Genomic DNA, 442,825 nt, shown 5'->3' with positions numbered 1-442,825 from the left:
TAAAAATAAAAATAAAAATAAAAATAAAAATAAAAATAAAAATAAAAATAAAAATGGCATAACTAGTGAGGTATTCAGGGTTTATATATTGGAATGCAGGAAGCACAAAATCTTATATACTGAAAAAACACATAATTATTGTAAGTTATGGGGCTGGTAATTGTTCTTAAGAGCTTCATTTCTTGGTGGGGTAAATATGAATTATAGGAAGAGTGAGTGAATTTTAAATATAAAACTGCGTCCTAAAAAAGACGCAGTTTATCTTGGCTTTTACTATTTTTCGGTTGATTCCAGAGCTGCTGATTCAGTACTCTCGTCTGATTCCGGCTCATCAGTTGCTTCAATTAAGCTGACATAGTAAACATCTTTGTCGTCTTCTTCTTTTTGTTCAATGCTTAACTTTAATCCTTCAGGAATATCTTCGTCGGTAATTTGAATCGCACTTTCGAGTGATGCAACGACACCGGTCTGATATTCTTGTAAAGCAGAATTGGTGACATAGTTTGCAATACCACAAATCAAAAATCCGACACTGGCAATTGGACCAGGGTAGGCTTGCAGTATCTGGATAAATGTCATTCCCTTATAGGCGTTGTAATATATCTCTCTTGGGCCAAAGAGAATGAATAGCACACCAACGATAGATATTCCCATACCAAGATACATGAGAAGTGAAGCGCCGCCCGAATCCGGCTCTTCCGGTAATGTAATTTTTACTTTAGAAGGCAAGTCATTGATCGTGACCTGATTGGGTGTTGTTATACTCATCGATATTAACCTTTGACGGATATTGTTTTTGTTCTAGCCAATGGAGGTTTTTTCCTCCATGCGCGTTGTTTCAGAGAAACACTTTAAAATAGGATGGTTATTATCACAATATGAGTTCATATCCGTTTTTTTATTAAATAAATTGTTTGAAGCAAGACCAAAAAAATGAAAGTCTTAATTCCCTGAAGTGGTAAGATAAATAATTGACCACTCATCGTGAACGTGTTTTTTCATTATCTTTTCTTTCAGATCATTGGCTGCATCTCGTGCAGTATTTGAATGTCTCTGTTCTGAAATTTCCGTAAGCACAGCCTATTTGATTTATTGTCACATTGTTTCGCATGCCCCTGCATACCTGCATACCTGCATACCTGCAATATCCGCATTTCTGAGGTTCGTTCATCAAGAGCGTTAGATGACATGATATTAATTTCTTTAATTTCAATTGCTTGTCTGTTATCTCCTTCTCGTTTGCTGCTGATGTTCGGTGAAGATTTTAACGGATAGTGATTGAACTCGGGGGGATTTGCAGTGTGTGTGAATTTTGAGCAGCCGCACAATTTCGCTGAGTTTGGGTTTGCCATTTTCATGGGATTATAAGAATTGTGATGCATATTAAACTAACTGCTCTTTGGTTGTGGTTAGTATCGTGTTGTTAGCATCTGATTATCAGTTTGTTAACGAAAAGAAATAAGAGGTTTATAGATAACAAGCCCGACTACTTGTGAAATCAAGGAGCAAACAATGTCAAGCGGAAGTCATCAACTGAGCGGGAAGCTGGATAGCTTTCTGACGGAGCTGGAAAATCACCCGATATTCGAAAATACCTATTTTAAGCATTTGGCAACGCATCCATGGACGCCTGCCACTTATGAATTATTCCGGGCCAATTTTTTTTACCGGACTGAACTGACTGTGAAAGGAATCGCCCATGTTTGTGCCCGCTCTGCGGCGGTAAACGATATGGATACGCTGATTTTGTTTTCGTACATTCTGGGTGAAGAGACCGGGATGGGGAATAAAGCCCACTGCCATGAAATATTTATGGAAAATGCCCTGAACCTGTTTGGCGCCCGGGAGTATAACCTGGAGCCCCTGAAAGTTCAGGATGCGAAAAACAGTCCCGATATTATTCCCGAAACGCTGGCCTATCGTGAACGGATTCAGGCACTGATTTCAGACAGCTATCCACGCATGCTGGGCGTTGTTATGGCTCTGGAAACACACGCTGACCGGATGCTGACGGCATTCAGGGAAGCTTTCCGTCTGAGCCGGACTCATCTTGATGAGGCGCAATATAAAAAAGAAGTTGAGGTGTATTTCAACGCGCACGTCGACAACGGCGTCGAAGAAAGACATGCCGCTGATGCGCGAAATTGTGTGCTGAATAACTGCCTGACGCAGAGCGATCTGAATGAAATCATTTACGGTGCAACCGAGATGTTTAAAGCACAGCAGTCGATGTGGCTGGCCATGTACCGGAAATCCGCAGAACTTGATGCGTTGCCTGTTTCATTTCAAGAGGAAAGTAGTTATGCCTGAGACCATTTTTTCAGACTCTGCAATGAAGTTACGTGAATCGGTGACACACGGAACCAAGGCAAAAATTGCTGCATTAAATGCCAATGCCCGTCCGGGTGAAGAAGTTATCGACCTCAGTATCGGGACGCTGGATGATCTGGCCGATGACCGTATCAATGAGGCAGTCATTCATTTTATTCAGAAACAGCCGCGGGCGATTCATGAATTTGCCCCTGTGACCGGGTTCGAGTTTCTGAGGAAATCGATCAGCGACCGTGTTTTCCGGCTCAGAGGGGTACGCTACTCCCCGGACAATGAAATTATGGTCACGCCGGGCGGCATTAAGGGTGCAATCACCGTGGTTTTTCACACGCTGCTGAACCCGGGAGATGAAGTGATTGTCCCGTTACCGAACTGGCCGCACTACGCCGATATGATTGATTTACACGGCGGCGTCATGAAAGGTGTGCTGGTCCGCGATTTTTATGACAAAGCGCTGAGTCCTGAAGTGCTTGATCAGGCCATCACGGAACGCACGAAAATGATCATTCTCGGGGATTGTCTGAACCCTTCCGGCAAAATATACAGCCGCGAGGATCTGAGTCATTTGTCAGCAGTGATTGCGCGGCACAATCTGCGTCGCGCAGAGCTGGGGCAGCCCCCGGTTCAGGTGTTGTTCGACTGTCCGTACGAATCTCATATTCTCGATGGCCCAGCCACAATTTCCGATATTACCGTGACGCTGGAAAACGGCGTGACGTATGCAATGAGGGAGTGCACAACGCTGGTCACCGGGCCCGGGAAGACGTATGGCATGCATGGTGATCGTGTCGGTTATATCTGCAGCCCGGCGGATAAGCTGGCCATGATGGCGAAAGTGCAGGTCAATCTGAACTCTTTTGCTGCGACCTATGCTCAGGTCGCCACACATGAGGCGATGCAGGAATATATGGATGAGGTTGCCATGGCCAGGGCGGTGAATTCCCGGATGAATCTTCAGGGATTTGTCGAAGCACTGAATGCAATTCCTCATGTTCACGTTCCTGTGCCGGAAGGCGGATTTTTCATCTTTGCTGATTTTTCCGGTTACGGCGAAAAGATAGAAAAACTGGGTTATGACAGCGCTGAGCAATTCCTTCTTGAGCGTGCCCGTGTGGCTTCGATCGGGGGACTTCACTTTGCTGAAAATGTACCTCAGTTGAAGCATTTCATTCGGTTGAATACGGGGCGATCTGAGTCGACGCTGCATTTAGCAGCAGAACGGATCAGGGATGCACTACTGAGCCTGTAGGTTCCGGCAGTTTCTCCCGGATGAATTGTTGCATCCGGGAGATGATTCAAAGAGGGAGATTATGTCTGAAGTCAATCCAACAAGGCTGTGCATTGTGGGGACCGGGTTTTCCGGCACGGCAGCTTTGTTTCATCTCGTGAATGCCCTGACCGCAGATCGGCGCCCTGTGCCATCCGTGGAAATTCTGACTATTGAGTCGCGTCAGGTGAATGGTCCCGGCTATCCATACGCACCGTACGAATTGTTACCCGGCCATCTCTGTAATAATCAGGCCCGGCAAATGTCGCTTGCCGGAGATGATTTTTATGACTGGCTGGGTGAGCATCGCCAGCGTCTGGCCGCAGAGTTTCCGGCTTTGATCCGGGAGACTCATCCGGTTGTCCCGCTGGATGCATGGGAACCGGATCCGGAAGGATTTTATCCCCGGGCGTTATTTGGGGTTTATCTGGAAGAGCGGTTCAGGGATACAGTCATGAAGGCCCGTCGTCATGGGATCCGGATTCAATCCTATAACGGCTATTGTGCAATCGATGGATACAGACAGTCAGAGCGGTTCAGTCTCGTGATTGAACGTGTGGATGATGGCAGCAGAGAAGTCATCACCGGGATCGACAAGCTGCTTCTTTCGACCGGTCACTGGGTGCCGCTGGATACTGAATCTGAAATGACTGCCGGGAATTTCCTTGACAGTCCTTATCCCGATTCAAAACTCCGGGCCAGCGTGGCGGCGTGGTCTGAAGCCGTCCGGGACAAAACCCTGACGTGTTTTGTCAAAGGGATGGGACCGAGCGGAATTGATGCCATTATGTCGCTGGCTGAATCCGGGACATTCCATTTTTCAGACAGCGGGCATATCACAGGCTATACCCCGTCGCCGGAAGAGGCTCAGATTCAGATTGTCGCGGGTAGCCGGTGCGGTTTTTTCCCTGCGGTTCGGGGCGCGTCGGTCGAGTATCAATTTCAGTATCTGACGGAAGAGACCTTCGGCGAGCTTGAACGGGTACTCGGTCAAAAATTAGGTCTGAATGATATTTTGTCGATGATTGATCAGGAACTGAGGGCGGCGACATCAGGTCAGATCGGCTGGCAGGATATTGTCGAACCGAAGTTTGAAAATGCCTTTGAAAAGCTCCGGTATGATGTGACCTGTCCGCATGAGAATAATCTGGTTCATACAATTCTTCTCAAAGCCCGCCGGATGAAATTCTATCGTCATCTGAATGCGTTTGAGAAAGAAATCTATGACCGGGAGCTGGACACGCACTTTATCCGGATTGCCGTACCGATTCCTTTACTGAACGCTGAAAAGTTGCTGGCTTTGTTTGAATCCGGAAAGCTGGAATCCGTAAAAATGGGCTACCAGATATCGGGTAATCCTGTGGCTCATGGTGGCCAGTATCAAGTCACCTTCACAGACGGAGACGCGGAGAGCACAAGGCTGGTTGATGCCGTAATTCGTGCATCCGGACAGGATTTCCGGTTGTCCCTGCATCCGTCCAGACTGGTGTCGGCGCTGGCTGAACGTGAAGAGCTGCTGGCAAATCGGGAAGGTCATTATTCGACCGGGGGGATTATGCTCGACAGCGATGAATCTTATGGCGTGATGTGCCGGGATCCGGAAACCGGCAGAGTGGTCCCGTCACCATGGATTGCTTCGTATGGCGTATTGACCCGTTACTGGCAGAATGAGCGGAATTTTTCAGCCGCGTTTGTTGAAGCGGCAATGTGGTTGTCAGAAGAATGGGCTGCCTATTGTGCCCGTCAATCGTCACCATTGGTCGCTGAGTCTGCCTGGCAGAACTAATTTAAGGAAATGCAGTCATGGAAATGAAAGAGTTTTATTATCAGGACGGTATTCGCGTCAGTCTGTTTAATCTGGATCATGAGGCGGTGCCGTATCATTTTCACCAGTCGGTCTCTGACATGATCTATTGCTCGAAAGGTACCATTCGTATTGAACTGCCTGAGCTCGAAAAGCTGTTTATTGTGCCTCAGGGAAAAGTGTTTCAGATCCCGGCTCAGGTAAAACACCGATTTGCCAATGGTGCCCCGGAGGGAGTGGCTAGCCGGTATGTACTGATGCAGCTCGGTCATTTTGATATCGAGTTCGTGAAAGATACCCGCGCCATGCAGGCGCTGCTGTCGGAAACGGGACCGCAAAACGGGGATGAAACGCCGGTATACATTGAGGACCGTAAAGCAGACATTCTGGCGCTGGCCGATCACTTTACACAGCACAAACCTGAGGTACTCACCGATGAGGAGAACCGGGATGTGGTGACGGCACTGAGATACTTTGCAGAGCAGGGCATTGCTGCGATTTACCCTCTGATGCCGGAAGAAATTGTTTGATGGAATATGACGTTACAACCATCGTAATCATCATGCTGGTCTTTGCATTTGCCGGCATGATCAAAGGTGTGGTGGGCCTCGGCCTGCCACCCGTTGTTCTGGGGTTACTGACGACGGTGATCGGGATTCATTCCGCAATGTCGATGGTGGCTTTACCCGCATTTCTGACCAACATCTATCAGGCTGTTACCGGACCACATGCCCGGTCGCTCAGCCGTGAACACTGGTTGTTTTTCCTGTCGGCTACGGTTTCAGTCGGAGCCGGGTGCTGGCTGGCGCTGATGATCGACACGGGCTACATGTCCCTTTGTTTAGGCATTTTGCTGAGTCTGTATGCTGTGACCGGGCTGCTGAATTTTCGCTTGTCTGTCCGGCCTCAGTGGCAGACGGCGTTTGGTGTGGCAATGGGCACCTGTAATGGCATCTTTACCGGCCTGACGGGATCTTCTGCCGTGCCCGGGGTGTTTTATCTGCAATCAGCTGGGCTGCCCAAAGAAAAACTGGTGCAGGCCATGGGGATTTTGTTCACCTTCTCTTCTGCAGGGCTGATGCTCGGACTATGGGTGCAAAATATACTGACACTCTCAGCCAGCGGTCTTTCTCTCGTCGCTTTACTGCCGGCGTTCGCGGGTATGGCTATTGGTGCAAAGGTGCGTCAGCGCTTATCTGTCCCTGTTTTTCAGCGGCTGTTTTTTATGTCCCTCTTTGTTCTGGGTGGATACATTATCCTCAACCACCTGTGACGTCTGGCGGTGTGTCGCCGGGAATCACCCGCTGCGCACCGCTTCACATGACCTGTCCCCGGCTTTGACAATCAATTTGCATCAGACGAAAGTGTATCGGTTACAATGCCTTCTGTTGTCCAGAGACAGATATTCGGGGATAGATGACAGTCAGCAATCAACATCAGAAAAAGACACAGCATTCGTCAAGCCTACCTGCTCAGGATGAGACTGAGTTGCCGCTGGTGCTCGCCGGTCCGGTATTGCGGCGATGTGATGCCCAGTCGGTCACGGTGTGGATGGTGACGACCTCAAGACTGGAAGGGCAGTTTGAGCTCTTTCATGCCACGGAGGAAAAAGCTTTTTTCCAGGCAGAACTGACAGCTGAACAACAGATTCAGGTCGGCCGTTCTGCCTGGATTGTGATGGCGCAATTTCTAGGTGAGTTCCCTGTCGATTGTGAACTGGCCTATGAAATCCAGACTCAGCAGGGGCCGGTGAGCACCCTGATCCCCGAACTGCTTTATCCCGGCGAGAAACGATTGTCGCTGATGATCAAATCCCGTGCGGATTATATCCAGCATGGTTCTTGCAGAAATCCGCATTTCCCCGGAAAAGACAGTCTGGTAGCTGCAGACAGTAAGGTGGCTTCGCTGGCTGTTTCGGAACGTCCGGCTTTGCTGATGATGAGCGGCGATCAAATTTATGCCGATCATGTTGCCGGGCCAACACTGGATGCGATCAGTCAGGTGATTGATCTGCTGGGTTTGCCCGACGAGCACTTTTCCGATGCGCCTTATGCATCCTTGTCTGAGCTGCGACACAGTGATTATCAGTTATACGGCCGTGATCAGGTTTTGCCTGTTCACGAAGAAACCGGACACTGGTTGTCAGATAGCCGTGGATTCAGCTGGCTGCCGAAACGCTGTCGTCCTGTTTTCAGTTCAACTGACTGTGAAAACCACCTGATTGGTCTGAGCGAATTTCTGGCGATGTATCTGCTGGTGTGGTCGCCGCAGGTCTGGCGGCTGGTGGATCACGGCAGGCTGGCACAAGAGGGTTTTCAGTGCGGCACGCAGGTGCTGGCTGAGAAATGGCAACAGCTCTGGCATCGGGAAAAGGCGGAAATTGACGGATTTATTTCAGGTCTGAATCAGGTACAGCGTCTGATGGCGCATATTCCCACTTATATGATTTTTGATGATCATGATGTCACGGATGACTGGAACCTGACGGTAGGCTGGGAGCAGGCTGTCTATCAGAATGCTTTTTCACGACGAATCATCGGCAACAGTCTGTTCGGGTACTGGTTGTGTCAGGGATGGGGGAATGACCCGTCCCGGTTTGACGAACGCTTTGCTGCCAAGGCCCGGGCATTTTTCTCGCAGCCCAGTGATGAGAACCATGAGGCGATGATCAGCCTCTTATACGAGTTTGAGCACTGGCATTACGAGATTGCGACGCAGCCTAAGATTCTGGTGCTGGACACACGCACCCGGCGCTGGCGGTCGGAATCGAAAATGAACAAACCTTCGGGTCTGATGGACTGGGAAGCCCTGACAGAAATGCAGCAGGCCCTGATGCACGAATCTGCGGTCATTATTGTTTCACCAGCCCCGATTTTTGGTGTGAAATTCATAGAAGCCCTGCAACGGCTCATGACCTGGCTTGGCAAGCCGCTGATGGTGGATGCGGAAAACTGGATGGCTCATCCGGGCGCGGCCAATACGCTGCTGAGTATTTTCACTCACACCAAAACACCGACCAATTTTGTGATCCTGTCGGGTGATGTTCACTATTCTTTTGCCTATGACATCAAATTGCGTTTTCGACGCAACAGCCCGCATATTTATCAGGTGACTGCCAGCGGTATCAAAAACACCTTTCCTGAACGATTGCTCCGATTTTGCGAGCGGATGGACCGGTTGCTATATACGCCCTCTTCACCGCTGAACTGGCTGACGAAGCGGAAGAGAATGAAGATCGAGAAGCGGGATCCGGATACGCCGGGACACGGACGTCTGGTGAACACCAGCTGTATTGGTGAGCTTTGGATTCACGAATCGGGACGACCGGAGCGGATCGCGATCCTGACCGCTGAAGGAGAGACGATCGGCTTTCCGCCGACCCGACAGGAGTCGAAGCGGCTCGCGAAAACGGAGAAGAAACTGAATTCCTGATCCTGACGATCAGGCGTAAAGTTGCGTTGGCTTCACAAGTTGTTAACAAAATCAAATCGCCTCGTTGACTTTGGTCGAACGTCCGATTAAATCTTTTGTATCAATTCCGGGTTGTGTCAACTGGCCCGACAATAAGATGGTTGTGTAGAGAACATCACAAGGAAAACACCATGCTGAATCTTGCCGCTGCACTACAACGAAATGCTGTTTCTCAACCTGATAAAATCGCCATTATTTGTGGCGAGACTCAGATCACTTACGCTCAGTTCAATGCCATTGCCAGTCAGATTGCCAACGGCCTGAAAGCCAAAGGCGTCCAGCCTGGGGATCGCATTGCGCTGAGTTGTCCGAACCTGCCATATTTTCCGCTGGTTTATTACGGGATTCAAAAAGCCGGTGCAGTGGTTGTACCGTTGAATGTTCTGCTGCGTGAGCGGGAAATTCAGTACCACCTGGAAGATGCACAGGCGAAATTCTATTTCTGTTTTGAAGGCACGGCAGAATTACCGATGGCGGATGCCGGGATTGCTGCTTTTCAGAAGGTTGGCGGCTGTGAACATATGGTGGTGATGACTGCGGATCAGTCGCAGCAGGAATACAAGGGCATGCCAACCCTGTTTGCGCTGATGAAAAATCAGTCCTCTGATGGTGACTGTGCATACCGCAGTGCCGAAGATACGGCGGTTATTCTGTATACCTCGGGGACCACCGGATTGCCGAAAGGCGCAGAGCTGACACAGAGCAACCAGTATATCAATGCGCTGGCAGCGCAAAATCTGATGCAGATGCGGGGGGACGATGTCCACCTGTTGACGCTGCCGTTGTTCCACACATTCGGTCAGACCGTCAATATGAATGCGCCGGTCAGTCTTGGTTGTACCCTGGTGATGGTGCCGAGATTTGATGCAGCACTGGTGCTTGAATTGATTGAACAGCATCGCGTGACCATCTTTGCCGGTGTACCGACGATGTATATCAGCCTGAATCTCTGCAAAGCCGAACACGATGTGTCCAGTCTGCGACTGGGAGTCAGCGGTGGTGCCTCCTTACCGGTCGAAGTGTTGCGGACGTTTGAGGGCAGGTTCGGCATTCCTGTACTTGAAGGATACGGATTGTCAGAAACCAGCCCGATTGCCAGTTTTAACCATCTGGATAAGCCCCGGTTGCCTGGTTCTGTGGGACAGCCGATTCAGGGCGTTGAGATTCGCGTGGTGGACGACAATGATCAGCCGGTGCCGCAGGGCGAGCCGGGTGAAATTATTATTCGTGGTCACAATGTCATGAAAGGTTATCTGAACCGTCCGGAAGAGAACGACAATGCGCTGCGTCATGGCTGGTTCCATTCAGGCGATATCGGACGTTTTGATGAACATGGCAACCTGTTTATTGTTGATCGTGTCAAAGACCTGATCATTCGTGGTGGGTTCAATGTGTATCCCCGCGAAATTGAAGAAGTGTTTATGACGCATCCGGATGTGGCGATGGTGGCTGTGATTGGTATTCCATCTCAGCAGTATGGGGAGGACGTGAAGGCCTATGTTGTTCTGAAGGAAGGGGCGATCATCACTGAGACTGAATTGCAGGTTTGGGGGAAAGCCCAGCTGGCAGCGTACAAATATCCGCGCCAGGTTGAAATCCGTCAGGCCCTGCCGATGAACGCCACGGGCAAAATCCTAAAAAAAGAACTGAAAGCAGAGCTGCGCAACGCAACCGAAACGGCGTAATTCTTTTGCTGCATTGTCGGGCCAGATGGCCCGGCAATTGATTCAAATCCCGTCATTTTTCCTGATGCCCGCTACACTTATCCTGATCTTTCACTTTCCTCAGCCGTCGGCAACAGGAGGCCCGTATGCAAACCACGCACGGTTTATTTTTTGAAGTAGACAGACATGACGATAATTTTTTCATGGAACTGAAAGCGGTAGGTAAATTGACTCACGAAGATTATGAGCAGATCACGCCACTGATTGATGAAGCCCTGGCGGGCGTCGAGCATCCGAAAGTGAATGTGTATTTTGATGGCTCGGAGTTTGAGGGCTGGGAGCTCAAAGCGGCGTGGGATGATCTGAAACTGGGCCTGAAACACGGCAAAAAATTTCACCGTATCGCTATTTATGGTGACAAGAAGTGGATTGATGTGATGGCGAAAGTCGGCAGCTGGTTTATTTCGGGGGAGGTGAAATGTTTCGATACCCCGGTGGATGCACTGGCCTGGTTGCGGGAGGATTAGAGTACCAGTGATGCTGCCTCTTGTTTTGACTCGGATTTTTGCTCGTCTGGAATTCAGGGACTTGCTATGATGCGGCAATACCGGGCAACGGTCCGGCGAGCCGTGATCTCAGGGAGGCAGCTTTGCAGTTTCTAACATCTTCTATTGTTCCTTTTGCGTCTGCGATGTTTGCAGGGTGTCTGTTCAGTGCCGGTGTGCAGGCTAATCTTGCACAGCCTGCGTCGGATGCAACGATGAGCAGTGCGGAACAGCAGGCTGACACCGTGCAGGCAGAAGACAGCCGGTATTTCTTTGGTTTGCGGGGCGGCGTGAGTCTGATGGGACTGACCGATAAAGCCACGGTGTCTGGTCAGACCGAAACCGCAAAAGATGCCGGCGGCAACGGATTTTGGGGTGTGGATTTTGGCTACTACACACCGGAAGGACGCAGTCGGATCTACTACAGCTTTGAACGGCATCACAGCGACAGCGACTTCTCGTCATCCGGCCTGAGTTATGAAAATCTGGCGAATCTCCATCTGCTGGCGACAGATTATTTCTTCTTATATCACAAAGACTTTTCACCTTATGTCGGCTTGCATTTAGGCTATGCCAGCGTGAAATCAAACTCGGATTATCAGAGTGACTATCATGTGAACGGGGTGATTTTCGGGATGCAGACCGGCCTGGCATGGCGGGTGTCTTCGGATATGACTTTGGAAGCCGGATTTCGTCACAGTATGCTGCCAAGTAAGATGAAAAACTGGCAGGGGCAAGACGATCAGGGCAATGCGATTACTTTTCAGTCGCAGCAACGTGGTGTCAGCTCCCTGTTTCTGGCGGCAAATTATCGCTACTGAGCATCGGATTTACGGAGCGGGTTTAGGTTTACTCCTCCGGCTGTCCGCGTATAATGCCCAGCTCCGTAAACGACTATCATTTCAGTAAGGACGTCAGCGTGAAGCTATTTGTCAGAGATCTCACCGTTATTGATGCCTCATACCTGTGCCCGTCCCGCGGCATGGTGGGCGACAGCTGGATACTGGATGTGGTGATGTCTGGCGAGCTGAATGAAATGAGCATGGTGCTGGATTTTGGCCGTGTGAAGAAGCAGATCAAAAAGCTGGTGGATGAATACGTGGATCACCGTTTGCTGGTGCCTGTGAACCATCCGTCTGTGCAGATTGCGGAAACAACCCCAGGTTATGCCACGGTTGATCTGCTGCGCGATGAGAAAAGTATTCACCTGCACTGTCCTGAAGAAGCATTCTGCTTAGTTGAAGCCGAAGCCATTACCATCGACACCGTGACCGAGCATCTTTACCAAGTGCTGGCCGGAGAGTTGCCGGATAATGTTCAGGGGCTGGAACTGGTGCTGCGTCATGAACAGATTGACGGTGCTTTCTATCATTACAGCCATGGTCTGAAAAAGCATGACGGCAACTGCCAGCGTATTGCGCACGGTCACCGCTCGCCGATTGAACTCTATGTTGACGGCAAGCGGGACAGCCAGCTGGAAGCCGACTGGGTGAAGCGCTGGACAGATATTTATCTGGGCACTGCGGAAGATCAGGTCAGCGTGACGGCACTGAACCTCAGCGAGCATGCTGCAGGTGCGACGGACGAGACGCACTATGGGTTCCGTTATACCGCGCCGCAAGGTCTGTTTGAACTGGCGATTGCCAAGAGCGAAACTGACATGATCCATACCGATACCACCATTGAACTGCTGGCGCATTTTATCGCGGCCGAAGTGAAACCGAAGCTGGGTGAAAACCAGCGTCTGGATGTTGTGGCTTATGAAGGTGTCGGAAAAGGCGCCATGGCGAGTCTGTAAACAAGCGACTTGAACAGTCGACGAGAAACACATCAACACCCCGGTATGATTACCGGGGTGTTTTTTTATGAGCACTCAGTTCGTTGCAGAATCAATAACAGAAACCACAGGCGGCATTTTTTCAGCAACTTTATCGCAGATGTAGTCGGCAATCGGCATGGCGGACGTTGCGGCTGGTGACGGTGCGTTACACACATGCAGGCTGCGCGGGCTGTCAGCAAACAGGAAATCATGTACCAGAGTTCCGTCTTTGAGTACTGCTTGCGCCCGAATTCCTGCCGGATACGGTTCAAGGTCAGTCAGCGCCAGACTCGGACAATATTTCCGGACCCGCTCTAAATAACCGGCTTTCCACCAGGCATCCCTGAACTCCTGCAATCCGGTTTTCAGGTGTTTGGCCGTGACCTGCCAGAAACCGGGAAAAGACAGCATCTCAGCACTGTCCCGGAGGCTGAAATTCAACCGTCCGTAGCCTTCCCGCTTCCAGCCCTGCACCGCATTTGGGCCAACAGTGACGAAGCCGTCGATCATTCGGGTTAAATGCACGCCAAGAAAGGGCAGATCAGGATCGGGGATGGGATAAATCAGATGACTGACAATCTGATTATGCCGTGCGGCTAGGCGATAATATTCACCCCGGTAAGGAATGATCTGAAAATCGGTGTTCAGCCCCAGCATGCGGGTGAGCCGGTCGGCCATCAGGCCGCCGCAACTGACCAGAAAACGCCCCTTGACTGTAAATGGTTCGGCACTGGTGACGCCGGGCTGACGGCATGTCAGTTCGATGGCCTTATCGTCTTCAGTTATACCAATCACTTCTGTGTGCAGGGCAATCTGACCGCCCATGGCCTGAAAGCGCTGCGCCATGGTTTTTGTCACCAAACGGTAATCCACAATGCTGGTAGAAGGGACAAAAATCGCGCCCAGTCCGGTGATATTCGGCTCACGCTGGTGAAGCTGCGCCGCGTCCAGCAGTTCGGCGTCAATGCCGTTTTCTCCGCAGCGTTCAAACAGGGCTTCCATCCGGCTCAGTTCGGTCTCATTGGTTGCGACCAGCAGTTTGCCGCAGTTTTCGACTGGGATGTCATGCTGCCGGCAAAAAGCAAGGGTACGCTGGACCCCGGCTTTACAGAAGCGGGCCTTCAGGCTGCCGGGGGGATAGTACACCCCGGCGTGAATCACCCCGCTGTTATGGCCGGTCTGATGGCGGGCCAGCTGCGTTTCTTTTTCCACCAGCAGAATTTTACACTCGGGGAAACGGCGTTGCAGTTCACAGGCGGTTGCGACACCGACGATCCCGCCGCCAATCACCAGATAATCGTACACGGATGTCATGGCATCACCTTTTGTTGGTTTGAGGACGACGGCGTATCGGAGGTGCCGGACATTGTTTGAATGCCTTGGGTACCGTTTCGTGCCGTATACACAAAGAGCACGGCGAAAATCACGGCCGCGACGACCCGCCACCACCAATCGATACCGGGCCAGAGCAGGACAGCCGCATCTGCGGTCAGGAGCAGACGGCCGAGCACATTCAACCGGCCTTCCAGATAACCTTCGATCGCAGCAATGAGCGCATAAGTGCCAATGACGGCAAATCCGCCAATCAGCAGCACCTCGCTCCAGTCATGACTGATGAGCGCGGTATAGGCGATCAGCAATGGCACCAGATACAGCCCTTTCGCGATTTTCCAGGCCGTCAGACCCGTCCGCATCGGCGGTGTGCGTGCAATCGTCGCTGCGGCAAATGCGGTCAGGCAGACTGGCGGGGTGACATTGCTGTCCTGCGACAGCCAGAAAATGATCAGGTGGGCTGACAGCAATGCCAGCGTGACGGCACTTGCGCCGAGGCTCTGTTCCAGCAGCATGGACTTGAAATCGGCCGGTACCAGTGCCAGCAGACTCTGAGCATTTTCCATCGTCATCGGCGCATTGAGCGCTGCCAGCTGATCGGGAGCAGCCAGCATGAAAATCGCCTTGGCCTGTTCCGGCAACTGGCCCTGAACCAGTAAGTCCAGCAACTGACTTTCAGCGATTAACTGATAAAGCGCCGGTGCCGACAGCGTGCCTAACACAATATAAGCGGCAGTGACGGGCAAGCCCATCCCGAGGATCAGCGAAGCCAGCGCAATCAGCAGCAGCATGACCAGCAGGTTGCCGCCAGCCCATTCATTAATCATCAGCGAGAAAGTATTGCCGATCCCTGTGGTACTGATGACATTGACGACCAGTCCGATGCCAACGAGCAGCACAGCGGTCGTAGCCATATTCCGGCCGCCCATTGACAGCGCTTCGACGATGGCTTTCGGGCCCATTTTATGGGGGGACAGCCAGGATGCGACAATTACCGAAAGGCTCGAAATCCCAGCGGCATAAGTGGGTGTGAAGCCTTTCACCAGCAGCACCACGAGGACCCCGATCGGGATCAGGTTATGCCAGCCCCGGAACAGGACTTTCAGAAACGGTTCACTGTGGGTGTCAATTTTGTGCACGCCGCTGCGCTTGGCTTCAATGCGGACAAAGAAGGCGACGGACAAAAAATAAATCAGCGCAGGCACCACAGAAACCGCCACGATATCGACATAGGGCACCTGAGTATAAGAGGCCATGATGAAGGCACCGGCGCCCATCACTGGCGGCATCAGTTGCCCGCCTGTTGATGCGGCTGCTTCGACGCCTGCAGCAAAGCGGGCAGGAAAACCGGCTCTACGCATCATCGGAATGGTGATCACTCCGGTTGAAACGGTATTCGCAACACTGGAACCGGACACTGAGCCCATCAGGCCAGAGCCAAGCACGGCAATAAATCCGGGACCGCCGATGATTTTTCCTGCCGCCGCTTTGGACAGATCAATGATGAAATCCCCTACGCCGGAACGCACCAGAAAGGCGCCGAACAGAATGAACATGAAGACATAGCTCCAGCTGATGCGGGCGATCGGGCCGAACATACCGTCGGCACTGTAGAAGCTCCGGTATAGCAAGGTTTCCATACTCAGACCGGGAAACTGAAACATGCCCGGGACCCATTTCCCCCACAGCACCACATAGCTGAGGCAAATCACAATCAGTACCGGAATAAACAGCCCGATGGTACGACGGATGAGTTCGAGTGCGATGGCAATCGCCAGCAGCGAGAAGACCCAGTCGGCGGTGACAAACTTCACGCCGCGGGCATATAAATCATCTTCGGCCAGCGGGATATACACCAGACAGGCCAGCGCTCCGAGCGCTATCAGGATATCGAGGGATAAAGCAATTTTGCTGTGCCGCAAGCGGGCATGGGCCGGGTACAGCAGCGCGCAGATGACGGCAAAACCGGCAAAGTGTGTCGCTGAGACCCACAATTCCGGCAGAGTCGAGAGGGTATTAAACCAGAGATGCAGCAGCGCTAAAATCACGGCAAATCCGGTGACAAAATGGGTCAGCCAGGGAATATCGCTGCGCGTGGTCAGTTCGAACTGCTGCAGCGCTTCCTGCTCTGTGGTTTGTTTTTCGGTTTCTGGTTCAGGGCGTTGATCGGCGTTTTGAGTCATCCTGTACGCTCATAAGGTCAAACATGGGGTGTGAAATGAGATGGCCAGCCCGGAGAAGACTGGCCGAAAGCTTACTTCGCGATTAAACGTTCAGGAATGTTAATCCCGACTTCGCGGTAATATTTGGCTGCACCCGGATGGAGCGGCACGGGCAGTCCGGCAATGGCTTTTTCAATCGCCATGGCTTTGGTCGCCGCGTGGATGCTGTTCAGGAAAGGCAGATTCTCGTAAATGGTTTTGGTCAGCAGATACACATCCTGCTCGGAGATATCATCCCGAACGGCCAGGAAGTTGGGCTGCGCAATGGTCTGAACGTCTTTTCCCTGGCCCGGATATGTTCCGGCCGGAATGGTATATGGCGTCCACAGCTCATAATTCTGATTGGCTTCTTTCACCTGCGCATCGGTGAATGACAGAATGGTGATGTCTTTCCCCAGAGAAGCAAATGCCCGGGTCACGGCGCTGACCGGCACACCCGCCGGGGTATTCATGCCATCCACTGTGCCGTTTTGCATGGCATCGGCACTGGCACCGTAGCCCAGATAGGCCAGATTAAAGCTGTCCGGATTCACCCCCAGTCCTTTCATGATCTGGCGGCCCGAACCTTCCGTCCCGGAGTTTTTGCTGCCAATTGAGAATTTATGGCCCTTCAGGTTGGATAAATCACTCACGGTGCCGGTTTTTGTCAGATCAGAACGCACCACGAAGTGTTCGACGTTTTGCCACAGCATGGTGACGGAGCGCAGTTTGTCCTGACGGCCACTGCTGGCAAACTGTCCTTCACCGTTCCAGGCCCAGGCACCGTACAGGCCCTGTAAAATCGCAAACTGTGCTTCGTTTTCATTCATCAGTTTGACGTTTTCACCGGAACCCGCCGAACTGATGGCCGACAATGAAAAGTGATGGGCCGGCTCCAGCTTGACCTTACTGAGCGTCGCCAGTGCCACACCAACCGGGTAGTAGGTGCCGCCGGTGGAAGCCGTCGCCAGAATATAGTTTCTGTTTTCTGCGGCCTGTGCGCCTGCGGTCAGGCAAGCACTGAGGGTCGCGGTGGCGATGAGGGTTTTGAGGGTACGTTTCAACATCCTGTAAAGCTCCTTGCTATTGCCGGGGCCAGCCGACCCCGGATACCGGCACATTCCACTGCTGGTGCCATGAAACGAATTAACGTGTTGATCTCCTTGGCTAATATTAGCCAGTTCCGTTGGATTCGCCGCTACTGATTGTTTTCTCTGTGAACCAGATCGGGCTGTTGCACAGAAACTGTGGTCTTGACATGAAGTCGAATCCGCGCGGCTTGCGATTTTATGCATCCGATGGTTTAATGCGCGCATCATTTCTTCCGGAGTTAACGCCACGATGAATCACTAACCCCCTGACATCCTTTGAACTTATTTTTTGGATCCGCAGGGTTAGTGGGCGTTAACCGTCTTTGTCTGTGCCATTTTTCAATGGCTGCGCATTGTTTTATATACGCATCGCTTCAAGTGCAAATCGCTTTTTTATCAATCGCTTCATTTGATTGCCTGCGATTTCAAGAAAGCTTTGAACAGACAGAACTGTAATACATTTTCTGACGGTCATGCCGCGCCCTGCTTTTGCACAGGAGGTCGATATGACACGACTACACGCACAATCACTCACGGTTTTGCTCCCGCACGGCGAGCCACTATTTTCTGATCTTTCAATCACACTGCAGCGTGAAGTCACGGCGCTCGTCGGGAAAAACGGCAGCGGTAAATCGGTGCTGGCGGCGGTGCTGAGCGGCCGGCGTCAGCCTGATGAAGGAAAAGTCACGGCAGAGGGCCATGTTGTCGCGCTGCCGCAGCTCACCGAGACGGCCGATTTATCGGCACTTGGCACAGTCGCAGAAGCGCTGGGCGTGGATGCCTGTTTACAGGCGCTGTCGCGCATCGAAGCGGGCAGTTGCGACCCGGCTGATTTTGAGGCTGTGAACGACCAGTGGGATTTACCGGTCCAGCTTTCACGGCAACTGCAAGCGCTGGGACTCCCCGATGACCCCTGGCAACACTGTTCGCACCTCAGCGGCGGCGAGCTGACCCGGCTGCGTTTGTGGCTGTGTTTTCAAAGCGAAGCCGGGCTGCTGATTCTGGACGAACCATCCAACCATCTGGATCAGGCGGGCAGAACCTGGCTGGCCGAACAGATCGCGGGTTATTCCGGCGGGATCTTCCTGATCAGCCATGATCAGCAATTACTGACACTGGCCGACTGTATTTATGAACTCAGTCATACCGGGCTGACGTGTTACGGACGGGATATTGTTGAATACCGCCTGCAAAAACAGCAGGAGGCACAGGCGCTGACCAACGGGCTGGCGAAGGCGAAGCAGCAGATTGCCAGACTGACCCGGCAGCATCAGCGCAATGAAGAGAAAGCGCAAAAACGGGCGGCTTCCGGCAACCGGGACAGACGCAGTGGCAGTCAGTCGAAACTCTTGCTGGACTTTCAGAAAAACAGTGCCGAAAGCGCCGTATCTTCAAGGAAACAGCAGCAGGATCAGCAACTGACCCAGGCCAGAGAAAAGCTCAAAACGCTTCAGGCGAAAGTCGATCCAGCCAAACCGCTCAGCTTCAGTACTGAAACGGTCAGAAAGCAAAGTGCGCGTTTACTGACGATCACTGAACTGGGTCTGGTGCGGGGGAAGATGCCGACAGTCAGCCGCAGTGTGTGGTACGGCGATAAAATTCACCTGCAAGGAAATAACGGGATTGGGAAATCGACCCTGCTGAAAACCCTGCTTGGTGAGTTACCGGCAAAAAGCGGCCAGGTACAAAGACACGGCTCGGTTTGTTACCTCGACCAGCACTTTTCCCTGCTGAACTTGTCCGACAGCATTTTGGAGAACCTGCTGCGGTTGTGTCCGGCGTATCCGGCCAGCGAGTTGAGAACCCTGGCTGCCTGTATTGGTTTCCGGCGCGATCGGGTTGCGCAGCAAGTCTCGACCCTGAGCGGCGGCGAACGGATGCGACTGGCGATGCTGGTGGTGAGCCATCAGTATCAGGAAGGGGTCTTACTGCTGGATGAGCCGGATAATCATCTGGATTTGGAAGGAAAATCGCTGATGGCACAGGCGCTGAGTCAGCATCAGGGCAGCTATATTCTGGTCAGCCATGATCTGGCGTTTGTTTCTGAATGTGGTGTGAATCAGTACTGGGAATTATCACAGTAAATCCATTATGCTATCTGAGGCATTTCAATCAGGAGATCATCATGTCTGAAACGACAACATTTCACCATATTCATGGGCATTGTTTGTGTGGCAAGGTTGGGCTGAACTCAACCAGCGGCGCCAAACATGCAGAAGCCTGTCACTGTAACATGTGCAGAAAGTGGGGCGGTGGCCCGTATCTTTCTGTAGCTGCGGGCACCGAAGTGACTTTTACCGGTGAAGAAAATATCACCCGTTTTGCGTCATCCGAATGGGCCGAACGCGGCTTCTGCAAACAGTGCGGCACACACCTGTTCTATTTCCTGAAGCCAACCGGCCAGTACATGGTTCCGGCTGGCTTGCTGGATCAGGAAAAAGAACTGGAGATGGATCAGCAAATCTTCATCGACAAGAAACCCGCTTACTATGCCTTCAGCAACGACACCGAGAACCTGACGGAAGCGGAAGTGCTCGCGAAGTTTATGTCCTGAAGTACGACAGAACCCGGGCTGCGATGGCCCGGTTTTTTGTGTGGTGGCAATCAGAAATAGGGAGAGTACGGTTGCGCTTCCTTTTGGTGTTCACAAAGGTGATCTTGCAGTCGAATTCGTGCGTACCTTTCAGCAACACAGATTCGTTGATTCGGGCACCGGTGGCCAGGCAAATCTTGAATATCTTCCTCAGTTCTTTATCACAGTTGCTTTGTTTGATGGTTTCAAACAGGTGAAGTATTTGTGCCTCGGTCAGGAAGGTGAGTTCGGGTTCAGAGCGCCGAACTGAGTTCAGCCCTTCAAACGGATTGTGAAATCCCCATTCGTCCAGTTTCGCCAGTTGATTGAACATGCCGCGAAGGTTCGCGATGTCGTTCACGATGGTGTTGTTTGCCAGTTCTTTCCCTGTCCGGCCGATACCACGGTTCGGACGCTCAGAAAAGTAGTGCGCCAGCTCTTTGGTGCTGATGTGGTTGGCAATCGGGTTCTTCAGGTCGTTACTTACCGCCAGCATACGCGCTTTTGCTCTGTGGCCTGAACTAAGCTTCTTGCCATGCAACTGAAACCAAAGTCTATTAAGTCCGACAGGCGGCGGTGATCCGGCTTTTCACCCAGCCATGGTTTATCGTCCACTTCCCGCATGATGTACCGTCCATAGGCAGCGGCCTCGCCTTTGGTACTGAAGCGTTTACGAACCCGATTTCCGTTGCGGTCGTTCGGGTAGCACTCACAAATCCATGGATTCTTCGAGCCATCTTTGAGGTTTTGGATAGACATGGAAAATCACTCAAAATGCTGTATATAAAAACAGTGTTAATTGAGGCAGACAGCGAAACAATGTTTGATATGAACGAAGAAAACAATGAGTGGTGGCTCATTTGAATTCTGACACTTCAGGCTTTAACAGATCGTACAATGAGCCATACAAACTCGTCCTTGGACATTTCCGTATTACGATTTCTGGTGAATGTAGGACTCTCAGATAAATTTTGCTAGGGCAAAAAGAAAGACCTGACCCCGAGCATTGTTAGCCTTTATTTTATAGATGGCATTAGCAGTTAATTTTAAGGTCAAAACTTGCTATAACATTATATCAACTTTTGACCATTTGAAGACCATCTATATCTAACATACTGATCAAACTCAGGTTCATCTGCATGTTCTAAAACTATAATCTGTGGTTTAAATCCAATTTTTGGATCTCTTTCAAGTTCATTTAAGAACCGCTCAAAAACCTTGAATATATTTATTACTTGTTTAATATTCTCATCAACTTCATCTTCACCTAATAACTCTTGTTTATTATTAGAAGAAAATCTTCTTGTTACTTTTGGAAAGTATACCTGACTAGGTTGATCTAGAAATAATATTGCTGGTATTACAGAGTTTGAGCTTGAGGTTAGTTTTAAAATTGACAAGAAAACCGCTAGATGACAAGCTAACCAGTTCGCACCACTACCCATTTCTGATAGTAGTATTTCTTGTTTTTTAAAGTAATAAGCGAATGTGAAATCTTCTGTTTTGAATTTCATTTCACCATTTCGTAAATCATCTTCAAAATCTAAGTCTTTTTTAAGCTCATTCATTGTCTCATTGATAAGAGCATTAGCCTCGGAAAATTTATGTTCAAGACCATAGCCTCGAATCAGTCCGATACAGGTTTCTAACTCCTCTTTCATAGTTGAAAGATCGTGGTTAGCTTTTTCTAACTTTTGCCCTTCAATAAAGAATTCTAAGGTGTTCTCTATTCTCCCACGAATATTATTTAGTGAGTCCCTTATATCTAGATTATTTTTAACGCTAAATAATTTTCTTAATTGCCTTATTTCATTCTCTATATTAGCTACGACCTGTTTTTGCTTGTCTCGCTTTAAAAGTAATGAGTTAAGAGACTTAGAACTGTCCTGTTTGTAACTACCAATTCGGGACAGTTCATCAAGAAGTAACGCTCTAGAGCGCTTAACCTCTTCCACTTTAGAAACAACACTAGTTACTGGTGTGCTACATAACGGGCAACTAACACTGTTTTTAGATACAGACTCATCTTGCGATACTTCTGCAAGGCGTGCCATCGAGTTGGAGTAATCTATCGACTCCTCCTCGTTTGCCTTAATGAGACTTATCAATTGATTACATTCATATAAAGACGTTAGCTCTTTATCTTTTGCTTTCTCTAAGGCATTTAGCTGCTTATTGAAATCAACATTTTTCTCTGCATTCAATGGCACAGAAGGCAGGTTTCTCGCTAAATATTTCAGCTTTTCTAGTGATGCATCTTCATCCAAAAATTTAAGATTTAAAACTCTATAATACTGCCTAATTGGTGTAAGTAATTTTTCTCTTTTTTCTTGAATACCTAGCAGAGCTTTCTTTTCTTCTGTCTCTATCTTTTTTATTTGCTTTTCTAAATCTTCAGATCTTTTCTTTAATCTGTAGTATCTGCTATCAACCCAGCCCATAAATATAGGAAACTGTTCAATTACTGTTCTACTTTTAATGAAGTTATCAAACCTGTAAAATAAACTATGTTTATTAGCTATTAAATTTTGATGCTGAAAGAATAGTGAAGTAGCATTCCGAATTGAGACCTTCCCTTTATTAAGTTTATAATCGTCATCATCATTCAATGATGTATCTTCAACCGATAATCCTAAGTGCTCTTCGAAGTCCTTTTGAACCTCTAATCTAGTTCTAGTTTTTTTGGTATTAAAATACTTAGTGTTAATTTCATCATCAGCATTGAAATCAGCCGAATATTCAACAGAAAAATAACACTTTGTTGGTTGATTATTTGAGCGTCCAACGATTATCTTTTTATTATTGTGTTCAAATACACAACAGAATATGTCTGTGAAGTCAGTAACTTTTCCCACAGGGATTGTAGAGCGCTTTGAAAACAAACAAAAATCCACAATTTCTATTAAAGCACTTTTCCCTGTTTTAGAGTCACCTGTTATTATGTTTAACCCTCGTTCAAAGCCAAGATGTTTCAAATCGCCATCATGGCCAATGAGAATTATTTTTTTCAAAAAAGCTTTCATATATTTGAGACCCTGGATTTAAGAAGAACGTTAACATATCCTTCTTTTGCAAAAATAATACCTAAGTTATAAGATGCTTTTAGAAACTCTTTTTTATAGTCATTTGTTATTGATGTTTTTTCTAAATTATTTCCATTCAAAATGAAAGAATCAATTATAGTTTCACAAATTGAACTGAGGTAGATTACCCCATAATTTGTCACAGACTTTGAGTATTGAACTTTATCATTTATAAAAAACAATCGTTCTTTAATTTCATCATCTTTTAGGAATGCAGTTTGAAATGTACTACTAGCATTAGACTTACTCAGTTTCCCCCTTAAAACATCATCCATAACAAAAGGAACAACAAGATAAATCAACTCAAACTTTGCGCCTCGTTCATCAATTCGCCTAGCCCCTTCAATAAATGAGTATAGTATTTCAGCAACAAAAGAGGGAGAATACTTCAAATCTCTAATAACCTGAGGATTCATTAGTCAACATCCTCTTCATTATATTTCCAAGTATAAGAGGTGTTATTAATAGCCTCGTGTACTTTACCTCTCATGAAGTAAGGTCTCGTACCACTTACCTCTGGCACTTCTAACACCGAACTATTATGAAATTCAAAATATGCTTCACGAGCTGCCTTGTTAGATTTAGATGTACCTAAATCTTCATAATCTATTTCATAAGAATATTGTCTTTTATACCCTGTAGCTTTCTCTACTGCATCTACTAAATAGTTATCAATAATTTCGGGCATAATGTCTGGTTTAAGATCTACAAGGCTCTCTTCACTGTTTTTAGCTTTGAAGTAATCATTGAGAGCAACACCTCTATCCCTGCCTTTCAAACCAATATCTCTATACTCTAATAAAAACAAGTAACCGTCAGCATGCTGCTGCTCCGTGTCATACTCCGTGCGGTCTACAGGAAAAGGAATGCTATCTCCACTCCATCTGTTAACTTGAAACTGAAAAGCATCATCAAAATCATTGATATTAACCTTCCAATGTTGGTGGTCTACGATTGCATTTTTATTAACGTATGAGTATATCCAATGAAAAATGCTTTCTCTGTATGGCTCTAACACGCACTTCAATTTGCGAGCTTCCAATAGGCTCTTCCATTTCTCTTCTACATGTTCCCGAGATTGAACAATTGTAAATCTAGACAATATGCTCAATAGCTCGGCATCCGATGCATCTTCAAAAATTTTTTCATAGAGAGGCTTAATCGAAGATGATGGTACGTGAGACTTTATAATGTTGAGTTTTTCATGGGCACTTCGTGTGTTCCAACTATGAAATATTGAGCTCTTGGAAATGAAAGATGTCGTGTGTAACACAATTCGCTCAAACATAGAGGAGTCTTCAACCACCACGTTCTTCAAAGTGTTCCAAAAATCTTTTGAGTTACTAGCTAAGTTATGTTCTTCTAGATGGTGTTTTACCTCTGTGAACGTCTTACCATCATAGACATCCCCAAAGCACTCTATCCAGATAGTCTCATTGGGTTTTGCATCAAAGCACTTCTCGATGGCGATTAAGACTTGGTAAACATAGCCTAAATACTTTGGTGTAGCGTTGTTGGCAAAACCTTCTGTCATCCTGTCGATTACTCCTAGATTTACTCTACATTAACTTCGCGCACTGGGAAAAACTCGCAATCTCGTTATGTTCTCGAAACCGATTTCACCACCATACCAGGTCGAAGCAAATAAAATCACGATAATTACCATACGGTTAGAAAGGATTAATTGTGTACAAATACACCATTAATGCAAGTAAAACCTGTTGAATATTGAGCTGTGTAGTTATGAGACTTTGTAAAAAAGGTTACGCTTGTACGATTTTTACACAACTGAAGGGAAAGCTATTAAAACTCACGGGTCAGGTCTTGTCTTTTGTCTCTTATTACTTTTTGTATATCAAAGTTACCTGAACATCATTGTTTGAACTTTGGGTTGTAACTCATAAAGGGGCATTAGTGTGTTAGAGCAATCTGTAAGGTCGTGCCAAAGCAGAGTACTTTTAAATTATTCTGGTAACTTAACCAAATTCACAAACTGCTTACCATCAATCGGTAGTCGTAAATCTTTTACTTCAAAGAATCCATCTAGTGTCTTGATGTCCACCAGCTTCAGTGAAGTGCGCAGTACTGCTTTGGTATTTTGTGAGTCGATTTCATTAATTGTTAGGCTTGCAATCGTAGGATGTTTTGACGATTGCATGAACGTCTTGCCGTTGATGATGCAAGTTGAGTTGATGTTACCGTAGCTTTTTTGCTTGAGTGTGGTGTCGAAACTTTGTTTTACATCTGCCCGCCATATAGTTACATCACAAAAGTTCTTCTCGTCTTGTGCGACGTTGATGGTTACCGCTGGTTTACCACCCATCTCATAGGCAAAGTCGAGACTTTAATGGTGTTTACTTGAAAATCAGGTTTGTTTTCAGAGCAGGCGGTAAGTGCGATAGATACGACGAGTGATGCAAGAATTCTAGTTTTCATTAGCTTTCCCTAGCTAGTCAAAAAATCAATCTTTCTTTGAAGTAACCGCAACCCTGCCGATTACCTTGATATCTTCTTCTTTTGCTTCAATCGTGCTCTCGCCGAAGGCGATCGCCAGTTTCTTTCCTGGGAAACGCTGAATACGATTGAATGACAGCAGGCCATCCACATCGATTAGGTACACACCTGATACAGCATCAGTTGAAGACTTATCTACCAGGTAGATCGCTTCATTCGTTTCCACTTCAATGGTGTGTTCAGCCTTCAGGTTGAAGCTGTTCATCCGTCGAAGTGGATAGGGGATGTCTCCGGTATCAATCAGCTGTCCGTTAGTCAGGCAATAGCTCTTCAGTACAACCGTGGCAAGCGGATGATTGCCGAACGTTGATGCGGATTCCTGTACCTGCAGGTTTTCTGTATTGACACGCAGGGAAGGGTAGAACGCTGATTCTGTGAATTGGCTCATATCCCCTAATGCCAGCAAACGAACAGAAATGCCTTTGGCTAAATGCAATCGGACAATCAGCTCGTGCGAGTTACGGTTGTGCTGGTTCCAGGCACTGAAGGTTGATTTCGGGACATCCAGAATATCAGCCAGTTCCAGAAATGTTCTGCACCCCACAGCACTTCTGACCAGTTCCGTAAATTGCTGACCAACAAGATAGTCAAAAGACGAGATTTGTTCACCAACGAAATTATTGTTGATGAATTGTTCACTATCCAGCCCCTCACCGAGCGCTAGTGTGCGCATGGGAATGCCTTTTGAAAGATGTAAACGCACCATCAGCTCATGAGAGGTTCGGTTATGTAAATTCCAAGTGCTGAATGTTGGTTTCTTAACGTCAAATATCTGTGACAACTCCAGGAATGTTTTACACCCGGTCACCTTCTTGAGCATCTCAGTAAACGCATGACCTTTTAAGTAGTCAAAAGGCAGAATCTTTCCCTTTACCATATCGCCAATGATGTTATTTTTGATATTGATCGCCAAATTTTCATTGAGGTTGTTGTTTTGGCGATCTATCATCGTTCTGTCCTTGGGTATCTTGCCGACCAAAGCAAAAGAAACCCGATAAAAAAGCAAACCAACTCAGGAGGATAGCACCATGTTTTCCTTTAATACACCCCTGCATCTCGCAGATCTGTACGATGACAAATTTAGTTATCATTCAGCATAAAATTTTGAACAGTGTCCCCCATTGCCGGACTTTCATAAGGGATTCCATGGGCCCGCTCTGAAAAATAAAGGTATTTCACTGTAAAAATGTATTTCGCTGTGAAAGAGGCATTCCGCTGGAATACGTCCGGACCTTCGCGGCCTGTCGTTACGTGTGGCTGAATACCTCGAAGAATCGTCGCTGCGCCGCCTGAAGCTGCGACAGGTCTGAAATTGTGACGGACCTGAACCTGTTACGAGACAGAAGAAGGCAGCCAGCGGTGATCGTTGTCATCGGTTCTGAGAACCTGACTGGTCCTCTTTGTTGTATGAACCCTTCAAGTTTTCCCGTGAATTGATGTTGCAATGTGTCCGCCTGGTGCGGACTTTCTTGTCACTTTGGTTAGGAGAAAAGCATGAGTCATGCACAAGCCATACTGGAACAAGCCCAGCAGGCAAAAAAAGAAGCCGTTGAATTACTCAAAGAAGTGAACCGGCACTCGGAAGAAAATCTGATGTTGTTAAACCGCTGTGAAGCCATTGTGCGGCACGTACTGGTTCAGGGGACAACTTCCTTCAGCTCTCAGGAAGAACCGGCAGAAACAGGGGCTATGGACGCTGAGAAACTGGCCGAGGCGATCCTAAATCGCAGTGCTCATGATGTGGCCTTAGGCATTCTGCAAATGGCAATCGAGTGTAAACACTTGCTGCATGTTCACGTGAGCTATTCGCCCCATACCGACTGGCTGTATATTTACGTGTGTCCGCAAAATACCCCTTATGAATACTGGCAAAGTGAAGTTCGTTTATTTGATGATTCATTTCATTTTGCACATGATGACATTCAGGATTTGCTGGCGATTGAAGATAAGCTGATTGAGTTGATTGCTGAAGCGCACCTGACAGCGGGGGTGCAATCGTGAATCAAGTCACTCTCCATGAAGTGAAAGTACAGCCTGTTCATTTCAGAGAAGTCTTAGCCGGACGTAAAACCCATGAAGTGCGTTTGAACGATCGTGATTATCGTGCTGGTGATGTCCTGATTCTGCGAGAGGTTGACGATAACGGCGATGATACCGGGCAGGTAATGAATGCAAAAATCACCTATGTGCAGCGGGGCGATCACTTTGGTCTGATGAACGGCTGGTGTGTGCTTTCGCTGGCAAATACCACGCCGTTGCAAGGGATTCGCCTGATTGGTTATTTACGGGATCGGCTCAAGGAGCATTGCGATTATCTTGAAGCGCAGGTTCCGGTTATCAAGCAAACGGGCAATGCCACGGATGATGCGACACGTGCCGTTGAGGCGGGTCGTTGCTGGGTGGATGAAGCAAACCACTTTACTGAAGCAGTTTCCGCTGATTGAATGGCAAACGTAAAGGTTACATCGTTAAGTGAATTTGATGGCGGCATTCACCGCCATCAGCAGTATCCAATACAAAAAAATCTCTTTTAGAGCGGACTTTCAATGCGGAGGCTGAAATGATCGACTCAACGTTATTTCCCGGTGTGTTGCGAGGGGGAATCAGGACCGCAGCGATTCAGTCGTTCTGGAATAAATGGCCTGTGCTTCGCCTGTCTTCTTACGGCTTAAACCTTTTGGGCGATTTAAAATCAACCAACCAAATCCAAGCCGGTTTCATTTCCCCGAATCCAAAATCGCACAAAAAACAGACAATCAAACGTTTTACGCCCTAAAACCAAGCTAAGTCACTAAAAAGTAACTATTTGCTGACTACACTGAAACCATTATCAGTGAAGAGAAGAAGGGGAAGGGTATGACCATTCAAGTATTAAAAGCCGATACCCTGTACCGCAGCTGCACCCTGAACGGGCTGGATGCCGACTGTACATCGACCAAACATTTAGAACCGCTGGACGAGATCGTCGGCCAGGAACGTGCACAGCAGGCGGTTGAGTTTGCGATGTCGATTAAGGAGAAGGGTTACAACATTTATGCCGTTGGCCGGAATGGGCTGGGGAAGCGCACCATGGTGCTGCGCTACCTGAACCGTCATGATCCCAATGGTGATGCGTCGCCGTTGTATGACTGGTGTTATGTCGCGGACTTTGATGAGCCGCGTACCCCGAAAGTGCTGAAACTGCAACCGGGAATGGGGACGCCATTCAAAAAAGATATCGAAAAGCTGATGATGCGGATGGTGAAAGCGCTGCCGCTGGCCTTTGACAATGAAATGTATTATTCGCGTTCTGAGCAGCTGAAAAATCAGCTGGCGCAGAAACAGCAAACGGCACTGGGCAACCTGACGACTGAAGCTAAGGACCAGAATGTCAGCCTGACACTGACCACTCAGGGCGACTATCAGCTGGTGGCAATGAACGGCGAAGAGCCTCATACCGAGGAAAGTTTTGAAGCATTACCTCAGGCTGAGCAGGAGAAGTTTGAAGAAATTATCAGTGCACTGGAAGTGAAACTGCGTGGGATTGCCCGCGAGATGACCGACTGGGAAGAAGAGTTCTCCGATAAAATCCAGAAGCTGAATGAAGAAGTCGCGCTGGGCGTGGTGTCGCACTTCATCAAGCCTTTGAAAAAGCAGTATCGGGGCCATAGTGAGATTAAGGAATATCTGTCGGCGATGCAGAAAGATATTCTGGAAAATCTCGATATCTTCCTGGAAGAAAGTGAAGATCAGGTCGCGCTGGCTTATGCGGCGCTGGACCGGAAAATGCCGCGGCGTTATCAGGTGAATGTGCTGGTCAGTCAGGACAGTGAGCGTTTTCCGATCGTGGTGGAAGAAAGTCCGAATTACCACACAATTTTCGGTTATATCGAAAATGCGACCTATAAAGGCACCGTGTTTACCGACTTTTCATTGATCCGATCCGGCAGCCTGCACCGTGCGAATGGCGGTGTGTTGTTGATGGATGCGGTGAAAGTGCTGGAGCGGCCATTTGTGTGGGACGGTCTCAAGCGTGCGCTGCGTTCGCGGAAGCTGAACCTGAGTTCGCTGGAAAGGGAAGTGACGTTATCCGGCACGATCTCTCTGGAACCGGAGCCGATTCCACTGGATGTGAAGATTATTCTGTTCGGTGATTATCAAACCTATCAGTTGCTGGTGCATTATGATCCGGACTTCAGCGAACTGTTCCGGGTGACTGCGGACTTTGAAGATGAGATGGATCGCACTGATGGGTCAGAAGCGCAGTACGCGCGGTTCATTTCCAGCATTGTGCACGATAACAATATGCTGCATTGCGACCGTAAAGCGATTGCCCGGATTATCGAATACAGCTCTCGTCAGGCAGAAGATCAGAATAAGTTGTCGCTGCATTCGGCGGATATTGCAAATCTCCTGCGGGAGACCAATTACACCGCCAGAGCGGCCAATGCGACCATGATTCGTGTGGCTCATGTTGAACAGGCGCTGCTCCGTCAGGAAAAACGGGTCAGCCGGTTGCAGGATCAAATGCTGCACACCTTCAGAAACGGCACCACGCTGATTGATACGCAGGGGGAAGTGACGGGGCAGATTAACGGTCTGTCGGTGATTTCGACGTCCGATCATCGTTTCGGGATTCCGAACCGGATCACCGCGACTACGTCCTGGGGAGAAGGCGAGGTGATGGATATCGAACGCAGCGTGAAGCTGGGTGGCCGGATTCACTCCAAAGGCGTGATGATCCTGACGGCATACCTGTCTTCCCTGTTTGGAAAAAGCGCCAAAATTCCGCTGACCACCCATCTGACGTTTGAACAGTCTTATGGTGGTGTCGACGGAGACAGCGCCTCAATGGCGGAGCTGTGTGCGATTATTTCGGCTTTCTCGGGCTGCGCGCTCAACCAGTCGATCGCGATCACCGGTTCGATGAATCAGTTCGGACAGGCGCAGCCGATTGGCGGTGTCAATGAGAAGATCGAAGGCTTCTTCGATGTCTGTACCATTAAAGGCCGTCATGCCCGGCAGGGTGTCATTATCCCGCAGTCGAATGCGCATAACCTGATGTTGCGTAAAGATGTTTTAGCCGCTGTGGAGAGAGGAGATTTCCATATCTGGGCGATTCATCATGTCAGTGAAGCCATCAGCCTGCTGACGGGAGAAGAAACGGGTATATGGCAGGAGGGCGGTTATCCGCCGGATTCTGTGCTGGGGATTGCACAAAACAAGCTGAATGCGATGCGCAAGTAGCGTATGGATGCGTTTTCACTTTCCCTCTCTCCTGTCTGGGGGGAGGGAAATTTGTTGTTCAGTCGTTACGATGGCTCTTCCTGTTGTGCCAGAGACAAAAAGCTGGCCATGGCCTGTACATCCAGGTAGCCATCGGATTTTTTATGGGTGCGGAGAAACTGGTAGCCGGACAGCACTTTGGTGAGTTCGTCTGCGGTTTTGCCACTGAATGATTGCCCGGTCACATGCTCCCAGGCAACAGCCAGCGCATCTTTGTCCACGACTTCAGCCTGACGGTAGAGATAACCACAGCCGGTGGCCAGCCATTCCAGTGAACAATTGGCTTTCATCGCGATTTGATTGGCCTTCTGCAGGCTGGGTTCACTGCCATTCAAATACTTACGGATCAGCCCTTCACTCAGCTCGACCCGACGGGCAAAACCGCTGATGCTTTCCTTACCCATCAGGTTTCTTAATCGTTCTGAAAATGACATTGAATACTCGTACTCTGGTTCGAATCTTGTGGGTTATATCATTGCCCGCTGCCTCAATCCAGCCTAGGATTAGGAATTATTTCGAGCAATGAATAAAGGAGTATTGCTATGGTGGCAAAAGTCGAACTGACGCCTCAGGGGCCTGAGTTTTCTGAACTGGTCCAAGGCTACTGGCGTCTGGCAGACTGGGGCATGAGCCCTCAGGAGCGACTGACCTTCCTGAAGCAGCATATTGAGCTGGGGATCACGACCGTTGATCATGCCGACATCTACGGAGGGTACAGTTGTGAGCAGCTGTTTGGTGAAGCGCTGGCATTGGATCCGAGTGTGCGTGAGCACATTCAGATTGTCTCGAAGTGCGATATCAAACTGTGTGGCAGCCAGTATCCTGAGCAGAAGATTAACCATTACAACACCAGCAAATCGCACATCACCGAGTCGGTGAATCATTCATTGCAACGCCTTGGCATCGAGCAGCTCGATGTTTTGCTGATCCACCGTCCGGATGTGCTGATGGATGCCGATGAAGTGGCCGAGGCTTTCGCAGCACTGAAGCAGCAGGGCAAAGTGGCGCAGTTTGGGGTGTCAAACTTCTCGCCAGCACAGTTCGACCTGCTGCAATCACGGTTAGACGCACCACTGGTGACGAATCAGGTTGAAATCAATCCGCTGAATTTTGAGGTCTGTCATGACGGCACTCTGGTTCAGCTGCAAATGAAACGCACGAAACCGATGGTCTGGTCTTGTATGGCCGGCGGCGAGATCTTCAATGGTCAGTCTGAGCAGGCCGTTCGTGTTCGCAATGAACTGGAAGCGATTCGTCAGGAAATCGGTGCTGATTCCATTGATCAGGTCATTTATGCCTGGGTACGCCGTTTACCGTCCAAGCCTTTGCCGATTATCGGTTCCGGAAAAATTGAGCGGGTGAAAGATGCGGTGGCTTCACTGGCGTTTGAGCTGAGCCGTGAGCAGTGGTTCCGGGTCTGGGTGGCCTCCAAAGGACACGGAGTGCCATAACGGTTCCGTATTTTCTGAGCCAGAACATGCAACAACCCCGCAATTGGCGGGGTTGTCTTTTCTGAAGTGGTGATTGAAACGCACTTATTTTTTCTTCTCAGTAGCTTTTTTCAGGATTTCTTTGATGCGCTTGTTCGAGACTCGTCTAGCCATAAATTACTCCTTTCAAAGTCAACTCATACAGAAAATACATTCAGAAAGCCGGTCATTGCTTTCAATTTAGTGACGCTGTCACTTCCTGGTGGTTGTCACCAAACTGACATATGACCTTTGTTTACTATAGCCTCTGTCTCAATGAATAATGAGACCTGCCTCAACCTCCGGGTAAACAGTCTTCGTTTTTTACGGCTCGAATCACTTAAACTGCTCATCTAACTGATTGTTTTATATTGCAGCTCGCAGGGAAATCATGAATCTGATTCGTATTGAAGCAATGAAACCGGCTCATCTTGAGCAAGTTGCGGTGTTGTCGGTTGAGGAAACACAGGTGAAATTTGTCGGGACCATGAATGAGATTCTGGTGATCATCGACAATATCGTTCATCCGCATGTGATTCTGGATGGGGAAACTGTCGTCGGTTTCTTTCTGATCGATACCCGCTATGGTCAGTGTTACGATTTTTCAGAGACAGATGCTCTGGGGCTGCGTGCCTTTTTCATCGATCAGCATCATCAGGGCAAAGGTTACGGTAAGGCCGCTGTTGCCAGCCTGAAGCCATTCCTGAAATCAGCTTATCCGGAAGCACTGCAGCTGTTTCTGACGGTGAACTGCAAAAATCCGGCTGCCAGATATTGCTATGAGCAAGGTGGATTTACCGATACCGGTGATCTTTATCTGGGGGGTGCAGCCGGGCCACAGCACATCATGCAGATGGCCCTGAAAAACTAATGCGATGCTGACTGGTCCAGCCGACGCTTTTTCTGGCTTGTGTTACTGTTCGTATAAATGCAACTCAAAAGAATAATCATAAAAACGTCAGGAGAATATGTGATGGAAAACAAGTTGTTGACGATCAGGCCGATGAAAACGGACGAAGTCGAAATCGCGGTTGAGTGGGCTGCTCAGGAAGGGTGGAATCCGGGGCTCAATGATGCAGCCTGTTACGCCAAGGCTGATCCTAATGGTTTTCTGATTGGCCTGCTTGATGAAGAACCAATCGCGACAATTTCTGCGATCCGCTATGACAGCACGTTTGGCTTTATCGGATTTTATATTGTAAAGCCGGAATACCGCGGGAAGGGGTATGGCATTCAACTCTGGAATGCAGCGATGAAATCTCTGACTGGCTGCAATGTCGGTCTGGATGGCGTGGTTGAGCAGCAGGCAAATTATCAGAAATCCGGTTTTCAACTGGCGTACAGCAATCTTCGGTATGAAGGTGTGGCTGGCGGAGATGTCCAGCCAGATGCAGCGGTTGTACCGCTGTCTGATGTGCCATTGGATGCGATTGAAGCTTATGACCAGCCTTTCTTTCCCGTTCAGCGAACCGACTTTTTGAAAACCTGGATTAATCAGCCGCACAGCCATGCGCTGGGGATCATGGAAAATGATCAGCTGGCTGGCTATGGTGTGATTCGCCAGTGCAGAACCGGCTATAAAATTGGTCCTTTGTATGCGGATAATGCCCAGCTGGCCGAGCGTTTGTTTCTTGCACTGAAATCCCGTGCAGATTCATCTCAGCCTGTGTTTCTGGATGTGCCGGAGGTCAATAGAGCAGCCGTTGCGTTGGCCGAAAAATATGGGATGACAGTGTCCTTCGGCACCGCCCGGATGTATACCCAAAATGCGCCAGCATTGCCGCTGAATCGGCTGTTTGGCGTGACATCATTTGAGATCGGGTGACCGGTTTCAATAGACGAATTTTTGAAGGCCCGTATGGGCCTTCATCTTTTTGATGGTGAGTCTAGCCATGATTCATGTGACCGGTACCTGCATGATCATTTCCCGGTATGCAGTCATGTACTGAATGTTGATCACATAGGCGCCCGGGTACTTTTGCTGTCTCTCCACCATCTTGCAGTTATTCGGATGGAGCTTTTGCCACCAGCGCGCAAGGAGGGGGATGTCGGTTTTGTTTAGCAAATAGAGATCGGGTAAACCAAACAGCCAATGAGTCTGATTTCTGATCCCTGAAAACAGAACATTGACCGACTCGCCGTTATCCAGCGAAATCATGACACTCGATTCAATCCGTTTTTCATAGTGCTCTGTCGCTGCAAGAATCGCCCGCTTGGCATCGTTGATTGAAATTTCAGGCATATCTGTTGGCCCCGTACCCCGGATGCTGACGTTGGATGTTTATCTTAGCGGGTGTATTGAACTGAGAACTTTGAAAGGAAAAAGATGATCTTTGTATGAGGTGATTTTTCAGGGAGAAGTGAGCAGGTACTGACGTGCCTGCCCTGAATTTTTTTGACTTCTGTTAACACGCATCAAATACGAGGGTTGTGCCGTAGCCGCTGTTGATGTGGGTTTGCGTGCCGGGAGAAACGGATAATCGGGTCCCGGCTGACTGATTACCGGAAACCGATTTGGCATGGCATAACCAGGCGCTGGCGCCCATACCCAGCTCGACGGTGGCTTTGTTGATCTGTAATGGTTGTGGGGCCTGCGTCAGTACGGCACCCATGGCCAGCTCAAGTGAAAGGGTCTCGGTTTCGCCGCTGAGTGTCAGTTTACTGCCCATTTTGCCGATGGCTGTGAAGCTGTCTTTCGCAAGGGCACAACTATCCACATCGGCCTGAATACCAAATCTGGCTTCGAGTTTATGCAGTGGCTGTGCGGTATAGACATGAAGCGTGATGGGTTCAATATCTTCCCATTTCCCCTCAGATTCATTGCTGATCTGAACCGTCCCCTGCCGGTCCCTGACTTTCATTTGATCCAGGACTTTGCTGTCTCCGGTGGCTTCAAAATAGTTTCGGTCACTGCAGTGCACGCTGACTTCCATCCCTTTTTCAACCGTCAGCGAGTCGAAACTGCTGAGGGGTAACGTGCGGGTTTGTTCATCAGCAAAGCTGAAAGGGATACCACCGACGATGCCGGAGAAAAGCAGGATACCGGTGAGGGAAGCTGGGAGCATTACTTTTTTGGCTGTTTGATTCATCAGTCGTCACATTCGTTTGAGGAAAATTGGATTTGAATAATCAATATACGTGCCAATGTTCATCCAAGCTGGCGAAGCCAGGTTTGATACGGCTTTGAAGCGAATTCATGTGCGAACACCCAGTGCTTTCCAGAGAAAATCATTCGTCATAAAAACGAACAGGTGGCGAATTTAGCCACCTGTTTTATCAATTTCAATTGTGCTTTTGAGATCGGCAGCAACTGCTACATCAGCGAATTCACGGTGAAAGAGACATTGCGGATCACGCCATGATCCGTCGCCAGTTGCCAGTCCGGATCGGTCATGAATCGCAACGCCGCAAAGCCAAGGCCATCGGCATCCTGTAAGGTCCAGGTTATGGTTTTGTCACTGCCGGTGAAACTGATCTCCAGTTGTCCGTTGGTCTGAATGACCCAGCTGAATGCTTCGGTAACCGGCTGGTCCGCACCCGGCGTGACATAGGTACCGGTGCCAGAGAGTAATCCGTCACCGTTGGCTGCCGGTACGCCGGAGAACTCAAGGCTGTGACCATTGTCCGTCAGGAGTTTCGTATTGGTCAGCAGCGCCGCAGTGAACTTCAACGGCGTTGCAGCCCATGGGGTTCCGCAGCTGGTCAGTGCCTGATCGTACTCTGTCCGGGTTGCACCACTGTCCGTCGGGCTTTGTGTACTGTCATTCCAGCCGGTGTTGAAGTCATCACAATGTGACAATATGTCGCCGGGTAATGCACTCCGGACCAGTGAACCCGAACTGATGGCGCCCTGTTCGGCCGTAATGCCGCCGGGTGTGCCGTTTTTCACCCAGAGGGTATCCTGAGTAAACACCTTCCAGTTGGTTTCATGGTTAGCCTCGTCTTCTCCCAGTGCGGCAAAGGTTTGAATCCAGCTGGTTGAATTTGCAACATCACTGCCGACGATCACCAGTTGATTGTTTTCCACTTCCCACTGATAAGTCTGATAGTCTCCGTTTTTCTGACGGTAACCAAAGCCCTGATTTTCACCGTCGGTGGTCAGGAAGGTGTAACGGGTGGACAGATCGTCACCCGATTGTCCCCACAGGAAGGACTGGCTGGCCAGAAGGTCGGCAGTAAACGTAATATCCCCGCCAGTCGTACCTTGTTTGCAGGTTTCGATCGCTGCAGTAAATTGTTCTTTGGTTGCTGCTGTGGTGGGCGCATCTCCAGAGAACGAAGAGTCATCGGTGGTGCAGGGGGGCAGGCCCGCACTGGCAGCCGGAACAGGATCGTTTGACTGCCGGTAATCCAGACTCCGCATCTGCGAGATTGCCTGCGTATCGATGAGGCCATTGCCCTGACTGGCATATTCAGAATAAACGACGAAGGCATTGGTTTCGCTGTGCTTATTGAGCAGCGCCCAGACTTCCGCATCACCGTTGCTGTGGAAAATCTTCACCATACCGGGCGCGAAGCCGTTGCGGTCATTACTGGTGGTGATCAGCCAGTTGAAGCTTCCGGTGGCCAGACCATTCCGGTAGCGAACGCCAGTGCCGTCATTTGAAAATTCAAAGGCTTCACTGCCGCCTGTACCGGTCACATGGCTGCGACGTAGTGTTGTTAGCGCCTGCACGTCGGCAATCCCGAGGGGCAGATAACCCCCGCATTGCAGGATGACGCTATGTACTGAGCTGGCATCCATATCAAATGTGCTGGAGATGATGGCATCAAACTGACAGTTTGATTTTGCCGCGTCCATCGGATCTTCGTCGTAACTGTCACTGACGCCATCGTTATCATTGTCCGGATCTGCATTATCACCGGTCCCGTCGCCGTCCGTATCGACGGTTTCACTACCGTCAGTCGGGAACTGGTCATCTTTGTCGCTGACACCATCCCCATCGGTATCCGCATTGAACGGATCGGTTTTAAGAACAGCCTCTTCGGCATCGGTCAGGCCGTCATTGTCATCATCGGGGTCGGCGTTATCTCCGATGCCGTCATAGTCGTAGTCTGCATTTTCTGTGGCGTCATCCGGGAAAGGGTCTGCCGCATCAATCACGCCATCGCCGTCAGTGTCGGTGCTCAGCGCGACATCATCAACAATCACAGGCTGACTGTCACTGTCCAAAATAATCCGGCCATGAGCATCTCTGACCAGATGGTGATGGGTATCTAACTGTTTCAGGGCATCGCGTAAGCGACGAAACTCCGCCAGCGGTGCGGTCACATCGGCACCGCTGGTCAGTTCCTGTTCCGGCAGGATCCCCAGTATGACGATGGCCCGGGCTTTTACGGCGACATCTGCCAGGCTGTCGGCAATGTAATCGCCCATGACCTGATCCGTGCCAATTCCGAGAGACTGCGCCACGGCTGCAATTGCGGTTGATTCCCCAAGTCCTTCAAACATATAGAGATGAACGATACTGGTCAGCGGGGTGACCGTGGTATAGCCCACCGGGGCAGACATCAGAAAGCCAGTGGCGACGGGACTGTCCGGTTGATCCCGATCGACGGTTTGTCCCGGAATCGCAAGGACAAAGGAAGCATATTGGGAAGGTTTGTCCAGGCCATTGAGGAAAATGGAAGCCTGACCTGAAGCATTGGTCATGCCTTTGCGATCCCCGCCTTCGAAGCGGAAGTTCTCCCCGATATCCACCCACGCCTGGGCATTTTCGAGATAGCCGTCAATGGCGGTAACAGAATAGGTAGAAATAGTTTTTACTGGCGTGGCAGGTGCTTTGGCTTCTCCGCCACAACCCGCCAGCAGGCTGATCCCGATCAGCCCGCATGCGCACTCCCATGATTTGTTCATCATGTTCAGCCCCTAAAATCAGTCACACCACATACCGTGGTCAATGAAGTTGCAGGGCTGCAACATCACAGCCCGGCTTTTTTATCATGCTCTGAGTGTTAGCTTAGTGTTGCCCAGCTTGACCATCATTCAGGCCGGAGAAAATGGTTGTCACGCAACTGAGAATTGACACGTTTAGGAAGCGTTCATTGTCAACATTCTGGTATAAGCTTATGAAAGTCATCATAAATCACAGGGAGTGTTCTGCTCATGACGACAAGTTTTTTTGCTTCGGTGCTGGCGCTGTGGCTCTGCTGGCTGTCGATCCAGGTCATCAAGGCTCGTCGGCGTCATCAAATTGGTTACGGCGACGGAGAAGGGAAAGCAAAAGATCTGCAATTGGCCTGTTCGGCGCAGTCAAATGCGGTGAACTATATTCCAATTGCGTTGATCTTACTTTTTCTGCTGGAAGAAAACGGTGGTGCAAACTGGCTGATTGTCCTTGCCGGGCTGGTGTTTACCTCAGGGCGGGTGATCCATGGCCGGGGGATTCTGGCTGACAGCCTGAAAGGCCGGGTACTGGGGATGCAATTGACGCTCTGGCCGATTATCGCGCTGGCGGTGCTGAATTTGTTATACCTCATTTTGGGTTGAAAGAAATGTCAGCGGCAGCCTTCCGGCTGCCGTTGCATGTGTGCTCAGGCGAAGTACAGCACTCCCAGAGACGCCAGTCGGCTGGCTCCGGTCACTTCGGGTAAATTGCTCGGCAGGTTGTGAATGCGTCGCTGAGCCAGCCAGGCAAATGCCATGGCCTCCATGTAATCACTGTCGATGCCATGTTCACCGGTAGTGGAAACCTGCCAGTCGCCCAGCAATGCCGCTAAACGTGTCATCAGGAGCGGGTTCCGGGCTCCGCCGCCGCAGACCAGCAGGGTCGGCTGCGGGCCGGACTGAAATGACAGAACATCCCGGGCAATGGTAACTGCGGTGAATTCACACAGGGTGCGCTGCACATCTTCTGGTTTGAGTGTCTGGCCTGCCAGGTGTTGGGTCAGCCAGGGCAGGTTAAACAGTTCCCGGCCGGTGCTCTTCGGGGCTGAACGGGCAAAATATGGATCTTGAAGCAAGGCATGCAGCAGTGTCTGGCAGACCTCGCCCTGACTGGCGAACTGGCCGTCGTGATCAAATTTGTGGCCGGTATGTTGCTGACACCAGGCATCCATCAGCATGTTGCCGGGACCGGTATCAAACCCGAGCACCGGCTGATCCGGGCGGAGCACGGAAATGTTGGCGATGCCGCCGATGTTCAGAATCACGACACTGGAGTCGGAAGACTGGAAGATGGTTTTGTGAAACGCGGGCACCAGCGGGGCACCTTGTCCGCCGAGCGCCATGTCTTTGCGGCGGAAGTCGGCCACGGTATCGATCCCGGTTTTGGTGGCGATAATATTGGCATCTCCCAGCTGCATGGTGAAGGGAGCATCGCCGCAAGGCTGGTGGAATACCGTCTGACCATGGTTGCCAATCGCCCGGATCTGTCCGGCGGAATAGCCGGATTTCTTCAGCAGGGCATTGACCGCATCAGCAAACAGGTGCCCGAGCAGATGGTCCAGCGCACCGATTTCAATCAGACTGGTTTGCTGGCCGATACATACATCCAGCAACCGCTGTTTGAGGTCTGCGGGCATCGGAAAGTCATCATGGGCTAATAATTCAAGGTGTTGCTCGTCAATCGCAACCAGCGCCGTATCCACACCATCCATACTGGTGCCGGACATCACGCCTATGTATAACTCCCGGTATAACTCCCGGCTCATGATTTTGCTCCTGCCGTTAAGACCAATTTCAGGCAACGACGTTATCACGATTTTGTGCCGGATGGCGTGCTGTATTTGCCCGAGCGTGAAATTCATCTGGGTCGGCGGGTGGAAAATCAAACGAAAGTTGAGAACTGCTGCCATCATGGCTAGGCTTGCAGTTAAGTGCCGGAAAATTATCAATAAAAGCGTTGGGTTGCGTGTGTAAATCTGCCGCTGCAGGGTTGTTCCGGTCTGGCTTATGGATGATCAGGTAGTGTTATGTCCGATTTTTGGCAAAAAAATCTGTCTGCGGCGAAATCCTTCAGGCAGGAATTACATCGTCATCCCGAACTGGGGTGGCAGGAACATCAGACGGCCGCAGCGATCCGGGACCGGCTGACGGCGCTGGGCATTGACTGGCGCCCTTGTGCGAAAACCGGCACGGTTGCGCATTTTCCGTCGCTTCACCCGGATGGCTGCCATCTTGCGCTGCGGGGCGACATTGATGCGCTGCCGATTGAAGAAGACAGCGGCCGAAGCTGGGCTTCCCGGCATCAGGGCTGTATGCATGCCTGTGGTCATGACGGTCACACCGCGGCTCTGATGGCGACTGCGGCCTGGCTGAAAGCGCATGAAGATCAACTGAAAGGGCCGGTCACTTTGCTGTTTCAGCCCGCAGAGGAAGGCGGGCATGGTGCCCGGGAAATGATTGCCGATGGCGCGCTGGACGGTGTTGATGAAGTTTATGGCTGGCATAACTGGCCAGCCATCCCGTTCGGAAAAATGATTTGTCCGGATCACCTGGTGATGTGCGGCAACGGGACTTTTTCGGTGACGGTGAAAGGCAAGGGGGGGCATGCCAGCCAGCCGGAGCTCTGTGCTGATCCTGTGCTGGCAGCTTCAGCGATAACACTGAATCTGCAGCAGATCATCAGTCGTCGTCTGCTCCCGCAGCATGCTGCTGTGGTGAGTGTCACGTCAATCGAAGCTGCCAGTGGGCTGACCGTGATTCCGCAGCAGGCCGTGCTGAGTGGCAGTATCCGCGTGCCGGATGACGACACGAAAACCCGGATCAATCAGCTGATTGAAGAAATCTGCCATCATACGGCTCTGAGCTACGGCGTGACCTGTGAAGTGGTAATCCAGCCGCGCTACAGTGCGACTATCAATCATGCGAAACAGGCTGAAAAAGCCCGTCGGGCCTGGCTGGCGGATGCAGAGCAGCAGCTTGATCACGCCATTTCCCTGCCGGTGATGGCGTCGGAAGATTTCAGTTATTACCTGCAACAGCTGCCGGGCGCATTCGCCCTGATCGGTGCGGATGACGGCGAAAGGACGCATCAGTATCCCTGTCACAGTCCGCACTACGATTTTAATGATCGGTTACTCGAAAAAGTGGTTCGATGGTACGCCCGGCTTGCGGGGGCGCCATTACCGGACTACACAGAGTAAGAGAGGTAAAAAAAGTTCAAGGGCTGTTGAACGCTGGCTGAGCAATTGGCGGAGCGCAACAGCCCTCTTCACATCAGAGATTTCACTCCAGACAATCTGACCGCACAAGGAGATGTACGATGAGCATTTTTGAACAGCGCGAATCCGAAATCCGGGCATACTGCCGGGTCTACCCTGCCGTGTTTGACACGGCCAGCAATGCCAGGCAGACAGATGAAAACGGCAAAGAATATATCGACTTTTTCGCCGGGGCTGGCGTGCTGAACTTTGGTCATAACAATGAACGGATGAAACAGGCGGTCATTGAATATTTGCAGCGAAACGGCGTGACTCACAGCCTGGACATGCATACCCGCGCCAAGCGTCATTTCATGGAACGATTTTCCCGGATCATTCTTGAACCGCGCCAGATGTCACACAAGATGCAGTTTATGGGCCCTACCGGCACCAATGCGGTTGAAGCGGCCCTGAAGCTGGCCCGGCGTGCCACGGGACGGCATGACATTGTGGCTTTTCATCATGGTTTCCATGGCATGACGCTCGGCTCACTGGCATGTACTGCCAATCAGTATTTCAGGGGGGCGGCCGGTATTCCGCTGACACATGTCTCGCATACCGCATTCGGGGCGGAAGGGGCAACGGCCGATACCGCCATGCAGGCATTAAAACTGCTGGAAGAAAGTTACCGGGACGGGTCAAGCGGGGTAACAGCACCAGCTGCCTTTCTGGTTGAGACGGTGCAGGCAGAAGGCGGGGTGAATATTGCCGACAAAACCTGGCTTCGGGCTTTGGCGTCACTGGCGAAGTCGGTCGGTGCGCTGCTGATTGTGGATGATATTCAGGCGGGGATGGGGCGGACCGGTTCCTTCTTCAGCTTTGATGATTACGGCATCGAACCGGATATCATCTGTCTGGCGAAAGGCTTAGGCGGACTGGGTACGCCGATTGCGATGAATCTGGTGAAACCTGATTATGACCGGCACTGGTCACCGGGTGAACACACCGGGACTTTCCGTGGCCAGTGTCTGTCTTTTGTGGCCGGCAGTGAAGCCCTGAGCTATTTCGAAGACAGTTACCTGATGGCGGAAGTGAAAGAGAAAGAAGCCATCATGCAGTCTGTACTCGGATCGCTGGGGGCTTATGAAACCATTGAGATCCGCGGCAAAGGCATGTTGTACGGTGTGGATGTCGGGAACGGCGAAAGGGCAAAAACCATTGTCAGCCGCTGTTTTGATGCCGGATTGCTGGTCTCCGCCTGCGGCAGCGGGGGGCGGGTGATTAAGCTGATCCCGCCGTTGACGACACCAGAGGCTGATCTCAAGGCCGGGCTGGCGATTCTGGTGGCTGTGACACAAGACGTTCTGCAGGAGGCGGCATGAAAAAACGCGATGATATGACGTTCCCTTTTGAGGAATATGAACGTCGCCTGAGTGAGCTTCGTCTGCGGATTGCGCAGCGCCATCTGGATGCGGTGGTGATTACCGATCCGGAAAACATCATGTACCTCACGGATTACCAGACCACCGGATATTCTTTTTTTCAGGCACTGGTGGTGCCGCTGGAAGATGAGCCTTTCATGATCACCCGGGCGATGGAAGAGTCGAATGTGTTCGCCCGGACCTGGATCGAGCGCACCCGGCCCTATCCGGATACCGGGGATGCCATTCAGATGCTGGTGGATGCGCTGCGTGAATTCGGGCTGTCGCGAAAACGCATTGGCTATGAACGGAACAGCTATTTTTTCCCGGCGTACCACCAGGATACGATTCATACCACCCTGACCGAAGCCAAATTGCTGGACTGCTTCGGCATTGTTGAGCAGGGGCGGATTTGTAAATCACCAGTCGAAATTGAGCTGATGCGCAAAGCAGCCGTTGCCACTCAAGCCGGGATGAAAGCCGGGATTGAGGCCTGCCGGTCTGGCGTGACGGAGAATGAAATTGGTGCGGCCATCAGTGCGGCTATGTTCAAAGCCGGCGGGGAAGCACCGGCTGTGATGCCTTATGTGACTTCCGGTCCGCGAACCATGATTGGTCATGCGACCTGGGAAGGCAGGGTAGTCAAACCCGGTGAGCATGTCTTTCTCGAAGTTGCCGGTTGCTATCGCCGCTATCACACCGCCATGATGCGCACGGTCGTTCTGGGAGAGCTGACGGATTCGATGTTCAAGGCTCAGGAGCTGATGAAGCAGGCGCTGCATTCGCTGAATGATTACATCCAGCCCGGTATGACCGTCTCGGATGCGGATAATCTGATCCGGAATATCATTTCCCAGAATGACGTGGGTGCCCGGCTGATCACCCGGTCCGGTTATTCAATCGGGATTGCTTTCCCACCCAGCTGGGATGAGGGCTACATTGTCAGCCTGAAGCAGGGGGTGTCTACGGTGCTGGAAGAAGGCATGACTTTTCATATTATTCCCTGGATGTGGGGCGTGGATGGCGATAAAACTTGCGGGATCTCGGACACCATTTACATCACGGCCGATGGGTGCGAGTCCTTTTTCAGTTTGCCCAAAGATTTCACTATACGGCCGGATCAGGGCAAAGCGTCAGGGCTGGAAGGGCCGTCGGCAACTGTATCTGCAGAGAAAGCCACGTCGATCGACAAAGCCCGCAAAGGCAAACACCAGCAGGCGAACGGATAGCATGAGGAGGGGCGCACCATGTTACTGAAAGCAATCAATCCGGCCAATGGCACACTGATTGAAGAATATCCCACACTGAATGCTGATGAGATGGCGCAGTGTATCTCCGCGGCCACTGCGGCACAGGCGGACTGGCAGCGTTTATCTTTTGATGAACGGGCTGAAGTGCTTCGGCGGGTTGCCGGGCAGCTGAGAGAACATCAGGCTCGGCTTGGTGCTTTGATGACTCAGGAAATGGGAAAACCGGTGAAAGAAGCCGGGCCGGAAGTGGAAAAGGCTGCCTGGTGTGCGGAGCATTATGCGGAACATGCGGAAGCCTATCTGGCGGATCAGAATATCAAGACGGAAGCGTCACACAGTTATGTGTGCTACCAGCCATTGGGCACTGTGCTCGGCATTTTGCCGTGGAACGCACCTGTGTGGCTGGCGTTCCGGTTTCTGGCTCCGGCACTGATGGCAGGCAATACCTGTGTGATGAAGCATGATCCGCACGTACCGGGCTGTGCCCGGGCGATTGCAGAGATGTTTTCGCTGGCAGGAGCGCCGGACAATATCATGATCAACCTCCCGGTTGAGAATGATTTGGTCGGGCAGGCGATCGCTCACCCCGATATTGCAGCGGTTTCCTTTACCGGTTCCGATCGCTCCGGCGCCACAGTTGCTTCACTGGCTGCGAGTCTGATTAAACCGGCTGTGCTGGAACTGGGGGGATCGGATCCTTGCGTGGTGCTTGCAGATGCAGATCTGGAAACCGCCGCAGATATTGCCACCCTTTCCCGGATCATCAATGCGGGCCAGTCCTGCATTGCAGCGAAGCGGATTATCGTTGAAGCGCCGGTGTATGAAATCTTCATTCAGTTAGTGGAAAGGCGGCTGACTCTGCTCAGAGTGGGTGACCCGGTTTCACCCGAGACTGATGTTGGGCCGCTTGCACGGGAAGATTTGCGCCAGAATCTGCACCGGCAGGTGGAAGAAAGCGTTGCTGCCGGAGCGCGTTGTCTGATGGGCGGGCAGCCGGATGTCGGCATGGGCTACTTTTATCCGGTGACTCTGCTGGCAGATGTGACGCCTGAGATGACCGTCTTTCAGGAAGAAACATTTGGTCCAGTGATGGCGCTGATCAAAGCCAATGATGCGGATCATGCATTGTTTCTGGCCAATGATACGGCATACGGACTCGGGGCCAGCGTGTGGACGACGAATCCGGCTCAGGCCCAGCGGTTTATCCGGGAACTGCACGCCGGTCAGGTGGCGGTGAACGGGATTGTTAAAACCGATCCCCGCCTGCCCAGTGGCGGCATCAAACGTTCAGGCTATGGCCGTGAACTAGGCCCGCATGGCATTCACGAGTTTGTGAATGCCAAACAGGTGTGGGTGAAGTGAAGGAAGGGCGTGTGGCTGAAGCGCTTAAACCGCTTCAGCTTCTTCAACTTGCTGTCGCTGATAACGCGATGAGCAGATGTACAGGTAACCAGCAATGACCAGTACAAAAGCGGTCGACAGGAACAGTGCCGGGCCGCCATACCAGGACAGGATGATGCCCCCAGCCAGAGGAGACAGACTGACACCAATGGAGGTCAGGTTACCGGCCCCAAAATAGGCCCCCCGCAGATGATCCGGAGCGGCACGGTCAATCAGCAGATTGAAGGTCGGAAACAGAATCACTTCTCCGACGCTCAGCACAAAAGTTGCGGCCAGCCAGCTCCAGTCCGGTGAATCTAACGGGAACATGGCATACATGACAAATGCGACAGCAAACAGCGACACCCCCAGATAAACCCGCTGATATAACGACCAGCGGCTCAGGAGTTTCAGCACGGGAAATTGCAGCAGGACAATGACACCGGCATTGACCGTGATCATCTGCGTGTACAGGTCAACCACCCGATCCCCCAGCGCGTTCAGATACTGAACCAGTGAGGTTTCCTGATGCAGGTAGGCATACATCACCAGAGTGTTGGCCAGAATCAGGATCATGAACGCTTTATCTTTTGCCAGAACCTGCAGGGTTTCACCGAAGTTCTGACTGTTCTTGGGCGGCTGCGGTGTATTGCGGATTTGCCAGAAGGCAATGATAAAGCAGCCGCAGTAGATCAGATATCCCAGCGCGACCAGATAAAACGAAGACTGCACGCCGGTAAAGCCGAGCTGTAAACCGAGCAGTGGTCCAAAGGCCGCACCCAGGTTAATACAGTAATAACGGACCTGATGGGCCATCTCCCGCACAGGAATCTCTGGCAGTAAATCTGAAATCATGGCCCGGGCCGGGGGTTCGAGCATGGCCCGGCTGATCCCGGCCATGAGTGCTCCGGCAGCATACAGCCAGCTTTGATCGGCCTCAGCCAGAATGACAAAGGTCGCGACATGCGCCAGGCAGCTGATGATCAGCAGGTTTTTCCTGCCGAGCTTATCTGACAGGTAACCCACATAGAGTGCGACCACGGCGCCCCCAAAAGCGGCCAGACTCATAATGGTGCCGATTTCAATTTCAGAGAGCCCGAAATTGCGGTGCAGCATGACAGCCATATAGGGCCAGACCATGAAAAAAGAAGCGCGGGTCAGGAATGTGCCGATCAGAACAGCCCAGATCGGTGCAGAGAAACGACGTACGTGAGACAACTCCATGTCTTTCATTTTCCATTGAACTTTCCGGATATGCAGTCTGTCACAGAGACAGGATATTGTCTGCAACTATTTTTATCAGTAAGCACAATCTTCGCTTGTTCGATTTATTCGAATTACTTACTCAAATCCGGGCTGTGTTGTTTGGCTGTCACAGCAACTACACTTGCTCTCAATCGAGTCAAACAGCAAAGCTACTGAATTTTACGGTGCTTTCAAAATCTTTGAACTTGTATCCGACTTTTATCTGAACATTTTGAGGAAATTTATCATGTCTTTGATCAAACGCCTGCTGACTTCTGCTGACAGTTTTGCTCCTCTGGCGCTGCGTGTGCCAGCCGGAATTATCTTCATGGCCCATGGTGCCCAGAAACTTTTCGGAGCTTTTGGTGGCTATGGTCTGGAAGGCACGGGGCAGTGGATGGCATCTATCGGTCTGGAACCTGGCATGCTGATGGCATTCATGGCCGGCAGTGCAGAATTTTTCGGTGGTCTGTTCATCCTGCTGGGTCTGCTGACTCGCCCTGCGGCAGCGGTGCTGGCTGTCACCATGGTTGTTGCAATTGTCAGTGTTCACTTACCAAATGGCCTGTTTATGTCAAACGGTGGTTATGAGTTCGGCCTGTCTCTGCTGGCGATTGTTGTGTCTCTGGCAGTCTCAGGTGCAGGCAAACTGTCTGCAGACAGCCTGCTGGCAAAACGCTTTCAGTAAGTTCGCGTTGTAAAGAAAACCTGTTATCAGGCTTCATGAATGAGGAGTGACATCATGCTGGAAATCAGACGTGCTGCAGACCGCGGAAGAGCATCTTTCGGTTGGCTCGACAGCCGCCATACGTTCTCTTTTGGTCATTATTACGATCCGAAGCAGATGGGGTTCTCAGCACTTCGGGTCATTAACGATGATACCGTGCGTCCGGGGGCAGGGTTTGATACCCACGGTCATCAGGACATGGAAATCATCAGTTATGTGCTGGAAGGCGAAATCGCCCACAAAGACAGTGCAGGCAATATCAAACGCCTGCCTGCCGGTGAATTTCAGCTGATGTCAGCCGGTAAAGGGATCTATCACAGCGAGTTTAATGCGTCTCACGAAGCGGACCTGAAATTTCTGCAAATCTGGATTCAGCCGAACCAGTTCGGCGGTGAGCCGGGTTATCAGCAGAAAGATTTCGGGCAGCAGGATGGATTAACCCCTGTGATTACGCCTGAGGGCGAAAATGGCACGCTGTCGATTAAACAGGATGCCCGCCTCAGTCAGCTGATTCTGCCAGCAGGGGAGTCCCTGACGTTAACACAGCAGGCCGGGCGACGATTCTACATTCATCAGGTCAAAGGAACGTTGACTGCGGGCACTGAAACACTTCAGCCCGGAGACGGCCTGAAAGCGGAACAGTTACCTGAGTTGATTGTATCCAATTCCGGTGAAGTTCCGGCAACAGCATTGGTGTTTGATTTGCCATAAACGTTGCTCAGAGGTTTTCCCCTCAGCCAAGATTGCTTACACTTGACCTCAGTCCGGCCACATCATGTGGCCGGTTTGATGAGAACCTGAGGAGAACAAATGACAACAGCGAAAATAGGGATTGTAACCGTCAGTGATCGTGCAAGTGCTGGCGTGTACGAAGATATTTCCGGTCAGGCCATCATTGATACACTGAACGACTATCTGACGTCACCCTGGGAACCTGTTTACGAAGTGATCCCTGATGAGCGTGATGTGATTGAATCCACGCTGAGCCGTATGGCTGATGAAGAAGAATGCTGTCTGATTGTGACCACAGGGGGTACCGGTCCGGCGAAACGCGACGTGACCCCGGAAGCGACGGAAGCGGTCTGTGACCGGATGATGCCGGGCTTTGGTGAACTGATGCGTGCTGAATCACTGAAGTTTGTGCCGACGGCGATTCTGTCCCGCCAGACGGCCGGGCTGCGCGACGATACCCTGATTGTAAACCTGCCGGGTAAGCCGAAATCCATTCGTGAATGTCTGGATGCTGTGTTCCCTGCGATTCCTTACTGCATCGATCTGATGGAAGGCCCATATCTGGAAAACGACGAGTCTGTGATTCACGTTTTCCGGCCAAAACAGAAATAATCCCTGACTGCATTCCCTGCTGTCTGCACATCTCAGCAGGGAAAATCTCCCCAACACCGCCCTCTCGCAATCTACACTTTAAACAATTACCTATGTGTCGCGCGAAGAGGTCAATGCATGGAAAGCTTCATCCGAACCCTGCCGAAAGTTGAATTACATGTCCATATCGAAGGGACATTAGAGCCTGAGCTGATGTTTCAGCTGGCACAACGAAATCATATTGCGTTGCCGTACGACAGTGTGGCGGCTGCAAGAAAGGCTTATCAGTTTACCGACCTGCAATCGTTCCTGGATGTGTATTATCTCGGGGCGCAGGTGCTGCAGACTGAAGAGGACTTTTACGATCTGACCTGGGCTTATCTGCTGCGTTGTCAGCAGGATCATGTCATGCATACCGAGATCTTTTTTGATCCGCAAACGCACACCGAACGCGGGGTGGCTTTTCAGACGGTGATGGCGGGGATCACCCGGGCATTGGCCGACGGGGAACAGAAACTGGATATCTCGAGCCGGCTCATTCTGTGTTTTTTACGCCATCTCAGTGAGGAGGCGGCATTTGAGACGCTGGCGCAGGCCATGTCCTATCAGGAATACATCATTGGGGTCGGTCTGGACTCTTCTGAACAGGGACATCCGCCGGAAAAATTTCGCCGGGTGTTTGAACAGGCATTTAATGCCGGATTTCTGACCGTCGCCCATGCTGGAGAAGAAGGACCTGCAAGTCATATTCGCGATGCGATATCCATGTTGCGGGTCTCCCGGATTGACCATGGGGTACAATGCAGTCAGGACCCAGATCTGGTACAGGCGCTGGCCGAGAGTCAGATGCCGCTGACGGTGTGCCCGCTGTCGAATATTAAACTCCGGGTGTTTGAACGGATGGCGGATCACAACATTGTGGATTTGCTGCGGCAGGGATTGTGCGTCACGATTAATTCGGACGATCCGGCTTATTTTGGCGGGTACATGACGGATAATTTCCTGGCGGTTGTCCATGCTTTTGCGGTGACGAAAGAGGAAATGGCTGCCTTCAGTGCCAATGCGATCCGGGCGAGTTTTTTGCCGGATGAAGAGAAAGAAAAATTACAGCAGCGGCTGGCGCATTATCTGCAGGTTCAGCTGCATCCTGTTCTGTAAAAAAGCTCTGAAAAGCGGGCAAAAAAAACGCCTGTCAAATAAATGACAGGCGGGGGAAATAAATATACTCAAGCTACCCGAGGCGAGGGGTTAAAGGCTGAAAGCCAGTCCGCAGCAACACCTGTGGTGAGAGTATATAAAGGAACAACATACTTGGTTAAAGCGTAGGCGGTATTATAGGGATGATTAAAAAACACGCAACGATCTATTTTGTAAATTATGTATAGCTAATTGTTAAATTAATAAAATATCAAAAACTTATCCAAGGATAAAAATTTCAGATTATTCCCTGAAAGGGAAAAAATTGATTTTAATAACCTGATTTCAAATCAATTATTCTTTCTATCTTCACTTTTTTGTCTTTTGTAACTGTCGTTTTGTCCGGGGAAAAGATTTATTTATCCGGTTTTTCTTCGTAACACCTGCCGAAGCCAGCGATAAATTGCTTTTAACTTGCCCGGTACAGACGGCCTGACCTGATTTTGTTCAGACGGAAGCTGAGATGCAGATTGTCCGTGATAATAAGCCTGCATGAACTGGCGTCGTACCTGTTCGGCACGGCTGTGGCTCAGCCCGTTCTTTTCTTCAGGGAACAGCAACGCCGCGGTAGATTCTGCATGCTCAGCCACATAACTGAAGTCCATGTTTTGATTGCCGAGAACCAGCATCCACAACCGGGTGACCAGGATGCAGTCGGTCTGGTACTGATTGGTAAAACGTCCGGCATGATCGGCGCCAAGCGTCTGAACAAAAAGCGTTTGCATGGCTTCGCTTTTGTCTTCGGTCTGCTGAAGTTGTTCTAATGCTGCAAGGTGGGTTTTTGTCATGAGTCCGAGCAGCAGATCGGCATCGCTTTTGTCTGGCCGCATCGACTGAATACGGGCAAATTCTGCATCAAGATGCGCCAGAAGCGTTTTCAGACTATGGGTTTCGGCTTGATGACAGAACAGGGTATGGACGCCCATTTCAGTCAGATAATGGCTGAGGGAAGACAAAGGAACTCCGGGATACTGGGGAATAACCGTCAGTATACGGGAAATGCTGCGGTTTGCTAAAGTTTGCTAAACGGATGATAATTTTGACAAATAAGGAGAGCGGCGTATGACAGCATTTTATGATTTTTCGGCCAATACACTGCAGGGTGAATCGCAGCCGATGCGTGCCTTTGAGGGAAAAGTGGTGCTGGTGGTTAACACGGCCAGTCAATGTGGCTTTACGCCGCAATATCAGGGGTTGCAGGCCCTGTACGAGAAGTACAGAGAGCAGGGGCTTGTGATTCTTGGCTTTCCCTGTAACCAGTTTGGTCAGCAGGAGCCGGGAAGCGGTGATGAAATCAGTGAATTCTGCGAACTCAATTACGGCGTTGGTTTCCCGATGTTTGAAAAAATTGAGGTGAATGGCCCGCAACGTCATCCGATGTATGCTTATCTGACCGAAACGCTACCGGGTCTGTTCGGGAAAAAGATCAAATGGAATTTCACGAAGTTCCTGATTGGGCGAGACGGAAAACCGATCAAACGTTATGCTCCGATCACTAAACCTGATGCGCTGGAGTCGGATATTCAGGCGGCGCTGAAAGGATAAGCGGGGGACGATGGGTGACCGGACGCAATGTGGTTGTTGGGCCGGTCACTGGTGAAACGAACTGGTTTGATTAACTGGAGCTTCCCTGAGGCATCTGATGGCAAGCGCTGGCTTTGTTCAGTGCAGGCTGCATTGCTTCAATGGAGAGGCGGACCCGCTTGGCACCTTCAGTGAGAACTGCCGGGCCGGACTGAGTCAGCGAATGAAGCGGTTGCGAGTCATGCTGGTTACACTGTATTGCTGAGACAGTATGAAAGACCCCCAAGGCATACCCCAGGCAGAGTGATTCATTGTGATAGGTCTGGAGGCAGTCATCCATAAATGCTTTCTGGGGATCATTTGCCATTGCTTGTGGCGTCACTGCCAGTGCAGACAGCGCTGAGAGAATCAGTGGGATGGTTTTGATTGTTTTTTTCATACACACTTCCTTCCATGTAAGCCATATCTAATCTTTAGCAAAGTGCTGAAAATAAAGCGTGATTGGGTTCTCAGCCTCTACTGATGAATGAGAATGCAGCAATGAAATGTGTGTGACCGCGCATTTTGGACGTCGTGTTTAAGGCTGATACAGCTTTTCGTAACTTTTCTGATGCGTCGCAAACGTGTACTGACTGACATGATCAACCACACTGATTTTGTGGTCTGCATGCTGCTTATCACTGAATTCCAGTAAATGAGAAATCGCAGTGTGGCGTCTTGATTCCGGTTTCTGCTGTGCCAGATACTGGCTGAGAAAAGTCATTTGTACCGAGCTGTCGTTGAACTCCCCCAGAGATTCCTGCAAAGCCTTCAGTTGCTTGATTTGTTCTTTGATCACTTTCCCGGGAAAAAGCGGCGCGAAATACTCCAGCAGATAACGCAGCTTTTTGCATGAGATTCTGAGCTGATGCAATTGTTCGTCCGGATGGTTGTACCCGACAGCCTGACATAACGACAGGGTTTGACTGAATCGCTTCCAGATCCGCTTTTGTGCTGTCGGCAGGCACAGTCTTTTCCCGGCAGGCGTCGGGTTGTTTTCCATCTCATTGATCAGCCCGGCGATTTGCGCACATTGCTGCTCGTATTCGTCAGATTTCAGCCAGTCTTTGACGTCATGAAACGCCTGGGTGCGTTTATCCAGCAGATCATTGAAAAAGAGCGTCAGCCCCTGATGATACTGATGCTCCAACGCGTAAAAAAAGGGCTCCATGTTGTCCAGATAAACATCCAGATCCCGCAAAGCATTGGTTTTCTGCATCAGGTTTTTAAGATCATTTTGCAGCATGAGTTTTTGTTCAGGGACAAACAGCGGGCTTAACAGACCAATGATGGCGCGGCAGCGTCTCAAAGCCACACGGTACTGATGCAGAAACTCTGTGTCGTCATCCCGGATCAGCCCGGTTTCATGACGACGGGCGTGGTGAAACTCACCTTTTAAGAAATGATATGTCGGCAGATAAATGGCGCTTTCTTTTTTGAGTTTGACCTGGCTTTTTTTCCGTTCAGGTAAGCGAAGTTTGTCCCTTTTATTCATGTTCATAACGATCTTCTCCCCGGGGACCGCTGACCTTTTCCTTCGGTGTTGATGTATTGAAATGAGATCGGTTCACGGCACAGTCACGTTCAGGGAAAACCCCGGTTACCCACTGCAATCATGACCGTGAAAGATCATCAGCCTTATAACCATAGCTAAGCCAGTCTTTCGGCGCATACGCATATGTAAAGCTTTCTACACTATTTTTCAATTTTATGACATGGCTTGATTTCATGATGTTTCAGGTTTTTACGGCCTTTTCAAATGCTGCTCTGCGAGGGGAAGCCGGACGCGGTTTTGGGTTGGCAAGCAGGGTTTACAAAAGGTTTTTACATCACGTTAACCTTAGTTTTACATCTGGCTTCTCAACCGGACCTCAGTAGTGCTAATTCTATAGGTAAGAAATCGCTGAACAGGTCAACAGACCCTAGCAATCAACATGTGAGGATAAACGGATGAGTGAAATGATGAAAAATCCTATGGGCACGGACGGCTTTGAGTTTGTTGAATATACGGCGCCGACCCCTGAGGGGATTGCCAACCTCAAAAACCTGTTCCGTCTGATGGGTTTTGCAGAAATTGCAAAGCACAAACATAAATCAGTCTGGCTGTACCGTCAGGGTGACATCAACTTCATTGTGAATGGTGAGCTGCATTCTCAGGCTGCAGGCTTTGCCGGCGTGCACGGTGCCAGCGTGAATGCGATGGCATTTCGTGTGAAAGATTCCAACGCAGCACTTGCTCATGCAGTTGAAAACGGCGCAACAGCCTGTCCTGCACAGGCCGGTCCGATGGAGCTGAACATTCCGGCTATTTACGGAATTGGTGAGTCGCTGATTTATCTGGTCGACCGCTATGGTGATCACGATATCTATGAGATCGATTTTGATTACTATCCGGACTACAAAGAGCGTCTGGCAACGCTGGATGCGGGCCTGAATACCCTGGATCACCTGACGCACAATGTGAAGCAAGGCAACATGGATCTGTGGGCGGGTTTCTATGAGCGCATTGCGAACTTCCGTGAAATTCGTCACTTTGACATTAAAGGGAAAGTCACTGGCTTGTTGTCCCGTGCGATGACAGCGCCGTGCGGTAAGATTCGGATTCCGATTAATGAATCAAGCGACGACAAATCACAGATCGCAGAGTATCTGGATCAATACAACGGTGAAGGTATCCAGCATATTGCCCTGAGCACGGACAACATTCTGGAGACGGTTGCACAGCTGAAGAAACACGGCATGCAGTTTATGGATACACCTGACACCTATTATGAAGGCGTCAACAAGCGTATTCCGGGTCATCAGGAAGATCTGGCGAAGCTGAAAGATCTGAAGATTCTGATCGATGGTGACGAAACCGGTATTCTGCTGCAAATCTTTACGGACACTGTGATTGGTCCTGTGTTCTTTGAGATTATCCAGCGTAAAGGGAATGAAGGCTTTGGTGAAGGGAACTTCCAGGCACTGTTTGAATCGATTGAACTGGATCAGATCCGCCGCGGTGTGATTCAGGTGCCGGACAACGCTTAATTCAATTTGACATGACATGAGAAAGCCCGCTGCCAGATGCGGGCTTTTTTATGTGCCTTGTTCTGTGGCGCGCTGCCGGAGTTCAGGGGAGCAAAGCCTGCTGTGCCGGGCAACCTGAGGCGACTTCGTTATACTCAAGAGAGCTTCACGAAAAGGGACGATCATGCGTTTTCTGGCTGCGTTTTTTCTGGTGTTGGTCACTGCGTGCACCTCCTTGCCCGAGCCGGTTCCGGATTCAGTACCGGCCCAGAAACAGATCTATACGCAATCGCAGAGCCATTGTCTTGATTTGCTCACCGGGTTTAAGCGAACGGTTCAGGCGCAGAGGGTACAAGATGCGCAGCTGGTGTGGGATCCGAGGTTTCCGCATCTTGCTTTTGACCGGTTCAGCCTGTCAATGCTGAGCGGGCTGACCTCTCGCGCCAGTCAGCAGCAGTGGCTGGCTTACGTTGCGCATCAGGCCAAGATGCAGCGACAGGCTGAATATCAGAACCTGCCGCAAAAAGCCGGTTATCAGGCACAGGCGCTGGAATCATGTGCCGCACAGCTGGTCAGATACAGCCAGTATCATTCGATGTTCTGGTCTGTACTGAGCTCGAATCCGCCGGATTTCCCCTCAGACTACGTCACCTGGCAGCGGGTGCTGGGTCTGTACCCGATCAGCCGGTATGTTGCCGGGCCGTCCATCGACAAACAGAAACGTCATTTAATCAGTCAGTTTATTCAGCCTGCCGATAGCGATGTGATCCGGTATGCGGTCCATGAAAAGCCTCCGCTGAGCCGTACACAAATCCGGCAATGGTTTGAACAGGCAGGCAATCAGTCTGCTCTGAACTGGCCGGTTTTGACGGAGGCGCAACAGCAGCGGCTGCTTCAATACTATGCGCCGGAGGTTCAGGTTGAAACGCGTTCCCGGGATGACTTTCCCGGACAGGTGAAATATGTCACGTCGGGCCAGCCAAGTATCATTACCCGGACACCGTCTGTTTATACTCACGTGAGTTACACCCGCTTTTATGGCCAGACGCTGATGCAGCTCAACTACAGTCTCTGGTTTGCGAACCGGACGGCACGCTCGTCGTTTGATCCTTATGCAGGACCATTTGACGGGGTCTTACTCCGGTTGACGCTCGACCCGGACGGGCAGCCCTATCTGCTGGACAGTATTCACCATTGCGGGTGTTATCACATGGTCTTTGCCCTGGCGCCGCAACTCAAATTTGCCTCACTGGACAATGCGGTGGAGTGGCCCGTGACCCTGCGAATTTGGTCAGGCGAGTCTGCCAGACAACCAGCCGGAAAACTGGCCGTCACTTTGAGCCATGGCGAACATATGATTAAAGATGTGCGCTGGTCGTATTCGGATGACCCGACCCGACCGCTGACCGTTCTGTCGTATCAGCAACTCCGCAGTCTGCCGGCGTCCGGCAACCATCATCAGAGCCTGTTTGATCAGCAGGGGATGCTACCTGAAAGTGTCCGTGCAGAACGTTTTTATCTCTGGCCATTCGGGATTCCGTCTGCGGGGACTCAGCGTCAGTCAGGGCATCATGCGACGGCGTTTATCGGCCAGCGTCATTTCGATGAGCCATTTCTGTTTGAGACGCTGTTTCAAAAACCTTAATACGCAGTCATTCAGCAGGTTACCTCTGCTGTGTTGTCTGCCGTCTCACTTGCCGGAAAAGTTTCGTATCCAGATTTCTATACTCATGACATTGCATCTTTAACAAGGTGTCAGACCATGCCTGTTTTGGTCTGCGCTGATCAATCAGGTATCTGAATCTGTGAGTGCATCATGATGAAAAAAATGCCGATTCTGTTTTTCACCCTCATGCTTGGATTGGGTCTCACATCTGCAGCAGATGCCGGTGATGATTTCTATGCGACGGACGCCCGGGTGTCTGGTTCTGCCGATCGGGCAAAGATCTTCCCGCTGGACAGAAGGACGGTGGCTTTTGAGCAAGTCACGTTTGATCTTGAGATTGGCACCATCGCCGCGAGTGACTGGGGGCAATTCAGAGTGAGGCTGGCACAATTGTCTGATCGCTATGGGAAACCTGTCGGTCCCGGTTACGTGAACGTGTTCTTATATCCGGATTCCGGTTCAAGTGCTGGCACGCCCGTCTGGTCCGTCGATAACTTATTTGTCTCGGGCCCCACCTCCTCAACGGGAAAACAGCACAAGATGAAAGGTGATTTCGAGAGGAATCGTCCTCACGGTTGGGCCGGTCACGATGTCTGGGATAGCAATGATCAAAGTGATATCAGGCACAATCACCGGAAAAATGATCGCTATGCCTCACAAACCCATATCGTGAAGCAACAGGCCGTGAATCAACATGCGGATGCAACGGTCTATTTCGACTTACGTCCGGGCACAGATGGGGCAGGGCAGATCCAGCGCCTCAGAGCGACAGTGCTGTTCTCGCCGCAGCCGTTACCGAATATCACAGATATCGTGCAGTTTGCGGCTCAGTTTCCGCCGCAGATGTACCCGGTTCGTACGACCGTTGTGAACGCAGAAGGTGCCGGGCACGTGGATGGCCGGGTCAATCCGGTGTCCTCGTCGATTCCAAATACCTTGTCTCTGGGCAGACCGCCGCAGCCGGTTTTACCCGCACCGTCAGTCCCGGATGATCTGAGTTTTCCGGTTCAGGTCATTCAGGCGGATCAGCCGAATCTGGATTCAGCGCGCAATCAGTGTATTCCCATCGCCAATGCCAACGCGCTGCAGTATCTGGAAGATCGTTATGACAATCTGCCGCTCGCCTGGCGTGTGCCTCAGCTACATATCCGCGGGATCGGTAAAATCGGCACCGCAGGCGATGTGACGATCTGGACGCCTGACCCAGAGAACAGTCTGGTTGCGAACATCGACAGCTATGGTCGCAGGGACAATGTGCATGATCTCGACAGTGGTGACTACACGAGTTTCTGCGGGCTGATCCGCGGCGTGTTTGGCTATCTGACCGATCCGGTTTCCGGCCCGCTGGATGTGGCGCATTTTCGTCATCAGGGCAGCAACTCGATGGTTTTGGGCGATAATGCAGACTGCGACAATGGAACGGTCAGCATGGGGGGATTGACCTCACAGCGAGAAGGCGATTTCCCGACATGGGAGTGGATTTTTAATGAGCTGTCGCAAGGTCGTGCCGTCACGATTCTGTTCAGTTGGTACGACCTGAACGGTGAATGGAAAGGGGGCCATAGTGTCCGGGTCTATGGTGCAGCCCTGATCAATAACAAGCATTACATCATGACACTCGATGATGCTTCGCAGGGGGATAACTTCAGTAATGTGTCCGATCCGCGAACGCAGCAATGGGAAGTGGCTGACACTGGCCAACCGGGTCTGGACGGGGTACCCGACGGGCGCCTGAACATGGATGGCATGAGCTGGGAGATTGACTTTGCGTTGTCCATTGAAGCTAAACCCACCCTGCTGATTCCCTGAGTATCGTTTTCAGAACGAAAAAAAGCGGGAGGTTTGCTCCCGCTTTTTCGTGTTCACGATTCCTGATGTCCACTGCCCCTGAGCAGAGATCAGCTTGCCGATGTTGCTTCTTCAGTTGCGGCCTGAACGCCGTGCCACTGGAAGTGATGGTTTGGCTTCTTGCTGACCATGCCTTCCTGCATCATCTGGTGGAACACAGCATCGACTTCTTCTGCGGTCAGCTTGAGTGCCCGGATGATGGCGCGTTTCGAGCAACTGACCGCATTGGATGTCAGCGCGTCGACGACACGCTCATAAGGTGACTGCAGGCTGACCGCTTCAGTCTGTTCTTTCTGTTGCTGGTCCTCGTGGGCTGCTTCCAGCGCAAGTGTTGCCAGACTGGCTGAGCTTTCAGTCACGGCGTTTGTCGAACGGGTTTCATCGGATGTTTGATTGTGCATGGCGTCCGATTGCCGCACCGTTGTATCCGAGACATAAATTGCGTGCTTGCGGTTGAAGTTCTGGCGGAAACGCAGCTCTTCACCGATCAGCCCGACAAAGAAAGCAGCAAAGAAATCCAGTAAAACAGACAGGAAAATTACCAGTCCAAGCTGCGCGGATTCAGCACTGACTCTGAGGGTCTTGGCCAGACCGTCAATCAGACCCAGCACCGATCCCTGGCTGACGACGGGCAGGTTGTCCCTTTCCATGGCCAGCGCCTGCTGCTGTTTGCGGAGTTTACTGTTTTCATGCTGTATCCGGGTGACCCCGGTGGCAATGCGCGCCATCTGGATATACTTCTGCGCGGCCACGTTATTCAGGGCAATCTGTTTTTCGATCGCCTCAATCTGCATGTTGTAAGCGTTGATTTTGCTCTGCTGGACACTGACATGGCTTTGTGCCTGATTGGTCGCACTCTGGATACCCCCCACGGAGCCGCCGATAGAAATTGCGGCCAGCACGGAATAGAAAGCAAAAGCAGAGGCCGCACCGGTGTAGCTGCGTCTGGCGCGTCGCTCGCCAAATTCATACCAGGCAAAGAATTTACCCAGTTCGAAAATGACCGCCAGTCCACCAAAGAGCACCTGCATGACCGGGTTCTCGTCGATAGATAAAAACAGCAAGAGCGAAAAAATGATTGAAGCCAAGATTGAGGCGCCGGTAAAGCTGTACACCGTCCACATGGCAAAACGGCCTTTCGGAAAGCGGATATTGCTTCTCCCGGGAATTGCGTTGTCTGAAACCATAAGTGCGTTTTTCTTTGGCTGGGCTGTGAGCCCGGCACATTCGTTATCGATTGGCGGGCAAGGATACCGGAAAAAAGCAGTCAGACCGTATGAAATTACCGGGAATTCAGGCCTTGAGCCGGAAATTTGCACAGGCCTGTCATAACTGGTGAAAGCTTATCCACCCGGAGATTGCTGTGCGCCGGACGAACCCGGAGGGGACCCGGTCATTATGATACGATTGTCGATAAAGTGATCACGCTTCGGATTTTCTCATCCACTCAGTCAGAACCCTCATGTGTGGCTAAATTCTGTCGCATATTCGCCGCATTGGATTGATGCCAAGGTTTCTTGTTTGCTTTGGTGTGAAACGATGAGAATGGCTCTGCAAAGCCATCGGTTTGACAAAGGATACAAATAGTGACACTTCCGAAATTCACATATCATCCGGATCCACTGGCAACCGGTGCCGTCGTGAAAAGCATGAAAGTTTGCGACTGCTGTGGTGAGGCGCGTGGATACCTGTACAGTGGCAGTATTTATTCTCAGCGTGATATCGAGTGGCTGTGCCCTTGGTGTATTGCTGACGGTTCGGCTGCCAAGGCATTTAAAGCGTATTACTCTGATGACTTTCCGCTGGACGGCGCGGGCCTGAACCGCGATGTGATCGCCGAGGTCTGCCAGCGCACGCCGGGTTATCAGTCCTGGCAGCAGGAAGTCTGGCTGGATCATTGCGGCGACGCCTGCGAATTTCATGGCTTTGCTGAACCCGAGGAACTGAAAGCGCTCAGCGGACAGGCCCTGCAGGCGTTTTTGAGCCGCCATCTGCTGAAAGCGGAAATCTGGCAGGATATTCTGAGTACGTACGAGAAGGGCGGAAACCCGGCTGTTTACAAATTCAAATGTCGTCACTGCGGCGAAATCCTTTACGGGATGGATTTTCTGTAAATACTGCGCGTGTTGCCCGAACGGCGTCCGATGCGTCGTCACTCACTGACTTCTCATTTCTGAGGCCGGATGTTGTGGTTATGTTGCGGAAAGGTTAGATTAAAAACTCTAACCTTATCCTTGAGGAATCAAGATGGACGCAATTCTTCAGCAGTACCCGGTGATCACTGAAATTCCTGTTGCCTGGGGTGAAATGGATGCCCTGAATCATGTGAACAACGTGGTTTATTTCCGTTATTTCGAGACCGCTCGACTGGATTACTTCAAAGAAGCCGCTTTGATGGACGACATGAAAGATACAGGTGTCGGACCTGTACTCGGTGAAACCAGCGCCCGCTACCGCCTGCCGGTCACTTACCCGGATACTCTGCTGGTCGGCTCGAAAGTCACCCGGATCGAAGACGATCGCTTCACCATGGAATACGAGATCTTCAGTAAAAAAATGGGTGCGGTGACCACGCGCGGGACTGCACTGGTGGTGATGTTTGATTTCAAAAACAACACCAAAGCCAGCATTTCTCCAAAGCTCCGCGAAACCATCGAGGCCATTGAGGCCCGCAAAGAACAGCCTGCCAGCGCATAAGTGACGACAGACCAGACAGGAAGACTCATGCTCAGCTCCTATACTCAGGTAAGGAGCTGACTGAGGAATCTTGCATGTTTATCGCGACGGAACACAATATTACGGACGTCGAGCTGTTCTCACAAAAGGCTGGGTCAGCACTGGGACAGCCGCCGGAAGGGCTGCATCTCCGGACGGCATTACTCGATAAAGACAACCACTGCTGCCAGTGTGTCTGGGAAGCCGACTCCATCGAAAGTGTTCAGGGATATCTGGATCCCGAGCTCGGCGCAGCATCCGTGAATGTGTATTATCTGCTCGATCCGGATTCAGCTATCGGGTGAGATAATCGATTGTTTACCTAAACAAAAAAAGCGAGCCGAAGCTCGCTTTTGAGGACGGTAAGCGCATTTATTTTCCGGCGATACTCAGGCTGTTAAAACGAATTTTCGGTGCGAAGAAATCGCGCTCATAATCGTTCTCCAGCTGATTCCCGACCGCATCAATGGCTTTGATCATCTGATAGAAGTTTCCGGCAACGGTGATGCCCCGGACCGGCTGAATGCGTTTGCCGTCGCGGCACAGGAAGCCGCTGGCGCCGAAGGAGAAATCGCCGCTGATCGCATCAGCACCGGAATGAACGCCCTGCAACTCGACCAGTTCCAGATATTCACCTGCGGTGACTTCGGCCTCGGAACTCTGACCTTCAGCAATCACCAGATGACGCGACGCCACACCCAGACCACCTTTCGCAGAACGGGAGGCGTTGGCCGTATTGGCAATGCCGAAATAACTGGCCGTATGGCTGTTATGCAGCAGGCTTTGCAACTGGCCTTCACCAATCAAAATGGTGTCCTGCGTCGCGAAGCCTTCGCTGTCGAACGCTTTGATGGCAGAACCGCCTTCCATGTAAGCCATATCGCTGACGGTGAGGAGCGGGCTGGCCACCTGCTGATGCCGTGAGTCACGCCATGGGTTGATGCCTTTCATGGCCGACTGGCCGGACAGGCACATGCCGAACGCGCCGAACAAACTGCTGAGCTCGCTCAGGTTAAAGATGACCGCATACTTGCCGGTTGCAATCGGGCCGCCGTCTAACAGGGCCATCGCGGTTTCAACGCCGTGGCTGATGCAGTACTGCGGGTCCAGCTCGTCAAAACGGCGTCCGGATGACATACCGCCATGCATGGCCTGTTTGCCGTCCTGATCGATCAGCGCATAGGTATAGCAGTACGTGGAACGCTCTCTGTGTTGACAAAGGCTGCCACGGGTGTTTGCCAGCAGACTCAGGCTGTCGGACTCGCCAAAGCCATTGTAGGGCGCACTTTTCGCACCTTTGCCGATCACGCCTTGTTCCAGAGACAGTGACAGAGCAATCTTCTGATCAATCTCCGCATCATCCTGCTGATAAATTTCCGGATGAGTGGTCGTCAGACGGCTGTTTTCCGCCTGAATGCCCTGATGTGCGTCGGCTTTGGTGTACTGAGCACTTTGCAGCGCCTGTTCTACCATGAGCTTCAGACTGTCCGGATGCAGCGATTCGGAATAGCTGGTGGCTACTTTGTCGTCTTTGGCGACGCGAACGCCGATCACCTGGCCTGAGGTGACTTTGTACTCGTCCAGCTCGCCATTGTTGGCTTTCAGCGACAGGTTATGGCTGCTGCTGGCCAGGACATCCGCTTCTGCACCGGCTGCTGTAGCCAGTTCCAGCACTTGTTCCATGGCGTGTTGCAGGGTTTGTTGATCCGCCATCAGTTACCTCCCACCAGAATGTTGTCTACTTTCAGCGCCGGCTGTCCAACTGTTGTCGGAACCGAGCCACTGACCGAGCCGCACATGCCGGCGGCCAGTTCGAAATCCTGTCCGACCATACTGATCTCTTTCAGGACTTTCGGACCGGTGCTGATCAGGGTGGCTGATTTCAGCGGACGGGTAATTTTGCCGTCTTCGATCAGATAAGCTTCCTGCACCGCGAAGTTGAATTCGCCTGTTCCCGGCTGGACTGAACCGCCGCCCATTTTCTTGGCGAAAATACCTTTCTCGACACTGGCAATCATCTCATCCAGGCTGCTGTCGCCCGGTTCAATGAAGGTATTGCGCATCCGGGAAGTCGGCGCGAATTTGTAAGACTCACGACGGCCGGAACCTGTCGGCGCAAAGCCGGTTTTCTTCGCGCCCATCTGATCCACCATGAAGCTGGTGAGCTTCCCGTTTTTGATCAGCTGAGTCCGCTGAGTGGCCATGCCCTCGTCGTCAATGTTGATGGAGCCCCACTCATTTTCCATGGTGCCGTCATCGACCGCACTGACCACAGGACTGGCAATCATTTCACCCATCTGGTCATGGAATACCGAGGCTTTTTTGGCAACAGAAGTTGTTTCCAGCAAGTGGCCGCAGGCTTCGTGGAAAATCACGCCGCCGAAACCGTTGCCGATGATCACGGGCATTTCGCCGGACGGACAGTTCTCTGCCGTCAGCTTGATCATCGCTTGTTTCGCTACTTGCTGGCCCAGGCCAGTCGGGTCAATGCTGGTATTGAATTCCCAGCCGGTCAGCGCGCCCGGTGCTTCGAAACCGGTGGACTGTTCACTGCCGTTTTGTGCCACAGCAGTTGCCGCAATTCGGGTGTAATGGCGGGTATCGCCAATGTGCAGGCCGTTGGAGTTGAAAATTTCAATTTGCTGTTGGCGTTGCAGAATGCGGCCAATGAACTGAGCGATTTTGTCGTTTTCTGCACGGGCTGCTTTGTCGGTGGCGCGCAGGAAAGCAATTTTTGCTTCCAGATTGGCATCCTGAGACAAAGGCTGATGCACCGGATGGCGGTCGGCCAGTCGGGTAAAGTTCAGTGCGGCAGCCTGAGCAATCTGGTCGCGGCTGTCTTTGGCCGCCAGCAGGCTGGTGACCCGCTTGAGTTCCTCTTCTTCGGTACTGTTGGTGTAGCCGTACAGTACTTTATGACCGAAGAACAAACGGATACCGATACCAAAGTCGATACCGCCGTTAATTTTATCGACATCACCTGCATTGAACTCGACAGAGCCCGACTGGTGGTGCTCGACGAACAGTTCGGCGAAATCTGCGCCGAGAAACAGCGCATGGTCGATGACGGCTTTCGCCGTTGATGGGTTTAGCATAATTGCTCCTTGCGTAAATTCAGGTGGCAAGTTGATCCCAAATCATTGATTAACAATAGCAGTAATCAGGCTTTTTTAGCCAAAGAGCATAAGATCTCTTCCAGCTCATCCCAGGGCAGGATGTCTTTGTCGATGACTTCAATGCGGGACTCAAACCCTTCCAGTGTGAGTTCGTTCACTGAGACTACCTGATTCACGACGTTGAATGCAAAACATCCCCGTTCAGTGTTCACCACGGCTTTGACCCGTTGTGCGTTCAGGTTGGTAAACAGGGTAAAGAGTTGTGAGAAGTCGAACACTAAATCGGTGGCGAAGAACCAGCCGCAGCTGTGGTAGCCCTGTCCGTGGTTTTCTCTGCGCACAAAGGTTTCGCCCGGTGCCAGTTCAAGACCCGGCAGCGGCGCAGCATCGTCACTGCTGTGATCATGGTGATGGCTGTGCGCGGCATGACGTTGAATGCGGGGCACTTCCAGCAGCGATAAATCCAGCTGTCCCTGCTTCACCTGTGCAAGGGTCTGTTTGGCGGGCTCGCATTCATTCGCGTATTGCTCGAACATCAGCAGATCGTAGTCTGAGCAGGCATCAATTTTGTTGGCGACCAGGACATCGGCCAGTGCAATCTGGTCCTGAAAATTCTGGTTGTCGGTATAGAGATTGTCTGAAAACTGTCTTGGGTCAACCAGCGTAATGGTCGCTTTCAGATCAATATATTTCGCATAACTGTCTGAGGTCAGCTTATTGATGATCTCTTTCGGATGGCCCAGTCCGGTCGGTTCCAGCAGCAGGCGGTCCGGATTTTGTGCCAGCAGGGCATTGATGCCGACGGACATCGGCAGTCCGGCCACACAGCACATACAACCGCCCGGTACCTCTTTCACGATCGCACCCTGCTGATCCAGCATTGCGCCGTCTACGCCGACATTGCCAAATTCATTAATCAGAATGGCCCATTTTTCATCGGCTGGCTTGCGTGCCAGGAGAGACAGGATTGCCGTGGTTTTTCCGGCGCCCAGAAAGCCGGTGATGATATTGGTCGGGATAGGTTTGCTGATGGTCATTGTATATCCGTCTTACCGCAGAACTAAGTGACAGCCATCATACTGCATGGCGGGGCGGGAAATGAAGGGGAATCCATGACTTGGATCAAATGCCTCGCCGCTGAAATATGAATTGAACTGAATAACGTGCCAGTGACGCCAGGCAGAAGCTGACCGGTGATGACTGAGTAAACACGATTTCCAGTTACTTTTCTGTTCATCAATACTCGCAGGTTTCAATGATGAATGGGGTATTGTGATTGATTGCGTCAATAAAACCTTTTTATTGCTGCAATAAAAACGTCAAAAAAAATTGTTTAACTGGCGCCGCATTTATATTTGGGTACCAAGATGAAACATATAGTCAAACCTCTTATTTTAGCCGCTGCAACTTCTACAATCTCTTTTTCAGCATTATCGGCAGAAATTAAAAACGTCATCTTAATGATTGGTGACGGTATGGGACCACAGCAAGTCGGCTTGCTGGAAACCTACGCGAAAAATGCGCCACATTCAGTGTACAAGGGTGAAACCACGGCCTTGTATAAACTCGCTCAGGAAGGGGTCATCGGCGCTTCAATGACGAATCCGGGCGAAGCCATTGTTGTCGATTCGGCTTGTTCAGCAACTATGCTGGCGACCGGGGTGTATACCGCTTCAGAAGTGATTGGTATCGACGCCCAAGGCAACACGGTTGAAACCGTGCTTGAAAAAGCGAAGCGTCTTGGGAAAGCGACCGGTCTGGTTTCAGATACCCGCCTGACGCATGCCACGCCTGCAGCATTCGCGGCTCATCAGCCACACCGTTCTCTTGAAAACGACATTGCTTCCGACATGCTCGCAACCGGCGCGGATGTGATGCTGTCCGGCGGTCTGCGTCACTGGATTCCTCAGTCAGTCAATGACAAAGGTGCGACGTATCAAGCTCTGCAGACACTGACACATGGCGACGTGAAGCTGAAATCCAAGCGTAAAGATGAGCGTAACCTGCTGACGGAAGCAAAAAGCGATGGTTACAGCCTGGCATTTAATAAAGACATGCTGGAAGAAGCGCATGGAAATAAGCTGCTGGGTTTGTTTTCTGATTCAGGCATGAATGATGGGATTGCTTACAGCAATTCTAAAAACGACCCGAAACGGACACAACCAACACTGAAAGAAATGACAGAGAAAGCAATTAATCTGCTTTCTAAAGATAAAGACGGCTTTTTCCTGATGGTTGAAGGCGGCCAGATTGACTGGGCGGGTCACAGTAATGATGCCGGCACCATGCTGCATGAAATGATCAAGTTCGATGAAGCAGTCAATTCTGTGTATCAGTGGGCGAAAGGTCGTGATGATACCTTAATCATTGTCACTGCTGACCATGAAACCGGCTCATTCGGCTTCAGTTATTCTTCACAAGGGTTGCCGCAACCTGAAAAACGTTCAGGGAAAGCTTTCCAGAAGCAAGCTTATGCTCCGAATTTCAACTTTGGTAAGTTCGAAATCCTGGATGGTCTGTACAACCAGAAGATGAGCTACGCGACCATGTTCGCTGAGTTTGACGGGTTGAATAAAGCCCAGCAAACTCCGGAGAAACTGGCTGAAATCGTCAATGAAAACAGCGAATTTCCAATCACAGTTGCTCAGGCAGCGGACGTGCTGACGACCAAGCCAAATCCATACCGTCACGACAACCACAGTTACCTGTCTGTTGAAGACGTCCCGGCAATCAATGATTTTGATGCTTACTTCCCGTACAACGATCGCGGAAATTTGCTGGCGCGTGAACAGGCAACAGCGCAAAACACCGTTTGGGGTACAGGGACGCACACGCATACGCCTGTGAACGTCTTTGCCTGGGGTCCGATGAAAGAGATTATTCCGGTCTCGAAGATCATGCATCACTCCGAACTGGGTGAGTACATCAAAGGTATGGTGAAGTAAGGATCTGCTGAGGATTCAGACCTCAGGTCAGTTCAGCAGCAGACATCACCATCAAAGATTGAAACGGCCCTTTGTCCTCAGGGCCGTTTTTTATTTTGCATCACCAACCCGTCCACCTTTCCTTATTTGTGGTTTCCGCGCTCACAGCACCTATTTATCAGGTTCTCAGTGACTGTGCTTCCTTTATGGCATTTGCGACATATGCTTAATTAAAAGTGTGGCTGACTCAGTGGCTGACGGACGCGAGCGGTGGTCGTCAGGTATTCAACAGCTGAAGTGACCGGGGTGGTATATGAAAGTCGGTTTTTTAGAATCTTTGCCTATCTCTCTGATCTTTATCGGCATTGCGCTGTTCATGCTGATTTTCTGCGAAATAGGTTTTCAGTTTGGCTACCACGCCCATATGCGGAAGGACAAGGCTGCCCCCAGTACACTGGGATCAATGGTGGGCGGGTTACTGGGCATGCTGGCTTTTGTGCTTGCCTTTACCTTTTCGATTGCATCTTCTCAGCACGAGCTCAGACGGAATAATGTGCTCGAAGAAGCCAATATTATTGGTACCGCCTATTTAAGAGCCGATTTGCTGGATGAAAAATCTGCCACAGCGGTGAGACGGCTCTTAAGAGAATATGTCGATATTCGCCTCAATGCCGTCCAAGGCAGTGACATCAACCTGGCCTTAGAAAAATCTACTGAAATCCATCGTCTTTTATGGAAAGAGGTCTCTTCCGCTGCCATCGAAAATCCAAGCCCCATGACATCACTGATGGTCCAGGCTACAAATGAAGTGATTGATATGCATGAAAAAAGGGTGACGGCTGCATTGCGGAACCGGATTCCGCTCAGTATCTGGATTGCGTTGGCTGCAATCACCGCCCTTGCCATGATCGCGCTGGGGACTCAGGTTGGTTACACCGGGAACCGGAGGCTGATTGCCGTGATCCCTTTAGTGCTCGCTTTTGCTGTCCTGGTGACGCTGGTTGTTGATCTCAATCGTCCTCAGAAAGGCCTCATTATTGTCAGCCAGCAGTCGATGATTGATCTCCGGAGCAGCATGGGTACGGAATAGCCGGTAGGGAAGAAATAATCGGTGAGGCGTCAAAGCCAGTTTTCGTCATTAATCCGGGGCAATCTCCAATTGCCCCGGGGCTGCTTATCTTTTTAGATCAAGGTGCTTTAGATCAAGGTGCTTTAGATCAGGGTATTGAGCCGGGCGATTTCAGCCCGCCACTGTTGTTGCAGGTGTGGCTTCTGATGCTTTGGCCGCCGGTTCAGATCCTCTTCCAGCAAGGTTTCCAGTGTGATCAGCCGGTCCAGCAGCTGTTCTTCGTCACTCATTGCTGTGCCGGTTTCAGACGGTTCCGCACCGGTTTCACCCGGTTCAGCATGAACAGCAGGCTGTGATGGCTGAGACGACAGTTGCTGATACACCGCTTCAGGAGACAGATATTCCGTCAGCACGCCATGCTGAATCAGCCAGAACCGGTTACAGCTTTGCTCAATCAGGCTGCGGTCGTGGCTCACCAGTAAGGTTGCACCTTCAAACTGATTCAGGGTCTCAATCAGCGCTTCTTTGCCTTCCATGTCGAGGTGGTTGGTCGGCTCATCCAGAAACAGTAAATGGTATCGGGCTAACGTGAGCCCGACAAACAGCAGGCGAGCCCGTTCACCGCCACTGAGTGATGCCACGGTTTGCTGGTGTCTTACATACGCAAAACCGGCACTGATCAGCGCTCGTTTACACTGTTCTGTACTGAGTGAACCGAAAGACAACAAGGCATCACTGATAGTGTCCTGATCGCGGAGCTGCTGCTGGGTTTGGTCGTAGTAACCTAACCGGCAGCGATCGTGAAAAGTCACCGCTTGTGGTGTGCTTTGTAAGTCTTCCGATGCCTGATAGCTGTTGTACAGCTGGTTGAGCAGGGTCGATTTACCACAGCCATTGCTGCCAATGACTGCAATGCGGTCACCACTTTTGATGCGCATATCGCCGATTTCAAACAAGGTGACTTGATCCGGCCCGGTTTCGGCTGCTGATTTCACCGCCAGGGATTTGACCGAAAATGGCGTAATTTCAACCAGCCGGTTTGCCGGCAGTGCTTCCCCCTGAAGGGTGAGTGTCCAGGGCGTGCCTTCACTCAGTTCTGTCTGTTCCTCCTCTAAGCGCTCCTTTCTCGCCAGCATCGTTTTTGCTTTGCGGGCCAGGTCTTCGTTGTCATAAACCTTGCCCCAGGTCGCGAGCCGTTTTGCACTTTTGGCAATCCGGTCGATCTCTTTTTGCTCGCTGAGATGCCGCAGCCTGTCCGCTTCATCTTTTTCTTTCAGGGCGGCCCGGGCCAGCGAACAAGGCAAGGCAAAATGATGCAGCGCCTGATCGCGCATGACCCAGGTGGTGTTGGTGACCGCATCCAGCAAGGTTTGATCGTGGGACACCAGGATGAACGCGCCTTTCCAGGAGGATAAAAATTGCTCCAGCCAGAGTAAGGCAGGTAAATCCAGATGGTTGCTTGGCTCATCCAGCAACAGTAAATCCGGCTGGTGGATGATGGCGCGTGCCAGCAGCAATCGCATCTGCTGGCCGCCGCTGCAGTGGGCGACGGGCATGTGCCATTCCGAAGGACTGAAGCCGAGTTCATCCAGCAGCAGTTCTGCCCGCCAGTACTCATCTTCCGTCAGCATCTCTGACAGCGCGGAGAGCACCGTTGCGGCCTGCAAGGCGTGCGGAATGTGCTGTTCCACATAGCGCATCAGGCAGGAATTGGCTTTTGCAATCTGTCCGTGACTGGCCTCCAGTTGTCCGTCGAGCAGCTTTAACAGCGAGCTTTTGCCGCAGCCGTTATGACCGATCAGGCCGATTTTATCGCCGCGGTGAATGGTCAGGCTCAGGTCTTTAAAAAGTGGCGCGGAGGAATAGGAAAGAGTCAGGGATTGTGCAGTTAAAAAAGTACTCATTATGTTCTCAAGAATTTTGGGCGCAAAAGGCCGTTGTCAAAGCTGACAATAATTCTTCGAGCATGAGGGAAAAAACTCGGGTTGACGCTACAAGTCGGTCGTAAATATTTCGCTCAAGTCGAGATTATCGCAGCGCGATCTCTGAAACTCTTGAGCGGACATAAATACCAAATAAGCGTGAGTTGATTGAACACCACTGCGACATAAATATCCTCCTTTTGTTTGTGTTGGGGAAAGCGAAAACACTTTCAGTGAATCGGTGGCGCTATCATAAAGCCATATGCAGCCATGTACACAAATAAGCGTGAAAAATTTCGGGAATAGTGGGATTTGTCAAAAAACAGCGGCTTTGAATTTTTTGGGCCTGAGACTCACTTTATTTCAATGTTTTGAATTCGTTCTCAATGGCTCAATGACAGCGATCCATTTTCCTTCAGACGTTTACCGGCCTCATCTCTGTGTTCACTTCCAAAAAAATCTTAAACCGGGACGAAGAAACGCGCGGTGAAATTTTTAGGCTAGACTCTAAGTCATCATGCTCACTCTGTTGCGTATGTTGCTGTTTCCGTATTGCATTCTTTGGTGATCACCAACATTTTGGACAAGGGGTTGGTTCCTATGAGAGTAAAAGCAAAAGTTTTTGTAACTTTTGGATTTGTCGGATTCGTGGTGGCCGCTGTCAGTCTGTTTGCGGTCAGGGCTCTCTCGTCAAGTTCGTCATCGCTCAATTACATTATCGGTGCTGCATGGAATACGGCAGATGGTGCAATGGAGACATCGATTGAAATCGAAGCGCAAATGTTAGCAGTGAAAAACCTCATTTTTGGCGCCGACCTTGCTGCGGTTGAAAAAGATCTGAACAAGGCGATTGAAGGGGCGAATGAAGCTTCCTCCCGGATGATTGAGGCGGGATTACTGGGAGAGCAGCGAGCGCAACAATTTACGCGCCTCAATCGTCAGTATCAGACGCAACGGAACGAGTTGATTGACGTTTTTCATCAATATAATGCAGCGAAAAAGGCCTATGATCAGGCAACAACACGGCTGGTGGATTTTGGTGAAAAATATGAAGCACTTGGGGATCATGCGGTTGAAGCACTGGAGCAAGAACCCGACAAATTGCTGACCTGGCGTGAGGATGTTCAGACGCGCTGGCATGCCGCTGATGGTGCGATGGAATCCAATATCGGATTGCTCTGGAAACTCTATCAGACTCAGCGTCTGCTGGATGGCGAGGATGACCAGACGCAACAGGCAAAGATAGAACAGGCGGCTCAATTCCAGAAAGAAGCGAATGCAGCCATGTTTTCGACGGGACTGTTTGATGTGGCCGTGGGGGGCGATTGGGGAGAGCGAACCTATACCGAGGTTTTTCAGCAGTTAAACAGCCAGCATGAACAGGCGACCACAGACGTCATTGAAGCTTACCGGCAATACCGGGCGCGGTTTGCGGAGTACAACACGACCTCTCAAGCGTTTTTGAGTTTTATTTCTGAAATGGAAGCCTATGCCGATAGTATGGTGGAGCAGCAGGCGGTTGAGACTTTGAAAGAGAGTGCTGTCGCAGCTTCTGTATTCAAAGCCGTCATCGTCGGTGCCTTGGGGATGGTCATCATTCTGGGCTGGATTTTATGCAGACAGATTTTGTCTCCGGTTGAGCGTTTAATTGAAAGAATGAACGATATCTCGGACGGCAACGGAGATTTGACGCGCCGCGTCGGCATCGCGTCACAGGATGAATTTGGTCAGCTCGGCAGTTCCGTTGATAAATTCATTGCCAAAGTTCAGGTGCTTGTCGATGAAATCAATCAGTCGATTGAGACGGTGCGCGGGGCTGCGGCCGATCTTTCCCACACGTTTCATCTGACGACGGACTCGGTGAAGGAGCAGACGATTGAAGTGAAGGCGATTGCGTCGGCGACAGAAGAAATGGCCAATAACTCCACACAAGTCGCCAGCAGTGCCCGGGATGTGGATCAGTCTGTTGCATCAATCGACAACGATACCCAGAACACCCTCAATAGTGTCCGCGAAGCGTCAGTCGCGGTCAGCGAACTGGTCACGGAAGTCGCCCGGGGAACGGAAACGATCAATGCCCTCAAAAATCATGTCACGAATATCGAACCGATTCTGGATGACATCAACGGCATCGCGGAACAAACAAACTTGCTGGCGCTGAACGCAGCGATTGAAGCGGCCAGAGCCGGTGATCAGGGCCGTGGATTTGCCGTCGTGGCCGACGAAGTTCGGTCCCTGGCGATCCGGACACAGGACAGCACCAGTATGATTCAGGAAAGTATGCTGAAACTGCGTCAAAGCGCTGATGATTCGGTGCGTGTGATGAATGAAGGGATGACGAAAGGCAGCCAGACAACCAATATTGCAGAGCTGGCTGAGGAATCGCTCCACCGCGTTGCACTGGAAATCAACCGGCTCACCGAGATGAATCAGCAAACGGTCTCAGCAATTTCTGAGCAGGAGCGGGTTGCAAATGATGTGGTGTCCAGCGTCTCGAATCTTCAGGAACTATGTGACAGTACGCATCAGAATATTCATCAGAGTGAAAGTACGATCAATGCATTGCTGGCCAAGCAGGAAGAGCTGGCCTTGAAAGTCAGCCGATTTAAAGTGAGCTAGCCGGGCACCGGCAGGGCGTTGATAACCCCCTTTGCTTTTGTGGCTGGCAAAGGGGGGAGCGAAACCATGGTCAGGTTCTGAGCTGCGTCAACCCACGGAATAATTTCTTCAGCGGCTGTGTGATCCAGTAGCGAGAAACAAACAGGCCAATCTGGATCAGGATGTACTGGCGCTTGCAGTAAAGGATACAGGCGTAATCGAACTTCTCGGTCGGTCCTTCATACAGGACATGCGGATAAACGAATTTCTGCCGGGCGGCGACTTTCGGGTTGCGTGCCCCGCTCATGAAATAGCGCTTTTTCATCCGGTAGGCTTCCCAGCAGGCATAGATGAAGACATAGCCTCGCTCAAAATCATTCAGATCGGGCATTACCCAGAGTCCGCCCCCTTCCACGATATTTCCGGTGGCGAGCTGCAGCGGGTGCTCTCCCATCTGAGGCGGCAAATCTGAAAGATAGGTCAGGGGCGTACGGCTGTTCACGGTGAAGCCTGCACACATTTTTCCTTCTGAATCGTAAAAAGCTTTCACGCACGAGCGGTGTCTGAGGTACTCAACCGTATTACTGTTGCCGGAAATGGCGTGGTAATGTTCGGCAAACTCAAGCAAATCCTGCTGGGTAGAAAGACGTTTGCACCGGAGGGTCATCCTTGTTGCTCCATGGATAAGTGGGAAGAGATGTTCTGTTGGTAGCGACCGGGCGAGACAATGTCATCCGGATCGAATGCGGTTTTGATGCGCTGGCGGAGCTTCAGGGCGTCCTGTTCCAATTCCTGCTCGCCGTCGAATGGCATTTCATCGACCGCACGGCGGTAGCAAGGCCAGCTGTGGGCGCGGTATAACGCACGGAGATCCCTTGCAAGGGCCGTAGCCCGCTCGACTTCATCTTTGTTGCTGGTGTCATAGTAAATACTGATAATCGCCTGACACAGATGAGCGTTGACGGCCGTGAGCGTAACACCAAACTCGAAACCTGCTGCATCGAAGGCTTTCTGAGAGAGTTGCATGCATTGCTCAACTTCAGTGCCAATTAAAGGCAGCGCTGGCGCGACCCAGAAAAATCCGCATCCGTCTTCCACTGGATTCATTCTGGCCGGGATGTCTTTCCGGTAACGCCAGTAACAGCCTTTCAGCGCCATATCTTTCGGATTACCTTCCAGCATATCCATCATTTCGGTGAAATCGCTGAGGCTGTTTTGAAAGCGACGGTAAATCGCGATACGTCCGAAAACCGGACTGATCTTTTGGGCCATCTGATTCAGCTGCTTGAGCTTTTTCAGGCTGACAATATTAACCTGCGCAATCGGGCTGAGCAGTTTTTTCACCCGTGCTGCTTTGGCTTTGGCAATCGCTGTGGCGCCGGTAATCACAAACGCACCCGACCAGGGCGTCAGCTGATACTGCTGACAGAGTCGCGCGATGTCGGCTTCATTTGCACCTTTGGCGGGATCCCACCGTTCGAAATTAAAGCGTTCCATCATAGTCAGCATGCGGTAGGTATTTCCCAGATGAGGGAGGCCGTCAATGGTGCCTTCAGACTTGAGGCGGCGCATGATGTCGATGTAATCCGGCAGATGTTCGGGCGATTTCAGACGGACCAGACACCGTAAACTACATTCTGGTTTACGCATCAGCTCAAAGGTCATCTTACTGATGACTGCAATATTATTCTGGGTAAACAGCTCATGGAGGTTCGCCGAAAGCCCCGCACGCCCGCAGTAACGCGAACTTTGGCTCAGTCGGATCACTTCACCGTCCGCCAGAATCAGTTCGCTGATTGTAAAGTGCTGACTGCGGTTACCCACTGGACCATGACCGAAGCCCCGCTCAAGCACATTGCCCATGATGCTGGTATCCGGCCCGGCACCCGTACAGTCGAGCATCCACGGCGTGTTTTCAAGATAGCGGGCAACCTGACCCTGCGTCACTCCGGGCTCAATTTCAATGACGCCTAGTTCCTCATCAAAACTCAGAATCTGATTCATCGCACTCAAATCAAGCAGCGTACAGCCATCTTGCGGCGGGGTTTTACAGCCATACCCCCAGTTGTTCCCTTTCCCGATGGGGTATACCGGTTGCTTGTTCTGGTAAGCCTGCGCAATACACTGCTGTAATTCTTGTGCTGACTTCGGCTGTACAACCTGACTGGCAACGCGGGCATGAAAACCGAGACCGCTGAACAGCGTTATCGATGGGCTGATTTCTGCTTCTTCTGCAACAGATGACACGGGCAATTCCTTTTACGGGTGAATAGAGAAACTCCTGAGAGACCGTTCTCAGGACATTTTCTGTTGTCCTCAAGAGGACGCAGATTATTTCAGTCGGATCGATATAAATCAATATTCATATTTGTGTCATGAATGATTTTTGAAAAGTGTTTTTTATCAATAGCTTCTGGAGGGTTTGAGATTGTTTGGAGCGTATGTCGCACTTTGATTCGTAAGCAATTTCAGCATTTGTGCATGCGCGCCAGGCAGGCTTTGCTGGCCCAACTCATACCCAGAAATGCCTTTTGTTTCTCAGGTATAGCCCGGGCCGATTGTAGGCGATCCCGACAAGTTAATAATTCGTCCTGAATTTTTTCTTGGGTTGTGGGGTTGTTTTAACTTCTAACTCACTATTGCCCCAAAGTTGCTTAGCTCTACAATCTTGACTCGACACTGTTGTCATGAGTTGACCTACTTCAGCTAATGGTTAACTATGTGCCTAGTTTACTATGGCGTGTTGGGCAGAAAATGTCTGTATTGTTTGATTTGCCTAGTCAAATGACCTACTTCGATGAAGCTAGGTTGTGTCAAACTTGGTCGGAATGAATGAAGAGTTACAAGGATTACGCAAGGTATTTTATATGGGCAAGTTCTGATAGAAGTTGTCTGTCTAATAACTGTTATGTTCTCAGGTGATCATTCGTAAAAAATCAAACAATGCGGTTTTTAAGTTTAAAGGGAAGGAATGAAATTCAAGAGTAGAAATCTGCGCGCAATTGCGGAGTTGGTGGTTGGGGACAAAGAATTCTTCCCGTACCGTTCAAGCCGCTACATCACTCAGTTTTTCGAAGAATGTGATCTTGATTTCGTCCATGATGGATCAACGCGTTGGCATTGGACTTCAGAGCGCTTGGAGGAATTACTTCAAGAGCCGCAACCCGCTGCCCACGTCCTTCCTGAACGATTTGTTCATGTCCTTCGAGTGTTAATGCATAAATCCGACGCCGAACCAAATGATCCTGATCGCTTTCAGGCATTGGAAGAGTTAAACAAGCCTTTGGCACGGGAGGGATACGAAGCATTCTATGGAGAAGATGAACTTCTTTATATTCGCCACATAGGCACCAAAACAATTTCCCTTGCTGCAAATCCTCATCGACCATTTACTCCGAAAGAAATTGAAAAGAGAGACCAGCTAATTGGTTACTTGGATAAATGCTCTGAAGACGAACTAATTGAAGACGTTCTTCTTCCTCTATTTAGACAGTTGGGTTACCACCGCATAACGTCTGCGGGGCATAAGGACAAGGCCTTGGAATATGGTAAAGATATTTGGATGCGTTTTGTCCTTCCCACACAGCATGTTCTTTACTTTGGTATACAGGTTAAAAAGGGAAAGCTGGATGCATCTGGAGTAAGTAAGGCAACAAACGCCAACGTGTCGGAGATCTACAATCAGGTTTTGATGATGCTCGGCCATGAAATCTTCGACCCTGAAACAAGTAGACGTGTTCTGGTTGACCACGCATTTATAGTTGCTGGAGGGGAAATTACCAAGCAGGCGAGAAATTGGCTTGGCGGTAAATTAGACGCGTCCAAGCGAAGCCAGATACTCTTCATGGATCGCGAAGATATACTAAACCTTTACATAGCGAACGGCCTGCCATTGCCGCAAAAGGCACTTCCAAAAACAGAATCAGAGTTTGATGATGACATTCCGTTCTGACTTTGCAGTCGAACATAACAAAACGCTGCTAGGGACTTGCCTACGCTTCGCTCCGTCAAACCCCAGAGCGCATCCATAGGCATCAGGAGATTTGCATGAAGCATCCAAAGTTTAAAGGTGTTGGCACATTAGATGCCGAAATCGAAAAGTGCGAAAAAAATTTGCTGAACAAAGAAATCGAGTTTAACTGGATTGTTCAAAAACTAAAGTCTGCAGATCCGTCACTAGATAATATCAATAAGCTTAGGCAGCAGCTTCGAGCTAAAGAGAAACAAGTGATAAAAGCACGAAGGCAAGTAAAGGCGAAACAAGATCAAAAGTCTCGTAAGGTCAATGAGCGGCAAAGAACTAAGTTAGGTGGTCAAGCTAAGAAAAAAGAACGACTGGCTCTAAATCGAGCGATTAATGAAGAAATGGATAATCAGGAGAATATTTTGTCCCAGTTAAAATATATAACAATCGAGTTTCCTTCTGATAAAGAAGATACACAATCAGGGACTGAGTTATTTATTTCCCACGCTTCAGAAGATAAAGCCGATTTTGTTAAACCGCTAGCCGACGAGTTAATAAAGTTGGGTGTGTCCGTGTGGTACGATGAGTATACACTGCGTATTGGAGACAGCTTACGCCGCTCAATTGATCTAGGTCTAGCCGAATCAAAGTATGGTCTAATTATTCTATCTAAAGCTTTTTTCGAAAAAAACTGGACTCAATACGAGCTGAATGGGCTAGTAGTAAGAGAAATGGAAGGTGATAAAGTCATATTACCTATCTGGCACAATATCACAAAAGACGAAATTATGAGGCTAAGCCCATCTTTAGTCGATAAGGTCGCGTTGAACTCAACTATGTTCACGGTCAGAGAAATAGCAGAAAAAGTAGCTGATGCTGTGAAAAATGCCTAACAAACGATCAAGCCATCAACATACTTTTCCTAATCAGACAGAAACGTTCTAGAGCATCCGAGCTAGCTCGTTTATGTCCAAATGCGCGTTTAAATATCTAAATTTTTCCAAATCTAGGGAAAAATTCATGGATGAATTTTTAGGTTGTCGGCGCCGGGAGCGCCTACAACCGTCCCGGGCAGCACCAAAGAATCAAAAGGCATTTCAGGGCACTCTTTGTGCCAGCAAAGAGTGCCTGGCACGCATCCCCAATGCTGAGCATTGCATCGAATTTGACGCGTGACATACCAATCATGCTTAAACAAAGAGTTCCCGCTTTTGTTGGACTGAACTGACAGATGAACCAGACTCTTTGTACCAGCAAAACCTCTCTGCCGTGCATCAACTGGAGCCGAGATCAGGCTCAAGCTGAAACGCGACATACAGCCGAACCATACCAAACGAGAAAATTCAGTGCCCAGGATTTCCCTTGTTCTGAAAACTCCTCCAGATATCTGATGATCATTCAATATTGGTTTTTCGTGACGTCTGAAGCAATTTTATTTATATCCATGTTTTAAAAAATATTTTTAATTTTTTATAATCTATTGTTTCGATTATTTATTAATTATTCCTAAAGTTCATATCTTCATGGAATTCTGAGATTAAACTTAAGTGTGGTTTTCCATCTGCCGGTCCTTACTGACTATATTGTTTTTTTAACTATCGCAAAGCTATGCACTTTTTAGATTGTTTGCTATATTTGATTTACTACCTTCTCTTTTGTTCTCATTTCTGAGATATTAGTCATTAATTCGAGTAATAGATTATTGTTTTATTGCATGAATATGGATAAATAATAATCTCTGTCACGAAATGAACTTAATTAATATATCTCGCATCAGCGCTATTCATCCTGTTCTATAGTTACCTCTGCGAAAACAGTTGGCTTTGTATTTTTCGCTTTATTAAAGAAATTTAATAAATTCACTATTCTAATCAGGACAATAATTATGAACCGGAAAATAGCAATTGCTGCAATTGCGGGCTTGTGTATTTCTGCCGCAAATGCAAGCAATCTCAATAACTTTGTAAAATTGGATGAAAAAGCAGCATTCATTGAAGGTGAGAATGTTGTTCAAGTTCCTTCTGCGTCAGAGTATTCGCTGCGGCAAAAATACACTGCAGCAGAAAGAGCGGAAGCGATGAGTGCGGTTGCGGTCTCAGCTGACGGGACTCAATTCACAGCCGAGATATCAGAAGAAGCGTTAGCGCTTTTAGAAAAGGCCATTCAGACGATGCAGGCGCAAGGTTTGGATTCGAGCTTTTTCAGCGCTGGTGCACACTCGCCGACAAAAGCAGCCGCAGAGGATGATTCAATGTCATCATCGCGAGTGATAGGCGCGGATAACCGGGTACGAATCACGAACACTGTTGTGAACCCACATTATTTTAATGGCCGGATTGATGTCGGTTGTACGGGGACATTAATCACCAAAAATCACGTTTTAACAGCAGGTCATTGTGTTTCGAATGGTGCCGGGAGTTGGTATAAATCCCTGAATTTTACCACGGCTCAAAATGGCTCCTATAAGCCATGGGGAACCGCAACCTGGAAAAATTCGGTCACCACGTCAGGTTGGCATAATAACGGTGATACCAACTATGATTACGCAGTGATTGTCCTGAATAGCGCTCCTCATGGCGGTAATTCTGGCTGGGGGGTATATTCAGGCGGAACACATAGTGTGACCGGTTATCCCGGTGATAAACCCGCAGGAACCATGTGGACAGACAGCGGTTCAACCTATGCGATCTCGGACAGACGAATCTGTTACACCCTGGATACTTCCGGCGGACAAAGCGGCAGTGGTATTAAAGACAGTAATTACTATGTCAGAGGGATTCATACGACAGGATCTACAACGCAAAACTGTGGTACCCGGATGAACAGTACGATCTTTAATACAATTCGGGGCTGGATTACTCAGTTCCCTTAGTTCAACCGATTGGACTGACTTTGATAAGCCCAACTTTGTTGGGCTTTATATCGAGAGTGGACGATATGATGAGAAATATGATCGCGATTGCACTTTTAATAACGATGCAGGCGTGTTCAGCCAGTGATTCATGGGAACGGGTGATGATCCGGGGAAGTGCAGAAGCTAATGATCCCGTTCTGAAACAAGTCCGGGAATTTGAAAAAACGGGTCAGGTGAAAGATGTGACTGTACTTGAATCGTTTCCTGTTCAAATCTGGCTGACCGCCTCAAAAGACACCATTGAAGCACTACAGAAAATACCGCGAAAAACTGCGACTGATCAGTAACGGGATTCAGACGCTGGTTTACTGTCATCGGTGCAGAGCTGAATACACAATCTCACCCGTCAAATGCGTTCGCAGGAATGACGGGTGTACATCAATCATGGAGTGACATTCAGCGCCAGCCAGATGTTGCTGTTTTACGCTTTACTCAGCCCTTCCGCCAAAAATTCCACCAGCAATCGCACTTTGGGAGACAGCCGCACGCTGGACGGAAACAGCGCCCAGATGCCTTCGATGTCGTCGCGGTACTGGGGAAGCACTTCGATCAGCTCGCCGGATTCCAGATCCTGCTGGATGTAATAATCCGGGAGCTGGACTAACCCCAGTCCGCGTCTGGCAGCGTCGCGCAGGGCAAAACCGCTGTTGCATCTGAGCCGGCCGGAAATGCGCATGGATTTGGACTGATGGTTGTCTTTGAACCGCCAGACATCAATGGTGCCGACCAGACACTGATGTTTGCTCAGTTCCGACAGGGTGTGTGGTTCGCCATATCGTTTCAGATAAGCCGGGCTGGCACAGACGTAGGACTGACGGGTTGATAAGCGGCGGGCAATCAGGCTGGAGTCTTCCAGCCGTCCCAGACGTATGGCCAGATCGACCCCGGATTCGAGCAGATCCAGCTTCTGATTGGTCAGCATCAGCTCCACATCAACCTGAGGATATTGCTCCAGAAACTGATTGATCAACGGGGCGAGGTGCATTTCGCCGTAGGTCACCGGGGCGGTGACACGTACCAATCCTTTGGGGGTGGTCTGCATTTGCGTGACGGTCAGCTCTGCCTGTTCCAGCCCTTCCACCAGATGTTTGCATTGCTGGAAATACAGCATTCCGGCTTCGGTGAGGGTGACTTTTCGGGTGGTACGGTTGAGCAGTTTCACCGCCAGACGCTCTTCTAATGCCGACACTCGCCGGCTCACCTGAGCCACCGAGGTGGAAAGTTTTTGCGCCGCCAGCGTGAAGCTGCTTGATTCAGCGACGGCGACAAATTCACTGACGCCTTCCCAGTTTGCCATGATGCGTTCCTGTGGTTGGGTTGACTGGTTTCGATGGAATTCAATTATTACATATCCGTAAAAATGATTTACCTGAAAGTGAGATTATCTACGGAATCGAAAGGGATATACTTCAGCCATCGACCATGAACTTAATGTAACTTATTCAACAATAAGGGAAACACTATGACCCACGATTTGAAACTGGCATTGAAACCCGGACAGACTTCAATTAAATCCAAAGCTGCTGTTGCCTGGGCTGCCGGTGAACCGCTGAAAATGGAAGAAGTGGACGTACAACTGCCGAAAGCGGGCGAGGTGCTGGTGCGAATCGTCGCGACCGGTGTGTGCCATACCGATGCTTTTACGCTGTCAGGCGCTGATCCGGAAGGGATTTTCCCGGCGATTCTGGGCCACGAAGGCGGCGGTATTGTTGAAATGGTGGGTGAGGGCGTCACCAGTGTTGAAGTCGGTGATCACGTGATCCCGCTTTACACGGCGGAGTGCGGGGAATGTAAGTTCTGTACTTCCGGCAAAACCAACCTGTGTCAGGCAGTGCGGGAAACGCAGGGCAAAGGCCTGATGCCGGACGGCACCACGCGTTTCTCGATCAATGGCGAGCCGATTTATCACTATATGGGCTGCTCGACGTTCTCTGAATATACGGTGTTGCCTGAAATTTCGCTGGCGAAAGTCAATAAAGCTGCGCCGCTGGAAGAAGTCTGTCTGCTGGGGTGCGGCGTCACAACCGGTATGGGTGCCGTGCTCAACACGGCCAAAGTGAAAGCTGGTGACACCGTGGCGATTTTTGGTCTGGGCGGCATCGGTCTGTCGGCCATCATTGGTGCGCGCATGGCAGGTGCCAGCCGGATTATTGGTATTGATATCAATGAAAGTAAATTTGAACTGGCGCAGCAACTGGGTGCGACGGATGTGATTAATCCGCAGCACTTTGATAAGCCGATTCAGGAGGTGATTGTTGAAATGACCGACGGCGGTGTCGATTACTCATTTGAATGTATCGGTAACGTCAACGTGATGCGTCAGGCGCTGGAATGCTGTCATAAAGGCTGGGGTGAGTCGGTGATCATCGGTGTTGCGGGTGCCGGGCAGGAAATTTCGACCCGTCCGTTCCAGCTGGTGACCGGCCGCGTCTGGCGTGGTTCTGCCTTTGGTGGCGTGAAAGGCCGTTCTCAGTTACCGGGCATTGTGGAGCAGTATCTGGCCGGTGAGTTTGGTTTGCAGGAGTTCATTACGCACACCATGGGGCTGGAAGCGGTGAATGAAGCATTCGAGCTGATGCACGAAGGCAAAAGTATCCGCACTGTGATCCACATGGATCAGTAAGGACGGTCCCGGATCCAACCTTGATAAAACACCATGCAGCCTCAGGCCGCATGGTGTTTGCGCTATCAGATACTGACAGAAGAAATCGCTCAATGATGACCTCTGATGTTTAAAAAACGAGAAAACCGTGAAGAAAGGCAGGAATGCGGCATGAAAAACCTCGAACTCGCCAGTCAGAATAAAGTTTTTGGCGGCTGGCTGAAACAATATACCCATGAATCCACATCGCTGAACTGCACCATGCGGTTTGCTATTTTTCTGCCATCGACGGCATCTTCAGCACAACCTGTGCCCTCGGTGTACTGGCTGTCCGGTCTGACTTGTACCGATGAAAACTTCTCCCAGAAAGCGGGGGCATTCCGGGTGGCAGAAACCCTGGGAATCGCACTGATCATGCCGGATACCAGCCCGCGCGGCGAAGGGGTGGCAGACGATGAAAACTACGATCTGGGGCAGGGCGCAGGTTTTTACCTGAATGCGACCCAGGCGCCATGGAACGCGCATTACCGGATGTATGACTACGTGGTCAAAGAACTGCCGGGCATTGTGGAAGCACATTTCCCGGTGTCTGCTGTGAAATCGATCTTCGGGCACAGCATGGGCGGGCACGGCGCACTGACCATCGGACTGAAGCATCCGGATATGTATCGCTCTGTCTCTGCATTCAGCCCGATCAGCCATCCGATGAATTGTCCGTGGGGGCAGAAAGCCTTTGCTGCTTATCTGGGGAACAACAAAGATGACTGGCGCTTGTATGATGCGTGCGAACTGCTGAAGCTGGGCAAAGCAGAATTGCCGATGCTGGTTGATCAGGGGGATGCCGATAACTTCCTGAATGAACAGCTGAAACCGGAAGCGCTGAAAGCTGCTGCGGCGTTGCATGACTCTCCGCTGGAGCTGCGCATGCAGGCAGGCTATGACCACAGCTATTACTTCATTGCCAGCTTCATAGAAGACCACCTGCATTTTCATGCCCGGTATTTATTTGCTGAGCAGCGCTAAGTGGTTGGGTTCACCTGTCTGTTGGGCACGTCATCACGTGCCCAACTTTCGTGAATTTTAATGGCTTTCCTGCTGAGTCGATGGCTCCGAATCAACGCTTTGCCCCTGCCGTGAAACCAGAACTGCACAAAGACCCCAGACAAGACTGCATGCCAGCAGGATTTTCAGGCTGAAGTGCCAGTCGCCGCTGAGGTCATGGAAAGAGCCGAAGATGACCGGACCGGTTGCTGCGACCAGATAGCTGACGGACTGCACCATGCCGGACAGCGCAGAAGCGTGGCCTGCATCTGTTGAATGCCAGTTCAGCATCGACATGCCCATGATGAATCCCAGGCTGGTGCCCATACCAATCAAGACGCCAGCGAGCAGTGCCGTCTCTTGAGTGATCAGCAGCAGGACAATGCCGGTGAGGGTCAAAAGTACGGCGGCAATACAAGGGTAAAGCGGACTTTTCAGCTTACTGAGTAAGGGCACCATGATCAGGCTGGGAATCATGGCGGAAAGCAGCGCAATCCCGTGATACAGCCCAGAATCTTCTGTGCTGTAACCCATTTCCTGCACAATCACGGCGTACCAGGCCACAAAAACATAGTTAATCAATGAATTCATGGCCATATAGGCGGTGAGTTTCCAGGCTGCTGCCGAGCGCCAGACGACCTGCTCCGTCGAGGTCGCTGCGGATGTCCGGGTCGCGTGGCTGAGTTGCGACAGCCAGGTCAGTCCGGCCAGCACTGCAATCGGCAGGCAGGCCATTAAGGCCAGCGGCCAGTTGTTTCCACCGCCCAGTGTTGCAACGGGCACCACAAGGGTGGACGCCACGGCTGCACCGATGCCCATGATGAGGATGTAAAAAGACGTATAGGCTGCCGCACGTTCCGGATAACGGCGCTTCAGAAAGGCGGGCAACAGCACGTTACAAAATGCAATGCCTAAACCGATCAGCGCGGTGCCAGTAAAAAGCAGTGTGGTATTGCCGGTGCCCCGCAGCCCGATCCCCAGAGCGACAGCTAATAATCCCAGCAAAATGCCCTTTTCGATGCCTGTTTTAGACGCAGTGACTGAAGCTAGCGGAGAGAAAAAAGCAAAAGCCAGTAAAGGTAATGTGGTGAGTAACCCCGCGCTCTGTGATGATAAAGACAGGGTACGGCTGATGTCTTCCAGGAGGGGCGACACACTGGTAAAGGGCGCCCGCATCATGAGGGCGGTGAGCGTCAGGGATATCAGAAACAGGATGTGGTGATGTGTTTTTTTCATACTTGTCTCAGTGAATGAATCAGAAGGTAGGGCTAGTGTAAGTGGCCTGAATCCTGTTTAATTGAGTGAATTTGACAATTTATTACTAAAAACAGTCATGATGAAACCCGTCAGTGAAGCTTTATATGACAGTACGTCTTTTCCGCAGCGTGCTGTTGCTCTGAAAGTGGGCAAAGATGCCGACAGAGAATCGCCGATTCATCAGCATGAGAAGGGTCAGCTGGTGATGCCGACCACCGGCTATGTGACCAGTCATATCAAAGAGGCAATCTGGATGGTCCCGCCTCAGACGGCGGTATGGATCCCGGGGAATATGCCGCACAGTAACCGCATTTCTGAAGATGGTGAAGGCTGCATGCTATTTATTCAGCCTTCCGCGATTGTGATGCCGGAGGATGTGTGTACGGTGTCTGTTTCTCCGATGCTTCGGGAAATGATCCTGTATTTATCCGTGCAGGATCAGCAATATTCACCGGGCAGCGAAACAGATAAACTGGCGGAAGTTTTGCTTTCTCAGCTTTCGCAGATGCCTGTGGCGCGGTTTGATTTCGCTGTTCCTGAAGAACCGAGATTACATCTGATTGCCAAAGCTCTGGTGGACAATCCGGGGGACCGGCGGACGATCGGCCAGTGGGCGGCAGACTATGCCATGAGCGAGCGGACTCTGTCCCGGCTGGTGGAGAAACATGTGGGGATGACATTCGGGAAGTGGCGGGGGCAATTACATATCGTCGTCGCCCTGCAGCAGCTGAATTCAAGGGTACCGGTTCAGCGGGTGTCTGAAAACCTGGGTTATGAGTCGGTCAGTGCCTTTATCACTTTTTTCAAAAAGGCACTGGGGAAATCCCCCAAACAATATTTAGCCGGGCGTTGACCCCGGTTGCAGGTCAGTTCAGACTTCACGCTGTGGTGGCCGTGTTTCGGCAGATAAGAACAACAATATGAAGTGTTCCGAGAACACAATGAAATGATGAACAGGATTTGATTTGATGGAAAAAGTGGCCATTTTTGTCGATGTGCAGAACGTTTATTACACATCCCGGCAGCGTTATCAGCGCAATTTTGATTACAACACATTTTGGGCAAAGGTGACTCAGGGACGGGAAGTGGTCGCTGCATTTGCGTATGCAATTGACCGGGGCGATCGGAAGCAGCAGGAGTTTCAGAACATCCTGCGGGCGATTGGTTTTGATGTGAAGCTGAAACCTTTTATCCAGCGTTCAGATGGCTCAGCCAAAGGCGACTGGGATGTTGGGATCACGATTGATGCGCTGGAATATTCTGTCGATGCTGACGTGGTGGTGCTGGTCTCCGGCGACGGCGATTTTGATCTGCTGCTGAATAAGCTTCGCGTCGGCAAAGGTAAACAGGTTGAACTGTATGGCGTGCCGGATCTGACAGCAGCGTCTCTGATCAATGAAGCCAGCCTATTCTGTCCGATTGACGATGGACTGTTGCTGTAGACCGGCTGTGGTTTTCAAAACATAAACGCCCCGTGCGGGGCGTTTTTTTATGATGGCTTTACGGCTGAATGAATTTACAGACCCCGTTGAATCACCTTCAGGCATCACTGACTTCTTGAGTCGGCACGAGTCAGCACGACAATTCAGGCCGATGCTTATATTGTTCCAGCGCCTCCGGGTTTGCCAGCGCACCGACATTTTTGACCGGTTGCTGGTGGACCACATTCCGGACGGCCAGCTCGACCAGTTTGCCGGACTTGGTCCGTGGAATATCAGTCACCGCAAGAATGACTGCTGGGACGTGGCGTGGCGAGCAGTGTTCCTTGATACGCTGGCGAATTTTCGCTTGCAGCGTCTCATCGAGCTGATGACCTGCGGCCAGCTGAACGAACAGCACCACACGCACATCATTTTGCCAGTTCTGGCCGATGACGATGGAGTCGGTAATTTCATCCATCGGATTCACCTGCCGGTAGATTTCTGCGGTGCCAATACGGACGCCGCCCGGGTTCAGCACTGCATCGGAGCGACCAAAGAACACCAGGCCACCGTGGCGGGTCAGCTGAATAAAATCACCATGATGCCAGGTGTTCGGATACACCTCCCAGTAAGCGCTGTGATACCGCTGATCCCCTTCGTCATTCCAGAATCCAACGGGCTGGTTCGGGAAGCTGTTACAGCACACCAGCTCTCCCTGAGCATCGATGACCGATTGCCCGTTGTCATCATAAACCTGCACATCCATCCCTAAAGCGCGGCCCTGACACTCGCCCCGGTACACTGGGCTGATGGGGTTGCCAATCGCGAAACAGCCGCAGATATCGGTGCCGCCGGAAATCGATGCCAACTGTAAATCCGATTTGATCGACTCATACACATAGTCGAACTGCTCCGGTGCCAGCACGGAGCCGGTGGAACAAAGTGTTCTCAGATAAGGCAGCTGATGGGTCTTGCCTGGTTGATAACCTTGTTTTTCAAGCGCTTCCAGATATTTGGCGGAGGTGCCGAATAAGGTGACGCCTTCTTGATCAGCCATGTCCCACAGCACATTGCCGTCCGGATAGAACGGTGAACCGTCATATAGAATTAAGGTTGCCCCGGCTGCCAGACCACTGGCCATCCAGTTCCACATCATCCAGCCGCAGGTGGTGAAGTAAAACACCCGGTCTCCTGGGTTCACATTGCTGTGCAGCATGTGTTCTTTCAGGTGATTCAGTAAGATACCGCCGACACTGTGCACAATACATTTCGGCTTCCCTGTGGTGCCGGAGGAGTAGAGGATGTACAGCGGATGGTTGAACGCAACACGTTCAAACTGAATCGGTGCTGGGGGAAAGGCTGCTAACACATCGTGCCAGTCCTGATACCGCTCTGCCAGAGGAGAATCGGTGGGTGCGTTCAGACTGGCGAAAGGGATCAGCACGACTTTCTCGACACTGTGCAGTTCACTCAGCATCGCGTTGACTTTGTTGATGCAGCTGTGTCGCTTGCCGTTATAAAAATAACCATCGGCTGCGAACAGAATTTTGGGGCAGGTCTGCCCGAAGCGTTCAACCACACTGTCGACACCGAAGTCCGGCGAGGTCGAGGTCCAGATGGCTCCGACTGCGCTGGTGGCCAGCATGGCAATCAGTGTCTGCGGCAGGTTGGGCAGGTAGCCGGCAACCACGTCGCCCTGAGTAATTCCCTGAGCTCGCAGGTATTGGCTGAGCTGAGAAACCTGCTGCTGAAGTGCCTGCCAGCTCAGTTGCTGGCGCCATTCCGGCTGGCCCTCACAATGGAAGACGATTGCGTCTTTGTTTGGTGCCTGATTGCCATAGGCCAGCAGATTTTCTGCAAAATTCAGCCGGGCATCCGGAAACCAGAGGGTATCTTTGGCCGGTTCAGTGCTGTTTGGCGGACAATCGGTGACCCGGTCGCCTTTGTCACCAATCACACCACAGAAATCCCACAGGCGGTCCCAGAAATGTTCGCTGTGCCGGACGGACCAGTGATGCAGTTGCTGGTAGTCATGGAACAGGGTGTCTTCCCGCTCGCTCAATTCCACCATGAACTGGTAAAGCAGGCTGTCGTGAATACTGTCTTTTGTCGGTTGCCACAAGATTGGCGCTGACGCTTCTTCCAGATGATGGTCTTGCATGCTCATCGTTATTGTCCTTATCGTGATGGCTACGTCCTGAATGGCTGACCTGATGTTTCAGTTCCGGCTCTGGTGAGAGTTTATTTGGCCTGATTGTCCGGATGGGCCTGCCTGAATGCCTCCAGAGCCTGACAAGCTTCATCAATCCTTACCAGTGTAGGATAGGGCGATAAATCAAGCTCAAACCGACGGGCGTTATACAGCTGCGGGATCAGGCAAAGGTCAGCCAGTGACGGCGTCTCACCGCAGCAGAATGTGCTGGGATGCTGCTGATGACGGGAAGCCATCCGGGTTTCCAGTGCAGCCAGACCGGCTTTCAGCCAGTGGTGATACCAGGCGAGTTTGTCGTCCGGGCTGACGTTCAGTTCGCCTGTCAGATAACTGAGGATACGCAGGTTGTTCACCGGATGAATATCACAGGCCACAATCAGCGCCAGTTCCCGGCATTGTGCCTTCTGCCAAGGATCGGCAGGCAGAAGAGGAGACTGGGGATGGCATTCGTCCAGATATTCAAGGATTGCCAGAGACTGGCTCAGATAGCCGTGCTCTGTTTCTAAAGTCGGCACCAGCTGCGAAGGATTAATGGCCTGATAAGCCGGGGTTTGTTGCTCTTTTTCCACCAGTGAAACCGGGTGGCTGTGATAGCGCAGCCCTTTCAGGTTGAGCGCGATGCGCACCCGGTAGGCGGCGGATGAGCGAAAATAATCGTAAAGCGTCATCCGGCCTCCTGGTCAGTTCGGTTGATGGTGGTTCAGATCAGCCGGGCTATACTGGTGTTCATACATCACCACGGTTTGCTCGATCGCACCGAAGATGGAGTCACCGTGATCATCGAACATTTCAATTTTCACTTTATCGCCAAATTTCATAAACGGCGTGACGGCCTGACCCTGATCGATAATTTCCAGCATCCGGCGTTCTGCCAGACAGCAGGAACCGCTCGAACGGTCGATGTTTGAGACGGTCCCTGAACCGATGATGGTTCCCGCACTGACATGACGGGATTTCGCCACGTGCTGCACCAGTTCTGCAAAGTTGAAGGTCATATCCACACCGGCATTGGGTTCCCCGAACAGTTCGTCATTCAGATGAACGGTCAGGCGGTGATGTACTTTGTAGTCGTGCCAGCGCTCACCCAGCTCATCCGGTGTCACGGCGACAGGTGAAAAAGCAGAAGCCGGTTTGGACTGGAAGAATCCAAAGCCTTTGCTCAGTTCAGCAGGGATGAGGTTGCGCAGCGAAACATCGTTGACCAGCATCAGCAGTTTGATGTGGCCATGGACTTCTTCGGTCCGTGTTCCCATTGGAACATCGTTGGTAATCACAGCGATTTCGCCTTCGAAATCAATGCCCCAGCTTTCATCCGCCATCTCAATATCCTGACGGGGACCAAGGAAACCATCGGACATGCCCTGATACATCAGCGGATCTGTCCAGAAGGTTTCCGGCATTTCTGCGCCGCGAGCCTTACGGACCAGTTCCACGTGGTTGACGTAAGCACTGCCGTCTGCCCACTGGAATGCGCGTGGCAGCGGCGAGGCACAATGTGCCGGGTTGAACGGAAAGACATCCTTCGCGATGCCATCGTTCAGGTTTCGGTACAGGTGCTGCAAATCTGCCTCGACCTGTTCCCAGTTATCCAGCGCAAATTGCAGCGTCGGTGCGATATCGTGCGCATGCACGGCTTGGGTAAGATCACGTGAAACAATAATCAGTTGTCCGTCACGGCCATGGTTCAATGAGGCTAATTTCACGTTTTACTCCTTACTTTACAATGTAAATCTAATGCTTGTTTTTTGACCCGGGGATCACTTCCGGTTGATCCAGGAATACACATAATCTTTGTTTTCAACACCATCCGGCAGCTCTGCCACTTCCAGCGGATAGCGGGTATCGATCATCACTGCCACCTCGTCAGTTTCTTTTTTCGGCTGTGACATGCTGGCTGCCAGTGCTTTCGGATGCGGGCCGTGAGAGAAACCACAGGGGTGATGGGTAATCATCCCGGCTTCGATGTTGTCACGGCTGAAGAAGTTGCCACGGTGATAGAACAGCACTTCATCGTAGTCGTCATTGTTGTGATAGAACGGGACTTTCAGTGCACCCGGATCCGATTCGATCGGACGCGGTACAAAGGTACAAATCACGAAGCCATCTGCGACAAACGTCGTGTGAGCCGACGGCGGCAGGTGATAGCGGTGGCTCATCAGAGGGCGAATATCACGCCAGTTCAGTTTGAACACGGTCAGATTCCCTTTCCAGCCCTGTGCGTCCAGCGGGTTGAACGGGTAAGTGATGGTATTCATCTGATTTCGTGCTTTGAGCTTCACCTGCCAGCGCTGATCGTTGTTTTGCTGGGCAAGAAATGCGTCATCGATGCGCGCATATTCCAGAACCGCCGGGTCATACACGGCATGCTGACCCGCAAGACCGCGATCCGGCATCTGGTAGCCGCTGTTGGTGGCTTCGATCAGCAGTAGAGACACGGGCTCATCGACTTCAATACGCCAGCTGGTTGCGCGCGGGATCGTAATATAGTCGCCGTCGCGGAATGTCAGGTGGCCATAGTCACTGTAAAGGTGGCCACTGCCCTGATGGACAAACAGCACTTCGTCACCGTCACCATTACGGACCAGATGGTCCATACTTTGTGAGGTGTTCCAGACGCGCATTTTCAGTTGATTGTTGAACAGAACCAGGGATGCATCCCAGGGAGACTGACCTGGCTGTTCCAGACGCGTTGTATCAATCGCGCGGGGGCGCAGCGGGCCATCCCATTCCACCCAGCCGGTCGGCGGGTTGTCGTGGTACATATGGCTGGCGGGGCCGAAGAAACCTTCCTTACCGCATTCACGCTCATAGGTGCCATCTGGCAGGTCACAGTGTGCCTGACGGGATGCTTTACCTTCGATAATCGGAAATTGAAACCAGTGACGCATCTTAATGGTCCTCATTGACGATGACAGCCCGGTTCAGTCAGTACATCCCTGAACCCGCTGTCTCTATCCTTGTCTGCCGGTGCCGCAGCTGAGGAGTACCCGGCATAGCAGGTGATCTCAGCTGATGTGGTCATACCGGATTAACATTGTATTAACCTGATGCTTTAACTCTGGTTGAGAGCGAATGAACAAGCAACCCCCCGGCTGATATTCGCTTTTTATGAGTGTGCGTTTTTTTTTACATAACTGTATGTTCTTATTGATGGACTAAGTAAAAGTTCTGTTTGTCTTTTTCCACCGTGTTTCATCAGACCAACGCAACAAAGTGTATGTAAAAATATTGTTACACTGATGTGATTTTGCGATTCAGGACAGATGGTTCCATTGCGATCCCGAAAACGCCTACCCTTAAACGAGATAGGGAGCAGCCCCGGTTTCTGCTGAAGCAGATGTAAAGACACATCTGGCTGAGCGGATCAAAAGAAGCCGCTGCGCTGAGAATTGCCAAGGTAAGGCAAAGAGATATAGAAGGTTGTTTTATGGGTAAAGCGACAAAGTATGTATCGAACAAGCCGGATGAAAACGGCGTGATTCACTGGTCTGATGATGAGCATCAAATCTGGCACGATTTGGTGACACGTCAGCTGAGTTGTATTCAGGGCAGAGCCTGTGATGAATATATCCAGGGACTTGAACTGTTGAAGCTGCCGGTTGATCGTGTTCCGCAACTGGCTGAAATTAATGCGGTTCTGAAAAAATCAACGGGCTGGCAGTGTGTTGAAGTCCCGGCGTTGATTAACTTTGACCGTTTTTTCAGCCTGCTGGCGAACCAGCAGTTTCCTGTTGCGACTTTCCTGCGTTGCCGGGAAGAGTTCGACTATTTGCAGGAACCGGATTTCTTCCATGAAATCTTTGGCCATTGTGCCATGCTGACCAACCCGGCATTTGCTGAATTCACGCATACTTATGGCCGGCTTGGCCTGGCTGCCTCAAAAGAAGAGCGTGTGTATCTGGCGCGTTTGTACTGGTTTACTGTCGAGTTTGGCCTGATGCGTCAGCACGGTGAACGTCGCATCTACGGGGGCGGGATTCTGTCGTCACCGGGTGAAACTGAATATGCGATGACAAGCGATAAGCCAATTTACAAAGCGTTTGATCCGATTGATGTGTTACGTACGCCGTACCGCATCGACATTATGCAGCCGATATATTTTGAAATTGATGGGATCCAGCAACTCTATGAGCTGGCTCATCAAGACATTATGAGCATGGTTCATCAGGCACAGTCACTGGGTCTGCATGCACCTTTATACCCACCAAAGAACAAGGAGCAAGTTGGGGAATATGTCTGATTTAACTGAATTGAAGTGCGAAGCTTGTCAAATTGATGCCCCTATGGTGACAGACAGTGAAATGATGCAACTGTCGAAAGAAATTCCGGAGTGGCAGGTGCTGGATGTCAATGGCATTAAACAGCTTGAAAGAGTGTATAAGTTTAAAAACTTCAAACTGGCCTGGGCATTTGCCGATAAAGTTGCGGAAATGGCTGAGGAAGAGTTCCATCATCCGACCATTACCCTGGAATGGGGGAAAGTGACGGTGAACTGGTGGAGCCATTCAATCAAAGGCCTGCATAAAAATGATTTCATCTGTGCCGCGAAAACGGACAGACTGTCAGAAATTTAAACATATTGAAAAGCCACAAATAAATCAGTCAGCAAGGTTTAAAAAATAAAGCGTTGGTTTTCCAGCGCTTTTTTTATTGAATCAGCGAATGCTGCTGTCAGTCGTTTTTACAGTCTGGCTTCTTGCCTGATGTTCCTACGGCTGAACCATGGGGGTGCTACGGTTTAGCACTTGCTGAGACCCGACCTGCTAAATGTATTTGATTTCGAAGCACTTCGCATTTTGCCTTGCAAAATGAGAAGCAAATCACAAATTTATCCCCAGTCTTTTTATTGATACGCTTCATTGCATTGACGGATGCTCGGCACCCAAATTGCATAGAGATCACACCGCTGTCTGAAAATGATGTCATTCAGACAGGACGACAAAATCAGGCTGTGCATCCTGAATCCCTTTGGGTTCGGGCAGTTGTGAATTATGGGGGTGGCATTATGTATGACGCAGAGATGAAGCTGAACCATCAGATTGTACAGTTTCTTGAGTTCCAGATTCAGACACTGCAGGAAAACGTTCAGGAACAGGTGACTGAACCGCCGGAGCTGTATACTGCGATTCTGGCTGTGCTGGCACAGTACATGACCGGATTAAAGTCGATCAGTTGTTTGTTAAACCATGGTTTTGTGGCCCAGAGCCGTGGGATATTTCATACGCTGGGCGAAGATTATGAAGATATCATTTTCCTCAGCCTGCCTGCGATGAATGGCTTAATGACCAATCTTCATTATGCGTACCTGAAACGGATTGCGGGTGAGGAAGAACATGCGTATTACAGCCCGCTGTCCAGATGTGAAATTCGCAGCCAGATCCGGGAAGCCAGCGGAATTAATCACAATGTCTTTCAGCTTTACCCGAAACGGCAGGCATTGCAGGTTTTACGCCCCGTTGGTGACAAGCCTTGTTCTGCCAGTCTGGCGATTGAGTTACATCGTCACTTTGCCTATAAGGCGATACTGCTGACTGTATTAACGGCGAAAGTTGCGGGTGAATCCGAAGTGATGGGTGAATGCCTGAATTACCGGGCCCGTCTTGAAATGATTGATCCGCAGGCAGTCATGATGCCTCAGGCCCAGCCGCCGCGCCGGACTCAGCCAGTGGCAGACAGAGCAGAGAACGATATATCTTATGCTGCAATCAGATAAAAACCTGTACTGCTGAGCTGTACCCAAACATCAAAGAAGATGTTAACGTCTGAGTTATTCACTGAAAGCCATGACATTTTTGTCATGGCTTGGGTCAACAGGCCCGATCCTTTGACGGACCAAAGAACAGACTTGGGAACAGCATGGCAGACAAAAAAGCATTAGATACCAAAATTATCACCGCTGGTCGTTCAAAAAAATGGACTCAGCATCTTGTGAATCCTCCGGTCAGCCGTGCATCAACGATCGTTTTCGACTCGGTCGCTGAAATGAAGCATGCGACAGCGAACCGCGCCAAACAGGCGCTTTTTTACGGACGTCGCGGCACCAATACTCACTTTGCTTTTCAGGATGCGGTGGTTGAGCTGGAGGGAGGCGTTGGTTGCGCGCTTTATCCCTGCGGTACAGCCGCAATATCGAATGCCATTCTGTCGTTTGTGAAGGCGGGCGATCATATATTAATGGTCGACGGCGCTTATGAACCAACCCGCGATTTTTGCGACAAAGTGCTGGCAAAAATGGGTGTTGAAACAACCTATTATGACCCGTTGATCGGTGAAGAGATTCGCGAACTGATTCGCCCGAACACGACGGTACTGTTCCTGGAATCTCCGTGTTCCATCACGATGGAAGTGCAGGATGTCCCAACGCTGGCGCGGGTTGCCCATGAGCATGATATCGTGGTCATGCTGGATAACACCTGGGCTTCACCGATCAACTTCCAGCCGTTTGAACATGGTGTCGATATCTCGATTCAGGCCGCGACCAAATATATTGTCGGACACTCTGATGTGATGCTGGGAACCGCAACGGCCAATGAACGCTGCTGGGATCAGCTGCGTGAACACAGTTATCTGATGGGGCAATGTACTTCACCGGATGACGTTTATCTGGCAATGCGTGGTTTGCGGACATTGGGGGTCCGTCTGCGTCAGCATGAAGAAAACAGTCTGAAGGTTGCCCGCTGGCTGGCTGAGCGTCCTGAAGTGGATCATGTCCGCCATCCTGCACTGCCAAGTTGTGAAGGACACGAGTTCTATCTGCGGGATTTCAAAGGATGTAACGGTCTGTTTTCGGTCGTTCTGAACCGCGGAAATACTGAAGCGCTGACAGCATTGCTTGATGGGATGGAACATTTCAGTATGGGTTATTCCTGGGGAGGTTTTGAAAGCCTGATTCTGGCGAACGAGAATATCAATTCCCTGCGGACGGCGAAGAAGAAAAACTTTGCCGGCCCGATATTGCGTCTTCACATTGGCCTTGAAGATACCGAAGATTTGATCCGGGATCTGGAACAGGGTTTCGAGCGATTAAATCGTCTCTTGGAAGCAGAATAAGCCACGCTGATAAAGCGCATGGAATGACGGAAGCCGCGTATTCGCGGCTTTTTTGTGGCTGTTTTCTGAGATCGTGACGTGGCAGTCGCCGGAAGTCGTCTAAAATTCAGACATAACAAGCTGCGTCGTAATACAGGAGTACGGCAATGAAAATAATATCAGTGATGTTTTTCAGTTTCTGGATTCTGACAGGGTGTTCCGGGATGGATTCAAAATACGGAGTCGGTGAGTACACACTTTTCCCCGAGGCTTATGTAAATCAAGAACCGTATGACAGTATTTATCATTATGGATTCAACCAGGGCTGTGAAAGTGCGTTAAAGCTGAAAGGTGTAGCTGAAACAACCTATATGAAAGATATCACGCTGACCGATTCTGATACCCGGTATGACGAGGGGTGGGAGGATGGCAAAACAGCCTGCAACAGTGGACAGCGGAGCATTATGGAAAGCAGCAAAATTCGTGTGGGTTCGCAAAGCGTCAATTCATCGACGGTCTATTAATTGGCTAGGGATAAATGGGAACAGGGTAATACTGCATCAAGATGATTGAAAATCATCAGCTTAGAGGGCTGAATGGTGTTTCGATGAGCAAAGAATAATAATTATCACTCAGATTGAATGGTGATTCGGGAATGATATCTTACCGTTAGGTTAGATATCGGATGAAAAAAAACAGACCGGAAGGTCTGTTTTTAGTACGCATCGAATCAGTGGACAAGAAATAAACCTAGCCCAAGTTCTTCTGTTTGTTTTTCCACAATTCTGATGCGTATTATGCCGCTAAAGGTTTGTTCAGAGAACGAACTTGCCCTTGGTGGAACAGCACCGGCACAACAATGTGGACTTCAGTCAGAATCAAATAAGCCGGGTGATCTGCCGGGGTATGCAGTTCAACAACGACCTGTAAATTTTGATCAATCGCTTTCTGAAGCAGTTTTGTTGCAGATGTCTTTCCTAGCTCGGCAAATGGACTAAATTTTCCATTTCGGGCGTAGACCCAAATGGTGAAAGAGTGTTCCTCTCTTTCGAGTTGCTCGATGAAATCAACAATGTGTTTCATTAACAGTCCTTATTGTCGAATCAATATTGAAATATTGACCCGACTATTATGAAATGCCTGTAATGAAATTCAAATTCTTTAATAGGATTTATTTGAGAATGTGACTTGAGCGATCTTTTTGTGAAATGGGTTCTATTTTTGGGAATGCTTTTCTTCTGAAATTATATGTACAGTGTTTCTTATATTTTTGTCTATACAAAAAGCGTTGTTAAAAAATATCGTTTTATTTCGACTCTAATAAAAGAAAAATAATTGGAAAGATTATTTGCTTCAGTATTTTATCGTTAATTTATGACATAACGATTTAAAACCTGTGTTTTAACGAATAGGTAAATCAATCGTCAGACATGCAGCGCTAAATATGTACATGCAGGTCATGAAACAATCTTTTGGGGGTGAGGCGGATGACTGAACATGATGGAAGACAATGCATTGATATCTTCTTTGATTTAAAACTGCTGTTTGGGCTGCTGGATGGTCAGCATGTCCCTGAGTGTTCCCTTGCGTTGGTAAGATGTCCTGGTCTCGGGGAATCTTGCAATACAGCGGTCAATTCAGCGGTTGTATAATCATCATAGAGAGAGAGGCTGCAGCCCTGAAATGAAGGGAAACTAATTGCCGCACTTTGTCCGCTGAGATTGTCCGCTAACTTTGTCCAGGATAGTCTGGCAGCTATGTTGGCGTTCGGTATGTCGTGGTCTGAGATGATGAAAAGGCAGGGACGGGGTTTGAAACAGGAATGAGTATGCAGGATTCATCACAGCAGCAGGATATCCATGGCCGGGTGGTTCGCTCCGCGACACTGGTGGGGGCAGTGCTGAACATTTTTCTGGCGGTGCTTAAAATTGTTGTCGGTAAGTTGTCTGGCAGCCAGGCACTTGTCGCTGATGGTGTGCACAGTTTCTCGGATCTGGCGACCGATGCTGCCATTTTACTGGGTTCCAGATACTGGACGGCCCCAGCTGACAGCAGTCATCCTTACGGCCACGGGAAATTTGAAACGCTGACAAATGTCTTTATCGGCGTGATGCTGGTGCTGGTCGGGATCGGGATTGGCTGGGAATCAATCCAGACGCTGAGTGAGGCGCCGCCACCTGCCCCGGGGATGATGGCTTTTTATGCTGCGATGATTTCAATTTTTCTGAAAGAATTCTTGTTTCGCTGGACTATCCGCAAGGCCCGGGAGATTAACAGCGGCGCGCTGCGTGCCAATGCCTGGCACCACCGCAGTGATGCACTCAGCTCAATTCCCGTGGCCGTTGCCGTAATCGCCAATGCCATTTTTCCCGCATTGAAGTATCTCGACCAGATTGCGGCTTTGCTGGTGACCGGCATGATTATGAAAGCGGCATTTGAGATTCTCTGGCCGGCTTTTCAGGAACTGACAGATGCCCGGGGCAGTGAAGAAGTCGAGAAACAGCTGAAGAAAATGGCTGAGCATGACACTGAGATCCGTGAAATTCATGCCATTCGCAGCAGACAGACTGGCGGCAGTATTCTGCTGGACTTCCATTTGCTGGTTGATCCGGAGCTGACGATTGACGCGGCACACACGATCAGTGAGCGGTTTAAACGACAGATTCTGGACCAGATGGATGATGTGATTGATGTGGTGATTCACATTGAGCCATACACCTGTGAGGAACGAATTGTGAACCCCTGCTCACTGGAGGAGTACCGGAAACAGCAAACCCAGCGTAAGCAAGATAAGCGCTGACTTTGGTACTTTTTTATCATCCAGTCTCAATTGTGATTCTGTTGGAATGATAATGGATCACTAGGCTTAAAGGGAAAATCAGGGATAGAAGTCTGCGTCTAACTGACTGACGTCACTGAGAATATCTTGTTTCATACCGATTGTTACGGTATGAGCAATTGCCTGATGACTGGGGGATATATGCCGCTGATCCGTATAAAATCGTTGCCCTTTGCCGGGGATGTGGAAGTGAACGTTGCGCTGGGGCGATTATCTCAGGCGATTTCAGATGCCACACAGATCCCGCAGCAACATATCATGATTGTCTGGGAATACCTGCCTGCAGGTCATTACGTTCATGGCGGCCTGCAGGCGAATCAGCAGCCTTCCAATTCACACCCCATTCTGGTGGATATGGTTGCCCCGAACTTCAACACGGAAGCCCAAATTGCTGCGATGCTGGAGTTAATTGCCGGGAACCTGTCGAAGTCATTACCCGTGGCGCAGAACAATATTTTCATTAATTACATTCCGGCGTACAGCGATGGTGTCTACGATGACGGGCATGTGGTTGAGTGGGAAAATTAACAAATAAGGAGCTGGTGGTGGGCCATGAGAGAACTTTCGGCGGGCAGGCAGAAAATTTCTTCCTCTTGTCATGGTGCTCAGTACATTCGGGTGTAGAATGAGCCGTTTTTTTCCGGATGTGAGTCAATCATGCTGCATGTTATTTCTGCATTGCCACCGATGGTGTCGCTGTTTCTGGCAATTATTTGTGAAGTGATCGCCACCTCAATGCTTCCTAAAACGCAGCAGTTTACGCAGTTGGTGCCGACGCTGGTGGTACTGACAGGCTATATGGTTGCGTTCTTTTTGCTGTCTGTGACCGTCAAAGTTGTCCCAATCGGAGTTGCATATGCGATCTGGTGTGGTGCCGGGATTGTTCTGGTCGCGCTCATCAGCTGGTTGTGGTACGGACAAAAGTTAGATTTGTATGCCTTACTGGGAATGACGCTGATTTTGGCTGGGACCCTCATCATTAACGTCTTTTCTAAATCAGTCTCACATTAATCCCTCCCGTTTCCGCTGTGTCTGGCTCTGCGTTTCGGGGCCGGCGGGCTCATAAACCTGATCAGACACACAAAATCAGAAGAAAGAGTGAGAAAAATTCACTTGGATTTGACCTGCAGAAGTGCGTAATTATGTATTCGTTATGCAGTTCAAAGGGCAGCGAATCCGGACTCGCTGCTCAGGTGCTTTGAATCAGCTCTGTGTGCCGGATGAATCACGTCTATGCTTTTATAACGTATCTGAATGCAGCCGCAGGCTTCAGGCATTTGAAAAGAATGTGTACAAAAGGCTCTCAGCCCTTCTGCCTCTTTGAAAGTACGAAAAATCAGGGATTCAGACCGGGAAATCCGCGGTTAATCTTCCTGATATATGAGGAAAATGTCCCCGGCAACAATGTCCTGATCCGGGCCGTTTTCACCCGCCGCAAACACAGGTGAAACGTTGCGTCTGGCTGACTGACAGCGGTGAATAGGCATGCTTCAAATTGGTGTGAATATCTAATTTATAACATTTGGTTAGACAAATATCTGGATCTTGTTGCTAATGTAAAAGCTTTGTTATCTTTAGCCCGAGATAAATTGAGATGGAAAGTCTATGAAAGCACGTGAAGCGAATTTTGACGGATTGGTAGGACCAACGCATAACTACAGTGGTCTGTCGTATGGTAACGTTGCGTCAGCCAAGAACCAGGCGGCGCCATCCAATCCGAAGCAAGCTGCGAAGCAAGGCCTGGACAAAATGAAGGCTCTGGCCGACATGGGCATGCTGCAGGGTGTACTGGCGCCTCAGGAACGTCCCGACGTACACACGTTGCGCCGCTTGGGTTTCACTGGCAGTGACAAGTCTGTCATTGAGCAGGCTGCGAAGCAGGCGCCGAAAGTCCTGGCGGCTTGTTGTTCAGCCTCCAGCATGTGGACTGCGAACGCGGCAACGGTGTCACCTTCTGCGGATACTGCAGACGGCAAGATTCATTTCACTCCGGCGAATCTGACAAACAAGTTCCACCGCTCGATTGAGCACGAAGTGACTGGCCGTATCCTGCGCAGCACTTTTGCTGACCCTGAATACTTCTCTCACCACCCGGCACTGCCTGGTGTAGAACACTTTGGTGATGAAGGTGCAGCAAACCACACCCGCTTCTGTCATCAGTATGGTGAGCAAGGTGTAGAGTTTTTCGTTTTTGGCCGTCATGCATTTGATACCCGTCATCCGGCACCGAAAGTGTTCCCGGCCCGTCACACTTATGAAGCCTGTGAAGCGGTCGCACGTCTGCATCAGCTGGATCCATCGAAAGTAGTGATTGCACAGCAAAACCCAGACGTGATTGACCAGGGTGTATTCCACAACGATGTTATCGCGGTAGGTAACAAGAACATTCTCTTCTGTCATCAGCAGGCATTCCTGGATCAGCAGGGCACGTACAGTGCGCTGAAAGAGAAAATGGGTGAAGGCTTCAATATCATTGAAGTACCGACCAATGCGGTTTCTGTTGAAGATGCGGTGACCAGCTACCTGTTTAACTCACAGCTGATTGAGCTGCCAAACGGCGAGACACTGCTGGTTCTGCCGGAAGAATGTCGTAAGAACGACAACGTCTGGCGTTATGTTGAGCAGCTGCTGGCTGACAAACGCGGTGTGGATCAGGTGAAAGTATTCGACCTGAAACAAAGCATGGCCAACGGCGGTGGTCCGGCTTGTCTGCGTCTGCGTGTGGTTCTGAATGAGCAGGAAGCACGTGCAGTGAACCCTTCAACGCTGATGAATGACGCACTGTACGGACGTCTGACCCAGTGGGTTGAGAAGCACTACCGTGACCAGATGGTTGAAGCTGATCTGGCTGATCCGCAACTGCTGGATGAATCACGCTCTGCGCTGGATGAACTGACTCAGATTCTGTCTCTGGGTTCTGTGTATCCGTTCCAGCGTTAATTCTGACAATAAGCATTGTCCCAGTTCAAGCGGCATCCGAGAGGGTGCCGCTTTTCTCTTTTTTATCATCCGCTTGAATCTCACCCCATCCGAAGTGAATCCCTCTATACTTGTCAGACAGAGTAAAATCCGTACAGGACAACGAGACGAAGTCGCATTGCTGTCTGAACAGCCGGAATGGTCCGGGCTGCCACTGATGGTTTTCGTCTGTTGAGTGATCACAACGGGTTACAGATTGTTTTGCCTTGTGCCCGGCAATCTTTCTTATCAGAAGCCGAAAAGCGTCTTATCCCGGTTGTTTTCTTCCCACTGAGATTTTTAACTGCGAATGAATATCATTTGTGGTATTTTGTGTTCAGATCCTGCAAGTAGGAAGACAGAGAATGAAAGAACAAATTGCACAATGGTTAGCGCGAGATCCCGATCCGGTCACCCGTAAGGAATTACAAGATCTGATTGATACAGGAAATGAGACCGAGCTGGCGGAACGTTTTTCCGGCCGGCTGGCTTTCGGAACGGCCGGTCTGCGGGGGATTGTCGGCGCGGGGCCAAACCGGATGAACCGTCTGGTGATTCAGGAGACTGCAACCGGACTGGGGCAATATCTGCAGGACACTGTCGACCTGGCTACTCAGCAGGGCGTCGTCATTGGTTATGATGGCCGCCCAGACTCGAAGCGTTTTGCACACGATGCTGCAGCCGTTCTGACAGCGCAGGGCATCAAGGTTTACCTGACTGTGACCGTGGCGCCGACGCCGTTGGTGGCATACGGTGTCACCGCCCTGAAAGCGGCCGCAGGGATTGTGGTTACAGCCAGTCACAATCCGCCAGCTTATAACGGCTTTAAAGTTTACTGGGGGAATGGCGCTCAGATTATTCCGCCGCATGATAAAGGCATTGCGGCAAAAATTGATAAGGCGGCAACGCAACCATTGACGCTGATGGATTTGCAGGAAGCAGAACATCAGGGACTGCTCGTCTGGCTGGATGATGAATTTTACAGCGATTACCGGGACACGGTTCAGCAAAGTGCACTGCTGCAGAACCATACCCAGCCTGAGACGGTCAGCATTGCGTATACGGCGATGCATGGTGTCGGCGCTGAGATGGCAGAAGCTCTGCTGGCGGATGCCGGATTTACACAAGTGTTCAGTGTGGCTGCACAACGTGAACCGGATGGCAGCTTCCCGACCGTGAATTTCCCGAACCCGGAAGAGCCCGGCGCCATGGATATGGTGATTGCTGAAGCACAAAAACATCAGGCTACGCTGGCTTGTGCCAATGACCCGGATGCGGACCGTTTTGCTGTCGCTGTTCGTACAGAAGAGGGCGATTACAAGATGCTGACCGGCGATCAGGTCGGTGTCTTGCTGGGTCATTATTTACTGACCCGCGTCAATCCGGAAGAGAGCCTGGTGGGCACCACGATCGTTTCTTCCAGCCTGCTTCAGAAAGTAGCCACTGCGGTTGATGCTGCTTATTACCAGACACTGACCGGCTTTAAATGGCTGACCAATGTCGCCATGCAAAAGCAGAGTGACAGCAACCGTTTTCTGTTTGCTTACGAAGAAGCGCTGGGCTACACCGTGGGAAATATGGTCTGGGACAAAGATGGTTTGTCTGCCATGCTGGCGTTTGCACAGTTAACCGCAGAGCTAGCTGCACGTGGCAGGACGGTCTGGGATCAGCTGGAAGCCATTTATCGGGAGCACGGGCTTTACCTCAATGCACAGGTGAGCATTGCCTTGTCTCCGGATTCTCCGCCGATTGGTGACAGCCTGCGCCAGCAGCCGCCGGAAGAGATTGCCGGTCGTAATGTGATTCGTGTGGATGATTTGAAAACGTCTCGGCGTCAGTATGCCGACGGGACGGTCGAATCCATTGACTTACCGGCCAGTGACGTCCTGATTTATTTCTTGGAAGATGAATCCCGAGTGGTGGTGCGTCCGTCGGGTACTGAGCCGAAGCTGAAATGCTACTATGAAGTGGTTGAAATGATTGATCATGTCGACACACTGGAGCATGCCGCCCAGCGGGCCCAGAGCAGTATGGATGAACTGATACGTCGTCATCAGAACAGTCTGACAGGCATGACCGCCGACTGATCCGCTCTTGTTCCGTCTTCAGAAACGCCAGCATGATGCTGGCGTTTTTGATGGATTCAGAAAGATCGGATTTAAAGCGATGAACTGGCGTTATCCTGCTGATTGTCGTTCAGGCTGGCGTAGTGATGCAGCAGATCCGTCAGGGTTTTAATCCAGCCGAAAGTGTCCTTCGGGGCATTGGGCAGTATGTTTTCAACCGCTTCACAGTGTTGTTCCAGCGTCACGGCGGCTTCAAGCTGGAAGGCAATCGCGTAAAAATGCCAGAGCAACAGCCGGGTCATGCGCTCCGTGTTTTGGGTTGCCTGTGCTGAGTCGGCAAACGCAGCAGATACTTCTCCCAGAGCAATCGCTGACATGCGCAGCATCGCGTCAAACTGAGCTGAACGAAGCCGGTCTGCGGTTTGTGTTTCTTCCGGCTCAAAGGTAAACAGCTCTTCCATGACTTCTTCAGGTACCATCCGGCTGAGGATGCGCTGGCTGAATTCTTCCAGTTCATGACGTGGCATGGTCAGCAGACAGTTCAGTGTGTAATCCCGTTGCATTGCTTTTCAACTCCCGATTGGCCTGCAATTTTGAAAGGGCCGTATTGTGCGCGATGCCTTGCTGAAAGGCCAGTTTTTTGGTTTTGAGCAGAGTCTGCTGCCGAATTGAGCGTCAATGAGTTGACACAGGATTGACAAGAAATGAGCAAAATTTAGCTATCGTGCATGCCTGAAATCCCACATTTTATGCCGGGTAAGCATACATCCGGCCGCAAGTGAAGAAATGAGAATGACAGAGTCTGCACAACAATCTGCCCATACTTCAGCCCGCTATTTATCGGGTAAAAAGTCTGATGGTGGCGAGCCGCCACGCCGCAGTCCGTGGAAAAAGCTGGTTGCCCTGATATTAATCGGCATTGTGATTGCCATGGGTGGTCTGGGCTGGACACTGAATCAACAGATTGCGGATAAGTTTTCCGGCCAGCTCTGGCAGCTGCCGTCTGTTGTTTATGCCCGTGAACTGGTGCTTGAGCCGGGCGCTCAGGTTCGCTATGAAGATCTGGTGAAAGAGCTGAAAGCGCTGAACTACCGTAAAGTCAGCAAGCCGACCCGCGTGGGCGAGTACAGTACCAGTCGTCTGAGAGTGGAATTCATCCGCCGCCCGTTCCAGTCGCGGACCGGCCCGCAGCCGACCCGTCATGTCATTGTTGAATTCAACTACGGCTCGGTGAAGCGGGTTGTGGATGCCAATACCAACCGTGAATTCGGTATTTTCAGCGTGGAACCGCAGATGCTCGGGATGCTGGAAACGGATTCCAACGAACTGCGTCTTTACAAGCCAAAAGCTGAGATGCCATCGACGATGATCGATGCGTTGATCGTGACCGAGGACCGTGATTTTTACACCCACGATGGGGTGTCAGTGGTGGCCATTGGCCGTGCGTTTCTGGCGAACCTGAAAGCAGGCCGTACCGTTCAGGGCGGCAGTACGCTGACACAGCAGCTTGCGAAAAACCTGTTTCTTTCCAGCGAACGCAGTCTCTGGCGCAAGCTGAAAGAAGCCTATATGGCGATGATCATTGATTATCGCTACAACAAAGATGAAATTCTGGATGCCTACCTGAATCAGGTTTATCTGGCGCAAAGCGGCGCGGATGCGGTTCATGGTTTCGCACTGGGTTCCCGGTTCTATTTCGGTTTGCCGCTGTCTGAGCTGCGGGTGGATCAGCAGGCGTTGCTGGTCGGTATGGTGAAAGGACCGTCTTACTACAACCCATGGCGCTATCCGGAGCGCGCAAAAGAACGTCGCGATTTAGTGCTCAGCCTGATGCATGATGCGGACAAGATTGATGACAAGACGTATCAGAAAGCCATCAAACAGGATCTGGATCTGCAGCCGAAAGGTCATGTTGCCGGACGTCAGCCTGCGTTCTTCAGCCTGCTGAAACAGGAGTTAGGCCAGCGAGTCAGCCAGGGCTATCAGCCGGGATTGGGGCTGCGTCTGTACACCACGCTGGATCCGATTTCACAGGCCAGTGCTGAAAATGTTGTCCGGACGAAAATGGCAGCAATGAAGAAGCAATACGGTAAGCAGCTGGAAACGGCGATGGTGGTTGCTGATCGTCAGACCGGTGAAATCCGGGCCATGGTTGGCGGCAGCCGTCCTGAATTTGACGGTTTCAACCGGGCTCTGGACGCCCGTCGTCAGATTGGTTCTGTGGTGAAGCCGGGTGTTTATCTGTCTGCACTGGCGCGTCCTGAGCGCTTCAGCCTGGGCAGTAATCTGGATGATAAACCGCTGACACTGACAGATGAGAAGGGCCAGACCTGGTCCCCACGGAACTACGATCGTCAGTATCGGGGCGAGGTGCCTCTGGTACAGGCGCTGGCGCGTTCATATAATATTCCGACCGTGAATCTGGGCATGTCTGTCGGACTGGATAACGTAATTGATACCCTGGAGTCCCTGGGCGTTGATCCGGAGCAGATCCCGCATGTACCGGCAATCTTGCTGGGAGCATTTACGCTGTCGCCGTATGAAGTGACGCAAATGTACCAGACGATTGCGAACGAAGGTCGCCGCAGCGAACTGACGGCACTGAGTGCGGTGACTGATCGTGACGGCAAGATGATTTACCAGCATTTACCGTCTGCGCAGCAGGTGGTCTCGAAACAATCGGCCTGGCTGACCATGTACGCAATGCAGAAAGTGGTGACTGAAGGGACAGCACGCTATCTGGATTCTATTTTGCCGTCGCTGAAACTGGCGGGAAAAACCGGTACCTCGGATGAAGGACGTGATACCTGGTATGTGGGTGTTGATGGCCGTGAAGTTGTTACTGTATGGATGGGACGCGATGACAACAAAAACGTGAAGCTGACCGGCTCTTCCGGACCACTGCGTTTGTATGCGGACTATATTCAGCGCCGCGATCCGGAGCCGCTGTCTTTACGGGAACCGAAAGAGATTACTGAGGTGGCTTATCAGGTCAATCAGCAGGGCGGATTCACTCAGGCCTGTATCGGACAGGTTGAGCTGCCGGTCTGGGACAAAGACGGGCGGTCAACGCACGGCTGTGAGAATAAAGTCTCTACCATTATTCGCTCAATCTTCAATTGGTAAGTTGAAGCAAACTGGAAATCAACAACGGGTCGGTTACAATGCCGACCCGTTTTTATATACGAAGGAAAATGTGATGCGGCTTCTTCAGACAGCAACGCACCCGGATGTAGCCGATAAGCAAGGGACAATGTTTTATCGTCAGGCCGCCAGAGCCATTATTCTGGATGGCGAAAAGATACTGATGCTCTATACCGCCCGTTACCATGACTACACCTTACCGGGTGGGGGGATTGATGAGGGAGAGAACGTCGAGGACGGTCTGATCCGGGAACTGAAAGAGGAAACGGGTGCCCGGAATATCCGTGATATCACGCCGTTTGGTATCTACGAGGAATTTCGCCCGTGGTACAAACCGGACTTCGATATCATGCATATGAAGTCATTTTGTTTTACCTGCCAGATCGACCGAGAGCTGGGCGAAACACAACTCGAAGATTATGAGATCCGAAATGGTATGAAGCCGGTATGGATCAATATTCATCAGGCCATCGCTCATAATGAAGAAACCCTGGCGAAGAGTGACAAAAAAGGCCTGTCCGTCGAACGTGAGCTGTTTTTACTCAGGACCATCCGTGATGAGCTGCTTCAGGTCCGTATCAGCGCATAATCATTTGCAGAGACTTGGCTGAAGACGCTGTGTGATGACGTGAAGCCGCACGAAAATTGTTCGGCGATGAAAGATTTTACATACGGATATGGCAGGAAGTGCCTACTATTAATCCAATATATCTCAATGTTGGAGAAAGTTATGACAATGTCTGTCCGTAATCTGGTTCTTGTTGCCCTGTCGGTTTTTCCGCTCTGTGTTTCTGCCAGCTGGAAGCTCGACAATAATCAGTCACAGTTACGTTTTTTATCGGTAAAGAATAATAGTGTGGTCGAGCAGCATACATTTAAGCAGCTTGAAGGCACGATCACGGACAAGGGAACGGTGCAACTGATTCTGGACTTATCCAGTGTCGATACTCAGATCCCCATTCGGGATGAGCGCATGAAGACCATGCTGTTTAATGTCGCGGATTTTCCAAAAGCAATGCTGGAAGGTGAGGTGGATGTTTCTGGTCTGGAAGATCTCAAAGCCGGCGAGACGTTAACACAGCAGGTTTCTTTCAAACTGAATCTGCATGGTGCGATTAATCCGGTCAATGCAGATTTACGAATTACCCGTCTGGTGGACGATACGCTGATGATTACCACCCAGAGTCCTGTGGTGATTGATGCCAAAGCCTTCGGGATGGACAAAGGAATTATGGCACTGCAGGAAGTCGCAAAGCTGAATGGTATTTTGCCGAGCGTGCCGGTCTTCGTGAGTCTGGCTTTTGTCCCTGCGTCGTCATAACGTCCTGAATCTTTTGACTTGTCTGGTGACGCTCTTTATTCTCTGCCTTGTCATTCATCAAGGCAGGGAGCAGCCATGAAAAGCGTAACGGTTCTGAATCAGTCGGTGCAACCGGGGAAAATTATCTGTATTGGCCGGAATTATGTCGCCCACATTGAAGAGCTGGGGAATGAAGTCCCGGACGATATGGTCATTTTCCTCAAGCCGAATACTGCAATGGGGACGTCACTGCATGCGACACACCAAGGTGAAGTCCTGCACTATGAAGCCGAAATTGTGTACCACTATCAGAATGGACGATTTACAGCAGCGGCGATCGGACTGGATTTAACCAAGCGTGATCTGCAAACCCGGCTGAAAATGAAGGGCTTACCCTGGGAACGCAGTAAAGTGTTTGAAGGCGCAGCGCTGTTCAGTCCTTTTGTTGAGCTGCCGGATTCTGATGCGCCGCTTGGTTTAACCCTCCACATTAACGATGCCCTGACGCAGCAGGGGGATACAACACTCATGTTGTATTCACCGGAGGTGATTCTGGCGGAAGTGCAGAACGTCATCCCGCTGATGGATGGTGATCTGGTGATGACCGGGACACCTAAAGGTGTTGGTGAGGTGGTTGCCGGACAGGTCTTCCGTGGCGCACTGACCTGCGATGAAAAAGAACTGGTCACTGTCAGCTGGAAGGCGCAAGCCTGATGAGCGGCATAATTTCTAATAAACTATCTTCTGAAAAAACAATCTGCTGAAGTCAATGTTTGATAAACGTGATTTGGTCAAGCTGGCCAATATGAAGATGCCATTTGGCAAATACAGTGGCCGGATTCTGATTGATTTGCCCGAACCTTATTTGCTGTGGTTTGCGAAACAAGGGTTTCCGGAGGGTGAACTTGGCCGGTTATTGGCATTGGCCCTGGAAATGAAAATTGAAGGGCTGGAGTCTGTGATCCGTCCGCTCAAAGGATATCAGGGGGATATATCATCCTGATATCTAGGGAATTTAATCCAATCTGAGTGCAGGTCAATCCTGCACTTTAAACATCAGACACGATTTTTTGCAAGAGGGTCAGCATCTGCTGTTGCTCTTCGGCATTCAGCGCCCTTAACAGTTGTTGGTTGATGGAGAGAGGGATGGGGGTCAGTACTTCCTCCAGATCACGTCCTTTCGGGGTCAGATAGATTCGAAAAGTCCGTCGGCTTTGTGGATCCGGATGGCGTTCAACCAGCCCCAGTTTTTCCAGCTTGTCGAGTGTGCGTGTTGTGGTCGAATTTTCAACTTTCGCTTTTGCCGCAATCTCACGCTGACTGACGCCTTCTTCTTCCCAGAGACACATCAGAGTCGGCCAGAGCGCAATAGACAGGCCGTGCTTCTTCAGTTCAGTGTCGAACAACTTTTCTGCTTTGCTGGCAACGACATTGACCATCCAACCGAAACTGCTTAGCCTGTCAAACTTCTCACTCATTGTTTATTCCATTGAAAGTACAACCATCGCCATGGTAACGAATACGGCACCAAGAAGCACGAATAAGGCACGTTTCGGGGAGACAAAGCTTGGCTCAGGTAAAATCAGGGGCATTTTTTGTCTGCCAGTGATCATGGCCGTGATCAATCCGTGTCCCCGGAATTGATACAGGATCGCAGCGCCGACATGAATGCTGACGATCCAGGGTAAGCCCTTCGCAAGAAGCATGTGCATTGAGGTCAACACATCCGCGACCAAATCAGTCAGCCAAAGCTGAGCAAAAGGCAAACGATCAAGGAATCCTCCCAGAGCCAGACCGGAGATGCACTGGATCAGAAGCAGGGTAATCAGTGAAAACACCATCCAGGCCCCTGCCGGGTTGTGCCCGGCACCGGCATTGTCCATCCCCTGAAGATAACGCCACGCCTCGGAAGGAGAGCTGCTGAAATTTGCAAATCGTGCTGTTTCACTGCCGAATAATCCCCATCCCAGTCGCCAGACGAGCAAAGTAAATAACATGAGTCCCAGAGGAATATGGGGGCCCGTTTCTGTATAGCCGGTGGCTAACAATCCCAAAAAGAGTAAAGCCTGTAACCAGTGATAGACGCGGATCGCCAGATCCCAAACCTGGATTGTATTCGTTGCCTGCATAATTTCTTCCCTGCTGAGTTGTGAATGAGATTCTTCTGTCTGTTCCAGAAGCGTGATTCGTTGGTCAGATAATTTACTCGACAATTGTTGCGTAAGCAACTATTGTTATTCGAACTTAACTCGCTGGAAGTCGCTGGAGATTGATGACATGCAACGCATCCTTTGCTTCATTGTTTTATTGACGTCGGGTTTTGCGCTCGCCGCTGCCGATGAGACTGTGATTGAACACCGGCAAAATACTTTTCAACTCATTGAGACCGAATTAGAGGAAGCCGAGGATTTGCTTGATGGTGCAGAGAGCTCATGGGGTGCGCTTGATCCAATCGCCCTGAAGTTATTGCAAGCCGGGCGGGAGCTGAAATTGAGTTTTCCGCCGGGCAGTGACGCAGGAAGCAGCGCAAGCCATCAGATCTGGAAGAATCCTGAGCCTTTTCAGGCGCTTTTGGACGAGATGGGGCAAGGGTTTTCTCTGTTGCATCAGGCGGTAAAACAACAGAATGTCCGACTTGCTGAACAGGGCATCGAACAGGCTGAAGCGACGTGCCGTCGTTGTCACCGCAGTTACCGGTCCTTTTGGTAAATCCAGGAGAAAATGATGAAAAATTTAGGAAGCGTACACCGAATTGCCGCTATCACGGTTTTTGTGCTGATCGCCATCTTTTTCAGCGCCACCTTACTGAGCGAATTGTTTGCCGGGCAGCAGACGGTTGTTGTCGTGAAACAGCTGATCGGGGATGCCGTTTGGATCCTGTTGCTGCTGATGGTCGTGGCAGGTTCGACTGGCACAAAATTAGCACCAGGTGTTCAATCTGGCCAAGGGCCGTTGGGTCAGAAAAAACAACGGATGCCGATTGTGGCTGCGAATGGAATCATTGTATTGCTGCCATCGGCACTCTATTTAAGCCATTTAGCAGCACTGGGTCAGTTTGATCGTTCGTTTTATTGGGTTCAATCGATTGAGTTGACCGCTGGTGCGGTGAACCTGACCCTGATGGGCCTGAACATTCGGGATGCGCGTCGATTCAGGAGAGGGGGAAGCGTTTGAATTGAAACCGAGGTAGAAGTGCATCCGGCACTTGTCATGACCATCACAGGACACCGTTGTGGCCGCTGTGATGGTCATCAGAGCCGCATGGGCTGCGTGTTTACCGACTCAGAAAAGCATATCCTGCTACAAATGCATTTTCCTGGAACTGGCGCAGACCTGTGCCTCGGAAATCAATTGAAAGCGGGTTATGTTTCAGCTTCTGTTTGATATCTGCGTTACTGATGAAAGTAACATCCAGGTTCTCAATCAGCTGAATTGCAGTTTCCATTTTGAAACTTTCTGCACTGCCAGCTTGTTTTCCGCGGGTTTCACGGGTTTTGATGACAACCTGTTCAACCTGATAATCTTCGACCAGTTTCTGGAAGGTCTTCTGGAAATTGCGCATCTGTTCATTGTCAGACGCGTTGTTCAGCACCAGTTTTTGAGACCGGCAATCAGGAATTGAAAACATCCCTTGGTTCAGTGAAAGCAAGCAAAGGAAGGCTTCATTGCCTTTCAGTTCAACAGCAAAAATTTTCATGGCATAACCTGATAAGAGACTTTGGCCGCTATTGTAGGGCAAGACCAGCGATCCTGTTAGCGAAAATCTCTGCAGCTAAGGTTTTTTATCAGGTTGCAACATGACTTTGCTTGATTCTGTCCTGCAAACCGGGAGGGGTTTAACACTTCATTCACAACATAGCGCTATTGATCATAAATTAGGCTTATACTTTTTAATATCAAGCTGTTGACTGTGATTGAGGGATCCAACATGAGATTCAGAGTTTCTCCTCCTTTGGTGTTCTTGCTGACCTTGGCGGCTATGTATTTACTGGCCCGCTATGTACCGATCTGGCGCTTTGCATTTCCCGGGAAGGTATTGCTGGAATGGGCATTCAGTTTAATGGCTGTTGGGTTTGGTCTGGCAGGAATCATGGCGTTCGCACGCGCCAAAACGGCGATCAATCCGAGTAAAGCAACCCGTTTAGTGACTTCTGGTGTGTACCGGATTTCCCGAAACCCGATTTATCTGGGGCTGCTCTTGTTGCTGGTGGCGGTGTTTTTAAATCTGTCCGCGTTATCCCCGGTGATTATGATCCCTGTTTTTGCGCTGTATATGAATAATGTTCAGATTGCAGCAGAGGAAAGAGTTCTCAGGCATGCTTTTGGCCAGCAGTACAAGGACTATTGTCAGCGGGTCAGACGCTGGTGCTGAATGAAGACAAGAAAAGAAAGGGGAGCCGGAAGCTCCCCTTTTATTGAGGAGAAAACAGTGCGTAACGGCCTGTTACGGATTAGTCACGGGTTGTTTTGATGTCAGCGGTTGTCCGGCAAAACGAATTCCCTGCCAGCCATATTTGATGAAATTCCGGATATTCATGTGGTCTGTTCCGTCCGGATTGTTCAGGACGGCATCAAAGTAATGGTGACCAAAACAAGCCAGTGTTTCCTGTTCTGTCAGCTGGTGGAGTTTTGCAAAGGCAAAAATCCGGCAAGAACCTTCATTGCTGCCGGCTTCATTGGCCAGCGTGTCGTTGCCTATCCCATTGCTGAAGGCTGTCGGCTGATAATTGTAATGGGCATTGATCACGTTCAGAACGTGTTCAAAAACAACCGATTCCGGTGTTTCCCTGATTGTTTTGAGCAGCGTATCCATGCTGTTCTCCTGATAGGTTAAAGATGATTCCCGGAAAAAACGGGTTACACTGTTTTCACCGGGAAGAAGTGGAGAAATTGTGGTGAAGTTAGCGGCGGCCTGATTTTTTTGCTTGCTGTTTCAGTGCATCGTCAAACTCGTCCGGGTACAGGATGAGTCCTTCCTCTTCCAGGCTCGGGAAAATCACAATGGCTAGTTCGTCGTCTTCCAGCCCTGGAGTCCAGCGGCTGTGCCATTTATTAACAGAAATCGCTTCTGGTTTGCAGTCTTCCCAGTCGCCGGTTGCCCAGGCTTGTGCAAATTCCTGATTTGGCCATACAGGCACACAATCTTCGTCATCGCTGTTGAGCATGACGCAGCCATGTTCGTCAGTCAGAATCCAGATTTGCCCCTGGCTTGTGACTTCTTTCAGCAAATATTGAAACCTTTTTTCCGCATCGTACTGCAAAATGGTGTCAATTTGTTCTTGGGATAATAGGGGTGTGGACATCGTCGGATCCTGTACTCGAAGATAGATTTGCAAGCGGATAACTTGCTTCAACTGCCCCTAAGCATAGTGGAAAGCGGGATGGGAAGGAAGGGAGATGCCAGCTCGGGCCGGCATCTTTGGGGAGGATAATCCGGTTATTTCAGCGTGTAAGGTACGCGGATGGTCAGCTGGAAGTCCGGCGCATCTGCGGTTAAACCCGCCGCAGCGCCTACATTGAGCGTTGTTTCCCGGTTGATGGCATAGTTTGCACCAAAGGAAATGGTATCCAGCTGGAGCAGTTTGGCATCGTCCGGATAATCACCATTTACTTTCGATTTGAGGATTGTTTTGTGGTTCAGGCCGATGCTGAATGAAAATTTCGGGTTCACGGCGAAGCCCATGCCCGCGCCCAGCGAGATGGTATCTCCTAAATCAATGGTATTGATCTGAGTGCTCGGCGCCTGATCAGTGGCCGGGATCTGCACACTGACGTCGTCTTTAATATTCCAGATGTAACTGGCATTCAGGAAAAGTACGGCGGGGTCCAGCGGCATAATCATGGTGATGCCCGGTTCTATACTTGGAAAACCGGAACCGGTTGGCAGTTCTTTGAAGTCATTGGTATCGTCCAGTGGTACATCATAAGGGGACGAACCTGTGGTACTTTTGAAGCGCAGGCTCCCGATCCAGTAAGGCGCTTCCAGCATGTTGAACTGGTATTTAAAGGCCGCTTCTATATCACCCAGGTCATTCCCTTCCAGGGTTTTGGTGGTCGGGCTGTTTGAGGGGCCATTGATATCACGCTCTGAAATTGAGTCGTTCCGGTACACCCAGGGGATCCGGGCTTCGACTTCTAACCGGTTGGTGATCCCGTACCGGCCTGTCAGGCCAAATGTCATGGTCGTACGGTCAATATCACTGGCGCGGATCAGACCGACGATCAGGGATGGCAGAACGGTATAACCAACAACGGAGACCGTATTGGATGAGTTCTGGGTGTAAGTTAATGAGGTATCCAGAACGAAAGAACCTTTCGGGGTCAGTACACCGGGCTTTTCCAGAATATCGGTGACTGTCTGGACTTGACGAGATTTTTGATGGGTTGTTGTAGATTTTTCTGCAGTTTCCTCTGCAGCAAGCATGGTTGAAAAAATCGCTGTCAGCGCTAACAGGCTGTATGTATTGAACTTTCTCACGATATCCTCACTTAGTAAGCAAAGGTAACCCCTAATAATATGAAAGTCAGTTGCACTGGCTTGTCATAAGAATAGTCAAGCATCATATAAAAAGAGAGTGATATAAGGTTATTTTTGTCTTATTTCTGATAAGTAATAAATAGGTTTTAATATTAATACAAATATTATTAATGAGAATATTGACTCTGTTCTTATAAATAAAATGATAGTAATTAATTTGACTAAAGTGTGATTTTGATTTTTATGGAAAGGCTTTTATTAAAAATAATACAAATCAAAAAGTGGCAAAAACTAGTATTAAGTTATCTCTCGTGGCAACGCGGGAGTGTAAAAAATAAAAAACTCAACATATTTGGAGTCTTATCATGCGTAAATCTAATCTCGCACTGTTAGTGGCAGTACTGGTAGCTTCACCACTTGCACTGGCAAGTGGCTATCCTCAGCAGCCTCAATCACCATCTTATGGTGGTCACTATGGCGACTACGACGATAATGATGCCACCATTGTTGACTCATACAATGATGACATCACAAAAGAAGCCACAATTACTTATGACAGTGATAAAACAATTACTGACAGCTTTAATGAAGACAATGATTATCTGAAAATGAAGGACATTAATAATGATAAGTCCTTCAAATATACAGATAATAGCGACAACAGCAAAAAGTTCTACTATGAAAGCAATTACAATCATAGTGAAACCTGGAAAATTGACATCGACAAAAACTTCTACATGGCGAAGTCTGACCTGGATGGTGAAGTCATTAAAAACGACGTAAGTTACGGTGGCGCTTGCTGTAATGACCGTGGTGGTCACGGTGGCTACGGTGACAGCTATTCACGTGGTGGCAGCCATGGTGGTGGTTACGGTGAAGTTGGTTCACTGACAGTCACTCATGTGAACGAGATGTCTGGCTCCTTTACGAATGCTTCTGGTATTAACCTTGCTGGTCAGAACGCAGGTAACAACTCGCTGATTCAACAAAGTGCAAGTACCAATGCAGTGCTTCTGGGTCAATAACACATTAGCTGGGGGATGTCTGAGACAGCTCTCAGGAGGACGTCATGAAATATTTAACACTGACTGTAGCTGTACTTCTATCATTCGGTGCCGCTGCTGATGAGTTGGATATTCTAACAAGTTCCGAAACGTTGAGTGACAGTTCAATGGTTGAGGCTCGGGGCGGGCAGTACGAGCTCAACATTGACTATATGCAAGCCGATTCGGATATGTACGGTGATGTCATAGGTAACGGCGCGTATGGAAATACAACGGGGAATAACATCATAGATGGCGGATCCTTTGACGGAGCCAGTGGTGTGATAAGCGTTGTCCAGAATAGCGCTCCTAATGTGTTAATTCAGAACTCGACCGTAATTAACCTGACATTGAAGTAACACTGTTAGTGTATCTAATCCGGAATAAGATAACCGGAAATAAACTGAATGTTAAATTACTAGTAATTGATATTTAGTTTCGCAGGGCTAACATCATTGCTTCAACAGTTTATAACATTGAACCCCGCATGAGATTTTATATGAATCTCATGCACTAAGGGAAACATAATTGGAGTAATACCATGCGTAAATCAAACGTATTGTTATTGGCAGCACTTGTTGCATCACCTCTTGCTTTAGCGAGCGGTAATAATCATGCACCAGATGCTGATCTCATTGACGGAAGTTTTAATGATACAGTACATAAAACATTAACCGTTGATGTGGATAAAAATAAAGAGATTGATTATTCATTCAATGAAGATAATGACACTCTTTATATGAAAGATATCGGTAACGATAAATCAGTTCGCATTAAAGATAACAGTGATAACTCATGGCGAATGAAAGCAATTAAGAACTCTACATATGAGAAGACATTCAAACTGGATGTTGAGATCAACAAGGTTCTGGCAAAATCTGAACTTGATGGTGAAGTGATCCGAAATGAAGTTACCTATGGCGGTGCCTGCTGTGACGGTAAGTCTGGTGATGTGAGTGTGGAACACTTTAACACCATGACTGACTCGTTTGTTGATGCTTCTGGTATCAACGTAGCGGCTCAGAATGCTGGTAACAACTCCATGGTTCAGCAATCAACCAGTACAAATGCAACTTTATCTGCCTCTGCTGGCGGTTATTAATCAACCGGGGCCGTCGAAAGGCGGCCCTTTATCCTTTTTATCTATATGATTTCTATGAACAGATTCGAAAAATCAGATAGATAAAAATGATACATAACCTGACGGTATTCTTACTGGTTGCCCTGTCAGATGAAATGAAAAGGGTGTGGTCATGAAAAAGAAATTCGTTGCCTTTGCATTGTTTGGATTCGCGATAAGTGCTACGGCAAATGCGCTGGATTATTTCCCCAGTCGGGGCGCTTATAACGTAAAGGTAAAAAGTTATCAGGAACAACTTTTCGGTGATGTGATGCGTCAGCAGTATGACTTTAGTTGTGGTTCAGCTGCCGTCGCGTCATTAATGAGATATCACTACGGGATTGAGACCACGGAAAACAAAGTCTTTAAATCCATGTTTGAAAAAGGGGACAAGGACAAAATAGAAAAGCAGGGATTTTCTATGTTCGATATGAAGGAATATATGCGCTCAGTGGGATTAGATGCGAATGGTTATCGTCTGCCACTGGAAAAGTTCAAGTCACTGGGCATACCGGGTATCACCATTGTTAATTTCGATGGCTATATGCACTTTGTGGTTATTAAGGGCATGAACAGTGATCAAATCATTCTTGGTGACCCTTCCCGGGGAACCATGGTGATGAAACTGAGTGAGTTTAAACCTTATTATCGCGGCTCTATTCTGTTGGTGAAAAACCGGGTGGATAAGGCGCGCGAAAGCTTTATTACCCAGGAAAATTACAGCGTTTATACCCCATCTCCAGTGTCTGATGCTGTGACGAGAGATTCCCTGTCGACGTTCAGTATCACATTGCCGGGTTCAAACGACTATTAAAACGCAGAGGCTAGTATGAATAAGCTATCTCATTATGCGGTTGCAGCAGCCATTGGCGGTGCTGCCCTGATCGCAAGTACGTACGCGGATGCATACGCCAAACCATCCCCCTTTAAGATGCTGGATGATTCAGGTCTGATCGCCATGACACAATCAGAAATGTCGGCGATTCGGGGCGGGTTCTCGGCGGAAGGGTCTCTGATCAGCATCGGGCTCAGCATTATTACCGCGCTGAACGGTGAAGAGATTCTGCGATCCCACATCGCGAATTTCACCATCAGCAACGGGGTACTGACGACAACAGCAGGCTCTGCCTATGCCAGCGGAGACATGATTAATCTGAAACAGGTGGGGAACGGCAACACCTTTGAGCGACCCGAGCTGCTCCCGAACAGTATTATGCAGGTCGTCCAGAATACGGTGGAAGGCAGCCATATCCGGATTGAACGGAACATAGACATTAATGCCGATATTAATAGCTATTTGCAGAATAGTGTACTGAAAAGCAGACTAGAAAATTCACTTTTACATACAGGGTATTAATTGTTCGCTACTCCTTTTTTATGCTTTTAAGTGGCAAGGTACAGTATTTCGCTGTACCTTTTTTGTATGCAACTTAGTCCGAACGAGCATACGATCTTAAAAAAATTGAACTTTCTTCCCATTCTTAACTGATTGATTCATAGTTTCTTCTATTATCAGAAGAATCTTCTCAAGACAATTCTTACTTCTGATACCACCCGGTGGTGGGCTTTCTTGCCTATATTTTCCAATGAACATAAATAATAATATGCATTGATATGAAGGTGACTTCTAATGGTATCTCAATGTCAAAATAAAGCTCTAAATGGAAGGCTGGTGGCAATCGGATGTAACTATGAGCCTTGGATAGCGCTTTTGGAACAGTCAGGTTGGAAGACTCAGTGCTGTTACGATTTAAGAACGGTTGATTCAATCCTGGAAGAGTTCAGCCCATGTATATGTATTGTCGATTTAAGCAATAATGATTTTAGCTTGAATAGTATCTCTTTGAGGGCAAATAAAACCAAACAAGTGAAATGGATTGCTCTGATCAAAAAAGAGCAATTAAAAACCGACGCAATATGTCAGTTTATTAATAATTTCTGCGTCGATTACTTTACCGTTCCGGTTCCGGGAAGCCACTTATTAGATACAGTCGGCCATCAACTGGGCATGCTGGATATTGAATCTTCCTCCTGGCAGGAAATCACGTCACAGCATGAAATGGGACTGTTTGGTGAATCGAAATCCATTAAACAATTGCGTGATATGGTCCGTCGGGTGGCATTGACTGAGGTGAATGTTTTCCTGACCGGTGAAAATGGCACAGGGAAAGAACTGATTGCGAAATCAATTCACAGCCTGTCTAAACGGAAACATGCGCCTTTCGTCACCATCAACTGTGGTGCACTCTGCAAAGACGATGAAAAGCTGAACTTTCTGAAGCACGTGTCAAAGCCTGATGAAGAGGGAACCAGTTTTAACGGCACCATCATGCTGGATAATGTGGAAGAACTGGCCAGAGACTTTCAGGACCTGCTTCTGTCTTTCATTCAGTCACCCGGCAGTGACTCCCTGGATGGTGATTCCGCCTGTGATGTCCGCATTATTGCGTCTACCAGTGCTGATCTGGAAGCGCTGGTAGCGAAAGGAGACTTCAGCAAAGAGTTATACTACCGTCTGAATGTGTTCCACATTAAAGTCCCCACACTGCGCGAACGTGGTTCAGATATCTTTTTACTGGCAGAAACGTTCCTGCGTCAGTTCGCGAAAGAATACAGCACCATGGCGTCATCGTTTTCGGAAGACTCCAAACAGCTGCTGCTGCGTTATAGCTGGCCCGGCAATGTACGTGAACTGATCAATCAGGTGAAGCGTGCAGCTTTGCTGGCTGAGGGGAATGAAGTCAGAGCTGAACACTTCGATTTGCCAAGCAAAGCGAATCTGAAGCAAAGCTTGCGTAACATTAAAGATGAAGCTGAGAAAGATGTGCTGGTGGCTGTGCTGGAAACACACCGGGGTCAGGTTGCTTCTGCAGCGAAAGATCTGGGGGTTTCAAGAGCGACGATGTACCGGCTGCTGAATAAGCACAACATTGTGCCCGATGTGCGGCATTATAATTCGCCATTCCTGCGTGAATGAACGTGAGGTCAACCGAAACACCCCGCATATGCGGGGTGTTTTTTTGTGGCGGTTCTGGTAAACCAGCCCGAAATTACAGAGACAACAGAATAATTTCGTTGTGCTCGTCAGAATCTGTGTTGGTGAAGACACACTCTGGCTGGTCAACCATCAGTTCATCCATGGTTGGCACAACGAGTGTTGCCAGGCTGATATGCTCCATTTGTGTTCCTTACTACTTCTAAAGGCTTTGTATTACCCTAATCACATGGCATGACATTAACATGACAATCCCGGGTTGTGGATATTAATGCGCCTGTCGTTGATCTTTGTCCACAAATAATTCAGATTGTTCCCCACATTCGTCTATTGCATGTGGGCTGAGGGTAACGGAAGCCTGAGCACGACCGGGCAGTGATCTGAGAGGTTATAGCGACTGACATCCTCCCGAGGGAAACTGAATTGATACACCAGTCCCCGTTGTGCGGCTCCCGCGATATCTGCTGATGCCACAAAGTGATCAATCAGCTTTTTGTAGTGCCGGTATTCGGTTTTTTTCCCTGTCCGACTCAGCCGAACATAGCATGAGGCGTTCACGTCTTTTGTCAGTAGACGGACAGAATCTTTATCACCACCCTGTTCAGCCAGTGATGTAAACAACCAGCTGCCGGGCTCTGCCATGCGATGATTGAAATCGCCGCTGATTAGAAAAGACTCCTTACGCGTCAGCCGTTGTGATATCCAGCCGCTTAATACTTCTGCCTGATAACCAAGCACCCGACAGGACGCGGAGCGTTGACTGGCTGCACGGCTGAAACACCCTGACTTCAGGTGGACACTCAGCAAGTGAAGGGGCGGGCCAGATTCGGGATAAACAATCACATAGGCACCGTAGCGGAGACGACCACGGCGGGGTTTCTCACCGGAAGCCGGTGCATGCCGGATGTTCAGGTCCGCCAGATCTTTCGGGTCAGTGATCCTCAGTGTGCGTTTTACGGCAAATCCGGTGTACTGGTTGCCGTCCTGAAACCCTTCCCGCAACTGACCTTGACGGTCAGACATAAAGATCCGGTATTGTTGGTCAGGTAGAATCTGCTGCAGTGCAGAGCTGTTGTCTATTTCCTGGAATGCAATGATATCCGGCGCAATCTGTCGGATGATACCGGAAAAATATCGGGTATCGGCTGCAGTGCGTGGTCGCTGCGGTGCGCCGAACCATTCCATATTCCAGCTCATGATAGTGAGTACCTGCTGAGGCTTCACGTGATGAAATTCATGGGGTTTCACTTCTGATGCCAAGGCGCTGAAGCTGGCATTCCAGAAAAGGATCAGCAAGAACATGAGCAGGAACATTGGCTGTCTCAGGTGCACCATGTGTCTGAATCCTTCAACGAAAAAGCAAAATCATCGCAGTGTTCTAAGTCTAACCGACATTCGTACAACCCTGATTCAGATCAAAGCAAGCTTGCGACGATTATCGCTAAATACACTACATCTTGTGTTTATGATAATTACAAATTGCATATTTAGTGTTTGTGGGGTGCGTGGTGACTAATAACAGGGATGGCGTTCAACCTTTGGGTCGTATGCTGGAAGAAATTCGTGGGCTGATGGCGCAGACCCACACTGAACTGCTGAATGAAAATGCCAATAAAGACGGCCGGGTTATACCGACTCAGCGTGATTTACTGGCCGGTATTGTGGCCAAACATTATGCAAAGCAGTTTCTGTTACCTACTGCCGTGGCTGAAGCGCATGAAAAAGGGGAACTGCATTTTCATGATCTCGACTATGCGCCGTTCTTTCCCATGTTTAACTGTATGCTGATTGATCTGGAAGGGATGCTCACGCAGGGCTTCAAGATGGGCAATGCCGATATTGATACGCCCCGTTCCATTTCTACCGCAACGGCAGTTACTGCGCAGATTATCGCTCAGGTTGCCAGCCATATTTACGGTGGCACGACGGTCAATCGCATTGATGAGGTGCTGGCACCTTATGTCACCAGCAGCTATCAGAAGCATCTGCAGGTTGCCCGGCAGTGGGAGATTCCTGATGCCCGCGCTTATGCCAGACAGCGCACCGAAAAAGAGTGCTTTGATGCATTTCAGTCGCTGGAATATGAAGTGAATACCCTGCATACCGCGAATGGACAGACTCCATTTGTGACCTTTGGCTTCGGACTGGGGACGTCCTGGGAATCCAGACTGATTCAGGAATCCATCCTGAAAAACCGGCTGGCAGGCTTAGGGAAGAACCGAAAAACTGCGGTCTTTCCAAAGCTGGTTTTTGCGATTAAAGACGGTATCAACCATAAAGCGGGAGACGGAAATTACGATATCAAACAGCTGGCGCTGGCATGTGCAGCAAAACGGATGTACCCGGATATTCTCAATGTGGAGCAGGTTGAAGCTGTGACCGGCTCGTTCAAAACCCCGATGGGGTGCAGAAGTTTTCTCGCACGCTACGAGGAAGACGGTGTCGTGAAGCATGAGGGGCGCTGTAATCTGGGGGTAGTCAGTCTGAATCTGCCCCGGATTGCCCTGGAGGCCAAAGGGCAGGAAGCGGTGTTCTATGAACTGCTTGATCAGCGACTGAATCTGGCAAAAGAGGCCCTGGACTTTCGTATTGCGTCACTCAATGGGGTGAAAGCCAGAGTGGCGCCCATTCTTTATATGGAAGGGGCTTGTGGTGTTCGGCTCGGGCCGGAAGATGAGGTGTCAGAAATCTTCCGGCATGGCCGGGCTTCTATTTCGCTGGGTTACATTGGCCTGCATGAGACCCTGAATGCATTGTACGGTTGTAGCAGACATGTGTTTGATTCAGAAGCATTACAGCAAAAAGCATTGTCGATTGTCCGTCACCTGCGTGAGGCGGTGGATCGCTGGAAAGTGGAGACCGGGTATGGTTTCAGTCTTTACGCGACCCCGAGCGAAAATCTGTGCAGCAGGTTCAGTGCATTGGATCGGCAGACATTTGGTGAAGTTGCCGGTGTGACCGACAAAGGTTATTACACCAACAGCTTTCATCTCGATGTTGAAAAGCAGGTCAATCCTTACGATAAGATCGACTTTGAAATGGCTTATCCGGCGATCTCCAGCGGCGGTTTTATTTGTTACGGCGAGTACCCGAATATGCAATATAACCTGGAGGCACTGGAGAACGTCTGGGATTACAGTTACAGCCGGGTACCTTACTACGGCACCAATACACCGATTGATGAATGCTATGACTGCGGATTTCAGGGGGAATTTCACTGCACCAGTAAGGGATTTGTCTGCCCCGGATGCGGAAATCATGAACCGTCGCGGGTTTCTGTGATTCGTCGGGTCTGCGGATATCTGGGGAGTCCGGATGCGCGTCCGTTTAATGCCGGTAAGCAGGAAGAAGTGCGTCGCCGGGTGAAACATCTGTAATCCGATGCAGAGGCTGGAATGAATTTTCATCAGTATTTTAATTGTGATGTGCTGAATGGTCCCGGTACCCGCTGCACGCTGTTTGTATCGGGGTGTGTGCATCAGTGCCGGGGGTGTTATAACCAGTCGACCTGGCCGGTCAACAGCGGCATGCCCTTTACTCAGGACATGGAAGACAGACTGATTGCTGATCTGCTGGATACACGGATTGTCCGCCGCGGGTTATCCCTGTCTGGCGGTGATCCGCTGCATCCGGCCAGTCTGACGGATGTGAATCGGTTAATCCGGCGGGTCAGGGCTGAGTGTCCCGGGAAAGATATCTGGCTCTGGACGGGTTATGTCATGGAGCAACTGTCAGCGCCGCAACGCCAGGTTGTGGCTTTGATTGATGTGATGGTGGATGGTCCCTTCGTACGCCAGCTGCATCAGCCCGGGTTACAGTGGCGAGGCAGCAGTAATCAGCGCATCCTGCGTAAAGCGGGCTCGGGCGGAGCATGGATGGAAGCCAGTGCTCAGGCCCCGGCAGACTATTAAGCTGTTCCTTTATCATTGTATTTATTGATAACTTCAGAAGTTATCCACTGTTTCTGTGCATAACTGTGGGAAAATAAAGTGAATGAATCGGAAAACCGTGGATAAGCAGGTCCCGGCAAAGCCTGCTGCCACTAGGCTTGCCGGATAAAATCCGCTACACTTCGCCCCCAGATTCAGACAGAACACATGAGTCCAGCTATGGCACGTACAGTGATTTACACCTATAAAAACCAGGAAAAAAGCATCAGTTTTTCCTACAGTCAGTTTCGTTCAATTCATGAAGCCGTTGCTGCTGCGGAAGGTATTGATTTAACAGACTATCTGAAGATGGAACTGCAGGTCGAAGCCGTGTCGAGCGGTGAAAAAGCCGTCCGGGATTTTCGTGACAGCCACTTCCGTAAATTAGGCTTTGGCAAAATTGCGCTGGCACCCAAAGAGCATCGTGGTATCGGTGAAAAGTGAGTTATTGCTGCGATAGTCGCTTTTTCAATAACAGATAGATCCACCACCCCGACAATGCGGCCAGTAAGTGTTTCACACTGTGGCCGCTTATCCACCCGCCAGTCAGTGCAAACACTTCGTTGTCCTGATATTCGGCCAGTTTGGCCAGCCCGTATGACATCAGGGCTGCCAGATAATATCGTCCCCCCGGCCGCTTTTCGTCATACAGCAACAGAATTAAGGGTAAATGCAGAACGGGCAGCAATTGTACCAGGACGTAGGCACTTAAATCAGCGGGGCGATCGCCGGTGCTGGTCTGAACATACCAGTAAATGACCGCCAGCAGCCCGTACACATTGAGCGGAAACAAAAGTTTCTGCCCCAGACTGGGCTGAATATATTCACTCAGGACCAGACAATACAGACTCAGAAACACCAGACAGATCGGCAGACGGTCCAGCATCAGACTGAAAGGCGCCGGCGAAAGATGGTAATAGGCAGAGCCTAAGGCAGCAGCAATCAGGCCCTGAAAAAACAAAAAATAGGCCGGAGACACTTCCGGTTCAATCACCCGGTCTACATGTTGTCTGCTGATCTGGCTGAGCAGCCGGACTCCCAGGAAGCCGATGAGCGCAAATGGCAGGTTGGTGATGACATTGGCAAAATTTGCAACACCGAAAGCAGCACGCGTATCGGCGTACTGATAATAATCAGCGGGTTGTGTGATGGGCGATTGAGACAGAACCAGCACCAGCAAAATCAGCGCAGTGGTGATCAGCAGGACAGCTTTGAACTTTTCCGTTCGTTGCATCACTAGGTGCCCGTGCTGCTTTCGCTTCATGGCAGCCGATTATTTCTTCATCGCAATTAAGGTGTGAATGTGCCACTGGTGTTTCGTACCGGTGAGGCGTGAAGAAACCTCGTGCCGCTGCTGCCAGGAAACGACATAAAACTGACTGAATAACCGCTCCAGCTCTTGTCTGCTGAGCGTCATGACCTGATCAGAGTTGTCGGTTTCATCTCCATTCATGCCAAGAAAATGACCACAGAATAATCCTCCCGGATATAAGCACTGAACAATCTTTTGCCACACCGCGTAGAAGTCTGGCCTCGGACAAAAGAAGAGTGAAGCACTGGCATTAACAAGGTGGGCCTTTGGGAAACGGTATTCGCTGAAATTGCAGTGCTGAAGATCCAACAGTGGATTGGAAGCCGCAAGCGGATGTGTTGATAATTGTCTCAGGCTTTCAAGGTTACTGTCGAAGGCATAGACCCGGTACTGATTTTCCAGCAAAAAGAAGGTATCCCTGCCGCGACCGCAGCCACAGTCCACAGCCACTTTTCCTCGCAGCTGATCCCCCAGCAACTGATGGGCTTCGATCAGATGAGGGCGAGGCGGTTGCAAAGCTGATGGAGACAGATAAGTTTGCCAGTCAATAGTGGCCATGTTTACCTCGATAATGCTTACTTCGTGGTCATTACAAGTATAAACACGGTCTGAGACGGTCAGCGTTCAATTGTTAGACGGAGTGAAAATCGGCCTAAGAATTTGATCTTACATTACGGATAAACTTTGCTACTATTTGCGCCAGCAGCCCGCGAACCAGCGAGCCCCTAATCAAGAGAGATATCACGATGACGAAATTAACTGCAGACGTTCAGGCAAATGCCGAACTGTTCTTCACTGAATCCAAAGAGGCACAGGTTGTCTACGGTTTGTGTAACGAAGAAGGGGATTGGCTGTCGGTTGATTCCAGTGAATTTGAAGAGTCAGAAGTGATGCCGTTCTGGTCGAACGAAGCTGACGCGAAATTCCACTGTGTGGATGAGTGGGCTGAGTTTCAGGCGACTGAGTTGCCGCTGGATGTTTTCGTTCAAGACTGGATGGTCACCCTTGCCGAAGATGGTGTTCTGGTAGGTCTGAACTGGAACCAGGAACTGGAAGGTGTTGAACTGGAACCTCAGGAAGTGGCCAAACAATACCTGTAAGGTTCAGCATTTTCATGAAAAACCGCCAAAGTTGGCGGTTTTTTTATAGGTAACAAGTTGATTATCTGCCTGCTATCAACATTCTGATGATTCAGGGTTGCAAAATGAACTGTGTTCAATATTAAATGCAGCCCTCACAAAACCACGGAATGGACAAAACATGAAGAAAAGAAAAACACTGCTCGTTGCGGCAATGGGATTAGTGATGAGTGGCTGCGCGTTGGTTGGATTGCAGGCCGATAAAAATAGCGGTGTACTCGCCCTTTATATGGACATCGATTCGGAAGCAAATCATTCATTGCCTTGTCGTGCAATTGCTTTTCGAATGAAAAAAGTGACCGATGAGAACGGCACTGAAGATATCTGGAGCGCAGAATCATACTTCGATATTGAAAATCAGGCTGCCATTATTACAGGCATTGCAGATGGTAAGTACGTGATTGACAACATGCGTTGCTTTGCAAAAACGCGTCATGTCTTTAATAATTTCGCCCAGTATCTTGATATACCAACATTTGATATTGTGAACATTTATCAGGGTAAAGTGACACTGAGTTCGAAGGCGTTTAAAGCGGGACAGAGTCTTGACAAAGAGAAACGCGTCTATGTTCAGTTGACAGATGCCGGTAGCCTGAAACAGGATAAGCTGGCTGATGTACTCCGGGCCAATCCGAGTTTGGCTGGCTGGGAGTTGATAAAAGATTAAAAGAGCAAATTATGACAGACGAAAAACGTTATCAGAAAGGCCTCTCCAGACTCAACGAACTGGATCCTCACGCAGCCGGGCATTTAAAAGAAAGTTTCAAGTCTGTTTGCCCGGAGCTGGCTGACTTTATTATTGCTTTTCCATTCGGTGAAGTGCTTTCCCGTGAAGGGTTGGATTTTCAGACCCGTGAACTGGCGACAATTTCTGCACTGACTGCAATGGGAAATTGTCAGCCGCAGCTGGCGAGTCATATCAAAGGTGCACTTCACATTGGATGTCAGCCGCAACAGATTGTTGAAGTCATTCTGCAAATGGCTGTCTATGCAGGCTTTCCGGCTGCCATCAATGGGATGACAGTAGCCAAAAATGTTTTTGAAGAACTGGGAATCTCATCCGTCCGATAAACAATAAATCGTCTGAAATATTCGCCCGACAGGGCCTGCAAGATACGCTGAGACATAAAATCTCGCGGCCGGAGCCATGCATTGAACGGTTCCGGCCCTGTTTTTGTTCCGGCTGCCTCAAATCTCCCATTCGTCTTTTTTCGCCCCCTTCCAAAAAATATCGACGCAGTACATCACATCTTGACATGTACGCGAACTAACACTCTGTTTTTAAAGAGAATGAAACTGAATCGTCATCGTTTTCTCTCCGTGTTGTAACACTGCGCCGTCAGTATATGAGCCCGTTTGTACATCTATGCTGATAATCATCACAACTAGGGAAGAATCATGAGCAAGGCGACGTTCGATCCAAATCGCTATAACAAAAGTGGCAATGAAACCTTTCAGGAAGTTCTGGACAAACATTTGTCCCGCCGTACGGCACTGAAAAGTACATTAGGGCTGGGTGCACTGACGGCGCTGAGCAGTTTCGGACTGGCTGGATGCGGCAGTGACAGCCAGTCAGGTAAATCAGGCGGCAGTACAGATACAGTCAGCCGCAGCGATGTGGTGCTGAATTTTGAGTCGATCCCTGGCGCTTTGCTGGATGCTGTGGCAGTACCAGCAGGTTATCAAGCTCAGGTACTGGTGCCATGGGGCACGCCATTGAACAGCAAAGCGAGTGTCTGGGATAACACCGGGAACAACTCGGCGGATGATCAGGCAAACGCCATGGGGATGCACCATGACGGGATGCATTTTTTCTCTTTGAATGATGCTGCTGATGACGGTCTGTTGTGTATCAACCACGAATATATTGATCAGAATGCCTTGCACCCGAACGGTCCGACCAAAGATGGCGGCACGGGTATGCGGACAAGCGTTGAAGAGATCCGGAAAGAAATCAATGCACACGGTGTCAGTGTTGTGCGTGTGAAACTGAACGGAAACACCTGGCAGATAGTAGACAAGGATCCGTTGAACCGTCGATTTACCGCAGCTACTGTCATGGACATGGCGGGCCCCCTGGCCTTTACGTCTCATCTGGAAACCCGTTTCTCGCCCGATGGCAGCCAGACCCGCGGCACCCTGAATAACTGTGGTAACGGTTACACACCCTGGGGCACATACCTGACTTGTGAAGAGAACTGGCCGGGTTACTTTGTCAACAAAGGCACGAAAACTGAAGATCAGAACCGGATTGGCGTTTCTGGTTCGGGTACGCGTTATGGCTGGGATGATCTGGCGGGCGATGCTGATGAACGTCTGGATGAATTTACCCGGTTTAACGTCACACCATCGGCAGGCAGCGCAGCAGGAGACTACCGGAATGAAGCAAACGGCTTTGGCTATATTGTGGAAATTGACCCTTACAATGCCTATTCACGCGCTGCAAAACGAACTGCACTGGGCCGTTTCCGTCACGAAGGGTGTGCGTTTGGAAAGCTGGAAGAAGGAAAGCCGGTCGTTTTCTACTCGGGCCATGACTCCAAGTTCGAATACATTTACAAATTCGTTTCTGATGCCGTCTGGGATCCGGCTGATGCGAATCCGGCGAACCGTCGCGCAGTCGGTGATAAGTACATGGATCACGGAACACTCTATGTTGCGAAATTCTCTGAAGACGGTATCGGGCAATGGCTGCCACTGACGATGGACAGCCCGAAAAAAGACGGCGGCGTATTGGGGGACGACTTTGATTCTCTGGCTGCGATTTTGCTGAACACGCCGGGAGCTGCAGATCTGGTGGGGGCGACACCGATGGATCGTCCGGAATGGACGACGGTTGATCCTTACACCGGTACTGTCTATCTGACACTGACCAACAACTCCAGCCGTAAGGAAGCCAATGCAGCGAACCCGCGTCTGGATAACTATTTTGGTCACATCATCCGTTGGGATGAGGGCAGTGACCAGAATTCATTCAGCTGGGATATTTTCCTGTTCGGAGCGCCGTCCGGTGCAGATGCGGATATCAACCGTTCGGGTCTGACGGATCTGAATATGTTTGCCAGCCCGGATGGCTTGTCGTTCGACGGGCGTGGCATTTTATGGGTGCAAACCGACAATGGTGCTTCGGAAGTGACCAAGTATACCAATGATCAGATGCTCGCAATTGTGCCTTCAGCCATGGTTGATGCACAGGGCAAACAACAGGTGGTCACCAGTGAGAATCAGACCCAACTGAAACGTTTCTTTGTCGGTCCGAATGACTGTGAAGTGACAGGGTTTGCAATCAGTCCGGATTACAAATCAGTTTTCATTAATATTCAGCACCCGGGCAACTGGCCATACTCTGAGAATGCGGCCGAAGAAACACCGGTAGGTGTGACGGTTCGTCCCCGTGCTGCAACGGTTGTGATTCGTCGCAATGACGGTGGTCCGATTGGCGTTTGATGTTTTGAGCTGAATCCGTCTGAGATTTCAATTGAAACCCGCAGCTCGCTGCGGGTTTTTTTATGCTGTCTATAGTTATCAGGCCCGAGTTATCAGGCGCGGCGTGAAGCATCTCTGGCGAGGAGCTTTGGTGCCGATTCAGACTCACTTGTGACGAGGTATCCCCCGGAATGAAACAGAGGGTTTTCAGATGCTTGTTCTTCTCCTGCCTGTATCTTGCTGCCAGTTCGGCGCTGGTTCAGGCTGCAACGTTGAATCCCGGTTGTGTTGTGCTGCTGCACGGGCTGGCAAGAACTGCTCATTCAATGTCCGCGATGTCTGAGGCGCTGAAGCAAGCGGGCTATCAAACAGTGAATGTCGATTATCCTTCAACTCAGATGAATATTCCGGCACTTGCAGAGCGGGTGATACCGGAGGGGGTGTCTCAGTGTGGCCACACGCAGCCGGTTCATTTCGTGACACACTCTATGGGCGGCATTCTGGTCCGGCAGTATCTGTCTGTGCATCACTTGCCCGCATTAGGGCGCGTCGTTATGCTCGCACCGCCGAATCAGGGCAGTGAGGTCGTTGACACATTGCGTGACTTTTTCCTGTTTCAGTGGATCTACGGACCGGCGGGGCAACAGTTAGGAACGGATGTCCAGAGCCTGCCGAAGCGCCTTGGTCCTGTCAATTTTGAATTAGGTGTGATTGCCGGAAATCGCAGTATCGACTTTCTGACCTCATGGCCATTGCCGGACCCGCATGATGGCAAAGTGAGTGTCGAAAGTACAAAAGTTGCAGGGATGAAAGCTCATCTTGTCCTGCCGGCAACCCACACATTGATCATGAATGATGACGAAAAAATTCAGCAGGCGGTCTATTTTCTTGGACATGGCTTTTTCCTGAACCCGGACATTTCGTATCAAGAATAACGTTACTGACTGATTCAGAAGATACACAGGTTGTGACGTTAAGCAGGCTGTGACTCGTGAACAGAAGCTGCCTGAGGAAGGGCATCAAACATCAAATGAGAGGTCATCATGAAAACAATCCTGAAAGTGGTTGCTCTGGTGTTACTGGTGGCTGCCGGTTTTGTTGCTGGCGTGGCCTTCGAACGGTTTCGGTATGAGGACGTATGTCTGGATATGGGAGGCGGCCAGAATCCCGGTGATTACCCCATCTGTGTGATAAAGATTCCATGATTGTTGTTGCGTGACTCATGCCGTCATTGTACAAACAAATTTTTGGAATGTGGGTCGCTTCATGGATGTCATTGAAATTAAAGATTTGTCGCCTTATTTTCAACAGTTAACCGGGTTGCTGCAGGATTGTGTGGATGATGCTGCTTCCATCGGTTTTCTGCCGCCGCTCAGCCGTGTTGATGCTGAAGCATACTGGCAGGATGTTGCACAAGCTTTGGGGGAGCACAGAAAACTTTGGATTGCCTGTGAGGGTGAACAGCTGCTCGGTACGGTTCAGCTGGCATTGTGTGGCAAGGAAAACGGTGCGCACCGTGCAGAAATCGAAAAGCTGATGGTGAACACAAACGCGCGTGGCCGTGGGGCAGGTAAGGCGCTGATGCTGGCTGCAGAAGCATATTGTCAGCAAATAGCCCGTCACTTGCTGGTACTGGATACCCGAGAGGGCGACGTCGCCTCATCGCTGTACAGAACGCTGGGCTATACAGAAGCGGGACGGATTCCACAGTTTGCGTTGAGCGCAACGGGTGAACTGGATGCGACGGTCTATTTCTATAAGCTCCTGTCGCATTAATGTCTGAAAGGCAGGCCAGTCAGTACGCTTCCTGTGTGAAGATTGTCTGTCAACAGCAGGGGAAGTGTGAACCGGAGTTTTCTCTGATATGACGCTTTGGAATAAAAAATTACCCCATATGAATCATTCGCATAGAAATTGTGAATCAATGTGAGGTGAACGACATAATATCCGGTCTTGAGCGTGATAAATCGGATAAAGGGTTTTCGTAAATGCTTTGGTAGTATATTTTGTGGATATGAGAGTTGAAGTTGTAGGATCGGAAGTCATGTTAGTGCCGGAGAAGCCCAGAGATGAAGTTGAACGGCTGCAGTGTCTGCGTTCACTGGCAATATTGGATACGGAGCGTGAAGAGCGTTTCGACCGCGTGACCCGACTGGCGCGACGGCTGTTTAATGTCCCGATGTCGACGGTGACTCTGGTCGATGAAAACAGACAGTGGTTCAAGTCTTGTTACGGTGCTGAACTGACCGAAACCGGACGGGATGTTTCTTTCTGTGGTCATGCCATTTTAGGGGATGAGCCTTTCATCATCACTGATGCCTCCAAAGACGTGCGATTTCATGATAACCCGCTGGTGGTTGGTCCGCCTTTTATTCGTTTCTACGCCGGTGTGCCATTGCTGTATCGTGGAAAGTACAAACTGGGGACGCTTTGCATCGTCGATCACCAGCCTAAAATGCTGAATACAGACCAAATCCGGGATTTAATTGATCTGGCAAAAATTGCTGAACAGGAACTGTCTGCGCTGCATGAAGCAACGATTGATGAACTGACTCAGATTTCCAACCGGCGTGGTTTCATCAAACTGGCCTCGGAAAGCCTTCAAAATTGTCAGAAATACGATGAACCGTTTTCTCTGGCTTTCTTTGATCTCAATAAATTCAAGACGATTAATGATCAATGGGGTCATCAGGCCGGCGACCATGCGCTGAAAGATTTCGCAATGCTGATCAGCCAGTGCTTCAGGTCTTCTGATTTATTTGCCCGTGTTGGCGGAGATGAGTTCGTGGTGCTTTATACCGGGATGGAAGAGGAAGAAACCCGGAAAGCGATTCATCGGTTTGAATTGGCTGTAGACGAATTTAACCGCAACCAGCATCGTCCTTATCAGCTGTCATTCAGTGTTGGACTGTACACACTTCCTCCAGGCCGACGTATGAATCTGGAAGATATCTTGGCGAAGGCCGACTCTCGGATGTACCTCAGTAAAAAGAGCTAGCGGGTCCGTTTACGGATAGAGACATCTGCGAGCTTCTGAGCCCACGGTCGTTTATTTCACGGATTCAGGCGCATCCGGTGCGCTTTGAAGGTCTACCCGCACTCACTTTTCCCGTCCAGTTTTCTGTTCTGCAATGCATCCAGAAATGCAACTTTGCGCTTACCCACAGATATGCAACCTCAAACGCATCATTAGGTGAAACGCCGTTCGTCTCTGCCTATGATGTCAGGCAACAAGAAATATATCTTCAGGCGCGTGACTTGATTGTCAGGAGCGGTAGCGTGTTTGTGGGGATGTATCCATTGGACTGGTCACGCCTGAGTGATGCACACCAGCAACATGAGTGTAAATCTGTGTGGTTGATATGTCTGAGTGACCAAGCAGCTCCTGAATGCTTCGCAGATCAGTTCCGGCTTCTAACAGCCGTGTCGCAAATGAATGCCGAAAAGTGTGGCATCCGGCTTTTTTATAGATGCCTACCGTTCGAATTGCCAGGTTCACATGTCGCTGAATCTGGCGGGTACTGATATGGTGCCGCATTCTTTTGCCTGATCTCGGATCCTGACTGAGATGCAATGCTGGAAATAGGAACTGCCAACCCGTACTTTTGGACGCGGACGGATACTTTTTTGCCAAAGCAAATGGCATGTACACTTCCCCAAAACCGTTTGCTAAATCTTGGTGGTGGCGTTGGGCCACCCCTTGAATCTGCCTGGACAAGATTTCATGCAAACTTTTGGGAAGCAGGGTTTGGCGATCTTTATCTCCTTTCCCATTTCTGACAGTTAAGGCACTGCTGGTGAAGTCGATGTCCTGAACTCTCAATCGCATTGCTTCGCTGACACGTAAGCCGCTACCGTACATGAGCTGTGCAGCCAACTGATAGGGTTGGGATATCTCTTGAATAATACTGATGGCTTCATCATGTGAAAACACAACGGGTAAGCGTACTTTCGGTGCCGCTCGTTTGAATGATAATTGCTCTGTGTTGAGCTGAAGATATTCCCGGCACAGAAAAATTAACGCATTGAACGCAGTTTTTTGTGTACTCGGAGCCACATTTGCCTGTAACACTAAATGCTCGAGAAAAACCGGAATATCTTCAGGACGAAGGTGATCACGTCGTTGATAGCGATGGAACAGAACAAATCGGCGAATCCAGTGCAGATAAGTCTTTTCCGTGGAATAAGACAATCCCCGTAACCGGATAAAAGCACGCAGCTGGTGAAGAAATTTACCTGAAGGTTGTTTAATCGGTGGTGGTATGTCGGTCATCATTTCACAAAAACAGTTGAACAGAACCGGGACTATAGTCTGTCGCTTTTTCAGTTCCGAATCACAAGTCGCTGATTTTCGATGCGATGAGTAGAAATCATGAAACGCTAGACAGAACAGTTACATAGAATTGTGTACATAGATTAGATATACGACATGATGTCGTATATCTTAGTGAGATGTTTGTTTCATAAGATGGGTTTACTTGTTGTATATCAGTTGGTTAGAGGATGATTTTAGTCAAGTAATATACGACATGATGTCGTTGAATAAAATGTTATGTTCTAGAGGGATTATGGGACTAAAAAGGATTAATCACTACGTTGAAGTTCTACCTAAAATGTTTGTCGGGTGGCGGATGGGAGAAGACCTCGAAACGTTATCTGAGCTGCCCAATGGTGTCTTATGTATTAACTTGCTCGATGGAACAGTTTCACATTCGATTGTCGGTGAACTTGAACTGTATATTTCCAATGAGCTGTCAGCTTGGTTTAGAAGCGAAGCTATAAAGGAAAATATCGACTTATCAACGTTATTGAAAGCTTCTTTAACAGTTGAAGTTGATACAGATAAAGTAAAAACCATTAAAAAACGTGTAGTGTTGTTTAATTTTGACTGCACAGCTCGTGTAGCAACGGTGAATAGGGTCTATGAAAGTAGGTTCTCTGAAGTAACTAGGTGGCATACGAGGCTACGAACATAACAAGGCGTTTAAGGCGGATTCACAACGCTTGGCGTTTTCAGTCCAAGTTAAATTTAGTGTTTAAGGTACAATGGATTAGGTTTGGAGGTTGGCGTTGTTCACCACTTAACGCGGCGTTAAGCATACTCACAATGGAATACGTGCAAATACAAAACGATTCTTGGCTCCCTGATTTATCTCGGTTCAAACCATTTAAGTGTGTGGTGGTAATAGATCAGGAGGTTACACCTGAATGGCAGGCGAAAGTTAGCGACTGGCTGTGCAAGTGCGGATGCCTGTATATGATGGCTTGGGGTAACAACTGTAGTTCATGGGACGATTCAGTTGATTTTTCAAATTATTTACAGTTTAAGGGTAAGGAAATACCGGATGAATCGTTTGTAATTACCACTTGGCATGAGGATGAGTCTCTCTCTGAGGTCTTGTGGTTTTCTAAGCACTCTGCTTTTCATGAGTCCTGTGATCTAGAAAATACGGTTGTTTTGCACATATCCCAAGAAAGCAAAAGAGACCAAATAACCCTTGAATACGCAAATGCTTAACAAGGCCAGGCAGTACCGCCCACTGCGTGGGCTAGACAGCTTACACTCCGCACCTTTTGTGTTCGCTGCGCTTGTAATACAAAAGGTGCTCCATGCAAGCTGCCGCTGCTGGCGGCGTTATGCCTTTAGGAGAAAAAATGGCAGTTTCAATCGATTTAAGAGTTGGTACAACTCCCTTTGAATTTTGGCATGAATTTGGTGAAGACCAGATAAATGTTATTAATTCCAAGGTTTTTGTTGAATCTAAAAAGTTAGTATTGTCTTGTGAGGCTAAGCCAGTCGATTCCAATCAACTCTCAGATGCCAAGTCAATTTTTCGCAGTCCAGATCAAGTAACACAAATAGTTATAACTGACGAAAGGATTTTGGAAAGGTTTGCTCGTTACGTCAAAAACCACCGAGGTGAATTCGACTCTTGTGAATTGACAATAACTTTTGGAAACCTGAAGTACCAGTATCCAGTAAAGGTTTCTAGACGTGAGCTTGGTGGGATGATGCTGCGAGTACAGGCATAACAAACTGTTCAAGAGGGATTCGCAACGCGTGGCATTTTCACTATGCGTTGATTTTAGTGTTTAAGGTGGTCTGCGGCGGCATTGGTATTGTGTTGCTCCCCCCTTAACAGGGCGTTATACGAATCTAGAAAATTTGGTGATAAAGTTATGTATCAATGGACTGAATTAAAAGAAGAGTTTGAAGCTGATGGTAGCTTAAGGGATGTTTACATTGAGAATACCAACTCAGTTAAATGGAATGAGTTCCTCGACTTCATTAAGCTGTCAAAGTATCAGCTTGAGTTTAAGCATGGTGGAAAATTGCTAAATGTCCCTGACACTTTTTCGTCAATTAAAGAGTTACAAGAAACCAATTCGACAATTTTATCGATTAAATTAAATGGTAATCTTTGTCTCAATTGTCACTTTTTTATAGAAACCGAAATTGAACTAGATTTAGCTCCTTGTGATGTACGCGGAGAGTCAGATTTTAAGGTGTTACTAGAGTTTCTAGAAAGTTTATCTTCGTCATTGGCTTGCAAAGTTGCGCTCACTCCTGAAAATACACCAATGCAAGTCATATTGAGCTTTGGAGATGAATTCGTATAACAAAACGTTTAAGAGGGATTCACAACGCATGGCATTTTTATTATGCGTTGCTTTTGGTGTTTAAGGCGGTATGCAGCGGCTTTTTTATTGCGTTGCTCACCCCTTAACAGGACGTTATATTATTTAGGGAAAAATCGATGAACATAAAAAGTATCAGTTTCTTATCTGTATGTTTGATAAGTAGTTCTTTCACATTTGCTACTGAAACCACAGTTCCCGTATGTGATTACACGAGGCTAACCATTAACGTACCTTCGACAGTCAAACTGATTGCAAGTGGTGATTCGTCTGGTACTGTGAAAGGTGCCACTAAAGAACTGGATGCATTGAAATACACCTGTGCCAACGGTAAGTTTGAAATTAGCACTGAAGATGCTGTCGGAATCAAAGAAGGCTTAATCTTTGAGTTAACCAATGGTTCAGTGTCTAGTCTAACCTTAAATGGCGCGCAAACGGTCGACATTACAAATTTGGCAGCTAAAAATTTTACTCTTGTAGTAAATGGTGCTGGCACGTCAAATTTGTTTGGCAAAGTTGGCGAATTCAGTGTTTCCTTAAATGGTGCTGCTAATGTGGAAGCTACATCACTAGAGTCTCAAATAGGCAAAATCCAAGTTAATGGTTCAGGCTCGGTTCGACTCAATGTTTCTTCCGAGTTAACTGGAAAATTAAATGGTTCCGGTCGTATTGAGTATTTAGGGACTCCACAAACTATTGATACAAAAATAAATGGCAGTGGCTCGATATCAACAATACTCGTGTCACCAAAAATATAACAAGGCGTTCAAGTGGGATTCATGCCGCGTGGCATTTTTGGTATGCGGTGGTTTTTGGTGGTGAAGGTGCTCAGCGGAAAGTTGGTTTACAAAAAATAGGACCACACAGAGATAATAATGACTCAGTTCCTTACCCGACTGACTTAGCTGAAGCTCGGGTGTTTTTTGAACGATATAAAGAGTTTTCGCTAAACATTGAGGACGCTACATAACAAAGCGTTTATGAGGGACTCCCAACGCCTGGCGGCTTTGGTGCTAAAGTTGGGTTCTGTTGTTTACAGTGTAATGGTTTGATTTTGTGGTAAAGCGTTGTCGCCCCTTAACGTGGTGTTTGCTTTTTGGAGAAAATCGAAATAATGGTAAATCAGGAAGTAAAAGAGACAGGCTGCGGAATAGCTACGTTTGCAAATGCTTGTGGAATATCTACTTTTGACGTTGCTCGTAATTGGATGCAATCTAGAGAGTTCTGTAAACCAAATGAGTTTGTAACAGTTCCTCAAATGAAGTCAGCTTTGGAACTGAAAACAGGCAAAAGAATTACTCTACATAACTCAGTCAAATTTTTGTCAGATAATGCGGTTCTTTTCGTAGAGTATGAGAAAAATACCAACCAAAGGCACTGGATTTATTTTCAAAATGGTGTTTTTTTTGATCCTTTACCATGGCTATCACAAGGATCCAACGCAATTGACTACAAAGTTACGAGAGTGCTGAACATACACAGCTAGCAAAGCGTTTAAGTGGGACTCGGTACGCGTGGTATTCTTGTGATGCGTTTGGTTAAATGTTTAAGGTGCAATGCAGAAGCTTCGGTATTGCGTTGCTCACCCCTAAATAGGGCGTTAAGTTGTAAGGAGTTTTGATGAACGATAAGTGTCTATGTGGCGAAATTCAGTTCGAAGTAAATGGCGGTTGCACCAATATCTATCAATGCCATTGTTCATTATGTAGAAGAGTGACAGGCTCTAACTCCAATTCGGCAGTGCTTGTGGAAAGTAATAGTTTTAAGTGGCTCTCTGGTACTGACAAAATAACATCTTTTATCAAGGAGTCGGATACAGATCAGAGTTTTGCGCTAAATGCGGCAGTCCAGTCCCCAACGAATTAAAAAACAAAAGTGGCTATTGGGTTCCTGTAGGATTACTCGATAAAACTATGCACTTGAAGGTATCTGCCCATCTGTGTGTTAGCTCTAAAGCGGAGTGGGATGAAATTGGTGACGATGGTCTCCAATATTGAACCACTTAACAAAGCATTGCAACGGAGTAGCTGTTGAATGCGGCGTTAGGTGTTCAAGTGAAAGTCCAGTGTGGAACTGGACTTAAGAAAAGTTAGTACTATTTACAGTGATTTATCGGTAGAAACTTTAGGTCAGACGGGACGAGTTGCGATTCACTATTTACTAGTTTGATTCCAACTATGTCGTAACGTTTGTTTGCTTCTGGCGTAAATTCAAACGCATAAGAGGTAACATGGGTTTCGGATGTATAAGTAGCGTAACTTTTGACCAGAATTATTAGTCGCTTGTTTTCTTCCAATTGAACAATTTTTTCTTTCGGATCTAACAAGGCACCACCGACAAGGCCAATCTGTTGCTCAGAGTCAAAATCACATTCGGACTGTAATACGGAATAACCGTGAGCATGGTTGTATTTATGATCACCATGCATACGTAAGAAGGGACTGTTTTCATTTATGTTTTGAGGGCTGTATGTTGTTGCACATCCACTTGTTAAAACGAAAAAAGATAGAATTAGCTTTTTCACGATATGTTTTCTGTATTATTAAAAGGTTAATGATAATTATTTCAATTTATGAAATCAACTGAAATCTATCAAATGGTTTTTCACACATAACAAAGCGTTCAATCGAGACTCTTAATTCCCGGCGGTTTTGTGTTATATTTTGCTTAAGTGTCTGTGGCGAAATGATTTCATTTGCACGGTATAGCGTTGTTGCCGTGAAAGCGGCGTTGGAACAGAAGTTAATTTGAAATAGATTCAGGAAACAAAATGAAAAAAGATGTATTTGCTTTAACTTTGCTGACAGGGCTTGTCGGCACTTATCCTGTATCAGCAAGTCAACCATCTCATGATTTGGGGTATTGTATGAATGAAAACATGACTGGTGAAGAGAGGAAGATGCTTGCAAAGTGGATATTTTTTTCCATGTCAGAGTGCCCGGAAATTAAGCCTTACGCAAATGTCATTGAATTAGATAAAGAGAACGCCAATAAGTATGCAGCTGAACTAATAACCAAGCTTTTGACAAAGGATTGCGTAAATGAAGCAAAAATTGCGATTCAGCACGAAGGGAAGCTTGCTATACAAGGTGCATTCCAATTGGTTGGAAGTGCTGCTGTTGAAGAATTGTCAACGAATAGCGACGTGATTCGAACCATGTCTGGTTTTGGAAAATATCTAGATCAAACTAAATTCGATTCAATTTTATCTGAGTAAATTTCAAGTGAATTCAGTAAACCTCACAAGATATTTAAGGTGGCCCTGGATTATTCCTTTTCGTTTGAAGTTCGGTGTGTTTTTGAGGTTTAGTGTGGCGTTTGATTGCAGATATTAGGTTCAAGGGATAGGCATGTTCAATAAATCACAAAAACGTGAAACCTATCGAGTGCTTGGGTTAGCTGCAATGTGCTCTGGTGGTAGCGAATATAAGGTGTCTTGGGCTATTTACCTATTGGAGCAAGGTATCGAAACAGAACATCTTGCTATATTGGCCTCTCTTTTAAAGCCAGTAAATGAATTTGAAGCTGAAGCTTATTTTAATACTGTTCTTAATGAACTCGGTATTGTACGGCCAAATGAGGAAGCTGCTTTAGAGGGGTACGCGAAGGTCTTAGCACAGGCTGTCGTTGATGGTGCCTTAGCTCCAGAAGACGGCGTCTCTCAAATTTATGCGGTAAATGTTCAGTTGGATTATCCGGGAACACTTTCTGAATATACGTCACTTGAAGATAAATGGTATTGCGAACGTATTCACGGTTGGTCAGCGCAACATAGAAGAAGTGAAATAATTAATGCGTGTAAAGAAACGATTGACGTGTTGAATTACCCAGAACTCTTTAAAGACTAATAAAGCGTTTAAAAATGATTCCAAATGTTTGGCATTTTGAATAAGAGTTGGCTTTAATGTTTACTGCACAATGGATTCGGTTGGAAGGTTGCGTTGTTCACACTGAAACGCAGTGTTAGACCCCCTCACAAACATTTATCATGGAGCCATACTATGAATAACTACCAAAACAGCATACTTCTCTCTGTACCTGTCTCTCATGTTTACGAAGCCTTGACCACGCAGCGCGGCATATCTGAATGGTGGACTCCTTCTTGCGAGGTAGGCACTACCGTCGGAGAACTGATAACGATAAGGTTTGGTGAAACGTTCAAAGTGATGCGTATTGAGTCCCTGCGACCTCAATCGGAGGTTTGTTGGAGTGTTATAGACGCGCAATTAGTTGTTCCCGGTTTGACACGAACGGACGAGTGGATAGGGACAACAATCGTATTCCAACTTTCAAGTCCATCCGAATCCACTACGCGTTTGGATTTAGAGCATCTCGGTCTGACCCCACAAATTGAGTGCTTCGAAGTTTGCAGTCAAGGCTGGACTCACTTTCTGGCAAGTCTTAAAAATTACCTGGAGACAGGTAAGGGGATGCCTTATACCGAGCCTGCGGCTGAATAAGTTGCCGATTAGCTCAGTGTGAGGCTTCTTTGATTACATTCTTAAAATCAGGATATTGTATGAAGCGTTTTTTGGGCGTATCTCTTTTGATCTTGCCTCTTGTGGTAAACGCAAAAACCACGGTTGTTTTGGATTCGTCTCGGGAGCGTTCCATTCCAGTTGAAATTGAGTTTCCTAAAAATACTGACAACTGTACTCCCTTAAATCGATGCAATGTTGCTTTTATCAGTGCTGGAAATCGCGTTCCGTTTACAAAGTATAAATTCGTCTCTGAGACATTGAATCGTTTGGGGTATATGACGGTTGCAGTAGATCATGAACTTTCAACTGATCCGCCATTATCGAGAACGGGTGATTTGTATCAGACTCGTATCGAGAACTGGGAGCGAGGGGCAGACACATTGGACTTCCTCCAGCGTGAGCTGGGTATGCGTTTTCCGTCTTTTGACTTCAACAAGCTCACCTTGGTTGGGCATTCGAATGGAGGCGATATCTCGACATGGTTAAGCAATGAACATAAAAAATATATTTATCAACTAATTACATTAGACCATATGAGAGTCACTTTACCGAAAACGGACAAGATGAAAGTTCTTTCGGTGAGAGCGTCAGAATATCCAACGAAGTCAGGTGTCTTGCCGACAGAAGCAGAACAACAGACGTATGGCAGCTGTATTGTTGAGATTCCAGCGTCGAAGCATATGGATCTAACCGACTATGGTTTGAGTGCGGTTCAACAAAAAACGATTAATATCATTTCTGGCTTTGTGAAAGGGTTAACTTGCGCTGACTTGAGAACAGAAGTCTGACAGACTGTTCAAGAGGCGTCACAACGCGGGGTGTTTGACTGTGGTGCGCGTGTTGGTTTAGATCGCGTGGAACTGCCAAAAGTCGTACAGAACTGTCCGGATACCGACAAATAACAAACAACTATAGCGACCGTAGCCAAAAACATGAAGGCGACACCGATGAACGCTGCTCATTGTTCGTGATGTCGCCCTGCTGAGGAAGGCAATTTAGATGACGTTGTGATGTTGTTTTTTCAGATGAATCGCCCCACAAAAGACCTCAAGACCGGCTTTTAGTTGGCTGGTAATTTCCTCGTTTTCCATCACACCATCGGCATCGAGTTCGGTGCCTAATAAAGGGACTGAAACGCTCGCTTTTTCAATCACATCACCCGACATGGTGGCAAGCACTTCCTTTAACGCTTGCTGTGCATGTTGTGCCCGGGGTGATGTATTCACCAGCATGATTGGCTTATAGGGAAAGGACACGCCGCTGACCAGCCAATCGAGCGCGTTTTTCATCGGGCCGCTGATGCCATGCGCATATTCAGGACTTGCGATAATCAGGCCATCCGCAACACTCAAAGCTTTGTTCAGCGCTTCTAAGGCCGGGATGTGTTCATCTTCACGATCCGGGTTAAACAGCGGCAACTCGCTGATAGAACCTATCATGATGTCAACATGACTTGGTGCCAGCCGTTGGAGTGCTGTGATTGCCGTGGTGTTATATGAGGTTTTCCGCAAACTTCCGGACAAAGCCAGTATTTTGATGTTTTCCATGGTGTACGACACTTCCTGTTGAAAGATTTGTTCAGCTCAGAAATTGCAGTTTATTGCACCGCTAAGCTGTCCAAATTTGTTAGTACAATGGTTTCGGGTTGAAAGTGAGTACTTTCTTGTAAATATGTGGCTTTATCACGTTTGATCAGAAGAAATCCGGGAATTGAGACAATTTCAATGAACGGAATAAGCATCTGAGGACCCAGTCTGTCTGGGTTCGCCTTCACCATGAAATAATACTGCTGATTTGGCTCAACAATGAGCTCATAAGTCATTTTTTGCGTGGTTGAATCCGCTTTGACAGATATCGTATGTTTTCCCGGACTGATTGGCACCTCTGCATAATGGCTTGTACCCAGTTTTAAGATACTCTGATCATCGACATAGAAAATCGCGTTCATGCCCGCAGCATTCAGCTCTTCAACCCGATATAAGTGTATCGTTCCATCATTTTCTGAGATTTGATGGCGATATTGTGTAATCCCTGTACATCCGAACATCATCAGACTCATCAGGAACAAGCATAGTTTTTTCATTTTTATTTCTCTTTATGTTGTTAATCTGCTCAGGAAGAAGAATGCCTTCCTGCGATGTATTTCTTTGTTGATACTGTGTATTCATTTTGACCTCAAGAGGGGCGGCCCAGCCTTCGTTCTGGGAAGGGACAAGATACACTTGAAAATCACTGTCTTCCTCAAATGAATACATCCGCTCGTCGGTGTTGTCGAGCAGTTCTGAGCTGAATATCATGTACTCGCCAGCCCGGTGAACAATGCCTCAGTCTGGTTTCTGAATATGGAGATGTTCAGAATGAAACATTACGAATTACCAAGCCCAACGTTTCCTTTTTCCATATAGCTGGCTAAAGCATTTGCTTCAGGTTTTTTGCTTTCACTCAGCGCCAGGTAAACACCTTGCTGATCTTCTTTTTTCCGGTGCTGGCCCAGTTTCTCTTTCGCCTGAATGTCATCAATCACAATTTTAAAGCCAACAATTGCCTGTCTCAGTTTGTTTTGAAATTCATCAGGCATGATGTCTCTGTTTGCATCTAACTCAGGCTCATGTCTGGCGATCATCACCTGCAGTAGTTGCTCCGTTTGAGCATCATCTAATAACTGAATCGTGCCATAACAATGCACCGCAGCGTAATTCCATGTAGGGACCGCGGGGGTATGATGATACCAGGTTGGGGAAATATAAGCATGAGGTCCGCTGAATACGATCAGCACCCGTTCGTTTTCCAGTGTTTTCCAGTGATCATTCGCTTTCGCAAAATGACCATACAGAACGCCCATTTCCGCCTCTTTGTCCTCAAATACAAAAGGAAGGTGTGTTGCATCCAAGTTTGATGATACGAGCAAACCGAAGTTGTGCTCTGAGATAAATGCTGAGACAGCAGTTTTGTCATGCATGAGCATGTTTTTGGGAATATACATCGGACTCCTTTCCTGCGATATCCAATAAAGAACCATGAGCAAATGGCTTTGATACAATGCTGAAGGTTTTGCATCAGACAGATATTTTGCTGTCCTGAGCATAGCTTTTATACAGTGAGATTGCAGCTACTGTCAGTGATATTCGGCAGACCAGTATAGAGAATGCTGTATCGATGTTGATTGTGGCTCAAAACATATATCCCAGCCAGTCAATATGGCCGGATGGCCATTCCAGACCGCTGACAGGCTGTATTAAGAGTTCATTCAGGGGCTCAAAACCGATCCCGTAGTTTTGATGTTCATGGAGTCTGAGCCAGCTGTGATGTGCGGTGACCTGCTGAAAGCCATGCCGGCAGTAAAAATGGGTGTGTTCAGACATCAGCATCAGGAAATCCACATCTCTGGTTTTTGCATACGCAGACAAGGTCGCTAACATGGATGAACCGATGCCTTGTCCACGGGCATGTTCACTGACGCAGAAGTCAATGACGCCCAGTATTTTCAAGACAGCATCGCCAACCCGGATGACACGATAATCCAGTCCCATGTGCCCGACGAGTTGTTCACCAGAATAAGTAAGCATCCGGGAATGTGGCAGTTGTTTGAAGTAGGAACGATTAACCTGATGATCCTGAAATGCGGCGTTTCTGAGCAATTGAATCGCTGTATGCGTATCAGGGGGGATGTCTATTTCTGCAATAATTTTCAACGAATTGTCCTATGTCTTATTTGACGTTGGGTTCAGTGAAGGGCAAAAGACTTTTGGTGTGATGCATGCTGAATGGAGAACCAAATCGTTTTATGATCATCAATTTGGCTCTCCTGAGTATTGAAAGACAGTAAATTTAATTATATGTCCGTACGATGAACGCTGAATCTTTGTAGTTTGTGGCGTTGCAATTGTAGTTATCGGCAGGATAAGCAATCATCACATTCTTCCCGGCCATTTGCGCGGAAAGCAGTGCGGAATATCTTTCTTTGGTGCCCACATCGGTCAGTACACCTAAACGTCGCCAGATACCACTCTGCTGATAAAGGACGATACTTCCTTCAATCTGAATATTTTGGATTGGAGCGGCCGGGCAGTCAGTTCTGGCTATCACACTCTGGCTGAATAACACACTAGTAAGCAGAGAAATTATGGGGATTATTTTCATGAATAAATCCTTCAAAAAATTGAATTATTGATTTTTCTTGGATGTTATGACTTTGGGAAAGCGAAAATACCTTTGATGGAGCATTTCCACCAGCCGGTATTTTCTGTTTGCTCAAACCTTAAGTTTCCCTGAAAGTTTTTGGTTGCCATCATCGTGAGGAGCAGAGAATACAACTCTTTATAGTTCGGATTTTGTTTGGATAGTCTTGCGCCTTTATCCTGATTGCATCCAGGCAGTGAGCCAGGCTGAAATTCGATGTATAAACCGTCGCCAGCATCATGATAAAACCCTGTCGGATATAGTGTTGCTATACGTGGCCCTGTTTCAATTTCGGCACTGGCGTTTACTGAAAAAAGAAATAGGAGTGATGCAAGAAGTGAGCGTTTCATTTTCGCCTCTGTGAATTAATGTGACTAAATGATAAAAATTTGGAGTGAATAACACTAAAAAATAACCGACATATTATGTGTCATCGTTTTTTATATGGCGAGAAAATTATATTTGTTTTTGATTATCACTCGTACGAACAATGTGCAAGTTAGTTTAATTTCAGTGCGCAACGAGTGCTGCAGAGTCAATGTAATCTCATTCAAGCCGTATCATCGCCAGTCTGTAAAAGTCCAGCGCACGGCGTTTTTGTTGTACGGTGGGTCGTTTGTCATTGCAGTAAACCCAGTAGCAGGATTTTAAAATTTCGGTGATTGCTTCGGGTTGTAACCAGGAAGGTGTTGCCAGTCCGGTGAGTTCCAGCAGCAAAAAGCAGAGCTCATGATGAAATGGCACAATGAAAAAAGCACGGTATGCTTTTTTGAGGGCTTTATTGGCCAGATTTTGCTGGCGGTATTGTTGTGCCTGCTTGACTAATGTACTCCCTAATTTCAGTCGCTGATAAATTTCATCTTTAAAACCATTCAGCAATTCAATCTGGCTGAGCATCAGTCCTTCATCTTCAGCCCGGCCACAAATTTGACGGGCTGTAGCCATGGACATCTCATACATATCGGGCATGCCGCAAAAACCGTACATACGGGCAAGATTCAGTGCGGTGTAAAAGTCATCAGTTTGTTCGTGCTCCGTTCCAATCTGATTCGCGATGCTGTAACAGTTCTGAATTTCCCCGCGTAAACAGGCCAGGATGGCCAGACCGACCAGTAAACTGGGGTGATTGGCCAGATTCTTGTCTTCTTTACTGGCTTTTTGATTCAGGCGAACTAACGCATTACGTGCATCATTCACCAGTTTTGAACGATGCTGCACATCCTTGGTATAGATACTGGCTAACAGCAAGGAAATGGATGTATTCACGTCTACGCCATAACTGTACAAACTGGTATCGCGGACTTTATCGGTAAAACGCTGATAGCCGGAAGCCGCATTTTCATGCTCCTGCTGAGTGGCATACAGGTTCGCAATGATCAGTTCACGAACCGGGTTGGCAGGGTTAATTTTGTGCAGCTGTAAAAAGTGCTGCAGTGCCTGAGGTAGTTCTTCTTTGCGGATCAGACAGTTGGCCAGGCACTGTTTGGCTTTGGGGTGATGGGGATGTTTCAGCAGGATGTCCTGAAATACTTCTTCTGCTTGTTTGAGTTCCCCTAATCCCTGAAGGGCGTTGCCAAAGCCTATCATGGGCCAGACATGCTGGGTTTCCTGACATGCCTTCTGATAAAAATCTTTGGCTTCTTGATGGCGCTGTAAACGTAACAGGCAATCGCCGTGAATCCGGCCGACATAGCCTTTGTATTTCGGATACTGATGCGTGAGGTCAGTCCCCAGTGTGATGGCCTTCGCATAGTGTTTTTGCTCAACGGCGGTCAGTAAAGGGTTCAAAGCCATTTTGCGTTCCAGAACATATTCGATCCGGGAAATGAAATCGTGAAAGCGAAATGGCTTAATCAGATAATCATCGGGTTCGAGTTCCAGAAAATGTGTGACCACTTCCTGAGTGTTATCTCCGGTTACACAGATAAAAACACTACTTGGCGGAAGCAGGTGGTTGTGTTTGATCTCGTCAAATATCAGGCCCCCGTCAATATGATGCTGCAAATTATAATCACACAGAACGACATCGTACCGGTTTATTCTCAGCATTCTGAGGGCTTTCAGACTGTCTGTGGTGGTGTGAATATTGGCGTTGGAGACGCCTGCATTGGTTAACATGGAGCGCATGAGTGCGATGGATATACTGCTGTCGTCAATTATTAAAAATGTGTGGTGGCATAACAACATACACTGCATCTTCCATGACCTTGAATACACACCAAAAAGAATAGCTCAGCATTGCATATATAACAGATAAAATTTTTCCTTTTCTGAAAGTGTTTCGTGAAACAAATTTGTAAAAAACGGAACACGGCTCACATTTTAAGTTAAACCGTTAAAACGACAGTCTGATGTGGCTGAATCACTGATAATCCAGTGAGAAAGCAATCGCACCTTGTTGATAAAATGGCCTTAAAAATCAACAGAGTGAGGATTAGGGATGCCAATAACGGTGAGTGCAGATGGCTTGAGCATTGTCCATCAAGGTTCGGATGGTGTTGCGAACGCCGATATTCCAGATGTGTGCAAGACGCAGTGTGGGCCGCCTGTGGTCCCGATTCCTTACTCAAATATGGCGAAGTCGGCCGATCTGGTCGATGGTACGAAAACCATCACCATGGATGGCGGTAACAGCATTGCCATCAAGCCCAGTAAGTTTTCAACCAGCACCGGTGACGAAGGCGGTGATAAAAAAGGGATTGTCTCCGGGGTGATTCAGGGCGAGGCGGCTTTTGTTACAGCGTCGGCAACGGTGAAATTCGAAGGCGAAGGTGTCACTCGTTTGTCCGATATGATGACCATGAACAAAGCCAACACCATGTGCTTAGCCGGGGTGTCACAGGCCAGTGTCGTGGTGCCGCCGGATGAAGCCTCAACGTTCGATGTCACGCTGAGTTGTCGTTATCCGACGGGCGCGCCATTGGCGAATGCGCCATTTACAGTCACAGATGAAGGCGGGGCTGAACTGGGAAGCGGTACTCTGAATGCCAGTGGCCAGGCGGTGGTGAGTGGTCTGGAAGAGACACTGTGTATCTTCAACATTCAGGAGTCGCAGGATCCTTACCAGCCGTATGAAGATTTGCCAGAAAACACCACAGAAAAGCCATACCCGGACATGTTCACTTACTTCTCAGCAGTGGCGGGTAACCGCGTGCCTTACTGGCAGGAACGCAGCGGGGTTCGAAATGACTGGGGCGTTCTGCTGTCTGAAACCTGTTCTGACCCGGACTTTGAATCTCTGGTCCGATTCGAAAGTCAGTTCAGTGCTGCTTACTTTGCCACGGAACACCAGCATAAAGTGTTTGCGGAATGCTTTGTTTCGGCCATGGACTGGATTCAGCGCGATCCCGATACGGTCGATCATTATGTGCCGCTGATACACAGCCTGGCTCCTTTGTGCCATCCGCAGGGTCATATCCTGGACGCCATGTTTGCACCCGATGATCTCCTGCCTGCGGCATTTTTGCTGGGCGGCGTGCGTTATCACGGCACCGGAAACAGTATTGAATATATCCGAAATATGGACTGGGACGCAGTCGCTCAGACATTTAATCAGTACATCGATACTTTTGTCAGTGGCATCAAAGAGTATCTGGCTTTCATGAAACTTCAGGCGGAATACGATCACCGGACTGTCATTGTTGATGGGATTGCCCGTTATGAAGAAGGTTTAAAAACCCTGAACCGACTGCTGCCGGATATCACCACGCAATACTTTTCATCTTTATGTGAGACGCTGATGCAGCTCACTGAAAATGCTGAAGAAAGTATTGTGACAAGTACTCAGGTTTCCGGTTACAGTTCCACGGTCGGCCAGGTGACCGCTGTGGTCTTCACTACAGCAACCACCGGACAGGAAAGCCTGCTTCCGTTCTTCGATGTGTATTCAGACTAAGGTAGTAAACACATGAAAACTGCATTCCCGATTTGCCAGGTCGACGGCAAACCATTCGAAGATCTGGCTGCGCTGAAAGTGCTGCTCAACGGACAGACCAGCGGCCGGTACATTATCAGTAAAGGCCGTGGCTGGCACGGTGGTCTTCACATCAACAATCGTATTGCCTTTTGGGCACAGCATTTTCAGCCGGTCCAGGCGATGGCCGACGGTGAGCTGGTGGCCTATCGTATGGCGGAGGAATATCCGACCACGCAATATATGGATACCACGTCCAGCTACAGCAATAATTTCTGTCTGCTGCGTCACAGCTTCCAGAATCCGGATAAAGAAGATGAGAAATACACCTTCTATTCTCTGTACATGCATCTGCAATCTCAGAAAGAGATTCAGGATTCGATCACGGCAGCGGAGAGTGTGAGTGAAATTCAATATATTCAGCTAACGCAAACGTGGTCTGTCCGGGGTAACCCGGCCACGGCAGATTTCGAACCGTCACAGCTCATGCCAATTGGTACAGTGATTCAATTACTGGATCCGACCCGAAGAGCAACGACAAAAAAGAAAGTTAGATCGACTGATTGGGATTTTCTGAAGTGTAAAATTGTTCAAGTGGGTCAGTTTAGTGAGAATGATATATCACAGGAAAACGTGCGTGTGAACAGCCAGTCGGCAGCAGATCGGAAGCTTGGTCAGGAAGTCTGGCTGGCTGTAAATAAATACACAGAAAACACGGCAGAAAATTATATACCTCAGATAGCTAATGTTCTGACCAAGAAGTTGCCCCCATGGCACACCAAGAACGGAGCGGAAGCGAGCTTGCCGATTATTGTTGATGGCACCGTTCAGATCCCGGAAATCCCGTTCAAGATTGCCGCAGAAGAGCATCTGGGCTATCTGGGAAAATATGAATATCTGAAAAATGCTCAGGGGAATATCGATCAGGAATATCGTGTTCATCTAGAAGTGTTTTCGAACGATCCACCCCCACCTTATTTCCTGAAGGCGTTGTCTGGTGGTCAGGAAGAGCATGGCTTTCAGGTGATTGATGGAAGTGACAGCAATGGTATCATGGAGCCATCAAATATCTTTTTTTGTGATGTTCGACGTGCGATAGGAATTGATACAGATGGTGACGGTAAGATTTCTGAAAATGAGTTGGTTGCTTTTTATCAGGCTGCAACAAACAAGTTGGAAAAAGTGATCGCCAAGCACCCGAGTGAGTGGCACTTTGAAGAGCAGGTGGAAGATTCTTGGGTTAACGACGTATTGGAAAAGGGGCGAGAGCTGTTTGAACAACATGTCATCCGTTACTTCCTGACCGAAGAAACTTTTCGTGAATCGCCATATCGTGACAAAATCATGTCACTGTATGATAAATTTACTGATCACGAGAAAGAGCGAATTGAGCAAACAGCATGGATTCAGAAGTTAGATGCCGAGAAGTTGCAGATTCAGCCGCAGGTGTGGCATTTTTGGCCGTTGGGTGTAACGTCATTGCTAGATGATGAAATGGATCTGAGATGGTTGACAGTATCAATGGGACAGATAACTTTTAATGCTGAAGGAAATGATAAAGATAATTCGATCCATTTTTCTAGAAAAATTCACTGGCCAGGAAATAATAATTCTGGAGTAACAATTGGAAGAGGTTATGACCTTGGCGAAAGGACAGAGCAAAACGTTATTAATGATCTAATGTCTGCTGGAATTTCAGAAGTTAAATCAAAAGAAATTGCAAAGGCTGCAGGAAAGAAAGGAACTGAAGCACGTGATTTTGTAAATCAGAATAAAAATAAAATTGGTGAGATTACAAGAAAACAGCAAAATAAACTGTTTAATTTTATTTACCCAGATTATGTGAGGAGAGGGGAAAATAATTATAATAAGTGGACCAGTAAATATAATGATAGAACTGATTGGAGTTCCTTAGATGATAAAATAAAAGATATTTTGGTTGACTTTGTTTATCAAGGCTTTACTAAAGGAGGCAGGCCAATGGAAAAAGGGATGAAAAATAATAAGCAAGAGTTAATCACATATATAGAAACTAACGTAACGATGAAGTCTTACGAAAATGGAAGACAACGTGCAAAATACTTAAGAGGTGAATGATGAGATATGTGTTTTTTTTATTCATTGTGATGAATTCATTTATGGCACTAGCAAATGATGAAGACGTGTGTATAGATTCTACTATGTCAGGTATGTATACATGTGCTGAAAAAAAGTTTCATGATTCTAAGTCAGTTTTTGATGAAAAATATAGTCAATTGATTAATTTGGTTAAAGAAAACGAAGAACACAAAGATAGTATTTCGAAGTCGAATGAGAGCTGGATGAAGCAAATTGAGGGTGATTGCAAAAATTACGCTTACTTCGTTGAAGAAGGGACAATTACATTTGATACTTGGGAAAAAGAGTGTTTGAGTGTGATGTATAAAGATAGAGTTAATCATATAGATGCCTTAATAGAAATGGCTCAGAGCTTTATGTGATTTTTACGCAGTCTACATAATATATGTTATATAGGCTGCTTAAAATAATCAATTTATACTTAATGGAATCCATTAGTAACAAATAGTGTTATTTAAAATGTCAAATCATAGGTGTTTATTGCATCTTAGGATCTAAAAATATCATCATTTAATTTTGATGGTTCATAAATAAATGTGGCTGGCTGTTATATGCTCAAGGATAATTTATATTTTTATTTTCAAATATTATTAATGGAAATTGTGAAGAGAGAAAATAGTTATAACCCAATTCACTTCTCCTTACTTGAACTCAATTTATAGGTACAACCTTAACTTGCGTATCACTTTGGTCGCTTAGATTTACTAAGTTGCGTTTAACGCTGATGTTTCAATGTGCGGCAGCATCTTTTCTGGCTGTATGTCAGCAGATAACCGTCTCAATTGATATCATTGCCAAGACAGGTATGTCCGGGATAGGTTACACTAAAAAAATAAAATCTGGAACTTGTGCTCCGCATTTACACTTTGAAGTCAGAACAAAGAAAATAGTCAGGAGAGGTGACATGGGCCGATGTAACCCAGCTCTGTTTGTAAATTTCAAAGATTATTCACAGCAATCTGAAACAGAGAGAACCATTCAAAAAAACGAAAGTAACAGACTGTTTAACTTGTTGAAAAAGTAAGGAATACCAATGAAAAAAATAATTTTTAATTTCATCTTATTTGCATCATTGCTCTCTCCCTGTGTCTACGCTGAAAAACGATTCAGTTTTGACTGCCAAATCGACTACACGCAAGACATTGTGAGTGAACAAGGTCAATATATCAGGCTTGCGCCTTATCAAACCAATTATGATTTTCAAGAGCTAGGTATTACGGTCGCACCTAAAGATCACCCAGAATATCCAGAAAACTATTTAATTATCAATGAACCTTTGATTAGAGATTATCATATCGAAGTTGAGGGTGATGATTTCATTCTGAAAAGTAATGATAAAATACTCATAAGTACGAGTCTTAAGAAGCCTTCAGAGGGTATTGTGATCAATGCAAGTATTCAAGAGTTCTCAGAATCTTACGTGCTTATTGACTTTTCATTTTATAACCCCAAGACAATGCTAAGAAAGCATGATTGGCAAATTATTTTTGCTGATGTCGAGAATGGAATTAACAATGATAACATCACGAGGTATATGAATTTTGAACATTCATATGGTGGTTATGAATGTCTGAATGACCTGGAAGAAACAAATTTCGAAGCCTATCAGAAGTATTGGGGTACACTACTAGAAGCAATTCTTCAAAAGAAAGTTGAAATAACCTCAGATACTTCTTATTAACATTTCCGTATGGCCAAACGAATGAGTCCAGTGATAATACGAATATTATCATCAGAAGAGAAGCCGCTAGAATTCAATCGATAAGCGGCCGAAGGCCGATGAATGATAAACAAATTCAGGTTTAAGGTATAAAGTCATGAAAAATAAATTTATTCTAATTTTGTTATCCATTGGATTTTCTGTTGAGGCTTACGCAGATGATATCAATCAATATCGTTATTACCAAATATGGCAAGGGCGACCAAGCGGTGCAGACAAAGGGAGTGTATATATTAGAAAAGATGATCCCTGTATCACGGTTTATAACAAAAATAAGGATAGTCGAAAACGATATTGTCAAATGGGGTCTAGTCAGCTGAATTTAGAAAAAGAATATCCAACGATCTACCCAACAATGATGCGTTTCGATGGTGCTAACCTATATTTTCTTGTTGCAGCGCCTTGGGCTGAACAAAAATGTAAGATTCATCTGGGGCGGGAAGATATTCAATGTGAGTCAACGGGGAAATAATAAACATGAACAAAGGTGGAATCATATTACTCTTCTCAACCTTCATTTGTATTGAAGTATCCGCTGGTGACCCCTCGGCCGAAATGAGAGTATCAACTCTATGTCATGATAGTGAATCCATAAGTTTTAATTGCAAAATATCTGATAAATATGCTTCACTCTGCAAACAATCTTTTCACGGGAAAGAAATTTTTCAGTACCGATACGGAACTCAAGATAAAGTTGAAATGGCTTATCCTAAAAGTACAGAGGGTTCAAGAGAACAGTTTAAAAGTGTGTACCTGAATGAAGGCTCTGCAAATGTGAATGCCGTTTACTTTGTGAATGGGATATATCGGTATAACATGTCTATCCCAATTGCTTAGTTGTTGAAAAAAAGATTGATCAGAAGAAAGGTTTTGAAAAGAGCAATATCAAAATTGTATTTAATCACCAATGTGATTCAACAGAAGACGTTACAATTTATACCTTAGCGGATAGTGGATTAGAAGAAGTCTTTAGACTTGAATATAAATATGGTAATGATTATAGGAGAAAATATCCACAGTTTAAAGATAGTCATTATGAAAGAATATATCTAGACGAAATGAAAATGAGGAAAAGAATAAATTTGTCTCATGAGGATTCTGGTGAAATAACACATGAGTGATATTGTGTTATTTGTGTATCTCAAAATGGGATTTGAATGGAAGAATAAATTGCCCCTTTACATATTGGATTGATTTTTATTTGGAATTTGGCCTTGTGTTTTTATATCACAAACACAATCTAAAAAAATTATTCCAATTAAACACACAGCCTTTCTCTGAATATAGTCCTACTTTTAGGTAAACCAACTCATTTTTCTTTACAACCTTAACTTGTGTATCACTTTGGTCGCTTAGGTTTACTAAGTTGCGCCTGACGCTGATGTATCAATTTGCGGCAGAATCTTTCCTGGCTGAATGTCAGCAGGTAAACCGGTTCGATTGAACAGAACGACAGAGTACGGTGATATGAAAACACAATCTGCTGGCATTTATTTCTTGATGCCATTGCTGTTCATGCTCATGACCCTTTGCGGTTCTTTCATGGTACAGGCGCAAAAGCCAGACTGGCAAGACAGTATTCACGGCAGTTACCTTCACGATTACAAGAAATATGAGGCCAAAGATAAAGCACTGAATTTGCTTTATCGGGACCTGAAGGCGCAATTGAGTGAAGACGAATACAGTCAGCTGAGGGATGTGCAGCGGTCCTGGGGTCGCTACAAAGAAAATGTTTGTGATCACCTTCCTTATTTTGGTGATGATCTGGAAGTTCCTGAGTTAGATCCATCCGCAAAATGGATGATCTATCGATGCAAAGCAGAAGTGACGGAAGCGAGGCTGTTAGAGTTGCAGTATCTTGCATCCAAGGACACAGAACTCGCTTACGATGTACTTGTACAAACTCAAAGCTATTCCCGGAACAGAAGCTGATCAGAACATATTGTGGAAATCTTATTCAGATAAAAACTGCCGTTTTATGTAGTCTTATCTGAATGAGGACATGGATGAATGTATGAAAAAACAAAGGTTCTATGACGTAGAGCTCAATCTGTAAAACTGATTTTTTATTGTATACAGAGGGACAATAAACATGAAAATGCTTGCTTTCAGTCTCGCCTTAACGAGTGCTGCTCCGGCATTGAGTATTGAGGTTTCAGACTTAAATGACATTTATCAAAATCTGGATGTGACGTCATTCAGAAGTTCGCTCATGCCAAAACAGACCGCGCAAGAAAGGAAATTGCCTGATTTCGATTATGTACCAAAACCTGAATTTTCTGGCAGTAGTATTACTATGGAAGATGAGCAATGGGTTTATCGTTTTGATGTGATCAAGAAAAACAAACAAGGTTATTTTGTTTGTTTTACTGATGGTTCGAAAATTGGCACTTACTCAAAACAAAAATCTATGCTGTTAAGAAAGTATGGCTCGGATCTGGTTGCGATTGATTTTGAAATTGAAGCATGCAATTAATTGAGTTGATATCAGAATGATGAAAAAACTGATTTTTTCTATTTTTACTCTGTGGTCTTTGTTCATCGCGACTGAAACTTATGCCTCGGAAAAACAACAATGTTCAGAAGCATCAAAAAGCATTTTAACGCGTGATCTTTCCAAGCAAGGTATTGAAAGTAATGAGTTTGATGCAATTGCCTGTAAAGTGTTACCCAATAACCATCAGAAAATTCTGGCTTCCTATCTGAAGAATCTCACTCATTATAATGGTGGCGATCGGTTTTTATGGCGTGTCGTATTGATTGATCAATTAACCGGGAAAGTTGTCTCCAGTTATAGTGATGAGGTTCAAGAAGATGGTGGTATTCGAGTTAATGAATATAGTATCAAACTGGATACAGCACGATATAACCTGAATGATAAGACACGTGCAGTTGGCGTAAGGCTGATGATTGGGACTTCACCAAGATGTGCTGATTTTTTTATGTCTGATTATCTTTCGTTGTTTGTAGAAAAATATTCAGATTTAGTGCCTGTGATACTGAACCTCCCCACGAATATCTGGGAAAGTCTTCAAGGTGAACACTGCGAAATCAACAATGATACGCTCATTTCAAAACAGAGTAACGTATTTATTTCAATGCTAAAACATCAAACGAATGATTATAATGACATTCGAATTACAACCAAGGTAAAAAAGGAGACTCTTGATCAAATGAAAGATGAGAGCGTAGTACAAGTGAAAAACCTGTATAAAACGGTCCGCTTTGATGGCAAAACCTATGAATTGAATCCTTGATACCATTGAAAAATGAAACTTGAAGGCATGAATGATAATCAATAGTGTAGGTTTGAAATGAATGATAAGTTTTTCGTCAATATGGTTGTCGAAACAAAAACATTCTTTTCTCTAATTCGAGTTTTTTAAATGAGAATTAAATATTTCATGATTTTGGCGTTTGCAATATTTTCGGCAATGACGCATGCAGCCGTAGAGATTCGAGAGGACGGTTTTTTCATTGACGGAAAACTCGTGAATGAAAATATCCGGAAAACGATGACTGCGATGTTTTATATCCTGAGTCAGGAAGAATCAGGTCCGATTATTTTAGAGCGGGATGTCATGTTGAGCAGCTCCCGCGAAAGCTGCATTTATCAAATTGTGCCAGGTAAAGCGCAGTACCTGATGGATGTGATCATTTGCACAGATTCAAGCTGGAGTATCAACGATCAACGGTTTAATTCTTATATGTATGCATATCAATTTACTGATTTCCCGATTGAGTCTTTTGATGATCTGATGCATCGCAGATATGAATCACCCCATCAGGAACAATCTGGTTATTCTCAGTTTCAGAAAGTTCCTGTGCTTTCTGAACAGGGACTGATCCTTTCTTACTTAGAACGATGTGTATTACCTTCAAAAAGTTACTCAGAAGGGCTGATGTCATTTGAAATGGAGGAATTAAAATGTGATGACCCTGCATTTCAATTCAATCAAAATAAGAGCGGACGATAGAAAGTGAAATGCTTATACGCACAAAATGATGCGTATTTGACTTCAATTGAGACCAAAGTGTTTTTAGTTCAATGACGAGTTAGCTTATGCATTGAATAAAATATTTCTTGGTAGTCAATTTGCTCTGCGCATCTGTGGTTCACGCGGGCGACTTACCGGATTATCTGCAAAATGCCCCTTGTGAGGCATTCAGCAATTTTAAAATCTTCACCAATCAGAAGGGCAAGCGTATTGTCGAAGTGTTGTCGAATCAGATCTATATCTAAGCCCGCATGACTACAGATGAAAGCAATGCCGATGACAGCAATATCCTGGTTTATCTGATTCAGCCGGATGATTTGGGACCGGGTGGTATGCAATTGCATTGGGATGACTTTTCAACAGAACATCCGGTGATGGCACTTGAGAAGCGGAATGAATCACAGTATGCGGTGACCTGGTATGGCTTTTGGACTGTGTCCCGGAATGGCTATATGCATCAGGAACTGAATGGTTTGGATGACGCTTATGCCAGCTAGGAAACTGGTCGCCATGACTTGTATCGGTGTGAGTTTTGAGAGGCGTCGTGGGTGTTCACCAGATCATGAGAATGTTGAGCTTTGTGCTGATGTTTGTATCCGGCAGTGTAATGGCATTTGAAATCAGTCTGCAAAGTTCTAAAGAGGGCTTTGAGCCTTACTGTGCCATTCAGGTGAAGCATCATGATCAACGGATCCTTGAACAGTGGTGGGGACATGGCTGCGGCAGTAAGACGTCAGATTTTGTATACCGCGACAGTGAATCGCTGCTCAAAGTTATTGTAACGAGCGATCGGGGAAATCAGGGCATCGTGTATTACATTGATACATCAGGAGCGATAAAGGTTGTTGCTGAAGCATCGTTTCAGAAATTACATGTCCCGCCTTTCACTGAAGTGACGGAAACCAAAGTCAGAAAGCCGTTTGAGATGGATAGGACAAAGATCCGATCCTCCGCCGATATTGTCTTGCTCTCTGAGATATTTGGGTTGCCCCTGAGCCTGAATCAATTCTCACCGTCACAACTTTACGATGAAGCTGGTTATTCACTTATCGACCGGATTGGTCATAAATTTTACACCGGATGTTCAGCCTCAGAGTGTTATTTTTATATTTGCGATATTGGTCGTCAGCGTGTTGCCAGTGTGTGCTTTGACAACAATGCGACACAGCTGACCTATAACTTTGCGAAATCGGGACAACGTGAACTCAGCCTGAAGCAGACTTATCCGGTTCAATCGGAGGCTGAGCTTTCATTTCAGCGGGGCAATTATGAATATGCTCTGGATACCCAAACGCATCAGTTGCGGGTGAAGCATCACCGGCAAACTCTTTTTGAAGCCCAATGCAGGTAAGTGTGGATGAGTCAGATGAAATACAGAATTGCTGCTTTTCTCTCAATGATGATTTTCTCAACATTGATCGATGCGAAAGTAAAAGTCAGTACAGAAACTCTGGTCGAAGAAGTCAATATTTATCATGAATACATGGACATTGTGTTCGTGAACGATGATGTGCAAACGATACAGGCAACTCATGATGTTGAATACCTGGATTACAGCTACCGATTCGTCGATATCAATTTTGACGGCTATCAGGATTTGGTGATTGATGATGATCCTGGCGCGAATCAGATGTCTGAAATCTTTTTATATCATCCGGCAGAACAGTTGTTTTCGGAAGCGGCAGACTGGGAAATCAATGGCATGGTCGTGAATGCCAAACGCCAGCTGGTTTGTGGGTTTTACAAAACTGATGAGACACATCAAGAAGTGCAAGTGCTCGAAAAGGGCGCTTGGGTTGAACATGTTACCTATGACTACACCAAAAATCAGGGGAAATCTGAGCTGACGCAAAAAATGATGAATCGGAAGTCTTATGAAGCGCTCAAAAAACGATGTATGCATTGAAATGAGTAATACTCAATGAATGGATGAGCAACCTCTTAAGTATTGGTATCGTTATGTCGCCATTAGGGTAACAGTCAACAAAAAGGAATAATAACGATGTTTCAACGTTCTTGGCTAAAAGCTTCATGCCTGACAGCTTGTGTGGGATTGATGTCGTCCATGGCGAATGCCGGCGAAATTCAGGTGCTCAGCGCCGTGGTGAAAGGAAAAACCATTCCGGATGCTACCGTCACCTGGCAGCGGACGGGAGAGAGTTCGGTCAAAGTGAATACGGACGCGAAAGGCACAGCCGGTTTCACTCAGTTTAAAGATGATCCGGATACCACCATGCTGATCGAAAAAGAAGGATATTCGACGCTGGTTGTGAAGTGCCCGTGTGAAGGATTCACCTATGCATTGTCACCGGAAATGCCGAACCTTGACGGATTACGCGTTGTGCTGACCTGGGGTAGCTCGCCGTCAGATCTGGATTCGCACATGGTGTTTCCTGACAACCATGTGTTCTTCTCAAGTAAAGAAGGCGATCAAACGCATCTGGATGTGGATGACACCACGTCGTATGGCCCCGAAACCATTACTGTGGTGAAAAAGAAGCAGGGTGAGCGTTATGTCTATATGGTCCGGGATTATTCGAATGGTGAGCGTCAGCAATCGAGAGCGCTGTCGGCCAGTAATGCCCGGGTTGATGTGTATGTCGGGAAGACACATATCAGAAGCTATAAAGTCCGAAATGATGTGAAGGCAAACAGCTGGGTTGTTTTTGGTATTGACGGCAACGGTGCTTTCCATGATATCAACCAATACCTATCGCTGACGCGCACTGCGGAACTTAATAATCATCTCGCAGGGATTCTGAAAGCTGATTCTTTTGAATCGCACAGCATGATCACGGACACCATGATTGCGCAAGCGAAACGAATGAACACGGCTGGTGAAAAAGCTTATCAGAATAAAGATTATCTGGCGGCCATGTACCATTTCCAGGATGCAGTGAACCTTTATCCTGATTTCAGTCAGGCATACAGCAACCTGGGCGTGACTTATCCGAAACTGGACCGCCGTGCCGAAGCGTTATGGGCGAACCGTAAAGCAATTGAACTGGCTTCCGGTAATCGTGCTGACCGCATTAAGGCAAGCTCGTATTACAATATCGGCCGTATCTACGAAGCGTCTTCTGAATGGCAAAGTGCGCTGGAAAATTTTGAAGCGGCACAGCGTCTGCGTGAACATTCTGCTTATCAGAAGGGAATTTCACGGATGAAAGAGAAACTGCACATTCAATGATGGCTCGTCTTAAAACGCCTGCAACGTCAGGCGTTTTCTTCTATTTCGGATAAACCATGAAAATCATCAGGTTACTGTTTTTACTCTGTCTCTGGTCCGGACAGGTGCTAGCCGCAGGCCCGGCAAAAGTCGCCACCATCGACAGAGCGTTGTGGCCGGAAGCTATTGATTCACGAGAGGCATTTGACCGTGCTTCTGCCGCAGAAATTTTGCAGTTCGCAAGTATGATGAATACTGTGCCTCTGGGCTCGGAAGAGGAGATTGAGACCTTTACCGGGCTGAAGCAGGTGAATTTTGCTTCAGTGGCACAATGGCGTGAAAAAACGCAGCGTCAGTTAATGCAAGGCTACGGGAATGCAACCGGGCAGACCGGCATTGATCGCTGGGAAACGTTACTGGAGCTGGCTGACGAGCGTCTGCCAACATTGAACAGCCAGTGGCTGAAAGCCAGTGCGCAGTTTTATCAGTATTATTTATTTGAACAGGTCAGGCTGGCAGCCTTGTTTCCGCGAATCAGCAGTGAAATTCTGACTTATGATCAGAGTGAGCTGACGGGGGAAAATTACGCGGATGGCGAGTTTCTGCTGACATTTGACGATGGTCCGCATCCGACCCGGACAAAACAGTTGATCACACAGCTTACGGAAAAAGAAATTCACGCGACTTTTTTTGTTTTGGGTCATAAGTTAGCTGAGGCCAAAAATAAAGCGCTTTATCAGAATCAATGCCTGGGTTCGCATGGCTGGCGCCATCGCGCTCATAAAGATCTGAGCTGGTCGAAATCGTCAGTTGAAAAAACGGTTCAGGCTTTGGCGCCGTTTTCTTCGCTGAATACGCAAAAAGGTTTTCGTCCGCCTTATGGCATGCGGACTGCGGAAATTTCAGCATGGCTCCGTGAGCAGGGCCATCCGGTTTATTTGTGGAATATCGACAGTCAGGACTGGAACGGCAAGATGAGTGCAAAACAGGTGAGTGATCGGGTGACCACACTCATGTTGTTGTGGCGAAAGGGGATTATTCTTTTTCATGATATTCACCCGAAAGCCAATATTGCGTTGCCGGAGCTGGATCATCTGGTCAATCAAACCCGTCTGAAATGGCGGTCTTGCATCTGATTTAATGGCGAAGAAAGTGTGCGGAATACGCATGCTTTCTTTCATTGACTGAACCTGTTTCCGTATCAAGTGAGATTGCCCAGTCATGGTGAGACCGATGCAATTTCAGTTGATTCTGGTTCTGCCAATTCAGGGTTTTTATTGTAGTTCTCAACTTTCAGGAAATTATATATTTTTATTTCTTACCGGGTTATTCACCCCGTTAACTCTCGTCAGTAAGGACGGCTGGGACTTTTTATGTTTATATCGCGTAACTTGAACCGGTGGAGGCAAATATCGCTTCTACTGTTTTGTTCTTTCTTTTCTGCGCTCAGTATTGCTGAAACTGAGTCTGAAAATAAGCAGCAGGCACCGGATGTTTTGTTTGTTGGCAGCGGACCTTTAGTCCCGCAGTCTGACGATCAGTCGATTCCGATCAACTTTATTAACCTGAAACATGTGGATGTCGAAATTCTGAAGGTGACGGAGCCGGGTCAGCTGCTCAACCGTCATTATATTCAGGACAAAATGTCCAGTTACGACCTGGACCACATGAACCATGCGTTCCAGAGTGTATTTTCCGACCGCTATACATTGCCGCCCAGCGAAAAGGACGTCCAGACACCGGCAAGGTTACCCATCCCGCATTCATTGCCTTCAGGGTGGTATGTCGTGGTCGTGAAAGCGCCGGGTATGTTTTACAAAGTGAAAGCCAAGCATATGTTGCTGACGGACGTGGGCATTCAGGCACGAATTCATCAGCATCAGGCATCATTCTCGCTGGCACGCTTGTCTACAGGTGACGCTGTTACTCAGGGCGTGGTTGAGATTTACCGGGATAATAAACGGATCGAACGTCAGCCGGTTAATCAGCACGGTGTCGCCACGTTCGAGATGAAAACGGAACGGGAAGACATTGTGATTGCCCGGGTGAAAAGCACCAACGATGCGGGCATTGAAAAAGAAGAAATGGCGATTCTGCCGCTACGTGAAGCGCCGCTGGATTTGGCTGAGAGTCAGGTCGGCGGACGTAAATTTCAGTCTGCAGAAGCATACATTTACAGTAACCGCGATTTGGTGAAACCGGGTGAAAGCCTGCCGCTGAATATCCTGTTACGGGATATGGATGGCCGCCAGCTGGCCGATCGGCCGATTACGCTGACGGTGATGAATCCATGGAACGAAGAAATTCTGAAAGAGCAGCTGGAACCACAGGCGAGTGGCTATTATTTCCGCCAGCTGGAAACCGAGCTGAACTGGAAAACCGGACGCTATCGTGTGGAAGTCCGGTTGGATCCGACGGCGAAAGCACCAATCAGTGAGCTGGCTTTCCAGTTAGAGGAATTTGTCCCTGAGCGGATGGATCTGACTTTTGACTCTCCGGCTGAGTTTGTATTTGCCGGACAGACAAATGATGTGAATCTGAACGGACGCTATCTGTTCGGAAGCCCGGCTGCCGGCAACCGCCTGAAAGCGGCGGTCACGTATCAGCCGGTTCAGACCATACCGGGTAAATATTCCGATTTCGTCGTCGGTGAATCCTTCACGCTGGATACGGATTACGCACAGCTGGAAGAGCAGACTTTATCTGACGAAGGCCGTCTGCTGGTGAAGTTACCGACGCCTGCACCGGAGAAACTCAAAAGCCCGGTGAAAGTGGTTGCCAACTTCAGTCTGCTGGAATCCGGCGGTGCCGCGGTGCAGCGCAAACTGAAGTATGTCTCATGGAAAAACACACCTGTTCCCGGGATCAAACCTGAGTTCGTGAGTGTGCCGTATAACAGCGATGCTTTGTTCCAAATCGCGTTGCTGAGTGCTGACGGCCAGTCGCTGATCAAAGGTCAGCTTGAAGTCACCATGGATTACGATCAGGGTCCTTATTACTGGATCTATGAAGACGGGATTGGCTGGGAGCGCAAAAAGCAGGATCGCTGGAAACGGATGTCGACTCAGACGATTCAAGTGGGTCAGAATCCGGAGCCCATGGTCTTCCCGACCCGCTGGGGTGATTACCGCCTGACGGTGAAAGATACCGCCACGGGTGTTTCGTCGACCTATTCATTCTATGCCGGCTGGTATGACGGCAATGAGCAGATCAAAGCGAAGCCTGATCATCTGGCAATCAACACGGACAAAGCGGCTTACCTGGCTGGTGAGCAGGCCAATGTCACCATTACTGCGCCGGTAAACGGCAATTTGCTGGTCACGCTGGAAACGGATCAGCTGGTATGGTCTGAAAGCTATCCGGTGCAGGCCGGTGAAGTGACAATTCCGGTACCATTGGATGCCTCCCTGGCCCGTCACGATATTTACCTCACCACGACCTTAACCGGGAATGATGGTCAGACGCCGAAACGTTACTTTGGAATTCGTCCGCTGAAACTGGATCGGACTGATCGCAAGCTGACGGTTTCGCTGACTTTACCGGATTTGATTAAGCCGTCTGAGACACTTTCTGTCCCGGTTACGATTGAACATCTGGATCCGAAGCAGAGCGGTGAGACCTGGGTGACTCTGTCGATGGTGGACAAAGGGATCATCAACCTGAGTCGTTTCGAGCCGGTTGATCCGCATAGTTATTTCTTCGGTCAGCGCCGTTACAGTGCAGATGTCGTTGATATGTACTCACGGATGTACGATCCGCGCCCGAATCCGTTTGCGCAGTCCCGTTTCGGTAGTGATGCCAATAAAAAAGCGGACAACAAGAATGACGGGCTGGTTGAAAGCAAAACTGTCATTTTGATGAGCAAGCCGGTGAAAGTGGTGCAGGGGAAAGCTGTGGTTGACATGGTGATCCCGGATTACAACGGCGAAGTTCAGGTGATTGCCACAGCCTTCAATGGCGCTCAGGTGGGTCAGACGGTTCTGGATAAACCGGTCAGTGCGCCGGTGGTCGCTGAGCTCAGTGTGCCCCGCTTCCTGGTGCCGGGTGATATCTCGACGGTAACGGTTGATCTGCACAACGTGAGTGGTCACCCGCAGACACTGAATGTTGCGCTGAACCTGAGTGAAACACTGGCTGCACAGGGACAACTGACGCCTGAGCCGGTCACCCTCAAACACGGCGCGCACTGGAGCCAGAGCTTCAGTTTCCGCGTGTCGGATGCCATATTGACTGAACGTGCCCAACTGGCACTGACCGTGAAGAATGATGAGATTGATATCGATCGTTCCTGGGAAGTACCGGTCCGTCCTGTGATGCCATGGGTCACTCAGGTGCAGTCGGTTCTGCTGCAGAAAGGGAAAGAATACAAAGCCAGCGAGGGCTTATGGTCAGGAATGGATGTGGTGCAAAACAGTATGGGTCAGGCTTATTTCAGCCGGACGCCTGTGCTGAACCCGGAAGAACATGCACGCGGTCTGTTCCGTTACCCGTATGGCTGTGCCGAGCAGACCACCAGTAAAGCCTGGCCGTTCCTGATGGACGCGCCGGAGCTGAATCGCTTTAAAGCCAAAGTGCACCAGTCTGACCGCATCAGTCATGCCGAAAGCATCTCGCCGGATGAAGCAGACAAACGTGTGGTTGAAAAAGCCGTTCAGCGTCTGAAAACCATGCAGAAAGCCAATGGCGGTTTCTCGCTGTGGGACAGCAGCGGCCATGAAAACCCATGGCTGACGGCGTACGTGGCCGATTTCCTGAATACGGCGGAACAGCGTTTTAAAGGGGTTGTGCCGGAATCCATGCTGAACCGGGCGAATAACCGTCTGCTGGTTTATGTCCGGAACGATTCACTGACCAGTGATCTGGCTTATGACAGCCAGTCTGCCAAAGTAGCCCGTGCCTATGCCGCTTACCTGACCAGCAAGCAGGGTAAGCTGAAATGGAGTGATCTGGATAAGATGAAGCTGTCGGGCCTGCCGACTCAGCTCAGCTACCTGCAACTGGCCGCCAGTTATGCCAATGTGGGTGCGAGTGATGAAGCTGAAGACATGCTGGATGATATCGGCCGTTTCAGCCGGGAATACCGTTACTACGGTGATTACGGTTCTGATCTGCGTGATGTTGCCAAGTCTGTGCTGATTCTTGAAGAAATGTCGAAAGATAAATCAGTGAAGCGTGAAGCACTGGAACTTCAGGCCAAAAACCTGGAACGTTTGATTGGTTTGTCACAGACACGCTGGATGAGCACGCAGGAACGCTCTGCGCTGGTTCAGGCGTCTGTACTGGCAAGTGCTGCAAACCGTGAGCAAGTGTTCAATCTGGCTTTCAATGATCAGTCGGTCAGCCACAAGGGAACATTCAGCCAGCCCCTGACATCCGATCTGGTGATTCGCAATCTGGATCAGTCACCGGTTTATGTCAAAGTCATGGCGGAAGGTTATCAGAAACTGGATCGCACGATTGCCAATCAGGCGAGTCGCTTCAATACCCTGAACGCTGAGAGAGTCACGCGTCAGTGGTATCAACCGAATGGGCAGCCGCTGGCGTCGAACAAAGTGAAAGTGGGTGACCGGGTCGTGGTCGTTCTGACCGTTATTCTGCAGGAACAGATCAATGATGCGCTGCTGGTGGACAAGATTCCGGCTGGCTTCGTGCTGGAAAACCCGGCACTGAATCAGGGGCTGCCAATTGAACGGATGCTGCCGGAGAAAGTGAAACTCGAAACACCAGACCATCAGGAATATCGCAACGACCGGTTTGTTCTGTCTGGCCAGATGTATAAAAAACAGATTTATCAGTACGGCTACGTGCTGCGCGCGGAAGTTCCGGGGACGTTTGCTGTGCCACCTGTGTTTATTGAGTCCATGTACCGTCCGGAAAAACATCTGGCGTACTGGCAGACACCGCAAACCGTTACGGTCGAGCAATAATGGCAATCTCTGAGACGAAAACGAATCCATGAAATTGCCGTTCACGACACGCTCATCCCTGCTGAAATTGGCGGCAGGGATGAGCGCCTTTCTGATTTTGATGGCGTGGACACTGAACAGCGTGTTCCCGCTTCCGCCTTTATATCCGGATGGTCCGGCAACTGTGGTTGTCAGCAGGGAAGGTGAAGTGCTTCGCTCTTTCGGTGATCGCCAGGGTGTCCATCGTTACAACGTCACCTTACCTGAAGTCGATCCTTTTTATATTGAGGCGCTGCTGAACTATGAGGATCGCTGGTTTTACCATCATCCGGGATTTAATCCGTTTTCAATTCTCCGGGCTGCGTTTCAGTGGCTGATCCACGGGCATGTCGTTTCTGGCGGATCTACCCTGACGATGCAGGTGGCCCGTTTGCTCGACCCGCATGAACGTTCGGTCGCCGGCAAATTCAAACAACTCTGGCGCGCCCTTCAGCTGGAATGGTATTACAGCAAAGATGAGATTCTGACGCTTTATCTGAACCTGGCACCGTTTGGCGGCAACATCGCGGGTGTAGAAGCGGCAGCTGACCGTTACTTCGCAACCTCAGCCAGACACTTAACGAAAAATGAAGCGGCGCTGTTGGTCGTGTTGCCGCAAAAGCCGTCGCTGTATCGTCCGGATCGCTATCCGGAAGTCGCAAAAGCGATGCGAAATAAAGTCCTGTCGCGTCTTCATGACAGCGGGCTGCTCAAAGCACAGGCATTTCAATATCTTTCCCAGGAACCGGTTGAACTGCGGCAGTCTGACCGGGTTCAGCTGGCTCCCCTGCTGAGCAGGACGTTGAAACAGACTTACCCGGATCAGCATGTCATCACCACCACGATCAATGATACGATTCAGCAACGAGTGGCCCGATTGCTGGTCAAAGTCAAACGTGATTTGCCGGTACACTCGTCAGCAGCCGTATTGGTGGTAGACAACCAGACAACTGAGATTCTGGCTTATCAGGGTTCGGTCGATTTTCAGGATGACAGCCGGTTCGCTCACGTCGACATGACACAGGCGGTCCGTTCACCGGGATCAACCCTGAAACCGTTTATTTATGGCATGGCTATCGATCGTGGCATCATTCATACCGAAAGTTTACTGAGTGATATTCCTTTTACGTTTTATGACTACAAACCACAGAACCTGAATGGCCGGTTTCAGGGGGCGGTCAGTGTCAGTGAGGCATTGAAACAGTCTCTGAATATTCCTCTGATTCAGGTGTTTAACGCACTCGGTCCGGACGTGTTTGATGCGCAGATGAAACAAGCCGGAATTCAGCTTGACCATGAAAAAGCGAATCTGACGGTAGGTCTGGGCGGGACAGGAACAAATCTGATGACGCTGGCGTCCATGTACCGCTCGCTGGCAATGTCCGGTCAGGTTTCCCCGCTGCGAGTGGTGAAGGGCGGAGCGCAGGCAGTTCCTGTTGCGAACGAGGCTCAGTTGCTGAGCAAAGAAAGCAGCTGGATGGTGTTTCACATGCTCAGCAGCATCAGCGCATCTGATCGGGTAGTGCCCCGCGTGCGTCGCGAAATCGCATGGAAAACCGGTACCAGCTACGGTTATCGTGATTTCTGGTCTGTGGGTGTCAGCCCCGGCTATACCGTGGCCGTCTGGGTCGGCCGACCAGATGCAACGCCTGTGGTGGGGTATCTGGGGGCAACCCGCGCGGCGCCGGTGATGTTTGATGTGTTTGATCAGTTACCGGAAGAGAAACGACGGGTTGAACAGCCGGAGACCGTCATCCGCAAACTTATTTGCTGGCCGGGCGGACGGGCAAAGTCGGCAACGGTAGATGAAGACTGTTTTAATCAGAAATATGCTTTTACCCGAAACGGGCTCACGCCACCCACACTGGAAAGTGATGGCGACTTTGTTCGTCATGATCACTGGCCGGAATCGCTCAGCATCTGGCATCAGCAGCGGAAAATTATCAGCCAGGGACATCCGGAACTGGAAATTGCAATTCAGTCGATCAAGAACGGTCAGCATTATTACCGCTCACAAATCCGGCAACTGAAGCTGGAAAGCAATAAGCCAGCGTCCGAAGTGCTTTGGTATATTAATCATCAGCCGTATGAACAGCAGCAACTGTTATTGGCGGATTATAGTGGCGAAGTCGTCATTACTGCCTGTCAGGGGCAGCAATGTGATCAGCGAAAGATTGTGATTCACCGGTGATGTTCAAAACGGATGTGGCTTCCAAAAGTCCGAATTGCTTTGTTCTGACCGTCAAATTTTCACCGGTAGATCGACAGTTGAAAAAGTGATTTTAACCAGACAGAAAATTGAAATGACATCCGGCTGTGCGTTATTGGCGGTGCAGTTCAAGTTTTATTTTTTCCGTCTTTTACCGATGAGATACCTTTTCAGGGAGAAAACCATTTGTCGCGGAGGTTTGAGGGTGATAAATTCAATGAGCCTTTTTTAACTTTCCCTTATATACGGTCGCCAAATGTGACCAGATTCCAGATAAAAATAAATTTAATCATTCTGTAAAATAGTTGGTAAGTATGACCTTAGACGAGATGATATCAATATTGTTATCTTTCCCTACCAATGTTTTTTTTGTTCCTTTCGCCATCTTTCTGATGATTATGCTGGTGGATCTGGTGTTCAACATTGTTGAAAGTGTGGCGCCGGACGTTGATTTTTTTGACGCTGAAAACATACCGGGAGCCGGTTTGTTATTACCGCCGATATTGTCGAAAGTTCCGCTGATGGTGGCGCTTTGTGTCAGCTTCTTTATTGGGACGATCCTGTCTTTTTACCTGAACCAGGGGCTTGCTGCTGTTTCTGAAGCAAGCTGGATGATTGTCATGGAGGTGGTTTCTATCCCGGTGACAGCCTATCTGGCGTTATGGATTTCAGCCTGGTTGCTGAAACCGCTGGCACCTTTGTTTGACAGAAAGAAAAGTTTTGCCAAGGTCGATTTTATTGGCCTGAAAGCCAGGGTTCACAGCAGTGCTGTCAGCCAGACTCGGGGTGAAGTGGTGGTTCACCATCAAGGTAATGAATTCTTACTTGATGCCCGTGCAATTGAGCCGGAGACATCAATGGAATACGGCGATGAAGTGATTATCGTCTCACAAGATAAAACAACAAATCATTATATAGTGGCAAAAAATAGCTAAGCATAAGGAGTTGGCTATGCAAATCTCTCCAAGCGTAATATTCATTAGTGCTGGAGTCGGTATATTTTTACTGATCTTAATTTTTCTCACAACACGATATAAAAAGGTCCGTGGTGAAGGTGATGCATTGATCGTGAATGGTCTGCATGCGACCCGTGCATCGCTGACCGGTACTTTTGTCTGGCCGGTGGTGAACCAGTATGAGTACATGGATATCACCCGTAAAAAGATCTCTGTGATTCGCAGTGGCCGTAAAGATCAGGAAGGTGAAGAGTATGAAGGCCTGCACTGCCGTGACAATATTCGTGCAGACCTGAAAGTTGATTTCTATATCGGCGTGAATCACGAAGAAGAAGATATTGTTCGTGTTGCGAAGCTTTTTACTGCTCACGAAGCCTCGAATATCGAACGGCTGAAAGAACACTTCCAGCCGAAATTTTCTGAAGCCCTGAAAACGGCAGTTAAACAGTTCGAATTTGAAGAGCTGCTGACAAACCGCCGTGCATTCCGTGACGCTGTTGTTGATGTAATTGGCAGTGAAATGGACGGTTTCAAAATCTATGACGTGGTTATCGATAAAGTCGACCAGACGTCTTTAGATGCTCACAGCCCGGACAATATTCTGGATGTGGAAGGTATCCGTAAGATCTCAATGATCACGGCGCAGAAGAATACGGAAACGAATGCAATTCGTCAGGATGAGCGCACAACGATCAAGAAGAAAAACGTTGAAGCTGAAGCGAACCGTCTGCAACTGGATAAACAGGAACAGGAAAGTGTTGCCCGTGCGAAGCGTGAGATCGAAATCATCAAGTCACAGGAAGAAGCACTGACTTCTGAAAAGCGTGAAGAATACGAGCGTGTGACGCAACTGGCGAAGCTGGAAACTGAAGAAGAAGTGGCTAAGAAGCGTGAAAGTGTTCAGATGGAAGTCGAAATGACACGCATCGCGAACCAGCGCCAGGTTGCTATTCAGCAGGAAGAGCTGAACCGTGCAGTTGAAACCGAGAAAGTTCGGACTGCAACGGAGGTTGCAGAGAAAGAAATGCTGAAAGAGACGACGGTTGAGGAATCTCTGAAGGCGGTTGCAGAAACCCGTTCTCAGCGTGTGGAAATTGAACGTAAGATTGCCCGCGAAGAGGAAGAAACTGAAAACCTGCGTGTTCATGAGCAAGTGAACCGTCAGAAGCGTGTGACGTTGACTGAAGCTGAAGCCATCGCTGAAGCGAAACAACTGGAGCTGCTGGTCGCTGCGCGTGCAGAGAAAGATGCTGCCCGTGAGAAAGCGGAGCGTCTGCTGATCGAAAACGATGCGGCACTGAAGATCAGAACCCGTGATGCTGAAAATGAGCTGGCTGTGAAGACCCGTGAAGCAGAAGCTGAGCAGATTGTTGCGACCAAGCGTGCTGAAGCTGAATACGTTACGAAAGAGCGTGAAGCAGCTGCGAAAGAGCGTATGGCGAAAGCTGAGAAAGAAATGATCAGCGCGACCGGTCTGGCAGAAGTCGAAGTTGAACGTGAGCGTGCACTGGCGATTCGTGAAGTGGGTGAAGCGGAAGCGTACACACTGCAGACCGCTGGTGAAGCAGAAGCGCAGGCAATGCGTGCGAAAGGTCTGGCAGAAGCTGAAGCTCAGTCTGCCCGCTTTGAAGCAGCACAGCAGTACGATGAGCATACCCGTGAACACGACAGATGGGTGATGCAGCTGCAACAAGAGAAAGAGCTGGAAATTGCACGCATTGATGCGCAGAAAGCTGTTGTGGGCGAAAATGCGAAAGCCCTGGCACAGGCACTGTCTCAGGCTGATATCAAGCTGTTTGGTGGTGAAGGCATGGAGCAAATCCGTCGTACCATCATGGATGCGGCTGCAATGGATGCCAAGTTCGATGAATCTAAAGTGCTGAATCCACTGGTTTCTGAATACATCAAAGGCCAGCGCAGCATGCCTCAGGACATCAAAGATATCCTGGAAAACACAGATCTGAAAAGCAGCGACCTGAGTAATGTTGCTCTGGCCAGCCTGCTGAATTCACAGGGCGGTGCGACTGAGTTACTGAAGAAAATTCAGACCTCTCTGAACACCAAATCAGAAACGAACTCATAATCCACGTCTTTCATCCCACGCGATCCCGCCTCGTTCGAGGCGGGATTGATTAGGTAAATGCATGTCCGAAACAACTCAACAAGCGGTGAGCGAGGGTGGGGCGTACGAAATACTGAAATCCCGTTTATTTCAGCAAGGCAAACAGCTCAAATCCCTTTCGCAGACCTTTAATCAAAATCGTCAGGCTATTTTTGGCGGCCGTGAAAGCCAGCTGGTCGGCAAGGCGAATGTTCAGACCGAAGCCCGCTCGATTCCGATCGATATGGCACAGGTCAATCAGCAACTGCTCTTCGGTTATCAGGTTCACCTTGGCCTGAAATCAGCCCCGTCTCTGCAAGATGTCTTTGGCTTATATCAGCTGCATGAACAGGACGGTACCTTCCGTATCGAACCTCTGCCGCTCGAAAACAGCTTCCTGACTGATTCACGTTTTCTCCACGAATTCACTGAACTCTTCACTTACTACGGTAATGCGCGTCTGACGCAGATCTCTCGTCAGGAAAGCATGCTGTATATTGCGTTCCAGATTGGTATGCGGCCGGAAGACCGGAAGGTGTTTCGTTTCCAGCTGAACGCAAATTCGGTTGAATACCTGGATTCGCTGGGGAATCAGCAACTGGAAAGCGTTCAGCAGCATGATTTCGAGTGGATTGCGACCACACGAAATGATCATGTTGCCGGCACGCATCCGCATGTGTCGATTCGCGATAAGCTCTTTGTGGAGTGTATCGGCGGCGATCTGACCATTAAAGTGGAAGACAACACGGATGACGGCAAGGGGATTTACAGTGAAGTGGTGGAGGATCCGCACCAGAGTGTGGCCGATGCCCAGATCGAATACGCCTTTATCGGTGATCTGATTGCACTGAAGATTCGCCCGAACCGTGAAAAGCACTCCCGCTATTTCATTTATAACCCGATCAACCAGTCGGTCACGCGCGCGGATGCATTGCGTCACAGTGCGAAATCGCTGCCGGAAGATCACGGTGTGCTGTACTCCCATGGTTTTGTTCTGGCGAACGGCGAGAGCAAGCAGTTTGACATGCCGTGGCAGCATCTGAAGTTCTTCCAGAAAATTGCTTCACCCAATGGTGAAGACATCCTTTATTTCTTCTTCAATATGCTTGAAGGCCACTATGTTGGCTTTACCTACAACATGATTGAGAAGAAGTTTGCTGCGCCATTGGAAAGCCATGGTTTCAGTTTGTATCCGGATGGTCGGATGCTGGTATTCCAGGCGTCAGAAAATGCGGAAGCGTCGACGATTCACCCGCTGCGCATCTGGGATACGCCATTCTCTACACCGGAATATTATACTGCGCAGAATGCTTCTGCTGATGGTTCCAGTCCGCTGTTTAATCTGGGTAACGCTGAGCTGGTCCGCGCATTGTCATCTGTGCTGTCTATTTGCCAGCTGGCGCAATCCGAAGAAGTGACTCAGGTGGCATTTGAAGTGCTGCTGAAAGAGTGTCAGACCACACTGGATCATTATCACTGGCTGAACCATGACTATGCGCTCGGCATGGGTGAGGTGATCAATGTTCTGATGGATACGGCAAACAAAATCATTGATGAGTTTGCCAAAGTACTGCAGATGCAAAAATTTGCATCAGAAAGCCTTGAAGAACATCAGCAAGTGGTGACGGATTTGATTGCGAAAATCAAACTGGCACCCAAAGAACAGGCGAATGTCCTGTTAGGTCTGCTGTCTGATGTGAAAGCTCAGGTCGGTGCGACCATGGCGCTGCGTCAGCAGCATTACATGGACACTGAACGTGTCGATGAAATGCTGGAGCAATTGCAGCATCATCGTGAGCAGCTCAATCAGCATTTGCTGTCGCTGTTGCAGGAAGAAAAAGCGTATCAGCCGTTCAAGCAGCAAATCCATGAAATCGAAGAAGCGCTGGTAACAGTCAGTAAAACTGCTGACATTCAGGCGTTGCAAAAGCAGGTTGAAACGCTCCGCGCTGATTTACAGCTGGTTTCGGAAGAAGTCACGGACATTGAAACCGATGATCCGACGCAGTCAACCCGGATTCTGGATCTGACAACGGAAGTTTCTTCACTGCTGAATGCGGTGTCCGCCAAACTGCGGAACAAATCGCAAAGTCTGCAAAGTGATGAAGCTCAGGCTGAATTCAGTGCACAGTTCAAGCTGTTGGGTCAATCGGTCAGCAGTGCGATGGAGCAGGCGACGACGCCGGATGAATGCGATACTCAGCTGGCAAAACTGGTGGGGCAGCTGGATAAGCTTGAATCACGTTTTGCCGATTTCGATCAGTTCCTGGGTGAAATTTACGCCAAACGTGATGAAATTCAGTCCACGCTGGACAACCACAAGCAGCAACTGATCGCCGCGCAGCAGCGTCGAGTCCAGAATCTGCTGCAGGCTGCCAATGTCACTATGGGCAGTATTGAAAAACGGGTGTCCCGTTTTGACGATGTGAAATCGCTGAACAGTTATTTCGCAACCGATGCCATGGTGCTGAAGCTGCACCAGTTGTCGCAATCCATTCGCGATTTGGGTGACAGCGTCAAAGCCGACAGTCTGGATTCCCGTCTGAAGTCGTTGCAGGATCAATCGCTGCGCGCCCTGCGGGATAATCAGGATATCTTTGAAGACGGCGGGAAAGTCCTTCGTCTGGGTCGTCATAAATTCAGTGTGAATCAGCAGGCACTGGATTTAAGTCTGGTCGAACATAACAAGCGGCTTTGTACACATATTTCCGGGACGGATTTCTATCAGCCGATTGAGGATGAAGGATTTCTGAAGCTGCAAGAAATCGCACGCCTGGATGTGTCTTCTGAAAGTGACGTCGTCTATCGTGGTGAGTATCTGGCTTACCTGATGCTATACAGCGCGATGAACAAAGAGGCTGAGCTGTCTCTGGAGATCCTGTATCAGGCGGGCAGAGAAAAGCAGTTGCTGCCAATGGTTCAGCGATTTGCAGCCCCTCGGTACAAAGAAGGTTATGTCAAAGGGATTCATGACCACGATGCAGCCTTGATTCTGCAGCAGCTTTTACCGACGTTTGAGCAGGCTGGTTTGTTGCGTTTCAGTCAGGCAGCCCGTGCGCATGCTTTACTGTGGCTGATCGCACAGCCGGAGACAGCACTGGAAAGCTGGGGGCTGAAGGCCAAAAATGCTCAGATGCTGAAAGAGCACCTGAATGCCGCCGACGCATTCAATGATCTGAAAGTTCTGCTGGCAGAATCCGTTCAGGGACCCGCTGCGCTCGAAAGCAGTGATTACCTGATTCGACTGTTGTCCGGTTCGGATGTACAGATTGAAGTCAGCCAGGATGCTTATGAACTGTGTGAGGATTATCTGCAGTTCCGCCGTAGTCTGGGCTGGCAAGGTGATGAAAATACGCTGGACGTTGCTTTTGTGGATCATCAGCAGTGGCTGGGTCCATATACGCTACAGAAGCAGTATGGTCAGGCCTTTGTAGTGGAAGCAGCAGCGATCGCGGTCTGTAAAACCCACTCAAGCCGTCTGCTGAACAGTGTGGATTTCTCACTGGCTTGCTCAGTTAGCGCTCTGCTGGGCGAACATGACAACCTGGAAAGCGGTAAGCTGACACTGGTTCTGGACGATTTCATTCAGCGTTGTGAGCACCACCGTCGTGTGATTGTGCCGCAGTTTGAGGCCTATCTCAGCCAGCGGACGCATTTGCTCAATCAGGCGAAAGAACAGTTCAGACTGAGCGAATTCAAACCGCGCCCGCTGACATCTTTTGTCCGGAACAAACTCATCAGCGACAGCTATCTGCATCTGATTGGGGATAACTTTGCCAAGCAAATGGGCACCGTGGGTGATAAGAAGCGGACTGACCTGATGGGGATGCTGCTGCTGATTTCACCACCGGGTTACGGTAAGACGACGCTGATTGAATACGTGGCCCATAAACTGGGTCTGGTCTTCATGAAGATCAATGGCCCGTCGATCGGCCATCAGGTGACGTCGCTGGATCCGGCGGACGCTCCGGATCAGAACTCGGCCCGTGAGATTGAGAAAATTAACCTGGCGCTGGAAATGGGGAATAACGTGCTGCTGTATCTTGATGATATCCAGCATACCAACCCGGAGCTGCTCCAGAAATTTATCTCACTTTGTGACGGTACCCGACGGATTGAAGGGACCTGGCAGGGTAAGACGAAAACCTACGACATGCGCGGTAAGAAGTTCGCGGTTGTGATGGCAGGGAACCCGTATACCGAAACCGGTGAAGCATTCCGGATTCCGGATATGCTGGCAAACCGTGCAGATATCTACAACCTGGGTGATATGCTGTCGGATCAGCAGTCTGCCTTCGAACTCAGCTTCATTGAGAACTCACTCACATCTAACCCGGTCCTGGCGCCTCTCGCGACCCGCGATCTGAATGATCTGTATCGTTTCGTGAAGATGGCACAGGGTGACGGTGTTGCGCTCAGTGATATGTCGCACTCGTATTCTTCCACGGAAGCCAACGAAATTGTCGCAACCCTGCAGAAACTGATGCAGGTTCAGCAGACGGTACTGAAAGTGAATCAGCAGTACATTCTTTCAGCGGCGACTGCGGATCAGTACCGTGTCGAACCTTCGTTTAAACTGCAGGGTTCTTACCGGAACATGAATAAACTGGCTGAGAAAATTTCTTCTGTGATGACGGATGAAGAGCTTAATACCCTGCTGCAAGATCACTACCAGGGTGAAGCACAGACGCTGGCAAACGGGACTGAAGAAAACCTGCTGAAACTGGCTGAGTTGCGCGGCAATATGACCGATGCACAAATGGCTCGCTGGGATGAAATCAAGCAGACCTATCAGCGGAAACAAATGATGGGTGATGACAGTGACCGCGCCGGTCAGGTTGTTCAGCAACTGGCGATGATGAATCAGCATATCGCGCGTTTTGCTCAGCCGGTCAGGCTGGAGGATCTGGAATGAATCAGCAACAATGGCTCGACTGGTTAAGTGACTCATTACAGGATGGTCGTTTAGACGACAACGAACGTCGTGAGTTGCAGGTTTCTCTGATGGAAGCCGGTCTGTCAGATGACGATCGCGCTTACCTTCGGAATCAGAGCTTTAAACTGGCCCAGCAAGCCATTCAGGAAGGGACTTCGTCCCTTTCTGTCCTCCGCTGGCTTGAACGTGTTGTAAAAGTGCTTGATAACACTCGAAGTTCGGCGATTGCAGAGGTGGCAACCAGCTGGTTTTCTCCCGGACGTGCCTGTGCTGCGGGTATTATTGAGCAGCTCAGACAAGTCAGAAGCAAAGTGGATATTTGTGTATTCACTATTGCCGATGATGAACTGACCAAACATATTCTCGCTGCTCATGATCGTGGGGTAAAGGTGCGGATCATCACGGATAACGACAAGGTCAATGACGCCGGCAGTGATATTGATTATCTTGCCCGTAAAGGCGTTCCGGTCAAAATTGATACGACGGCGTATCATATGCATCATAAATTTGCTGTGTTTGATGGGATGCGCCTGATTAACGGAAGCTTCAACTGGACACGAAGCGCGTCCAGATATAATCAGGAAGATATCACGCTGACCGACGATCGCCGCTTTTTAACGGCATTTGAGGAACAGTTTGATCAACTGTGGCAGCGTTTCCCCTCTCATCAGCCAACCCAAGGAGGAAGGGCATGAGTCATCTTGTGGAGTCAGTGAAGCAAACGACGGAACAATTGCAGGAAAATGGACCAGCTGAACTGACACCGGACATTGTGGCGTTAGCAGAGCGGTTTGATCCGTTTGATTCGGTGGCGACCATTACTTTTGGTAAGGAAGCACTGGAAAAGATCACCGCGTTTTCTGATCACGTGCTGGAACAGATTCGTGTCCGGGATACGGGCGATGCGGGTGAAATTCTGCAGTCCATGGTGGAATCGATGGACAGTGCGGCGTTTGATCAGCTGAAAGGCAACAGCTTTTTGGCGAATTTACCGCTGATTGGAGAGCTTTTTGATTCATTTAAGAAGTTTTCCCGAAGTTTTGATTCTGTGAAGCAACAGTTGGAGCAGTTGTCTCAGCAACTGGAAGCGCAGGAAGTGAAACTGGCGCATGATATCAGTCAGCTCGATGGGCTCTATGATAACAATCTGGATTTGCTGAAAGGGCTGGAGCAATACATTGCTGCCGGGCAATACAAGCTGGATCAGTTGAAAACTGACGTATTGCCTGAACTCCTGACTGCTTCGGAGCAGTCAGGAGATGCACTGGAAGCTCAGAAGTACCGGGATGCCAGTCAGGCTGTCGCCCGTTTGGAAAAACGCGTGCACAATCTGGCGCTGACCCGGATGGCTGCTGTCCAAACCGCACCGCAGATTCGTTTGTCGCAGGAAGGGAATAAAATGCTGATGGAAGATATCCAGGATATCGTCCATAACACCTTCCCACTGTGGAAACGTCAGTTCCTGATCGCGATTTCGAATTATGAGAAAGAAAAAGCCCTGAAAGTGACCCGTGCTGTGAAGGATTACACCAATAAACAGTACGTGAAAAATGCTGAGGGTCTGAAAATACTGGAAGAGCAGATTGCAGAGAACTACCAGCGTGGCATTCTGGATCTTGAATCTTTGCAGGCCGTTAACCAACTGACGATTGAAACACTGAACAATACCTTGTCTCGGGTGAAAGAAGGTCGTCAGCAACGTGAACAAGCCGAAAAAGTGATTGCAAAGGCGGAGCAGGAACTGAAACTGGCGTTGCAGCAGACGTTGGAAAACTGAGTGCAATAGTGAAATCAAATAAAGAAAAACGGCAGCGATTGGCTGCCGTTTTTGTTGTTACCTTGAAACCACCATCTATGGCGGTGGTGATTGCAAATCACTTTGTTTTCTTGATGTGTCAAGATCGATAACAATTGTCAGTTGAACATTCAATCCCCACCCGAACTACAGCTGCTACAACTACTACAGCCACCACTACCGCTGCAGCTTTGGCTGCTGCTGTCACTGTCAAATCCATTGGTGTAATGATAATTGTCATTGGTATCAGACCCATTGCGATAGTCGTTGTCTGTATCGTTGTGACTGCTGCTGTCATTGCAATCATCGTAGTTATCGTCATCATAGTCACCTTCTGACCCATCGTCGTCATCCTCGGAGCAGAGGGGCGTTTTACAATAGAGAAACCACCCGTCCTCATTGGCAGAGTCAATGGTGCTGACATGGATGGATCTTTTCCTTGGGCTGTGGTGATAACAAAACCCATCTTCTATGTTCAGTTGTTCATCAATTGAAAACAGCAGCGGCATTTCCCGTGGATATCCAGGGCTGATTTGCTCGTGGAGACAAATGAATCGCCAGCTTTGTTCATTTCTTAATCTTCGGGAGGCTGTTGTATTGCTTTCCCAGTCGGGCGAGTGGTGGAAGTAACGGCCAAAAGATTTCTGGCAAAAGTGGTGATAGGTTTTGGTTGCTAAAATGAACTCATGCCAGGCAACATCGACAATTTTAGAAGGCATAGAAATCGCTTTCAGGGGTGTTTGAGAACAAATCAGAAAATAATCTCGAAGTGCTTCAAATACGAGCTCTATTTCGTCATCTGAAAGGTGCGGGTAACAGGCTTTTACCTTTGCTTTAAGTGGCGGCGGGAAACGATATTTTTTTATATGTTCAGTTCTGAGATATGTGGTGGTCTTTATCCATACGTAAGCGATGATACCGAGAGGGATGAGTGTGATGAAGACGAAAATGGAAGTGTTCATTGATTGTTCAAATGCATTTGGCTTTCTGATGTAGTTGAATAGGCGACAGAAAAGTCTGATGCTTTAATGAATGGCTGCATTTGCAGAACAATGCATAAATTTGAATGCGATGAGAAACCAGCAACAATTGCGTTGCTGCTTTCTTGATACTGGTGCTCTTTATTTCAGGTGTAAAAATTGTTCGAAGTTTTTCAAGTGTTCTTCTTCTGAAAGGAGATAAATTATTTTAACTCTGTTTCAAGAAGCACAATTTCAGTTGAACCCACATTTTTCACATTATGCGTTTCAGCCTGAGCAAATAAGGTCATACCTTCTTTAATTTGTAGTGTTTTGGCTGGTTTTGCTGAACCGGATGAGCTGAGTTCAAGCAAGCCACCTTTCAGGACGTAGACGGTCCGGTTTGGATAGCGGTGTGTATGCATGCCGGATTCAGTCGCGGGCGGGTAGGTCAGACGTACAACCTGTACACGGTCATTTTCTAACAGGATTTCTTTATGGTCAGATTCGGATGCCGAGTCGCTGAAAGTTGGCAATGACAGCATCAAAAGCAGAATTACATATCTCATGGTCTTCCCTCTGGGCTGAAATTGCTTTTGATTGCGCTCATCATTTAATAAGCAGTTGAATTGAATTTAGATGAATCTTTCAATCAGTTCAATTCCTTCGCCATCAGAACCTGAGATAAAAAGAACTTTTCTGATTGTTGTACCATTATTATGTTTTACTTAAACTCGACCTCTCAATATCTTTACCTCTTTGGACTGTAAAAAACAGATGGAATTTTTTAATGATTGCGCTTCTATCGAAAAATGTGCGATTGTCCCCTGATTTTCAGACTGATAAATCTCGAAAGGAAAAAGTTCCAGGCAAGTCCCGTGACCAATATTGAGTTTGAGGTTGCCCTGTGCGCTGCCCAAATCTGTGTTGGCGGAAAAGCTGAGGATGTCCCGATAGAAGGCGATAGACTTTTGGATATCCTGACAACTGACAACTGACAACTGACAACTGACAACTGATAGCGATAGACTTAGTTTTAGTGTTTTGAGTCCTATTTCTCACTCTTTATTGATGAAGGCAGATATTTCGCGCAATGTATTCTTTCTTGATGTACCTGCACTTTTTTTAACAGACGAAGTGTAAACTCAAACGTTTAAAATCAGGGTGCATTCTTCCACATGATTATCCTGGATGGTTGAAAAAGGAGTTATCCATGTTTCAACGTTGCTTGTTCCTGTTTTGTCTTTGGACTTGGTCTTGGTGCGCCATTGCGTCAGAAGAAGTGGTATTTCTGCATGGTGGGCATCAGCTCTCCGGGCAATATCTGGCGCCTTTGAATGGCCAGCATGCAAAGGCTGTACTGCTTTTTGTCCATGGTGATGGCGCGATGACTTATGACGCCGATGGGTATTATGCCATTTTCTGGCAACCTCTGAGGGAGAAGGGCTTTGCTATTTTTAGCTGGGATAAACCCGGTGTGGGGAAATCGACTGGACGCTGGCTGAATCAGTCAATGTCCGATCGTCAGTCCGAAGTTCGGGCTGCCGCAAAAGCTGTTCAAGATAAATATGGTTTTACATCAAAACAGACCGGATTGGTCGGTTTCAGTCAGGCGGGCTGGGTGCTCCCTGAACTGGCAAAACAGCCCTCTGGCTTTGGCTTCATGATCGGTATTGGTTTCGCATCTGACTGGATCGCTCAGGGAAGGTATTACGCCAGAACAAGACTGGCAATCACCGGAGCATCTTCGGAAGCGCTTAAGGCGGGTTTAGCTGATTACGACAAAGAGATTGCATTATTGCGCACTCAGCCTTCTTTTCTGCATTATCAGTCTGTTGTCGGGGAGGGTGATCTTTCGAAGGAACGGTATTCATTCGTGCTGCGTAATTTTCAATCGAACGCTGTGTTAGATTATCCGCACATTGCTATTCCGACCCTGTTGCTTTGGGGAGAGCAAGACCTCAATGTTGATGCTCGGTCAGAATATCGCTGGTGGCAAGTGCATCCGAACCCCTGGGTAACAACGCAACTGATCAAAAATGCCAGTCATGGTTTACTCAAAGCGGACATCTTTCATTCGCAGCAGTTTGGCTTGTTGCAGTGGATCAAGCTGATGTGGATGGAACAGGACGCAATGGCACCTGATGTGCTGCCAACGCTATTGACCTGGCTAAATAACGATATGATGTACAAAAGTCAGTAGGTGGCATTGCCGCACTTATCCCCCGCGCGGAATATTTTGCAAATGAAGAATAAAGTCTTCAGGCTTCATATTGTCATCATTAAAAAAACGAAGAATTTCACTGGATGTCGCCTGTTGTACCAGTGGGCTGACCGCCATGGAATCAACAATACTTGGGATCAATTGGCCGGTTTGGGAAGCGGTAAGCATGTCTGCTTTTGCTTTCACAGAACAGCGGTTAAAGCCATCTAATGTAATATCTTTTCTTGCCGGAATTGACCCTTTCACTTGGTTAAAGGCTTTCAGGAAGGCAGGGGAAGACAATGTCTGACTGACAATCTTAGTTGTCTCCGGATGGGTCCTCGGGCTGTCAAATAGGGCAAAGCTGTCCATATTGTAAATAAAGCCCGTTTGTTTCGATGGGGTGGGGTAACATCCGATCGCGTCCGGAATACTCACTTTTCCGGCAAGCAGTTCGCCCAGCACCCAGTCCCCGGAAATCTGAAATGCCCGCTCACCTTCAATCAGCAATTGAGTACCTTCGTCCCAGCGCATGTGTGACATCCCGGGTTTGACGAGCTGGCTGATGGCTCTGAATCTCGCCAGAATGTCATAGGTTATCTGACTGTTAAGCGCTTTGGGGTCCATGTTGATAAAGGCACGCTGGTAATAATCGGCGCCGCCGTAGCCAAAGGCCAGATTTTCAAACAGCAATGCAATTTGCCATTGTTCTTTACCCAGAGCCAGCGGCTCAACACCTTGTTTCTTCAGGCGGGCGAAAACATCAATGAGTTCATCCCAGGTGGTGGGAATAGCCAGCCCGTATGTCCGGAGAACCTTACGGTTAATCCACATCCAGTTCAGGCGATGGACTGTGATCGGTATGGCCACATAGTGCCCCTGATACTGATTGACATCCCGGGCAATAGGTAAGAGGTTTTCCTGCCAGTTGCCGTTTGCTGCAACCTTATCTAATTGATGGAGAAAACCCAGCGCCGCCCAGGATTGAATGGAAGGCCCCTCCAGCTGGACCAGATCTGGCGGCGTTCCTGCGATAGCACGTGCCTGCAGGATAGACATGGCTGTATCTCCACCGCCACCCGGGACGGGCAGACCCAAAATATGGACACCTGCATTATCCAGTGCTTCTCTGACCAGATTGAAGGCAGCAACTTCACCTTTGGCGGTCCACCAGTGCAAAAATTCGATTTTTTTCATCGATGACGTTGGTGATGAAGCTGGTTCTGAGGCAGAAACTGGCAGCGTCAATGCACAGATGCAGAAAAGAAGGAATCGTTTCATGTGTCTCTCGTCAATCGGATTAGCACGACTAGCCCCTGCGCAGGATGGTTTTGTAATGTCAGGTCACCACCGTGACTGCGTGCAATACTGCGTGATATCGTCAACCCCAGGCCGGAACCCAGCTCATCTTGCGGATTGACGCGAAAGTAAGGTTCGAATACTTTTTCTGACCATTTCTTATCGAGTCCCGGGCCATAGTCTCTGAACTGAATCTGGATGTCGTTTTCTGAACATTCCAGCTGAATGTCTACCTTTTTGCCATATTTCACTGCATTATCGACGATGTTGTATAAGCATCGCTTGATTGCCAGAGGCTTACCCAAAAAATGAATTGGCTCATTGGTAAACAAATGGACTCTGGGATCGTTGCGGTTGTAATAGCTGGCACACTGTTCGAGCATCTGAGTCATATCGATCCATTCTGGTTCCTCATGGATATCGGTGTCCCGGATACATTGCAACGCACCTTTCAGCATCAGGTCGAACTCATCAAGAATTTTTTCAAATCGTTCTTTAGCCTGTTCATCATCCAGCATTTCTGTGCGCAGCTTCAGACAGGCCAGCGGTGTCTTGAGGTCGTGAGAAATGGCACCGAACAACATTTCCCGGTCACGAATATAAGCACGAACCCGCCGGTTCATTTTGTTAAAAGCACGGACGGCTGCCCGTGTCTCTTTACTGCCTTCTTCATGTACTTCTTCGACATAGAGCTGTCCACCCATCAGGGTTGCGGCTTTAGCCAGCCTGCGAATTGGCCGGATTTCCATTCGCAGCAGCCAGACCGTACAAAGGACCAACAGCAGTGAAGAGACACCCAGGAACATGAGCTGTTTCTGGTCGATAAACTGGGGCGACAGCGATGAAAAAGGGACAGGTAAGGTGGCTGCCAGATAAAACCATTCCTGCTCAGACATCTGGATTTGCATCACGACAATGGGTAAGTCCATGTCTCCAAGAGCCAGGCTGTAACTGGCCCAGATTTCCGGGAGAGCATCCAGTTTGATTCCGGAATTGAAGACCCTCAGGTCCTGGCGCTGGCTTAAAGCGATATCGATTTGCTCTGCGTGGTTTATCTTTTGACCCAGTACATCATGCGCGGTTGAAAGCAGCAGTTCAGTCCGGTCATTTGCTGTCGGGAGGGTGACGGGTAATTTCCGCTGGTTAATCGAGATAAAAAAGCGCGTACCGCCCATTTCACGTATCTGGTTCAGGATCAGGTAGCGATAATTCACGGGCAGCGCATGGAAATAGTTATAGGTGTCTGCGGCATTCGACATCAGACTTGTCATGGTTTTCTGCAGGTTTTCGGCTTCTTTTTTTGCACCGGACTGATACCAGATCAGTCCGGCGATCAGTTCCGCAATCACGATAACGATGAGCAGCGTTGCACCAATACGAAAAGTGATGGAAGAAAAAAGAGATGATAGAGAAGTCAGCTTCATGAGGAGAATCAATTACACCGTTATCACATCACTGGCCAGCATGTAGCCTTTGTTTCTGACGGTCAGAATCAAAGACCGGTCATCATCATGCAGATGTTTTCTCAGGCGGCTGATCTGGACGTCGATTCCCCGTTCAAACGGTTCGGCATCCCTTCCCCAGATACAGCGGGCAATATTGTCACGGCTGAGTAACTGATTCGGCTTTTCCAGCATCAGGCTGATCAGGTTGAAGTCAGCCCCGGAGAGCGGAATGATTTCGCCCTCTTTGCTGATTAAACGACGTTTTATCAGGTCACAGGTCCAGCCGGAAAACTGTACCAGATGGTGCGATGCGGCTTCTCCGTGTGTGACCTGAGTCCGGCGCAGCAAGGCTTTGATTCGCGCCAGTAGTTCTCTCGGGCTGAATGTTTTGGTGATGTAATCATCAGCTCCGATTTCAAGACCGGCAATCCGATCCACTTCATCGGTCACAGCGGTCAGCATGATAATCGGCACATTGGAACGCTTCCGGATCTGACCGCAGAGGGTTAGCCCGTCATCTCCCGGCATCATAATATCGAGAATGATCAGATTCGGTTCGGCCTGATTGAAGTGTGCCCACATCTCTTCGCCATCGCAGGCAGTCAGTACATGAAACTCTGAGCGACCAAGGTATTCAGTGAGTGCATCCCTGAGTTCCTGATTATCGTCCACGACGAGAATCGTCTTCATTTCTCTGGTGTTCTTCATACCTGACCGCGTTGCTTATTCCATTTGTGTATCTGATACATCATTTCAACATGGAAAACCACAGCTATAGCTCAAAACTCATACGTACCTCAACTTGGGTATGTAACAGGCTACTTACAAACTCATAGGCTTTTGTAACCTTCAGTCCGCTTGTTTTCATTAAGTTAGTTATGTACCTCTACGAAAATATCAAGAAGGACATAAAAAAATGATAAACAGTACTTTTGGACTCTTACAACGGATTGGCAGATCTCTGATGCTGCCAGTTGCCGTGCTTCCGGTCGCGGGGTTATTGCTTGGGATTGGGTCAGCCAATTTTGCCTGGTTGCCGGAGTTGGTCTCAAACATTATGGCCATGTCTGGTGACGCGGTATTCAGTAATCTGGCACTGATTTTTGCTATCGGTGTCGCACTGGGATTATCAGATAATGACGGCGCTGCAGGGCTTGCTGCAACGGTCGGTTTTGCCATTATGACAGCCACCATGGGAGTCATGGCAAAATTGCACGGCATTGAACCTGCAACAATCATCGGGATTCCGAGCCTGAATACCGGGGTATTCGGCGGGATCATGATCGGTGCTGTGGCCGCTTATCTCTTTAATCGTTTCCACAATATCAAGTTACCCGAGTATCTGGGCTTCTTTGCCGGTAAACGTTTTGTCCCAATTATCACCGGTATCAGCGCTATTTTCCTCGGGATTTTACTGAGTTATGTGTGGCCGCCAATCGGCAGCGCAATTGACAGCTTCTCGCACTGGGCGGCATACCAGAGTCCGACAACCGCGTTCGGGATTTATGGTCTGGTTGAACGTTCCCTGATCCCGTTTGGTCTGCACCATATCTGGAACGTTCCTTTCTTCTTTGAAGTGGGAGAGTATGTTGATCCGGCGACTGGCAAACTTATTAAAGGTGAAATTCAGCGTTATCTGGCAGGTGACCCGACAGCGGGAAATCTGGCGGGTGGTTATCTGTACTCTATGTGGGCGCTGCCTGCTGTTGGTCTGGCAATCTATCATTCAGCCCGTCCTGAAAAGCGTGCCCTGATTGGCGGGATTATGGCTTCTGCAGCGCTGACTTCCTGGCTGACAGGGATCACGGAGCCGATGGAGTTTTCCTTTCTGTTCGCCGCACCGGTTTTATATGTGATTCACTGTATCCTGACGGGACTGGGGTTTGCATTGGTGACCGCGCTGGATATTCATCATAGTGTGACTTTTGCACATGGTGCGATCGACTTCCTGCTTTATTTCCCACTGTCGCAAAACGCCTGGTTGTTTATTGTGATTGGTCCTTTGTGGGCACTGATGTACTACAGCATTTTCCGCGTACTGATAGCCAAACTCAATTTGATGACACCGGGACGTGAAAGTGAAGCTGATGAAGTCAGCAGCTTGTCTGAAATTGGCACTGAGCTTGCGCAGAATCTGATTCAGGCACTGGGCAGCAAAGAGAATATCAAGAATGTCGATGCCTGCATTACACGTCTGCGTGTGACGTTGCTGGATATCAAACAGGCTGATATTCCCAAAATTAAACAGTTGGGTGCCCGTGAAGTACTGGTGGTCGGAGATAATCTGCAGGCTATTTTCGGGACGCAATCAGACAATATTAAGACCGAAATGAAGGCGGTTCTCGTCGCTTCAAATTAATCCGGGACCGGACGGTGAGAACCGTCCGGTTTCATTTGTGTTTATTGAAGAAAAGGAATGACTCATGCATTTTTCGAAGCGTTCAATGATGGCGGGCATTTTGGCTGCGGCTGTGTTTTCTCCGTCGTTGGTACAGGCTGCACCATTGGATGTGAATCAGGAAAAACTCTATTTTCTGAGTCCGCACCCGGACGATATTCTGCTGACCTTCGGCGGTCTGATCAATAAATTATCCAAAGAAGGAACACTGGATCAAAAAAACAATGTCACTGAAGTGTTTTTCTCTCTGTCAAATTACACAACGAACCATCTGAATGAGCTGACCAATAAACGTGTATTTGATGTTTCAACGATGCGGAACAGTGAAGATTTCGGGGCCCACATAAAAATGTTCGGACAGTGGGATAACTTTCGGTACAAAACGGCTGGCTTCTATGATGCGCCATTGCGGAAATATGAAGGCTCTGTCACGGCTGGTGGGGGGCCGGCAGGAACATTTGCGGACTTCCGTCAGGATGAGATTGCCGTTTATGAGCGCATTGCCGCTGATGTCACACCAGTATTGAAGCAAGAGAACTGTGCCGCATTTGTTCTGTTGGCAAACGGCAGTCATATTGATCACTTCATTGTGCGTGAAGCCGTGATGAAAGCAGCGCATGATTTGGGGAATGAAGCAAAATGTCAGATCTATTTCGGTGAAGATCAGCCATACACGGGAGCGAATCCGGAAAATGCAATGGATGAAGTGAATAGTATCCAGGCCCGGCTGCCGGCGAATGCTCTGACCTCCATGACTTTCTGGATAGATAAACAGCATAAGATCGAGATGTTTAAGGAATATTATCTGAGTCAGTACGACACAGGCTATATCCCGCCACTCGAAAGCACAGATTATGAAACCATTTATAAATGGGATAAATCGACATACAGTGCACTACAGCCCCATGCGAAGTGTCAGGCTGCATTCTGTAATTTGCAGTAGCGGATCTGTTCATTTCCCCCGAACACATTCGTTTTCTCTGCGAACCGGGAAGTAAGATACTTCCCGGTTGATTCATTGTCCGGATTAATAAGGAGCCAGATCGATTCGTTCATCGTCAACCTGACTAGGCGTAAGCACGACAGGAATGGCTTTCGAAATCGGGGTATCACTCAAGTCGCCTTTACTGTCCAGTGCCACCAGCGGGTTAGTTTCCGGGAAATATGCGGCGATATTGCCAGCCGGGATGTCATAGCTGATAAGTTTGAACCCTTCGACCTGACGCTGGATGCCATCGGCAGACAACGAAGTCACGTCGACTCTGTCCCCCGGTTTTAAGCCTATTGCCTCGATGTCTGATGCATTCATCATCAGGATCTTACGTTCGCCTGAAATCCCGCGATACCTGTCTTCAAAACCATAAATTGTCGTGTTGTACTGGTCGTGAGAGCGAACGGTCTGAAGAACGAAAACCGGATCATCGCTGAGTTGACGTAAATTGGCCGGGAGCAGGTGGTCGGGGAGCGGATGCGTTCTGAACTCCGCTTTTTGGGAATCCGTGTGCCAGATTCGCTCTGCAGCACTGTTACCCAGATAAAAACCGCCGGGCTGTTTCAGTTTGAGGTTCATCTCACTGAATCCGGGAATGACGTCGGCAATCAGATCACGTATCCGGTCGTAGTCTTCGATCAGCCAGTCCCAGTCGACCGGGTGATTCCCCAGTGTGGCTTTGGCGATACCGGCAATGATTGCAGGCTCAGAGCGCATTTCAGCGATGTCACTTTCAACGACACCACCGGAGGCATGCACCATGCTGAAAGAATCTTCAACCGTGACCGATTGCGGCCTGTTTTCCTGAAGGTCAATATCCGTTCGGCCCAGGCAGGGCAGGATCAGACTGTCTTGACCGGTGATCAGGTGGGTACGGTTGAGTTTGGTGGCAATATTCACCGTGAGCGCGCAACTTGCCAGTGCCTGCTGGGTGAGACGGGTGTCTGGTGTCGCTGAAGCAAAGTTGCCTCCTAATCCGATAAAGACTTTACTTTCTCCGGCCAGCATTGCCTTGATGGCATGAACAGTATTGTGACCCTGTTCTGATGGGGGAGTGAAGCCGAACCGTTTTTCAAGCGCCTGGGTGAATGCCGGTGCCGGTTTTTCATGGATGCCCATGGTCCGGTCACCCTGTACGTTGCTGTGGCCTCGGACCGGGCAAAGTCCGGCCCCCGGTTTGCCTAACTGACCAAAGAGTAATTGCAGGTTGGTGATTTCCTGAATGGTGCTGACAGAGTGCTTGTGTTGTGTAATGCCCATCGCCCAGGTGATGATCACGCGTTGAGAGTGGCGATATAGTGTTGCAGCGTATTCAAGATCCTGTTGGTTCAGTCCCGCCTGTTCCGTAATGAGAGACCAGTCTGTTGCTTCCACTTCGCTCAGGTAGCTGTCTAATCCTGTCGTATGCGCCCGGATAAAATCATGATCGAAAATAGAATCTTTTCCTGCAGCGGTCTCGGTTTTATCCATGGCAATGAGGGCTTTGACCATGCCCCTGACCACCGCCATGTCACCGCCCAGTTTTGGCGTAAAATAGTGACTGCTGATGGCGGTTGCGCCACCGGTCAGCATTTCAGCAGGAGATTGCGGGTTTGTGAATCGCTCAAGGCCGCGTTCTTTGAGGGTATTGAAGGTCACAATTGCGGCGCCGCGTCGAGAGGCCTTACGCAGAGTATCCAGCATCCGGGGATGATTTGTGCCGGGGTTCTGCCCAAAGACAAAGATAGCGTCAGCTTTATCAAAGTCTTCGATTTTTACTGTACCTTTGCCGATGCCGATACTTTGTTTCAGGGCGACGCCACTGGCTTCATGGCACATATTTGAACAGTCCGGAAAGTTATTGGTGCCATAGGCCCGGACAAAAAGCTGGTAGAGAAACGCCGCTTCGTTACTGGCTCGTCCTGAGGTGTAGAATTCGGCCTGATTTGGGTTATCCAGCGCATGTAAATGACTTGCGATTAGGGCGAAAGCTTCATCCCAACGGATCGCTTCATAGTGATCTGTCTTGGGGTTGTATCGTACGGGGTGGCTCAGGCGGCCCTGATATTCCAGAAAGTAATCGCTCTGTTGCTGCAACCAGCCGACCGGATACTGGGCAAAAAACTCCGGGGTGACCCGACGACTGGTTGCTTCCCAGTTCACGGCTTTGGCACCGTTTTCGCAGAATCTGAATCGTCCCTGTTCTTCGGTTTCCCCCCAGGCACAGCCCGGGCAGTCAAAACCATGTTCTTGGTTCGTTTTCAGTAAGTTGCGGATATTTCGGGTGATGTTCTCACTTTTCACCAGATGACGAGTTGTACTGGCAAGTGCCCCCCATCCACCGGCGGAGCTTTTGTATTTTTTTACGGTCATGGTGATTCATCATCCTTGTGTGTATCAGGCGTGTGTCTGGCAAGACGTTGATTGCCGGGATCGAGAAAAAACTTTGGCTTCCTGACGGCTGCAGACGCCGGTTAGGGGAAAGACAATCGGATTAGTGTGCAGTTATCCCCTGCAGGATGCCAGTTTTCTGTGCGCGCTTGCTGGTTTTTCAGGCGGCATGGTTTTACACGGCTCTCTATAGTATTACGGCAGGCGTGATAAAAATGTAATATTCCCCACAAAAAATGTGAGATTAGTAGCGCTGCTCACTTGCAAGTTCAGTGGTAGCAGGCGGTTGCATCATGCCTCTGTCTTCATCTGACTGTTACGCGGACGTTACACTGAACCTCAAGCGTTTTCAGCCTGAGTCTGGTATCTTACGGGTTTCACGATATTGATTAGAAAGGCTGGCCTTTGCCGAAAAGAAAGGGCTGGCAGAGAGGAAAAGCAGAATGATTGCGAACAAGCTGGTCCTGGTCGTTGATGATGATCAGGAGATTCGCGAGCTGTTGGACGAATATCTGACCAAGCAGGGTTTTCAGGTGGTCACTGCGGAAGATGGGATTGCCATGAAACGGGAAATGACCATCAGCGAGCCGGATCTGATTCTGCTGGATATTATGTTGCCGGGTGAGGATGGTTTTTCACTGTGCCAGCATGTCCGTAAAACCTCTGACGTACCCATTATTATGCTGACGGCGGTGTCTGATGAAATGGATCAGATTGTGGGCCTGGAACTGGGAGCGGATGACTATATCGCGAAGCCCTTCAGTCCGAGGCAGCTTATGGCGAGAATTAAAGCGCTGATGCGCCGGGTGAAACCGTCAGAGACCCAGCAGGAACCCAGTCAGCCATTACCGAAAGCTTTTCTCTTTGATCACTGGCGGCTGGAGACGGCTTCTCAATCTCTGGAAGACATCAATACCCAGCGCCGTTATGAGATGACCAACAGTGATTATGCTGTGCTGTTACTGTTCCTGAGTCGTCCGAACGAAGTGCTGGATCGCGATACCATCTTTTATGCCACCCGTGGGCGGGATGCGCAGCCATCAGAACGTGCGGTGGATGTGCAGCTCAGTCGTTTGCGACAGCGTCTTGGTGATAAAGGACGTCAGCAGCGTCTGATCAAAACGGTTCGCGGGAATGGATATCTGTTTAACGCAGAAGTCAGCTACGAATCGAAGGACTGACCGGCTCGCGGGTGTTGAGGGATGATGAACTGGAAAAAATGGTGGCCAACGTCTTTGATGGCCCGAACACTGTGGTTTACGTTACTTGCTGTGTTTCTGGCGCAGATGATTGCGACTTTAATCTGGTACGGTCAATCGAAACGGCGTGATCTGGAAGGGCTTGAGTCTGCCGCGTCCAGTATGGCAACGATGTTTGCTTCGACGGTGACATTTTTTGAATCACTGCCTTTACAGTATCGTCATATCGTTCTGGATCAGATCCGGAATATGGGCGGCACCCGCTTTTTTGTTTCGTTCAATGAGGAAGAAATCCGCATTGATCCGATTCCCGCCTCCAGTATGAAACACACCGCGGTGAAAGCGATCCGGGAAGTGCTGCACGATAAACTTCCCCGGCTGGATGTGATCCGGGTGGAGTTCTCCCGCCCGGAAACGCTGCACGTGCTGAAGAACGATATTCTGCTGAGCGACTTGCCCCGATCCTGGGCGCATTACACGTTAAGTCTGGAGCCGCTTAATCCGCCGATCCTCGTGGTTCAGCTGGAGCTGGCCCAGGGAGAATGGTTGTATATCGCAGCATTGCTGCCGCCGCCTTATACCTCACTCGAAGATGAAATCATCACCAAGCAGCAGGTGCTCTTTTTACTCTTTATCACCGCATTGTTGCTGTTTTTTACCTATACCATGGTGCGTCGACAGACCAAGCCGCTCAAGCGACTCGCGGATGCGGCCAATGCCCTCAGTATGGACATCTACCAGCCGGAACTGAAAGAGGAAGGTGCAAGTGAGCTGGTGACTGCAACACGGGCATTTAACCGGATGCAGCAACGGCTGCGGCGGTATATTGATGACCGTGAACACCTGTTTTCGGCTATTTCGCACGATCTGAAAACCCCGATTACCCGTTTAAGGTTAAGAGCTGAGCTGCTGGATGACGATGCGAAAATTGATAAGTTCAACAAAGATCTTGATGAACTGGAAATGATGGTGAAAGGCGCGCTGCAGACCGTCAGAGATACGGATTTACATGAAAACCTGATTCAGGTGGATGTATCTGAGCTGATGCGCAGTATCGCGGAAAGTCACAACGGGCAGCAGATACAGGTCCATCTGCCGGACGAGCACATTTCACCGGTCATCGGGAAGCCGCTGGCACTCAAACGTTGTCTGAGTAACCTGATTGAGAATGGTGTGAAATACGGCCGGGAAGTCTGGGTAGATGTGGAAGACAGTGAGGAATCACTGGTGATCCGTCTCTGGGATAAGGGGCCGGGAATTCCGGAAGAAAAGATGGATGCAGTGTTTGAGCCTTATGTCCGTCTGGCAAAAGATGATGAAGGTCACGGCCTGGGCATGGGGATTGCCCGCAATATCTTACATGCACATGGTGGCGATATGACGATTCGGAACCTGAAGCAGGGCGGGCTGGAAGTCACGCTGACTTTGCCTCGCTTCATCGTTTGATACCATGTTACAGGCCGGTTTTGATTGCGTGTTGATGCTCTGATTTGGAATTGAAAACAGATGATTAGAAAATGCTCCGCTGGCACAGTTCGCCGATTGACTTTGTCCTTAGCCGTAGCTCTGATGCCTTTTGTTTCACCCGCTGCGCTGAGTGCGGAACCGGATTCTGCGGGGGGAGAAGTGGAGGTGCTGCACTGGTGGACCGCAAAAGGTGAGATGAATGCCGCGGATGTGCTTCAGAACAGTCTGGAGCAGCAGGGCATTGGCTGGAAAAACTTTGCGATTGCCGGCGGTGGTGGTGAAAGCGCGATGACGGTTCTGAAAAGTCGCGCGGTTTCCGGGAATCCGCCTTCAGCAGCACAGCTGAAAGGGGATGATCTGCAAGAATGGGGCATGCTGGGTTTTCTGACGAATCTGGATAAAGTCGCTCAAGCAGAACACTGGGACCAGCTGTTGCCTCCGGTCATCAGCAAAATCATGAAATATCAGGGGCATTATGTTGCAGTGCCGGTCAATATTCATCGGGTGAACTGGCTTTGGGTGAACCCGGCTCTGATGAAACAGGCGGGTGCAACGGTGCCGGATTCACTGGATGCGTTTTTTGATGCGGCGGAAAAACTGAAAGCAGCTGGAATTGTGCCTGTTGCTCTCGGAAGTGACCCCTGGCAGGAAGTGACTTTGTTCGAATCGATTGCTTTGGCCGTTCTTGGTCCGGCTGATTACAGGCGTGCGTTTGTCGATCTGGAGATGTCTCAGCTGGACAGTAAAAAAATGGTGGAAGTTTTCCGTCAGTTTAACGCGATGCGTCAGTATATTGATGTGAAAACCAAGGCAATGGAGTGGAGTGATGCCAGCGCGATGGTCGTCCATGGCGAGGCTGCGATGCAGTTTATGGGAGACTGGGCCAAAGGGGAACTCACCGCCATGGGGAAAGTTCCGGGCGAAGATATTCTGTGTATTCCCGCGCCTGGCACACAAGGTTATTTCACTTACAATATCGACAGTTTCGCATTCTTTAAAAATAATGCTGCCAGACAATTGAAAGCACAGGAAATGATGGCGCATACCATTCTGACGCCTGATTTTCAGCGTCAGTTTAATCTGGCGAAAGGCTCGATTCCGGTTCGCAGCGATGTCTCGCTGCAAGGGTTTGATCAGTGTTCACATGCATCTGCTGAGGCTTTCAGTACAAGTGAAGTTCAGAACACGCTGGTTCCCAGTCTTTCTCAGGGGCTGGCAAATACCAGTTATGTGCAGGCGGCTATTTTTGATGTCGTCACCAATTTCTTCCACAGTAAAAATGCAGATCCGGAGCAGGCCGCGCATCGTTTGGTCAGAGCTGTAAAATCTGCCCGCTAATCAATGTGATTCAGGTATGAGTTAAGCCTGACAGATTGCGCTAGGCTTAGGACAAAAGAAAATGAGGGAGGAACCAAGAGTATGAAGCTGCTTTATATCGTCCGTCATGCAAAATCGTCCTGGGATGATCCGGATCTGGATGATCACGATCGCCCGCTCAACCAGCGTGGTCTGGATAATGCGGCAGATATGGCAAAACGTTTTGCGGCCTGGCAGGCATTACCTCAGCGAATCTTGTCCAGCACGGCAGAACGGGCTTTTCAGACTGCGCAGTATTTCGAACAGGCGTTGCATCCTCATCCGACTGAACTGGCTACAACAGTGGGACTGTATACGGACAATGCTCATGAAGTTGTTGAGATAATTCAGTCGGTTTCCGATGAAGTCGAACGTCTGATGGTTGTCTGCCACAACCCGGCAATTAATGATCTGGTGGCTCGTCTGGGGCTGAAAACAGAGAATGTTCCTACTTGCGGCGTAATTGTCTTTGCTGTTCATACCCGGGAATGGAAACAATTCGGGCCGGATAACTCTCAGCTTCTCTTTTTTGACTATCCAAAGCGTTTGTCATAATTCAATCAGGCCGCATTTGCGGCCTGATGTTTTTAGGATGCATCTTCCGGGTCAGCCTGTTTCGGACATTTTGCGGATCGCATTGACGACATCACTGATGCCGGCTTCAATGTTGTGGATGGCTGCGCTGGCTTCTTTGACTTTTTCCATGCTGCTGTGGGCATGGGTAATAATCTCAGACATTGAAGAGACCGCTCGCGTGGTTAACTGACTGTTTTGTTTCACAACATGATCGATTTTTTCTGTGGATTCGTTGGTCCGGAATGCAAGCTGACGAACTTCGTCTGCAACCACGGCGAAACCTCGGCCCTGATCGCCGGCCCGTGCAGCTTCGATGGCCGCATTTAAAGCCAGTAAATTTGTTTGATCTGCAATCCCGGAGATCGTGTCGACCATGCTGGTAATCGTTTTCGATTGCTCTTCCAGCTGGGTCATGACGCCTGAAGTGATGTTCAGGGCCTCGACCATCTGAGTCATCTGCTGAATCGCCATATTGCCTGCACTGCTTCCCTCTGCAGATAATTGGCTGGTATTGACCGACAATTCGTAAGCCAGCTGGCTGTTTTCCTGACCAATGAGGACACTCTGAGTGATGTCTGTTGCAAATTTGATGATTTTATAGAGTACCCCGTTGGCATCGAATATCGGATTGTAAGTGGCTTCAAGCCATAAGGTGTCACCGGCTTTGTTGATCCGTTCGAACTTCCCGCCCAGATATTGCCCATGGACGAGCTGATCCCAAAAGTTCTGATACTCACGGGATTTCGCATACTCAGGGGCAACAAAAATCCGGTGATGTTTGCCCTGAATTTCTGTCAGCGTGTAACCCACGGTCGACAGAAAATTATCATTGGCATTCAGAATATGGCCGTTCAGGTCGAATTCAATAATTGCCATCGAACGTGAGACAGCTTGCATCTGACTGGCAAGATCATGATGCTCGGCAACCCGTTCAGAAATATCAGATGCAATTTTAATGACTTTGTAAACGGAGCCGTCCGGATCAAATACAGGGCAATAACTGGCTTCCAGCCAGATTTCTTTTCCGCTTTTAGTTAATCTTTTAAATAAGCCGTTTGATTGCTGACCTTGCGCCAGCTGTTTCCAGAAAACCTGATATGCCTGACTTTGACGGGTTTCTTCAGTGCAGAACATGCGATGGTGTTTGCCTTGAATCTCGTTCAGGTTGTATCCCATGGCACGAAGGAAAGGCGGGTTGGCGGAGATGATTTCTCCCGTGGGTGTAAACTCAATGAACGCAAAAGCATTTTTAATCGCATTGAGTAAATGTTTTGCTTCGTTGTTTTCCCGTTGTACAAATTCATCATTTGTCAGTGATACAACATTTTTTCTGGATAACCCGAACCCGAACCCGAACATGTCTCATTCCTTTATGACATATACCCACTCACGACTATAGAACACCAAAATTTATTTAAAAGTGTAAATGTGCTCGAAATTTCAAGTCTTTCAGATAGATCACGTCTCTGAGTCAGAATAGCAGGATTGATTGCTATAACTGTTCCCTGGAGATTTTTATATTTTCTGTTTGAACTATCAGTGCCGGATACCTGTAAAAAATCTTGTACAAAGTTGAGATAAGAACATTTTTATCAATAAAAATATGCTTGTTGTTGCAACTAAAATTCGTTGTTAGTATCGCCGCGAATTAAAATAATATATGAAACGTGGTTATCTCAATGCAATTATCAGCCCAAGATCAAAAGATGCTTCAAGACTTTTTTCATACCTGTAAATCAAATCAATTTAATGTTATCGGCTATCCGGTTTCGGCAGACTTTAACTATCAGGAACTTGATAAGTTCTGGCAGTTTTCATTTAATAATTGCGGTGACTGGGCCGTCGAATCAATTTACAGCCTCAATACTTTCCGTTTTGAAAAAGAAGTGATGCGCTATTTCGCAGAGAAATTCAGCATTCCTTTTGAAACATCCTGGGGATATGTGACTAATGGTGGCACCGAAGGAAATATGTATGGTTGCTATCTGGCCCGTGAAATCTTCCCGGATGGTATTCTGTATTTTTCGGAAAATACGCATTACTCCGTCGATAAGATAGTGAAATTGCTCAGAATTGAACATCGTGTGGTCAGAAGTCTGCCGAATGGTGAAATCGATTATGAAGATCTCCAGAGACAGATTGCACTGAATGAAACTGAGCATCCGATTATATTCACAAATGTCGGCACAACGTTGCATGGTGCGACAGACAATCTGGATAAAATAAAAGCGATATTAAAACATGCAGGCATTCAGCGAGAAGATTACTACCTTCATGTTGATGCTGCATTTCACGGCATGATTCTTCCTTTTGTTGACGCACCGCAACCTTATTCATTTGCAGACGATATCGATTCTATTTCTGTCTCAGGTCATAAAATGATTGGTGCGCCGATACCCTGTGGCGTGGTGTTAACCAAGAAAGAATATGTAGAAAACATTAGCGTTGCCGTTGATTATATTGTTGCGAATGATAAGACAATCACGGGTTCAAGAAATGGTTTAACGCCACTGATGCTGTGGTATGCCATTAAGAGCAGCACCGAGCAGGAAAAAGAACTTCGGGTGAAGCGCTGTTTGCGTCTGGCTGAATATGCGACTGAGAAGATGAATGAGAAAGGCGTACCAGCCTGGAGGAACCCGAACTCAGTGATTGTTGTCTTTCCGACACCTTCTGAGGCGGTTTGGCGAAAATATGGTCTGGCGAATTCAGCGGAGTACGCTCACATCATTATCACAGGGCATATGATTGATAACATTCAATTTCTGGATCAGCTGATTGAAGATGTGGCACTGGATTTGAAGGAAGATGAATCCATGACGGTTGCCTAGTGTCGTTGTTGAGCTGTGAGAGGTAAGTGGCATGATGAGCCACTTCCTCTTCAGTTCATTCGGATTTGCCGGAGGACTGGAGCGTTTCCGACATCAGCTTTTAAAAAATAGATGATCAGGACTGCACTTAAAAATAATATTCTAACGCCAGCTCAATGAAGTCATCTTTGCGCGCAAAATACAAAGGGCTGTCCAGTTTGTCAGCATTAAACCACCATGCATTCGCGCGCCATTTCCAGTTGTTATTGATGCGGGCAGAAGCTTCAACACGTCCGGTTGATTCCTGACGATGATCCAAATCCTGACTGATCCCTATCAGAACCTCTGTACCGTCGATATCATTCAGGGCAAACCGGGTTCCGAGGAATAAATCGTTCTGATTCAGGCTTTCTGAACGAGAGTCGTACTGGTATTCAGCAATCAGGCCGATATCCCAGTAAGTCTCAAATGCCCCAACGATGGTGTATTCAAAACCAGTCACTGCCGCAGAATGGTTTTCCAGACTGTCACGGTATAAGGCTTCAAGCTTGAGCAACCAGGTGCCGAAAATGCCCTGAATATCGACACTGGTTTGCTCCATTTGTGCGTAATAGGGCGTCAGGCTGGTCGAACCGGGCAGGAAATAAGGCTCCCGGTTGGTGCCTTTGAAATAGCTGGCACCTATATCCCAATCACCGAAGTAATGGCTGTAACGAAGTGATCCGTCAATGTGCTCCTGGCCCGCGGATGATTCATAACGGGCATCGTCATTAACCGGAAGTGGCAGTCGTAGTCGGCCATCTCTGCCAGCAAATGTCCGTTCCCGGAAGTAGGGCAGGACAAAGCCAGTCACGGTTCCCCAGTCTTTCACAGCGGTCAGGCTGAGCATCGGCTGACCTAGTTTTTGTTCACCGTCTACGGACTCAACGTTATCTGTCTGATTAATGACATCCACCAGATGGATGGACTCCGTTACCCCCCAGAAGACTTTTCCCACACCGATGCGTAGTTCGTAGTCATCAATTAACTGCAGGTACATGAATTCACGTAAGTCGGCATGGGTTCGCTCATTATCCAGGCTGTCGAGCCGCAGGAATGGCTGAATCGTGAGCCGGGCATCGCCGTCCTGCCATTCGGTGTACCATTCTGGTTCGATGACCAGTGAGCTCTGGCTTTTGTCCTGTCCTTCAAGTCCGTCATGGAGAAACTGGCGTTGTTCAAGGTTGATCTGGCCGCTGAAACCGGCTGCCTCAACAGAGGCAGCCAGAAACAGGGGCAATACAGCAAATCGGAATGTCATGATTGCTCCTGTTCTTGGATTTATTTCGCGCGCTTGAGGCTGGCTTTATTAAAGTCGCCTTCATCAAGCCCATTGTTAAAAGTCAGCTCATGAGTGGTCAGCACCGTTGTTTTTCCTGTCTGATGATTGGTCATCGTCATTTTATGCGCACGCCAGTACTTGTTCAGATACTGCGTGTATTCTTCAAAATTCAGCGTTTTCAGCAGGCTGTCTTTCCGATCGTAAAACTCAACTTTCAGCGGACGATACTGGTCTTGATCGATCCAGACCAGTTGCTTGGTATAACCGGAATATTCATCGGTCGGAATCTGTTGAACTTTGAATACGGACTGGCCATCGAGGGTTTCATTGCCCAGATAAGTAAAATCATATTTCTCAAGCTCGAACGAACTTAAGTCTTCGTAGGCAAATTCACTGCCCATAAACGGACCGGACTTGTTGCGAGATGCAATGCGTTTGACACGCTTCAGGGCAGGAAGGTAAAGCCACTGATCATCCGGCTTTGTGGTATGGGCAAAATTGAGAAAGGCGGTGCCCTGAACATCACGCGGCTGATCGAAAATCGTCAGTCCTTTATCACCATCATCGGCGACTTCCAGGGTTTTGATGCGCATTTTACGGGTGCTGCTTTCACCCTGAGCATTGGACAACAGCATGGTCATGTCGGCAATACTGTCGCCCCAGCCAGTATCCCGTGCTTTACGTTCTTTTGCGATGTCGAGTCCCTGTTCGTTACCGGCATGGCAAACGGCCGGTATCACCGCTAAACCAAGGGCAACAATCATGCCGATTGGAGCTAGCCATTGGGTGATTCGCGCAGTTTGATTGGTCATCACGTTCTCCTTCGTCTCGAATCAATTTTTATTGGGTAATTGGATGATTTGTATTTGTTAACTTGTTGTCGGGTGAGGCAGTTTCGGCATCACCTTGCGATACGGGTTTGCGGTCAAACAGCATGAGCATGGTTGGCAGCATCAGGAAGTCCACAACAAGCGCAATAAAGATGATCAATGCGCTCAGCTGACCGAGGTCGCTGTTCAGACGGAAACTTGAACTGGCGAGCACCATGAAACCAGCCACCAGAACGACAGTCGTAATCCATAAAGCGCGGCCCACCGTGTTGAAAGCGTAACGGACGGCTTCTTCTGCATTTCGGCCTTCTTTCCGGGCAATCTGGTACTTGCTGAGGAAATGTACGGCGTCGTCGACGACAATACCCAGCGTCATAGTGACCACCACAGACAGACCCAGATTGATTTCTCCGGACCACAACGACCAGATGCCGAAGCCAATCGCAGCAGGGGCAATGTTCGGGATCAGACTGATCACGCCCAGTCGCAATGAACGGAGCGCAAAAATCATCAGCGCAGAAATCAGGACCAGGGTGACCGGGAGTGTCCCGAGCATACTGGCCATGTTGGTCTCACCAATGTGAGCGAACATTAGGTTCGGACTTGAAGCGGTGACCCGATAACCCGGCGCATTGCCGGCAAACCAGTCATAAATTCTGGCTTCCATCGCAACCAGTTCTTTACTGCCGATATTCTTGGTCGTCAGGGTCAGCTTGACGGAAGACTTGTCGACATTCAGCTGGTTGTTCAGGTCAAGTCCGTACGGCAGTGACATTTCATATAGCAGCAGATATTGGGCAGCCAGTGCTCTGTCTTCAGGCAGTCGGTACCAGTGGCTGTCATCTCCGTGCATGTTCTTGTTGAGGCGCTTGAAGACATCACTCAGGCTGGCAACATGATCGGTCTCCGGCTGGATGCGTAACCAGTCAGTAAAATCACGCAGAATTTTCAGAAATGAAGGATCGGCAATCCCCTGTGGTTGTCCGGAGTGAATTGCAATGCTGACGGAAGTCATCCCGCTGATGTTGTCTGCCATGAAGTCGGCAGCCTGACGGAATTCACTGTTGGTGCCAAAGTATTTCACTGGCTCGTCATTCACGACATTGCGGGGCAAAAGCAGCGATGAGCCGGCGAGGACGACGATCGACAGCGGCAGAATGATTTTACGGTGCTGAACAACCAGGTTTCCAAGTTTATTGGTCCAGCCGGACTGACCTTCAGGCTGGATCGCCGGTGCACGCATTGGCAGAATCGTCAGTAAAGCAGGCAGCAGGCTGACGGAAAGGAAGCAGGCGATCATAATGCCCAGTGCTGACAGATTGCCCAAGTCACGCAGAATCGGCGAATCTGAAGCGTTCATCATCAGAAAACCGATCGCGGTCGTCGCTGAAGTGATGAGAACCGGTATGGCGTTCAGCGTAATGCTGTAGTGAATCGCATCTTGTTTCCGCATGCCGCGCTGCATGCCCTGACGCATGGTTGCGATCACATGAACACAGTCGGCGACAGCCAGGGTGAGCACTAACGTCGGGACATTGACGGTGGCGGTACTGAGGAACATCCCCGCCCAGCCCGAGATACCCATGGTTGCGGTCACTGAGCCGATAATCACAATCAGTGTGGCCAGCACGGCTGTGAATGTTCTCAACATCAGGGTCAGGAAAACGAGGACGATCAAGACCATCGCAGGTACCAGTGTACTGCTGTCTTGTTGGGCCATGTCCATGAACGTCCGGTTCATGGCAACAATGCCAGCTTGGTAGAAATCGACATCCGGGTATTCGGCGCGATATTTATCCAGCAATGCCTGAGAGAAATTGGTGACTTTGGTAATTTCTGCCGTTTCGTCAACTTTTGGCATTTGCAAAGTCACATTTACGACTGCAACATCTCCTTTGGCGGAGATCAGTGCATCCCGCAGAAGAGGCTCTTGCAAGGCGATTGTTTTCACTTTATTCACCCGAGCCTGATCCAATGGATAGTCTTCGAGGAGCAGATCTTCTACCAGCAGGTCATCTTCAACGGCTTCTGTATGCTGGAAATTGGCCAGCGAATCTACGCGGCTTGAAAAAGGGATCTGCCAGCTGTCGTTTGTCAGATTTCTCAGCAGAATCAAGGTTTCCGGGGTAAACACATGCCTGTCTCGCGGGGCTATGACAAAGCTGATATTGTCTGTTTTACTGAAGGTGTCCTGAATGGTATTGAATGCTTGTAGCTGAGGGTTATCACCATCAAAAAAGATGCTGTAATCACCACGGAAGTAAAGGTTTTTGGCCCCGATCGTTGCTGCAATCAGCAGGGCAATCACTGCCATCGTAACGAGGTAAGCTCGCTTGACTGGCAGTCTGGATATACTGTCTTTCATCACACGCTCCATAAGTGACGTTTCGTCAAAAGTTGGTGTTTAAAAACCAGTTCGAAAACTGGCTGACATCCTAATTCGCTCACAGACATTAAAAACTGTGTTTTATGTCAGGAACGTTTCACCCCAATTGATATGCATCTCAGGGAGTAAACTCTTTTTATGACCAATCGTCAACTATGGTGTGAAATTAACCCGCGTGATGCGGGTTAAACGGGTAACTCAACGACCAAGTTGTGACAGAAGTGAGATCTCTTCAGCAAAAAAGGTCTGCTCAATGTGTTTCCACAATCGTTTGTAGTCCTTTTCACTGGATAAAGGTTTCCAGTCCATCCCATCAAGCAACATGTTTACGTTGTTGAGAACTGTGAAAGGATCCTGCAGACGGTGAATACAACGGCTGTTGGTTGCATTCATAATCAATGCATTGGAACCCAGAGCAAGTGACCAATTGGCAAAAACGACGGCATCGGTACTGACAGCGGCAGACATCATCAGGTTGCCTTCTTCCAGTGCGTGATTCACGATTGCATCCGCACTATCAATCATTTGCTCTTCGAGCTGGTTCAATATTTCCACGCGAGCGCCTGAGGCTTTATCAATTACCCAAGGGGTTTTAGCCGTGAGCAGGCAGGTCGACAAAACGGGTTCGAGCCGGGCAAAGATATGATAAGCCACATGCACAGCCATCAGTATTTCCCGGCTGCTGCCTTCCATACCCAAGACTCTGTTAAACAGCAACATCTCAGCTTTAATGGCGTGAGTACACAAGGCAACGATGACATCTTCTTTACTGCAGAAGTGGTTATACACCGTACCTTTAGAATAAGGGCTGATTGCTGCCAGCTTGTCCATCGTCAGGTTCGCAAAGCCTTCTTTGTTCACCAGATCTTTGGCAAGCATGATCAATTCCTGATCGCGATCAGCAATCGCCTGCTGTTTTTTGGTTTTTGGTACACGCTCTCCAGAGAAGAGGGCACATCTATCTTTATTACAGTTAAACCCGAACATAACTTCCGACTTTTTGCTTGTCAGTTGCGTGGATACATTGCAACTCCTGTCTCATAAGTTTAACACGATTCCCTGAAGGATAAATCACTTCAAAAAATGACGATTGGTCAAATCTGACTAATCGTCATAATAGCGGCTTATGCACAGAGATCAATACCTCAAGTGTGATCTTGAACGAAAACAGTTATGGTCGGAGCAGTCAGTAAGAAAAAAGCCGCTTGTGAAAGCGGCTTGGACAGGTGATACAACAGATTCAAAGCTTACAGCGCAGTACGCAGAATCGCTTCACTATCGGAAATACTGATTTTTCCGTGTTCGCCCAGGGCGGTCATACCATGTTTTTCAAGACTGTTGACCAGCACCAGAATGTCTTCTTCACCCAGATCGACATCGTTCAAGCGGGTTGGGACTTGCATGTCACGGAAGAAAGATTCCGTGTTGGCAATGGCTGTTTCAATGCGCTCATCAACACTGCCTTCCGTCAGCCCGAAGATACGCTCAGCATATTGCAGTAACTTCGCTTCTTTTTCCTGACGCTGTTCTTTCATGACTGCTGGCAGCACGATGCTCAGTGTCCGCGCGTGATCAATCCCATAGTTCCCGGTCAGCTCATGGCCAATCATATGAGTTGTCCAGTCCTGAGGAACACCAACACCAATCAGGCCGTTCAGTGCCTGAGTCGCTGACCACATGATATTGGCTCGTACTGTCATATCTTCTGGCGATGCTAGTGCTTTCGGGCCTTCTTCAATCAAAGTCAGCAGGAGACCTTCCGCAAATCTGTCCTGTACTTTTGCATCAACCGGGAAGGTCAGGTATTGCTCCATCACATGGACGAAAGCATCGACGACGCCATTGCTGACCTGGCGCGGAGAAAGACTCAGGGTTGTGGCAGGATCCAGTACAGCAAAAGCCGGCTGGACTTTGGCGGTCATGAAGCTCAACTTATCCTTGCCGCGTGAAACCACGGCACCTTTATTACTTTCTGAGCCGGTTGCTGGCAGGGTCAGAATGCAGCCAATCGGCAGGGCATCTTTAACCGGGGCATACTTTGCCAGGATATCCCAGGGATTTGCGCCCTCAAAGCGAGCGGCTGCGGCAATAAACTTGGTGCCGTCGATGACAGATCCTCCGCCAACAGCCAGCAGATAATCAAAACCTTCAGTTTGAATTTTGTTTACGGCTGCCATCAGTGTGTCGTACTGCGGGTTTGCCTCTATACCGGCAAACTCATCCCACTGATGACCTTCAAGTGCCTGAGAAACCTGATCATAGACGCCGTTCTTTTTGATCGAGCCGCCACCGTACAGGACGAGGACCTTGCTGTCTTTCGGGATTTCTGTCCCGACTTTAGCAATCTGTCCTTCACCAAAATGAATACGGGTGGGATTGTGATAGCTGAATGGATTCATCATTGCGCTCCAGGTTAGCTTGAAGATTGAATGTGAGGGCAAGTGTAGGTGACATCCTTGTCATCAGTAATACACAATTCTGCTTAATTCTTGCCTGATCCTGCTTTACACTTTTCAAGGCTTGGTGATTCAGTTTGTCTGCGTCATCATGATGAAAAGAGGAAAGGTCATGAATAGATCGCTGGAACTGGCGTCATCGCTGTGTAAGCAACTTGGTTTAAAATCTAAGCAAGGTAAGGTTGGTACAGCATTAAATGGCGTCAGTCTGTTTAAAATCACTCAATATCACCATGTGACACCACAGATGTACCAGCAAGGGGTTGTGGTGATCTTTCAGGGCAATAAGATCGGCCATCTGAACGACTATCGTTTTGAGTATGATACCCGGCATTGCCTGATTGTCTCAGCACCATATCCGATCGCCTGTGAGACTTTTGCCTCTGAGGAAGCACCGTTAATCGGCATTGATATCGGATTCGAGCACAGCGTGATTCGTCAACTGGTTGATGAGATGGAAGCCGAACTTGGGGCAGATTATTTTTCGTCAGATGTTCAGCACAAAGGTGTTGCCGCTTCTCCGATCACGCCTCAAATCGACAACTGTATGCAGCGTTTGCTGGGGATATTGCACAATCCGCTGGACGCACGGATGCTGGGCCCGCAATTGTTACGGGAGTTCTTTTACCGGCTGTTACAGGGAGAGCAACGTGCGCTTCTGGCGCAGTATGTGAAGCAGGACAGTGCACTGGCGCGAGTTTCCGGGGTGATAGAACATGTGCAGTCGCACTATGCGGATAAACTGGCTATTGATGATCTTGCTGACATGGCGGGCATGAGCATTTCAGCTTTTCATCGTGCATTTAAGCAGGTGGTGACGGATCCGCCTTTGCAGTACATCAAAAAAATCCGGCTGAACAATGCGAAGCAGCTCATGGTGCAGGACGGTCTGACGGCCAGTGTTGCAGCCAGTCGTGTGGGATATGAAAGTCCGGCTCAGTTCAGCCGGGAATTTAAGCGTTATTTCGGGTTGCCGCCGAGTAAGATCGGGCTCCAGGGGGAAGAAAGAGTCTGACCTGTGCCTGTGAGGCTGTGAAAAAACGCACCAGATTGACAGGTGCGTTTGTTGTGAGTCCAAGCTGAGGCGGGTGATCAATAGCTGGTTTAGTTCTGTGAGGAAACCTGCTGAATGGCTTTCCTGGTAAAGCCCTGATTGTTATCGAGTAATTGACGGGCCTTATCGGCAGTTGAACCTGTCAGCAGCATCACGATTGCCGTTTTGCAGTGGCCGCCGCAAGCCGTCAGAGCGGCTTCAGCGTCTTCCCGGCTTGCGCCTGTTGCCGCGGTGACGATGTTTTTCTGGCGTTCGATCAGCTTGGCGTTGGTTGCTTCCACATCCACCATCAGATTTCCGTAAACTTTACCGGTCCGAATCATCGCGCCTGTGGTCAGCATATTCAAAATCAGTTTTTGCGCGGTTCCGGCCTTCATGCGGGAAGAGCCCGTCACAACTTCCGGTCCAACAACCGGTGTCATCGCGATATCGGCCAGTTGTGACATCGTGCTGTCAGGGTTACAGCTGATCGATCCAACGGTTGCACCAACAGATTTCGCATATGTCATTGCGCCAATGACATAAGGTGTGCGACCACTGGCAGCGATACCAATCAAAACGTCCTTGTCGCAAAAATTCAGGTTTTTCAGATCGTCTTCACCCAGTGTCTGATTATCTTCGGCGTTTTCGACGGCACGGAAAACCGCTTCCTGTCCGCCGGCAATCAGACCGACAACCTGAGACGGATCACTGCCGTAAGTTGGGGGGCACTCACTGGCATCCAGAATCCCTAAGCGACCAGATGTGCCGGCACCCGCGTAAATCAACCGGCCGCCTTGCTGAAAGGCACGGGCAATGGCATCTACGGCTTCAGCGATCCGGGGCAAAGTCTGCTCGACGGCCAGTGCCACTTTCTTGTCTTCATCGTTAATCACTTTCAGCATGTCGAGCGTTGAGAGGGTATCAATCGCCTGGCTGGCAGGATTGCGACTTTCAGTGATCATGGCGTTTAAATCAATTTTCATGGCAATGCCTTCACTTCGTTATCTGGTGTCATCATATGGGATCTCTGATTTCTGTTCACTGTTTTCAATCGTTTTTCGGGTGAACACACATGTCAGTATCAGGCACTTTGAATTCAAACCTCACTCAGAGGTGAAGCCTTGCCAAGGCACAGGAAGCCGATATCGCCTGTAGCAGCATGAATGCCTGAGTATGGTGCTACACTCATATCAGTCACAACTTCGTGAAATCAGGCGGGTCGCGGAGGAAAAGATGTTCAGGCTGATTTCAGTTGCGTTTATCGCAGGAGTGCTGATGATGCTGAGTGCTCAGGCTGATGCCGATATTATCGACGCACGTTGCGATATTTATCCGAAAGGAGCAAAACTGCCAGAGGGCCGATATCTTTGCGTACTGTCTCAATATCATGGCTATATCAGTATCAAAAGAAGCGACGGGGTGAATTATGACTTTCATCCGGCACATAATGCGCCTGGTTTATACAGAGATGGCTTTGACCAGCCTGTCCGGCAAAGGAATGATTTAGGACAGAAAGGGCTTATTTTTGAGTTAAATAACGAGTCAATTTATGTTTACTGGGATACATCGGCTTTGTCAGAACCTTAGCCGTCAGATCTCATTTTCGGGGATTTTGGGTTGATTTCTAACCTTTCGGTCATCACGATCAGCCCACCTACATAAAGGGACGACGCCCATGTCGACAAATACTACACTCACAATAGATATCGTATCCGATGTTGTTTGCCCCTGGTGCTATATTGGTTATCAGCGGCTGAAACAAGCACTTGATTCTTATCAGGATAAGGTAAATTGCACGTTACGCTGGCACCCGTTTGAGCTGAATCCGGGGATGCCCGCGGATGGACAGCTTCTCAGTGAGCATCTCGCGCAGAAATATCAGATTACCCCGGAAGAAAGTGAAGAGAACCGTGCGCGAATCATTGCTTTGGGTGAGGCGTGTGGTATTCGCTTTCATTTCACCCCGTTATCCCGCATTTATAATACGTTCAAAGCACATCAGCTTTTACACTGGTCAGCGACTTATGGTCGTCAGACTGAACTGAAGCTGGCGTTGTTTGAAGCGTATTTCACAGAACAGGAAAATCCGAACGCGCTGGATGTTTTACTGGAAGCAGTCGATAAAGCCGGGCTGGATCGTGATGAAGCTGAGTTGGTTCTGAAAAATAATCAATTCGCAGAAGCCGTGAGATCCGAAGAGCAGACGTGGGTTGAACAAGGTGTGTCTGCGGTACCGGCATTTGTCTTCAATGAAAAATATCTGGTTTCCGGTGCTCAGGAAACGGGGACCTTCAGACAAATCATTGATACTTTACTGAGCGAAGCGGCTGAATAATCCGGCTGGAACCGCCACGTGAAGTTTGGCCTCACTGTTGGTTTCCTATTTCCCCAAAATCAGGCATGAACATCGATTGGGTGTTCATGTCTTGTATTCTGTGACTGCGATCAAATATCAAAAAATAAGATAATCTGACAGGGTGTTCCGATAAATCGCCTATGAATTCAGTTAAATTTCGATGATGGTTTTAGGATAAAATCGTTTTTATACATTCGAATGGTCGTCGATGTTTTTGATTTTTCAGGAACATTTACATCGATTGTCTATTTGAGGAACGATGAAATGAGAAAAGAGTAGAATGATTAAGCTGACACTAAAACGGTATAATAGATAATATTCACTCAAAAATACCTTTTTGAAGTGTTTTACTGAAAAGCCATGAAATGATATCAAACAAATTTGTTGGTTATTCCATCAATGTCATAATGAGTGAATCCAGGTGGCATTGTATTTGACTGAGATTATTTGTCAGAGATTTGAGTGTAAATCATATGACTTGTACACAAAGTGAATATCACCAGATCAGAAAAGACATCATAGCTGATCGGAGCTATAAAAGTGATGATGAACGATTGACTACGTTTAAGGAAAAGTATCAAAATATTATTGCTTCTGAGGAAGGAGTAGCTGAATGGGATATAAAGTTTTACCCAAAATATTTAAAGTTTGAATCTGCCTTCTTTCTGTTTTTTTACATATTAATCAATGTATTTGTATATTTTTATGTCAGTGATATGATTATGACGAGCCTAACTTTGTTAGGATTCATGATTTTTTCTCCAATATTACTGATGTTTCATCCAATCTGTTACAAACATAAGTTCACGAAAAGTGGATTCTATGTTTTGAAATACAAAAAAGGCAAGAAGGCCAGGAAAGTAATCTTGGCCCTCTATTTGGTGCTTGGTGCTTGGTGCTTGGTGCATTTGCTGTACTATATGCGATGATGACCATTAGATTTATGGCCTTTGCAGGTGCAGGAGCGGTCGCATTAGGATTTCTTTCATTTATCACAATTGTCGCGAAAGAAAATCGTGTATCTGAAGTGTACTTTCCATGGCATGTTTTGTTAATCGTAGTGGCAAAGAATAATAGTGGTTTTTGGGGCGATGATTACCGAATTGATTTAAATAATTACGAGGTAAGAACTAACAAGAATGACTATGAAAATATCTAAAAGTTAATTATTAAACATATTCGTGAAGATGCTTATTTTACGGACACAGGCTATGATTATAGGTCTGATGTATGTAAAAAAGCTAAAATCACTCTTGAAAAAGAGCTACCATTTTATATGCCTGAATATAATCATATTGATTTGTAGCTATTTATTCCTCTTGAACACTCATCCTTTTCTTGTGAATCGATGAGTGTTCCATTTAGAGAAAAATCATGAACAATAATGATCGGAATCTTCAACAATATCAAAAAATTCGTGACTCGATTGTAAATGATACAAAGTTTACAACAGATGCTGAACGTTTAGCTGCATTTATGAAGTCATACTGTAATATTATAAAGAATGAAAAACCATTATTCGAATGGAAGAAAGATAGATGGGAAAAAGGGTTAAGAGGTGGTTGTCTATTTTTCTTTTTAGTTTCTATTTCGATTTCTTCAGCGATTGAATTCCTGGGAGATGAATATTTAAAAGGAACTGGGCTAGTCGTGGGTGCAGTAATGTTATCCATACTTTTAATTTCAATGTTACTGGCTTGTTATCCAGAGAGATACCATCATCGAATAACAGAGACTGGAATTTATGTCCGTTCTTACCGAAGAGGTAAAAAAATTCGTCAAGGAACGCTCAGAGTGTTTCTTTTTCTCGCAATTCCAACTGTGATCGGATTATTTTTGATCATGGGGCCAATGGTTTTTGCCGGTGCTGGCGCTGGGGCATTAGGTGTTTTTTCAATGGCTACTGTGTTCAGAGAAAAAGAACCGGTGGAAAAATCTTTGCCTTGGGAGTCAATCTTTGTTGTTAAAATATTTGATGAGAATAACTTTTTTTCATCGAATAAATGCTTTGATATACACTTTCGATTTGACCTGATTTGTGATGATTCGAATTTCGATGAAGTAAAGAAAATATTGGATAATTGCATGTCAGATAAAATGATTTATATCAATGATTACTTGATTGATACACGTACAGATAAGTATAAAAAACTGATTGATTATGTAAGGAATGAGATACCATTCTTGGTTAAATGAGTTTTACTTTTTTACGAATTTGTTGTTATTGTACTAAAGCACTCGATTAGAGTGCTTTCAATCTATTCATTTCTCGCGACTGTTGTAATGAATGAGTTAAATTTTATATTTTGATTAATTTTGTCTATCAAGTGTTCTAAGCGAGATAGCTCATAGCACTGAATATAATCTAGATCATGTGGCGATAAGTTGCCATGGAATGAAATGTCCAGTTTACTCTCTGATTATATTAATGAAATCTGTGAAGTCATGCCAGATAATAGCTTTTGGCATAATGACAAGCTGTAATGGTGTTTTGATTGTAAATTGTGTCAGTGTAAAATTTACGCTACGGTAGAATAGATAAGCTTTTCTTAAAAAATAAAACCGAAGCGACATTTGGGGTCATACGTTCTGGATCACTCAACTTAGTTTGCCGATTTCCCATTGTTCAAAAACATGAAGCAATAAACGACCGCCTGTTCAGGCTTTGTCATGATGCAGCCTTTAGAATCATCCGAAAATTGATAAGTCAGTCTGTATTTAACACCTGAAGGATGATTCCCTTGAAGAAACTTACCTGGCCTGTAGCCATTGTGATCAGCATTGTCTCGTTGATTGGTTCGGCAACTGTGAGTGCAGCTCCTGTGTCTGTTCATGTCCCCGGAACGTCTGTCACTATGAGTCCACCGGATGGATTTGTCGTTGCGAAGCAATTTTCAGGGTTTGCAGAACCGAAAACCAATTCCAGTATTCTGATTGCAGAATTGCCCAAAGCTGCATATGTCCAGCTCAGTCCTGTTTTTTCAAATCTGGAACTGGCGAAAAGAGCCCTGGCTGAACGGGGAATTGAAGTGACGCGCTTGTTGCAAGTGAAGCAGGGAAACGTGAGCCGGCCAGTTTTGGTTGGTGTTCAGAAGATACAAGGGACAGACGTTGGTAAATACCTGGCTTTGTTTCCAGGAGACTCCAGCGTGATGCTGACTTACAACATCATTCCGGCAGACAGTATCACTGAAGACAAGCTTGGCGCTTCGATTGCTTCAGTATCTATCGGCAACGCCGTCACAGTCCGGGAAAAAGCAGAGCAGTTAGCATTTACACTGGATGCCGTACCGCCATTTCAACTGACCGATGTGCTGGCCGGTTCATCTTTGGTGCTGACCACTTTTGACGGTGTCGATAAAACCGGTAAAAAACCACTGATCACGATGGGGCACTCGCTGGTGGCTTCGTCTATTCGTTCACCGGATTTATTTTCAGAGCAATTGCTAAACAGTGTTGCCGGCTATGAGAAAGCCGTTGTGATTTCCACAAAGCATACGACCTTCGCCGGGCTCAAAGGTTACCGAATCGAGGCGGTGAATAACGACCGAACCATCATTCAATATACGGGGTTTGATCAGAGCGGGCAGTACTGGCGTCTGATTGCAACGGGCTCAACGGAAGCGCTGGCCAAAATATCGGATGAAATTCAGCGGGTTGCTTTATCAGTGAAACGACGTTAATTGTCGGGTGCCTCTCTGTTCGGGCAAGGTGAATCCGGTAAAATAATCTGATGCTTGGTGAAACGGAAAGGATATGAAAATGAAAGGATTCGCGCTGAAGTTTTTGACCACTCTTGTGATACTGGCTGCGCTTTTTGGCGGCGTTTTCTACTACGTTCAAAGTGGCATTCACTAAGCATCTTGTTTGAAGAGGCTGATGCCTGCTGGGTGAGTGACGTAATGGCTGAAACCGGAACATGGACTGAAATGTAAGGGGCGCGGCATGGAAAAATACGCGATATTGTCAGATATTCACAGCAACGTTTTTGCACTGGATGCGGTTGTTGAAGATGCTATCTGGAAGGGAGCAACACGTCTGGTCAATCTGGGAGATATTCTGTACGGCCCGATCGCACCTCGTGCGACTTATGAGCGCTTGCAGACCCTGAATGCGCTGACCATTTCCGGCAATCAGGACAGACAGATATATCAGTCAACCAAAGACGAGGTCGCCTTAAACCCAACGCTGCAGTTTATTCTTGAAGACCTGGGTGACGCTCCCCTGCAATGGATGCGGCAACTGCCTTCTGATGTGCTGATAACAGATGACATCTACGCCTGCCATGGAACACCGGACAATGATTTAATGTATCTGCTGGAAGACGTCAATTCAGGGCATCCGCAGGTCAAAAGGGATGCTGAGATTCTGGCATGTCTTAATGAGGTTCATGCCCCGATCATTCTGTGCGGGCACACACATTTGCCCCGCAATGTACGTTTGTCCAGCGGGCAGACGGTTGTGAATCCCGGCAGCGTGGGTTTACAGGCTTATCAGGATGAATGGCCGCTACCGCATGCAATGCAGAATTACACGCCGCAGGCTTCATATGTGCTGATTGAAGAGGGGATTCAGGGGCAGTGGGATATCTCATTTCATCGGGTCGATTATGATGTGCAAAGTGCGGTTCAGGCCGCGAAATCTAATGGCCGTGAAGACTGGGCGCATTATCTGAAAACGGGCAGATGCTGAACGAAACACCAAAGTTCAGGACTGAGCCATAGCAGACACCTGGTGTCGGAAACGTCACTTTCGGATTGAATCCGCGATCTTCGACTACACTTGGCCTGTATCAAAAAATCACACAGGCATGTCTGAATTTCCGGAGGCGAAGATGGCAGCGCTATCAGTCAGCTCAGCGAAAATTGTTCCTCATCTCTGGTTTGATCAAGCGGCAATTGAAGCGGCAAAATTTTATACGCAAACATTTGAGAACTCGTGCGTCATTCATATCAGTCAGATTCATGACACACCTTCAGGTACGGTTGATATTGTGAATTTTGAGCTGTTCGGCCAGCCATTTATGGCAATCAGTGCCGGGCCAATGTTTACTTTCAATGAATCCATCTCTTTAGTTATTTCGTGTGATGATCAGGAAGAAGTGGACCGATATTGGTCTGCCTTATCTGCAGATGGTGGTGAAGCAGGGCAATGTGGCTGGCTGAAGGATAAGTTTGGTTTATCCTGGCAGGTGGTGCCAAAAGTGATGAACGAAATGATGCGCAGCGGGGATCCGGAAAAGCTGGCCCGTCTGACTCAGTGTTTTCTGACGATGACGAAGCTGGATGTTAAAGCTTTGGAACGCGCTTTTCATGGCGAGTGAAGATCGTATTGAAAAAAAGCGGCAAGGCCGACAGGAGTGACGACTTTGCCGCTGAACAAAGGGAATCAGGCTTTGGTTTCTTCGATGGTTTCTGTAACCAAGTCTTCAGATGCCATGCTTTCTGCAACCCTGGCATCTGTTTGAGTGCCAGCGGCCGCTTTTTTCTTCGCACGCTTTTCTTTCTGTGCTAGCCAGACCAGTGGCATGATGATCATCAGGGTTCCGAGAATCATGGGCATATCCGGCACTTCGTCAAACCACAGCATGCCGATAATCACAGCACCAATCAGGCCGCTGTATTCTGCGCTGGCAATTTTGTTCGATTCTGCAGAACGGTAGGCTAACACACAGGCACCGGCATAAATCATGATAAATGTGCTTGAACCGGCCGCGGTCAACAGCGGCGACCAGTCCCATGGTTGACCTTCCCACAGTGCTAATGCCAGCGCAGCGGGCATACCAGCCAGATTGGTCAGCAGCAGAGTCTGCGCGACAGTCTGATGTTTCGGCAGCTTGCGAACCAGCAGGTTGTTCCAGGCCAGCGTGAAGGCCACAACCAGTGCTGCGATCGCAGCCCAGTTGATTTCGGTCGGACGGATAATCACGAGCACGCCGAGAAAACCGATTACCGCGACACCAACAGTGTATTTGGACAGTTTTTCCTGGAACAACATCATTGCCAAAGGCAGCATGATCAGCGGCGCAGCATAGAAGATGGCATTTGCCGTTGCTAAAGGCAGACTGGTAATCGAAATTACCATAAACACCATACCCAGCAGCCAGATATGACCGCGCAGTGCATGCCATTTAAAGCCTTCAAAGAAGTCCGCTTTTTTGGTACCGATACAAAACGGAGCCAGAATTGCAACTGAGGTCAGTTGACGAAAAAAGACGAACTGAAAAATGGCTGTGTCATCACCCAGGGATTTGATCATTGCATCGGAGCAGACCGCAATCAGGTTGCCGACAACCAGCAGAATCATGGCTAAGCCAACAGACATTTGAGGCATACGCTGCTCCTTTTTTGTTTTGAGAGTGAGTGTCGAAGCGACAGGAAACTGTGATCCAAAGCATAAACCAGCCCAAGTGATGAAGTATAATGATATAAATTATTTTGGTATGAGTTTTTTAGATAATGAAGTTGCCGCCCTTACGTGCTGTCCATTATTTTGAAGCGGTAGCCCGCCTGAACAGTTTCTCGCGGGCTGCTGAGTTTCTGAGCGTGACGCAGAGTGCGGTCAGTCATCAGGTGCGTTTACTGGAAGATTATCTGGGTGAGGAGTTGTTTCAGCGTCAGGGGCGGCAGTTATCTCTGACACCCGTGGGTGAACGTTACTATGAACAGATTAGTCATGCTTTGAGTGATATTGCAGAAGCCAGCCAGCAGATTCGGGAGGGTGAAAGCGGCAAAATCCGTCTGGCACTTTACAGCTCTCTGGCGGTGAAGTGGCTGATCCCGAGACTGGAAAATCTGCGTCAGTTGCATCCGGAAATTGAACTGACGCTCAATATGGTCAGTAATGATCCGAATTTCAGCGACGAACTGGCCGACTGCTTCATTACGGTTTCTCCGCCAAAACGCAGCAATTTTGTTTCTGAACTGCTGTATCACGAACAGTTGTATCCGGTCTGCAGCCACAAGCTGTGGCAACAAATGCGGGATAAGCCGTTGCCGGAGGCACTTTGGGATCATCCGTTACTGACAACTCGATCTATATTCAAAAATGCCAGACATGGTGAGGACTGGCATCGCTGGTGTAAGCTGGGTGGCTTTGAGCTGCCGGAGTCGGCCAGATTTCAGTTATTCAGCCATATGTTACTGGCGGCAGAAGCAGCCCGGTATGATCAGGGGATCACCTTCCTGAATGATTATCTGATGAATGATCTGGACCGGCAGCAGCTCTTTGTCCGGATTCCCATGCATGAACTGCCGACAGGCGACAGTTTCTATTTTGTTTATAAGAAATCAAGGGCGAAACAGAGCGCCATTGTGACTTTAGGGCGCTGGCTGAAGCAGCAATGTGACGAACTGGACAGAAGGGGCAGTCAGAGCTGATCCAGATGAGTCAGGCAGTATTCGGCTTTGTCGAGCACTGCCTGGCGTGCAGCGTCAGTCTGATTATCCCAGCTTCGGTAAATCATCCCGATCCGCGGATGGACCGCCAGTGTGCGCTGATGTTTGTCCATAAAACGCCAGTAAAGACTGTTCAGCGGACAGGCATCGTCACCGGTTTTCTGTTTGACGTCATAACGACAGGACTGGCAGTAATCGCTCATCTTGTTGATGTAATTCCCGCTTGCCGCATAAGGTTTGGTTGCGATAATGCCGTCATCTGCAAACTGGGACATGCCTCTGGTGTTAGGCATTTCGACCCATTCGATTGCGTCAATATAGATGCCGAGGTACCAGGCATCCACCTGATCGGGATGCATCTCCGTCAGCAGACAGAAATTCCCGGTGACCATCAGGCGCTGAATGTGGTGAGCATATGCATATTTCAAGGACTGTTGAATCGCAGCTTTCAGGCAGGCCATGCCTGTCTCGCCGGTCCAGAAGAAATCCGGCAGTTCACGTTCGGCTGAGCGGGTATTCAGAGTGCCATAGTCAGGCATGTTCGCCCAGTAAATTCCCCGGACATATTCTCTCCACCCCAGGATCTGGCGAATAAACCCTTCGACCTGAGCCAGGGTAATGTCGCCTTTTGCCTCATCGTAGCGATTCAGTGCGGATTGAATGACTTGCATCGGGTGCAGCATTTTGGCGTTGAGCGCAAAGGACAGCCGGGAGTGGTAGAGGCTCCACTGGTGGGCGGATTGACAGGTCATGGCATCCTGAAACTGTCCGAAGTGAATCAGCTGGTGCTGACAGAAATAGTCCAGTAGCTGGCGGGCCTGGTTTCGGGTCACCGGCCAGAGCAGGGATTCTGTGGCCTGACCAAAATGCGGAATCTGATGGGTTTCAAGCCGTTTCAGGATATCGCCGACCGGATTCGTAAATATCAGCGGTTCAGGTATCGCTGAAAGATCTGTTTTTGACAGTTTCTGCCGGTTCTCTTTGTCATAATTCCACTTGCCGCCCTCGGGCTTGTCGCCATCCATCAGTACCGTGAAACGCTTTCGCATCATGCGGTAAAAGTGTTCCATCAGCACATGTTGACCTTTGGCGAATTGCTGAGATATTTCATCAAACGGCAGCAAAAAGTGCTCGGTGTCGGCTTCGTAACAAGTCACATTATCGGGTAACTGCAGGCTTCTGAGCTGAGTCAAGAGCCGGTATTCATCCGGTCGTTGGTATTCAAAACGTTCAATCCGGTGTTCTTTGATCAGCCGTATCAGTAAGTCCGGCAGGGAAGGATCGTTTTTTGTGTCATCCAGTGTCAGGTGGCAGACCTGAAAACCGGCTGTGCGCAGCGCGTCTGCGAAAGCGTTCATTGCTGAGAAAAAGGCACAAATTTTCTGCACATGATGTTTGGTGTAGGTCGCTTCCTGATGCAGTTCGGCGATCAGGTACAACGTACTCTGTTCTTTGGCATGAAACCACGAGTGTGCGGCATTCAGCTGGTCGCCCAGGATCAGCCGTAAAGTCTTGTATTCAGGTTTTTCCATTGTTCAGCCAGTGGCGGATGAATTTCCGTTCAGGATCATAGAGATCTGTTTGCTTTTGCAAGTCGAAATAACGCCAGCCACGGGGGTCTGCACCCACACCGGCCAGGTACTGCCAGTTGCCCCAGTTTGACGCAACATCGTAATCAATCAACTGCTGCTCAAAGTAGGCGGCACCGTAACGCCAGTCGAGGGCGAGTTCATGGACGAAACAACTGGCGACCAGCTGGCGTCCGCGGTTTGACATATAGCCGGTATGATTCAGCTGGCGCATACAGGCATCGACAATGGGATAACCGGTTTCGCCTTTACACCATTGCTGAAAGCGGTTTTCGTGATGCCGGTTTTCCGGTCCTTTTTGCCGGATGCCGTGGTAATAGAACAGTTTCTGCTGGTAGGCATGGGCATACCATTGAAAATACTCCCGCCATAACAGCTCGAAAGCGATCCATTCGGTCGATTCATTTTGGATGACTGTCTGGTGGTATTCAGCCAGTGATCTCAGCACAGTCACCGGAGACAGACAACCCAGCGCCAGCCAGGGAGAGAATTTCGTGGAGTTTTCCCAGCCGTCCAGGGCGTTTCGTGTGTCTTTGTAACGGGCCGGTAAATCGCCGGAAAAATACTGCTTCATATGTACCAGTGCAGCAGTTTCTCCGCCAATAAACTGGTGGCTGTCTGTATAGCTTGTGTACAAAGACGTTCGGGGAAGCGTCAAGTTGACCGGATGTAACGGTGCTCCTTCAGGTAAAGACGGTGGCGGTGGCAGGAGCAGCTCGGTATCGGCTTCAGGGCGACAGTCGCCATTTTCCACCATCAGACGAAACTGAGTGAAGCTGACCGGAAGTTCACTCAGGGGAAATGGCAGTAATTTCCGGGTAAACAGCGTGTGCGTAGGCTCTGTTAGAAAAGTGATTTCCGGATATTGCGACTCAATGTAGGCCCAGCTGCAGTTTTCGTAGTAACCGGCCTGTTCACTTCGACCGATGATGGTGATCGGATACTGGTCAATCAAATTGTCAATCGTGTCTTCTAAAGGCGTGTCACGAATCATCAAAAACTGATGCTGGTGCTGTTCAGCGAGCTGAGCATTGAGATCGGCCAGCGACGCCAGCAGAAATTCCCGGCGATGCTCCCCCCACTGGCTGATATGATCCGGAAAACTGTCCTTGGTCTGGCGGGGCAGACAGTAAAGGCACAGCAGGTTGTCCACCTGCTCGGAGATCCGTTGTAACGCCGGATTATCATGCAGGCGCAGATCGTAGCTGAATACAAAAAGTCCCGTGGTCATGACTGGCCTTTACCAATAAGCATGTACCACAAGTGTAGGCCGGGATTCAGGTAAACCAAGATCACCCGTTCAATTACTCTGCGAAAGGATGTGGCTCAATGACTGGCAGATCATGGGTTTGCTGCACCTGTGTCTGAGTGTCTACATGGCCGTTCAGATAGTAATCTGACGGCAGGCTTGTCTCGTAAAGTGACTGCCTGAGCTGGTCAGCAAGATCCACGATCAATTCGACCATGCCAGGCTGACGGGCCCTTTTCTTGTGGCACATAATGTACAGCGATTCGCTGAGACGCATGGCATCGTGGCGTAAAACAGGGAGCAGTTCTGTGGCCGCGGCACAGAGATAACTGGGCAACACCGCAATCCCCATTCCTCGCTGAGCGGCGTGCAGTTTCGTCAGGTTGTTATCGAAGTACTGGCTTCGCTCCGGCAACTGAAATTTACTTTGCTGAGCAAAGATATTCGGCCAGTCCATTTTTCCCTGTGATTGGATCAGCAAGCGGTGATGTGCCAGATCGGCCAGTGAGTTTGGTGTGCCGTATCGTGCCAGATAGCCCCGACTGGCAACAATCATCTTCTCAATATCGGCCACACGCAGGGAATAGCAGGCCGGATCCGGCCGGTCAAAAATCAGGGCAATATCCAGTTCATCATCAATGAACGCCTTGTCCCGGCTGGGTTCAACCAGATTGATGACCAGTCGCGGGTAGGTTTCCATCAGTTGGTTTATCACCGGCAGGACGACCTGATGACCTAATGCGGCAGAGCAGGCCAGATAAACCGGGCCGGAAAGGTTTTCCGTCTGGCTCAGCGACAGCATACCGTTGCGAAGTCCGTTCAGACGGGTCTGGCACTCTGCCAGCAGCTGGACACCTTCCCGGCTGAGCCGGAAATGGTGTTTGTTTTCATGGATAAACAGCGGACAACCCAGCTGATTTTCCAGCAGTTTTACTTGGGCGCGGAGAGTCGACTGAGCTAGATTCAGCTTGTTGGCAGCCCGTGAAAAACTGTTGTACTCGGCAACAGCCTGAAAGTAATGCAGCAGCGCAAATGACTTATCCATGCTCATCGCTATTTATCTGTCAATCAATCCGTTTTTATGAATTATTTTTGACGCCTGGCTCAATTGGTACAGGCTTTACTGACATAACTATAGGTAATTTCAGTGAATCTTGGTACCCGTTCTGCGTTGCACAGGGTTCCGCATATCATCATTGCCAGTCATGTGTTTTGTCTCGTTCTGTGATGGCTGGTGGCGTACTTTCGTGTCTGGGCGGTGAGTGTGACAGGTGAGTACGCCATGAAAATGTGCCAGAAAATTGTGACAGATAAGCGCACTGGCCGTTTACAGGCAGCGTTTGTTTGTATATTTGGTATTCAGTGACTGAGAAAAAACAGGGTGCTTGCGATGAAAAGCCAGTGAAGAAGCGATGGTTGAACCGTACGTGTTCAAGGAAGATGGGCCAGTGCATTCTCATCTATATGATTGATAATTATCATTTATATGAAATAAGTACACCATGATTTATATTCTGAACTGTATTTTTGCTGGTTATTTTCAGTGGTGTCTAAAATAAAGCTTTACAAAGGGGGCCACTCGCGTATGATTCGTCTTGCTCTGTCGCTCAAATTTAGTAATGCAACTTCAAGTCAAAGTTAAACCTCAGTATTTCTTCGTTACCGTTGTTAATCTTAGTGTTTCCCTTAGCTTCATTGTGACATTCAATAATTCAGATCTTCAGCGCATCGCATCATTGCGATCCATATTTTGAATTCATTTAATTAAAGGGGACATAACATGTCTAACAAATCAACTGGTCTGGTAAAGTGGTTTAACGAAGAGAAAGGTTTCGGTTTCATTACTCAGGACAACGGCGGTGCAGACGTATTCGTTCACTTCCGTGCAATCGTTTCTGAAGGCTTCAAGACTCTGGCTGAAGGTCAAAAAGTATCTTTTGACGTAGAGCAAGGTCAGAAAGGCCCTCAAGCTGCGAACGTAGTCGCGCTGTAATTTTGCTGTCGGCGCAAAGGGTTATCTTTTGCGCCGATACTCAACCGCTTAATTTACTCCCACGCCTTTCAGCCTGACACCACCCTGTACGCCTTTCGTTCCCGTTTTTACATACTTCGCTCTGATCTGCTTTGTCACATTCGTGTCATTCGCTTCCAATATATTTATTCACAATTGATTCAGCGCTCAAAATACCCCCGAACTTTATTACGCCGTATTTTTTGCCGCCATTAAAGAAAAGATAAGGAGATATGATGTCTCGTTCATCAGGCCGACACCGTTTCTGGTTTCAGCAAACTCGTTCAAAACATGATTCAAATAAACTTTCAAACAAGAGGACCTCAATTCAGTGATTGTTAATTTTATGCTTTATGAAGACGCCGTGTCCTGGAATTCACACCTTCATCAGCTGACCGGTGATGCGCTGCGCCGCCATGTGCAGGTGAAAGGGAAGATGGCACACCGGGAGCTGGATTTTTCTTACTGTGAAAATTCGAATACCGGAAATATTCTGAACAGCGAGAATGAGATCATCGGGCGCTTTAGTGTCTGCGTCTGATGGTCAACAGACCCGGAATACAGGACGTCTGTAGATCTGAGTCAAAACGGAAAACCAAAGTTCAAGCGTATACCGTGAAAGTTCTGGTTCGTCTGGTAACTCAAACCGATACGAAAGTCATCAAGAAAGTCCCCCACATAGGGCAGATTGCCTGAAGCAGTACTCCCCAGAGAAACACCGAGTTCCATGATCTGTTGCACGCTTAAATTTCCCCGTCCCGGGCGTGTAAACTTCAGGCTCGGCGTGAAGTTGTGATAAATGACGAAAACGCCTGCATTCAGCGGAATGTTGCCAAGATGCGCACGGATCGGATGACGGACTTCTGCGCCAGTGTAAAGGGTCCCATAGGCTTCAGATTGATTGCGATTCCCTTTCCCCAAATTGCCATTCCCAGCCCAGATAAACGCCATACCGTAAAGCAACTCATAACCACCTGAATGATGACGGAATAAGCCAGAAACGCCGAGCTGATAGGTATAAAACCATGCCTCATTCAGATCGACAGCGTATTTTTCACCATCCACAATGATTTGACCATCAGCCCCGAAGTTTTTGCCCGGCCCCCAGGCAATCAGCGGCGAAATCTGGAAGGTTTCACTCAGCGGAATTTTCAGCATCAGCATGGGTTGTACTGCCAGACTTTCGCTGTCTGCACTGGCCGAGACCAAGTTGCCCTGAAAGTCACCGTTGGTTCTGAACCGGTAGCGTCCGTAGGTGACGGGGATGAACAAGTCTAACGTGGCGTTCTGAAAGACATCATCAAAGGAAAACGTCAGTGGCAGTGAGTAAACTTCCGCATCCAGCCCGCCGATAGAATACTGCCCGAATCCGAATTGGGTGGTGTAAACGTAATTGACCTGCACGTTAATCTTCGGTGGTGCTGCTTTGGCATGACCAGCGATGGTGATGCCAAGCAATATGAGAACAGCCAGACTGAAATGATATTTCCGTCGATCGTGATGGTCTTTTTTCACTCGGCTTGCCCTGAAATAGATTGAATCATCTGGCGTGGAGGCCCGGACCCATGTCAATCGAATACAAAGGATTGGAGTAAGCTTAGCACCCGGTTTTTCAGTGTGTTCCGGTCAAGATGGCCGGGCAACGCTTGTCAGGGATTGAATGGCATCTACACTTTCAGATAACACTCTATGAAAGGTAGTGCCCATGAAAAAATTGATCACTGTACTTTTCTGTGTGCTCGTGATGATGGGCATTGCTGGCTGTGAAAGTTTATTTTTCTGGCCTTCCAGGCAATTCGTTCCTTCTCCGGAAGTGCTGAAATTTACAAAAGAAGATCGGTTTTTCACCGCAGAAGACGGCACCTTAATCCATGCCTGGCGGCTCCCGGTGAAGGGCAAAAAAAGAGGGACAATTTATTTCCTCCACGGGAATGCACAGAACCTGAGCTATCACGTTGCCAATGTGTTCTGGCTGGTCGACAAAGGCTGGGAAGTGGTAATCATTGATTACCGCGGTTATGGACGAACTGCTGGTGATCCTGATTTTGCGTCGGTTCAGCAGGATGCGCTGGCGGGTTATCAGGCGTTACTGAATGAGCGTCAGGACAACAGTCCTGTCATTGTATGGGGGCAGAGTCTTGGTGCATCCATTGCCGTCAATATGGTCGCCGACCTGCCAGAGGATAAACGTCCTCAGGGGCTGATAATTGACAGTGCTTTCAGTTCTCATCAGAAAATTGTGCGGGAAAAACTGGGCAGTTTCTGGCTGACCTATCTGTTTCAATATCCGCTGAGCTGGTTTATTACGGACACCTATGCCCCGGAGCGTTCAATGGCACGTATCCAGCATGTACCTGTGTTAATTGTGCACAGTGAAAACGATCCGGTGATCAGTGCCAGTCATGCCAAAACCCTGTATCAAATGGCGCATGAACCGAAACAACTCTGGTTATCTCAGGAGCAGGGGCATATTGCTGTATGGGATGATGAAATCTGGCGCGATCATCTGGTGTGTCTGCTGGATCACTGGCCGAAGCTCAGTGCTCAGGCGCAGGCTTGCGAGCCTGACACACTGGCTTCAGTTCAGTAGACGACAATTTCCGGAAATCGAACGGGCAAGCTGAAAGTTGCCCGAAACCGTAGGTATCAGGGGATGGCGGACGCAAGATGCTGCTGATCTGAGGCGCGGGACAGTGATTTCCACATTGCACCCAGTGCAAAAACGGCCAGAACAATATTGGACAGCGGCATCGCCAGCCAGACACCTTCCAGACCCAGCCATTTGGGTAACAGCCAGAGAAACGGCAACTGTACCAGCATATTTCCGAGCGAAATCGCGAAAGCCATCCCGCCGCGGCCAACCGACATAAAATACACGGTGCTGATGACGATCAGACCATCCAGAAACAGGCTGAACAGGTGTAACCGGATCCCCTTGTGTGCTTCACTGATCAGCGATGTATTGTCCCCGTTGAACCAGCCAATCACGGCTTGCGGATACAGGTTCAGCAACGCGATCCAGCTGATACCAATGACTGTTGTGACTTTGCAGGCCAGCCAAACCGTCTGACGGACTTTATGATGTGCTCTTTCGCCATGAAAGTAACTGACCGGTGGCTGCATGCCTTCGGAGATCCCCTCTGCCAGCAGGTAGTACAGTGTCATCAGGTAGCCGACAATGGCATATGCGGCCACACTGGTCGCAGAACCATATTCCATGAACAGCCGGTTATGCAGAGCCACCATCATCCCGGTATAGAGATACATCACAAGACAGGATGAACCCAGCGTCAAAATCTCAAGAAGTTTGCGCCGGTTTATCTGAAATGCTCTGAAAGACAACCCCAGCGCCGAATACCGGCTCAGGAAATAGCTCAAGGCCAGCAGCGCTACTGTTCCCTGTGCCATGACCGTTGCGACAGCAGCGCCTCTCAGTCCCCAGCCCAGTTTACCGATGAAAAAATAGTCCAACACCGTATTCATGAGGGCTCCGAAGACCATGAGGCTGGTGGCAAACTTCGGCGAATCATCATTTCTGACCAGAAAAGGAGCGGCGCTGGCGCCCACGGCCAAGACTGAACATCCGGTGAACACTTGTAAGTAGCTGGTGGCGAATTCGCCTGCCTGGTCAGCCGCACCCTGCAGTACCAGTAATTGCGAGCCAACGACTTGCAGCAGTGCGGATACCGCCAGTCCGGTCAGAACCACAAGCAATATCGCATTTCCCAGTGCCGCTCTTGCTTGTGTTGTGTCACGCATTCCCCGGTAATTTGAAATCAGACTGCCGGCTCCCATTCCGATCATGAGGCCGGTACCGATAAAAATGCTGATCACCGGCCAGGCGATGTTTATTGCGGTCAGGCCATCCTGCCCCAGGTAATGTCCGACAAATATTCCGTCCACAATCTGGTAAAGGCCGTTGACAAGCATCGCCATGACAGCCGGAATAGTGAACCGGCAGAAAATCCTGCCGATGGACTCGGTTTGTTGCATAGCTTCCATTGTATTCTCTCTGCGAAGCATCTTGGTGTTGCCGTGCATTCTCTGTCAGAATCAGGATGGAACGAAGTTGGTTACTATCCGTTTTTCGGATGGATAATCAGTTTGAGAGAGAAGGATAAATGGATGACGCAAGAGGGTTTATGTCACGTATTACCTGGAATCTGGACCAGCTGGAAGCCTTTGTGACCGCAGCCCGATGCGGATCATTCACAGCCACGGCACGACAGCTGGGCAAAGCGCAGTCACGGGTCAGTACCGCCATTGCAAATCTGGAAGCTGATTTGGGCTTCTTACTTTTCGACCGTTCCGGTAAATTCCCTGTGCTCACTGAAGATGGCCGGGAAGTCCTGAATGATGCCGTTTCGGTATTAACTCAGTGCCAGCGCCTTCAGTCGCGGGCTTTATCGGTTGTATCGGCCAACCCTGTACAACTTGCCATTGCCATGGATGAAGCCGTGCCGATTGAAAACTTTGAGATGCTGTATGCCCGGTTGGCTGACAGATTTCCGCACCTGAGTGTCACCTTGCTGAACGGTTCACAGGAAGATATCGCCAGTTGGATCGATGAGGAAAAAGCGGACATTGGTTTTGTTCTGCAGGACCACGTTCTGCCGGATTCCCTGGAACGCTATGCGATTGCCCGCACCGGACAGGCGCTGATTGTGTCTGAGAATCACCCGCTGGCAGCTGTTCCGGCTCCGACGGAAAGCCAGCTGATTGAATATCGCCAGCTCGTGATCCGTGACCGGCTGGGGCAGGCACTTGGCAAACCGATCTCGCCCAGTTACTGGCATGTTGACAGTTTCTACCTGATATCGTCTCTGGCCATGCAGGGGATTGGCTGGGCTTTTGTGCCGGAGCATGTTGCGACAGCTGAATGGTATGAAGTGAAAACGCTGTCGACGGAAAATCTGCCCTACCAGCAGGATTTCATCTTGTCTGCGATTAAGCGGCGAGATACGGCATGGAACGCTGTACTGGAATGGTTACTGGCAGAATCACAGCAACTGTTTACTGAGGAAAAAGAAGCCTGAATGGCTGGTGTCGGAAATATTCAATAAAACCCGTTTCAGAGTGGTTATCTTCAGACTGCAAGTTCATTAAGGAGATATCACATGACAAACCGACTGAGTTACTTCAACGCTGCGCCTCAGGCAATGGAAATCCTGTTACAACAGGAAAGCTATTTTCATCAGCAATTTCGCGAGTCTTCCTCGATGTCCATGACCATCTGGGAGCTGGTGAAATTGCGTGTGTCGCAGATCAATCAGTGTGCTTATTGCATCGATATGCACAGTAAAGATGCGTTAAAACTCGGGGAGAAACCTGAAAGAATTTACGGCTTAAGTGCCTGGCGGGATATGCCTCTGTATACCGCGCAGGAAAAAGTCGCACTGGCGTTTGCAGAACAACTGACCGCCTGCCAGCCGGTGTCTGATGAACTTTATTATCAGGTACTGGACACTTTCGGTGATTTGGCTATGGTAGATTTAACCGTGGCAATTAATGCCATTAACAGCTGGAACAGAATGGTAAAAGCCTTCAAACCGAAAGTCGAAATTTACCAGCCGAAATAGGATACACACTGTTTGATGGATTTCAGAATCTTCAAACCTCAGGGCTTACTGACAGACCATGTTCAGGGAATATGGTCTGTTTCCGTACCATCCGATCAGCCTGCAGTGGTCGAAAAACTGCTGTTCAGCGATGCCGGCAGCGGCATCCTGTTTAATCTGGGGTGCGAGGTCAGCTTCGGCGGCCATTGGCACCCGGCCGGAGTTGTGTTGCTACCTGTCAGTAAGGAAGCACAGCAGGTCACGATGCCACCCGGAGCGGTGTTGGCCGGAATCCGTTTTCATCCCGCCATGGGTTACAGCTTGCTGGGCAAACGTTTTGATACGCCAGTCACGATCGAACAAGGCTCAGATGATTTTCTTGTATTGCAGGTCTTACAACAACAATTGCGCCAGTGCAGCAACCACTCTGCCCGGATCGCCACCGTGTATCGCTGGATCAAGCGAACCTTTGAATTTGAAAAACTCACCCATCAGACGACGCTCGATATCGTCAGTGCCGTACAATCCAGCGGCACAGGTCAGTCTCTGCCCGTGGGAACACGCCAGATAGAGCGCCATTTTCAGAAGTGGATGGGCATAACTCCAAAACATTATCAGCGCATCCTGCGAGTGAAAGAAGCGCTCGAACAAATCAAATCTGCGCCAGACATGCCCTTAGCTGATCTTGCCTTTGAGCAGGGCTTTGCTGATCAGGCACATATGACCCGCGAGTTTTCGAAAATCGCAAAAATTACCCCCAAAAAATATAGTTTGCGTGTCAAGCAGACTCTCCGTGAAAGACCTGGAAGATATCGGCGTGATATGCATCTGAATAGATAGCATCATTGTTTTAAATTGAAAGTCCTGTTTTAATGTTTTGAAATAAAAGCATTAACTTTTATGTGACTTTTATTCCCCTTTAAAATTAATAAATTACATTGTAGCCTCATTAATATGTTAAGGAAGCATGATTAAGCCGGGTTTTTTAAGCGATTGTCATTTTTTGTGGATAAAAATAGAATGGTAAACTATTTTCGTAATGCTGTATCAAGTTTATTTGATCACATATGAGGAATAACCCGATGGCAGCTGACACCATTAAAATCGTGAACGACTCAGATACACGTGTGCTGTTTAGTAATTTTAATGCCGGCGATAATTTTATTCCGTTTGATACGCTGTGGCTCGATCCTGGGAAAAGTGGTGAGTTGAAAACAGGCAATTTCAACGCTCTCAGTATTGGTGCTCAGGTTCAGGAGGGCGGTCGCTGGGTCGGAGGTGATCCAAAAAATAAGCCTTACGCGACGCCGGGTGATACCGTCACGTTTACGATTTCCAAAGATATATCTGGTTAATTGTTGCGGAAGATAAAGGCAGCCTGGCTGCCTTATTCGATTTTAAAAATATATTTCAAGTGATTTCTTGAATATCAGGTCAGTGATACAGACAAGAGGTTCATGTTTCTGTTTCTGTTTTATAAATCGATTTTTTATTTTTGAGTTTCCAACAAAACGGCACCATACAAGTCATTAAAGTAAATACCAACAGCAGACTTGAAAAATTTAATTGATCGGGTTGAGTGGAATGAATGAAGAGGCTACTGACTGCTCCGCCTAAACCGACCGCAATATGTTGAATCGCATTTTGAATTCCTGCCATTGTTGAACGCAATCCGGGGACTAAATTTGTGAAAATTGATGTCATAACGATCAGTGTTCTCGCTGAACTGACAATCATGAAACACGCAAATGACGCGAGTGCCAGCATCATCTGATGTGTGAGAAAACCTGTCAGCGCTGTGACCACCATGAGTGCTGACAATCCGTTGATCAGCCTGAAATCGGACAGGCGGTCATGACTCCTGCCATACCATTGAATCACCAGAAAAGATCCGACACCCCCGAAGACATAGCTCAGACTGAGCAGGTTATCGGGAAGCTGCTGATTGATCACCAGCATGACTGGAAATTGCGTCGATATAGTGAATGTACTGAATACAGTCAGAAAGATGATGAAACCGAGGCGCATGATCAGTGAACGGTCTGCTGAGGAGCGGGGAATGAGATCTGCGGGACGGGGTGGTGCAGTATCTGGTTGGCTGAACCGGTTCGGGTTTGTGAGCAGAACAAGCAGTGCACACAGGCTGAAAGCACCCCCAAGAAGGTAAAAGCTGAGTGGCCAGTTTTCTTCCCCGGATACCCACAGTAAGCCCGGGACACCCAGGGTTAGTGCCAGCGGGAAGGTACTCAGCAGCATGGCAATTGACCGTTTGCGCTGTTCGGCGGGTGTGATCAGGCTTAAGTAATTCAGGTTGATCACAGCCAGCGCCCCGCCAAAGATTCCTGCAATGGCTCTTGCTGCCAGCATGGCATGGAAATGCGCTAACCAGGGCAGGCAGAAAGTCGCGATGGCCAGACCGGTCAGACAAATGAGAAGCCGATTTTTTTCCCGGAGCTGATGTTGCGTTCCCCGTATGAACAGACTCGTCAGGGTTGCTGCAATCGCATAGCTGGCAGACAGGTATCCTGCCTGTGCGGCGGAGACATGGCTGGCGGCAGTGATATAAGCGCTGAAGGGCACAATGATGAGTAAATCCAGTGCCATGAAAAAATGAATCAAGTAAGCAAGGAATATTTCCCGGCTTGAAGTGTGGTTTTGGGCTTGATGTTGAATGGTCATCGTCTCGCTCTGTATTCATTCAGTGTCAGAAATGAACATTGTATAAATTACATTTGCGGGATAAATTGGGTTTTATTGGTTTAATCATCCCAAAATTTGGTTTAATTGTGATTGAAGAGATTGAGATTCAGTGGTTGCGAAGCTTTCATGCGGTTTACACCTGCAACAGCTTTAAACAGGCAGCAGAAATGCTCGGCCTTCCGACATCCAATGTGAGCCGTCATGTGGTTCAGCTCGAGGAGAAAATGGGTACCCGTTTACTGCAGCGAACCACCCGGCGTATGAGTCCGACAGAAGCGGGTCATCAGCTGTTTGCCTCGACGTCACCACTGATGACTGCTTTGAATGATGCGCTGGAAGATATCAGCCAGCACTCGCAAATGGTTGCCGGGCAGTTGAAGATCCTGATGCCCGACTTGCCAGAACTGGCAGAGATTCTTGTCACCTTCAGCCAGGCCTATCCGCAGGTCAGTATTTGCTGCGAAACCAGCTTAAATCCGAAAGAAGATTTGCTGGATGGCTTCGATCTGGTGCTGAGTTTTCACCGGGGGGCACTGGATGACAGCGGTTGGGTGGCGAAAGAGGTATCGCGCTGGGCGAGTTGCATTGTGGGCTCCCCGGATTTGATTGCACGCTGTGGAGTGCCTGCCACGGTAAATGAATTGCGTCAGATGCCCTGTATTACCAGTCTGACGGCGTTAAACGGTATGCCCTGGATATTTAAGGGGAGCAAAGGCCGTTCTCAGACGATTCCGGTAACTTCTTCGTTTAAAGCCAACAGCGGCAACATCGCCACAAAAGCTGCGTTAGCAGGGTTAGGCTTCGCCATTCTGGCTGAGGTGGGTTGTCGCGGTGCTCTTGAGGCCGGGCAGCTTGAGAAAATCACGCTGGAAGCGGAGCCCGAGGATCTGGTGCTGTATGCTTTTTACGCCGGGAGAAAGCATCTGCCCCACAAAATTCATGCATTTCTGACGCACCTCGACTCGCATCTGAAGTTGTGAATCTTCATCCGTGCTCAGTCTTCGTTGTGCTGTTGGTTTTTGCGATTCCTTGGCACAACTCAACAAATCCCCTGCTTGTCAGTAGCCCTGGCCGGGGGGCTATGGTAGAACAATGACCTCAGAAAAATTATCTTGATATGAATGACTTAGTCAGGAGTTCGGTGTGGCAATCACAATCCGCCATATGGAAGAAAAAGATATGGATAGCCTGTGTGATATCTATTCTTTTTCAACGGTGCTGGAAAATACCTCACAGTTCATGCATTTGGGCAGTAAAAGAGTTCAGGCGATTTTTGCGTCTCCTGAACTGATCACTCTGGTTGCTGATTTAGATGGCCGGGCTGTGGGGCACGTGACTTTGGTGACCCGGAACAAGCCGAAAGAAAAGCACATTGCCGGTATCGTGATCGCGGTTCATCCGGAGTTTCACGGCAAAGGGGTGGGATCAATGCTCATGGCCGAAGCAATCGATCTTTCTGATAACTGGCTGAATATTCTGCGGCTGGAACTGGACGTGAATACTGACAACGCCCCTGCCATTGCATTGCACCGGAAATTTGGGTTTGCGCTGGAAGGGGAAAAGAAGCTGGCGACTTTCAAATCAGGCAATTACGCCGATTTGTATATGATGGCCCGGCTTGCAAGCTGGCACAAGGTATGAGAAAGTTGTGCGCGTTGTGGTGACGGACCTGCCTGCAAGCGGAAGTCACCAGCTTCGTATAACCCCGCTAATAGGGTGTGGGGGTCTCTACCAGAATCCGTAAAATTCTGATTACGAAGAGTAAAGCCGATGAATCGCTTTTCTCTTTGTCGTGATCAGAGCCTCTCTTATCTCCATCAATTCAGAAAAGCTGTTCATCATCCTAATCAACGTATTGAGAACCCGATGAAGAGCACCTTATGAATCAATTTATTGCCGGACTGCCAAAAGTCGAACTGCACCTGCACATTGAAGGTTCACTGGAACCAGAACTGATGTTTGAGCTGGCTGCACGGAATCAGATCGCGATTCCTTTCCGCTCTCCGGAGGAAGTCCGGGCTGCGTACCAGTTCCATAACCTGCAATCGTTTTTGGATATCTACTATCAGGGCGCCAATGTTCTGATCCATGAGCAGGATTTTTATGATCTGACCTGGGCGTATTTGTTGCGCTGTCAAGCAGACAACGTTGTCCACACGGAAATTTTTTTTGATCCGCAAACACATACCGATCGCGGTATCGCTTTTGAAACTGTGGTGAACGGGATTCACCGTGCGCTGGAAAAGGGCAGGGAAGCACTGGGCATTTCCAGTTTGCTGATTATGTGCTTTCTGCGTCATCTGGATCAGGCATCTGCCTTTGAGACCCTGGAACAGGCGATAGCCCATCGAGACAAGATTATCGGCGTCGGGCTGGACTCTTCTGAGCAGGGGAATCCGCCGGAAAAATTCAAAGATGTTTTTCAGCGTGCTTTACAGGCCGGTTTTCTGACGGTAGCGCATGCCGGGGAAGAAGGTCCCTCTGAAAATATCACTAAAACGCTGGATTTGCTGGGAGCAACCCGGATCGATCATGGGGTGCGCTGTACCGAAGACCCGGAACTCATGAAACGGTTGACTCTGGAGCAGGTGCCATTAACTGTTTGTCCGCTCTCTAATCTGAAGCTGAAAGTCTTCGAGGAGATGAACGCTCACAATATCGTTGATTTGTTGCGAAAAGAAATGTGTGTCACGATTAACTCGGATGATCCGGCTTATTTTGGTGGCTACATGACGGATAACTTTCATGCTGTCGCAGAAGCGCACCCGATGAGCGGTGAAGAAATTGCTCAGTTCACGCTGAACGCCATTATGGCGAGTTTTATCAGTGACGTAGAAAAACAACGGCTGACACAGCTGACATTAGATTATCTGGCGCGTTTTCAGACGTCTTAACGAAATGTAAAAAGAGCCGCGGTATCTGCGGCTCTTTCATCAGCAAGGTTGTTAAGCACAAACCAGATTTGCCAGTTTTGTCAGAATTGCTCTCAGGCGGTTGTCATCCAAATTCAGCAGGTTATCGCCGATATACCATTCGATGTATGACTGATCAGGCAGGGCTGCTTGCTGTGGGTTACCCAGCCAGACTTTGTCTTCCTGTGCGAAATGGTCACGAATGAGGGTCGCTTTTTCGGCACTGACCGGAAGATAAAGATGCAGCATATTGGCCTGTGGTGCGGCAGGATTCGGGGTGAATTGCCGATATTCACTCAAGATGCGGTAGAGCTGCTGAGTGCGTTCAAACAGTGCCGACATTTGTGCCAGCCGCTGGTCAAACTGCATCGCGGCTGACACGGCGTAAGGCGTTCGATGGACAACATTTCCGCCCTGACGTTGTGTCCAAACCCTGGCTTTCTCAATGAAGTCCTTGCTGCCGAGCAGCATGGCTCCGCCTAAACCGGCAACGCCTTTGTAGAGCGAGACATAAGCTGAATCAAACCCGGCAGTGATTTCCTGATAATCACGGCCATAGCCGGCTTTCGTCTCCCAGAGCCGCGCACCATCCAGATGCAGATGAATTCCTTTTTCACGGCAGTGCGATTTGATGTCGTTCAGCGCTTCCCATGAAGGCAGCTGGCCGCCAATCTCGCGCATCGGCAGTTCATACAGCACAGCTGCAATGTCATCCGGCCAGGCGGTCAGATCGTCGAGTGTCCAGGGCTGATAAGGGTGACCGACAGGCAGGATGCTGAACCAGTCTTGAAGCTGATAATTCTGGCCTTCGTGCAGATAAATATGGCTGGACGGATGCATCGCAACCACAGGATTTCTTTTTGCAGTACAGGCTATCCGCAGTGCTGTCGGCTGTGTCATCGTGCCGGTCACAACGAAGAGGCCAGCTTCAAACCCAAGCAAAGATGCGATTTTGGTTTCAAAGCTTTGTAAAAATTCACCCTGACCATAGATATCGTGATCAATGTGATGCTCTTTGCACCAGTCTGCCATGTTCTGAAACATCTCTGCTGGTGAAACCGTGCGATTGCCCGGGATGAAGACCGTGCATTGTGAGCGTAAATCCATGCCCAGAAACTCCTTGAAAGATAGGTTTTATTCCCTTGATTGAGCTGGAAATATTATGGTTATCTTCCAAGGCTGGCAAAATTATGGATTAAATTTTTGAGCTGAAGCCGCTTATTTACCTGATTGAGGAACAAAAGTTAGTACACGAATCGGGAAAACTCACTCTCAATGGATGCATAGAGCTCTGATATCCACACCGGAGAATGGTTCGAAACAGGACGAATCGGTGCTTTTCTCGGGTCATGTGGCGCGATGACGACTTCGGCATTTTGATGGCCGATTTTACCAACCAGGGTAAAGAGTTCTTCAATCGCGCTGTCACCAATGGCGAGGCATCCGATCGATGCAGCCTTACCATGAATGAAAATATTGTTGCCCGGGCGGGTACGGCCTTCAAGATCTGCGTATTTTCTGTCGAAATCATTCGGATAGTTGAGTTTCATGGACAGGTGAAAACGACTGTTCGGATTCAGGCCGATAATCTTATAAATGCCTTCCGGGACCTGGCGGTCACCTTCTTTCAGTTTCGGGCCTGCTTTACCGCTTGCTGCCGTGACAGGGTAACTGTATACAAAGTGATGGTTGCCCTGCTTATCTATGGCCCAAAGCTCGAGTTTTTTTTCTTCTTTCAGACCAAGAAGAGCAATTTTTTCAGGTGGATAGGCGACATTTGCTTTTTTAAACCGGTATTTCAGTCGTTGCTCTGAAAGATGGCCGTAAACTGCTAAAACATCATCAACGGTGCGCTGTCCATTTGTTGTCGAAACAAATTGGCTGTGAGCACAAAAAGTTGTAAATACTGTGAGTAAAGGTATGAATTGTTTTAAGTATTTTAAAATAAACATATCAGTATTGCATATTATATCCCTGTAAAGTAATTACATAATAAGATTTAGATGTCATCGTTGTCTTCTGCGCTTTGTTAATTTTTGCCACAGATCGACAAATTATATGATCCGGATATGCACTTTTTTGATGTGATTACAGAGACCTGATGACGTTCCCTGAATATTGTCATCAGGTCTTTCAATTGAATATATTCTGTGAACTGGTTGATAAACCAATAAAAATTATTCAGCGTGACCTACAGGGAAACGTCCTTAGCGCAAAAGACCTGGCTCATGTCGACAGTGCCGTAGCAGGTCAGATTCTCTTTCAGGATATCGTAGGGAATTTTTAAGCCAGGTTTTCCATTGATTGTAATTGTGTCTTTCTCTTCGCTCGAAGTGTGTGACAGGGTAGAACCATCACTGACAGACCAGTCGCTGATATACTCAATGGCATTCGCACAGACAGTAATAGAGCAGGATACCGGGGCTTTTGACTCACTGCTGATGATCAGGCATTGAGCTTCTATTTCACCGCAGCCGGCAAAAGCCGAAGCATTCATGAACAGCACGGAGGTCAGCGCAAAAGAGAGATTTCTCAGAGGTTTCATGTACGGCATTGACTGTCCTTATGTATGGGAATCAAGACAAATTGTTTGAATATTTTATAAGGCGGTTGATTTCAAGCTGTTGTTAATTGTCATGAGATGAATTTTTTATATCCAGGTCTTCATCTGACTCTGATTTAATTTGTTTTTTAACGCCTGAATAAAAAGTTCATCGCCCTTATTTTTTGTTGATAATACGATATTAAACCAAACACCCGCTTCGATAGCACTGATCCGATAAATTCGGGCATTCCGGATATTTTTATACTGTATTGGTTTGACAGAGGCTATCTCATCAAAGGGCATTTCAATGACAGATAATTTCTGATTTTCAGATTGATTGTAATGTATCAGTAGATGATCTGTCAGAATCGTACCACCCTCTAAGACAGACCTTGTTCCGTAAGAGTAAAAGTATTCAATCTGATCTTCACCGGAAATAATATAGTGGCTGATTAATGTATTCAGTGTGCTTTGTGAGAGTTGTTCGCCCGTCTGTACTGTGGATTCCGGTACAGAGCGGAGCATAATGAACTGGACGGCAGCCATCAAAAGCAGAAAGACAATGATGACGGGCGCGATGGCCTTCAAAATGCCGCGATATTTAGTGTTGTGATTTGAGTTCACCGGTTTTCCATCGTTGTGCAATATCAATGTCCCTTTCGCTGTGCTTGCCTGGCAAAAAAACAAAGGCAGCACATCGTGGCAGAAGCTATCTATTCTACGTGAATCTGACCATTTGTATATTGACCGGATGGATGTAGGGAAAACATTGTACTGAATGGTCGTCGCGTCATTTGGAGAAAGCAAAGGGCAGAGAGGTGAATGTCTGCCCGATTTTCAATATTAAAATGTTATTGAGGATTTCGTTGAACGACATCACAGCGAAGTACAGACTGATCTTCAATCAGGTCGGCTAAGTGTTTTCGGCTTTCCAGATAATGTGAAGTTTGTTTGTGGACTGCCAGCGCAGCCTCGCTGGTATAGATCTCATAGAGATAAAAACAATGATCGTTCTCTTGAGAGACCATTACATCAAACACCAGGCAGCCTTCTTCATTCTCTACCGATGCTGTCGCATTTTCTTTCATGATGGAGAGGTATTGCTCGCTGTAGCCTGCCTTCACAACATTCTTCACGACGATACAAAACATAATAACTGTCTTCCTTTTCAGTGAATCATTTTTCAGCCAGGGATTGAGCTGAATTGTGATTTATTGTATACAATAATTGTATATTTTGCACACGGAGTAATCTTGTATGACTCGGCGTCCCAAACCATTGAACGGACTCAGACATTTAGCGCTGGCAGTACACCCGTTTGAGGAATGTGTTCGGTTTTATACAGAAATAATGGGTATGGAAGTACTCAGAAAAGCCAATGAACACCTAATTTACCTGAGTTGCGGAAATGACAATCTGTCATTGAGCAGAGCACATGAAAACCAGGACAACCAAAATCAGTCGCTGGATCATTTTGGCTTCATTGTGGACAGCAAAGAAGAGCTGCAAGCGTGGTATGAATTTCTGAAATCACAAGGCGTACCATTACTTGACCGTCCGCATGATCACAGCGATGGGGCACGCAGTTTCCATTGCACCGATCCTGCCGGGAATGTGGTGCAACCCTTGTATCACCCGGCTGTATCCGGACAACGTTTGCGTTAAACAGCGTCTGAGTTGAGCAACGCATGTGGTACTGCGCGCGTTGCTCAGCTGGTTTCAGTCGTTTACTTCTGAGTCAGCAGGTAGTCCAGGACCTCAACCACTTGTGCCGGAGAGGTCGCCCAGGCATTGGCACTAGCATCGACTTCTTTCAAAGGGTGAACAATATCTTCACTGTGAAGCGTAATGTAAGGTTTATTCAGCGCAGCACAGAAACCTGCATCAAAGGCTGCATTCCACTGCTTGTATTGCTCACCAAAACGAATGATGGCGAGATCGCACTGTTTGATCAGATTCTGAATTCGGATTGCATTCACCTTTGCAGACTGATGATCACGCCAGAATCCGTTGTTTTCTTTGCCCAGAACATCGCCCGCCGCATCACTGCGGTCGTGATCGGTCACAGCTGAAGTAAACATAATTTTCAGGTCTCTGGCCTGACAGCCCTGAATAATTTGTTCACGCCAGTCGGTATGAATTTCACCTGAGAGATAGACATTCCACGTCATGACATCACCTTCCATTTATTGTCTTTGTTGATAATTTCATGGTTTATTGTACACAATTTTTGAGTTTTCGCACGCGGGCTTGTTGGAAGCAATGCAGCCTCAGGTGTCTGTACCTGTCAATACGTCAGGACCGGAGATGCCGGATTCATGAAATGGCCGGGCCGGATCAATTTGAGCCAGATATTTCGGGTTCATGGATGAGAGTTGAAGCATTGTCCCGACGGGCATGAAAATGGGGCTGGTGTTTTGAAGTGTTATATAAACTTGCGAATTTCCCGGGCAAAGAAGAAAAGTCGCAAGTTTCATCCGTTCGGTTGATCAGTCCACCAGGGTGATCACAGTCAGTTTAGGAGCTTTATAATTCCAGAATTCGTGGCAGCCGTTGACCCAGCCAGTAATCGACTTTCCGGAAGCCTTTGCGGTTAATGCGATCGAAAACATCTCTTTTTCATAGGGAGATTCTTTGTTAATGACTAAGAGTCTTTCTCTGTCTTTGTCGCACTGTTCAGTATGTCGTTTTACGCCATCAGGTGCGATTTTCACAATGATCATATTTGAGTCATGAACAGTGACACTTTCCACTTTGACAGGGCCAAAGTCGCTGTTTGCAGACACAAATGGTGTCATCAGTAAGGCTGCTGCACAGACAATCTTTTGATTTATCTTTTTTATCATGACGATATTTCCTTAATAAAAGTGAGTTCGAATCAAATTCAAGGCAGGGATTGTACAGAAACACATTGCACATGAGAAACAGTTGTAATGCGTTTCTGTGATTATTTTGCGGTGCTTGATTCAAATCGCTTTTATCTGAAACAACGTTCGGCCCATCGGGTCAGGCCTGCGGTGACTGAGCCAAAGTAATCGCCGACAACAATCGGCACTCCGGGTAAGCGCTGCTCGATTAATTGGCGTAAGATCGGTGAACGGGCACTACCGCCTGTCATGAAAATCACTTCCGGGGCACATTGTGCCTGAATGAGCGCTTCATGAATCAGTAAACTGATTTTCTCTGCATTGCTGCTGACGGCTTCTGCCAGCTCAGTGTCCGTACAGTGAAGCGGGAGTGTCTCCTGACCAATTTTCAGCTGCGCACCGGCGCTTGCGCGATCGGACAGCGCTATCTTCATCAGTTCCGCTTCGCGGACCAACTGATGGCCGAGGGAATGGTGATACACCTGCAATAAACGTTTGAGTACGTCCGGTTCAGCAGAGTCTCTGACCAATTGCTGCAAAACTGCCAGGTTGCTGCTGGCATAAAAGTCACTTTGTGCGGCGACATTGTTAATGGCAACAGGATTCCAGAACTGGCTGACTGGTGCCGCGAGGCCTCGCTGACTGACCGTGTTTTTGCCCAGCTGCGGCATGATGTGCTCAAAGGCGAGGGCAATGTCCAGATCGTTTCCGCCGACGCGGCTGCCACTGTGCGCCAGTAGTCCGGCTGAACGGTCAGTTTTGCTCAGCCAGCCCGGGCCCATCTGCAGAACGGAGCAGTCTGTTGTCCCGCCGCCGATATCAACCACGAGCACTGTGGTGTCTTTTTCCAGCTGGCTTTCATATTCTAATCCGGCAGCAACCGGCTCAAACTGAAACTCAATCTCTTTGAAACCCGCACGGGTAGCTGCGCGTTTCAGAATATTCTCGGCCTGTTCGTTGGCTTTTTCGCCACCGGTCCCCTGGAAGTTAATCGGACGACCAATCACGGCCTGAGTGATCGGGGCCTGAATCTGCATTTCACTCTGGCGCTTGATGTTCGCCATCATGGCGCAGACTAAATCTTCGAACAGGCTGAGCTGGATATCGACCAGACCGGAAGCGCCAAGGAAAGACTTCGGGGATTTGACGTAATAGACTTCGTCCGGATCAGCAAGATAACTGTCCAGTGCCTGCTGGCCAAATTGTAATGCCTGTGCATCTACGACAATGTCGTCTTCTTTATTTGCAGCAATGGCTCGACGAAGTAACTGTTCACCGGTCTGGCTGGCTGGTTTGATGTCATAATGACGAAACAACGCTTCGCTGACCGCATCACGTGTCGGTGCTGCGAGGGTCGAAGGGATGTAAAAGCGGTTGCCTTCCAAAGGCAGTAGCTGGGGCTGACCATTCTCCATGATGGCAACAGCGCAGTTTGCTGTGCCGTAGTCAAATCCGATATACATAACTCCCTCCTGACAATTGAAAAGCCGGACAGTCTACGTGATTTACCGGCGGTGACAAGCAAAAGGGAGCGCAACCAAGCGCAGTATGAACTCAGCGATACAGTTTTTTGAAGAACTTTGAAGTGAGCGTATAGTCGTAGCGGAGCTGGACCAGGGAGTAGATCAGAGTCGAGCCTGCAACTGTTCCCCACGGGTAAAAGAAAAACAGGATGATCCCGAACAGCATCGTGGCTTTTTCTGCCCAGCGATGAAGCACCAGCAGGCTGTAACCAGCACACAAATGGAGGATAGTCATCATCACGGCCAGCAGGACCTTATACAGATTGTCGGTCTCAATGTTCATGATGCCGTCAATTGCGGCCTGAAAACCAGAGACGATCCCGACGATCAGCCAGATGAGGGCATAAAGTGCGTGAAATGCAACCGCCAGCCTGTATTTGAGAGAGTATTTTGAACGCAGAGAATTTGACTGAGATTGCTCTCCTTCACTGCACTTTCGACACATTTCTGCTGGTGTGCCATCGGGCCTGTCCAGCGTTCTGACACCACATTTTACGCAGTACATGATTGGCACACCACAGTTCTGATTTCCCCTGAATCTTTATCCTGAACTCAGCTTCGTGCTGAGGGGCCTGTTTGTTAACAATAAACCCATTAATTATGATTCCATATATTTCAGTGTTATTTAATATGTGTTTGTTGTTTTTTTGCTGTGAAATCGATTGTAATCACGAAAATTGCTGTGGGCATCTCATTTTAATGAACGAAAAAACCTATTGCATAAGCTGATGAAAATTAAGAATTAAATTGATTAGAATATTCTGATTTACGGTTATTGGTAAAATTGATATGAAATGCATCTGAACTCAGCCGGAAGGAGATTTTGTCGATTGTCAGTGCATGAAAAGTCAACGGTGCTTTCGCTTTATTTCTGTAAAATAAAAGCATTCACTGCTTTTTCACTCATTTTAAGGCGTTTTTATTCACTTTAGTCTCTCTGAAAGCTGGCTCAGCGAATGCTTAAATTCATCCGCAAAGAGCTTGGTCAGACACTCATTCATGCCATTTATCTTTCGTGTGAAGTAGATCCGGCAAACAGCTGAAAAAAGCATCAACCAGCTGCGGGTCAAAATGGATCCCGCTGTTCTCGCGGATATAATCTGAGGCATCTTCGACAGACCAGGCGGTTTTATAGGGACGTTCGCTGGTCAGGGCATCAAACACATCCGCGATGGCTGTGATTCTGGCTTCAACGGGGATGGCTTCCCCTTTTAATCCGTGCGGATACCCTGAACCGTCCCACTTTTCGTGGTGATAAATCGCAATATTACGGGCAATTTGCATCAGCTCGGAACCGTCATCTTCCAGGATTTCTGCGCCAATCACGGTATGATCTTTCATTACAGCCCATTCTTCCGGTGTGAGCTTGCCTGGTTTGTTCAGAATGTGCTCAGGAATACCAATTTTGCCGATATCGTGCATGGGGGCAGCATGTAGCAGTGTTTCCGACCAGGAAGCGCTGAATCCGGCGGCAAGCGCAATCGAATGGACGTAATGACTCATACGGATGACATGATGACCGGTCTCATTATCTTTGTACTCCGCAGCTTTGCCGAGCATCTGAACTACGGACAAACGTGTTGATTTCAGTTCTTCCACCCGAACCAGTGAAAGATGGTTTTTGACCCGTGCACGCACAATCGGAGGGCTGACTGGCTTGGCAATGAAATCTACGGCGCCTAATTCAAAGCCTTGAGCTTCATTTTGTGCATCGGACAGGGCCGTGACAAAAATTACGGGAATATTCCGGGTCTCGATAACCGTCTTTAGTTGCTGGATGACTTCAAAACCGGACAGGCCGGGCATCATGACATCCAGTAAGATTAAATCGGGCTTCTCTGCACATGCCAGCGCCAGTGCCCGGCTGCCATCTTTGGCAAAGATCAGACGATACTCTGAAGAAAGAATATTTTTCAGCACCTGAAGATTCGCGGGTTCGTCGTCCACCAGAAGCAGTGTCTTTCGTTTAAGCATGTTCGATCTCCGTGTGCAGAAGACTGTCCAGATAGTCATTGAGTAAAAGTGCGGCTTGTTCCAGCTCGAAGTTATTCATGGCAGATTCGACCGACTCTGCCAGTGCTTCAGGTAATTGAGTTTTCACTGCCATAAATGTGCTTTCCGGGTTCTCACCCTGCGACAGCTGCCGGGCAATATTTCGAATGTCCTGTTGTCTCAGCGCCGGCCGCGGCGGGTTGTCAGCCTCACCGGATGTGATCGAACCGGCTGAACTGAGCAGTTCATGAATGGCGTTAAAGCGGTCTCGGTACTGGCTGAACAGCGGTACGGTGTTTTGTTCCCGTTGCAGCGCTTGCTCCAGTTGCATCATGCAGTGATGGATGGCTGGCAGGCAGAGGTTCCCTGCGATTCCTTTTAACCGGTGTATATGGGAAAGGGCTTTCGTCTGACGGCCGCTCAGCAGACGCGCCAGGTAGTCCGGGTGGTGATGCGTCTGATTGATAAACTTTTGGATCGCAGCGAGCAGGGACTGTTCCGAGCCCCAAAGCTGACGGCCTTTTTCAAGATCAATATGCATCTCAGCGTTGGAAGACTGAGGTCTGGCTTGCGGATCCACATCGACAGCAATACCCATCAGATGGGCGATTTCAGATTTCAGGTCATGAATATCGATCGGTTTGACAGCAAAGCCGCTCATTCCGGCGGCTAATGCATCACGCCGGTCTTTTTCCAGAACGCTGGCGGTCAGTGCAATGACGGGAACAGGCTGAAGTCCTTCAGAACGTTCATAGGCCCGGATAGCTTTGCAGGCTTCGAGGCCATTCATTTCCGGCATCTGAACATCCATTAGGATGATATCAACCGGTGTGTTCTGAACGATAGTCAGTGCTTCCTGACCTGTTCTGGCTGTCAGCAGATGGTGGTGGTCTCTTTTCAGCAGCCCGATCATGAGCTCCAGATTCTGCTCGACATCATCAGCGATCAGGATAGTCATTGGCGGGATGTGTATCTGGTGAGTCAGATGCTCTTCCGCTTTTGACGGTTCGCCTCTCTGCAGGGGCAGATCCACTCTGAATGTTGACCCTTCACCCAGCTGGCTGTTGACACTGATATGGCCTCCCATCAGTTCTGCCAGCTGCTTGGCGATGGTGGTCCCCAGTCCCGTGCCGCCAAAACGGCGTGACATGGTTGAGTCTGCCTGAGAGAAGGGAGCAAAGATGGTATGGAGCCGGTCTGCCGCAATGCCGATGCCAGTGTCTTTTACCTGAATGGTGATGCCTTGGGCCCGGCTGGGCGTGAGATTCAGTGTCACAGAACCTCGTTCGGTAAACTTCACCGCGTTGCTGAGCAGATTCAGAATAATTTGCTGGATACGCAGGGGATCCCCCTGGTAAAACTCACTCATCTGCACATCGTAATGCAGGTTCAGTTCGATTCCCTTTTGGTTGGCAATCAGCGATTGAGTCGCGATCAGTTGCTCGCATATCTGGCGCAGGGAAAAATGTCGTGTTGTAAGCTGTGTTGTGCCGCTTTCCAGCTTGGCGGAGTCCAGTACATCATTCAACAGGTTGAGCAGCGTCTGGGCGGAATTGCGGATTATCCCCAGATGTCTTTGTTGTTCCGGATGCATCTCGCCGTCAAGCATCAGTTCCGAAAAACCGATGATGGCATTCATCGGCGTTCTCAGCTCATGGCTCATATTCGCCAGAAATGTACTTTTCGCCTGGGCTGCAATTTCTGCTTCTTCTTTTGAACGCCTGAGTTCGGCTTCCATTTTTTTCTGCTGGCTGATATCCGTGATGACCCCGACAAAGGTGCTGACACCATGGAGTTTCGATTCACCTAAAGACAGACGGATCGGCTTCATTAATCCATTCTTCTGCAGGGCAGTCACTTCCCGGCCAACCCCGATGATGCGTGCCTGACCGGTTTTCAGGTAGCTGTCCAGATAAGAATCATGTGCGCTTCGGTAGGGCTCCGGCATCAGCATGCTGATATTTTTGCCCAGAACTTCGCTCTCATGATAGCCAAGGATGCGCTCAGCCGATGCGTTAAAAGAAAGAATGGTGCCGCGGTGCGAAATTTTGATAATGCCGTCAACCGCGGTGTGAATGGTGGCTTTCAGTTCGGCGGCCGTTTCTTCACTTCGCTGGAACAGCGCGCGATATCTGGCCAGAGCATTCGTGGTGGTAATCAGTAAGCTGAGTGCGACAGTCACGACAGTAATTGTGATGGCCAGCAGGTAATGATGCTCATTGTCAGATGAAAATTCAGGGTCCGGCTGACCCACAAACCGCGTTGCTTCCATCGCGGTATAGTGCATACCGGCAATCGCTAATCCCATGACGACACTGGCGATGAGCTGGGGGAGATAACCGGTCAGGTTCAGACGTTTTCTCAGACCAAAGCTGATCCACAATGCCAGTGTGGCCAGGGAAGCAGCAACCACAATCGAAAGCATGAACAGCACAGGATCATACTTCAGGGCAGGTCCAAGAACCATTGCTGCCATACCAATGTAATGCATGGCGCCGATCCCCAGTCCGACCGTTATCCCGCAAAGCAGCAACCGAGCATTGCTGACGGTCTGCTTGGTCAGCAGATGCAGCGTTACCCAGGAGGCCAGAAAACTGGGAAGAACTGACAGCAGGGTAATGTTGATTTGGTAATTCACCGTCGTACAGAGTTCAAAAGCCAGCATGCCAATGAAATGCATGGCCCAGACACCGACTCCCAGAGATGCTGCGCCTGTCAGAATGTGAATGCGCCGCATGACTTGGGTTGGACTCTGCTTCGCTAATTCAGCCAGAGACAGAGCGAGCAAAGATGCACCGACAGAAATCAACAGGGAGATAGCCACCAGCGTTGAATCATATTCGCCGGAAAACAGCAGGCTGGGGTCTGTGTTGCTGGTGATGAAATAGCGGGAGAATAAATCTGAAATCATTGCTCAGTGAAAACCGGCAGCTAGCAGGCCCGCAAATACAGAAAGGACAATTGGTGGCTTGACGATTCCTGCACCTGACATCACGCTGCATATCGGTGTCGGCGGATAAGTGAATGTTCGGCGCAACATTATCTTTTCAGTCCGGAAGAGTAAACCTTCGTACCGTGAGCTCGTGCCAATAATCAGCGAATGTTCAATCATCTGCTTCTTTTCGGGGCAGTGGGTGATTTAACAAAAGGCAAGAATGTACAAGATGCGTGCTGACTTTTATCGTATCGTGTCTGCGGCGTCGTTGGATGTAAAGTGAGTCAGAGACCATGAAAAATGAACATGTACCCGAAGTATCGACATCAGCAGAACCTGATGGGCGTGGGTTGTTACTGAACAGACAGGAGAAGTGGCGGTTATTCAGACAAGGAGCGCTGGCAGTATCACCCCTGTGCATTGCAGTCGTTCCATGGGGATTGTTAGCGGGCTCATTTGCGATTGATGCCGGGTTGGATGTGTTTCAGAGTATGGCGATGTCCGCGATTGTGTTTGCAGGTGCGGCTCAGCTCGTCGCAACCGGTTTGATCAAAGCGGGCGTGGGGCTGTTCACGATTCTGCTGACCACGTTTTTCATCACATCCCGGCATTTGCTTTACAGTATCACCATGAGACAAACCATCAGTCCGCTGCCACTGCGCTGGCGGCTGGGGTTAGGCTTTCTGCTCACCGATGAGCTGTTTGCGTTGTGCGGAAATCAGACACCGCAACGCTTTCAGCCCTGGTATGCCTTAGGTGCAGGGTTATGGTTCTATGTCAGCTGGAATCTCGCCACAATTGCCGGCATTTTCGCGGGTAAGTTTATTCCCAATCTGGAAAGTCTGGGGCTCGACTTTGCGATTGCTGCGACTTTTATTGCCATTGTGATTCCCACAATTCAGCGCTGGCCCGTTCTGGTGGCCGTGGCTGTGGCTTTATTGGCCTCAGTGTTGATGGCTGCACTGGAAATTGAAGGAGGGCTCATGATTGCGAGTTTACTGGCAATGATCTGCGGTTATTTAACGGAACGATGGGTTGGAAATCATCCGATAAATCGTGAAGGTTCTGAAACTCAGCAGGGAGAATTAAAATGACGTGGATCATTATCATCACAATGATGCTGGTTATCTTTGTCAGCCGTTATCTGTTTTTAGAGCCCAGGCTGCCGATAAAGCTGAATCATCAGACACAACGTTTTCTCAGTTACTCGGGTCCTGCCGTATTAACGGCAATTTGGGCGCCTATTGTTTTTTTGCCTGAAAATAATGGGATTGATGTCACTTATCATAACCCATATTTTATTGGCGCTTTGGTTGCAGCAATAATTGCATGGAAAACAAAGAATGTTTTATTCACGGCTGTCCTCAGTATGGTGGTGTTTTTTTGTGCGTCATTTTTTATAAATTAAGACTTTATTGCTTATGCTTTTGATTTAAGTGAAATTCTCTCTTTTGAGAAACGCGGCCGACAGAACCTCATTCTATAGTTTACCCATCGTCTCATCTTCCGTAACGCTGCCCGTTTCAGGGCGGCTGATACATGCGTGGAAAATAAGAAAGAGGTTAATATGGCCATGCAAGCATCTAAAGGCAGACAACCGATATCCATCCCTACAAAATTAACCGGAACATTTGTTCTGGTTATTTCGACCATCTTTTCAGCTCATATAGAGGCAAAAAGTGACAATCACAATGAAACCGATTTAAGTTATCTGGAGGAACTTGGCAAACGGTTATTTTTTGAAAATATCTCTGACCCTGAGCGAATGTCATGTGCCACCTGTCATGCCCCGAGCACAGGGGGGACTTACGGTGTTTCCGGTGTGAATTTACATCAGGTCGCTGTGACAGGGGCGAGACCGCATTTAAGACCGCAGGACATTGAGCTTCTGGGCCTGCAAGGTAAAACGACCACGAAAAATGCAGGGACACTGAAACCGCCGACAAATCAGTACACCATTTTCCTCGATAAAAATGGTAACCCCTTTGGTTTAGGGCGCCTGAAAGACCGGGGTGTTGCCCCATGTGGTTTCTTTCCTTGTGGGGGTGCATTCTGGAATGGTCGCGCTACGGGTGACATTGTCGAGCAAACGAATGCAGTGTTTATGCCTTCGGATGCGTCCTGGCTGAAATTAAACGAGTATTCAAAATATCTCGGTCCCCTTGCTGATCAGGCCTTTGCCAGCCCATTTTTGAACCCTGTTGAGCAAAATCACAAGTCAAAATCTGATGTGTGTCAGCAAGTTGAAGGTACGAAATGGGGGAGTGAACTGTATTATCTGTCCTGGAATGTGCCTTTAGACTGCCAAAGCGAAGATGGCACGAATCAGGCTTTTGCCCGTTTTGCTGTTGCGCTCGCGGCCTGGCAAATGTCTGCGGATAATAACCGTTTCTCGTCTAAAAGAGATATGGCTCTGGCCAGTGATGCAGACCACAAATTTCCACTGGATGGATTTACGCAGCTTGAAAATGACGGACATGACCTGTTCTACGGAGAAGCCGGATGCTCAGCCTGCCATAGCGGTGGTGGAGATGGGACTGATCCGGAGGAACGCTATACGGATGATACTTATCACTCCATTGGTGTTCCGAGAAACTATGAAATCCCGGGTTCTCCTGAGCCTAATCCGGGTGTCAATCCAACGTTGATCCAGTTTGGCCTGACATCAACGGTATTCGGTATTCGGAATGCGTTCATAGGCCACCATAAAACACCGACATTAAGAAATGTTGATAAACGGAACGGGAAAGGTTTCATTAAGGCTTATACCCATGGCGGCTGGTTCAAGAGCCTAGAAAGTTTGGTGCATTTCTACAATACATCGAATGTGAATGGCGAAACGGCAAAAGGATTTAATATTAAGCGTTGTCCGGAAGGTATCGTGACGGAGAAAGATGCACTGGCGAATAATTGCTGGCCTGCGCCTGAAATTAATTCACCGTTCAGTTCACTAGGGGCGGTTAATCCGGCCACGGGAAAAACGTTCACCGGTGATCTAGGGTTAACTGAGTATCAGGAATCGGCAATTGTGGCATACTTAAAAACGCTGACGGATACCACAACCGTGGAACCACCGAAGCCTTATCAATCCAGCAGTCAACAGAAGAAAAAATAGTGTGGTAAAACAGAATAAAGAAAGCGAGATTTAATCTCGCTTTCTTTTTTTCAGCATATTCTGCCTGAGGCTAAGGCCTTGGCCCGATTGGGACCATGATGTGCTGGTAAGGTGTATCTTTCCACATCACGTAAGGGCCGCCGTTATTTGGATCCGTCGGCAGCGAATCCAGCAGGGCTTTATCCGGTGTGATGATCATCAGGTGTGGCCCTTCGACAATCCACTGGTTGTCGGCTGTTTCACTTTCGGCATAGGGGTCAGTATTACTGGCACCGCCATCACCACCCAGCATATAAGATATTCCGATGGTTTTAATTTCAACGGGTTGCTTGTTCATCCAGGCCTTTGCCCAATCCATCCATGGGCCGTCCATACACATGGGCGCCTTTCCTTTTAACTGTGGCGGGGTTGGGAAGCAGGTATAATTACTGGTTCCTTTTTGTAACACATTGTTATCCCAGTCCATCACGGTGACTTTGTCTTTGAGTGTCGGGGGCGCCGCACTCAGGGCATCCTCCAGCATTGCTTGTTTGTCATCAGCTTGAGCGGTGCTCTGCATCGCCAGTGCCATTACAGCCAGAGAAAGATAGTAGTGATATTTCATACCGTTATCCTTAGTAGAATCACGGTGCCGAGTAGGTATCACCTAAGTATAGTTGGCAGTCATTTTCCTGAAGCACAATCGATTCAAATCCTGCCGGTTCTGATTTGTTGCGGAAATTGAGCGAAGGCTCTTGGATGATATCGTTGGGCTTCGCTCTTATTAAATCTGTCCAATTCCGAGGCTTGTGAGACTAGTCTTATCCGGAGGCGTTTGTGAAACCAGAAGACGAAAACCTGAAAATTACCGTGTGCAATCCGAAGCAGGAAAAACGGCGCGTCAGCACGTTGCACCTGCGAAGTAAAATAAAGTCAGACCTGAAATGGTCGCATCTTTGTCTGAGTATGCATTCTTAGTTGGCTTAATATTAAGAACAACAAGATGAACAGAGGCTCCTTGAATAAGGCATGGCAATGACAGATAAGCAAAAAAAATTCCTGAAAGGCCCGATTCATACAGCACTTCTCTCACTGGCGATTCCAATTATTCTCACCAATATTCTTCAGTCGGCTTATCAGTTAACGGATGCATTCTGGGTTGGTCGGCTGGGTGCATCGGAAGTCGCTGCTGTATCGGTCAGCATGCCGGTTACTTTCTTAGTCATAGCGCTGGGTTCCGGACTGGCGATGGCAGGCGCGACCTTATCGGCACAATACATGGGCGCCGGGAAAAGAGACAAGGTGAATCATGTCGCTGCTCAGACCATGCTGATGGTCGCTTTTACTTCGGCGATATTGGGAATGGGCGGTTATTTGCTTTCACCGTACTTTCTGACATTGCTGGGGGTGAGCGATAAGGTTTTTGATGATGCCCTGAAATTCATGCATGTCTCCTTTATCGGGGTTATTTTTGTGTTTCTGTTTGCCATGTTTCAGTCGCTGATGCGGGGCATCGGACAGATCAAGATCCCGTTGCTGATTGTATTGGGTACTGTGATTTTGAACTTCTTTCTCGATCCGCTGTTTATTTTCGGATACGGCAGCTTTGAAGGCCATGGCGTGATGGGGGCCGCACTGGCAACCCTGGTCACTCAGTCGATTGCCGCGATGTTAGGACTGACTGTATTTCTTCGCGGAAACCATGGCATCAAACTGGAGTGGCATCACTTTAAACCTGACTTTGCCTATATCCGGAAGGCGTTTTTTCTCGGAGCACCGGGATCGGTTGAATTGTCGGCGCGGGCATTGGGAACCATCATCCTGTCATTTCTGGTCGCCAGCTTCGGCACAGTGACGATTGCGTCTTATGGCGTGGGCGCAAACCTGTTGCAGTTTGTCATGATTCCCGCCATGGGGTTATCAATGGCTGTATCCACCTTAGTGGGTCAGAACATTGGTGCGAATCAGATCGACCGCGCTGAAAAAATCACCTTACTGGGAACTTTGTGGGGATTTCTTGGCCTGACGCTGATCGGCGTTGTTGCCTATGCGCTGGCCCCTGATCTTGTCGCTGTTTTTATTCCCGACGATCCGGCAGTCATTGCCGAAGGCGCTCACTTTCTGCGAATTATGTGCCTGACCTGGGGTGGGATTGGAATCCAGCTTTGTGTGGTTTCTGCCTTCAGGGCTTCCGGGAATATGCAAAATGCCATGATGGTCGCTCTGGTCTCACAATGGATGGTGCAATTCCCGCTGGCTTATGTCCTGTCAAAACACACCACGCTGGCTGATCGTGGCATCTGGTGGTCTTTTGCGGTCACCAACGTGGTCGTCGCGATTTTTGCTTTCATCTGGTTTCAGCGGGGGACCTGGAAGAAAACCCGGATTACCGAAGAAGAGCAGCAAATTGCTCATATTTGTGATGAAGCCATGATTGAAAAAGGCAGTCAGTAAGCTGCACGACTGCTACTGATTCCGGTAGTGTTGCTTGAACTGCTGCGGCGTCTGCTTAAACGCCATCCGGAAGGCTTCGATAAACGCAGAGACGGACTGGTATCCAATGTGATGAGCAACGTCCTGCACCGCTTCATCCTGCTCCAGCAAAGTCAGGGCTGTCATCAGTCTCAGTCTTTGCCGCCATTGCGGAAAAGTCAGCTGTACCTCCTTGTTGAACAGCCGGGACAGGGTTCGCTCTGTTGCTCCCGTCTGTGAGGACCACTCTGCCAGGGTTTTCGGACTGCCGGGACAGCTCAGTAATTCATGGACAATGGGCTGAAGACGCCGGTCGGCCGGCATGGGCAATTCCAGAGAGCTGTCTTTTTCTGCCCGCAGCTCGTCTTCAAATACGGTCAGCAAGTTCAGGACACGGTCGGACAGCGGCTGCCCGATGTGAACATTCTGGGTCAGCTTCAGGATCAGTTCTCGCAGAAACGGACTGACTTCAATCGGCTGGCAGCTGTTCGGCAGCGCTTTGCAGAAATCCGGGTTCAGATAGATTCCGATAAAAGAGGCATCCTTCATCACGTAAGATTCATGGACTGTGCGCGCAGGAATAAACAGTGCCCGGTGATGAGGAACATAAAAGTGATGCGACTCAGTCCGGCTCTTCAGTAATCCTCTGGAAGGGTAGATCACCTGATGCCATTCGTGCCGGTGTGGTTTGTCATGGTAGCCCTTCGTCATGTTTACGGTCTTGATCAGTACAGGCTGTTTCGGAAAAGTCGCGATCAGCGTATTACTGCTTGGCAATGGACTTGTCTGGTTATCGGTATTTAGTGTCATACTGCCGCTATCTGTTGTGAGTAATTGTGCATAGTATTAGCACGTCTCTAATCATAATGACGGTAAGGACCATAATGAAAGTTCATTTTTTGATTCATGAAGCCTTTGAAGGACCAAGTGCATTGCTTCAATGGGTCGATCAGCGAAATTATTCAACCAGCTATTCCCGGGTTTATCTGAGAGAAGCTTTGCCGGCGCATGGCGACGATATGGATCTGCTTGTGGTGTTGGGCGGGCCGCAGAGCCCGGCGACAACGACTGAAGACTGTCCGCATTTTGATGCCGCAGCGGAAATTGAACTGATCCGCAAAGCACTGGATGCGAAAACGCCTGTGGTTGGTTTTTGTCTGGGGGCACAGTTGCTGGGAGAAGCGCTGGGGGCAAAGTATTCACGCAGTCTGGAACCTGAGGTCGGTTGTTTTCCGATTGTGCTGAACAAGCACGCCCGTTTAGACCGAAAATTTGAGGGTTTTCCGGCGCAGCTGGTTGTCGGGCACTGGCATAACGACATGCCGGGGCTGACACCCGCTTGTCAGGTGCTGGCGACCAGTCTGGGATGCCCCCGGCAGATTATCCGTTACTCGTCATTAGCCTATGGTTTTCAGTGTCATCCTGAGTTTACCCGTGAATCGGTCACCGGGATGATTGAGCATGCCGGTGCCGATCTTGAGGGGGCAGGGACGCAGCCCTTTATCCAGACTGCTGCACAGTTACTGGACTATGACTACAGCGAAATGAACCGGGCACTGTTCGGGTTTATGGATGCGCTGGTGGCTGAATCACAAATACACAGACGAGGTTGAGTCAACCGACATCGATTTCACAAGCCATTGCTGAAAAGCCAGAACTGGTGCTGAATGGTGGTGTCAGCCAGCCTTGATCCAAAGCCTGCTCTATTTCCCATTGAAGGCAAAAGCAGCCAGCCTCTGTCTGGAAATAATCTGCCGATGAATCAGAAATGAAATGATCGAGACCGTTGTGACCAGGATACAGAATCCAATGATTGCAGGTACATTGAGGTTAATGAGCAGCAAGCCAATCGCAATGACGAAAACATGATGAAATAAATAAACCGTATAGGAGGCGTCTGACAGGAACAGGATTCTCCGGGAAGGCGTATTTAAAAAGCGGTAAAAGAGGCCGAAACAAAGCGTGATAGCCATCCAGACTGTCAGCTCTTTCAGGTACACGGAAATTATCTTAGTGGTTAGATGACTGTCCGGAATAATGTTCGCTGCAAGCAGCGACGTGATGAGGATGGCTGTCAGTGCAACAGAAAGTTTGTACTGACAGAAACGCTGAAAAAATCGCGGTTCACTGGCGAGAATCAGCCCGAACAAAAAGTAAGGCAAATAGTGAATGAGCTCATAGGTATCAATTAATCCATAAACGTTTGAATAAATGGGAACACCGATTTTATTCAACGATAAAAATTCCAGTGAGAGGACGGGTAAAAGAAACAGAAGCACAGACACGGGTAGCCGGGCTAACACGGTGTTCATCGCGGTGACCCAGGGTTTTGAAACGGGTCTGAAGATTGCAAAACCAATTGCAGTGACCAGAAAATAGATCAACAAAACCACCAGAAACCAGAGATGGGAAATATATTGCCCTTCGTGCAGGTAAGGCATGACATCAAAATACTGCCAGTGGCTCTGGTTCAAGATCAATGCCTGCACCGTGTTGACCGTGAGTGCGGTAAAAAAGAAGGGAATCGCCAGTCGTTTGAATCTGACCAGGATAAATGTGCTGAATTGATATTTTCTGAAGGTCAGCACGCAGAAGAAACCGGAGACGACAAAAAAAGCCGGCATCCGGAACGTATGAATCACATCAATGAGGTCAGTCATGAGCCAGCTTGTATTCTGGCTGTAAATGAGCCAGGAGTGTTCCGGATTAAAGACCTCAGCAGAGTGCAGGACAACGCCCAGGACCATCAGGGTTGCTCTCATCGCATCCAGGAAGTAGAACCGCTCCGGCTGTTGGGCTGCATCCACCGTATTTTGACCTGAGTTTTTCAGCATCAGCCATCTCCACTTTGCAGCAACACAGTTGTTCTGCACTGAAATTAAGTGTAGCCAAGGGAGATCGCCAGGTCGTTTCTTGTGGTCGATTTCGGGCAAAATAATTCAGTTGTTCTGTCAGGTTTTCTGGCCGGAAAGCAATTTTATCCGCCATTGTAACAACGCTGTGCTCAACTGAGGGTCACCCGGGCGCATCAGAATAAACAGGACGCCCGCCAGAATAAAACCGGCAGCCATGATCTGCAGGATGCCGACGGTCTCATCGTAAAACAGATACCCGCCTGCCAGTCCAAACACAGAAACCATCAGATTGATCGGAGCGACGGTACTCAGCGGATATTTCACCAGCATGCGATTCCAGATCCAGTAGCCGAATACGGTGGTCGGGTAGGCCTGAAACAGGACCGAAAAGGTGGTATAGCCATGCCAGTTGTGAAAAGCGTGCTCAATCATTGCAGTTCCATGCAGTGACAGAGCGAAAATCAGCAGCGGCACCGGGGCAAACACCATACCCCAGATACTGAATGCAAAGGCTTGCGTAGTGCCGGACTTTTTCACAATCGCACTGACCAGACTCCACGACAGTGCGGAAACCAGAATCAAAGCCACGCCTTTGAGGGTCACTGTGCCGTCTGTGGCCATCAAAGACAGTGCTAATCCACTGGCAGCCAGGAGTGCACCAATCAGTTTGGTTTGAGTGAACTGCTCCTGAAACATCAGATAGCCGAACAGCAGGCCAAAAATGACATTGGTTTGCATCAGTACAGATGTCATACCCGCTGAAAGACCTGCGGTGATTGACCAGGACGCGAGGCCCCAGACACCCACGCCAAAAAGAACCCCATAGCTGATCAGGTAGCGCCAGGGCACATCAGGTTTTTTCACGAAAAAGATTAACGGTATTGTGGCGAGGGTAAAGCGGACTGCTGTTATCAGCATCGGATCCACATCACTGACTCCGAGTTTGATCACAGAAAAGTTGATTCCCCAGATGAACATCACGAGCAGGCCCAGTAAGGCATCTTTGAAAGCCATGCGTTTTCCCTCACTTGTTATGGATTCAATTTTCATTTTGCATTGCTGTCCGGGTGCGGTGCAGATACAATTTTTGAAAATAAAAAGAGTACAGTTGGCGTGTGAACGGAGGCAATCCATGAGGTACAAGCAGCTTGCGGAACAATACGTGCTGGATATTCAGGCGGGAAAGCTGGCCGCACAATCCCGGATGCCTTCGCTCCGTCAGTTCGCCAGCCTGCATCAGGTCAGTATGACGACTGCACTGAATTGTTATCAGTCGCTGGAGGCATTGGGCTGGATTATTGCGAAGCCGCAGTCGGGGTATTTTGTGGCAAGGCGAGGCAGCCAGAACCTGCCCGCACTGGAACAGTTCGAAAGCCGTCTGGCGGCGGTATCTGACTATCAGCCTCAGGCCGGGCAGATCCCGGACAGCCAGCATGCCGGGCCGCTGGGTTATTCACGATTTGAAGTCGGCGCAGAGCTGGCAAAGCAAATGGGGCAGAGTTTTCGCCGGGCGCATCAGCGACTGGGAGAGCGGATGAGTTTCTATCCGGTGTCTCAGGGAGAGCCCATGCTGCGCCAGGTTTTGGCTGCGCATTTCACGCAGTACGGTTTTCATTTTCAGCCGGAGCAGCTGGTGATTACCAACGGCTGTATGGATGCCATCCGGACCGCCATTGACGTATGCACCCGGCCGGGAGATACAATTGCCATCAGTTCGCCCTGTTTTAATGGCTTGCTGACCCTGTTGCGGGAAATGTCGCGCAATATTGTCGAAATACCGTCGGTGGCAACCGGGATCGATCTGGATCAGCTTGACCATCACATGCGGCTGGGGACCATTCAGGCCGGTCTGTTTTGTACGACTCACATGAATCCGCAGGGAATCACCATGTCACCGGCACAGAAACAGCGACTGGCGGACATGGCGGCACAGTATCAGATCCCGGTGATCGAAGATGATGTGTACATGGAGTTGCCACACAGCAACACCGTGCCGCTGCCTGCCAAATATTACGATAAATCCGGCTATATACTCTGGTGTGGTTCAGTCTCAAAAACACTGGCGGCCGGCTATCGGTTAGGCTGGTGTCTGCCGGGACGGTACCTGGAGGCCTACCTCCGTAAATTTCGTGCCGGGTGTTTCGGGGTTGCATTGCCGGTACAGCTGGCCATCGCCGATTTTATTGACAGCGGGCAATATGGACGTCATCTGAAGAACAGACGTTTTGCGTTACTGACCAACAAGCAGCGATACACGGAGTATCTTCAGCAACAGCTTCAGGATGCCGTGCGGATCAGTGATCCGGCTGGCGGTATGGTCCTGTGGCTCCAGCTTCCGGGGATGGCAACGGCGAAACTGAAACATCTGCTGGCTGATGCGCAGCTGGACATTCGTTTAGGTGAATTCTTTACTTGTCGTGATTTTTACCGGGACAGCTTGCGGATCAATATCGGTTTTGCATTGCCGGAGGCCGGGGAGCCGGATAATGCGGCCATGCAGGCGCTGGATTCTCTGACTCAAGTGCTGAAACAGGTGAGTCCGGCTCAACCGGACCATGTCTGAGAGATGTTGTCAGAAAACAGACAATGGTGACATTGCGGCGACAAAACGGTGCTGAGCATGAGTATACTCACAGGTTTGGGTTCAGAGGAAAATTTTGTTGAGAGTGGTCTGGTTTGCACTGATTTTTATGGCGTTGCCCGCATCTGCACAGTCAGGCGGAGCGTCGTCCGTGCCATCAATTCAGCAACAGTGGCAACAATTTACTGATCGTCTTGCGGCGATTGATGCTGACCAGATAATTTCGCAGCAAACACTTAATCAATTTCCCCAGTCTTTGCTGCTTCCGGCCAGCCAGTATCCGGATCTGGCAACATTCAGCTGGCAGCAACTGAAAACCCTTTATACCGTTCACCAGAACTGTGAATTGCCAGCGGAAGATCCGATGGTACAGAGCCCGGCCTGGCAGCAGGCGATGCAGTTTGAATGGCTGTTGTGCCAGGCTGGGGAACTGACGTCAGACTGGAATTCGGTGTTGTCAGCACTGCATCCGGCTGGGGGCAGCTATGCTGACCGGTATCTGGCCTATCTTCAAGGGCAAGCGGATCAATCTGTCGTCAGGGCATTTCTGCAGGAACATGCAGGCAATCTGACACTGGCCAATCCTGAGCATCCTTTGCACGAAGCTATGGCTTCACTCTCTTCATCCGGCAAAACAGCGCTCTTTGAAGGATATCGTTTTTATCTCAGTAATCATGGCCAGCTGTGGCGAAATCACCCCGGGGGCATTGACGTACTTCGTGCAGAACAATGGGAGGACGTTGCTGATGAGGCCGGGTTGTCTGTCACTTCGCTGGATGCTCAGGATCATCAGAATTGCGTCATGCAATACAGTAACTTATGCATTTCATCTGTACCCGAACGTCCTTTGTGGTGGCAGGCGGCACTGGTGCTTTTGCTGGTGGCGGTGCCGGGGCTGGCACTGAAGATGCTGCTGGAGCGGCGGCGTGCACTGAAAGAACGTCAGTTTATTTTGCAGTTACTCACCCACGAACTGAGAACACCAGTGACCAGTCTGGGATTCACTGTGGAACAGTTTCGTGATGAGTTTGATCATCTCAGCGGCCCGGCGCAGGATGCATTCTACAGACTTTCCGGTGATTACCAGCGCTTGTCCCGTCTGACTGAGGCCAGCAAAGGCTTCCTGAGTGACAGGCAGGATGCGATGGCGGAAGGCGATCTGGCCTTGTTCTCCGACTGGTTGGATGCCGTGACTGAACCGTACAACCTCAGTTATCGTCTGACAGGCGATCTGGAAATCGCGCTGCCGTATTACTGGCTGGGTGTGTGTCTGGACAACCTGATACGCAACGCACTCATTCATGGTGAGCCTCCGGTGCGCATTGAAGCAAAGATCACCGGGGAAAAAATCTGGATTGAAGTCAGCGATCAGGGGCAGTCATCACCCCGGCGTCTGCTGCGGCGGCGTGTTGTGTCTGATGGCGGGAAAACCGAAGGAAAAACGACGGATCACACAGATGGAATGGGGATTGGCCTGATGATTGTCAGGCGCATCATGCGACGGCTGGGCGGCAAATTAACTGAACACCGTCAACCGACAAGATACAGACTGGAGTTACCCAGATGAGTCAGATATTACTGGTCGAAGACGATCATTTACTGGGGGAAGGGCTGTCTCGTTATCTGATTGGCCAGGGGTACAGCTGTCGCTGGATCAAACGTATGGCTGATGTCGAAAAGTACTGGTATCAGGCTGATTTGGTGGTGCTGGACCGGCAATTGCCAGAAGGAGACAGCGTCCAATGGCTGCCGGAATGGCTGACCAAAAAAGCGTTGCCAGTGATTATTCTGACGGCAAAAACAGAAGTGGCGCATCGGGTTGAAGGATTGGGGGCCGGAGCAAAGGACTATGTCATCAAACCCTTTGCGCATGAGGAACTGCTGGCCCGGGTTCAGGCGCAACTGCGGCCGCTGGGCGAGGTTGAGATCCGTTACAAAAGTCTGGTGGTGAACCTGTCCGGCCAGTCTGTGCAGGAGAACGGGCAAACCGTGCCATTGAAGCCGAAAGAATTTCAGCTGCTGGCCTTGCTGGTGCAAAACCCCAACCGGGTGTACCACAGAGATGAATTGCTCAACAAAGTTTGGGGATTTCAGGCATTTCCGTCGACACGGACGGTCGATAATCACGTTTTGCATCTTCGGCAGAAACTGCCTGCGCTGGAAATCGAAACGGTGCGCAGTGTCGGCTACCGGCTCAGAGGAGAATAACCGTGTTGAACCGGCTTTCTTTCAGGAAACGATGGCGGCTCTCATGCCTGCTTGCCAGTCTTGCTTTGCCAGCGGCAGCGGGTCCGTTCCCGACCAATCCGGCTGACTGGTTCATGACGACGCCGTTACAGTCTGTGTATCAGGCATTGGTCGAGGATCAGACTGAGCTGGCATGGCAGGAGTTGCAGCTTACTTTACAGCAGCATGCATCGGTGCCGGTATCCCAGTGGCAACCTGTGTTTCAGCAGATCCTGAATCAGTCCGATTGCGGTCGGCATCTGGGAGCACCTTTATCTCTGGCAGACAGGAATCAAACCGCGATGCGAATTTCATTGTCCCTCCAGCATAAAGTGAATCTTCATCAGCAGGTGCAACAGTTAAAAGTTGCCATTGAAGGTGCCGGCCAGCCGTTGACTATTGTTCTGACCGACAGGGCAGGGAAGCCCTGGCTGAGTGGCATCGTGACACCCGATAAAGAGGGTTACGCAGAGCTGGAAAGCGCTGAGTGGTTTCAGCCGGTACCTGATGGGGGGTATCTGCTGCAGGTCGGGAAACAGACTTATCCGTTGATTCTGGTCTCAGCGTGGCTGCCCGGTTCAGCAGCGCCGGTGACATTTCAGGATAAGCGTCAGACGGAGAGCCCGTTTCTGTTTACCGCGCCGGAAGTCACACCTGCGCGCCGGTGTCAGGTTTCCCGTCGTCTCTGGCAATGGCTGGATGGCACTTATCAGTTGGCTGCACCGCTGGAAGCTGTCCAGCTCGACAACCAGAGGCGGGGAATCATACCGGCATCCGTCCCCGCGGATGCTGAATGGCTGAGTGCTGTGGTGGCATCGCGCTATTTTCAGGGTAGTCTGGATATTGAACAGGTGTACCGGGTGACTTTGCCGGTCAGATATCTGCATGTGAGTCGTCCGTAAATGGTGATCAGGCAATAATGAAGACACTGGGGTGACAATTCGTAATGATGGCTCACGTCTAATACCTGTCTCGAAACAAACAGGTATTTACATGAAAACAGCACTTTTCCCTCAAACCCATGTTGTCCGATTTTCTTTCTCTGCTGCTTACAAACCCCTATTACTGCTGGTTTGTTCGGCTTTTGCAGCGCCAGCGACACATGCAGAAATGTTGTCTCTGCGCGATCAGAACCAGCAGGTCCGGCTGGACCCTCAAACACTGGCTATTGACTGGATCGCTGATGGTCAGACATACGCAGTGAACCAGGCCAATGCCAGTGTGGATGGTTTACGCCAGTCGGTGCGTCAGCTGCCGCAGACACAGGCCAATATGCTGTCGTGGTTGTGGTTACCGAGCAATATTCAGGTCAGTGCCCGGCTGGAGGCGAATGATCTGAGTTTGCAGTTTGAAAGGAATGCGGATCAGCGCATCAGCCGGAATCAACAGGTACGCTTAAACTGGTTTGACTTACCCGAGGAATTTGCAGACGCCCTGTTATTACCGCTGAATGAAGGCCTGCGCGTCCCGGTCCGTCATGAAACCTGGGCCTCTTATCTGCAAAATGAGTATTCCGGCAGTAATACCACCCAAGATTTGAAAATGCCGTTCTGGACGGTGTCGGCTCACCCGGTGAGTACGGCCAAAAAAACGGCCAGCCATGAAAACAAGGCAGCCTCTGCCGATCGTTTTTTCTCCTATCTGTTACTGAATCCTTTTAATAACCGGATTGATTTCAGAGACTTGTCAGGTCAAAAGACCAAAGGGCAACAGGCTGCGGTCGAGATGACATCCAGTCATCTGTTTACGGCTCTGAACCGGAAAGAGCCCTTTCAGCTCTTGATTCACATGGGCAAGGACAACCTGTCGGGAGCCAGCCGTTTCCGTCAGTGGCGGGAAGCGCAAGGGGAGCGGGACAGCCTGAGCGATAAGGCCGCACGCAACCCGAATGTCAGGAAGCTGATAGGTGCCAGTCATGTCTATCTGTTTGGCTCGGACGGCATCGCTGAGCAGGATGTGACCGATTGGGCTGGACTGATGCAATGGTTTTTCAGCGATACAAACCTGAGTCCGTTTGCTGATCAAGAAGCGGTCCGGGAACTGATGCCGCTGACGCAATCGAATGGAAAGATCCGGTTGAACCTGTACCAGAAGCGGTTATTAGTTGAGGCGGTCAACCGGTCTCTGGCAGCTTATTTTCCTTTCAGTGCGCCTCAGGTGGACGAGGATGGCATTGCCAGACAATACGAAGCGGTCCGTCAGCGAAAAGCCTATCTGAAGGATCATGCGGCCCGTTTTCTGATCGCTCCCTCGCTGTGGGGGCAGAGTCTGTCACAACCTGTCCTTCAGACTTTTCAAGCTGCCGGGCTGAACCGTCTCTGGATTGGGCTGGATAACTGGTTGCCCGCATTTTTTCAGCCGGAGGTGGTGGATCAGGCGAAACAATCGGGTTATCTGGTGGCAACCTATGACTCCTATAACACTGCCATTAACGTGACCGATAATGAAAGCTGGCTGACCGCGCATCTTCCGGAATCCGTCAGGAAGGCATGTGCAATAGAAAATGCCGACGGCAGCAAGCAGCGTGGTTTTCGCGGACAAGGCAATTACCTCAATCCGGGCTGTGGAACTGATTATGTGAAACGACGGGCTCAGCACATTATGAAATTCGGACGGTTTAACAGCCTGTTTTTAGATGTGGATGCAACCGGTATGGCGCGTGAAGATTATACCGTCCGGCCACATCTGTCAGGTTCAGAGCCGGAGTCCGGCATGTCTGAGCAAAGAATGACTGAAGCTTTTAATGCCCGAATGTCATGGATGAGTGAGCAGGGCATGGTGCTGGGTTCGGAAGACGGTAACAGCATCACAACTCGTGGGGTGGTGTTTGCGCATGGTATGGAAACCACGGGATTTGGCTGGACAGATCCGGATATGAAACGAAATCGTCGTTCGCCTTATTTTCTGGGGGCCTGGTATCCGGATCAGAAACCAGCGTTTTTCTTCCGGTCTGCTCAGGTGAAGGAGCCCTACAGGTCGCTCTTTTTCACACCGGCGTTTAAGGTCCCGTTGTATCAGGCTGTGTTCCATGATGAGCTGATGAACACACATCACTGGCATATGGACAGTCTGAAGTTTTCGGATGTGAAAGGTGTCCGGGATCTTGCCGGTATGCTCTATAACACACCGCCGATGGTGCATCTGAGCCGGGATGAAGCGCAGTCGACGGATTTACCGAGAATCAGGGCATTGCAGCATTATCAGCAGGGATTTGCGCCTGTGCATCAGGTGCTCTGGGATAAAGCCCTGGTCGGTTTTGACTGGCTGGATAAGGACGGAAATATTCAGCAAACCCGTTTCAGTGACGGCAGTCAGATTGTGGCGAACTTTACGAAAAAGTCGCAGGTTGTCCGGATCGGCGACGACACGGTGACGCTGCCAGCGATGAGTTTCCGGGCTGAATTGCAGTCCGGGGACGGTCAGAAACCCAGTATTGTGATGTGGACATCCGGGGTGTACTGAGCCTTTGAGCAGGTTCCTCGCTATGAAAATGAATCAGTGGCAGCCTACTGCCACTGATTCACGCGGGGTTACTGTTGCCTGATGATATATTCCAGCGCGCCGACGATAGCCGCGACTTGCGCGTCATTACACTCTGACGGTGTGACCAGCGGACTGTCCGGATACACTTCCGTGGTGGAAGTGTACAGGCAGTCAGACAGGCCGGCACACAGTCCCAGTTTTTTCAGTGGATAATCAATCACCCCTTCCTGAGAGACCGGAGAACCGATGATGTTGCCTTCATCATCTGCGGGTGCAATGTGTGTCACTTTGCGTACTTCATCAATAATGGCTTTCTGGAAGGCATCGTGCGGGTTCGCGGTGTCACCGACCACATAGAAGCCATCCGGGATGGTACCCGGAATATATTCAACACCATCCCGGGCTGCCAGCGCCGGACGAAATTCAGTTTCATCCGTGTCCGTGGTTTCGTGCAGATCAATATGGGCAAGAATCTCAATGTCCATATCGTTCACCATTTCCATCAGTGCGGCAGACTCTTCAGCCGGACTGTTGTCGTAAAAAGAACGATTGGGATCGATTGCGTTCGGGTTCCAGCGATTGATGGTTTCGTATCCCCACGGGCTCACGCAGGGAGCGACCAGAAGGTTGAAAAACTGGCTGTAGTGTTCAGCTTTCTGATCCACAAACTGGATTGCGCCGTGCACGCCACTGGTTTCGTAACCGTGGACACCGCCTGTCACCAGCACTGTTGGCTTCTGGTCACTCCAGTTTTTAGAACAAATGGCAAACAGCGGGTATTTATCGGTGTCGTAGGACAGGGCACCGTACTGAAATACATCGAAGCGTGTTTTCAGGGCGTCAATCTTTGTTACGACTTCGTCCTGATATGAACGCTTGATACTGAGCTGCGCCAGCCACTCCGCTTTTTCTTTCATGGTCCATTTCTGGCCGGGAGTGCCGATAGGGTAGGTACGTTTACTGCTCATGACTGTCCTTTCTGATTTATCTTTGCGACGTCAGAAGCTTACTCCTCCTGACATACAGGTTCAAATGTTCAGGATTTTAATGAGGCACCATTGGTGCGTATGACATCCTGATACCAGAAAAAGCTTTGCTTGCGGCGGCGCTCCAGGGTGCCGCTGCCGTCATCATGCCGATCGACATAAATATAGCCGTAGCGCTTGCTCATTTCCGCTGTTGAGTTTGCGACCAGATCAATCGGCCCCCAACTGGTAAAACCCAGCACTTCAACACCATCCGCAATGGCTTCCCGGGCCTGAACCAGGTGATCGTTGAGATAAGCAATACGGTAATCATCCTGGATCTTGCCGTCCTCATTCACCACGTCTTTGGCTCCCAGGCCGTTTTCCACGATGAAGAGCGGCTTCTGGTACCGGTCATACAGCAGGTTGAGCAGATAACGCAGGCCTTTGGGATCAATGAGCCAGCCCCATTCACTTTTCTCAAGATAAGGATTCGGCACACTGTCGACGATATTCCCCACTTCTTTTTGTTTCGGATCGGCACTGGCACAACCGCTGGCATAGTAACTGAACGAAATGAAATCAACACTGGCGCTGGCGAGAATGTCGAGGTCACCGGGCATAATTTTCAGTTCAATCCCCTGATCCCGGAAGTAACGCAGCATATAGCCCGGATATTTTCCCCGGGTCTGGACATCACCAAAAAACAGCCATTTGTTGTTCTCATGCATGGCTGCCAGCACATCGTCAGGACTGCAGGTGTAAGGGTAGTTTACGGCGCCCAGCAGCATGTTGCCGATTTTTGCGTCAGGAATGATTTCGTGACACAGACTGACGGCTTTGGCACTGGCGACAAGTTGGTGGTGGATTGCCTGGTAAATGGCTTGTTCATTCGCATCTTCCGGCAATCCTACACCCGTAAATGGCGCATGCAGGGACATGTTGATTTCATTGAATGTCAGCCAGAGTTTCACTTTGTCTTTGTAACGCTCAAAGACGGTCCGGGCGTAGCGCTCAAAGCACTCGATCACCCGACGGCTTGACCAGCCGCCTTCGTTTTCCACCAGCCCGAATGGCATCTCATAATGTGACAATGTCACAAATGGTGTGATCTGATGTTTTGCCAGTTCATCAAAAATGCGATCGTAAAAAGCCAGTCCGTCCTCATTGGGTTCCGGTTCATCTCCGTTCGGATAAATGCGTGTCCAGGCGATGGACAGCCGCAAACAGGTAAATCCCATTTCTTTGAACAGTGCAATGTCTTCCGGATAACGATGATAAAAGTCGATCGCCAGATCTTTAATGCCGGGTGTTCGCTGTTCGGCCGGTTGATGCGGACTCAGAATCCCTTTGGGCAGGAGATCGGCCGTAGATAATCCTTTGCCGTCCTGATCAAAGGCACCTTCAACCTGATTTGCAGCGATGGCGCCGCCCCACAGAAAGTTGGCCGGAAATGTTTGCATGATATTTTCTCTCAATGCTGATGAGCCTGATTCGATACTAGCAAAATTGTTGATAAAGCTGATTGAATGAAGGGTGAACAAAAAGCGATTGGCTGTGTGAATGAATGATGTTCAGGTGGTGGGAGATGAAAAAAAAAGCCCCTGCAAGCGAGGGGCAAACGTACACATGCATTTCCCAAAAACATGGAGAACTTTAATTTAGCGTTCCTGACAAAAGATGGCTTGATTCAGATCAATCGAATCACTTTCTCTGCAAAATAAAGGAATTTGTCATCAAAGCCTGTTTTCTTTCGCTCAGATCAATATTTGCGACGTTCCTGAGATGTTGTGATTGAAATTTGTGATATTTGCTCAGTATTGACAGCTTCGGTTCATGGAGACAGGCGGAAGAATCAGGTAGGCTGACCAGTCAGTAATATTGACAACATTGTCTGATAAGCAGGGTATGCCTGTCAGTCCTACCAAGAAAGGTCGAACTCAATGATTCAATTGCACCATCTGAACAAATCCCGTTCCAAGCGTATTATCTGGTTGCTGGAAGAATTAGGCGTGGATTATGAAGTGATTCCGTATCAGCGCGATAGCGTCACATTTCTTGCGCCGCCAGAATTGAAAACGGTGCACCCTTTAGGGAAATCACCGGTGATTGTCGATGATGGTCTGGTTGTCTCGGAGTCTGGTGCGATCACAGAGTATCTGATTGATAAATACGGCAAAGGCCGACTGGTACCACATCGCGGCACACCGGCTTACGTTGCTTATTTGCAGTGGATCCACTTTGCAGAAAGCTCTGCGATTCTGCCATTGTTGCTTAAGATGTTTGTCGAAAAAGACGGTTGTGAAACGAATTTTCTTGCCGGATATGCAGATGGAGAGATTGCGAAAGTGATGTCTTATTTTGATCAGGCTCTGGCAGGTAAAAAATATCTGGTGGAAGACACATTGAGTGGTGCTGATATCATGATGTCTTTCATCGTCGAGATTTTACAGAACAATCAGGTTCTCAGGAATTTCCCGAATATTGCCAGTTACGCACAACAGCTGGCGTCACATCCGGCGTATCTGAAATCGAATGATATTGAAGCTCATTTCAACCAATGAATGCATGCATGAATATCTGAACAGATAACATCTGTCATTCTGCTCCTTTGGCTGCGGCCAAAGGAGCGTTTGTGCCGGTTTAATCTGAAGCATTATTTCTGCGATCGACCACCGCAGCCCGGCGTGCGGCGGCCACGCCCAGTCCGATCAGCAGGAAGGGGATCACGGCAGCTGTGACTTCAGCCCAGGCAAAATAAGCGATATCTTTCATCAGTACAAAATGACCAAGTACCACCAGAAAAACACAAATGATGGCGACAGGGATTAAACTGACTTCGTCTGAAGGCTTCGTGGTTTTCTTCATGTTGCGACCCTTAATCAAGCAAGAGTCGTCATTTCAGCACAGGTGTCTGTTCCCTTACCTATACAGTTACTCAATTAAATTACCGAACAGTTTCATGCTGTGGTTCAGCTTCACATAAACATTGCCTCGCCAGTTGCCCCAAGGTTTGAATCGCCGTTCGGATCTGATCCGTCATCGGATAGGAGTAATTTAGCCGGACATGCCGGAGATCATCCTGCCGGACACTGAACAGAGTGCCGGGTGCGATTGCGATATGGCGCTCCAAAGCCAGTTCATAAAACGTTCTGCAGTCGAAAGGAGACGGAAAACCGAGCCAGAGGAAATAACCGCCATCCGGGTCTGATACCTGAGTACAGGCAGGGAAATATTCTTCAATGGCAGCCAGCATCTCAGTTTTGCGTATCTGAAGCGCTGCACGTAGCTTGCGCAGGTGGTTATCGTATCCGCCATGGCGCAAGTAATGACTGATACCCAGCTGTGCGGGCACGCTGCTGGAAATGGTTGAGAGAAACTGCTGTCGCTGAATCTGTTCGCTGTGGGGGCCTGCCACAACCCAGCCAATCCGGAACCCGGGAGACAGGCATTTTGAAAAGGAGCTGCACAGAAGCACTCTGTTGTTTGGGTCAAAGGCTTTCGCCGGTAAAGGCCGGTCTTCAGAGAAATACAGCTCGGCGTAAACATCGTCTTCAACCAGATAGGCGTCATGATGATCGAGCAGCTCAAGCAGCCGTTTTTTCTTTTCATTGCTCAGCGTGTACCCAAGCGGATTCTGAAAATTGGTCATCAGCCAGCAGGCTTTGATCGGGTAAGCCGCCAGTTTTTGAGCCAGCACCTCCAGATCTAAACCCTGTTTGGCAGAGGCAGGAATTTCTATCGGGTTCAGTTTCAGTCGTTCAATGGTCTGCAGGGCGCCGTAGAAGGTGGGCGATTCAATTGCCACGTAATCACCGGGTTGTGTCACTGCCTGCAGGCTTAAATTCAGAGCTTCCAGACCACCGCTGGTAATCACCAAATCATCCGGCATCACCTGAATGCCCTGCTGCACGTAACGTTGTGCGATGAGCCGGCGTAACTCATAGCTGCCGGGCGGTAAATTGGTCAGGGCACTGTCGTCTCCCATTTTGCGTGACGCACTGGCCAGACTGCGGACCAGTTCCTGCTGCGGAAATAAGCAGGCGTCAGGAAACGCGGAACTGAAGGGAACAAATTCACCGCTTTTGGTGCGTTGAAACACATCATAAAGCAGATCATTGATTTGCAGGGGAGCCTGGCTGTCCTGGTGAATTTGTTGTTCGGCAGCGATCAGCTGCCTGATATTCGGTGCAACGAGATAGCCGGATTGCGGCTTGGCAACCAGCCAGCCTTCACTTTCCAGTAACTGATATGCCTGAAGTACGGTCGCCGTACTGACATCGGATTGTCTGCTACAGGCCCGGACAGAGGGGATTTTTTCACCCGCACGCCAGATCTGTTGCCGGATCTGTTGTTTTAATTGTCTGGCAAGTGATTGATATTTAGTCATTTGTTTGTGAGTTTTCTTGAGATAAGCAGAACATATCATGCCTTAAGGTTAACGCAAGAGAGCATGCCCGTATCTGATGATTGCGTTGGGTTTTGCTGAGTTCAGGATGAAGAATCTGGCTGGCTGTCACTGTCAACAAACTGATAGATAACTGTCATCCATATTTCGGCGGACTGTCATACACACTCCCTAGCATATTCAAACGTAAATTGGACTAGTCCACATTTACCATGGAATCAAAACAAGATAAGGGAAAAAAATGTCAATCCACAAGAAGCAGTTTTCAGCCAGAGCAGCGATTTTACTGACGGCACTGACAGTTTCAGGCTGTAATGTCAGTGAAGAAGTGACGCCTGAGGACAAAAAAGGCGAAATTGGTGTAGGCCAGATTGTGCCTGCGCCAGAGTCAGATGTTGCAGTTCAGTTTTCGATTTACCCGTATTTGCAGCAACCGACGTCGAACAGCATGGCGGTGATGTTCGAAACTGATGATCCGTCACCTGCCGTATGGGCCAGACCCGCAGACAGCAAGGGTGAATTTACCGTGGCTCAGTCGGTGAGGGTAGACAACACCAATTTGTACAGCGTGGCTGTTGAAGGATTGAATGCGGATACACCGTATGAATATTTCATTGTCAGTTCCGCAAAAGGAAAAAATAACGTTTCGGCGGTTTCAGAACGCTATGTGTTTAAAACTTATCCTGCCGCCGGAGCAACAACTGCGCCTTTTCGCGTGGTTGCCATCAGTGATACGCAAAATAACAGTACGCTGGGTGCCCTGAACGACATCATTTCGAAAGGGATCATTCCAACCGTTTGTCAGAGTCAGCCTGAAACCTGTGCCTCTTCGATTGCGGCCATCACGATTTCGGGCGACATTGTGAACAGTGGTGACAGTCTGTTGCAATGGCGACGTGATTTCTTTGATCAAATGAAAGCCATTTCCCCTTACGTGCCGCTGGTGGCTGTCCCCGGCAACCACGACTACTACGGAAATACCGAACTGACGAATTATCGCCATTTCTTCCAGCAGCCCGACAATGGCTCAGCCGGTTATGAAGAGCAGTGGTATTGGCTGGATTACGGGAATCTGCGTCTGGTCGGTCTGAACAGTTATCCGATCTCAAAAAGCCACGGGAAATTTAATTCGGAAACATTGGGGATTCAGCGCCAGTGGTTACGGGAGCTGCTGGTGGATACGCAAGCTGACAGTGATGTTGATTATATGCTGAGTATGTTCCATCACCCGTGTCTGTCAGAGCTTTGGTTGTCCGGAGAAAGTATTGGCAGTTGCGAGATGGTGGCAGAAATGGAAGATTTCAGCCGGACAACCGGCAAGCTGACCGGACATCTGTTTGGTCACACCCATGCGTATTCGCGTGGTCAGTCGATGGATACCCATCACCTCTGGCTCAATGCGGCAACAGCGGCAGGTTATCGTGAAAAAATGAACGATGACAATTACTACAAAAATGACACCCGTGATTACGACACTTTCGCCATCAGTCAGAGCGAGTTTGGTTTTAACCTGCTGACTTTCAATCAGGACAATGCGCCTTCCATGCAATTGACGCGTTACAGCGCGACGGTTGCGACCAAGGGCGGCGGTTATGCCAGCCTGGAGGATACATTCACGGTCTCAGATACCCTGACGATGAAAGCCAATCCGGTGGTGGTCGATGCGCCGCAAGTGCTCGAAGGCAACGGTAATTTTGCTCTGAATCAGCTGAATCTGGCGATCAGTCATCCGGATCCGGCCAGTATTTATGAAGTTCAGTGGCAGCTGAGTCAAGACGAACAGTTCAGTCAGAACGTGTTTGATATCTGGGGGAACAAAACCCGTGCCCATAATATCTGGCCAACGCAGGACGGAACGATTCAGGGCACACTGGTCGATACACAGGCCGAAGTTGATCTGACGAGAATCAGTCTGGCTGATTTTTCAGGTCAGCTGAAAATGGGGAATGATGAAACCCATAAGTGGCAGAAAAGAGATTCAGAGCATTCCCATGACTCGTTCCGGGATCCGTTCAAAGGTAGTTCTGCGCCGGTTCTGACGCTGTTTCCCGGCGATACCTGGTACTGGCGCACCAGAGTCCGGAATGCCAACCTGGGGTGGTCTGACTGGAGTGATAGCGCAACATTATCGATCGATGCCGGAGTCACCACAGCGCTGCCGATTCAGAACGGTGGCGCAGAAGCGCAGGATTTGTCGGGCTGGACCCTGGAACAAGGCTACTGGCGGGTATTGGACGAAATTGACAATATTACACCAGCCGAAGGGCAGTATTACTTCAGTGCGCGTCCGAATGATACTGCAGCGGGCGGTGCTGCTTATGATGATCTGAGTCAGACGATTGACGTCAGTTCATACAGCAGTGCGATTGATCAGTCGCTCGCATTTGTCCGGTTGAGCTTCAACAGCAACGGCTGGGGCGATGGCGATCATGCGATTGTGAGCCTGCAAGCACTGGATGGCAGCGGGAATGCAATCGGTCAGCCAGGTACTGTAAAGACAGAAAGCAAAAAGCAGCAATGGCAGCAGTATGATTCCACGCTGTTGTTACCGGCAGATACCCGTGCCGTGAAACTGACTCTGCGTGCGGTGAAGAAAGCCGGCAGTATGTCGGACGTACATTTGGACCGTATACAGTTATCCCTGACAACGCCTTAATCGAAGGGTGGAACAGACGTAACAAACGGCACCGGGATGGTGCCGTTTTCATTTGCCTCGCGATGCGTGATGAGGGCTTTTACATGATTTCCGGATGTATCCGCAGAAGAGCTCAGCGAACCTCCAACCTTTGTTTAAGCGTCTTGTTTAAGGCGTTGTCGATACGATTAACTTCGCCCCAAATGTGCCTAACAAAGCACCGGCGGTGCGGCAAAAGACACGTTTGAATCTGAGATAAAGCCGTTGTGCTTTAGGGGTGGAAAGCGCTGTCGCAACAATGGCATACCAGCCGAAGTTAGACAGGAAAACGCCTGTGCTCAGGAAGAGTGGTGTCATGGCGGGAACGTCAGCCGGTAAGAGTGCAGCAAATACACTGCTGAACACCATCGCTGTTTTGGGATTGCTCAGCTGCGTTGTTAAGCCATAGAAAAAAGATGCCAGGCTGCTTTTCTGTCTGTTCTGAGTCTGGCTGGGTACGGACTGTTGATTGCCTTGTTTCCAAATACGGCACGCTAAAACGCAGAGGTACGAGCCACCCAGCACTTTGAAAGTGATGTAGAGCTCTGGAATTAGGGTGAATAATGTCACCAGTCCGAAAGAGGCAAGCAAGGCAAAAATTAGAGCGCCGCACCCCATCCCCAAAGCAATTGCGAAGGCATGCCGTCTTGAATGAGACATTGCCGTTTGTGCGACCAGCAGAAATGAAGGACCTGGCGTCATCGCGCCCAGGGTCAGCAAGGCCAGAATCGGCCACAGGAAAGAAAAATCTTGCATATCGGACTCTTAATATTCAATTGAAGTGGCTTGCCGGGCCATCACATCAGTCATCGGGTGAAAAACTGGCGAACTCAATATATTGCATATGCGGTCTGAAAATCCAGCCCGTCGGTATGACGATCAACTGATTGCTGACGAAGCGTAGTTCGGGTGAGGCGTTGCAGAATGAATTTGAGCCCAGTGATGCAGTCGGATACAGGGGGAAGCGAAGCGCGGTCATGAATTTCCGGTATGGAATCTTCGGAAAGTGAAAAGGGCACGTTGCGTGCCCTGATGTTTTGATTTTATTTGTGCGGTCGATGCTGGGTATCTTCACCGGCCGTAATAAACAACATGCGTGCCCATAACTTGATTTTTGCCGTATGCCAGGTGCCTTGCGGTACAAAAACAAAGGAACCGGGCTCATGTAAGGCAACTTCCTGAACACCTTCCGGATATTCAAGGAAAAATGTTGCTGCGCCAGCCAGCAGAATCACGACTTCATCACCTTTCGGGTGCACTTCACTGCTGGGCCAGTCTTCCGAGAAATCGTATAGGCTGACGAGATACTCGTGATGAAAATCGCCCAGTTGCCCGGCCATCAGACGGGGCCAGAAGGTATCATCAATGGTTAAGGGTTCGATGCTGGCGTCGCTGCGTAAGCGGAGACAGGTCGATTTCAGGTCCAGCGGCTGCTTATCTGACATGTGGATTCCTTTCTCTGAACTAAGAGAGTCTTAAAATCAGTCTCATGCCATAAGCATAGCTGAAGGGTCGGCTGCCGCTGTGATCTCCTGAAACGATGGGATCAGACTTCCAGTTTGAAGGCGGCAGCGTCTTCCGGGGTATAGTTGCTTTTGAAGGTGAACGCATAAGGGCTGTCACCATTGTGTCTCAGGTAATCGAGACGCTGCTTTGCTTCTTCTATCGTGGGGATATGATTGTCAGCAATCCACCACAGCACATAGGTATCCTCGGCAGAACGATAGAACCATTCACTTTTACGTCGCATGATCTCGCGGTGATGTGTCCTGAACATAAAATTTTTGAGTGCATCCACAGAGTCCCATACTGACATATTGATCAGCATATCGGGATTATCAAAGGCATTGATGCTGGTGGCATCTCCAGAGTCATCTTGCAGCCGCCAGACAAAGCCATCACTTTGATCCGCAATGCTGTTGACCGGTTCAAGGTTATCAACAAAGTCTTTGATTTCAGGAGCATCCATCGGATATTTAGAAAGCGCAATATTCAGTTGTGCAAGTTTCATCTTTCCTCCGTGATTTAAGATAGACGAGCGCAGATTTGTTCTTTCAAATAAAGATTTGAACACATGCTTCCTGAAATGAGTAGACTGTTATTTCTTTCCGGCATCAGGCATTTCGATCTTTGAGATATCAACCAGATTCCAGGCCATCTCCTGATTTCGGTATATTCTTTTACCTAAATCCGGATAATCAGCAACATCATGTGGAAGGCGTTGGCCGATGACCAGACACTTCAGAACTGTGTGGATAATGTTCAGATGGTTATGAGAGTGGAAGAGACAGGTACTGTGAAGCTTTGAGAACAGCCCTGTCTATCTGTTGTTATGAGCGAGTTAGCACTGTACTTTAAAACTATTATTTTCCTCTGACATGAGTATCACAGAAAACTTCAGCTCTTCAGATAACTTTTGGTAACTTTCATCAGATAGGCCAGGCCACGCTCCTTTGAATAATCCTGAAAAAAGTGGGGTGTTAGAGATTTGAGATTGTAATGAGGCGCATTGATCTTTGTCGATGTACTTCGCTCGTCCTGTCAGGGTACTTACGAACGAAAGTTTCTCGTTACTTTCGACAACACTGAACTTTTTGACATCGAACTTCGTTTTACCCACTCTTTCACCTTTTAACTTTTCAGTTAATATCATTGCCGCAATTTCAAGTTTGAGTTTACCAACATCGTACTGACTGGCCGGGACACTTTTTAGTGAGTCTAAAGTTGTAGCGGAAAGAGTAAAAGAAGCCAATAGAATTGTTGCTAAACTAATGATTTTTAGCATAAAAAACCTTTTTATTTTGAGTGTGGAGCTCAATTTATAGCGCATATGTAATCTCATGAAAAGTATACTGTTCCCCAAGATGGGATCAGTTCGTCAGTGGATAGAGATGTACTCCATATCTTTTTATTTCTTTCCGGCATCAGGCATTTCGATCTTTGAGATATCAACCAGATTCCAGGCCATCTCCTGATTTCGGTATATTCTTTTACCTAAATCCGGATAATCAGCAACATCATGTGGAAGGCGTTGGCCGATGACCAGACATTTCAGAACTGTGTGGCCAGTGTTCAAAAGACTATGTGCTTCGCCGCCGGCTTTGTAGCCGATAAAATCCCCGGCGCTGACCGAGTAATAGTGCTTTCCGATTCTGGCCTCGGCTGTGCCTTCGAGAATATAGACACATTCATCTTCAAAATAATGGCGATGAAATTCTGTGGTTAGCATGCCAGGCTGAACTTCAATCAAGTGAACTCCAATCCCGGTCAGTCCGGTCAGATCACCAAGTGACTTATTTACACGCTGGGCCTTAGGGTTCAGAAAGTGGGTTTTTTCGATGCCCTCGAAAGCCTCAATATTCTCTCTTGTCAGCAGGCATTTATTCATTATATATATCCTTGTTAATTGAATGGCTTTTACAGCATAGACCAGAATGAACAACAGAGAAGTTTTGTTTATCAAGTGATTTAGTATGAAAATCAGTTGATCCGATTATTTTTTAGAAACAATGCATAAGCATGGGAAGATGGTTACGGAGTGGAAAAGTCTACGTCAGATCACAATTATGGTGTCAGGTTTTTATTCTGGTTAAGATGAATTTTCAACGTGGTTTTTGGATTTACTATTTAAAATTTAACATTTTGAATTGGTTTTATGTCCTAAACAAACCGAGCGTTCTATATGCAATGATGAGTTAACTGTTTGTTTTTATGTTTGTTTGTTGTCGGTTTTATTGGGTTAAATATAAAACTAATTATTATGTTTTTATAATATCTGAATTTTAAGATAAATAAATCAACAATTATTTCAGATTATTTCATTAACATAATAAAGTTTTTGGAGGATAAATATTTTGTTGACTCGAAAAACATTGGGTTGGTATAAGAGTTAATGCATATGTGCACAATGTATTATTCATTGGCTTGTGCGAATTTATTGATACAAAAATAACAATGAACAAGAAGGCAAAAATGAAAAAACAAATAGCACCTTTCATATTTTTAATACCATTTGGTCACATTTCAGCCGCGGCTGCTTTGGAAACCAGTGCTTTCTATCCTGAGGAAGTAGAAATTCACTACAACCTTGGGCCTGAAGTTTGTAAAGCGGATTTCAGACCGGTAACACGTGCTGAAGCATTGCGTTTCCGCGATTCGATCATGAATAAAATCGGCAAATGGTCTTATGTCACGCTGGCTGATGGCTGGATCATCATGGGCCCGGGTTATCAGGGTGAAATCAAGGAAGGCAGCGCTGATCATACAGCCTGTTATCCGTTGAATGCAGAAACCAACATTTTAACTTTCCCTTCTGTCACCATTGATGAGGGCTCGAAAGAGCGGGTTGAATGGACGCTGGTCAATGATCAGGATAATTTCATTCTGCCTGCCGCATACCTGGCACACCATATGGGTTATGCCTGGGTTGGCGGTCCGAAAGGTTCTCAGGTCGGTGAAGACATGAAAGTCTGGTGGGACAGCAATGCAAATGCGTGGAAGATCCGTGGGAATGATGGCCCGTGTGAAGGGTACCGTTGTCAGGATATGAGCACCATTTCGGTCAAAAACTTCTCGTACACCATGGATCCGAAGTCTTTTAAAGTCGATGGTTCTGTTGTGAATTCGAACAGTAAACTGGTGAATACCATTTCGTCGACGGCGATCAATAAAACCAGTATTGAGCAGCAGTATGTGATCGATATCAGCTACAACACCTCGACAAGCTGGTCACAAAACAACAGCTACAGTTTCAGTGAAAGTGTTGCAGTGAGCAGTACGTTTAAAAGCCCGAACGTGACAGGTGGTGTGGATAAGTCGATTCAGGTCACTATTGGCGCGACACAAGGGTGGGGCAGTACCAGCGGCGGTGAAGAAAGCAACCGCGTGACCATTCAGGCCAGACCGACCGTGCCTGCGAACAGTGCACTGAAAGTGCTGCTGAATGTGTATCGTGCTGATATTTCTTACCCGTACGTGTTCGATGCCGATGTGTCTTATGAGCTGGGCTTCGACGGCTTCATGCGCTGGTCAGGCAATGGTCTGCTGTGGCATCCGGAAGACAGACCTGATTTCAGCACGACCTTTGCGATTGGCCGTTTTGCAGGTCAAGAGAAGAGTCTGGAATTCCAGTGGGATCACCGTGATATCACGGGCATGAACAAAACCTGGGACTGGAACTGGATCGCGCAAAATGCGGGTTCTTACGACACCCGTTACTGGCTGGGTAAAGTGTTGTCACCGAAGAAAGCCAGAATCAAAGGTCAGTTCTACGCAGAAGATCAGTTCACTGGTGAACTGTACTTTGAAGAAATTCCGCTGCCGCAAGGCGACAGCAACATGGCGACCATGGAGAAAAGCATCAAAGATCAGCTGGAAGACGCAGGTCTGACTGATGTCCAGGTCTCTGTGAGAAAAGAAAGTACAGGCGTTTAATTGAGTTAAATCAGCCTCTTTTGTAAGAACAACCGGAAGCCACCGCGTGGTTTCCGGTTTTTTAATGATTGTGATTTGTCAGTTCAGCACCGAACCAATTTGTTTGACGGCAAAATACATCTGGTTGTCGTAATGCGTCACCTGAATCTGTGTGATGCTGCCATTGCTGATGGATAAGCCTGAATACCAGGCCGGATTTCGCCAGTCGAGGCCGAGCACGTCGGCAAGAATGGCACGAATCACACCGCCGTGGGTGACAATTAGCACATTCCCCTTCAGCCGTGCAATTTGTTGAGACCAGCAATCCGAGACGCGCTGGTAAAAGTCTTCAAGCGTTTCGGCTTCCGGCAAACGGGTACTGGCCGGGTTTTGCCAGAACTGCTCCAGTTGCTGCCATTCAGGGCTGTCTTTTGTGACCAGGTCAAAGGGGATGCCATCAAGCCGACCGAAGTGCATTTCCTGAAATCCGGGTTCGGAGATCAATGGCTGCTCTGTGTCCAACTGGTTGGCAAGCGACCAACAGCGACGCAGCGGCGAACTGATAACGGTTTCGAAAGAAATAGGCTGATGTCTGATTTTACTGGCGATGGCCTGATTGATGTCTTCACGAACATCAACATCTGTTGAGCCGTATAAAGCCGCCGGTCCGTTGACTTTCCCGTGCCGGACGAGCGTGATGGTGAATGTTGTCACTTTGACGCCTCTTTCAGCTTCAGCGGTAGTCCTGCAGCAACAAAGGTGACGTCCTCAGCGATGGCGGCAATCTGCTGATTCATGCGGCCGGCATTGTCGACGAAATAACGACTGATTTCACCCAGCGGAACGATGCCGAGACCGACTTCGTTCGAGACAAAAATCAGCTCCGCAGGACAGGTCCTGACTGCATCCATAAGCTCCGCAATCTGTTCTTCCAATGTGTCCTGACTGCACCTTTCTCCCAGTGAAAAAATCAGGTTATTGAGCCACAGCGTCAGACATTCGATCAGCACGACATCATCAGACGTCAGGATGCTGAGCAGTGCGGGCAATGCCAGCGGACATTCATGCTCAATCCAATGATCGCCCCTTTGTTGCTGATGATGTTGGATTCGCGCCTGCATCTCTTCATCAAATGCTGTTGCAGTGGCGACATAATGCAGTGATTTACCCGGGCTCAGTTTTTGCTGTGCCAGTTTTTCTGCAAAGGATGATTTGCCTGAGCGCGCTCCGCCCAGGACCAGACTGATCTTTGACATGATCGCCATGTTACCCTCCCTGATGATGGACGGAGGCAATCAGGATCAGGTAGATCAACAGCTCCATCAACTGCTGCGCTGCGCCAAGGCAATCCCCGGTAAATCCGCCAAGTCTTGTATTCAGCCAGGCTTTAAAAGCGAAGCGAAACAACCCGGCAGTGATGAGCAGGGCGATTGCTGACTGAGGCGTGAAGAACAGGCAGACCAGTGCACCCGTTGCAATCAGGCAGAGGAGTTCAGGAACCGTCTGGGCATTGGCAAGTGGTTTGCTTTTGCTGGTGTCAGATTCGCTGACATAACGCATATCAAAAATCAGCGTTGCCGCCACAGCACGGCTGAGCGTGTAGGCGACGATCAATACTTCAACCAGTCCTGTTTCTGTGGCCAGATAGCTGAGCATGATGAACTTGCCCAGCAAAGCCATGATCAGGGTAGCAGCGCCATAGGTACCGATACGGCTGTCTTTCATGATGGTCAGGCGGCGTTCTGTGGTCATGCCGCCACCGATACCATCTGCCATGTCGGTCAGACCGTCTTCATGAAAGGCACCCGTCAGCATTAAACTGCAGACCATGACGAGAAAAACCGCAATCTGTGCGGGAAACCAGTGAGCGGCCACCGAATAGATGGCCGCGCAAAGAGTGCCCAGCAACAGTCCGACTAAAGCAAAATATCGCCCTGCACGGTTCATACGTTCGTCCGAATAGGGCGTCGATGCCGGAATCGGCAGGCGGCTGAAAAATGAAACCGCCAGACAAAACAGTTGCGCCTGATAGCGAAGGCTGAACATTTATACCGTCACTCCGGCATCGGCAAAACTGGCCATGTGATTGTAAAATTCAGCGCTGGCCTGCAGGAGCGGATATGCCAGAGCAGCCCCGGTGCCTTCACCCAGTCGCAATCCCAAATCCAGTAATGGCACAGCTTCCAGCAGGGCTAACACTTTCTGGTGTCCCTGTTCTTCAGAACGGTGCGCAAAAATCATGATATCCCGTGCATCCGGATTGAGCAGCGTTGCGATATAAGCGGCGACAGACACAATGAACCCGTCGACGAGTACAGGGACACGCTGCTCACTGGCGGCAAGAAAAGCACCGACCATCTGAACAATTTCAAAACCGCCCAGCTCAGCCAGCGCTCTGAATGCATCAGGTTCTCCGTTTTCAGCATATCGGGTAACGCCCTGACGAATCAGGCTGACTTTGTTCAGCAGCTGCGCATCGTTAATGCCTGTGCCTTTTCCGACACAATAGGCGACGTCGGTTTGGCTGAGCGCAGCCAGAAGTGCAGAAGCACTACTGGTATTCCCAATGCCCATCTCACCAAACATCAGTAAATTACAGCCAGATTCGATGGTTTGTCGTGCAATTGCACCCCCCAGTTCCAGCCCCTGTGCGACCTGCGCTTCAGTCATAGCCGCCTGCTGGGCAAGATTCTGGGTTCTGGTCCCCAGACGCTGCAAAATGAAATTTGGATTGTCGGTATCGACCGGCAGCAGAATCCCGCAGTCAATGACCTTCAGGTCGATCGCATTTAACCGGCAAAACTGGTTAATCGCCGCACCTCCGGCAAGAAAATTCAGCACCATTTGCTGTGTGACTTCACTCGGAGCAATGCTGACACCTTCTTTCGCAATGCCGTGATCTCCGGCAAACAGCAGCATCGTCGGCTGATTCAGGTGAATCTGACGGACAGCGTTCTGCTGTCCCTGACTTTGAATCAGTGCAAGCTGTAAAGCCGTGGATTCGAGTTGTCCCAGTGAACCTGTGGGTTTCGTTTTTTGGTCGATGCGTTCTTGAATGGTTGAGGTATGGCGATTATCTAAGGTCATATTTGCGTGCTCTGCTGTTGGATTAATCAGGACGTTTTACGGTGAATACATCGCCCAGCCGGGCGTATTCCGATCCACCAAGGCGAGAAATCGGATCAAGTTTGAGCGCATCTATCTTGAGTCGTTCACTGTTGCGGTCAATCATGTTTTCATCCAGATAGATCTGCTCAATTTCAGAGAAAATCAGGCTTTGCGGGGTGTTGCCAATCTCTTTGATTTCAAAGAGTGTGCAGCCGAATGCAACCGGACAGGCTGCAACACGCGGCAGTTCGAATCCCTGAAATTCCGCCAGCTCAATCTGATTGGTTTCCACTTCAGAGACTCGGTGATCCAAGGTTGCAGAGGTCGCCGTGACCTGTTCCCCCAGTTCTGCCGGAGCGATATGAATCACGAGACGGCCCGTCGCCATGACATTGCGCGTGGTGTCTTTGATGTCACCGTTGGGTTTCTTGCCGACGGAGAGCATGAGCAGGGGCGGATTGCTGGAAACGGCCGTGAAATATGAAAATGGCGCCAGGTTGTAATTTGCATCACCTGCATCGGTCAGAACCCAGGCCACCGGGCGAGGGACGATGGTTTGGGTCATCAGATGATAAATATGGCTGGGCGCCATGGTTGAAACGTCAATATTCATTGTGGCTTCCATGTTCAATGTTTCATGCAGTGTACCTGCCGCTTTGCTTTGAAAGCAAAGTGATTGATCTATTTATTAGAAATAGCATCCGATGCCTGAATCTGACGTATCAGTGTCCATCTTCCGTCGGAACGATTGCCGCAGGGGACGCGGTTGACTCTTGTGCTGACCGTTGTTGCAACGAAAGCAGCCAGAACCCTGTCGCAGCCAGAGCTGCCACGCTGATAATCATCATCCAAGCATTTGTATAACCATTACTTTGAATATAGGCACCGATGAAGACATATGTAGGCATCAATCCAATGTTTCGGATCGTGATCAAAATACCGCTGATCCGTCCTCGGTGACTGCTGGGCGAATGGTTTGCCAGATAGACTCCTTCTTTCGTCAGCAGGAAGACTTCGGCGGCAGATAACAGGAACCAGGCGAAAAAGATCACCCAGACAGCTGTCCATTGCATGATCATGGCATAGCCGATGGCGAATAGTCCCCCGGCAATTGCCAGACTGCTGAGTTCACTTTGATTGCTGGTGAGCCGCATCAGTAACGGGGTGGCAACCACAACGACGACACTGGCAAACGTCATGAGTTGTCCGAATAAGACCGCGCCATCCTGTACGAACACATGACTGAAATACAAAGGGCCGGTCATCGTCATCTGATTCAGTGCGAACCAGAGTAGTGTACAGAGTCCGCCAAAGACCAGCAGTCTCGGACGTTCGCGAAATACAGTCCATACCGAGCTGTCAGTTGCTTGTTCCAATGCAGAAAGTTCAGTGTTTTCGGTGGTATGATGCTCGTCACTGACGCGGTACATCACGATAAGAATGCCGATCAGTACAGCGAAGCCGTTCCCCCAGTAGATCCAGGCGGTGTGATGCCAGAAGAGGTAGCCGGCGACCACGGGGCCGACGGCAGAACCCAGATTATAAGCAAGGTAGCTGAGCGACATCACCGCATCCCGGTTCTGTGGGTTGGAATGGTCTGCAACCAATGCGTTGCTGGCTGGCAAGGCAATACCGATAAAGAAATAAGCAAGAAACATGAGCGCGGGAGCAATCACGTGGTGTTCGGAAAAGAACCCGCAAACCAGTAACACCAGTGCGCCGAATAACTCCCCCCAGACCATGGTGCGTTTATGACCATAGGTGTCTGAGAGTTTCCCGCCAATTAATCCCCCCATCATATATGTCCCGGTGACAATCATGACCAGCGTACCGGCAATCGTCGTGGAATAGCCCTGCTTTTGAGTCAGTAAGAGGGTCATAAACGGAATAATGAAATTTCCAAGACCAAGAATGAATCGTGCGACGGCAATAGAATAGATATCTCCCGGCAATCCTTTGTACGGCGAGAGTAATTCAATCAGGCGTTTATAAATCAATCGGAGTTCCTTTTCCGTGAGACAAAGCCGAAGCCATATTTTTTCGGCCGGTGTTCCTGCTTTCATTGAAGGGCGACATCATATCAATAAATCAATCGGGTGCATAAGACTCAAACTGTCACAGTTATCGACGCCTTTTCTGTTCATAATCAGTCGGTCAAAGGAATAAACAGTATGTGATGGAGGCTGTCATGGTGACTGCAATTCTTGTCGCGGGAATCATTCAAAGTATCGTTCTTGGTATTTTTTTAGTGAAGAAAAGCCGGGAGCAGGGATCGTTTTGGCTGCTGGCCGTGATTCATCTGTGTTTTGCAATCGATTTGAGTCTGTTGCTGGCATGGCATGAACATTGGCTGACATCGCGCCTGAATATGATGTGGCCCGTGCTCTATCCGGTACTCTTTTTACTTTTTATCCGCCAGTGTATTACCGGAAAATCAGTCACACGACGGGATGGCATTCATTTCGTTCCGCTCGTTGTTATGAGTCTGCTGTGTGCGGATTTGCTCTGGTCACCGGCTGAAATCCAGCCGGTGATGCGACATTATCTGGCAGCCGGGTTGCTGGTGGTGTTTTATCTGGGTTACAGCGCGGCAGGCATGCGACTGATCTGGCGATATCATTCGCAGCAAATGTTGTTTCAGGCTCAGTTGTCACAAGCCAATCTGGTGGTGCTTTGGGGAATCAGCTTCAGCCTGTTACTGGCAGTCGCGATGGTGGTGCCTCAGGCCAGTGTGAATACGCAATTGCCGCTGCCGCATCTGGCGATATCGCTGGTGCTTTTTGTCATCACCTGTTGTCTGCTGATTCATCCTGGTCTGCTTCAGTTTGAGGTTATGGCCGGCCCCGATCTGGATAAATCAGAAGCACAGCCTGATGCATTGATGCAGGCAATCAGTCACGACATTCTGGCAATTATGGATGAACGGCAATATTTCCTGAATGCGGATATCAGCCTGTCATCACTGGCGCAGGAACTGGGCGTGAAACCTTATTTGCTGACCCAGGCGATCAATCAGGTTCTGGGCGTCAAATTTTATGATCTGGTGAATGAGCGGCGAATTACGCATGTGTGTGAATTGCTGTTAAAACGACCGTCCAGACCGGTGCTGGAAATGGCTTTTGAAGCCGGTTTTAATTCGAAATCAACCTTTAATGCGGCGTTTAAGAAGTATCAGCAATGCACACCATCGCAGTATAAAGCTCGGATTCAAAGTCCGAATTAGCGAATTCGGACGTCTGATTCACCCAATCGGACGCTTTTTACAGGGTTCTTCTTATTCTGGAGTTTCTGAATAAGGAGATGACCATGAAACCCAAATTACTTTTCCGAACTTGTATGATCGTCGTTTTATGGGGACTGGCGGGGTGTCATTCAGATGACAACACGACAGAGAAAACACCGGAAGAAAATCAGGGGAAAAACGCTGCGGCACATGTGTATCCGGCGCCGGGCGGCCCATATCGGGTTGGCGTGAAAGCCTTCGATTTACTGGATGCCGGACCTGATGGGATGAGCCCGGTTCCTGAGACAACACGCCGTCTGCCTGTAAAAGTGTTTTACCCGACACAAGAGAACTCGGGTCAGTATCAGGGATATTTTGATTCGTGGGGACATCAGATTAGTTATCTGGAACGTGTTCGTCCCGAAGATAAACCCATTCATCCCAATCAATTTGAGTTAAGCAGTATCCTGTCCTGGTCACGGGCGAATGCACAAATCGCGCCCCCCGAGTCGGGTACGGGCTGGCCGGTTCTGATCTATTCTCATGGTGCGTTTTTATTTGAAGTGGATAATACCGAATTGCTCGAAGACCTTGCCAGCCGGGGTTATGTTGTCGTGTCTATCAACCATACATATATATCCGGGATTGCCAGTTTCCAGGATGGCAGCGCGATCAGCGCTTATGTGCCAGAAGACTCGGATGATGTAGACACGGATAAGGGCTTTGCCTATTTTGATCAGGTGATCGCGCCGCAAATTATTCATGATGTTTTTTATGTTTATCAGTGGCTGACGTGGCATCCGGAATTATTTGACTATCAGCTGGATGACACCCGGATAGGCACGCTGGGCTACAGTCTGGGCGGGTCGGCAGCGATGAACAGTTGTGCGCAAATCGCAGCCTGTGTTGCCAGTGCAAATATGGATGGCTTGTTGCTGGGGAAGGTGCGCGAACAGCCACTCAATAAACCATTATTGCTCATGCAAACGCCAGAGCAGACGTTAGCTGAGGCGTTTGCTGATAACGGCCACGAGACTTATCTGCTGACCATCGCCCATACGACCCACAGTGATTTTATGGATCAGAACCGCTGGGTTGTTGGTTATCCGTCAGGAATTGATATTGACCAAATGCACCAGATCAAGAAGCAGAGTATGGCGACATTTTTTGGTCATTATCTGAAAGATACCGATCTGGTCTGGCCGGAACATGAAGCGCTGACGCTCGAGGTGAAATAACCGGTACTGAATGACTGGATGCAACAGAATTCATTTGCATTTCAAAATTGAGTCTGATAGAAAAAACAACATGATGAAGATCAAATTAATTTCTCCACTGGCGAAGCCAGTTCAACAAACCACCACCACCGAAACCAGCAGGTTGTTCGGGGGGTAGGCACGACACAAGATTTTTCAAACCCTCTGAGCGATTCGCCAGAGGGTTTTTTTATTGTTATATCCCCCCGCGTTTCGCTCAGAGTTTCACAAACCTGAAGAAGGAAAGAAACTCATGAAATCACATCGCGAAATTGCAGAACAACTTGACCTGTTTCATTCTGAGCAACAAGGTCCGGGTATGATCTTCTGGCATCCGAACGGCTGGCGTTTATTTCAAAGCATTCAGGATCACATCCGGAATCTTTATCAATCCCATGGGTTTCAGGAAGTGCGGACGCCTCAGTTTCTGAAAAAGGATCTGTGGCAGACATCTGGGCACCTGTCGATGTTTGGCGAGAATATGTTTTTCGGCGGTGATCAGGAAAATGAGCTGGATTATGCTCTGAAACCGATGTCTTGTCCGGCGCACATTTTGCTGTTCAAACGCGGGGTACACAGCTATCGCGATCTGCCGGTGAAGTTGTTTGAGTTCGGACTGGTTCACCGGAATGAATCGTCCGGCTCGCTGAATGGTTGTCTGCGTCTGCGGCAGTTTACTCAGGATGATGCGCATGTGTTCTGTGCCTGGTCGCAGGCCAAAGATGAAGTCGGCCAATTTCTGAAACGCGCCCAGCTCGTCTACAGCCAGTATGGGTATCAGCAGTTATCCGTCAAAATCTCCACTCGGCCGGAAGCGGCATTGGGCCATGGAGCGCTGTGGCAACAGGCAGAACAAATTCTGATGGAGGGCTGTCAGGCTCAATCACTGGATTATGAATTACAGGTGGGTGAAGGCGCATTCTATGGTCCCAAGATTGAACTGGCTTTGACAGATAATGTTGGCCGGGAATGGCAATGCGGCACAATTCAGCTCGACTTTAATCTGCCCGAACGGTTCGATATTGCTTACGCAAATGCTGAAGGTGAAAGAGAACGCCCGGTAATTCTCCATCAGGCCATGTACGGCTCTATTGAACGCTGGCTTGGCATGTTGCTGGAAGTGACTCAGGGCGCATTGCCGGAATGGATTCATCCGGTGCCGGTCGCAGTGGCGACAGTCGGTGAAATTGCAGATGAATATGCAGGTTCGCTGGTGGCGCTGATTGAATCTGCGGGTCTGCACGTCATCGCTGATCACAGTCACAACAGTGTTGCCCGTAAGATTAAACGATTTCATAAGATGAAAATCCCCAACATTCTGATTGTCGGAGAAAAGGAAATCGAGACAGCACAAGTCGCGCTTCGGCGTGGTAAAAAAGTGACAGCGATAGAGACATCTAAGTTAGTGGAAGCACTGTTGGCTTTCCAGAAAACTGCTTGAATGACTGAAAGTGTCCGGACACGCAGACTCAACAGATAAGCGTCTGTTTCATTTCAGAAGTGCTGCTGAAAAGGGACTTTGTCTGGTAAAAGCTGTGAAAATGGTTGTTTCTCAATGATATCCAAGTATCTGGCGGATACTTGGATATTCGTGAACAGAGTATTGGCTTGCTATGCTGATGTGTTGCGTTGTGGGTTGATGGATGCGATTGGCTGTCATTCAGCGTAAAATGAGACGTTTTTATGATTGTAATCAGTGCAGGGATAAATGAAATCAGTACAAGAAAAAGAACAAGTAAAAATTTTGGCCTCATATTTTGCAGTATTTGGTGGGATATTCCTCAGTTTTTTCTATTCACTGGAAGGGTATATTGTTTTATCAGTGAGTGCTGTTTGGTGCTTATATGCTTTGAAAGTGAGTCAATTTCCTGAAAGTAAAAAATGTCTCAAGGGCATTCTGTTGTCGATATTGCTATTAGTGTGCCTGAAGTCATTAGGGCTGTTTTTCGTCTACCAAACAGAGGATTACAGTTCCAGTCTATTGTTAAGTTTGTATTCTGATCAGGATAAGGCGGCCGGTATTCTCGCTTTTTTAGGGATAACTTTTATATTTTCCGGGAAGTTCTTACCACTATTGACGCTTTTTTATGGACTAAAAACATGGAAAGCAAATCTGTAGAAATGAATGTCTGTAGAAAAGAATGCTTTGATTTTAAATTTCAGCTTCAATGGTTGAAAACAGCTTCGTCTTAAGTGCTGACGGACGGTTTTTCTTATTGATTGAAAGCTGTGATCGGGATTAGATTGAAAAAACAGGCGGCTTTTCACAGGCCGCCTGTTTTGCACGGCGCGATTTATCTCACTTCATTTCCAACTTCATGCTCCCAGGGGGAATCTTCCGTGGGTGGTTCAGATTGCGTTAAAGCAGCAATCACCGAGATGGCGCATCGTGAGCCATGCTCAACAATCAGATCCAGCGCACTGGTAAACAAAAAGTTGCCGTTAGTGATTTCACCCAATGCAAAAATCTTGGGATGCGCGAATCCTCTGTGATCAAGCACCTGATAGGTTTCGTTGAGGATTTGTAACCCGCCATGAGGGTGGCTGACGGCAAGTCCAGACGCAAACATGTGGTGCAATAAAGGGGAGTCCGCCTGGGTCAGATCGCGGGCATTCCCTGTGGCATACACAACAACATCTGCAGGTGAATCAGCAACTTTTGAATCAGGGCCTGTCTGATAGCTCAGTTGTCCGGATTCAACCGCTGCCAGCAATTTTTCAGCATTCTCTTTCGGGATCGAGACCCGCAATGCCATGGCGTTGGACCAGCTTTCAGCGAAGAAGCGTCGTGTGTCTTCTTCAGCCAGTTTCCGGCGGATAATATCCAGAGCGGTGTTCGCACTGTAAAGAATCGCCTGCCAGCCCCGGGGGCCATCGGCCAGTGCAATTTCTTTTCGGAGGTAATACCGAAAATCAGTCACTGGTGGCGTGGGAAACTGCAGCGATTCCGGTGTATCTTCATAATTTTTCCGATAGTGGCTGAGTTCGAGATGGAATAGCTGTGCCAGATGAGCAAGCGATAATGTCTCGAAGTTTTGTTCAATATAGCCTGGCGATAAAAATTGATTTCGGTACGTCCCTTGTGTTCCCCGCACGCTAGGGAAAAAGCCTCCCCGTGACCGTAACTGTATTTTTCCTTTGTGGCCCCGTTCTATCAGTCCAACGACGATGTCGATGGCGCTGAGTCGTGCTCCGAAGACGACAACGTTATCATGCTCATTGATGGCACGGGTTACTGAACGTACGGGATACGGACTGGAAAAGATTTTGCCTTGCTGCTGTGCGCTATCCATAACTTTTGTATGTGTGCCGCACGCCAGAATCACCGCATCACTCGGCAATTGATGTCCGCATTCTGTGGATACGATGTACCGGGTTGAATCGTCGTCAGCACAGATCGACGTGACAGATGCAGCAACGGTCACGATGAAAATATTTTTTTCTGCGGCTTGCCGGATCACACGGAAGAATCGGTCCTGCATGTAGCGTCCGAACAGGGCACGCGGCGCATAGGTGGATGCATCAATGTTCAGCTCAGGAAAGTCCGGCTGCCATTTTAACGGGTGCGCTTTCAGCCAGTGCATGAAGTCGCCGGGTTGTCCGGGGATGCCGGATATCAGCCCAGCCTGCGTATTGAGCAGGTTGGAATGGCTGTCCTCAGCATAGGCATTGCCAACCCCCCATACACTTTTTTTCTCCATGACAAAAATCACAACATCCTGGTTTTGAACAACATTCCAATGACGGGTAAAAGCATCAAGAAAAGCAAGTGATGATGCGCCGCCGCCCACAAGGGTTAACGTGATTCGTTTCATCATTCTATTCCTTATCATCATCAGTGGATGCAAACATCAGGGTTCGTAAACCCAGACCCAGAGCTAAAACAACGACCGAGCACATCAGTGCGGCACGGGTTTCAAAGAACTGACTGACCAGTCCTGCCCAGAGCGATCCGGTTGCCTGAGCCAGATACATGACGATCAGATAGATCGCAATCACACGGGAGAGCATTTGCCGTGGAAAGGAAGACTGGATTTCTCCGTTCAGCAGGGTCACAGCCATGCTCCAACTCAGGCCAAAGATCATGAGCGCGACAAAGATGAGCGTCAGATGACTGCTCAGCCAGATGGCTGCAATGGACGATATCATCAGGCTGTAGCACAGCCAGTAGCTGTGGTGGTTATGGCGGATTTTCAGCACAGCCGGCAAGACGACAACGGTTAAGAGTGCTCCCAGACCGGTTGCGCCCATTAAGCTCCCTTGTCCTGCTGTGCTCTGATTTAAGTGATACTTGGCAATGAAAGGCATCATTGACCAGATCACACTGCCTGCGAAGAACAGAATACAGGCATCGAATGTGCAGCGACGGAACAGGGTGGATGTGTAAATATGTTTCCAGGTATCACGGAACGAAATGAACTCTGTTTGTTTTGCCGTAGTGTTTCGCTCGTGATAAAACCCATACAAAAAGTAGGCTGCCACCGCAAGCAGCATCGCCGCAGTGAGCAGATAAACCTGGAAATAGGCGAGCGCAAGTAACAGCGACCCGGCAATCGCGGGTCCGACAGTCCGGGCAATATTGAACCCCAGATTGTTGAGAACGGCTGCATGCCTGACCTGGTCTCTGGGCACAGTCAGTGCGATTCCGGCCTGTGCAACAGGCATACGGAAGACGGTTGCGACAGAAAATGCAGCGGTCACTCCAACCAGCAAGGCAGGCGAAAGCAGCCCCCACCAAGTGGCGGCTGCAAGCGTCAATGAAACCAGACCCAGGCTGAGCTGAGCGACAGTCAGGACCAGCGGCTTGCTGTACTTGTCGCCCACCTGACCAGCCAGGATGCCAAACAATAAGAAAGGCAGGGTTGCTGCGACCTGAACCAGCGAATTCACAACAGCTGAGGTCGATAAGTGCGTTAAAGCGATTGAAGACGTCGTATTTTGGATCCAAATCGCCCCGTTGCTCATGATATTCGCCACCCAGAAGTGGCGATACTGCGGATTTCTCGCAACCGCAATTAATTCAGCATGCATTGCGTGACCTCCTCAGTATTCTTTGACCAGATGAATTCGTCTGCGGCCCACTGTTCAATGGCCAGGAAAAGTTTCTCCATATTCATTTCGCTGTCGGCTTTGGCAACAACGTGAATCAGGGCGTCATTTGACATGGCCATCGCGCTGTAGTTTTTCCCTGAAACTGCCCGGGATTGATACTTGACGACGTTTTCATGCCTGAACGGTGTCTGGGAACAGGCCAACTGACCTGACTGCGGAGGAAGCTGGAAGCGTCCGCCGATCTGTACCGGAGACCGGGGGCTGGGGCAAAGCGCCTCTGATCTGAATTCGGCATGTAAATATGCCTCGACGACATTCACCCCGTAGGCCAATTCGACTTCAGTGAGGAGATCATTCCCACCCAGACGACAGGCAATTTCACACAGGGTGATCTGATTGTCTTTCCCGACAAAGCATTCGATATGGAAAAGGGAATGCCTGGGCGTCGGGAAGACGTGCTCAAGCAGATATCTGCTGAATTCAGTTAAAGGCCGATAAAGCGGGTTTGATTCAGACAGCGTGTATGAGCCAAGGCATTGACCGCCAACGAAATCCATACAGTTGCCGACATATCTGGCCGGGCTGCACACCGACAGTTTTCCGTTCACGACGAGACCGTCGACGTGAAAGACTTCTCCGGTGACGTAGGGCTCAATGATCATGTCAGTCGGATCGATCTCTGAATTCACCTCAAGCCAATGCTTGTAAGAGTCGACTTTGAATGTGTGCTGGGAGCCACGTCCGGCTTTTGGCTTGACCACAATGGGGTAAGGCAATGCTTGCCAGTTGACGACGTGAATTGCATCTTGCGGCATCGCAGTGACCACGCCATACCGTGCTGCGTGTTGTTTCATCAGGATTTTGTCTCGGAACAGGATGGCTTGTTCCTGTCGCTGTCCGGGGATGCCAAGCGTTGCCCGTATTTCTGCGGCACGAAGGATGTCGCCTTCCGAAAAGGCAATGACCATGTCAATGGAAGACAGTAGATCAATGTCGGCGAGCCGTTGCAAAAGTTCCGTCGCCGAGTAGGAAAAATAATGGTCCAATTCGATGATTCGGCCAAAATGAGCTGCCAGCTCGCTCCTGTTTCCGGCAGATAACGACTCTGTGATTAAAAGACTGTCTCCATGAAAATACGCATCCCGGATACGGGGATGAATGGACAGAATAAATTTTTTACTGGATAAGATGAGCGCTGACATAATTATCCTCTTTATATGATTTTTGTTTTGGTGTTTTATTTTTAATTTTCAGAAAAATTGCAGATATATGAACCAGTAAATTTATATTTTTATGGTTCATGTTACTGCATGTCGGTTGAGATACTTGCCCATTCATCTGTGAATTGAAATGATAATTCCAGAACCATATGCAACATTGCGATCACGATCCCCTTACAACACAAAATCATTGCCTTAACAACTGAACCTATCAGTAATAAAAAAGGGATTTGGCCGAGTGAAAGTGATCCGGAGGTGACGCGTCAGTGGGTTTTTGGTGCACGGATCTGGCTGATTAAAAAGGCTGGGAGTCTTCAGCCGTGAGGTGCGGCAGGTTTCTGCTTTATTGCTGTGCTTCTGCGTTGTTTGGTTGTAAATTCATTTTCAATATCATAATCATGAAGTGACCGCCTGATATCTTGGTATTCATCAGGCATATCGTGAATGAGATCAACCCAAAACTAATTTTCAGAAAATACCGACACTGGAGGGATTAAAGTGACTGAGCTGATAGAAGGACCGGACGGAAAATTACGCTGCTCATGGTGCAGTGCCACCGAAGATTATATGGATTATCATGATCACGAATGGGGTTTTCCGGTAAGCGATGATCAGCGTCTCTTCGAAAAAATATGTCTGGAAGGGTTTCAGTCGGGTCTGAGCTGGCGAACGATTCTGACGAAACGGGAAAATTTCAGACAAGCATTTCAGCAGTTCGATTTTTACCAGGTGGCTCAGTTTTCTGAAGAAGATGTCGAGCGTTTACTTCAGAATGAAGGCATTGTCCGGCACCGGGGCAAAATTGAAGCGACTATCAATAACGCCAAATGCGCGGTGGAAATGGTGAAAGAAGAGGGTTCTCTGGCAGCTTTCTTTTGGCGTTTTGAGCCTGATACGACAGGCGTGACGCCACAGTCATTGTCTGTTTCTGAAGAATCGAAAGCCCTTTCAAAAGCACTGAAAAAACGGGGGTGGAAGTTTGTCGGGCCAACGACGGTTTATGCTTTCATGCAGGCGATGGGGCTGATTAATGATCATGCTGAAAGTTGTGCATTCCGGGAAAAAGCAGAAAAGTTAAGGGCCTCATTTCAACGTCCTGCGGAATAAATGTTGCCGCCAGGTCGTGAACTGAATACAAAAAGCAGCAGGGTTATCAGCCTTGCTTCTTTTTTTATATAAAGATAGGTCACGGTTCCCATTTATTCTGTCCTGTTTCAGGAAAGACACATTTTTGATGGATGACTCAAGGTAATTATCATTATTGTTAATTACATGAGAGTGGTACTTATCCGTCACTTAAAGAATAAAAAGAAAACCATACTTTTCATATGAGATTTTAGCTCCCATCTATTTCCTATGCGCGGAAATAACGGAACATCTGAATCCGGGTGTATTCCGCAGTTGACAGAATTTTTCCGGAGGCAAACATGCAAATCGATGGCCATCACGCGATGACATATGTTGTCGCCCGTTATGCAGGTTTAAATCATCACCAAGCATCTGTTGTGGCTTACTGTGCTCAGTATGTTGATGAAGCAACAAATGAAAATCCTATCTATTTTGAAAATGGTGCGATGTTTGATCGCATTGTGTCAGCACACAAGATGCTGGATTACCGGAACACGGTTAAACTCGCGAACCACATGGTCTGGATTCCTTTTCATTTTTTGCCCGGAAACCATGGAAATCAAGCGGGTCACCCGCCTGAAGGCCGTTTTATCAATCGGCTGATTTGTATGCCGGACAGTCCGGTGGCAAGAGATATGCTAAGAATGGTGGCGACACACTGGCATAAGCCTTATGCGTTGCACATGCTGGGGATTGCCATGCATGTTTACGCCGATACTTTTGCCCATCAGGGTTTTGCCGGTGTGGTTCACGATATTAATCGCGTTGAATCCATTGAGTCGGCGCAATATATGAGTTTAGCGGAACGGATCCGGAATGACGTTCTTCGGCATGGTATTTCCTCAGCGTCACCTCTGGGGCATGGCGCTGCGTTGTCTTTTCCGGATCGTCCGTATGCAAGCTGGATTTATGTGAACGGAACCGGCGAAACCGTGGTGCGCGACAATACAGAAATCTTTGTACAGGCGGCTGATGCCATGTGTAAAGCGATACAGTGCTATCTCGCACAGGATCATGCTGTGAAGATTGATCAGCAGCCGGGGCTGACGGCACAACAGCGAAATCTCATTGAAAGTGCGCTGCGTACCTTTGATGACGAGGATGGTGAACGGCGGCACGAACAATGGCTGCAACATATTGCGACCGGCGATTTTGGGTTTGCGCCTGAAGTGCTGACGTTTCACAAAACAGGTCCGGAGAGCTGGAAAGAAAAAGCAAGAGGGCCGGCAATCGTGCGGGATGGGAAACCGTACTACAAGTATTCAGAGTCGTTTTTCTCTTCAGACTGGAAATTTTTCCATGATGCGCTGAAAACCTATCGGTTAGAACTGATTCGGGATGTTTTACCTGCCTATGGCATTTGTGTGGCATAACTGCAGGGTCGCCGTCCCGAAATTTGATGTTGATTGTTGTGAAGTGGATGAAAGGAATGGAAAAAAGGACGAAAGAGGCCAGTGTGTTGCATCTGGCAAGTCGGGTTGTCCTGCCCGGATTGATATTGGTCATCAGTGGATGTGCTTCGCATGAGTCTGTGAAGCTGGTCAGTGAATATGCAGAGCAGTCGGCTCAGGTACAGACTGCACTTCTGGGAGTCTATGAACGAACGGAACAAGCGAGAGTGGACTCTGTGCTGGCGGGTGCCGTCAGAGACGGCGTGACAGGCAATGATCTGGATATCAAACAAATCGATAATTCAGGTCAGATTCAGGCGTTAAAGCATCTTCTGGTGTTTACGCAAAGTATCAACGCGCTGGCTTCAGATGAGGCCAGCACGGCTCTCAATGAGCAGGCAGAGAAGCTGAATACTGCGTTAGTCTCTTTGTCTGAATATCCGCAGGTACAAGGTGTCAGTCAGGAGCAGATTGAGCTGGCGTCACTCAGTGCCAATGCACTTGGTAGGGCCTATACAGAAAGCGCGCGTTACGAAGCTTTAAAGCGCCTGATGAAAGCATCGGAACCCGTTATCCAGAATACGATCGATGTGCTGCGCAGTGATCTTCCGGCGTGGAAACAGGCGACCCGGACATCTCTGCAGAAAGAGCTGCGGATTCGTCTGTATTTACTGAACAATCCGAACCGGTGTGAACAGAGTACCGATCTGCGCTGTGTAACCTTTAGCGATTCTCTGGAAGAGCGCATGGAAGGGTATCGAAAAGCCTACCGGATTAAGCAGCAATTATTGCATCTCGATGCTGAGTTCATTCAGCTGGATAAAGCTCTGGCGGCGGTCCAGAAGCTCAACACCGCGGTTGTTGACTCCCTGGAATCTGACAATGACCTGTCACTGTCGGCCGCAAAAAAAGCCATCCAATCCACCAAAGTTCAGGTTGATGCGATCAAAGCATTTCAAAAGAGCCTTAAGGAAGCATCATGAGTCTTCACGCAGAAGCGTATAAAGAGTTAGACGCAACCTATCGTCTGATACAGAACTATCTTGATTCGACGATGCTGACGCCGGATCAGGAATCATTAATCTTGCAGTGTGAAGCGTACGGTGAACAGATTTACCGCTACAACCGGGCACTCATCGAGAAACAATCTGCTTTGCTGGATTCCCGTGAAGAAGATGTTCAGTCGTTGCTCAAGCTGGCGAAGACTGCCCGGAAGTCGTTAGAAGAGGTGACTGAGCACGCCGAAACGGTAGCCAAAATTGCACGTGGTTTAGATAAGTTACTTAAACAACTGGCAAAATTTGTTTAGCTGTAATGGCTATAAGCGGCATGAGACAAACAGCGAGGTGTTCAGCCTTGCGGTTTGGTTTGGGCGCTTTTTGCAGCAATGAATGAGCGGCACATTGGCGGGCCTGTGCTAAAATCTGCGCCTTGAAAAGCGACTGCGGTTGTGATGCTTAAGTGGGATCACGCTGTGTTGTAAGGAATTATCAGGTGCAGAGAAGGAGAATTTGTCATGTTTGGTATCGAGAACTTGTGGTTGTTTGTGGTCTCCGGTTTGTTACTGAATATGATTCCCGGGCCGGACTCACTGTTGATTGCAGGGCGTGCAGCAACGCAGGGATTCAAAGCGGGATCTGCCGCTGCATTAGGAATCGGCACCGGGACGCTGATTCACATTGTTGCCGCAGCGTTGGGTTTATCGGCTTTGTTAGCCACGTCAGCAACGGCATTTACTCTCGTCAAAGTGCTGGGTGGCGCATACCTGATTTATATGGCAATCAGTATGCTCAGAAGCCGTGGTGAGACGGAGCAGGCGGAGGTGATTCAAAAACCGAAGGCCTCACTGAAACGAATCTACACTCAGGGATTGATCACCAATCTGTTCAATCCGAAAATCGCAGTTTTCTTTCTTGCATTCATGCCGCAATTCATCTCTGCATCCAGCGATAACAAGGCGTTGGCGTTTATCGTTCTGGGACTGATTTTTAACTTCAACGGCATGTTATGGTGTCACTTCATTGCCTGGGTTTCAGCCTCTATCAGTCATAAATTGACGGTGAATCTTTCCGTGAAGAAGTGGTTGTCCCGCTTTACCGCGACGCTGTTTGGTGTGTTTGGGGTCCGGTTGCTGGTTGCTTCGCAGGGCTAAAAGGAACGCCGTCTTATCCTCGTTCTGCCTTAGCCCGGTTTTGTTGTGTTCTGCTGAATAAAACCGGGCATTTAATCTCTCTTCTCTCTCTTTTCATTTTCTCTCGTTTTCATCAATTGCTTCATTCTGAGAAGAAATCTCCAGACGAATTTCTGCAGTTTGATGCTATTCATCGGTATATGAATGTTCGGCTCTTTACTCTCAGAATGATCCCGAATGAATCATTGATGATTGGCCTTGACCTGTCTAAAGCTTCATAGTTTAAAGTGCACGCATCAAACAGAGGATGACCCATGTATCGGATATCTGAATTGGCTGAAATTGTTGGGTTAAGCCGTTCAACATTGTTGTATTACGAAAAAATTGGATTGATCACCTCAAAGAGACAGGCGAATGGATATCGCCAATATACAGAGCTTGATGTTCAGAAACTCAGATTGCTCCTTCAGTTGCAGAGCGGCGGGCTGACACTCAAAGAGTGTCAGGATTGTATGGAAGCAAAAATTGACCGGAAGCAGCTGACGCAGAGATTGAACGCACTTGATGCTGAAATCATGCAAAAGGAGAAAGCCAGAGCATTGCTGGCTGCTTTACTGGGAATGGGTTCAATGCGGGCGTGGCATCAGACACTTGAGAGTCAGGCACCAGAAGCTCACCTGAATTGGCTGATGAAGCAAGGGTTTAGCGAAAAACAGGCGCTTCGCTTGAAATGGTTATCTAAAGATATGAACGCACATGAAGAGTATATGGCTGAATTTGAAAAAATTTTTGAAGGGCTTGAGCGCTTGGGGCCAGGAAGCGATGCCGATACCCAAAGGGCTTTGACGCTGCTGCCGAGTCTTTCTGGTGAGCTTCTTGAAGTTGGTTGCGGAAAAGGCGTGGCAACTGCTGTGATTCAAAAACACAGTCAGTTTGCGATTACGGTGCTGGATAACGATGAATATTGTCTCAGCTGCCTGAAAGAAAACTTTGCCAGTCATAGAGAATCCGGAAATGTAAAAACTGTCTGTGCAAGTATGACTGATATGCCGTTTTCTCAGCATCAGTTTGATGTGATTTGGTCAGAAGGAAGTGCATATATTATGGGTGTTCAGCAAGCAATTGAACAATGGAAGCATTTCTTAAAACCACATGGATTGATGGTATTGAGTGATTTGGTCTGGTTAACCGACTCTCCGGATGACGAAGTGCGAACTTATTGGCAGCATCATTACCCTGATATGTCTTCAGTGGCAAATCGTATGCAAATGATGGAGCAAAGCGGATTTAAATTGGTTGAAAATTATCAACTTAGTCCTGAAGCCTGGAAAAATTATCTTCAACCGTTGAAAGCGAAGATCGATCAGCTTGATGAAAATACGTTTAGTTCAAATGCGTTGAATGACATTCAGGCGGAGATTGAATTTCACAACAAATATTTGAGTCAGTACGGATATCAGATATTTATTTTAGAGAGAAAGTAACACATGAATATCAGAAATGAGCACATTACAGATTTAGAAAAGATTGAAACACTCACATTGGCAGCATTTAAAAACCATCCTTCTCATGCGCCCGGCGCAGAACCCAATGAGCATTTGATTGTGAATCGGTTGAGAGCAAATAAAGTGTTGGCACTATCTTTAGTGGCTGAAGATGAAACGGGTATTATCGGGCATATTGCTTTTTCTCCGGTTTGTATTGCAGGCGAATCATCAAACTGGTTTGGATTGGCGCCTGTTTCTGTCGCTCCTGAACGACAAGGCCAGGGGATTGGCGGCAGGTTAATCGAAGCAGGTCTATCACGGTTACTGGCGCAAGGGGCTGATGGTGTTGTCTTACTGGGCGAACCCGCGTATTACCAAAGGTTTGGATTTGAATCCCATGTGAATCTGACATTACCGGGCGTACCGGCAGAATACTTCATGATTCAGCCGCTGAAAGCATGCAGTCCGATTCCTGTTGGTGAAGTTAGTTTTCATCAGTCATTCTATGGATGAAAACAGACAAGAAAAAAGCGAGGCCAATTGGCCTCGCTTCTGTTTTATTGCGAGATTCAGAACAATCAGTCCTCAATATAGTTCTCGATGCTTGGGCATGAGCACACCAGATTCCGGTCACCGAAGACGTTGTCGACACGGTTAACGGTCGGCCAGTATTTGGCGTCTTTGGTTTGCGCGGACGGATAGCAAGCCAGTTCACGGCTGTAAGTGTGGCTCCACTCAGCATTCATCAGGTCAACCTGAGTATGCGGCGCATTCACCAGCGGGTTATCTTCCAGTGGCCATTCACCAGACTGAACGCGGGCGATTTCCTGACGGATGGCGATCATGGCGTCACAGAAGCGATCCAGTTCAGCCAGATCTTCCGACTCAGTCGGTTCGATCATCAGGGTACCGGCAACCGGGAAGGACATGGTTGGCGCGTGGAAACCGTAGTCCATCAGACGCTTCGCCACGTCTTCTTCAGAAATGCCTGACGCTTCTTTCAGCGGACGGATGTCAATAATACATTCGTGCGCGATACGGCCGTGTGTACCGCGGTACAGCACAGGGTAGTGGTCACGCAGACGCTCCATCACATAGTTGGCGTTCAGAATCGCCAGTTTGGTTGCCTGAGTCAGACCTTCTGAGCCCATCATGGCGATATAGGCGTATGAGATTGGCAGAATCGAGGCAGAACCCAGCTCGGCTGCAGAAACCGCGTATTGTGCACCTTCGGTTGCGTTCTCAGACTCAACGTGTCCTGGCAGGAATGGTGCCAGGTGTGATTTCACACCGATTGGACCCATGCCCGGACCGCCGCCGCCGTGAGGGATACAGAAGGTTTTGTGCAGGTTCAGGTGCGATACATCAGAACCGATGAAGCCCGGATTGGTCAGACCAACCTGTGCGTTCATGTTCGCGCCGTCCAGATAAACCTGACCGCCTGCCGCGTGGACCAGATCGCACACTTCACGAACCGCTTCTTCGTAAACGCCGTGCGTTGAAGGGTAGGTGATCATGATGCACGACAGGTTGTCGCGGTGTTTTTCGATCTTCGCTTTCAGATCTTCAACGTCGATGTTCCCGATGCTGTCACAGCCAACGACGACCACTTTCATGGAAACCATGGCTGCTGAAGCCGGGTTGGTGCCGTGTGCTGAACTTGGGATCAGACAGACGTTACGATGACCTTCGTTGTTCGCTTCATGGTAGCGCTGAATTGCGATCAGACCTGCGTACTCACCCTGTGCTCCCGAGTTTGGTTGCAGTGAGAACGCGTCATAGCCCGTGATTGAACACAGCATTTCAGACAGTTTGCCTGCCAGTTCCTGATAACCTTTCGATTGATCAGTCGGCGCGAACGGGTGTAGTGCACCGAATTCTGGCCAGGTCACCGGGATCATTTCTGCTGCAGCATTCAGCTTCATGGTACAGCTGCCCAGCGGAATCATCCCGTGAGTCAGTGAGTAGTCTTTATTTTCCAGTTTTTTCATGTAACGCATCATTTGCGTTTCACTGTGGTACTGGTTAAACACCGGGTGAGTCAGGTACTTGCTGGTACGACGGCAGCTTTCCGGAATAGCCGCAAATTCGTCTGCAGCGATGTCATCAGTGAAAGCAGAAGCTTTCAGCGCCTGACCAGTAAAGATTTCCAGCAGTTCTTCAACATCGGCAACTGTGGTGGTTTCATCCAGGCTCACACCCAGTTTGTCACCAAATTGGCGCAGGTTCATTCCGGCATCCAGTGCTTTTTTGTAGACAGCATTGGTTTGTTTACCGGTGTTGACGGTAATGGTGTCGAAGAAAGAGTCGTTTTCCAGCACCAGACCCGCATTCTTCAGACCGGCAGCCAGAATTGCAGTCAGGTGGTGAACCCGGCGTCCGATTTTGCGCAGACCTTCAGGACCATGATACAGGGCGTAGAACGCAGCCATGTTGGCCAGCAGCGCCTGAGCGGTACAGATGTTTGAAGTCGCTTTCTCACGACGGATATGCTGTTCACGGGTTTGCATCGCCATCCGAAGCGCCTGATTGCCTTTGGCATCTTTGGAAACGCCAATTACACGGCCCGGCATCGTGCGTTTGTGAGCATCTTTGGTCGCCATGAAGCCAGCGTGCGGACCACCAAAGCCCATTGGAACACCGAAGCGCTGTGCACTGCCGATTACAACGTCAGCACCCATTTCACCCGGCGCTTTCAGAATGGTCAGGGCCAGCAGATCAGAAGCAACAGCGACCAGTGTTTTTTTCGCGTGTGCTTTTTCGATGATGTCGGTCAGGTCGGCAACCGCACCTGTGGTGCCCGGGTACTGAACCAGCGCACCGAAGACATCGTGGTTGTCCAGCTCGTCGGTTTTGCCGCGAATAATTTCAATGCCGATGTATCCAGCACGGGTGGTCACAACGTCAACCGATTGCGGGTGCAGATCGGTGGAGACGAAGAATGCTTTGCTCTTGTTTTTGCTGGCGCGCTGACACAGGGTCATGGCTTCAGCCGCAGCCGTAGCTTCGTCCAGCAAGGAGGCGTTTGCCAGTTCCATGCCGGTCAGGTCCATGATCATTTGCTGGTAGTTCAGCAGCGATTCAAGGCGGCCCTGAGAAATTTCTGGCTGATAAGGTGTATAAGCGGTATACCAGCCCGGATTTTCCAGCACGTTACGCAAAATCACGTTCGGCGTGAAGGTATTGTAGTAACCCTGACCGATGAAACTGCGGTTGATGACGTTTTTGCTGGCAACGGCTTTCAGCGCAGCCAGCATTTCTGCTTCGCTTTGCGGCTGATCCAGCTTCATCGCTTCTTTCAGACGAATGGAAGCCGGGACAGTTTCTTCAATCAACTTGTCAATGCTGTCGACACCAATGGACTGCAGCATGGTTGCTTGCTGTGCTTCATTCGGGCCGTTGTGACGGCCAGCGAAGGCTTTGTCGTCACTCAGTGCATGTAAAAGGTTCATGTCGGTCATGGTTCTTTCCTGAACAGTTACTACACATTGCCAGCCATCTGCCGGCAATGGCGAGAAATCTCTTGGGTGGAAAAACGGCTTCCAATGGATTGAAAGCCGCAGTGTTCCTTAGTCTTCGATGCTTGCCTTGTATTGGTCTTCATCGATCAGCTTGCTCAGCTCTTCGACATCAGCAACTTTGATTTTAGCAATCCAGCCACCTTCGAATGGTTCTTCGTTGATCAGTTCAGGGCTGTCGCCCAGATCTTCATTGATTTCAACGACTTCACCAGTGACAGGTGCATAAATGTCTGACGCGGCTTTGACAGACTCAACCAGAGAGAAAGTTTCACCAGCTTCAGTGCTGCCACCAACTTCCGGCAGGTCTACGAAAACCACATCACCCAGCAGCTCCTGAGCGTGGTCTGTGATACCCATGGTGATAGTGCCGTCACCGTTGTCGCGTACCCACTCGTGGCTTTCAGTAAACTTCAGGTTGCTCATTTGAATCTCCTTGCGCAATGTTTCCGCATCTTTGTTATTTATCCCGGCAGATTTCCCTGCCGGTGTTTTCTTGCTTACCGTGTCCTTCAACGCACACGGCAAAATGAAATTACTGATACAGCGGGAAGCGGCCGCATAGTTTCTGAACTTGCTGCTTCACGCGTTGTTCGGTTTCACTGTTGTCTTCCGGATTGACTGCCAGGCCATCCAGGACATCGCCGATCCACTCGCCGATTTGTCTGAATTCTGCTTCGCCGAAGCCACGGCTGGTGCCCGCCGGTGTGCCCAAACGGATTCCTGAGGTGACCATTGGTTTTTCAGGGTCGAACGGAATGCCGTTCTTATTACAGGTGATTCCCGCGCGCTCCAGCGCTTCTTCAACCTGATTGCCTTTCAGTCCTTTCGGACGCAGGTCAACCAACATCAGGTGAGTATCTGTACCACCTGTGACAATGTCACAACCACGGGTTTGCAGGGTTTCAGCCAGCACCTTCGCATTGTTGATCACATTTTTGATATACAGCTTGAATTCTGGCTCCAGCGCTTCGCCTAACGCGACGGCTTTACCTGCGATGACATGCATCAGCGGACCGCCTTGCAGACCCGGGAAGACCGCAGAGTTAATCTTCTTGTTGATGTCTTCGTGGTTGGTCAGAATCATGCCACCTCGCGGACCACGCAGGGTTTTGTGCGTTGTCGTTGTCACGACATGTGCATGCGGCAGCGGTGACGGATGTTCACCTGCGGCAATCAGACCGGCAATGTGGGCCATATCAACCATCAGGTATGCACCGACTTCGTCCGCGATCGCACGGAATTTTTCGAAATCCACCTGACGGGGAATGGCGGAACCCCCGGCAATAATCATTTTTGGCTGATGTTCGATAGCCAGCTCGCGCACTTGATCATAGTCGATGTCGCAACTGCCTTGTCTGACACCATACTGAACTGCGTTAAACCATTTACCGGAGAGGGCAGGACGCGCACCGTGTGTCAGGTGACCACCGGCATCCAGAGACATCCCGAGAATCGTATCGCCCGGTTGCAGCAGCGCCAGCATCACAGCACCGTTTGCCTGAGCACCGGAGTGCGGCTGAACGTTGACGTATTCACACTGGAACAGCTGTTTGGCGCGTGCAATGGCAATACGCTCAACTTCATCCACATGTTCACAACCGCCGTAATAACGACGACCGGCATAACCTTCCGCATATTTGTTGGTCAGACAGGAGCCTTGTGCCTGCATGACGGCTTTGGAAACGATATTCTCTGATGCAATCAGCTCAATTTGCTGATTCTGGCGGTTCAGCTCGGCAGCAATCCCAGCGTTCACAGCACCATCCACCTCAGAGAGATTGGTTGAGAAGAACATCTCCAGGTCATGGTTTTGGTATGAAGTTTTCATTTCACGTTATCCTCAATTCGCGCCCTGAACCGATTCACTGTCACGGCAGGCAGAGCGGTATCTATTGTGATGTCTCGTTATTGTCGCTTCCTTGTCTTGGGAGGTATGCGTCTGATTGCGCCAGCCTAACAAGTGCGTAACATACGCCTCTATTGATAACGGATCAAATCAAAATTTCCAATAGTGGATAATCGTTCACTTTAGTGGTCGCAATCTTACGCAAACGTTTGCTTCTTGTCATGTTAATTTCTATGATAGGCACGAAATTTTCGGTATCTGCTTGTCAGAAATGTGTGCTGACTCTAATTATAGTCAGTCATCAATACCAGGGCTGGCAAGGGTTGAGGGCGGAAATGGCTGCGGCTTGCTTTCTGGTTTCGGGATGGCCTTTACGTCTTGAGACGCGATTTTTCGGCGGGCAGGTTGCTTTGTTTTTCGATGAGTTTCCAATAGGAAACTTTATTTCAAATATGATGCCTTGGTCATAGTTTTGTTACTGGCTCGCTTTCCTGTTGTGAACAGCCTGTGCCAGAATGAGGTCAGAAGTCGCCTTGGAGGGCAAAGATGACAAGTGATGAAAACCACGTGGATCCGTATCCATCATTGACTGTGGCCAGGGACCAGGAACCTGATAAAGAAAGTATTGAGCCGATGCAGCTCGGAAAGCGGCTGAAAGACATCAGGATGGCTCATGGCCTGACGTTGGAAGAAGCCAGTAAGCGAACCGGGCTGGCCCGCTCAACTTTATCTAAAATTGAAAACGAGCAGATTTCTCCGACTTTTCAGGCGATGCAGAAACTGGCCAGCGGTTTACAGATCGATATTCCGCAACTCTTTGCGCCACCGAAACAAATTATGGCGACCGGTCGTCGGGATATTACCCGGAAAGACGAAGGTAAGCCGCATCCGACCACGACTTACGAGCATGAGTTACTGGCAACGCAGCTGCGAAACAAAAAGATGATGCCGTTTAAATCTCGTGTGCGTGCCCGGCGGTTTGAGGACTATCCCGATTGGATTCGTCATGACGGTGAAGAGTTTCTGCTGGTTCTGTCCGGAACTATTCTGTTTTTTTCTGAATTCTACGAGCCCGTTCAACTCAATGAAGGGGATTCGGTTTATTACGATGCCACCATGGGCCATATGCTGGCGTCGGTCAGTGATGAAGATGCTCACATTCTCTGGGTCACGGCATCCTGAAGAGATTTGAGCAGCAGACACAGCAGAGAGCTTTCAGCTTTCGTCACAATTTTGTGACATGGTCGGTTGAGAGTTGGGAAACTTTGTCTACTATTGGAAACAAGAGCGATTTTAGCAACAAGCTAGCAACATCTTCACGGTGACTGGTGATTGAGCCCGTCACAGGAATTGATGGAACAGCCGCAATGCGGTGAATGGAGTAAAAATCAATGTCACAGGATCTTCTCGTTACACCTTTGCATGCCCTTCATATTGAAATGGGCGCTAAAATGGTCCCTTTTGCAGGTTATGACATGCCTGTTCAGTACGCGCTGGGCGTGCGTAAAGAGCACATTCACTGCCGTGAATCTGCCGGCCTGTTTGATGTATCGCACATGGGTCAGTTGCGTCTGCACGGCACAAATGCAGCGAAGGCACTGGAAGCGCTGGTTCCGGTTGACATCATTGATCTGCCTGATGGCAAGCAGCGTTACGCGTTCTTTACCAACGAAGAAGGCGGGATTCTGGACGATCTGATGGTGACAAATTTTGGTGATCATCTGTTCGTCGTGGTGAACGCGGCCTGTAAAGCACAGGATATTGCGCATATCCAGGCGCATCTGCCTGAAGATGTGACAATGGAAGTGATTGATGATCGCGCGCTGCTGGCGCTGCAAGGTCCGAAAGCTGCGGAGGTTCTGGCGCGTCTGAACCCGGCGGTCAGTGACATGCTGTTCATGGATGCGGTGAAGCTGGAGCTTCAGGGTGTTGAGTGTTACGTAAGCCGTTCGGGTTATACCGGTGAAGACGGTTATGAAATCTCAGTACCGTCTGATCAGGCGGAAGCGCTGGCGCGGACACTGCTTGGCTATGAAGAAGTTGAGTGGATTGGTCTGGGTGCGCGTGACTCCCTGCGTCTTGAGTGCGGTCTGTGCCTGTATGGCAATGATATCGATACGACAACCACGCCTGTAGAAGCAAGCCTGCTGTGGGGGATCAGTAAGCCACGTCGTGCCGACGGTGAGCGTGCTGGTGGTTTCCCGGGTGCAGATCTGATTCTGAAGCAAATTGAAACCAAAGACGTTACCCGTAAGCGTGTTGGTCTGATTGGTCAGTCAAAAGCGCCTGTCCGTGAAGGCAGCAAGCTGTTTGATGCCAATGACAATGAAATTGGTATTGTGACCAGTGGTACGTTCGGACCAACCAAGGAAGCACCGGTTGCAATGGCGTATGTGAAGACTGAGTTTTCGGCGATTGGTACCGAAGTTTTTGCTGAAGTTCGTGGCAAGAAGCTGCCGATGACGGTTGAGAAAATGCCGTTTGTACCGCAGCGTTACTACCGCGGCTGATTGCCGGTTTGAAATGCGACTGGCTTGAAATGTAAAAAGGAGCGCCATGCGCTCCTTTTTATCTGCATAAGACTGAACATCTGACAGACCCGGGGGAAAGGGTACTCAGTTTCAGCTGTTCAGCATGTTATATGCAGAAGTGAACATCAGACTGAAACCGTCCTGAGAAATTTCCTGAGGTGTCATTTCTGCTGCTTCCAGACGGCGGTAACATTCATTCAGTGCCGCAATGACACGCTCTTGCTCTTGCTTATTCAGTAAATCTGCGTTCATCGTTTTCTCTCTTTATGCTTTTATTGTCGAGTATGCTCTGTACCGGTCATGTCGATACGAAGCACCGGGCAGAAATTGCTGTGATGATTTGTTCCTGGATGGGGCGACAAAGTTCGTTCCAGCTTTTCTGCAAAAGACTTGATGATTACAACTGAAATACAGGATAGTCAGCAAAATTGGTGTAATTGTCATGACAAGGTAAAACCTGTTTACCAGCCACTTCAAGGCGATAGGCAGCGAAAGCAGGGGATGCTTGCTGACAAAGTACTGTTTCGGACACAGTCCGTATGGCGGGAGATGCAGTCAAACGTCAGACACAACAAGTGAGCGCGTAAGGCGCTGTTTTTGCTCTGCGAGTCTGGCGTTTGCTGAGTATCAGTAGCGGTTGTTTAATTCGTTCAGCTTATTCATAAAACGTTGAATCTGTGACTCATTGTTGTTGTGAAACTCGGCTGTGGTCTGATTGATCACGGTGTCGGGATCTTCGTTGAGCGTGTGGAAGTGATAGGTATTATGAAAGTTCACATCCACACTGACGTTCCCGTCGGTGAGGCTGACACTGTAGCCATCATAACTTTCGCTACAGATGATATCTTCCAGCTGTTTGCCGTTTTCGACAGCTTTACCCTGAGTTTTTACTTTTTCATAGACATTCAGCAAGGTACGAATATCAACGCTGTTTTTCATGTTCGCCTCCGATCAGATAAACCTTTCTGTCTTAAATTTAGGAGTTGGTGAGGCGCTTGCAAGCTTAAGTGCTCACTGCTTAATCTGGATCAATTCCAACTGTAACAATTTCATTACAAATCATTGTTCAGCCTGATAAACACCCGGGATGACGAATTATGAAAAGGGGTAGTGACCTGTCGCTGGACGCGTGATAATTTGACAGTCATCGCAATAACTAAACGGAATTTATACTGATGTTTAAGCAGCTGACAGAAGCACAACTTGACCCCATTCTTTCCTTAACACAAATGTTCCGCGAAGATACCCGTTCCGACAAAATGGATCTGGGAATTGGCGTGTATAAAAACAGTGTGGGTGAGACACCGATTATGCAGGCGGTTTTGCAGGCCGAGCACAGACTGCTGGAAACCCAGAAGACGAAATCTTACGTCGGACTGGCCGGTGATGAAGTGTTCAACCAGTCGATGATGGATCTGCTGCTGCAGGGCACATCGGCACACAGTCGTGCAGCTGCTGTGCAGACGCCGGGTGCCAGTGGTGCACTGCGTATGCTGGCTGATCTGATGTATCTGGCTCAGCCGGGTACCACCGTCTGGATTTCAAACCCAAGCTATGTCAATCACAAGCCTGTGATGGAAGCTGCGGGTCTGAAAGTTAAATTTTATCCATATTTCGATCCGACAACCAAACAGGTGAACAGCGAAGCGATGCTCGCGGAGCTGGCGAAGGCGGGTCCGAAAGATGTCGTTCTGCTGCACGGCTGCTGTCATAACCCGACAGGTGCGGATATTTCTTTTGCAGACTGGCAGGCAATCACTGAACTGGCAAACAAAAATGGCTTCCTGCCTTTCGTCGATATTGCCTATCAGGGCTTTGGTGACGGGCTGGAGGAGGATGTTGCGGGCCTGCGTCACCTGGCAAACAATGTTGAAGAAATGATTATTGCGACTTCCTGTTCAAAGAACTTCGGTTTGTATCGTGAACGAACAGGTGCTGCGGTTGTGATCAGTGATTCCCTGAAAGAAGCACAGAAAGCCAAAGGCCGCATTCTGCAACTGGCCCGTTCTTCTTATACGATGCCGCCTGATCATGGTGCGGCACTGGTTGCGACGATTCTGAACGATGACGCGCTGACCGCAAACTGGAAAGCCGAGCTGAATGAGATGAACCAGCGCATGCTGCGCCTTCGTGCCGGTCTGACTCAGGCTGTGCGCAATCAGGGTTCTGAGGCATTTGACTTCATCGAACACCACAAAGGGATGTTCTCGGTGACGGGTCTCAGCCCTGAGCAGATTATCCGTATGCGTGAAGAGTTCGGGATTTATGCAGTGGGTGATGGCCGTATTAATATTGCGGGCCTTCAGGAAGACAGACTGGATTATCTGGCCTCAGCGTTACTGGCTGTGAGCCGCTGAGTACACGTTCTTTTTTCCGAACGACCTTAACAGAAGAAGGAGCACTCAGGTGCTCCTTCTTGTTTAAGCCTGCATGTTATTGATCAGGAAAATCAAACTCCGCCTGAACAGGGTAGTGGTCAGACAGATCACTGTAGTAGCCATCATGCCAGTATTCACCCTCAGGCAGTGGCCATTTGCCCTTCAGATAATGCCAGTACCATTGTTCTCTGCTTTGAAGCTTCACGACTTTCATGGCCGCCGGAGCTGTGGGTTGCAGATGGTTTTTGTGCCACAAGACATAGTCCAGCGTATCGTTGTAACTCAGAGAATAACCGTCTCTGTATGCACCGGCTTTGGTGATCCAGTTGTACTTGGCAGAAAATGAGCCGACAGAGGGATCGGGGAAATACACTTTGCTTTGTGTGGTAGAGAGCATGTCCTGGATCTGATCCTGACGGCTCCATTCGACATTCAGGTCACCGGCAATCACGACAGGTTCTGATGCCGGAATATTTTCCGCATCGATGAAGTTTTGCATCTCCGCCAGCTGCGCCATACGAACCGGATGTTCTTTATCCGGGTTATCGGTGCTGGATTGTAAATGCGTCCCTAACACGTGGAAATGCTGGCCGTTTTTCTCAATTTCAATATAGGCAAAGCCTTTATTGGCGTAGTAGTCCCAGGTGCTTTTGTCACTGGCCTGATAGACGTGGGCTTTCTGACTCAGAATCGGGTAGCGGGACAAAATGGCGACACCACCGCGAACGACCACAATCGAGTTGGAACAGTTGCCGGTCAGTGCATCCCATCCTCTGCCGCTGCAGTCCAGACCGACAACCGGCGTCTGATAAGGGTAGAGTGAAGCGAGTTCATTGAGCATGACTTCTGAATCTGCATTGAGGGCTTCATTGATGATCAGCACATCCGGTCTATTGTCCATGGCCGCAATGGCGTCCGGAATCCGTTGGGCACGGTTGGCCTGATCCCAGTCACCAAACGGCAGGAGCAGGGTGTTGTAGTTCATGACATTCAGTGTTTCTGCATGTGTGAATGCGGACAGCAATAAACACACTGCTCCGAAGGTTTTTTTCATCGCAAGTTTCCTTTTTGAATTTTTTTAAAGAGATTCATTCTCGCGATAAATGATAGAAGCCATATTGTTAAGCCGGTGTTACTGATGGATGAAATCAGTCTCTAACTAACAGAAAAATAAACAAAAATGAGAATAAACTCGAAGAAGTAAAATTTTTTGTTACCGAAGCGTTAACAATCAATATGCGTCAGACAGGCACAAAATGGGTGGAAAAGAAGCAGAAAAGAAACAGAAAAAATAAAGATGCGGAGCGGGAAATGAAATAAGGCAGCCTGCGTGAAAGTTTATCCGCAGGCCAGGAAATCAGCAGATCCACAGTTGTTCAGCTTGTTCTGAAGCCTGCGCAATCAGCCAGGCTGTCATGGCAGATACCAGCGCGTCCTGATTGGCAAGAGGGAAAGCACAGATATCGCTGATTAAAGTGACGTCCGGACAGTCCGGGTGAGAAAAAATCATGCCGCAGGCCGCTGGTTTACCCTGATAAAAACCGACATATAAGCGAGCCGGGCTGTCGTCATCCAGCATGATTTGGGTCAGGAATTCAACCATGGCTTCAGATTCCTGATCTGCCCACTGACTGGCCGAAACCATCGCGTAACGAATGGTCAGCGGGTGACAGTCAACCGGATAGAAACTGAGCAGTTCAGTCTGAGCAAGCGACGGTGCGTCCTGAATCTGAGTGGCATTTCGTTCAGCCTGAGCGGCTTCATAGATGGCAAGACCTTGCTGGCTGAGCGGAGTAGGGAATTCCGCATCAAGGATATGACTGGCCATCCAGGCGTTTTTCAGCGTAATTAATTGTGTGACTTGAGGCTGCATATTTATGGCTTCATCTGGACTCAGCCCCCAACCATACAGGAAAGCCGCTGAAGAAGGTATTCCAAATTGCTGAAATGCGTTCAATTCATCGCCGTTAATGTTGTCATGAGGCTGCTGAAAGCGCCGTGTCATCAGTGTTTATCAAAGTAATCTTTGTTTCGGATGTATTTGTGCATGTAATGGTAGGTAATGGGCCGCAACAGCCAGCTGAGCAGTGATTTATACAGCCTGACCGGGGTAGAAATGTTGTCGTAAATCTTTTCATTATGAAGCCAGAGCATTTTGCCGACGTGCCAGTGCAGACAGGGAATTGGCGGCAGAAAGGTCACTATATCCAGATCGCAGCAGATCCGGTAGGTGCAGTGGTGATAACTGTATGCACGTTTGAAGCTCCAGAATCCGGCGGCGGGCTGGCCAAAGGTTACCACGCGTTTCATCGCATCAGGATGCTCAAGACCCAGCCGTTCCGCGGTCAGTACAGCCATCGCGCCTCCGGATGAGTGACCGGTCAACGACACGCGTTTCCCTTCAAGGATTAACGGCAGCAGCGTGGCCCGGATTTGCTGATAAATAGACTCCCCCTGAAAATGCCGGGTATCCGCAGCCTGCAGGTAGTCAATGGCTTGTGATGTCGACATGGCAGGATTTGGCTGGCTGTATGGATTGTCTTCAAGCTTGCTGTTCTGTTCCAGCAGATAATGGTAGCCCCAGTGCACATGATATGGCTTTCCCCGGCCCGGTAATTTCTTCGGAAAGCAGGCAAAATTGAGTAACCAGTCCCACAGGTTCTGGGAGCCTTTGAAAACCACGATGACTTCTTTTTTCTCCTCACTCCAGAGGATGCGGATGATGGTGCGTCCCCAGCGATCGGTGATGTCCCGGCGTCCTTCAATGTCGAAACCATACTGAGTGTGATCAAAGTCAGACGGGTAGGCCAGCCGGCAAAGAATGGCATAGCGCTCATACTGATAGCGTTTAAGTTTCTTCATACAGACCGGAAAGAGGCCCCTGTTAATGCTTTGTCCTCCCTTCAGGGTATCGGGGCAATATCGCAAATTCATGACAGTCTGTCTTTTCACGCGCTGTGAGTTCACTGTGATGCATATGTCCGGCATGTAAAAACACCTGTAAATTCATGTGATAAAGCGTTGTGATGCTTGTTTTTTGTTCAAGATACTGTCATTTTGAGGTGGTAAACTATGCGCATCTGGCATTGTGTGACAGGCGTGCTATGTTGTTTTTGGCATACTCCCCTTTGTGGGGCTCACAAGGACAATTGCGATTGAGAAGCCAATCTTAGGAGAATGACTGATGGAAAACGGTTTGCAAAAGGCTTTGGAACAACAGTGGTCTTCGCCGGTCTTTGACCCGAATGCTTATTTAAATCCCGTGGGAACCTGGATGCAGGTACACCGGATCTGGGAATCGATAGCGGCGAAACATTATAAAGAAGCGACGCAGGACAGTTACGAAACGACGCTCAAGAAGATAGAAGAAGCCGATAAAGTCCTGAACCAAAAAATACAGCAGACCAAAGAACAAGGACTGGTTTTTCCTTTCGACATGATGCAACTGGCGAGCGACAACCTGGTGGCCGGCTGGAATGCTGTGACCGGGCAACATGATGACAACAGTCTGAGTGAGCAGTATGTCGAGCTGGAAGATGCCTTAGCGAAGAAAGCCGTCGAGTGTGAGAAAGCACTGAAGGCGAAGCAAACGGCGCAGCGTAATCTCCGTAAAACCAAGACCGAACTGGATGCCAGCGATGAAAAAGTGAAGGCATTAAATGAAGAACTCCGTTCAGCCAGAACCGCGCTGGAAACTGAGAAGAAAGCAGTGCAACAGCAACAGGCCGGATGGCAGGCAGAGAAGAAAGAGCTGATTGCTCAGAATGAACTGCTGAAAAAGCAATTGGCTGAATTACAGAAGAAACAGACTGCAGCCACGAAAATTTCTGATGCGTCCTGATTGAAGGATGTACAGATGTGACGAAAAGCGCCGAAAGGCGCTTTTCGTGTTTATACGGATAAAAAAGCAACCGAACAGGCACTCAGGAGCAGAAATCGGGGGAAAACTCCATCCTGTCCGGTTGCAGAATGAAACCGGCAACACTTGGCTAAGTCTCTCATTCTAAGCAGAAATGTACTGCGTCAGCCCAATTGTGCTGGTTTCATGACATGATAATTTAGACTAAAATAGGGAAACAAAAAATTGAACAATTCCTATTTAAAGGTTCCTCTTTTTTATGAGTGGTCAGCGCCTCAAAACCCAGTTCCAACGTCTTTATACCCATTTTTCCGGACAGGACAGTGATACCAACCTTCAGGACATTTCTGAGGTGCTTTTCTGTACCCGCAGGAATGTGCGCATGGTCATCAATAAGATGGTGGAAAAAGGCTGGATAGACTGGGAACCGGCGATAGGGCGGGGCAAGCAGTCACGGCTGGTGTTTCACAGCACAGATACTGAGTTGCAATACAACCATGCCCGAAAACTGGTTGCAGACGGCAAGCTGGAACCCGCACTGGAAGCTTTGGGACATGATGCGAACCGGCTGGCACAACTGATTCAGGAACAGCTGGGCCTGACCACTCAGAAAGGCCGTCAGATTGTGCGCGTGCCGTATTACCGAGCGTTTACCAACCTGAATCCGCTCCGGCCGCTGCGGCGTTCAGAGCAGCATCTGGTGCGGCAGATTTTCAACGGTCTGACACGCATAAATGAGGCAAAAGAGGAAGTCGAGGGGGATCTGGCGCATCACTGGGAAGCTTTCTCCCCGCGTCACTGGCGTTTTTATCTGCGTCCGGCGGTTCGTTTTCATGACGGCAGTCTGCTGGAAAGCAAAGATGTGCTGGTGAGTCTTGAAAGGCTGAAGTCGCATCGGCTGTTTCGTCATCTGGAAAATATCAGCTCACCGTTTCCGAATACCATCGATATCCGCCTCAGTCATGATGACAGGCGATTGCCGGATCTGCTGGCAAATATCATGGCCGTAATTCAGCCGGCTGAGCTGGATACGGCCAAAGAAGCAGAGCTGTTCCCGATCGGGACCGGCGCTTACAAGGTGGTGCAGAACGATAAACAGCGGCTGACGCTGGAAGCGTTTGATCAGTATTTCGGATTCCGGGCGCTGATCGATGTGGTTGAGATTTGGATCCTGACTGGCGTCACAGCCTGTTATCTGCAGCCGAGTACGGACCGGGTTGCCACGCAAATCAAGGAAGTCTCAGAGCGTCTGACTTTAGATGAGGGGTGTAACTACCTGCTGCTGAACCGGGTGAACGGTCTTGCCAGCGATCCGCAATGGCAAGCCTATTTCCAGAATCGTCTGGGCCCGGTTCAACTGTTGTCCCGCATGAATCCGGCTGAAATCGGAGAGATGCGTCTGATTAATGCTTATGGCATGTTGCCGGGCTGGACGGACACGAATTCGGTTTCAGCCCATGTTGATGTGCCCGCAAAACGGATGGTCACGCTGGCGTTTGCCCAGGATCATCCGGTTTATCATGAAGTTGCCCGGGCGATTGAACGTATTCTTGCAGAAGATGGGATTCGGCTGAAAGTCATGGAAATCAGCAATACGGATGTGCTGACAGGCAAATACGCAGACAAGATTGATATCTGGCTCAACGGCATGAGCATGAGTAACCACAGAGATGATGCGTTTCTTGCCTGGTTCTACAGTTTTGACCACATTGCGCGGGTCATGCCTGAAGCAGAATTTGAAGCGCTGGATCAGCAGGTGATGCATTGGCGGGCATTCGCGGAGCAAAGCTGTCCCAGTCATGATATCGGTTCTGTGCTGGTACGCAGCGGGCAGATTATTCCGCTCTTTCATGCCTGGCTTGGGGTTTACAGTGCGGGGCCGGTACAGGGGATGGAACCTAATTCTATGGGGTGGTTTGATTTTAAATCGGTCTGGTTAAAGCCAGGGCTGGAATCTTAAGCCCTGGCTGAGAGATAGGATTACTGCGTGCTTTCGGGGGCGTCTTTGTCGTCGCGGGGATCCCATTCCTGATCATTGAACCAACGGCCAATCGGGCGCCAGACAGTGTCTATCATCGACTTATACCAAGGCGCCTTTTCAGATGCTTCCGCCGCCAGAATAGGCTGAACCGTGATCAGTGAGTCAGACAGATACCATTCAACTTTTCCAACCTGTTGTCCTTTAGCCACCGGTGCTTCCAGGTTGGAATTATAAAACACTTTGTGGTCGAGACTTTTTCGCTGGCGGCGGGGAACGGTGATTACCCCGCCATCGCCTAGTTCCACCTGAACATTGGATGGAGAGCCGTACCAGACTTTGGCTTTTTTCAGCGTATTTTTGTCGAAATTGGGGGCGAGATCCTGATAGAAGCGGAAACCCCAGGTCAGCAATTTTTTGCTTTCGTTGCGCCGTGCATTGACATCTTTCGTGCCAAGTACCACGGCGATTAACCGGAAGCCATCCTGCGATGCGGATGACACCAGGCTGTATCCCGCTTCTTTGGTATAACCAGTTTTGACACCATCGGCATTGAGGCTGGTATCCCAGAGTAAGGGGTTCCGGTTGCCTTGTTTTATTTTGTTGAATGTAAAAGATTTTTCCTTAAATAATCCATACATCTCAGGTAAATCATGAATGAAGGCGCGGGTCAGCAGCGCCATGTCATAAGCTGTTGTTGCCTGCTCGTCACTGTCCAGTCCGTGCGGGGTTGTGAAGTAAGTTCTTTGCATCCCGAGTCTTTCTGCTTCGCGATTCATCATTTCAATAAACGCGGCGGTATGTCCGGCCACATGCTCGGCCAGCGCGACTGTTGCGTCATTCCCGGATGAAATGATCACGCCGTGGTTTAAATCATCCACGGTGACTTCATCGCCAACATTGAGGAACATTTTGGAGGAGCCGGGAAATTTTTGTCCCCAGGCGTTTTCACTGATGACGACTTTATCGTCACCGTGAATATGACCGGCTTTTAACTCTTTACCGACCACATAGCTGGTCATGATCTTCACAAGGCTGGCAGGCGCATGCGCTTGATTCTGATTGCTGCCTGCGATCACCTGACCGGATTGGTAACTCATTAAAACCCATGCATCTGCTGCGATTTCTGGCGGGCTTGGCATGAGCGTGTCTTCAGCCGAGGCAGGGGTAATCAGGGAAAAGTACAGACTGATAGTCCAGTACAACAAAACAGGTCTAAGCAGTGTTTTCATCATAATCCAGTATCCCAGTTCAGAAGAGGCCAGGTTACTTTCAGCTTAGTAAAAACTCTGTTCATGAGGATAATTTTTACCCTGAACCTCGTCTCCCTGTGAGTAAGTGTATTGTCAATTGCCTGTTTTCATTTTTGTTTCATCCCGGACTGCTAATTTGACTTAGTTATCAAAAAGATGACATCGAATGCGTAAATTTGTTCAAAAACCGGGAGTTGTGTGCAATTTTATCCCTCCCTTTTCAATTAACAATAATTTAACATCGATACAGGGATGACTTATGAAACAAGCGATATTGCCGCTGATTGGTCTGATCACGCTGAGTGTACACAGTGTGGCATTTGCACAGGTTAGCAATGGTGATTTTGAACTCTGGTCCAACGGGAGTCCGGACAGCTGGACAACGACAGACTCAGGGATCCAGGTTACTGAAACCAGCAGTCAGCTTCATTCAGGAAACCTCGCCGCTGCGATTACGGTCAATACCGGCACGCAAAGTGAGACCGACTTTCGACAGACTGTCAGTGTAACCAGCGGCGAAAGTTATGACTTCAGTGTGTGGGTTTATCATACGGAAGGTGGTGTTGCCGCCCGGCTGTATGTGGATGGGTATCAGGGATATTCCATACCGTCTAAAACGGGTGCGTGGCAACAACTCAGCTATCGTTACACGGCAACCAGCACAGGCAGCATAGAGGTTGGGTTACGTTTCTACGACCAGTCCGGTTTTGATGGATCTGAAGTGGTCTATGTGGATCAGTTTGAGCCGACGGTGAGCAGTGCGCCATCCGAGGGTGGTGATTCGGGTAGCGGTAATAGCGGGGAGGGTGACCCGGACGGGAACGACTCCGGAGGTGGGCTGAGTGATCTGTCCAGCTATTATCAAACCGCAGCGGGTCTGACCGGATATTCACTGAAAACTGCGCTTTATCAGATTATCCGGAATCACAGTGCGCAAAGTTACAGTGATCTGTGGTCTTTCTATACGGCTTATGATCTGGATAAAACCTACGAAAAAGACGGCACCATTCTGGATATTTATTCGGAAAATCCTTCCGGGGCCGATGCCTATCATTTTGTACCTGGTAATCATCAGTGCGGTACCTATCGCGGCGAGGGGGAATGTTATAACCGGGAGCATGCTTTTCCGCGGAGCTGGTTTGGCGGGGCGATCGCGCCGATGAATACGGATGTTCACCATATCTTCCCGACAGACGGGTACGTGAACTCGAAACGCAGCAGCTACCCTTATGGTGAAGTCGGCAATGCGGCTTTTACTTCAGCAAACGGGTCGAAGCTGGGTGTGGCTGCATCCGGTCTGGGGTATTCAGGGACAGTGTTTGAGCCCGTTGATGCCTTTAAAGGTGATGTCGCCCGGGCCTATTTTTATATGGCGACCCGCTATCAGAATGTCATTTCCGGTTGGGAAACGGACAGTTCCTATGGTGATGCGGTACTGGATGGCAGTTCTGATCAGGTCTTTGAAGGCTGGTTCCTGGCCCTGTTACTGAAATGGCATCAGGAGGATCCGGTGAGTCAGGAAGAGCGGGATCGCAACGAATCAGCCTATCTTTTCCAGGGGAACCGTAATCCTTTCGTAGATTACCCTGCATTTGTGACTGAAATCTGGGGAAAATAATTCATATCTCTCAGGGGCCGGAATGGCCCCTTTTTTTTGTACTTTTCTGTGCCCGGATGCCTGTCACCGTCGGCGTGCTGCATTCGTCAAATCTGATATCCCGATGGATCCGGTGCCGTAAAGTCCGGGTGATGCTTGGTGAGACATTTCAGATTTTTTCAGGAATTTCATCGCATTATTGCTGAGGTGAGCCACACTGTATGTAAACAATACAGTGCGTTGTATGTTGAGCTTGTTGTCTCAGGGAGTCGAGAATGCGTGTGAAACTGCCTTTTTTTGTCTTCATTTTCTTTGTAATGATTTTGCCATTCACAGCGGAAGCCGGTACAGGTGAGTCCGGGCTGGATTTAACACAGACAACCATGGGTTATCTGGCTGTTCTCATCTTCGTCGTTGCTTATGGCTTAGTCATGGCGGAGGAATATCTTCAGCTTCGCAAGTCAAAGCCTATGCTGCTGGCAGCCGGTGTGATCTGGATTCTGGTCGGCTGGGCCTACAAACAAAATGACATGATAGAAGTGGCGCATGTGGCGCTGGATCATAACCTGCTGGAATATGCGGAACTGATGCTCTTTCTGCTGGTGGCAATGACTTATATTAACGCGATGGATGAGCGGCGATTGTTTGATGGTCTGCAGGCCTGGATGGTGAGCAAGGGCTTTCACTTCAAGTCTTTGTTCTGGATGACCGGGTTGCTGGCTTTTTTCATTTCGCCGGTTGCAGATAACCTGACCACAGCTTTACTGATGTGTGCGGTTGTCATGAAAGTCGGGGGCGACAACACACGTTTTATCAACCTTGCCTGCATTAATATTGTGGTCGCAGCGAACGCCGGTGGCGCTTTCAGTCCCTTCGGGGATATTACAACGCTGATGGTCTGGCAGGCCGGACTGGTCCGATTCTCCCAGTTTTTTGAACTGTTTATCCCAGCCCTGGTGAACTTCATGGTTCCAGCGCTGATCATGTCGTTTTTTGTGCCGGGCACCAAACCCGAGACGACCAGTGAGTTTGTTGAACTGAAACGCGGGGCAAAACGGATTGTTTTACTTTTCCTGCTGACAATACTGACGGCAGTTGTCTTTCATACCTATCTGCACTATCCGCCCGTGATGGGGATGATGATGGGGATGGCATATTTGTCTTTGTTCGCTTATTTCCTGCAAAAGACGCTGCCTCGTTCGCTGGAGAAAAAACGGGCGAAAGCCATTGCGAATAATGATCATGCAGCGTTGGACCGTTTAGGTTCTGTGGTGCCCTTTGATGTCTTCCGTCGTATCTCAATGGCAGAGTGGGACACATTGCTGTTTTTCTATGGTGTGGTTATGTGCGTGGGCGGGTTAAGTCTGCTGGGGTATCTCAGCGTTGCATCGCATGTGCTGTATACCCAGTGGGATCCGGTCTGGGCCAATATCATGGTGGGTGTGATGTCTGCCATTGTCGATAATATCCCGGTGATGTTTGCTGTGCTGACCATGAATCCGGATATGGCTGTTGGAAACTGGCTGCTGGTGACACTGACTGCCGGTGTCGGCGGGAGTCTGCTCTCGATTGGTTCTGCTGCAGGCGTTGCGTTGATGGGCGCGGCACACGGGAAATACACCTTTTTCGGACACTTGAAGTGGGCACCAGCGGTTGCATTGGGTTACATCTTAAGTATTGCCGTTCATCTGGCGATGAATGCCGCGGAGTTCGGATAAACAAGACTATCAATACAACCATTACAAGCAGGATAAGCAAGATAAACAAAAAACAGGGCTGATGTGATATCAGCCCTGTTGGGTTGAGGTTCTTTTAAGTTTCGAAGAAAACCTCAGCTGCTTTTACAGGTTGCCGTAATATCCAGTTCCGGGTTTTTGGCTGTGGTTTCTACGCCATAAAAACCAATCAGGGTATGGAAGAAATTGTCCTGAGAAAAATGTCTGGACGTTGCCAGTTTAGACAGACAGTTCTTATCAATACCTTTTGCTTTTGCATATTGGTCCGGAATCCACATCAGCCAGGGAACGGTTGTTTGCTCTCTTGGCGCGATGGTGTACGGCGTACCGTGTAAATACAAGCCATTTTCACCCAGCGATTCTCCATGGTCAGAAATATACATCAGGGCGACATTGTATTTGTCCTGATAATGCTTCAGCTTTTGAATGAGCTTTGACAGGAAGAAATCAGTATACGCAATGGTGTTGTCGTACGTGTTCCGAATTTCTGCATCTGAACATTTTTCAATATCTTTGCTGTTACAGGCCGGAGTGAAACGTGCCATTGACTCCGGATACCGTTGAAAATAGGTTGGACCATGGCTTCCAATGGTATGAATCGTGATCAGCTTGTTTCCCTGACGTGCAGTAATTTCTTTATCGAAATGGGTGAGCAGTGCTTCATCGTGGCAGGTTTCACCATTACAGAATGAACTCTCCTCAGTCGGATCAAGACTGATTTTTTCGAAATTCTTGGCAACACCTTTATCACCGCCATCATTATCTTTCCAGAGCAATGTGACACCTGCGCGGCCAATGATATCCATGACGTTATCCTGATTATTGGCTTTGCTTTTTTTGTAGTCGGAACGATTCATGTTGGAAAACATGCAAGGCACTGAAACTGCTGTCGCTGTGCCGCATGAAGAGACCTGTTGAAACGAAATCAGGCCCATATCTGCGGTATAGGGATTTGTATCACGCTTATAACCGTTGTAACTGAAGTTCATTCCGCGGGCCGTTTCACCCAGTACCACAACAACCAGGGTGTCTTTCTTGTTTTTCGCAGGCAGCAGCTTGGCATCTTCACCCAGCGGGCGATATGGTTCCGGGGTCGTAAAATAGTTCCGGTTAATGTACTTAAAGGTATTGTAGGCGTGCGCAGGGTTGATCATTTTATTCAGATACGAATTATTCCTGCCGACAGCGGCGTAATCTTTATAAAAAAACATGGCAATCAAGCCGAGGCCAATGAAGGCTGCCAGCACTAAGACGACTCGTTTCAGGATTTCTTTGAAAATACTTTTCGAGTAAATGATATCCGTCATTAAAACCAGTATGGCCGGCAATATCCCGAAGAAAATCAGATAAAACAAAGAGCTGCCATTCAGATAAGAACTGGCTTCACTGGTGTTGGTTTCAAAGATATTTTCGATCATGCCATAGTCAAACATGACCCTGAATTTCATTGCCGCATAGAAGGCTAATGAAGATGTAATCAATAATAAAATACTGACAGGTTTGAAAATAAAAGGCTGGCACAGCATGGAAAAAATAATGACAAAACTAAAAAACAGCAGACAGGGCGAACTGATGATGAAAGGTGTCAGATGATAGCCAGTTACCTGATAAATCTTTGAGATCACAGGCATATTCAAGATGAAAGCATAATACACTGACATGAGCAGGATAAACCCGTTCATCGTCAGTGTAATTCTTGTTTTGAAAACATTTTTTATTATGTTTGGCATAAGTTAATTATTGTGATGCGGACAATGAATGCACTATGACGATTAATTCTTAAGAGATGCTTAAGAATTGTATATGGACTTGTCACATTTCGGTAATAAAAGCTTTCAGTTTTGATCAATACAATTTCTTAAGCGTTTCTTAAGACACAGCATGAATACTGCAGAAATGATTTCGATGAATCCTCAACAGGAGCGAACATGGTTACTCAACAGCAATCCGATATTCTCTGGGATCGCTTTGTCCGATTTATTCATTGGTCCGTCGCAGCACTCTTCTTCACCAATTATGTGTTCACGAAGGAAGGGGGAGCAACTCATGAGTGGGTTGGTTATGTCATGGTGTTGCTGATTCTGTTGCGTTTACTGTGGGGAACCCGGGTGACAGGGGCAGCAAGGTTGAGCAGTTTTGTGCCTTCAGTCAGTAAGGCCCGGGAACATATCAGTACCCTGTGGGAAACCGGAAAAGATGACCATCACGGGCATAACCCTTTAGGTGCCTTCATGGTTTGGTTCTTATGGGGTGCACTGGTGCTTTGTACTTTGAGTGGCTGGGCAGCTCACGAAAAGCTGTTTAATGCAAAGAAACTGTTTAAAGAAGTTCATGAATTTCTGGTCAATCTGACGTTGTTTGCAGTGATCTTCCATGTCTTTGCTGTTGTCATGATGAGCAAGCTGACGGGCAATCAGTATCTGAAAGGGATGCTGACCGGCCGGCGGGGTCAAAAATAAGACGGAACCTGCCGCAATGGAAATCCTTGCGGCAGGTTTCATTTTATAACGCGGCTTTTAATGCCGAGATGAAGTCGTCAATATCATCCCGGCTCACATCGAGATGGGTGACCAGACGCATCGGGTGGCCAGTACTGATCAGGATGCCTTGGTTTTTCAGGGTTTCAGCCAGTGCGGTTTGATTGATGTGGCTGTCCACCTTGGCAAATAAAATGTTGGTTTCGACGAATTCAGGTTTCGTGCTGAACCCGGGGACGGTATTGAGCTGCGCTGCAAGATAGCGGGCGTTCTCATGGTCTTCCCGTAACCGGGTTGCATTTTCCTGAATCGCGATTTTAGCAGCAGCTGCCAGAATACCCGCCTGACGCATGCCACCGCCCAGCATTTTTCGCCAGCGTATCGCTTTTTGGATCAGGGCTTGATCACCAAGCAGCAGTGAACCGACGGGTGCGCCGAGTCCTTTGGACAGGCAGATGGTGAAAGAGTCGAAATACTTCACGATTTCAGTGATATCGACGTCCAGCGCTGCGGCAGCATTGTAGACCCGGGCACCATCAAGATGAAGCGCCAGATTGTGCTGGTCTACGAAAGCACGGGCTTCAGCCAGATAGGACAGGGGAAGTACTTTACCGTTGATTGTATTTTCCAGGCTCAGGAGCCGGGTACGGGCAAAGTGGAGATCGTCCGGCTTGATCGCTGCTTCAAGTTTGCTGAACGGAATGGTTCCGTCCGGATCATTTTCGACAGGCTGTGGCTGGATCGAACCCAGAACAGCCGCACCGCCACCTTCGAATCTGTAGTTGTGTGCTTGCTGTCCGCAAAGATATTCGTCGCCGCGCTCACAGTGGCACAGGAGTGCCAGCAGGTTGGCTTGTGTGCCTGAACTGCAAAACAAAGCCGCTTCAAACCCGTGTCGTTCGGCTGCCCATTGTTCCAAATCGTTGATGCTTGGATCGTCACCATAAACATCATCACCGACAGGGGCATTTGCCATGGCCTGGCGCATGGCATCAGATGGACGGGTGACGGTATCGGAACGAAAATCAATGTAGGGTTTGGATGTGTCGGTATGGCTGGTGGTCATCATGTTTTTCCAGATCGTTGCACCATTCAAGGTGCGTTTTTCGAGGTTGTTCACTATATATACCACGAAAAATAAACGATGCATGCGAAATCAGGTAATTGACTGATATTGAATTGATTTTCAGGTGATTTGAACTAGTGTTGTGCATATAAATGTGAATATTGAGTCAGATAAATACTCATAAGATTTCATATTTTATTCTTCAGAAGTGAACAGGAACCTTGTCAATGCGTATGGATACGGAACACCAGGGCAATAACTTCCCACCTTACTTTTATCTGGCGGCTTCGATTATTGTCGCCATCATCATGATAGGCGTCAGCCTGTATTTTCGGCCGCTATTACCCATTGATGAAACCCGGTATGCGTCTGTCGCCTGGGAAATGTGGCATGGCGGCGACTGGCTGGTGCCTCATAAAAATGGTTTACCTTATGCGCATAAACCCCCGGTGTTATTTTGGCTGATCAATCTCAGCTGGATGATCTTTGGCGTGAACGACTTTGCGACCCGCATGATTGTTCCCTTAGTAGCCTGCGGTAACTTCTTCCTGATTTATCAATTGGGAAAACGACTGTATGGTAAGCACTCACAGGCTGCTGAATTTTCGCCTCTGGTATTGCTGAGTTTCGCAACGCTTGCGTTGTATCTGCCTATGTCCTTTTTCGATATGTTGCTGACTGTCTTTCTGTTAAGCGCTGTGATTTGTCTGCTGAAGTCTGCACAGGAAAACAAGATCAAGTGGGGAGCGGTCGCGGGCTTCTGGGCAGGCATCGGGGTGCTGGTGAAAGGCCCGGTGATCTTGGCTTATTTATTTCCCTTATTCGTTTCCTATCCCTATTGGCGGCAGGATGGCTGGCTGTCGAATCGAAAATGGCTGGTTGGTTGTTTGCTCAGTATCATCATGACAGCTGTGGTCGCTCTGCTTTGGGCAATTCCGGCAGCCATGCAAGGCGGTGAAGAATATGCTCAGGCCATTTTCTGGGGACAGACTGCGGGCAGAGTCTCAGAGTCTTTTGCACATGCCCGGCCATTTTACTGGTATGTATTGTTTCTGCCGGTACTGACATTGCCCTGGTTGTTTTTTCTGGGCTGCTGGCGTAGCCGGATTTTCAGCCAGTTGAGTCAGGCAGATAAATTTTGCTTAAGCTGGCTGGTGCTGACGGTGCTTTTATTCAGTTGTTTCAGTGGTAAGCAACCTCATTATCTGTTGCCGGTTTTCCCTGCAATGGCGGTCTTCCTGGCTGCAAAGCTGAATCTGAAACTGTTCGGCAAAGAGCCTTTGCTTGCTTTGCTGCTGCTGATATTAGCGATTGCGATGTTCAGCGGCCCATGGTGGATTGGTGCGGCATTTAAAGCGGCTCAAAATCCGGAAGTTCACCCGTTCTGGGGGCTGGTACCGTTATTTTTGGCCGTGGTCGCCATCAAACCTGCAGTCTTTCAGAAATTCAGATTACCCGTTCTTATGCTGGCCGTTCCGGTCAGTATTTATGCGCTGCTGCCGTTTGTATCGCCGGTTATTTTTCAGCTTTATGATCTCAGTGAACTGGCACAACAACTGAAGAAAAAACAAACCGAGGGGCATGTGGTTGCCATCTCCGGAAATTATCATGGGCAGTACCAGTATCTGGGTCGTTTAGAAGAACCACTGGTGGTCATTGGCGATAAAAATACAGAAGAGTATCTGTGGTTAGCACAGCATCCCAATGCCTGGGCTGTGATTGCAACCAGAAATGTCGACACTTACATCGAGCAGCATGCTGTACAGATATGGCCTTACCGAGGCAGAAAAAACGTATTGATTTCAGCGGCAGACTTATTTCAATGGCCCGACTGGAAACTGTATACACCTGTTATCGATCAAAAGCTGACGGAAAAGAAGGTCGCCGTTAATTCTGAGCTCGAATAAGGAAAGAGCACCCTGGAAAAATACAGCGCATAAAAAAATCCGGGTATACACCCGGATTTTTCAACTCAGACGGATTCAGCGATTTCGATTCACGGAATCAAAACCTGAGGGTCAGTCCTGATCGTACTGATCACCAAACACGTCCCGATAAGAACGGCGCGGCGAATCAATATTCGGCTCTTTCACGATCCATTCCGGCATGTACAGCGTCTCGATCTGCGGTTCCAATCCCCAGCGGTGATAGGCGAGTGATGCCAGGCCAGTGATCGTCATCGCGAACCAGTTTTGCGCATCAAAAGCATGATGCTGGCTGAAATAGGTCTTGTGATCTTCTAGTGCAGCCTGAAGCTTTTCGGGATAAGCTGTTTCCCGGTTCGGGCTGTACATGGCGTGAATGAGCGGAATCAGGGGCAAGAATTTGTAATTTACCGCTTCCTGCCGTGCTTCATGGCCGACACATTCAGGCTTGAACACTTTTTCTGCTGCATCGACCAGCAAAGCGTTCATGTCTGCGTCAGGGTACAGAATTCCTTTCAGCAGGCTAAGCATGGCTTTATCAAATTCACGATTTGAAGGCCCGTTTTGCCTTGCATCCAGATCAATGTGCGCTTCATTCAGTTCACACAATTCATAGGCGCCCGAATAATCCTGAAGAATCAAACAGCAGGCAAACACCAGCACCCAGTTATCCAAGTTTAGTCGGAAGTCTGTAGGTTTACCCACGCCTTCATATTCGTATTGGTTAATACTGAAGGGGACAAACTCTCCCTGATTAAACACCAGACGGTAATACGCCAGACCGTGATCCCGGAATGATTTTAAAAACCATTCAATTTGGTCTTTAGGTGCCTGTTTGACTACAAGGCTACCAAGAATATCAAGAAGGGATTCTTGTTTAATGCCAAGGATATTTTGATGTCCTTCTGGTGCTATTCCTTCTAGGGCTTCTGAAGGCATATCCCTTGCAATTAAAGGTTCCAGCCAGGAATTTAAACGATCGCTAACATCAACATCAGCAGATATTTTATCCAGAATATGATGGCTGAGAGCGTTGTTCTTATTCAAAAGCGTCTTCCTTATAATCCACAGTAGTTCCATTGGCTTTCAGTGAGCCATCTGGGTTCAGTTTGGTATTTACATCATTGAGTTTCATGTGCAGCCATGTGATGAATTGGAACGGCGAGCGAAAGAATCCGGGCCTGAAACAGGCCCGGTTGTTCAGGTGAGATTAATCGTGAAATGAAACGTCGGTGACAGGGAATGCTAACTGCGAGGCTGCAAAGTCTGCCCAACGCTGTTTCATCTTAGCCAACCATTGTTCCGGATTGGCGATTGCGACGGGTTGGATCGAGAAAATCATCAGTTTTCCGGGTTTGTCCCCTTCGACATCACAAACAACTGCGCCGCTGACGGATTTGGCGACTTCTCTCTCTTCCACTTCATCACCTAAGCGGAACAGATGTGGCATATCGGGTTGCTGTTTTATCCAACGCAACGCGTTCAGCCAGATCGGGTGCCAGTCTTCAACGGGTTCCTCTGTTGTCAGTGACAATGTGATATTTTTCTCCTCAAAGGGTGGGCGAGGGGAAATTTCAGGAAAAGCTTCTTCATAGGAAGGAAACTCGCCTTTCACAAGCCACAAGGGCATATAACCACTTTCTATGTTGGGTTCCAGATCATAATTATCATAGGCATAAGCCGCCAAGCCTGTAATACACAGAGCAATGTAGCCTTTGGTATCGAAGTCTGCATTCGCAAATTCGTATTGCCTCTGAGCAATTTCGGTATAGTACTTTTTATGGCATTCCAGCGCGAAGCGTAACTTTTCCGGATATTTGGTCGCCCGGTCATCCCTGTGAATCGCTATCAATAATTCCGCCAAAGGTAGGTAAAGATAGTTAAACATATCCTGTGCGGCACTGCCGCCAACATACTCTGGTGATGAGTAGGTCACCATGTCCCGGATACGGTCATGAATATCGATATCCTCGGTGATCCAAAATGCCCGGAATAGGCGGAAAAGTACCCGGCGGACATCGTTATGACCCCCCGTTGCATCTGGATCGCTGGGATCCCAAATGTCGATATCTGACTCCTCAATGTCCAGCAGCATCCGTCCTTGCTGGAATGGATCACGGAGAATGAAAGTGACGGCGAATGCATCCAGCCATTCTGAAGTTGAAATCAGACGCTTTCCTTCATAGGGCCAGAACACTGGTAAGTCTTGAAACCAGCCATGGTAACCACGCTCTTTTTGAGTATAAGGGCCAAGGTTGATCGCCAGAATTTGTGCGCAATCGTATAGCGGACGAATAACGTCCTGACGTTCCTTGCCAAGCAGGAGCGCATGAGCAAAATGAGCGAAAAACATGCCCGTGCTTGGTATGCCCCTTATGGTACCTTTATGAAGCGCTCTGTAAGTGCTCAGGCAAAGCTGCTGCTCATCTTCTAGGAGTTCTTCCACAAAATCACGAGGACGACGCTCTGAGCCAATGACCACGTGACTGTTAATTTTTTCCATATTATCCTCTTAAATTACGTTGTAATCAGTCACAGATACTTTCGTCGGTTTGCCTGTTTGCGTATCTAAATGCTGTCTGACAACTTTGTATTCTATTATTGCATTCTTATCATTCAGCAGACTCATGGTCTTTCTATATTCATGTTTTGTTGTTGCATCAAGCGTGGAACCGTTGATGTCATACCATTTCTTCATGGAAGCAACGACACTCTCAAAATACTCTTTCGTTCCCTGTTGTACGCGTTGACCATTCAAGCCTATCCGAGAGCCTAACTGAGAGTCGCCACCCTTCGCTTCAATGATCACGATTTTACCATCAGGCTGATGCCAGATCTGGTCGAATTGCCCGCGTTTGTCGTTAGAGCCAGGATAGTGAGACATCAGGCGTGTAGCCCCATTTTGAACTTGGGTTGCTTCACCAGCCATTTCACCCATCGCTTCAGAGTAAATTTTTTGCTTCGCACGGTAATAGTTGATTTTATCTGAATCTATCCAGTTTTCAGATTCTTGTTTTGCTTTTTGACGAAGGTCAGAAAAACAGTCAAAGTCGCAGTTATCAATCGATTGTCCGTCTAACCCGCGGGTTGGCTTGGTTAGCCCGCTATAATTGACGCTGACATCGTCCTGCTTGCCAATTGACTTCGCTTTAATATCTACCTGTTTGGATGTTGCTGAACGAACCCAGCTACCATCCGCACTAATTGCACCGGCTTCACGCATTTCAAGCCAACGTTCGAATGTGAGAGAGCCGTGAGGATAAGTTTTCTGATAGTTATCAAACTCAGGAAGTTTATCTGCATGCTTGGCATTGCTTGCATCGAAGCCTTTCAACCGGCGTTGCTCTTTGGCAGAGAGGTCGCCAGCCATGACTTTCTTGAGATAATCAATCTCAGAAGCAAGCATATGGTTGCCTTGCTTGGAGAGGTTCTCCGAGGCAATCTCCAAGAGTTCTTCGATTTTGAGTTTATTCAGCGCATCTGAAATTTTTTCACCGGCTTTGACTATTTTCAGACCTTTCCCAACGGTCATATCAATTCCTGCGTCAATCAAAGCAGTGATCAGAACTTCTTTCGCTTTTTCCGTATCCCCACGACGAATCAGATCAACGAAGACTTCAACATCTTCGCTAAATTCGTAGACGCTGTATACCAGTAATGCCGCATTCACCGCCCAGAACAATGCCGGTATAAATAATGCGTTGTTTTGAGCGGCATTCCCGCTGGTATAAATCGCTTGATCAACATCACCGCCGAAGGCAAAGACAGTGATACCTGCGGCTAATTTAGAGATATCAACCCCTAGATTCTTCAGTCGAATCAGTGCCAGGTATTGCTGTTGCTGATAGGCTTCCAGTTCCTGTACTGATTTTGCATTTTGACCAGCTTTCAGTAGTTTCAGTTGTTCATTAATATAATTTTTCGTCTCTTTCTCAATGGCTTCCAGCTCGGCGCGTTTGTGTTTGGCAATGAATTCACCAATTACGGCACCGCCAGCACCAGAGTAACAGCCTGTTTTCACAGTATCTGAATTACCGCCGCTGATGGCTGTGTTTGCACCGGCCAGTGCACATCCGAGTGCTGCGTGCGCGATGTATTGAGTGGCTGCGCTAATATCCGGATTCTTCGGCAAATTATTTTCACCGCGTTCACCGGCAGCAATGCCAATTTTATTCGCCAGCGTTTGACCAATTTGCTGAATAGATGAGGTCGCAATATTCTGTAGGAATGCATCACCAAACTCAGAGAAACTGTGGCCTTGAATCAGGGCAGGAACAGCCGCATTAACGGTTGAGGTGATCATGATATTTTGAGCTTGAGCGAGTGTGCCTAAATTCTCACCCTGAGCAAGCCAGCCCAGTGAATTGATTTCAGACAGAACGCCTGCGGTAACCATGGATGTGGCTAAGTTTTTCAGGCTGTCAGAAGACGTGACTTGTTCAAATGTCGCGGAAATATCACCGCCATTCGCCAGCATACTTGCTGTGACCTGATTGAGGAGCGTCGTTGCCGCAGCATTGACGGCAGAAGCCATCAGGCCGGTTCCCCCCATGACGGTTAAACCTGCACCACCGGTTGCGGCCGCAATGGCGACAGCCAGAATCGCCATGGCCGCAGGTGTCAGACCACTTTGGTCGTAATTCCACTGTTCCATGGCAAGTTCAATTTCCTGCCATTGCGTGGTTAGGTTCGGGTCATTCCTGAGGTCTTGCAGCCACTGATATTCAGGTGATTTCGCCAGATTGGCGATGGTTTCATCAATGTTATCCGGGTTACCGGCATACTGGATGTTGATCCCATTCGCAGCATCGAGCATTAAGCCGCCTTTGGCAATGAACTCATTGTAATAGGCGGTTTCACGATAATGCCCGCGGCCTTTAAAGCGGAAGGAGAGGGCACCTTCATAGGATTCTTCCAAACTGTACTGATCAAGTTGTTTTGCCAGTTCAAGATTGATTTGTCCATTTGGTGCGACGAGTTTAGCGACGCCAAGGCTTGAAACAGAGACGGCGCGTAAAGTGATATCTCCCATCATGGTATTGAGAACAACACTGTTGCCGCCTTTCAGCACAGAGCGAAGAATCTCTGCTTTCTGGTAGGATTCTGAATAAGATTCATCTGAACCAAAGAGACCCCCCGTCGAAGATTTGAAACTCTTTTCACCGGCCTGGAGGTTTTCGGCAGGAATGATATGGATGCCCATGCCTGCAAGTAATTCCAGGATCCCTTCACTTTCAACAATGGCTCCCTGAGAGATGATTTCATTCTTTGCAACAATCGAGAGGATATCAACAGCAGATAGCTGTGTTTGCAGATTCACCAGAGACTGACTCGAATCTGTCCACTTCTTCCCGGATTGTGCATGTTGCTGACGAACTTGCTGCGTTAATAGCTGAACACTGCCACCGGCATTGATGTGGAGGGTCCCTTGTGAGTCAAACTGACCGCCTTTGCTGATAACATCGCCAGCAGTACTCAGGTTGAGTGAATTTAACCCGGTGATCTTGGCGAGATTACTGGCTAATTCAGAGAATCCGTATTCATAGTCGTGGCGGTAGACTAAAGTTTCATTTTTAATTGCATTCGCAATCAGCTTTGTATCACGACCCTGAATAGTGCCGGAATAGTTTTCAATGTTATTCCCAGCCTGAATCTTCAGACTTTCCTGAGCTTTCACATTACCTTTGTTGTTGATGAAGTCCTGCTTGGTTTGAATGAACAGGTTTCGTCTGGCGATGACCTCACCACCATTAACCGTGAAAGTACCTGTATTGACAACACCATTGCCAACGCTAAACGTCGTTTTATCGACTTTATTGGTCGCAATGGTTGTTTTCGACAGGTAAACAAAAGGAATAACGACTTTTTTTCCGGTTGATAATGTTCTGAACTCTGGCCAGATGACATCACTGGAAATGCTGTCAATTTGCGCTGAGTTCAAGTTTTGGCCAAAGGTGTAACCTTTTTCCTTCATCAGGATCACAGCATTGTCATACAACGACCTGATCATGTCATTGTAATTGTCATAGTCACCTTCACCGACAATATAACTTCGGTTCAGGAGCTGGTTGAGCTGAAGGCGAACAATATCGCGTTCAACAAAAGGTGTGCCGATAAATAAAGGCTTTGGAGGTGCGGCAGGAATTATTGTTGTGATCTCACCTACACCAATGGGTACCCATTTCATATCACTAAATTGTTTCGGATATTTTGATGCTGCTAGTTGGTAGAAATAACCGAAGCCATCAAAAATATCAGCGAGTGGTGACATGAACACTTCTTCATAAAGGTGATCTGAGACCCGGCTGGTTAACTGGTAGCGCGCAGATGAATCCAGCGCTGACTGGAGCTTATTGACATCTCTGGTTAGCTGAATATTTGCATAAGCCGGAAAAGCCAGTTGCATCGGAATCACCCAGGTTAAAACAGATGCAGTTGCTTTTCTCCAGACCGGTGTTTTTTCAGTCTTCACAAGTGTGGAATGTTTTTTATCGTTCATTTTTATTGTCATCCCTGATTATTTTCCGAAAGTGATATTACCGGTCAAGACTTTGCCGTTCGCGACATTGATGTTGGCTTTGTTCACATCAAAAAGGGCGGGAAATTGGCCTGCGGTTTCATTTTTGACCAGTTGCTGTGATGTTGTTGTCCACCGTTCTGTTTTGCGTTTGATGCATGCACCTAACACACGTCGGGAACAATAGCGACGAGAATGATGCGTTACCGTTTTTTTCACAATTTTTTCATTTAAAGCTAAACCCAGTGATTTGATTTCACTTAGTTTCCCATTCAATTGTCCCCAAACTTCAACATTGCTGGCTTCATTGAAAAATTTATCTCCATTGAAGGTGATATTACCTGCGACAAGGATTCGGGCAACAGGGGAAAGTGAAGATACATATTGAGTTGTTACTTTCTCAGTAATTGTAGTATTGGTTTGGCATTCTTTTTTATATCTCTTCTTCAAAATGATTTTTGTGAGAGTGATATCGGTTATTTTTTTGATTTTTTGAAGTAGTTCTGGGCAATGTTTTGGTGGGGTGAATGGAATTTCCCGTGTGTATCGGTGTGTCAAACCTTTAATGTAGTAACGCTGATTGTAAATTATTGGAGTGTCAATTGACATATTTCCATTCAACACCTCGACAACGCCAGAACCATTTTTAAATGAGTTTTTTGCTTGAATGACAAGTGAGTTTTCAGCAGAAATTGAGACCGTGTTTGAATCTGTGATTTCCATTTTTACTTCAGGCTCATCATACCCAGATCGTTGTTTGATGTATGGGTTTGAATTAATGATTTCTGGCGCATTTAATGAGATGTTAAAACCAAAGATACTTGCCTTTCTTTCTTCAAGCTCCCAGTCTTGGATGATGTTACTACCTGTACAGCTATTGATGAAGCTTTTAACTAGCCCAACACCACTACCAAGTTGAACTGTATCACTTTTGATATGTGCGTTTCGAAAGCTGTCGAGTGGTTTACAGAACCAAGGTTTGAGAATACCATTGATAATTGAATTACTACTACTTAATGCGACATTGCTTCCGATAAACAAACCTTGACTATTGTTATTAATATAACTAATACCATTAACGTAAAGAGATTCAAGTGCAAATAATTCACCACCTGAATTGTTGACCATGTTCGCTGCAACTTTGATATTGTCTGCAAAAATCAGTCCTTTCATTAAGAGTGAATTCTCAGAGGAAATTTCAATGTTTCCTGCTTTAATACTGTAATCTTTGTACTCCTCTCTAGGAATGATAGATATATTGCTTGCTTCCAGGATCACATTTGATTTCGTCAGCAGTTTATTTTCATTGAGTGTTAGAGAACCAAATGACTTAATATGAATATTTCCACCGGGAATCACGGTTATATCGTGATAGGTATTCACAAGGGATATGTCACCTAAGGTTGTGATATTACCTTGCAACGTGGCACTTGTATTTAAACTTGTCGTCTGAATCAGGACATTCCCGGCTGTAATATCCCCTTGAATTTTTAGAGCACTATCAGTCTGGCTCGCATTGGTGATGTTGATATCACCGCTTTCATATGACAGCTCAGTATTTCCTGTAATTAATTGAAGGTTGCCTTGTGAAGCAAGCCGATTTCCTGTCGATGGCGCGACATCATAGCCACCTGTTGAGTTTTTATTGACACGGGTGAAGGTATTTATTTCACCAAGGACGTTGATACTATTCGCAAATAAATCAACAAAGACAGCATCCTGGGTTTTCAAACCAGACCCAACAATATCTAAAAGCCCTTCTTGCGTTTTGATGCTTGTCAGATTGCCTTGATTAAAAGAAGGAATACCAGTTGCCAGCACAACACGCTTGGCATTTTTGAATTCGCAGGAATCGCAGATAAGTCCGGAAGGGCTGGCAATGATGATATCGCTCGGTGGCCCCAGCACTTCGACTTTACTGATCGCTAACGGTTTAGCAGAAGTGTTCTGGATGACTGTCGCTTGGGCAGGTTTGTTTTTAACGCCTTTATTGATGATGGGATTATTTACTAGTAATAGACGTTTGACTGTTTTTCCATCAGTGGCAACTTGTACATGGGCTGTGCCATCAGAGCTTAAAGATCCCATAAAGACAAGTGTTTCATCATTCTGAAGATCTGAATACTTCGATGAAACGATTTTGGTATTGGTTGAGGTCAGTGATGCAAACGTAATCGTGGGCAATAAAAAAATTGAAGTGAGCATCAGGGCTGATGACCACAAAATTCTGAATCTTCGTGTCATGATATTTATATAACCTAAATTAATTTATGCTTTTTTGGTATGTGTTGATTGAAGGTTAACCAGCTGGAATTTAGATATTACTCCCATTTTAGTGAAAATGAGTGAATATTACTCGTCGGAAATCTGATGTGCAAGATAATTCACTTGTGTGGGGATGGTTTTTCTATTTTTGATTCACTCAAAAAGTTTGAGTTGCTTGTGGCCATTTTCAGAGTGCTTTTGGGAATGGCTGGAGAATTGAAAGGGGAAGCTTCAGGTTGATATTGTCGATTGCTTTGTCTGAAAAACAACCAGACGGATTATTTGCTGAAAATAGTAGGGAAATTAAACAGCCTGAAGCGAACACGCCAGGCTGTTGTTATGTACGGTGGTATTTCACCAGGGGTAGGGACGCTGCGTGACAAATTTACGCATGCTTTCTGGCGCATCGCATTGGGGCTCTGCCGTGGTGGCATCAAAAAGGATCCAGTGCCTCCGGTGGGCTTCTCCCATGTCCTGGCCTTTGCTGAGGGTAAAACAGCGGACACTGGCTGAATCGGGAATAAGAATGTATCGGTTCGGGCTGTCATGTAACCAGGCCCAAGCCCTTTCTTCCTGTTCCTGCATGGGAGCCAGATAACTGAAATGAGTGACGGTCACGGGAGAGAACAGGATATGCTGCTCCTTAAAGTTCACTAAACCGAGCTCAGCATCAGTACCAATTGTATGTGCGATGTTAGCCATCAGCGCTTTCGGGGTACGATTTGGGTCAAGCAAATGATATCCCCAGCTGGCAAAAATCAGCCAGGTTACGGCCAGAAGACCCCCCAGGGTCAGATATGCATTTTTGTTGCGTCTGAACCAGAGTGTCCCCAACCAGATCAATCCGCAGGTGAAAAGCATCAGGCCCGCTTGCAGAGTTTGCTCTTCAAGTTCACGGACTGCTTTTTCAATTTGGGCAATTCCTGCAATCCCGCCGGCAAACATAACAACGCCGATTAACGTCATCAATCCGACCATCAGCCAGTGCAGCCAACGTTTGTGATCCAGCAGATTGACTGCCGGACTCAGTGCGAGTGCAAACATTGGCAGTGCGGGGAGCACATAGACGCCTCGTTTACCGGGACTGAGACTGAAGAAAAGGACCACAAGCACAACCCAGCTGAGGATGACCCAGATAACCGGATACTGTTTCCAGCTTTCACGAAGTGATTTCCAGAATGCGATGACCATAAATGGTAACGGAAACCAGAACACGGGGATTACGGATGAAATGAAATAGTGCCAGGGCTGCACATGACCAAGTGAGTTTGCATAGCGTTCTGCGGTTTGTTTGAACAGGATGTTATCGCGGTAGGCCTGGAACTGAGGATCGTCACTGCCACTGGTGATGAGCAGCAATGGAATCAGCCAGGCAAGAATAACAGCCAGCATGAACAGTGGTCCGAACCAGGCCTTTTTCTGAAAAGCCGGCGGTAGTTCTTTTCGTTGCGGAAAAGCATAGATCGCAATAGGAATGAGCATTAACGCGGGTAAAAAGCCAACGCCTTTGGTGATGACACCCAGTCCCATCATGGCCCAGGCGAGATAATATAAGCGCCAGTTAGGGGCCAGAAAAAAGTGGCGGATCAGGCAATAGCACGACACAGTAATCCAGCAGGCGACCATGGCATCAATCTGGGCATTTTTGGCCTGAATGAAAAACTGAGGCGCGAGCATGAGCAGAAACAACGCCGTACGGGCAGTTTTGTTCCCCCACAGGCGACGTGCTAAATCCCAGACCAGAGTAAGCGTCAGCAGCCCACAGAGCGCATTCGGCAGCAAAAAAGCCAGTTTCAGATTACCGGTCAGCCAGTAAAACAGGGCAATGCTCCACATGAAAACCGGGGGTTTATCCGGATACAGTTCTCCACCCCGCATCGGGAAAAACCAGTGCCCGGTCGCCACCATTTCTCTGGCAACTTCGGCAAAACGGGGTTCGTCCGCCGGCCAGGGAGAGCGCCAGCCAATGCCCCAGAAAAGCAGAAGGATAGCGATTGCAAACAGCAGGATAGTCAGACTATCCCACGATTTATCTTGTTCTGTTGTCGTAATGTTTTGAGCCGGATTTGATAGCATTCGTCGCATCCTTGGTCGTTTTTTCCCGGTGGAAATAGAGATAAATGCCCAGCGCACTGGAAATGGCAAACAGCAAAATGCTGACTGTCATTTGGTTATGGTCGGAGAGTCGTACCCCTGAGCCAGCCATAGCGAATACCGCTGTCTGCGGTAAGAAGCCGATAACAGAACCCAACACAAATGCACTGATCCGAAGGTTACAGGCACCTGAAAACAGATTCGTAAATAAGTTACTGCCGACAGGGAGCAGTCGAATCACCATGATCTTTAACGTGGCATTACGTTGCAGTGACTTCTCAAAGACTTGCAGATACTTGGAGAAACGTCGCTCCAGCATGGGGTGGAGGACTGAACGCGCCATATAAAAGCAGCATAGTGAACCGATTAAACTGACCATCAGGGCTGCGATGACACCCACAGGTCCGCCCAGCAGAAAGCCAAACAAAAAAGCAATTGCCTGACGGGGGCCGCCGATGCCAATGAACAGGGTCGCTGAAAGATAGAGTGACAGCCATTTCAGGAGGCCTGCATGGTCCAGCCATTGCGCGATGACGTGGTGATCACTCAGCGGCGGAATCCAGTCATTGCGAATGATGAGATAGAGCAACAACAGGCCACAGAGGGTGATCACCGCTTTGACATACAATTTATTCATTTGCGCCTGACTGACTGATTTTTTCGATAAGCGGATTTCTGGCACGTCGGCTGAGCCAGACCACGCCCATCATATCGACCAGTCCAACCCACGCACGATTGAGCGCATTGTACTTGGATGTACCGCCCCAACGACCACGATGATTGACCTGGACAACAGCCACTTCACCGCCCAGACGACGGATCAGTGCCGGAAGAAAGCGGTGCATGTGGTCAAAGTATGGTAAGGCCAGATAGGTTTCTCTGGGGATGAGTTTCAGGCCGCATCCGGTGTCTTTCACGCCATCTTTCAGCACCGCCTGACGAATGGCGTTGGCGAAACGGGACTGAAAGCGTTTCCATTCAGTATCTTGCCGGTTATGCCGGAATCCGGCGATACAGAAATGAGATTGCTGTTGTTGTGCTGCAGCTTCCAGCAAAGCGGGGATATCAGCGGGATCGTTTTGCCCGTCGCCATCCATGGTGACGATCCATTTGCCCTGTGCCTGATTCACAGCGGACAATAATGCAGTACTTTGACCGACAGAACGCTGATGTTTCACGATAGTGAGCAGGATATCCGAATGAGATTTTCCCCAATCCTCACAGGTTGAATAGGTATTGTCAGAACTACCGTCATCAACGACAACGATCTCAAAATGGCAGAGACCGGTTAACGAGGCGACGACTTCATCCAAAAGTTTCGGCAGGTTCATTGCTTCATCTTTGGCGGGTATCACTGCAGAAATAAACGGGTAGGGCACAGCATTTTACTCCATGTAATGCATAAAACAGCGTTCCATACTTGGCTATCAGCATGATTCAAAACAAGTCGGGTCAAGCACCAGCATATCAGCGGTGTTTGAATGTTTTATTATCCTTCTCGGGAATGAATTATTTATATCTATAGCAGACAAATCAAACGGATGGCTGAGAGGTACGTCGGTTTTTTGGTGTTTGAATGATGCAACGTAATATTTGGTGTTTCATGAAATAAGAATAATTCTTCTTACAAGCACATGTATTCATTGGGTGAATCAATCAGGCAGTCTATTTACTGCCTGATTGTGATATGAATTGAATGTCTGTTATTCGGCGTATAACAGCTGGTCGCTTTCAATAAATGATTTGAATAAGGGTAATTCAGTCATCTGTTTCAGGTAGGATGCCAGGTTTGGCCATTTTGTCGCATCGACTTCTATCTTTGAATAGCTCAGATTGATGAAATGAGTCGTGGTTGCAATGTCTGCGATCGTCAATTCATTGCCGTGCAGGAACTTTTTCTTCCCGTGTAACTGGTTATTCAAATAGTCAAAAATACCCGGAATCGATTGAGACATAATGTTGCTGATTTTCTCTTCATCTGGCATTTGCTGTAAGACTAAAGGCTTTAGTACGCGCTCAAAGAAAATCGGGCCAAGTGCAGAAACCACCTCGGTATCCGCATATTTTTCCAGCCATTTGACCCTCGCACGTTCGACCAAATCACTGGGGCAGAGAGGGTTCTCCGGATATCGCTGTTCGAGGTAATCACAAATGACAGCAGAATCAGCAAGCAGGACTTTGTCATCTTCGAAAGCGGGAATCTTGCCCAGCGGACTGACCCGCTCAAAGTCTTTTGGCGGATCCATCGGGTTCACCTGAGGATTTGAGTAGGGAACTCCTTTTACTTGCAAAACCAGAAGCACCTTTCTGACGAAAGGAGAAAATTGCACTCCATAGACAGTGGTCATAGCCAGCTCCTTCATTCTTTATCAGGTAATTTTTATTGCGCCCGAAGAGGTTCAGACACGAAAAATAAATCGATTCATTGAACGTTTGTGTGTCTGGTTTTATATCCACTGTAGTCGAGCCTTTTAGTGACATGAGCAAAGAAACAGGCGTTGTGTCACAAAAGCTGAGATTAAAACGGCTTGCAGTGTTTTCTGCTGGCTTGCGATTCATTTATCTCTGTGATGTCTGATGCAAGTTGTAACCGACATGCAAAGATCAGGTCCGTCTATGTGGTTGTCGTCTGCCTTTTTGGGGATGGATGCCAGAGAAGATTTACCCGTCTGTCTCAGGATTGAATCATGTGTTTTGTGAAAGACAGACTTCACTGATATGAAGAATTGATGACAATGGATCATCAGTAAGTCGTGTATGTATGGTGTGCAATCTGATTGATTGCTGGTGTGGCAGCTGAGATTTGCCTGAAGCCAAAGTATTGAGTACCCATGTGATGACCTAGAATAACTTGACAGTTTCAGCCGATTATCGTTTTTGATAAGGTTTGAATATTTTCTGGAATGTTTCAGAAAAACCTTATTTTTCCTGATGTTAGCCAATGCTTGCGCCGGGAAGAATTTACTCGCGCTTCAGAATCTTTGACTACACTATTAGTTGCGAGTCAACAGAGTGGAGGAAAGGAGGATGTTAGCTGAACACCGGCAATACCTGATGCCAGGCGGTAAGGGTTATCATTTGGATGTCAGAGTTATCCCGACTGGCTTTCTAGAAGTAGAAATCATGGAAGAACATGATAAGTTTGAGGCAGAGTTCGAGGAACTTTCCTTTTTATCGAACGGCAAAAGAACTGAGTTAGTTTGCCGCAATCATGCCGGTGGTGAATGTGTACGCTGGCAAGTTGATATGACCAGTGATGATGCCCGGGAACTGGCCAAATTAATCGAACTTGCAGAAGATGAATTTGAGTTGCTAATGCGTGATCTGTGACGGATTATCAGCATCAAAATCAGAAATGCAAACCCTGCTTCGGCAGGGTTTTTATTTGTGTCGCATCCCGGAAGTGTTTCAATCTGAAACGCAATCGGTTAGGCAATCGTTTGATTGTCCATTTCTATCAACTCTTTGTTTCTGTCAGGCTCTGACTTGTGGGTTGTTCACGTTAGGGTGAACGTCTAGAATTCCTTCCACATGATGCGAAAAAGGCATCAAGAAAATCTACGCCCTACCGTATAAAAGAAGAACACAATGAAATTAGAAGCTATTGATTTTACCGCACCCGACGCACAAGAACGTTTTGTTGAATCTCTGCGCGAGACCGGTTTCGGTGTCCTGAAAAATCACCCGCTGCAACAGGAACTGGTCAGTTCAATTTACGAAAACTGGCAACGTTTTTTCGATTCTGAAGAAAAGTATGACTACCGCTTCAACGTTGAAACACAGGATGGATTGTTCCCGTCTGAAGTTTCTGAAACGGCAAAAGGTCACACTCAGAAAGACATCAAAGAGTTTTTCCACTATTACCCTTGGGGTCAGTGTCCTGAAGAACTGAAAGCAGAGCTGCAGAATTATTATGACCAGGCTAATGCGCTGGCTTCTACGCTGTTATCCTGGGTTGAAAAACACTCGCCTGCTGAAGTTTCTGCCCTGTATTCGCAGTCACTGTCGAGCATGATTGAAAACAGTGACAGTACGTTGCTGCGTGTGCTGCATTATCCGCCTCTGAAAGGGGATGAAGAGCTGGGTGCAGTTCGTGCCGGTGCGCATGAAGATATCAACTTGCTTACCGTACTCCCATCAGCAAATGAGCCGGGTTTACAGGTGCAAGCGAAAAACGGTGATTGGCTGGATGTTCCATGTGAGTTCGGCAACCTGATTATTAATATCGGCGATATGCTTCAGGAAGCTTCCGGGGGTTACTTCCCGTCAACCACACACCGTGTGATTAACCCGGAAGGCACAGATAAAACCAAATCACGTATTTCTCTGCCTTTGTTCCTGCACCCGAAACCTGAGGTTGTTCTTTCTGAAAAGTACACCGCTCATAGTTATCTGATGGAGCGCCTGAAAGAACTGGGCCTGATCTGATTTTGACGATAAAAAACGCCAGCTTTCCGAGCTGGCGTTTTTTATTGGAATTCACATAGCGACGGGAAGTGCTGCGCCACAGGAATGACATATATGGGATTGCATGGTGCTGTTTTGCAGGCTGTGGTGCTGAAGCATTGGGGGATGTCGTGCGAATGAAATCGGTCTATGACATGGATACGGACATGGATACGCGGGTAAAATAGGCGGTCATCACTGCATAACGGTGCAAAGTTTGCTGACTGTGCAGTCTTTTCAAAGGATGCAGCATGCAGGTATCACCTTCAGACAGACCAAACTGTCTTTCAAGCTGTTCGCCCAGAGTCTGCTCACTGGGAATCAGTTTGATGCCGTCCTGAAGATACCCCTGAATATTGGCCGGCATTTGTCCCAACCACCAGGAAGCGAGCTGTTTGCTGGCTTTGCTGCGGTCAAACCAGTGGTCAGCAAGCAGCAACAGTTGATTATTCTCATTGTGATTCAAGTGGCTGAGCGTCAGTTCGATCGCCTGGAAGAGTGCAGAGCGTCGTGCCGTGTTCGCACTCTGTAAACGATGTGCGATGACCCACAGGGTGTTTTCGGGCGTCTGTATCCGAAAAATAGGCGGCATCATCACGTCGTCGTTTTGCAGTTGTTCAAGGCTGGCTTCAATGCCTTCGTTTTCGAGTGTTGCCAGAATACGGCGGCACATGAGCCGTCCTAAATGGCGATCACGCATGCCACGGTTGTGGACCGTGGGATAGTGTTGTGTACAAAGCTGTAAGCAGTCAGTCTGGAATTGCTCGATACTGACGCTGATAAACTTGTTGATCAAAAACGTAAACCTTATGCAGGGCTGGATCAAAGACGGCCTTCATTGTGTCACTATCATATTGCCAGACTGGGTGGCAGAAAAGTGTTATGTGGCTGAATAACCTGAAGCTGTATCAAATTTATGCATCTGACCAGCCATTTTCGCGCTTTGCCCCTGATAAGAGCAGTGTATCCGTGTGATGTTCATACAAACACCGATGAAGAAAAAGCGGGAGATGACTTCATCTTCCCGCTTTCTTAGCGTTTTGCCTGCCATTGCTGATTCGGTGATCAGGTTTCAGTTGATGTCTGAGTGAAAAATCTGGGGAGCCAGCGTCTGAACGTTTTCCTGCGGAAGCTCAGTAAAATCAAAGCGCCAATCAGATAAAGAGCTGGCTCTGTAATATTGGATTTTACCGACCAGTAATAATGAATCGGAGCCAGCAGGACCGCCAGATACACCCAGTAATGTAGTTGTTGCCAGCGTTTCCCCAAACGCCTTTGCATGCCCTGGGTTGAAGTGATCGCCAGAGCAAACAGGATCAGCCAGCAGATGGCTCCGATTGTCAGATAAGGTCGCTTCGCAATTTCACTGGCCAGAAGGGACCAGTTCAGATTCAGGTCAAGCAGGACGTAAACCAGTAAATGCAAGAGCGCCCAGAAAAAGCTGTAGAGGCCCAAAACCCGGCGAACTTTCACCAGCGCCCCCTGTTTCCACCATTTTGCAATCGGTGAGATCAGCAGTGTGATGAATAGTGTGTTCAATGCAGCCTTGCCGGTAAATTGACTCAATCCCTGTACCGGATCGGCGCCCAGTTGTTCGCTGAGCGCCCTGAAGATCAATAAGGCGAGAAAACTCAGCGAAACCAAATGAATCACGGTCTTGATGGCGGTGATATGGCCGGGTTTGAGCCTTATGCTTTTGAGGCTGAATGTAAGTTTTTGCATTAATAAAATTTCCTCAGATCCATCCCTTTGTACAGACTGGCGACTTCACTCGCGTAACCGTTGAACATTTGAGTGGGCTGACGACGGGTGCTGAACAGATTCCCTTCGCCGATGAATCGTTCACTGGCCTGACTCCACCGGGGGTGATCCACCTTCGGATTCACATTGGCATAGAAGCCATACTCATTCGGAGCTATCTGATTCCAGGTTGTGGGTGGCTGTTTGTCGGTCAGCGTAATTTTGACAATCGATTTAATACTCTTAAAGCCATATTTCCAGGGGACAACCAGGCGCAGCGGTGCACCATTTTGCGGTGCCAGCGTTTTGCCATACAGACCAACCGCGATCAGGGTCAGCGGGTGCATGGCTTCATCCAGACGTAAACCTTCGACATAAGGGTAGTTGATACCACCCCCGATCCTTCTGGAAGCCTGTCCGGGCATACGTTTCGGATCATAGAGTGTCTGAAAGGCCACGTATTTTGCGTTGCTGGTCGGCTGGGTCTGTCTGAGCAATGATGCCAGCGGAAAGCCAATCCAGGGAACGTTCATCGACCAGGCTTCCACACAACGTAACCGATAGATTCGCTCTTCAATCGGATAGCGTTTGAAAATATCATCGTAATCCAGCGTAACAGGGCGGGAGACCATGCCGCCGATCTCAACTTGCCATGGGTCAGTGATAAAGTTGGCCGCCCGCTCAGCCGGATCGGATTTATCGGTGCCGAATTCATAAAAATTATTGTATTTCAGGATTTTGTCTTCAGGTGTTAAAGACAGGTTTGGGTGAAACTGCGCCGATTGACGGGCTTGTAAAGCCCGGCGACGATCCGGGATTTTGTCATCACTGCTGAAAACATCGAACAGACCGGCCTGCGCCTGAGTGGCCAGAGGCAGCGTCGCAAGTGTAATGCCCAGTTTTTTCAGAATGTCACGTCGTTGATGGTAGACAGATTCTGGTGTGACATCACTTTCCCTGATAGCCCATGACGGCTTGGACTTGATAATCATTGGATTTCCTTTGACAGCAGTTAAAGACAGGTGTGTTAGACATGACCCGGACGTCGCGGATAAATTTCATGAGTTTGGAAAAAAGCAGACCTTTGATCAGGTCTGCTCGTGCGGGAAGTGGCCGGTTTTGACTAGCAGAAGGCATCCTTCCTGCGTTGCCGGGTGGTGATAACTGCCTGGTGGTGTTCGAAGCCAGTAGCCTTGCCGGTATTCACCCCATTCGTCCTGAAAACTGCCGGCCAGAATGAAAAGTTCCAGGCCGCTTTCGTAAATCTGTTTCGGCAGGCTGGCACCGGCTTGCCATTGAATCATGATGGTTTTATCTGAACCGAAACCGTGCAGGGGCAGGACGGATTGTCCGGTGTAATGGCCGGGCTGCCATCGTGCATTATGTGTATCGATTCTCAGCGTTTCCTGATCACCCTCGGGAAACATGTTCAGTTTGACATAGAGCATGCAGCCACTTTGGCTGGCCGGCGCATGACGGGTTCGGGCAGGGTTTCGCAGATAAGTCCCCGCAGGATAGGTGCCGAATTCATCTTCGAAGATGCCGTTGACGACAAATATTTCTTCACCGTTCGGATGGTAATGGGATGAAAAGTGTGTGTCGGGTTCATAGCGGACAATGCTGGTGACTTGCCCTGCTTCTGCTGCCTCCCGCTCCAGCGGGATACGCCAGACACCGGAGGCCGGCGAAGGTGTCCAGTCCTGTGCCAGGGTATTGATGACCACACGCTGATTTCTGTCCATATTGATGGGTTGGAAGGGGGCGTCTGATCGCGGTTCCATGGTGATTTCTCCGGATTGTCTGTGTTTCCCCTAAAGTGTAGTCAAGCGCTGGCCAGGCTGAGGCAGTCTCTTGGATTGACTGTTTTTGGCGCACACAGAATGCAAGCATGTGATACGGAGCAGCAAATCGCAGAGTTTTACGATTGACCTGAGCGGGAACACTGGTATTCTGGCGCACAGTTGTACGCTGAATGACTGAGAATGACATGGCACATCCCAAACCGCCGATTATCTGGCTGAATGTAATGATCTTTACCGTCACGTTTGCAATTGCTGCGGTCGGTGCTCCCTTATACGCATATTTCGTTGGTTTTGACTGGCAACAGGGGCTGATGCTGCTTGCTGCATTCAGTTACTGTGGCATGTCTATCACTGCCGGTTATCACAGACTCTGGTCACACAAAGCTTATGAAGCGAATGCTGTGGTGCGTTTTATTTATGCGATTGGCGGCGCTTTTGCGTTGCAGAACAGTATCCTGCACTGGTCGTCTGATCACCGGATTCACCACAAGCATGTTGATAACAACGATGTTGACCCGTATTCCGCGAAACTGGGTTTCTTTTACAGCCATATCGGATGGATGCTGCGGGAATATCAGGCACACCGGTACACGGATTACAAGAACTGCCGTGATCTGCAAAAAGATAAGATTGTCATGTGGCAGCACAAATATTATGTACCGCTAGCCATCGCGACGAACTTTGGTATTCCGCTGCTTTTCGGTTTACTGCATGGTGATGTCTGGGGAGCACTGCTTCTTGTGGGCGTTGTGCGTCTGGTATTGAGTCACCATACAACCTTTTTTATCAATTCACTGGCCCATATCTGGGGTGCACAGCCTTATACAGATAAAAACACCGCCCGGGATAATGGTTTCCTGGCCTTCCTGACCTTTGGTGAGGGATATCATAATTACCACCATATCTTCGAGAATGACTACCGGAACGGTATTCGCTGGTGGCAGTTTGATCCGACCAAATGGCTGATCCGCACTTTAGCGTGGCTGGGCATGGCGCGAAACCTGCGGACCTGCCCGGAGGATAAAATAGAAAAAGCCAAAGCGACCATGATGCTGAAACGGATGCAGGCGCGTTTGAATGAACGTTCAGACAGTCTGGCTGTGCTGCAGAAAGTTGAATCTGAATACGAAATATTAATGCAGAAGATTTCTGACTACTACGCTACGAAAAAGCAGGTGCTGGAAGCGAAAAAACAGACATTGCGAGCGCAGTATGAAAGTCTGGAGATTGTTCAGCAATATCAGGAGATGAAAGCCCGGCTGGAACAGCAGCGACGCTCCTGGAAATCACTGACGGCACAGTATGCCTGAGCCAGTCTGAAAACTTTAATCGTTGTACAGTAAAGCGGGCATTGCCCGCTTTTTTTGTTATCTGCTTCCTCTATTTCATAAAAATATTCTTTATTAGCGCCACTTTTTTGACGTGAATCTGACTCGATGGATACCGGACAGAAGTACACTGGCATTAAATTTGTAATCTTGCGATTGAGTGATGGTCATCTCAGTTTGTGTCATAAATGAGAAAAGTCGTGTCACTGACTGAGTAAAGATCAAACTTTGCCATAATAATTAAGAGTCTGTTTCCAGCTTTTTGGGTGAAAAATCAAGTGAATCGTGACTGATCCCCTAACAGACACCATCGATTTGGAGGCGCATCCGTGTATCGTACATTGCTTTGTACTTTGATTGGCTTAGCTTCAATGGGAGCAAATGCTATTGAATACCCACTGCCAGCCAACGGCAGCAAGCTGGTTGGTTCCGTGGAGTATTATCAGGTCCCTGAAAATGAAAAAGAGAGTATCGCTGATATCGCGAACTACTTTGATGTTGGCTTCCTGGCCGTAATGGAAGCGAACAAAGGTGTGGATCCGTTTTTGCCGGAACCTGGCACGATGCTGACGATTCCGACCCAGCTCATTTTGCCGGATGTTCCCCATGAAGGGATCGTGATTAACCTGGCTGAGCTGCGTCTTTACTATTTCCCGCCGAACAAAGACTCCGTCTATGTATTCCCTATTGGTATCGGCCGGATTGGGCGTGAAACACCGGTGATGACGACGTCGATCAGTCAGAAGATTGTTGGCCCGACCTGGACACCAACGGCGAATATCCGCAAAGAGTACAGAGAAGAACGCGGTATTGAATTACCTGCGGTCATCCCGGCTGGTCCGGATAACCCGCTGGGTGAGTATGCGATGCGTCTGGCACACAGCCGGGGTGAGTATCTGATTCACGGAACCAATAAAGATTTTGGGATTGGCATGCGGGTGAGTTCAGGCTGTATCCGTATGAATCCCTGGGATATTGAATGGCTTTTCCCCCGGGTGAATCAGGGGACAAAGGTCAGGGTGATCAATCAGCCTTTGAAAGAAACCCGTGAGCCAGACGGCAGTTTGTATGTTGAAGTGCATCAGCCTCTGTCTAAGAGCGAAGCTGAAGCCGGAACTGCGAAGGTTGTGAACCCGCCGCGTTCACTGGTCAATGCAGTGGAGAGTGATCATCAGGCTGTTTCAAAGCTGTCGCAGGCTTTGGAATCGCAGGAAGGCATCCCGGTCGCATTGGACTGAATCTGATGATGAAAGGATGACGAAAAAAGGCCGCAATTGCGGCCTTCTTTTTTAACAGGCATAAAAAAAGAGTGGAGCGCAGGCCCCACTCTTTTTGTCGGTTGACTTACTTACGATACGAGCTAGCCATATTGTCGATACGTTGGTTAGCACGCATTGCTTCCTGATAAGCAGCATCAGCAGATGCACGAGCGTCATTGACTGCGCCGGCCATCTGATCTTGCTGACTTTGCAGAGCGCCTACTTGGTCAGAAAGCATATCTACTTTGTTGGTTAGTTGTTGCATTTGGTCTACTTCATCTGAGCTGGAACAGCCAATCAAAGTTGCACTCAGAATGATACCAGTAAGGATAGATAATGAACGGTTCATTTTTCTTTCTTCTCCTTTGTTTTGCCACTACAGACCGAGTGTAAAATTTTTCAGTCGGCAGAGTTAGTATGGCATATGTTATTCAAATTGCTCATCCAAGAAGCTTTTTTCCCAAAAAAAATTCTCTCAAAGACGAGAAAAAGCCCGTGGGCGACAGCAAGAATGCGGCTTTTCGCTTTCTGAGTCAATGCAACCTATGTGAATGATATGTCAAATCTTATTGGTTAATTCTCAAATAAGAGACGTTCATTCTTCGCGATGGCGTCTACGAGAATATTCGGATTTAAAGTGTGCGGGACTTTTTCCATCAGGGTGCCGTCTGGTTTCAGCAGGTAAAAATAAGAGCTGTGGTCGACAGAATATTCCAGCGCCGAGTCTTCCTGAGCTGTTTTCATATAGAGCACGCCATATTTCTTCGCCAATAATTGTGTTTGCGACTGAGTTCCCGTCATCCCGGTAATATCTTTATGGAAATATTGCGCGTATTGAGCGCTTTTTTCCGGTGTGTCTCTTTCCGGGTCTAATGTAATAAATACCGGCCAGACTTTATTGAGTTGTTCCTGTGACACGGCTTTTAGCGCAGCGCCCAGGATAGCAAGAGAAGTCGGGCAGACATCCGGGCAGTGCGTATAACCAAAATAGACAACGCGCAGACGATCATCATCGGTGTTGAACAGGTTGATCGTGTCTTTGCCGCTTTCCAGCTGGCCGCTGGATTGCTCCGCTGCAGCGACATTGGCATCGTGGTTATCGACAAAGTAACGGGTAGCGAGGCCGGCAATCAGAGCAACGGCCAGGATTATCCATTGATATTTCACTGTGTCATCCTCAGGGAAACGTATAGCGGTGAAAAGGAACCAGAATCCGGGGTGATACTCCCTTGCCAGGTCATGGCATTTTCGGTGCAGAAAGGAAGCAGGAGTTCACCTGAAAAGCTGTTATCCGGCTGGCGCGTTAATTGTAACTGATACTGACCCATCATCATTTCACGGCCTTCAAGCGTCAGCCGTAAGGCTTTCGTTTTTGCAGGCAGTTGCGGCCACTGAACTGTGATTGTGGTGGGCTGTAAGGGGCGGACGATATCATCACTCATCTGAATGACGGCATCCTGCTGCTGACAGTGTTGCTGACTCAGCTGGCAGGCAAGGGCGCTGTCGAATTCTGACGATTGAGTTACCAGCCCAGGCAGCCACTCAATTGCGGCAAATCCCAGTCCGAAGGCCAGGATCAGTTTGAATGGCACAGACCATGTTTTGAATTGGAGCGTGTGGGACATTTATCCCCCAAAGTCATCAGGTGTAAACAAAAAACGCCTGTATGGTAGCACGCTTTCCTCCTCTGTCGCAGCCTGATAAAAGTCAGGCCACCCGAAGGTGGCCTGTGATGAAGGATTTCTTATGCGAGAAGTTATTCCTCAGCAAATTTTTCCAGTCCCCAGACCAGCAAAATACCCAGTACCATCGCAGCAATGGCGTATCCCAGCAGAGCCGGATGGCCGGTGATTTGCTCAAAGCTGAATGGTGACAGGTTGTGCTCGATCAGCGGCACCTGCTCACCACTTGAGTTGGTCCGCCAGGTCAGAGTTTCTTTCCACGGCCAGACTTTGTTCAGTGTGCCCAGCATCAGGCCGGTCAGGAAAGTCAGGGTGAGGTCACGGTAATTGCGGAGTAACCACGACAGCAGGTGTGAGAAGCACAGCAGACCAATCACACAGCCGGTAGCAAACAGACCCAGAGTCCCCAGTTGTAACGATTTTGCAGCGGCCAGTATCGGCGCGTACATACCCAGCAGCAGCAGAATAAAGCTGCCGGAAATGCCGGGCAGAATCATGGCACAGATCGCGATTGAACCAGCGAGTACAACATTCATGCTGGTGGGTGACATATCGATCGGGTGAAGCACGGTAATGCCATAGGCGAAAGCAGCACCCAGCAGCAGACTCAGCAGGCGGGTTGGGCCCCAGTCCTGCACCTGTTTAAACATGTGCACGGCTGAAATCAGGATCAGACCAAAGAAAAACGACCACAACGGAATCGGGTGGGTGTGCAGCATCCAGGTAATCACGCGCGCCAGCGTCAGGATGCTGGTGAGAATACCGGTCAGTAAGACGACCAGAAAACCGGCATTAATGTGGTTCAGTACCGCTTTCAGGCCCTGTTGCCGCGCCAGACGGATCAGGCTTGGATTAATACGACGAATGCTTTCAAGCAGGGTGTCATAAATACCCGTGATAAAAGCGATCGTACCACCGGAGACGCCGGGAACGACGTCTGCCGCGCCCATCGCTAATCCTTTTAAAAAAGTAAACACGTTGCTCATGAGGACTCAGAATTAATTTTTATGAAAGTGGAGGCATTATACCGCCTTCGTGTCAAAACGGTATGAGCACTTTGTTGAAACAAAGTCTGTTCCGTGGGACACAAGGTGAAATCATTGTCATTTATCGCAGAATCGATCGTTTTTTGCCGGCTTTTTGCTTAACTCTAAAGTATGAGTCTGTACGGCCCATGCTGCAGTAGAGGTAAGCAAGATGAAATGGAACAGTGTGATGACAGCGACGCTGGTTGTTTCCGGAGTGTTCGTCGCGGGCGCCCAGTCTGAAAGCCGTTTGATGTCTTATGAAGAATATATGGAGCGGTGTACTGAGACCTATGGTTCAGACAGAGTCACGACCAGTGTGTGTGAAAACCAGTATCTGACTATGTATGCCAAAGAAGAAGAGGTGATGGCTCAGGCAGATACTCAATTGCCGGCAGAAACCTCTTCAGAAGATATCCCGGCATCTCAACCTTCTGTTGATACCCTTGATGAACAGCCGGAATAACCGGCTGTTCGCATTAATCATTCTAAGACAGTTTTGCTGCTGACTCGTTCAGTGGCAAAGTGATGGTGACGATAACACCCTGGCCGTCGGTTCGGTTCCGGATGGCGATCTGTCCTGCGTGATATTCAGCGATCAATCTGGCAATGAAGAGTCCGAGTCCCAGATGGGGCTTGGCTTGGTGCTGCTGGCTGCGTACTGAAACCATTGAATGCAGTAACTGATCCGTCATATCTTGCGGCAGGAGCGGGCCTTGATTGCTGACCGTCAGAACAGCAAGATGATTCTCTTGTGACAGTGTCACCTCGATAGGGTGGCCTACCGGAGAGAATTCTGTGGCGTTGGCGATCAGTTTGTCCAGTAACTGTGCCAGAAAGTCCGGCGCTCCCTCAATGAAGACGGGGGATTCCGGAATTTGAACGCGGAACTGATGTTGCCGGAATGCCAGCTGATAACCCTGCATGCAACCACTGACGAGTTCATTGAAAGCAAATCTTTCCATGTCAGCGCCCTGAAGGCTCTGTTCTATCCGGGTTGCCTCCGTCATGCTGGACAAAATGGTACCCAACCGACGGATACCGTCCTGTGCTCGGTCGATATAACGTTTTTCGTCTTCTCCATGTTGTTGTGACATCGCCAGGTTATCCAGTGAAGAGCGGACAACGGCCACAGGTGTGCGCAGCTCATGCGACAGCCGTGACGACAGGTTTTCGAGGTAGTGATTGTACTGTCCTAGACGGCTGACCATATTTGCCAGACTGCGCGATAAATCTCCGATTTCATCCCGGGAAGAGGAAGAGACAATCGCATCCCGGATACGCCCCTGAGCATCGATGGATTGTTCCGCCTGATCACGCAAACGGCGGATCCGGCTGGACAGACTGGACGCAAAGAGAAACAGGATCATAGCGGCAATCAGAATTATGGCTAACAGGACATTGAACAGCTTCTCCAGTGCTCTGTTTTTCAGGGTTTGTACGCCCTGCGTCGATTCTTCAACAACCACTGCGCCCATCACTGTGTCATTCAGCCAAATCGGATAGGCTGCTGACAGAATCATGGCTTTTCCGTCTGAGGACGGGCGCCAGTGAGCGTACCCGCGGCCATGAAGTGCCTGATCGACGTGAACACCTTGAATCATGGCTGGATTGGCAGGCTGATCATCAAAAGGCACGGGATCTGAGAGGAGAAAGGTGTAATAGAGCGGGCGCAGGAGATACTGTTCCAGCCAGGAGCCAAGACCATGTTCTTCTTCGTCATAGCGAATTGAGGTAGCCCAGACCCCGTTTGAATGTTGAATATCACCGGACTGCGCCAGTACCCGCTGGTGGCGATCCAGAACCCAGATCCGGGAACTGCTGTGTCCCATGCCCTTGACGATCTGTTCAATGTCCGGTGATGGCAGCAGGACCGTACCTAAAGTATCAGCAGACTTTGTGTTTGCGGTTGCGATAATGCTTTCAACGTCTCGTTTGGTGGCATGGTCAACATTATGGATGGCGACAGCCATCTGCTGGCCCAACAGATCCGCCGGAAGTGCGATTTCGAGTGTGTAGCCTGTATCGGAAGGCTGCCAGCTAGCTAAGACGTTTGTTACGGGTAAAAAGGATTCCTGGGTGTCCGGATTGTCACTTATCAGCCAGACAGAGGTCAGTCCGCTGGCTTCCAGTGCAATGAGATAGCGTTCAAATTTGCCCTCGGGCGTTGTCAATGCCAGTGTCAGGTGATCATTTCTGTCAACACGATTGCTGCCTGTCCGCCGAAGAACGAGATGCGGGTCGTTCACTTTCAGGGCGGCATAGATCTGTTGCTGATGACGGGCGGTTATCAGGTAAAAATCAGTGTACCCCTTCGGATAGATCTGCTGGCTGAACAGCACATAAGGATGACCGTAATAGTGCATCTTTGCGCCCATGTCTGAAGGCCAGTCATCCAGATGACCGTCCACTTGAATGGCAGCTGGCAGATCATAGACGTACAGATCCCGTCCCTGCTGAACCCGGGGCAGAAAATTGGCTTGCTGGCTGAACAGTGCCGGACGTTCGTTCAGTGCAGTTGCAATGGCTCTGGCAGTGCCAATCAGCGTCTGTTCCTGCCCCTGACGCAGCAGTTTTTCCATTTCCAGCACAAACCGGTAGCCGAACCAGGGTAAGGTCAGTAACAGGCTGGTGATGATAATGATCTTGAGCCGCAGTCCTGCTGTCAGGCGTGTGATCAGGCTCCCCATCTGTACCCCATGCCGTAGACAGTGTGAATCTGGTCGAAGCTGGGATCACATTGCATAAATTTTTTCCGGATCCGTTTGACGTGCGACGTAATTGTGCTGTCATCGACAACCACTCTGGCATCATCCATCAGATCCTGGCGGCTTCTGACATGTCCGGGGCGCTTCGCCAGTGCGTAGACCATCCAGAACTCGGTTACCGTCAGATCCACGGGCTCGGAACGCCAGAAAATTTGCATCTTGTTTTGATCGATAGTCAGTTCTTCACGATACAAAAGTGTGTCTTCTGTAGTCGGTGAAGCCAGAAGTTCACTCCGGCGGAAAAGTGCTGCAATCCGGGCCATCAGATGGGGCAGGCTGATGTCTTTGGTCAGGTAATCATCGGCGCCCATACGAAGTCCGCAAACCGTATCAAAGTCGCTGTCTCTGGCCGTCAGAAATATGATTGGCAGCGTCGGGGAGAGCGCGCGTAATGACTGGCACAGTGCAAACCCCCCGTCGATTTCATGACCTAAGCCAATATCAATAATGGCCAGATCCGGTAGTTTCACATCAAATGCAGCCTGAGCTTGTTGCCGGTCGGTATATCCGTGAACGTTGTAGCCGTGCTTTTTCAGCACATCCATGTAATTTTCGCGAATCGCGGTTTCGTCTTCAACAATCGCTATGTGTTTCATTGGTGACATCAATTATGCAGTTGGATAATGCAGACTATACCGCAACTTCCGGCCTAAAAAAGTCCAAATCCGGCCCGAATTGCAATTGCCATTTTCTTGCCACAATTCATCAGCACATTGCCTTTTTTCCTCCCTTCGGCTGCCCGAACTCTTTGGTTTAATTCACTCATCGACAGACGAGCACAGCCTGATGGCTCTCGGAGACTGTTTCAAATAATCAAAAAAGATGAGGAATGACGATGAAAAATTTGATGAAGAAAACCACGATGACTCTGCTGGTTGCAACGGCACTGGCGGCAACCACGACTCAGGCTCAGGCTGAATCCGTGCGGTCATTCAATGAACCTGTCGTTCAGGAGCAATGGATTGGCATGGGTTCAGGGGCCGCAGTGGGCGGGATGGTCGGTGGCCCCGTCGGCGCAGTGATCGGGGCAATGGTGGGCGGGATTCTGGGTACAGCCGTTGGTCAGGATGGTTATATTGAGACGCAAAATGTTCGGCTAAGTGAACAGGCAGAGGCAATCCAATCGCTGAATGCCCGAAATGCTGAGCTGGAGCCCGTGCTCGACAGTTATGACACGCTGAAACAGGAAATGGCAAATCTGAGAGCCACGCAGTTACAATGTGAACTGGCATTGGCAATGAACGTTCATTTCCGTACCGGTTCCTCGGAGATTGAGCCACATTTTCAGTCCCAGCTGGATGAAATTGCAGAATTGATGAAGCAGTCACCTGAAATGAACTGGGAATTGTCGGGTTACGCCGACCGGCGTGGCACAACCGCGCGAAACCTGACGCTGTCTGAAGCACGTGCAAATGCCGTGAGAGATTACCTTGAATCACGGGGCGTGAACCCACTGCAGATCGTCACAATTGCTTATGGTGAAGAAGAGCCGTTGCAGACAGACGAAAATGGTGAGTCTGACTTTTTTGACCGTCGTGTCACGCTGCGCAGTCAGCAGGGCCCAGTACAGACAGCTCAATCGAATTAAGAGAGGTTCATGATGGATTCGGCAGCCCGTTTTACACTCAGCAGTAGTTTGATTCCGATTGCAATTCTGGTGCTTTTTACAATGCAACTCGTATTCAAGGGAGAAGATACGGCAGCTTCGGCGAACTATCTGATGCAAATACAAGGAATGAACGATGATGCTTGGCAATTCATGGATAGTGAAGACGCCCCCCGGTCTTCTGCTTCAGCCTTTGCTTCAATCGCTGGTGAATGGGGCCGGATTGGCCCCTGATCAGTTACTCAAGTGGCTCCTGAAACTGACCGTTCTACACTTTAGTCTGATTTATTGCTGAAAGGTCAGGAGTAAGGCGGGGAGCGGACTGCAGTACTTCTCTCAGTCGGTCCTGTACGACTTCGACCAGAAGGTCAGGCTGGAACTTGGAAATAAACCGGTTGCAGCCGACTTTCTCTACCATTGCCTGGTTAAAGCTCCCGCTGAGTGAGGTATTGAGCGCTATAAACAGGTTGCTCATCCGTGCATCCTGACGGATTTCATGGGTCAGGCGATAACCATCCATTTCCGGCATTTCGGCATCAGTGAACATCATCAGAATTTCCTGATTGATCACTTTGCCTTCATCACACCAGCCTTTGAGTATATCCAGCGCTTCTCTGCCGTTTGTGGCTTCAATCACGTCCAGACTGAGCTGAGACAGCGTATCGCGAATTTGTGAGCGGGCGGTTGATGAATCGTCCACGATTAACACTTTCCGCCCGGATAATTCGCTGACCAGGTTTTCGTCCAGCACATGCTCAGAAATATCAGTGTTGTAATCCACAATTTGTGCCAGAACTTTCTCTACATCAACAATGCTGACCAGTCTTTCAGCACCGTCTCGCTTCACACGAGTGATAGCGGTGAGGTAATTGTTTTTGCCAACATGACTTGGGGGAGGCTGAATATCCTGCCAGGTCAGGTTGGCAATGTTGAGGACCTGACCGACAAGAAAGCCCTGAACACTGCGGTTGTATTCTGTAATGATGAGATTCGTTTCATCACTTTCCTGAGTCGCACGAACGCCGATAGCACTACGTAGGTCAATAATCGGGATGGATTGACCGCGAATATTCGCGACACCACAGACGTTGGAATGGCTGCCAGGCAGTGAATGTAAATGAGGCTGCTTGACGACCTCGCGCACTTTAAACACGTTTATTGCAAAAAGTTGTGCGGAGTGGAGCCGGAAGATGAGCAGTTCCAGGCGGTTTTCTCCGACAAGTTGTGTTCGTAGATCGACAGCGTCGAGAATCGTCGTCATCTTGTATCCGAAAAGTTGAGTATTTATACCAAAATTCAGGGGATTATAGAGGTTTGGCTTCAGTTGTCATAGATCAGGGTAAAAAGCTAAGAGCAATATCCCAGTTTCATAACATGCTAAAAAACTGATGTAACGGCAGAGAGGGGTGTGTCGCATGGGTTTGTCCGTGTATCCTTCACAGAATTGCGATTTTAACTGATGAAACTGTGAATTCAGGATTTAATCCTGACTATTGTTGTGACCACACAGTAACGTATTGGTGTACTGCACAGCAATGACTCGATTCTTAAATATTATATTTCATTTTTGTTGTTTCAAGAGATATTCCACTAGTGCAATAAGAGTTAACGTTTTTTTAACTTTTATTGGGATCTCCTTATCTGACGGATATTTACTGTGTTTCAAAATGTAAATGACTGAATTTGAAATATTTTGATAACATTTCGAACATGCTTCATGGCTATAAAATCATCAGGAAAACTGGAACAATACACGGAAATTTACAGGCTGGTCTGAATACGCGCCTGCGGTATCAATTTCGATGTGTTTCAATGAGGTGGTCATGAAGTTTCTGTTCATTTTTCTGGTCTCTGTAGTGGCGGCTGTGTTGTCAGGTGAACATTTTCATTCATTTATGGCGGGATTTGGTGTGGCATCGCTGGCTGTTGGTGTTGCATACTGGCTCGCGTTCCGGTCCACTCGCTATCCGCAATTGGCTTTTATGCTGTTACTTTCAGGATTAATGGCGAAGATGGGGGTGACCGTCTTGGGTGTGATGTGGGGACTGGAAAATCAGATCATCAATTCTCCGCTGGTGTTCGCCTTGTCTTACCTGTTCTTTTCAGTTGTTGCAACCTACATCTATTTCAAATTGAGGGAATTCCAGCTCAGCCGGATTGAAACCGCTAAACTGGCTAACGCGTAAAAGAAATCTCCGGCAATATGCTGCAAAAAGGGTCGCATTAGCGACCCTTTTGACTTTCAGGAATTGATTGGGTGGCTCATGCCGGGAATGAATGGAATTGACCCATCTGAATCGCTGACCTGACCTCTAAGTCATCACTCAGCAGGGCCAGATTGGCTGTATAACCTGCTTGAACACGACCATATTGTGTCTCCAGTCCCAGAGCTTTGGCAGGGTAAAGACTGGCCATCCGCAGTGCTTCTTCTTTTGACAGCCCAACATGTTGAATCAGGTTTCTGATGCCTTCAATCATCGTGATGGCAGCACCTGCAATTGTGCCGTCAGCGTAGTGGCACTTACCGTCAGTGACATATGCTTTTGCGCCAGGCATATCGTATTCTTTCATTGTCGTGCCTGCAGGAGCGACAGCATCGGTGATCATAAATAATTTCTCACCCAGGAGCTGGTGGGCGATACGCACCGAGGCATAATTCACATGAATCCCATCAACAATGATGCCGGCATGGGGTTTCTGATCGAAAATATATCCAACCGCGCCAGGTTCACGTGAGTCCAGCGGGCTCATGGCATTAAAGAGGTGGGTCGCCATGGTAATGCCCTGTTTGGCGGCATAATCCGTGTACTGACCATTGGTATGACCCATTGAAACGATGATTCCGGCGCGGGTCAGAATATCTATGACACCTTGGTTACAGGCTTCCGGAGCAAGCGTAACCACTTTGATGCGATCGGCATGAGCCGCCAGAAAACGGGCAGTCTCTTCATCTAAATCACGGATGCAATCTTCCTGATGCGCACCTTTCTTCTCTTTACTGATGAAGGGGCCTTCTAAATGTAATCCCAGGATGCCTTCCTCTTCAGGTTGCCGGATGCTTTCAATGAGCCGGATGACCTGATTGAATCGATCGGTTTCGCTGGTAATAAAGGTCGGAAGATATTGGGTGGTACCGTGCCGGAGGTTTGTGGCATTCATGGTGTCCAGCGTGGATTTCGCAATATCCGTATTGAGCAGGACGCCTCCGCAGCCATTTAACTGAATATCAATAAAACCCGCGGTTGCCAGCAATCCGGTTCCATCGATGCATTGTTCAGGAAGCGACTGGCTTTGATTTGCCTCAGACATTGGGATGACGCTGGCGATCCTGTCGCCGTCAATCAGTATGGCTTGATCATTTTCAATCGTGTTGCCATTAAACACGTTGATATGTGTTATTGCATACATGGCCGGATTCCTAAATGCGCGATAGGAGATGTTACATTGGCTATCTTATTTTGTGTGTAAAAATAAGATAGCACGCAGTGAATCCGGGATCAATTTTCTGTGACGCTGTTGCTGAGGCAAAACACAGTTATTTGATTAAGTTTAAGATTTTCTTGAAGCTTTCGCCCTCAGCGACCCGTTGCAGCTCGAACAGCACCATCTCGGTACAAGATAAAGCAACACCGGCCTGCTGCATACGATTCAATGCGACAGTTTTGTTGTTTGCGATACGGGAAGAAACAGCATCTGCAATGACTTCAACATGGAACCCTTTTTCCAGTAAATCCATGGCGGTCTGGTACACACAGATATGTGCTTCAATACCGACCAGAATGACGTTTTCACAACCGGTTGACTGAAGTGCATCCATAAATTCTGCAGAGTGGCAGCCGCTGAAGCAGTTCTTCGCGATGGGGGTGTGCTCCGCAAGGTAATCGGCAACCTGAGGGATCGTCGGACCGAGTTTGTCCGGTAATTGTTCCAGCCAGATAATGGGCAGATTCAGTGCAGTTGCGCCTTGAGTGATCACGGACAGGTTGTGGAAGAGGGTCTGTGTGTCGTCCATCAGGGTGGCCAGTTTTCCCTGAACATCTACGATGACGAGTGCGGTTTTATTGCGATCTAACATAGGGACATCCTTTTCAGTTTAACGAAAAAAATCTTTCATAAGAGAAGTTTAGTTGTTATCGCGCAGCTTTTATCTGAACATTGACCTTGGTCTTCTCTGACTGGAAAGTCAAGGGGGAGTACACGATGCCGGATGATTGCACTAGAATGGAAACTATCAGCAGGCCTTGCGAAAAGCCTTGTAACTGCTTTCAACTTTACTTTCTGGAGAAATGGCGAAACAATGTGTCGATTCGAAAACGCATTTGATTCAACAAAAGTTGAAATTATTCAAGAATTTAAAAGATAAACAGCCTTAAGTATGACTGAAAAAAAATCGAACCCACTTACCGACCTCATCTTTAACGTCATTGTGCCATCTGTCATTCTGATGAAACTCAGTGGTCAGGAGCAACTTGGTCCGGTCAATGCGTTGCTGCTTGCACTGGCATTTCCTGTGATTCTGGGCAGCTATGAATTGCTCAAGCATAAGAAATTTAACTTTATCTCTCTGTTGGGTTTTATCAGCGTGCTTCTGACCGGCGGCATCGGTCTGCTGGAGCTGGATACGCAGTGGCTTGCAATCAAAGAAGCGCTGATACCTGGCTTGATTGGTGTGGTGGTATTTGGTTCAACATTTACCAAGTATCCCATTGTGACCAAAATGATTTTCAATGACGCCGTCCTGAACCTTGAGCTGATTAAGGAGAAACTCAATCAGTCCGGGAAGCAGTCTGAATTCAATAAGTGTCTGACTCAGTCGAACTACTTGTTTGCCAGCACTTTTGCTTTCTCAGCGGTGATGAATTACGTGCTGGCGACAAGCATTGTGACCAGTCCGGCAGGTTCTGAAGCTTTCAATGAAGAGCTGGGCGAAATGACGTTGTTGAGCTATCCCATGATTGCGATCCCGTCGATGCTGATGATGTTTGGTATCTTCTATTATGTCTGGCGCTCAATTCGTCGTATGACAAATCTGGAAGCAAACCAAATCTTTAAGGTTCAGTAATTGTGAACTGATGAGGGCTTGCCAGTGGCAAGCCCTTTTTCGATCCAGGCAGTCAGAGCGTTTCAGCCGGACGTGATCTCAGAAAGCGTGCAAACCTCGGGATACGATTTTGGGTGAATCCGTTATACCTGAAGGTCACAATACTGCCGATTTCGGGCGGGGAAGCGCGCTCTGCATCGCTGAAGCCTGAGCCAATTTTAAAGAGCGGGTGATTGTCCATCTTCACCCAGATTGCTCCGGTCAGTCCCTGATATTTTCCTTTTCCCGGTTCGTAACCAACGACGATCGCTTCTGCATCTTCGAATCGCTTCAGTTTCAGCAAACCATCTGCTTTGCCCGCGATATAACGTTGTTTGCCCCGATGCAGCATCAGACCTTCGCCTCCATGGCTTTCGACTTCATTCAGCCAGTGCTCCAGAGTCTGTATTGAATCCAGCTTTCGCTGATGAACCGCTTTGATCTGTTGCAGGTGTAATGAATCAATCAGGGGCGTGACATGTGCCAACCGTTCATCGAATATGCCTGGCTGGTCCGGGGCATCAAATACCATGAACTGAATCTTCCGCCACAGGGTTTCGTTGGGGACGCTATCCAGAACGGTTTGCATGGTCAGATGAAACTGGTTCCTGCCTGCCCATAATTCACCTTCTAACGCTTCTTTGGGAAAGTCTTTCGTAAACCAGTCAGGCGCATGAATCTGATGACCCGATCGTGTCTGCAGCTGGCTGCCAGTCCAGAAGGCACGTACGCCATCCAGTTTTTCACTGACCCAATAGTCGGTGATGACGCTTCCTGCCGGGAGCACGACAGTATCATCCTGCCAGTCAATGGAATGTGCCCGCATGGTTGTTACAGTTTCCTTGGCGAGGGTCTGCGGGCTGAGCGCAAGCATGATCATGATGGCAAGTGCAGAATACTTCATCATTTCGTTCCTTTCATAATGGAAAAGGTACACGATAATTGAGTGCCGGACGGAGGAGAGTATCGGGTGCTTTCAGAAAGCGTAAGACTGCGGCTTATATGTAAATTCCTGTGTCAGATTCACCGCGGCAGTCATCAGCTTTGCGAAAGAAACCATGATAAAAACCGGGTTCATCCGCCCGGAATACGGGGTGCTGTCCGAAAAATAACGTGAGAGACTGACGGGTGAGCAAACAGCCTTTATTATTGAAAGTACTCTGACATCTCAGGAAATGAGTATGTTAGGCTAATGAACAGTTTGTGATTGCCTGCCTGTGTCTGTCAAACGGGTAAGTGAATAGGAGTATGGGATGGAGTTGATGTCAAACTGGAAAGTGACTCTGGTCGCTGGTTTTATTGCCGGCGCTGCACTGGCATCGGCAATTGGGCATTTTCAGCAACAACCCCAGGCTGTTGAACTGAAATCACTGCGTGAAAAAAACGCTGGGCAAATTGAGCAAATTCAAAGCCTGAGCGGGCGGTTAGATACGCTTGAGACCCTCGAAACAGAAAAAGCCATTGCATTTAAAAAACTGCAAGAGACGCTGGCCGAAAAAGAGCAGGCACTGGAAACGCTTCAGAAAGATTACGAAAAACAACTTGCCTCACTGAAGCAGCAAAAAAAACAGTTGTCTGTCAGCAAAGAAAAGCTGGATACCAAAGTTGAAACGCTGACTGAAGCCACCAAAAAACAGCAGACCGTTTTGTCGAACTCAAAGGCGTTGTATCAGCAGCAGCTTGAGCTGCAGAAACAGCTCAGTCAGGCCGATGCAGAGCTGAAGCAGGCACGACGTGTGGCAGATGAATTCAAAAAGCCTTGTGAAGAATTCAAAACAGGTCAAAGCTGGAATTGGGTGTCTCAGGCGGACTGCGATCGGTATGAAGAGAAACTTGCCAAAGTGACTGAAGCAGAAGTGGAAAAAACTGCGCTTCAAAATGAGTTGGATGTACTGAACGCAAAAATTGATGTCGCACTGCCAAAAGAAAATTAAGCTTGAATCAGGGAAGGGGAAGTGTGATGGCTTTAACGGTGTGTCAGGATAGCGTGGTGAATGTGCAGGATCTGCTGGCAGATATTCCTGAAAACTTGCCTGAAGAACTGTTTCAGAACTTACTGGTCTCATCACATTTGCGAGTTGAGCGGATTGTCTCGCGGGGTCACCAGACACCAGAAGGTGATTGGTACGATCAGGATGAAAACGAGTGGGTTCTGCTCATACAAGGTGAAGCCGAGCTGGTTTTTGATGACTCCAGGCCGCCGGTCCACTTAAAAACCGGTCAAAGTGTTTTTTTGCCGGCTCATTGCCGCCACAGGGTGAACTGGACAGCGGAAGGCGAACACACAATTTGGCTTGCCATCTTTTTCCCGGCTGAAAATGAAATCTGAATGAGTCTAAAACGGCACCTTGAGGGTGCCGTTTCCATTTGGATATCAGCCCAGAACCATTCCGACTGGCCGGGCAAGAGCAACCGGGAACTGGCGTTCTTTTGCCAGAGCTTCTGCTTTCGCAACAATATCTGAGGCTTTCAATTGCATTGTGACAGGAAAGCGGCCTTCCCAGTCATGATGCAGGCCACTTTGCTGCTCGGTGATCAGGTTTTCATTCACCAGTTGTTGCAAAATTCGTTCGGCGGCAGTGAGTGCAGAAGATGCTTTGACGATCTCTGTACGGGCATACCGTTGCCCGGCAAATGACACGTCAGCTGCTCGCAGCGACGGGTCTTGTCCCGGAATTTGCTGCGCACCAAACAAAGGCGGACCACCGACCTGAGCGTCCAGATAGGCTGGAATAAATTTTGCGACATGCGCAATGGCTCGTTGGGTACGCTGTTTAATATCTTGCGGCTGCCAGCCGTTTCTCAGCATGTTTTTAAACCGTGTGTCGAGGACAGGCTGAGCACTCTGATCTGTGCTACTGACGAGCCCGTCCTTGAACAGGGTAATATCCTGTGTCATACCATGAAGCTGAAAATATCCATCCGGGTAAGGAGTCAGTTGCGCCATGCCTTCAGGTGTCCCTCGCTGACCGTGGAAAATAACCTCCGGCCAGTCGGCTGTATTGTCCGCCCAGTGGGTGACGTAGGCTGCTTTAAATTCGACCAGTCGCTGTCGTTTGTGCCGGGCCATATCATCAAGGATGCCGGTACGATAACCGCAGGCATTGATCAGATAATCGACCGTTGTTGTCTGGCTGACACAATCATCGCAATCCGGATCCATTGTCTGATAGGTGATTTTCCATTGAAGCGATTCCGTATCCTGCTGAATATCAGTCACACTGGCTTGTGTGAGAATTCGGCTGTTTGGGAGTGCTTCCAGCCCGAGTGAGACAGTTGCAGCCAGACGGAATACACTGACGCCGTATTCCTGAACCAGAACAAACGGGAACTTGAACTCATCCAGATTCAGGTGTTTGGCGACAGGAATCATCCAGTCATCAGCGCAGGACGCATTGGCGGGTAAATCCTGTTTGGCCAGGTGTTCCATGTCGTCACGATAGTAAAGACGGAAATAATTATCCGGATGGCCAAGAACGGCATTGGTTGCATCTTGCTGAACCAGTGCACGGTAATGGTTTTGCAGCTGTGTCAGTCTTGGCAGCAATTGCTCAGGGTGGCCTGGGTCCTGTTTCGGAACTGCGACGACAGTTGGACGGATATTGGCACTGTGCTGATACACACGCAGGGTATCAATCGACTGCTCAAGCAGTTGAAGACACTGATGATCGGAAATTTCACGATACAGGTTACCACCTGCATGAAGATGGCAGATTGGCGGGCCATTTACTAAACTTCGGCCTTCTTCAAAAAGGGTTACCCTGAATCCTTGTTCGGCAAGCTGGAGCGCAATGGTAGAGCCAGCCATTCCTCCGCCAATAACCCCGATTTTTAGGTGGTTATTGGGTTGTTTCTTGCCTGTTTCAGTCATAATCAATGGTATTTCAACATATCAGTTATCAAATGTTATAGGTTGCATTCTACTTGCCTCAAGTCATGTTTTAAACACTGATGTTTCTGTAAAAAGTCTGTTTGTCTATTTTTTATTGTCAGCCTCAATTTACATTGTAAATTATGAGGATTATTTTTTTGGCGCTTATGCGCCAGCAACTCAAATTTATCGGAATGTCAATTTTTTGAAGCGGGGGAACAGGTCTTTTCTCAGGGCTGTGTGAACTTTTCTTTATCTATGCGTGCAGTGTCTTATTTTTATCTTAGAAAAGATAATTCCGTGGCATAACTTGTTCATTCTCTTGCATAAAGACTTTTCTCTGTCTAACCCTAAGAGGTGGTGGTGAACAGAGAACAAGGAAAATGTGATGATGAAAATGATTAAATTCGTTCCGTTGGCAATATTTCTATCCGGCTCAGTTTATGCGGCTACAGATAATCCGTGGTATTTCGGAGCTCGGGTTGGTGGCACACACTTCGATAGTTTTGATGGTGCTCTTGACGGCCAGAAAGATAATTTTGGACAAGATGACTGGGGGGGCGGTGTTTTCCTCGGTTACCAGTTTTCGCCCGTGGTCGGTTTTGAAGGTGGATACACCTATTTAGGCGAAGCGGATTACGATCTGGGCAGTGGCGGATTTGAAGCCTATGGTTTAGATCTGGTTGCAAAACTGTCCTGGCCCGTTACTGACGTGATTGATATTTACGCCAAAGCCGGTGGTTTTTACTTCAACGCTGATAATAGTGTCAATGATAAAGATGACGATGGATTATCGGCAACCGGGGGGCTGGGGGCTGAGTTTTATATTAACCCGAGCATGTCAACCCGGCTTGAATACCAGTATTACAATCAGGTTGGCCGAAATGACCCGGGTAAGGCAGATATCCACTTTTATGGTGTCAGCCTTGTATACCACTGGGGCGGGGCAGCTCCGGTACAGGCAGAGACCATGGCACCCGCCTCAGAGCCTGCGGCTTTACCACCATCAATGATACAGCCTCTGCGTGTTGCTTTGCCCTTTGACTTTGACAGCAGCAAGCTGACGCAGGCTGATTTTGACCGCTTAAAACCCATCGCAGATCGCTTGGTGGAATATCCGGACAGTAAATTGCAGGTCATTGGCCATACAGACGCATCCGGTACGCCTGCGTATAACCAGAAATTGTCTGAGGAAAGGGCAGCCGCGGTTGCGGGCTATCTGGCAGGCTACTTCAGCATCGGTATGGACCGGATCGAAATTAAAGGTTTTGGTGAGCGGGATGCGATTGCTCCGAATAATACCGAAGAAGGACGTGCGAAGAACCGTCGTGTTGAGGCCTACATGCCGGGTATGACGATGGAAAATGGTCAGTAAATCATTTTTCAGTGATAGTTTATCCAGGGCCTCCGTTTGGAGGCCCTTTTGTATTTTCATTATTTTTCTCTGTTTGCGAGCGCGGCTGCGGGATTAATTTAAGATTCATTCGCATTTGCATCAAAACAGGAAAGTGAATTCCAGGACAAGATAATTCGCAGGCATTCCTTTGCAGAATCCTTCAACTTATCGGGTGATATCGCTTGATATGCACTGAACCCACCTTTTCATTGAGGATAAAGCATGAACAAAGGAGTCTTCATTTGGGCTGCAATTGCGGCTCTGCTATTTTCTGTGACTGGATATGCTGATGAAACTGAAAACCGGATTTTACAATTTAAGGTTGATCCGCGAATTGTTGGCGGTACTGATGCGGTGACCGAAGACTGGCAGTTCTTTACCCAACTGACGGCACGACATGGAAACCGTCCCTATTGTGGCGCAAGTTATCTGGGAAATGGTTATGTTCTGACTGCTGCCCATTGTGTCGACAGTCATCGGGCATCTGATTTGTCAGTCAAAATCGGCGCACATCAGTTTGATGGCACTGACGGTATCCGGGCTAACGTAAGTCAGATTTACATCCATCCACAGTATGTCAGACAAACGCTTAGTTTTGATATGGCCTTACTGAAGCTGGACAGAGTTGTGATTGCTCCTGTGGTTGAAATTGCGGCGGGCAATCTGAATCAATACGCCGCTTTGGGAGATAAATTGCGCGTTGCTGGCGTTGGCCGCTTGACCGAAAATGGGACAAGCCCGTCGATCTTGCAGGAAGTGACGGTTCCTCTGGTAAGTGATGCCATTTGCCGGCAGGGTGGTCCGAGTTATCAAAGTGTCGGGATTGATAATTTCTGCGCCGGTTACCCGCAGGGTCAGAAAGATTCCTGTCAGGGAGACAGCGGCGGGCCAATTATTGTGAAACGTCAGGGACAAATCACACAGCTAGGCATCGTAAGCTGGGGGATTGGTTGCGCCCGTCCCGGCATGTATGGCGTGTACACAGATATTGCAGAACTCCGTCCCTGGGTTGATGACGTGATTTCGGGGACAGGACAGGCGGTATCTCTGACTTACCGGAAACAGACTGTTTTACCCGACTTTTCTGTCGGGGAGTTACGTCATCACGAATTTGTCTTCACCAATACTGGTGAAACGCAAATTACGATTGGTGACGTCTGGGCAAAAGCAACCGGCACCGCTGATGTGGCAGTCATTGCAGCGGATACCTGTTCGGTCAGTGTTTTGAATCAGCATCAGGACTGTGGAGTCCGGGTTGAATTTGGCGGAACTGCGCCAGGCCAGGCAGGAGTGACATTGTCACTGGAGGTGGATCAGATTCAGGGCAAGGTTGAAGCCAGTGTTTCAGCGACGGTTCTGGATAACAGCAGCGGGGATCAATATGAGTATGTCTACCCGGCCGGACTGGGGCAGTACCGGCCCGGAACTGTAGTCCTTGCAACGGATGGGAAACGCTATCAGTGCAGGCCATTTCCGAACAGTCAGTGGTGTAATTTCGGTGGTGCTTATGCTCCGGGAACGGGTTGGGCTGCTTCAGATGCCTGGCTGACACTGTAATATATGTGAGTGAAAATTGTTTCGAACCGTCTGTAAAATCAAGGCATCCGATGAGAAGGATGCCTTAACTTTTTTGTGAGTACTACGGGGTGGTGCACTGAGGGCGTTTTGCAACCGAAGGCGGTAAGCGTTTGATTTCTGCCTTCAGGTCATCAATTCGGGTGGCGTGTGAAGGGTGGGTTGATAAAATCTCCGGTGGCTGTGAACCGCCGCTTGCTTTATTCATATTTTGCCAGAGCGCGATACTCTGGTTCGGGTCGAAACCGGCCTGTGACATCATCCGAAGCCCGATAATATCTGATTCTGATTCCTGAGCCCGGCCATACGGCATCAGGATACCGTACTGAACCCCCAGTCCCAAACCGGCCATGGCCATTTCCTGATATTCGGTTCCACCTAACGCGACGCTGGAGAGTTGTAAGCCAAGGTTGGCGAGTTGGGTGCGTGACAGCCGCTCGTTACTGTGTTTTGCCAGAACATGCCCAATTTCATGTCCAATGACTGCAGCCAGCTGATCCTGATTGGTCGCTACACCGAGCAGTCCTGTATAAACCCCGATTTTACCTCCGGGAAGGGCAAAGGCATTGATCTGATCGCTGTCAAAAACCACGACTTCCCAGCCCGGACGATTGGGTTGGCTGCCTAACTGCGCGGTGAGTGCCCGGGTCACGCACTGGACGTAACTGTTGATTTTAGGATCTGTGCTAATTTTTTCCTTATCTTTCATTTGCTCGAAGGATTGGACACCGAGCTGGGACATATCCTGTTCAGAAAACAGCAATACCTGTTGCCTGCCAGTTGGTGAGTTACTGCAGGCGGAGATAAAAAGTGCACTTGCCAGCATGCTCGTCAGGCGAAGTGAATGGAACAATCTCATAGCGCTCACTCCTTTGTCTTATGAGTATATGTCATGTGATTCGCCGCTTATCAGCCAAATTCAGAGATGCTATGCTGAGGCGTCGAAAATGATTGTAAGGAACGTCAATGTCGATTTGGCAAAAGAAATTTGACCTGAATGATTTAAATCAAACGTCTAAAAACACCCTGGTTGAACATATCGGCATTGAGTATTGTGCCTTTGATGACAATAGCTTAACGGCTATCATGCCAGTAGATGCAAGAACTCACCAGCCTTTTGGAATGTTGCACGGTGGTGCTTCAGTTGTCCTGGCCGAAACCCTTGGATCTATTGCGGCCAATATGTGTGTCAGTGAGGATAAATATTGTGTTGGTCTGGATATCAACGCCAATCATATCCGGGTTGTTCGCACTGGTTTCGTGACAGGTAAAGCGGAGCCGATTCACCTGGGGGCAACGACTCAGGTCTGGCAAATCACGATTACAGATGAACGGGGCAATTTGGTCTGTACCAGTCGTCTGACGATGGCTGTTCTTCGCGACAAGAAAACGGAGCGCTCATGAATCTGACTTTCAGCCAGGGAAGAATCATCGCGAATCATCACGAACTGGTCATTCGGCTTGACGGAAGCGCCCGGGTTACCCTGCAGGCCAGTGCAGAAGATGTCCGGTTAATTCAGCAGCCGCAGTTAATCATCGCGACCGGAAGTGGCGTTCAGTGGTCTATTCATTTAGATAACAGCGAACAGCTCAAAGAATTATCCGAATGTCTGGGAATTGCTATCGATAAAATGTAAAAAGGAAGAGGTGCTTAAAATGAAGACAGGCACCTTTTTTGTTTTGAGGGTTATATCGCGAAGTGAAGCTTTGTGGTTGAGAATGGACCTGACTTTGTCACAGAATCACTCAGCTTCACCTCAATATTATTGACAATATTATAAAGAGTTTGCTTTTTTGCTGTGGTTGTTCACGGCGATAGAAAAGGATATCTATGCAAGAGCATCATCTGAACCGAATTGCCATCAAGGCATTTCGAACCCTGTTTGCAGGGCCTCCCGATTTTTGCAACTTACAGACAACATTTTATGGTTGGGTTGCGTTCTTATCTTCTGGTAAGCAGCGTGCAGTCATCAAGTTTTGTCGTCAGGTTGGCAGATTAAGTAAGGAAATTCATGCATTAAAGCGGCTGGACACATATATAGACTGTAAAGTGCCGGAAGTCTTATTTTTTGGCTATGAAGAGGGGTGCGAATATATTGTCATGGAATGGGTTGAGGGTATACCGGCACATGAGTTACCCAAAGAACAGAATGCAATCCATGTGTTTTCAGAACACTTCACTGATTTATTGATTCAAATGCATGAGCAGCCGCAGCACAATGGATTTGAAATCATAGAAAATAAATATACCTCTCACTTAATTCCTGCGTTTGATGAATGGATGACACCGGTTCTGAGATATTTAACAAGCAGTGCTTCCCCGTTTTCGACCGAATTAAAGAAAAACTATGAAGGAATGTGGGAGGAGCGGCATGAACTGCTGGCGCCGATCAATACTGAACCTTCTTTTGTGCATGATGACTGCCATTTAGGGAATGTTCTGTTCGACCCGGACACATACAAAGTGGTGGCTGTATTGGATCCCGCGGATGCGGGTGTTAAACACCGGGAATTTGATTTATTCCACTTAAATGACATCCGGCCAGAGTTGGATCTGATTACACGTTATGCTGAAAAGTCTCCGCTGGCTGAAGGATACGAAGTTCGTCGCTGGTATCTGAGTTTGTGGGATGATGCAAAGCACGCTTCTAATATCGGGTGGTATGATGAACAGCATTTGCTTCATAAAATGCGTCAGTATCAGCGTGTCTCAGAGCGCCGGTCGCGTCCCTGATATGTTCTGATCGTGAATTTTGAGATGTTCAAGTGTCCGCACAATTTGAGTTTGTGGTGAAGTCAGTATGAAGAAGTTGTTTCCATTGCTTTTTGTCAGTCTCTTTTCCGGCTGTATGTCGACAGAAATGATCCGGACAACGACGTCGGAAGTGTCCAAGTCGCCTGAACAGGTTCGGGTCGGGCAGGCAAGTCTCCAGTCAGAAACTTTGCCTGCGGCTCAGAGGGCCACTCAGTCCGTGAAAACATCGGCAGTGCAGGCGGGAAAGTCAGCGAAAGCCACTTTGGTGCAGCCTGAGCCAGCAAAACCCGTGACAAAAACCAAAGACGGTAAATTGATCCTGGGGCATCAGGAGTGGGTGTGGTTTAACCCGGCGAAGCAATTTGTACGTGCTCATGTTGTTCAGACACAATCGGTCTCGACTTTAGGTGTCAATGCCATAGTGCCTTTCGAACGTGACGGACGCCCGTGGGTTAAGTTTAAAGTTTTGGGGAAGGCACTGGAAATGCCGGTTGATCGCTGGCAGGAAAGTGATGAACAGGAGTTTGCTGTCGTCCAGGTGAGGACTGTCCTGGGGGAACTGAATGAGATGACTGACTTTGTGCTTGTGGAGGGTCAGGATGTCCGGTTGGGTGCAGATTTTATCCGGGACGTTGCTGTTGTTGATACTTCCAGAAAGTACGTTCAGCCAAAGACGAAAATGAACTGATCTGATGAAGTAATCGCCTTCAATATTTGTCGATAATCAGGCCGCACCAGGATGCGGCCTGATTTTTTCAATGATTTAAGGTGTTTGTACTGTTACTTCGTAGCTGGTGAATTTTCGAATGTTTATCACACCGGTATCGAAAATCAGATATTGCCCTTTGATACCCAGAAGAACCCCTTCAACGACGGCTTCCTTATCAAAATTGTGTGAAGTGATTTTGGTTGGATACTGACTGACCGGGTAGGCAATCTGTACGATTTCTTTATCCAGTCGTTCAATGGCATCGACGCCAAACTGTAAAAGCAGATCCTGAAGTCTGGATTCGATTGCCGGAAGCAGATGGTGGGCTTCGGCTTTTAAATCGAGAGCGTCTGAATCACCTTTTAGCATTGCACGCCAGTTGGTTTTGTCCGCAATAAATTCTGCCAGAGCCACTTCGACTAAGCCGGAAAGGTGGCGATTTTTAACTCTCAGTATCGGTAAAGCCTGTGTTGCCCCCTGATCAATCCAGCGGGTCGGGATTTGAGTGTGCCGGGTAATTCCGACTTTCAGCCCAGATGTGTTCGACAGGTAGACATAGTGCGGCACCATACAATGTGTATCGCCCCACTCAGGCTCCCGGCAGGTGCCCTGCGCATAATGGCAGGTTTCAGGCTTCATCACGCACATATCGCAACGAGCCAGTTTTTTCATACAGGGAAAACAGTGTCCTTGTGAGTAGCTTTTTTTCGTTTTCTTACCGCAGGCATCGCAGTAAATATTGCCGGTAAAAGTCAGCCGGAGCGGCTTGCCGATCAGGGGATTCAGATCGAGGGTTTCATCGCCGACCAGAAGTTGGTAGTTCACAACATCGCCAAGCGATGAACGCATTTTGCTCAGTGTACCTTGCATGTGTGCTCTCTGTTACATTGCTTCAGTTGGGATCTGTGTCCCTTTGCGGTCCAGTGTATCATCTGGCGCCAGTAAGAAAAAACCGGCCACGCGGGCCGGTTATGCTGTCTTCAGTCTTGATTTAGCGGTTTTCCAGCCTGTTGTAATCCAGCAGGCCGGATTCGACAGGGTGGTTGATTCTGTAAATCTGATTTAACTGATCACTGAATGCCCAAAAGTTCGGGTCTGTTCTCCGGACCGAGACTTTATCCAGCAGGGCCTGGTAATCTTCCTCGCTGTAAATTCGCTTGGCCTGTGTGACGACATCAGCCAGGTCAGATTCCCGAATATGCCAGAAAACACTCGGGTAACTGCCCAGTAAGCCATGGACCAGCGTCAGGTTATCCTGAGATGGTTCCCGGTTCTTTTCTTCCTCAAACAGGCTGGAAATATTTTTATGCGCGCTGTTACGGGCTAGTGTCAGTAGTTGCGGCTGAACTTTCGGGTCATTCGGTTCAATCATGATGAACGTCAGTTCAGGATATAAGGTTGCCTGGCGGCCCTGAATACGGGCGAGCGCACGAAGCTGGTTGATACTGTCTTTGCTTAGTTTCAGGTTGTCCAGCGCATATCGTGTCTTATCCTGATCAACACCGGCCAACTTCTTCTTCAGCATCTGCATCAGTTCCGCTTTCGGATGATCTGTCTGATAACGGATCCCCGATGGCTGAGAGAAATCATTGATATCACCCTGCAGGAAGTTCTGCAGCGGCTGATTGGCATCCTGATACCAGTCGGCCAGCTCGGCGTGTCGTGTGTTGGGTGGCAACAGCGACAGGAAGTTAGATTCACCTTCCATCCGCAGGAAGTCCATGTACATGCGGGTTAGCAGCTGATGACCAAAGTTTCCGTAAACATCAAATCCTGCGACAAGAAGATAGTGAATTCGCTCAATGAGTGAATAATCGAGAACCCAGGCTGTTTTCGGAGGAGTGCCCACTAAACCTTTCACCACAGTTGCGCTGTCAAAGTGACGGAAGATCGTCAGGGCTGCATTGTCGTTAAAACCGTCACCATCCCAAATTAAGTCAGTGGTCAGATGCTCACCATTCTTGAAGGTCCGGTTCATGAATTCATTTTTCGCGCGCAGGAAACGGCCTTGCTGTTTGGAGTAGGTGACCCAGTTGTGTAACGGCAGGGCAGTACTGTTTTTTTCAGCCGGCAAGCGCAGGTTATCTGCCTGTGAGGCATAAAAGGCAGCCACTTCAGGAATATCTGCCATATCCGGGTCGACAAAGACGACCCAGAATCTGTCATTGATGACATTCAGTGCCAGCTGACCACGGCAGACCGGTCCTTTGATGAAACCCATGATGGTATGCTGGGAATTGTCGATCATATACCGGTATCGGGCACTGACAGGAAGCTGATCAAAGGCCAGTAATGGGTTCGCAGCCAGTTCAGGCGTATACCCCGGCAAGGCACTGATAGTGTATTCAGGTTGAATGAAATGTTCGTTTAAACGGGCCAGACGCTCGTCATTCAGTACAAACGGCATATGGGTCTTATCGACAATCGTTTCGCGCACCGGAAGAATACGGTAATAAACCCGTGATACACCCGGATCGTCGAACGGGCGTCGTGTTGCGATCAGATCAACCGGTTCTCCCGGCGCTGTGCGGGAACGCACAATGCGGAAAAACGCTGTCTTTCCATCTGATGACTGAACACCAGAGAAGTAGAGATGGGATACAAACCAGTGCTCAAACAGGTACCGGGCGGTGAGCTGATGTTTGAAATCATTCTGGTTCAGGAATGTTTCCCATTTGTTTATTTCGTCTCTGGCTTCCGGTGAGACTGTATTTTGACTAGTCATGGGGGCGCCTGCAGCAACCCAGTCCATCAGAAGCTGGTGTTCATTTTCTGCCAATTTGGGCAGCCCGTAAGGCATCCCCCAAAGCGGGTAAGATTGCTCAAAGGCAGACATTTCTTCAATCGTCGGGCATTGCTGGTTTCTGTCCAGCGAGAAATCCCAGTTGCCGGACAATACTTTTTCATCAGGTAACGGATGAGCCTGTTTCAGGGTCAGCATTCTGGCAATGACACTTAACTGAGTATTGGTTTCCGGGCTTTGCATCCGCTCATTTAAGACCGCATTGAAACCTTTCTGACGCCATTCATCCGTACTGTGCGCATCAATAAACATGCGGGTCGTATTGGCTGCGATCAGCCGTGTTCCCTGATAGACTTTTTCTTTGTTCGCGCCCCGGTCAATCCCTTCTGCTGAGGACATCTTTAACTGGCAGGGAGCATCGTAACAGGCATGACAGACAACACAGCGGTTTTCGACAAGCGGCTTGACTTCGTTCAGGTACCGTTGCGCCAGACTGGCTTCTGCGGGCAGGATTCTTTTCTGGGGTTCTGGCTGACCGTAGAGCTGATCGAGATTGAATCCGGCGTAGGTCGCACAACCTGAAAGGACCAGCACAAAAAACAGCAGCACTGGACGTTTAGTCAGTTTGGAAAAATGAAGGGTCATGAGTCTATCAAAGTCTGCCTGAAAAGCGTTAAGTATAAGTAATCGCAAGGTGATCTCAAGCTGTTTTAAACGATGTTCAATTAACTGGAGGGCGGTTCAGCTGGCAGTCAGATGAGCACTAAAAAACAGGGAGCTGAGTGCTCCCTGAAAGATTACTGATTGAAAATCGACTGGAACTCTTTTTTCATCGGCGGGTGACGACGAGCCTGTTTCAGTTGTTTACACAGATCTTTAACGCAATTACGCAGTACTTTGTCTAAAAGAACAGCTTTGTATTCGCTTTGTTCTTCTTCGCTCATCTGCTCTGGCAGTTGAGCATCCTGCATTTCGCCCAGGAAGTCGACGCCAGCATAGCTTTGACTGAGTGCAACCAGCGCATGAAATTGTTCGAAATTATCCAGTACGTTCTGAGCACTGGCCGGCAGTTCATCCCAGGCTTCCCGGGAAGTCGGTTCTGAGACCTTATACACATTGACCAGCATGTTTAACAGCTCTTCCGGTACCTGCTCAAATTCTACGACCTGGCGCAATTCAGGTGAGCAATCGTCCAGCGTGTACTCAACATTTTCGACCTGATCGAGGTCTTGTTTATCAATCTCAGACATACAAATTCCTAAGGGTGTTTTGAATAAAGGAAGCGAATGCTAATGACATAGCACTAAAAGTCAATATAGATGACTTTCTCTCTTTGAGATTAAGGTTCTTCAGAGAGATTGAAAGAGCTGAAATTAGGGGCTGAAAATTGCTTTCAAAATCGCGAGGTTGAATGCAGAGGTTGTGAACTGGACGGAGTAACGGGCGACACTTTGATATTCACTCTGTGCTATAAATGTTGTTAACGAATACCTAACAGAACAGCGGGATGCCTGAATGGATGCAATGCGAATATTGCTCGTCGATGATGTGCATGTAGAAAGATTACAATTAGCAGTGAGATTACAGCGCCTGGGTCATCATGTAGAAGCTGTGGGTTCGGGAGAAGAAGCGATTATTCGATATCCGAATTTTGAACCTGATCTGGTTTTAATGGATATCAGCATGCCGGAGATGGATGGTGTCGAAGTGGTACGGCAACTGCGTCGTCAGCATTCAGAATGGGTTCCGATCATTTTTCTCAGTGGTCACGATGAACCGGAAATGATTGCGAAGGCCATTGATATGGGCGGGGATGATTACCTGGTAAAGCCGGTTGATAAGATTGTACTGGTCTCCAAGCTCAAAGCCATGCAGCGTATTGCCAATATGCGTCATCAATTGAAAGCCACCTCTGAACAGCTCAGATTTGCAAACGAAAAGTTGTCGGAGCAAGTGAATGAGGATGGGCTGACTAAAATTGCGAACCGGCGTTATCTGGATATCAAACTTGCCGAATTCATATCAATTCATGGGCGCAGCGGAAATCCGCTGACTGTGATAATGATCGACGTTGATCACTTTAAGCCTTACAACGATCATTATGGGCATCTGGAAGGAGACCGCTGCCTGCAAATGGTGGCGAAAGAGTTGAAAGATAACTTCAGCCGGGCGGGAGAACTGGTGGCCCGATATGGCGGTGAAGAGTTTGTGGTCTTGCTGAGTCAATGCGATAAACAAAAAGCCATCAAAGAGTGTCAGCGTCTGAAAAAGTGCATTGAACGACTGGAAATTCCTCATACTCAATCGACGACATCGCATATTGTCACCGTCAGTCAGGGGATGGTTTCATGGGTCCCGACCGGGCTGGAAACGCCTGAGCACATCTACCAGATTGTCGATAAAGTGCTTTATCAGGCAAAAGAACATGGGAGAAACTGCTTTATTGCTGCAGAAGTCACCTGATTCTTGATTCATTACTGTGTATCCCCATCATTGATGGACTTTCCGCTTGTCGGATTCTTTGACCATGATAATCTCTTTTCAGGTCATGGATGGCGGTGTTTATCGCCATCCAACAGAAAACGATAAGAAAAAGGATCAATTTGTATGGAGATAACTCTTAGCCCTCTTGAAGCGAGAATCATTGGCTGTCTGCTGGAAAAAGAAGTGACCACGCCGGATCAGTATCCCCTTACTCTGAACTCACTGACAACTGCCTGTAATCAAAAAAGTAACCGCGATCCCGTGATGTCACTGGATGAAGCGACGGTGATGGATACGCTGGAAAGTCTGAAATCTAAGCGCCTGATTCAGGAAGTGACCGGCTTTGGCAGTCGTGTCACCAAATATCAGCACCGTTTTTGCAATACTGAATTCAGTACACTTCAGTTCTCTGAACAGGAAAAAGGCATTCTTTGTGTCTTACTGCTCCGAGGCCCGCAAACGGCAGGTGAAATTCGTACCAGAACGAACCGACTGTGCACATTTGCGGATGTGAAAGAAGCAGAGACTCTGCTTGCTTCTATGGCAGAAGACAGCAAAGGACCTTTTGTGGTCAAGCTTCCCCGTGAATCCGGTAAACGTGACAGTCGCTATATGCATTTATTTGGTGATGAAGACATCGCGCAAATGTCCTCAACGCAGAGTCAGTCTCAGTTGAGTGTTTCCGGTGGTCATGATGAGGAGACAGAGGAACGTCTGGCATTGCTCGAAGATGAAGTTGCATCGTTAAAAGAAGAAATTTTGATGCTGAAAGATAAAATCAGAGAGTTAAGTGAATAAGCGTGATCCTGTACCAATCTGGTTTGTCTATTTAATACGTACACGCTGTAATCGCCTATATTGTGGAGTAACGACGGATGTGAACCGTCGTTTCTCTGAACACCAGTCTGGTCAGAAAGGGGCCCGTTCTTTGAGAGGAAAAGGGCCTCTGATTCTGGCATGGAGTATCAGGATTGGGGATAAACGCAAGGCGATGCAGCTGGAATATAAAATTAAACAACTGCCTAAATCTGTCAAAGAGGCACTGGCTGCCAAACAAATCACGCTTGCCGAATTATTCCCCACCTGTTTTTAAGCTGCCTCTGAAAAATCTCAGTGTGCGGTGACGACTTTCAGTTTGTGTAGAAGTGGGGACGATTGTGAATAGATCATGGATATCTCGGCAAGTCATGGCGATTGGCCTGTTTGCTGCATTTTCTGCAACATCTGTGCAGGCAGCAGGCATTACCAGTCACCCTCAACCCGGCCAGCCCCTGAGTGAAAATGCGAAAAGACTGGTCAATCTGTATACGACATACATGCTCAAGGATGCAGTGCTTCAGGCTTGTACCAGGAGTATGGATGAAACCCGCCGACAGGTGAATGATCAATACATTGAATACTCCCGGCTCGCACTTGAATACATACAGGCGGGCCGGTTTGTTGTCAAAGAGCAGCTGCCAAAAGTGGATTTAATTGCCTGGCAGTCGAAATTAGCCCATTCGCAAGATTATTATGCAAATGGCTTTAGTGAATTTTCAGATGAGCGTGTAACATTGGAATGTCAGCACGTTGCAAATGCGCTGGAAGCAATGAATCAGCGTTTTGCAGCTTTACGGCGGCAATAATTAATTTTTACTGATGATCTGGAAACTCAATTATGGCTCTGAAAGCCACCATTTATAAAGCGCAAATGAATGTCGCTGATCTGGACAGGGATTGTTACCTTGACGGGTCACATACACTGGCTTGTCATCCGTCGGAGACACTGCAGCGGCTCATGTTACGGGTGTTGGCCTGGGGGCTGAATGCCGATCAGGATCTGGCCTTTACCAAAGGGCTCTGTGATACCGATGAGCCTGATTTGTGGAAAAAGAATCTGAGCGATGAGATCGAGCTGTGGGTTGAGCTGGGTCTGCCTGATGAAAAAAGGGTGAAACGCGCGGCCCAAAAAGCGGATCGCGTGGTGATTTATGCTTATGGTGATAATGCTGCGCCAATGTGGTGGCAGTCCATGAAATCAAAAGCTTCACAATATAAAAATGTTTCGGTTGTGTTCATCGAAGATGAAGCACTTGCATGCCTTGAGGGCATGGTTGAACGGACAATGCAACTGCAACTGACGATCGAAGGCGAGCACGCCTGGTTGTCCGGAAATACCGGCAATTGTACGGTCATCCCGCAGTGGTGGCAGCGCTCTGCTTAAATACGCTGAAAAGAGTGGCTTTCTGGCCACTCTTTTTGGCTCATTTCATGCTGTGACTATTTGGCGTACGCGCTGTATAGAGATTAATCATCCAAATTCCTTCTGTTGTTTTTTACCGGGATACTGAAGCGCGGGTGCTGACTTTTTGAAGCCAGGCCTGAAGATGAGGGAGTGACTCATCAACCTCGACGTTCAGATTTTTCATGAAATTGCACATCACAACGGCGGTAATGTCTGCCACAGAGAATTTCTCGCCAGCGATATAGGGCGACTTCGAGAGCTGTTGGTCCAGTTCCGGCAGAAATGCCACAAGGCGGTCCCGTGAGACTTCTCCCCATGCTTCAATACAGGTTTCACGGTCCTGATAAATACCGGTCAGATTCCTGAATGCCTGCATCGCAACCAATAAACCTTTCAATTCAACAATGCGTTGCCACATTTCAATCTGTGCTTTTTCAATCGGCGAATTGCCGAACAAAGACTTATCGGAAGGGTAACATTCGTCAAAATACCGGCAGATTGCGATGGATTCACAGATCGTAGTACCGTCATCCAGCTCCAGTACCGGAATTAAGTGGTTCGCGCTCTTGATCTGAAATGCTTCCGTTAGATTTTCGCCACTGCGGATATCAACGGAAACCCGTTCAACGTCGATGCCCATTTCGGCCAGAAAGATACTCACACGTCTTGCACTTGGGGAGGGGGCGAGCTCATAGATTTTCATCATGCACCTTTATCGGAATGAACGTTTAGATTAAAATCTAAGGGAATAAACAGCCTTACGTCAAGTACGTAACATGAAAAAAGATCCCAGTGAGAATCAATATGGCCAGAACCAAAAATTTTGACAGAGAAGAAAAGCTTATCCAGGCAATGGAACTGTTCTGGCAAAAAGGCTATGCCGACACTTCAGTGTCGGATTTGGTCGAACATCTGGAGATCAACCGATTCAGTCTTTACAACACTTATACGGATAAAGCCTCTCTTTTCAGTGAAGCGCTGGATTATTACTTGCAACAGGTGTCGTTTCCGCCATTGCGAAAAATTTTGCACGACGAAGCGGGTTACTCCGATATTCTGGCTTATCTGAAACGTTTTGTTGCCCTACAGCGCGATCAGAAATGTGGGTGTTTCATGCAAAATGCTTTGCTCGAACGGGCCCACTGTGATGAAAGTGTGCTGGCATCGGGTGGTTTACTCTTCGAAACCCTGGCTGCACGTTATCAACAGGCAATCCGGAATGCACAGGCAAGCGGTGAATGGGATAAAGCAACGGATCCGATTCAGTTCAGCCGATTTCTGGTCATGCAAATGCAGGGAATCCGGGTGCTCGGTAAAGCGCGGCAATATGAAATGCTGGAAGATGGGGTGGGTATCCTGCTGAATATGCTGGAGAACTTACACCTGGCCGGGAAATAATTTGCGGGAACAGGGGAAGAAGCACATTCTGAGATGAGGCTGGTGCTGGGGAAAGGGCCAGATCTCAGTCTGGCCCTTTGTAAATGGCTTATCAGATCCGGTATTTATGATGCTTCGGCCGCAGTCAGTCCCTGTTGCCAGAACGCAACTTCCATTCGTGTCGCTGTCCTGAAGATGTTGATGAGCTGCTGACCTCTCGGACTGTGTACAGAGATTTCTTCCAGCAGACTGTTCAGATAATGGATGCTGTTCTGTACATCGTGTTGGAAGGATTCGCCACCATACAGCGTAATCCAGCTGCTGTATGGGTTATTGGTTAAGTTGGTTTCAGTGGCATGAATCAGTCTTTCACCGATCATGGCATAACCAATCGCACAAGGTGCGAGGGCCGTAAACAGGTCAGCCATGTCGCCAGCCATGCCCGTATCAAGCACATAACGGGTGTAAGCCACAGTGCCGACATCTTCGGCTTCCGCCTCCATATCTGACTCAGTAAGTCCCCATTGTTCACAATAACTGATGTGATGATGCATCTCGCTGCCAATCAACGCTTGTAACCCCGGGAGAGGGCGTCGCATTTCGTCTAAAGTCCGCGCTTTAAAAATAGCCAGTGCGTAAGCACGGGCATAATGTTTCAGGAACAAAAAATCCTGTTTCAGATAGTGCAGGTAAGCCGCCGGGTTCAGTTCCCCACTGGCGAGTTGCTGCACAAAGATGTGGTGGGTGTAGTCATGCCAGTCATTTTGACATGCATTGATCAAATCCAGATGATTCATGTGTATTCCCTGAAATGTGTGTTTCTTGTGTTCTGACATGGCTTAAAAAGCCGGGACAAAATCTTTCGCTTTGGGGGCGTTATCGATGATCTTGTGTTGATACATAAAATCAGAGAATTGATCGTAGCGGGCCTGATCAACCGCTGCCGGACGGAGAGCAAAGCGCGGCAAGGTATCTCGCCAAGCCATTTTGTTCAGCTCATTGTCCAGGGTATCGGGTGAATATGAGATGAAGGTTTTCCAGGCCTGATCCGGGTGATTCACAATGTACTGCGTTGCTTTTTCCAGTGCCTTGTTGAATTTTTTGAGGTCTTCAGCGTTGTACTGTTTTTTATTGGCGACCACGACCAGTTCGTCATAAGGCGGTACACCGTGCTCCTCAGGGAAGAACGCTTTTGCCTGATAGCCTTCCAGTGCCAGCTGGTTTGACTCGAAGTTACGCAGGCCACCCCAGATGGCGTCAACTTTTCCGGATGCCAGCGAAGAAGAGAGTGCCCAGCCAACATTCACGATTTTGACCTCGGAGAAATCAACACCGGCTGTTTTCAGCATGGTACCAATAGTCGCTTCTTCATTTCCTGCAATGGCGATTCCAATGGTTTTTCCTTTCAGATCAGCCAGTGATTCAATCCCTTTTTTATCCAGGACCATCAAGGTGTTGAGCGGCGTTGCAATCAGGGTGGAAGCCCGAATCAACGGAAGACCTGCCGCCACATCAATTGTCAGGCTGGTCTGGTAAGAAATGGCTAAATCAGTTTTGCCTGCGGCAACCAGTTTGGCGGGCATGGACGGATCGGCTGGTTCCTGAATTTTAATGTCGAGCCCTTGCTCCTGAAACAGGCCATTTTTCTGAGCAATGATGATCGGGCCGTGATTAGGGTTAACAAACCAGTCCAGCATCAAGGTGAGTTCTTTCGCTTGTGCCTGGAATGTCACAGCTGTCACTGCGACAGCGATCGCGGTACGGGTGGGGAAGTGAATCATAAGCGTATCCTTGGTTAAATCATGATTGTGACTGACTGTTTTCAGGCAGCCATGGAATTGCGCGTTTCAGCAGAAAGTCTGTCCCGAAATAAAGAGCAACAGAGAGGCTGGCCAATATGATAAGAGCTGCAAACATCTCATCGATCATCATTCGGGCATTGGCCTGTAACATCAGGTAGCCCAGTCCTTCGCTGGCACCGACCCACTCACCGACAACGGCACCAATCGGTGCGACGACAACAGCCACACGGATTCCGGATGCCAGTGCCGGTAATGCAGCCGGCAGCCGGATGTGGCGCAGGATTTGCCAGCGAGTTGCATGAAGTGTTTTTGCCAGATCAAGATATCCTTGTGGTGTATGGCGAAGACCGTCATAGCAGCAGGTCGTCACCGGAAAGAAAATGATGATGGCAGCCATCACAACTTTGGAGGCGATACCGTATCCCAGCCAGAGCATCAGAATTGGGGCGAGTGCGAAAACAGGAATCGCCTGACTGGCTATCAGCAGGGGCAACATCCAGCGTCTGACAGGGGTAAAAAGCAGCATCAACAATGCACAAAAGAGTCCGACCCCTAACCCTGTGACCAGACCCAGCATGATTTCACAGGTTGTGACCCAGGCATGGCGAAGCAGTACATCGTGGCGCTGAATCAGTTTATTGAGTACAGCCAGTGGTTCCGGCAGGATAAAACCGGGCAATTGAAACACTGTGACCACAGCCTGCCAGCCGAGGGCCAGAACACCAAGACTGATCACCAGCCGAGCGAGCGGGTGATGGTGAATAGAACGTGTTTTGACAGGCGTGCCGGTCTGCCATTGAGCCAATAATTTAGTCATTGTGTTGGTTTACCAAACTCAGGGCTTTCAGGATCTGCTGCTGACAATTCACAAGACGGGCGTCGATTTCACGCGGAATCGTCCCGTCCGGGGTTGGCAGCGAGGTGATTTTTGCGGGCTGGCCTTGCATCAGGAACACAGAGTGTCCCAGACGGAGTGCTTCCTGAGGGTCATGTGTAATGAGCAGAACGGTTCGGTTTTCCAGCAGTTCTGCAGCCAGATCCTGCAATTTGTATCGTGTGACAGCATCCAGTGCTGAAAAAGGTTCATCCATTAATACGAGTGGCTGGTCCTGCATCAGGGTTCGGGCGAGTGAAACCCGCTGACGCATTCCGCCAGAGAGCCTTGATGGGGGGGCAGAGATGTATTTTTTTAAGCCGACGCGTTCTAACAGTGCAATCGCTTGTGACTGATGCGTCTCACTGACTTTTCCGTGTCTGAGCTGAACACCAAAGCAAACATTATCCAGCACATTCAGCCAGGGAAGCAGTAAATCCTGCTGAGCCATATAGGCAATCTGTGCATTCACAGGTTGGTTGCTGCTGGTTTTAATGCTCCCTTGCCAATGGACGTCGGCGGGTAATAATCCGGCCAGTAGCCTGAGTAATGTGGTTTTACCGCATCCGCTTTGCCCGAGAATGCAATGCCACTGGCCTGGGATTAAACTGAGATTCAGCTGTCTGAATAATGGCATTTCCTGATCAGGGTAATGCAAACGAATATTATTCAGCTGAACCCCCAAGCCTGCCTGCCGGTCAGTCATGTGGTTTTCTTCCTGACGAGTGATGATTTGCTCAGGCACCTGCTTTTCCTTAACGCGGCTGGAGTGAATAGAAGTGATGAACCGGGCCATGACCTTGGCCAATCCGAAGTTGATCCGCATGTAACAGGGCTTGCGTCAGATAGGCTTTCCCGCGTGTCACGGCTTCTGTGAGGGTGTGTCCCTGAGCCAGATAAGAAGCAATCGCTGCAGACAGCGTGCATCCCGTGCCATGCGTGTTCTGCGTCTGAACTCGCGAAGCAGTTAGGGTGACGGTGTCACTTTCTAGGATGAGATAGTCCGTGCTTTGTGCTTCCTGTTCCCAATGTCCCCCTTTCAGCAAAACAGCTTCAGTGTTGAGTTGTTTCAACTGCTCAATCAGCGCTTCTTTTTCTTCTGTTTCTTTTGTGTGCATAACAGTTGAAACTGTACCAGAAAGGGATGGATTTCGGGTTAAAGCGACTGCCTCTGGCAGATTTGGCGTGATCAGTGTTGCCAGAGGAAGAAGTTCTGATTTCAGGGTGGAAATGGCATCGGCTTCCAGTAATAAGTCACCGCTGGTTGCGACCATCACCGGGTCGAGAACGATGAATTTCGGCCGGTATTGACGCAGTTTTTTAGCAACAGCACGAATGATAGTCGCATCACTCAGCATGCCTATTTTTACCGATTGGATATCAAGGTCGCTGAAGACAGCATCCAGCTGTTGTTCAACAAACGCCGGGCTGACCGGAAAAATACCCGTTACGCTCTGTGTATTTTGAGCCGTCAGTGCCGTGATAACCGAGCAGGCATAGCCGCCAGTTGCCGAAATGGCTTTGATATCAGCCTGTATCCCGGCACCACCACCACTGTCTGAACCTGCAATTGTCAGTGTAATCGGGGTTTTAATTTCTGGGGAAAGTTCATGGTGAGCTGACTTGTTCATTTTCATCCCTTGGCATCAATATCATGATTCATGATGGGGCAGGGATGACGAACAGTCGCGATGGTCACTGAGCCGTCAGGAACTGGCGCTTAGTGGCAGGCAAGTCTGCTAGTTCCCTACGCCAGTATGAGCTGGATCAGGTTCAACGGGTCCCACAGCGTGGTCTCAGCCTTTCGACTCCCCGACTAACGTTTAATCATTCTGTATGTTCAACCGAAGCTTGTTGTCTTCAGTATCATTTTGCGTTGGCATTCTAACCCTGTTTTTTTGAAGAAAGCAAAAGAATTCCAGAAAATCTGTGCGGACTTCGGACAGAGGTGTTAAAGAAAGCCTATGATATCGTTACCGTCAATAATTCTGGAGACATTCAGTGAAACAGCATCATCAGATTAATTACGTTGAATTTCCTGCAAGTAACCTGCCGGCAACAAAAGCTTTTTTTGAATCCGCTTTTGGCTGGTCATTTACAGATTATGGTGATGAATATACAGCTTTTTCGGATCAGGGGCTGGATGGGGGATTTTATGCGGCGCCCCTGAAATCTGAATCAGAAAAAGGTGCGGCTTTAATTGTGCTGTACAGTGATAATTTAGAAGCGACAGAGCAAAAAGTCATCGAAGCGGGCGGCAAAATTGTGAAACCGATTTTTGCGTTTCCCGGAGGCCGCCGGTTCCACTTTACAGAACCGAGTGGTAATGAACTTGCTGTCTGGGCTGATCCAGAGTAGCAAAGCACCCGATTGATGAATGAAAAGAGCTCCTGACGGAGCTCTTTATCGTTCGGGCAATGATGTTGCTTAATTCACTGTTGTAACCCGGCTGCTTCGGTCACCAGACACTGTTCGCAGCTGGACACCACTCGCCGCTGCTGGTGGATTGAGGCGATCATAAGCCTGCCAACTTGCGCCCTGATCGACGGAGTACTCAATGGTCAGGCCAGGGAAGGTGGAGTTCGCCTTCAGGACACCATTTTCGAGGACGCCGCCAGGGACAGGCAGGTTGAACGTAATGCCGCTTTGCTCCAGTTTCGGCAGCACTTTCTGGCCCAGGAGGTTTGCGAAGCGGTTGTAGTCCGTATTACGGGCTGCCTTGTCTACAGGGGTGCCAGCGTTGTCATTGGCTTCCCAGCCCGCCGTATGCCATGCACGCTCGGCCAGACCCAGAACACGCGGGAAAGTCATCCCTTCGAACTGAGCTTCAGTACGGACTGTTTCAGCCCACAGCGAACCCTGAATACCCAATACATTTTCAGGTTTCAGGAGTTTTTTCACACCAGCACCGGCAACCACGTCTTCTTTCGTAATTGGTGCACCGGCACGGGTGAAGTCGGCATTTGCGAACACATCATCCGGCATGTAACCAAAGGTCTTCCGGGTGTCGGTGAAACGTGGCGCCCAATAGTAACCGCGTTCGTTTGGATCCGGCTCGTATGGGTGGTCGAAATACAGGTGGCTGGCATGGTTGTAAACAACTTTATAGTCGTTGTTTGCCAGATTATAGGCACGGTCAGCAACACCCCATTCCCAGATATTCTGCCAGGCGTTACCCCAGAGCTGACTGTTGGCCATTTCAGAGCGGGGGTAGACTTGTCCGCTGTGCATCAGACCGTCTTCCCAGCCTGCCATATCCAGACCATAGTTCGCTGTAATGACAGAGATACGCTCGACAAAGTAACGACTCAGGTCAGAGACACTGTTGACGCCATCTGTGTTGTTGGCAATAAATGCCTGACAGACAGGAGAGTTAACCCATGCACCGGCAATCTCATCGCCACCAAAGTGGAAGGTTTTCAGTGGCTGAACTCCCTGATGCAGGTTCACCAGACCTTTGACCACAGCATCAACGAAATTGTAGGTTGAATCCATACAAACGTTGATAGCATTGTCTGTAAACATCTGAACAGAAAGATATTCTGTTGTGTCGCTGAAATCTGTCAGCAGGTATTTGCTGGCTTCTTCCAGATTGCCCTGAGCGGCAAAGTGGTCATAGCGCGCTTCCATGGCTTTAATCGCAGCATGCGCATGGCCAGGAATATCAATTTCCGGAACTACTTCAATGCTCAGCGAAGCCGCATGCTGAAGGATCTCCCGGTAATCTTCTGCCGTATAGTAGCCATTTGATTCAGCACTACCGTTGGGACCGGCACCCAGGAATGGCAGCAGACAGGATTTTTCTTTAGGATCATGACAACGTTTTGAACCGACATCTGTCAGTTCTGGGAGTCCTGTAATTTCAATTCGCCAGCCTTCATCGTCAGCAAGACGGAGATGGAGTTTGTTCAGCTTAAACGCTGCCATCTGGTCAAGCAACTGAATGATTGAGTCTTTGCTGCGGAAGTTGCGCACCGCATCAACGGACAGGCCGCGATACGCAAAACGCGGTGCATCCGCGATATCTACCGCGGGGATCTGGTTACCATCGACCAATTGAAGTAATGACTGAGAGGCATACAGTGCACCTGCGCCATCCGTAGCACCGATCGAAATGATTTCGTTTTGCGGGTTAACATTCAGGTTATAGGCTTCATCCCATTTTTGAATGCCATTGACATTGACCTGGCTCCAGCCAATGTTGATACGTTTTTTCGTGGCCGGTGACCATGGTACGGCCGTCAGGCCTAACTGATTGGCAAGGAAGGTCGCTTGGCCTTCGTAGCCATTGTCATAAACAACAACCCAGCTTGAATCAATACTAACGCTGCCACTGCCGAGAGTGAACTGGGCTGGGGATGGGATGACACCCACAGGGTTTTCCAGAGTACTCAGATCGGCATTACGCTGATAACGATCTTGCGCGGTGAAGGGATTGTAGTAATCCGTGATCGCAGCACTGCCGTAACGCTTCCATTGCTGCGGTGATGTAAAATCAGCAACAAACGGCAGTTCTTCAGAAGGTTTGGTTGGCACGGCACCATTGATGTGGTTGCTGGTACTGGTGATGAGAGATGTAATGGTGTTGCCATTGTCTTCAGAAACAAAATACCAGTTCGGCATAATGTCCGTTTTCGCAGCCTGCCAGTCGGAAGCATCAAACTCAATGGTCAGTGATTGGCCGGGTGCCAGAGGAACGAACTTGTCCGTTGGTTCCAGTTTGAAAATATCGCCGTTAACATGTGTGATTTTGACTTGTTCATTCAGAACATCTTTCACCATACGGATATGGCTAAAGTAAATACTCCAGCCGGTTACAGGCAGTGTTTTGGCGCTCTGGTTCGTAAAATCAAGTCTGGCCCGGAAAGAGACCCAGTCTTGCTGGGTGTTATCTACAACCGTGTAGGTCACATCCAATCCCTGACCAAGCTGATCCAGATCTGCTGCCGGGATTGCCAGCGCCGGGCCAGCAATAGCAGCCGATAAGGCTAACGCTAATACAGATGTTTTCATCATGGTTCCTTATTTCGACGAGTAAAAAATCATTAGCTGTAGCCTAACGATCTGAATGAATTAATAAAAACATCAATAAGTGATTGGGCAAGAGGAAATACTAAAAATGCTGTTGCGGCCAAGAAAATCATACAAACTGTTGATTATTTCACCATTTATTCGTGATTGAGGTTAAGTTTTGGCGTGGAATTTTCAATGAATAGAGGATGTTATGCTAAGGCAGGTCAATTCCTCTACGACATAGCGTGCCTTCGATTGGTGGGGACCAGGAGAGGGAAAAATTCTAAAAATTTTGATTGATAATTATTGTCACGTAAGAAGTTTGCCCACATTGGGACATAAGATTGCGGAAAAAGCAAATTTGTTCAAATTTATGCGTATAGTTGATTAAAAATGAATGCTATCAGTTTTGAAATTCGAAAAAGCACATCAGATAGCATTGCGGATAAATGTGGGTGAAAAATAAGCAAATTTGAGCCGAAAACAGAACAATTGAAGAAAATGGCAGCCAGCTATCAGTTTTATGTCTGGAAGTGGAATTCTGCTTTTTGGTAGAAGATACTCACCCTGCAACACTCATAAATACAAAGGATAGAAAAATGACAAGAGCAGCAGTGATTCTTTGCTCACTCCTGGCCCTGGCTGGCTGTGATGAAGAGACAGTAAAAGATTTGTTAGAGGGCAAAGTTGAAGTATTTACGCTTTACAGCGCGAATACTCAAGGTATTACAGGTGTACCGGATGGATACCATACCTGGACAGAACTGCAGGGCTATAATGTGGGTCTGCCTGATAATGCACCTTTTGGCTCGCGGGATGATCTGGTGAATGCAGTCGGTTCGGTAACGGATGTCGGTTGTGCCAAAATTCCAGATACAGCGGGTATGTGCTTTGAAGAAGGGGACGCTAACAGCTGCTTACCAAACGAACTGACCGAGGTTGGCCTGAAAACTTATAAAATTGACCTTTCTGACCTCGAAGCAGCCATTAATGTCGGTTTTTATCCAACGGCGGTTCAATACCTTGCTGAATATAAATTTAACTCGAATCTGAGTATCGAAAGCGCTGAATGTTCAGCGATTCAGTAAGCTGAAAGCTTGAGATAACGGTTGAATCGGGCCAGACATCGTCTGGCCTTTTTCGTATGTGCTCAGAAATTAACGATATTACTTCATGGAGAAAGAGAAGATATCTTTTGGTTTTCGTTATCCACAAAAGCTGTGCATAACTCTGTGGGAAATGCTCGGACTCCAGATTCCATGTCGTATTTGCCAAAGTCAAGCACTGGGCCAGCAGATTTCTATGGTATTTTTTTGCTTTGTGAGTCTGAGTAAAATTTGTTCTAAGTGCCTGTATTTCATTTAAAGATAAACAAAAATTATGTGACTCTGTCACTTTAACCTTGAGGAGCCGTCTTCGTCTCAATTTTCAGCAAGTTTGAAGGGCTTCCTTGCAGAGCAGCGGCGCGAAAGCGAAATGATGACAGCTCAGGATGCTGCTGATAAAGCAACGCCTTGTCTTGTTTTTCTGCATAAGTATGAGTCAGGTAGCCGCGCCCATTCGGGTATTCGGTATTCCACAACGGGCTTTTGGACACCTGGCTGCTTGCAATAAACTGTCCCAGATAGGTAACTTCGCCGGCGATGATATGAAAACTGATATTCAAAGGTTTGTCAGATTGCGTTTGCACCGTTTTCCTGCCATCCGTTCCTTTAAAGGTGACCGTATCCAGCTGGTAAGTTCCCGCGGGCAAGGGCAAGGTGAATAATGAACCGGATACACGTGTTGTCTTGAAATCACTGTCATTATTATCATTTGAGACACTGAAGCGATCGTTCGACTCCGTGCTTCGGAAAATCAGTGTTGTTTGCAGGTTTTCGCCGGTTGAGGGCCAGATTGTTGTGGCGCCCAGGCTGCCGACGAGAAAGCCTTGGCTGGCTTTATCGGCAGTTTGAAAATCTTCAGGAATAGAGATCAATACACCGCTGCTGCATCCGGTCAGGAGTAAACTGAACAGACTGAAAACCAAGGGTTTCATGCATTGCCTTCCTATTACTTATTGATAATTAAAAAGAGAGTCTTCTCTTATATGAGTGTTGTATTACAAAGCACATTTATGCCACAGAAATCGCGAAATCTCATGGGGTAAGCGTAAAAAGTAAGACAATTGAAAGAACTTTGAGCATGAGCTCAAGTTTTTAGTGGAAAATGATTGAAGAAAGTGCACTGGCTTTGACTGACTCTGGCCAGAGTCAGTCATGCGATTCAGCTTTAGTTCGCGGCAATGATGTTTTTGAATTTACTTTTTTTGCTGAGGAGATAATCCAAATCCGGCGGGAAATCTTTATTCGATTTCGCGTGTTTCACCATATCAAACACGGTGAATTCGGTTAAAACAGCAAACTGATACGATTCAAAGTTCCCGTTCGCTTGTAAAGTTGGGTCAAAATATTGGTCTCCGACACGGATAATCGCGTGATCAACAATCGGATCTTCACAGCGGAATCCCAGGACGTAACGCTCTCCCTTACCATAGATAACGTTCATATAACTGTTGTAAAAGCATTCATCCTGCTGGGCAGTACAAGCTTCCAGTTGTTCAGGTGACATGGCTGAGACGGTGACGAAGCGCATATTCTCAGGCCGAAACCCTAAGTCGCTGAGCTGTCGTTGAATGATTTCAAGAGGGAGGTTGGTCACTTTATATTCCGAATTACTGATTTGCCGCACATTATAGCTTTCCCTAGGCGACTGGTCACTGGGTTCACCCGATCGTTTTGTCCGAGAATTTAGTTGATTCTCATGTAAACGGCGGAAAGAAATTTTCCGGATTTATAGTTTAAATGAGATTTGTTTTCAACTAAGATGTGTGACCAGTAGCTCAGATAACTGAGTATCATAACAGTTGTAGAAAGCGAACATCGGGTTTGACTTTCTGAACCGGATGCTAAGGTAACTGCTCCAAATGAACAAAGTGAAATTCAGCCTGGCCATGATAGCCATCGGTCTCAGTGTGAACGCAGCAGCCACCAGCCTTGATTCTGCTCGCGTTATCGAAACGAAAATGAATCAATCTGCAGCGCAAAGCCAACAGAGGATCGATACGAGTGCGGAACACGTTCTGTCGATGAAGGCAGACATCGAAGCGCTTCAGGAAGAAGTCAAGAATCTGACCATTTACCGGGATCACCTGGCCCGACTGGTTGACAGTCAGGAAAATGAAAAAGCCAGTCTGAATGAACAAATTACCGGAATTCAGGAAACCCGTCAGGGCGTTGTGCCGTTGATGTATCAGATGATCGACGGCCTGAAAACCCTGGTTGAAGAAGACCGACCAATTAAACGCGATCAGCGTTTAGCACGGATTGCCAGGCTGGAACTCATGATGGCGCAGGCAGATGTCAGTGATGCGGAAAAGTATCGCCGTATTCTGGAAGCCTATCAGATTGAAATGGACTACGGCACCAAGATGGGTCTGTATCAGGGGAAAGTGACCTTGTCACCGACAGAAAGCATTGAAGCTGACTTGCTGTATCTGGGACGACTAGCTTTTGTCGCACGCAGTCTGGATGGACAACGTTACTGGGGCTGGAATGAACAGGACGCCAAGTGGCAGTTACTGGAATCGCAGGTGGGTTCTGAGCTGGATAAAGCCTATGCGATGGCAGCGAAACAAATTGCACCCGGACTGATTTCACTGCCGGTGTCAGCTCACGTGGAGGTTCAATAAGATGAAACTGAAAACGTTGGCTTTAGCACTGTCACTCGTATCTTTATCTGGTTCGGTACTGGCCGTGGATGGGTTAGTAGAAAAAACACGTCAGGAACAGAAATCAGAGCAAGTCCATCAGCAAGCTCGAGAAGCTGGTTTCCAGCAAACTGAGGCCGAGATTCGCGCCCAGCGGAACGCTCTTCTTGCGGAGAGAAAAAAGCTGAACGAAGAAACGGATCGTCTGAGTCATACTTTCAGCAACAATGAAAAGACTCTGGCGCAACTTGAAGAAACCCTGCGACTGGAGTCAGGCAGTCTGGGGGAGCTCTTTGGGGTGGTTCGTCAGACAGCCAAAGACTTAGACGTTGAAATGGATACCTCAGTGACGGCTGCAGATCGTCAGCAGCATGCCAAGGTTGTGCAAGAGATTGTCGCTGCGAAGGCACTGCCTTCCCTGAAGCAACTCCGTGGGTTATGGCAGGGTATGACTGAGCAGATCAAAGCGAGCTCAGAAATGCGTCAGGTCTCTGTACCATATATTAACGGCGAAGGCTATGAATCTCATGTGGATGCGTATCGTCTCGGCAGCTTCGGGCTGGTCGGTGAACAAGGGTATCTTGCATGGAATGGTGAGCGTAAGGTTGCAACCCCTTATCTGAAACAACCCGAAAGTACGCCAGTTTTGAGCCAAATGGTCTTAATGGCTGACTCGGGCATGCAGATGACCGTGATTGATCCGTCCCGTGGAAAAATGCTGGAGCAGCTGGCTCATACGCCTTCTTTGATGGAACGTCTGTCTCAGGGCGGGGTAGTCGGTAAGATTATTCTGGGTTTACTGGCCGTCGGTGTTGTGATTGCGTTGTACCGCGGTGGGAAGTTGTTCTGGATTCGCCAGCAAATCAAAGCGCAGTTAAAGCAGCCGGAACAACCCGGGAATAACCCATTGGGTCGGGTGCTGAATGTTTACGATAAAGAACAGAATCGTTCTGTTGAAGCGCTGGAATTGCGCCTGCTGGAAACCATCGTCGATGAACAGCAAGGGCTGGAGCGTGGTTTGTCGATGCTGAAATTACTTGCAGCACTGGCGCCGATGCTCGGTCTGCTCGGGACCGTAACCGGTATGATTGAAACCTTTCAGGTGATTACCCAGTTTGGTAACGGGGATCCGAAAGTAATGGCTGGTGGTATTTCGATGGCACTGGTCACCACAGTACTGGGTCTGGTTTCTGCCATGCCGTTGCTGCTTGCTCATAATGTGCTGAGCACTCAGGCTGACGCTATTCGTAACATTCTTGAAAAACAAGGGATCAGCCTGGTTGCTGCTGAGGCTGAAAAATCGGGAAGTCCAGCATAATGGATGTTGCATTGTTCAGTGCTGATTTCGCCGGTCACTGGTGGCTGCCCCTGCAGCAATTTATGCAGCAGGGAGGTCAGGTTCTCTGGTGGCTGGCAGCTATCGTGTTACTTTGCTGGATGCTGGTGACAGAACGACTTCTGTATTTAGCATTTACATATCCGAAAGAGAAACAACAATGGCTGGATCAATGGCGCGCCAGAGGGGATCAAACTTCCTGGTACGCCCATGCTATCCGTGCCGGCTGGCTGAATGAAGCACACCTCAGCCTTTCTCAGAATCTGAATATCATTAAAGTACTGGTTGCGATTTGTCCGATGCTGGGATTGCTGGGCACCGTCACCGGAATGATCTCAGTCTTTGATGTCATGGCCAGTCAGGGCAGCAGCCAGCCCAAGTTAATGGCCTCTGGTATATCTCTGGCGACGTTGCCCACGATGGCAGGTATGGTTGCCGCACTGGCCGGAATGTTTGTGCATGCCCGACTGGCGAAAGCCTGCAAAATGCGTGAACAAAAACTCGAAAAACTCTTAAGGAGTCAATGATGAGATTAAGTCGTCCATCAGCCGCTCGTGAAGAAGCTCAGATCGATCTGACCTCAATGTTGGATATCGTCTTTATCATGCTGATTTTCTTCATTGTCACCAGTTCGTTTGTCCGTGAATCCGGCGTTGAGGTGAATCGCCCGCAGGCCAGCAATGTGGTCAGTCAGAAAGATGCGGGTATTTTTGTCGCAATCACTTCTGCCAATGATGTTTATATTGATAAACGTGTTGTCGATGTTGAACGGGTTCAGGCGACTCTTGAAACCATGCTGCTTGATCAACCTGAAGCATCGTTAGTGATTCAGGCGGATGAACATGCTTATAGCGGTACCGTGGTGAAAGTCATGGATGCGGCGAAAGGGGCAGGCGTGAAGAATATTGCTTTGGCAGCGGAGAAACGCTGATGTTCAGGCTATTTCTGGCCGCGCCGATCGCTATGTTCGTGACGGGCGGCCTGTTCAGTTTTATGGCCTGGATGGTGGATAACGGTCACCATCAATTACCGGAATCCAAAGAGACACTGGCATTTAATATGGTGATGGTCGAGCAGGAATCGGAGGTTCAGCGTCGTCAGCGTTCAGTTCCTGAGAAGCCGGAAACCCCGGAGCCGCCACCTGAGTCTGTGCCGAAGCATACGAATGCCAACAGCACAGTGACTCCTTTGACCTCTCCGATAATGCCATCCGTTGCTTTGGATGCATCCGTAACTGGGATGGCGATTCAATTGCCTGCGTTTTCGGATATCGGTAAGGATCAGCAGGTGATGCCGTTATATCGCGTCGAGCCTAAGTATCCGCCCAGAGCACAAAAACGAAGTATTGAAGGTTTTGTCATTCTATCTTTCACGATCGATTCCCGTGGGCGTCCCACTGACATTCAAGTGGTCGATGCGCAGCCCAAACGAATTTTTGACCGTGAGGCTATTCGGGCGCTCAAAAGCTGGAAATATCAGCCTAAGCTGGAAAATGGCAAGGCAGTGGCGCAACCTGGGCAGTCTGTAAAAGTGGAATTTAATCTCGATAAATCATGAAGAAACTTGCATTCATTTTGATGCTGTTTTTTACGCCTGTCGTATTTTCAGCGCAGCTTTCACAATATTCTGCTGGTAAAGTCCAACAGGCCCAAAAACTTCAGCAGGAAGATAAACTGGGCGAAGCCATTGCTTTGTTGAAAGGCATGGATATTTCACGCGCTTATGACCGTGCTTTCATCGATCGGGTTCTGGGCGTGTATTACTGGCAGGCGGAACAACCGGCTCAGTCAATCAAACATCTGACACAGTCTGTTGAAAGTGGTTTGCTGGAAGATGAGCAGGCCCGGTCAACCCAGCGTATGCTGGCCGATATTCTGCTTTCTCAGGCTCAGTATAAGACAGCGCTGAAGCATTACTACGTATTGAGTCAGGCAATTCCGGCGACTGAAAAAGCGGATGAACTCTGGCTGAGAATTGCTCAGGCCCATTATCAGATAGAAGAATGGCAGGCGGTTCTGAAGGCGCTGAAAAACTATGAAAGCTCTCACCGGAAGGATGAAATTCAGCCGTTATCGTTAAAACTCGGTGCACAATTGCAATTAAGTCAGCTGGCACCTGCTTTGACAACATTAAATCGTCTGATTGCACTGGAACCACAAAAAACACTCTGGTGGCGGCAGATGGCCGGAATTCAGATGCAACTCAGCCGGCATCGCCATGCGCTGGAAACGTTAGCGCTTGCAAAGCGTCAGGATGTTGCACTGTCTCAGCAAGATATCAAAACACTTGGCCAGCTGTATGCGCAGCAAGGTATCCCGGAAAAAGCAGCTCGCACTTTTGCACTGCTGGAAAACAGTGAGACGGATAAAGATTTAATTGTCACTCAAGCCAGATACTGGCAGATGGCGAAAGAATGGGATAAAGCAATGACATTCTGGCGAAAAGCCATCAAGCATGACGCACAGTACCGGTGGCAGCTGGCACAGCTTTTACTGCAGGAAGGGCATTATCAGCTTGCCCTGACTGAACTGAAGCAAATCCATCAAAAGGGACGAGGAGCAGAGGTCGAACTGGCGCAAGTTCGTGCCTATTATAAGATGCGGCAGTTTGAACAGGCGCTGATACATGCAAAGAAAGCTGATCATCTTGAATCGACTGAAACTTCAAGAGGCTGGATTAAATACCTGAATCAAATTCGTGAGATGAAAAGTTAAAGATTTCTTGTACCTTTGGTGTACGGATATTTGTTGATGAACTGACATTCGTGGCAGAATTAGCATGTCTGGCTGGTTTTTAATCAAAACAAACATGAAGAATCTATTAAAGTCATTTTTTCTGATGAATTTACTCGCGGGTGGCGCTGTTTGGGTCGGTTATCGTTTTTCTGAATTGCCGTTTGAAGTGAATCAGGATGTGTTTTTTTATATGTTCGCACTGCAATGGGGAATGGCGGCGCTGGTTTGGCATGGTGGTAGGGAAAGTACAAGAAATGACCACGATGCTGCCGGTATGAAATCGCACACGAAGCTGTCGTCTGAACTGATTGCAACGGATAAGAACAGAGAAATTGCTGCGAATTATGGATTCGGATTGACCTTATTTTTATCCGGTTTATTACCACTGTCAGCCTGTATTTTCTCGCTTTCTGTCTGAAGAAAAAAGCTACCTGTTCAGGGTAGCTTTTTTGTTTGGAGATTAATTTGTGTGGGGAAGATATCCGGTAAAACCACAAATTTTCCAGCCGGTATCTGTTTGTTTCAGATAATAAAGGGTTTGCCACAGCAGCTCATCGGCTTCTCCATCTGTACGTTGAATTTTGCCGTTAAATTGTTTACGCGCAATTGCCCGTCCATTTTCAATTTGAATCTCATTGAGTGTCGTTGCAGCATGGACGGCATCTTCCAGAGGTTCACTATACATTGTTCCCTGAGCCACTTTTGCTTGTCGGAGCCATTCTTGCTGATACTCAGCCAGCGTAGAGAATGCAAAAGTCCACTTTGCAGGATTGTGTTCCCGGTTGGCATTGATGGCATAAAATTCATCTGCGACAAAGTCATCGGCAACCTGGAGCCAGTCGGCATCACAGTATGCTTTGATATCACGTGTGACCAGCATTTCCCAGATTGCAGCCCGATCGGCGTTAGTTGCAGAAAATGGGTTTGTTTTTTTCATGGTTTCTCTCCCTGTACCTTATTCACGATCATATAAGCGTAATGATCAATAAAGCTGAACAATATCAAACCGGATACAGATCCTGAAATGTCGTGTGATTGTTTGATGCAAAGATCTGATACAGATAAGATTTCAGGAGAATTCAGACAAAAAACTGAAATGATCAGGGGAGGTGTGCCATACCGCTTCAAACTGATATTGAAGCGGCATGGCGAGTGTTTTGATCAGAAATACAGACGGACAACCGATTCAGCAACACAACCAGGACGGCGGCAGCCTTCAATCTCGACTGAAATTTCCTGCACGATTTCCAGACCGCGTTTTATCGGTGAAACCGACTGAATTTTCGTGCGCGCGCGAACACGATTGCCTGCTTTCACTGGATACGGGAAGCGTACCTGATTCAGGCCGTAGTTCACGGTCATTTTTGCTGTCGGAAACTTCTGGTTTTCCGGATCAACGCTGTCTGTCAGTACAGAAAGCAATGACAAAGTTAAAAAGCCATGTGCGATTGTGGTTTTGAATGGCGATTCAACAGCTGCGCGCTCAGGGTCTGTATGAATCCACTGATGGTCTTCAGTGACTGCAGCAAACTGGTTGATTTTATCCTGGTCAACCGTCAGCCATTCTCCGACATGTGTTTCTTCACCCAGCGATGCATTGAGCTCTTCCATCAGCTTTGCTGCTTCAGGATGAATTTCAATGGTTGCAGTTTCTTGTACAGCATCGCCATTCAGTGCAATGCTTTCTGCTTTAGACCAACCGGATACATGGGCTTTGTTTAAAAACTCAATCCAGTAATCCCGGATTGAAGGCGACAACCAATCTTTCAATTCGAATGGGTGCTTGGCCAGAATTTCACTTTTTTGTTTGAGAAAGTCGACCACTTTCATACGTACCAACCTTTATCTTTTTTCTTAGTATGATTGAGGCGGCATATTGAATCTTGGCTGATCAGCGTCAGGATCAAAATGTGCCCTTGATCTCAAAATAACTCATCGGATGAGTCGTCATTATTATAAAACAAACTCATTTCGTCACTGTAAAGTGTGCGTCAAATCATGATTTACCCATTTAATGTGATAAATATCACATTTTATGTGAGGGTGGTATCTGCATGTGCACATGATTTGAACAAGGAACGCTCTGAATTGGATCATGCATCGAACATCATGGGCAATCGCGTGAGTATGTTAACTGATACGTTTGAGTATAGATTGTCGCAGGAAAAAGAAGTGAAAATTGTGAGGTCGATACCTGTTTCAAGCGGAATACGTTATACCTACTTTGAGTGCTCTTGTGAGTTACGGCGAGTCTGGTGGTGTTGTGTGTTGTCGAACCTGGTTGTGGTGCTTTCTCTGTCTGTTTGGTGCTCAAAGCGTCATCGCTGCTCCCGGTGATGATATTGTATTTGCCCTTGATAAATACGTCAGTCAGGCTGTGAAAACGTCGATCCCCGGCGCTGCTCTGGCTGTGATTGTGAATGGGCAAATCCGTTTACTTCGTGGTTACGGTGTCACAAAGGTGGGCGGGAATCAGATGATTGATTCTGCGACCGTCTTCCCCCTGGCTTCGATTTCAAAGACCTTTGCCTCTGCAGCAACAGCAATACTGGTTGATAAAGGCTTGATCGAGTGGGACACCCATGTCGTTCCTTATCTGGATAATATTGAGTTTAGTGACCCGGCGCTTGGGAAAACAGTGACCTTGCGAAATGTGTTGTCGCATACAACAGGACTGGTACCTCAGGCATACTCGGATCTGCTTGAGCATGATGTCAGCTACAAACGCATTTTATCCGTTTTAGACCGCGTGAAGTTTGTCTGTGACCCGGGTGAGTGTTACAGCTATCAGAATATTGTTTATAACCTGAGTGCCGATATGATCTCTCTGGCGTCTGGGATGGATTACACCCAGTTCGTCACAGAACAGATATTTATTCCTCTGCACATGCAGCATGCAAGTTTTGGGTTAAAAGCTTTTCTGAGCACAGAAAACAGAGTTGAGCCGCATGTCCGTGTGAAATCCGGTTACGCTGCGGTGAAGCCTGCACCTTATTATTATCAGGTTCCAGCGGCGGCTGGCGTCAATGCAAGCGCGCAAGACTTAGCGCAGTGGATGCTGGCTCAATTAGGGCAATATCCGGAGGTGTTGAGTGAAGATAATCTGGTTCTGCTGCATCAGCCCGCGATCCGGGCGAACCAGTACCGATACAGAGCCAAGCTGAGTAAAGTCTATTATGGGCTGGGCTGGCGCACTTTCGATTATCAGGGGATCACGGGTTTTGTTCATCATGGCGGATGGGTCAAAGGGATCCGGACAGAAATGCTGTTTAACCCGGCAACTCAGACTGGAATGGTATTTCTGACCAACAGTGAAACGGATATCGCCAGAGAAGCGGTACTGGAATTTTTGAAGCTCTATCAACGTTTTATTGAGCCGTTTGAGCCAGATTCTGAAGTTGCAACTGTTGAATAAAGTTTTTCGCACAGACACTTGAAATTTGTGTGATCAAGCGTACACTTCGCTTGAAATTTGCCTTTTATATGAACGACAAAGGAGTTAATCATGGCAAAGAAACACGCTGAACAAGTGAAAGAAAGAGTGAACGAGCAGACGGTTTTTGAAACTGAACACGGTCGGGGAGTGATTCAGGATAATGCTCTGAAAGCGGTGGTCACGAGCAAAGTCTTCCGAAGCCGGGTTGAAAAAGCCAAAAAAGGTAAAGGCAGTTTTCAACGGAAAGCAAAACACGGCGGACGAGAGTCCTGGCCAATCGCCGCTTAATTCAGTTGTGATTGTCCAGGACTCTTTTTTTCGTGGGTGCTTTTTTCTGACTCTGTAGTCAGAAAATAATTGTCGGGTATAGTCATCTCATTTACTATGCCTGTGTGATTGAATTGAAAGGAGTCTGATGATGCGTCTTCGCTGGTGGAAGTGCCTTCCGTTTGTATTTTTACTGTCCTTGCAGCCTGTAAGCGCAAAAGAAAAAGTGCTGGTATTTGCTGCCTCTTCTCTGACAAATGCTTTAACAGAGCTGGCCGATCGTTTTGAGAAAAAGACCGGTGATGATGTGATCTTGTCTTTCGCCTCTTCCTCAGCGTTAGCCCGGCAACTGGTTCAGGGCGCCCCTGCAGATCTGTATATTTCTGCAAATACAAAGTGGATGGATTATGTCATTGCGCAAAAAGCGGCGAATGCTGATTCGCGCAAAGATTTACTGCACAATCAATTGGTTTTGATCACGCATATTTCTTCACCGGAAAACTCAATTGAACTGAATGCTCAGTGGGATATTGACGCTTCGTTGCAAGGGAGCTGGCTGGCAGTGGGTGATCCGGCTCATGTCCCCGCAGGTTTGTATGCGAAACAGGCGCTGGAGGGCTTAGGGCTCTGGCAGCAGGCTGAACCACGTCTGGCCCGGGCGAATAACGTCAGGGCTGCATTATTGCTGGTCGAGCGACAGGAAGCAGAGTTGGGGATCGTCTATCAAACCGATGCTTCCATTGCAGAAAACGTCAAAGTGCTGGCCCGCTTTCCTGCCGAAACGCACCAGCCGATCACTTATCCAATGGTGCTGACGAAGAAAGTCCCTTCAGCAGCATCAAAGGCATTTTATGCTTATCTGGAATCTGCAGAAGCTGCAACCATATTCAGGAAGTTTGGTTTTTTAACCAACGGGTGATCGAAACACAGAAGACAGCGAATAAACGTCAAGATGGAAGCATTTGTACTGACAGACTATGAATTAACGGCTTTGCAACTGAGTCTGAAAGTCGCATTCACCGCAGTGGTAGCGAGCTTGCCTGTTGGTATCGCCTGTGCCTGGGCGTTAGCCCGGGGAAGATTTTTGGGAAAATCATTACTGGACGGTCTTGTTCACCTGCCTTTAGTGTTGCCGCCTGTTGTGGTGGGTTATTTACTGCTGGTGGTGATGGGACGACAGGGCGTTGTCGGTGCTTATTTATATGACTGGTTTGGGATTTCGTTTGGTTTTAGCTGGCGAGGTGCCGTTCTGGCCGTTTCTGTTGTCGCTTTCCCATTACTGGTTCGTTCTATCAGGTTGGCGCTGGAAAGTGTTGATCCCAAACTTGAGCAGGCTGCCCGTACACTGGGAGCCGGTCCTGCGAAAGTATTCCTGACCATCACCTTACCTTTAATGTTGCCGGGGATTCTTACCGGTACAGTACTCGCATTTGCCCGGGCGCTTGGTGAATTTGGTGCAACCATTACTTTTGTATCAAATATTCCCGGAGAAACTCAGACTCTTCCTCTGGCTATGTTTTCCTTCATTGAAACACCGGGTGCAGAAACGCAGGCCGGGCGTCTGTGCGTGATCGCAGTTGTAATAGCATTGCTGTCACTGGTGGTTTCCGAGTGGCTTGCCCGGGCTGCAAGACGTCGGCTGGGGGCTTAATGCTTGAACTGAACTTCGAAAAGCAGCTTGGGCAACTCAGACTGGATGTTGATGTGAGATTGCCGGAAACGGGCATCACGGCGTTGTTTGGCCGCTCAGGAGCAGGGAAAACCTCTTTTATCAATATCGTGAGTGGATTAACGCCGCCAGATCACGGGACACTCAAGCTGGAAAGCCGGGTGCTGTGTGATACCCGGCAAGGCATCCATTTACCACCTGAACATCGCAACATTGGCTATGTTTTTCAGGATGCGCGTCTGTTTCCCCATTATCGGGTCCGCGGTAACCTGCGCTATGGCTGCCAGGGAAAATCCAACGATGCATTGTTTGATGAAGTCATTCATCTGCTTGATATTGCTCATCTGCTGAATCGTTTTCCGTCTGCTTTATCCGGCGGAGAGAAACAACGGGTTGCCATTGGCAGGGCACTGCTCAGTCAGCCGGATATGCTGTTGATGGATGAACCTTTAGCTTCACTGGATTTACCCCGTAAACAGGAATTGATGCCTTACCTCGAATCACTGGCAAAGAGTGTCAAAATTCCGGTTTTATATGTGTCACATAGTCTGGATGAGATTTTGCGTCTTGCTGACCATATGGTCGTGCTGGAGCAGGGAAAGGTGATTGCTGCCGGGGAACTGACTGATGTCTGGGGATCCTCTGTGATGCGACCCTGGTTGAGTCCAAAAGAACAGAGTGCTGTTTTGCAGCTCAAAGTGACTCAGCATCATGCCATCTATCCATTGAGTCAGCTTGAAATTGCAGCGGGTGTACCGCTATGGGTCAGTCGGGTGCGCAGACCTGAAGGTGAGTTTATTCGGGTTCGGATCCATGCGAATGATGTGTCAGTCACGCGAATTAAACCTGAGCAAACCAGTATCCGTAATGTACTTCCCGCGATTGTCGAAGGTATCGAACAACATCAGTATCATGTTGATATTGTGGTACTTCACCTATTAATTGGCCATTCAAGGCTGACCGCAAATATCACCCCTTGGGCATTGGATGAACTGCAGTTATCAGTCGGAGAGTCCCTCTATGTGCAGATTAAAGGCGTCAGTTTAAGTCAGCAGGACATGGCCTGATCTGAGATCTCTTTGGTGTTCTAACGATACCCGCAGAAGATTTTTGACAGCACAACTGCAGCGAGCGGGTAAGATTAAATCAAATCGATTAAAAATTAACCAGCTTGTATCAGGTTGATTTTTGAACAATCTTTATTCAAGTTATCTCCTTTGTTATCAGCGATTAAAAGCAATTTCACGCCAGAAAAATGGCAGATCTTTGTGTCAAATGATTGTCAGAAAGTGCATTTTTTAATCATCAACTATTGCTAGTCGATGTTCGCAGTCAGTATATTCCTCTCCCGTTGTTGGCTGATTTGATTGTTGCAACTGTAAAGGTTGCCCGTTACAGAGACATATTCCGATTGAGCTTGTTACATGCCTCTGTCTTAAAAATCAGGATCTTATTATTACGAAGTGGAAGTACCTTATGCGAATTCTTACAGTTTTGATTCTTTCGATGGTGACTCTGGTTGGCTGTGGCGGTTCAGGCAGTGGTTCTGGAAGCAGTGCATCATCGCCTTCTGGTAACACAGTGACAAATGGTGGTTCTTCTGAAAGACCAAGCACCGGCGAAGGGAATCAAACCACTGGCGGTTCAACTAACACAGGTTCTACCGGCGGCAGTTCAAACGGTGGTACAGGCACAAGCGGTTCAGATCAAACCGGTTCAGGCAGCTCAGATCAATCCATGGCTGATGAAATGCTGGCAGCTGTTAACGCAGCACGTGCACAGGCTCGTGACTGTGGAGGAACATGGATGGCTGCAGCAGGACCACTGACATGGGATTATTCTCTGGAGCAGGCAGCGTTTGTTCATTCCAGCAATATGGCAAATTATGATTTCTTCAGTCACACGGGTCTGGATGGTTCAACGCCAAGCAGCCGTGTTACCGCACAGGGTTATGACTGGAGAACTGTCGGCGAAAATATCGCAGCCGGACAAAAGAGTGTGTCTTCTGTGATGCAAGGCTGGCTGGATAGCCCAGGCCACTGTAAAAACATCATGAACGGCAGCTTCACTCAAATGGGCGCAGCTTCAGTTACAAACTCTGGCAGTACGTATGGTATCTACTGGACCCAGGTGTTTGCTGCACCGAAATAATCATTTTTGAATGAAATGAACACCTGATTTTGCATCAAAGTCTGCAAAGTCAGGTGTTTTTCGTTGTGCGGTCAGCTTTTATTTATGCCATTGCTGATAAGCATCGATACAGTGAATATCAGACAGTTTCTGCTTGAATTCATTGTCCATACCTTTCAGGCTGTAATTTTTCAGCTCAACGTTGTATTTGGCGGTGACCAGATCATAGTTCCGTGAGTGGATGATCGTGCCTGCACATTGTCTTTTATACGTATCCCAGTCGCTGTAATACTTCACATAGAGTGTTTGAGTCCACGCCCCGCCAGAACCGCTTTCATCTCCGGTTATCTTAGAATTGAGAATGTTTGCTGCGTAAAATTCCCAACTGCCATCATCAAATATTGTAAATTGGGCCGGATTGTCATATTTGAGCCCTTCACGGAAATAGGCGATGTTGGTGAACTGAAAAACTGTACTTCTTCCGCTCGGCGCTTTGTCTGTCCGTGCGGGCTGATAAACGTTTCTGGTTTGCTCAATCGGAGATACAGCCGGGGTTGTGTTGGTTTCTTCATTCGTGTCGCTGGAGCTGCAGGACTGAAGCATCAGGCATAAACCCGCGAACAGGGCGATTGGAAAACAGGGATGGTTAGTCATGGAATGTCTCCCAGGGGTTGGTAAGCATTGGTGGATGATTGACACGCTGAATCTTAACTTTGAGATTACTGACAAAGTTCATCTTCCGGCGTATCAAGCGTGAGACGAAGGAGCTGAGTCATTTGAGGCTGGCCTGTGGGGCAAAGCGGTAATCGATCGTTTTTGGTGCTGTCAGCGGATGCTCTGCCAGAAATTCAGCGTTTGCCGGCAGACCCATTCAGGATCATCAAGCGGGAGATCATGCCCGGCACTGGGATGAAGTTGCAGAGGACATTGCCAGTGTTCAGCCAGTTTTTGGCTGCAGGAAACATCGACTAACTCGTCATGCTGAGAGGCCAGCAAGAGTATCGGATGTGCAGGAATGTCCGGATAACGAAAGGTTGCTGCGGCGTTGAGCTGTCTGAAAAGATTCTTTTTATCCATCGGGCATTCTTTGCGCCATTTCGTCCACATTTTCAGAACATCCTGATCATCCGGGTACATATTGGATGTCATCTTGAGGATGATTGCTTCCTGTTCATCCGGCGGGCTGAGCAGCAGCCTGATCAGCTTCGGATACTGTTGCCAGCGCAGTCGTCTGAAAAAAGGCGATTGTTTCCCATTACTGGTATTGAGCAGAACCAGTGATGTGACTTCTTCCGGATAAAGCTTTGCCCACTCGACGGCGATCATTCCTCCCATTGATATAGCCAGCAGATCATAGCGACAGGCTTCGGATGGATTCTGAGTTGTGAGTTGCCTGGCGTGCAGAAAGTGTAATTGCTGATGTAAATCATCCACCATTGCACTGACTGTCGAGGGAGATGTTTCGAGAAAACGCTGGCCGTTTCCAGCCAGATCCATCGTGATCACCGAACGATCCGGAAGCTGCATTTTTAACAGACGGGTAAATTCTCCCCAGTGGCGCTGTTCCCGCAGTAGCCCACGAAGCAAAATGACCGGACGTTGGCATGGTGTCATGATGAAGAATCCTTGTACCAGAGGCTGTGTGCTGCTTGCCAGTCATCACCTTGTGGCTGATGACGGAACCAATTGGTATAAGCTTCGGTCGCATTGATTAAAAAGTCGAATAAAACAAGATGCTTGCGTAAAGTGCGCTCGACTCTGTGTTTTTTCAGGGGATGGAATAATCCAAGCGGATGCCAGAGCTGCAGAGGATTTTTTCTGACCCATAACCAGGATCCCATCTCCAGTGTCAGTGGCAGCAAAGTTTGTCCCTGCGCCGTAATTTCATCATAAAGATAGTCCCAGAGATCGCCATGGCAGGTGTAATGCTTAGTCTGAGGTTCGAACACATAGTTCTGATGCGGGTATGCCTGAAAGAACATCTTGCGCAGATGGTAAATACTGCCCAGATGAGGCACAGGCTGGCGTTTGCTTTTGGCATACGGAAACCAGATACGGTCTTTCACACCAAACCCTGAATGACAATCCAGCGCGATGGTCAAAGGACTGTGTGTACATTGTTTTAAAACACGGTCGACCAGGAGCTGTGCTTCCGCCTCCATCGGGGCATCAGCCTCACCACGATACCAGGGCAGTCGCTGGCTGATACGATGTCCGCCAACCAGCCAGGCGGTTTTCTCCTGGCTGTCTACCGGCGCATTACGCATTAAGTCGACATGCTGGGCATTTGACCGCCATTGCATGGCCATGCCGACAGGATTGAGCAACGGTATCGCGACAATTTGCATCGCCTCCAGCGTACGATGCAAACTGACGTCCCAACTCAGTCGCTCACATAAGCTGGAAAGAAAAGACAGTAACACCTGAGTGCCGATACGCTCGAGCCCGTGAACGCCGCCCACCAGAAACAGGCAGGGCAGATTTGGGTCAGGGTTTCCGAATCTGCATTCATAGACAGGGAAAGTCGTATTTTCGAAAGGGATCCTGAGCAGCTCACTGGCCTGCATATGATAGAGACTGTTGCCCTGATGGTTGTGGATGAGAGATTCTAATTGCTTCAGCTCAGGTAAACGCTCAGTCATATCCACACCCACTCCTGCTTTTATTGCTGCCATTAGTTATCAGCATGGCTCATCATCCGGAGAAAAGCTGACAATCTGATGGCAAAGGTGTAAAAGCTGCGCTTGAGTGTGCGATGGTCCTGCGTCAGGCCTTTGAGGTGCCTAGTGCCCAGCGAAAGGCCTGAGAAAAGATGTGCTTACCATTCGCGGGAATGACTTGTCCGTGAGCAAATAAGATTCGCTCGAAGGGCCAAGTGAGAATTTCCTGAAGGGATTGTCTCAGGCGCGTTTTGTTCTGAAAGCTGTGTCGCCAGTAGAGCGGCATGGCAGGTTTGAAATAACAGCCATTGGCGATCGCCAGAGCAATAGTGGCGGGATGATGGCTGTTGTGGAGCCAGGACAGTGTATCTCCCAGGATCAGCGTCTGCGAGACCGGATCACAAAAGACAACCTCCTCAACTTTATCGCTTCCCCGCATGACGGTTTGCAATAATTGGCCGCGCCATTGTTCCGGGGAATGGGAACCCAAAGCATCATCAAAGACAAGATCAGTGCGTTTCAGTTCGAGTCCCGGAGCTGCATAGAAAGTTGCCTGAGCATAAGCCAGCCACCATTCGGAAAGGAAAAGGTGGTGGTTCAGGTTTGGCGTGACAATGGCCTGAACACGGCCAAGTTTTGACAGTTCAATCTGAATTTTTGTCGTGAGCTGGATGGGGGAATGGATCAGCAGATTGTTATTTTCAAGGCGAATGACCGTCATCCGGCAGCCAACAGGCACACCAAAACGTTTCAATGGCATATCCATATACCAGATTCGGTCCTTACTCCATTCAATCATTGCTTTATTCCTTAAAGCGACCCCTCATTTCCGGCGGAGTGTATCAGAGATTGCAGCCCTCAGGTATACAGGTCTCATGAAAAATTCATCTATTTATTATAGTGGGTTATCAGTTGTGTGTGGTCATCAATCGCTGTGAGACTGCAGTGGTTTCCGTCAGAAAAGAATCAATGAATTCTTGGTGTCATTCATGTGACAATGATTCACAGTTAAATGTAATTTTGTATTTTTTCATCAGAGTTAACATATTCAGATGAATAAAGAAAAAATAAAGAAACTAAGCTTTTTATCTATTCACCCTGTAAGTAAAATGTCCCCCAATATATTTGTCGCTTTTATCAGTAACGGCTCTCTGCTGTTATTCAGTCTCTTATCATAAATTAAAATGAGTCGACTGAAATTGCATTAGACTTGAGTTGTGGTCATTGTGACGTTTCGTCATAAAAAGGAGAACAGGATGAGAGGACTACGTGCCGTGTCCAGGTGGCTGGCCGCAAGACCTTATATTTATGCCATTGTCATTACGCTGGCGATTATTGGCTGGATGCTTTCCGGGCAGGGCGCAGGAGAAAGCCAGTCTGCGCAGAATGACGGACCCGAGAAGCAAGCTTCGCAGGCACCTGCTCCTAAAGTCCGTATTACGACATTTGAGGCTGAACCGGTGTTTCGCAGCCTGACCCTTTATGGCAAAACCGAACCGAATCGTCAGGCCACTGTAAAAGCTGAAGTGGACGGACGAATCATTGAAGTGGTTGCGCAGCGCGGAAGTTATGTGGAAGCAGGGCAGGTTATTGCCAATCTGGCGAAAGATGACAGACCCGATCAGCTGAGACGGGCCAAAGCACTGCTGAAGCAGCGTCAGATAGAATTTGACGGGGCGAAACAGCTTAACTCAAAGGGGTTTCAGGGCCGGGCAAGACTTGCTGAGGCTGAAGCCGCACTGGTTGATGCACAGACAAATGTTGCGTCATTAACGCTGATGCTGGAAAAAACAACTATTCGCGCACCGCTCAGCGGCATCCTGAATGACCGGATGGTTGAAGTGGGTGACTACGTTCAGCCCGGCGATCCGGTGGGTATGATTGCGGATATAGACCCGCTGATCGTTCGCGCCGATGTCACAGAAAGTGATATCCAGCATATTCGCCTGAATCAGGAAGCGGAAGCCCGTTTGATTGGGAATGAACAGGCATCAGGCAAGGTCCGGTATATTTCGAAAGTCGCGAATGAAGAAACGAATACTTTCCGGATCGAAGTGTCTCTTGCCAATCCCGATCTTCACTTGCTGGCCGGGACCAGTGCTGAATTACAGGTTCCGCTGGAACAAACGGAAGCCATCAAAGTAACGCCTGCGGTATTGGCACTGGATGAAGTCGGTAACCTTGGAGTCAAAACAGTGGTTCAGGATCACGTTGTCTTTACGCCGGTTAAAGTTGTGAAAAGCGATGGTGATGGCACCTGGTTAGGTGGGTTCTCCGGTAAAGTGGATGTGATTACGGTAGGACAGGGTTTTGTCCGCGCGGGTGATCAAGTAGAAGCAATTAAAATGGAGAACTGAGGATGCTTGGGATTATTGATGCAGCATTGCATCGCACCCGCACCATTGTAATGGTTTTGCTGTTGCTTCTGATCAGCGGTTATATGAGTTATCACAGTATTCCAAAGGAAGCGGAACCGGATATTACGATACCTTTTATTTATGTTTCCATTTCTCACAGTGGTATTTCGCCGGAAGATGCCGAACGCTTGCTGTTAAGGCCTATGGAGCAGGAACTGCGTGGGATTGACGGCGTCAAGGAAATGACGTCGACAGCCAGCGAAGGTCATGCCTCAGTCCTGCTTGAGTTTGAAGCGGGGGGCGATACGAAAGAAGCGCTGGCTGATGTTCGTGAGAAAGTGAGTCTGGCGAAAGCCAAGCTGCCGGATGAGACCGATGAACCGACAGTAAACGAAGTGACGATGGCTTCGGAAAGTCCGGCGGTTACCGTCATGCTGTCTGGCCCAGCGCCGGAAAGGGCACTGATCACGATTGCACGGGATTTGCAAGACAAGCTTGAAGGCATGCGGGAAGTGCTGGAAGTCGACATTGGTGGCGACCGGGAAGACATGATTGAAATTCTGGTCGATCCGCTGCTGATGGAAAGCTACAACCTGGATCAGGAAGATATCTACAATCTGATTTCCAGAAATAACCGTCTGGTTGCAGCCGGTACGCTGGACAGCGGTCAGGGTCGGTTTCCAATCAAGTTGCCGTCCGTTTTTGACAACATCAAAGATGTGATGGATATGCCGGTGAAAGTATCCGGTGACAAAGTCGTGACCTTTGGTGATGTGGCGACGGTGCGCCGGACTTTTCAGGATGCTCAGTCTTACGCACGGGTGAATGGCCAGCCGGCGGTATCGCTTGAGGTGAAGAAGCGCCCGGGTGAGAACATCATCGAAACGGTTGATAAAGTGAAAGCGCTGATTGAGAGTGAGCGTGAGTTCTGGCCATCTAACATTCAGGTCGACTATACCGGTGATCAGTCAGAGCATGTGAAAACGATGCTCAACGACCTGCAAAACAACGTCCTGTCTGCGATCTTGCTGGTGGTGATCGTCATTATCGCCATTCTTGGCGGACGAACTGCCATGCTGGTGGGTATTGCAATTCCCGGCTCATTTCTTACCGGGATTCTGGCACTCTCTGTGCTGGGCTATACCGTCAATATGGTGGTGTTGTTTGCCCTGATTATGGCAGTGGGGATGCTGGTTGACGGCGCGATTGTGGTGACAGAATACGCCGATCGGGAAATGAGCGAAGGGACGCCCCGAAGCGAAGCCTATAAAAAGGCATCCAAGCGGATGGCATGGCCCATTATCGCTTCAACCGCAACGACGCTGGCAGCATTTGGTCCGCTCTTGTTCTGGCCCGGCATTATGGGCGAGTTCATGAAGTTTCTGCCGCTGACCCTAATCATGACGCTGGTGGCTTCGCTGCTGATGGCCTTGATCTTTGTCCCGACACTGGGAGGTTTGTTTGGCCGACCGCGTCCGATTTCAGTGGAAAAACGTCAGCAACTGATTGAAGCCGAAGAAGGCGATATCGAACATTTGCCCGGGCTGACCGGTGCTTACGTACGTGTGCTGAAAGCAGCAGTCAAACGCCCATGGAAAGTTCTGTTTGGTGCGCTGGCATTTTCTGCTGCGGTGATTGTGCTGTACGGAAAAGCGGGTAACGGCACTGAATTCTTCCCGGAAGTCGAGCCTGAAGGCTTTAATATCGTGGTGCGATCTCAGGGCGATTTATCTATCGAAGAAAAAGATGTTCTGATAAAAGAAGTCGAGTCCCGGATCCTGGATTTGCCTGAGATTGAAACGCTCTATGCCCGTACGGGCGGAGATGACAAAATCGGCATGCTCAGGGTGAATCTGATTGACTGGCAGGACCGTCGTCCGGCCGCTGAAACGGTCGAGGCCATTAAAGCACGGACTGCCGGTTTGGCCGGTCTGGAAATTGAAGTCAAGCAGGATGAATCCGGTCCGCCGACAGGGGATAAAGACGTGAACATTCAGCTCAGTTCTCGTTTCCCGGACTTGCTGAAAGAGACCGTAAGCAAGGTCAGGAAGGAACTTGAGTCCAATCCGGCATTCACCAATATTGATGATACAGGCCCAAAACCCGGTATTGAGTGGCAAATCAAAGTCGATCGCCGTGACGCCGCGCGATTCGGTGCTGATGCAACATTGGTGGGTAACAACGTCCAGTTTGTGACCACAGGTCTGACACTGGGCGAGTACCGTGCTGATGACGTGGATGATGAGATGGATATTCGGGTGCGTTTCCCTGAACAATACCGTCACATTACCCGGCTGGAAGAGCTGCGTCTGAAAACGGCACAGGGACAGGTTCCCCTGAGCAACTTCAGTACGCTGCAGGCTGCGAATAAGCTCGATACCATCAAGAAAGTTGATGGACGTCAGGCATTGTCGGTCATGGCAGATATGGCACCGGGTTATAACCTGAGTAAAGTGCTGCCAGAGGTGATGGCACGTCTGCCGGAGTTGGGACTGGATCCAAGAGTGCAGATCACACTGCGGGGTGAGAATGAGGAACAGGAGAAAGCCTCTGCGTTTCTCAGCAAAGCATTCATGGTCGCGATGGCAGTTATGGCGATTATTCTGGTAACACAGTTTAATTCCTTCTATCAGGCATTTTTGATCCTGTCGGCCGTACTGTTTTCGACTGTTGGCGTTCTGTTGGGCATGCTGGTGTTCAACCAGCCGTTTGGGATCGTCATGTCCGGGATCGGGATTATTTCGCTGGCCGGTATTGTGGTGAATAACAATATCGTTCTGATCGATACCTATAACGTCCTGCGCAATCAGGGAATGGAAGCGATTGAAGCGATTCTCCGGACAGGTGCTCAGCGTCTGCGTCCTGTGCTGATGACCACAGTGACCACGATTCTCGGTTTAATGCCGATGGTTATGATGGTCAACGTGGATCTGATTCAGCGTAAAGTGGAGTTCGGAGCGCCATCGACCCAGATGTGGGCCCAGCTCGCGACTGCGGTTGCAGGTGGTCTGGCTTTCGCAACCGTTCTGACACTGGTGATTACCCCTTGCATGCTGGCACTGGGGATTCACCGGCAGCAGCGAAAAGCCGAGAAACACAGGAACCAAAATTCGCCACACCTGATTGACGAAGCGGAAAAGGGTCAGACTGAATCTGAACTGAAAGCGCTGGAGCGTGTCAGCTGATCATCTGACTGAAGCTGCTCATATAAGGAAACCGCCACCTTTTCAGGTGGCGGTTTTTTCTTGGGCTGATTGAGTTACTCGTGATCAGGCAATCGCAAAGAAAAACACGGCGGTTGCAACAATACCAATCAGCGCATAAGGAATTTGCGTCAGGGCGTGCTGCATGGCGGTACAACCGCTGCCTTGCGCAGACAGGACAGTGGAGTCACTGAAGAAACATGAGTGACTACCAGCTGCAGAGGCCGACAACAGGGCACCAATCGTAATTGAGACTGGCACACCTAAATGTGCACCCAGCGGGAATACAATCGGCATTGCAACCGCAAACAGTCCCCAGGAGGATGCAGTAGCGAAAACCAATGCTGCCATCACGAGGAAAATCACAGCCGGGAACATCTTGGCTGACAACCATGGCGCAACCGTTTCGATGACATACTGTGTCAGACCCAGCTGGTCGTTGACGTTTTTCAGCATGAAACCGGCAATAACAGTCGCCAGTGGCAGCATCATGATTTTGATACCATCGTAAACGGCTTCAAACATGGTGTTGGCCGGCATCAGACGCTGAACACCGTACAGGCACATGGTGAAAATCATGGCAACGAAAACACCCGCCAGCAGGTCGATATCGAAGTACCAACTTGCCGCGACCAGCACGACCATCGGCAAGACAAAGTTCAGTACGCCAATGGTCGAATTCGGATGTGGTTTCACATCTGCGCCCAGTGCGATATCGACACCACCTTCAGGCTGAACCTGACCATTCTGCGCACGCTTTTCTGCCGCTTTCATGGCTCCGAGATCCGGAATCTTACCCAAGGCAACCAGCAAGACCACCAGCAGGGTTACCCAGCCGTACGCCATATACGGAATTGCCTCAATATAAGCAGTAATGCCTTTTCCTGAAGAAGCAACATTATTGTCTTCAAGCAGCGAGCTGAAGAAAATCGCCCAGGTTGAAATCGGCAGCAGGATACAAACCGGCGCTGCAGTGGAATCAACCAGATAGGCCAGCTTCTCACGGGAGATCTGATAACTGTCGGTGATGCGCTTCATGGAAGAAGAGATCGCAATGGCATTGAGGTAATCATCAATGAAAACCAGAATACCCAGCACGAACGTCAGAATCATTGACTGTCGTTTGCTTTTGACTTTGGTCACCAGTGCTTCACTGAAGCTCAGGATACTGCCGCCTTTTTCCAGAATGGTGATCAAGCCGCCCATGAGGCCACAGACCAGAATCAGCCAGGCAATGGTTTCATCCATCATGACATCCATGGACATGCTGACGACGTTGCCGACGATCTGCTGCGGATCAATCATGATCAGGCCGGCCAGTGCGCCACTGAACAGGGCTTCGACCGTTCGGTGCGTCAGTAACGCTACGGCCAGAACAAAAAGTGTCGGCAACAGGCTGTACCAGCCATAAGCGGTTCCGGCTTCATGGGTATTACCAATCATGGTGAAGGTTCCGATGATGCCGGCAATCGCCAGAATCGCCGACATGCTTTTTACACTCGGCTTTTGTGGCGCATCGATTGTGGGTGTTTTCACTGTCATACAAGAATTCCTTTCTTATCTTTCAGTTATGCTGAATGAAGCATCCAGTCAACTTCCAGTGGCGTGACGGTTTTTTCAAAGTCCGCCAGTTCACGTTGCTTGCATGCTAGATAAAGCGAGATAAAGGGTTGCGGTAGGTACATCGACATTAGCTCGCTTGATGCAAGCTTTATGAGTGCGTCCGGCATGCGCAGAGGTAACTCTACCGCATTGTCGGCCAGTTGTGGTGGGCATTGCTCAAAAGTAAAACGTTCGCTGGCAAGCAGGCCAGCCAGAATCACTGATGCCAGAACGTAAGGGTTGACATCTGCGCCAGCGATACGATGTTCAATGCGGCGGTTATTGCTGTCACTCATGGGAATCCTGAGTGCAACCCCGCGGTGGTTTTCCCCCCAGTTTGCATGGGTTGGGGTATACATTGAAGCGGAGAATCTTCGGTATGAGTTCACACTCGGACACAGCAGTGCCATCGAATCAGGCATCATCGCCAGCATGGCGGCCAGAGTCTGATAATAGAAGGGGCTGGCTTGTCCTTGCGGATCGGAGAACAGGTTATTGCCTTCCGGATCAATCACGCTCAGGTGCATGTGTTTACCGTTACCGGCTTCATCGGCAAAAGGTTTCGCCATGAAGGTCACATCAAAATCATGTGCCTGAGCGACCTGACGAATCAGGCGCTTGGCCAGAATCACCTGATCACAGGCATCGACGACATCCTGTTGATGGTTGAAGTTGATTTCAAATTGTCCGGGAGCAGATTCAGACAACGCACCGGAAGTGTTCAGGCCCTGCTGGACGGCGGCGTCATTCAGATCACTCAGAAATGAAGAATAATCATCAAGATTTTCAACATTATAAACATCAGAACGGTGTTCTCTGTCGTGGTGGACCGGGTTCAGTGGTGGCTGAATCCCACCCAAAGCATCCCGCTGTTTATCCAGCAGATAAAACTCCAGCTCGATTGCAACAACCGGGTACTGGCCTTTCTGATGGAGCTGTTCCAGCAGGTTCATCAGGACATTCCTTATGGAGAGCTCTGTCGGTTTTGTGCCGGACTCATCCATCATGGTCAGCATCACCTGTGCGACTTCAGGATTAAATGTAGGTGTCAGCGTCCCCGGAACCGGATAACAGATATGATCGGGTTCACCCAGTGCTTCTCCTAATCCTGCTTCCTCGACGACGTTACCCTCAATACTCAGTGAAATTGTCGAGAGAGGGAGATAAACCCCTTTTTCAATCTTTTCAACTGCTTCAATCGGAATTCGCTTGCCTCGCGGGGTGGCATTGATGTCTGTAAACAGCAGATCAACAAATCTCACCTCAGGCCATTTTTGTTTAAAATTTTTAACTTCTTCTTTAAATCCGTTCATTCACGAAACACCTCGTGTGGATACATCCTGTAACTTATATTTAACAGATGATCGAGAAATGGCAATAATTGTGCGCAAATTGTTCAAAATATCGAACGTCGATCAAATTTTAGTAACATTCTTGTAAATTACGGGTTGCATTTCATTCGTGCTCTAAGCTAGGTTTGTTCAATAAATCGAACACGAGTTGCAGGAGAGACTGAAAATGAACTCAACACAAACTGGCCCGGTTATTGGCGTTGTCTGCTGTAAAAAATCACTGGAAGGCTATGGCATTCAAAGTGTGAATGAGTTCTATCTCAATGCAGTGAAGCAGTTCGGGGCAAATCCGGTGTTGTTTCCTGCCGGTTCTTCAGCAGCGGAAATCAGGCAGCTGATTTCACTGGTGGATGGTGTGTTGCTGACAGGCAGCCACTCCAATGTCGCGCCGGGCCGTTACGGCGCTGAGCATGATGAGCCCAAAAAAGATGAAGGCCGGGATGCGCTGTCGTTCTCACTGATTGACACCTGCATTCAGCAAGAAGTACCGATTCTGGGGATTTGTCGTGGTTTTCAGGAAATGAATGTGGCGCTTGGCGGCACACTGCATCCGAAAGTTCATGAAGTGGCAGGGTTTCAGGACCATCGGGAAAGCCCTCTGAATGACATGGCAATGAAGTATGCTCCGGCGCATCCGGTAAATATTTCTGACAATGGCACCTTCGCTGAGTGGCTGGCGCCGTTGGATAACATTCAGGTGAATTCTTTGCACGGGCAAGGGGTGCGGCAGTTAGCTTCTGGTCTGACCGTGGAGGCGGTTTCACCGGATGGATTGATTGAAGCCTTTAGTTTAAAGGCGCACCCGTTCTTCATTGGTGTGCAGTGGCACCCAGAATGGCAAGCGACGGAAAACCATTTTTCACGAATTTTGTTTGATCAGTTTATGATATCGGCTTCACAGCGAAGGAGCCTTAAAGATGGAATCAGAACTCATTGGTAAAAAAATTGCACAGCTGAGAAAAGAACACAAATTATCGCAGCGTGAACTGGCAGAAAAAGCAGACATTACCCACAGCGCGATCTCATCCATCGAGAACAGCAAAGTGAGTCCGTCCGTCAGTTCACTGCACAAGATTGTGAAGGTGTTCGATATGTCCCTGTCGGAGTTTTTCACGCAGGACCAGAAATTCGAAGAGCGTCCTGTGGTGATCAAACCGGATCAGCTGATTGAAATGGGGAATGAACAAGTCTCCATGAAGCTGGTTTGTGATGGTCGGAAAGATCGGCAAATGGGATTTCTGATTGAGGTCTATCAGCCTCATTCAAGCACCGGACTGATTAGCATCAAACACGAAGGTGAGGAAAGCGGTACCGTTCTGGAAGGTGAAATTGAACTGGCGCTGGGTGACAAAACTTATGTTATCCGCGAAGGGGAAAGTTACCTGTTCGATACCAGCATTCCGCACAAGTTTACAAACAATACGGACAAACTTTGCCGGATCGTCAGCGCACATACACCGGCGAGTTTCTGACGTCCCAACCTGAAAGGAAGGCGTATGAACACTCAACAGCAATGGACAGCACTGAAAGAGCAGATAGAGATTGAAAGCAGGGCATTCATTCATGGTGAATACCAGGATGCCCAAAGTCGCGACACCTTTGCGGTGATCAACCCGGCCACAGATGAACACCTTGCCGATGTTGCCCGTTGTGATGCAAAGGATGCCGCAGTTGCTGTTGAGATGGCAATAAGCGCCTTCCAGCGTGGTGACTGGCAGTTCCAGAGTCCGGCTCAGCGAAAAGCGGTGTTACTGGCATTCGCTGACCTGATTGAACAGGACCGTGAGACCCTGGCGCTGCTGGAAACACTGGATACCGGTAAACCCATCAGTCACAGTTTCAGTACAGATATTCCGGGCGCGGCGTCTGCCATTCGCTGGTACGCCGAAGCCATCGATAAAACCTACGGTGAAGTGGCAACCACGGAAGTGAATGTCCACGCGTATATTACCCATCAGCCTATTGGTGTCGTTGCCGCCATTGTTCCCTGGAACTTTCCGCTCTGGCTGGCCTGCTGGAAGCTGGGTCCGGCGCTTGCAGCAGGAAACAGTGTAATTCTGAAACCGTCCGAAAAATCACCGCTCACGGCAATTCATCTTGGCAAACTGGCGAATCAGGCTGGGATCCCTGCCGGTGTGTTCCAGGTGCTGCCGGGCTATGGCCATGAAGTTGGCGACGCTCTGGCTCGTCATGAGGATGTCGACTGCATCACTTTCACGGGTTCAACCCGCGTTGCACGTCAGCTGATGATCTGCTCCGGTGAGTCCAACATGAAGCGTGTCTGGGCTGAAGCCGGCGGGAAAAACGCCAATATCGTTTTTGCGGATTACAAGAATCTGGATAAAGCCGCAGCAGAAACCGCATCAGGCTGTTTTTACAACCAGGGTGAAGTCTGCGTCGCCGCAACCCGGTTGCTGGTTCATGAAAGCATCAAAGATGCATTCGTCGAGAAAGTCATTGCCGCTTCCAAAGCATTCACACCCAAAGATCCGCTGGATCCGACTTCTGCCATGGGCGCGCTGATCGATCAGGAGCATAAAGCAAAAGTGCTCGGTTATGTCGCGACAGGGGAAGCCGCAGGTGCCCGTGTTTTATGCGGCGGTGATGTTGCCGGTCAGGGCGCATTTGTATCACCAGTAGTGCTGGGCGATGTCAGCAATGATATGGCGGTGGCCCGCGAAGAAATCTTTGGTCCGGTGCTTTGTGTGATTCCGTTCCGCACCGAAGCAGAGGCGATTGCGATAGCCAATGATTCACCGTACGGGCTGGGGGCTGCGCTCTGGACTTCAGATCTGGATCGTGCACACCGGGTGGCGCGACAGCTTCAGGCAGGATCCGTCTGGATCAATAACTATAACGAAGGCGATATGACAGTGCCGTTTGGCGGCTTTAAACAAAGCGGCAACGGTCGGGATAAATCACTGCATGCGCTGGAGAAGTTCACCGAGGTGAAAACAACCTGGCTTCGTCTTGAGTCGTACTAAAAGGAGTTTACTGTGATTCAACATACTGGTTCTTATTACGCCTCAACGGCGAACTTTACACGCGAATTTCCAACCCTGACAGACAACATTGAATGTGACATCTGTATTGTCGGTGCGGGGTTCAGCGGACTCTCATCCGCGCTGCATCTGGCTCAGAAAGGCTTCAAAGTTGTTGTGCTGGAAAGTGCAAAGGTGGGCTTTGGTGCGACAGGCCGTAACGGCGGTCAGATCGTCAACAGTTACAGCCGTGATGTCGACGTGATTGAAAAACGTTATGACAAAAAAACGTCGGATGCGCTCTGCAACATGATTTTTGAAGGTGGCGATATCATTCGCGGCCTGATTGAAGACCACAACATTGACTGTGATTACAAGCAGGGCGGTCTGTTCACTGCGCTGAACACTAAACAGGTCGAAGGGCTGAAACACCACAAAGCCAACTGGGAACGCTACGGAAACAAAGACCTGAGAATGCTCGATAAAACCGAGCTGCAAACCATGGTCGGCACCGACGTTTATGAAGGTGGTCTGCTGGACATGCGGGGCGGTCATATTCACCCGCTGAAACTGGCGCTGGGCGAAGCCGAAGTGATACTGGGACACGGCGGTCAGATTTTTGAACAGTCTGCTGTGACGCGTATTGAAAAAGGTGCAAAACCTGTTGCGCATACGGCTCAGGGTTCAGTCAAAGCACAATATCTGGTTTTGGCGGGCAACGCTTATCTGGGCGGACTGGCACCCAATATCAGCAATAAAGCGATTCCTTGCGGCACTCAGGTGGTGACCACAGAACAACTGACTGATGCACTGTGTGACGAACTCTTGCCGCAGCGTTACTGCGTGGAAGACTGCAATTACCTGCTGGATTATTTCCGCATCACTGCGGACAACCGCATGCTCTTTGGTGGCGGTGTGGTTTACGGGGCCCGTGATCCTGAAAACGTGGAAAAACTGATCCGTCCGAAGATGGAAAAAGTCTTCCCGCAACTGAAAGGCGTCAAACTGGACTTTGCCTGGACCGGTAACTTCCTGCTGACCTATTCCCGGATGCCTCAGTTCGGCAGCTTTGCCGACAATATTTATTACCTGCAAGGATACAGCGGCCATGGCGTGACTTGTACGCATCTCGCCGGCAAATTGCTGGCAGAAGCGCTGACCGGACATGCTGAGCGTTTTGATGCATTCGCCTCTCTGCGTCATTACGCCTTCCCGGGCGGGCGTCATTTCCAGGTGCCGTTTACGGCGCTTGGGGCCGCTTACTATAACTTACGCGACAAGCTCGCCATCTAAGGAACGGAAAAAGGAAGAGAACCATGTCTAAGACAGTGACTTTTGCTTCAGTGCAGCTTGCGATGTCATGGGATATCGACAATAACCTGAAAAAAATTGGCGACGCAGTCAGAGAAGCGGCTGCAAAGGGTGCCAACGTCGTTGTACTGCAAGAGCTTTTTGCCGCCCCTTACTTCTGTAAAGAGCAGGTTGCCCGGTATTTTGATCTGGCGGAAGAAACCGACAGCAGTCCGTTGATCAATCACATGAGCCAGCTGGCCCGCGAATACAATGTGGTGATCCCTGTCAGTTATTTTGAGAAATCCGGCAACAGCTTTTTTAATTCTCTGGTGATGATCGATGCCGACGGTACGGTCCTGGAAAACTACCGTAAATCCCATATACCGGACGGTCCGGGTTACAGCGAGAAATTCTATTTCAGCCCCGGCGATACCGGCTTCAAAGTGTGGGAGACCCGGTTTGGTAAATTTGGCGTTGGAATTTGCTGGGACCAGTGGTTCCCTGAGCTGGCGCGTTGTCTTGCTTTAGCGGGGGCAGAAGCGATTTTCTATCCGACGGCGATTGGTTCAGAGCCGCAGGATCCGACGCTGGACTCCCGTGATCACTGGCAGCGCACCATGCAGGGCCATTCCGCAGCAAATCTTGTCCCTGTGATTGCTGCGAACAGAACCGGTGTTGAAACCGACGACGGGATTGAAACCACTTTCTATGGTTCGTCATTCATTACCGATCACACCGGGAAGAAACTGGCAGAAGCGGGCCGGGATGAAGAAACCATCATCTACGCGACGATCGACCTCGAAGCGACCGCAAAAGCCCGTTACAGCTGGGGATTGTTCCGCGACCGTCGTCCAGATCTGTACGGTCGGATCAACTCACTGACCGGTAAACGCTGATCAGTAAAATATACACAGAAATGGACAGGAAGTTTGCCATGGAATTACAGGGCACCCCTTCACAAGATGGTTTTTATTTTCCTGCGGAGTTCGCGCCGCAGGAACAGGTTTGGCTGGCATGGCCGGAGCGGCCTGACAACTGGCGTGATCATGCGAAGCCAGCGCAGCATGCTTTTGTTCAGGTTGCGACGGCCATCAGCCAACATACGAAAGTATGTGTCGCCGTCAGCACCAACCAGTATCTGAATGCAACCTTGTTGCTGCCAGAAGCGGTCGAGGTGGTTGAAATGCCCTTGAACGACGCCTGGATGCGGGATATTGGTCCGACGGTGGTGATCAATGCTCAGGGCGAGCGCCGGGGGATCAGCTGGCAGTTCAACGCCTGGGGTGGTGAGGTTGATGGTCTGTATGCCCCCTGGGATGATGACGATGCTGTCGCAGCACGTATTTGCGATCATCTCAATATGGATTACTACCGGGCGCCTTTCGTCCTGGAAGGCGGGGCAATTCATACCGATGGGGAAGGCACCCTGTATACCACGGAAGAGTGCCTGTTATCGGCGGGTCGAAATCCGCATCTGTCCAAAGCCGAGATTGAAGCCTGTCTGGCCGATTATTTGTCGATCAGTCAGGTGATCTGGCTGCCTGACGGATTGTTTAATGATGAGACCAACGGCCATATCGATAATCTGTTACACGTGATTGCGCCGGGTGAAGTGGTTCTGAGCTGGTGCGATGATCCGGACGATCCGCAGTATGACATTTCGCGTCGTGCGCTGGCTGTACTGGAAAACAGTACGGATGCCAAAGGCCGTCCGATTCGGGTGCACCGGCTGCCGATTCCGGGACCGCTTTATCTGAGTGAAACAGAAGCCGCGGGGATTGCACCATCTGACGGGATGAAACGCGAAGCCGGAGAACGGTTAGGGGGCTCCTATGCCAACTTTCTGATGTGTAATCAAAAAGTGTTCCTGCCGCTGCTTGATTCAGCCCGCGACCAGCAGGCGATTGATATCCTGCAGGCGGCATTGCCGGATTACGAGATTATTGGTGTTCCGACCCGTGAAGTTTTACTGGGCGGCGGCAATATTCACTGCATTACGCAGCAAATACCGACGGTCAACAATATTTAACGCACTTGCCAGCCCATCACGCTGACAAACCCGATAGAAAGAAAAGGTTTTACTATGCAGCAAATTCAAAATCGTAATTTGCTCGCCTTCCTGTGCGAGCCGTCTGACACTTCGCTGGCTGTGACGAACCCGGCGACCGGGGAAGTGCTGTGCCATATTCCGACTCAGAATGAAGCGGAGATTGTTTCTGCAATCGAGCGGGCGCATGTTGCTCAGAAAGCCTGGGCAAAAACCAGTGCCAAGGCACGCTCGGCGATTCTTCGCCGCTGGTTTGAACTGGTGATGGAAAATCAGGCCGACCTGGGCCGTCTGATGACGCTGGAGCAGGGCAAGCCGCTGGCAGAAGCCAAAGGTGAAGTCGCTTACGGCGCCAGTTTTATTGAATGGTTTGCTGAAGAAGCCAAACGAACGTATGGCGACAGCATTCCGGGGCCAACGGCCGATAAGCGTATCGTGACTGTGAAACAGCCGATTGGAGTGGCATGTGCCATTACGCCATGGAACTTCCCGATTGCCATGATTACCCGCAAAGCAGCCCCGGCTCTGGCCGCCGGATGCAGCTTTATCTGTAAGCCTGCAAACCAGACGCCGTTGTCTGCTTATGCTGTGGCAGAGCTGGGTTATCAGGCGGGGATACCGCGTGACTTGCTGCAACTGGTAGTGAATGCCTCTTCCAGCCTGGTGGGCCAAGTGTTTACCGACAGTCCGCTGATCCGCAAGTTGTCTTTCACCGGTTCGACCCGTGTGGGCAGTTTGCTGATGAAGCAATGTGCCGACAGTATTAAACGGACGTCGATGGAACTGGGCGGTAATGCACCCTTCATCGTGTTTGACGATGCAGATATTGATCTGGCAGTTACCGGCGCGATGGCGTCGAAGTTCCGCAATGCCGGTCAGACGTGTGTCTGCGCCAACCGTTTCTATGTACACGACCGTGTGTACGATGCTTTTGTCGCGAAGTTCAAAGCCGCGGTAGAAACCCTGAAAGTCGGAAACGGACTGGATGAAGGCGTGACGATCGGGCCTGTCATTGATACGTCGGCCAAAGAAAAAATCATGCACCTGACGGATCATACTGTGGCTCAGGGCGCCACTTTGGTGACTGGTGGGCAGCAACTGGAAGGGCTTTTCGTTCAGCCGACGATTCTCGCCAATGTCCGTCATGACATGGATATCGTGCAGGAAGAAATTTTCGGCCCGATTGCGCCTGTGATCCGTTTCAGCAGTGATGAAGAACTGATTGAGATGGCGAACGATACCATTTACGGGCTGGCGTCTTACTTCTACAGCCAGAACATCAACCGGATTTGGAAAGTGGCAGAAGCGCTGGAATACGGCATGGTTGGCATCAACGAAGGCATGATCTCAACAGAAGTGGCACCGTTTGGCGGTGTGAAACAGTCCGGCATCGGCCGCGAAGGGGCGAAGCAGGGCATCGACGAATATATGGATATTAAATACCTCTGCTTTGGCGGTATTCAGGCATAAGGAAGGTGAGTGATGAGTAATCAAACTTGGCAAACACGTAAGCAGCAAGTGATCGCACAAGGCATGGGCAATCTGAGTCCGATTTATGTTGAGAAAGCGAAAAACGCTGAAATCTGGGATATCGAAGGGAATCGTTTTATCGATTTCGGTTCTGGTATCGCAGTGAATAATACCGGTCATTCGCATCCGCGTATCGTGGAAGCGGTGAAAGCACAGCTGGATAATTTCTCTCACACCTGTGCCATGGTGACACCATATACCGCTTTTGTGGAACTGGCAGAGCAACTGACCGAACGTGCGCCGGGTGAGTCGGCGAAAAAAGCAGTCTTCCTGACGACCGGGGCGGAAGCGGTTGAAAACGCGATTAAAGTCGCACGTGCGCACACCAAGCGCAGCGGTGTGATTGCGTTCAAAGGCGGCTTCCATGGCCGGACCAACATGACGATGGGCCTGACCGGCAAGGTCGCCCCTTATAAAGCTGGCTTTGGTCCGTTCCCGGGCGAGATTTACCACGCACCTTATCCGAATGCATTTCATGGCATCAGTATTGAAGACAGCTTGCAGGCCATTGAGGATCTGTTCGCCTGCGATATCGAGTCATCCCGCGTGGCGGCAATTATCTTTGAACCGGTGCAGGGTGAGGGCGGTTTTTACCAGGCGCCGCCAGCCTTTGCACAGGCACTGCGTGCACTGTGTGACAAACACGGGATCGTTCTGATTGCAGATGAGATCCAGACTGGTTTTGCCCGGACCGGGAAACTGTTTGCAACGGAATATCTGGGGATCGAACCGGATCTGATGACGATGGCGAAAGGCATTGCCGGCGGCTTCCCGATTTCTGCGGTTGTCGGTAAAGCTGAGATCATGGATGCTGCGGGTCCGGGTGGCCTGGGCGGTACTTATGCCGGTTCTCCGCTGGGCTGTGTCGCAGGTCTGGAAGTGCTCAAAATCATTGATGAAGACCAATTGTGCCAGAAAGCGCTGAATATCGGTGAAGTGATGACCAGTCACTTCCGTGCACTTCAGTCAGATTTCCCGGTGATTGGTGATGTGCGAAACCTGGGTGCCATGATTGCGGTGGAATTTGTTGACCCGAAAACTGGTGCGGCGATGGCTGAACTGACCAAGTCGCTGGTGGCACAGGCGCGGGAAGAAGGCGTGATTCTGCTGTCCTGCGGTGTGAAAGGGAACGTGATTCGATTCCTTCCGGCACTGACCATCGAAGATGATGTGATGGCAGAAGGGATTGAGAAAGTGAAAAAAGCGCTGGCTGCTTTGGTTTAATTCATGCGTTTCAGTTGAACGAAAGAAAAGGGCATACGAAGGTGTGCCCTTATTATTCAGGACGAGATAATCGAACATTAATAATTAAAAACATATCGGTGAAAATTGGCAGCTAATCCGATATAAGTGATATTACGCAGGCTTTCATTTTCTCCTGCGATATTCATGACGATTTTATATTGCTCTCCTTCTACTGGCCCCCCATTTCTTACAGTTGCCTGATTGGATGAAATGAATACAACAGGCGGATCATTTTCATCTTCCATCAGCGTACCACTGCCTCCTTCTAATACATTCAGATGCGGCGAACGTTTACTGGTTACCCGAACCAGGTTAAATAAAATTTCTTGCATGAGATTTACCTTTTACACAGATGAATGACTGTTGTTAGAACACGGAAGGAAAGATGTTCACTTCTGTGTCATAACCTTTCTAGCATGGTCTGAGATAGCAACGCACACCTTGAATGGCAAACCGACTTTCTTTGTAAAAGGTAATGAATAGAAAATCTGCCGGAAATCGAATGGGTCAACGCATATAAAAAACAGGCATACCGAAGTATGCCTGTTGATGAGAAAAGAATTTGTACTGAGTTGTTTATTTAAACTCAGCTTTCCGCATCCGATTCAGCACTGCCATCACGTCAACTACGCGCGGCTTGGCAAAATCACCATAGTTCGGCATGGTGCGGAACCAGTCCTGATGCAGCATCTTAGCAAAGGCTTTGACCGGCTGTTTTTCCCAGCCTTTCATCATAGCCAGCTGGCACCACAGCCAGCCGATGGCATGTAACTGACTCGCATCGGTAATCTGTTCCAGCGCCTGCAGATCCACAAACTCACGGCCAAAGCGCAGTCCTTGCTTGTTCTTCACCTGAATCCGGAACTTGCCTTCTTCCAGTTGCGCCTGTAACCCGGAGCGGTTCAGCTGACGGGTACGCGGACGCTCAATGGTATCGCTGCCTTCCGGCTGGCGTTGTGTCGGGTGAGACTGCACCACGATCTTCGCTTTAGCTGTGACGTCGACGGCTTCGTAATTGTGCATCTGAATCACGGTATCAGCTACGTCCAGATAGTCACCAGAACCCCCCATGACCAGCATGACAGATGTATTCAGGTGGTTTCTCAGCAGTGCAATACGGTCAACCAATGGTGTAATTGGTTCATCGTCTTTTGCAATCAGCGCCTGCATCCGTTCATCACGGATCATAAAGTTCGATGCCGAGGTGTCTTCATCGATCAGCAGGGTCTGAGCGCCAGCTTCGAGAGATTCCTGCAACCAGGCAGCCTGCGAGGTTGAACCCGAAGCATTTTGGGTGCTGAAACACGTGGTGTCTTTGCCCATTGGCAGATTGCTGATGTAAGGTGACAAATCCACACTGTGCACACAACGGCCATCTTCAGCGCGGATTTTGGTTGCTGTCTCATCGGTCACCACATATTCACGGCCGTCGCCCGGGATATGGTCATACACAGCATTTTCAACCGCATTCAGCAAAGTTGATTTACCGTGGAAGCCGCCACCGACGATCATGGTGATCCCGGTCGGAATACCCATCCCGCGGAGTTTACCTGCATGCGGTGCTTCCAGTTCGACGGCCAGTTCGTCCGGACTTCTGAAGGTGACTGCATCCGGCATGGGCTGATCGCTGTTGCCCGCCAGTCGCGGCAAGACACTGTTATCGGCGACAAAGGCAATCAGGTTCTTGTCTTTCAACTGCGCACGCAGAGCGACCTGATCTTCGACCGTTTCACAGTGACGGCGCAGATCTTCCATCGGCAGCTCACGGGCAATGGTGGCACGACGGATAATTTTCGGCAGGGTAAACGTCAGCAGGTTCAATGTTTTCTTGGCAATGATGGTGCGACCGTCAGCAGGCAGATCAACACGGAAACGCAGCTCAATGGCATCGTCATCGAAAACGACTGCAGTGCGATCCAGGACAGCCTGACCCGGACGGTCAATCTGAATCTCGTTCACTTCTTTTGCCAGTTCAGCAAACTGACGGGCAATAAAATCACGCGCCGCACGCTGATAATCTGCCGACTGTTCTTTCAGCCAGGCCAGATCCGTCAGCGACCATTGTCGGCGTGCACGCACACGGGTTGCCGGTGCGAACGGATCCGATTGCGGGATATCGATAAAGAAATCGTAATCAACAAAGTTGTACTGACCACGCAGGCTGGAGTAGCTGCGGTAATTGCGTCGGTCGATTTTTTTGAGTCTGGCTTCCAGTAAGTCCATAGGGTCTCGATATCACTGGCTAAATACATTGGGGGCAGGAGTTTACACCAAAGCACGCGGATGTGCATGTAATTCAGTGATCTTGGTCTCGCTTTATTGCCTTTGCAACCATGGTCTAATGTTTCCTGTCGTTTTTTTCAGACAAGGTGAACAGCATCATCACAGACATGCACGGGACATGCGTTGAAAGGAGTCAGTATGTTTGAAATTATCGCAAAGACATCGGAATGGGTGCTGCTCACCGTCGGGCTGATCTTGCTCCTGACCAGTATGGTGACTTACGGTCGGCGGACCAAAGACTGGGGTGGGTTAGCCACCATGTTTTTCAAGCGCATCAGCATGACTGCGAAAGAATACAATTTCTACCGTCTGGGTGTCGCCTCGGTAGTGCTGGGCATTCTCATTCGTATGGTGAACCTGACCTTGTGGCCCTGACCCTGCCTTGAGCGAAAACTTGCCAGAGGCTGTGATTTATCGCACACTTGCCGCCCAATTGGTATCCGTAACAAAAAGGCGAGCATCATGGCCTCTACCGCAGCAGCATTGCACATTCTGGTGAAACATAAAGAACAGGCTGACGATATTCTCAATCAGCTAAAGAAAGGCGCCAAGTTCCAGACGCTGGCAAAGAAATATTCTACCTGTCCATCCGGTAAACGCGGTGGTGATCTCGGTGAATTCCGCAAAGGCGCCATGGTCCCGGCATTCGATAAAGCTGTTTTTACCGGCAAAGTGCTTGAGCCGATTGGCCCGGTGAAGACCAAGTTTGGGTATCACGTCATCAAGGTGCTGTATCGCACGTAAGAGTTAGAGTCTGCGCAGTCATTTTAATCGGACTGAAGCATGCCTTAAACATTATCTGTCCTGATTCAAACATGATCTAACATCATGGTAAGCATAATTTGAGCTGCCATGATTAACTCATTTATGCCCCAAAGTTTGTTTCGGATACCTTATCTTGTGTGAGCTTGGACTAAGCAGTGGACCAAGTTTTTGTAATGTTAAATAAGATTGCCGCTTTACCTGTTATTTGCAGTATGCTTGTACACCTTAGCTCGTAGTACTAAGCCGACCAAAGCTTAACAGATTAGTTTTAATTTGGGGCACAAATCCAATTAATAAGAATTACTTATGACAAAGATTGTTAGAATTAACTCATTTAAGTATTTTTCTCTGTTTGCTTGGCGCAATGCCAGTCCAACGTTTATATGCTTGAGAAAACGTCGATAGATCTGAAAAACCTAATTCCTCAGCAATTTGAGTAAGACTGCGATCACTGGTCAATAGCCGTTCGGCTGTTTCCAATTTGACTTTACCCAGAATTTTATTAAAGGAAGTCCCCTCGGCTTGCAACTTGCGTTTTAGTGTCCGCTCACTGATATGCAGTATGTCGGCTAACTCAGCCAACATGGGTAGGTTATTACTGGACGCAGATTTCAATAATTCAGAAATTAGCATACTGACGTGTAATTTAGTATGGCGCTTTTCCGATAGCTCGCGACACAGCTGTCTGCACATTGAGGCTGTTAGAGGATTAGCTTGCGGTAATGGTGCCTGCAGCCCTGCAAGGCTAAATGAAATATAGTTAGAGAGTGCATTAAAGGTTATCTGGGTTTGTAAAATGTTGTCAGGGACGGGTAAATGCTGATTATCGTGTGCGGGATACGTCATATGAAATTCATTTAAGTGGAAGTTTGCTCCTAAAACATCACCAATTACACGACTACTTGCGCACATCGCTCTTTCCAGCACAAATCGTTGCAGTTCTGGGGAAAATTGTTCCTGATTCTCAAATATAATTTTAACGCAGTCTGATTCTGTGACTGCTTGCATACTGACAAAGGTAAACGTAAGCGGCAGAAACTCTTTGGCAAACTTCAAGGCTTCAGCGCCATTCGCACAAGACATCATGCCGTAACCAAATATGCCGTATGTCGTGAGTTGGTGCTTTTGGCCAACGATTAAACCGAGTCCAATTGGGTCTGGTACCTGTTGCAGCAAATTTTCAATCAAGTGCTGTTCTTGCTGGGGTGATATGACACTGCTGGCATCATCGACCTGCTCTAGTCTAAGACCGGTACCACGCATGAGCTGTGCAGGCTGTATACCAAGCTCAATGCCAGTATCTAACAAAATTTTGATACTAAAAGGGCTACGCAAATATTCCCACACATTCTCCATGTTAATTTGGCCTAAAAACTAAAATAATTGTCCTAAATTAGCATGGAGCAACTACTGGTACAAGATAGATAATACCCCCATCCTTTGCTAGAGAGGTCTATACCATGAATATGCCAACGTATGAAAATCAGGCGGCTTGGAAAAAAATTCAACATTTTCTGCCGCCAGAACTGCATTTAACCGATGCCACGACACCTAAAGAAGAGTGGTGGGCCTGGCAAGGCAACAACATCCACCTGGATACTTACCGTAATCCACAGGCGAAAATTAAGGTGATTCTATTCCATGGTGTAGGAACCAGCGGCCGACAAATGTCATTGATTTTAGGAAAGCCGCTAGCAGAGCGAGGCTATGAAACTATTGCCGTGGATATGCCCAGCTATGGTTTGACGCAAGTCGGGAAAAGTAACCTCATTCGTTATGACGATTGGGTACAGGCGGGCAGCGATCTGATTGACGCCGAACTGGCAAAAGATGATCGCCCAGTTGTTCTGTACGGTTTAAGTGCTGGTGGGATGCTAACTTATCATGTCGCTGCGAAGAATAAAAATGTGAATGCCATCGTTGGTATGACGTTTCTTGATACCAGTAATCAAACTGTGAAAGATACAGTTGCAAGTAATTTGTTTATGAGCCGTATAGGAACACCGGTTACACATTTGGCGGCGAAAACACCGTTGGCAGCTATCCGTGTGCCAATGAGCTGGGCAAGTAAAATGAGTACCCTAGTCAATGACAAAGAAGCATTGCGTGTTTTTATGAAAGATAAAACCTCAGCAGGTAATTCAGTTTCACTGACTTTTTTAGATTCATATATACATTATCAACCTGAAATTGCCGCGGAAGACTTTGATATTTGCCCAATCCTGTTAACGCAGCCCGCCAATGATCGTTGGACACCGCTTGAGTTAAGTAAACTATTTTTAAGCCGTATCCATAAAGTACCTGTAAAAACAGTCCTGCTTGAAAATGCGGGGCATTATCCACTGGAACAACCAAGTCTTTCACAAATGGTAGATGCGATTGACAGTTTCTATCAAATACCCAGCATAACTGATAGAAAAGAGCAGCAGGAGTAACGGCATGGTCAGCACACTCATGATCTACGGTGCATATGGCTACACCGGTGAGATGATGGTACATGAGGCAGTCAGCCGTGGACTCAATCCGATTATTGCAGGACGCAGTAAGGCAAAACTCGCCCCCTTAGTCGAACAATATGGCCTCGAGTCACGCGCATTTGATACTGTCGATATAGGTGAAAACCTCAAGGATATTGACGTGGTATTAAACTGCGCGGGGCCTTTTATGGCAACCGCGCCGGGTATGGTCGAGGCATGCTTGCTACATCAAATCCATTATATTGACATTACGGGTGAAATTCCTGTTTTTCAATACTGCCATACACAGGATCAACGCGCCAAAGCCGCTGGGGTTGTATTGTGTCCCAGTGCTGGTTTCGACATTGTACCGACCGATTGTTTGGCTGCCAGCCTGAAAGAGCGATTGCCCGACGCGAACCGTATTGATTTAGGCTTTAATTTTGGTACCCGCCCCAGCATTGGTACCATCAAGACGGCGATTGAGGGCGCGGCAACGGGGGGCTGATTAGACAAGACTATCAACTTGTGTCAGTGCCGCAAGGTTACCGTCTACGCAAAATGCCTTTTCCGAGCGGCAACCGTTGGGGTGTATCATTTCCCTGGGGTGATGTTTTCACATCAGGCGTTTCCACCAATACACCGAATGGTATAGTGTATGCCACAATGCCGTTATTCTTTGGGGTGTTCTTACGTTTAACCTGCTTCCTAAAACCTTTGTTTGCCAATGAACGGTTTGCTAAAGCATTGCAACGACAAGCTGAGCGTTTCTTATCCGGCGGTCCGCACGCGGATGCCCTGAATAATGAACGTACCGAGTTCTGGGCGGAAGCGAGCAACGTGCAAGGGCAACGTATTGCTGGTCATATGTCTGGTCCAAATGTATATCGTCTTACAGTTGATACCACATTGACCATTGCCCAACACTGCCTAGAAAACACTGTCAAGACAGGCTATCAGACACCATCCATGCTGATGGGTAGTGATTTTTTCTCTAAGTGTCCTGATGTTCAAACGGCTTATTTCTGACTTTTATCCATAAGAGGGTAATAATTCGCGGGTCTGATCAAATTCTCGTTTGATGTGTTATTGTTAACAGCTGGATATATGATCATATCCAGTAATATTGGACACTCTGCAAAGCACTATTTTTCAGTTCAAAGTTTGCAGGACTCAAATTACTAATAGTACTATGAAGCTTAGCTCGGTTGTAATCAACTTTAATATACTAAAATATTGTTTGCCTCATTTGAGATCGCGTCATGATCGGTTCGTCTTACATCGCTTCAACTTTTAATAAATGGAATAAGTTTCTACCAAGCGCTGGAGGATCTCGGGCCCAATATTTCATCCGAAAATAAGAAGCAACATATAAATATATTGTCGTAAAAACAAAAGTATATACAACCGATGAATTTAAAAAAACATCTAGAGATGTGTAGTGCCTAATGGTATCCAACATTCACACGAAGGGGCTTACTACGTTCGTTGGGCCTAGGCATAGAGGTCCCTCCCTTTTGGCAAATCGTTAACCCATAGATTTTTTAATCCGAAACACACCAATTAGGACTGAACATCTAACACGGAAATGTCCAAAAATGTGTTTGTGTAGATTCTCCGTCACAGTTACTACATGAGATGCTGTGAGAGTGCATTGCAATGAACAAGTTACTAAGCTGCTGTATCCCACGAGAAGTTTAGAGTCTGCACCGACACTGTAATCGGGTCATTTGAGTCCCGGACATTATTGGCCCTGACCAGCAGACAATGACCCATAAAGATTCCGATAAAATAGCAGGTACGATGCGGTTATAGTTTCCCAGGACCTCCCACTTTATCCCTCTTTTATCTTCCAGAACTTGCTGCACCAAGGACAAAATCAACAAAGGTGCGGTTTTTCAGAGACAGATGTTTTGAACGGTACAGCAGATGTATCGGCTTGGCTTTGGGGACCGCATCTTTGAGAATTTCTACCAACAGGCCGGATTCGATTTCTGGCTCGACCAAAATCTTTGGTTGAAGCAGTACGCCGGTGCCTTGAATCGCAGCGAACTTCAATACGTCGCCATTGTTTGAAGCGAGTCGGGTGCTGCTGTGAGCAAACGTATTGGATGGCAGATTCAGCACCTGCTGGCTTTCACCTTGATGGTATTGAAAACCCAGGCAGCTGTGATGGCTGAGATCATCTAGCGAATGAATCCGTCCATGCTTTTCAAGATAAGCAGGGGCGGCACAATAGGTCATCTGGTAGTCACCTAATGTTCTTGCAACCAGCGAAGAGTCTACCAGTTCACCGATCCGGATAATCACGTCGGCATCGGATCGATATGGATCAATCAGGTTATTGTCGAGCATCAATTCCACATTGATATCAGGATATTGAGCGAGAAAATCGGCTACGATCGGGGCAAGTACCTTTTTTCCATACGTGACCGGACAGTTCACTTTCACTGTACCTCGGGGTCTATTCACCAGTGTATGGATCAGGTTTTCTGCATTGGTAATGTCTTCAATAATGCGATGGCACTCTTGGTAGTAGAGCTTGCCCGCTTCGGTAAGGGACTGTTTTCGGGTGGTGCGATGAATCAGTTGTGTCCCCAGACTTTGTTCTAAGAAGCTGATATGTTTGCCGATCATGGTTGGGGAAAGATCGAAGTGATGTGCTGCGGTGCGAAAGTTTCCGTGTTCAACAACATACGCGAACACCTTCATGCTGGTCAGTTTGTCCATTGCACACTATAGGTTGATAAAGAATTCACTGTGGGCAAGTTTATCAATCTGATGGGTTTAATTAAAGTTGGCGTTGAACATCAAGAATAAATCACAAAGAGCGTACTCATGAGCCAAACGATTTTTGTCACCGCTGAATTGAGAATGAATGCCGAGAAGCCTAGATCGACGGTCATCCAAGCAATCGAGCAGTTTTGCCTAGATATGCAGAGTGAAACGGGCTGTTTGCAAGCGATCGCAACGTACGATGACAACATGCCTCAACGTGTGATCCTGTGGGAGTGTTATGAGAATCGTGATGCCATTGAAGCACATTTCAGCATGCCCCATACCCGCGCATTTATTGCATTGGAAATGACCGAGTTGGTTCAGGCTTTTGAAACACAGAAAAACGGAGAGCAGGCATTATGAAGTGGGGGATTTTTGGAACGAGTTTTATCTCTGGCGTGATGGCGGAAGCGATCAAAAGTGACAGCGAAAGTGAATTATATGCAGTGGCCGGTCGCTCCGAGGGCAACTTAGCGGCCTTTGCCAAACAGCATTCAGTAGAGAAAACATTTTCAGATTATGATTTGCTATTGAGTGATGAGCAGGTTGATATTATTTACATTGCTTTGCCGAATCATCTTCATCATGACTTTATCATTAAAGCCGCTCAGCAAGGTAAAGCCGTGTTATGTGAGAAGTCGCTTTCTATTGATATGGAGAAAACTGAACTGGCGCTGCAAGCAGTTCGAGAACATCAGGTGTTTTTCGCAGAAGGACTGATGTACCTGCATCATCCGTTGATTCGTGAGCTGGTTGCGGTACTCGAATCCGGAGAGATTGGTGAACTGCGCTCGATTCACACTTCGTACATCGCATCGATTGCTCAGTTCGTCAATCCTGAGAGCAAAGGGGCGTTGTATAACCTGGGTTGTTACCCGGTATCATTACTGTATCTGGTTGTGAAAACCATGTTGGGCGAACAAGCTTTCGAGAATCGTACCCTCAAGGCAATGAGCAGAAGGGGCGCGGACAATAACATCTGCGAATCGAGTTTACTGATGAGTTTCGGCGAACAAAACACGGCCTACGTCCATACCGCCGAAGATCATGGCTTGAAGCACCAGTTTACGGTTCTCGGCAGTAAAGGCTGTATCACCATGGAATCGAATCCATGGCTTCCGGCTTCAGAGAACCACTTCAGTGTAGAAATCTACGAAACCTCAAAACGTGACATTGCAGTCACCGCGCAAGGCGATGCGTTCTTTTATCAGGTCCGTCAAGTGCGTAAAGCGGTAGAAGCCGGGCAAAAGGAATTGGTGAGCCCCTGTGCAACCTGGCAAGATTCTTACAATATTATGCGGTTATTAACAGAATGGGAAAGTCTCGGTGCGTTTTAACATGATTTAAAAAAGTGCTGAGAAAGTGCATTGCGGTGAACCTGTTGCGAAGGTGCTTTAAAGGACTTAAAGCGTGTCGTATTTCAGTTCCTTGTTTCTCTTAATATGTTTGAAAAGCGGGCAAACATTCAAGTTTGCCCGCTGAACAAATCTAGGGGCTAATTATTCAATGATAAATGAATAGGCTGCACCCACAGTGTCACGGAAGTTGCCTGGGTTGTATTGAACAATATAGCTGCCTGGTTGCAATACAATGTCGTCGACTGGAATATTCAGAACACCGGCAGGTGAGGAACCAACTTTGACGTACTTCAAGTAATTTGCATTGTTCATGATTGGCTGATCACCTTTAAGCAGGTAGATCCAGTCAATTCGAGAGCTTGGAGAAATATTTTCAGGGATTTGATATCTCACGCTAATGACTTGAGTCGTCGCATTTTGAACAAAAACAGACGTAGACTGATAATTCAGTGGATTGGACTGATTCAAAACAGCAGAAGCAACCAGTGAAGTGATGTCGTTTTTGCGCATGAATAAACCAATGGTATAAACGCCATCAAGTAAATTTATACCCGGCTTATTGGTTTCAATCGTTTTATTTGAAAATTGTCCCTGAGATTTACCATATAAATCTGTTTTGCCGATGATGTCACTCATGGATCTTGGAGCACTCAGACCTTCCCAAATACCAAGAAAAGCGCCTAAACCACCCAGGTCACTATTTAATACTGTTTTCTCATCAATCATGACAGTATTTGAAGAGTTCACAACAGCCTTATTAAGGCTACTTGTCCAAAGATTCACTGAGCTGCTGAGGTTCAGAAGGTTTTCTGGCATTGTATGGACTGTGTTTGTCATCATATTTTCCTTTAAATGCAATATGTTAAGTTGATGTTCATGTTGATAAAACATCTGCTTCTACCTTGACCACAGGAAAACGACTGGATATCCAACAGGGTTACATGGAAGTTAGTTCATTGCTGGATGATATCCAAAACTTAATGTGTGAGATTGGTCGTATAAATGGTGGATAATTAAGGTTGTCTTGTAAAATTAAGAATCTTCATCTTTCTACAGTTGATTTGGTGAGATTTGGTCTTGGTATATCTTTAAATCTATCATTTTTAATGATGAAACAAATTTTTCAAGAAATAGCGCTGATCGCTGGATCGAAATAAATTAATTTTTTTGTTAGTTGTGAATTTAAATTTTATTTCTTATGAAATGATTGAAATAGTGTGTTGCTGGCTACTTTCAGGCCGCTTTGAATCCATCTGACAGGGTTATTTAAAAAAGGACAGGTATGCATTTTTAAAGATGAACTGATGACATGTGATGGAAACACCTGATTAAAGTCTGATGAATAGAGTGACAAATACTTTCCCTCTCTATGTGAACGACATCTAAGCGAACATGAACAACATGAACAAAGGCAGGATGATTACCCCGATACGCTGAAGCATTGTCAGGGGGATTCAGGTCGGATTTTAGCTCAGGACAGTTCGTTTAATTCAATATGCTGATATGCTAACTGGATAAATGCCTGAGTGGCTGCAGATTGATAGGCCCCTTTACGCTGCAGCAGGACGGCTGTGCGCTGAAAGAGTGAGGGCGTGATAGCGATCGCCTTTAATTCCTCATTATTTTTGGCAATGTTGGCAGGGAGCAGGGTTGAGAGCTGTGTATGGCGGACGATCTCGATCACCGCACTCAGCGAGTTGGCTTCCATCTGCACCCGGGGGTGTACTTTGTGCTGGCTGAAATACCGGTCTATCTGGAGACGGGTTGCAAAGTCACGATTCAGAAGCACAAGTGGCTGATCATTCAACGATTTCAGGTTGATTTTTTGTGCACTGGCTAGCGGGTGATCCTGAGTTGTCACAAATGCCAGGGTTTCCACCAGCAATGGCTGGAAGTCGAGTTCTGCAGATTGTACGGTTTCAAAAGCGATTCCGACATCAAACTGATCTGCAAGCAATTTTTCTTCCATTTGCTCCTGTGGCATTTCATTTACGCTGAGCGTGATGTGTGGGTATCGTTCGTGAAAGGCTTTGATCAACGGCCCGATGAGGTACGTTGAGAAGGTGGGGGTCATGGCAAGCCGCAGAGAACCGCGGGTCAGATCGCCAACGTCATGAATCGCCCGTAGTCCTTCTTCAAGATCCTGCAGTGAACGACGTGCATAACGTGCATACACTTCACCTGCATCTGTCAGTTTTATTTTGCGGCCAGAACGGTCGAACAGCGTTACCCCCAAAGTCTCTTCCAACTGCTTGATTTGTTGTGATAAAGCCGGTTGGGATACATACATTGATGCAGCAGCCTGGGTGAAGCTGCAGTGTTCCGCAACGGCAAGGAAATATTTGATGTGTCTCAGGAGCATGGCTTTCTCATAAGTTTTCATTATGATGGTGATAATAAACCAGTCTTTCCACTTATCTCAATGAGAACTTAGTATTCAGGCATCAACACGACAGAGGTGCTTGCAATGAAAGATATTATTGAAGGCTTTTTAAAGTTCCGGCGTGAAGCGTTCCCTCAGCGCGCAGAACTGTTTAAGAACCTGGCTGAGAAGCAAAATCCGCGAACATTATTTATTTCCTGTTCTGACAGCCGGTTTGTGCCGGAACTGGTGACTCAGTGTGAGCCCGGTGGACTGTTTGTTATCCGCAATGCGGGGAACATCGTACCGTCTTACGGGAGAGAACCCGGCGGCGTGTCTGCATCGATCGAGTACGCGGTGACTGCTCTTGAAGTCTCGGATGTAGTGATCTGCGGTCATTCAGATTGCGGTGCTATGACTGCGATTGCGACCTGTCAGTGTATGGATCATATGCCGGCAGTCAGCGACTGGCTGCGAAACGCAGATTCAGCACGAATTGTTCATCAGGCGGCTGAGTACCGTAATGCGCGCGCCAGTACAGAAGCCATGGTTCGGGAAAACGTGCTGGCTCAGCTTGAAAATATCAAAACCCATCCCTCGGTTCGTCTGGCTTTAAGAGAAGGGCGCCTGGCTTTGCACGGCTGGGTCTACGATATCGAATCAGGACAGATTGATGCCCTGAACGGTGCGACCAGCACCTTCGTTCCTTTGAAAGACAATACCGACGTTTGTGCAACCCCTGCATCGCTGTCTATGGCGGTGTAACTGATTCATCTACATGAGGAAAAATAGAATGATCCAATCACAAATTGTGAATACTGCCCGACGTGAACTCACCGATCGCATTATTGAAGCCAAAGCGAAGAAAAATCTCTCTTTTGAGCAAATCGCGGAAGGTACAGGCCTCAGTGATGTTTTCGTCACGGCGGCATTGCTCGGACAGCAGCCATTGCCGGCAGAGAGTGCGCAATTGGTTGGTGCCAGACTCGGCCTGGATGAGCAGGCGATAGAACTGCTGCAAGCGATTCCGATGCGAGGCAGTGTCGAAAACAATATGCCGTCGGACCCGACGATCTATCGCTTTTACGAGATGATGCAAGTCTATGGCACCACGCTCAAAGCATTGGTCCACGAGAAGTTTGGTGATGGCATCATCAGTGCAATCAACTTCCGGATGGATATCAAGAAGGTTGAAGACCCGGAAGGCGGCTCACGGGCAGTCATTACGCTTGATGGCAAATTTTTACCATACAAACCTTTCTGATCGGGTTTTCATCGTGAAGTCGGCGCTGTGCGTCGGCTTTTTTCTTTCAAATTTAAGCGTGCTTTTCTATTCATCATGGCTGAACTGAACAAACGTTTTTTCGCGGTCAGAGCTTTCTGGCCAATGCTGGTCATCATTGGGTTAGCGGTCAATTTACGTCCGCCGATCACTGCGATTGGTCCTTTGCTGGATGACATTCGTATGGGCACCGGACTGGGTGTACAGGCTGCTTCGATGTTGACGGTTTTACCGATGCTGTGCATGGGACTGTTTCCGTTACTGTTACCTTTTGTAGAACGTCGGCTGAGTGAAAGTGTCTGGATATTGACAGGACTGTTTACCATCGCCACAGCGAGTTTCTGTCGGTTCTGGATGATGGATGGTTTCGGACTGATCGTCACCGCAATGCTGGCGGGAATTGGGATCGCAATAGTACAGACGCTCACTCCCGGGGTGGTCAAACGCTGGTATCCGCAATCAGTGCCGTTGGCGATGGGCGGCTATTCCGCCTCGCTGATGGCTGGTGGGGGCCTTGTGGCCATATTGAGTCCTCAAGTTGCACATTATTCTGAGAACTGGCAAACAGGGTTGGGGGTTTGGATTGTCCCTGCCTTGATTGCAGCACTGTTATGGTGGTTAAAACCCAGGGAAGTTCTGGAGACCCATGATAAAAGTGTTCCGGTCAATTTTTGGGGAAATCGTCGGGCCTGGTTACTTGCCAGTTACTTTGGACTGGCGAATGGCGTCTATGCATCCATGATTACCTGGTTACCGACTTTCGCTCAGTCTCTGGGCTGGAATGCAGAAAACAGTGGCAAACTGATTGGTATCATGACGGTGTTTCAGGTGATTGCTGCAGTGGTGGCACCGGCATTGTCTTCCGGACGACTGGACAGACGACTCTGGTTGTTCTTTGCTGTCGGAATTCAGCTTGCGGGGCTGAGTGGCATGATGTTGATGCCTGAAGCGATGCTGGTTGTATGGGTGGCAATGATTGGCTGCGGATTGGGCGCTTGTTTTGCACTGACTTTGACGGTCTCGCTTGATCACCTGTCTGCGCCGAGACTTGCTGGCGCACTGACCGCTTTTGTACAGGGGATTGGCTTTATCATCACGGCCATGACACCTTATCTCGTCAGTTTATTGTTTGAATGGACCGGCACCTTTCAGACGTCATGGTTCATGTTGAGCCTGACGCTTGTCATGATGCTTCTTGCCACTTTCCAATTTTCACCTTCGAGTTATGCCAGAGCGATGAATATATCCTGAGGTCGCGTCGTCACATGTATTGTTGCTACATGTATTTTCTGTGGCTCTGAGGGAATGACCTTAGAACCACAGAAAAATCATGCTGTTAAAGCGATGAAGGGGTGCAAATTATAGGTGATTTATTCAGGCGTCTCCCGGATTCTGCCGCTGAATATTCCATCCCATAAAGTTATAAATGTCGTATCTGAGATGACCAATGTATTCATGCAATGCAAAATCGGTCATGACGAAGTTATACCAGTTGGGAATCCATGTTGGTCTGGCGGCCATATAATCAGCTCTCACCGGCGTGACCAGAACACCAAAATGTTTGAAATAAAGTTCACTGCGTCTCATGTGTAAACCTGATGAAACCAGAACGACATGGTCAAAGTGATTCATCCGGATAATCTGGCTGGTAAATTCAGCATTTTTCCAGGTATTCATGCTGTCGGGTTCCACCACAATGTCAGCAGCCGGTACACCCAGTTTCAAAAGCGCATCCTGATACACCGCTGCTTCAGAGCGGCCGTTTTTCTGTGCATCACCACCACTGATAATCACGTTACAGATTTGCTGGCTTGCTTCACAGCTTTTATATTGACTGGCAGTTTCACTGATCCGGCTGTATGCAAAAAAGGTGGGTTCAATAGACGTCAGAGTTTCGATCTTTTCTGTGCCTGCACCTAATAACACAATCGCATTTTTAGATGCCCAGTGTACCTGCGGTTTTTCCTGATATTTCACCTGTAAATTTTCTAATAAGTACTTAGGGATGATACCTGTGCCAATCAATAAAGTGATTGCGGCTAAAAGAAAAGATAAAACAGATGCTGTTTTATTCCATTTTCTGAAAGACAAGAAAATGGTGAGCAGAAGTAAAACTGAAAGTAATAAAAAGCTCATGATTATCCTTTTATATTTTATTGTTTATCATTGATTGCATTTTTTTAAAATTATTGAATGCGGTATGCTTTCAATATCCCTTGACCGATTTCGGCAATCACTTGATTCCGTTCTGACATTTCCAGCGATGATTGTGTCAGATAAATGCTGATGATAACGGGCTCACGTGTCGGGTTCCACACAATTGCGGTAATACCGCGAGAGCCATGGCCACCCGCGCCGGAGCGGTCGGCAATGAACCAGCCTTTGGGCAGTACAGAACGGAGCAGCGGATCTGAAACCTGATTGTTTTGCATCCAGCGTTGAAGTTGTGCTGTTGAATGTTCAGACAGTACAGTCCCAAACAAAAGCGTGTTTAAAGTCTTAACCATCGCATTGGGCGTGGTTGTATCACGCAAATCACCGGCTTCAGCCTGATTTAACAGCGGTTCAATTCGATCCAGCTGAGTAGAGTTATCACCAATCTCACGTAAAAACTTTGTCACGCCCTGAGGGCCGCCGATCTGCTGTAAAACCAGATTAGCTGCCGTGTTATCGCTCGTCAGCATGGTGGCTTCACAGGCTTTTTCGATGGTGATCGTATTGCCGGCCAGCTTTTCCGTGACGGGGGACCAGGTGATAAGCTGATTTGCATCGACCGCTACGGATGTGCTCTTATCGAGATGACCCTGTTCAGCATCGTAGAGCATTTTTGCACAGGCCAGAGTTTTGAACGTACTCATCATTGGAAAGCGTTCATTGCCCTTATAGTCCCAGGTTTGTTTATTTTGGGTATCTAAAACAGAGACACCAATTTGACCGGACGTCCGTTGTTCAATTGATGAAATGGTTTCTTCCAGGGTCGAAGAAAAGGTGAGTGGCGCGAAAAGCATTAATCCGATAAAAAGGCATGTATTTTTCATTTGAATGTCTGTCTGTTGAATGTTTTCTCTGTTTTTTACAGAGGTTTTCTGATTTTGGCCGGATTGTAATATAAGCCAGTGACTAAATATAGAATGATGGTTTGTTGTCAATCGTGAATTCGTACTGGTCAGTCCTCATTCTGAAAGTGAATTGGTTTTATTTTTGTTAATAAATAGGGTGAAATTTTGAATTCAATGATGATCAGTCAGTGTTCAAAGAAAAGAAGATTCTCTATCTAAACATTATGTTTTCCGGATATCGTCTGAGGTTATTGATGCCGCCTCTTTTTATTGAACGGGTTTTAAAAAACAGTCTATATTTTGGGGGATAACACAAATAATGGTGACTTCGAGTTTGATTGTCCGGGACATGTTTTCTCAATCTTATTGTTTTTAAAGGACTATTCAGCATCAAATCTAAGGAGAGCTCTGATGAGTAACCCATATGTTCGATTGGATAAAGACAATGTGGCAGTGCTTCTGGTGGACCATCAAACCGGACTCTTATCCCTGGTCAGAGATATAGACCCGGATAAGTTTAAAAACAACGTCCTGGCTTTAGCCGATATGGCGCTTTATTTTAAATTACCCACAATTTTAACAACGAGTTTTGAGCAAGGTCCGAACGGCCCTTTAGTGCCTGAACTGAAAGAAATGTTTCCTGATGCCCCATATATAGCAAGACCAGGGCAGATCAATGCATGGGATAATGACGATTTTGTTGCGGCCGTGAAAGCGACCGGGAAAAAGCAGCTGATTGTGGCGGGTGTGGTGACGGAAGTCTGCGTCGCGTTTCCGGTGCTGTCTGCGATTGAAGCCGGATATGAAGTTTTCGTGATTGCCGATGCTTCCGGCACCTTTAACGCGATGACTCGTGATGCCGCGTGGGATCGGATGTCGGCGGCGGGGGCTCAGATGATGACCTGGTTTGGCGCGGCCTGTGAATTACATCGTGACTGGCGAAACGACATTGAAGGACTGGGAACGCTGTTTTCCAATCATATTCCTGATTACAGGAACTTAATGAACAGTTACTTTACGCTTCAGCAAGGAAAATGACACCGGTAGTGATGATGAGCTGGAAAGCCATCATCACTCTGGAGAATCACTGTTTGGTACATCCATATTGGGTAAATCCATTGAAACGGTTTCGCATCGGCATATACCGAAGAGCCTTTTCAGGGTGAATCCGATTGATTCATTTCCTCTTCTCATTTCAGTCTGACCACCTCAGGACAGTGTGATGCTTGCGCAGATGACAGGGATGCGGTATTGATACGCCTCTGTTTTCAACCTTGTCGTATAAGGATTTCGTATGGCAATCTCTCTTTGGTTCACCTTTTTTGCTGCCTGTGTTGTGTTTAGTCTGGCGCCTGGGGCTGGGACAGTGGCATCGATCAGTAACTCTCTGAATGCCGGGTTTAAAACTGCAATCAAAGGGATTGTCGGGTTGCAACTGGCGCTGATATCTCATTTGCTGATTGTATCTTTTGGATTGGGAGCTTTGCTGGCGTCCTCTGCGACGGCATTTACGGTCATTAAATATGTGGGTGCTGCGTATCTGATCTATATCGGTGTCACGAAAATTCTGATGGCGAAGCGAGAGACGGTCAGTGAAACAGACACTGTCGTCAACACGAAAGCGCTGATCCGCCAGTGTTATATCGTCAATATAATGAATCCGAAGTCGATCATTTTCCTGGCGGCATTTCTGCCTCAGTTTATTGACCCGCAACAGGCAATGGCGATGCAATATCTGGTTCTGGGTGTGACGGTCGTGTTGGTTGATACCTGCGTCATGCTGGGTTACGCCTTCATGGCGAGTGTCGCAAAACCTTATCTGACCAGCCCTGCAACCATGAAATCGCTGAATCGTATTTTTGGTTCTTTATTTGTTTCTATGGGCGTCCTGCTGGCACGTGCAGAACAATAGTGATTGATTTATCAGGAAAAGCTTAGCCTTTTTATCTCTCTTTTCTGACCGATAAACTGGCAAAAGTAACACTCTCTGCAAATACTGGTATCACAGTCGCGCGGAGAATCCTCCGTGGTCGTCATGACAACAGGAGGTTCCCATGGCTCATCTGATTTATTCTTTGAATATGTCTTTAAATGGTTACTGCCATCCCGAGGATCGGGTGGCAGACCAGTCGCGTTATGAGTATGCATTGGAAGTTCTTCTCTCTGCTGACGCGTTTTTACTGGAGCGGGCAACGTATGATTTGCTGACGCCTTATTGGCCGGAAGCAGTCACAAAGTCAGATTTACCCAAGTATATGCAGTACCTGGCTCTGGAGTTACAGTCGATTCCGAAGTATGTCGTTTCTTCTCAGCCGTTAACTTATGCCTGGCACAATACAGAAGTGATCTGTGGTGAGGGCATCGACCAGGTGAGTCAGTTCCTGAATGGGGTGTCCGGGACTGTCGTGTTATTCGACAGTCCAGCTTTAGGTGCAGCTTTAGTGGAAGCCGCTTTGATTAACGAATACCACCTGCTGGTCATGCCTTTTATCGGCACGCAGGAAAAGCGTGCTTTTGAAGGCGTCAAAACCAAACAAAAATTGGCACTACAGGTCGCACAAAAGCTGAGTAAGGATATGGCACTTCTGAAATATACCCCTGAGTATGAATGTTGAATCCTGATCTTGTGATGCGCGTGAAGATCAGGCACTGTTGATCCTTTCATTCAAGATATAAAAATTCAGGGTTGAGCAGTGTCTGGCAAGAATCATTTTACCTTAGCCGGTTGTGGCGCGATTTTTCTCTTCAGCAGTGTTGTTGCGCTGATACGCAGTGTGACCGAACAACTCGGTCCTGTGGGCGGCGCAGCTATGATTTACACGGTCAGTACAGTCATCCTGATATTCACTGTTGGTTTACCAAAGTTGTCCTCGTTCTCATCCCGTTATTTGTTGATTGGCGGAGCATTGTTTGTCAGCTATGAAATGTGCCTGGCACTGGCTTTAGGGATGGCAAATGACAGATTACAAGCGGTCGAAATGGGACTCATCAATTACCTTTGGCCTTGTCTGACCGTTTTGTTCGCTGTGCTGTTGTCCCGTCGGCGGGTCAGCTGGCTGTTGTATCCATCACTGTTGTTGTCTTTTTTCGGGGTAGCCTGGACAGTGTCCGGTGATAGTGGCTTATCAGTCAGCCAACTGACGGCGAATGTTCAGAGTAATCCGGTGAGTTATTCGTTGGCGCTCTGCGGGGCCTTTATCTGGGCGATTTACTGCAATATTACCCGCGGGATGTCGAACGGCAAAAATGCAATCACCTGGTTTTTTGCTGCAACTGCGGTGGCATTGTGGATCAAATATCTGTTCACTCAGGAGCCCGCAATGCAATGGACCTTGCCCGTCATCTGGGATCTGCTGTTGGCAGGCCTGGCGATGGGAGGCGGATATGCATTATGGAACATCGGGATTATTGGCGGAAACATGGTGCTGCTGGCGACGCTGTCTTATTTTGTACCGGTGTTTTCGACTTTTCTGTCGGCCTATTTACTGGGTTTAGAATTGACGGCCACGTTCTGGCAGGGCGTAGTCATGGTCACCCTCGCTTCTTTACTGTGCTGGTGGCTGACCCGGGAAAAGCCTGCCGGGGAACTGCTACAGGAAGAACAAGCCTGAGCTTTATTCTGAAAATCCGCACTGAAGTGCGGATTTTTTTATACGCATGAGTGTTCAGATTTTCCTTTTTACGCTGATGTTTAATTTGTTCTGGCTTGTTAGAATCCTGCACTGATTGAAATGATAAAAAGGAAAGTGAATCAATGGGATACCAGATGGTTGAGCAAGTTGTCGCTCCGGAAGATTTTCTGCGTTTACGCGAAATTTCTGGTTTGTCTCCCCGTTCCTATGAGGCGGCCGTGAAGGGGCTGCCGAACAGTTTGTACGGCATCCATATCCTTTATGAAGGTCAAGCAATTGCGATGGGCCGTGTGATTGGAGACGGTGCCATCAATTTTGAGATCGTTGATGTTGCAGTCGACCCTGAACATCAGGGCAAAGGACTGGGTCGGCAGATCATGGAATACATCATGGCCTATCTCGACCGGGAAGCATTTCCCCGTTCTTATGTGTCTTTGATGGCAGATGTCCCTGCACTGTATGAAAAATTTGGTTTTCAGCTGTCAAGGCCGAAATCTGAAGGCATGTATTGGGTGAAAAAGTAACGGACCGGGAGAATCGACTTTCGATTCTGTGAGCGGTGCCCGGAAGGAGAAGTGTGCATGATTTCCTGCCAGCAATATGATTACATTGAAATTGCCTGTTTGTACAAGTTGCCGGTGAAACTCATACTGCAAAATGGTGGTGTGGTGATTGGTGAGGCTGCAGACACGCTTCGCAATGCAGCAAGGCAGGAATGTATGTCAGTCAAAACAGCCAATGGTTTACACATTGTGATCCTGGATGAGCTGGTCAGTATGGCAGCGACCCGGCCAAATGCTCACTTTGATGTTGTCGTCTTTCAATAAAGTTTTGGATTTAACTTATTGAAATAAAAGGAGTGTCAGGTTCATGTCGGGCGAATGTCGTCACCTGTCAGGTCGTAAAAACGATACAGTGACAACGAAACAGCAAAAGGAATTTGAAAAATGATTATCAGAAAGCTCAGATTACAGCGAGGTTGGTCTCAGGAACAGTTAGCCCAGCTGAGTGGTGTCAGTGTCCGGACTATCCAGCGGATTGAGCGAGGTGGAAATGCCGGTTTAGAAACCCTGAAGTCATTCGCGGCTGTTTTCGAAGTTGATATTAATGAACTGAAACAGGAGCCTGACATGAACAACGACAACGCAGTGACCGAAGAAGAAAAACGTGCATTGTCTTATGTGCGCGATATCAAAGCTTTTTATTCCCACTTAATCACCTACTGCCTGGTGATTGGTGTTTTATTTGTCATTAATTTTGTCACAAACCCTGACTATATCTGGGCCTGGTGGCCGGCAATGGGCTGGGGGATTGGGGTGGCGATTCAGGCAGCGAATACTTTCGAGGTATTTAGTTTCTTCAGCACAGACTGGGAAAAGAAACAGGTCGAAAAACGCTTGGGACGTAAGTTGTAATCCTATGGTGTGCATTCGCCTGAGTGAAAAGGCCGGTATCTGTTGCCGGCCTTTTTTATTGCTGTTGGAAAATGGCTGAGGTGGTGACAATTTGTTCTCGCGCAGCCATAGTTAACTGAAGAAGACAAAAAGTCAGAGGTGTTGCATATGGCGGGCAAGTTCGGTGAGCAGGAAGCAAAAGTAAAACTGGAAAATTCGTCCAGGAAAGTCACCGATAAAGACATTGAGCGAGTACTGGAGAAAGAGCAGGACATCGAAGCGAAAGTGCAGAAAAATGGTTCGTTGCGCCAGTACTTCAATGTGGTGAAGTCTATGTATCGGCTGGTCAAGGCATACTGGCGAGGGGAGTATCGGGAAATCCCATGGTTCACCATTGCTGCTATCGTTACGGCTTTGCTGTACGTCTTTAATCCGCTGGATGTGCTGCCGGATGTTATTCCTTTTCTGGGCTTCACCGATGATGCACTGATTCTGGCTGTTTGTCTCAAACTGGTACAGCAGGATCTGGATGATTTTGAAGCCTGGCAGGCAAAGCAAGAGCATCATGTCAGAACTGACGGACAAAAAATGTAATTTCGGTTCTCTTCGGTTGACTACAGCAGGTGATGAGCCACCTCTGGCTTATCACATCATTCGTTCTTCCACTGCGGAAAACGCAATCATCGCTCAGTCTCACTTGATCGTTTAAGGATTTTTCGCGGATATGAAAAGGTACGGGCTTTTTCTCTCTTGTCGTGATGAGCCTGACTTTCAATTTATGAGATACCTCTGCAATCATTTCATAAAGACTTGTACACGTTGTACAAAATAAAAACTTGTACAACCTGGTGTGTTTGACTACCATTCTTGTACAAGAAATATTTTTGTACAGGTGTGAGATGACTCGGTTTGAGACGGCTGACAGTGAAAGAAGGATTCCGGTTGGAATCAGTGCTTGTGTGCTGGGTGAACAGGTTCGCTTTGATGGCGGCCACAAACGAAACCGTTTTGTCACTGACGAGCTGGCAAAATATGTCCGTTTTCGTCCGGTCTGCCCTGAAATGGCGATTGGTTTGCCTGTCCCGCGTCCCACGGTTCGCTTGGTGCTGACAGAAAACGAACCCCGTCTGGTTGACAGTAAGCATGGGCAGCAGGATTACACTCGTCAGATGCAGACATTTGCTGAAAAGCACGTTTCAGGGCTCAACGAACTGTGTGGCTTTGTTGTTTGTGCAAAATCTCCGACCTGCGGGATGGAACGGGTGAAATTGTACATCCCGAATGGCAATACGGTTCCGGGAGGAACTGTCGGTGTCTTTACTCAAAAACTGATGACCGCAATGCCCTGGCTGCCGGTGGAAGAAGACGGAAGGCTCCAGGATCCTGTGCTTCGGGAAAACTTCGTGTTCCGCATTTATGCGCTGCATGATTTCTATCAAAGTGTGGCACAACGGCTTTCGCTGGATGCATTCATCAAATTCCACTCACGCTATAAATTCGTTTTGATGGCACATTGCCCTGCGGCCTACAAAGCCATGGGGCAGCTGGTGGCAGGCATCAAAAACTGGGATCTGGATGAATTCTTTACCGAATATCGTCAGCAGTTAATGGATGCACTGCGTCAACGCGCCAACCGTCGCAACAATACCAATGTGCTGATGCATCTCCAGGGCTATTTCAAACGCAGTCTGACCAGCCGTCAAAAGCAGGAGCTTCATGACCTGATTCAGAGCTATCGACTGGGTCATCAGCCAATTCTTGTCCCTTTGGCACTGATTAAACATTACCTGAAAGAATATCCGGATCCGTATCTGCAATTGCAGACCTTTCTCAATCCGTATCCGGAGGAGTTGAAATTACGTTATGGCCTCTGAAATTCAATTGTTTGCAATACGGGAAGTTTCTGAACTGACGGGAGTGAATCCGGTCACCTTGCGTGCATGGCAGCGACGCTATGGTTTGATCAAGCCACAGCGCACTGAAAAAGGTCACCGGTTATACACCCGGGAAGATATTGAAAGAATACAGCTGATTCTGTCCTGGCTGGAGAAAGGTGTTGCGATCAGTAAAGTGCGTCCCTTACTGGAAGGAGGCATGGAAGCGCCGCTCAGTCAGAGTGAGCAGAATGAATGGGTTGAACCTGTGTTGACGGCGCTGTCGGAATGTCGCCGGGGGAAACTGGAGCAGCTGTTAACTCAGCTGATGAAAGAGTACCCGCTGCCTATGTTTATTGAAAACGTGGTTGAGCCTGTCGATAAGCAGGTCAAGGATCCGGCAAATCCACTCAGTGCGATACAGAAAGCGTTGTGGCAGTCGGCGCTGATCGAACGGTGCGCCGGTCTGATTTCCAAAAATCGCAAACGCAACGGTAAAAAAGCCCTGCTTTTAAGTTTTGAGCCTGCGCAGGATGGTATGACGCACACGATCTGGTTGGCTGCCCTGGCGATGAGTAGTGAAGGTGACAGCGTCACAATTCTGGAGAACTTACCGTTCAACGGAAAGTTGCATGGGCTGGAGGCCGCGGTTGCTCAGCAGCAATTCGAAAAAGTGGTTGTCATGGGTGAAAGTAAATTGCCTCAGGCGATTTTGAAACAACTGTCTCGATTGCATGATGAATTCCATTGTCCCGTTCAGCTGAACGGCAGTATCGCTGTGATTCATGCAGGCTGGCAGAAACCACCGACAGGAGTTCAGAACGATGGCGAGCAGTAAGACACAGACCAGTCTGATGTGGTTCCGGGCCGATTTGAGAACCGTGGATAACACCGCATTGATTCAGGCCTGTCGGCAGAACAAACCGGTGCTTGCGGTGTTTTATGCAACGCCTGAACAATGGGCAAGGCATGATACCGCGCCGATTCAGATCGATTTCATTCGTCGTCGTTTAATCGAACTGCAATCCCAGCTGGCCGATTGCAATATCCCTCTGCGGGTCGAAACCGTTGCTGATTTTGCAGCGATCCCGGAATCCATTACCGCTCTGGCGAATGCATGGCAGGTAACCCATGTGTTCTGTAATAAACAGTACGAGTGGAATGAAAAACAGCGCGATCTGGCTGTGGGGCGGGCTTTAAAAAGCGCCGGGATCAAATTCAGTGTGTTTGAAGATACCTGTGTCATTCCGGCCGGGCAGGTGCTCAACCGGCAGGGCGACCCTTTTAAAGTTTATACCCCTTTTCGGAGGACCTGGATTGAACAGTTTCTCCTCAGCCCGGCATGGGCCCAGCCTGTTCCAGAGGCTGTTGCGCATCCAGACAATATGAGTGCGTTCGGCACTGATCTGGATGAAAGTCTCAGCCGTGATTGTCTGGCTTACCCGGAAGCAGACAGCAGCCAGTGGCCGGTTGATGAATCCTCAGTCCGGCAGCGTCTGATGCGCTTTTGCATTGAAAAAATTCAGGATTACGGCGAGCAGCGGGATATTCCGGCTGTCGATGGTACCAGCGGTTTGTCGCCGTATCTGGCTGTTGGCGCCATTTCAGCGCGTCAGTGTGTCACTGCTGTATTGCATGAGTATCCGAATACGCTGGAGAAACAGGAAGAAGGGCCCTTTATCTGGCTCAATGAAATTATCTGGCGGGAGTTTTACCGGCATCTGATTGAGGCTTATCCGCAAGTCAGCCGGGAGCAGCCATTTGTTAACTGGACAAGAAAAGTCCGGTGGCATGCGAATCAAACTGCTCTGGAACAATGGCAGCACGGGCAGACCGGATTTCCGATAGTGGATGCCGCGATGCGACAGCTGAAAGCAACCGGGTGGATGCATAACCGGCTGCGGATGATTACGGCCAGCTTTCTGACCAAGGATTTGCTGATTCACTGGCGGGAAGGCGAGAAATGGTTCATGTCGCATCTGATCGATGGCGATCTGGCATCCAACAATGGCGGCTGGCAATGGGCGGCCTCGACTGGGACTGATGCTCAGCCTTACTTCCGGGTCTTTAATCCGACCGCACAGGGCAAAAAGTTTGACCCGAGTGGTGCGTTTATCCGGACCTGGGTGAAAGAGCTGGCCCATGTCCCGGATAAATATATTCATAACCCTTATGACTGGCCTGATGTGAAAAACCTTGATTATCCGCCACCGATGGTGGATCACAAATCGGCAAGACTGCATGCGATTGAAGTATTTAAACAGGCAAAAGCTGCAGCAGAAGCGAACTGAAGCCAGCGAAGGATTTCGCAATCACTGAAGGGAGCAAACCCATGAGCGATCTGAACAGCACCCATGTTGTCCGGGGAGAGGATGTCCCGGAAACGGAAACCGTCATGGACACTTTTGTCCGGCTCTACACCAATCTGGATAAACACAACCTGGCCAGTCTGGCGGATCTTTATCATCCGGATGTGGTGTTTGAAGATCCGGCTCACCGGGTGATGGGCTGGCAAGCACTTGATGATTACTTCCTTCAGTTATACAAACATGTGACACATTGCCGGTTTGATATTCATCAGACCCTAGTTCAGAACCAGGCCGATCAACAACAGGGCTGCGTGGTCTGGACCATGAATTTCGCCCATCCCCGGATTGATCAGGGCCAGCTTCGTCAGGTGCAAGGCTGTTCTGTGCTCCGGTTTCAGGAGAACCGGGTGATTTACCATCGTGACTATTTCGATCTGGGAGAAATGGTGTACGAAGGTATCCCTATACTGGGCCGGGTCATCAAAACCATTAAGGCAGGCTTGTCATGATGTCGACTGTGCTGATCACTGGCGCCAGCTCCGGCATCGGCGCTCAGCTGGCGAAAGATTATGCCGTTGAAGGCTGGCAGGTGATTGCCTGCGGACGATCACTGGAAAAGTTGCAGCAGGTTGCAAATGTCAGTGAACGGATCACGCCATTGGCCTTTGATATTTCTGATTATCAGGCAACGCATGATGCCTTGGGCGATCCGACCGTCAGGCCAAATCTGATCATTTTGAACGCGGGCACCTGTGAGTATATCGAGCACGGTGAAGTGGATGTGGCTTTGTTTCATCGTGTGTTTGATGTCAATTTCTTCGGCCTGCTGAACTGTATTGAGGCCATGCAGCCTCATTTTACGGAAACGACCCATTTGGTGATGGTCAGTTCATCGGCATCCTTTGTTCCACTCCCGCGGACCGAGGCTTATGGGGCATCAAAAGCCGCAGTCGATTATCTGACCAACAGTCTGAAACTGGACCTGGCAAGACGAGGGATCACAATCACGCTGGTCTCCCCGGGATTCGTTGAAACCCCGCTGACGGATAAAAATGATTTTGAAATGCCGATGCGGGTGAGCACTGAATATGCTTCGCACAAAATTCGTCAGGGAATTGAAAAACGGAAGTCCCAAATTCATTTCCCGCCACTGTTCAGCGGGTATCTGAAATTTCTGTCGCTGCTCCCTATGCCGTTGCAGCTGGCGATCGTGAAACGAATGACAGGAACAAAATAATGAAGATAGCCATTATCGGAACCGGTATTGCGGGACTGACCTGTGCCTGGAAACTGCGCGAACGCCATGACATCACTGTTTTTGAGGCGAATGACTATATTGGCGGACATACCGCGACCGTCGATGTTGAGGTGGAAAGCGGATGCTATGCAATCGACACCGGTTTTATTGTATTTAATGACAGGACTTATCCGAATTTTGAAGACTTGCTGCGGGAAATCGGTATTGGCCGTCAGCCGACTGAAATGAGCTTCAGTGTTCAGAATGAAGCCATCGGACTGGAATATAACGGTCATGATGCGCTGTCTATGTTTGCTCAGTGGCGGAATTTTTTCAGTCCCCGGTATTACCGGTTTATCGGCGAGATCCTGAGGTTTAACCAGCTTGCCAGAGAAGCCAGTCTGGACGAAATGAATCATATCACGCTGGGTGAGTTCCTGAGCCTGCATGAATTCAGTCCGTTTTTCTGCCAGAACTACATCTTGCCCATGGGAGCCGCGATCTGGTCCTCAACTCTGTCGGACATGCGGGCGTTTCCGTTCCCGTTTTTCGCGCGTTTCTTTCGTCATCATGGGTTACTGGAAGTGACCAACCGACCGCAGTGGTTTGTCGTTCCGGGCGGTTCCCGGGAATATGTCCGGAGTCTGGTCCGGGATTTTGAGGATCGGATCCACCTGAACCAACCGGTTCGCCGTGTTGAGCGTTGCGGGCCAGCCATTGCGGTATCAACGTCACAGGGCACTCACTTGTTCGATCAGGTGATATTTGCCTGTCACAGCAATCAGGCTCTGTCGATGCTTGCCGATCCAACGGTGCAGGAATCACGGGTATTGGGGGCCATTCCTTATCAGGACAATGAGGTTGTTCTGCATACCGATACGAACCTGTTACCGAATACCAGACGTGCCTGGGCGGCATGGAATTACCACCTCCCGCATGCAGCTGACCACGAACACCGGCTTGCGAGCGTGACCTACAACATGAACATTCTGCAGGGGCTGTCAGCACCGGAAACCTTCTGTGTGACCCTGAACCGGACTCAGGATATTGATCCTGAAAAGATCCTGCGTCGGTTTACTTATGCGCATCCGGTTTTCAATGTCGCATCCATTGCAGCACAACAGCAGCGTGAACTGATCAACGGTAAGCAAGGATACTGGTTTTGCGGGGCGTACTGGTATAACGGTTTTCACGAAGATGGGGTCCGGAGTGCACTGGACGTGGTCAGAGAGATTGAAATCCTGAAGAGAGATACAGCCCGTGATCGTTCGGAGTTCGTCTCATGAATCTGAGCAGCTTACAGAGCGGTCTGTATGTCGGGCAAGTCCGTCACCGTCGTTTTACTTCGGCAAAGCATGCGTTCAGCTATCCCATGTTCATGCCCTTGATCGATCTCGATGAGCTGGATCTGCTGTGTACTCAGGTGCGCGGGTTCGGACAACGCTGGTATCACCCGGCAAGGTGGCGGCGGGAAGATTACCTGCGCGGTGAAGGGACGGGCCCCCTGAAAGACAAGGTTTTGGACAAAGTCTTCAAGCTGACGGGGGAGCAACTGACCGGCGGCAGAGTAAAGCAACTTTGTCAGTTACGTTATTTCGGAATCTATTTTAGTCCGATCAACCTTTATTACTGTTTCAACGAACAGGGCGAATGGCGCTGGCTGCTGGCTGAAGTCAGCAACACCCCGTGGAACCAGCGTCATTTTTATGCTGTGCCTGCTGTGTCGGACTGGCATGAAAAGCAATGGTTTCAGAACAAGGCTTTTCATGTGTCGCCCTTCAATCCAATGGCTCAGCATTATTTTTGGCGTTTGAAAGTTTCAGAAAATCAACTGCTTGTTCATTTGGATATTCATGATACTGACGCTGGTGATGTGGTGATGGATGCCACCATGGCTTTGCGCAGACAGGATTTTCGCACGAACGTGCTGTGGCGTTTGCTGCGTCAGACGCCGGTTCAAACCCTGAAAGTGGTTGCCGGAATTTACTGGCAGGCAATGAAACTGTGGTGGAAAGGGGTTCCGTTTCACGGACATCCGCACACGGCAGCACATGCATCGCCAAAAGAAGGCGATTCAAAACACGATTCAGTACCGGATGTGATATCCG

The 442,825-nt window shown here is 48.7% G+C and carries 415 protein-coding genes, 3 pseudogenes and 2 riboswitches; of the genes and pseudogenes, 247 read left to right on the top strand and 171 right to left on the bottom strand.

Annotated features, from left to right (window positions below):
• Positions 1–273: 273 nt before the first annotated feature.
• A complete protein-coding gene (locus SPK40_RS09930) occupies positions 274–768 on the bottom strand; it encodes a hypothetical protein (RefSeq protein ID WP_330960350.1) in 495 nt (164 codons plus the stop codon).
• Positions 769–1,512: 744 nt separating this feature from the next.
• Here SPK40_RS09930 and SPK40_RS09925 point away from each other — a divergent pair.
• From SPK40_RS09925 to SPK40_RS09880, 10 genes are all read left to right on the top strand, one after another.
• Complete coding sequence (locus SPK40_RS09925) at positions 1,513–2,310, top strand: iron-containing redox enzyme family protein (protein WP_330960349.1); 798 nt, start codon at positions 1,513–1,515, stop codon at positions 2,308–2,310.
• A complete protein-coding gene (locus tag SPK40_RS09920) occupies positions 2,303–3,580 on the top strand; it encodes a pyridoxal phosphate-dependent aminotransferase (protein WP_330960348.1) in 1,278 nt (425 codons plus the stop codon). The genes SPK40_RS09925 and SPK40_RS09920 overlap by 8 nt, the downstream gene beginning before the upstream one ends.
• 61 nt (positions 3,581–3,641) lie before the next feature.
• The gene (locus SPK40_RS09915; protein WP_330960347.1) at positions 3,642–5,384 is read left to right on the top strand and encodes an FAD/NAD(P)-binding protein; all 1,743 of its coding nucleotides are present in this window, start codon (positions 3,642–3,644) and stop codon (positions 5,382–5,384) included.
• A gap of 17 nt (positions 5,385–5,401) precedes the next feature.
• Entirely contained in the window at positions 5,402–5,932 is a 531-nt protein-coding gene (locus SPK40_RS09910) for a cupin domain-containing protein (RefSeq protein WP_330960346.1), read from the top strand.
• The gene (locus SPK40_RS09905) at positions 5,932–6,675 is read left to right on the top strand and encodes a sulfite exporter TauE/SafE family protein (protein ID WP_330960345.1); all 744 of its coding nucleotides are present in this window, start codon (positions 5,932–5,934) and stop codon (positions 6,673–6,675) included. The genes SPK40_RS09910 and SPK40_RS09905 overlap by 1 nt, the downstream gene beginning before the upstream one ends.
• A gap of 143 nt (positions 6,676–6,818) precedes the next feature.
• A complete protein-coding gene (locus SPK40_RS09900) occupies positions 6,819–8,834 on the top strand; it encodes an alkaline phosphatase D family protein (RefSeq protein ID WP_330960344.1) in 2,016 nt (671 codons plus the stop codon).
• 170 nt (positions 8,835–9,004) lie between these two features.
• Positions 9,005–10,558 carry a long-chain-fatty-acid--CoA ligase gene (locus tag SPK40_RS09895; protein ID WP_330960343.1) on the top strand — a complete coding sequence of 518 codons (1,554 nt, stop codon included), beginning with the start codon at positions 9,005–9,007 and terminating at the stop codon, positions 10,556–10,558.
• 125 nt (positions 10,559–10,683) lie between these two features.
• Positions 10,684–11,064 (top strand): STAS/SEC14 domain-containing protein, encoded by a 381-nt coding sequence (locus SPK40_RS09890; RefSeq protein ID WP_248141797.1) that lies wholly within the window; start codon positions 10,684–10,686, stop codon positions 11,062–11,064.
• Positions 11,065–11,186: 122 nt separating this feature from the next.
• Positions 11,187–11,903: a hypothetical protein gene (locus SPK40_RS09885; protein ID WP_330960342.1), complete on the top strand. Its 717-nt coding sequence runs from the start codon at positions 11,187–11,189 to the stop codon at positions 11,901–11,903.
• A 98-nt stretch (positions 11,904–12,001) separates the two neighbouring features.
• Positions 12,002–12,880: a 6-carboxytetrahydropterin synthase gene (locus SPK40_RS09880; RefSeq protein ID WP_330960341.1), complete on the top strand. Its 879-nt coding sequence runs from the start codon at positions 12,002–12,004 to the stop codon at positions 12,878–12,880.
• Positions 12,881–12,955: 75 nt separating this feature from the next.
• Here the strand turns inward: SPK40_RS09880 and lhgO are convergent, their stop codons facing one another.
• From lhgO to SPK40_RS09865, 3 genes are all read right to left on the bottom strand, one after another.
• A complete protein-coding gene (gene lhgO / locus SPK40_RS09875; RefSeq protein WP_330960340.1) occupies positions 12,956–14,215 on the bottom strand; it encodes an L-2-hydroxyglutarate oxidase in 1,260 nt (419 codons plus the stop codon).
• The gene (locus SPK40_RS09870; RefSeq protein ID WP_330960339.1) at positions 14,212–16,416 is read right to left on the bottom strand and encodes a TRAP transporter permease; all 2,205 of its coding nucleotides are present in this window, start codon (positions 16,414–16,416) and stop codon (positions 14,212–14,214) included. The genes lhgO and SPK40_RS09870 overlap by 4 nt, the downstream gene beginning before the upstream one ends.
• Before the next feature lie 71 nt (positions 16,417–16,487).
• Positions 16,488–17,501 (bottom strand): TAXI family TRAP transporter solute-binding subunit, encoded by a 1,014-nt coding sequence (locus SPK40_RS09865; protein ID WP_330960338.1) that lies wholly within the window; start codon positions 17,499–17,501, stop codon positions 16,488–16,490.
• 530 nt (positions 17,502–18,031) lie between these two features.
• On the opposite strand from SPK40_RS09865, the gene SPK40_RS09860 reads away from it, so the two are divergent.
• Both SPK40_RS09860 and SPK40_RS09855 read left to right on the top strand, forming a co-directional pair.
• Complete coding sequence (locus tag SPK40_RS09860; RefSeq protein WP_330960337.1) at positions 18,032–19,609, top strand: ATP-binding cassette domain-containing protein; 1,578 nt, start codon at positions 18,032–18,034, stop codon at positions 19,607–19,609.
• 41 nt (positions 19,610–19,650) lie between these two features.
• Positions 19,651–20,079, top strand: coding sequence for a GFA family protein (locus tag SPK40_RS09855; RefSeq protein ID WP_248141816.1), 429 nt, complete (start codon positions 19,651–19,653; stop codon positions 20,077–20,079).
• Here SPK40_RS09855 and SPK40_RS09850 read toward each other — a convergent pair.
• From SPK40_RS09850 to SPK40_RS09820, 7 genes are all read right to left on the bottom strand, one after another.
• Positions 20,069–20,638, bottom strand: a complete 570-nt coding sequence (locus tag SPK40_RS09850; protein WP_442957562.1) for a phage integrase — start codon at positions 20,636–20,638, stop codon at positions 20,069–20,071. The two genes, SPK40_RS09855 and SPK40_RS09850, sit on opposite strands and share 11 nt — an antisense overlap.
• On the bottom strand, positions 20,581–20,856 hold the full coding sequence (locus tag SPK40_RS09845) for a hypothetical protein (protein ID WP_330960335.1): 276 nt from the start codon (positions 20,854–20,856) through the stop codon (positions 20,581–20,583). The genes SPK40_RS09850 and SPK40_RS09845 overlap by 58 nt, the downstream gene beginning before the upstream one ends.
• Before the next feature lie 311 nt (positions 20,857–21,167).
• The gene (locus tag SPK40_RS09840; RefSeq protein ID WP_330960334.1) at positions 21,168–23,120 is read right to left on the bottom strand and encodes a DUF3732 domain-containing protein; all 1,953 of its coding nucleotides are present in this window, start codon (positions 23,118–23,120) and stop codon (positions 21,168–21,170) included.
• Positions 23,117–23,596: a three component ABC system middle component gene (locus SPK40_RS09835; protein ID WP_330960333.1), complete on the bottom strand. Its 480-nt coding sequence runs from the start codon at positions 23,594–23,596 to the stop codon at positions 23,117–23,119. The genes SPK40_RS09840 and SPK40_RS09835 overlap by 4 nt, the downstream gene beginning before the upstream one ends.
• Complete coding sequence (locus SPK40_RS09830) at positions 23,596–24,714, bottom strand: hypothetical protein (protein WP_330960332.1); 1,119 nt, start codon at positions 24,712–24,714, stop codon at positions 23,596–23,598. The genes SPK40_RS09835 and SPK40_RS09830 overlap by 1 nt, the downstream gene beginning before the upstream one ends.
• 429 nt (positions 24,715–25,143) lie before the next feature.
• A complete protein-coding gene (locus tag SPK40_RS09825) occupies positions 25,144–25,503 on the bottom strand; it encodes a hypothetical protein (RefSeq protein WP_330960331.1) in 360 nt (119 codons plus the stop codon).
• Between the two features lie 138 nt (positions 25,504–25,641).
• Positions 25,642–26,700 carry a helix-turn-helix domain-containing protein gene (locus SPK40_RS09820; protein ID WP_330960330.1) on the bottom strand — a complete coding sequence of 353 codons (1,059 nt, stop codon included), beginning with the start codon at positions 26,698–26,700 and terminating at the stop codon, positions 25,642–25,644.
• Between the two features lie 488 nt (positions 26,701–27,188).
• On the opposite strand from SPK40_RS09820, the gene SPK40_RS09815 reads away from it, so the two are divergent.
• The 3 genes from SPK40_RS09815 (at position 27,189) to SPK40_RS09805 (ending at position 30,920) form a co-directional block, all read left to right on the top strand.
• A complete protein-coding gene (locus tag SPK40_RS09815) occupies positions 27,189–27,695 on the top strand; it encodes a hypothetical protein (protein WP_330960329.1) in 507 nt (168 codons plus the stop codon).
• Positions 27,692–28,138, top strand: a complete 447-nt coding sequence (locus SPK40_RS09810; RefSeq protein ID WP_330960328.1) for a DUF3850 domain-containing protein — start codon at positions 27,692–27,694, stop codon at positions 28,136–28,138. The genes SPK40_RS09815 and SPK40_RS09810 overlap by 4 nt, the downstream gene beginning before the upstream one ends.
• Before the next feature lie 412 nt (positions 28,139–28,550).
• Entirely contained in the window at positions 28,551–30,920 is a 2,370-nt protein-coding gene (locus SPK40_RS09805) for a Lon protease family protein (RefSeq protein WP_330960327.1), read from the top strand.
• Between the two features lie 65 nt (positions 30,921–30,985).
• Here the strand turns inward: SPK40_RS09805 and SPK40_RS09800 are convergent, their stop codons facing one another.
• A complete protein-coding gene (locus tag SPK40_RS09800; RefSeq protein ID WP_248141911.1) occupies positions 30,986–31,393 on the bottom strand; it encodes a helix-turn-helix domain-containing protein in 408 nt (135 codons plus the stop codon).
• A 108-nt stretch (positions 31,394–31,501) separates the two neighbouring features.
• Between SPK40_RS09800 and SPK40_RS09795 the strand changes: the two genes are divergently transcribed.
• The 3 genes from SPK40_RS09795 (at position 31,502) to SPK40_RS09785 (ending at position 34,253) form a co-directional block, all read left to right on the top strand.
• On the top strand, positions 31,502–32,410 hold the full coding sequence (locus SPK40_RS09795; RefSeq protein WP_330960326.1) for an aldo/keto reductase: 909 nt from the start codon (positions 31,502–31,504) through the stop codon (positions 32,408–32,410).
• 409 nt (positions 32,411–32,819) lie between these two features.
• On the top strand, positions 32,820–33,299 hold the full coding sequence (locus tag SPK40_RS09790; protein WP_330960325.1) for a GNAT family N-acetyltransferase: 480 nt from the start codon (positions 32,820–32,822) through the stop codon (positions 33,297–33,299).
• A 102-nt stretch (positions 33,300–33,401) separates the two neighbouring features.
• Positions 33,402–34,253 (top strand): GNAT family N-acetyltransferase, encoded by an 852-nt coding sequence (locus SPK40_RS09785; protein ID WP_330960324.1) that lies wholly within the window; start codon positions 33,402–33,404, stop codon positions 34,251–34,253.
• A 72-nt stretch (positions 34,254–34,325) separates the two neighbouring features.
• On the opposite strand, the gene SPK40_RS09780 is transcribed toward SPK40_RS09785, so the two are convergent.
• The 3 genes from SPK40_RS09780 to SPK40_RS09770 form a co-directional block, all read right to left on the bottom strand.
• Positions 34,326–34,670: a hypothetical protein gene (locus SPK40_RS09780; RefSeq protein ID WP_330960323.1), complete on the bottom strand. Its 345-nt coding sequence runs from the start codon at positions 34,668–34,670 to the stop codon at positions 34,326–34,328.
• Positions 34,671–34,833: 163 nt separating this feature from the next.
• Positions 34,834–35,517, bottom strand: a complete 684-nt coding sequence (locus tag SPK40_RS09775; protein WP_330960322.1) for a GIN domain-containing protein — start codon at positions 35,515–35,517, stop codon at positions 34,834–34,836.
• A gap of 224 nt (positions 35,518–35,741) precedes the next feature.
• Positions 35,742–38,288, bottom strand: a complete 2,547-nt coding sequence (locus SPK40_RS09770) for a hypothetical protein (RefSeq protein WP_330960321.1) — start codon at positions 38,286–38,288, stop codon at positions 35,742–35,744.
• A gap of 246 nt (positions 38,289–38,534) precedes the next feature.
• Here SPK40_RS09770 and SPK40_RS09765 point away from each other — a divergent pair, with 246 nt between their 5' ends.
• Positions 38,535–38,918 carry an MAPEG family protein gene (locus SPK40_RS09765; protein WP_330960320.1) on the top strand — a complete coding sequence of 128 codons (384 nt, stop codon included), beginning with the start codon at positions 38,535–38,537 and terminating at the stop codon, positions 38,916–38,918.
• A gap of 44 nt (positions 38,919–38,962) precedes the next feature.
• Here SPK40_RS09765 and SPK40_RS09760 read toward each other — a convergent pair whose 3' ends face one another.
• Positions 38,963–40,081, bottom strand: coding sequence for an anhydro-N-acetylmuramic acid kinase (locus SPK40_RS09760; RefSeq protein WP_330960319.1), 1,119 nt, complete (start codon positions 40,079–40,081; stop codon positions 38,963–38,965).
• Between the two features lie 261 nt (positions 40,082–40,342).
• On the opposite strand from SPK40_RS09760, the gene doeB2 reads away from it, so the two are divergent.
• The 4 genes from doeB2 (at position 40,343) to SPK40_RS09740 (ending at position 45,545) form a co-directional block, all read left to right on the top strand.
• Entirely contained in the window at positions 40,343–41,515 is a 1,173-nt protein-coding gene (doeB2, locus tag SPK40_RS09755) for a N(2)-acetyl-L-2,4-diaminobutanoate deacetylase DoeB2 (protein ID WP_330960318.1), read from the top strand.
• A gap of 119 nt (positions 41,516–41,634) precedes the next feature.
• Positions 41,635–42,894 (top strand): aspartate aminotransferase family protein, encoded by a 1,260-nt coding sequence (locus SPK40_RS09750; RefSeq protein WP_330960317.1) that lies wholly within the window; start codon positions 41,635–41,637, stop codon positions 42,892–42,894.
• Positions 42,891–44,162, top strand: coding sequence for an ectoine hydrolase (gene doeA / locus SPK40_RS09745; protein ID WP_330960316.1), 1,272 nt, complete (start codon positions 42,891–42,893; stop codon positions 44,160–44,162). Before SPK40_RS09750 ends, doeA begins: the two co-directional genes overlap by 4 nt.
• Before the next feature lie 18 nt (positions 44,163–44,180).
• Positions 44,181–45,545, top strand: a complete 1,365-nt coding sequence (locus tag SPK40_RS09740) for an NAD-dependent succinate-semialdehyde dehydrogenase (RefSeq protein ID WP_330960315.1) — start codon at positions 44,181–44,183, stop codon at positions 45,543–45,545.
• A 24-nt stretch (positions 45,546–45,569) separates the two neighbouring features.
• Here SPK40_RS09740 and SPK40_RS09735 read toward each other — a convergent pair whose 3' ends face one another.
• Positions 45,570–46,787, bottom strand: coding sequence for an MDR family MFS transporter (locus tag SPK40_RS09735; RefSeq protein WP_330960314.1), 1,218 nt, complete (start codon positions 46,785–46,787; stop codon positions 45,570–45,572).
• Positions 46,788–47,055: 268 nt separating this feature from the next.
• Here SPK40_RS09735 and SPK40_RS09730 point away from each other — a divergent pair, with 268 nt between their 5' ends.
• The 4 genes from SPK40_RS09730 to SPK40_RS09715 all read left to right on the top strand — a co-directional run bounded on the left by SPK40_RS09730 (position 47,056) and on the right by SPK40_RS09715 (position 50,016).
• The gene (locus SPK40_RS09730) at positions 47,056–47,496 is read left to right on the top strand and encodes a DoxX family protein (protein ID WP_371929417.1); all 441 of its coding nucleotides are present in this window, start codon (positions 47,056–47,058) and stop codon (positions 47,494–47,496) included.
• Between the two features lie 54 nt (positions 47,497–47,550).
• The gene (locus tag SPK40_RS09725; protein WP_248141934.1) at positions 47,551–48,246 is read left to right on the top strand and encodes a pirin family protein; all 696 of its coding nucleotides are present in this window, start codon (positions 47,551–47,553) and stop codon (positions 48,244–48,246) included.
• A 99-nt stretch (positions 48,247–48,345) separates the two neighbouring features.
• Positions 48,346–48,879 carry a molybdopterin adenylyltransferase gene (mog, locus tag SPK40_RS09720; protein WP_330960313.1) on the top strand — a complete coding sequence of 178 codons (534 nt, stop codon included), beginning with the start codon at positions 48,346–48,348 and terminating at the stop codon, positions 48,877–48,879.
• Between the two features lie 117 nt (positions 48,880–48,996).
• Positions 48,997–50,016 carry an adenosine deaminase gene (locus SPK40_RS09715; RefSeq protein ID WP_330960312.1) on the top strand — a complete coding sequence of 340 codons (1,020 nt, stop codon included), beginning with the start codon at positions 48,997–48,999 and terminating at the stop codon, positions 50,014–50,016.
• Between the two features lie 398 nt (positions 50,017–50,414).
• On the opposite strand, the gene SPK40_RS09710 is transcribed toward SPK40_RS09715, so the two are convergent.
• Positions 50,415–51,011 (bottom strand): hypothetical protein, encoded by a 597-nt coding sequence (locus tag SPK40_RS09710; protein ID WP_330960311.1) that lies wholly within the window; start codon positions 51,009–51,011, stop codon positions 50,415–50,417.
• Positions 51,012–51,117: 106 nt separating this feature from the next.
• On the opposite strand from SPK40_RS09710, the gene SPK40_RS09705 reads away from it, so the two are divergent.
• Positions 51,118–51,600, top strand: a complete 483-nt coding sequence (locus SPK40_RS09705; protein ID WP_248141939.1) for a glutathione peroxidase — start codon at positions 51,118–51,120, stop codon at positions 51,598–51,600.
• 70 nt (positions 51,601–51,670) lie between these two features.
• Here the strand turns inward: SPK40_RS09705 and SPK40_RS09700 are convergent, their stop codons facing one another.
• Together SPK40_RS09700 and SPK40_RS09695 are read right to left on the bottom strand one after the other, a co-directional pair.
• A complete protein-coding gene (locus tag SPK40_RS09700; protein WP_330960310.1) occupies positions 51,671–52,018 on the bottom strand; it encodes a hypothetical protein in 348 nt (115 codons plus the stop codon).
• Between the two features lie 138 nt (positions 52,019–52,156).
• On the bottom strand, positions 52,157–53,119 hold the full coding sequence (locus SPK40_RS09695; protein WP_330960309.1) for a CHAD domain-containing protein: 963 nt from the start codon (positions 53,117–53,119) through the stop codon (positions 52,157–52,159).
• Positions 53,120–53,577: 458 nt separating this feature from the next.
• Between SPK40_RS09695 and hppD the strand changes: the two genes are divergently transcribed.
• The 3 genes from hppD (at position 53,578) to SPK40_RS09680 (ending at position 58,102) form a co-directional block, all read left to right on the top strand.
• A complete protein-coding gene (hppD, locus tag SPK40_RS09690; RefSeq protein WP_371929416.1) occupies positions 53,578–54,648 on the top strand; it encodes a 4-hydroxyphenylpyruvate dioxygenase in 1,071 nt (356 codons plus the stop codon).
• 163 nt (positions 54,649–54,811) lie between these two features.
• Positions 54,812–56,272 (top strand): hypothetical protein, encoded by a 1,461-nt coding sequence (locus tag SPK40_RS09685; RefSeq protein WP_330960308.1) that lies wholly within the window; start codon positions 54,812–54,814, stop codon positions 56,270–56,272.
• Between the two features lie 171 nt (positions 56,273–56,443).
• A complete protein-coding gene (locus SPK40_RS09680) occupies positions 56,444–58,102 on the top strand; it encodes a hypothetical protein (protein WP_330960307.1) in 1,659 nt (552 codons plus the stop codon).
• An 89-nt stretch (positions 58,103–58,191) separates the two neighbouring features.
• On the opposite strand, the gene SPK40_RS09675 is transcribed toward SPK40_RS09680, so the two are convergent.
• Positions 58,192–59,265, bottom strand: coding sequence for a Preprotein translocase subunit SecY (locus tag SPK40_RS09675; protein ID WP_330960377.1), 1,074 nt, complete (start codon positions 59,263–59,265; stop codon positions 58,192–58,194).
• Positions 59,266–59,727: 462 nt separating this feature from the next.
• Between SPK40_RS09675 and SPK40_RS09670 the strand changes: the two genes are divergently transcribed.
• The 3 genes from SPK40_RS09670 to SPK40_RS09660 all read left to right on the top strand — a co-directional run bounded on the left by SPK40_RS09670 (position 59,728) and on the right by SPK40_RS09660 (position 61,161).
• The gene (locus SPK40_RS09670) at positions 59,728–60,255 is read left to right on the top strand and encodes a CbrC family protein (RefSeq protein WP_248141946.1); all 528 of its coding nucleotides are present in this window, start codon (positions 59,728–59,730) and stop codon (positions 60,253–60,255) included.
• A 133-nt stretch (positions 60,256–60,388) separates the two neighbouring features.
• A complete protein-coding gene (locus SPK40_RS09665) occupies positions 60,389–60,838 on the top strand; it encodes an acyl-CoA thioesterase (RefSeq protein WP_330960306.1) in 450 nt (149 codons plus the stop codon).
• Between the two features lie 74 nt (positions 60,839–60,912).
• A complete protein-coding gene (locus SPK40_RS09660; RefSeq protein WP_248141948.1) occupies positions 60,913–61,161 on the top strand; it encodes a hypothetical protein in 249 nt (82 codons plus the stop codon).
• A 67-nt stretch (positions 61,162–61,228) separates the two neighbouring features.
• On the opposite strand, the gene SPK40_RS09655 is transcribed toward SPK40_RS09660, so the two are convergent.
• The 3 genes from SPK40_RS09655 to SPK40_RS09645 all read right to left on the bottom strand — a co-directional run bounded on the left by SPK40_RS09655 (position 61,229) and on the right by SPK40_RS09645 (position 65,009).
• Entirely contained in the window at positions 61,229–62,569 is a 1,341-nt protein-coding gene (locus tag SPK40_RS09655) for a TldD/PmbA family protein (protein ID WP_330960305.1), read from the bottom strand.
• Entirely contained in the window at positions 62,569–63,951 is a 1,383-nt protein-coding gene (locus SPK40_RS09650; RefSeq protein WP_330960304.1) for a TldD/PmbA family protein, read from the bottom strand. Before SPK40_RS09650 ends, SPK40_RS09655 begins: the two co-directional genes overlap by 1 nt.
• 65 nt (positions 63,952–64,016) lie before the next feature.
• Complete coding sequence (locus tag SPK40_RS09645; protein ID WP_330960303.1) at positions 64,017–65,009, bottom strand: CobW family GTP-binding protein; 993 nt, start codon at positions 65,007–65,009, stop codon at positions 64,017–64,019.
• A gap of 330 nt (positions 65,010–65,339) precedes the next feature.
• Between SPK40_RS09645 and SPK40_RS09640 the strand changes: the two genes are divergently transcribed.
• Together SPK40_RS09640 and SPK40_RS09635 are read left to right on the top strand one after the other, a co-directional pair.
• Positions 65,340–66,917 (top strand): alkaline phosphatase, encoded by a 1,578-nt coding sequence (locus tag SPK40_RS09640; protein WP_330960302.1) that lies wholly within the window; start codon positions 65,340–65,342, stop codon positions 66,915–66,917.
• A 292-nt stretch (positions 66,918–67,209) separates the two neighbouring features.
• Positions 67,210–67,986 carry a bestrophin-like domain gene (locus tag SPK40_RS09635; protein ID WP_248141953.1) on the top strand — a complete coding sequence of 259 codons (777 nt, stop codon included), beginning with the start codon at positions 67,210–67,212 and terminating at the stop codon, positions 67,984–67,986.
• A 122-nt stretch (positions 67,987–68,108) separates the two neighbouring features.
• On the opposite strand, the gene SPK40_RS09630 is transcribed toward SPK40_RS09635, so the two are convergent.
• Positions 68,109–69,869, bottom strand: coding sequence for an ABC-F family ATP-binding cassette domain-containing protein (locus tag SPK40_RS09630; protein ID WP_330960301.1), 1,761 nt, complete (start codon positions 69,867–69,869; stop codon positions 68,109–68,111).
• A gap of 618 nt (positions 69,870–70,487) precedes the next feature.
• Here SPK40_RS09630 and SPK40_RS09625 point away from each other — a divergent pair.
• Complete coding sequence (locus SPK40_RS09625) at positions 70,488–72,506, top strand: methyl-accepting chemotaxis protein (protein ID WP_330960300.1); 2,019 nt, start codon at positions 70,488–70,490, stop codon at positions 72,504–72,506.
• Between the two features lie 70 nt (positions 72,507–72,576).
• Here SPK40_RS09625 and SPK40_RS09620 read toward each other — a convergent pair whose 3' ends face one another.
• Positions 72,577–73,152, bottom strand: a complete 576-nt coding sequence (locus tag SPK40_RS09620; RefSeq protein ID WP_248141955.1) for a hypothetical protein — start codon at positions 73,150–73,152, stop codon at positions 72,577–72,579.
• Positions 73,149–74,732, bottom strand: a complete 1,584-nt coding sequence (locus SPK40_RS09615; RefSeq protein ID WP_330960299.1) for an FAD-binding oxidoreductase — start codon at positions 74,730–74,732, stop codon at positions 73,149–73,151. Before SPK40_RS09615 ends, SPK40_RS09620 begins: the two co-directional genes overlap by 4 nt.
• A 724-nt stretch (positions 74,733–75,456) precedes the next feature.
• Between SPK40_RS09615 and SPK40_RS09610 the strand changes: the two genes are divergently transcribed.
• From SPK40_RS09610 to SPK40_RS09595, 4 genes are all read left to right on the top strand, one after another.
• A complete protein-coding gene (locus SPK40_RS09610; RefSeq protein WP_330960298.1) occupies positions 75,457–76,437 on the top strand; it encodes a hypothetical protein in 981 nt (326 codons plus the stop codon).
• 95 nt (positions 76,438–76,532) lie between these two features.
• Entirely contained in the window at positions 76,533–77,342 is an 810-nt protein-coding gene (locus SPK40_RS09605; RefSeq protein ID WP_330960297.1) for a toll/interleukin-1 receptor domain-containing protein, read from the top strand.
• Positions 77,343–78,334: 992 nt separating this feature from the next.
• A complete protein-coding gene (locus tag SPK40_RS09600; protein WP_330960296.1) occupies positions 78,335–79,321 on the top strand; it encodes a trypsin-like serine peptidase in 987 nt (328 codons plus the stop codon).
• Between the two features lie 65 nt (positions 79,322–79,386).
• Positions 79,387–79,650, top strand: coding sequence for a hypothetical protein (locus SPK40_RS09595; protein WP_330960295.1), 264 nt, complete (start codon positions 79,387–79,389; stop codon positions 79,648–79,650).
• A 134-nt stretch (positions 79,651–79,784) separates the two neighbouring features.
• On the opposite strand, the gene SPK40_RS09590 is transcribed toward SPK40_RS09595, so the two are convergent.
• Positions 79,785–80,660, bottom strand: coding sequence for a LysR family transcriptional regulator (locus tag SPK40_RS09590; protein WP_330960294.1), 876 nt, complete (start codon positions 80,658–80,660; stop codon positions 79,785–79,787).
• 165 nt (positions 80,661–80,825) lie between these two features.
• Here SPK40_RS09590 and SPK40_RS09585 point away from each other — a divergent pair, with 165 nt between their 5' ends.
• Together SPK40_RS09585 and fghA are read left to right on the top strand one after the other, a co-directional pair.
• Positions 80,826–81,986 carry an S-(hydroxymethyl)glutathione dehydrogenase/class III alcohol dehydrogenase gene (locus SPK40_RS09585; RefSeq protein ID WP_442957561.1) on the top strand — a complete coding sequence of 387 codons (1,161 nt, stop codon included), beginning with the start codon at positions 80,826–80,828 and terminating at the stop codon, positions 81,984–81,986.
• A gap of 150 nt (positions 81,987–82,136) precedes the next feature.
• Positions 82,137–82,988 carry an S-formylglutathione hydrolase gene (gene fghA, locus SPK40_RS09580; protein ID WP_330960375.1) on the top strand — a complete coding sequence of 284 codons (852 nt, stop codon included), beginning with the start codon at positions 82,137–82,139 and terminating at the stop codon, positions 82,986–82,988.
• Between the two features lie 57 nt (positions 82,989–83,045).
• On the opposite strand, the gene SPK40_RS09575 is transcribed toward fghA, so the two are convergent.
• Positions 83,046–84,242 (bottom strand): MFS transporter, encoded by a 1,197-nt coding sequence (locus tag SPK40_RS09575; RefSeq protein WP_330960293.1) that lies wholly within the window; start codon positions 84,240–84,242, stop codon positions 83,046–83,048.
• A 97-nt stretch (positions 84,243–84,339) separates the two neighbouring features.
• On the opposite strand from SPK40_RS09575, the gene SPK40_RS09570 reads away from it, so the two are divergent.
• Positions 84,340–85,116, top strand: coding sequence for an AraC family transcriptional regulator (locus tag SPK40_RS09570; RefSeq protein WP_330960292.1), 777 nt, complete (start codon positions 84,340–84,342; stop codon positions 85,114–85,116).
• A gap of 115 nt (positions 85,117–85,231) precedes the next feature.
• Positions 85,232–85,705, top strand: a complete 474-nt coding sequence (locus tag SPK40_RS09565; protein ID WP_248141965.1) for a LabA-like NYN domain-containing protein — start codon at positions 85,232–85,234, stop codon at positions 85,703–85,705.
• Between the two features lie 130 nt (positions 85,706–85,835).
• On the opposite strand, the gene SPK40_RS09560 is transcribed toward SPK40_RS09565, so the two are convergent.
• From SPK40_RS09560 to SPK40_RS09545, 4 genes are all read right to left on the bottom strand, one after another.
• A complete protein-coding gene (locus SPK40_RS09560; RefSeq protein WP_330960291.1) occupies positions 85,836–87,851 on the bottom strand; it encodes an acetoacetate--CoA ligase in 2,016 nt (671 codons plus the stop codon).
• 74 nt (positions 87,852–87,925) lie between these two features.
• Positions 87,926–88,564, bottom strand: coding sequence for a maleylacetoacetate isomerase (gene maiA, locus SPK40_RS09555; protein ID WP_330960290.1), 639 nt, complete (start codon positions 88,562–88,564; stop codon positions 87,926–87,928).
• Between the two features lie 12 nt (positions 88,565–88,576).
• Positions 88,577–89,599 (bottom strand): fumarylacetoacetate hydrolase family protein, encoded by a 1,023-nt coding sequence (locus SPK40_RS09550; protein WP_330960289.1) that lies wholly within the window; start codon positions 89,597–89,599, stop codon positions 88,577–88,579.
• A 54-nt stretch (positions 89,600–89,653) separates the two neighbouring features.
• Positions 89,654–90,784, bottom strand: a complete 1,131-nt coding sequence (locus tag SPK40_RS09545) for a homogentisate 1,2-dioxygenase (protein WP_330960288.1) — start codon at positions 90,782–90,784, stop codon at positions 89,654–89,656.
• 539 nt (positions 90,785–91,323) lie between these two features.
• On the opposite strand from SPK40_RS09545, the gene phhA reads away from it, so the two are divergent.
• The 5 genes from phhA to SPK40_RS09520 all read left to right on the top strand — a co-directional run bounded on the left by phhA (position 91,324) and on the right by SPK40_RS09520 (position 95,449).
• Positions 91,324–92,136, top strand: a complete 813-nt coding sequence (phhA, locus tag SPK40_RS09540) for a phenylalanine 4-monooxygenase (protein ID WP_248141970.1) — start codon at positions 91,324–91,326, stop codon at positions 92,134–92,136.
• A complete protein-coding gene (locus SPK40_RS09535; protein ID WP_248141971.1) occupies positions 92,129–92,470 on the top strand; it encodes a 4a-hydroxytetrahydrobiopterin dehydratase in 342 nt (113 codons plus the stop codon). Before phhA ends, SPK40_RS09535 begins: the two co-directional genes overlap by 8 nt.
• A 431-nt stretch (positions 92,471–92,901) precedes the next feature.
• Entirely contained in the window at positions 92,902–93,609 is a 708-nt protein-coding gene (locus SPK40_RS09530) for a hypothetical protein (protein ID WP_248141972.1), read from the top strand.
• A gap of 143 nt (positions 93,610–93,752) precedes the next feature.
• On the top strand, positions 93,753–94,946 hold the full coding sequence (locus SPK40_RS09525) for a cystathionine beta-lyase (RefSeq protein ID WP_330960287.1): 1,194 nt from the start codon (positions 93,753–93,755) through the stop codon (positions 94,944–94,946).
• Positions 94,947–95,149: 203 nt separating this feature from the next.
• The gene (locus SPK40_RS09520; RefSeq protein ID WP_330960286.1) at positions 95,150–95,449 is read left to right on the top strand and encodes a hypothetical protein; all 300 of its coding nucleotides are present in this window, start codon (positions 95,150–95,152) and stop codon (positions 95,447–95,449) included.
• A 271-nt stretch (positions 95,450–95,720) separates the two neighbouring features.
• Here SPK40_RS09520 and SPK40_RS09515 read toward each other — a convergent pair whose 3' ends face one another.
• Positions 95,721–96,008, bottom strand: coding sequence for a hypothetical protein (locus SPK40_RS09515; protein WP_248141975.1), 288 nt, complete (start codon positions 96,006–96,008; stop codon positions 95,721–95,723).
• A gap of 745 nt (positions 96,009–96,753) precedes the next feature.
• Here SPK40_RS09515 and SPK40_RS09510 point away from each other — a divergent pair.
• The 5 genes from SPK40_RS09510 to SPK40_RS09490 all read left to right on the top strand — a co-directional run bounded on the left by SPK40_RS09510 (position 96,754) and on the right by SPK40_RS09490 (position 102,809).
• Positions 96,754–97,725 (top strand): cation diffusion facilitator family transporter, encoded by a 972-nt coding sequence (locus SPK40_RS09510; protein ID WP_248141976.1) that lies wholly within the window; start codon positions 96,754–96,756, stop codon positions 97,723–97,725.
• A 165-nt stretch (positions 97,726–97,890) separates the two neighbouring features.
• Entirely contained in the window at positions 97,891–98,292 is a 402-nt protein-coding gene (locus tag SPK40_RS09505; protein ID WP_254589138.1) for a 4-oxalocrotonate tautomerase family protein, read from the top strand.
• A 159-nt stretch (positions 98,293–98,451) separates the two neighbouring features.
• Positions 98,452–98,775 carry a DMT family transporter gene (locus SPK40_RS09500; RefSeq protein ID WP_248143281.1) on the top strand — a complete coding sequence of 108 codons (324 nt, stop codon included), beginning with the start codon at positions 98,452–98,454 and terminating at the stop codon, positions 98,773–98,775.
• 594 nt (positions 98,776–99,369) lie between these two features.
• On the top strand, positions 99,370–100,704 hold the full coding sequence (gene astB / locus SPK40_RS09495) for an N-succinylarginine dihydrolase (RefSeq protein ID WP_330960285.1): 1,335 nt from the start codon (positions 99,370–99,372) through the stop codon (positions 100,702–100,704).
• 383 nt (positions 100,705–101,087) lie between these two features.
• A complete protein-coding gene (locus SPK40_RS09490) occupies positions 101,088–102,809 on the top strand; it encodes a phospho-sugar mutase (protein ID WP_330960284.1) in 1,722 nt (573 codons plus the stop codon).
• 71 nt (positions 102,810–102,880) lie between these two features.
• On the opposite strand, the gene SPK40_RS09485 is transcribed toward SPK40_RS09490, so the two are convergent.
• Positions 102,881–103,351 (bottom strand): exoribonuclease R, encoded by a 471-nt coding sequence (locus tag SPK40_RS09485; RefSeq protein ID WP_330960283.1) that lies wholly within the window; start codon positions 103,349–103,351, stop codon positions 102,881–102,883.
• 229 nt (positions 103,352–103,580) lie between these two features.
• Here SPK40_RS09485 and mrcB point away from each other — a divergent pair, with 229 nt between their 5' ends.
• The 5 genes from mrcB to SPK40_RS09460 all read left to right on the top strand — a co-directional run bounded on the left by mrcB (position 103,581) and on the right by SPK40_RS09460 (position 108,235).
• On the top strand, positions 103,581–105,914 hold the full coding sequence (gene mrcB / locus SPK40_RS09480) for a penicillin-binding protein 1B (protein WP_248141981.1): 2,334 nt from the start codon (positions 103,581–103,583) through the stop codon (positions 105,912–105,914).
• 73 nt (positions 105,915–105,987) lie between these two features.
• Positions 105,988–106,521 carry an NUDIX hydrolase gene (locus tag SPK40_RS09475; protein WP_248141982.1) on the top strand — a complete coding sequence of 178 codons (534 nt, stop codon included), beginning with the start codon at positions 105,988–105,990 and terminating at the stop codon, positions 106,519–106,521.
• A gap of 141 nt (positions 106,522–106,662) precedes the next feature.
• On the top strand, positions 106,663–107,253 hold the full coding sequence (locus SPK40_RS09470; RefSeq protein ID WP_330960282.1) for a YceI family protein: 591 nt from the start codon (positions 106,663–106,665) through the stop codon (positions 107,251–107,253).
• 75 nt (positions 107,254–107,328) lie between these two features.
• Entirely contained in the window at positions 107,329–107,946 is a 618-nt protein-coding gene (locus SPK40_RS09465; protein ID WP_330960281.1) for a fumarylacetoacetate hydrolase family protein, read from the top strand.
• A 55-nt stretch (positions 107,947–108,001) separates the two neighbouring features.
• A complete protein-coding gene (locus SPK40_RS09460) occupies positions 108,002–108,235 on the top strand; it encodes a DUF3820 family protein (protein ID WP_330960280.1) in 234 nt (77 codons plus the stop codon).
• 46 nt (positions 108,236–108,281) lie between these two features.
• Here the strand turns inward: SPK40_RS09460 and SPK40_RS09455 are convergent, their stop codons facing one another.
• Both SPK40_RS09455 and SPK40_RS09450 read right to left on the bottom strand, forming a co-directional pair.
• Positions 108,282–108,710 carry a MarR family winged helix-turn-helix transcriptional regulator gene (locus SPK40_RS09455; RefSeq protein ID WP_330960279.1) on the bottom strand — a complete coding sequence of 143 codons (429 nt, stop codon included), beginning with the start codon at positions 108,708–108,710 and terminating at the stop codon, positions 108,282–108,284.
• Positions 108,711–108,713: 3 nt separating this feature from the next.
• Positions 108,714–109,343, bottom strand: coding sequence for a cytochrome b/b6 domain-containing protein (locus SPK40_RS09450; RefSeq protein WP_330960374.1), 630 nt, complete (start codon positions 109,341–109,343; stop codon positions 108,714–108,716).
• A gap of 70 nt (positions 109,344–109,413) precedes the next feature.
• On the opposite strand from SPK40_RS09450, the gene SPK40_RS09445 reads away from it, so the two are divergent.
• Together SPK40_RS09445 and SPK40_RS09440 are read left to right on the top strand one after the other, a co-directional pair.
• Positions 109,414–109,941, top strand: a complete 528-nt coding sequence (locus SPK40_RS09445; protein ID WP_330960278.1) for a c-type cytochrome — start codon at positions 109,414–109,416, stop codon at positions 109,939–109,941.
• A gap of 15 nt (positions 109,942–109,956) precedes the next feature.
• Entirely contained in the window at positions 109,957–110,406 is a 450-nt protein-coding gene (locus SPK40_RS09440; RefSeq protein WP_330960277.1) for a hypothetical protein, read from the top strand.
• Positions 110,407–110,506: 100 nt separating this feature from the next.
• On the opposite strand, the gene SPK40_RS09435 is transcribed toward SPK40_RS09440, so the two are convergent.
• Entirely contained in the window at positions 110,507–110,929 is a 423-nt protein-coding gene (locus SPK40_RS09435) for a DUF3010 family protein (RefSeq protein ID WP_248141989.1), read from the bottom strand.
• 231 nt (positions 110,930–111,160) lie between these two features.
• Here SPK40_RS09435 and SPK40_RS09430 point away from each other — a divergent pair, with 231 nt between their 5' ends.
• Positions 111,161–111,604, top strand: a complete 444-nt coding sequence (locus tag SPK40_RS09430; protein ID WP_248141990.1) for a methyltransferase family protein — start codon at positions 111,161–111,163, stop codon at positions 111,602–111,604.
• Between the two features lie 72 nt (positions 111,605–111,676).
• Here the strand turns inward: SPK40_RS09430 and SPK40_RS09425 are convergent, their stop codons facing one another.
• From SPK40_RS09425 to SPK40_RS09415, 3 genes are all read right to left on the bottom strand, one after another.
• The gene (locus SPK40_RS09425; protein WP_330960276.1) at positions 111,677–112,045 is read right to left on the bottom strand and encodes a HopJ type III effector protein; all 369 of its coding nucleotides are present in this window, start codon (positions 112,043–112,045) and stop codon (positions 111,677–111,679) included.
• 88 nt (positions 112,046–112,133) lie between these two features.
• The gene (locus SPK40_RS09420; RefSeq protein ID WP_248141992.1) at positions 112,134–112,535 is read right to left on the bottom strand and encodes a DUF2750 domain-containing protein; all 402 of its coding nucleotides are present in this window, start codon (positions 112,533–112,535) and stop codon (positions 112,134–112,136) included.
• A 134-nt stretch (positions 112,536–112,669) separates the two neighbouring features.
• Positions 112,670–113,710, bottom strand: a complete 1,041-nt coding sequence (locus tag SPK40_RS09415) for a transporter (RefSeq protein ID WP_330960275.1) — start codon at positions 113,708–113,710, stop codon at positions 112,670–112,672.
• 365 nt (positions 113,711–114,075) lie between these two features.
• Between SPK40_RS09415 and SPK40_RS09410 the strand changes: the two genes are divergently transcribed.
• From SPK40_RS09410 to SPK40_RS09385, 6 genes are all read left to right on the top strand, one after another.
• A complete protein-coding gene (locus tag SPK40_RS09410; RefSeq protein WP_248141994.1) occupies positions 114,076–114,735 on the top strand; it encodes a hypothetical protein in 660 nt (219 codons plus the stop codon).
• A gap of 44 nt (positions 114,736–114,779) precedes the next feature.
• Positions 114,780–115,112, top strand: coding sequence for a carbon storage regulator (locus SPK40_RS09405; protein ID WP_248141995.1), 333 nt, complete (start codon positions 114,780–114,782; stop codon positions 115,110–115,112).
• A 182-nt stretch (positions 115,113–115,294) separates the two neighbouring features.
• Positions 115,295–115,855, top strand: coding sequence for a hypothetical protein (locus SPK40_RS09400; protein WP_248141996.1), 561 nt, complete (start codon positions 115,295–115,297; stop codon positions 115,853–115,855).
• 151 nt (positions 115,856–116,006) lie between these two features.
• A complete protein-coding gene (locus SPK40_RS09395; RefSeq protein WP_248141997.1) occupies positions 116,007–116,687 on the top strand; it encodes a C39 family peptidase in 681 nt (226 codons plus the stop codon).
• A gap of 15 nt (positions 116,688–116,702) precedes the next feature.
• Positions 116,703–117,230, top strand: a complete 528-nt coding sequence (locus SPK40_RS09390; RefSeq protein WP_248141998.1) for a hypothetical protein — start codon at positions 116,703–116,705, stop codon at positions 117,228–117,230.
• A gap of 273 nt (positions 117,231–117,503) precedes the next feature.
• Positions 117,504–118,850 carry a VpsR-related response regulator gene (locus tag SPK40_RS09385; RefSeq protein ID WP_248141999.1) on the top strand — a complete coding sequence of 449 codons (1,347 nt, stop codon included), beginning with the start codon at positions 117,504–117,506 and terminating at the stop codon, positions 118,848–118,850.
• Positions 118,851–118,923: 73 nt separating this feature from the next.
• Here the strand turns inward: SPK40_RS09385 and SPK40_RS09380 are convergent, their stop codons facing one another.
• Positions 118,924–119,052, bottom strand: coding sequence for a hypothetical protein (locus SPK40_RS09380; RefSeq protein WP_256549385.1), 129 nt, complete (start codon positions 119,050–119,052; stop codon positions 118,924–118,926).
• 143 nt (positions 119,053–119,195) lie between these two features.
• Positions 119,196–120,203, bottom strand: coding sequence for an endonuclease/exonuclease/phosphatase family protein (locus SPK40_RS09375; protein WP_330960274.1), 1,008 nt, complete (start codon positions 120,201–120,203; stop codon positions 119,196–119,198).
• Positions 120,204–120,415: 212 nt separating this feature from the next.
• Between SPK40_RS09375 and nrdD the strand changes: the two are divergent.
• From nrdD to SPK40_RS09360, 3 genes and pseudogenes are all read left to right on the top strand, one after another.
• Positions 120,416–122,245: pseudogene (gene nrdD / locus SPK40_RS09370) on the top strand (anaerobic ribonucleoside-triphosphate reductase); the annotation flags it as partial.
• Between the two features lie 18 nt (positions 122,246–122,263).
• Positions 122,264–122,779 carry an anaerobic ribonucleoside-triphosphate reductase-activating protein gene (nrdG, locus tag SPK40_RS09365; protein WP_330960273.1) on the top strand — a complete coding sequence of 172 codons (516 nt, stop codon included), beginning with the start codon at positions 122,264–122,266 and terminating at the stop codon, positions 122,777–122,779.
• Positions 122,780–122,977: 198 nt separating this feature from the next.
• Positions 122,978–123,241: a DUF2960 domain-containing protein gene (locus SPK40_RS09360; RefSeq protein ID WP_248142002.1), complete on the top strand. Its 264-nt coding sequence runs from the start codon at positions 122,978–122,980 to the stop codon at positions 123,239–123,241.
• Position 123,242: 1 nt separating this feature from the next.
• On the opposite strand, the gene SPK40_RS09355 is transcribed toward SPK40_RS09360, so the two are convergent.
• Positions 123,243–124,031 carry a ceramidase domain-containing protein gene (locus SPK40_RS09355; RefSeq protein ID WP_330960272.1) on the bottom strand — a complete coding sequence of 263 codons (789 nt, stop codon included), beginning with the start codon at positions 124,029–124,031 and terminating at the stop codon, positions 123,243–123,245.
• A gap of 39 nt (positions 124,032–124,070) precedes the next feature.
• A complete protein-coding gene (locus SPK40_RS09350) occupies positions 124,071–124,667 on the bottom strand; it encodes a class I SAM-dependent methyltransferase (RefSeq protein WP_248142004.1) in 597 nt (198 codons plus the stop codon).
• A gap of 188 nt (positions 124,668–124,855) precedes the next feature.
• Between SPK40_RS09350 and SPK40_RS09345 the strand changes: the two genes are divergently transcribed.
• From SPK40_RS09345 to SPK40_RS09310, 8 genes are all read left to right on the top strand, one after another.
• Positions 124,856–125,209 (top strand): DUF2750 domain-containing protein, encoded by a 354-nt coding sequence (locus SPK40_RS09345; RefSeq protein ID WP_248142005.1) that lies wholly within the window; start codon positions 124,856–124,858, stop codon positions 125,207–125,209.
• Positions 125,210–125,369: 160 nt separating this feature from the next.
• Positions 125,370–125,915 carry a hypothetical protein gene (locus tag SPK40_RS09340; RefSeq protein WP_330960271.1) on the top strand — a complete coding sequence of 182 codons (546 nt, stop codon included), beginning with the start codon at positions 125,370–125,372 and terminating at the stop codon, positions 125,913–125,915.
• An 11-nt stretch (positions 125,916–125,926) separates the two neighbouring features.
• Complete coding sequence (locus SPK40_RS09335; protein ID WP_330960270.1) at positions 125,927–126,319, top strand: carboxymuconolactone decarboxylase family protein; 393 nt, start codon at positions 125,927–125,929, stop codon at positions 126,317–126,319.
• A gap of 327 nt (positions 126,320–126,646) precedes the next feature.
• Complete coding sequence (locus tag SPK40_RS09330; RefSeq protein ID WP_330960269.1) at positions 126,647–128,695, top strand: PhoX family protein; 2,049 nt, start codon at positions 126,647–126,649, stop codon at positions 128,693–128,695.
• Between the two features lie 170 nt (positions 128,696–128,865).
• Positions 128,866–129,609 carry an esterase/lipase family protein gene (locus SPK40_RS09325; RefSeq protein WP_330960268.1) on the top strand — a complete coding sequence of 248 codons (744 nt, stop codon included), beginning with the start codon at positions 128,866–128,868 and terminating at the stop codon, positions 129,607–129,609.
• Between the two features lie 108 nt (positions 129,610–129,717).
• Complete coding sequence (locus tag SPK40_RS09320) at positions 129,718–129,879, top strand: hypothetical protein (protein ID WP_248142010.1); 162 nt, start codon at positions 129,718–129,720, stop codon at positions 129,877–129,879.
• A gap of 61 nt (positions 129,880–129,940) precedes the next feature.
• Positions 129,941–130,450 (top strand): GNAT family N-acetyltransferase, encoded by a 510-nt coding sequence (locus SPK40_RS09315; RefSeq protein WP_330960267.1) that lies wholly within the window; start codon positions 129,941–129,943, stop codon positions 130,448–130,450.
• Positions 130,451–130,718: 268 nt separating this feature from the next.
• Positions 130,719–131,672: a sensor domain-containing diguanylate cyclase gene (locus SPK40_RS09310; RefSeq protein ID WP_330960266.1), complete on the top strand. Its 954-nt coding sequence runs from the start codon at positions 130,719–130,721 to the stop codon at positions 131,670–131,672.
• 267 nt (positions 131,673–131,939) lie between these two features.
• Here the strand turns inward: SPK40_RS09310 and SPK40_RS09305 are convergent, their stop codons facing one another.
• A complete protein-coding gene (locus SPK40_RS09305) occupies positions 131,940–132,947 on the bottom strand; it encodes an integron integrase (protein ID WP_330960373.1) in 1,008 nt (335 codons plus the stop codon).
• Between the two features lie 358 nt (positions 132,948–133,305).
• Here SPK40_RS09305 and SPK40_RS09300 point away from each other — a divergent pair, with 358 nt between their 5' ends.
• From SPK40_RS09300 to SPK40_RS09265, 7 genes are all read left to right on the top strand, one after another.
• Positions 133,306–133,650: a hypothetical protein gene (locus SPK40_RS09300; RefSeq protein ID WP_330960265.1), complete on the top strand. Its 345-nt coding sequence runs from the start codon at positions 133,306–133,308 to the stop codon at positions 133,648–133,650.
• A gap of 131 nt (positions 133,651–133,781) precedes the next feature.
• Positions 133,782–134,192 (top strand): DUF7684 family protein, encoded by a 411-nt coding sequence (locus tag SPK40_RS22990; RefSeq protein ID WP_442957560.1) that lies wholly within the window; start codon positions 133,782–133,784, stop codon positions 134,190–134,192.
• Positions 134,193–134,284: 92 nt separating this feature from the next.
• On the top strand, positions 134,285–134,707 hold the full coding sequence (locus tag SPK40_RS09295; RefSeq protein ID WP_330960264.1) for a hypothetical protein: 423 nt from the start codon (positions 134,285–134,287) through the stop codon (positions 134,705–134,707).
• Between the two features lie 147 nt (positions 134,708–134,854).
• A complete protein-coding gene (locus tag SPK40_RS09290; protein WP_330960263.1) occupies positions 134,855–135,295 on the top strand; it encodes a hypothetical protein in 441 nt (146 codons plus the stop codon).
• A gap of 137 nt (positions 135,296–135,432) precedes the next feature.
• Entirely contained in the window at positions 135,433–136,071 is a 639-nt protein-coding gene (locus SPK40_RS09280) for a GIN domain-containing protein (protein ID WP_330960262.1), read from the top strand.
• Positions 136,072–136,409: 338 nt separating this feature from the next.
• Positions 136,410–136,799, top strand: a complete 390-nt coding sequence (locus tag SPK40_RS09270) for a hypothetical protein (RefSeq protein ID WP_330960261.1) — start codon at positions 136,410–136,412, stop codon at positions 136,797–136,799.
• A gap of 134 nt (positions 136,800–136,933) precedes the next feature.
• Positions 136,934–137,179: a GFA family protein gene (locus SPK40_RS09265; RefSeq protein ID WP_330960260.1), complete on the top strand. Its 246-nt coding sequence runs from the start codon at positions 136,934–136,936 to the stop codon at positions 137,177–137,179.
• 229 nt (positions 137,180–137,408) lie between these two features.
• Here the strand turns inward: SPK40_RS09265 and SPK40_RS09260 are convergent, their stop codons facing one another.
• The gene (locus SPK40_RS09260) at positions 137,409–137,837 is read right to left on the bottom strand and encodes a hypothetical protein (protein ID WP_330960259.1); all 429 of its coding nucleotides are present in this window, start codon (positions 137,835–137,837) and stop codon (positions 137,409–137,411) included.
• A 246-nt stretch (positions 137,838–138,083) separates the two neighbouring features.
• Here SPK40_RS09260 and SPK40_RS09255 point away from each other — a divergent pair, with 246 nt between their 5' ends.
• From SPK40_RS09255 to SPK40_RS09240, 4 genes are all read left to right on the top strand, one after another.
• Positions 138,084–138,530 (top strand): hypothetical protein, encoded by a 447-nt coding sequence (locus tag SPK40_RS09255; protein WP_330960258.1) that lies wholly within the window; start codon positions 138,084–138,086, stop codon positions 138,528–138,530.
• 133 nt (positions 138,531–138,663) lie between these two features.
• Positions 138,664–139,161, top strand: a complete 498-nt coding sequence (locus SPK40_RS09250; RefSeq protein WP_330960257.1) for a hypothetical protein — start codon at positions 138,664–138,666, stop codon at positions 139,159–139,161.
• A 153-nt stretch (positions 139,162–139,314) separates the two neighbouring features.
• The gene (locus SPK40_RS09245; RefSeq protein ID WP_330960256.1) at positions 139,315–139,773 is read left to right on the top strand and encodes an SRPBCC family protein; all 459 of its coding nucleotides are present in this window, start codon (positions 139,315–139,317) and stop codon (positions 139,771–139,773) included.
• Between the two features lie 59 nt (positions 139,774–139,832).
• Positions 139,833–140,582, top strand: a complete 750-nt coding sequence (locus SPK40_RS09240; protein ID WP_330960255.1) for an alpha/beta hydrolase — start codon at positions 139,833–139,835, stop codon at positions 140,580–140,582.
• A 207-nt stretch (positions 140,583–140,789) separates the two neighbouring features.
• Here the strand turns inward: SPK40_RS09240 and SPK40_RS09235 are convergent, their stop codons facing one another.
• The 7 genes from SPK40_RS09235 to SPK40_RS09205 form a co-directional block, all read right to left on the bottom strand.
• Positions 140,790–141,341 carry an NADPH-dependent FMN reductase gene (locus SPK40_RS09235; RefSeq protein WP_248142029.1) on the bottom strand — a complete coding sequence of 184 codons (552 nt, stop codon included), beginning with the start codon at positions 141,339–141,341 and terminating at the stop codon, positions 140,790–140,792.
• Between the two features lie 50 nt (positions 141,342–141,391).
• Entirely contained in the window at positions 141,392–141,877 is a 486-nt protein-coding gene (locus SPK40_RS09230; RefSeq protein WP_330960254.1) for a hypothetical protein, read from the bottom strand.
• Between the two features lie 282 nt (positions 141,878–142,159).
• Complete coding sequence (locus tag SPK40_RS09225; protein WP_330960253.1) at positions 142,160–142,777, bottom strand: FMN-binding negative transcriptional regulator; 618 nt, start codon at positions 142,775–142,777, stop codon at positions 142,160–142,162.
• A 187-nt stretch (positions 142,778–142,964) separates the two neighbouring features.
• A complete protein-coding gene (locus SPK40_RS09220) occupies positions 142,965–143,486 on the bottom strand; it encodes a GNAT family N-acetyltransferase (RefSeq protein WP_330960252.1) in 522 nt (173 codons plus the stop codon).
• 136 nt (positions 143,487–143,622) lie between these two features.
• Positions 143,623–143,934 (bottom strand): hypothetical protein, encoded by a 312-nt coding sequence (locus SPK40_RS09215; RefSeq protein WP_330960251.1) that lies wholly within the window; start codon positions 143,932–143,934, stop codon positions 143,623–143,625.
• Between the two features lie 44 nt (positions 143,935–143,978).
• Entirely contained in the window at positions 143,979–144,323 is a 345-nt protein-coding gene (locus SPK40_RS09210; RefSeq protein WP_248142034.1) for a hypothetical protein, read from the bottom strand.
• A 196-nt stretch (positions 144,324–144,519) separates the two neighbouring features.
• The gene (locus tag SPK40_RS09205; protein WP_330960372.1) at positions 144,520–146,160 is read right to left on the bottom strand and encodes a response regulator; all 1,641 of its coding nucleotides are present in this window, start codon (positions 146,158–146,160) and stop codon (positions 144,520–144,522) included.
• 253 nt (positions 146,161–146,413) lie between these two features.
• Here SPK40_RS09205 and SPK40_RS09200 point away from each other — a divergent pair, with 253 nt between their 5' ends.
• The 22 genes from SPK40_RS09200 (at position 146,414) to SPK40_RS09095 (ending at position 176,815) form a co-directional block, all read left to right on the top strand.
• Complete coding sequence (locus SPK40_RS09200) at positions 146,414–147,868, top strand: DUF4150 domain-containing protein (protein ID WP_330960250.1); 1,455 nt, start codon at positions 146,414–146,416, stop codon at positions 147,866–147,868.
• Positions 147,869–147,880: 12 nt separating this feature from the next.
• On the top strand, positions 147,881–149,983 hold the full coding sequence (locus tag SPK40_RS09195; protein WP_330960249.1) for a pesticin C-terminus-like muramidase: 2,103 nt from the start codon (positions 147,881–147,883) through the stop codon (positions 149,981–149,983).
• A 41-nt stretch (positions 149,984–150,024) separates the two neighbouring features.
• Complete coding sequence (locus SPK40_RS09190) at positions 150,025–150,366, top strand: lysozyme inhibitor LprI family protein (protein WP_330960248.1); 342 nt, start codon at positions 150,025–150,027, stop codon at positions 150,364–150,366.
• A 671-nt stretch (positions 150,367–151,037) separates the two neighbouring features.
• Positions 151,038–151,685 (top strand): hypothetical protein, encoded by a 648-nt coding sequence (locus SPK40_RS09185; RefSeq protein ID WP_330960247.1) that lies wholly within the window; start codon positions 151,038–151,040, stop codon positions 151,683–151,685.
• A gap of 136 nt (positions 151,686–151,821) precedes the next feature.
• Complete coding sequence (locus SPK40_RS09180) at positions 151,822–152,196, top strand: hypothetical protein (RefSeq protein WP_330960246.1); 375 nt, start codon at positions 151,822–151,824, stop codon at positions 152,194–152,196.
• A gap of 995 nt (positions 152,197–153,191) precedes the next feature.
• Positions 153,192–153,656: a lysozyme inhibitor LprI family protein gene (locus tag SPK40_RS09175; protein WP_330960245.1), complete on the top strand. Its 465-nt coding sequence runs from the start codon at positions 153,192–153,194 to the stop codon at positions 153,654–153,656.
• Positions 153,657–153,816: 160 nt separating this feature from the next.
• The gene (locus tag SPK40_RS09170; protein WP_330960244.1) at positions 153,817–154,200 is read left to right on the top strand and encodes a hypothetical protein; all 384 of its coding nucleotides are present in this window, start codon (positions 153,817–153,819) and stop codon (positions 154,198–154,200) included.
• 16 nt (positions 154,201–154,216) lie between these two features.
• Positions 154,217–154,981, top strand: coding sequence for a hypothetical protein (locus SPK40_RS09165; protein WP_330960243.1), 765 nt, complete (start codon positions 154,217–154,219; stop codon positions 154,979–154,981).
• 129 nt (positions 154,982–155,110) lie between these two features.
• Complete coding sequence (locus tag SPK40_RS09160; protein ID WP_330960242.1) at positions 155,111–155,701, top strand: hypothetical protein; 591 nt, start codon at positions 155,111–155,113, stop codon at positions 155,699–155,701.
• A 107-nt stretch (positions 155,702–155,808) separates the two neighbouring features.
• Positions 155,809–155,967 (top strand): hypothetical protein, encoded by a 159-nt coding sequence (locus SPK40_RS09155; RefSeq protein WP_330960241.1) that lies wholly within the window; start codon positions 155,809–155,811, stop codon positions 155,965–155,967.
• A 6-nt stretch (positions 155,968–155,973) separates the two neighbouring features.
• Positions 155,974–156,219: a hypothetical protein gene (locus SPK40_RS09150; RefSeq protein WP_330960240.1), complete on the top strand. Its 246-nt coding sequence runs from the start codon at positions 155,974–155,976 to the stop codon at positions 156,217–156,219.
• A 71-nt stretch (positions 156,220–156,290) separates the two neighbouring features.
• Positions 156,291–157,073 (top strand): hypothetical protein, encoded by a 783-nt coding sequence (locus SPK40_RS09145; RefSeq protein WP_330960239.1) that lies wholly within the window; start codon positions 156,291–156,293, stop codon positions 157,071–157,073.
• A 15-nt stretch (positions 157,074–157,088) separates the two neighbouring features.
• Positions 157,089–157,628 carry an XAC2610-related protein gene (locus tag SPK40_RS09140; RefSeq protein ID WP_330960238.1) on the top strand — a complete coding sequence of 180 codons (540 nt, stop codon included), beginning with the start codon at positions 157,089–157,091 and terminating at the stop codon, positions 157,626–157,628.
• A gap of 96 nt (positions 157,629–157,724) precedes the next feature.
• A complete protein-coding gene (locus SPK40_RS09135) occupies positions 157,725–158,912 on the top strand; it encodes a tetratricopeptide repeat protein (protein WP_330960237.1) in 1,188 nt (395 codons plus the stop codon).
• Positions 158,913–158,968: 56 nt separating this feature from the next.
• Entirely contained in the window at positions 158,969–160,027 is a 1,059-nt protein-coding gene (locus SPK40_RS09130; RefSeq protein WP_330960236.1) for a polysaccharide deacetylase family protein, read from the top strand.
• A gap of 237 nt (positions 160,028–160,264) precedes the next feature.
• Positions 160,265–164,818 (top strand): alpha-2-macroglobulin family protein, encoded by a 4,554-nt coding sequence (locus tag SPK40_RS09125; protein WP_330960235.1) that lies wholly within the window; start codon positions 160,265–160,267, stop codon positions 164,816–164,818.
• A gap of 28 nt (positions 164,819–164,846) precedes the next feature.
• Complete coding sequence (gene pbpC / locus SPK40_RS09120) at positions 164,847–167,027, top strand: penicillin-binding protein 1C (protein WP_330960234.1); 2,181 nt, start codon at positions 164,847–164,849, stop codon at positions 167,025–167,027.
• Positions 167,028–167,386: 359 nt separating this feature from the next.
• Positions 167,387–167,980 (top strand): DUF1449 domain-containing protein, encoded by a 594-nt coding sequence (locus tag SPK40_RS09115; protein WP_330960233.1) that lies wholly within the window; start codon positions 167,387–167,389, stop codon positions 167,978–167,980.
• Positions 167,981–167,996: 16 nt separating this feature from the next.
• Entirely contained in the window at positions 167,997–170,084 is a 2,088-nt protein-coding gene (locus SPK40_RS09110; protein WP_248142052.1) for a peptidase, read from the top strand.
• Between the two features lie 61 nt (positions 170,085–170,145).
• Positions 170,146–175,017, top strand: coding sequence for a DNA repair ATPase (locus tag SPK40_RS09105; protein ID WP_330960232.1), 4,872 nt, complete (start codon positions 170,146–170,148; stop codon positions 175,015–175,017).
• A complete protein-coding gene (locus SPK40_RS09100) occupies positions 175,014–175,733 on the top strand; it encodes a phospholipase D-like domain-containing protein (RefSeq protein ID WP_330960231.1) in 720 nt (239 codons plus the stop codon). The genes SPK40_RS09105 and SPK40_RS09100 overlap by 4 nt, the downstream gene beginning before the upstream one ends.
• Entirely contained in the window at positions 175,730–176,815 is a 1,086-nt protein-coding gene (locus tag SPK40_RS09095; protein WP_330960230.1) for a toxic anion resistance protein, read from the top strand. The genes SPK40_RS09100 and SPK40_RS09095 overlap by 4 nt, the downstream gene beginning before the upstream one ends.
• A 149-nt stretch (positions 176,816–176,964) precedes the next feature.
• Here SPK40_RS09095 and SPK40_RS09090 read toward each other — a convergent pair whose 3' ends face one another.
• The gene (locus tag SPK40_RS09090) at positions 176,965–177,795 is read right to left on the bottom strand and encodes a glycine-rich domain-containing protein (protein WP_330960229.1); all 831 of its coding nucleotides are present in this window, start codon (positions 177,793–177,795) and stop codon (positions 176,965–176,967) included.
• Positions 177,796–178,016: 221 nt separating this feature from the next.
• On the bottom strand, positions 178,017–178,361 hold the full coding sequence (locus SPK40_RS09085) for a cupin domain-containing protein (protein WP_330960228.1): 345 nt from the start codon (positions 178,359–178,361) through the stop codon (positions 178,017–178,019).
• Positions 178,362–179,005: 644 nt separating this feature from the next.
• Between SPK40_RS09085 and SPK40_RS09080 the strand changes: the two genes are divergently transcribed.
• Positions 179,006–179,995: an alpha/beta hydrolase family protein gene (locus tag SPK40_RS09080; RefSeq protein ID WP_330960227.1), complete on the top strand. Its 990-nt coding sequence runs from the start codon at positions 179,006–179,008 to the stop codon at positions 179,993–179,995.
• 15 nt (positions 179,996–180,010) lie between these two features.
• On the opposite strand, the gene SPK40_RS09075 is transcribed toward SPK40_RS09080, so the two are convergent.
• From SPK40_RS09075 to SPK40_RS09065, 3 genes are all read right to left on the bottom strand, one after another.
• Positions 180,011–181,192: an ABC transporter substrate-binding protein gene (locus tag SPK40_RS09075; protein ID WP_330960226.1), complete on the bottom strand. Its 1,182-nt coding sequence runs from the start codon at positions 181,190–181,192 to the stop codon at positions 180,011–180,013.
• A gap of 80 nt (positions 181,193–181,272) precedes the next feature.
• A complete protein-coding gene (locus SPK40_RS09070) occupies positions 181,273–182,718 on the bottom strand; it encodes a HAMP domain-containing sensor histidine kinase (RefSeq protein WP_330960225.1) in 1,446 nt (481 codons plus the stop codon).
• A gap of 12 nt (positions 182,719–182,730) precedes the next feature.
• A complete protein-coding gene (locus SPK40_RS09065; protein WP_330960224.1) occupies positions 182,731–183,447 on the bottom strand; it encodes a response regulator transcription factor in 717 nt (238 codons plus the stop codon).
• 208 nt (positions 183,448–183,655) lie between these two features.
• On the opposite strand from SPK40_RS09065, the gene ptsG reads away from it, so the two are divergent.
• Together ptsG and SPK40_RS09055 are read left to right on the top strand one after the other, a co-directional pair.
• Positions 183,656–185,098 carry a glucose-specific PTS transporter subunit IIBC gene (ptsG, locus tag SPK40_RS09060; protein WP_248142065.1) on the top strand — a complete coding sequence of 481 codons (1,443 nt, stop codon included), beginning with the start codon at positions 183,656–183,658 and terminating at the stop codon, positions 185,096–185,098.
• A 64-nt stretch (positions 185,099–185,162) separates the two neighbouring features.
• Positions 185,163–186,080, top strand: a complete 918-nt coding sequence (locus SPK40_RS09055; RefSeq protein WP_248142066.1) for a PIG-L family deacetylase — start codon at positions 185,163–185,165, stop codon at positions 186,078–186,080.
• Positions 186,081–186,164: 84 nt separating this feature from the next.
• On the opposite strand, the gene SPK40_RS09050 is transcribed toward SPK40_RS09055, so the two are convergent.
• A complete protein-coding gene (locus SPK40_RS09050; protein ID WP_330960223.1) occupies positions 186,165–188,480 on the bottom strand; it encodes an FdhF/YdeP family oxidoreductase in 2,316 nt (771 codons plus the stop codon).
• Positions 188,481–188,941: 461 nt separating this feature from the next.
• On the opposite strand from SPK40_RS09050, the gene SPK40_RS09045 reads away from it, so the two are divergent.
• The 4 genes from SPK40_RS09045 (at position 188,942) to SPK40_RS09030 (ending at position 193,075) form a co-directional block, all read left to right on the top strand.
• Complete coding sequence (locus SPK40_RS09045; RefSeq protein WP_248142068.1) at positions 188,942–189,679, top strand: response regulator; 738 nt, start codon at positions 188,942–188,944, stop codon at positions 189,677–189,679.
• Between the two features lie 24 nt (positions 189,680–189,703).
• Complete coding sequence (locus SPK40_RS09040; RefSeq protein WP_330960371.1) at positions 189,704–191,143, top strand: ATP-binding protein; 1,440 nt, start codon at positions 189,704–189,706, stop codon at positions 191,141–191,143.
• Between the two features lie 123 nt (positions 191,144–191,266).
• The gene (locus SPK40_RS09035; protein ID WP_330960222.1) at positions 191,267–192,502 is read left to right on the top strand and encodes an ABC transporter substrate-binding protein; all 1,236 of its coding nucleotides are present in this window, start codon (positions 191,267–191,269) and stop codon (positions 192,500–192,502) included.
• Positions 192,503–192,583: 81 nt separating this feature from the next.
• Positions 192,584–193,075: a SixA phosphatase family protein gene (locus tag SPK40_RS09030; RefSeq protein WP_248142070.1), complete on the top strand. Its 492-nt coding sequence runs from the start codon at positions 192,584–192,586 to the stop codon at positions 193,073–193,075.
• 51 nt (positions 193,076–193,126) lie between these two features.
• Here the strand turns inward: SPK40_RS09030 and SPK40_RS09025 are convergent, their stop codons facing one another.
• Complete coding sequence (locus SPK40_RS09025; RefSeq protein ID WP_330960221.1) at positions 193,127–194,455, bottom strand: methyl-accepting chemotaxis protein; 1,329 nt, start codon at positions 194,453–194,455, stop codon at positions 193,127–193,129.
• A 320-nt stretch (positions 194,456–194,775) separates the two neighbouring features.
• Between SPK40_RS09025 and SPK40_RS09020 the strand changes: the two genes are divergently transcribed.
• Positions 194,776–195,927 carry a histidine decarboxylase gene (locus tag SPK40_RS09020; protein WP_330960220.1) on the top strand — a complete coding sequence of 384 codons (1,152 nt, stop codon included), beginning with the start codon at positions 194,776–194,778 and terminating at the stop codon, positions 195,925–195,927.
• A 127-nt stretch (positions 195,928–196,054) separates the two neighbouring features.
• On the opposite strand, the gene SPK40_RS09015 is transcribed toward SPK40_RS09020, so the two are convergent.
• The 5 genes from SPK40_RS09015 to SPK40_RS08995 form a co-directional block, all read right to left on the bottom strand.
• The gene (locus tag SPK40_RS09015) at positions 196,055–197,206 is read right to left on the bottom strand and encodes a hypothetical protein (protein WP_330960219.1); all 1,152 of its coding nucleotides are present in this window, start codon (positions 197,204–197,206) and stop codon (positions 196,055–196,057) included.
• A 20-nt stretch (positions 197,207–197,226) separates the two neighbouring features.
• Positions 197,227–197,991, bottom strand: coding sequence for an outer membrane lipoprotein-sorting protein (locus SPK40_RS09010; RefSeq protein ID WP_248143290.1), 765 nt, complete (start codon positions 197,989–197,991; stop codon positions 197,227–197,229).
• A gap of 76 nt (positions 197,992–198,067) precedes the next feature.
• The gene (locus SPK40_RS09005) at positions 198,068–200,422 is read right to left on the bottom strand and encodes an efflux RND transporter permease subunit (protein WP_330960218.1); all 2,355 of its coding nucleotides are present in this window, start codon (positions 200,420–200,422) and stop codon (positions 198,068–198,070) included.
• Positions 200,423–200,641: 219 nt separating this feature from the next.
• Positions 200,642–201,430, bottom strand: a complete 789-nt coding sequence (locus SPK40_RS09000) for a TetR/AcrR family transcriptional regulator (protein WP_330960217.1) — start codon at positions 201,428–201,430, stop codon at positions 200,642–200,644.
• 260 nt (positions 201,431–201,690) lie between these two features.
• A complete protein-coding gene (locus tag SPK40_RS08995; RefSeq protein WP_330960370.1) occupies positions 201,691–202,842 on the bottom strand; it encodes an iron-containing alcohol dehydrogenase in 1,152 nt (383 codons plus the stop codon).
• A gap of 169 nt (positions 202,843–203,011) precedes the next feature.
• Here SPK40_RS08995 and SPK40_RS08990 point away from each other — a divergent pair, with 169 nt between their 5' ends.
• On the top strand, positions 203,012–203,914 hold the full coding sequence (locus SPK40_RS08990; protein ID WP_330960216.1) for an AraC family transcriptional regulator: 903 nt from the start codon (positions 203,012–203,014) through the stop codon (positions 203,912–203,914).
• Between the two features lie 89 nt (positions 203,915–204,003).
• On the opposite strand, the gene murQ is transcribed toward SPK40_RS08990, so the two are convergent.
• Positions 204,004–204,918: an N-acetylmuramic acid 6-phosphate etherase gene (murQ, locus tag SPK40_RS08985; protein ID WP_330960215.1), complete on the bottom strand. Its 915-nt coding sequence runs from the start codon at positions 204,916–204,918 to the stop codon at positions 204,004–204,006.
• 250 nt (positions 204,919–205,168) lie between these two features.
• Here murQ and SPK40_RS08980 point away from each other — a divergent pair, with 250 nt between their 5' ends.
• From SPK40_RS08980 to SPK40_RS08950, 7 genes are all read left to right on the top strand, one after another.
• Positions 205,169–205,522 (top strand): hypothetical protein, encoded by a 354-nt coding sequence (locus SPK40_RS08980; protein WP_254589134.1) that lies wholly within the window; start codon positions 205,169–205,171, stop codon positions 205,520–205,522.
• Between the two features lie 88 nt (positions 205,523–205,610).
• A complete protein-coding gene (locus SPK40_RS08975; RefSeq protein ID WP_330960214.1) occupies positions 205,611–206,270 on the top strand; it encodes a DsbA family oxidoreductase in 660 nt (219 codons plus the stop codon).
• Between the two features lie 916 nt (positions 206,271–207,186).
• Positions 207,187–207,450, top strand: coding sequence for a hypothetical protein (locus SPK40_RS08970; RefSeq protein WP_330960213.1), 264 nt, complete (start codon positions 207,187–207,189; stop codon positions 207,448–207,450).
• A 215-nt stretch (positions 207,451–207,665) separates the two neighbouring features.
• Positions 207,666–208,487 (top strand): hypothetical protein, encoded by an 822-nt coding sequence (locus SPK40_RS08965; protein ID WP_330960212.1) that lies wholly within the window; start codon positions 207,666–207,668, stop codon positions 208,485–208,487.
• A gap of 545 nt (positions 208,488–209,032) precedes the next feature.
• A complete protein-coding gene (locus SPK40_RS08960; protein WP_330960211.1) occupies positions 209,033–209,974 on the top strand; it encodes a hypothetical protein in 942 nt (313 codons plus the stop codon).
• Between the two features lie 262 nt (positions 209,975–210,236).
• Positions 210,237–210,983: a metallophosphoesterase family protein gene (locus SPK40_RS08955; protein ID WP_330960210.1), complete on the top strand. Its 747-nt coding sequence runs from the start codon at positions 210,237–210,239 to the stop codon at positions 210,981–210,983.
• 142 nt (positions 210,984–211,125) lie between these two features.
• A complete protein-coding gene (locus tag SPK40_RS08950) occupies positions 211,126–211,614 on the top strand; it encodes a VOC family protein (RefSeq protein WP_330960209.1) in 489 nt (162 codons plus the stop codon).
• 65 nt (positions 211,615–211,679) lie between these two features.
• On the opposite strand, the gene SPK40_RS08945 is transcribed toward SPK40_RS08950, so the two are convergent.
• Positions 211,680–212,624 (bottom strand): DMT family transporter, encoded by a 945-nt coding sequence (locus SPK40_RS08945; RefSeq protein ID WP_248142084.1) that lies wholly within the window; start codon positions 212,622–212,624, stop codon positions 211,680–211,682.
• A gap of 125 nt (positions 212,625–212,749) precedes the next feature.
• Between SPK40_RS08945 and SPK40_RS08940 the strand changes: the two genes are divergently transcribed.
• A complete protein-coding gene (locus SPK40_RS08940) occupies positions 212,750–213,670 on the top strand; it encodes a LysR substrate-binding domain-containing protein (RefSeq protein ID WP_330960208.1) in 921 nt (306 codons plus the stop codon).
• On the opposite strand, the gene SPK40_RS08935 is transcribed toward SPK40_RS08940, so the two are convergent.
• From SPK40_RS08935 to SPK40_RS08925, 3 genes are all read right to left on the bottom strand, one after another.
• Positions 213,661–215,220 carry a cryptochrome/photolyase family protein gene (locus SPK40_RS08935; protein ID WP_330960207.1) on the bottom strand — a complete coding sequence of 520 codons (1,560 nt, stop codon included), beginning with the start codon at positions 215,218–215,220 and terminating at the stop codon, positions 213,661–213,663. The genes SPK40_RS08940 and SPK40_RS08935 overlap by 10 nt on opposite strands.
• Positions 215,207–216,508, bottom strand: a complete 1,302-nt coding sequence (locus SPK40_RS08930; RefSeq protein WP_330960206.1) for a DASH family cryptochrome — start codon at positions 216,506–216,508, stop codon at positions 215,207–215,209. The genes SPK40_RS08935 and SPK40_RS08930 overlap by 14 nt, the downstream gene beginning before the upstream one ends.
• Before the next feature lie 73 nt (positions 216,509–216,581).
• Positions 216,582–217,571, bottom strand: a complete 990-nt coding sequence (locus SPK40_RS08925; protein ID WP_330960205.1) for a LysR family transcriptional regulator — start codon at positions 217,569–217,571, stop codon at positions 216,582–216,584.
• A 735-nt stretch (positions 217,572–218,306) separates the two neighbouring features.
• Between SPK40_RS08925 and cspE the strand changes: the two genes are divergently transcribed.
• Both cspE and SPK40_RS08915 read left to right on the top strand, forming a co-directional pair.
• Positions 218,307–218,519 (top strand): transcription antiterminator/RNA stability regulator CspE, encoded by a 213-nt coding sequence (gene cspE / locus SPK40_RS08920; RefSeq protein ID WP_248142089.1) that lies wholly within the window; start codon positions 218,307–218,309, stop codon positions 218,517–218,519.
• 349 nt (positions 218,520–218,868) lie between these two features.
• Entirely contained in the window at positions 218,869–219,078 is a 210-nt protein-coding gene (locus tag SPK40_RS08915; protein ID WP_248142090.1) for a hypothetical protein, read from the top strand.
• Between the two features lie 41 nt (positions 219,079–219,119).
• On the opposite strand, the gene SPK40_RS08910 is transcribed toward SPK40_RS08915, so the two are convergent.
• Positions 219,120–220,052, bottom strand: coding sequence for a hypothetical protein (locus SPK40_RS08910; RefSeq protein WP_330960204.1), 933 nt, complete (start codon positions 220,050–220,052; stop codon positions 219,120–219,122).
• Between the two features lie 190 nt (positions 220,053–220,242).
• On the opposite strand from SPK40_RS08910, the gene SPK40_RS08905 reads away from it, so the two are divergent.
• Positions 220,243–221,127, top strand: coding sequence for an alpha/beta hydrolase (locus SPK40_RS08905; protein ID WP_248142092.1), 885 nt, complete (start codon positions 220,243–220,245; stop codon positions 221,125–221,127).
• Between the two features lie 56 nt (positions 221,128–221,183).
• Here the strand turns inward: SPK40_RS08905 and SPK40_RS08900 are convergent, their stop codons facing one another.
• Positions 221,184–222,539, bottom strand: coding sequence for an MATE family efflux transporter (locus tag SPK40_RS08900; RefSeq protein ID WP_330960203.1), 1,356 nt, complete (start codon positions 222,537–222,539; stop codon positions 221,184–221,186).
• A gap of 140 nt (positions 222,540–222,679) precedes the next feature.
• On the opposite strand from SPK40_RS08900, the gene SPK40_RS08895 reads away from it, so the two are divergent.
• From SPK40_RS08895 to SPK40_RS08880, 4 genes are all read left to right on the top strand, one after another.
• Positions 222,680–223,573 (top strand): LysR family transcriptional regulator, encoded by an 894-nt coding sequence (locus tag SPK40_RS08895; protein WP_330960202.1) that lies wholly within the window; start codon positions 222,680–222,682, stop codon positions 223,571–223,573.
• Positions 223,574–223,654: 81 nt separating this feature from the next.
• A complete protein-coding gene (locus SPK40_RS08890; RefSeq protein ID WP_330960201.1) occupies positions 223,655–224,116 on the top strand; it encodes a carboxymuconolactone decarboxylase family protein in 462 nt (153 codons plus the stop codon).
• Between the two features lie 105 nt (positions 224,117–224,221).
• The gene (locus SPK40_RS08885) at positions 224,222–224,935 is read left to right on the top strand and encodes an AraC family transcriptional regulator (protein WP_330960200.1); all 714 of its coding nucleotides are present in this window, start codon (positions 224,222–224,224) and stop codon (positions 224,933–224,935) included.
• 242 nt (positions 224,936–225,177) lie between these two features.
• The gene (locus SPK40_RS08880; protein ID WP_330960199.1) at positions 225,178–225,450 is read left to right on the top strand and encodes a hypothetical protein; all 273 of its coding nucleotides are present in this window, start codon (positions 225,178–225,180) and stop codon (positions 225,448–225,450) included.
• 100 nt (positions 225,451–225,550) lie between these two features.
• Here SPK40_RS08880 and SPK40_RS08875 read toward each other — a convergent pair whose 3' ends face one another.
• Complete coding sequence (locus SPK40_RS08875) at positions 225,551–226,774, bottom strand: MFS transporter (protein ID WP_330960198.1); 1,224 nt, start codon at positions 226,772–226,774, stop codon at positions 225,551–225,553.
• A gap of 107 nt (positions 226,775–226,881) precedes the next feature.
• Between SPK40_RS08875 and SPK40_RS08870 the strand changes: the two genes are divergently transcribed.
• The 3 genes from SPK40_RS08870 to SPK40_RS08860 all read left to right on the top strand — a co-directional run bounded on the left by SPK40_RS08870 (position 226,882) and on the right by SPK40_RS08860 (position 229,689).
• Positions 226,882–227,775, top strand: a complete 894-nt coding sequence (locus tag SPK40_RS08870; protein WP_330960369.1) for a LysR family transcriptional regulator — start codon at positions 226,882–226,884, stop codon at positions 227,773–227,775.
• 163 nt (positions 227,776–227,938) lie between these two features.
• Entirely contained in the window at positions 227,939–228,436 is a 498-nt protein-coding gene (locus SPK40_RS08865; protein ID WP_248142098.1) for a GNAT family N-acetyltransferase, read from the top strand.
• Positions 228,437–228,470: 34 nt separating this feature from the next.
• A riboswitch (purine riboswitch) is annotated at positions 228,471–228,570 on the top strand.
• Between the two features lie 105 nt (positions 228,571–228,675).
• A complete protein-coding gene (locus SPK40_RS08860) occupies positions 228,676–229,689 on the top strand; it encodes an adenosine deaminase (RefSeq protein WP_330960197.1) in 1,014 nt (337 codons plus the stop codon).
• Between the two features lie 51 nt (positions 229,690–229,740).
• Here the strand turns inward: SPK40_RS08860 and SPK40_RS08855 are convergent, their stop codons facing one another.
• The 5 genes from SPK40_RS08855 to SPK40_RS08835 all read right to left on the bottom strand — a co-directional run bounded on the left by SPK40_RS08855 (position 229,741) and on the right by SPK40_RS08835 (position 233,403).
• Positions 229,741–230,820: a threonine aldolase family protein gene (locus SPK40_RS08855; RefSeq protein ID WP_330960368.1), complete on the bottom strand. Its 1,080-nt coding sequence runs from the start codon at positions 230,818–230,820 to the stop codon at positions 229,741–229,743.
• Between the two features lie 131 nt (positions 230,821–230,951).
• A complete protein-coding gene (locus SPK40_RS08850) occupies positions 230,952–231,659 on the bottom strand; it encodes a L,D-transpeptidase family protein (protein ID WP_248142100.1) in 708 nt (235 codons plus the stop codon).
• Positions 231,660–231,898: 239 nt separating this feature from the next.
• Positions 231,899–232,261, bottom strand: coding sequence for a hypothetical protein (locus SPK40_RS08845; RefSeq protein WP_330960196.1), 363 nt, complete (start codon positions 232,259–232,261; stop codon positions 231,899–231,901).
• A gap of 96 nt (positions 232,262–232,357) precedes the next feature.
• Positions 232,358–232,876: a hypothetical protein gene (locus SPK40_RS08840; RefSeq protein WP_330960195.1), complete on the bottom strand. Its 519-nt coding sequence runs from the start codon at positions 232,874–232,876 to the stop codon at positions 232,358–232,360.
• A 227-nt stretch (positions 232,877–233,103) separates the two neighbouring features.
• Positions 233,104–233,403, bottom strand: coding sequence for a putative quinol monooxygenase (locus SPK40_RS08835; RefSeq protein WP_330960194.1), 300 nt, complete (start codon positions 233,401–233,403; stop codon positions 233,104–233,106).
• A gap of 106 nt (positions 233,404–233,509) precedes the next feature.
• Here SPK40_RS08835 and SPK40_RS08830 point away from each other — a divergent pair, with 106 nt between their 5' ends.
• On the top strand, positions 233,510–233,917 hold the full coding sequence (locus SPK40_RS08830) for a VOC family protein (protein ID WP_330960193.1): 408 nt from the start codon (positions 233,510–233,512) through the stop codon (positions 233,915–233,917).
• 62 nt (positions 233,918–233,979) lie between these two features.
• Here the strand turns inward: SPK40_RS08830 and SPK40_RS08825 are convergent, their stop codons facing one another.
• From SPK40_RS08825 to SPK40_RS08800, 6 genes are all read right to left on the bottom strand, one after another.
• Entirely contained in the window at positions 233,980–234,423 is a 444-nt protein-coding gene (locus SPK40_RS08825) for a YtoQ family protein (RefSeq protein ID WP_330960192.1), read from the bottom strand.
• A gap of 318 nt (positions 234,424–234,741) precedes the next feature.
• A complete protein-coding gene (locus tag SPK40_RS08820; RefSeq protein WP_330960191.1) occupies positions 234,742–235,050 on the bottom strand; it encodes a hypothetical protein in 309 nt (102 codons plus the stop codon).
• A 179-nt stretch (positions 235,051–235,229) separates the two neighbouring features.
• Positions 235,230–236,582 carry a molecular chaperone gene (gene yegD / locus SPK40_RS08815; protein ID WP_330960190.1) on the bottom strand — a complete coding sequence of 451 codons (1,353 nt, stop codon included), beginning with the start codon at positions 236,580–236,582 and terminating at the stop codon, positions 235,230–235,232.
• Between the two features lie 91 nt (positions 236,583–236,673).
• Positions 236,674–237,147: a hypothetical protein gene (locus SPK40_RS08810; protein ID WP_248142108.1), complete on the bottom strand. Its 474-nt coding sequence runs from the start codon at positions 237,145–237,147 to the stop codon at positions 236,674–236,676.
• A gap of 488 nt (positions 237,148–237,635) precedes the next feature.
• Positions 237,636–238,616, bottom strand: coding sequence for an HD domain-containing phosphohydrolase (locus tag SPK40_RS08805; protein WP_330960189.1), 981 nt, complete (start codon positions 238,614–238,616; stop codon positions 237,636–237,638).
• Complete coding sequence (locus tag SPK40_RS08800) at positions 238,609–241,545, bottom strand: MHYT domain-containing protein (RefSeq protein WP_330960188.1); 2,937 nt, start codon at positions 241,543–241,545, stop codon at positions 238,609–238,611. The genes SPK40_RS08805 and SPK40_RS08800 overlap by 8 nt, the downstream gene beginning before the upstream one ends.
• 317 nt (positions 241,546–241,862) lie before the next feature.
• Between SPK40_RS08800 and SPK40_RS08795 the strand changes: the two genes are divergently transcribed.
• The 3 genes from SPK40_RS08795 (at position 241,863) to SPK40_RS08785 (ending at position 244,684) form a co-directional block, all read left to right on the top strand.
• A complete protein-coding gene (locus tag SPK40_RS08795) occupies positions 241,863–242,663 on the top strand; it encodes an AzlC family ABC transporter permease (protein WP_330960187.1) in 801 nt (266 codons plus the stop codon).
• Complete coding sequence (locus SPK40_RS08790; protein ID WP_248142112.1) at positions 242,660–242,977, top strand: AzlD domain-containing protein; 318 nt, start codon at positions 242,660–242,662, stop codon at positions 242,975–242,977. Before SPK40_RS08795 ends, SPK40_RS08790 begins: the two co-directional genes overlap by 4 nt.
• A 135-nt stretch (positions 242,978–243,112) precedes the next feature.
• Positions 243,113–244,684, top strand: a complete 1,572-nt coding sequence (locus SPK40_RS08785; protein WP_330960186.1) for a cytochrome-c peroxidase — start codon at positions 243,113–243,115, stop codon at positions 244,682–244,684.
• Between the two features lie 70 nt (positions 244,685–244,754).
• Here SPK40_RS08785 and SPK40_RS08780 read toward each other — a convergent pair whose 3' ends face one another.
• Positions 244,755–245,288 carry a hypothetical protein gene (locus SPK40_RS08780; RefSeq protein WP_330960185.1) on the bottom strand — a complete coding sequence of 178 codons (534 nt, stop codon included), beginning with the start codon at positions 245,286–245,288 and terminating at the stop codon, positions 244,755–244,757.
• 410 nt (positions 245,289–245,698) lie between these two features.
• Here SPK40_RS08780 and SPK40_RS08775 point away from each other — a divergent pair, with 410 nt between their 5' ends.
• Positions 245,699–247,117, top strand: a complete 1,419-nt coding sequence (locus SPK40_RS08775) for an MATE family efflux transporter (RefSeq protein WP_330960184.1) — start codon at positions 245,699–245,701, stop codon at positions 247,115–247,117.
• A 12-nt stretch (positions 247,118–247,129) separates the two neighbouring features.
• Here SPK40_RS08775 and SPK40_RS08770 read toward each other — a convergent pair whose 3' ends face one another.
• Entirely contained in the window at positions 247,130–247,945 is an 816-nt protein-coding gene (locus SPK40_RS08770) for an AraC family transcriptional regulator (RefSeq protein ID WP_330960183.1), read from the bottom strand.
• 74 nt (positions 247,946–248,019) lie between these two features.
• Here SPK40_RS08770 and SPK40_RS08765 point away from each other — a divergent pair, with 74 nt between their 5' ends.
• Complete coding sequence (locus tag SPK40_RS08765; RefSeq protein WP_330960182.1) at positions 248,020–248,748, top strand: glutamine amidotransferase-related protein; 729 nt, start codon at positions 248,020–248,022, stop codon at positions 248,746–248,748.
• A 90-nt stretch (positions 248,749–248,838) separates the two neighbouring features.
• Here the strand turns inward: SPK40_RS08765 and SPK40_RS08760 are convergent, their stop codons facing one another.
• Together SPK40_RS08760 and SPK40_RS08755 are read right to left on the bottom strand one after the other, a co-directional pair.
• A complete protein-coding gene (locus SPK40_RS08760) occupies positions 248,839–249,969 on the bottom strand; it encodes an acyltransferase family protein (protein ID WP_330960181.1) in 1,131 nt (376 codons plus the stop codon).
• 117 nt (positions 249,970–250,086) lie between these two features.
• On the bottom strand, positions 250,087–251,004 hold the full coding sequence (locus SPK40_RS08755) for an EamA family transporter (protein ID WP_330960180.1): 918 nt from the start codon (positions 251,002–251,004) through the stop codon (positions 250,087–250,089).
• Between the two features lie 118 nt (positions 251,005–251,122).
• Between SPK40_RS08755 and SPK40_RS08750 the strand changes: the two genes are divergently transcribed.
• The 5 genes from SPK40_RS08750 (at position 251,123) to SPK40_RS08730 (ending at position 258,259) form a co-directional block, all read left to right on the top strand.
• On the top strand, positions 251,123–252,553 hold the full coding sequence (locus SPK40_RS08750; protein WP_248142119.1) for an aminotransferase-like domain-containing protein: 1,431 nt from the start codon (positions 251,123–251,125) through the stop codon (positions 252,551–252,553).
• 103 nt (positions 252,554–252,656) lie between these two features.
• Entirely contained in the window at positions 252,657–254,138 is a 1,482-nt protein-coding gene (locus tag SPK40_RS08745; RefSeq protein WP_330960367.1) for an ATP-binding protein, read from the top strand.
• Positions 254,135–254,779, top strand: a complete 645-nt coding sequence (locus SPK40_RS08740; protein WP_330960179.1) for a response regulator transcription factor — start codon at positions 254,135–254,137, stop codon at positions 254,777–254,779. Before SPK40_RS08745 ends, SPK40_RS08740 begins: the two co-directional genes overlap by 4 nt.
• A 2-nt stretch (positions 254,780–254,781) precedes the next feature.
• Positions 254,782–255,699 (top strand): DUF2861 family protein, encoded by a 918-nt coding sequence (locus SPK40_RS08735; RefSeq protein WP_330960178.1) that lies wholly within the window; start codon positions 254,782–254,784, stop codon positions 255,697–255,699.
• Between the two features lie 91 nt (positions 255,700–255,790).
• Positions 255,791–258,259 carry a glycoside hydrolase gene (locus tag SPK40_RS08730; RefSeq protein WP_330960177.1) on the top strand — a complete coding sequence of 823 codons (2,469 nt, stop codon included), beginning with the start codon at positions 255,791–255,793 and terminating at the stop codon, positions 258,257–258,259.
• A gap of 68 nt (positions 258,260–258,327) precedes the next feature.
• Here the strand turns inward: SPK40_RS08730 and SPK40_RS08725 are convergent, their stop codons facing one another.
• Positions 258,328–259,248: a M14 family metallopeptidase gene (locus SPK40_RS08725; protein ID WP_248142123.1), complete on the bottom strand. Its 921-nt coding sequence runs from the start codon at positions 259,246–259,248 to the stop codon at positions 258,328–258,330.
• Positions 259,249–259,316: 68 nt separating this feature from the next.
• Entirely contained in the window at positions 259,317–260,708 is a 1,392-nt protein-coding gene (locus SPK40_RS08720; protein WP_248142124.1) for a glycoside hydrolase family 1 protein, read from the bottom strand.
• Positions 260,709–261,188: 480 nt separating this feature from the next.
• On the opposite strand from SPK40_RS08720, the gene SPK40_RS08715 reads away from it, so the two are divergent.
• On the top strand, positions 261,189–261,809 hold the full coding sequence (locus SPK40_RS08715) for a glutathione S-transferase family protein (RefSeq protein ID WP_248142125.1): 621 nt from the start codon (positions 261,189–261,191) through the stop codon (positions 261,807–261,809).
• A 79-nt stretch (positions 261,810–261,888) separates the two neighbouring features.
• Here SPK40_RS08715 and SPK40_RS08710 read toward each other — a convergent pair whose 3' ends face one another.
• Together SPK40_RS08710 and SPK40_RS08705 are read right to left on the bottom strand one after the other, a co-directional pair.
• Positions 261,889–262,113: a hypothetical protein gene (locus SPK40_RS08710; protein WP_248142126.1), complete on the bottom strand. Its 225-nt coding sequence runs from the start codon at positions 262,111–262,113 to the stop codon at positions 261,889–261,891.
• Between the two features lie 79 nt (positions 262,114–262,192).
• Positions 262,193–263,635: an aminotransferase-like domain-containing protein gene (locus SPK40_RS08705; protein ID WP_248142127.1), complete on the bottom strand. Its 1,443-nt coding sequence runs from the start codon at positions 263,633–263,635 to the stop codon at positions 262,193–262,195.
• A 259-nt stretch (positions 263,636–263,894) separates the two neighbouring features.
• Here SPK40_RS08705 and SPK40_RS08700 point away from each other — a divergent pair, with 259 nt between their 5' ends.
• A complete protein-coding gene (locus SPK40_RS08700; RefSeq protein ID WP_330960176.1) occupies positions 263,895–266,309 on the top strand; it encodes a metallophosphoesterase family protein in 2,415 nt (804 codons plus the stop codon).
• Between the two features lie 147 nt (positions 266,310–266,456).
• Here the strand turns inward: SPK40_RS08700 and SPK40_RS08695 are convergent, their stop codons facing one another.
• The 5 genes from SPK40_RS08695 to SPK40_RS08675 all read right to left on the bottom strand — a co-directional run bounded on the left by SPK40_RS08695 (position 266,457) and on the right by SPK40_RS08675 (position 269,769).
• Complete coding sequence (locus SPK40_RS08695) at positions 266,457–267,083, bottom strand: LysE family translocator (protein WP_330960175.1); 627 nt, start codon at positions 267,081–267,083, stop codon at positions 266,457–266,459.
• Between the two features lie 287 nt (positions 267,084–267,370).
• Positions 267,371–267,772: a cupin domain-containing protein gene (locus SPK40_RS08690; protein ID WP_248142130.1), complete on the bottom strand. Its 402-nt coding sequence runs from the start codon at positions 267,770–267,772 to the stop codon at positions 267,371–267,373.
• A gap of 101 nt (positions 267,773–267,873) precedes the next feature.
• Positions 267,874–268,338 (bottom strand): DUF3291 domain-containing protein, encoded by a 465-nt coding sequence (locus SPK40_RS08685; protein ID WP_330960366.1) that lies wholly within the window; start codon positions 268,336–268,338, stop codon positions 267,874–267,876.
• 330 nt (positions 268,339–268,668) lie between these two features.
• Positions 268,669–269,112, bottom strand: a complete 444-nt coding sequence (locus tag SPK40_RS08680; RefSeq protein WP_330960174.1) for a hypothetical protein — start codon at positions 269,110–269,112, stop codon at positions 268,669–268,671.
• Between the two features lie 123 nt (positions 269,113–269,235).
• Positions 269,236–269,769, bottom strand: a complete 534-nt coding sequence (locus SPK40_RS08675) for a cupin domain-containing protein (RefSeq protein ID WP_248142132.1) — start codon at positions 269,767–269,769, stop codon at positions 269,236–269,238.
• A 530-nt stretch (positions 269,770–270,299) separates the two neighbouring features.
• Here SPK40_RS08675 and SPK40_RS08670 point away from each other — a divergent pair.
• Positions 270,300–271,760: an aerolysin family beta-barrel pore-forming toxin gene (locus SPK40_RS08670; protein WP_248142133.1), complete on the top strand. Its 1,461-nt coding sequence runs from the start codon at positions 270,300–270,302 to the stop codon at positions 271,758–271,760.
• Between the two features lie 78 nt (positions 271,761–271,838).
• On the opposite strand, the gene SPK40_RS08665 is transcribed toward SPK40_RS08670, so the two are convergent.
• From SPK40_RS08665 to SPK40_RS08640, 6 genes are all read right to left on the bottom strand, one after another.
• A complete protein-coding gene (locus tag SPK40_RS08665) occupies positions 271,839–272,453 on the bottom strand; it encodes a histidine phosphatase family protein (RefSeq protein ID WP_330960173.1) in 615 nt (204 codons plus the stop codon).
• Positions 272,450–273,004 (bottom strand): bifunctional adenosylcobinamide kinase/adenosylcobinamide-phosphate guanylyltransferase, encoded by a 555-nt coding sequence (cobU, locus tag SPK40_RS08660; RefSeq protein WP_330960172.1) that lies wholly within the window; start codon positions 273,002–273,004, stop codon positions 272,450–272,452. Before cobU ends, SPK40_RS08665 begins: the two co-directional genes overlap by 4 nt.
• 1 nt (position 273,005) lies before the next feature.
• Positions 273,006–273,785: an adenosylcobinamide-GDP ribazoletransferase gene (locus SPK40_RS08655; protein WP_330960171.1), complete on the bottom strand. Its 780-nt coding sequence runs from the start codon at positions 273,783–273,785 to the stop codon at positions 273,006–273,008.
• Positions 273,786–274,826 (bottom strand): nicotinate-nucleotide--dimethylbenzimidazole phosphoribosyltransferase, encoded by a 1,041-nt coding sequence (gene cobT, locus SPK40_RS08650; RefSeq protein ID WP_330960170.1) that lies wholly within the window; start codon positions 274,824–274,826, stop codon positions 273,786–273,788.
• 22 nt (positions 274,827–274,848) lie between these two features.
• Positions 274,849–275,460 (bottom strand): flavin reductase family protein, encoded by a 612-nt coding sequence (locus SPK40_RS08645; RefSeq protein WP_330960169.1) that lies wholly within the window; start codon positions 275,458–275,460, stop codon positions 274,849–274,851.
• 109 nt (positions 275,461–275,569) lie between these two features.
• Entirely contained in the window at positions 275,570–276,844 is a 1,275-nt protein-coding gene (locus SPK40_RS08640; protein WP_330960168.1) for an MFS transporter, read from the bottom strand.
• 191 nt (positions 276,845–277,035) lie between these two features.
• Between SPK40_RS08640 and SPK40_RS08635 the strand changes: the two genes are divergently transcribed.
• The 4 genes from SPK40_RS08635 (at position 277,036) to SPK40_RS08620 (ending at position 281,445) form a co-directional block, all read left to right on the top strand.
• Positions 277,036–278,070, top strand: coding sequence for an AraC family transcriptional regulator (locus tag SPK40_RS08635; protein ID WP_330960167.1), 1,035 nt, complete (start codon positions 277,036–277,038; stop codon positions 278,068–278,070).
• A gap of 83 nt (positions 278,071–278,153) precedes the next feature.
• Positions 278,154–279,308: an alpha/beta hydrolase gene (locus tag SPK40_RS08630; protein WP_330960166.1), complete on the top strand. Its 1,155-nt coding sequence runs from the start codon at positions 278,154–278,156 to the stop codon at positions 279,306–279,308.
• 211 nt (positions 279,309–279,519) lie between these two features.
• Positions 279,520–280,767 carry a threonine--tRNA ligase gene (thrS, locus tag SPK40_RS08625; RefSeq protein ID WP_330960165.1) on the top strand — a complete coding sequence of 416 codons (1,248 nt, stop codon included), beginning with the start codon at positions 279,520–279,522 and terminating at the stop codon, positions 280,765–280,767.
• A gap of 267 nt (positions 280,768–281,034) precedes the next feature.
• A complete protein-coding gene (locus SPK40_RS08620) occupies positions 281,035–281,445 on the top strand; it encodes a hypothetical protein (protein ID WP_330960164.1) in 411 nt (136 codons plus the stop codon).
• 175 nt (positions 281,446–281,620) lie between these two features.
• Here SPK40_RS08620 and SPK40_RS08615 read toward each other — a convergent pair whose 3' ends face one another.
• The 3 genes from SPK40_RS08615 to SPK40_RS08605 are packed head-to-tail and all read right to left on the bottom strand — an operon-like array spanning position 281,621 to position 285,580.
• On the bottom strand, positions 281,621–283,144 hold the full coding sequence (locus SPK40_RS08615) for an FAD/NAD(P)-binding protein (protein ID WP_330960163.1): 1,524 nt from the start codon (positions 283,142–283,144) through the stop codon (positions 281,621–281,623).
• A 1-nt stretch (position 283,145) separates the two neighbouring features.
• Positions 283,146–284,357: an MFS transporter gene (locus SPK40_RS08610; RefSeq protein ID WP_330960162.1), complete on the bottom strand. Its 1,212-nt coding sequence runs from the start codon at positions 284,355–284,357 to the stop codon at positions 283,146–283,148.
• On the bottom strand, positions 284,342–285,580 hold the full coding sequence (locus SPK40_RS08605) for an ATP-grasp domain-containing protein (protein ID WP_330960161.1): 1,239 nt from the start codon (positions 285,578–285,580) through the stop codon (positions 284,342–284,344). Before SPK40_RS08605 ends, SPK40_RS08610 begins: the two co-directional genes overlap by 16 nt.
• Before the next feature lie 516 nt (positions 285,581–286,096).
• Between SPK40_RS08605 and SPK40_RS08600 the strand changes: the two genes are divergently transcribed.
• The 7 genes from SPK40_RS08600 to SPK40_RS08570 all read left to right on the top strand — a co-directional run bounded on the left by SPK40_RS08600 (position 286,097) and on the right by SPK40_RS08570 (position 292,248).
• Positions 286,097–286,705 carry a DNA-3-methyladenine glycosylase I gene (locus tag SPK40_RS08600; RefSeq protein WP_305885167.1) on the top strand — a complete coding sequence of 203 codons (609 nt, stop codon included), beginning with the start codon at positions 286,097–286,099 and terminating at the stop codon, positions 286,703–286,705.
• A gap of 320 nt (positions 286,706–287,025) precedes the next feature.
• Positions 287,026–288,099: a DUF6765 family protein gene (locus SPK40_RS08595; protein ID WP_330960160.1), complete on the top strand. Its 1,074-nt coding sequence runs from the start codon at positions 287,026–287,028 to the stop codon at positions 288,097–288,099.
• 56 nt (positions 288,100–288,155) lie between these two features.
• On the top strand, positions 288,156–289,100 hold the full coding sequence (locus tag SPK40_RS08590) for a hypothetical protein (protein ID WP_330960159.1): 945 nt from the start codon (positions 288,156–288,158) through the stop codon (positions 289,098–289,100).
• Positions 289,097–289,426 (top strand): hypothetical protein, encoded by a 330-nt coding sequence (locus SPK40_RS08585; RefSeq protein WP_330960158.1) that lies wholly within the window; start codon positions 289,097–289,099, stop codon positions 289,424–289,426. Before SPK40_RS08590 ends, SPK40_RS08585 begins: the two co-directional genes overlap by 4 nt.
• 207 nt (positions 289,427–289,633) lie before the next feature.
• Positions 289,634–290,269 (top strand): LysE family translocator, encoded by a 636-nt coding sequence (locus tag SPK40_RS08580; protein ID WP_248142150.1) that lies wholly within the window; start codon positions 289,634–289,636, stop codon positions 290,267–290,269.
• 293 nt (positions 290,270–290,562) lie between these two features.
• Entirely contained in the window at positions 290,563–291,732 is a 1,170-nt protein-coding gene (locus tag SPK40_RS08575) for a MerR family transcriptional regulator (RefSeq protein ID WP_330960157.1), read from the top strand.
• 3 nt (positions 291,733–291,735) lie between these two features.
• Positions 291,736–292,248: a GNAT family N-acetyltransferase gene (locus SPK40_RS08570; protein WP_330960156.1), complete on the top strand. Its 513-nt coding sequence runs from the start codon at positions 291,736–291,738 to the stop codon at positions 292,246–292,248.
• A gap of 65 nt (positions 292,249–292,313) precedes the next feature.
• Here the strand turns inward: SPK40_RS08570 and gcvP are convergent, their stop codons facing one another.
• From gcvP to SPK40_RS08555, 3 genes are all read right to left on the bottom strand, one after another.
• Positions 292,314–295,196, bottom strand: a complete 2,883-nt coding sequence (gene gcvP / locus SPK40_RS08565; RefSeq protein ID WP_330960155.1) for an aminomethyl-transferring glycine dehydrogenase — start codon at positions 295,194–295,196, stop codon at positions 292,314–292,316.
• A gap of 108 nt (positions 295,197–295,304) precedes the next feature.
• Positions 295,305–295,679: a glycine cleavage system protein GcvH gene (gene gcvH, locus SPK40_RS08560; RefSeq protein ID WP_330960154.1), complete on the bottom strand. Its 375-nt coding sequence runs from the start codon at positions 295,677–295,679 to the stop codon at positions 295,305–295,307.
• A gap of 109 nt (positions 295,680–295,788) precedes the next feature.
• Positions 295,789–297,084 carry a serine hydroxymethyltransferase gene (locus SPK40_RS08555; RefSeq protein WP_330960153.1) on the bottom strand — a complete coding sequence of 432 codons (1,296 nt, stop codon included), beginning with the start codon at positions 297,082–297,084 and terminating at the stop codon, positions 295,789–295,791.
• A gap of 564 nt (positions 297,085–297,648) precedes the next feature.
• Between SPK40_RS08555 and SPK40_RS08550 the strand changes: the two genes are divergently transcribed.
• Together SPK40_RS08550 and gcvT are read left to right on the top strand one after the other, a co-directional pair.
• Complete coding sequence (locus tag SPK40_RS08550) at positions 297,649–298,284, top strand: helix-turn-helix domain-containing protein (protein WP_248142156.1); 636 nt, start codon at positions 297,649–297,651, stop codon at positions 298,282–298,284.
• A 209-nt stretch (positions 298,285–298,493) separates the two neighbouring features.
• The gene (gene gcvT / locus SPK40_RS08545; protein ID WP_330960152.1) at positions 298,494–299,612 is read left to right on the top strand and encodes a glycine cleavage system aminomethyltransferase GcvT; all 1,119 of its coding nucleotides are present in this window, start codon (positions 298,494–298,496) and stop codon (positions 299,610–299,612) included.
• A 111-nt stretch (positions 299,613–299,723) separates the two neighbouring features.
• Here gcvT and SPK40_RS08540 read toward each other — a convergent pair whose 3' ends face one another.
• Both SPK40_RS08540 and SPK40_RS08535 read right to left on the bottom strand, forming a co-directional pair.
• Positions 299,724–299,885: a hypothetical protein gene (locus SPK40_RS08540; RefSeq protein WP_248142158.1), complete on the bottom strand. Its 162-nt coding sequence runs from the start codon at positions 299,883–299,885 to the stop codon at positions 299,724–299,726.
• Between the two features lie 375 nt (positions 299,886–300,260).
• Positions 300,261–300,572, bottom strand: a complete 312-nt coding sequence (locus tag SPK40_RS08535) for a DUF3081 family protein (protein WP_248142159.1) — start codon at positions 300,570–300,572, stop codon at positions 300,261–300,263.
• Between the two features lie 236 nt (positions 300,573–300,808).
• On the opposite strand from SPK40_RS08535, the gene SPK40_RS08530 reads away from it, so the two are divergent.
• The gene (locus SPK40_RS08530; protein ID WP_330960151.1) at positions 300,809–301,990 is read left to right on the top strand and encodes an amino acid aminotransferase; all 1,182 of its coding nucleotides are present in this window, start codon (positions 300,809–300,811) and stop codon (positions 301,988–301,990) included.
• 76 nt (positions 301,991–302,066) lie between these two features.
• Here SPK40_RS08530 and SPK40_RS08525 read toward each other — a convergent pair whose 3' ends face one another.
• The 3 genes from SPK40_RS08525 to SPK40_RS08515 form a co-directional block, all read right to left on the bottom strand.
• Entirely contained in the window at positions 302,067–303,065 is a 999-nt protein-coding gene (locus SPK40_RS08525; protein ID WP_330960150.1) for a sphingomyelin phosphodiesterase, read from the bottom strand.
• 303 nt (positions 303,066–303,368) lie between these two features.
• A complete protein-coding gene (locus SPK40_RS08520; protein ID WP_330960149.1) occupies positions 303,369–303,884 on the bottom strand; it encodes a hypothetical protein in 516 nt (171 codons plus the stop codon).
• A 131-nt stretch (positions 303,885–304,015) separates the two neighbouring features.
• Positions 304,016–304,873 (bottom strand): lipase family protein, encoded by an 858-nt coding sequence (locus SPK40_RS08515; protein WP_330960148.1) that lies wholly within the window; start codon positions 304,871–304,873, stop codon positions 304,016–304,018.
• A 322-nt stretch (positions 304,874–305,195) separates the two neighbouring features.
• Here SPK40_RS08515 and SPK40_RS08510 point away from each other — a divergent pair, with 322 nt between their 5' ends.
• Entirely contained in the window at positions 305,196–305,852 is a 657-nt protein-coding gene (locus SPK40_RS08510) for a hypothetical protein (protein WP_330960147.1), read from the top strand.
• A 277-nt stretch (positions 305,853–306,129) separates the two neighbouring features.
• A complete protein-coding gene (gene sgrR, locus SPK40_RS08505) occupies positions 306,130–307,830 on the top strand; it encodes an HTH-type transcriptional regulator SgrR (RefSeq protein WP_330960146.1) in 1,701 nt (566 codons plus the stop codon).
• Between the two features lie 20 nt (positions 307,831–307,850).
• Here the strand turns inward: sgrR and SPK40_RS08500 are convergent, their stop codons facing one another.
• Positions 307,851–309,083: a D-alanyl-D-alanine carboxypeptidase family protein gene (locus tag SPK40_RS08500; RefSeq protein ID WP_330960145.1), complete on the bottom strand. Its 1,233-nt coding sequence runs from the start codon at positions 309,081–309,083 to the stop codon at positions 307,851–307,853.
• Positions 309,084–309,360: 277 nt separating this feature from the next.
• Here SPK40_RS08500 and SPK40_RS08495 point away from each other — a divergent pair, with 277 nt between their 5' ends.
• Together SPK40_RS08495 and nhaD are read left to right on the top strand one after the other, a co-directional pair.
• Positions 309,361–310,719 (top strand): endonuclease, encoded by a 1,359-nt coding sequence (locus tag SPK40_RS08495; RefSeq protein ID WP_330960144.1) that lies wholly within the window; start codon positions 309,361–309,363, stop codon positions 310,717–310,719.
• A 296-nt stretch (positions 310,720–311,015) separates the two neighbouring features.
• Complete coding sequence (gene nhaD / locus SPK40_RS08490) at positions 311,016–312,416, top strand: sodium:proton antiporter NhaD (protein WP_371929443.1); 1,401 nt, start codon at positions 311,016–311,018, stop codon at positions 312,414–312,416.
• Positions 312,417–312,529: 113 nt separating this feature from the next.
• Here the strand turns inward: nhaD and SPK40_RS08485 are convergent, their stop codons facing one another.
• The gene (locus SPK40_RS08485; protein WP_330960143.1) at positions 312,530–314,116 is read right to left on the bottom strand and encodes a phosphoethanolamine transferase; all 1,587 of its coding nucleotides are present in this window, start codon (positions 314,114–314,116) and stop codon (positions 312,530–312,532) included.
• 246 nt (positions 314,117–314,362) lie between these two features.
• Here SPK40_RS08485 and SPK40_RS08480 point away from each other — a divergent pair, with 246 nt between their 5' ends.
• Complete coding sequence (locus SPK40_RS08480) at positions 314,363–314,893, top strand: cytochrome b/b6 domain-containing protein (RefSeq protein WP_330960142.1); 531 nt, start codon at positions 314,363–314,365, stop codon at positions 314,891–314,893.
• Positions 314,894–314,936: 43 nt separating this feature from the next.
• On the opposite strand, the gene ltaE is transcribed toward SPK40_RS08480, so the two are convergent.
• Positions 314,937–315,941 carry a low-specificity L-threonine aldolase gene (gene ltaE, locus SPK40_RS08475; protein WP_330960365.1) on the bottom strand — a complete coding sequence of 335 codons (1,005 nt, stop codon included), beginning with the start codon at positions 315,939–315,941 and terminating at the stop codon, positions 314,937–314,939.
• Positions 315,942–316,204: 263 nt separating this feature from the next.
• Between ltaE and SPK40_RS08470 the strand changes: the two genes are divergently transcribed.
• Complete coding sequence (locus tag SPK40_RS08470; RefSeq protein ID WP_330960141.1) at positions 316,205–317,884, top strand: ArnT family glycosyltransferase; 1,680 nt, start codon at positions 316,205–316,207, stop codon at positions 317,882–317,884.
• A 111-nt stretch (positions 317,885–317,995) separates the two neighbouring features.
• On the opposite strand, the gene SPK40_RS08465 is transcribed toward SPK40_RS08470, so the two are convergent.
• From SPK40_RS08465 to SPK40_RS08430, 8 genes are all read right to left on the bottom strand, one after another.
• Positions 317,996–318,949: an Imm49 family immunity protein gene (locus tag SPK40_RS08465; protein ID WP_330960140.1), complete on the bottom strand. Its 954-nt coding sequence runs from the start codon at positions 318,947–318,949 to the stop codon at positions 317,996–317,998.
• Positions 318,950–319,112: 163 nt separating this feature from the next.
• The gene (locus SPK40_RS08460; protein WP_330960139.1) at positions 319,113–320,405 is read right to left on the bottom strand and encodes an Imm49 family immunity protein; all 1,293 of its coding nucleotides are present in this window, start codon (positions 320,403–320,405) and stop codon (positions 319,113–319,115) included.
• Between the two features lie 9 nt (positions 320,406–320,414).
• Positions 320,415–324,401, bottom strand: coding sequence for a DUF637 domain-containing protein (locus SPK40_RS08455; RefSeq protein WP_330960138.1), 3,987 nt, complete (start codon positions 324,399–324,401; stop codon positions 320,415–320,417).
• Positions 324,402–324,419: 18 nt separating this feature from the next.
• Positions 324,420–326,624: a two-partner secretion domain-containing protein gene (locus SPK40_RS08450; RefSeq protein ID WP_330960137.1), complete on the bottom strand. Its 2,205-nt coding sequence runs from the start codon at positions 326,622–326,624 to the stop codon at positions 324,420–324,422.
• A 414-nt stretch (positions 326,625–327,038) separates the two neighbouring features.
• Positions 327,039–328,760 carry an ArnT family glycosyltransferase gene (locus tag SPK40_RS08445; RefSeq protein ID WP_330960136.1) on the bottom strand — a complete coding sequence of 574 codons (1,722 nt, stop codon included), beginning with the start codon at positions 328,758–328,760 and terminating at the stop codon, positions 327,039–327,041.
• Positions 328,714–329,415, bottom strand: coding sequence for a TVP38/TMEM64 family protein (locus tag SPK40_RS08440; RefSeq protein ID WP_330960135.1), 702 nt, complete (start codon positions 329,413–329,415; stop codon positions 328,714–328,716). Before SPK40_RS08440 ends, SPK40_RS08445 begins: the two co-directional genes overlap by 47 nt.
• Positions 329,408–330,157 carry a glycosyltransferase family 2 protein gene (locus SPK40_RS08435; protein WP_330960134.1) on the bottom strand — a complete coding sequence of 250 codons (750 nt, stop codon included), beginning with the start codon at positions 330,155–330,157 and terminating at the stop codon, positions 329,408–329,410. Before SPK40_RS08435 ends, SPK40_RS08440 begins: the two co-directional genes overlap by 8 nt.
• 324 nt (positions 330,158–330,481) lie before the next feature.
• The gene (locus SPK40_RS08430) at positions 330,482–331,126 is read right to left on the bottom strand and encodes a glutathione S-transferase family protein (protein ID WP_330960133.1); all 645 of its coding nucleotides are present in this window, start codon (positions 331,124–331,126) and stop codon (positions 330,482–330,484) included.
• Positions 331,127–331,805: 679 nt separating this feature from the next.
• Here SPK40_RS08430 and SPK40_RS08425 point away from each other — a divergent pair.
• Together SPK40_RS08425 and SPK40_RS08420 are read left to right on the top strand one after the other, a co-directional pair.
• Positions 331,806–332,108 (top strand): hypothetical protein, encoded by a 303-nt coding sequence (locus SPK40_RS08425; protein ID WP_248142178.1) that lies wholly within the window; start codon positions 331,806–331,808, stop codon positions 332,106–332,108.
• Between the two features lie 258 nt (positions 332,109–332,366).
• A complete protein-coding gene (locus tag SPK40_RS08420) occupies positions 332,367–333,206 on the top strand; it encodes an isopenicillin N synthase family dioxygenase (RefSeq protein WP_330960132.1) in 840 nt (279 codons plus the stop codon).
• Positions 333,207–333,372: 166 nt separating this feature from the next.
• Here the strand turns inward: SPK40_RS08420 and SPK40_RS08415 are convergent, their stop codons facing one another.
• From SPK40_RS08415 to SPK40_RS08400, 4 genes are all read right to left on the bottom strand, one after another.
• Positions 333,373–334,020, bottom strand: a complete 648-nt coding sequence (locus tag SPK40_RS08415; RefSeq protein WP_248142180.1) for a hypothetical protein — start codon at positions 334,018–334,020, stop codon at positions 333,373–333,375.
• 269 nt (positions 334,021–334,289) lie between these two features.
• Positions 334,290–334,946, bottom strand: coding sequence for a protein-methionine-sulfoxide reductase heme-binding subunit MsrQ (gene msrQ, locus SPK40_RS08410; RefSeq protein ID WP_330960131.1), 657 nt, complete (start codon positions 334,944–334,946; stop codon positions 334,290–334,292).
• The gene (gene msrP, locus SPK40_RS08405; RefSeq protein ID WP_330960130.1) at positions 334,946–335,956 is read right to left on the bottom strand and encodes a protein-methionine-sulfoxide reductase catalytic subunit MsrP; all 1,011 of its coding nucleotides are present in this window, start codon (positions 335,954–335,956) and stop codon (positions 334,946–334,948) included. The genes msrQ and msrP overlap by 1 nt, the downstream gene beginning before the upstream one ends.
• Positions 335,957–336,052: 96 nt before the next feature.
• Positions 336,053–336,745, bottom strand: coding sequence for a cupin domain-containing protein (locus SPK40_RS08400; RefSeq protein ID WP_330960129.1), 693 nt, complete (start codon positions 336,743–336,745; stop codon positions 336,053–336,055).
• Positions 336,746–336,951: 206 nt separating this feature from the next.
• On the opposite strand from SPK40_RS08400, the gene SPK40_RS08395 reads away from it, so the two are divergent.
• Both SPK40_RS08395 and SPK40_RS08390 read left to right on the top strand, forming a co-directional pair.
• Positions 336,952–338,076 (top strand): fatty acid desaturase, encoded by a 1,125-nt coding sequence (locus SPK40_RS08395; protein ID WP_248142184.1) that lies wholly within the window; start codon positions 336,952–336,954, stop codon positions 338,074–338,076.
• Between the two features lie 347 nt (positions 338,077–338,423).
• Positions 338,424–339,332 (top strand): L,D-transpeptidase family protein, encoded by a 909-nt coding sequence (locus SPK40_RS08390; protein ID WP_371929432.1) that lies wholly within the window; start codon positions 338,424–338,426, stop codon positions 339,330–339,332.
• 106 nt (positions 339,333–339,438) lie between these two features.
• On the opposite strand, the gene SPK40_RS08385 is transcribed toward SPK40_RS08390, so the two are convergent.
• The 4 genes from SPK40_RS08385 to SPK40_RS08370 all read right to left on the bottom strand — a co-directional run bounded on the left by SPK40_RS08385 (position 339,439) and on the right by SPK40_RS08370 (position 342,021).
• A complete protein-coding gene (locus SPK40_RS08385; RefSeq protein ID WP_027251090.1) occupies positions 339,439–339,702 on the bottom strand; it encodes an Lpp/OprI family alanine-zipper lipoprotein in 264 nt (87 codons plus the stop codon).
• 224 nt (positions 339,703–339,926) lie between these two features.
• The gene (locus tag SPK40_RS08380; protein WP_248142185.1) at positions 339,927–340,520 is read right to left on the bottom strand and encodes an SCO family protein; all 594 of its coding nucleotides are present in this window, start codon (positions 340,518–340,520) and stop codon (positions 339,927–339,929) included.
• Positions 340,517–340,978: a hypothetical protein gene (locus tag SPK40_RS08375; RefSeq protein ID WP_330960128.1), complete on the bottom strand. Its 462-nt coding sequence runs from the start codon at positions 340,976–340,978 to the stop codon at positions 340,517–340,519. Before SPK40_RS08375 ends, SPK40_RS08380 begins: the two co-directional genes overlap by 4 nt.
• 131 nt (positions 340,979–341,109) lie before the next feature.
• Complete coding sequence (locus tag SPK40_RS08370; protein WP_330960127.1) at positions 341,110–342,021, bottom strand: DUF368 domain-containing protein; 912 nt, start codon at positions 342,019–342,021, stop codon at positions 341,110–341,112.
• A gap of 211 nt (positions 342,022–342,232) precedes the next feature.
• On the opposite strand from SPK40_RS08370, the gene SPK40_RS08365 reads away from it, so the two are divergent.
• Positions 342,233–342,526 carry a hypothetical protein gene (locus SPK40_RS08365; RefSeq protein ID WP_330960126.1) on the top strand — a complete coding sequence of 98 codons (294 nt, stop codon included), beginning with the start codon at positions 342,233–342,235 and terminating at the stop codon, positions 342,524–342,526.
• A 22-nt stretch (positions 342,527–342,548) separates the two neighbouring features.
• Here the strand turns inward: SPK40_RS08365 and pdsS are convergent, their stop codons facing one another.
• Positions 342,549–344,750 (bottom strand): proteobacterial dedicated sortase system histidine kinase, encoded by a 2,202-nt coding sequence (gene pdsS / locus SPK40_RS08360; protein ID WP_330960125.1) that lies wholly within the window; start codon positions 344,748–344,750, stop codon positions 342,549–342,551.
• A complete protein-coding gene (gene pdsR, locus SPK40_RS08355) occupies positions 344,738–345,424 on the bottom strand; it encodes a proteobacterial dedicated sortase system response regulator (RefSeq protein WP_330960124.1) in 687 nt (228 codons plus the stop codon). Before pdsR ends, pdsS begins: the two co-directional genes overlap by 13 nt.
• Positions 345,425–345,663: 239 nt before the next feature.
• Here pdsR and pdsO point away from each other — a divergent pair, with 239 nt between their 5' ends.
• Positions 345,664–346,416 (top strand): sortase-associated OmpA-like protein PdsO, encoded by a 753-nt coding sequence (pdsO, locus tag SPK40_RS08350; RefSeq protein ID WP_330960123.1) that lies wholly within the window; start codon positions 345,664–345,666, stop codon positions 346,414–346,416.
• Positions 346,417–346,425: 9 nt separating this feature from the next.
• Entirely contained in the window at positions 346,426–346,668 is a 243-nt protein-coding gene (locus SPK40_RS08345; RefSeq protein ID WP_330960122.1) for a hypothetical protein, read from the top strand.
• 34 nt (positions 346,669–346,702) lie between these two features.
• Here the strand turns inward: SPK40_RS08345 and SPK40_RS08340 are convergent, their stop codons facing one another.
• Positions 346,703–347,695: a chemotaxis protein CheV gene (locus SPK40_RS08340; RefSeq protein WP_330960121.1), complete on the bottom strand. Its 993-nt coding sequence runs from the start codon at positions 347,693–347,695 to the stop codon at positions 346,703–346,705.
• Between the two features lie 562 nt (positions 347,696–348,257).
• On the opposite strand from SPK40_RS08340, the gene SPK40_RS08335 reads away from it, so the two are divergent.
• Positions 348,258–348,620 carry an NADH:ubiquinone oxidoreductase gene (locus tag SPK40_RS08335; RefSeq protein ID WP_330960120.1) on the top strand — a complete coding sequence of 121 codons (363 nt, stop codon included), beginning with the start codon at positions 348,258–348,260 and terminating at the stop codon, positions 348,618–348,620.
• Between the two features lie 76 nt (positions 348,621–348,696).
• On the opposite strand, the gene nagA is transcribed toward SPK40_RS08335, so the two are convergent.
• Positions 348,697–349,842 (bottom strand): N-acetylglucosamine-6-phosphate deacetylase, encoded by a 1,146-nt coding sequence (gene nagA / locus SPK40_RS08330; protein WP_330960119.1) that lies wholly within the window; start codon positions 349,840–349,842, stop codon positions 348,697–348,699.
• 127 nt (positions 349,843–349,969) lie between these two features.
• On the bottom strand, positions 349,970–350,509 hold the full coding sequence (locus tag SPK40_RS08325; protein WP_248142196.1) for a hydrolase: 540 nt from the start codon (positions 350,507–350,509) through the stop codon (positions 349,970–349,972).
• Between the two features lie 300 nt (positions 350,510–350,809).
• Here SPK40_RS08325 and SPK40_RS08320 point away from each other — a divergent pair, with 300 nt between their 5' ends.
• Entirely contained in the window at positions 350,810–351,496 is a 687-nt protein-coding gene (locus SPK40_RS08320; protein WP_248142197.1) for a VC0807 family protein, read from the top strand.
• Between the two features lie 52 nt (positions 351,497–351,548).
• Here the strand turns inward: SPK40_RS08320 and SPK40_RS08315 are convergent, their stop codons facing one another.
• Entirely contained in the window at positions 351,549–352,421 is an 873-nt protein-coding gene (locus SPK40_RS08315; RefSeq protein WP_330960118.1) for a DNA ligase, read from the bottom strand.
• Positions 352,422–352,767: 346 nt separating this feature from the next.
• Between SPK40_RS08315 and SPK40_RS08310 the strand changes: the two genes are divergently transcribed.
• Positions 352,768–353,448: a chromosome segregation ATPase gene (locus SPK40_RS08310; RefSeq protein ID WP_248142199.1), complete on the top strand. Its 681-nt coding sequence runs from the start codon at positions 352,768–352,770 to the stop codon at positions 353,446–353,448.
• 26 nt (positions 353,449–353,474) lie between these two features.
• A complete protein-coding gene (locus SPK40_RS08305; RefSeq protein WP_330960117.1) occupies positions 353,475–353,843 on the top strand; it encodes a cupin domain-containing protein in 369 nt (122 codons plus the stop codon).
• A gap of 45 nt (positions 353,844–353,888) precedes the next feature.
• On the opposite strand, the gene SPK40_RS08300 is transcribed toward SPK40_RS08305, so the two are convergent.
• On the bottom strand, positions 353,889–355,385 hold the full coding sequence (locus SPK40_RS08300; RefSeq protein ID WP_330960364.1) for an FAD-dependent oxidoreductase: 1,497 nt from the start codon (positions 355,383–355,385) through the stop codon (positions 353,889–353,891).
• Between the two features lie 388 nt (positions 355,386–355,773).
• Here SPK40_RS08300 and SPK40_RS08295 point away from each other — a divergent pair, with 388 nt between their 5' ends.
• Positions 355,774–356,760 carry an OmpA family protein gene (locus tag SPK40_RS08295; RefSeq protein WP_330960116.1) on the top strand — a complete coding sequence of 329 codons (987 nt, stop codon included), beginning with the start codon at positions 355,774–355,776 and terminating at the stop codon, positions 356,758–356,760.
• 243 nt (positions 356,761–357,003) lie between these two features.
• Positions 357,004–358,338 carry a trypsin-like serine protease gene (locus tag SPK40_RS08290; protein WP_330960115.1) on the top strand — a complete coding sequence of 445 codons (1,335 nt, stop codon included), beginning with the start codon at positions 357,004–357,006 and terminating at the stop codon, positions 358,336–358,338.
• Between the two features lie 82 nt (positions 358,339–358,420).
• On the opposite strand, the gene SPK40_RS08285 is transcribed toward SPK40_RS08290, so the two are convergent.
• Entirely contained in the window at positions 358,421–359,215 is a 795-nt protein-coding gene (locus SPK40_RS08285; protein ID WP_330960114.1) for a M48 family metallopeptidase, read from the bottom strand.
• Between the two features lie 107 nt (positions 359,216–359,322).
• Between SPK40_RS08285 and SPK40_RS08280 the strand changes: the two genes are divergently transcribed.
• From SPK40_RS08280 to SPK40_RS08265, 4 genes are all read left to right on the top strand, one after another.
• Positions 359,323–359,760 (top strand): hotdog fold thioesterase, encoded by a 438-nt coding sequence (locus SPK40_RS08280; protein WP_248142205.1) that lies wholly within the window; start codon positions 359,323–359,325, stop codon positions 359,758–359,760.
• The gene (locus tag SPK40_RS08275) at positions 359,757–359,993 is read left to right on the top strand and encodes a DUF3389 domain-containing protein (protein ID WP_248142206.1); all 237 of its coding nucleotides are present in this window, start codon (positions 359,757–359,759) and stop codon (positions 359,991–359,993) included. The genes SPK40_RS08280 and SPK40_RS08275 overlap by 4 nt, the downstream gene beginning before the upstream one ends.
• A 194-nt stretch (positions 359,994–360,187) precedes the next feature.
• Positions 360,188–361,090 carry a phosphotransferase gene (locus tag SPK40_RS08270; RefSeq protein WP_330960113.1) on the top strand — a complete coding sequence of 301 codons (903 nt, stop codon included), beginning with the start codon at positions 360,188–360,190 and terminating at the stop codon, positions 361,088–361,090.
• Between the two features lie 67 nt (positions 361,091–361,157).
• Complete coding sequence (locus tag SPK40_RS08265; protein WP_330960112.1) at positions 361,158–361,799, top strand: putative ATP-dependent zinc protease; 642 nt, start codon at positions 361,158–361,160, stop codon at positions 361,797–361,799.
• Between the two features lie 75 nt (positions 361,800–361,874).
• On the opposite strand, the gene SPK40_RS08260 is transcribed toward SPK40_RS08265, so the two are convergent.
• From SPK40_RS08260 to SPK40_RS08250, 3 genes are all read right to left on the bottom strand, one after another.
• Complete coding sequence (locus SPK40_RS08260; RefSeq protein ID WP_330960111.1) at positions 361,875–362,690, bottom strand: DUF2797 domain-containing protein; 816 nt, start codon at positions 362,688–362,690, stop codon at positions 361,875–361,877.
• A 121-nt stretch (positions 362,691–362,811) separates the two neighbouring features.
• Positions 362,812–365,208: a fatty acid cis/trans isomerase gene (locus SPK40_RS08255; protein WP_330960110.1), complete on the bottom strand. Its 2,397-nt coding sequence runs from the start codon at positions 365,206–365,208 to the stop codon at positions 362,812–362,814.
• A gap of 152 nt (positions 365,209–365,360) precedes the next feature.
• A complete protein-coding gene (locus SPK40_RS08250) occupies positions 365,361–365,813 on the bottom strand; it encodes a DUF3069 domain-containing protein (RefSeq protein WP_248142211.1) in 453 nt (150 codons plus the stop codon).
• 265 nt (positions 365,814–366,078) lie between these two features.
• Between SPK40_RS08250 and SPK40_RS08245 the strand changes: the two genes are divergently transcribed.
• From SPK40_RS08245 to SPK40_RS08225, 5 genes are all read left to right on the top strand, one after another.
• The gene (locus SPK40_RS08245) at positions 366,079–367,026 is read left to right on the top strand and encodes a diguanylate cyclase domain-containing protein (protein ID WP_248142212.1); all 948 of its coding nucleotides are present in this window, start codon (positions 366,079–366,081) and stop codon (positions 367,024–367,026) included.
• 144 nt (positions 367,027–367,170) lie between these two features.
• Positions 367,171–367,845: a YceH family protein gene (locus SPK40_RS08240; protein WP_330960109.1), complete on the top strand. Its 675-nt coding sequence runs from the start codon at positions 367,171–367,173 to the stop codon at positions 367,843–367,845.
• A complete protein-coding gene (locus SPK40_RS08235) occupies positions 367,838–368,140 on the top strand; it encodes a GIY-YIG nuclease family protein (RefSeq protein ID WP_248142214.1) in 303 nt (100 codons plus the stop codon). Before SPK40_RS08240 ends, SPK40_RS08235 begins: the two co-directional genes overlap by 8 nt.
• Before the next feature lie 64 nt (positions 368,141–368,204).
• Positions 368,205–368,672, top strand: coding sequence for a hypothetical protein (locus SPK40_RS08230; protein WP_248142215.1), 468 nt, complete (start codon positions 368,205–368,207; stop codon positions 368,670–368,672).
• A 32-nt stretch (positions 368,673–368,704) separates the two neighbouring features.
• Positions 368,705–369,250, top strand: a complete 546-nt coding sequence (locus SPK40_RS08225) for a YaeQ family protein (RefSeq protein ID WP_330960108.1) — start codon at positions 368,705–368,707, stop codon at positions 369,248–369,250.
• A 112-nt stretch (positions 369,251–369,362) separates the two neighbouring features.
• On the opposite strand, the gene SPK40_RS08220 is transcribed toward SPK40_RS08225, so the two are convergent.
• Complete coding sequence (locus SPK40_RS08220) at positions 369,363–369,974, bottom strand: glutathione S-transferase (RefSeq protein WP_330960363.1); 612 nt, start codon at positions 369,972–369,974, stop codon at positions 369,363–369,365.
• Positions 369,975–370,075: 101 nt separating this feature from the next.
• Between SPK40_RS08220 and SPK40_RS08215 the strand changes: the two genes are divergently transcribed.
• On the top strand, positions 370,076–370,669 hold the full coding sequence (locus SPK40_RS08215; protein ID WP_330960107.1) for a TetR/AcrR family transcriptional regulator: 594 nt from the start codon (positions 370,076–370,078) through the stop codon (positions 370,667–370,669).
• A 104-nt stretch (positions 370,670–370,773) separates the two neighbouring features.
• On the opposite strand, the gene tenA is transcribed toward SPK40_RS08215, so the two are convergent.
• Genes tenA through thiD form a run of 5 tightly spaced genes read right to left on the bottom strand, consistent with a single transcriptional unit; the run spans position 370,774 to position 374,955 of the window.
• Complete coding sequence (gene tenA, locus SPK40_RS08210) at positions 370,774–371,445, bottom strand: thiaminase II (RefSeq protein WP_330960106.1); 672 nt, start codon at positions 371,443–371,445, stop codon at positions 370,774–370,776.
• A 42-nt stretch (positions 371,446–371,487) separates the two neighbouring features.
• Positions 371,488–372,429, bottom strand: coding sequence for an ABC transporter substrate-binding protein (locus SPK40_RS08205; protein ID WP_248142219.1), 942 nt, complete (start codon positions 372,427–372,429; stop codon positions 371,488–371,490).
• Between the two features lie 19 nt (positions 372,430–372,448).
• Positions 372,449–373,267, bottom strand: coding sequence for an ABC transporter permease (locus tag SPK40_RS08200; RefSeq protein ID WP_442957559.1), 819 nt, complete (start codon positions 373,265–373,267; stop codon positions 372,449–372,451).
• On the bottom strand, positions 373,260–374,030 hold the full coding sequence (locus SPK40_RS08195; RefSeq protein ID WP_442957563.1) for an ABC transporter ATP-binding protein: 771 nt from the start codon (positions 374,028–374,030) through the stop codon (positions 373,260–373,262). Before SPK40_RS08195 ends, SPK40_RS08200 begins: the two co-directional genes overlap by 8 nt.
• A 49-nt stretch (positions 374,031–374,079) precedes the next feature.
• The gene (thiD, locus tag SPK40_RS08190; RefSeq protein ID WP_330960105.1) at positions 374,080–374,955 is read right to left on the bottom strand and encodes a bifunctional hydroxymethylpyrimidine kinase/phosphomethylpyrimidine kinase; all 876 of its coding nucleotides are present in this window, start codon (positions 374,953–374,955) and stop codon (positions 374,080–374,082) included.
• A 96-nt stretch (positions 374,956–375,051) separates the two neighbouring features.
• Positions 375,052–375,149: riboswitch (TPP riboswitch) on the bottom strand.
• A gap of 176 nt (positions 375,150–375,325) precedes the next feature.
• Between thiD and SPK40_RS08185 the strand changes: the two genes are divergently transcribed.
• Positions 375,326–375,682: a VOC family protein gene (locus SPK40_RS08185; RefSeq protein ID WP_330960104.1), complete on the top strand. Its 357-nt coding sequence runs from the start codon at positions 375,326–375,328 to the stop codon at positions 375,680–375,682.
• Positions 375,683–375,751: 69 nt separating this feature from the next.
• Here the strand turns inward: SPK40_RS08185 and SPK40_RS08180 are convergent, their stop codons facing one another.
• The gene (locus SPK40_RS08180) at positions 375,752–378,340 is read right to left on the bottom strand and encodes a family 20 glycosylhydrolase (protein ID WP_330960103.1); all 2,589 of its coding nucleotides are present in this window, start codon (positions 378,338–378,340) and stop codon (positions 375,752–375,754) included.
• A 545-nt stretch (positions 378,341–378,885) separates the two neighbouring features.
• Here SPK40_RS08180 and SPK40_RS08175 point away from each other — a divergent pair.
• Complete coding sequence (locus SPK40_RS08175) at positions 378,886–379,425, top strand: hypothetical protein (protein WP_248142224.1); 540 nt, start codon at positions 378,886–378,888, stop codon at positions 379,423–379,425.
• A 308-nt stretch (positions 379,426–379,733) separates the two neighbouring features.
• On the opposite strand, the gene SPK40_RS08170 is transcribed toward SPK40_RS08175, so the two are convergent.
• Both SPK40_RS08170 and SPK40_RS08165 read right to left on the bottom strand, forming a co-directional pair.
• Positions 379,734–380,375 (bottom strand): hypothetical protein, encoded by a 642-nt coding sequence (locus SPK40_RS08170; protein ID WP_330960102.1) that lies wholly within the window; start codon positions 380,373–380,375, stop codon positions 379,734–379,736.
• Positions 380,376–380,608: 233 nt separating this feature from the next.
• A complete protein-coding gene (locus tag SPK40_RS08165) occupies positions 380,609–381,037 on the bottom strand; it encodes a hypothetical protein (protein ID WP_330960101.1) in 429 nt (142 codons plus the stop codon).
• Between the two features lie 265 nt (positions 381,038–381,302).
• On the opposite strand from SPK40_RS08165, the gene SPK40_RS08160 reads away from it, so the two are divergent.
• The 7 genes from SPK40_RS08160 to SPK40_RS08130 all read left to right on the top strand — a co-directional run bounded on the left by SPK40_RS08160 (position 381,303) and on the right by SPK40_RS08130 (position 386,574).
• Positions 381,303–382,067 carry a DUF3450 domain-containing protein gene (locus SPK40_RS08160; protein WP_330960100.1) on the top strand — a complete coding sequence of 255 codons (765 nt, stop codon included), beginning with the start codon at positions 381,303–381,305 and terminating at the stop codon, positions 382,065–382,067.
• A gap of 1 nt (position 382,068) precedes the next feature.
• A complete protein-coding gene (locus SPK40_RS08155) occupies positions 382,069–383,403 on the top strand; it encodes a MotA/TolQ/ExbB proton channel family protein (RefSeq protein ID WP_330960099.1) in 1,335 nt (444 codons plus the stop codon).
• Positions 383,403–383,948, top strand: coding sequence for a MotA/TolQ/ExbB proton channel family protein (locus SPK40_RS08150; protein WP_330960098.1), 546 nt, complete (start codon positions 383,403–383,405; stop codon positions 383,946–383,948). Before SPK40_RS08155 ends, SPK40_RS08150 begins: the two co-directional genes overlap by 1 nt.
• Positions 383,948–384,352 carry an ExbD/TolR family protein gene (locus tag SPK40_RS08145; protein WP_248143315.1) on the top strand — a complete coding sequence of 135 codons (405 nt, stop codon included), beginning with the start codon at positions 383,948–383,950 and terminating at the stop codon, positions 384,350–384,352. The genes SPK40_RS08150 and SPK40_RS08145 overlap by 1 nt, the downstream gene beginning before the upstream one ends.
• Positions 384,352–384,978 (top strand): energy transducer TonB, encoded by a 627-nt coding sequence (locus SPK40_RS08140; protein WP_330960097.1) that lies wholly within the window; start codon positions 384,352–384,354, stop codon positions 384,976–384,978. Before SPK40_RS08145 ends, SPK40_RS08140 begins: the two co-directional genes overlap by 1 nt.
• The gene (locus tag SPK40_RS08135; RefSeq protein ID WP_330960096.1) at positions 384,975–386,135 is read left to right on the top strand and encodes a tetratricopeptide repeat protein; all 1,161 of its coding nucleotides are present in this window, start codon (positions 384,975–384,977) and stop codon (positions 386,133–386,135) included. The genes SPK40_RS08140 and SPK40_RS08135 overlap by 4 nt, the downstream gene beginning before the upstream one ends.
• A gap of 94 nt (positions 386,136–386,229) precedes the next feature.
• Complete coding sequence (locus tag SPK40_RS08130) at positions 386,230–386,574, top strand: hypothetical protein (RefSeq protein ID WP_330960095.1); 345 nt, start codon at positions 386,230–386,232, stop codon at positions 386,572–386,574.
• A 42-nt stretch (positions 386,575–386,616) separates the two neighbouring features.
• On the opposite strand, the gene SPK40_RS08125 is transcribed toward SPK40_RS08130, so the two are convergent.
• Together SPK40_RS08125 and SPK40_RS08120 are read right to left on the bottom strand one after the other, a co-directional pair.
• Positions 386,617–387,093, bottom strand: coding sequence for a hypothetical protein (locus tag SPK40_RS08125; protein ID WP_330960094.1), 477 nt, complete (start codon positions 387,091–387,093; stop codon positions 386,617–386,619).
• A gap of 224 nt (positions 387,094–387,317) precedes the next feature.
• On the bottom strand, positions 387,318–387,986 hold the full coding sequence (locus tag SPK40_RS08120) for a MaoC family dehydratase (RefSeq protein WP_330960093.1): 669 nt from the start codon (positions 387,984–387,986) through the stop codon (positions 387,318–387,320).
• A 406-nt stretch (positions 387,987–388,392) separates the two neighbouring features.
• On the opposite strand from SPK40_RS08120, the gene SPK40_RS08115 reads away from it, so the two are divergent.
• From SPK40_RS08115 to SPK40_RS08090, 6 genes are all read left to right on the top strand, one after another.
• The gene (locus tag SPK40_RS08115) at positions 388,393–389,571 is read left to right on the top strand and encodes a serine hydrolase domain-containing protein (RefSeq protein ID WP_330960092.1); all 1,179 of its coding nucleotides are present in this window, start codon (positions 388,393–388,395) and stop codon (positions 389,569–389,571) included.
• 90 nt (positions 389,572–389,661) lie between these two features.
• Entirely contained in the window at positions 389,662–389,880 is a 219-nt protein-coding gene (locus tag SPK40_RS08110) for an alternative ribosome-rescue factor A (RefSeq protein ID WP_330960091.1), read from the top strand.
• Positions 389,881–390,007: 127 nt separating this feature from the next.
• Positions 390,008–390,778 (top strand): molybdate ABC transporter substrate-binding protein, encoded by a 771-nt coding sequence (gene modA / locus SPK40_RS08105; RefSeq protein ID WP_330960090.1) that lies wholly within the window; start codon positions 390,008–390,010, stop codon positions 390,776–390,778.
• A 33-nt stretch (positions 390,779–390,811) separates the two neighbouring features.
• Positions 390,812–391,510, top strand: a complete 699-nt coding sequence (gene modB, locus SPK40_RS08100) for a molybdate ABC transporter permease subunit (protein ID WP_330960089.1) — start codon at positions 390,812–390,814, stop codon at positions 391,508–391,510.
• Positions 391,510–392,595: a molybdenum ABC transporter ATP-binding protein ModC gene (gene modC, locus SPK40_RS08095; RefSeq protein WP_330960088.1), complete on the top strand. Its 1,086-nt coding sequence runs from the start codon at positions 391,510–391,512 to the stop codon at positions 392,593–392,595. The genes modB and modC overlap by 1 nt, the downstream gene beginning before the upstream one ends.
• 409 nt (positions 392,596–393,004) lie before the next feature.
• Positions 393,005–393,679 carry a CAP domain-containing protein gene (locus SPK40_RS08090; RefSeq protein ID WP_248142240.1) on the top strand — a complete coding sequence of 225 codons (675 nt, stop codon included), beginning with the start codon at positions 393,005–393,007 and terminating at the stop codon, positions 393,677–393,679.
• Positions 393,680–393,757: 78 nt separating this feature from the next.
• Here the strand turns inward: SPK40_RS08090 and SPK40_RS08085 are convergent, their stop codons facing one another.
• The 4 genes from SPK40_RS08085 to SPK40_RS08070 all read right to left on the bottom strand — a co-directional run bounded on the left by SPK40_RS08085 (position 393,758) and on the right by SPK40_RS08070 (position 397,117).
• Positions 393,758–394,312 (bottom strand): hypothetical protein, encoded by a 555-nt coding sequence (locus SPK40_RS08085; protein WP_248142241.1) that lies wholly within the window; start codon positions 394,310–394,312, stop codon positions 393,758–393,760.
• A gap of 171 nt (positions 394,313–394,483) precedes the next feature.
• Positions 394,484–395,272, bottom strand: a complete 789-nt coding sequence (locus SPK40_RS08080; protein WP_330960087.1) for an alpha/beta fold hydrolase — start codon at positions 395,270–395,272, stop codon at positions 394,484–394,486.
• The gene (locus SPK40_RS08075; RefSeq protein ID WP_330960361.1) at positions 395,269–396,300 is read right to left on the bottom strand and encodes a M14 family zinc carboxypeptidase; all 1,032 of its coding nucleotides are present in this window, start codon (positions 396,298–396,300) and stop codon (positions 395,269–395,271) included. Before SPK40_RS08075 ends, SPK40_RS08080 begins: the two co-directional genes overlap by 4 nt.
• Before the next feature lie 124 nt (positions 396,301–396,424).
• Positions 396,425–397,117 carry a DUF4336 domain-containing protein gene (locus SPK40_RS08070; RefSeq protein ID WP_330960086.1) on the bottom strand — a complete coding sequence of 231 codons (693 nt, stop codon included), beginning with the start codon at positions 397,115–397,117 and terminating at the stop codon, positions 396,425–396,427.
• A 457-nt stretch (positions 397,118–397,574) separates the two neighbouring features.
• Between SPK40_RS08070 and SPK40_RS08065 the strand changes: the two genes are divergently transcribed.
• Together SPK40_RS08065 and SPK40_RS08060 are read left to right on the top strand one after the other, a co-directional pair.
• The gene (locus SPK40_RS08065) at positions 397,575–398,675 is read left to right on the top strand and encodes an efflux RND transporter periplasmic adaptor subunit (RefSeq protein ID WP_330960085.1); all 1,101 of its coding nucleotides are present in this window, start codon (positions 397,575–397,577) and stop codon (positions 398,673–398,675) included.
• A gap of 2 nt (positions 398,676–398,677) precedes the next feature.
• Positions 398,678–401,860 (top strand): efflux RND transporter permease subunit, encoded by a 3,183-nt coding sequence (locus SPK40_RS08060; RefSeq protein WP_330960084.1) that lies wholly within the window; start codon positions 398,678–398,680, stop codon positions 401,858–401,860.
• 84 nt (positions 401,861–401,944) lie between these two features.
• Here SPK40_RS08060 and SPK40_RS08055 read toward each other — a convergent pair whose 3' ends face one another.
• Positions 401,945–403,420 (bottom strand): Na+/H+ antiporter NhaC family protein, encoded by a 1,476-nt coding sequence (locus SPK40_RS08055; protein ID WP_248142246.1) that lies wholly within the window; start codon positions 403,418–403,420, stop codon positions 401,945–401,947.
• Between the two features lie 26 nt (positions 403,421–403,446).
• On the bottom strand, positions 403,447–404,793 hold the full coding sequence (locus tag SPK40_RS08050) for a glutamine synthetase family protein (RefSeq protein ID WP_330960083.1): 1,347 nt from the start codon (positions 404,791–404,793) through the stop codon (positions 403,447–403,449).
• Positions 404,794–404,998: 205 nt separating this feature from the next.
• On the opposite strand from SPK40_RS08050, the gene SPK40_RS08045 reads away from it, so the two are divergent.
• From SPK40_RS08045 to gabT, 8 genes are read left to right on the top strand one after another with little or no spacing between them, the layout of a single operon-like run.
• Positions 404,999–405,772, top strand: a complete 774-nt coding sequence (locus SPK40_RS08045) for a gamma-glutamyl-gamma-aminobutyrate hydrolase family protein (protein WP_330960082.1) — start codon at positions 404,999–405,001, stop codon at positions 405,770–405,772.
• Entirely contained in the window at positions 405,750–406,304 is a 555-nt protein-coding gene (puuR, locus tag SPK40_RS08040) for an HTH-type transcriptional regulator PuuR (protein ID WP_248142249.1), read from the top strand. The genes SPK40_RS08045 and puuR overlap by 23 nt, the downstream gene beginning before the upstream one ends.
• 24 nt (positions 406,305–406,328) lie before the next feature.
• Complete coding sequence (locus SPK40_RS08035) at positions 406,329–407,816, top strand: aldehyde dehydrogenase (RefSeq protein ID WP_330960081.1); 1,488 nt, start codon at positions 406,329–406,331, stop codon at positions 407,814–407,816.
• A 12-nt stretch (positions 407,817–407,828) separates the two neighbouring features.
• Positions 407,829–409,106 (top strand): NAD(P)/FAD-dependent oxidoreductase, encoded by a 1,278-nt coding sequence (locus SPK40_RS08030; protein ID WP_330960080.1) that lies wholly within the window; start codon positions 407,829–407,831, stop codon positions 409,104–409,106.
• 23 nt (positions 409,107–409,129) lie between these two features.
• The gene (gene aguB, locus SPK40_RS08025; RefSeq protein WP_330960079.1) at positions 409,130–410,002 is read left to right on the top strand and encodes an N-carbamoylputrescine amidase; all 873 of its coding nucleotides are present in this window, start codon (positions 409,130–409,132) and stop codon (positions 410,000–410,002) included.
• 38 nt (positions 410,003–410,040) lie between these two features.
• On the top strand, positions 410,041–411,135 hold the full coding sequence (gene aguA / locus SPK40_RS08020; RefSeq protein WP_330960078.1) for an agmatine deiminase: 1,095 nt from the start codon (positions 410,041–410,043) through the stop codon (positions 411,133–411,135).
• 54 nt (positions 411,136–411,189) lie between these two features.
• Positions 411,190–412,623, top strand: coding sequence for an NAD-dependent succinate-semialdehyde dehydrogenase (locus tag SPK40_RS08015; protein WP_330960077.1), 1,434 nt, complete (start codon positions 411,190–411,192; stop codon positions 412,621–412,623).
• Between the two features lie 12 nt (positions 412,624–412,635).
• Positions 412,636–413,907: a 4-aminobutyrate--2-oxoglutarate transaminase gene (gene gabT, locus SPK40_RS08010; protein ID WP_330960076.1), complete on the top strand. Its 1,272-nt coding sequence runs from the start codon at positions 412,636–412,638 to the stop codon at positions 413,905–413,907.
• Positions 413,908–413,984: 77 nt separating this feature from the next.
• Here the strand turns inward: gabT and SPK40_RS08005 are convergent, their stop codons facing one another.
• Both SPK40_RS08005 and SPK40_RS08000 read right to left on the bottom strand, forming a co-directional pair.
• Positions 413,985–414,260 carry a hypothetical protein gene (locus tag SPK40_RS08005; protein WP_330960075.1) on the bottom strand — a complete coding sequence of 92 codons (276 nt, stop codon included), beginning with the start codon at positions 414,258–414,260 and terminating at the stop codon, positions 413,985–413,987.
• Between the two features lie 244 nt (positions 414,261–414,504).
• Positions 414,505–416,151 carry an ABC-ATPase domain-containing protein gene (locus tag SPK40_RS08000; protein ID WP_330960074.1) on the bottom strand — a complete coding sequence of 549 codons (1,647 nt, stop codon included), beginning with the start codon at positions 416,149–416,151 and terminating at the stop codon, positions 414,505–414,507.
• A 198-nt stretch (positions 416,152–416,349) separates the two neighbouring features.
• Between SPK40_RS08000 and SPK40_RS07995 the strand changes: the two genes are divergently transcribed.
• Together SPK40_RS07995 and ppiC are read left to right on the top strand one after the other, a co-directional pair.
• Positions 416,350–416,586 carry a hypothetical protein gene (locus tag SPK40_RS07995; protein ID WP_330960073.1) on the top strand — a complete coding sequence of 79 codons (237 nt, stop codon included), beginning with the start codon at positions 416,350–416,352 and terminating at the stop codon, positions 416,584–416,586.
• A gap of 87 nt (positions 416,587–416,673) precedes the next feature.
• Positions 416,674–416,955: a peptidylprolyl isomerase PpiC gene (gene ppiC / locus SPK40_RS07990; protein ID WP_248142260.1), complete on the top strand. Its 282-nt coding sequence runs from the start codon at positions 416,674–416,676 to the stop codon at positions 416,953–416,955.
• A 351-nt stretch (positions 416,956–417,306) separates the two neighbouring features.
• Here ppiC and SPK40_RS07985 read toward each other — a convergent pair whose 3' ends face one another.
• A complete protein-coding gene (locus tag SPK40_RS07985) occupies positions 417,307–418,332 on the bottom strand; it encodes an AraC family transcriptional regulator (RefSeq protein WP_330960072.1) in 1,026 nt (341 codons plus the stop codon).
• A 104-nt stretch (positions 418,333–418,436) separates the two neighbouring features.
• Here SPK40_RS07985 and SPK40_RS07980 point away from each other — a divergent pair, with 104 nt between their 5' ends.
• From SPK40_RS07980 to SPK40_RS07970, 3 genes are read left to right on the top strand one after another with little or no spacing between them, the layout of a single operon-like run.
• A complete protein-coding gene (locus SPK40_RS07980) occupies positions 418,437–419,411 on the top strand; it encodes an alpha/beta hydrolase (protein ID WP_330960071.1) in 975 nt (324 codons plus the stop codon).
• Positions 419,412–419,415: 4 nt separating this feature from the next.
• Positions 419,416–419,940, top strand: a complete 525-nt coding sequence (locus tag SPK40_RS07975; protein WP_330960070.1) for a saccharopine dehydrogenase family protein — start codon at positions 419,416–419,418, stop codon at positions 419,938–419,940.
• 53 nt (positions 419,941–419,993) lie between these two features.
• The gene (locus SPK40_RS07970) at positions 419,994–420,461 is read left to right on the top strand and encodes a hypothetical protein (RefSeq protein WP_330960069.1); all 468 of its coding nucleotides are present in this window, start codon (positions 419,994–419,996) and stop codon (positions 420,459–420,461) included.
• A gap of 82 nt (positions 420,462–420,543) precedes the next feature.
• Here the strand turns inward: SPK40_RS07970 and SPK40_RS07965 are convergent.
• Both SPK40_RS07965 and SPK40_RS07960 read right to left on the bottom strand, forming a co-directional pair.
• Positions 420,544–420,744: pseudogene (locus tag SPK40_RS07965) on the bottom strand (IS3 family transposase); the annotation flags it as partial.
• Between the two features lie 533 nt (positions 420,745–421,277).
• The gene (locus SPK40_RS07960) at positions 421,278–422,162 is read right to left on the bottom strand and encodes a LysR family transcriptional regulator (protein ID WP_330960068.1); all 885 of its coding nucleotides are present in this window, start codon (positions 422,160–422,162) and stop codon (positions 421,278–421,280) included.
• Between the two features lie 108 nt (positions 422,163–422,270).
• On the opposite strand from SPK40_RS07960, the gene SPK40_RS07955 reads away from it, so the two are divergent.
• Both SPK40_RS07955 and SPK40_RS07950 read left to right on the top strand, forming a co-directional pair.
• Positions 422,271–422,573, top strand: a complete 303-nt coding sequence (locus tag SPK40_RS07955) for a putative quinol monooxygenase (protein ID WP_330960067.1) — start codon at positions 422,271–422,273, stop codon at positions 422,571–422,573.
• Positions 422,570–423,547, top strand: a complete 978-nt coding sequence (locus tag SPK40_RS07950; RefSeq protein WP_330960066.1) for a Gfo/Idh/MocA family protein — start codon at positions 422,570–422,572, stop codon at positions 423,545–423,547. The genes SPK40_RS07955 and SPK40_RS07950 overlap by 4 nt, the downstream gene beginning before the upstream one ends.
• 162 nt (positions 423,548–423,709) lie before the next feature.
• Here the strand turns inward: SPK40_RS07950 and SPK40_RS07945 are convergent, their stop codons facing one another.
• Both SPK40_RS07945 and cynR read right to left on the bottom strand, forming a co-directional pair.
• Positions 423,710–424,459, bottom strand: coding sequence for a hypothetical protein (locus tag SPK40_RS07945; RefSeq protein WP_248142270.1), 750 nt, complete (start codon positions 424,457–424,459; stop codon positions 423,710–423,712).
• Between the two features lie 580 nt (positions 424,460–425,039).
• Complete coding sequence (gene cynR, locus SPK40_RS07940) at positions 425,040–425,930, bottom strand: transcriptional regulator CynR (protein ID WP_330960065.1); 891 nt, start codon at positions 425,928–425,930, stop codon at positions 425,040–425,042.
• A gap of 105 nt (positions 425,931–426,035) precedes the next feature.
• On the opposite strand from cynR, the gene SPK40_RS07935 reads away from it, so the two are divergent.
• The 3 genes from SPK40_RS07935 to SPK40_RS07925 all read left to right on the top strand — a co-directional run bounded on the left by SPK40_RS07935 (position 426,036) and on the right by SPK40_RS07925 (position 428,463).
• A complete protein-coding gene (locus SPK40_RS07935; RefSeq protein ID WP_248142272.1) occupies positions 426,036–426,695 on the top strand; it encodes a carbonic anhydrase in 660 nt (219 codons plus the stop codon).
• Positions 426,696–426,723: 28 nt separating this feature from the next.
• A complete protein-coding gene (gene cynS / locus SPK40_RS07930; protein WP_330960064.1) occupies positions 426,724–427,194 on the top strand; it encodes a cyanase in 471 nt (156 codons plus the stop codon).
• A gap of 75 nt (positions 427,195–427,269) precedes the next feature.
• Positions 427,270–428,463, top strand: a complete 1,194-nt coding sequence (locus SPK40_RS07925; RefSeq protein ID WP_330960063.1) for a CynX/NimT family MFS transporter — start codon at positions 427,270–427,272, stop codon at positions 428,461–428,463.
• A gap of 123 nt (positions 428,464–428,586) precedes the next feature.
• Here the strand turns inward: SPK40_RS07925 and SPK40_RS07920 are convergent, their stop codons facing one another.
• Together SPK40_RS07920 and blaCARB are read right to left on the bottom strand one after the other, a co-directional pair.
• Positions 428,587–429,348: a YdcF family protein gene (locus tag SPK40_RS07920; RefSeq protein WP_330960062.1), complete on the bottom strand. Its 762-nt coding sequence runs from the start codon at positions 429,346–429,348 to the stop codon at positions 428,587–428,589.
• Between the two features lie 50 nt (positions 429,349–429,398).
• Positions 429,399–430,250 carry a CARB/PSE/RTG family carbenicillin-hydrolyzing class A beta-lactamase gene (blaCARB, locus tag SPK40_RS07915; protein WP_330960061.1) on the bottom strand — a complete coding sequence of 284 codons (852 nt, stop codon included), beginning with the start codon at positions 430,248–430,250 and terminating at the stop codon, positions 429,399–429,401.
• Between the two features lie 432 nt (positions 430,251–430,682).
• Between blaCARB and ycaC the strand changes: the two genes are divergently transcribed.
• The 15 genes and pseudogenes from ycaC to SPK40_RS07840 form a co-directional block, all read left to right on the top strand.
• Entirely contained in the window at positions 430,683–431,309 is a 627-nt protein-coding gene (gene ycaC / locus SPK40_RS07910; protein ID WP_330960060.1) for an isochorismate family cysteine hydrolase YcaC, read from the top strand.
• 256 nt (positions 431,310–431,565) lie between these two features.
• Positions 431,566–432,183, top strand: coding sequence for a homoserine/homoserine lactone efflux protein (rhtB, locus tag SPK40_RS07905; RefSeq protein WP_330960059.1), 618 nt, complete (start codon positions 431,566–431,568; stop codon positions 432,181–432,183).
• 142 nt (positions 432,184–432,325) lie between these two features.
• On the top strand, positions 432,326–432,886 hold the full coding sequence (locus SPK40_RS07900) for a dihydrofolate reductase family protein (RefSeq protein ID WP_248142279.1): 561 nt from the start codon (positions 432,326–432,328) through the stop codon (positions 432,884–432,886).
• Positions 432,887–432,964: 78 nt separating this feature from the next.
• Complete coding sequence (gene yddG, locus SPK40_RS07895) at positions 432,965–433,882, top strand: aromatic amino acid DMT transporter YddG (RefSeq protein ID WP_330960058.1); 918 nt, start codon at positions 432,965–432,967, stop codon at positions 433,880–433,882.
• Between the two features lie 143 nt (positions 433,883–434,025).
• Entirely contained in the window at positions 434,026–434,427 is a 402-nt protein-coding gene (locus SPK40_RS07890) for a GNAT family N-acetyltransferase (protein WP_330960057.1), read from the top strand.
• A 57-nt stretch (positions 434,428–434,484) separates the two neighbouring features.
• Complete coding sequence (locus SPK40_RS07885; protein ID WP_330960056.1) at positions 434,485–434,730, top strand: Rho-binding antiterminator; 246 nt, start codon at positions 434,485–434,487, stop codon at positions 434,728–434,730.
• Between the two features lie 120 nt (positions 434,731–434,850).
• Positions 434,851–435,318 (top strand): 2TM domain-containing protein, encoded by a 468-nt coding sequence (locus SPK40_RS07880; RefSeq protein ID WP_248142283.1) that lies wholly within the window; start codon positions 434,851–434,853, stop codon positions 435,316–435,318.
• 147 nt (positions 435,319–435,465) lie between these two features.
• The gene (locus SPK40_RS07875) at positions 435,466–435,891 is read left to right on the top strand and encodes a YkvA family protein (RefSeq protein ID WP_248142284.1); all 426 of its coding nucleotides are present in this window, start codon (positions 435,466–435,468) and stop codon (positions 435,889–435,891) included.
• Between the two features lie 305 nt (positions 435,892–436,196).
• The gene (locus SPK40_RS07870; RefSeq protein WP_330960055.1) at positions 436,197–437,171 is read left to right on the top strand and encodes a YbgA family protein; all 975 of its coding nucleotides are present in this window, start codon (positions 436,197–436,199) and stop codon (positions 437,169–437,171) included.
• Positions 437,161–438,009 carry a MerR family transcriptional regulator gene (locus SPK40_RS07865; RefSeq protein ID WP_248142286.1) on the top strand — a complete coding sequence of 283 codons (849 nt, stop codon included), beginning with the start codon at positions 437,161–437,163 and terminating at the stop codon, positions 438,007–438,009. Before SPK40_RS07870 ends, SPK40_RS07865 begins: the two co-directional genes overlap by 11 nt.
• The gene (gene phrB / locus SPK40_RS07860; RefSeq protein WP_330960054.1) at positions 437,996–439,462 is read left to right on the top strand and encodes a deoxyribodipyrimidine photo-lyase; all 1,467 of its coding nucleotides are present in this window, start codon (positions 437,996–437,998) and stop codon (positions 439,460–439,462) included. Before SPK40_RS07865 ends, phrB begins: the two co-directional genes overlap by 14 nt.
• Positions 439,463–439,566: 104 nt before the next feature.
• Positions 439,567–439,989, top strand: coding sequence for a nuclear transport factor 2 family protein (locus SPK40_RS07855; protein ID WP_248143319.1), 423 nt, complete (start codon positions 439,567–439,569; stop codon positions 439,987–439,989).
• Complete coding sequence (locus SPK40_RS07850) at positions 439,989–440,717, top strand: SDR family NAD(P)-dependent oxidoreductase (RefSeq protein WP_330960359.1); 729 nt, start codon at positions 439,989–439,991, stop codon at positions 440,715–440,717. Before SPK40_RS07855 ends, SPK40_RS07850 begins: the two co-directional genes overlap by 1 nt.
• The gene (locus SPK40_RS07845) at positions 440,717–442,003 is read left to right on the top strand and encodes an NAD(P)/FAD-dependent oxidoreductase (RefSeq protein WP_330960053.1); all 1,287 of its coding nucleotides are present in this window, start codon (positions 440,717–440,719) and stop codon (positions 442,001–442,003) included. The genes SPK40_RS07850 and SPK40_RS07845 overlap by 1 nt, the downstream gene beginning before the upstream one ends.
• A pseudogene (locus SPK40_RS07840) lies at positions 442,000–442,755 on the top strand (DUF1365 domain-containing protein); the annotation flags it as partial. The gene SPK40_RS07845 and the pseudogene SPK40_RS07840, both read left to right, overlap by 4 nt.
• Positions 442,756–442,825: the final 70 nt, after the last annotated feature.

Source organism: Photobacterium sp. 53610 (genome assembly GCF_036409375.1).
Taxonomy (GTDB): Bacteria; Pseudomonadota; Gammaproteobacteria; order Enterobacterales; family Vibrionaceae; genus Photobacterium.
This window is presented reverse-complemented; position numbering and strand designations above follow the sequence as displayed.

Coding starts and splice junctions, on each gene's coding strand:
- SPK40_RS09930 (WP_330960350.1), bottom strand. CDS start 768: ATGAGTATAACAACACCCAATCAGGTCACGATCAATGACTTGCCTTCT.
- SPK40_RS09925 (WP_330960349.1), top strand. CDS start 1,513: ATGTCAAGCGGAAGTCATCAACTGAGCGGGAAGCTGGATAGCTTTCTG.
- SPK40_RS09920 (WP_330960348.1), top strand. CDS start 2,303: ATGCCTGAGACCATTTTTTCAGACTCTGCAATGAAGTTACGTGAATCG.
- SPK40_RS09915 (WP_330960347.1), top strand. CDS start 3,642: ATGTCTGAAGTCAATCCAACAAGGCTGTGCATTGTGGGGACCGGGTTT.
- SPK40_RS09910 (WP_330960346.1), top strand. CDS start 5,402: ATGGAAATGAAAGAGTTTTATTATCAGGACGGTATTCGCGTCAGTCTG.
- SPK40_RS09905 (WP_330960345.1), top strand. CDS start 5,932: ATGGAATATGACGTTACAACCATCGTAATCATCATGCTGGTCTTTGCA.
- SPK40_RS09900 (WP_330960344.1), top strand. CDS start 6,819: ATGACAGTCAGCAATCAACATCAGAAAAAGACACAGCATTCGTCAAGC.
- SPK40_RS09895 (WP_330960343.1), top strand. CDS start 9,005: ATGCTGAATCTTGCCGCTGCACTACAACGAAATGCTGTTTCTCAACCT.
- SPK40_RS09890 (WP_248141797.1), top strand. CDS start 10,684: ATGCAAACCACGCACGGTTTATTTTTTGAAGTAGACAGACATGACGAT.
- lhgO (WP_330960340.1), bottom strand. CDS start 14,215: ATGACATCCGTGTACGATTATCTGGTGATTGGCGGCGGGATCGTCGGT.
- SPK40_RS09870 (WP_330960339.1), bottom strand. CDS start 16,416: ATGACTCAAAACGCCGATCAACGCCCTGAACCAGAAACCGAAAAACAA.
- SPK40_RS09865 (WP_330960338.1), bottom strand. CDS start 17,501: ATGTTGAAACGTACCCTCAAAACCCTCATCGCCACCGCGACCCTCAGT.
- SPK40_RS09860 (WP_330960337.1), top strand. CDS start 18,032: ATGACACGACTACACGCACAATCACTCACGGTTTTGCTCCCGCACGGC.
- SPK40_RS09855 (WP_248141816.1), top strand. CDS start 19,651: ATGTCTGAAACGACAACATTTCACCATATTCATGGGCATTGTTTGTGT.
- SPK40_RS09845 (WP_330960335.1), bottom strand. CDS start 20,856: ATGTCTATCCAAAACCTCAAAGATGGCTCGAAGAATCCATGGATTTGT.
- SPK40_RS09840 (WP_330960334.1), bottom strand. CDS start 23,120: ATGAAAGCTTTTTTGAAAAAAATAATTCTCATTGGCCATGATGGCGAT.
- SPK40_RS09835 (WP_330960333.1), bottom strand. CDS start 23,596: ATGAATCCTCAGGTTATTAGAGATTTGAAGTATTCTCCCTCTTTTGTT.
- SPK40_RS09830 (WP_330960332.1), bottom strand. CDS start 24,714: ATGACAGAAGGTTTTGCCAACAACGCTACACCAAAGTATTTAGGCTAT.
- SPK40_RS09825 (WP_330960331.1), bottom strand. CDS start 25,503: ATGGGTGGTAAACCAGCGGTAACCATCAACGTCGCACAAGACGAGAAG.
- SPK40_RS09815 (WP_330960329.1), top strand. CDS start 27,189: ATGAGTCATGCACAAGCCATACTGGAACAAGCCCAGCAGGCAAAAAAA.
- SPK40_RS09805 (WP_330960327.1), top strand. CDS start 28,551: ATGACCATTCAAGTATTAAAAGCCGATACCCTGTACCGCAGCTGCACC.
- SPK40_RS09800 (WP_248141911.1), bottom strand. CDS start 31,393: ATGTCATTTTCAGAACGATTAAGAAACCTGATGGGTAAGGAAAGCATC.
- SPK40_RS09795 (WP_330960326.1), top strand. CDS start 31,502: ATGGTGGCAAAAGTCGAACTGACGCCTCAGGGGCCTGAGTTTTCTGAA.
- SPK40_RS09790 (WP_330960325.1), top strand. CDS start 32,820: ATGAATCTGATTCGTATTGAAGCAATGAAACCGGCTCATCTTGAGCAA.
- SPK40_RS09785 (WP_330960324.1), top strand. CDS start 33,402: ATGGAAAACAAGTTGTTGACGATCAGGCCGATGAAAACGGACGAAGTC.
- SPK40_RS09780 (WP_330960323.1), bottom strand. CDS start 34,670: ATGCCTGAAATTTCAATCAACGATGCCAAGCGGGCGATTCTTGCAGCG.
- SPK40_RS09775 (WP_330960322.1), bottom strand. CDS start 35,517: ATGAATCAAACAGCCAAAAAAGTAATGCTCCCAGCTTCCCTCACCGGT.
- SPK40_RS09770 (WP_330960321.1), bottom strand. CDS start 38,288: ATGATGAACAAATCATGGGAGTGCGCATGCGGGCTGATCGGGATCAGC.
- SPK40_RS09765 (WP_330960320.1), top strand. CDS start 38,535: ATGACGACAAGTTTTTTTGCTTCGGTGCTGGCGCTGTGGCTCTGCTGG.
- SPK40_RS09760 (WP_330960319.1), bottom strand. CDS start 40,081: ATGAGCCGGGAGTTATACCGGGAGTTATACATAGGCGTGATGTCCGGC.
- doeB2 (WP_330960318.1), top strand. CDS start 40,343: ATGTCCGATTTTTGGCAAAAAAATCTGTCTGCGGCGAAATCCTTCAGG.
- SPK40_RS09750 (WP_330960317.1), top strand. CDS start 41,635: ATGAGCATTTTTGAACAGCGCGAATCCGAAATCCGGGCATACTGCCGG.
- doeA (WP_330960316.1), top strand. CDS start 42,891: ATGAAAAAACGCGATGATATGACGTTCCCTTTTGAGGAATATGAACGT.
- SPK40_RS09740 (WP_330960315.1), top strand. CDS start 44,181: ATGTTACTGAAAGCAATCAATCCGGCCAATGGCACACTGATTGAAGAA.
- SPK40_RS09735 (WP_330960314.1), bottom strand. CDS start 46,787: ATGGAGTTGTCTCACGTACGTCGTTTCTCTGCACCGATCTGGGCTGTT.
- SPK40_RS09730 (WP_371929417.1), top strand. CDS start 47,056: ATGTCTTTGATCAAACGCCTGCTGACTTCTGCTGACAGTTTTGCTCCT.
- SPK40_RS09725 (WP_248141934.1), top strand. CDS start 47,551: ATGCTGGAAATCAGACGTGCTGCAGACCGCGGAAGAGCATCTTTCGGT.
- mog (WP_330960313.1), top strand. CDS start 48,346: ATGACAACAGCGAAAATAGGGATTGTAACCGTCAGTGATCGTGCAAGT.
- SPK40_RS09715 (WP_330960312.1), top strand. CDS start 48,997: ATGGAAAGCTTCATCCGAACCCTGCCGAAAGTTGAATTACATGTCCAT.
- SPK40_RS09705 (WP_248141939.1), top strand. CDS start 51,118: ATGACAGCATTTTATGATTTTTCGGCCAATACACTGCAGGGTGAATCG.
- SPK40_RS09700 (WP_330960310.1), bottom strand. CDS start 52,018: ATGAAAAAAACAATCAAAACCATCCCACTGATTCTCTCAGCGCTGTCT.
- SPK40_RS09695 (WP_330960309.1), bottom strand. CDS start 53,119: ATGAACATGAATAAAAGGGACAAACTTCGCTTACCTGAACGGAAAAAA.
- hppD (WP_371929416.1), top strand. CDS start 53,578: ATGATGAAAAATCCTATGGGCACGGACGGCTTTGAGTTTGTTGAATAT.
- SPK40_RS09685 (WP_330960308.1), top strand. CDS start 54,812: ATGCGTTTTCTGGCTGCGTTTTTTCTGGTGTTGGTCACTGCGTGCACC.
- SPK40_RS09680 (WP_330960307.1), top strand. CDS start 56,444: ATGATGAAAAAAATGCCGATTCTGTTTTTCACCCTCATGCTTGGATTG.
- SPK40_RS09675 (WP_330960377.1), bottom strand. CDS start 59,265: ATGTGGACGGTGTACAGCTTTACCGGCGCCTCAATCTTGGCTTCAATC.
- SPK40_RS09665 (WP_330960306.1), top strand. CDS start 60,389: ATGGACGCAATTCTTCAGCAGTACCCGGTGATCACTGAAATTCCTGTT.
- SPK40_RS09660 (WP_248141948.1), top strand. CDS start 60,913: ATGTTTATCGCGACGGAACACAATATTACGGACGTCGAGCTGTTCTCA.
- SPK40_RS09655 (WP_330960305.1), bottom strand. CDS start 62,569: ATGGCGGATCAACAAACCCTGCAACACGCCATGGAACAAGTGCTGGAA.
- SPK40_RS09650 (WP_330960304.1), bottom strand. CDS start 63,951: ATGCTAAACCCATCAACGGCGAAAGCCGTCATCGACCATGCGCTGTTT.
- SPK40_RS09645 (WP_330960303.1), bottom strand. CDS start 65,009: ATGACCATCAGCAAACCTATCCCGACCAATATCATCACCGGCTTTCTG.
- SPK40_RS09640 (WP_330960302.1), top strand. CDS start 65,340: ATGAAACATATAGTCAAACCTCTTATTTTAGCCGCTGCAACTTCTACA.
- SPK40_RS09635 (WP_248141953.1), top strand. CDS start 67,210: ATGAAAGTCGGTTTTTTAGAATCTTTGCCTATCTCTCTGATCTTTATC.
- SPK40_RS09630 (WP_330960301.1), bottom strand. CDS start 69,869: ATGAGTACTTTTTTAACTGCACAATCCCTGACTCTTTCCTATTCCTCC.
- SPK40_RS09625 (WP_330960300.1), top strand. CDS start 70,488: ATGAGAGTAAAAGCAAAAGTTTTTGTAACTTTTGGATTTGTCGGATTC.
- SPK40_RS09620 (WP_248141955.1), bottom strand. CDS start 73,152: ATGACCCTCCGGTGCAAACGTCTTTCTACCCAGCAGGATTTGCTTGAG.
- SPK40_RS09610 (WP_330960298.1), top strand. CDS start 75,457: ATGAAATTCAAGAGTAGAAATCTGCGCGCAATTGCGGAGTTGGTGGTT.
- SPK40_RS09605 (WP_330960297.1), top strand. CDS start 76,533: ATGAAGCATCCAAAGTTTAAAGGTGTTGGCACATTAGATGCCGAAATC.
- SPK40_RS09600 (WP_330960296.1), top strand. CDS start 78,335: ATGAACCGGAAAATAGCAATTGCTGCAATTGCGGGCTTGTGTATTTCT.
- SPK40_RS09595 (WP_330960295.1), top strand. CDS start 79,387: ATGATGAGAAATATGATCGCGATTGCACTTTTAATAACGATGCAGGCG.
- SPK40_RS09590 (WP_330960294.1), bottom strand. CDS start 80,660: ATGGCAAACTGGGAAGGCGTCAGTGAATTTGTCGCCGTCGCTGAATCA.
- SPK40_RS09585 (WP_442957561.1), top strand. CDS start 80,826: ATGACCCACGATTTGAAACTGGCATTGAAACCCGGACAGACTTCAATT.
- fghA (WP_330960375.1), top strand. CDS start 82,137: ATGAAAAACCTCGAACTCGCCAGTCAGAATAAAGTTTTTGGCGGCTGG.
- SPK40_RS09575 (WP_330960293.1), bottom strand. CDS start 84,242: ATGAAAAAAACACATCACCACATCCTGTTTCTGATATCCCTGACGCTC.
- SPK40_RS09570 (WP_330960292.1), top strand. CDS start 84,340: ATGATGAAACCCGTCAGTGAAGCTTTATATGACAGTACGTCTTTTCCG.
- SPK40_RS09565 (WP_248141965.1), top strand. CDS start 85,232: ATGGAAAAAGTGGCCATTTTTGTCGATGTGCAGAACGTTTATTACACA.
- SPK40_RS09560 (WP_330960291.1), bottom strand. CDS start 87,851: ATGAGCATGCAAGACCATCATCTGGAAGAAGCGTCAGCGCCAATCTTG.
- maiA (WP_330960290.1), bottom strand. CDS start 88,564: ATGACGCTTTACGATTATTTTCGCTCATCCGCCGCCTACCGGGTGCGC.
- SPK40_RS09545 (WP_330960288.1), bottom strand. CDS start 90,784: ATGCGTCACTGGTTTCAATTTCCGATTATCGAAGGTAAAGCATCCCGT.
- phhA (WP_248141970.1), top strand. CDS start 91,324: ATGGGTAAAGCGACAAAGTATGTATCGAACAAGCCGGATGAAAACGGC.
- SPK40_RS09535 (WP_248141971.1), top strand. CDS start 92,129: ATGTCTGATTTAACTGAATTGAAGTGCGAAGCTTGTCAAATTGATGCC.
- SPK40_RS09530 (WP_248141972.1), top strand. CDS start 92,902: ATGTATGACGCAGAGATGAAGCTGAACCATCAGATTGTACAGTTTCTT.
- SPK40_RS09525 (WP_330960287.1), top strand. CDS start 93,753: ATGGCAGACAAAAAAGCATTAGATACCAAAATTATCACCGCTGGTCGT.
- SPK40_RS09520 (WP_330960286.1), top strand. CDS start 95,150: ATGGATTCAAAATACGGAGTCGGTGAGTACACACTTTTCCCCGAGGCT.
- SPK40_RS09515 (WP_248141975.1), bottom strand. CDS start 96,008: ATGAAACACATTGTTGATTTCATCGAGCAACTCGAAAGAGAGGAACAC.
- SPK40_RS09510 (WP_248141976.1), top strand. CDS start 96,754: ATGCAGGATTCATCACAGCAGCAGGATATCCATGGCCGGGTGGTTCGC.
- SPK40_RS09505 (WP_254589138.1), top strand. CDS start 97,891: ATGACTGGGGGATATATGCCGCTGATCCGTATAAAATCGTTGCCCTTT.
- SPK40_RS09500 (WP_248143281.1), top strand. CDS start 98,452: ATGGTGTCGCTGTTTCTGGCAATTATTTGTGAAGTGATCGCCACCTCA.
- astB (WP_330960285.1), top strand. CDS start 99,370: ATGAAAGCACGTGAAGCGAATTTTGACGGATTGGTAGGACCAACGCAT.
- SPK40_RS09490 (WP_330960284.1), top strand. CDS start 101,088: ATGAAAGAACAAATTGCACAATGGTTAGCGCGAGATCCCGATCCGGTC.
- SPK40_RS09485 (WP_330960283.1), bottom strand. CDS start 103,351: ATGCAACGGGATTACACACTGAACTGTCTGCTGACCATGCCACGTCAT.
- mrcB (WP_248141981.1), top strand. CDS start 103,581: ATGACAGAGTCTGCACAACAATCTGCCCATACTTCAGCCCGCTATTTA.
- SPK40_RS09475 (WP_248141982.1), top strand. CDS start 105,988: ATGCGGCTTCTTCAGACAGCAACGCACCCGGATGTAGCCGATAAGCAA.
- SPK40_RS09470 (WP_330960282.1), top strand. CDS start 106,663: ATGACAATGTCTGTCCGTAATCTGGTTCTTGTTGCCCTGTCGGTTTTT.
- SPK40_RS09465 (WP_330960281.1), top strand. CDS start 107,329: ATGAAAAGCGTAACGGTTCTGAATCAGTCGGTGCAACCGGGGAAAATT.
- SPK40_RS09460 (WP_330960280.1), top strand. CDS start 108,002: ATGTTTGATAAACGTGATTTGGTCAAGCTGGCCAATATGAAGATGCCA.
- SPK40_RS09455 (WP_330960279.1), bottom strand. CDS start 108,710: ATGAGTGAGAAGTTTGACAGGCTAAGCAGTTTCGGTTGGATGGTCAAT.
- SPK40_RS09440 (WP_330960277.1), top strand. CDS start 109,957: ATGAAAAATTTAGGAAGCGTACACCGAATTGCCGCTATCACGGTTTTT.
- SPK40_RS09435 (WP_248141989.1), bottom strand. CDS start 110,929: ATGAAAATTTTTGCTGTTGAACTGAAAGGCAATGAAGCCTTCCTTTGC.
- SPK40_RS09430 (WP_248141990.1), top strand. CDS start 111,161: ATGAGATTCAGAGTTTCTCCTCCTTTGGTGTTCTTGCTGACCTTGGCG.
- SPK40_RS09425 (WP_330960276.1), bottom strand. CDS start 112,045: ATGGATACGCTGCTCAAAACAATCAGGGAAACACCGGAATCGGTTGTT.
- SPK40_RS09420 (WP_248141992.1), bottom strand. CDS start 112,535: ATGTCCACACCCCTATTATCCCAAGAACAAATTGACACCATTTTGCAG.
- SPK40_RS09410 (WP_248141994.1), top strand. CDS start 114,076: ATGCGTAAATCTAATCTCGCACTGTTAGTGGCAGTACTGGTAGCTTCA.
- SPK40_RS09405 (WP_248141995.1), top strand. CDS start 114,780: ATGAAATATTTAACACTGACTGTAGCTGTACTTCTATCATTCGGTGCC.
- SPK40_RS09400 (WP_248141996.1), top strand. CDS start 115,295: ATGCGTAAATCAAACGTATTGTTATTGGCAGCACTTGTTGCATCACCT.
- SPK40_RS09395 (WP_248141997.1), top strand. CDS start 116,007: ATGAAAAAGAAATTCGTTGCCTTTGCATTGTTTGGATTCGCGATAAGT.
- SPK40_RS09390 (WP_248141998.1), top strand. CDS start 116,703: ATGAATAAGCTATCTCATTATGCGGTTGCAGCAGCCATTGGCGGTGCT.
- SPK40_RS09385 (WP_248141999.1), top strand. CDS start 117,504: ATGGTATCTCAATGTCAAAATAAAGCTCTAAATGGAAGGCTGGTGGCA.
- SPK40_RS09380 (WP_256549385.1), bottom strand. CDS start 119,052: ATGGAGCATATCAGCCTGGCAACACTCGTTGTGCCAACCATGGATGAA.
- SPK40_RS09375 (WP_330960274.1), bottom strand. CDS start 120,203: ATGGTGCACCTGAGACAGCCAATGTTCCTGCTCATGTTCTTGCTGATC.
- nrdG (WP_330960273.1), top strand. CDS start 122,264: ATGAATTTTCATCAGTATTTTAATTGTGATGTGCTGAATGGTCCCGGT.
- SPK40_RS09360 (WP_248142002.1), top strand. CDS start 122,978: ATGGCACGTACAGTGATTTACACCTATAAAAACCAGGAAAAAAGCATC.
- SPK40_RS09355 (WP_330960272.1), bottom strand. CDS start 124,031: ATGCAACGAACGGAAAAGTTCAAAGCTGTCCTGCTGATCACCACTGCG.
- SPK40_RS09350 (WP_248142004.1), bottom strand. CDS start 124,667: ATGGCCACTATTGACTGGCAAACTTATCTGTCTCCATCAGCTTTGCAA.
- SPK40_RS09345 (WP_248142005.1), top strand. CDS start 124,856: ATGACGAAATTAACTGCAGACGTTCAGGCAAATGCCGAACTGTTCTTC.
- SPK40_RS09340 (WP_330960271.1), top strand. CDS start 125,370: ATGAAGAAAAGAAAAACACTGCTCGTTGCGGCAATGGGATTAGTGATG.
- SPK40_RS09335 (WP_330960270.1), top strand. CDS start 125,927: ATGACAGACGAAAAACGTTATCAGAAAGGCCTCTCCAGACTCAACGAA.
- SPK40_RS09330 (WP_330960269.1), top strand. CDS start 126,647: ATGAGCAAGGCGACGTTCGATCCAAATCGCTATAACAAAAGTGGCAAT.
- SPK40_RS09325 (WP_330960268.1), top strand. CDS start 128,866: ATGAAACAGAGGGTTTTCAGATGCTTGTTCTTCTCCTGCCTGTATCTT.
- SPK40_RS09320 (WP_248142010.1), top strand. CDS start 129,718: ATGAAAACAATCCTGAAAGTGGTTGCTCTGGTGTTACTGGTGGCTGCC.
- SPK40_RS09315 (WP_330960267.1), top strand. CDS start 129,941: ATGGATGTCATTGAAATTAAAGATTTGTCGCCTTATTTTCAACAGTTA.
- SPK40_RS09310 (WP_330960266.1), top strand. CDS start 130,719: ATGTTAGTGCCGGAGAAGCCCAGAGATGAAGTTGAACGGCTGCAGTGT.
- SPK40_RS09305 (WP_330960373.1), bottom strand. CDS start 132,947: ATGACCGACATACCACCACCGATTAAACAACCTTCAGGTAAATTTCTT.
- SPK40_RS09300 (WP_330960265.1), top strand. CDS start 133,306: ATGGGAGAAGACCTCGAAACGTTATCTGAGCTGCCCAATGGTGTCTTA.
- SPK40_RS22990 (WP_442957560.1), top strand. CDS start 133,782: ATGGAATACGTGCAAATACAAAACGATTCTTGGCTCCCTGATTTATCT.
- SPK40_RS09295 (WP_330960264.1), top strand. CDS start 134,285: ATGCAAGCTGCCGCTGCTGGCGGCGTTATGCCTTTAGGAGAAAAAATG.
- SPK40_RS09290 (WP_330960263.1), top strand. CDS start 134,855: ATGTATCAATGGACTGAATTAAAAGAAGAGTTTGAAGCTGATGGTAGC.
- SPK40_RS09280 (WP_330960262.1), top strand. CDS start 135,433: ATGAACATAAAAAGTATCAGTTTCTTATCTGTATGTTTGATAAGTAGT.
- SPK40_RS09265 (WP_330960260.1), top strand. CDS start 136,934: ATGAACGATAAGTGTCTATGTGGCGAAATTCAGTTCGAAGTAAATGGC.
- SPK40_RS09255 (WP_330960258.1), top strand. CDS start 138,084: ATGAAAAAAGATGTATTTGCTTTAACTTTGCTGACAGGGCTTGTCGGC.
- SPK40_RS09250 (WP_330960257.1), top strand. CDS start 138,664: ATGTTCAATAAATCACAAAAACGTGAAACCTATCGAGTGCTTGGGTTA.
- SPK40_RS09245 (WP_330960256.1), top strand. CDS start 139,315: ATGAATAACTACCAAAACAGCATACTTCTCTCTGTACCTGTCTCTCAT.
- SPK40_RS09240 (WP_330960255.1), top strand. CDS start 139,833: ATGAAGCGTTTTTTGGGCGTATCTCTTTTGATCTTGCCTCTTGTGGTA.
- SPK40_RS09235 (WP_248142029.1), bottom strand. CDS start 141,341: ATGGAAAACATCAAAATACTGGCTTTGTCCGGAAGTTTGCGGAAAACC.
- SPK40_RS09230 (WP_330960254.1), bottom strand. CDS start 141,877: ATGAAAAAACTATGCTTGTTCCTGATGAGTCTGATGATGTTCGGATGT.
- SPK40_RS09225 (WP_330960253.1), bottom strand. CDS start 142,777: ATGTATATTCCCAAAAACATGCTCATGCATGACAAAACTGCTGTCTCA.
- SPK40_RS09215 (WP_330960251.1), bottom strand. CDS start 143,934: ATGAAAATAATCCCCATAATTTCTCTGCTTACTAGTGTGTTATTCAGC.
- SPK40_RS09210 (WP_248142034.1), bottom strand. CDS start 144,323: ATGAAACGCTCACTTCTTGCATCACTCCTATTTCTTTTTTCAGTAAAC.
- SPK40_RS09205 (WP_330960372.1), bottom strand. CDS start 146,160: ATGTTGTTATGCCACCACACATTTTTAATAATTGACGACAGCAGTATA.
- SPK40_RS09200 (WP_330960250.1), top strand. CDS start 146,414: ATGCCAATAACGGTGAGTGCAGATGGCTTGAGCATTGTCCATCAAGGT.
- SPK40_RS09195 (WP_330960249.1), top strand. CDS start 147,881: ATGAAAACTGCATTCCCGATTTGCCAGGTCGACGGCAAACCATTCGAA.
- SPK40_RS09190 (WP_330960248.1), top strand. CDS start 150,025: ATGGCACTAGCAAATGATGAAGACGTGTGTATAGATTCTACTATGTCA.
- SPK40_RS09185 (WP_330960247.1), top strand. CDS start 151,038: ATGAAAAAAATAATTTTTAATTTCATCTTATTTGCATCATTGCTCTCT.
- SPK40_RS09180 (WP_330960246.1), top strand. CDS start 151,822: ATGAAAAATAAATTTATTCTAATTTTGTTATCCATTGGATTTTCTGTT.
- SPK40_RS09175 (WP_330960245.1), top strand. CDS start 153,192: ATGAAAACACAATCTGCTGGCATTTATTTCTTGATGCCATTGCTGTTC.
- SPK40_RS09170 (WP_330960244.1), top strand. CDS start 153,817: ATGAAAATGCTTGCTTTCAGTCTCGCCTTAACGAGTGCTGCTCCGGCA.
- SPK40_RS09165 (WP_330960243.1), top strand. CDS start 154,217: ATGATGAAAAAACTGATTTTTTCTATTTTTACTCTGTGGTCTTTGTTC.
- SPK40_RS09160 (WP_330960242.1), top strand. CDS start 155,111: ATGAGAATTAAATATTTCATGATTTTGGCGTTTGCAATATTTTCGGCA.
- SPK40_RS09150 (WP_330960240.1), top strand. CDS start 155,974: ATGACTACAGATGAAAGCAATGCCGATGACAGCAATATCCTGGTTTAT.
- SPK40_RS09145 (WP_330960239.1), top strand. CDS start 156,291: ATGTTGAGCTTTGTGCTGATGTTTGTATCCGGCAGTGTAATGGCATTT.
- SPK40_RS09140 (WP_330960238.1), top strand. CDS start 157,089: ATGAAATACAGAATTGCTGCTTTTCTCTCAATGATGATTTTCTCAACA.
- SPK40_RS09135 (WP_330960237.1), top strand. CDS start 157,725: ATGTTTCAACGTTCTTGGCTAAAAGCTTCATGCCTGACAGCTTGTGTG.
- SPK40_RS09130 (WP_330960236.1), top strand. CDS start 158,969: ATGAAAATCATCAGGTTACTGTTTTTACTCTGTCTCTGGTCCGGACAG.
- SPK40_RS09125 (WP_330960235.1), top strand. CDS start 160,265: ATGTTTATATCGCGTAACTTGAACCGGTGGAGGCAAATATCGCTTCTA.
- pbpC (WP_330960234.1), top strand. CDS start 164,847: ATGAAATTGCCGTTCACGACACGCTCATCCCTGCTGAAATTGGCGGCA.
- SPK40_RS09110 (WP_248142052.1), top strand. CDS start 167,997: ATGCAAATCTCTCCAAGCGTAATATTCATTAGTGCTGGAGTCGGTATA.
- SPK40_RS09105 (WP_330960232.1), top strand. CDS start 170,146: ATGTCCGAAACAACTCAACAAGCGGTGAGCGAGGGTGGGGCGTACGAA.
- SPK40_RS09100 (WP_330960231.1), top strand. CDS start 175,014: ATGAATCAGCAACAATGGCTCGACTGGTTAAGTGACTCATTACAGGAT.
- SPK40_RS09095 (WP_330960230.1), top strand. CDS start 175,730: ATGAGTCATCTTGTGGAGTCAGTGAAGCAAACGACGGAACAATTGCAG.
- SPK40_RS09090 (WP_330960229.1), bottom strand. CDS start 177,795: ATGAACACTTCCATTTTCGTCTTCATCACACTCATCCCTCTCGGTATC.
- SPK40_RS09085 (WP_330960228.1), bottom strand. CDS start 178,361: ATGAGATATGTAATTCTGCTTTTGATGCTGTCATTGCCAACTTTCAGC.
- SPK40_RS09080 (WP_330960227.1), top strand. CDS start 179,006: ATGTTTCAACGTTGCTTGTTCCTGTTTTGTCTTTGGACTTGGTCTTGG.
- SPK40_RS09075 (WP_330960226.1), bottom strand. CDS start 181,192: ATGAAAAAAATCGAATTTTTGCACTGGTGGACCGCCAAAGGTGAAGTT.
- SPK40_RS09070 (WP_330960225.1), bottom strand. CDS start 182,718: ATGAAGCTGACTTCTCTATCATCTCTTTTTTCTTCCATCACTTTTCGT.
- SPK40_RS09065 (WP_330960224.1), bottom strand. CDS start 183,447: ATGAAGAACACCAGAGAAATGAAGACGATTCTCGTCGTGGACGATAAT.
- ptsG (WP_248142065.1), top strand. CDS start 183,656: ATGATAAACAGTACTTTTGGACTCTTACAACGGATTGGCAGATCTCTG.
- SPK40_RS09055 (WP_248142066.1), top strand. CDS start 185,163: ATGCATTTTTCGAAGCGTTCAATGATGGCGGGCATTTTGGCTGCGGCT.
- SPK40_RS09050 (WP_330960223.1), bottom strand. CDS start 188,480: ATGACCGTAAAAAAATACAAAAGCTCCGCCGGTGGATGGGGGGCACTT.
- SPK40_RS09045 (WP_248142068.1), top strand. CDS start 188,942: ATGATTGCGAACAAGCTGGTCCTGGTCGTTGATGATGATCAGGAGATT.
- SPK40_RS09040 (WP_330960371.1), top strand. CDS start 189,704: ATGAACTGGAAAAAATGGTGGCCAACGTCTTTGATGGCCCGAACACTG.
- SPK40_RS09035 (WP_330960222.1), top strand. CDS start 191,267: ATGCCTTTTGTTTCACCCGCTGCGCTGAGTGCGGAACCGGATTCTGCG.
- SPK40_RS09030 (WP_248142070.1), top strand. CDS start 192,584: ATGAAGCTGCTTTATATCGTCCGTCATGCAAAATCGTCCTGGGATGAT.
- SPK40_RS09025 (WP_330960221.1), bottom strand. CDS start 194,455: ATGTTCGGGTTCGGGTTCGGGTTATCCAGAAAAAATGTTGTATCACTG.
- SPK40_RS09020 (WP_330960220.1), top strand. CDS start 194,776: ATGCAATTATCAGCCCAAGATCAAAAGATGCTTCAAGACTTTTTTCAT.
- SPK40_RS09015 (WP_330960219.1), bottom strand. CDS start 197,206: ATGACATTCCGATTTGCTGTATTGCCCCTGTTTCTGGCTGCCTCTGTT.
- SPK40_RS09010 (WP_248143290.1), bottom strand. CDS start 197,991: ATGATTGTTGCCCTTGGTTTAGCGGTGATACCGGCCGTTTGCCATGCC.
- SPK40_RS09005 (WP_330960218.1), bottom strand. CDS start 200,422: ATGAAAGACAGTATATCCAGACTGCCAGTCAAGCGAGCTTACCTCGTT.
- SPK40_RS09000 (WP_330960217.1), bottom strand. CDS start 201,430: ATGTTCGGGTTTAACTGTAATAAAGATAGATGTGCCCTCTTCTCTGGA.
- SPK40_RS08995 (WP_330960370.1), bottom strand. CDS start 202,842: ATGAATCCATTCAGCTATCACAATCCCACCCGTATTCATTTTGGTGAA.
- SPK40_RS08990 (WP_330960216.1), top strand. CDS start 203,012: ATGAATAGATCGCTGGAACTGGCGTCATCGCTGTGTAAGCAACTTGGT.
- murQ (WP_330960215.1), bottom strand. CDS start 204,918: ATGAAAATTGATTTAAACGCCATGATCACTGAAAGTCGCAATCCTGCC.
- SPK40_RS08980 (WP_254589134.1), top strand. CDS start 205,169: ATGTTCAGGCTGATTTCAGTTGCGTTTATCGCAGGAGTGCTGATGATG.
- SPK40_RS08975 (WP_330960214.1), top strand. CDS start 205,611: ATGTCGACAAATACTACACTCACAATAGATATCGTATCCGATGTTGTT.
- SPK40_RS08965 (WP_330960212.1), top strand. CDS start 207,666: ATGAACAATAATGATCGGAATCTTCAACAATATCAAAAAATTCGTGAC.
- SPK40_RS08955 (WP_330960210.1), top strand. CDS start 210,237: ATGGAAAAATACGCGATATTGTCAGATATTCACAGCAACGTTTTTGCA.
- SPK40_RS08950 (WP_330960209.1), top strand. CDS start 211,126: ATGGCAGCGCTATCAGTCAGCTCAGCGAAAATTGTTCCTCATCTCTGG.
- SPK40_RS08945 (WP_248142084.1), bottom strand. CDS start 212,624: ATGCCTCAAATGTCTGTTGGCTTAGCCATGATTCTGCTGGTTGTCGGC.
- SPK40_RS08940 (WP_330960208.1), top strand. CDS start 212,750: ATGAAGTTGCCGCCCTTACGTGCTGTCCATTATTTTGAAGCGGTAGCC.
- SPK40_RS08935 (WP_330960207.1), bottom strand. CDS start 215,220: ATGGAAAAACCTGAATACAAGACTTTACGGCTGATCCTGGGCGACCAG.
- SPK40_RS08930 (WP_330960206.1), bottom strand. CDS start 216,508: ATGACCACGGGACTTTTTGTATTCAGCTACGATCTGCGCCTGCATGAT.
- SPK40_RS08925 (WP_330960205.1), bottom strand. CDS start 217,571: ATGGATAAGTCATTTGCGCTGCTGCATTACTTTCAGGCTGTTGCCGAG.
- cspE (WP_248142089.1), top strand. CDS start 218,307: ATGTCTAACAAATCAACTGGTCTGGTAAAGTGGTTTAACGAAGAGAAA.
- SPK40_RS08905 (WP_248142092.1), top strand. CDS start 220,243: ATGAAAAAATTGATCACTGTACTTTTCTGTGTGCTCGTGATGATGGGC.
- SPK40_RS08900 (WP_330960203.1), bottom strand. CDS start 222,539: ATGGAAGCTATGCAACAAACCGAGTCCATCGGCAGGATTTTCTGCCGG.
- SPK40_RS08895 (WP_330960202.1), top strand. CDS start 222,680: ATGTCACGTATTACCTGGAATCTGGACCAGCTGGAAGCCTTTGTGACC.
- SPK40_RS08890 (WP_330960201.1), top strand. CDS start 223,655: ATGACAAACCGACTGAGTTACTTCAACGCTGCGCCTCAGGCAATGGAA.
- SPK40_RS08880 (WP_330960199.1), top strand. CDS start 225,178: ATGGCAGCTGACACCATTAAAATCGTGAACGACTCAGATACACGTGTG.
- SPK40_RS08875 (WP_330960198.1), bottom strand. CDS start 226,774: ATGACCATTCAACATCAAGCCCAAAACCACACTTCAAGCCGGGAAATA.
- SPK40_RS08860 (WP_330960197.1), top strand. CDS start 228,676: ATGAATCAATTTATTGCCGGACTGCCAAAAGTCGAACTGCACCTGCAC.
- SPK40_RS08850 (WP_248142100.1), bottom strand. CDS start 231,659: ATGTTTATTTTAAAATACTTAAAACAATTCATACCTTTACTCACAGTA.
- SPK40_RS08845 (WP_330960196.1), bottom strand. CDS start 232,261: ATGCCGTACATGAAACCTCTGAGAAATCTCTCTTTTGCGCTGACCTCC.
- SPK40_RS08835 (WP_330960194.1), bottom strand. CDS start 233,403: ATGTTTTGTATCGTCGTGAAGAATGTTGTGAAGGCAGGCTACAGCGAG.
- SPK40_RS08830 (WP_330960193.1), top strand. CDS start 233,510: ATGACTCGGCGTCCCAAACCATTGAACGGACTCAGACATTTAGCGCTG.
- SPK40_RS08825 (WP_330960192.1), bottom strand. CDS start 234,423: ATGACGTGGAATGTCTATCTCTCAGGTGAAATTCATACCGACTGGCGT.
- SPK40_RS08820 (WP_330960191.1), bottom strand. CDS start 235,050: ATGACACCATTTGTGTCTGCAAACAGCGACTTTGGCCCTGTCAAAGTG.
- yegD (WP_330960190.1), bottom strand. CDS start 236,582: ATGTATATCGGATTTGACTACGGCACAGCAAACTGCGCTGTTGCCATC.
- SPK40_RS08810 (WP_248142108.1), bottom strand. CDS start 237,147: ATGTACTGCGTAAAATGTGGTGTCAGAACGCTGGACAGGCCCGATGGC.
- SPK40_RS08805 (WP_330960189.1), bottom strand. CDS start 238,616: ATGCTTAAACGAAAGACACTGCTTCTGGTGGACGACGAACCCGCGAAT.
- SPK40_RS08800 (WP_330960188.1), bottom strand. CDS start 241,545: ATGATTTCAGATTTATTCTCCCGCTATTTCATCACCAGCAACACAGAC.
- SPK40_RS08795 (WP_330960187.1), top strand. CDS start 241,863: ATGAAAAATGAACATGTACCCGAAGTATCGACATCAGCAGAACCTGAT.
- SPK40_RS08790 (WP_248142112.1), top strand. CDS start 242,660: ATGACGTGGATCATTATCATCACAATGATGCTGGTTATCTTTGTCAGC.
- SPK40_RS08780 (WP_330960185.1), bottom strand. CDS start 245,288: ATGAAATATCACTACTATCTTTCTCTGGCTGTAATGGCACTGGCGATG.
- SPK40_RS08775 (WP_330960184.1), top strand. CDS start 245,699: ATGACAGATAAGCAAAAAAAATTCCTGAAAGGCCCGATTCATACAGCA.
- SPK40_RS08770 (WP_330960183.1), bottom strand. CDS start 247,945: ATGACACTAAATACCGATAACCAGACAAGTCCATTGCCAAGCAGTAAT.
- SPK40_RS08765 (WP_330960182.1), top strand. CDS start 248,020: ATGAAAGTTCATTTTTTGATTCATGAAGCCTTTGAAGGACCAAGTGCA.
- SPK40_RS08760 (WP_330960181.1), bottom strand. CDS start 249,969: ATGCTGAAAAACTCAGGTCAAAATACGGTGGATGCAGCCCAACAGCCG.
- SPK40_RS08755 (WP_330960180.1), bottom strand. CDS start 251,004: ATGGCTTTCAAAGATGCCTTACTGGGCCTGCTCGTGATGTTCATCTGG.
- SPK40_RS08750 (WP_248142119.1), top strand. CDS start 251,123: ATGAGGTACAAGCAGCTTGCGGAACAATACGTGCTGGATATTCAGGCG.
- SPK40_RS08740 (WP_330960179.1), top strand. CDS start 254,135: ATGAGTCAGATATTACTGGTCGAAGACGATCATTTACTGGGGGAAGGG.
- SPK40_RS08730 (WP_330960177.1), top strand. CDS start 255,791: ATGAAAACAGCACTTTTCCCTCAAACCCATGTTGTCCGATTTTCTTTC.
- SPK40_RS08725 (WP_248142123.1), bottom strand. CDS start 259,248: ATGAGCAGTAAACGTACCTACCCTATCGGCACTCCCGGCCAGAAATGG.
- SPK40_RS08720 (WP_248142124.1), bottom strand. CDS start 260,708: ATGCAAACATTTCCGGCCAACTTTCTGTGGGGCGGCGCCATCGCTGCA.
- SPK40_RS08715 (WP_248142125.1), top strand. CDS start 261,189: ATGATTCAATTGCACCATCTGAACAAATCCCGTTCCAAGCGTATTATC.
- SPK40_RS08710 (WP_248142126.1), bottom strand. CDS start 262,113: ATGAAGAAAACCACGAAGCCTTCAGACGAAGTCAGTTTAATCCCTGTC.
- SPK40_RS08705 (WP_248142127.1), bottom strand. CDS start 263,635: ATGACTAAATATCAATCACTTGCCAGACAATTAAAACAACAGATCCGG.
- SPK40_RS08700 (WP_330960176.1), top strand. CDS start 263,895: ATGTCAATCCACAAGAAGCAGTTTTCAGCCAGAGCAGCGATTTTACTG.
- SPK40_RS08695 (WP_330960175.1), bottom strand. CDS start 267,083: ATGCAAGATTTTTCTTTCCTGTGGCCGATTCTGGCCTTGCTGACCCTG.
- SPK40_RS08690 (WP_248142130.1), bottom strand. CDS start 267,772: ATGTCAGATAAGCAGCCGCTGGACCTGAAATCGACCTGTCTCCGCTTA.
- SPK40_RS08685 (WP_330960366.1), bottom strand. CDS start 268,338: ATGAAACTTGCACAACTGAATATTGCGCTTTCTAAATATCCGATGGAT.
- SPK40_RS08680 (WP_330960174.1), bottom strand. CDS start 269,112: ATGCTAAAAATCATTAGTTTAGCAACAATTCTATTGGCTTCTTTTACT.
- SPK40_RS08670 (WP_248142133.1), top strand. CDS start 270,300: ATGAAAAAACAAATAGCACCTTTCATATTTTTAATACCATTTGGTCAC.
- cobU (WP_330960172.1), bottom strand. CDS start 273,004: ATGGCGATCATGTCAAAGATCAGTCTGGTCCTGGGCGGAGCGCGCTCA.
- SPK40_RS08655 (WP_330960171.1), bottom strand. CDS start 273,785: ATGTTCAGCCTTCGCTATCAGGCGCAACTGTTTTGTCTGGCGGTTTCA.
- cobT (WP_330960170.1), bottom strand. CDS start 274,826: ATGACCTTAGATAATCGCCATACCTCAACCATTCAAGAACGCATCGAC.
- SPK40_RS08645 (WP_330960169.1), bottom strand. CDS start 275,460: ATGAATATTGACGTTTCAACCATGGCGCCCAGCCATATTTATCATCTG.
- SPK40_RS08635 (WP_330960167.1), top strand. CDS start 277,036: ATGGTGACTGCAATTCTTGTCGCGGGAATCATTCAAAGTATCGTTCTT.
- SPK40_RS08630 (WP_330960166.1), top strand. CDS start 278,154: ATGAAACCCAAATTACTTTTCCGAACTTGTATGATCGTCGTTTTATGG.
- SPK40_RS08620 (WP_330960164.1), top strand. CDS start 281,035: ATGAAATCAGTACAAGAAAAAGAACAAGTAAAAATTTTGGCCTCATAT.
- SPK40_RS08615 (WP_330960163.1), bottom strand. CDS start 283,144: ATGATGAAACGAATCACGTTAACCCTTGTGGGCGGCGGCGCATCATCA.
- SPK40_RS08610 (WP_330960162.1), bottom strand. CDS start 284,357: ATGCATGCTGAATTAATTGCGGTTGCGAGAAATCCGCAGTATCGCCAC.
- SPK40_RS08605 (WP_330960161.1), bottom strand. CDS start 285,580: ATGTCAGCGCTCATCTTATCCAGTAAAAAATTTATTCTGTCCATTCAT.
- SPK40_RS08595 (WP_330960160.1), top strand. CDS start 287,026: ATGCAAATCGATGGCCATCACGCGATGACATATGTTGTCGCCCGTTAT.
- SPK40_RS08590 (WP_330960159.1), top strand. CDS start 288,156: ATGGAAAAAAGGACGAAAGAGGCCAGTGTGTTGCATCTGGCAAGTCGG.
- SPK40_RS08585 (WP_330960158.1), top strand. CDS start 289,097: ATGAGTCTTCACGCAGAAGCGTATAAAGAGTTAGACGCAACCTATCGT.
- SPK40_RS08580 (WP_248142150.1), top strand. CDS start 289,634: ATGTTTGGTATCGAGAACTTGTGGTTGTTTGTGGTCTCCGGTTTGTTA.
- SPK40_RS08575 (WP_330960157.1), top strand. CDS start 290,563: ATGTATCGGATATCTGAATTGGCTGAAATTGTTGGGTTAAGCCGTTCA.
- SPK40_RS08570 (WP_330960156.1), top strand. CDS start 291,736: ATGAATATCAGAAATGAGCACATTACAGATTTAGAAAAGATTGAAACA.
- gcvP (WP_330960155.1), bottom strand. CDS start 295,196: ATGACCGACATGAACCTTTTACATGCACTGAGTGACGACAAAGCCTTC.
- gcvH (WP_330960154.1), bottom strand. CDS start 295,679: ATGAGCAACCTGAAGTTTACTGAAAGCCACGAGTGGGTACGCGACAAC.
- SPK40_RS08555 (WP_330960153.1), bottom strand. CDS start 297,084: ATGAAAACTTCATACCAAAACCATGACCTGGAGATGTTCTTCTCAACC.
- SPK40_RS08550 (WP_248142156.1), top strand. CDS start 297,649: ATGACAAGTGATGAAAACCACGTGGATCCGTATCCATCATTGACTGTG.
- gcvT (WP_330960152.1), top strand. CDS start 298,494: ATGTCACAGGATCTTCTCGTTACACCTTTGCATGCCCTTCATATTGAA.
- SPK40_RS08540 (WP_248142158.1), bottom strand. CDS start 299,885: ATGAACGCAGATTTACTGAATAAGCAAGAGCAAGAGCGTGTCATTGCG.
- SPK40_RS08535 (WP_248142159.1), bottom strand. CDS start 300,572: ATGAAAAACAGCGTTGATATTCGTACCTTGCTGAATGTCTATGAAAAA.
- SPK40_RS08530 (WP_330960151.1), top strand. CDS start 300,809: ATGTTTAAGCAGCTGACAGAAGCACAACTTGACCCCATTCTTTCCTTA.
- SPK40_RS08525 (WP_330960150.1), bottom strand. CDS start 303,065: ATGAAAAAAACCTTCGGAGCAGTGTGTTTATTGCTGTCCGCATTCACA.
- SPK40_RS08520 (WP_330960149.1), bottom strand. CDS start 303,884: ATGCAGCCTCAAGTCACACAATTAATTACGCTGAAAAACGCCTGGATG.
- SPK40_RS08515 (WP_330960148.1), bottom strand. CDS start 304,873: ATGAAGAAACTTAAACGCTATCAGTATGAGCGCTATGCCATTCTTTGC.
- SPK40_RS08510 (WP_330960147.1), top strand. CDS start 305,196: ATGGAAAACGGTTTGCAAAAGGCTTTGGAACAACAGTGGTCTTCGCCG.
- sgrR (WP_330960146.1), top strand. CDS start 306,130: ATGAGTGGTCAGCGCCTCAAAACCCAGTTCCAACGTCTTTATACCCAT.
- SPK40_RS08500 (WP_330960145.1), bottom strand. CDS start 309,083: ATGATGAAAACACTGCTTAGACCTGTTTTGTTGTACTGGACTATCAGT.
- SPK40_RS08495 (WP_330960144.1), top strand. CDS start 309,361: ATGAAACAAGCGATATTGCCGCTGATTGGTCTGATCACGCTGAGTGTA.
- nhaD (WP_371929443.1), top strand. CDS start 311,016: ATGATTTTGCCATTCACAGCGGAAGCCGGTACAGGTGAGTCCGGGCTG.
- SPK40_RS08485 (WP_330960143.1), bottom strand. CDS start 314,116: ATGAACGGGTTTATCCTGCTCATGTCAGTGTATTATGCTTTCATCTTG.
- SPK40_RS08480 (WP_330960142.1), top strand. CDS start 314,363: ATGGTTACTCAACAGCAATCCGATATTCTCTGGGATCGCTTTGTCCGA.
- SPK40_RS08470 (WP_330960141.1), top strand. CDS start 316,205: ATGCGTATGGATACGGAACACCAGGGCAATAACTTCCCACCTTACTTT.
- SPK40_RS08460 (WP_330960139.1), bottom strand. CDS start 320,405: ATGGAAAAAATTAACAGTCACGTGGTCATTGGCTCAGAGCGTCGTCCT.
- SPK40_RS08455 (WP_330960138.1), bottom strand. CDS start 324,401: ATGAACGATAAAAAACATTCCACACTTGTGAAGACTGAAAAAACACCG.
- SPK40_RS08450 (WP_330960137.1), bottom strand. CDS start 326,624: ATGCTCACTTCAATTTTTTTATTGCCCACGATTACGTTTGCATCACTG.
- SPK40_RS08445 (WP_330960136.1), bottom strand. CDS start 328,760: ATGCTATCAAATCCGGCTCAAAACATTACGACAACAGAACAAGATAAA.
- SPK40_RS08440 (WP_330960135.1), bottom strand. CDS start 329,415: ATGAATAAATTGTATGTCAAAGCGGTGATCACCCTCTGTGGCCTGTTG.
- SPK40_RS08430 (WP_330960133.1), bottom strand. CDS start 331,126: ATGACCACTGTCTATGGAGTGCAATTTTCTCCTTTCGTCAGAAAGGTG.
- SPK40_RS08425 (WP_248142178.1), top strand. CDS start 331,806: ATGTTAGCTGAACACCGGCAATACCTGATGCCAGGCGGTAAGGGTTAT.
- SPK40_RS08420 (WP_330960132.1), top strand. CDS start 332,367: ATGAAATTAGAAGCTATTGATTTTACCGCACCCGACGCACAAGAACGT.
- msrQ (WP_330960131.1), bottom strand. CDS start 334,946: ATGCAAAAACTTACATTCAGCCTCAAAAGCATAAGGCTCAAACCCGGC.
- msrP (WP_330960130.1), bottom strand. CDS start 335,956: ATGATTATCAAGTCCAAGCCGTCATGGGCTATCAGGGAAAGTGATGTC.
- SPK40_RS08400 (WP_330960129.1), bottom strand. CDS start 336,745: ATGGAACCGCGATCAGACGCCCCCTTCCAACCCATCAATATGGACAGA.
- SPK40_RS08395 (WP_248142184.1), top strand. CDS start 336,952: ATGGCACATCCCAAACCGCCGATTATCTGGCTGAATGTAATGATCTTT.
- SPK40_RS08385 (WP_027251090.1), bottom strand. CDS start 339,702: ATGAACCGTTCATTATCTATCCTTACTGGTATCATTCTGAGTGCAACT.
- SPK40_RS08375 (WP_330960128.1), bottom strand. CDS start 340,978: ATGTCCCACACGCTCCAATTCAAAACATGGTCTGTGCCATTCAAACTG.
- SPK40_RS08370 (WP_330960127.1), bottom strand. CDS start 342,021: ATGAGCAACGTGTTTACTTTTTTAAAAGGATTAGCGATGGGCGCGGCA.
- SPK40_RS08365 (WP_330960126.1), top strand. CDS start 342,233: ATGAAATGGAACAGTGTGATGACAGCGACGCTGGTTGTTTCCGGAGTG.
- pdsS (WP_330960125.1), bottom strand. CDS start 344,750: ATGGGGAGCCTGATCACACGCCTGACAGCAGGACTGCGGCTCAAGATC.
- pdsR (WP_330960124.1), bottom strand. CDS start 345,424: ATGAAACACATAGCGATTGTTGAAGACGAAACCGCGATTCGCGAAAAT.
- pdsO (WP_330960123.1), top strand. CDS start 345,664: ATGAAAAATTTGATGAAGAAAACCACGATGACTCTGCTGGTTGCAACG.
- SPK40_RS08345 (WP_330960122.1), top strand. CDS start 346,426: ATGATGGATTCGGCAGCCCGTTTTACACTCAGCAGTAGTTTGATTCCG.
- SPK40_RS08340 (WP_330960121.1), bottom strand. CDS start 347,695: ATGACGACGATTCTCGACGCTGTCGATCTACGAACACAACTTGTCGGA.
- SPK40_RS08335 (WP_330960120.1), top strand. CDS start 348,258: ATGAAGTTTCTGTTCATTTTTCTGGTCTCTGTAGTGGCGGCTGTGTTG.
- nagA (WP_330960119.1), bottom strand. CDS start 349,842: ATGTATGCAATAACACATATCAACGTGTTTAATGGCAACACGATTGAA.
- SPK40_RS08325 (WP_248142196.1), bottom strand. CDS start 350,509: ATGTTAGATCGCAATAAAACCGCACTCGTCATCGTAGATGTTCAGGGA.
- SPK40_RS08320 (WP_248142197.1), top strand. CDS start 350,810: ATGACTGAAAAAAAATCGAACCCACTTACCGACCTCATCTTTAACGTC.
- SPK40_RS08315 (WP_330960118.1), bottom strand. CDS start 352,421: ATGATGAAGTATTCTGCACTTGCCATCATGATCATGCTTGCGCTCAGC.
- SPK40_RS08310 (WP_248142199.1), top strand. CDS start 352,768: ATGGAGTTGATGTCAAACTGGAAAGTGACTCTGGTCGCTGGTTTTATT.
- SPK40_RS08305 (WP_330960117.1), top strand. CDS start 353,475: ATGGCTTTAACGGTGTGTCAGGATAGCGTGGTGAATGTGCAGGATCTG.
- SPK40_RS08300 (WP_330960364.1), bottom strand. CDS start 355,385: ATGACTGAAACAGGCAAGAAACAACCCAATAACCACCTAAAAATCGGG.
- SPK40_RS08295 (WP_330960116.1), top strand. CDS start 355,774: ATGATGAAAATGATTAAATTCGTTCCGTTGGCAATATTTCTATCCGGC.
- SPK40_RS08290 (WP_330960115.1), top strand. CDS start 357,004: ATGAACAAAGGAGTCTTCATTTGGGCTGCAATTGCGGCTCTGCTATTT.
- SPK40_RS08285 (WP_330960114.1), bottom strand. CDS start 359,215: ATGAGATTGTTCCATTCACTTCGCCTGACGAGCATGCTGGCAAGTGCA.
- SPK40_RS08280 (WP_248142205.1), top strand. CDS start 359,323: ATGTCGATTTGGCAAAAGAAATTTGACCTGAATGATTTAAATCAAACG.
- SPK40_RS08275 (WP_248142206.1), top strand. CDS start 359,757: ATGAATCTGACTTTCAGCCAGGGAAGAATCATCGCGAATCATCACGAA.
- SPK40_RS08270 (WP_330960113.1), top strand. CDS start 360,188: ATGCAAGAGCATCATCTGAACCGAATTGCCATCAAGGCATTTCGAACC.
- SPK40_RS08265 (WP_330960112.1), top strand. CDS start 361,158: ATGAAGAAGTTGTTTCCATTGCTTTTTGTCAGTCTCTTTTCCGGCTGT.
- SPK40_RS08260 (WP_330960111.1), bottom strand. CDS start 362,690: ATGCAAGGTACACTGAGCAAAATGCGTTCATCGCTTGGCGATGTTGTG.
- SPK40_RS08255 (WP_330960110.1), bottom strand. CDS start 365,208: ATGACCCTTCATTTTTCCAAACTGACTAAACGTCCAGTGCTGCTGTTT.
- SPK40_RS08250 (WP_248142211.1), bottom strand. CDS start 365,813: ATGTCTGAGATTGATAAACAAGACCTCGATCAGGTCGAAAATGTTGAG.
- SPK40_RS08245 (WP_248142212.1), top strand. CDS start 366,079: ATGGATGCAATGCGAATATTGCTCGTCGATGATGTGCATGTAGAAAGA.
- SPK40_RS08240 (WP_330960109.1), top strand. CDS start 367,171: ATGGAGATAACTCTTAGCCCTCTTGAAGCGAGAATCATTGGCTGTCTG.
- SPK40_RS08225 (WP_330960108.1), top strand. CDS start 368,705: ATGGCTCTGAAAGCCACCATTTATAAAGCGCAAATGAATGTCGCTGAT.
- SPK40_RS08220 (WP_330960363.1), bottom strand. CDS start 369,974: ATGAAAATCTATGAGCTCGCCCCCTCCCCAAGTGCAAGACGTGTGAGT.
- SPK40_RS08215 (WP_330960107.1), top strand. CDS start 370,076: ATGGCCAGAACCAAAAATTTTGACAGAGAAGAAAAGCTTATCCAGGCA.
- tenA (WP_330960106.1), bottom strand. CDS start 371,445: ATGAATCATCTGGATTTGATCAATGCATGTCAAAATGACTGGCATGAC.
- SPK40_RS08205 (WP_248142219.1), bottom strand. CDS start 372,429: ATGATTCACTTCCCCACCCGTACCGCGATCGCTGTCGCAGTGACAGCT.
- SPK40_RS08200 (WP_442957559.1), bottom strand. CDS start 373,267: ATGACTAAATTATTGGCTCAATGGCAGACCGGCACGCCTGTCAAAACA.
- SPK40_RS08195 (WP_442957563.1), bottom strand. CDS start 374,030: ATGACTGACCGGCAGGCAGGCTTGGGGGTTCAGCTGAATAATATTCGT.
- thiD (WP_330960105.1), bottom strand. CDS start 374,955: ATGAACAAGTCAGCTCACCATGAACTTTCCCCAGAAATTAAAACCCCG.
- SPK40_RS08180 (WP_330960103.1), bottom strand. CDS start 378,340: ATGATGAAAACATCTGTATTAGCGTTAGCCTTATCGGCTGCTATTGCT.
- SPK40_RS08170 (WP_330960102.1), bottom strand. CDS start 380,375: ATGAAACCCTTGGTTTTCAGTCTGTTCAGTTTACTCCTGACCGGATGC.
- SPK40_RS08160 (WP_330960100.1), top strand. CDS start 381,303: ATGAACAAAGTGAAATTCAGCCTGGCCATGATAGCCATCGGTCTCAGT.
- SPK40_RS08155 (WP_330960099.1), top strand. CDS start 382,069: ATGAAACTGAAAACGTTGGCTTTAGCACTGTCACTCGTATCTTTATCT.
- SPK40_RS08150 (WP_330960098.1), top strand. CDS start 383,403: ATGGATGTTGCATTGTTCAGTGCTGATTTCGCCGGTCACTGGTGGCTG.
- SPK40_RS08145 (WP_248143315.1), top strand. CDS start 383,948: ATGAGATTAAGTCGTCCATCAGCCGCTCGTGAAGAAGCTCAGATCGAT.
- SPK40_RS08140 (WP_330960097.1), top strand. CDS start 384,352: ATGTTCAGGCTATTTCTGGCCGCGCCGATCGCTATGTTCGTGACGGGC.
- SPK40_RS08135 (WP_330960096.1), top strand. CDS start 384,975: ATGAAGAAACTTGCATTCATTTTGATGCTGTTTTTTACGCCTGTCGTA.
- SPK40_RS08130 (WP_330960095.1), top strand. CDS start 386,230: ATGAAGAATCTATTAAAGTCATTTTTTCTGATGAATTTACTCGCGGGT.
- SPK40_RS08125 (WP_330960094.1), bottom strand. CDS start 387,093: ATGAAAAAAACAAACCCATTTTCTGCAACTAACGCCGATCGGGCTGCA.
- SPK40_RS08120 (WP_330960093.1), bottom strand. CDS start 387,986: ATGAAAGTGGTCGACTTTCTCAAACAAAAAAGTGAAATTCTGGCCAAG.
- SPK40_RS08110 (WP_330960091.1), top strand. CDS start 389,662: ATGGCAAAGAAACACGCTGAACAAGTGAAAGAAAGAGTGAACGAGCAG.
- modA (WP_330960090.1), top strand. CDS start 390,008: ATGATGCGTCTTCGCTGGTGGAAGTGCCTTCCGTTTGTATTTTTACTG.
- modB (WP_330960089.1), top strand. CDS start 390,812: ATGGAAGCATTTGTACTGACAGACTATGAATTAACGGCTTTGCAACTG.
- modC (WP_330960088.1), top strand. CDS start 391,510: ATGCTTGAACTGAACTTCGAAAAGCAGCTTGGGCAACTCAGACTGGAT.
- SPK40_RS08090 (WP_248142240.1), top strand. CDS start 393,005: ATGCGAATTCTTACAGTTTTGATTCTTTCGATGGTGACTCTGGTTGGC.
- SPK40_RS08085 (WP_248142241.1), bottom strand. CDS start 394,312: ATGACTAACCATCCCTGTTTTCCAATCGCCCTGTTCGCGGGTTTATGC.
- SPK40_RS08080 (WP_330960087.1), bottom strand. CDS start 395,272: ATGACACCATGCCAACGTCCGGTCATTTTGCTTCGTGGGCTACTGCGG.
- SPK40_RS08075 (WP_330960361.1), bottom strand. CDS start 396,300: ATGACTGAGCGTTTACCTGAGCTGAAGCAATTAGAATCTCTCATCCAC.
- SPK40_RS08070 (WP_330960086.1), bottom strand. CDS start 397,117: ATGATTGAATGGAGTAAGGACCGAATCTGGTATATGGATATGCCATTG.
- SPK40_RS08065 (WP_330960085.1), top strand. CDS start 397,575: ATGAGAGGACTACGTGCCGTGTCCAGGTGGCTGGCCGCAAGACCTTAT.
- SPK40_RS08060 (WP_330960084.1), top strand. CDS start 398,678: ATGCTTGGGATTATTGATGCAGCATTGCATCGCACCCGCACCATTGTA.
- SPK40_RS08055 (WP_248142246.1), bottom strand. CDS start 403,420: ATGACAGTGAAAACACCCACAATCGATGCGCCACAAAAGCCGAGTGTA.
- SPK40_RS08050 (WP_330960083.1), bottom strand. CDS start 404,793: ATGAACGGATTTAAAGAAGAAGTTAAAAATTTTAAACAAAAATGGCCT.
- SPK40_RS08045 (WP_330960082.1), top strand. CDS start 404,999: ATGAACTCAACACAAACTGGCCCGGTTATTGGCGTTGTCTGCTGTAAA.
- puuR (WP_248142249.1), top strand. CDS start 405,750: ATGGAATCAGAACTCATTGGTAAAAAAATTGCACAGCTGAGAAAAGAA.
- SPK40_RS08035 (WP_330960081.1), top strand. CDS start 406,329: ATGAACACTCAACAGCAATGGACAGCACTGAAAGAGCAGATAGAGATT.
- aguB (WP_330960079.1), top strand. CDS start 409,130: ATGTCTAAGACAGTGACTTTTGCTTCAGTGCAGCTTGCGATGTCATGG.
- aguA (WP_330960078.1), top strand. CDS start 410,041: ATGGAATTACAGGGCACCCCTTCACAAGATGGTTTTTATTTTCCTGCG.
- SPK40_RS08015 (WP_330960077.1), top strand. CDS start 411,190: ATGCAGCAAATTCAAAATCGTAATTTGCTCGCCTTCCTGTGCGAGCCG.
- gabT (WP_330960076.1), top strand. CDS start 412,636: ATGAGTAATCAAACTTGGCAAACACGTAAGCAGCAAGTGATCGCACAA.
- SPK40_RS08005 (WP_330960075.1), bottom strand. CDS start 414,260: ATGCAAGAAATTTTATTTAACCTGGTTCGGGTAACCAGTAAACGTTCG.
- SPK40_RS08000 (WP_330960074.1), bottom strand. CDS start 416,151: ATGGACTTACTGGAAGCCAGACTCAAAAAAATCGACCGACGCAATTAC.
- SPK40_RS07995 (WP_330960073.1), top strand. CDS start 416,350: ATGTTTGAAATTATCGCAAAGACATCGGAATGGGTGCTGCTCACCGTC.
- ppiC (WP_248142260.1), top strand. CDS start 416,674: ATGGCCTCTACCGCAGCAGCATTGCACATTCTGGTGAAACATAAAGAA.
- SPK40_RS07985 (WP_330960072.1), bottom strand. CDS start 418,332: ATGGAGAATGTGTGGGAATATTTGCGTAGCCCTTTTAGTATCAAAATT.
- SPK40_RS07980 (WP_330960071.1), top strand. CDS start 418,437: ATGAATATGCCAACGTATGAAAATCAGGCGGCTTGGAAAAAAATTCAA.
- SPK40_RS07975 (WP_330960070.1), top strand. CDS start 419,416: ATGGTCAGCACACTCATGATCTACGGTGCATATGGCTACACCGGTGAG.
- SPK40_RS07970 (WP_330960069.1), top strand. CDS start 419,994: ATGCCTTTTCCGAGCGGCAACCGTTGGGGTGTATCATTTCCCTGGGGT.
- SPK40_RS07960 (WP_330960068.1), bottom strand. CDS start 422,162: ATGGACAAACTGACCAGCATGAAGGTGTTCGCGTATGTTGTTGAACAC.
- SPK40_RS07955 (WP_330960067.1), top strand. CDS start 422,271: ATGAGCCAAACGATTTTTGTCACCGCTGAATTGAGAATGAATGCCGAG.
- SPK40_RS07950 (WP_330960066.1), top strand. CDS start 422,570: ATGAAGTGGGGGATTTTTGGAACGAGTTTTATCTCTGGCGTGATGGCG.
- SPK40_RS07945 (WP_248142270.1), bottom strand. CDS start 424,459: ATGTTTTATCAACATGAACATCAACTTAACATATTGCATTTAAAGGAA.
- cynR (WP_330960065.1), bottom strand. CDS start 425,930: ATGCTCCTGAGACACATCAAATATTTCCTTGCCGTTGCGGAACACTGC.
- SPK40_RS07935 (WP_248142272.1), top strand. CDS start 426,036: ATGAAAGATATTATTGAAGGCTTTTTAAAGTTCCGGCGTGAAGCGTTC.
- cynS (WP_330960064.1), top strand. CDS start 426,724: ATGATCCAATCACAAATTGTGAATACTGCCCGACGTGAACTCACCGAT.
- SPK40_RS07925 (WP_330960063.1), top strand. CDS start 427,270: ATGGCTGAACTGAACAAACGTTTTTTCGCGGTCAGAGCTTTCTGGCCA.
- SPK40_RS07920 (WP_330960062.1), bottom strand. CDS start 429,348: ATGAGCTTTTTATTACTTTCAGTTTTACTTCTGCTCACCATTTTCTTG.
- blaCARB (WP_330960061.1), bottom strand. CDS start 430,250: ATGAAAAATACATGCCTTTTTATCGGATTAATGCTTTTCGCGCCACTC.
- ycaC (WP_330960060.1), top strand. CDS start 430,683: ATGAGTAACCCATATGTTCGATTGGATAAAGACAATGTGGCAGTGCTT.
- rhtB (WP_330960059.1), top strand. CDS start 431,566: ATGGCAATCTCTCTTTGGTTCACCTTTTTTGCTGCCTGTGTTGTGTTT.
- SPK40_RS07900 (WP_248142279.1), top strand. CDS start 432,326: ATGGCTCATCTGATTTATTCTTTGAATATGTCTTTAAATGGTTACTGC.
- SPK40_RS07890 (WP_330960057.1), top strand. CDS start 434,026: ATGGGATACCAGATGGTTGAGCAAGTTGTCGCTCCGGAAGATTTTCTG.
- SPK40_RS07885 (WP_330960056.1), top strand. CDS start 434,485: ATGATTTCCTGCCAGCAATATGATTACATTGAAATTGCCTGTTTGTAC.
- SPK40_RS07880 (WP_248142283.1), top strand. CDS start 434,851: ATGATTATCAGAAAGCTCAGATTACAGCGAGGTTGGTCTCAGGAACAG.
- SPK40_RS07875 (WP_248142284.1), top strand. CDS start 435,466: ATGGCGGGCAAGTTCGGTGAGCAGGAAGCAAAAGTAAAACTGGAAAAT.
- SPK40_RS07870 (WP_330960055.1), top strand. CDS start 436,197: ATGACTCGGTTTGAGACGGCTGACAGTGAAAGAAGGATTCCGGTTGGA.
- SPK40_RS07865 (WP_248142286.1), top strand. CDS start 437,161: ATGGCCTCTGAAATTCAATTGTTTGCAATACGGGAAGTTTCTGAACTG.
- phrB (WP_330960054.1), top strand. CDS start 437,996: ATGGCGAGCAGTAAGACACAGACCAGTCTGATGTGGTTCCGGGCCGAT.
- SPK40_RS07855 (WP_248143319.1), top strand. CDS start 439,567: ATGGACACTTTTGTCCGGCTCTACACCAATCTGGATAAACACAACCTG.
- SPK40_RS07850 (WP_330960359.1), top strand. CDS start 439,989: ATGTCGACTGTGCTGATCACTGGCGCCAGCTCCGGCATCGGCGCTCAG.
- SPK40_RS07845 (WP_330960053.1), top strand. CDS start 440,717: ATGAAGATAGCCATTATCGGAACCGGTATTGCGGGACTGACCTGTGCC.